General features: G+C 62.2%; 410 protein-coding genes, 4 tRNA genes, 5 pseudogenes and 1 riboswitch (2 of these 420 only partly in view). Of the genes and pseudogenes, 247 read left to right on the forward strand and 172 right to left on the reverse strand.

Annotated features, from left to right (window positions below):
• The 11 genes from K4A76_RS04690 to K4A76_RS04740 form a co-directional block, all read left to right on the forward strand.
• Positions 1-634 carry the 3' portion of an MlaC/ttg2D family ABC transporter substrate-binding protein gene (locus tag K4A76_RS04690; RefSeq protein WP_274411648.1) on the forward strand. Its footprint begins 14 nt before the window's first position, so the window shows 634 of its 648 coding nt (coding positions 15-648); its start codon lies off the left edge, out of view; it ends in the stop codon at positions 632-634.
• Entirely contained in the window at positions 631-933 is a 303-nt protein-coding gene (locus K4A76_RS04695) for an STAS domain-containing protein (protein WP_054911612.1), read from the forward strand. Before K4A76_RS04690 ends, K4A76_RS04695 begins: the two co-directional genes overlap by 4 nt.
• A gap of 117 nt (positions 934-1,050) precedes the next feature.
• Positions 1,051-1,290, forward strand: a complete 240-nt coding sequence (locus tag K4A76_RS04700) for a BolA family protein (protein ID WP_003255121.1) — start codon at positions 1,051-1,053, stop codon at positions 1,288-1,290.
• A 23-nt stretch (positions 1,291-1,313) separates the two neighbouring features.
• Positions 1,314-2,579, forward strand: a complete 1,266-nt coding sequence (gene murA, locus K4A76_RS04705) for a UDP-N-acetylglucosamine 1-carboxyvinyltransferase (RefSeq protein ID WP_009683027.1) — start codon at positions 1,314-1,316, stop codon at positions 2,577-2,579.
• A 91-nt stretch (positions 2,580-2,670) separates the two neighbouring features.
• On the forward strand, positions 2,671-3,306 hold the full coding sequence (hisG, locus tag K4A76_RS04710; protein ID WP_274411649.1) for an ATP phosphoribosyltransferase: 636 nt from the start codon (positions 2,671-2,673) through the stop codon (positions 3,304-3,306).
• A 134-nt stretch (positions 3,307-3,440) separates the two neighbouring features.
• The gene (hisD, locus tag K4A76_RS04715) at positions 3,441-4,766 is read left to right on the forward strand and encodes a histidinol dehydrogenase (RefSeq protein ID WP_110679327.1); all 1,326 of its coding nucleotides are present in this window, start codon (positions 3,441-3,443) and stop codon (positions 4,764-4,766) included.
• Between the two features lie 2 nt (positions 4,767-4,768).
• Positions 4,769-5,815 carry a histidinol-phosphate transaminase gene (hisC, locus tag K4A76_RS04720; protein ID WP_274411650.1) on the forward strand — a complete coding sequence of 349 codons (1,047 nt, stop codon included), beginning with the start codon at positions 4,769-4,771 and terminating at the stop codon, positions 5,813-5,815.
• Between the two features lie 143 nt (positions 5,816-5,958).
• Positions 5,959-6,606, forward strand: a complete 648-nt coding sequence (locus tag K4A76_RS04725) for a FadR/GntR family transcriptional regulator (protein ID WP_054890008.1) — start codon at positions 5,959-5,961, stop codon at positions 6,604-6,606.
• A gap of 13 nt (positions 6,607-6,619) precedes the next feature.
• Positions 6,620-7,900: a CynX/NimT family MFS transporter gene (locus K4A76_RS04730; protein WP_054911610.1), complete on the forward strand. Its 1,281-nt coding sequence runs from the start codon at positions 6,620-6,622 to the stop codon at positions 7,898-7,900.
• Positions 7,901-8,080: 180 nt separating this feature from the next.
• Positions 8,081-8,557 (forward strand): nuclear transport factor 2 family protein, encoded by a 477-nt coding sequence (locus K4A76_RS04735; RefSeq protein WP_054890528.1) that lies wholly within the window; start codon positions 8,081-8,083, stop codon positions 8,555-8,557.
• Complete coding sequence (locus K4A76_RS04740; protein ID WP_274411651.1) at positions 8,550-8,840, forward strand: GIY-YIG nuclease family protein; 291 nt, start codon at positions 8,550-8,552, stop codon at positions 8,838-8,840. The genes K4A76_RS04735 and K4A76_RS04740 overlap by 8 nt, the downstream gene beginning before the upstream one ends.
• A 96-nt stretch (positions 8,841-8,936) precedes the next feature.
• On the opposite strand, the gene yejK is transcribed toward K4A76_RS04740, so the two are convergent.
• A complete protein-coding gene (gene yejK, locus K4A76_RS04745; RefSeq protein WP_009687046.1) occupies positions 8,937-9,944 on the reverse strand; it encodes a nucleoid-associated protein YejK in 1,008 nt (335 codons plus the stop codon).
• Between the two features lie 370 nt (positions 9,945-10,314).
• Between yejK and K4A76_RS04750 the strand changes: the two genes are divergently transcribed.
• Entirely contained in the window at positions 10,315-10,596 is a 282-nt protein-coding gene (locus tag K4A76_RS04750) for an HU family DNA-binding protein (protein ID WP_003255106.1), read from the forward strand.
• A 50-nt stretch (positions 10,597-10,646) separates the two neighbouring features.
• On the opposite strand, the gene rlmF is transcribed toward K4A76_RS04750, so the two are convergent.
• The 5 genes from rlmF to K4A76_RS04775 all read right to left on the reverse strand — a co-directional run bounded on the left by rlmF (position 10,647) and on the right by K4A76_RS04775 (position 17,110).
• Complete coding sequence (rlmF, locus tag K4A76_RS04755; RefSeq protein ID WP_274411652.1) at positions 10,647-11,597, reverse strand: 23S rRNA (adenine(1618)-N(6))-methyltransferase RlmF; 951 nt, start codon at positions 11,595-11,597, stop codon at positions 10,647-10,649.
• 162 nt (positions 11,598-11,759) lie between these two features.
• A complete protein-coding gene (locus K4A76_RS04760; RefSeq protein ID WP_274411653.1) occupies positions 11,760-14,606 on the reverse strand; it encodes a valine--tRNA ligase in 2,847 nt (948 codons plus the stop codon).
• A gap of 184 nt (positions 14,607-14,790) precedes the next feature.
• Positions 14,791-15,132, reverse strand: coding sequence for a DNA polymerase III subunit chi (locus K4A76_RS04765; protein WP_274411654.1), 342 nt, complete (start codon positions 15,130-15,132; stop codon positions 14,791-14,793).
• Between the two features lie 5 nt (positions 15,133-15,137).
• Complete coding sequence (locus tag K4A76_RS04770; protein WP_009687042.1) at positions 15,138-15,566, reverse strand: DNA polymerase III subunit chi; 429 nt, start codon at positions 15,564-15,566, stop codon at positions 15,138-15,140.
• A 50-nt stretch (positions 15,567-15,616) separates the two neighbouring features.
• Positions 15,617-17,110, reverse strand: a complete 1,494-nt coding sequence (locus tag K4A76_RS04775; RefSeq protein ID WP_274411655.1) for a leucyl aminopeptidase — start codon at positions 17,108-17,110, stop codon at positions 15,617-15,619.
• 301 nt (positions 17,111-17,411) lie between these two features.
• Here K4A76_RS04775 and lptF point away from each other — a divergent pair, with 301 nt between their 5' ends.
• Together lptF and lptG are read left to right on the forward strand one after the other, a co-directional pair.
• Positions 17,412-18,527 carry an LPS export ABC transporter permease LptF gene (gene lptF / locus K4A76_RS04780; protein ID WP_029886778.1) on the forward strand — a complete coding sequence of 372 codons (1,116 nt, stop codon included), beginning with the start codon at positions 17,412-17,414 and terminating at the stop codon, positions 18,525-18,527.
• Entirely contained in the window at positions 18,520-19,581 is a 1,062-nt protein-coding gene (gene lptG / locus K4A76_RS04785) for an LPS export ABC transporter permease LptG (protein WP_274411656.1), read from the forward strand. The genes lptF and lptG overlap by 8 nt, the downstream gene beginning before the upstream one ends.
• Before the next feature lie 224 nt (positions 19,582-19,805).
• Here lptG and K4A76_RS04790 read toward each other — a convergent pair whose 3' ends face one another.
• The 13 genes from K4A76_RS04790 to arcD (K4A76_RS04850) all read right to left on the reverse strand — a co-directional run bounded on the left by K4A76_RS04790 (position 19,806) and on the right by arcD (K4A76_RS04850) (position 35,836).
• The gene (locus tag K4A76_RS04790) at positions 19,806-20,294 is read right to left on the reverse strand and encodes an RDD family protein (protein WP_009687037.1); all 489 of its coding nucleotides are present in this window, start codon (positions 20,292-20,294) and stop codon (positions 19,806-19,808) included.
• A gap of 89 nt (positions 20,295-20,383) precedes the next feature.
• Positions 20,384-20,596 carry a cold-shock protein gene (locus tag K4A76_RS04795; protein WP_003257941.1) on the reverse strand — a complete coding sequence of 71 codons (213 nt, stop codon included), beginning with the start codon at positions 20,594-20,596 and terminating at the stop codon, positions 20,384-20,386.
• 358 nt (positions 20,597-20,954) lie between these two features.
• Positions 20,955-22,076, reverse strand: coding sequence for a glycine cleavage system aminomethyltransferase GcvT (gene gcvT, locus K4A76_RS04800; RefSeq protein ID WP_274411657.1), 1,122 nt, complete (start codon positions 22,074-22,076; stop codon positions 20,955-20,957).
• Positions 22,077-22,103: 27 nt separating this feature from the next.
• The gene (locus tag K4A76_RS04805) at positions 22,104-23,480 is read right to left on the reverse strand and encodes an L-serine ammonia-lyase (protein ID WP_054911603.1); all 1,377 of its coding nucleotides are present in this window, start codon (positions 23,478-23,480) and stop codon (positions 22,104-22,106) included.
• Between the two features lie 156 nt (positions 23,481-23,636).
• A complete protein-coding gene (gene gcvP / locus K4A76_RS04810; RefSeq protein WP_274411658.1) occupies positions 23,637-26,492 on the reverse strand; it encodes an aminomethyl-transferring glycine dehydrogenase in 2,856 nt (951 codons plus the stop codon).
• A gap of 10 nt (positions 26,493-26,502) precedes the next feature.
• Positions 26,503-26,886, reverse strand: coding sequence for a glycine cleavage system protein GcvH (gene gcvH / locus K4A76_RS04815; RefSeq protein WP_274411659.1), 384 nt, complete (start codon positions 26,884-26,886; stop codon positions 26,503-26,505).
• Between the two features lie 326 nt (positions 26,887-27,212).
• A complete protein-coding gene (gene gltS, locus K4A76_RS04820) occupies positions 27,213-28,418 on the reverse strand; it encodes a sodium/glutamate symporter (RefSeq protein ID WP_274411660.1) in 1,206 nt (401 codons plus the stop codon).
• A gap of 166 nt (positions 28,419-28,584) precedes the next feature.
• The gene (locus K4A76_RS04825; protein WP_047150239.1) at positions 28,585-30,093 is read right to left on the reverse strand and encodes a sigma-54-dependent transcriptional regulator; all 1,509 of its coding nucleotides are present in this window, start codon (positions 30,091-30,093) and stop codon (positions 28,585-28,587) included.
• Positions 30,094-30,511: 418 nt separating this feature from the next.
• The gene (locus K4A76_RS04830; protein WP_274411661.1) at positions 30,512-30,880 is read right to left on the reverse strand and encodes a DUF5064 family protein; all 369 of its coding nucleotides are present in this window, start codon (positions 30,878-30,880) and stop codon (positions 30,512-30,514) included.
• A 56-nt stretch (positions 30,881-30,936) separates the two neighbouring features.
• Positions 30,937-31,866 (reverse strand): carbamate kinase, encoded by a 930-nt coding sequence (arcC, locus tag K4A76_RS04835; protein WP_009683385.1) that lies wholly within the window; start codon positions 31,864-31,866, stop codon positions 30,937-30,939.
• Positions 31,867-32,043: 177 nt separating this feature from the next.
• Positions 32,044-33,054 carry an ornithine carbamoyltransferase gene (locus K4A76_RS04840; RefSeq protein WP_274411662.1) on the reverse strand — a complete coding sequence of 337 codons (1,011 nt, stop codon included), beginning with the start codon at positions 33,052-33,054 and terminating at the stop codon, positions 32,044-32,046.
• Positions 33,055-33,122: 68 nt separating this feature from the next.
• Entirely contained in the window at positions 33,123-34,376 is a 1,254-nt protein-coding gene (arcA, locus tag K4A76_RS04845; protein ID WP_009683387.1) for an arginine deiminase, read from the reverse strand.
• 32 nt (positions 34,377-34,408) lie between these two features.
• On the reverse strand, positions 34,409-35,836 hold the full coding sequence (gene arcD / locus K4A76_RS04850; protein ID WP_274411663.1) for an arginine-ornithine antiporter: 1,428 nt from the start codon (positions 35,834-35,836) through the stop codon (positions 34,409-34,411).
• A gap of 437 nt (positions 35,837-36,273) precedes the next feature.
• Between arcD (K4A76_RS04850) and arcD (K4A76_RS04855) the strand changes: the two genes are divergently transcribed.
• Positions 36,274-37,701, forward strand: a complete 1,428-nt coding sequence (arcD, locus tag K4A76_RS04855; protein WP_274411664.1) for an arginine-ornithine antiporter — start codon at positions 36,274-36,276, stop codon at positions 37,699-37,701.
• Here the strand turns inward: arcD (K4A76_RS04855) and K4A76_RS04860 are convergent.
• The 6 genes from K4A76_RS04860 to gap form a co-directional block, all read right to left on the reverse strand.
• Positions 37,681-38,094: a YbaN family protein gene (locus K4A76_RS04860; protein ID WP_054890324.1), complete on the reverse strand. Its 414-nt coding sequence runs from the start codon at positions 38,092-38,094 to the stop codon at positions 37,681-37,683. The genes arcD (K4A76_RS04855) and K4A76_RS04860 overlap by 21 nt on opposite strands.
• A 54-nt stretch (positions 38,095-38,148) precedes the next feature.
• Complete coding sequence (locus K4A76_RS04865) at positions 38,149-38,742, reverse strand: biliverdin-producing heme oxygenase (RefSeq protein WP_054881593.1); 594 nt, start codon at positions 38,740-38,742, stop codon at positions 38,149-38,151.
• A gap of 160 nt (positions 38,743-38,902) precedes the next feature.
• The gene (locus K4A76_RS04870; protein ID WP_054881594.1) at positions 38,903-41,491 is read right to left on the reverse strand and encodes a TonB-dependent receptor; all 2,589 of its coding nucleotides are present in this window, start codon (positions 41,489-41,491) and stop codon (positions 38,903-38,905) included.
• A 180-nt stretch (positions 41,492-41,671) separates the two neighbouring features.
• Positions 41,672-42,634: a FecR family protein gene (locus K4A76_RS04875; protein ID WP_274411665.1), complete on the reverse strand. Its 963-nt coding sequence runs from the start codon at positions 42,632-42,634 to the stop codon at positions 41,672-41,674.
• Between the two features lie 90 nt (positions 42,635-42,724).
• Positions 42,725-43,237, reverse strand: coding sequence for an RNA polymerase sigma factor (locus tag K4A76_RS04880; protein ID WP_161893136.1), 513 nt, complete (start codon positions 43,235-43,237; stop codon positions 42,725-42,727).
• A 191-nt stretch (positions 43,238-43,428) separates the two neighbouring features.
• Positions 43,429-44,430 carry a type I glyceraldehyde-3-phosphate dehydrogenase gene (gap, locus tag K4A76_RS04885; protein WP_054881597.1) on the reverse strand — a complete coding sequence of 334 codons (1,002 nt, stop codon included), beginning with the start codon at positions 44,428-44,430 and terminating at the stop codon, positions 43,429-43,431.
• 264 nt (positions 44,431-44,694) lie between these two features.
• Here gap and edd point away from each other — a divergent pair, with 264 nt between their 5' ends.
• From edd to K4A76_RS04940, 11 genes are all read left to right on the forward strand, one after another.
• Complete coding sequence (gene edd, locus K4A76_RS04890; protein WP_009683397.1) at positions 44,695-46,521, forward strand: phosphogluconate dehydratase; 1,827 nt, start codon at positions 44,695-44,697, stop codon at positions 46,519-46,521.
• Positions 46,518-47,477 carry a glucokinase gene (locus K4A76_RS04895; RefSeq protein ID WP_029885497.1) on the forward strand — a complete coding sequence of 320 codons (960 nt, stop codon included), beginning with the start codon at positions 46,518-46,520 and terminating at the stop codon, positions 47,475-47,477. Before edd ends, K4A76_RS04895 begins: the two co-directional genes overlap by 4 nt.
• A 149-nt stretch (positions 47,478-47,626) precedes the next feature.
• Positions 47,627-48,352: a two-component system response regulator GltR gene (gltR, locus tag K4A76_RS04900; protein WP_110679388.1), complete on the forward strand. Its 726-nt coding sequence runs from the start codon at positions 47,627-47,629 to the stop codon at positions 48,350-48,352.
• The gene (locus tag K4A76_RS04905; RefSeq protein ID WP_054881599.1) at positions 48,333-49,787 is read left to right on the forward strand and encodes an ATP-binding protein; all 1,455 of its coding nucleotides are present in this window, start codon (positions 48,333-48,335) and stop codon (positions 49,785-49,787) included. The genes gltR and K4A76_RS04905 overlap by 20 nt, the downstream gene beginning before the upstream one ends.
• 157 nt (positions 49,788-49,944) lie before the next feature.
• Positions 49,945-51,192: a D-mannose isomerase gene (locus K4A76_RS04910; protein ID WP_274411666.1), complete on the forward strand. Its 1,248-nt coding sequence runs from the start codon at positions 49,945-49,947 to the stop codon at positions 51,190-51,192.
• 106 nt (positions 51,193-51,298) lie between these two features.
• Positions 51,299-52,585, forward strand: a complete 1,287-nt coding sequence (locus K4A76_RS04915; protein ID WP_173887714.1) for an ABC transporter substrate-binding protein — start codon at positions 51,299-51,301, stop codon at positions 52,583-52,585.
• Positions 52,586-52,763: 178 nt separating this feature from the next.
• Entirely contained in the window at positions 52,764-53,672 is a 909-nt protein-coding gene (locus K4A76_RS04920) for a carbohydrate ABC transporter permease (RefSeq protein WP_009683405.1), read from the forward strand.
• A complete protein-coding gene (locus tag K4A76_RS04925) occupies positions 53,665-54,522 on the forward strand; it encodes a carbohydrate ABC transporter permease (RefSeq protein ID WP_009683406.1) in 858 nt (285 codons plus the stop codon). The genes K4A76_RS04920 and K4A76_RS04925 overlap by 8 nt, the downstream gene beginning before the upstream one ends.
• Positions 54,523-54,525: 3 nt before the next feature.
• Entirely contained in the window at positions 54,526-55,680 is a 1,155-nt protein-coding gene (locus tag K4A76_RS04930; protein WP_029885492.1) for an ABC transporter ATP-binding protein, read from the forward strand.
• 40 nt (positions 55,681-55,720) lie between these two features.
• On the forward strand, positions 55,721-57,064 hold the full coding sequence (locus K4A76_RS04935) for a carbohydrate porin (protein WP_054890317.1): 1,344 nt from the start codon (positions 55,721-55,723) through the stop codon (positions 57,062-57,064).
• Positions 57,065-57,181: 117 nt separating this feature from the next.
• Entirely contained in the window at positions 57,182-58,036 is an 855-nt protein-coding gene (locus tag K4A76_RS04940) for a D-hexose-6-phosphate mutarotase (RefSeq protein WP_009683409.1), read from the forward strand.
• On the opposite strand, the gene hexR is transcribed toward K4A76_RS04940, so the two are convergent.
• Complete coding sequence (gene hexR, locus K4A76_RS04945) at positions 58,029-58,892, reverse strand: DNA-binding transcriptional regulator HexR (RefSeq protein WP_172828429.1); 864 nt, start codon at positions 58,890-58,892, stop codon at positions 58,029-58,031. The two genes, K4A76_RS04940 and hexR, sit on opposite strands and share 8 nt — an antisense overlap.
• Positions 58,893-59,103: 211 nt before the next feature.
• On the opposite strand from hexR, the gene zwf reads away from it, so the two are divergent.
• Genes zwf through K4A76_RS04960 form a run of 3 tightly spaced genes read left to right on the forward strand, consistent with a single transcriptional unit; the run spans position 59,104 to position 61,971 of the window.
• The gene (zwf, locus tag K4A76_RS04950) at positions 59,104-60,573 is read left to right on the forward strand and encodes a glucose-6-phosphate dehydrogenase (RefSeq protein ID WP_009683411.1); all 1,470 of its coding nucleotides are present in this window, start codon (positions 59,104-59,106) and stop codon (positions 60,571-60,573) included.
• On the forward strand, positions 60,560-61,273 hold the full coding sequence (gene pgl, locus K4A76_RS04955) for a 6-phosphogluconolactonase (RefSeq protein WP_125920357.1): 714 nt from the start codon (positions 60,560-60,562) through the stop codon (positions 61,271-61,273). Before zwf ends, pgl begins: the two co-directional genes overlap by 14 nt.
• A 17-nt stretch (positions 61,274-61,290) precedes the next feature.
• A complete protein-coding gene (locus K4A76_RS04960) occupies positions 61,291-61,971 on the forward strand; it encodes a bifunctional 4-hydroxy-2-oxoglutarate aldolase/2-dehydro-3-deoxy-phosphogluconate aldolase (protein WP_009683413.1) in 681 nt (226 codons plus the stop codon).
• 378 nt (positions 61,972-62,349) lie between these two features.
• Here K4A76_RS04960 and leuA read toward each other — a convergent pair whose 3' ends face one another.
• The 4 genes from leuA to K4A76_RS04980 form a co-directional block, all read right to left on the reverse strand.
• Entirely contained in the window at positions 62,350-64,023 is a 1,674-nt protein-coding gene (gene leuA / locus K4A76_RS04965; RefSeq protein ID WP_009683414.1) for a 2-isopropylmalate synthase, read from the reverse strand.
• Positions 64,024-64,445: 422 nt separating this feature from the next.
• Complete coding sequence (locus tag K4A76_RS04970; RefSeq protein ID WP_054912860.1) at positions 64,446-65,273, reverse strand: M23 family metallopeptidase; 828 nt, start codon at positions 65,271-65,273, stop codon at positions 64,446-64,448.
• A gap of 3 nt (positions 65,274-65,276) precedes the next feature.
• Positions 65,277-66,656 (reverse strand): exodeoxyribonuclease VII large subunit, encoded by a 1,380-nt coding sequence (gene xseA / locus K4A76_RS04975; protein ID WP_274411667.1) that lies wholly within the window; start codon positions 66,654-66,656, stop codon positions 65,277-65,279.
• A gap of 32 nt (positions 66,657-66,688) precedes the next feature.
• A complete protein-coding gene (locus K4A76_RS04980; RefSeq protein ID WP_274411668.1) occupies positions 66,689-67,573 on the reverse strand; it encodes a LysR family transcriptional regulator in 885 nt (294 codons plus the stop codon).
• A 97-nt stretch (positions 67,574-67,670) separates the two neighbouring features.
• Between K4A76_RS04980 and K4A76_RS04985 the strand changes: the two genes are divergently transcribed.
• The 8 genes from K4A76_RS04985 to K4A76_RS05020 all read left to right on the forward strand — a co-directional run bounded on the left by K4A76_RS04985 (position 67,671) and on the right by K4A76_RS05020 (position 76,003).
• Positions 67,671-68,426: a sulfite exporter TauE/SafE family protein gene (locus K4A76_RS04985; RefSeq protein WP_274411669.1), complete on the forward strand. Its 756-nt coding sequence runs from the start codon at positions 67,671-67,673 to the stop codon at positions 68,424-68,426.
• Positions 68,427-68,473: 47 nt separating this feature from the next.
• Entirely contained in the window at positions 68,474-69,031 is a 558-nt protein-coding gene (locus K4A76_RS04990; protein WP_054890223.1) for a hypothetical protein, read from the forward strand.
• 86 nt (positions 69,032-69,117) lie between these two features.
• Positions 69,118-70,587 carry an IMP dehydrogenase gene (guaB, locus tag K4A76_RS04995; protein ID WP_003255025.1) on the forward strand — a complete coding sequence of 490 codons (1,470 nt, stop codon included), beginning with the start codon at positions 69,118-69,120 and terminating at the stop codon, positions 70,585-70,587.
• 78 nt (positions 70,588-70,665) lie between these two features.
• A complete protein-coding gene (gene guaA, locus K4A76_RS05000; protein WP_009683420.1) occupies positions 70,666-72,243 on the forward strand; it encodes a glutamine-hydrolyzing GMP synthase in 1,578 nt (525 codons plus the stop codon).
• Positions 72,244-72,550: 307 nt separating this feature from the next.
• Positions 72,551-73,759, forward strand: a complete 1,209-nt coding sequence (locus K4A76_RS05005; protein WP_274412270.1) for a tyrosine-type recombinase/integrase — start codon at positions 72,551-72,553, stop codon at positions 73,757-73,759.
• A gap of 305 nt (positions 73,760-74,064) precedes the next feature.
• Positions 74,065-74,295 (forward strand): helix-turn-helix transcriptional regulator, encoded by a 231-nt coding sequence (locus tag K4A76_RS05010; RefSeq protein ID WP_073663419.1) that lies wholly within the window; start codon positions 74,065-74,067, stop codon positions 74,293-74,295.
• Between the two features lie 3 nt (positions 74,296-74,298).
• On the forward strand, positions 74,299-75,177 hold the full coding sequence (locus K4A76_RS05015; protein WP_126632426.1) for a helicase RepA family protein: 879 nt from the start codon (positions 74,299-74,301) through the stop codon (positions 75,175-75,177).
• A gap of 232 nt (positions 75,178-75,409) precedes the next feature.
• The gene (locus K4A76_RS05020; protein WP_274411670.1) at positions 75,410-76,003 is read left to right on the forward strand and encodes a hypothetical protein; all 594 of its coding nucleotides are present in this window, start codon (positions 75,410-75,412) and stop codon (positions 76,001-76,003) included.
• A gap of 395 nt (positions 76,004-76,398) precedes the next feature.
• Here the strand turns inward: K4A76_RS05020 and K4A76_RS05025 are convergent, their stop codons facing one another.
• From K4A76_RS05025 to K4A76_RS05045, 6 genes are all read right to left on the reverse strand, one after another.
• Positions 76,399-76,719, reverse strand: a complete 321-nt coding sequence (locus K4A76_RS05025) for a hypothetical protein (protein WP_274411671.1) — start codon at positions 76,717-76,719, stop codon at positions 76,399-76,401.
• On the reverse strand, positions 76,716-77,570 hold the full coding sequence (locus K4A76_RS23840) for a hypothetical protein (RefSeq protein ID WP_443218412.1): 855 nt from the start codon (positions 77,568-77,570) through the stop codon (positions 76,716-76,718). Before K4A76_RS23840 ends, K4A76_RS05025 begins: the two co-directional genes overlap by 4 nt.
• 39 nt (positions 77,571-77,609) lie before the next feature.
• Complete coding sequence (trbL, locus tag K4A76_RS23845; protein WP_443218413.1) at positions 77,610-78,323, reverse strand: P-type conjugative transfer protein TrbL; 714 nt, start codon at positions 78,321-78,323, stop codon at positions 77,610-77,612.
• 192 nt (positions 78,324-78,515) lie between these two features.
• Entirely contained in the window at positions 78,516-79,304 is a 789-nt protein-coding gene (trbJ, locus tag K4A76_RS05035) for a P-type conjugative transfer protein TrbJ (RefSeq protein WP_274411672.1), read from the reverse strand.
• A gap of 265 nt (positions 79,305-79,569) precedes the next feature.
• Positions 79,570-79,794 (reverse strand): hypothetical protein, encoded by a 225-nt coding sequence (locus K4A76_RS05040; RefSeq protein ID WP_274411673.1) that lies wholly within the window; start codon positions 79,792-79,794, stop codon positions 79,570-79,572.
• A 2-nt stretch (positions 79,795-79,796) separates the two neighbouring features.
• Entirely contained in the window at positions 79,797-80,006 is a 210-nt protein-coding gene (locus tag K4A76_RS05045) for a TraC family protein (protein WP_274411674.1), read from the reverse strand.
• Positions 80,007-80,488: 482 nt separating this feature from the next.
• On the opposite strand from K4A76_RS05045, the gene K4A76_RS05050 reads away from it, so the two are divergent.
• The gene (locus K4A76_RS05050; protein ID WP_274411675.1) at positions 80,489-80,878 is read left to right on the forward strand and encodes a plasmid mobilization protein; all 390 of its coding nucleotides are present in this window, start codon (positions 80,489-80,491) and stop codon (positions 80,876-80,878) included.
• An 82-nt stretch (positions 80,879-80,960) separates the two neighbouring features.
• On the opposite strand, the gene K4A76_RS05055 is transcribed toward K4A76_RS05050, so the two are convergent.
• The 4 genes from K4A76_RS05055 to K4A76_RS05070 all read right to left on the reverse strand — a co-directional run bounded on the left by K4A76_RS05055 (position 80,961) and on the right by K4A76_RS05070 (position 88,493).
• Complete coding sequence (locus K4A76_RS05055) at positions 80,961-82,670, reverse strand: response regulator receiver domain (protein ID WP_274411676.1); 1,710 nt, start codon at positions 82,668-82,670, stop codon at positions 80,961-80,963.
• On the reverse strand, positions 82,663-85,620 hold the full coding sequence (locus K4A76_RS05060; RefSeq protein ID WP_274411677.1) for an ATP-binding protein: 2,958 nt from the start codon (positions 85,618-85,620) through the stop codon (positions 82,663-82,665). Before K4A76_RS05060 ends, K4A76_RS05055 begins: the two co-directional genes overlap by 8 nt.
• A 294-nt stretch (positions 85,621-85,914) precedes the next feature.
• Entirely contained in the window at positions 85,915-86,952 is a 1,038-nt protein-coding gene (locus tag K4A76_RS05065) for a DNA cytosine methyltransferase (RefSeq protein WP_274411678.1), read from the reverse strand.
• A gap of 596 nt (positions 86,953-87,548) precedes the next feature.
• Positions 87,549-88,493 carry a helix-turn-helix transcriptional regulator gene (locus tag K4A76_RS05070; RefSeq protein ID WP_274411679.1) on the reverse strand — a complete coding sequence of 315 codons (945 nt, stop codon included), beginning with the start codon at positions 88,491-88,493 and terminating at the stop codon, positions 87,549-87,551.
• A gap of 173 nt (positions 88,494-88,666) precedes the next feature.
• On the opposite strand from K4A76_RS05070, the gene K4A76_RS05075 reads away from it, so the two are divergent.
• The 5 genes from K4A76_RS05075 (at position 88,667) to tadA (ending at position 93,203) form a co-directional block, all read left to right on the forward strand.
• Positions 88,667-89,101, forward strand: coding sequence for a hypothetical protein (locus K4A76_RS05075; protein WP_274411680.1), 435 nt, complete (start codon positions 88,667-88,669; stop codon positions 89,099-89,101).
• 19 nt (positions 89,102-89,120) lie between these two features.
• The gene (locus K4A76_RS05080) at positions 89,121-89,780 is read left to right on the forward strand and encodes a hypothetical protein (RefSeq protein ID WP_125854972.1); all 660 of its coding nucleotides are present in this window, start codon (positions 89,121-89,123) and stop codon (positions 89,778-89,780) included.
• Positions 89,781-89,792: 12 nt separating this feature from the next.
• Positions 89,793-91,238, forward strand: a complete 1,446-nt coding sequence (locus K4A76_RS05085; RefSeq protein WP_274411681.1) for a M48 family metallopeptidase — start codon at positions 89,793-89,795, stop codon at positions 91,236-91,238.
• A 103-nt stretch (positions 91,239-91,341) separates the two neighbouring features.
• The gene (locus tag K4A76_RS05090) at positions 91,342-92,724 is read left to right on the forward strand and encodes a multicopper oxidase family protein (RefSeq protein ID WP_054890219.1); all 1,383 of its coding nucleotides are present in this window, start codon (positions 91,342-91,344) and stop codon (positions 92,722-92,724) included.
• A complete protein-coding gene (gene tadA, locus K4A76_RS05095; protein WP_029885514.1) occupies positions 92,724-93,203 on the forward strand; it encodes a tRNA adenosine(34) deaminase TadA in 480 nt (159 codons plus the stop codon). The genes K4A76_RS05090 and tadA overlap by 1 nt, the downstream gene beginning before the upstream one ends.
• 109 nt (positions 93,204-93,312) lie before the next feature.
• Here tadA and mltF read toward each other — a convergent pair whose 3' ends face one another.
• Entirely contained in the window at positions 93,313-94,770 is a 1,458-nt protein-coding gene (gene mltF / locus K4A76_RS05100; protein WP_029885513.1) for a membrane-bound lytic murein transglycosylase MltF, read from the reverse strand.
• 357 nt (positions 94,771-95,127) lie between these two features.
• Between mltF and purL the strand changes: the two genes are divergently transcribed.
• Both purL and K4A76_RS05110 read left to right on the forward strand, forming a co-directional pair.
• A complete protein-coding gene (purL, locus tag K4A76_RS05105; protein ID WP_009683428.1) occupies positions 95,128-99,027 on the forward strand; it encodes a phosphoribosylformylglycinamidine synthase in 3,900 nt (1,299 codons plus the stop codon).
• A gap of 3 nt (positions 99,028-99,030) precedes the next feature.
• Positions 99,031-99,342 carry an NIF3 1 gene (locus K4A76_RS05110; RefSeq protein WP_009683429.1) on the forward strand — a complete coding sequence of 104 codons (312 nt, stop codon included), beginning with the start codon at positions 99,031-99,033 and terminating at the stop codon, positions 99,340-99,342.
• Positions 99,343-99,462: 120 nt separating this feature from the next.
• Here K4A76_RS05110 and K4A76_RS05115 read toward each other — a convergent pair whose 3' ends face one another.
• From K4A76_RS05115 to K4A76_RS05125, 3 genes are all read right to left on the reverse strand, one after another.
• A complete protein-coding gene (locus K4A76_RS05115; protein ID WP_274411682.1) occupies positions 99,463-101,523 on the reverse strand; it encodes a PhoX family protein in 2,061 nt (686 codons plus the stop codon).
• Positions 101,524-101,666: 143 nt separating this feature from the next.
• On the reverse strand, positions 101,667-102,221 hold the full coding sequence (locus tag K4A76_RS05120) for a L,D-transpeptidase family protein (RefSeq protein WP_274411683.1): 555 nt from the start codon (positions 102,219-102,221) through the stop codon (positions 101,667-101,669).
• Positions 102,222-102,243: 22 nt separating this feature from the next.
• Positions 102,244-102,795, reverse strand: coding sequence for an NUDIX hydrolase (locus tag K4A76_RS05125; protein ID WP_029885510.1), 552 nt, complete (start codon positions 102,793-102,795; stop codon positions 102,244-102,246).
• 124 nt (positions 102,796-102,919) lie between these two features.
• Between K4A76_RS05125 and K4A76_RS05130 the strand changes: the two genes are divergently transcribed.
• The 5 genes from K4A76_RS05130 to purT all read left to right on the forward strand — a co-directional run bounded on the left by K4A76_RS05130 (position 102,920) and on the right by purT (position 106,203).
• Positions 102,920-103,519, forward strand: coding sequence for a CoA pyrophosphatase (locus K4A76_RS05130; RefSeq protein ID WP_029885509.1), 600 nt, complete (start codon positions 102,920-102,922; stop codon positions 103,517-103,519).
• 44 nt (positions 103,520-103,563) lie between these two features.
• The gene (locus K4A76_RS05135; protein WP_274411684.1) at positions 103,564-104,088 is read left to right on the forward strand and encodes a gamma carbonic anhydrase family protein; all 525 of its coding nucleotides are present in this window, start codon (positions 103,564-103,566) and stop codon (positions 104,086-104,088) included.
• Positions 104,081-104,275, forward strand: coding sequence for a DUF1289 domain-containing protein (locus K4A76_RS05140; protein ID WP_054914026.1), 195 nt, complete (start codon positions 104,081-104,083; stop codon positions 104,273-104,275). The genes K4A76_RS05135 and K4A76_RS05140 overlap by 8 nt, the downstream gene beginning before the upstream one ends.
• A gap of 202 nt (positions 104,276-104,477) precedes the next feature.
• Positions 104,478-104,945: a VUT family protein gene (locus tag K4A76_RS05145; RefSeq protein WP_047150237.1), complete on the forward strand. Its 468-nt coding sequence runs from the start codon at positions 104,478-104,480 to the stop codon at positions 104,943-104,945.
• Between the two features lie 76 nt (positions 104,946-105,021).
• Positions 105,022-106,203: a formate-dependent phosphoribosylglycinamide formyltransferase gene (purT, locus tag K4A76_RS05150; protein ID WP_009683437.1), complete on the forward strand. Its 1,182-nt coding sequence runs from the start codon at positions 105,022-105,024 to the stop codon at positions 106,201-106,203.
• A 57-nt stretch (positions 106,204-106,260) separates the two neighbouring features.
• Here the strand turns inward: purT and K4A76_RS05155 are convergent, their stop codons facing one another.
• The 3 genes from K4A76_RS05155 to K4A76_RS05165 all read right to left on the reverse strand — a co-directional run bounded on the left by K4A76_RS05155 (position 106,261) and on the right by K4A76_RS05165 (position 109,858).
• Positions 106,261-107,559 (reverse strand): MFS transporter, encoded by a 1,299-nt coding sequence (locus K4A76_RS05155; RefSeq protein ID WP_029885505.1) that lies wholly within the window; start codon positions 107,557-107,559, stop codon positions 106,261-106,263.
• Positions 107,560-107,833: 274 nt separating this feature from the next.
• Positions 107,834-109,039 carry a transporter associated domain-containing protein gene (locus tag K4A76_RS05160; RefSeq protein ID WP_274411685.1) on the reverse strand — a complete coding sequence of 402 codons (1,206 nt, stop codon included), beginning with the start codon at positions 109,037-109,039 and terminating at the stop codon, positions 107,834-107,836.
• A 9-nt stretch (positions 109,040-109,048) separates the two neighbouring features.
• The gene (locus K4A76_RS05165) at positions 109,049-109,858 is read right to left on the reverse strand and encodes a cytochrome C assembly family protein (RefSeq protein WP_009683440.1); all 810 of its coding nucleotides are present in this window, start codon (positions 109,856-109,858) and stop codon (positions 109,049-109,051) included.
• 297 nt (positions 109,859-110,155) lie between these two features.
• Here K4A76_RS05165 and ffh point away from each other — a divergent pair, with 297 nt between their 5' ends.
• From ffh to K4A76_RS05225, 12 genes are all read left to right on the forward strand, one after another.
• Positions 110,156-111,532: a signal recognition particle protein gene (ffh, locus tag K4A76_RS05170; protein WP_009683441.1), complete on the forward strand. Its 1,377-nt coding sequence runs from the start codon at positions 110,156-110,158 to the stop codon at positions 111,530-111,532.
• Positions 111,533-111,779: 247 nt separating this feature from the next.
• A complete protein-coding gene (rpsP, locus tag K4A76_RS05175; RefSeq protein ID WP_008094480.1) occupies positions 111,780-112,031 on the forward strand; it encodes a 30S ribosomal protein S16 in 252 nt (83 codons plus the stop codon).
• 5 nt (positions 112,032-112,036) lie between these two features.
• Positions 112,037-112,573 (forward strand): ribosome maturation factor RimM, encoded by a 537-nt coding sequence (rimM, locus tag K4A76_RS05180; protein WP_009683442.1) that lies wholly within the window; start codon positions 112,037-112,039, stop codon positions 112,571-112,573.
• A gap of 3 nt (positions 112,574-112,576) precedes the next feature.
• On the forward strand, positions 112,577-113,329 hold the full coding sequence (trmD, locus tag K4A76_RS05185) for a tRNA (guanosine(37)-N1)-methyltransferase TrmD (protein ID WP_003252146.1): 753 nt from the start codon (positions 112,577-112,579) through the stop codon (positions 113,327-113,329).
• A 42-nt stretch (positions 113,330-113,371) separates the two neighbouring features.
• Positions 113,372-113,722, forward strand: a complete 351-nt coding sequence (gene rplS, locus K4A76_RS05190; protein WP_003252148.1) for a 50S ribosomal protein L19 — start codon at positions 113,372-113,374, stop codon at positions 113,720-113,722.
• Between the two features lie 95 nt (positions 113,723-113,817).
• Positions 113,818-114,225 (forward strand): acyl-CoA thioesterase, encoded by a 408-nt coding sequence (locus K4A76_RS05195; protein ID WP_009683444.1) that lies wholly within the window; start codon positions 113,818-113,820, stop codon positions 114,223-114,225.
• Positions 114,226-114,396: 171 nt separating this feature from the next.
• On the forward strand, positions 114,397-115,293 hold the full coding sequence (gene xerD, locus K4A76_RS05200; RefSeq protein WP_029888037.1) for a site-specific tyrosine recombinase XerD: 897 nt from the start codon (positions 114,397-114,399) through the stop codon (positions 115,291-115,293).
• Between the two features lie 152 nt (positions 115,294-115,445).
• Positions 115,446-116,189: a DsbC family protein gene (locus K4A76_RS05205; RefSeq protein ID WP_029888038.1), complete on the forward strand. Its 744-nt coding sequence runs from the start codon at positions 115,446-115,448 to the stop codon at positions 116,187-116,189.
• A gap of 82 nt (positions 116,190-116,271) precedes the next feature.
• Positions 116,272-117,576: a homoserine dehydrogenase gene (locus K4A76_RS05210; RefSeq protein ID WP_009683447.1), complete on the forward strand. Its 1,305-nt coding sequence runs from the start codon at positions 116,272-116,274 to the stop codon at positions 117,574-117,576.
• A gap of 59 nt (positions 117,577-117,635) precedes the next feature.
• Entirely contained in the window at positions 117,636-119,045 is a 1,410-nt protein-coding gene (thrC, locus tag K4A76_RS05215) for a threonine synthase (protein WP_274411686.1), read from the forward strand.
• A 177-nt stretch (positions 119,046-119,222) separates the two neighbouring features.
• Complete coding sequence (locus K4A76_RS05220) at positions 119,223-119,612, forward strand: histidine kinase (RefSeq protein ID WP_274411687.1); 390 nt, start codon at positions 119,223-119,225, stop codon at positions 119,610-119,612.
• A 68-nt stretch (positions 119,613-119,680) separates the two neighbouring features.
• A complete protein-coding gene (locus tag K4A76_RS05225) occupies positions 119,681-119,962 on the forward strand; it encodes a DUF3509 domain-containing protein (protein WP_009683450.1) in 282 nt (93 codons plus the stop codon).
• 352 nt (positions 119,963-120,314) lie between these two features.
• On the opposite strand, the gene K4A76_RS05230 is transcribed toward K4A76_RS05225, so the two are convergent.
• Together K4A76_RS05230 and K4A76_RS05235 are read right to left on the reverse strand one after the other, a co-directional pair.
• Positions 120,315-121,142: a TIGR02285 family protein gene (locus K4A76_RS05230; RefSeq protein WP_274411688.1), complete on the reverse strand. Its 828-nt coding sequence runs from the start codon at positions 121,140-121,142 to the stop codon at positions 120,315-120,317.
• A gap of 68 nt (positions 121,143-121,210) precedes the next feature.
• Complete coding sequence (locus K4A76_RS05235) at positions 121,211-122,410, reverse strand: CaiB/BaiF CoA transferase family protein (RefSeq protein WP_009683452.1); 1,200 nt, start codon at positions 122,408-122,410, stop codon at positions 121,211-121,213.
• A gap of 131 nt (positions 122,411-122,541) precedes the next feature.
• Between K4A76_RS05235 and K4A76_RS05240 the strand changes: the two genes are divergently transcribed.
• From K4A76_RS05240 to K4A76_RS05250, 3 genes are all read left to right on the forward strand, one after another.
• Positions 122,542-123,084: a YaeQ family protein gene (locus tag K4A76_RS05240; RefSeq protein ID WP_009683453.1), complete on the forward strand. Its 543-nt coding sequence runs from the start codon at positions 122,542-122,544 to the stop codon at positions 123,082-123,084.
• 8 nt (positions 123,085-123,092) lie between these two features.
• Positions 123,093-124,802 (forward strand): single-stranded-DNA-specific exonuclease RecJ, encoded by a 1,710-nt coding sequence (gene recJ / locus K4A76_RS05245; protein ID WP_274411689.1) that lies wholly within the window; start codon positions 123,093-123,095, stop codon positions 124,800-124,802.
• 331 nt (positions 124,803-125,133) lie between these two features.
• The gene (locus K4A76_RS05250) at positions 125,134-126,240 is read left to right on the forward strand and encodes an NADH:flavin oxidoreductase/NADH oxidase (RefSeq protein ID WP_274411690.1); all 1,107 of its coding nucleotides are present in this window, start codon (positions 125,134-125,136) and stop codon (positions 126,238-126,240) included.
• A 588-nt stretch (positions 126,241-126,828) separates the two neighbouring features.
• On the opposite strand, the gene K4A76_RS05255 is transcribed toward K4A76_RS05250, so the two are convergent.
• The 5 genes from K4A76_RS05255 to ydcS form a co-directional block, all read right to left on the reverse strand.
• Positions 126,829-128,253: a gamma-aminobutyraldehyde dehydrogenase gene (locus tag K4A76_RS05255; RefSeq protein ID WP_274411691.1), complete on the reverse strand. Its 1,425-nt coding sequence runs from the start codon at positions 128,251-128,253 to the stop codon at positions 126,829-126,831.
• Between the two features lie 17 nt (positions 128,254-128,270).
• Complete coding sequence (locus tag K4A76_RS05260; protein WP_274411692.1) at positions 128,271-129,077, reverse strand: ABC transporter permease; 807 nt, start codon at positions 129,075-129,077, stop codon at positions 128,271-128,273.
• A complete protein-coding gene (locus K4A76_RS05265; RefSeq protein ID WP_274411693.1) occupies positions 129,067-129,978 on the reverse strand; it encodes an ABC transporter permease in 912 nt (303 codons plus the stop codon). The genes K4A76_RS05260 and K4A76_RS05265 overlap by 11 nt, the downstream gene beginning before the upstream one ends.
• The gene (locus K4A76_RS05270; RefSeq protein WP_274411694.1) at positions 129,975-131,012 is read right to left on the reverse strand and encodes an ABC transporter ATP-binding protein; all 1,038 of its coding nucleotides are present in this window, start codon (positions 131,010-131,012) and stop codon (positions 129,975-129,977) included. Before K4A76_RS05270 ends, K4A76_RS05265 begins: the two co-directional genes overlap by 4 nt.
• Before the next feature lie 102 nt (positions 131,013-131,114).
• Complete coding sequence (gene ydcS / locus K4A76_RS05275; protein ID WP_161891651.1) at positions 131,115-132,266, reverse strand: putative ABC transporter substrate-binding protein YdcS; 1,152 nt, start codon at positions 132,264-132,266, stop codon at positions 131,115-131,117.
• 157 nt (positions 132,267-132,423) lie between these two features.
• Between ydcS and K4A76_RS05280 the strand changes: the two genes are divergently transcribed.
• From K4A76_RS05280 to K4A76_RS05350, 15 genes are all read left to right on the forward strand, one after another.
• The gene (locus K4A76_RS05280; RefSeq protein ID WP_054890355.1) at positions 132,424-133,107 is read left to right on the forward strand and encodes a tellurite resistance TerB family protein; all 684 of its coding nucleotides are present in this window, start codon (positions 132,424-132,426) and stop codon (positions 133,105-133,107) included.
• Between the two features lie 332 nt (positions 133,108-133,439).
• The gene (locus tag K4A76_RS05285; RefSeq protein WP_232961676.1) at positions 133,440-135,002 is read left to right on the forward strand and encodes a methyl-accepting chemotaxis protein; all 1,563 of its coding nucleotides are present in this window, start codon (positions 133,440-133,442) and stop codon (positions 135,000-135,002) included.
• A 5-nt stretch (positions 135,003-135,007) separates the two neighbouring features.
• The gene (locus K4A76_RS05290) at positions 135,008-135,514 is read left to right on the forward strand and encodes a chemotaxis protein CheW (protein WP_182388787.1); all 507 of its coding nucleotides are present in this window, start codon (positions 135,008-135,010) and stop codon (positions 135,512-135,514) included.
• The gene (locus tag K4A76_RS05295) at positions 135,511-136,791 is read left to right on the forward strand and encodes a CheR family methyltransferase (RefSeq protein ID WP_274411695.1); all 1,281 of its coding nucleotides are present in this window, start codon (positions 135,511-135,513) and stop codon (positions 136,789-136,791) included. The genes K4A76_RS05290 and K4A76_RS05295 overlap by 4 nt, the downstream gene beginning before the upstream one ends.
• A complete protein-coding gene (locus tag K4A76_RS05300) occupies positions 136,788-137,453 on the forward strand; it encodes a chemotaxis protein CheW (RefSeq protein WP_029887715.1) in 666 nt (221 codons plus the stop codon). Before K4A76_RS05295 ends, K4A76_RS05300 begins: the two co-directional genes overlap by 4 nt.
• Complete coding sequence (locus K4A76_RS05305; protein WP_274411696.1) at positions 137,450-139,780, forward strand: hybrid sensor histidine kinase/response regulator; 2,331 nt, start codon at positions 137,450-137,452, stop codon at positions 139,778-139,780. Before K4A76_RS05300 ends, K4A76_RS05305 begins: the two co-directional genes overlap by 4 nt.
• Positions 139,777-140,790 (forward strand): chemotaxis response regulator protein-glutamate methylesterase, encoded by a 1,014-nt coding sequence (locus K4A76_RS05310; RefSeq protein ID WP_110678860.1) that lies wholly within the window; start codon positions 139,777-139,779, stop codon positions 140,788-140,790. The genes K4A76_RS05305 and K4A76_RS05310 overlap by 4 nt, the downstream gene beginning before the upstream one ends.
• Before the next feature lie 51 nt (positions 140,791-140,841).
• Entirely contained in the window at positions 140,842-141,846 is a 1,005-nt protein-coding gene (gene wspR / locus K4A76_RS05315) for a Wsp signal transduction system regulator diguanylate cyclase WspR (RefSeq protein WP_054890349.1), read from the forward strand.
• 127 nt (positions 141,847-141,973) lie between these two features.
• A protein-coding gene (gene prfB, locus K4A76_RS05320) for a peptide chain release factor 2 (protein WP_110678858.1) occupies positions 141,974-143,069 on the forward strand; the annotation gives its coding sequence in 2 pieces (ribosomal slippage) (positions 141,974-142,045 and positions 142,047-143,069; 1,095 coding nt in all).
• Positions 143,070-143,161: 92 nt separating this feature from the next.
• Positions 143,162-144,664, forward strand: a complete 1,503-nt coding sequence (gene lysS, locus K4A76_RS05325; RefSeq protein WP_173887762.1) for a lysine--tRNA ligase — start codon at positions 143,162-143,164, stop codon at positions 144,662-144,664.
• Positions 144,665-144,845: 181 nt separating this feature from the next.
• Positions 144,846-145,550 (forward strand): TetR/AcrR family transcriptional regulator, encoded by a 705-nt coding sequence (locus K4A76_RS05330; protein WP_274412271.1) that lies wholly within the window; start codon positions 144,846-144,848, stop codon positions 145,548-145,550.
• 28 nt (positions 145,551-145,578) lie between these two features.
• Positions 145,579-146,127 carry a hypothetical protein gene (locus K4A76_RS05335; RefSeq protein ID WP_029888050.1) on the forward strand — a complete coding sequence of 183 codons (549 nt, stop codon included), beginning with the start codon at positions 145,579-145,581 and terminating at the stop codon, positions 146,125-146,127.
• A gap of 90 nt (positions 146,128-146,217) precedes the next feature.
• Positions 146,218-147,537, forward strand: coding sequence for a flavohemoglobin expression-modulating QEGLA motif protein (locus K4A76_RS05340; protein ID WP_274411697.1), 1,320 nt, complete (start codon positions 146,218-146,220; stop codon positions 147,535-147,537).
• Positions 147,509-148,432 (forward strand): alpha/beta hydrolase, encoded by a 924-nt coding sequence (locus K4A76_RS05345; RefSeq protein ID WP_274411698.1) that lies wholly within the window; start codon positions 147,509-147,511, stop codon positions 148,430-148,432. The genes K4A76_RS05340 and K4A76_RS05345 overlap by 29 nt, the downstream gene beginning before the upstream one ends.
• Positions 148,429-148,755, forward strand: a complete 327-nt coding sequence (locus tag K4A76_RS05350) for a hypothetical protein (protein WP_274411699.1) — start codon at positions 148,429-148,431, stop codon at positions 148,753-148,755. The genes K4A76_RS05345 and K4A76_RS05350 overlap by 4 nt, the downstream gene beginning before the upstream one ends.
• A 64-nt stretch (positions 148,756-148,819) precedes the next feature.
• Here the strand turns inward: K4A76_RS05350 and K4A76_RS05355 are convergent, their stop codons facing one another.
• The 3 genes from K4A76_RS05355 to K4A76_RS05365 all read right to left on the reverse strand — a co-directional run bounded on the left by K4A76_RS05355 (position 148,820) and on the right by K4A76_RS05365 (position 150,728).
• Positions 148,820-149,611: an OmpA family protein gene (locus K4A76_RS05355; protein ID WP_009686992.1), complete on the reverse strand. Its 792-nt coding sequence runs from the start codon at positions 149,609-149,611 to the stop codon at positions 148,820-148,822.
• A gap of 50 nt (positions 149,612-149,661) precedes the next feature.
• Positions 149,662-150,075, reverse strand: a complete 414-nt coding sequence (locus K4A76_RS05360) for a DUF4398 domain-containing protein (protein WP_009686991.1) — start codon at positions 150,073-150,075, stop codon at positions 149,662-149,664.
• Between the two features lie 305 nt (positions 150,076-150,380).
• A complete protein-coding gene (locus tag K4A76_RS05365) occupies positions 150,381-150,728 on the reverse strand; it encodes a hypothetical protein (RefSeq protein ID WP_009686990.1) in 348 nt (115 codons plus the stop codon).
• A 261-nt stretch (positions 150,729-150,989) separates the two neighbouring features.
• Between K4A76_RS05365 and ppc the strand changes: the two genes are divergently transcribed.
• From ppc to K4A76_RS05400, 7 genes are all read left to right on the forward strand, one after another.
• Positions 150,990-153,617, forward strand: a complete 2,628-nt coding sequence (ppc, locus tag K4A76_RS05370; RefSeq protein WP_054890345.1) for a phosphoenolpyruvate carboxylase — start codon at positions 150,990-150,992, stop codon at positions 153,615-153,617.
• A gap of 257 nt (positions 153,618-153,874) precedes the next feature.
• On the forward strand, positions 153,875-154,525 hold the full coding sequence (adk, locus tag K4A76_RS05375; RefSeq protein ID WP_029885102.1) for an adenylate kinase: 651 nt from the start codon (positions 153,875-153,877) through the stop codon (positions 154,523-154,525).
• Positions 154,526-154,845: 320 nt separating this feature from the next.
• Positions 154,846-155,520, forward strand: a complete 675-nt coding sequence (gene tsaB / locus K4A76_RS05380) for a tRNA (adenosine(37)-N6)-threonylcarbamoyltransferase complex dimerization subunit type 1 TsaB (RefSeq protein WP_009686987.1) — start codon at positions 154,846-154,848, stop codon at positions 155,518-155,520.
• Positions 155,521-155,651: 131 nt separating this feature from the next.
• Positions 155,652-155,939, forward strand: a complete 288-nt coding sequence (locus K4A76_RS05385) for a hypothetical protein (RefSeq protein WP_054912872.1) — start codon at positions 155,652-155,654, stop codon at positions 155,937-155,939.
• 3 nt (positions 155,940-155,942) lie between these two features.
• Entirely contained in the window at positions 155,943-156,812 is an 870-nt protein-coding gene (locus K4A76_RS05390) for a DUF72 domain-containing protein (RefSeq protein ID WP_274411700.1), read from the forward strand.
• A gap of 28 nt (positions 156,813-156,840) precedes the next feature.
• Positions 156,841-157,671, forward strand: coding sequence for an isocitrate lyase/PEP mutase family protein (locus tag K4A76_RS05395; protein WP_009686984.1), 831 nt, complete (start codon positions 156,841-156,843; stop codon positions 157,669-157,671).
• The gene (locus K4A76_RS05400; RefSeq protein WP_274411701.1) at positions 157,671-158,357 is read left to right on the forward strand and encodes an extensin-like domain-containing protein; all 687 of its coding nucleotides are present in this window, start codon (positions 157,671-157,673) and stop codon (positions 158,355-158,357) included. Before K4A76_RS05395 ends, K4A76_RS05400 begins: the two co-directional genes overlap by 1 nt.
• A gap of 2 nt (positions 158,358-158,359) precedes the next feature.
• Here the strand turns inward: K4A76_RS05400 and K4A76_RS05405 are convergent, their stop codons facing one another.
• Positions 158,360-158,980 (reverse strand): hypothetical protein, encoded by a 621-nt coding sequence (locus K4A76_RS05405; RefSeq protein WP_054890086.1) that lies wholly within the window; start codon positions 158,978-158,980, stop codon positions 158,360-158,362.
• Between the two features lie 103 nt (positions 158,981-159,083).
• Between K4A76_RS05405 and K4A76_RS05410 the strand changes: the two genes are divergently transcribed.
• Entirely contained in the window at positions 159,084-159,860 is a 777-nt protein-coding gene (locus K4A76_RS05410; protein WP_274411702.1) for a class I SAM-dependent methyltransferase, read from the forward strand.
• Between the two features lie 174 nt (positions 159,861-160,034).
• On the opposite strand, the gene K4A76_RS05415 is transcribed toward K4A76_RS05410, so the two are convergent.
• Positions 160,035-160,676 (reverse strand): TetR/AcrR family transcriptional regulator, encoded by a 642-nt coding sequence (locus tag K4A76_RS05415; RefSeq protein WP_054912885.1) that lies wholly within the window; start codon positions 160,674-160,676, stop codon positions 160,035-160,037.
• Between the two features lie 164 nt (positions 160,677-160,840).
• Between K4A76_RS05415 and K4A76_RS05420 the strand changes: the two genes are divergently transcribed.
• The gene (locus K4A76_RS05420) at positions 160,841-161,941 is read left to right on the forward strand and encodes an efflux RND transporter periplasmic adaptor subunit (RefSeq protein WP_054912878.1); all 1,101 of its coding nucleotides are present in this window, start codon (positions 160,841-160,843) and stop codon (positions 161,939-161,941) included.
• A gap of 6 nt (positions 161,942-161,947) precedes the next feature.
• Positions 161,948-165,004 (forward strand): efflux RND transporter permease subunit, encoded by a 3,057-nt coding sequence (locus K4A76_RS05425; RefSeq protein WP_274411703.1) that lies wholly within the window; start codon positions 161,948-161,950, stop codon positions 165,002-165,004.
• 57 nt (positions 165,005-165,061) lie between these two features.
• Here K4A76_RS05425 and K4A76_RS05430 read toward each other — a convergent pair whose 3' ends face one another.
• From K4A76_RS05430 to plsB, 5 genes are all read right to left on the reverse strand, one after another.
• Positions 165,062-165,463: a hypothetical protein gene (locus K4A76_RS05430; RefSeq protein ID WP_274411704.1), complete on the reverse strand. Its 402-nt coding sequence runs from the start codon at positions 165,461-165,463 to the stop codon at positions 165,062-165,064.
• Positions 165,464-165,606: 143 nt separating this feature from the next.
• Positions 165,607-166,293, reverse strand: a complete 687-nt coding sequence (locus K4A76_RS05435; RefSeq protein ID WP_029885090.1) for a DUF4197 domain-containing protein — start codon at positions 166,291-166,293, stop codon at positions 165,607-165,609.
• Positions 166,294-166,326: 33 nt separating this feature from the next.
• The gene (locus tag K4A76_RS05440; protein WP_054890080.1) at positions 166,327-166,725 is read right to left on the reverse strand and encodes a YbaY family lipoprotein; all 399 of its coding nucleotides are present in this window, start codon (positions 166,723-166,725) and stop codon (positions 166,327-166,329) included.
• Between the two features lie 66 nt (positions 166,726-166,791).
• Positions 166,792-167,151, reverse strand: coding sequence for a YbaY family lipoprotein (locus K4A76_RS05445; RefSeq protein ID WP_182365411.1), 360 nt, complete (start codon positions 167,149-167,151; stop codon positions 166,792-166,794).
• Positions 167,152-167,223: 72 nt separating this feature from the next.
• A complete protein-coding gene (gene plsB, locus K4A76_RS05450) occupies positions 167,224-169,710 on the reverse strand; it encodes a glycerol-3-phosphate 1-O-acyltransferase PlsB (protein WP_054912882.1) in 2,487 nt (828 codons plus the stop codon).
• A 233-nt stretch (positions 169,711-169,943) separates the two neighbouring features.
• On the opposite strand from plsB, the gene K4A76_RS05455 reads away from it, so the two are divergent.
• Positions 169,944-170,153, forward strand: coding sequence for a cold-shock protein (locus K4A76_RS05455; RefSeq protein ID WP_003252255.1), 210 nt, complete (start codon positions 169,944-169,946; stop codon positions 170,151-170,153).
• Between the two features lie 111 nt (positions 170,154-170,264).
• Here the strand turns inward: K4A76_RS05455 and K4A76_RS05460 are convergent, their stop codons facing one another.
• The 4 genes from K4A76_RS05460 to K4A76_RS05475 form a co-directional block, all read right to left on the reverse strand.
• Entirely contained in the window at positions 170,265-170,642 is a 378-nt protein-coding gene (locus tag K4A76_RS05460; RefSeq protein WP_009686969.1) for a hypothetical protein, read from the reverse strand.
• Between the two features lie 17 nt (positions 170,643-170,659).
• Entirely contained in the window at positions 170,660-171,472 is an 813-nt protein-coding gene (locus tag K4A76_RS05465) for a putative RNA methyltransferase (RefSeq protein ID WP_274411705.1), read from the reverse strand.
• Positions 171,472-172,623: a succinyl-diaminopimelate desuccinylase gene (gene dapE, locus K4A76_RS05470; RefSeq protein WP_173887780.1), complete on the reverse strand. Its 1,152-nt coding sequence runs from the start codon at positions 172,621-172,623 to the stop codon at positions 171,472-171,474. The genes K4A76_RS05465 and dapE overlap by 1 nt, the downstream gene beginning before the upstream one ends.
• A 94-nt stretch (positions 172,624-172,717) precedes the next feature.
• Positions 172,718-175,309: a glycosyltransferase gene (locus tag K4A76_RS05475; RefSeq protein ID WP_274411706.1), complete on the reverse strand. Its 2,592-nt coding sequence runs from the start codon at positions 175,307-175,309 to the stop codon at positions 172,718-172,720.
• A gap of 119 nt (positions 175,310-175,428) precedes the next feature.
• On the opposite strand from K4A76_RS05475, the gene tcdA reads away from it, so the two are divergent.
• Complete coding sequence (tcdA, locus tag K4A76_RS05480; RefSeq protein ID WP_274411707.1) at positions 175,429-176,238, forward strand: tRNA cyclic N6-threonylcarbamoyladenosine(37) synthase TcdA; 810 nt, start codon at positions 175,429-175,431, stop codon at positions 176,236-176,238.
• 71 nt (positions 176,239-176,309) lie between these two features.
• On the opposite strand, the gene K4A76_RS05485 is transcribed toward tcdA, so the two are convergent.
• The 4 genes from K4A76_RS05485 to K4A76_RS05500 form a co-directional block, all read right to left on the reverse strand.
• Positions 176,310-176,720, reverse strand: coding sequence for a SufE family protein (locus K4A76_RS05485; RefSeq protein WP_161891668.1), 411 nt, complete (start codon positions 176,718-176,720; stop codon positions 176,310-176,312).
• On the reverse strand, positions 176,717-177,922 hold the full coding sequence (locus K4A76_RS05490) for a cysteine desulfurase (protein WP_161891669.1): 1,206 nt from the start codon (positions 177,920-177,922) through the stop codon (positions 176,717-176,719). The genes K4A76_RS05485 and K4A76_RS05490 overlap by 4 nt, the downstream gene beginning before the upstream one ends.
• Before the next feature lie 81 nt (positions 177,923-178,003).
• Positions 178,004-179,038 (reverse strand): 2,3,4,5-tetrahydropyridine-2,6-dicarboxylate N-succinyltransferase, encoded by a 1,035-nt coding sequence (gene dapD, locus K4A76_RS05495; RefSeq protein ID WP_009686960.1) that lies wholly within the window; start codon positions 179,036-179,038, stop codon positions 178,004-178,006.
• Between the two features lie 31 nt (positions 179,039-179,069).
• Positions 179,070-179,417 carry an ArsC family reductase gene (locus tag K4A76_RS05500; RefSeq protein WP_054881204.1) on the reverse strand — a complete coding sequence of 116 codons (348 nt, stop codon included), beginning with the start codon at positions 179,415-179,417 and terminating at the stop codon, positions 179,070-179,072.
• A 374-nt stretch (positions 179,418-179,791) separates the two neighbouring features.
• Here K4A76_RS05500 and K4A76_RS05505 point away from each other — a divergent pair, with 374 nt between their 5' ends.
• A complete protein-coding gene (locus K4A76_RS05505) occupies positions 179,792-181,438 on the forward strand; it encodes a Na+/H+ antiporter (RefSeq protein WP_054890073.1) in 1,647 nt (548 codons plus the stop codon).
• 547 nt (positions 181,439-181,985) lie between these two features.
• Here K4A76_RS05505 and dapC read toward each other — a convergent pair.
• Genes dapC through map (K4A76_RS05520) form a run of 3 tightly spaced genes read right to left on the reverse strand, consistent with a single transcriptional unit; the run spans position 181,986 to position 186,730 of the window.
• Entirely contained in the window at positions 181,986-183,182 is a 1,197-nt protein-coding gene (dapC, locus tag K4A76_RS05510; RefSeq protein WP_274411708.1) for a succinyldiaminopimelate transaminase, read from the reverse strand.
• A gap of 30 nt (positions 183,183-183,212) precedes the next feature.
• Positions 183,213-185,915, reverse strand: coding sequence for a [protein-PII] uridylyltransferase (locus K4A76_RS05515; protein ID WP_274411709.1), 2,703 nt, complete (start codon positions 185,913-185,915; stop codon positions 183,213-183,215).
• A gap of 32 nt (positions 185,916-185,947) precedes the next feature.
• On the reverse strand, positions 185,948-186,730 hold the full coding sequence (map, locus tag K4A76_RS05520) for a type I methionyl aminopeptidase (RefSeq protein ID WP_009686955.1): 783 nt from the start codon (positions 186,728-186,730) through the stop codon (positions 185,948-185,950).
• Positions 186,731-187,013: 283 nt separating this feature from the next.
• On the opposite strand from map (K4A76_RS05520), the gene rpsB reads away from it, so the two are divergent.
• From rpsB to ispD, 22 genes are all read left to right on the forward strand, one after another.
• Positions 187,014-187,751: a 30S ribosomal protein S2 gene (gene rpsB, locus K4A76_RS05525; protein WP_003252287.1), complete on the forward strand. Its 738-nt coding sequence runs from the start codon at positions 187,014-187,016 to the stop codon at positions 187,749-187,751.
• A gap of 185 nt (positions 187,752-187,936) precedes the next feature.
• Positions 187,937-188,800 (forward strand): translation elongation factor Ts, encoded by an 864-nt coding sequence (gene tsf / locus K4A76_RS05530; protein WP_009686951.1) that lies wholly within the window; start codon positions 187,937-187,939, stop codon positions 188,798-188,800.
• A 178-nt stretch (positions 188,801-188,978) separates the two neighbouring features.
• Positions 188,979-189,722, forward strand: a complete 744-nt coding sequence (gene pyrH / locus K4A76_RS05535; protein ID WP_009686950.1) for a UMP kinase — start codon at positions 188,979-188,981, stop codon at positions 189,720-189,722.
• Positions 189,719-190,276 carry a ribosome recycling factor gene (gene frr, locus K4A76_RS05540; RefSeq protein ID WP_029886984.1) on the forward strand — a complete coding sequence of 186 codons (558 nt, stop codon included), beginning with the start codon at positions 189,719-189,721 and terminating at the stop codon, positions 190,274-190,276. Before pyrH ends, frr begins: the two co-directional genes overlap by 4 nt.
• 15 nt (positions 190,277-190,291) lie before the next feature.
• Entirely contained in the window at positions 190,292-191,047 is a 756-nt protein-coding gene (gene uppS / locus K4A76_RS05545; RefSeq protein ID WP_173887787.1) for a polyprenyl diphosphate synthase, read from the forward strand.
• Positions 191,047-191,862, forward strand: a complete 816-nt coding sequence (locus K4A76_RS05550) for a phosphatidate cytidylyltransferase (protein WP_029886983.1) — start codon at positions 191,047-191,049, stop codon at positions 191,860-191,862. The genes uppS and K4A76_RS05550 overlap by 1 nt, the downstream gene beginning before the upstream one ends.
• Positions 191,859-193,049, forward strand: a complete 1,191-nt coding sequence (gene ispC, locus K4A76_RS05555) for a 1-deoxy-D-xylulose-5-phosphate reductoisomerase (protein ID WP_029886982.1) — start codon at positions 191,859-191,861, stop codon at positions 193,047-193,049. The genes K4A76_RS05550 and ispC overlap by 4 nt, the downstream gene beginning before the upstream one ends.
• Positions 193,050-193,120: 71 nt before the next feature.
• Complete coding sequence (gene rseP / locus K4A76_RS05560) at positions 193,121-194,473, forward strand: RIP metalloprotease RseP (RefSeq protein WP_125920124.1); 1,353 nt, start codon at positions 193,121-193,123, stop codon at positions 194,471-194,473.
• A 73-nt stretch (positions 194,474-194,546) separates the two neighbouring features.
• Positions 194,547-196,910 (forward strand): outer membrane protein assembly factor BamA, encoded by a 2,364-nt coding sequence (gene bamA, locus K4A76_RS05565; protein WP_009686943.1) that lies wholly within the window; start codon positions 194,547-194,549, stop codon positions 196,908-196,910.
• A 44-nt stretch (positions 196,911-196,954) separates the two neighbouring features.
• On the forward strand, positions 196,955-197,458 hold the full coding sequence (locus K4A76_RS05570; protein WP_003252311.1) for an OmpH family outer membrane protein: 504 nt from the start codon (positions 196,955-196,957) through the stop codon (positions 197,456-197,458).
• A 1-nt stretch (position 197,459) separates the two neighbouring features.
• Complete coding sequence (lpxD, locus tag K4A76_RS05575; RefSeq protein WP_009686942.1) at positions 197,460-198,515, forward strand: UDP-3-O-(3-hydroxymyristoyl)glucosamine N-acyltransferase; 1,056 nt, start codon at positions 197,460-197,462, stop codon at positions 198,513-198,515.
• A 113-nt stretch (positions 198,516-198,628) separates the two neighbouring features.
• Positions 198,629-199,069 (forward strand): 3-hydroxyacyl-ACP dehydratase FabZ, encoded by a 441-nt coding sequence (gene fabZ / locus K4A76_RS05580; protein WP_004375427.1) that lies wholly within the window; start codon positions 198,629-198,631, stop codon positions 199,067-199,069.
• Positions 199,066-199,842 (forward strand): acyl-ACP--UDP-N-acetylglucosamine O-acyltransferase, encoded by a 777-nt coding sequence (lpxA, locus tag K4A76_RS05585; RefSeq protein WP_009686941.1) that lies wholly within the window; start codon positions 199,066-199,068, stop codon positions 199,840-199,842. The genes fabZ and lpxA overlap by 4 nt, the downstream gene beginning before the upstream one ends.
• Position 199,843: 1 nt before the next feature.
• Positions 199,844-200,971: a lipid-A-disaccharide synthase gene (gene lpxB / locus K4A76_RS05590; RefSeq protein ID WP_274411710.1), complete on the forward strand. Its 1,128-nt coding sequence runs from the start codon at positions 199,844-199,846 to the stop codon at positions 200,969-200,971.
• A gap of 1 nt (position 200,972) precedes the next feature.
• Positions 200,973-201,596, forward strand: coding sequence for a ribonuclease HII (gene rnhB, locus K4A76_RS05595; protein WP_161892721.1), 624 nt, complete (start codon positions 200,973-200,975; stop codon positions 201,594-201,596).
• 176 nt (positions 201,597-201,772) lie between these two features.
• A complete protein-coding gene (gene dnaE, locus K4A76_RS05600) occupies positions 201,773-205,297 on the forward strand; it encodes a DNA polymerase III subunit alpha (RefSeq protein ID WP_161892720.1) in 3,525 nt (1,174 codons plus the stop codon).
• Between the two features lie 106 nt (positions 205,298-205,403).
• Complete coding sequence (locus tag K4A76_RS05605) at positions 205,404-206,351, forward strand: acetyl-CoA carboxylase carboxyltransferase subunit alpha (RefSeq protein WP_009686937.1); 948 nt, start codon at positions 205,404-205,406, stop codon at positions 206,349-206,351.
• A 133-nt stretch (positions 206,352-206,484) separates the two neighbouring features.
• The gene (gene tilS / locus K4A76_RS05610) at positions 206,485-207,768 is read left to right on the forward strand and encodes a tRNA lysidine(34) synthetase TilS (RefSeq protein WP_274411711.1); all 1,284 of its coding nucleotides are present in this window, start codon (positions 206,485-206,487) and stop codon (positions 207,766-207,768) included.
• 268 nt (positions 207,769-208,036) lie between these two features.
• Entirely contained in the window at positions 208,037-209,665 is a 1,629-nt protein-coding gene (locus tag K4A76_RS05615) for a CTP synthase (protein ID WP_012270851.1), read from the forward strand.
• A gap of 200 nt (positions 209,666-209,865) precedes the next feature.
• Positions 209,866-211,155 carry a phosphopyruvate hydratase gene (gene eno, locus K4A76_RS05620; protein WP_274411712.1) on the forward strand — a complete coding sequence of 430 codons (1,290 nt, stop codon included), beginning with the start codon at positions 209,866-209,868 and terminating at the stop codon, positions 211,153-211,155.
• A 163-nt stretch (positions 211,156-211,318) separates the two neighbouring features.
• Positions 211,319-211,600, forward strand: a complete 282-nt coding sequence (gene ftsB, locus K4A76_RS05625; RefSeq protein WP_009686932.1) for a cell division protein FtsB — start codon at positions 211,319-211,321, stop codon at positions 211,598-211,600.
• A complete protein-coding gene (gene ispD, locus K4A76_RS05630; RefSeq protein WP_173887797.1) occupies positions 211,597-212,304 on the forward strand; it encodes a 2-C-methyl-D-erythritol 4-phosphate cytidylyltransferase in 708 nt (235 codons plus the stop codon). Before ftsB ends, ispD begins: the two co-directional genes overlap by 4 nt.
• A 133-nt stretch (positions 212,305-212,437) precedes the next feature.
• Here the strand turns inward: ispD and K4A76_RS05635 are convergent, their stop codons facing one another.
• Positions 212,438-213,334 (reverse strand): LysR substrate-binding domain-containing protein, encoded by an 897-nt coding sequence (locus K4A76_RS05635; RefSeq protein WP_047150206.1) that lies wholly within the window; start codon positions 213,332-213,334, stop codon positions 212,438-212,440.
• Between the two features lie 106 nt (positions 213,335-213,440).
• On the opposite strand from K4A76_RS05635, the gene K4A76_RS05640 reads away from it, so the two are divergent.
• The 8 genes from K4A76_RS05640 (at position 213,441) to rpoS (ending at position 220,688) form a co-directional block, all read left to right on the forward strand.
• Positions 213,441-214,553: an S-(hydroxymethyl)glutathione dehydrogenase/class III alcohol dehydrogenase gene (locus K4A76_RS05640; RefSeq protein ID WP_009686067.1), complete on the forward strand. Its 1,113-nt coding sequence runs from the start codon at positions 213,441-213,443 to the stop codon at positions 214,551-214,553.
• Positions 214,554-214,561: 8 nt separating this feature from the next.
• Entirely contained in the window at positions 214,562-215,416 is an 855-nt protein-coding gene (gene fghA / locus K4A76_RS05645; RefSeq protein WP_029887672.1) for an S-formylglutathione hydrolase, read from the forward strand.
• Positions 215,417-215,566: 150 nt separating this feature from the next.
• Positions 215,567-216,040: a 2-C-methyl-D-erythritol 2,4-cyclodiphosphate synthase gene (gene ispF, locus K4A76_RS05650; RefSeq protein ID WP_110678271.1), complete on the forward strand. Its 474-nt coding sequence runs from the start codon at positions 215,567-215,569 to the stop codon at positions 216,038-216,040.
• Positions 216,037-217,095 carry a tRNA pseudouridine(13) synthase TruD gene (truD, locus tag K4A76_RS05655; RefSeq protein WP_197886206.1) on the forward strand — a complete coding sequence of 353 codons (1,059 nt, stop codon included), beginning with the start codon at positions 216,037-216,039 and terminating at the stop codon, positions 217,093-217,095. Before ispF ends, truD begins: the two co-directional genes overlap by 4 nt.
• Positions 217,083-217,832, forward strand: coding sequence for a 5'/3'-nucleotidase SurE (gene surE / locus K4A76_RS05660; protein WP_009686063.1), 750 nt, complete (start codon positions 217,083-217,085; stop codon positions 217,830-217,832). Before truD ends, surE begins: the two co-directional genes overlap by 13 nt.
• Before the next feature lie 35 nt (positions 217,833-217,867).
• Positions 217,868-218,506, forward strand: coding sequence for a protein-L-isoaspartate(D-aspartate) O-methyltransferase (locus K4A76_RS05665; protein ID WP_009686062.1), 639 nt, complete (start codon positions 217,868-217,870; stop codon positions 218,504-218,506).
• Positions 218,507-218,726: 220 nt separating this feature from the next.
• Positions 218,727-219,572 (forward strand): peptidoglycan DD-metalloendopeptidase family protein, encoded by an 846-nt coding sequence (locus tag K4A76_RS05670; RefSeq protein ID WP_047150205.1) that lies wholly within the window; start codon positions 218,727-218,729, stop codon positions 219,570-219,572.
• A gap of 108 nt (positions 219,573-219,680) precedes the next feature.
• The gene (rpoS, locus tag K4A76_RS05675; protein ID WP_054911705.1) at positions 219,681-220,688 is read left to right on the forward strand and encodes an RNA polymerase sigma factor RpoS; all 1,008 of its coding nucleotides are present in this window, start codon (positions 219,681-219,683) and stop codon (positions 220,686-220,688) included.
• Between the two features lie 520 nt (positions 220,689-221,208).
• On the opposite strand, the gene fdxA is transcribed toward rpoS, so the two are convergent.
• On the reverse strand, positions 221,209-221,532 hold the full coding sequence (gene fdxA, locus K4A76_RS05680) for a ferredoxin FdxA (protein ID WP_004375459.1): 324 nt from the start codon (positions 221,530-221,532) through the stop codon (positions 221,209-221,211).
• A 140-nt stretch (positions 221,533-221,672) separates the two neighbouring features.
• Entirely contained in the window at positions 221,673-224,246 is a 2,574-nt protein-coding gene (gene mutS, locus K4A76_RS05685; RefSeq protein WP_110678276.1) for a DNA mismatch repair protein MutS, read from the reverse strand.
• 186 nt (positions 224,247-224,432) lie between these two features.
• Between mutS and K4A76_RS05690 the strand changes: the two genes are divergently transcribed.
• The 3 genes from K4A76_RS05690 to recX all read left to right on the forward strand — a co-directional run bounded on the left by K4A76_RS05690 (position 224,433) and on the right by recX (position 226,577).
• A complete protein-coding gene (locus K4A76_RS05690) occupies positions 224,433-224,945 on the forward strand; it encodes a CinA family protein (protein ID WP_236186280.1) in 513 nt (170 codons plus the stop codon).
• 72 nt (positions 224,946-225,017) lie between these two features.
• Complete coding sequence (gene recA / locus K4A76_RS05695; RefSeq protein ID WP_009686047.1) at positions 225,018-226,085, forward strand: recombinase RecA; 1,068 nt, start codon at positions 225,018-225,020, stop codon at positions 226,083-226,085.
• A 21-nt stretch (positions 226,086-226,106) separates the two neighbouring features.
• Positions 226,107-226,577, forward strand: a complete 471-nt coding sequence (recX, locus tag K4A76_RS05700; RefSeq protein ID WP_009686046.1) for a recombination regulator RecX — start codon at positions 226,107-226,109, stop codon at positions 226,575-226,577.
• A gap of 96 nt (positions 226,578-226,673) precedes the next feature.
• Here recX and K4A76_RS05705 read toward each other — a convergent pair whose 3' ends face one another.
• Positions 226,674-227,792 (reverse strand): LOG family protein, encoded by a 1,119-nt coding sequence (locus K4A76_RS05705; protein ID WP_029887663.1) that lies wholly within the window; start codon positions 227,790-227,792, stop codon positions 226,674-226,676.
• A gap of 161 nt (positions 227,793-227,953) precedes the next feature.
• Between K4A76_RS05705 and K4A76_RS05710 the strand changes: the two genes are divergently transcribed.
• Positions 227,954-228,163: a hypothetical protein gene (locus K4A76_RS05710; protein ID WP_009686044.1), complete on the forward strand. Its 210-nt coding sequence runs from the start codon at positions 227,954-227,956 to the stop codon at positions 228,161-228,163.
• A gap of 14 nt (positions 228,164-228,177) precedes the next feature.
• On the opposite strand, the gene K4A76_RS05715 is transcribed toward K4A76_RS05710, so the two are convergent.
• Positions 228,178-228,597 (reverse strand): quorum-sensing-regulated virulence factor family protein, encoded by a 420-nt coding sequence (locus K4A76_RS05715; RefSeq protein ID WP_274411713.1) that lies wholly within the window; start codon positions 228,595-228,597, stop codon positions 228,178-228,180.
• A gap of 186 nt (positions 228,598-228,783) precedes the next feature.
• Between K4A76_RS05715 and K4A76_RS05720 the strand changes: the two genes are divergently transcribed.
• From K4A76_RS05720 to K4A76_RS05730, 3 genes are all read left to right on the forward strand, one after another.
• Positions 228,784-229,494 (forward strand): tRNA-uridine aminocarboxypropyltransferase, encoded by a 711-nt coding sequence (locus tag K4A76_RS05720; protein WP_009686042.1) that lies wholly within the window; start codon positions 228,784-228,786, stop codon positions 229,492-229,494.
• A gap of 177 nt (positions 229,495-229,671) precedes the next feature.
• Complete coding sequence (erdR, locus tag K4A76_RS05725) at positions 229,672-230,322, forward strand: response regulator transcription factor ErdR (RefSeq protein WP_009686041.1); 651 nt, start codon at positions 229,672-229,674, stop codon at positions 230,320-230,322.
• A 71-nt stretch (positions 230,323-230,393) separates the two neighbouring features.
• The gene (locus tag K4A76_RS05730) at positions 230,394-230,759 is read left to right on the forward strand and encodes a diacylglycerol kinase (RefSeq protein ID WP_009686040.1); all 366 of its coding nucleotides are present in this window, start codon (positions 230,394-230,396) and stop codon (positions 230,757-230,759) included.
• Here K4A76_RS05730 and finR read toward each other — a convergent pair.
• Positions 230,756-231,682 (reverse strand): LysR family transcriptional regulator FinR, encoded by a 927-nt coding sequence (gene finR, locus K4A76_RS05735; RefSeq protein ID WP_054890399.1) that lies wholly within the window; start codon positions 231,680-231,682, stop codon positions 230,756-230,758. The two genes, K4A76_RS05730 and finR, sit on opposite strands and share 4 nt — an antisense overlap.
• Positions 231,683-231,802: 120 nt before the next feature.
• Here finR and fpr point away from each other — a divergent pair, with 120 nt between their 5' ends.
• Both fpr and K4A76_RS05745 read left to right on the forward strand, forming a co-directional pair.
• On the forward strand, positions 231,803-232,582 hold the full coding sequence (gene fpr, locus K4A76_RS05740; RefSeq protein ID WP_274411714.1) for a ferredoxin-NADP reductase: 780 nt from the start codon (positions 231,803-231,805) through the stop codon (positions 232,580-232,582).
• A gap of 199 nt (positions 232,583-232,781) precedes the next feature.
• Positions 232,782-232,889: pseudogene (locus K4A76_RS05745) on the forward strand (ferredoxin--NADP reductase); the annotation flags it as partial.
• Between the two features lie 221 nt (positions 232,890-233,110).
• On the opposite strand, the gene K4A76_RS05750 reads toward K4A76_RS05745, so the two are convergent.
• Together K4A76_RS05750 and K4A76_RS05755 are read right to left on the reverse strand one after the other, a co-directional pair.
• A complete protein-coding gene (locus K4A76_RS05750) occupies positions 233,111-233,605 on the reverse strand; it encodes a SprT family zinc-dependent metalloprotease (RefSeq protein ID WP_009686036.1) in 495 nt (164 codons plus the stop codon).
• A gap of 132 nt (positions 233,606-233,737) precedes the next feature.
• Entirely contained in the window at positions 233,738-234,337 is a 600-nt protein-coding gene (locus K4A76_RS05755) for a Yip1 family protein (RefSeq protein ID WP_009686035.1), read from the reverse strand.
• 259 nt (positions 234,338-234,596) lie between these two features.
• Here K4A76_RS05755 and ttcA point away from each other — a divergent pair, with 259 nt between their 5' ends.
• Positions 234,597-235,421, forward strand: coding sequence for a tRNA 2-thiocytidine(32) synthetase TtcA (gene ttcA, locus K4A76_RS05760; RefSeq protein WP_009686034.1), 825 nt, complete (start codon positions 234,597-234,599; stop codon positions 235,419-235,421).
• Positions 235,422-235,425: 4 nt separating this feature from the next.
• On the forward strand, positions 235,426-236,097 hold the full coding sequence (locus K4A76_RS05765) for a DNA-3-methyladenine glycosylase I (RefSeq protein WP_009686033.1): 672 nt from the start codon (positions 235,426-235,428) through the stop codon (positions 236,095-236,097).
• A gap of 129 nt (positions 236,098-236,226) precedes the next feature.
• Here the strand turns inward: K4A76_RS05765 and K4A76_RS05770 are convergent, their stop codons facing one another.
• The 3 genes from K4A76_RS05770 to arsC are packed head-to-tail and all read right to left on the reverse strand — an operon-like array spanning position 236,227 to position 237,588.
• Complete coding sequence (locus K4A76_RS05770) at positions 236,227-236,640, reverse strand: DUF2069 domain-containing protein (RefSeq protein ID WP_274411715.1); 414 nt, start codon at positions 236,638-236,640, stop codon at positions 236,227-236,229.
• Positions 236,633-237,238 carry an NAD(P)H:quinone oxidoreductase gene (gene wrbA, locus K4A76_RS05775; protein ID WP_029887453.1) on the reverse strand — a complete coding sequence of 202 codons (606 nt, stop codon included), beginning with the start codon at positions 237,236-237,238 and terminating at the stop codon, positions 236,633-236,635. Before wrbA ends, K4A76_RS05770 begins: the two co-directional genes overlap by 8 nt.
• Positions 237,235-237,588, reverse strand: a complete 354-nt coding sequence (gene arsC, locus K4A76_RS05780; protein WP_009684282.1) for an arsenate reductase (glutaredoxin) — start codon at positions 237,586-237,588, stop codon at positions 237,235-237,237. Before arsC ends, wrbA begins: the two co-directional genes overlap by 4 nt.
• Positions 237,589-237,673: 85 nt before the next feature.
• Between arsC and K4A76_RS05785 the strand changes: the two genes are divergently transcribed.
• Positions 237,674-238,138 (forward strand): TlpA disulfide reductase family protein, encoded by a 465-nt coding sequence (locus tag K4A76_RS05785; RefSeq protein WP_110679037.1) that lies wholly within the window; start codon positions 237,674-237,676, stop codon positions 238,136-238,138.
• A gap of 90 nt (positions 238,139-238,228) precedes the next feature.
• Here the strand turns inward: K4A76_RS05785 and K4A76_RS05790 are convergent, their stop codons facing one another.
• From K4A76_RS05790 to K4A76_RS05805, 4 genes are read right to left on the reverse strand one after another with little or no spacing between them, the layout of a single operon-like run.
• Positions 238,229-238,633, reverse strand: coding sequence for an META domain-containing protein (locus tag K4A76_RS05790; protein ID WP_274411716.1), 405 nt, complete (start codon positions 238,631-238,633; stop codon positions 238,229-238,231).
• Positions 238,630-239,067, reverse strand: a complete 438-nt coding sequence (locus K4A76_RS05795; protein WP_054911700.1) for a hypothetical protein — start codon at positions 239,065-239,067, stop codon at positions 238,630-238,632. The genes K4A76_RS05790 and K4A76_RS05795 overlap by 4 nt, the downstream gene beginning before the upstream one ends.
• A gap of 31 nt (positions 239,068-239,098) precedes the next feature.
• A complete protein-coding gene (locus tag K4A76_RS05800; RefSeq protein ID WP_054890452.1) occupies positions 239,099-240,088 on the reverse strand; it encodes a 2-hydroxyacid dehydrogenase in 990 nt (329 codons plus the stop codon).
• A 50-nt stretch (positions 240,089-240,138) separates the two neighbouring features.
• Positions 240,139-242,892 (reverse strand): response regulator, encoded by a 2,754-nt coding sequence (locus K4A76_RS05805; RefSeq protein WP_054890451.1) that lies wholly within the window; start codon positions 242,890-242,892, stop codon positions 240,139-240,141.
• Positions 242,893-243,085: 193 nt separating this feature from the next.
• On the opposite strand from K4A76_RS05805, the gene K4A76_RS05810 reads away from it, so the two are divergent.
• From K4A76_RS05810 to K4A76_RS05840, 7 genes are all read left to right on the forward strand, one after another.
• On the forward strand, positions 243,086-243,805 hold the full coding sequence (locus K4A76_RS05810; protein ID WP_274411717.1) for a response regulator transcription factor: 720 nt from the start codon (positions 243,086-243,088) through the stop codon (positions 243,803-243,805).
• A 1-nt stretch (position 243,806) separates the two neighbouring features.
• Positions 243,807-245,168 (forward strand): sensor histidine kinase, encoded by a 1,362-nt coding sequence (locus K4A76_RS05815; protein WP_274411718.1) that lies wholly within the window; start codon positions 243,807-243,809, stop codon positions 245,166-245,168.
• An 87-nt stretch (positions 245,169-245,255) separates the two neighbouring features.
• Positions 245,256-246,155, forward strand: a complete 900-nt coding sequence (gene cysM, locus K4A76_RS05820) for a cysteine synthase CysM (protein WP_033690658.1) — start codon at positions 245,256-245,258, stop codon at positions 246,153-246,155.
• The gene (gene rlmD, locus K4A76_RS05825) at positions 246,156-247,514 is read left to right on the forward strand and encodes a 23S rRNA (uracil(1939)-C(5))-methyltransferase RlmD (protein ID WP_274411719.1); all 1,359 of its coding nucleotides are present in this window, start codon (positions 246,156-246,158) and stop codon (positions 247,512-247,514) included.
• Positions 247,515-247,611: 97 nt separating this feature from the next.
• Positions 247,612-249,852 (forward strand): GTP diphosphokinase, encoded by a 2,241-nt coding sequence (gene relA, locus K4A76_RS05830; protein ID WP_009684292.1) that lies wholly within the window; start codon positions 247,612-247,614, stop codon positions 249,850-249,852.
• A 124-nt stretch (positions 249,853-249,976) separates the two neighbouring features.
• Entirely contained in the window at positions 249,977-250,810 is an 834-nt protein-coding gene (gene mazG / locus K4A76_RS05835; RefSeq protein ID WP_009684293.1) for a nucleoside triphosphate pyrophosphohydrolase, read from the forward strand.
• A gap of 26 nt (positions 250,811-250,836) precedes the next feature.
• Entirely contained in the window at positions 250,837-251,376 is a 540-nt protein-coding gene (locus K4A76_RS05840; protein WP_009684294.1) for a DUF2058 domain-containing protein, read from the forward strand.
• A gap of 45 nt (positions 251,377-251,421) precedes the next feature.
• Here K4A76_RS05840 and K4A76_RS05845 read toward each other — a convergent pair whose 3' ends face one another.
• From K4A76_RS05845 to purM, 4 genes are all read right to left on the reverse strand, one after another.
• Entirely contained in the window at positions 251,422-251,604 is a 183-nt protein-coding gene (locus tag K4A76_RS05845) for a hypothetical protein (protein WP_029886605.1), read from the reverse strand.
• 225 nt (positions 251,605-251,829) lie between these two features.
• Complete coding sequence (locus tag K4A76_RS05850; protein WP_029886606.1) at positions 251,830-252,540, reverse strand: DUF3108 domain-containing protein; 711 nt, start codon at positions 252,538-252,540, stop codon at positions 251,830-251,832.
• An 8-nt stretch (positions 252,541-252,548) separates the two neighbouring features.
• Entirely contained in the window at positions 252,549-253,202 is a 654-nt protein-coding gene (purN, locus tag K4A76_RS05855) for a phosphoribosylglycinamide formyltransferase (protein WP_161892831.1), read from the reverse strand.
• A complete protein-coding gene (purM, locus tag K4A76_RS05860; RefSeq protein ID WP_009683953.1) occupies positions 253,202-254,260 on the reverse strand; it encodes a phosphoribosylformylglycinamidine cyclo-ligase in 1,059 nt (352 codons plus the stop codon). Before purM ends, purN begins: the two co-directional genes overlap by 1 nt.
• Before the next feature lie 321 nt (positions 254,261-254,581).
• Here purM and K4A76_RS05865 point away from each other — a divergent pair, with 321 nt between their 5' ends.
• The 5 genes from K4A76_RS05865 to K4A76_RS05885 all read left to right on the forward strand — a co-directional run bounded on the left by K4A76_RS05865 (position 254,582) and on the right by K4A76_RS05885 (position 259,068).
• Positions 254,582-255,643, forward strand: a complete 1,062-nt coding sequence (locus K4A76_RS05865; RefSeq protein WP_054890577.1) for a DUF2066 domain-containing protein — start codon at positions 254,582-254,584, stop codon at positions 255,641-255,643.
• Between the two features lie 12 nt (positions 255,644-255,655).
• Positions 255,656-256,729, forward strand: a complete 1,074-nt coding sequence (locus tag K4A76_RS05870) for an AI-2E family transporter (protein ID WP_047150256.1) — start codon at positions 255,656-255,658, stop codon at positions 256,727-256,729.
• Between the two features lie 187 nt (positions 256,730-256,916).
• Positions 256,917-257,624: a DnaA regulatory inactivator Hda gene (gene hda / locus K4A76_RS05875; RefSeq protein WP_009683956.1), complete on the forward strand. Its 708-nt coding sequence runs from the start codon at positions 256,917-256,919 to the stop codon at positions 257,622-257,624.
• A 127-nt stretch (positions 257,625-257,751) separates the two neighbouring features.
• Positions 257,752-258,390, forward strand: coding sequence for a C40 family peptidase (locus K4A76_RS05880; protein WP_009683957.1), 639 nt, complete (start codon positions 257,752-257,754; stop codon positions 258,388-258,390).
• Between the two features lie 141 nt (positions 258,391-258,531).
• The gene (locus tag K4A76_RS05885) at positions 258,532-259,068 is read left to right on the forward strand and encodes a C40 family peptidase (protein ID WP_161892830.1); all 537 of its coding nucleotides are present in this window, start codon (positions 258,532-258,534) and stop codon (positions 259,066-259,068) included.
• A gap of 16 nt (positions 259,069-259,084) precedes the next feature.
• On the opposite strand, the gene K4A76_RS05890 is transcribed toward K4A76_RS05885, so the two are convergent.
• Both K4A76_RS05890 and K4A76_RS05895 read right to left on the reverse strand, forming a co-directional pair.
• The gene (locus K4A76_RS05890; protein WP_274411720.1) at positions 259,085-260,404 is read right to left on the reverse strand and encodes a PQQ-dependent sugar dehydrogenase; all 1,320 of its coding nucleotides are present in this window, start codon (positions 260,402-260,404) and stop codon (positions 259,085-259,087) included.
• Between the two features lie 1,537 nt (positions 260,405-261,941).
• Positions 261,942-262,520, reverse strand: a complete 579-nt coding sequence (locus K4A76_RS05895; RefSeq protein ID WP_029887556.1) for a hypothetical protein — start codon at positions 262,518-262,520, stop codon at positions 261,942-261,944.
• Positions 262,521-262,675: 155 nt separating this feature from the next.
• Positions 262,676-262,893: riboswitch (cobalamin riboswitch) on the forward strand.
• Between the two features lie 121 nt (positions 262,894-263,014).
• On the opposite strand from K4A76_RS05895, the gene cobO reads away from it, so the two are divergent.
• The 15 genes from cobO to K4A76_RS05970 all read left to right on the forward strand — a co-directional run bounded on the left by cobO (position 263,015) and on the right by K4A76_RS05970 (position 276,233).
• On the forward strand, positions 263,015-263,626 hold the full coding sequence (cobO, locus tag K4A76_RS05900; protein ID WP_054889940.1) for a cob(I)yrinic acid a,c-diamide adenosyltransferase: 612 nt from the start codon (positions 263,015-263,017) through the stop codon (positions 263,624-263,626).
• A complete protein-coding gene (locus K4A76_RS05905) occupies positions 263,623-264,918 on the forward strand; it encodes a cobyrinate a,c-diamide synthase (protein ID WP_161892412.1) in 1,296 nt (431 codons plus the stop codon). Before cobO ends, K4A76_RS05905 begins: the two co-directional genes overlap by 4 nt.
• Positions 264,915-265,565: a 5,6-dimethylbenzimidazole synthase gene (gene bluB / locus K4A76_RS05910; protein WP_274411721.1), complete on the forward strand. Its 651-nt coding sequence runs from the start codon at positions 264,915-264,917 to the stop codon at positions 265,563-265,565. The genes K4A76_RS05905 and bluB overlap by 4 nt, the downstream gene beginning before the upstream one ends.
• Entirely contained in the window at positions 265,562-266,470 is a 909-nt protein-coding gene (gene cbiB / locus K4A76_RS05915) for an adenosylcobinamide-phosphate synthase CbiB (protein ID WP_274411722.1), read from the forward strand. The genes bluB and cbiB overlap by 4 nt, the downstream gene beginning before the upstream one ends.
• A complete protein-coding gene (gene cobD / locus K4A76_RS05920) occupies positions 266,463-267,455 on the forward strand; it encodes a threonine-phosphate decarboxylase CobD (RefSeq protein WP_274411723.1) in 993 nt (330 codons plus the stop codon). Before cbiB ends, cobD begins: the two co-directional genes overlap by 8 nt.
• Positions 267,452-268,906, forward strand: a complete 1,455-nt coding sequence (locus K4A76_RS05925) for a cobyric acid synthase (protein ID WP_054913878.1) — start codon at positions 267,452-267,454, stop codon at positions 268,904-268,906. Before cobD ends, K4A76_RS05925 begins: the two co-directional genes overlap by 4 nt.
• Position 268,907: 1 nt before the next feature.
• Positions 268,908-269,429: a bifunctional adenosylcobinamide kinase/adenosylcobinamide-phosphate guanylyltransferase gene (gene cobU / locus K4A76_RS05930; RefSeq protein ID WP_009686200.1), complete on the forward strand. Its 522-nt coding sequence runs from the start codon at positions 268,908-268,910 to the stop codon at positions 269,427-269,429.
• Between the two features lie 61 nt (positions 269,430-269,490).
• Complete coding sequence (gene cobT, locus K4A76_RS05935; protein WP_274411724.1) at positions 269,491-270,546, forward strand: nicotinate-nucleotide--dimethylbenzimidazole phosphoribosyltransferase; 1,056 nt, start codon at positions 269,491-269,493, stop codon at positions 270,544-270,546.
• A complete protein-coding gene (locus K4A76_RS05940) occupies positions 270,543-271,109 on the forward strand; it encodes a histidine phosphatase family protein (protein WP_274411725.1) in 567 nt (188 codons plus the stop codon). The genes cobT and K4A76_RS05940 overlap by 4 nt, the downstream gene beginning before the upstream one ends.
• A 1-nt stretch (position 271,110) precedes the next feature.
• Positions 271,111-271,839: an adenosylcobinamide-GDP ribazoletransferase gene (locus tag K4A76_RS05945; protein WP_182388750.1), complete on the forward strand. Its 729-nt coding sequence runs from the start codon at positions 271,111-271,113 to the stop codon at positions 271,837-271,839.
• An 82-nt stretch (positions 271,840-271,921) separates the two neighbouring features.
• A complete protein-coding gene (locus tag K4A76_RS05950) occupies positions 271,922-272,326 on the forward strand; it encodes a MarR family winged helix-turn-helix transcriptional regulator (protein ID WP_274411726.1) in 405 nt (134 codons plus the stop codon).
• Positions 272,327-272,388: 62 nt separating this feature from the next.
• Entirely contained in the window at positions 272,389-273,591 is a 1,203-nt protein-coding gene (locus K4A76_RS05955; RefSeq protein ID WP_144187729.1) for an MFS transporter, read from the forward strand.
• Positions 273,588-273,710: a hypothetical protein gene (locus K4A76_RS05960; RefSeq protein WP_256222161.1), complete on the forward strand. Its 123-nt coding sequence runs from the start codon at positions 273,588-273,590 to the stop codon at positions 273,708-273,710. Before K4A76_RS05955 ends, K4A76_RS05960 begins: the two co-directional genes overlap by 4 nt.
• Before the next feature lie 45 nt (positions 273,711-273,755).
• A complete protein-coding gene (locus K4A76_RS05965) occupies positions 273,756-274,304 on the forward strand; it encodes a glutathione peroxidase (protein ID WP_054914256.1) in 549 nt (182 codons plus the stop codon).
• Between the two features lie 1,740 nt (positions 274,305-276,044).
• Positions 276,045-276,233 (forward strand): hypothetical protein, encoded by a 189-nt coding sequence (locus K4A76_RS05970; RefSeq protein WP_274411727.1) that lies wholly within the window; start codon positions 276,045-276,047, stop codon positions 276,231-276,233.
• Positions 276,234-276,239: 6 nt separating this feature from the next.
• Here K4A76_RS05970 and K4A76_RS05975 read toward each other — a convergent pair whose 3' ends face one another.
• Complete coding sequence (locus K4A76_RS05975) at positions 276,240-276,500, reverse strand: DUF2798 domain-containing protein (RefSeq protein WP_144187735.1); 261 nt, start codon at positions 276,498-276,500, stop codon at positions 276,240-276,242.
• A gap of 114 nt (positions 276,501-276,614) precedes the next feature.
• Here K4A76_RS05975 and K4A76_RS05980 point away from each other — a divergent pair, with 114 nt between their 5' ends.
• Complete coding sequence (locus tag K4A76_RS05980) at positions 276,615-277,544, forward strand: LysR family transcriptional regulator (RefSeq protein ID WP_274411728.1); 930 nt, start codon at positions 276,615-276,617, stop codon at positions 277,542-277,544.
• A gap of 219 nt (positions 277,545-277,763) precedes the next feature.
• Here the strand turns inward: K4A76_RS05980 and K4A76_RS05985 are convergent.
• The 4 genes and pseudogenes from K4A76_RS05985 to K4A76_RS06000 all read right to left on the reverse strand — a co-directional run.
• A pseudogene (locus K4A76_RS05985) lies at positions 277,764-277,990 on the reverse strand (outer membrane protein transport protein); the annotation flags it as partial.
• A 309-nt stretch (positions 277,991-278,299) separates the two neighbouring features.
• Positions 278,300-279,564, reverse strand: a pseudogene (locus K4A76_RS05990) (OmpP1/FadL family transporter).
• A gap of 147 nt (positions 279,565-279,711) precedes the next feature.
• Entirely contained in the window at positions 279,712-280,194 is a 483-nt protein-coding gene (locus tag K4A76_RS05995) for a hypothetical protein (RefSeq protein WP_029886692.1), read from the reverse strand.
• A 250-nt stretch (positions 280,195-280,444) separates the two neighbouring features.
• Positions 280,445-280,669, reverse strand: a complete 225-nt coding sequence (locus tag K4A76_RS06000; protein ID WP_009686213.1) for a hypothetical protein — start codon at positions 280,667-280,669, stop codon at positions 280,445-280,447.
• Positions 280,670-281,615: 946 nt separating this feature from the next.
• Between K4A76_RS06000 and K4A76_RS06005 the strand changes: the two genes are divergently transcribed.
• Together K4A76_RS06005 and rmuC are read left to right on the forward strand one after the other, a co-directional pair.
• The gene (locus K4A76_RS06005; protein ID WP_047149702.1) at positions 281,616-282,035 is read left to right on the forward strand and encodes a tetratricopeptide repeat protein; all 420 of its coding nucleotides are present in this window, start codon (positions 281,616-281,618) and stop codon (positions 282,033-282,035) included.
• A gap of 160 nt (positions 282,036-282,195) precedes the next feature.
• Positions 282,196-283,569 carry a DNA recombination protein RmuC gene (gene rmuC, locus K4A76_RS06010; RefSeq protein WP_177329606.1) on the forward strand — a complete coding sequence of 458 codons (1,374 nt, stop codon included), beginning with the start codon at positions 282,196-282,198 and terminating at the stop codon, positions 283,567-283,569.
• On the opposite strand, the gene K4A76_RS06015 is transcribed toward rmuC, so the two are convergent.
• Complete coding sequence (locus K4A76_RS06015) at positions 283,541-287,017, reverse strand: hybrid sensor histidine kinase/response regulator (protein ID WP_009686216.1); 3,477 nt, start codon at positions 287,015-287,017, stop codon at positions 283,541-283,543. The genes rmuC and K4A76_RS06015 overlap by 29 nt on opposite strands.
• Positions 287,018-287,254: 237 nt before the next feature.
• On the opposite strand from K4A76_RS06015, the gene K4A76_RS06020 reads away from it, so the two are divergent.
• The 4 genes from K4A76_RS06020 to K4A76_RS06035 all read left to right on the forward strand — a co-directional run bounded on the left by K4A76_RS06020 (position 287,255) and on the right by K4A76_RS06035 (position 292,234).
• Positions 287,255-287,986, forward strand: a complete 732-nt coding sequence (locus K4A76_RS06020; protein ID WP_029886688.1) for a GntR family transcriptional regulator — start codon at positions 287,255-287,257, stop codon at positions 287,984-287,986.
• 99 nt (positions 287,987-288,085) lie between these two features.
• Positions 288,086-289,360 (forward strand): MFS transporter, encoded by a 1,275-nt coding sequence (locus K4A76_RS06025; protein WP_274411729.1) that lies wholly within the window; start codon positions 288,086-288,088, stop codon positions 289,358-289,360.
• A gap of 23 nt (positions 289,361-289,383) precedes the next feature.
• Positions 289,384-290,217, forward strand: a complete 834-nt coding sequence (locus tag K4A76_RS06030; RefSeq protein WP_274411730.1) for an amidohydrolase family protein — start codon at positions 289,384-289,386, stop codon at positions 290,215-290,217.
• A gap of 139 nt (positions 290,218-290,356) precedes the next feature.
• Positions 290,357-292,234: an MFS transporter gene (locus K4A76_RS06035; protein ID WP_274411731.1), complete on the forward strand. Its 1,878-nt coding sequence runs from the start codon at positions 290,357-290,359 to the stop codon at positions 292,232-292,234.
• Between the two features lie 9 nt (positions 292,235-292,243).
• Here K4A76_RS06035 and sugE read toward each other — a convergent pair whose 3' ends face one another.
• From sugE to rdgC, 3 genes are all read right to left on the reverse strand, one after another.
• Positions 292,244-292,561 carry a quaternary ammonium compound efflux SMR transporter SugE gene (sugE, locus tag K4A76_RS06040; protein WP_009686221.1) on the reverse strand — a complete coding sequence of 106 codons (318 nt, stop codon included), beginning with the start codon at positions 292,559-292,561 and terminating at the stop codon, positions 292,244-292,246.
• 123 nt (positions 292,562-292,684) lie between these two features.
• Positions 292,685-293,656, reverse strand: a complete 972-nt coding sequence (locus K4A76_RS06045; RefSeq protein ID WP_054890437.1) for a bile acid:sodium symporter family protein — start codon at positions 293,654-293,656, stop codon at positions 292,685-292,687.
• A gap of 185 nt (positions 293,657-293,841) precedes the next feature.
• Entirely contained in the window at positions 293,842-294,762 is a 921-nt protein-coding gene (gene rdgC / locus K4A76_RS06050; protein WP_009686222.1) for a recombination-associated protein RdgC, read from the reverse strand.
• A 217-nt stretch (positions 294,763-294,979) separates the two neighbouring features.
• Here rdgC and K4A76_RS06055 point away from each other — a divergent pair.
• From K4A76_RS06055 to K4A76_RS06070, 4 genes are all read left to right on the forward strand, one after another.
• Positions 294,980-295,055, forward strand: a tRNA-Val gene (locus K4A76_RS06055).
• Positions 295,056-295,068: 13 nt separating this feature from the next.
• Positions 295,069-295,145 (forward strand) — tRNA-Asp (locus tag K4A76_RS06060).
• A 170-nt stretch (positions 295,146-295,315) separates the two neighbouring features.
• A tRNA-Val gene (locus tag K4A76_RS06065) sits at positions 295,316-295,391 on the forward strand.
• Between the two features lie 13 nt (positions 295,392-295,404).
• Positions 295,405-295,481 (forward strand) — tRNA-Asp (locus K4A76_RS06070).
• Positions 295,482-295,589: 108 nt separating this feature from the next.
• Here the strand turns inward: K4A76_RS06070 and map (K4A76_RS06075) are convergent.
• The gene (map, locus tag K4A76_RS06075) at positions 295,590-296,387 is read right to left on the reverse strand and encodes a type I methionyl aminopeptidase (RefSeq protein ID WP_443218414.1); all 798 of its coding nucleotides are present in this window, start codon (positions 296,385-296,387) and stop codon (positions 295,590-295,592) included.
• Between the two features lie 259 nt (positions 296,388-296,646).
• Here map (K4A76_RS06075) and K4A76_RS06080 point away from each other — a divergent pair, with 259 nt between their 5' ends.
• The 4 genes from K4A76_RS06080 to pcaQ all read left to right on the forward strand — a co-directional run bounded on the left by K4A76_RS06080 (position 296,647) and on the right by pcaQ (position 304,987).
• Complete coding sequence (locus K4A76_RS06080; protein WP_274411732.1) at positions 296,647-300,672, forward strand: bifunctional nitrate reductase/sulfite reductase flavoprotein subunit alpha; 4,026 nt, start codon at positions 296,647-296,649, stop codon at positions 300,670-300,672.
• 295 nt (positions 300,673-300,967) lie between these two features.
• Entirely contained in the window at positions 300,968-303,520 is a 2,553-nt protein-coding gene (gene nirB, locus K4A76_RS06085) for a nitrite reductase large subunit NirB (RefSeq protein ID WP_212623876.1), read from the forward strand.
• The gene (gene nirD / locus K4A76_RS06090; protein ID WP_054890372.1) at positions 303,520-303,882 is read left to right on the forward strand and encodes a nitrite reductase small subunit NirD; all 363 of its coding nucleotides are present in this window, start codon (positions 303,520-303,522) and stop codon (positions 303,880-303,882) included. Before nirB ends, nirD begins: the two co-directional genes overlap by 1 nt.
• Before the next feature lie 172 nt (positions 303,883-304,054).
• The gene (pcaQ, locus tag K4A76_RS06095; RefSeq protein ID WP_054912947.1) at positions 304,055-304,987 is read left to right on the forward strand and encodes a pca operon transcription factor PcaQ; all 933 of its coding nucleotides are present in this window, start codon (positions 304,055-304,057) and stop codon (positions 304,985-304,987) included.
• On the opposite strand, the gene K4A76_RS06100 is transcribed toward pcaQ, so the two are convergent.
• From K4A76_RS06100 to K4A76_RS06150, 11 genes are all read right to left on the reverse strand, one after another.
• The gene (locus tag K4A76_RS06100) at positions 304,978-306,324 is read right to left on the reverse strand and encodes a TolC family outer membrane protein (protein WP_274411733.1); all 1,347 of its coding nucleotides are present in this window, start codon (positions 306,322-306,324) and stop codon (positions 304,978-304,980) included. The genes pcaQ and K4A76_RS06100 overlap by 10 nt on opposite strands.
• A complete protein-coding gene (locus K4A76_RS06105) occupies positions 306,294-307,865 on the reverse strand; it encodes a DHA2 family efflux MFS transporter permease subunit (protein WP_274411734.1) in 1,572 nt (523 codons plus the stop codon). Before K4A76_RS06105 ends, K4A76_RS06100 begins: the two co-directional genes overlap by 31 nt.
• A complete protein-coding gene (locus K4A76_RS06110; protein ID WP_110678037.1) occupies positions 307,862-308,926 on the reverse strand; it encodes an HlyD family secretion protein in 1,065 nt (354 codons plus the stop codon). Before K4A76_RS06110 ends, K4A76_RS06105 begins: the two co-directional genes overlap by 4 nt.
• A gap of 87 nt (positions 308,927-309,013) precedes the next feature.
• Positions 309,014-309,814 carry a DUF3050 domain-containing protein gene (locus K4A76_RS06115; RefSeq protein WP_110678038.1) on the reverse strand — a complete coding sequence of 267 codons (801 nt, stop codon included), beginning with the start codon at positions 309,812-309,814 and terminating at the stop codon, positions 309,014-309,016.
• A 41-nt stretch (positions 309,815-309,855) separates the two neighbouring features.
• A complete protein-coding gene (locus K4A76_RS06120; RefSeq protein WP_274411735.1) occupies positions 309,856-310,827 on the reverse strand; it encodes a fatty acid desaturase in 972 nt (323 codons plus the stop codon).
• 10 nt (positions 310,828-310,837) lie between these two features.
• The gene (locus K4A76_RS06125) at positions 310,838-311,665 is read right to left on the reverse strand and encodes an SDR family NAD(P)-dependent oxidoreductase (RefSeq protein ID WP_110678042.1); all 828 of its coding nucleotides are present in this window, start codon (positions 311,663-311,665) and stop codon (positions 310,838-310,840) included.
• Positions 311,662-312,807, reverse strand: a complete 1,146-nt coding sequence (locus K4A76_RS06130) for an acyl-CoA dehydrogenase family protein (protein ID WP_110678044.1) — start codon at positions 312,805-312,807, stop codon at positions 311,662-311,664. Before K4A76_RS06130 ends, K4A76_RS06125 begins: the two co-directional genes overlap by 4 nt.
• A gap of 4 nt (positions 312,808-312,811) precedes the next feature.
• The gene (locus K4A76_RS06135; RefSeq protein WP_110678046.1) at positions 312,812-313,255 is read right to left on the reverse strand and encodes a type II toxin-antitoxin system RatA family toxin; all 444 of its coding nucleotides are present in this window, start codon (positions 313,253-313,255) and stop codon (positions 312,812-312,814) included.
• Between the two features lie 9 nt (positions 313,256-313,264).
• Complete coding sequence (locus K4A76_RS06140; protein ID WP_274411736.1) at positions 313,265-314,521, reverse strand: aspartate aminotransferase family protein; 1,257 nt, start codon at positions 314,519-314,521, stop codon at positions 313,265-313,267.
• Between the two features lie 3 nt (positions 314,522-314,524).
• Positions 314,525-315,598 (reverse strand): SDR family oxidoreductase, encoded by a 1,074-nt coding sequence (locus K4A76_RS06145; RefSeq protein ID WP_274411737.1) that lies wholly within the window; start codon positions 315,596-315,598, stop codon positions 314,525-314,527.
• A 199-nt stretch (positions 315,599-315,797) separates the two neighbouring features.
• Positions 315,798-316,535, reverse strand: a complete 738-nt coding sequence (locus tag K4A76_RS06150; RefSeq protein ID WP_110678052.1) for an AraC family transcriptional regulator — start codon at positions 316,533-316,535, stop codon at positions 315,798-315,800.
• A 270-nt stretch (positions 316,536-316,805) separates the two neighbouring features.
• Here K4A76_RS06150 and K4A76_RS06155 point away from each other — a divergent pair, with 270 nt between their 5' ends.
• From K4A76_RS06155 to K4A76_RS06180, 6 genes and pseudogenes are all read left to right on the forward strand, one after another.
• Positions 316,806-317,570 carry an FKBP-type peptidyl-prolyl cis-trans isomerase gene (locus tag K4A76_RS06155; RefSeq protein ID WP_009686235.1) on the forward strand — a complete coding sequence of 255 codons (765 nt, stop codon included), beginning with the start codon at positions 316,806-316,808 and terminating at the stop codon, positions 317,568-317,570.
• A 289-nt stretch (positions 317,571-317,859) separates the two neighbouring features.
• A complete protein-coding gene (locus K4A76_RS06160) occupies positions 317,860-318,300 on the forward strand; it encodes a YkvA family protein (RefSeq protein ID WP_029885873.1) in 441 nt (146 codons plus the stop codon).
• Between the two features lie 77 nt (positions 318,301-318,377).
• Entirely contained in the window at positions 318,378-318,548 is a 171-nt protein-coding gene (locus tag K4A76_RS06165) for a YhfG family protein (RefSeq protein WP_156326477.1), read from the forward strand.
• A pseudogene (locus K4A76_RS23850) lies at positions 318,545-319,162 on the forward strand (Fic/DOC family protein). The gene K4A76_RS06165 and the pseudogene K4A76_RS23850 overlap by 4 nt, the downstream one beginning before the upstream one ends.
• Before the next feature lie 282 nt (positions 319,163-319,444).
• Positions 319,445-319,783, forward strand: coding sequence for a helix-turn-helix domain-containing protein (locus tag K4A76_RS06175; protein WP_054890369.1), 339 nt, complete (start codon positions 319,445-319,447; stop codon positions 319,781-319,783).
• Positions 319,780-320,148, forward strand: coding sequence for a hypothetical protein (locus tag K4A76_RS06180; protein ID WP_009686241.1), 369 nt, complete (start codon positions 319,780-319,782; stop codon positions 320,146-320,148). Before K4A76_RS06175 ends, K4A76_RS06180 begins: the two co-directional genes overlap by 4 nt.
• Positions 320,149-320,244: 96 nt before the next feature.
• On the opposite strand, the gene K4A76_RS06185 is transcribed toward K4A76_RS06180, so the two are convergent.
• Positions 320,245-322,326 (reverse strand): carboxy terminal-processing peptidase, encoded by a 2,082-nt coding sequence (locus K4A76_RS06185; RefSeq protein WP_165944151.1) that lies wholly within the window; start codon positions 322,324-322,326, stop codon positions 320,245-320,247.
• A gap of 143 nt (positions 322,327-322,469) precedes the next feature.
• On the opposite strand from K4A76_RS06185, the gene K4A76_RS06190 reads away from it, so the two are divergent.
• On the forward strand, positions 322,470-323,432 hold the full coding sequence (locus K4A76_RS06190) for an NAD(P)H-quinone oxidoreductase (protein ID WP_274411738.1): 963 nt from the start codon (positions 322,470-322,472) through the stop codon (positions 323,430-323,432).
• Positions 323,433-323,549: 117 nt separating this feature from the next.
• Here the strand turns inward: K4A76_RS06190 and K4A76_RS06195 are convergent, their stop codons facing one another.
• The 6 genes from K4A76_RS06195 to K4A76_RS06220 all read right to left on the reverse strand — a co-directional run bounded on the left by K4A76_RS06195 (position 323,550) and on the right by K4A76_RS06220 (position 328,808).
• Positions 323,550-324,203, reverse strand: coding sequence for an HAD family hydrolase (locus tag K4A76_RS06195; protein ID WP_029885876.1), 654 nt, complete (start codon positions 324,201-324,203; stop codon positions 323,550-323,552).
• Between the two features lie 14 nt (positions 324,204-324,217).
• The gene (locus tag K4A76_RS06200) at positions 324,218-325,207 is read right to left on the reverse strand and encodes an ABC transporter ATP-binding protein (RefSeq protein ID WP_274411739.1); all 990 of its coding nucleotides are present in this window, start codon (positions 325,205-325,207) and stop codon (positions 324,218-324,220) included.
• Between the two features lies 1 nt (position 325,208).
• Positions 325,209-326,003: an ABC transporter permease gene (locus K4A76_RS06205; protein ID WP_274411740.1), complete on the reverse strand. Its 795-nt coding sequence runs from the start codon at positions 326,001-326,003 to the stop codon at positions 325,209-325,211.
• Entirely contained in the window at positions 325,993-326,841 is an 849-nt protein-coding gene (locus K4A76_RS06210) for an ABC transporter permease (RefSeq protein ID WP_054881375.1), read from the reverse strand. Before K4A76_RS06210 ends, K4A76_RS06205 begins: the two co-directional genes overlap by 11 nt.
• Positions 326,820-327,626, reverse strand: coding sequence for an alkaline phosphatase family protein (locus K4A76_RS06215; protein WP_009686249.1), 807 nt, complete (start codon positions 327,624-327,626; stop codon positions 326,820-326,822). The genes K4A76_RS06210 and K4A76_RS06215 overlap by 22 nt, the downstream gene beginning before the upstream one ends.
• A 117-nt stretch (positions 327,627-327,743) precedes the next feature.
• Complete coding sequence (locus K4A76_RS06220) at positions 327,744-328,808, reverse strand: ABC transporter substrate-binding protein (protein WP_274411741.1); 1,065 nt, start codon at positions 328,806-328,808, stop codon at positions 327,744-327,746.
• Between the two features lie 318 nt (positions 328,809-329,126).
• On the opposite strand from K4A76_RS06220, the gene K4A76_RS06225 reads away from it, so the two are divergent.
• Positions 329,127-329,840 (forward strand): UTRA domain-containing protein, encoded by a 714-nt coding sequence (locus K4A76_RS06225; protein ID WP_054912940.1) that lies wholly within the window; start codon positions 329,127-329,129, stop codon positions 329,838-329,840.
• 100 nt (positions 329,841-329,940) lie between these two features.
• On the opposite strand, the gene K4A76_RS06230 is transcribed toward K4A76_RS06225, so the two are convergent.
• The 7 genes from K4A76_RS06230 to minC all read right to left on the reverse strand — a co-directional run bounded on the left by K4A76_RS06230 (position 329,941) and on the right by minC (position 336,704).
• A complete protein-coding gene (locus K4A76_RS06230; RefSeq protein ID WP_173887873.1) occupies positions 329,941-332,094 on the reverse strand; it encodes a mechanosensitive ion channel family protein in 2,154 nt (717 codons plus the stop codon).
• A 44-nt stretch (positions 332,095-332,138) separates the two neighbouring features.
• Positions 332,139-332,306, reverse strand: a complete 168-nt coding sequence (locus K4A76_RS06235) for a hypothetical protein (protein WP_009686254.1) — start codon at positions 332,304-332,306, stop codon at positions 332,139-332,141.
• A gap of 220 nt (positions 332,307-332,526) precedes the next feature.
• Entirely contained in the window at positions 332,527-333,816 is a 1,290-nt protein-coding gene (locus tag K4A76_RS06240; protein WP_009682847.1) for a M18 family aminopeptidase, read from the reverse strand.
• 145 nt (positions 333,817-333,961) lie between these two features.
• On the reverse strand, positions 333,962-334,597 hold the full coding sequence (locus K4A76_RS06245) for an RluA family pseudouridine synthase (RefSeq protein WP_029885883.1): 636 nt from the start codon (positions 334,595-334,597) through the stop codon (positions 333,962-333,964).
• A gap of 154 nt (positions 334,598-334,751) precedes the next feature.
• A complete protein-coding gene (gene minE, locus K4A76_RS06250) occupies positions 334,752-335,006 on the reverse strand; it encodes a cell division topological specificity factor MinE (RefSeq protein ID WP_009682849.1) in 255 nt (84 codons plus the stop codon).
• 3 nt (positions 335,007-335,009) lie between these two features.
• A complete protein-coding gene (gene minD / locus K4A76_RS06255) occupies positions 335,010-335,822 on the reverse strand; it encodes a septum site-determining protein MinD (RefSeq protein WP_003252574.1) in 813 nt (270 codons plus the stop codon).
• A gap of 120 nt (positions 335,823-335,942) precedes the next feature.
• The gene (gene minC, locus K4A76_RS06260) at positions 335,943-336,704 is read right to left on the reverse strand and encodes a septum site-determining protein MinC (RefSeq protein WP_009682850.1); all 762 of its coding nucleotides are present in this window, start codon (positions 336,702-336,704) and stop codon (positions 335,943-335,945) included.
• Positions 336,705-336,815: 111 nt separating this feature from the next.
• Here minC and K4A76_RS06265 point away from each other — a divergent pair, with 111 nt between their 5' ends.
• Positions 336,816-337,751 carry a lipid A biosynthesis lauroyl acyltransferase gene (locus K4A76_RS06265; protein ID WP_274411742.1) on the forward strand — a complete coding sequence of 312 codons (936 nt, stop codon included), beginning with the start codon at positions 336,816-336,818 and terminating at the stop codon, positions 337,749-337,751.
• 25 nt (positions 337,752-337,776) lie between these two features.
• The gene (locus tag K4A76_RS06270) at positions 337,777-338,928 is read left to right on the forward strand and encodes a patatin-like phospholipase family protein (RefSeq protein ID WP_274411743.1); all 1,152 of its coding nucleotides are present in this window, start codon (positions 337,777-337,779) and stop codon (positions 338,926-338,928) included.
• A 54-nt stretch (positions 338,929-338,982) separates the two neighbouring features.
• Here K4A76_RS06270 and K4A76_RS06275 read toward each other — a convergent pair whose 3' ends face one another.
• Together K4A76_RS06275 and K4A76_RS06280 are read right to left on the reverse strand one after the other, a co-directional pair.
• Positions 338,983-339,810: an MlaA family lipoprotein gene (locus K4A76_RS06275; RefSeq protein WP_009682854.1), complete on the reverse strand. Its 828-nt coding sequence runs from the start codon at positions 339,808-339,810 to the stop codon at positions 338,983-338,985.
• The gene (locus tag K4A76_RS06280) at positions 339,803-341,101 is read right to left on the reverse strand and encodes a serine/threonine protein kinase (RefSeq protein WP_054912170.1); all 1,299 of its coding nucleotides are present in this window, start codon (positions 341,099-341,101) and stop codon (positions 339,803-339,805) included. The genes K4A76_RS06275 and K4A76_RS06280 overlap by 8 nt, the downstream gene beginning before the upstream one ends.
• A gap of 190 nt (positions 341,102-341,291) precedes the next feature.
• On the opposite strand from K4A76_RS06280, the gene K4A76_RS06285 reads away from it, so the two are divergent.
• On the forward strand, positions 341,292-341,660 hold the full coding sequence (locus K4A76_RS06285; RefSeq protein ID WP_274411744.1) for a hypothetical protein: 369 nt from the start codon (positions 341,292-341,294) through the stop codon (positions 341,658-341,660).
• Between the two features lie 40 nt (positions 341,661-341,700).
• Here the strand turns inward: K4A76_RS06285 and K4A76_RS06290 are convergent, their stop codons facing one another.
• Positions 341,701-343,266, reverse strand: a complete 1,566-nt coding sequence (locus K4A76_RS06290; RefSeq protein ID WP_274411745.1) for a glycoside hydrolase family 17 protein — start codon at positions 343,264-343,266, stop codon at positions 341,701-341,703.
• A gap of 197 nt (positions 343,267-343,463) precedes the next feature.
• Here K4A76_RS06290 and K4A76_RS06295 point away from each other — a divergent pair, with 197 nt between their 5' ends.
• The 3 genes from K4A76_RS06295 to K4A76_RS06305 all read left to right on the forward strand — a co-directional run bounded on the left by K4A76_RS06295 (position 343,464) and on the right by K4A76_RS06305 (position 346,536).
• The gene (locus K4A76_RS06295) at positions 343,464-344,324 is read left to right on the forward strand and encodes a glycine betaine ABC transporter substrate-binding protein (RefSeq protein ID WP_009682858.1); all 861 of its coding nucleotides are present in this window, start codon (positions 343,464-343,466) and stop codon (positions 344,322-344,324) included.
• Between the two features lie 239 nt (positions 344,325-344,563).
• Entirely contained in the window at positions 344,564-344,875 is a 312-nt protein-coding gene (locus K4A76_RS06300; protein WP_009682859.1) for a DUF485 domain-containing protein, read from the forward strand.
• Entirely contained in the window at positions 344,872-346,536 is a 1,665-nt protein-coding gene (locus tag K4A76_RS06305; RefSeq protein ID WP_009682860.1) for a cation acetate symporter, read from the forward strand. Before K4A76_RS06300 ends, K4A76_RS06305 begins: the two co-directional genes overlap by 4 nt.
• A 62-nt stretch (positions 346,537-346,598) precedes the next feature.
• On the opposite strand, the gene K4A76_RS06310 is transcribed toward K4A76_RS06305, so the two are convergent.
• Positions 346,599-346,751: a DUF3309 family protein gene (locus K4A76_RS06310; RefSeq protein WP_009682861.1), complete on the reverse strand. Its 153-nt coding sequence runs from the start codon at positions 346,749-346,751 to the stop codon at positions 346,599-346,601.
• Between the two features lie 195 nt (positions 346,752-346,946).
• Here K4A76_RS06310 and K4A76_RS06315 point away from each other — a divergent pair, with 195 nt between their 5' ends.
• Positions 346,947-347,756 carry an SDR family oxidoreductase gene (locus K4A76_RS06315; protein WP_054890442.1) on the forward strand — a complete coding sequence of 270 codons (810 nt, stop codon included), beginning with the start codon at positions 346,947-346,949 and terminating at the stop codon, positions 347,754-347,756.
• A gap of 120 nt (positions 347,757-347,876) precedes the next feature.
• On the forward strand, positions 347,877-348,059 hold the full coding sequence (csrA, locus tag K4A76_RS06320; RefSeq protein WP_274411746.1) for a carbon storage regulator CsrA: 183 nt from the start codon (positions 347,877-347,879) through the stop codon (positions 348,057-348,059).
• Here the strand turns inward: csrA and K4A76_RS06325 are convergent.
• The 5 genes from K4A76_RS06325 to mnmC all read right to left on the reverse strand — a co-directional run bounded on the left by K4A76_RS06325 (position 348,056) and on the right by mnmC (position 355,459).
• Positions 348,056-348,283, reverse strand: coding sequence for a YheU family protein (locus K4A76_RS06325; protein ID WP_039603187.1), 228 nt, complete (start codon positions 348,281-348,283; stop codon positions 348,056-348,058). The genes csrA and K4A76_RS06325 overlap by 4 nt on opposite strands.
• 208 nt (positions 348,284-348,491) lie before the next feature.
• Entirely contained in the window at positions 348,492-349,676 is a 1,185-nt protein-coding gene (locus K4A76_RS06330) for an osmoprotectant NAGGN system M42 family peptidase (RefSeq protein ID WP_054912166.1), read from the reverse strand.
• A 67-nt stretch (positions 349,677-349,743) separates the two neighbouring features.
• On the reverse strand, positions 349,744-351,489 hold the full coding sequence (gene ngg / locus K4A76_RS06335; RefSeq protein ID WP_274411747.1) for an N-acetylglutaminylglutamine synthetase: 1,746 nt from the start codon (positions 351,487-351,489) through the stop codon (positions 349,744-349,746).
• Positions 351,490-351,492: 3 nt separating this feature from the next.
• Positions 351,493-353,280, reverse strand: coding sequence for an N-acetylglutaminylglutamine amidotransferase (locus K4A76_RS06340; protein WP_054890563.1), 1,788 nt, complete (start codon positions 353,278-353,280; stop codon positions 351,493-351,495).
• Between the two features lie 208 nt (positions 353,281-353,488).
• Entirely contained in the window at positions 353,489-355,459 is a 1,971-nt protein-coding gene (gene mnmC / locus K4A76_RS06345; RefSeq protein WP_274411748.1) for a bifunctional tRNA (5-methylaminomethyl-2-thiouridine)(34)-methyltransferase MnmD/FAD-dependent 5-carboxymethylaminomethyl-2-thiouridine(34) oxidoreductase MnmC, read from the reverse strand.
• Positions 355,460-355,612: 153 nt separating this feature from the next.
• On the opposite strand from mnmC, the gene pap reads away from it, so the two are divergent.
• The gene (pap, locus tag K4A76_RS06350) at positions 355,613-357,106 is read left to right on the forward strand and encodes a polyphosphate:AMP phosphotransferase (RefSeq protein WP_009681696.1); all 1,494 of its coding nucleotides are present in this window, start codon (positions 355,613-355,615) and stop codon (positions 357,104-357,106) included.
• A 134-nt stretch (positions 357,107-357,240) separates the two neighbouring features.
• On the forward strand, positions 357,241-358,203 hold the full coding sequence (locus K4A76_RS06355) for a DMT family transporter (RefSeq protein ID WP_054912801.1): 963 nt from the start codon (positions 357,241-357,243) through the stop codon (positions 358,201-358,203).
• Between the two features lie 62 nt (positions 358,204-358,265).
• Here the strand turns inward: K4A76_RS06355 and K4A76_RS06360 are convergent, their stop codons facing one another.
• Entirely contained in the window at positions 358,266-359,660 is a 1,395-nt protein-coding gene (locus K4A76_RS06360; RefSeq protein ID WP_173887888.1) for a class II fumarate hydratase, read from the reverse strand.
• Positions 359,661-359,814: 154 nt separating this feature from the next.
• Here K4A76_RS06360 and K4A76_RS06365 point away from each other — a divergent pair, with 154 nt between their 5' ends.
• The 7 genes from K4A76_RS06365 to K4A76_RS06395 all read left to right on the forward strand — a co-directional run bounded on the left by K4A76_RS06365 (position 359,815) and on the right by K4A76_RS06395 (position 367,675).
• Positions 359,815-360,339, forward strand: a complete 525-nt coding sequence (locus tag K4A76_RS06365; protein WP_009686015.1) for a DUF2059 domain-containing protein — start codon at positions 359,815-359,817, stop codon at positions 360,337-360,339.
• Positions 360,340-360,349: 10 nt separating this feature from the next.
• On the forward strand, positions 360,350-360,646 hold the full coding sequence (locus K4A76_RS06370) for a BolA family protein (protein WP_274411749.1): 297 nt from the start codon (positions 360,350-360,352) through the stop codon (positions 360,644-360,646).
• A gap of 228 nt (positions 360,647-360,874) precedes the next feature.
• Positions 360,875-361,807, forward strand: a complete 933-nt coding sequence (trhO, locus tag K4A76_RS06375; RefSeq protein WP_009686013.1) for an oxygen-dependent tRNA uridine(34) hydroxylase TrhO — start codon at positions 360,875-360,877, stop codon at positions 361,805-361,807.
• A gap of 3 nt (positions 361,808-361,810) precedes the next feature.
• Complete coding sequence (locus K4A76_RS06380) at positions 361,811-362,443, forward strand: DsbA family protein (protein ID WP_274411750.1); 633 nt, start codon at positions 361,811-361,813, stop codon at positions 362,441-362,443.
• The gene (locus K4A76_RS06385) at positions 362,436-364,268 is read left to right on the forward strand and encodes an ABC transporter ATP-binding protein (protein ID WP_029886223.1); all 1,833 of its coding nucleotides are present in this window, start codon (positions 362,436-362,438) and stop codon (positions 364,266-364,268) included. Before K4A76_RS06380 ends, K4A76_RS06385 begins: the two co-directional genes overlap by 8 nt.
• A gap of 134 nt (positions 364,269-364,402) precedes the next feature.
• Positions 364,403-366,859, forward strand: a complete 2,457-nt coding sequence (locus K4A76_RS06390) for an EAL domain-containing protein (protein ID WP_009686008.1) — start codon at positions 364,403-364,405, stop codon at positions 366,857-366,859.
• A gap of 30 nt (positions 366,860-366,889) precedes the next feature.
• Complete coding sequence (locus K4A76_RS06395; protein WP_054890379.1) at positions 366,890-367,675, forward strand: TenA family transcriptional regulator; 786 nt, start codon at positions 366,890-366,892, stop codon at positions 367,673-367,675.
• A 62-nt stretch (positions 367,676-367,737) separates the two neighbouring features.
• On the opposite strand, the gene K4A76_RS06400 is transcribed toward K4A76_RS06395, so the two are convergent.
• The 3 genes from K4A76_RS06400 to ubiG form a co-directional block, all read right to left on the reverse strand.
• On the reverse strand, positions 367,738-368,478 hold the full coding sequence (locus K4A76_RS06400) for a YciK family oxidoreductase (protein ID WP_054912794.1): 741 nt from the start codon (positions 368,476-368,478) through the stop codon (positions 367,738-367,740).
• A gap of 155 nt (positions 368,479-368,633) precedes the next feature.
• Positions 368,634-369,305, reverse strand: a complete 672-nt coding sequence (gene mupP / locus K4A76_RS06405) for an N-acetylmuramic acid 6-phosphate phosphatase MupP (RefSeq protein ID WP_232892974.1) — start codon at positions 369,303-369,305, stop codon at positions 368,634-368,636.
• A 2-nt stretch (positions 369,306-369,307) separates the two neighbouring features.
• The gene (ubiG, locus tag K4A76_RS06410) at positions 369,308-370,006 is read right to left on the reverse strand and encodes a bifunctional 2-polyprenyl-6-hydroxyphenol methylase/3-demethylubiquinol 3-O-methyltransferase UbiG (RefSeq protein WP_009686004.1); all 699 of its coding nucleotides are present in this window, start codon (positions 370,004-370,006) and stop codon (positions 369,308-369,310) included.
• A gap of 204 nt (positions 370,007-370,210) precedes the next feature.
• Between ubiG and mtnA the strand changes: the two genes are divergently transcribed.
• The 19 genes from mtnA (at position 370,211) to K4A76_RS06505 (ending at position 396,271) form a co-directional block, all read left to right on the forward strand.
• On the forward strand, positions 370,211-371,287 hold the full coding sequence (mtnA, locus tag K4A76_RS06415; RefSeq protein ID WP_029886219.1) for an S-methyl-5-thioribose-1-phosphate isomerase: 1,077 nt from the start codon (positions 370,211-370,213) through the stop codon (positions 371,285-371,287).
• Between the two features lie 295 nt (positions 371,288-371,582).
• Positions 371,583-374,348 (forward strand): DNA gyrase subunit A, encoded by a 2,766-nt coding sequence (gyrA, locus tag K4A76_RS06420; protein ID WP_009686002.1) that lies wholly within the window; start codon positions 371,583-371,585, stop codon positions 374,346-374,348.
• A 265-nt stretch (positions 374,349-374,613) separates the two neighbouring features.
• On the forward strand, positions 374,614-375,699 hold the full coding sequence (serC, locus tag K4A76_RS06425) for a 3-phosphoserine/phosphohydroxythreonine transaminase (RefSeq protein ID WP_009686001.1): 1,086 nt from the start codon (positions 374,614-374,616) through the stop codon (positions 375,697-375,699).
• A complete protein-coding gene (gene pheA, locus K4A76_RS06430; protein WP_009686000.1) occupies positions 375,699-376,793 on the forward strand; it encodes a prephenate dehydratase in 1,095 nt (364 codons plus the stop codon). The genes serC and pheA overlap by 1 nt, the downstream gene beginning before the upstream one ends.
• Positions 376,794-377,103: 310 nt before the next feature.
• Positions 377,104-379,323 (forward strand): bifunctional prephenate dehydrogenase/3-phosphoshikimate 1-carboxyvinyltransferase, encoded by a 2,220-nt coding sequence (locus K4A76_RS06435; RefSeq protein ID WP_249414353.1) that lies wholly within the window; start codon positions 377,104-377,106, stop codon positions 379,321-379,323.
• Positions 379,320-380,006, forward strand: coding sequence for a (d)CMP kinase (cmk, locus tag K4A76_RS06440; protein WP_054914135.1), 687 nt, complete (start codon positions 379,320-379,322; stop codon positions 380,004-380,006). The genes K4A76_RS06435 and cmk overlap by 4 nt, the downstream gene beginning before the upstream one ends.
• A 124-nt stretch (positions 380,007-380,130) precedes the next feature.
• Positions 380,131-381,807: a 30S ribosomal protein S1 gene (gene rpsA, locus K4A76_RS06445; protein WP_003252673.1), complete on the forward strand. Its 1,677-nt coding sequence runs from the start codon at positions 380,131-380,133 to the stop codon at positions 381,805-381,807.
• Between the two features lie 214 nt (positions 381,808-382,021).
• Entirely contained in the window at positions 382,022-382,318 is a 297-nt protein-coding gene (gene ihfB / locus K4A76_RS06450; protein ID WP_003252675.1) for an integration host factor subunit beta, read from the forward strand.
• A 19-nt stretch (positions 382,319-382,337) separates the two neighbouring features.
• The gene (locus tag K4A76_RS06455) at positions 382,338-382,601 is read left to right on the forward strand and encodes a lipopolysaccharide assembly protein LapA domain-containing protein (RefSeq protein WP_009685995.1); all 264 of its coding nucleotides are present in this window, start codon (positions 382,338-382,340) and stop codon (positions 382,599-382,601) included.
• Positions 382,602-382,703: 102 nt separating this feature from the next.
• Complete coding sequence (locus K4A76_RS06460; protein WP_274411751.1) at positions 382,704-384,137, forward strand: MBL fold metallo-hydrolase RNA specificity domain-containing protein; 1,434 nt, start codon at positions 382,704-382,706, stop codon at positions 384,135-384,137.
• Between the two features lie 323 nt (positions 384,138-384,460).
• Positions 384,461-385,903 carry a mannose-1-phosphate guanylyltransferase/mannose-6-phosphate isomerase gene (locus K4A76_RS06465; protein WP_274411752.1) on the forward strand — a complete coding sequence of 481 codons (1,443 nt, stop codon included), beginning with the start codon at positions 384,461-384,463 and terminating at the stop codon, positions 385,901-385,903.
• Between the two features lie 122 nt (positions 385,904-386,025).
• Positions 386,026-387,387 carry a phosphomannomutase gene (locus tag K4A76_RS06470; RefSeq protein ID WP_274411753.1) on the forward strand — a complete coding sequence of 454 codons (1,362 nt, stop codon included), beginning with the start codon at positions 386,026-386,028 and terminating at the stop codon, positions 387,385-387,387.
• Between the two features lie 2 nt (positions 387,388-387,389).
• Positions 387,390-388,184: an ABC transporter permease gene (locus K4A76_RS06475; RefSeq protein ID WP_054914164.1), complete on the forward strand. Its 795-nt coding sequence runs from the start codon at positions 387,390-387,392 to the stop codon at positions 388,182-388,184.
• Positions 388,181-389,395, forward strand: a complete 1,215-nt coding sequence (locus tag K4A76_RS06480) for an ABC transporter ATP-binding protein (RefSeq protein ID WP_110677883.1) — start codon at positions 388,181-388,183, stop codon at positions 389,393-389,395. The genes K4A76_RS06475 and K4A76_RS06480 overlap by 4 nt, the downstream gene beginning before the upstream one ends.
• Complete coding sequence (locus K4A76_RS06485) at positions 389,395-390,738, forward strand: class I SAM-dependent methyltransferase (RefSeq protein ID WP_161892319.1); 1,344 nt, start codon at positions 389,395-389,397, stop codon at positions 390,736-390,738. The genes K4A76_RS06480 and K4A76_RS06485 overlap by 1 nt, the downstream gene beginning before the upstream one ends.
• Positions 390,739-393,258, forward strand: coding sequence for a glycosyltransferase (locus K4A76_RS06490; protein ID WP_232892652.1), 2,520 nt, complete (start codon positions 390,739-390,741; stop codon positions 393,256-393,258).
• Between the two features lie 42 nt (positions 393,259-393,300).
• Complete coding sequence (locus K4A76_RS06495) at positions 393,301-394,941, forward strand: DUF6311 domain-containing protein (RefSeq protein WP_161892321.1); 1,641 nt, start codon at positions 393,301-393,303, stop codon at positions 394,939-394,941.
• Positions 394,938-395,882: a glycosyltransferase family 2 protein gene (locus K4A76_RS06500; protein WP_054913320.1), complete on the forward strand. Its 945-nt coding sequence runs from the start codon at positions 394,938-394,940 to the stop codon at positions 395,880-395,882. The genes K4A76_RS06495 and K4A76_RS06500 overlap by 4 nt, the downstream gene beginning before the upstream one ends.
• Positions 395,879-396,271 (forward strand): GtrA family protein, encoded by a 393-nt coding sequence (locus K4A76_RS06505; protein WP_054913319.1) that lies wholly within the window; start codon positions 395,879-395,881, stop codon positions 396,269-396,271. The genes K4A76_RS06500 and K4A76_RS06505 overlap by 4 nt, the downstream gene beginning before the upstream one ends.
• 397 nt (positions 396,272-396,668) lie before the next feature.
• Here K4A76_RS06505 and rfbC read toward each other — a convergent pair whose 3' ends face one another.
• From rfbC to K4A76_RS06570, 13 genes are all read right to left on the reverse strand, one after another.
• A complete protein-coding gene (gene rfbC / locus K4A76_RS06510) occupies positions 396,669-397,217 on the reverse strand; it encodes a dTDP-4-dehydrorhamnose 3,5-epimerase (protein WP_182388718.1) in 549 nt (182 codons plus the stop codon).
• On the reverse strand, positions 397,217-398,107 hold the full coding sequence (gene rfbA, locus K4A76_RS06515; protein ID WP_274411754.1) for a glucose-1-phosphate thymidylyltransferase RfbA: 891 nt from the start codon (positions 398,105-398,107) through the stop codon (positions 397,217-397,219). The genes rfbC and rfbA overlap by 1 nt, the downstream gene beginning before the upstream one ends.
• A complete protein-coding gene (gene rfbD / locus K4A76_RS06520) occupies positions 398,104-399,009 on the reverse strand; it encodes a dTDP-4-dehydrorhamnose reductase (RefSeq protein ID WP_182388716.1) in 906 nt (301 codons plus the stop codon). Before rfbD ends, rfbA begins: the two co-directional genes overlap by 4 nt.
• Complete coding sequence (gene rfbB / locus K4A76_RS06525; RefSeq protein WP_182388715.1) at positions 399,006-400,082, reverse strand: dTDP-glucose 4,6-dehydratase; 1,077 nt, start codon at positions 400,080-400,082, stop codon at positions 399,006-399,008. The genes rfbD and rfbB overlap by 4 nt, the downstream gene beginning before the upstream one ends.
• Positions 400,083-400,157: 75 nt before the next feature.
• Positions 400,158-401,450 carry a hypothetical protein gene (locus tag K4A76_RS06530; protein WP_274411755.1) on the reverse strand — a complete coding sequence of 431 codons (1,293 nt, stop codon included), beginning with the start codon at positions 401,448-401,450 and terminating at the stop codon, positions 400,158-400,160.
• Between the two features lie 18 nt (positions 401,451-401,468).
• The gene (locus K4A76_RS06535) at positions 401,469-402,635 is read right to left on the reverse strand and encodes a nucleotide sugar dehydrogenase (RefSeq protein ID WP_182388713.1); all 1,167 of its coding nucleotides are present in this window, start codon (positions 402,633-402,635) and stop codon (positions 401,469-401,471) included.
• A gap of 15 nt (positions 402,636-402,650) precedes the next feature.
• Positions 402,651-406,910 carry a glycosyltransferase gene (locus tag K4A76_RS06540; RefSeq protein WP_182388712.1) on the reverse strand — a complete coding sequence of 1,420 codons (4,260 nt, stop codon included), beginning with the start codon at positions 406,908-406,910 and terminating at the stop codon, positions 402,651-402,653.
• 8 nt (positions 406,911-406,918) lie between these two features.
• Positions 406,919-408,529, reverse strand: a complete 1,611-nt coding sequence (locus K4A76_RS06545; RefSeq protein ID WP_182388711.1) for a BNR repeat-containing protein — start codon at positions 408,527-408,529, stop codon at positions 406,919-406,921.
• Between the two features lie 36 nt (positions 408,530-408,565).
• Positions 408,566-409,666 (reverse strand): hypothetical protein, encoded by a 1,101-nt coding sequence (locus K4A76_RS06550; RefSeq protein ID WP_182388710.1) that lies wholly within the window; start codon positions 409,664-409,666, stop codon positions 408,566-408,568.
• A gap of 72 nt (positions 409,667-409,738) precedes the next feature.
• Positions 409,739-412,174, reverse strand: a complete 2,436-nt coding sequence (locus K4A76_RS06555) for a glycosyltransferase family 2 protein (protein ID WP_274411756.1) — start codon at positions 412,172-412,174, stop codon at positions 409,739-409,741.
• On the reverse strand, positions 412,171-414,642 hold the full coding sequence (locus tag K4A76_RS06560; protein ID WP_274411757.1) for a glycosyltransferase: 2,472 nt from the start codon (positions 414,640-414,642) through the stop codon (positions 412,171-412,173). The genes K4A76_RS06555 and K4A76_RS06560 overlap by 4 nt, the downstream gene beginning before the upstream one ends.
• Positions 414,643-414,786: 144 nt before the next feature.
• Positions 414,787-416,214: a DUF4214 domain-containing protein gene (locus tag K4A76_RS06565; RefSeq protein ID WP_110677910.1), complete on the reverse strand. Its 1,428-nt coding sequence runs from the start codon at positions 416,212-416,214 to the stop codon at positions 414,787-414,789.
• 17 nt (positions 416,215-416,231) lie between these two features.
• Positions 416,232-417,113 carry a hypothetical protein gene (locus K4A76_RS06570; RefSeq protein WP_274411758.1) on the reverse strand — a complete coding sequence of 294 codons (882 nt, stop codon included), beginning with the start codon at positions 417,111-417,113 and terminating at the stop codon, positions 416,232-416,234.
• 532 nt (positions 417,114-417,645) lie between these two features.
• On the opposite strand from K4A76_RS06570, the gene K4A76_RS06575 reads away from it, so the two are divergent.
• The 11 genes from K4A76_RS06575 (at position 417,646) to K4A76_RS06625 (ending at position 431,173) form a co-directional block, all read left to right on the forward strand.
• Entirely contained in the window at positions 417,646-419,463 is a 1,818-nt protein-coding gene (locus tag K4A76_RS06575) for a type I secretion system permease/ATPase (protein ID WP_110677914.1), read from the forward strand.
• Between the two features lie 12 nt (positions 419,464-419,475).
• Positions 419,476-420,801, forward strand: a complete 1,326-nt coding sequence (locus tag K4A76_RS06580) for an HlyD family type I secretion periplasmic adaptor subunit (protein WP_274411759.1) — start codon at positions 419,476-419,478, stop codon at positions 420,799-420,801.
• Positions 420,798-422,213: a TolC family outer membrane protein gene (locus K4A76_RS06585; protein ID WP_274411760.1), complete on the forward strand. Its 1,416-nt coding sequence runs from the start codon at positions 420,798-420,800 to the stop codon at positions 422,211-422,213. The genes K4A76_RS06580 and K4A76_RS06585 overlap by 4 nt, the downstream gene beginning before the upstream one ends.
• Positions 422,214-422,539: 326 nt before the next feature.
• Positions 422,540-423,571: a GDP-mannose 4,6-dehydratase gene (gmd, locus tag K4A76_RS06590; protein ID WP_054911853.1), complete on the forward strand. Its 1,032-nt coding sequence runs from the start codon at positions 422,540-422,542 to the stop codon at positions 423,569-423,571.
• Positions 423,571-424,467 carry a GDP-mannose 4,6-dehydratase gene (locus K4A76_RS06595; protein ID WP_274411761.1) on the forward strand — a complete coding sequence of 299 codons (897 nt, stop codon included), beginning with the start codon at positions 423,571-423,573 and terminating at the stop codon, positions 424,465-424,467. Before gmd ends, K4A76_RS06595 begins: the two co-directional genes overlap by 1 nt.
• Positions 424,464-425,606 (forward strand): glycosyltransferase family 4 protein, encoded by a 1,143-nt coding sequence (locus K4A76_RS06600; RefSeq protein WP_274411762.1) that lies wholly within the window; start codon positions 424,464-424,466, stop codon positions 425,604-425,606. Before K4A76_RS06595 ends, K4A76_RS06600 begins: the two co-directional genes overlap by 4 nt.
• Positions 425,603-426,712, forward strand: a complete 1,110-nt coding sequence (locus K4A76_RS06605) for a glycosyltransferase family 4 protein (protein ID WP_029885246.1) — start codon at positions 425,603-425,605, stop codon at positions 426,710-426,712. Before K4A76_RS06600 ends, K4A76_RS06605 begins: the two co-directional genes overlap by 4 nt.
• 141 nt (positions 426,713-426,853) lie before the next feature.
• Positions 426,854-427,825 (forward strand): UDP-glucose 4-epimerase family protein, encoded by a 972-nt coding sequence (locus tag K4A76_RS06610; protein WP_274411766.1) that lies wholly within the window; start codon positions 426,854-426,856, stop codon positions 427,823-427,825.
• Positions 427,822-428,826 (forward strand): MraY family glycosyltransferase, encoded by a 1,005-nt coding sequence (locus tag K4A76_RS06615; protein ID WP_274411768.1) that lies wholly within the window; start codon positions 427,822-427,824, stop codon positions 428,824-428,826. The genes K4A76_RS06610 and K4A76_RS06615 overlap by 4 nt, the downstream gene beginning before the upstream one ends.
• A gap of 105 nt (positions 428,827-428,931) precedes the next feature.
• Entirely contained in the window at positions 428,932-430,938 is a 2,007-nt protein-coding gene (locus K4A76_RS06620) for a polysaccharide biosynthesis protein (RefSeq protein WP_054911858.1), read from the forward strand.
• Between the two features lie 88 nt (positions 430,939-431,026).
• On the forward strand, positions 431,027-431,173 hold the full coding sequence (locus tag K4A76_RS06625; protein WP_274411770.1) for a hypothetical protein: 147 nt from the start codon (positions 431,027-431,029) through the stop codon (positions 431,171-431,173).
• 47 nt (positions 431,174-431,220) lie between these two features.
• Here K4A76_RS06625 and kdsA read toward each other — a convergent pair whose 3' ends face one another.
• Together kdsA and K4A76_RS06635 are read right to left on the reverse strand one after the other, a co-directional pair.
• Positions 431,221-432,063, reverse strand: coding sequence for a 3-deoxy-8-phosphooctulonate synthase (gene kdsA / locus K4A76_RS06630; RefSeq protein WP_054911859.1), 843 nt, complete (start codon positions 432,061-432,063; stop codon positions 431,221-431,223).
• Positions 432,064-432,346: 283 nt separating this feature from the next.
• Positions 432,347-432,736 (reverse strand): hypothetical protein, encoded by a 390-nt coding sequence (locus tag K4A76_RS06635; RefSeq protein ID WP_274411771.1) that lies wholly within the window; start codon positions 432,734-432,736, stop codon positions 432,347-432,349.
• A gap of 457 nt (positions 432,737-433,193) precedes the next feature.
• On the opposite strand from K4A76_RS06635, the gene K4A76_RS06640 reads away from it, so the two are divergent.
• A complete protein-coding gene (locus K4A76_RS06640) occupies positions 433,194-433,529 on the forward strand; it encodes a ComEA family DNA-binding protein (protein WP_274411772.1) in 336 nt (111 codons plus the stop codon).
• 189 nt (positions 433,530-433,718) lie between these two features.
• On the opposite strand, the gene K4A76_RS06645 is transcribed toward K4A76_RS06640, so the two are convergent.
• Positions 433,719-433,886: a DUF2897 family protein gene (locus tag K4A76_RS06645; RefSeq protein ID WP_009685950.1), complete on the reverse strand. Its 168-nt coding sequence runs from the start codon at positions 433,884-433,886 to the stop codon at positions 433,719-433,721.
• Positions 433,887-434,068: 182 nt separating this feature from the next.
• Between K4A76_RS06645 and pyrF the strand changes: the two genes are divergently transcribed.
• Positions 434,069-434,770 (forward strand): orotidine-5'-phosphate decarboxylase, encoded by a 702-nt coding sequence (gene pyrF, locus K4A76_RS06650; protein WP_125855705.1) that lies wholly within the window; start codon positions 434,069-434,071, stop codon positions 434,768-434,770.
• Between the two features lie 116 nt (positions 434,771-434,886).
• Positions 434,887-436,083 carry an O-antigen ligase family protein gene (locus tag K4A76_RS06655; RefSeq protein WP_054911861.1) on the forward strand — a complete coding sequence of 399 codons (1,197 nt, stop codon included), beginning with the start codon at positions 434,887-434,889 and terminating at the stop codon, positions 436,081-436,083.
• Here K4A76_RS06655 and K4A76_RS06660 read toward each other — a convergent pair.
• On the reverse strand, positions 436,080-436,970 hold the full coding sequence (locus K4A76_RS06660; RefSeq protein WP_125920285.1) for a glycosyltransferase family 2 protein: 891 nt from the start codon (positions 436,968-436,970) through the stop codon (positions 436,080-436,082). The genes K4A76_RS06655 and K4A76_RS06660 overlap by 4 nt on opposite strands.
• A 313-nt stretch (positions 436,971-437,283) precedes the next feature.
• A complete protein-coding gene (locus K4A76_RS06665; RefSeq protein ID WP_274411773.1) occupies positions 437,284-438,285 on the reverse strand; it encodes an NADP-dependent oxidoreductase in 1,002 nt (333 codons plus the stop codon).
• Positions 438,286-438,463: 178 nt separating this feature from the next.
• Between K4A76_RS06665 and K4A76_RS06670 the strand changes: the two genes are divergently transcribed.
• The 3 genes and pseudogenes from K4A76_RS06670 (at position 438,464) to K4A76_RS23860 (ending at position 441,306) form a co-directional block, all read left to right on the forward strand.
• On the forward strand, positions 438,464-439,225 hold the full coding sequence (locus K4A76_RS06670; protein ID WP_274411774.1) for an SDR family oxidoreductase: 762 nt from the start codon (positions 438,464-438,466) through the stop codon (positions 439,223-439,225).
• A 692-nt stretch (positions 439,226-439,917) separates the two neighbouring features.
• Positions 439,918-440,397: pseudogene (locus K4A76_RS23855) on the forward strand (methyl-accepting chemotaxis protein); the annotation flags it as partial.
• A 204-nt stretch (positions 440,398-440,601) separates the two neighbouring features.
• A complete protein-coding gene (locus K4A76_RS23860; protein WP_371262779.1) occupies positions 440,602-441,306 on the forward strand; it encodes a methyl-accepting chemotaxis protein in 705 nt (234 codons plus the stop codon).
• Positions 441,307-441,440: 134 nt separating this feature from the next.
• Here the strand turns inward: K4A76_RS23860 and K4A76_RS06680 are convergent, their stop codons facing one another.
• Positions 441,441-442,631 (reverse strand): benzoate/H(+) symporter BenE family transporter, encoded by a 1,191-nt coding sequence (locus tag K4A76_RS06680; protein ID WP_274411776.1) that lies wholly within the window; start codon positions 442,629-442,631, stop codon positions 441,441-441,443.
• Positions 442,632-442,775: 144 nt separating this feature from the next.
• Between K4A76_RS06680 and K4A76_RS06685 the strand changes: the two genes are divergently transcribed.
• Positions 442,776-443,378 (forward strand): glutathione S-transferase family protein, encoded by a 603-nt coding sequence (locus K4A76_RS06685; RefSeq protein ID WP_161893190.1) that lies wholly within the window; start codon positions 442,776-442,778, stop codon positions 443,376-443,378.
• Positions 443,379-443,447: 69 nt separating this feature from the next.
• On the opposite strand, the gene K4A76_RS06690 is transcribed toward K4A76_RS06685, so the two are convergent.
• The 5 genes from K4A76_RS06690 to K4A76_RS06710 form a co-directional block, all read right to left on the reverse strand.
• The gene (locus tag K4A76_RS06690) at positions 443,448-443,819 is read right to left on the reverse strand and encodes a glutaredoxin (RefSeq protein ID WP_054890592.1); all 372 of its coding nucleotides are present in this window, start codon (positions 443,817-443,819) and stop codon (positions 443,448-443,450) included.
• A 59-nt stretch (positions 443,820-443,878) separates the two neighbouring features.
• Complete coding sequence (folE, locus tag K4A76_RS06695; RefSeq protein ID WP_054911867.1) at positions 443,879-444,424, reverse strand: GTP cyclohydrolase I FolE; 546 nt, start codon at positions 444,422-444,424, stop codon at positions 443,879-443,881.
• A 69-nt stretch (positions 444,425-444,493) separates the two neighbouring features.
• A complete protein-coding gene (locus K4A76_RS06700; protein WP_009683235.1) occupies positions 444,494-445,054 on the reverse strand; it encodes a Smr/MutS family protein in 561 nt (186 codons plus the stop codon).
• A 155-nt stretch (positions 445,055-445,209) separates the two neighbouring features.
• Positions 445,210-445,530, reverse strand: a complete 321-nt coding sequence (locus K4A76_RS06705) for a hypothetical protein (RefSeq protein ID WP_009683236.1) — start codon at positions 445,528-445,530, stop codon at positions 445,210-445,212.
• Positions 445,531-445,615: 85 nt separating this feature from the next.
• Positions 445,616-446,206 (reverse strand): cysteine hydrolase family protein, encoded by a 591-nt coding sequence (locus K4A76_RS06710; protein ID WP_009683237.1) that lies wholly within the window; start codon positions 446,204-446,206, stop codon positions 445,616-445,618.
• 179 nt (positions 446,207-446,385) lie between these two features.
• Between K4A76_RS06710 and prmB the strand changes: the two genes are divergently transcribed.
• Positions 446,386-447,294, forward strand: coding sequence for a 50S ribosomal protein L3 N(5)-glutamine methyltransferase (prmB, locus tag K4A76_RS06715; RefSeq protein ID WP_009683238.1), 909 nt, complete (start codon positions 446,386-446,388; stop codon positions 447,292-447,294).
• Between the two features lie 107 nt (positions 447,295-447,401).
• Here prmB and K4A76_RS06720 read toward each other — a convergent pair whose 3' ends face one another.
• Both K4A76_RS06720 and K4A76_RS06725 read right to left on the reverse strand, forming a co-directional pair.
• Entirely contained in the window at positions 447,402-448,184 is a 783-nt protein-coding gene (locus K4A76_RS06720; protein WP_274411777.1) for a hypothetical protein, read from the reverse strand.
• A 64-nt stretch (positions 448,185-448,248) separates the two neighbouring features.
• Positions 448,249-449,211 (reverse strand): alpha/beta hydrolase, encoded by a 963-nt coding sequence (locus K4A76_RS06725; RefSeq protein ID WP_054890590.1) that lies wholly within the window; start codon positions 449,209-449,211, stop codon positions 448,249-448,251.
• Between the two features lie 212 nt (positions 449,212-449,423).
• Between K4A76_RS06725 and aroC the strand changes: the two genes are divergently transcribed.
• From aroC to K4A76_RS06740, 3 genes are all read left to right on the forward strand, one after another.
• Positions 449,424-450,515: a chorismate synthase gene (gene aroC, locus K4A76_RS06730; RefSeq protein ID WP_274411778.1), complete on the forward strand. Its 1,092-nt coding sequence runs from the start codon at positions 449,424-449,426 to the stop codon at positions 450,513-450,515.
• A gap of 132 nt (positions 450,516-450,647) precedes the next feature.
• The gene (locus K4A76_RS06735) at positions 450,648-451,802 is read left to right on the forward strand and encodes an MFS transporter (RefSeq protein WP_054890616.1); all 1,155 of its coding nucleotides are present in this window, start codon (positions 450,648-450,650) and stop codon (positions 451,800-451,802) included.
• Positions 451,802-452,338: an oxidase gene (locus tag K4A76_RS06740; protein WP_274411780.1), complete on the forward strand. Its 537-nt coding sequence runs from the start codon at positions 451,802-451,804 to the stop codon at positions 452,336-452,338. The genes K4A76_RS06735 and K4A76_RS06740 overlap by 1 nt, the downstream gene beginning before the upstream one ends.
• Positions 452,339-452,446: 108 nt before the next feature.
• Here K4A76_RS06740 and K4A76_RS06745 read toward each other — a convergent pair whose 3' ends face one another.
• Positions 452,447-452,719 carry a DUF3509 domain-containing protein gene (locus K4A76_RS06745; RefSeq protein ID WP_054890614.1) on the reverse strand — a complete coding sequence of 91 codons (273 nt, stop codon included), beginning with the start codon at positions 452,717-452,719 and terminating at the stop codon, positions 452,447-452,449.
• A gap of 266 nt (positions 452,720-452,985) precedes the next feature.
• Here K4A76_RS06745 and K4A76_RS06750 point away from each other — a divergent pair, with 266 nt between their 5' ends.
• Both K4A76_RS06750 and K4A76_RS06755 read left to right on the forward strand, forming a co-directional pair.
• Positions 452,986-453,510, forward strand: a complete 525-nt coding sequence (locus tag K4A76_RS06750; RefSeq protein WP_054881728.1) for an ankyrin repeat domain-containing protein — start codon at positions 452,986-452,988, stop codon at positions 453,508-453,510.
• A gap of 58 nt (positions 453,511-453,568) precedes the next feature.
• A complete protein-coding gene (locus K4A76_RS06755; RefSeq protein ID WP_009683248.1) occupies positions 453,569-454,099 on the forward strand; it encodes a hypothetical protein in 531 nt (176 codons plus the stop codon).
• Between the two features lie 25 nt (positions 454,100-454,124).
• Here K4A76_RS06755 and K4A76_RS06760 read toward each other — a convergent pair whose 3' ends face one another.
• On the reverse strand, positions 454,125-455,063 hold the full coding sequence (locus tag K4A76_RS06760) for a ZIP family metal transporter (RefSeq protein ID WP_054911873.1): 939 nt from the start codon (positions 455,061-455,063) through the stop codon (positions 454,125-454,127).
• Positions 455,064-455,189: 126 nt separating this feature from the next.
• Here K4A76_RS06760 and K4A76_RS06765 point away from each other — a divergent pair, with 126 nt between their 5' ends.
• Both K4A76_RS06765 and K4A76_RS06770 read left to right on the forward strand, forming a co-directional pair.
• Positions 455,190-455,381, forward strand: a complete 192-nt coding sequence (locus tag K4A76_RS06765; protein WP_009683250.1) for a PLDc N-terminal domain-containing protein — start codon at positions 455,190-455,192, stop codon at positions 455,379-455,381.
• A 144-nt stretch (positions 455,382-455,525) separates the two neighbouring features.
• A protein-coding gene (locus tag K4A76_RS06770) for an LTA synthase family protein (RefSeq protein ID WP_110677948.1) crosses the window boundary here: on the forward strand, positions 455,526-455,595 show its beginning. The gene runs 1,988 nt beyond the window's last position; 70 of the gene's 2,058 nt are visible here — the first part of the coding sequence; the start codon lies at positions 455,526-455,528; its stop codon lies beyond the right edge, outside the window.

Genomic DNA, 455,595 nt, shown 5'->3' on the forward strand with positions numbered 1-455,595 from the left:
GCGACGTGGCCTGCTGGTGTTGCTGGCGGCTTTCCCCCTGATGACCTTGGCCGCGCAGTCGCCGCATGACGTGGTTCAGGGCACCACCACCGAGCTGCTGGGTGAACTCAAGGCCAACAAAGAGCAGTACAAGGCCAACCCACAAGCGTTCTACGACACCCTTGACCGGATTCTCGCGCCGGTGGTCGATGCCGACGGTATTTCCCGCAGCATCATGACCGTCAAGTACTCGCGCAAGGCTACGCCCGAGCAGATGCAGCGCTTCCAGGAAAACTTCAAGCGCAGCCTGTTCCAGTTCTACGGCAATGCGTTGCTGGAGTACAACAACCAGGGCATCGTCGTTGACCCGGCCAAGGCCGATGATGGCAAGCGCGCTTCGGTGGGCATGAAGGTTACCGGCAACAATGGCGCCGTGTACCCGGTGCAGTACACCCTGGAAAACCTGGGTGGCGAGTGGAAGGTGCGTAACGTCATCGTCAACGGCATCAACATCGGCAAGCTGTTCCGTGACCAGTTCGCCGACGCCATGCAGCGCAATGGCAACGACCTGGACAAGACCATCGACGGCTGGGCCGGCGAAGTGGCCAAGGCCAAGCAGGCCGCCGACAACTCGCCAGAAAAGGCGGTGAAATGAGTGAGGCCGCGGTAAGCATGGCTGAGCCGGGCGTGCTGAGCCTGTCCGGCGTGCTGGACTATCGCAGCGGGCCGCAGTTGCGCAAGCAAGGAAAGGCGCTGATCACTGCCAGCCGGGATGCGCAATTGGTGCTCGATTGCACGGGCGTGCTGCGCTCCACCAGTGTCGGCCTGTCGTTGCTGCTGTCGTTCATGCGCGATGCCCAGGCCACTGGCAAGGCCTGCCGGGTGCGGGGCATGCCCGACGACATGCGGGAAATTGCCGAGGTCTACGACCTCGATCAAGTGCTGGCGACCTGATGGCCCGGCACGGATGACGGCCCCTCGGTCAGCGAAGCCCTCGTTGGGCTTCGCAGGCGAGGGGCTTTTTTGTATGATGGCCGACCCGTGCGCATCGGGCGCCGATTGAGGTTGAGCATGCAGGCCGTAGAAGTTAAAAGCTTCCTTGAAGAGAAATTGCCGGGTTCCCGGGTAGAAGTTGAAGGCGAAGGCTGCAACTTCCAGTTGAACGTGATCAGTGACGAGTTGGCTGGCCTGAGCCCGGTCAAACGCCAGCAGGCTATCTATGCTCATCTGAATCCGTGGATCGCCAATGGCAGCATCCATGCGGTAACCATGAAATTTTTCAGCAGCGCAGCCTGGGCTGAGCGCACCTGAGCCAACTTGGCGGCGAGATTCCAATGGACAAACTGATTATTACTGGCGGCGCTCGTCTTGACGGCGAGATCCGTATTTCGGGTGCGAAGAACGCAGCCCTGCCGATTCTGGCGGCGACCCTGCTGGCCGATGGCCCGGTCACCGTAGGCAACCTGCCACACCTGCACGACATCACCACCATGATCGAGCTGTTCGGCCGCATGGGCATCGAGCCAGTGATCGACGAAAAGCTGGCGGTGGAAATCGACCCCCGCACCATCAAGACCCTGGTCGCGCCTTACGAACTGGTCAAGACCATGCGCGCCTCGATCCTGGTGCTGGGCCCGATGGTCGCCCGCTTCGGCGAGGCCGAGGTGGCGCTGCCCGGCGGTTGCGCGATCGGTTCGCGCCCGGTCGATCTGCACATCCGTGGCCTCGAGGCCATGGGTGCGAAGATCGAGGTCGAAGCTGGCTACATCAAGGCCAAGGCGCCTGAGGGCGGCCTGCGCGGTGCGCATTTCTTCTTCGACACCGTCAGCGTGACCGGTACCGAAAACATCATGATGGCCGCAGCGCTGGCCAAAGGCCGCAGTGTATTGCAGAACGCTGCGCGTGAGCCGGAGGTGGTCGACCTGGCCAACTTCATCAACGCCATGGGCGGCAAGGTGCAAGGTGCCGGTACCGACACCATCACCATCGATGGCGTCGAGCGCCTGGCGTCGGCCAGCTACCGCGTGATGCCGGACCGTATCGAGACCGGTACCTACCTGGTTGCCGCTGCCGTGACCGGTGGCCGCGTCAAGGTCAAGGATACCGACCCGACCATCCTTGAGGCCGTGCTGGAAAAGCTCAAGGAAGCCGGCGCCGAGATCACCACCGGTGAAGACTGGATCGAGCTGGACATGCAGGGCAAGCGGCCCAAAGCCGTGAACCTGCGTACTGCGCCGTACCCAGCGTTCCCCACCGACATGCAGGCGCAGTTCATCTCGCTGAACGCCATTGCCGAAGGCACCGGTGCCGTCATCGAAACCATCTTCGAAAACCGCTTCATGCACGTGTACGAAATGCACCGCATGGGGGCGCAGATCCAGGTCGAAGGCAACACCGCGATCGTCACCGGTGTGCCGGCCCTCAAAGGCGCCCCGGTCATGGCCACCGACCTGCGCGCGTCGGCCAGCCTGGTGCTCTCGGCGCTGGTGGCCGAAGGTGACACGCTGATCGACCGCATCTACCACATTGACCGTGGCTACGAGTGCATCGAAGAAAAACTGCAGATGCTCGGCGCGAAAATCCGCCGCGTACCGGGCTGATCGCCCTCTGTTGCAAGGACGCACCGTTCGAATTGAAAGCGGCCAGGTCCATGACCTGGCCAGCAGTAGCCGCTTAAGGACCGACGTTCCAATGTTGACCATCGCGCTTTCCAAAGGCCGTATTCTCGACGATACCTTGCCGTTGCTGGCCGAGGCCGGCATCGTGCCGACCGAGAACCCGGACAAGAGCCGCAAACTGATCATCCCTACCACGCAGGACGACGTACGCCTGCTGATCGTGCGTGCTACCGACGTGCCGACCTATGTCGAGCATGGTGCTGCCGACCTGGGTGTGGCCGGCAAGGACGTGCTGATGGAGTACGGCGGCCAGGGCCTGTACGAACCACTGGACCTGCAGATTGCCCGCTGCAAGCTGATGACCGCAGGCGTGGTCGGCGCCCATGAGCCCAAGGGCCGCCTGCGCGTGGCCACCAAGTTCGTCAACGTCGCCAAACGTTACTACGCCGAACAGGGCCGCCAGGTCGACATCATCAAGCTGTACGGCTCGATGGAGCTGGCACCGCTGATCAACCTCGCCGACAAGATCATCGACGTGGTAGACACCGGCAACACCCTGCGGGCCAATGGCCTGGAGCCCCAGGAAATGATTGCCACGATCAGCTCGCGCCTGGTGGTCAACAAGGCTTCCATGAAGATGCAGCACGCCCGCATCCAGAGCCTTATCGACACGCTGCGCGCGGCGGTCGAATCGCGACACCGCGGTTAATTCCCTACCGATTGCGCGCGGCCGTTGCTGCCGCGCCCATCTATCCGCGTCATAGCCACTTTTCTCAGGTGCCCGCGCGGATGGACTGGTAGCCTAGGGCGCCTGAGCATTCGCTAATCATCGAGGCCCTCGCCATGACCGTGTCCACTGCAATTGCCCGTCTCAACGCTGCTGATCCGGATTTCGCCCGTCATCTGGATCATCTGCTGAGCTGGGAAAGTGTGTCCGATGACGCGGTCAACCAGCGCGTGCTGGACATCATCAAGGCCGTGCGCGAGCGCGGCGACGCGGCGCTGGTGGAGTTCACCCAGCGTTTCGATGGCGTTCAGGCCACATCGATCGATGACCTGATCCTCGATCGCGAGCGCCTGGAGCTGGCGCTGACCCGCATCACCCCCGTACAGCGCCAGGCCCTGGAAAAGGCCGCCGACCGTGTGCGCATCTACCATGAGCGGCAGAAGCAGGATTCCTGGCAGTACACCGAAGCCGACGGTACCGTACTGGGGCAGAAGGTTACCCCGCTGGATCGGGCCGGCCTGTATGTGCCCGGCGGCAAGGCCTCGTACCCCTCGTCGGTGCTGATGAACGCCATCCCGGCCAAGGTGGCCGGCGTGGCCGAAGTGGTGATGGTGGTGCCGACCCCGCGCGGTGAGGTCAACGAGCTGGTGCTGGCCGCTGCCTGCATCGCCGGTGTCGACCGCGTGTTCACTGTCGGTGGCGCCCAGGCGGTCGCGGCACTGGCCTATGGCACCGAAAGCGTGCCACAGGTCGACAAGATCGTCGGCCCGGGCAACATCTACGTCGCCACTGCCAAGCGCCATGTATTTGGCCAGGTGGGCATTGACATGATCGCCGGGCCTTCGGAAATCCTGGTGGTGTGCGACGGCCAGACCGACCCGGACTGGATCGCCATGGACCTGTTCTCCCAGGCTGAACACGACGAAGACGCACAGGCCATTCTGGTCAGCCCGGATGCCGCCTTCCTGGACCGTGTCGCTGCCAGTATCGACAAGCTGCTGCCGACCATGGAGCGTGCGCAAATCATCCAGAAGTCGGTCAACGGCCGTGGTGCATTGATCCAGGTAAAAGACATGCAGCAGGCCATGGACGTGGCCAACCGCATTGCCCCCGAGCACCTGGAGCTGTCGGTGGCCGACCCGCAGGCCTGGCTGCCGCACATTCGCCACGCCGGGGCGATCTTCATGGGCCGCCACACCAGCGAAGCACTGGGTGATTACTGCGCCGGCCCCAACCACGTGTTGCCAACCTCCGGCACTGCACGCTTCTCGTCGCCGTTGGGTGTGTACGACTTCCAGAAGCGGTCGTCGATCATCTTCTGCTCCGAGCAAGGCGCGTCCGAACTGGGCCAGACTGCCTCCGTGCTGGCCCGTGGCGAATCGCTGACCGCGCACGCCCGAAGCGCTGAATACCGCATCCTGACCCAACAGAAGGGGAACTGAACATGAGCCGATTCTGGAGCCCCTTCGTCAAGGACCTGGTGCCTTACGTGCCGGGCGAGCAGCCCAAACTGGCGCGGCTGGTCAAGCTGAACACCAACGAGAACCCCTACGGCCCGTCGCCCAAGGCGCTGGAGGCCATGCGCGCGGAGCTGAACGACAACCTGCGCCTGTACCCCGATCCTAACGGTGACCGCCTGAAGCAGGCGGTGGCCGAGTATTACGGCGTTACCCCGGCGCAAGTGTTTGTCGGCAATGGTTCGGACGAGGTGCTGGCGCACATCTTCCACGGCCTGTTCCAGCACGATGCACCGTTGTTGTTCCCCGATATCAGCTACAGCTTCTACCCGGTGTACTGTGGTCTCTACGGCATCGCGTTCGAGCAGGTGGCCCTGGACGAGCAGTTCCAGATCCGTATCGAGGACTACAACAAGCCCAATGCCGGGATCATCTTTCCCAACCCCAACGCGCCTACGGGTTGCCTGATGCCACTGCAGGCGGTAGAGCAACTGCTGCAGGCCAACCGTGACTCGGTGGTGGTGGTGGATGAAGCGTACATCGACTTCGGCGGCGAAACCGCCATCAGCCTGGTCGACCGCTACGACAACCTGCTGGTGACCCAGACCTTGTCCAAATCGCGCTCGTTGGCAGGGCTGCGTGTCGGCTTGGCCGTGGGGCACCCGGACCTGATCGAGGCATTGGAGCGCATCAAGAACAGCTTCAACTCCTACCCGCTGGACCGTGCGGCCATTGTTGGCGCTGCCGCGGCTTTCGAGGACCGAGCGTACTTCGAGCAAACCTGCCGCAAGGTGATCGACAGCCGCGAGGCGTTGGTTGGCCAGCTACAGGCCAAGGGCTTCGAAGTGCTTCCGTCGGCGGCCAACTTCATTTTCGCGCGCCACCCGCAACAGGATGCCGCCGAGTTGGCAGCGCGCTTGCGCGAGCAGGGTGTCATCGTGCGCCACTTCAAGCAGGCACGTATCGCCCAGTTCCTGCGGATCACCATTGGCACGCCGGAGATGAACCAGGCGCTGCTGGATGCCTTGAACTGACCGGGCCCTTTTTAGCGCCTGTCACACCGAGCGCCGCCCGCGCGGCGCCCGGTGCCTACTCAAAAACAATTCTGTGAAGCGTTGCAGCCTGTTGATTCAGCGCTTATGGTTAGCCCTTATTCGTCCGATGACTGGATGTATCGATGTCATTATTGATCAAACGCTCACTCGTCGAGCAGGCCGTTGAGCAACTGCGTGAGCGCATCGCCCAGGGTGACTGGCAGATCGGCCAGCGCCTGCCGACCGAGCCGGAACTGGCCCTGCAACTGGGCATCAGCCGTAACACCGTGCGCGAAGCCATGCGCGTGCTGGCCTTCAGCGGCCTGGTCGAAGTACGCCAAGGCGACGGCAGCTACCTGCGTACCGCGCAGGACCCGTTGCTGGCGATGCAGGCCATGGCCCGCTGTACCGCCGAGCAGGCCCGTGAAACCCGCCACATTCTCGAGGCGGAGGCGATTGGCCTGGCCGCGCTGCGGCGCACCGATGCAGACCTGCAGGGGCTGCGCGAAGCGCTGGCCGGCAGCGCCGGGCATTTTCATGGTGATGTCGATCACTACATAAGGTGCGACCTGGTGTTTCACCAGCGGCTGGTCGATGCCGCCCACAACCCCGCCCTCAGCGAGCTTTACCGCTATTTCTCCGGCGTGGTCGCGGCGGCGCTGCAGCACAGCATGGCGACCGTGCCGCGCTGCCAGGCCACGTTCGATCTGCATGGGCAGATCCTCGACGCCATCGAACAGCGTGATGCGGACCGGGCCAAGCACCTGAGCCGCACCCTTATCGAATCCTGACCCCGAGAACACCATGGCTGAATCCCTACCCCGCAACACCCCACCGCACGCACGCGACCTCGATGAGCTGCTGATCGACGCCGAGGCCGACGACGAGCAAGTCCAGCAGCAGCCGGTGCAATTGCGTCGGCCGTGGCTGCTGTTGCTCGGCCTGGTGCTGGTGGCGCTGAACCTGCGCCCGGCGCTGTCGAGCATGGCGCCCGTGCTGGGCCAGGTGTCCGAAGGCCTGGGGCTGAACGCTTCGCAAGCCGGTTTGCTGACCACCTTGCCGGTGTTGTGCCTTGGGCTGTTTGCGCCGCTGGCACCGATGCTGGCAAGGCGCTTTGGCAGTGAGCGGGTGATCGTCGGCATTCTGCTCACCCTGGCGTTGGGCATTGTCGTGCGCAGCAGTTTGGGCGTGGCGGGGGTGTTTCTGGGCAGCCTGATGGCTGGCGCCAGCATCGGCATCATCGGGGTGTTGTTGCCCGGTATCGTCAAGCGCGACTTCCCCCAGCACGCAGGCACCCTGACCGGGGTGTACACCATGGCCTTGTGCCTGGGCGCGGCCATGGCGGCGGGTGCCACCGTGCCCTTGGCCAGCCATTTCGGTGGCAGCTGGGCGTTGGGCCTGGGCTTCTGGGTGCTCCCGGCGCTGCTGGCCATGCTGGTCTGGCTGCCACAAGCCCGCCAGGGGCACGGCCTGCACAAGGTGGCATACCGCGTACGTGGCCTCTGGCGTGACCCGTTGGCCTGGCAGGTGACCCTGTACATGGGGCTGCAGTCGTCGCTGGCCTACATCGTGTTTGGCTGGCTGCCGTCGATCCTGATCGGTCGTGGCCTGAGCCCGACCCAGGCCGGCCTGGTCCTTTCCGGGTCGGTCATCGTGCAGTTGCTGAGTTCGCTGAGCGCGCCGTGGCTGGCCACTCGCGGCAAGGACCAGCGGCTGGCAATCGTGGTGGTCATGCTGACCACTCTGGCGGGCCTGTTCGGTTGCCTGTATGCCCCGCTTTCCGGGCTGTGGGGCTGGGCCGTGGTGCTGGGCCTGGGGCAGGGCGGTACCTTTGCCCTGGCGCTGACTTTGATCGTGTTGCGCTCGAAGGATGCCCACGTGGCGGCCAACCTGTCGAGCATGGCCCAAGGCGTGGGTTATACCCTGGCGTCGATGGGGCCGTTCGCGGTGGGTTTGGTGCATGACCTGACGGGCGGCTGGGCGGCCGTGGGCTGGATCTTCGCTGTGCTTGGGGTCGGCGCCATCGTTTTCGGGTTGGGGGCCGGGCGGGCTTTGCATGTGCAGGTGACCAGCGAAAAAGTCTGAATCTGTGCTGGGCGGCACCGGCCCTGTCGCCGGCAAGCCAGCTCCCACAGGGATCGCATCAGGGCTGACAGGTGTTTGTCAGAAGATATGCAGCGCCTGTGAGATGCTGCGGCGGAAGCTGGCATAAGCAACCGGGTCAGATTATCGTGCTGCTTTCGACCCCAGGATGGACCAGTCCCCATGAGTGACGCCCACCGCGATTTGATTACGCGCTTCTACCAGGCCTTCCAGCGCCTGGACGCCGAGGCAATGATCGCCTGCTACAGCGACGATATCGTTTTCAGCGACCCGGTTTTCGGTACGCTGCGCGGCAAGGACGCGGGCGACATGTGGCGCATGCTGACCACGCGCGCCAAAGACTTCACTCTGACCTTCGACAGCGTACGCGCCGACGAGCGCAGCGGTGCCGCACACTGGGTGGCGACCTACCTGTTCAGCCAGACGGGGCGGGTGGTGGTCAATGATATCCAGGCACGCTTCATCATCCGCGATGGCTTGATCTGCCAGCACGACGATACGTTCGACCTGTGGCGCTGGTCGCGGCAGGCGTTGGGTATGCCAGGGGTATTGCTGGGGTGGTCGCCGCTGGTGCAGAACAAGGTTCGCGCACAGGCCTTCAAGGGGTTGCGCGCGTTCCAGCAGGCCCAGGGTGTGTGAAGCTGCCCCCGCAAGCGTTGGCAAGCCTTGGTATGTCTACCTGGTCAGGGCGGCCAACGGTTCGTTGTATTGCGGGGTCAGTGATGACCCGCAGCGGCGTTTTCTGGCCCATCAGAGCGGGCGGGGGGCACGGTACTTCAAGACCAGCCCGGCACAGGCGCTGGTGTATGTCGAGCAATGGCCGGACAAGGGCGAGGCGTTGCGCCAGGAGCGATTGGTGAAACGGCTGCGCAAGTCGGCGAAAGAGGCTTTGGTGGCGGCTTATCTGATGGGTTCGGCTTGAGGGTGCTGGGGCCGCTTTGCGGCCCATCGCGACGCAAGGCCGCTCCTACAAAAGGTCGCGATGCGTGCAGGAGCGGGTCGCGCGGCCCATGGGCCGTCAGTCCTTGCGTCGCTTCAGCTGGTCCACCAGGGTGGTCGGCAGCCCCTTGATGATCAGGGTGCCGGCGGCCTCGTCATACTCCACCTTGTCGCCCAGCAGGTGCGCCTCGAAGCTGATCGACAGCCCCTCGGCACGCCCGGTAAAGCGACGGAACTGGTTGAGGGTGCGTTTATCCGCCGGAATCTCCGGCGACAAGCCGTAGTCCTTGTTGCGGATATGGTCGTAGAACGCCTTGGGCCGGTCTTCGTCGATCAGGCTGGACAGCTCTTCCAGCGTCACCGGTTCACCCAGTTTGGTCTGGGTAGTGGCGTACTCGACCAGCGTCTGGGTCTTTTCCCGGGCGGATGCTTCCGGCAAGTCTTCGCTCTCGACGAAGTCGCTGAAAGCCTTGAGCAGGGTGCGGGTCTCACCCGGGCCGTCGACACCTTCCTGGCAGCCAATGAAATCGCGGAAATAGTCCGAGACTTTCTTGCCGTTCTTGCCCTTGATGAACGAGATGTACTGCTTGGAGTTCTGGTTGTTCTTCCACTCGGACAGGTTGATGCGCGCCGCCAGGTGCAACTGGCCAAGGTCAAGGTGACGGGATGGGGTGACGTCGAGTTCGGCATTCACCGCCACGCCTTCACTGTGGTGCAGCAGGGCGATGGCCAGGTATTCGGTCATGCCCTGTTGGTAATGGGCAAACAGCACGTGACCGCCGGTGGACAGGTTGGACTCCTCCATCAGCTTCTGCAGGTGTTCCACGGCCTGGCGGCTGAAGGCGGTAAAGTCCGTGTCGCCTTCCAGGTACTGCTTCAGCCAGCCGCTGAGCGGGTAGGCCCCCGACTCGCCGTGGAAAAAGCCCCAGGCCTTGCCTTGCTTGGCGTTGTAGCTGTCGTTCAGGTCTGCCAGCAGGTTTTCGATGGCGTCGGAAGCCGCCAGTTCGCTATCGCGGGCGTGCAGCACGGCGGGGCTGCCATCAGGCTTCTTGTCGATCAGGTGAACGATGCAATGACGGATAGGCATGAAATTCTCGGCGAGCTGCAAAAGTCGCCAAGTTTAACCCAGACACCCAGTGGTGCAGTGGCCGGATGTTGGCCGAAATGCCGGTTGTTCGTTTTTTGTTCATTTTTGTACGTTTTAAGCCAAAACCCCTGAAAAACCTGCATTTAATCGAAGTACGCTGCGGATATTTATCCACTCCTGTGGTAGCTTTGCGCGGTCTTGCGCCCCACGCGTGGCGCATTGCTGGCAGCGCGCTGCCGTCGTGTCGAACCAAACGCCGATTTGAGTATCTACATACCCAATTGGCGCGGCCCTCCACTACAAGGGGCTGGCCCGATAACGTCGTCGTTCGCTGCATAACCATCGAATTTGATAGGGAAGGAACACCACCATGGCATTGACCAAAGACCAACTGATTGCCGACATCGCCGAGTCGATCGCCGCGCCGAAAGCCACCGCCAAGAACGCACTGGAGCAACTGGGCCAGATCGTTGCTGACCAGCTAGAAAACGGCGCTGAAATCACCCTGCCAGGCATCGGCAAGCTGAAAGTCTCGGAGCGTCCTGCCCGCACTGGCCGCAACCCTTCGACTGGCGCTGCCATCGAAATCGCTGCCAAGAAAGTCGTCAAGTTCGTGCCAGCCAAAGTGCTGACCGACGCTATCAACAAGTAATTGTTGCTGCTTTGACGAAACCGCGCCCGGCTTGCCCGGGCGCGGTTTTTTCATGCCTGTGATCGGCCCTGGGCGTACCAGCCCTGGCGTGCCGCTTCGTCGTGGAAGCTCCAGGCAACCATGCGGCTCTGCTTCTGGCCCTGGCCCATTTCGACGACACGTACGGCCTTGGCACCGGCCTTCTTCAGTGCAGCCTCTATGCCCGGCACGTTGCTGGCCTTTGACACCAAGCTGGTGAACCACAACACGCTGCCGGCGTACTGCACGCTTTCGCTCACCAGTTGGGTGACAAAGCGGATTTCGCCACCCTCGCACCACAATTCATTATTCTGGCCACCAAAGTTCAACAGCGGCAGCTTGCGTTTGGGGTCCTGCTTGCCCAGGTTCTTCCACTTGCGTTGGCTACCGCGGGTGGCTTCGTCGCGGGAGGCGTGGAAGGGTGGGTTGCACAGGGTCAGGTCGAAACGCTCCTCTGGCTGCAACAGACCGCTGAGGATATGGCCCCGGTTCGCCTGCTGGCGCAGGGCAATGGCCTTGCCCAGGCCGTTGGCCTGGACGATGGCCTTGGCCGAGGCCAGGGCTACCGGGTCGATATCCGAGCCGAGAAAGCGCCAGCGGTAGTCGCTGTGGCCCAGCAGCGGGTAAATGCAGTTGGCACCCACGCCGATGTCCAGCGCGCGTACCTGGGCGCCCTTGGGAATTTCCCCCGCGTTGTCCGTGGCCAGCAGATCCGCGGCTACGTGGATGTAGTCGGCGCGGCCGGGAATGGGCGGGCACAGGTAGTCGGCGGGGATATCCCAGTGCTGGATGCCGTATTGGGCCTTGAGCAGGGCACGGTTGAATACCCTAACGGCTTCGGGGTTGGCGAAGTCGATGCTGGGTTTGCCGTGGGGGTTGGTAATGGTGAAGCGGGCCAGGTCAGGGTGGGCCTTGATCAGGCTGGGGAAGTCGTAGCGCCCCTGGTGCCGGTTGCGCGGGTGCAGGGTGGGTTTGTCGGTCATGGTGGGGTCCGGTGTTGCAGGCCTTGGGGCTGCTCTGCAGCCCTATCGCGACACAAGGCCGCCCCTAAAGGATAGCGGCGCCTGTGAAACCGGCACCGTCCTGTAGGGGCGGCCTTGTGTCGCGAAAGGGCCGCACAGCGGCCCCAGCGGTCTATCAGGTTGTCACAGCGCTGCAATGCGCGCGTGCTGCTCGGTGAAGTTGGCCAGGGCCTGTTCGGACTCGGCCAGCTTGGCGCGCTCCTTTTCGATGACCGCAGGCGGGGCCTTGTCGACGAAGGCAGCGTTGGACAGCTTGCCACCCACGCGTGCCACTTCGCCCTGCAGGCGCTGAATTTCCTTGTTCAGGCGCGCCAGCTCGGCATCCTTGTCGATCAGCCCGGCCATCGGTACCAGCACTTGCAGGTCACCCACCAGCGCAGTAGCCGACAGCGGTGCTTCTTCGGCATCGCTCAGCACGGTGAACGATTCGACCTTGGCCAGCTTCTTCAGCAAGGCTTCGTTGTATTGCAGGCGGCGCTGGTCGTCGGCGTTGGCGTTCTTCAGGAACAGTGGCAGCGGCTTGCCCGGGCCAATGTTCATTTCGGCGCGGATGTTGCGCAGGCCCACCATCAGCTCTTTCAGCCATTCGATATCACCTTCGGCGGCAGCATCGATGCGGCTTTCATTGGCCACCGGCCATGGCTGCAGCATGATGGTCTTGCCTTCGATACCGGCCAGCGGTGCGATGCGCTGCCAGATTTCCTCGGTGATGAAGGGCATGAACGGGTGTGCCAGGCGCAGCGCCACTTCCAGCACGCGCACCAGGGTGCGGCGGGTGCCGCGGGCGCGCTCGACCGGGGCATTTTCGTCCCACAGCACAGGCTTGGACAGCTCCAGGTACCAGTCGCAGTACTGGTTCCAGATGAACTCGTACAGCGCCTGGCTGGCCAGGTCGAAGCGGAACTGCTCCAGCTGGCGGGTCACTTCGGCTTCGGTGCGCTGCAGCTGCGAGATGATCCAGCGGTCAGCCAGGGACAGCTCATAGGCCTCGCCGTTCTGGCCACAATCCTCACCCTTGTCCAGCACGTAGCGGGCAGCGTTCCAGATCTTGTTGCAGAAGTTGCGATAGCCTTCGACGCGGCCCATGTCGAACTTGATGTCGCGGCCTGTGGAAGCCAGCGAGCAGAAGGTGAAGCGCAAGGCGTCGGTGCCGTAGCTGGCGATGCCTTCGGGGAATTCGGCCTTGGTCTGCTTGGCGATTTTCTCGGCCAGCTTGGGCTGCATCATGCCGCTGGTGCGTTTTTCCAGCAGGGCGTCGAGGGTGATGCCGTCGACGATGTCCAGCGGGTCCAGCACGTTGCCCTTGGACTTGGACATCTTCTGGCCCTGGCCATCACGCACCAGGCCGTGCACGTACACGGTCTTGAACGGAACCTGCGGGGTGCCATCCTCGTTCTTGATCAGGTGCATGGTCAGCATGATCATGCGCGCAACCCAGAAGAAGATGATGTCGAAGCCCGTCACCAGCACGTCGGTGGAGTGGAACTTCTTGAGGAATTCGGTCTGCTCCGGCCAGCCCAGGGTAGAGAAGGTCCACAGGCCCGAACTGAACCAGGTGTCGAGCACGTCGTCGTCCTGGCGCAACACCACATCGGCGCCCAGTTGGTGCTTGGCGCGCACTTCCTGCTCGTTGCGGCCAACGTAGACCTGGCCGGCCTCGTCGTACCACGCCGGAATGCGGTGGCCCCACCACAGCTGGCGGCTGATGCACCAGTCCTGGATGTCGCGCATCCACGAGAAGTACATGTTCTCGTACTGCTTGGGCACGAACTGGATGCGGCCGTCTTCCACGGCAGCAATGGCAGGCTCTGCCAGCGGCTTGGTGGACACGTACCACTGGTCGGTCAGCCAGGGCTCGATCACGGTACCGGAACGGTCGCCTTTCGGCACTTTCAGGGCGTGGTCGTCGATGCTGACCAGCAGGCCCTGGGCGTCCAGGTCGGCCACGATCTGTTTGCGCGCCACGAAGCGGTCGAGGTTGGCGTACTGCGCCGGCAACTGGGTGTCGACCTGCTCGTTGACGCTGCCGTCGAGGTTGAAGGCCTGGGCGTTGGCCAGCACGACGGCATTCTTGTCGAAGATGTTCAGCAGCGGCAGGTTGTGCCGCTTGCCGACTTCATAGTCGTTGAAGTCGTGGGCCGGGGTGATCTTCACGCAGCCGGTGCCGAACGCCGGGTCGCAGTAGTCGTCGGCGATGATCGGAATGCGGCGGCCCACCAGCGGCAGCTCGACGTACTTGCCGATCAGTGCCTGGTAGCGTTCGTCATTCGGGTTGACCGCCACGGCGGCGTCGCCCAGCAGGGTTTCCGGGCGGGTAGTGGCAACCACCAGGTAATCCTGGCCTTCGGCGGTCTTGGCGCCATCGGCCAGCGGGTAGCGCAGGTTCCACAGGTGGCCTTTTTCGTCGTGGTTTTCCACTTCGAGGTCGGAGATGGCCGTGTGCAGCTTGGTGTCCCAGTTGACCAGGCGCTTGCCGCGGTAGATCAGGCCATCTTCGTGCAGGCGCACGAAGGCTTCCTTGACCGCTTCGGATAGGCCGTCGTCCATGGTGAAGCGCTCGCGGCTCCAGTCGACCGACGAGCCCAGGCGGCGGATTTGCCGGCTGATATTGCCGCCGGACTGATCCTTCCATTCCCAGACCTTCTCCAGGAACTTCTCGCGGCCCAGATCATGCCGGTTCTGGCCCTTGGCCTCGAGTTGGCGCTCGACCAGCATCTGGGTGGCGATACCGGCGTGGTCGGTGCCTGGCTGCCACAGGGTGTCGCGGCCTTGCATGCGGCGGAAACGGATCAGGGCATCCATGATCGCGTTGTTGAAACCGTGGCCCATGTGCAGGCTGCCGGTGACGTTCGGCGGCGGGATCATGATGGTGTAGGACTCGCCTGCACCTTGTGGAGCGAAATAGTTCTCGGACTCCCAGGTGTTGTACCAGGAAGTTTCGATGGCGTGCGGCTGGTAGGTCTTATCCATGCGCGGCGGGACCCTGTGCATTTATTCGGGAAAGCCGGGAAGTATAACCAAGCTGGGGGCCGCAGGCGACAAGCTGCTGACAACTGTCGGAACTGTGTTGCCTGCTGCCACAAGCCCATCACAGGCGTTGAGGTCCCTGTAGGAGCGGGCATGCCCGCGAAGCAGGCAACACCGATGTGCGGTTTTACTCGGAACGCTTGATCAACCGCTCGATGCGCGCATCCAGCCGGCGCTTGATTTCGTTCTCGATATGCGGGGTAAAGTCGTTGATCACGTCCTGCATGATCATCTGCGCCGCGGCGCGCAGCTCACTCTCCAGGTGCAGCAGGGTGTCCTGGCGGCGCGTCTGTGGGTCTTCCTCGGGCGCAGCCGCTTCGGCAACCGGCGCGTCCGGCAACAACGGCAGTTGCTCGACCGTTTCGGTCAGCAGGGGGGGTTGCAGGTCGGCATCGCCGAGCAACTGGCGGATCGACTCAAGGTCGTCGAGCAGATGAGCAGAGTCGGGCAGGGGGGAGTGCTTGTCCATCGTCGTCAAAGTCGCTGTAAGCGGTGGTCTTGCAGAGCATAGCCCTGTTCACGGTAGAAACGGAATCGCTCTCGCGCCGATTGGCGAATGTCGGGCGCCTCGACGACGATTTCCGCCACCCGCTCGAACTGGCCGACAAAGCCCGGCACGCTGGCGCCCAGGTTGATCAGCAGGTCGTGGTGGTCACCGGCGTGTTCCGCCAGGCCCAGGGCCACGCCGGCATCGGCATGCACCTCGGCCAGGTCGTGGGGCACGAAAGCTTCGCCCTTGAAGCGCCACAGGCGCAGGTCCAGTTCGTCGCGTTGCTCGGCATCCTGGCAATGCAGGTAGACCCGGTGGCCAAGGCGCCAGGCCTTTTCACACAGCTTGCAGGCGAAATCGAGCCGCGCCGACAGCGAGTCGGTAGGCAGGATATAGAAGTCGACTTTGCTCATGGTCGGTATGGCCGGCCGGTGGCGCGCCAGGCACCACCGGCGTCATGGCCTCAGGCGCCAGCGCGGTCCAGCAGGTACTGGGTCAGCAGCGGCACCGGGCGACCCGTGGCGCCCTTGTCCTTGCCGCCGCTGACCCACGCCGTACCGGCGATGTCCATGTGCGCCCAGTTGTAGGCCTTGGCGAAACGCGACAGGAAGCAGCCTGCGGTGATGGTGCCGGCCTTCGGCCCGCCGATGTTGCCCATGTCGGCGAACGGGCTGTCCAGTTGTTCCTGGTACTCGTCGAACAGCGGCAGTTGCCAGGCGCGGTCGTCTGCGCGCTTGCCCGCGTCGAGCAATTGCCCGACCAGGTCGTCGTTGTTGCCCATCAGGCCGGAGGTGTGGCTGCCCAAGGCGACGATGCAGGCGCCTGTCAGGGTGGCAACGTCGATCACCGCCTGTGGCTTGAAACGCTCGGCGTAGGTCAGGGTGTCGCACAGCACCAGGCGGCCTTCGGCGTCGGTGTTGAGGATTTCCACGGTCTGGCCGCTCATGGTGGTGACGATGTCACCCGGGCGGGTGGCGCCGCCACTTGGCATGTTCTCGGCGCAGGCCAGCAGGCAGACCAGGTTGATGGGCAGTTGCAGCTCCAGCACTGCACGCAGGGTGCCCATGACGCTGGCGGCGCCGCACATGTCGTACTTCATTTCGTCCATGCCGGCACCGGGTTTCAGGCTGATGCCGCCGGTGTCGAAGGTGATGCCTTTACCTACCAGCACGAAGGGCTTGTCGGCCTTCTTGCCGCCCTGGTAGTTGAGCACGATCAGGCGTGGCGGCTGGTCGCTGCCCTGGCCCACGGCGTAGAAGGCGCCCATGCCCAGGTCCTTGATCTTCTTCTCGTCGAGCACTTCGACCTTCAGTGCCTTGTGCGCCTTGCCCAGGTCCTTGGCCTGCTCGGCAAGGAAGCTCGGGTGGCACAGGTTCGGTGGCAGATTGCCCAGGTCGCGGGTGAACGCCATGCCGGTGGCGATGGCGCTGGCGTGCTTCACCGCGCGCTCGACGTGGGCCTGGCCGGCCTTGTCTGCCAGCAGGGTGACTTTTTTCAGTGCGCGCGGCTCGACCTTCTGGCTCTTGAAGCGGTCGAACACGTATTCGCCGTCCTGCAGGGTTTCGGCCAGCAGGCGGTACTTGCCGTAATGGGCATCGCGGTTGCTGACGGCGATATCGTCCAAGGCCAGCACGGCATCGGCGCCGTTGAGCCCCTTGAGCACACCGGCGACGCTGGCGACCAGCTTGCGCCAGGCGCGGTCGCCCAGGGCTTCGTCCTTGCCACTGCCGACCAGCAGGACGCGTTCGGCCTTGAGGCCCGGGAGGTTGTGCAGCAGCAAGGTCTGGCCCGGTTTGCCGGCCAGGTCGCCGCGCTTGAGTACCGCGCTGATGGCACCCTCGGTGGCCTGGTCGACGGCCTTGGCCACCGCGCCAAGTTTGCGATTTTCACCGACTGCAATGACCAGGGTGGCGGTTTTTACCGATGCAGCAGCTACGCTTTTTACAACCAGTTCCATGTCAGGGTCCCCGAATGATCGATACAAATGGCGCTGTACATTGCAGCGCTCTGGACGGGCCTGGCCGCGTCGTCGCGCGCCAGCGGAAAAGCTGCCAGTTTGAGCCTGCCGCCCGCGTGCTGACAACCCCGTTATGCGCCTTCACGCGCCGCCAAGTGACAGGCGCAGCCAATCACAGGATAATGCGCGCACTTTACATGGAGGTTCGCCTTTGGCGAACCGGCATTGGTCTTGGATGTACTAAGTCATTGTTTGGCGCCATTGCATGGCAGTCCGCCCTGACAACCCAGGAGTGTCTGGTTTGATCGTCTTTCGTTATCTGTCCCGCGAGGTCCTGGTGACCTTGAGCGCCGTCAGCGCCGTGCTGCTGGTGATCATCATGAGTGGGCGCTTCATCAAGTACCTGGCCCAGGCCGCCCAGGGCGTGCTCGACCCGGGCGTATTGTTCCTGATCATGGGCTTCCGCCTGCCGGGTTTCCTGCAGCTGATCCTGCCCCTGGGGCTGTTCCTCGGCATTCTGCTGGCGTACGGGCGCCTGTACCTGGAAAGCGAAATGACCGTGCTCTCGGCCACTGGCATGAGCCAGCAGCGCCTGCTGGGCATGACCATGGCGCCGGCCGCACTGGTGGCCCTGCTGGTGGCCTGGCTGAGCCTGAGCCTGGCGCCACTGGGCGTGGCCCAGGTGCAGCAGATCATCGCCCAGCAGGACACCCTGACCGAGTTCGACACCTTGGTGCCAGGCCGTTTCCAGATGCTGCGTGACGGCTCGCGGGTCACCTACACCGAGCAACTGTCGGACGACCGCGTCAAGCTCGGTGGCGTATTCATCTCCGAGAAACGCTTCAATCAGGACAAGACCAAGGACCGTGCGCCGTCGGTGCTGGTGGCGGAAAAGGGCCACCAGGAGATCCAGGCCGATGGCAACCGTTACCTGGTGCTGGAAAACGGCTACCGCTACGACGGTAACCCCGGCCAGGCCGACTACCGGGCCATCAAGTACGACACCTATGGCGTGTTGCTGCCCAAGCCGGAAGTGGCCGAGGAAGTGACCGAGCGCGAGGCCATTCCGACCCTCGACCTGTTCGGCAAGACCGACCTGCGCGAACGCGCCGAACTGCAATGGCGGCTGTCGTTGCCGATCCTGGTCTTCGTGGTGACCCTGCTGGCGGTTCCGCTGTCGCGGGTCAACCCGCGCCAGGGCCGCTTCCTCAAGTTGCTGCCGGCAATTCTTCTGTACATGGCCTACCTGACAATGCTGATTTCCGTACGTGGCGCCCTGGAGAAGGGCAAGTTGCCGATTGCCCTGGGCATGTGGTGGGTCCACGGGCTGTTCCTGCTCATCGGCCTTGGCCTGATGTACTGGGAGCCATTGCGCCTCAAGCGTGCCGCCCGCCGTGCGGAGGTGGCCCATGGCTAAGCTCGACCGCTACATCGGCCAGAGCGTGCTGCTGGCCATCCTGGCAGTGCTTGGGATCATCCTCGGCCTGGCCTCGTTGTTCGCGTTCATCGATGAGATGGGCGACCTGAGCGACACCTACACGGTGATGCAAGCCGGTTACTACGTCTTGCTCACCGCGCCACGGCGGCTGTACGAAATGCTGCCCATGGCTGCGCTGATCGGCTGCCTGATTGGCCTGGGTAGCCTGGCCAGCAGCAGCGAACTGACCATCATGCGTGCGGCCGGTGTGTCCATCGGGCGTATCGTCTGGGCGGTGATGAAGCCCATGCTGGTGCTGATGCTGGTCGGCCTGCTGATTGGCGAATACGTGGCGCCGGTCACCGAGAACAAGGCCCAGGCTGACCGCTCGCTGGCCCAGGGTGGGGGCGAGGCGCAGAGCTCCAAGCGTGGCATGTGGCATCGCCAGGGCGAGGAGTTCGTGCACATCAACGCCGTACAGCCCAACGGCCTGTTGCTCGGCGTGACCCGCTACCGTTTCGACAGCGAGCGCAAGATCCAGACGTCGAGCTTTGCCCGGCGTGCCCAGTACACCGACGATCACTGGTTGCTCAGCGACGTCAGCACGACCTTCTTCCGCGGGGACCACACCGAGGTGGTGAAGGTCCCCACCGAGCGCTGGGACGTGTCGCTGACCCCGCAACTGCTGAACACCGTGATTCTGGCGCCGGAGTCGCTGTCGATCACCGGCCTGTGGGACTACATCCACTACCTGTCGGACCAGGGCCTGAACAACGCCCGTTACTGGCTGGCGTTCTGGACCAAGGTCCTGCAGCCGATGGTGACTGCGGCACTGGTGTTGATGGCCATTTCGTTCATCTTCGGCCCGCTGCGCTCGGTGACCTTGGGCCAGCGGGTGTTCACCGGCGTGCTGGTGGGCTTCGTATTCCGCATCGGCCAGGACCTGCTCGGGCCTTCGAGCCAGGTGTTCGGTTTCCCGCCCTTGCTGGCGGTGGTCATCCCGGCGGGCATCTGTGCCCTGGCCGGTGTGTGGTTGCTGCGCCGGGCGGGGTAATGGCTTGAGCTGGAGAAAAAGCTGACCTCAGGTTAATGCCTGTGAGTTAAGCGTTACTGGGGCTGCTTTGCAGCCCTTCGCGGGCACGCCCGCTCCTACACGCTTGGCGCTGCGCGATCTCCTGTGGGAGCGGGCGTGCCCGCGAAGGGTCGCAAAGCGGCCCCAAATTACTTAACTGACAGGCATTAACCCTAGGTCGGCTTTTTCATTGGGGCCGGGCCTTTCTATTTCTTCTGTTTCGGCACACGCACCAGCTGGCTTTCGGAATAGATGTCATGCCAGCCCCGCTTGCGTTTGTCGATCAGCACCCAGAAGAAACCCAGCCCCAGGCACAACCACGACGCGATCGACACCACAAAGCGCAGCAGTGCCTGCCACAGGCTGATCGCCGAACCATCTGCGTTCTGTACCCGCACGCCCCACACCTGCATGCCCAGCGTCTGCCCGCCGTGGGTCCAGAACTTGGCGAAAAAGCCGAACAAGGCGAACAGCAGCACCGTGGACAGCAACGGGTCGCCGTCCAGTGCGCCTGCCTCGGTCAGCTCGCGCATGCGGGCTTCGCCAATGATCGCCATCTGGATCATCTTGTAGGCCCCAGCGGTCACGATCAGCAGCGCGGTGCACAACAGGAAGTCGTAGAACATCGCCGCCAGGCGTCGGCCCAGGCCGACCGGCGGAAAATCACCCTGGGGTGTGAGCAAAGGCTTGGACATGCAAAACAGCTCCAGAAGACGAAGCCGCTATTCTACGGGCAAAAAAAAAGCCCCTGCACTTGGCAGGGGCTTTTGCAGTCGGGTTCGGCTTAGCCTGCAACCTGGACTTTGTCCGCTTGCATGCCTTTCTGGCCCTGCACGGCCTCGAAAGTGACCTTTTGGCCTTCTTTCAGGCTCTTGAAGCCGTTGCCTTCGATTGCGCGGAAGTGCACGAACAGATCCGGACCGCTTTCTGGGGTGATGAAACCGTAACCTTTTTCGTCATTGAACCACTTGACGGTACCGTTCTGACGTTCAGCCATTGTCTTATTTCCTATGGAGCTCGAATTTTGATGACAGTTACTTTCGCACTTTGTGTAAGCGAAAGATTACTGGGCTGGGTTGCAGGAAAGTAAGAGACGTCGAACGGGTTGTAGCAACGCTTGGCTACTGGCCCAGGTCACGAACTATTGCGACCCATGCAAACACAGTGGAATGACTCTACGCCAACTCCCGAGCGAAAAACAAGCCCTCGGCCACGCGGAAAAACGGCCTTTTTTCACGCACCGATCACCGTCGTGCAAACGGCATGGTGGCTGGCCTGGCGCCATGTTCAAAAGTTACCGGGCAGGGTTCGGAAACGAATATGCCACGCCTGCCCGCAACCTTTACAAAGCCGATTCACCCTCGGTAGTAACGTTGCGCCACGAAAGGCATTTTGCTGACTTTCAAGGCCACCTTCTTGCCACGGACCACGGCAAATAGCGCGGTGTCGATTGCCGCATGTTCACTATCGATATAACCCATTGCAACGGGCGCCCCAAGTGTCGGGCCAAAACCGCCGCTGCACACTTTGCCGACCAGTTTATCGTTGGCATCGACAATGTCCGCGCCTTCGCGTACGGGCGTGCGCTCTTGCGGCAACAGGCCGACACGTTTGCGTGCCACACCGTCGCGCTGCTGGGTAAAGATGGCCTCGGCGCCCGGGAACCCACCCGCACGCTGGCCGTCGGCGCGGCGCACCTTGGAAACCGCCCACAGCAAGCTGGCCTCGACCGGGGTGGTTTCGCCGTTCATGTCGTGGCCATACAGGCACAGGCCGGCTTCCAGGCGCAGCGAATCACGGGCACCCAGCCCGATCGGCTGTACTTCCGGTTCGGCCAGCAGGCGGCGGGCCAAGGCTTCGGCGGCGCCGGCCGGCACCGAGATCTCGTAGCCATCTTCGCCGGTGTAGCCCGAGCGGCTGACGAAGCAGTCTTCGCCCAGCAGTTTTACCCCCCGCAACTGCATGAAGGTCATGTTGGCCACTTCCGGAGCCAGGCGCGCGAGTACACGCGCTGCCGCCGGGCCCTGCAGGGCCAGCAGCGCACGCGCCTCGAACAGCGGCTGCACGTCGCAGGCGTTGCCGATCTGCGCTTGCAGGTGAGCCAGGTCCTGCGCCTTGCAGGCCGCGTTGACCACCAGGAACAGCTTGTCGTCGCCCAGGTTGGCGACCATCAGATCGTCAAGAATGCCGCCTTGCGCATCGGTGAACATGGCATAGCGCTGCATGCCCACTGGCAGGTCGATGATGTCTACCGGCACCAGGCATTCAAGGGCTTTGGCAGCGTTGGCACCGTGCAGGATGATCTGGCCCATGTGCGACACATCGAACAGGCCGGCCTGTTCACGGGTATGCAGGTGCTCCTTGAGGACGCCCAGCGGGTACTGCACCGGCATGTCATAGCCCGCGAACGGCACCATGCGCGCCCCCAGCTCCAGGTGCAAGGCATGCAGTGGGGTCTTGAGCAGTGTTTCGGACATCGGTGACTCCTTGCTTTCGTTAGTGGGTCAACACTCGATGATGTTGACGGCCAGGCCGCCACGGGCGGTCTCTTTGTATTTGCTTTTCATGTCGGCGCCGGTCTGGCGCATGGTACGGATGACCTTGTCGAGCGATACGTGGTGCTGCCCGTCGCCGCGCAAGGCCATGCGCACCGCATTGATCGCCTTTACCGAGCCCATGGCGTTGCGCTCGATGCAGGGCACCTGGACCAGCCCGCCAATGGGGTCGCAGGTCAGCCCCAGGTTATGTTCCATGCCGATTTCGGCGGCGTTCTCCACTTGCTGCACACTGCCGCCCATCACCTCGCACAGCGCCCCGGCAGCCATCGAGCAGGCCACCCCGACTTCGCCCTGGCAGCCCACCTCGGCACCGGAGATGGAGGCGTTTTCCTTGTACAGGATGCCGATGGCCGCAGCCGTGAGCAGAAAACGCACCACCCCGTCTTCGCTGGCACCGGGCACGAAGCGCATGTAGTAGTGCAGCACCGCGGGGACGATACCGGCGGCGCCATTGGTGGGCGCGGTGACCACCCGCCCGCCATAGGCGTTTTCCTCGTTCACAGCCAGCGCATACAGGTTCACCCAGTCCAGTACCGACAGGGCATCGCGCAGGCTGGCCTCCGGGTGCCGGCTGAGCTGGCGGTACAGTGCCGGTGCCCGGCGCCTGACCTTGAGCCCACCCGGTAGAATGCCCTCATGCTGGCAGCCGGCTTCGACGCAGTCCTGCATCACTTGCCAGATGCGCAGCAGCCCGGCGCGGGTTTCTGCCTCTGGGCGCCAGGCCTGCTCGTTGGCCAGCATTACCTGGCTGACCGCCAGGTTGTGCGTGGTGCAGTGGCCGAGCAGCTGTTTGGCGGTGGTGAACGGGTAGGCCAGGGCGGTGCTGTCCTCGACAATACGGTCGTGGCCGGCGGCGGCTTCGTCAACCACGAAGCCGCCGCCCACCGAGTAGTACTCGCGGCTGCGGATCTGCAGGCCGGCGTTGTCGAATGCGCGGAAGATCATGCCGTTGGGGTGGTAGTCCAGTGGCTTGCGGATCATTGCCAGGTGCTGCTTTTCATTGAAGGCAATGGTGTGCTCGCCCAGCAGCTTGAGCTTGCCACTGCTGCGGATGGCCTGCAGGCGGGCGGGGATGCTGTCGGTATCGAGGGTGTCCGGCTGTTCGCCTTCAAGGCCGAGCAACACGGCCTTGTCACTGCCGTGGCCTTTGCCGGTGGCACCCAGTGAGCCATACAGCTCGGCCTTGACGCTGGCCGTTTTGGCCAGCAGGCCATCACGGCGCAGCCCTTCGGCAAACCGCGCAGCGGCGCGCATCGGGCCGACGGTGTGGGAACTGGAGGGGCCGATGCCGATCTTGAACAGGTCGAAGACGCTCAAAGCCATTGCTCGTTCCCTCCAGAAAGAAAAGGCGAGTGCTGCGCACTCGATCGCCGGCAAGCCAGCTCCCACAGGTACGACGTTCCCGTGAGAGCAGGCTTCTTACAGGTGCAGCACAACCCTTGCAGGCAGTGGAGCCCTTGTGGGAGCCAGCGAGCCGGATCAGGCGTCCTGATAGCTCTCGATCGACGGGCAGGCGCACACCAGGTTACGGTCGCCGAATACGTTGTCGACGCGGCCGACCGGTGGCCAGTACTTGCCTTCCACCAGGCCAGGCAGCGGGTACACCGCCTGCTCGCGGCTGTAACCGTGGGCCCATTCGCCAACCAGCTCGGCCGCGGTATGCGGGGCGTTTTTCAGCGGGTTGTCGTCTTTGTCCAGGCTACCGTCCTCGACCGCGCGGATTTCTGCACGGATCTGGATCATGGCGTTGCAGAAGCGGTCCAGTTCTTCCTTGGACTCGCTTTCGGTCGGTTCGATCATCAGCGTGCCGGCCACCGGGAAGGACATGGTCGGGGCGTGGAAGCCGAAGTCGATCAGGCGCTTGGCCACGTCGTCGACGCTGATGCCGCTGGTGTCCTTCAGTGGGCGCAGGTCGAGGATGCATTCGTGTGCCACCAGGCCATTGCCGCCGCTATATAGGACAGGATAGTGCTCTTCCAGGCGGCGGGCGATGTAGTTGGCGTTGAGGATTGCCATCTGCGACGCACGCTTGAGGCCGGCACCGCCCATCATGCGGATGTACATCCAGGTGATCGGCAGAATGCTGGCGCTGCCGAACGGCGCGGCGCACACCGCACCCTGGGTGTTTTGCAACTGCGCATGGCCGGGCAGGAACGGCGCCAGGTGCGACTTGACGCCAATCGGGCCCACCCCCGGGCCGCCGCCACCGTGCGGAATGCAGAAGGTCTTGTGCAGGTTCAGGTGCGACACGTCGCCGCCGAACTTGCCCGGCGCGCACAGGCCGACCATGGCGTTCATGTTGGCGCCGTCGATGTACACCTGGCCACCGTTGTCGTGAATGATCGCGCAGATTTCGCCGATCGCTTCTTCGAACACGCCGTGGGTCGATGGGTAGGTGATCATGATCGCGGCCAGGCGCTCGCGGTGTTCGATGGCTTTGGCGCGCAGGTCCTCGACATCGACGTTGCCGCGGGCGTCACAGGCGGTAACCACCACACGCATGCCGGCCATGTTGGCGGTAGCGGGGTTGGTGCCGTGGGCCGACGAGGGGATCAGGCAGATGTCACGGTGGCTTTCGCCACGGCTGCGGTGGTAGGCACGAATGGCCAGCAACCCGGCGTACTCGCCCTGCGAGCCGGCATTGGGCTGCAGCGACACGGCATCATAGCCGGTAGCAGCGCACAACATTTCTTCCAGCTCGGTGGTCATCTGCAGGTAGCCCTGGCTTTGCTCGGCCGGCGCAAAGGGGTGCAGGTTGCCGAACTCGGCCCAGGTCACCGGGATCATTTCGCTGGCTGCGTTCAGCTTCATGGTGCAGGAGCCCAGCGGGATCATGCTGCGGTCCAGTGCCAGGTCCTTGTCGGCCAGGCGGCGCAGGTAGCGCATCAGTTCGGTTTCGCTGTGATAGCGGTTGAATACCGGGTGTTCGAGGATGGCCGATTGGCGCAGCAGGGCCGCGGGCAGCAGCGAACCGGTGCTGGTGGCCAGCGCGGCGAAGTCAGGCAGGGGCTGGTTGCCGGCGAACAGTTGCCACAGGGCCTGCACGTCAGCCTGGGTGCTGGTTTCGTCCAGCGACAGGCCCAGGTGGGCGGCGTCGACCTGGCGCAGGTTGATACCTCGGGCGCGGGCCTGCTCATGCAGGCTGGCAGTGGCGGTGCCGGTGGCCAGGGTCAAGGTGTCGAAGGCTGTTGCACCGACCACTTGCAAACCCAGGCGGTTCAGGCCGGCTGCCAGAACCGCGGTCAGCGCATGGGTGCGCTCGGCGATGCGCTTGAGGCCGGCCGGGCCGTGGTACACGGCGTACATGCTGGCGATATTGGCCAGCAGCACCTGGGCGGTGCAAATGTTGCTGGTGGCCTTCTCGCGGCGGATGTGCTGCTCGCGGGTTTGCATGGCCAGGCGCAGGGCGGTCTTGCCGAAGCGATCGATCGACACGCCGACCAGCCGGCCTGGCATGTCGCGCTTGAAGGCGTCACGGGTGGCGAAGTAGGCCGCGTGTGGGCCGCCGAAGCCCAGGGGCACGCCAAAACGCTGGGCGCTGCCGATGGACACGTCGGCATCGAACTCACCCGGTGGGGTCAGCAGGGTCAGGGCCAGCAGGTCGGCTGCCACGGCGACCAGCGCGTTGGCGGCATGGAAGCGCTGCACCACTTCACGGTAGTCGAACACCTCGCCATTGCTGGCCGGGTATTGCAGCAGCGCGCCGAAGAAGGCACTGGCATCGCCCAGCTCGCGTTCGTCGCCGACCACCACGTCGATGCCCAACGGCTCGGCGCGGGTGCGTAGTACGTCCAGGGTTTGCGGGTGGCAGTGCACCGACGCGAAGAAGCTGTGGCTGGTCTTGTTCTTCGACAGGCGCTTGCAGAAGGTCATGGCCTCGGCTGCGGCGGTCGCTTCGTCGAGCAGCGAAGCGTTGGCGATCGGCAGGCCGGTGAGGTCGCTGATCAGGGTCTGGAAGTTCAGCAACGCTTCCAGGCGGCCCTGGGAGATTTCCGGCTGGTAGGGCGTGTAGGCGGTGTACCAGGCCGGGTTTTCCAGCAGGTTGCGCAGGATGGGCGCCGGGGTGTGGGTGTTGTAGTAGCCCTGGCCGATGAAGCTCTTGAACAGCTGGTTCTTGCCGGCGATGGCCTTGAGTGCTGCCAGCGCGTCGGCTTCACTCTGGCCGTCGTGCGCGCCGAGCACGCTGGTGCCCTTGATGCTGTCGGGGATGACCGCCGCGGTCATGGCGTCCAGCGATTCGAAACCGAGTGCGGCGAGCATGGCCTGCTCGTCGGCGGTGCGCGGGCCGATGTGCCGGGCGATGAATTCGTTGGCGGTGCTGAGGTTGATGGTCATGGCGCAGTCCTCAGGCTTCGGCGTTGGCTTTGATCAGGCGGTCATAGGCGTCCTGGTCGAGCAGGGCGCTGACTTCGCTCATGTTGGCCGGGGTGAAGCGGAAGAACCAGCCTTCGCCCAAGGGGTCTTCGTTGACCAGCTCCGGGCTTGAGTCGAGCTGTGCGTTGACTTCAACCACCTCGCCGGTCAGGGGCATGTACACGCCGCTGGCAGCTTTCACCGACTCGACGGTGGATGCTTCGCTGCCTTTCTCGTACTGCTGCAACTCGGGCAGTTGCACGAACACCACATCGCCAAGGGCGTTCTGGGCGAAGGCGGTGATGCCCACGGTGACACTGCCATCGGCTTCGACGCGCAGCCATTCGTGATCTTCGGTGAAACGCAACTCGCTCATGCGGAATCCTCAGCGTTGGGCGCGGTGTGCCCGCGCTCTTGGGTCGGGATTCCCATAGCAATAATGCGGCCAATTTCAAAAAAGGCTTATAAAACAATAAGTTAAATTTTCATTGAGGTGCTCGATTTTTGGCGGTGGAACGAAAACGCTACATTGCACGCGGGGTGAAAAAGCGTTTCTCTATCAAACCCTTGTATAACCGCATGTGTACACCAATGTAGCGTTTTCGATACGGTGCAATCAAAACGTTACAGTACCGCGGCGCCTGTTTGGCACGTTACTGCCAACCCCATAGTCGGGCGAAGCCACAGGTACGGTAAAAGGCATCAACCTGCCATGAACAGCGGCAGTGCCAGATAGAGTTTGATCACGATGACATTGATGATGTCGATGAAGAACGCCCCCACCATGGGCACCACAAGAAAGGCAATGTTCGAAGCGCCGTAGCGCTGGGTCACTGCCTGCATGTTGGCAATGGCAGTGGGCGTGGCCCCCAGGCCAAATCCGCAATGGCCGGCAGCCAATACGGCTGCATCGTAATTACGACCCATGACCCGGAACGTCACGAAAATTGCGAACAGCGCCATGACCAGTGTCTGTGCGGCCAATAATGCGAAGAACGGCAAGGCCAGCGCTGCCAGGTCCCATAGTTTGAGCGACATCAAGGCAATGGCCAGGAACAGCGACAAGCTGACATTGCCCAGTACCGAAACTTCCCGTTCGAACACACGGTAGAAGCCGAATGCGGATAGCCCATTGCGCAGCAATACACCCACGAACAGCACACACACAAACGTCGGCAGTTCGAATGCAGTTCCTTTGAGTGCGCCATTGAGCAAAGAACCGGCAAGCAGGCTTACCGCAATCAGCGCCAGTGTTTCCACAAATGAAAACGATGTTATCAGGCGCTCTTTGTCAGGCCGCTCGAAACCCTGGGGCAGTTGCGGCTGTTCCTCATCGGCCCCCGGCGTTTTCACCCGCTTGATCAGCAGCCGGGCAACCGGCCCGCCGATCAGGCCGCCCAGCACCAGCCCGAAGGTGGCCGAGGCCATCGCCAGTTCCGCAGCCGAGGCCAGGCCGAACTTTTCGCTGAACGTGGCGCCCCAGGCGGCGCCGGTGCCGTGGCCGCCGGACAGGGTGATCGAACCGGCCAGCAGGCCCATCAAAGGGTCCAGCCCCAATGCCGAGGCCAGGCCGATGCCCATGGCGTTCTGCACCAGCAACAGGCTGGTGACAACCAGCAGGAAGACCACCACCACACGCCCGCCTTTTTTCAGGCTGGCAAAGTCTGCGCTCAAGCCGATGGTGGCGAAGAAGGCCAGCATCAAGGGTGTTTGCAGTGAGGTATCGAACTGCACCTGCACATCGAAACTGCGCAACGCCAGCAGGGCAAAGGCGACGACCAGGCCACCGGCAACGGGTTCCGGAATATTGTAGACGCGCAACAAACCAATCCGTGCAACCAGCCCGCGCCCCAATAACAGGACGAGAGAGGCGGCTACAAGTGTCCCGTAAAAATCGAGTTCAAACATCAGGTGCTCTCGTTATATCCAGTAGCGAACCACGCTCCGCACTTGGGCGGATCAGTGGGATGACAAGTGGCAATACACCGTCACCATTCTACGAGGCATATGTGGGAGAGTATCTTTCACTCGCGTAGGAAAGGTCTGAACAACTACCGGGTTATTGCAACGACTATCAGCCTTTGCCGGGTATTCCATATTTACGCAGGCGCTGGGCAATGGCGGTGTGCGAAGTGTGCAAGCGCGCAGCCAGTTGCCGGGTGGAGGGGTAGCTGGCGTACAGACGTTGCAGCAGCTCACGCTCGAAATCACCCACGGCTTGCTCCAGGCTGGCCACTTCGCCATCTTGCCCGCGCGCCACCGAGGTGCCGGCGATGTCCAGGTCACCGATGTCCACCAGGTTGCTTTCGCAGATGGCCGCCGCACGGAAAATCACGTTCTGCAGTTGGCGCACGTTTCCCGGCCAAGGGTTGGCCAGCAGCGCCGAATGGGTGGCCGGGGTCAACCGGCAGGCTGGGCGCTGGATCTGCGTGCAGGCCTGCTGCATGAAGAAGTGCGCCAGCATCAGGATGTCCTGGCCGCGGTCGCGCAGGGGCGGTACCTGCAGGTTGAGCACATTCAGGCGGTAGAACAGGTCTTCGCGGAAGCTGCCTTCGGCCACCATGCGCTCCAGGTCGCGGTGGGTGGCGCTGATGATGCGCACATCGACCTTCACTTCGCGGTCGCCGCCCACCCGGCGGAAGCTGCCGTCACTGAGGAAGCGCAGCAGCTTGGCCTGCAGGTACGGTGACATTTCACCGATCTCATCCAGAAACACCGTGCCCTGGTTGGCCAGCTCCATCAGCCCCGGCTTGCCGCCGCGTTGCGCGCCGGTGAAGGCGCCGGGGGCGTAGCCGAACAGCTCGCTCTCGGCCAGGCTCTCAGGCAGGGCGGCGCAGTTCAGCGCCAGGAACGGTGCCGCCTGGCGGCTGCTGATGGCATGGCAGGCGCGGGCCACCAGCTCTTTGCCGGTGCCGGTTTCGCCATGCACCAGCAGCGGCGCATCGAGTGCGGCAACGCGCATGGCGCGTGCCTTGAGGGTACGGATGGCCGGTGACTCGCCCAGCAGGGCGTCGAAGCCCTCGGCGTGGTCGTGGTGCAGGGCCGACAGGCGTTCGCCCATGCGTGATGGCGGGTAAAGCGTCAGCAGGCCACCGGCGTTGGTAATGGGCATGGCATCGAGCAGCAGGCTGTGGCCGTTCAGTTGCATCTCGCGCATGGGCAGGTGGAAGTTGTTGTCCAGAAGCGCCTGCAGCAGCCCGGCGTCGCCGAACAGCTCGCCCACCGAGCGCCCGGCTGATTCGCGGCCGCACAGCTCGATCAGCGCCGGGTTGGCCAGCAACACCTTGCCGGCGCTGTCCACAGCCAGGACCGGGTCGCTCATCGCTGCCAGCAACGCATCCAGTTGCAGGTGCCGACGTTGCCCGGGAAGGATGTCGACCACGTCCACCGACTGAACCCCGTGCACTTCGAACAGTGCGTCGTGCAGCTCTTCGAGCACCGCGGGGCTGAGCGTCGGGGCGTCGATGTAGACGTTCGGCGGGACCATCTCCACGGCGTCCAGGTTGAGGTTGCGGGCACCGAGCAGGGCTAGCACTTCCTGAGTGATGCCGACGCGGTCGATGAAGCTGACGTGGATGCGCATGGGAACGTAGAGGGTGGTGGCCGGGGAGGGCAGTAGTATGCCTCAACATCGCCGGGGCCGGGTCGCCGCAGCATCTTTAGCGCCTGTGAGATCGAGCGCCGCGCGGGCGGCGCTTCGCGGGTAAACCCGCTCCTACATTTGTTTCGGGCCAATTATGCCTGTGGGATTTGCGCGCGAACGCCTTGGCGCCCACCACGATATCGCGTCGTAAAAACAAGGCGGTCGCGCGCGTCCGGCACAGGCAATACTGGCCCGAAACAAACGTAGGAGCGGGTTTACCCGCGAAGCGCCGCGCGGGCGGCGCTCGCTCTCACAGGCGCTGCATATCTTCTGACAAACACCTGTCAGCCCTGATGCGATCCCTGTAGGAGCTGGCTTGCCTGCGATGGGCTGCAAGACAGCCCCAAACTTGTGAAAATCACTCCAGGTGTTCAGGCTTGACCGGGTCGCCCGACTTCACATCCAGTTTTTCGCGAATGTCCGCGAACATATGGTCATAGAGCTTGTGCGGTGAACTCAGGTTCTCGAATTTCTTCGGCGACGGCAGGTACGCTTGCGCCTTGCGCGTCAGCAGCATGAGAAAGCGGGGCAGCGCCTGGTCCTTGGGCAGGAAGAACGCCTCATCGACTGCCTTGCCTTCGATGCTGCCATGCATGCGGAACTGAATGCCTCTACCTTCCTTGGGGTCCGACACTGCCTCGTATTCGATGTTCAGGTCATAGCTGTGGTCATCTTTGTTCAGCGCAATGCGCTCGATGTGTACATGACCGGGGTGGTACTGGGCCATGGAAAGCTCCTTGGGAAGGTCGAAAATGACGGGCCGCGCAGGCCCGCCCACTGCATTCAACGGTAGCTGATCCCCGGCTTCGCGGTCGAAACACGGGTGCCGGCTGTGCCTTTGACAATTTCCTCGATGTTTTCCAGCGAACTGATCACTGCCACCTTGCCGGTATGGCGGGCAAAATCACAGGCGGCCTGCACTTTCGGCCCCATGGACCCCGCGGCAAAACCCAGCCGCTGCAGTTCGTCGGGGTGCGCTTGGGCGATGGCTTTCTGCGTAGGTTTACCCCAGTCAATGTACGCCGCATCCACGTCGGTGGCGATGATCAGAAGGTCGGCTTCCAGTTGCTCTGCCAGCAGCGCCGAGCACAGGTCCTTGTCGATGACCGCCTCCACCCCTTTGAGCTTGTGGTTTTCATCGTACAGGGTGGGGATGCCGCCGCCGCCCGCGCAAATCACGATGCTGCTCTTTTCCAGCAGCCACTTGATCGGGCGGATTTCAAAGATGCGCTTGGGTTTCGGGCTGGCCACCACGCGGCGGTACTTGTCGCCGTCAGGCTTGACCACCCAGCCCTTCTCGTTGGCCAGGCGCTCGGCCTCGTCCTTGCTGTAGACCGGGCCGATGAACTTGGTCGGGTCCTTGAAGGCCGGATCGTTGGCGTCGACTTCAACCTGGGTCAGCAAGGTCGCGAACGGCACTTCGAAGGCCAGCAGGTTGCCCAGCTCCTGCTCGATCATGTAGCCGATCATGCCCTCGGTCTCGGCGCCCAGCACGTCCAGCGGGTAAGCCTCGTCCGGTTTGTAGGAAAGGCCCTGCAACGACAGCAGGCCGACCTGCGGGCCGTTACCGTGGGCAATGACCAGCTCGTTGCCGGGGTGGATCTTGGCGATCTGTTCGGCGGCGGTGCGGATATTGGCACGCTGGTTGTCAGCGGTCATGGGTTCGCCGCGGCGCAGCAGGGCGTTGCCGCCCAATGCAACAACGATACGCATGGGAATGTCCTTTTGAGGTGGGCTTGGGGCTGCGAGCGGCAAGTTGCAAGCAGAAGCAGGCCGGTGTGATCAGCTGCTTTCAGCTTTCAGCTTTCAGCTTTCAGCTTTCAGCTTTCAGCTTTCAGCTTTCAGCTTTCAGCTTTCAGCTTTCAGCTTGCAGCTTGCCGCTTGCCGCTTTCAGAGGTCAGCCAGGGTCGAAACCAGGATCGCCTTGATCGTATGCATGCGGTTTTCCGCCTGCTCGAAGGCAATGCAAGCGGGCGACTCGAATACGTCGTCGGTCACTTCGATGCCGTTGGCCAAGTCCGGGTACTGTTCGGCAATCTGCTTGCCCACCTTGGTTTCGGAGTTGTGGAACGCCGGCAGGCAATGCATGAACTTGGTGCGGGGGTTGCCAGTGGCCTTCATCAGTTGCGCATTCACCTGGTAAGGCTTGAGCAGCTTGATACGCTCGCCCCAGGCCTCGATCGGTTCACCCATCGATACCCACACGTCGGTGTGCACGAAGTCCGCGCCCTTGACCGCGGCCAGCGGGTCTTCGGTCAGGGTGATACGCGCGCCACTTTCTTCTGCGTACTGCTTGCAGCGCTCAACCAGGTCCTCATGTGGCCACAGCGCCTTGGGCGCGGCGATGCGCACGTCCATGCCGAGTTTGGCGCCGATCAGCAGCAGCGAGTTGCCCATGTTGTTGCGCGCATCGCCCAGGTAGGCGTAGCTGATGTCGTGCAACGGCTTGTCGCTGTGCTCGCGCATGGTCAGCACGTCGGCGATCATCTGGGTAGGGTGATACTCGTCGGTCAGGCCGTTGAACACCGGCACCCCGGCGAACTTGGCCAGCTCTTCGACGATTTCCTGCTTGAAGCCACGGTATTCGATGGCGTCGTACATGCGCCCGAGTACGCGGGCGGTGTCCTTCATGCTTTCCTTGTGGCCGATCTGCGATGAGTTGGGGTCGATATAGGTGACATTGGCGCCCTGGTCGTAGGCCGCCACTTCGAAGGCGCAGCGGGTGCGGGTGGAGGTTTTTTCGAAGATCAGGGCAATGTTGTTGCCCTTCAGGTGTTGCTGTTCGGTGCCGGTGTACTTGGCGCGCTTGAGGTCGCGGGACAGGTCCAGCAGGTAGCGCAACTCGCGCGTGGTGTGGTGTTCCAGGCTCAGCAGGTTGCGGTTGTGAATGTTGAACGCCATGACTTTTCTCCTTGGGTAGGGTGAACGCACCGGCCGCCGCTGGGTAAGCGCGGCCAGGGTAATGGGCGTTAGTAATCGATGGGGTCACGGATGATCGGGCAGGTCATGCAGTGGCCGCCGCCCCGGCCCCGGCCCAGTTCGCCGGCGCTGATGGTGATGACCTCGATGCCAGCCTTGCGCAGCAGGGTGTTGGTGTAGGTATTGCGGTCGTAGCCGATGACCACGCCTGGTTCGAGGGCCACCACGTTGTTGCCGTCATCCCACTGTTCGCGTTCGGCGGCGAAGCTGTTGCCGCCGGTTTCGACCACCCGCAGCTTGACCCCAAGCTGTTCGCCGACCACGTCGATGAACGACTTGTTCACGCGGCGCACGTCCATGCCGTACGGCTTGCTTTCGTCCGGGCGAATGATGAACGGCACGATTTCCTTGACCACTTCCGGGAAGACCGTGACCAGGTCGCGGTCGCAGAAGCTGAACACGGTGTCCAGGTGCATGGCGGCGCGCGACTTGGGCAGGCCGGCGACCACCACTTCCCTGACCGCACCGTGGGCGAACAGGCTCTGGGCCAGCTGACCGATTGCCTGGCGCGAGGTGCGCTCGCCCATGCCGATCAGCACCACGCCATTACCGATCGGCATCACGTCGCCACCCTCGAGCGTGGCGTTGCCGTGGTCCTTGTCCGGGTCGCCATACCACACCTGGAAGTCGGCGCTGGTGAACGCCGGGTGGAATTTGTAGATGGCGGTGGTGAGTAGCGTTTCCTGGCGCCGTGCTGGCCAGTACATCGGGTTCAACGTGACGCCGCCGTAGATCCAGCAGGTGGTGTCACGGGTGAACTGGGTGTTGGGCAGCGGTGGCAGGATGAAGCTGGAGTGCCCCAGGTAGTCGTTGTACATCTTGACCACTTCGGCGCCTTCGCTCTGCGGCAGGTCCTGGCCGGCCACGCCGCCGATCAGGAATTCGGCCAAGTGGCGCGGTTCGAGACCTTCCAGCCAGCTGCGCACTTCATTGGTCAGGCCCACGCCGACGGTATCGGCGGTGATCTTGCGGTCCAGAATCCACTTCAGCGCTTCAGGTTGCTGCACGATGTCGGTCAGCAGGTTGTGCATTTCCAGCACATCCACGCCACGCTCACGCATCTTGGTGACAAAGTCGAAGTGGTCACGCTTGGCCTGGTCGACCCAGATCACATCGTCGAACAGCAGTTCGTCACAGTTGCTCGGCGTCAGGCGCTTGTGCGCCAGGCCCGGTGCGCACACCATGACTTTGCGCAGCTTGCCGGCCTCGGAGTGCACACCGTACTTCTGTTTTTCAGCGGACATGGTTTCATTCCTCCAATGGGACGAAAGCGTGGTCAAAGGGTCAGGAAGCCGTCGTACAGGCCATAGGCTGCCACCAGGGCGCCGATCACCACGGCGGCGAAGATCAGTTTTTCCACGTTGGTGAAGATGGGTTGGCCCGCTTCACGCTTGGCCTTGGCGAACAGGATCGCGCCAGGGGCGTACAGCAATGCCGACAGCAGCAGGTATTTCACACCGCCGGCGTACAGCAGCCAGATGGCGTACAGCAGGGCGATAGCGCCGATGATCAGGTCTTTCTTGCGTTCGGCCAGGGCCTGCTCATAGGTTTCGCTGCGCAGCGCCAGCAGGAAGGCGTAGGCCGCCGACCACAGGTAGGGCACCAGAATCATCGAGGTGGCGAGGTAGATCAGCGACAGGTAGGTGCTGCTGGAAAACAGCGTGATCACCAGGAAGACCTGCACCATGGCGTTGGTCAGCCACAGCGCATTGGCAGGTACCTGGTTGGCGTTCTCGCGGCGCAGGAATGCCGGCATGGTGTGGTCCTTGGCGGCGGCGAACATGATTTCGGCGCACAGCAGCACCCACGACAGCAAGGCCCCCAGCAACGAGATGATCAGGCCGACACTGATCAGTACCGCCCCCCAGTGGCCGACCACATGCTCCAGCACGGCTGCCATCGACGGGTTCTGCAGCTTGGCCAGTTCCGGTTGGGTCATGATGCCCAGCGACAGCACATTGACCAGTACCAGGAACAACAGCACGGTCACGAAGCCGATGACCGTGGCCTTGCCCACGTCGGCGCGCTTTTCGGCGCGTGACGAGAAGATGCTCGCACCCTCGATACCGATGAACACCCATACGGTGACCAGCATCATGTTGCGGACCTGGTTCATCACACTGCCCAGTTCGGGCGTGCCCCGGCCCCAGATGTCTGCGGTGAAGATGTCCAGCTTGAAGGCGAACAGGCAGATCAGGGCGAACAGCACCAGCGGCACCACCTTGGCCACGGTGGTGACCAGGTTGATGAACGCCGCTTCCTTGATGCCGCGCAAGACCAGGAAATGCACAGCCCATAGCAGTAGCGAGGCACCGATGATGGCGGCTGGCGTGTTGCCCTCGCCAAAGACCGGGAAGAAGTAGCCCAGGGTGCTGAACAGCAGCACGAAGTAGCCGACGTTGCCCAGCCAGGCACTGATCCAGTAGCCCCAGGCCGAAGAAAAGCCCATGTAGTCGCCAAAGCCGGCCTTGGCGTAGGCATACACCCCGCCATCGAGATCTGGTTTGCGGTTGGCCAGGGTCTGGAACACGAAGGCCAGGGTCAGCATGCCCACGGCAGTGATGGCCCAGCCGATCAGTACCGCGCCAACCCCTGCGCTGGCCGCCATGTTCTGCGGCAGCGAGAATATGCCGCCGCCAATCATCGAGCCGACCACGAGTGCAACTAATGCACCGAGTTTCAATTTTCCGGATGAATCAGACATTTAACAACTCCTGCCAGGAGAAAGTTGACGACAGCATAAATCCGCCGTCTCAGCCATTCGCTGACGTGTGTCAGGTCATGGTGCCGTGAAGTAGGAAAAAACCTTCACGGTGCTCCTGGAGTGTGCCGACATCTCAAGCTGCAGGCCTTGCGCGCTGGCACCTCCATGTCATTCTAGAGCAAACGCTCTGTTCAACCTGCGATGCTTGACGCTAGTCGCTTTCGCGGCTTTCGCCACTTTTTTACGCGTATTTCAAGTTTTATCTATTTCTTTTCTAGTGGCTATCTAGCTGCTAGTTTCTAGAGGCACTGTTTATAGATGTAACCGCTATTACCGCGGCTATTTTTGTGAACAGGTTCACGCTGAACGCACATATTCATATAGGGCCACCCAAGCTGTTGCATATCGATGACAACGGCTGAAAAAACGGGGGATGCATGAGCGAACCGGGTCAAAAGCTGCGCCTGGGCGCGCTGATCGCGTTGGTGGTCGGCTCGATGATTGGCGGCGGCATATTCTCGTTGCCGCAGAACATGGCGGCGCGTGCCGATGTAGGGGCGGTATTGATCGGCTGGACCATCACTGCGGTGGGCATGCTGGCCCTGGCCTTCGTGTTCCAGACCCTGGCCAACCGCAAGCCGGAACTGGACTCAGGGGTGTACGCCTACGCCAAGGCCGGGTTTGGCGACTACATGGGCTTTTCATCGGCCTGGGGCTATTGGATCAGTGCCTGGCTGGGCAACGTCGGCTACTTCGTGCTGCTGTTCAGCACCTTGGGCTTCTACTTCCCGGTGTTTGGCGAGGGCAATACGCCCATTGCCATCGGCTGTGCGTCATTGCTGCTGTGGGCGGTGCACTTTCTGGTCTTGCGCGGCATCAAGGAGGCGGCGTTCATCAACCAGGTGACCACCGTGGCCAAAGTGGCGCCCATCCTGATTTTCGTGGTGATTGCCGCATTCGCCTTCCGCGCCGATATCTTCACCCGGGATATCTGGGGGCAGAGCAACCCCGGGTTCGGGGGCGTGCTTGAGCAGGTGCGCAACATGATGCTGGTGACCGTATTCGTGTTCATCGGCATCGAGGGCGCCAGCGTCTACTCCGGGCGGGCCCAGCGCCGCTCCGATGTGGGCAAGGCCACGGTCATAGGCTTTCTCGGTGTGCTGGCGCTGCTGGTGCTGGTCAACGTGCTGTCCCTCGGGGTGATGACCCAGCCGGAGCTTGCCGGTTTGCAGAACCCTTCGCTGGCGTCGGTGCTGGAGCATATCGTCGGCCCTTGGGGCGCATTGCTGATCAGTATCGGCTTGGCGGTTTCGCTGCTGGGGGCGTTGCTTTCCTGGGCATTGTTGTGTGCCGAGATTCTTTACGCCACCGCTCGTGACAAGACCATGCCGCGCTTCCTGGCCAAGGAAAACGCCAACCATGTACCGGCCAATGCCCTGTGGCTCACCAACTGCATGATCCAGGGTTTTCTGCTGATCACGTTGTTCTCGGCCGGCACTTACACCAGCCTGATCTACCTGGCGTCGTCGATGATCCTGGTGCCTTACCTGTGGTCGGCGGCCTATGCGCTGCTGCTGGCGGTGCGTGGCGAGAGCTACGCCGCGCAGCCACGGCTGCGGCGCAAAGACGTGCTGGTGGCGCTGGTTGCCTTGCTCTACGCCATCTGGCTGCTGTATGCCGGCGGGCTCAAGTACCTGCTGTTGTCGGCGTTGCTGTATGCCCCGGGCGTGATCCTGTTCGCCAGGGCCAAGCATGAGCAGCGGCAAACCCTGTTCACCACGTGGGAAAAGCTGATTTTCGCGGCCGTGCTGGCAGGCGCGGCGCTGGCCGCCTACGCCCTGTACTCAGGGTTGCTGAGCTTGTGACGGGGCTGTGCAGGCGTGCTCCGGGCGTGACCAGATCCACAGGTTGCCCAGGGTCATGCCGGCGATGGCGAGGAATACCGGCCAGTGGTGTTCAAGAAAGGTCAGCATCAGGCCTGCACAGAGCAGCATGCTGAGGGTAGCGCTGACCTTGGCGCGGCGCTGGATCACCTTGCCGTTGCGCCAGTTGTACAGAATCGGCCCGAACAGGCGGTGGTTTTCCAGCCAGGCCGACAACCGTGGCGAACTGCGCGTTGCAGCCCACGCTGCCAGCAGGATGAATTCGGTGGTTGGCAGGCCGGGAATGACGATCGCGACCAGACCCACCCCCAGGCTCACGTAAGCCAGTATTCCATACAGCAGGCGGGCGAGTTTCGAGCGGGCGGGTCGGGTCATGGTCTCACTGCAAAAAACGGTGCGGCCACCGGAAGGGTGGCCGGCTAAGGCGTATCAAACCAGCGCAGCATCTGCAGCATAGGCATGCTTGAGCAGCTCGGTGAAGCGCTCGAATGCCGCTACTGCGCCGCGCTCGGCAGCCGCGTCTTCTTCGGCCGACAGGTCCAGGGCATCCAGGATGCGGGTGAACTGCTTCCAGCCTTCAGCACGGCCACCGGCCGGCTCGCCCAGGTGCCGGGCGCCGAAGCTGTCGGACAGGCCCAGCGCTGCGGCCCGTTTGATCAGAAACGCAGCGCCCAGTTTGGAGCCTTCGGAGACGAAGATCCAGCCCATTGCCTCGCCGAGGCTCGGATTGGCCAAGGCACCCGGCACCGCGGCCGGCACCTGGGTGTCGAGGTCGGCAAGGTCGAGGCGGGCTTGGTCGGCCCGGCAGCGCGCGGCCAGGTCGGGGACGATGGCGATCAGTTGCGGGTCGTTGTACAGGGCCTGCAGCTCGGATTGGAACAGGTACTGGGCGACCACGAAGCGGGCGAAACTTTCGCGGCTGTCGAATGGGGCGTGGGATTTGACCAGGGCATCCAGCTCGGCGTGCGGGGCGTGGGTGATCTGGTTCAGGCGCTGGGAGCGCAAGGCTGGGCGGTCGGTCATGGGGCAGTCCTTGGAAAGAGGGCGTCTAGAGACAAGACGAAGCAGCGGGGGCGGAACAGTAAAAAAACCGGGTATGTACAGACGGGGCATTGCGTTGCCTGTGGGATCGGGCGCCGCGCGGGCGGCGCCTGATCCCACAGGCGCTGCAAACCTGAAACCTTCAGATATCCCACACCACATTGATGCCGAAGTTGCGCCCCGGCATGCTCAAACGGTCGATGTTGGCCGGCTGGGTCACAGCCGCTTCACCCTGGCCGTCATAGCTGCGTACCGAGTCCCACTGCCAGTATTTCTTGTCGGTCAGGTTGTACAGCCCGGCGTTGATGGTGACGTCGTCGGTCACCTTGTAGAAACCGGTCAGGTCCAGCACGCCATAGCCTGGCGTGCGGAACTTCGTGCTCGAACCGTCTGGTGAGTAGAAGGTGCTGTCGTCGACCCGGGTCTTGCGCTTGACCAGCGTCCAGCTCAGCAAGCCACCATAGTTGTGTTGCTCGTAACCCAGGCCGAACACGCCTTTGAGCGGATTGACCGTGTTCAGCGGTTCGCCGGTGTCATCGTTACGGCCATAGGTGTAGGCAATCGAGCCCTGGGTATACAGGCCTTGTGGCGCTCCGAAATGGTCAAGGTTGAGGCGGCCCTTGACCTCGGCGCCCTTGATGGTGGCGTGCTTGATGTTGTTGGCCTGGAAGGTCTGTTCCAGGTTGGCGCTCTGCACGGCGTCTTCGTCGATGAAGTCGCGGTACTTGTTGTAGAACACCGCCACGTCGAAGTTGCCGGCGTCGAAGTTGCCGCGCAGGCCGGTTTCATAGCCCTTGCTCTTTTCAGGCTCCAGCCCTGGGTTGCCTTCTACCCGGTAGCCTTGGTCTAGGTTGACGAATTTCCCATACATGGACTTGGCGGTCGGCGTGCGGAAGCCCTCAGCGTACTGGCCGTACCAGGTGTAGTGGTCATCGAAGGCGTAGGTCAGGCCGAACTTGGGCGAGACGCGGTGCCACGTCTTGTCCGAGTCGTCCTGGGAGGTTGGCGCCGTGGCGGTGGACTCCAGGCCACGCAGAAACGCCTCGGTGAACTTGGGCTGCATGCGCGTGTAGTCGTAACGGGCGCCTGGCAGGAAGGTCCAGCGGTTCCAGCGGATTTCATCCTGCACGAACAGGCTGTAGGTGTTCACGGTCGGGTCCGGGAAATCACTGACCAGCACCTGGCCGTCGGCCGGGCGCGGCGCGCCCGCGGCAGCGCAACCCGAGCCTACGGCCAGGCAGGTGCCCGTGCCACTGCGCGAACCGGTGATTTTCTCGTGCTTGAGGGTGGTGCCGTAGGTCAGCAAGTGGTCGGTGCTGCCGATGCTGAAGGCTTTGTCCAGCTGGGCATCGAACACCCACTGGCGGTCCTTGTAACGGGTGTCGCGGGTGCGCAGTACCTGGCGGCCAGGTGGCGCATAGATTTCATCGGTGTGCTGGTCGGTCTTGGCGACCTGGTAGTTCAGGCTCCACTTCACCTGGTCAGCGAACAGCGTGTCCAGGCCGAACTCATGGTTGATGCCGAAGCGTTCGCGGGTGATGGTGTCGTTGCCGCTGCGCGCCTTGTAGTAGCCCATGCCACCGAACCCGGGTATGAACGGCCCTCCCGCGGCGCTGAGGATGTTCTGGTCGCGGTCGTCCTTGTAGCGCTCGTAAGTAACGCCCAGGCGGGCGTCGTCAGCGTAGTTCCAGCCTGCCTTGGCCAGGACGTTGGTGGTGCGCACGTCCATCGGGTTGGCTTCGGTACGGGCCAGGCCTGCGCCGCTGTGGTGGCCTTGGGTCTCGGTCTCGTGGCCATTGCGCTGGCTCAGGTGCAGCAGGCCGTCGACATCGCCCTGGCGCCCGGCGACGGTGGCCGAGGTCAGCCAGCTTTCGTCCGCCGAGCTGTAACCGCTTTTCAGGCGTGCGCCAACATCCTTGCCTGGCTTGATGATGTCGTCGGGGTCGAGGGTGAAGTAGCTGACCGCGCCGCCGATCGCATTGCTGCCATACAGCACCGAGGCCGGGCCGCGCAGGATTTCCACGCGCTTGACGATTTCCGGGTCGACATAGTTGCGTTGGGTTTGCGCGTAGGGGCCGTAGAAGAAACTGTCGGGGATCGCCACACCGTCGACCTGGGTGAGAATCCGCTCGCCGTCGATACCGCGAATGTTGTAGCCGTTCAGGCCACTGCGCTGGCCGGTGCCGGCCACCGATACACCCGGTTCGTAACGCACCAGGTCCTGGATGTTGTTGACGTTCTGGCGGTCCAGTTGCGCTCGGGTCTGCACGCTGACCGTGCTCGGCACCTGGCTCACGTCCTGGGCACTGCGGGTGGCGCTGACGGTCACTTGCTGCAGCGCGATCACATTGTTCGCGGCCTGGCGTTCGAGTACCACATTGGCATTGCCGATCTTGCGAAAGCTCAGCCCGGTGCCCTGCAACAGGCGCTTGAGCGCGGCATCTGGCGGCAGCGCACCCTGTACACCGGGTGAGGCCACGCCTTCGGCCAACTCGGCGCTGAAGCCAACCTGCCAACCGGTGACCTGGCTGAAGGCGTTGATGGCCGACACCAGCGGTTGCTGGCCGATGCTGAAGCGGTAATCGCCCATGCGCGGGCTGCTGGCGCGGGCCGGTTCGGCAGCCAGCGCCGGCAGGCTGCAGGCGCCGCTGGCGAGCAATGCCAAGGTCAGCAGCGAAAGCTGCCCGGTACGGCGGGGAAGGGAAGACGAGCGGGTAATACCTGTGTACATCGGAAGCGCTCCCAAACGTGCAGACAGTTATAGGTGTCTGTTCTCGTTTGTTAAACAAGAATCAGTTGCATTGGCTATAACGAGACGGATGGGGGCGCAGAACTGCGTAAAAATAAATGCAAAAGCTTTGAACAGGCATGCCGGGCTGCGCGGCGACGTGGCCGTAGGGGAGGCAGACAGTCAGTTCAGGATGACCAGCGCCGGGTACTCATGCAACTGGGCGGAGGTGATGTGAGCCAGCGCGCGCAGGGTTTCCAGCGGCTGGTCGAGGCGGTAGTTGCCGGTTACGGCAACGTCATCCAGCTGGGTATTGCGGTTGATGATCCAGCCGGGGTAATAGCGCCGGACTTCGGCCAGTACCTGGCTCAGCGGGCAGTTTTCGAACACCAGGCGGCCATCGACCCAGGCCAGGTCCTTGTGCATGTCGGGGCGCTGGCGCTGGCCAATGCCCTGGGGGCCCACACTGATGCTGTCGCCAGCGCTGAGGCGTATGCGCTGGTCACGCGCACCTTGCAGGTCGACATCGCCGCGCTGCACCCGCAGTTGCGCTTCACCGTTGAGGTAGCGCACGGCGAAATCGGTATCGCGTGCTTGCGCGCGCAATGGCCCGGCCTGGACTTCCAGCGGCATCGGCGCGTTCTGCGGCACCTGGAAGTAGGCTTCACCCTGCAGCAGGCGCGCGACCTGGCGGCCGCCGCGGCGGTCACTGGCGAACGCCGAATTGGTGTTCAGCAGCACCTTTGCGCCATCGTCCAGTTGTAGGCGCTGGCGTTCGCCGACCACGGTCAGGTGGTCGGCCTGCAGGCGTGTCGGCAGGTTGCCGAAGGTCACCAGCCCAACCAGCAGCACGGCTGCCGTCGCCAACGGCTTCCAGTGGCTGCGCAGGCGCCCGCGCCACGACCGGCGCTGCTGCCGGTGCATCTGCGTGGCCACCTGGTGCAGCGGCATACCGTTCCACAGCGCTTCTGCCTCGACATAGGCTTCGGCGTTTTCTGGCGCTGCGCTCAACCAGGCCTGGAAGGCGAGGATGTCGTCGGCATCGGCGCCTTGCAGGCGTACCAGCCATTCCAGCGCCTCGTCCATGGCACGCGCACGGGCATTGGGCCCGGCAGGTGACGGGCGAGGGGCGGGGCTGTCGGTCACGGGGAATCCTTGCGTGGTTTTTTGCAAATGATCAAGGCTGCGGCGTGGTGTGGCAAGGGCTTTACGTTGAGGGGCTGGCCAGCGGCCGGTTCACTTCAGGCGCTCGGCGACGCCCATGCAGATGGCCATGATCAGCTTCAGTTCCTTTTGTACCGTACTGGCCGAAACATTCAGTTGCTCGGCAATTTCCAGGTAGGTGGCGCCATGCAGGCGGCTGAGAATGAAGATGCGCTGCTGGCGCTCGCTCAGCTGGTTCAGGCTGATGCTCAGGTGCTTGAGCAGTTGTTCGGCGTGCGCGGCATCCTCGCTGCTGCTGGCCGGTGCGGCCACGCTGTGCAGCACCTCGTCGGGCACGTCGTCGACCAGCATGCGGGCCTGCACCCGGCGGGCGCGCAAGTGGTCGAGCGCCAGGTTGCGGGCCGTCTGGAACACGAAGGGTTCGATGTGCTCGACAGGCCGCTCGCCCAGGGCGCGCGACACCCGCAGGTAGGTTTCCTGCAGCAGGTCCTCGGCGGTGCTGGGGTTGCCGACCATGCGCTGCAGGGTGCGCAGCAGGGAAAGGCGCTGGAGGAGGAAGACGGCGTTGAACCGGGAGTGACTCACGAGAAGACCTGACCGACCAAAAGCTAATGATAATGCTTATCATCTATGCAGAAGGTCAAGTCTGGAAATGTTAGGAAAAGGTAAAGATTGTGAGCCCGCTGGTGGCTGGGGGAGGATGTTCTGTGTATTCGAGACCGAGCGCCGCCTGCGCGGCGCCGGGTCTCACAGGCGCCCAAAGTGCCCCGTCAGGCTCACCGTGCCCTGCACAACGCCAGGCAGTTATCCAGCATGCGGTTGCTGAAGCCCCACTCGTTGTCATACCAGGCCAGCACCTTGAGCATGCGCCCGTTGGCGCGGGTGTGGTTGGCATCGAAGATCGACGACAGCGGGTTGTGGTTGAAATCGCAGGAAACCAATGGCAACGCGTTGTAGCCCAAGACCTTGGAATGCTTGCTCGCCTCGAGGAACAACTGGTTGACCTGCTCGGCGGTGGCCTCGCGCTTGAGGTTCACGGTCAGGTCCACCAGCGACACGTTGATCACCGGCACCCGCACGGCCATACCGGTCAGTTTGCCGGCCAGTTCCGGCAGTACCAGGCCTACCGCCTCGGCCGCGCCGGTCTTGCTGGGGATCATCGACTGGGTTGCCGAGCGCGCGCGGTACGGGTCGCTGTGGTAAACGTCGGTCAGCACCTGGTCGTTGGTATAGGCGTGGATGGTGGTCATCAGGCCCTGCTCGATGCCGAACTCGCGGTGCAGCACCTGGGCGATCGGTGCCAGGCAGTTGGTGGTGCACGAGGCGTTGGAAATGACCTGGTGCGAAGCCCGCAGCACGTCATGGTTGACCCCGTACACCACGGTGGCATCAGCCCCTTTGGCCGGCGCCGAGACAATCACCTTGCCCGCCCCGGCGGCGAGGTGGGCAGCTGCCTTGGCCCGCTCGGTAAACAACCCGGTGCATTCGAACACCACATCGATCGCTTCAGCCTTCCACGGCAGTTCGGCCGGGTTGCGAATGGCACTGACCGCGATACGGTCACCATTGACCGTGAGGCTTTCGTGGTCGGCCTCGACCGTGGCGTCGAAGGTACCGTGCACGCTGTCGTACTTGAGAAGGTGGGCGTTCATGGCGCTGTCGCCCAGGTCGTTGATGGCGACGACCTGCAAGTCCTGGCGGTAGCCTTGGGTATACAGTGCGCGCAGGACGTTGCGGCCGATGCGGCCGAATCCATTGATGGCGATGCGAAGGGTCATGGCAGTACCTCTGGCAGTCCGAGTGAAACCTGTGGCACAAAGGAGCTTCACTGAAACGGTTTTGTTGTTGGAATTACAAGATTATTCACTATCAGATAGAAAACAAGCCTTTTTAGTGGCAGTATTTTGTTTAAACATACAACGAGTGGTGGGGCAAGATGCCTCTACCGATGCAGCGGGCTCCTGGTCTTGAGCCTAGGCGGCAATCGGTTGGAGGGGAAATGCCCGGTAAACCGCCCTTACAATTAGTCTGGAGTCCAGTACATGCATCCGCGCATCCTTGAGGTCACCCAGCGGCTGGTCGAACGCAGCCGAGCCACCCGCGAACGCTACCTGCAGCTGATTCGCGGCGCGGCCAGTGACGGGCCCATGCGCGCCAGCCTGCAGTGCGCCAACTTCGCCCACGGGGTGGCCGGTTGCGGCAGCGACGACAAGCAAACGCTGCGCCTGATGAACGCCGCCAACGTGGCCATCGTCTCGGCCTACAACGACATGCTGTCGGCCCACCAGCCGTACCTGCACTTCCCCGAGCAGATCAAGCAGGCCCTGCGCGAGGTCGGCTCGGTCGGCCAGTTCGCCGGTGGCGTGCCGGCCATGTGCGACGGCGTGACACAGGGTGAGCCGGGCATGGAACTGGCTATCGCCAGCCGGGAAGTGATTGCCATGTCCACTGCGGTAGCGCTGTCGCACAACATGTTCGACGCCGCGCTGATGCTGGGCATTTGCGACAAGATCGTCCCCGGGCTGATGATGGGCGCGTTGCGCTTTGGCCACTTGCCGACCATTTTCGTGCCGGGCGGGCCGATGGTTTCCGGCATTTCCAACAAGCAGAAGGCCGACGTGCGCCAGCGCTATGCCGAAGGCAAGGCCAGCCGCGAGGAGCTGCTGGAGTCGGAGATGAATTCCTATCACAGCCCGGGTACCTGCACCTTCTACGGCACCGCCAATACCAACCAGCTGGTGATGGAGGTGATGGGCCTGCATCTGCCTGGCGCGTCGTTCGTCAACCCGTACACGCCGCTGCGCGATGCGCTCACCGCCGAGGCCGCGCAACAGGTCACGCGCATGACCAAGGCCAGTGGCAGCTTCATGCCGCTGGGCGAAATCGTCGACGAGAAGGCGTTGGTCAACTCCATCGTTGCCCTGCACGCCACGGGTGGCTCCACCAACCATACCCTGCACATCCCGGCAATTGCCCAGGCTGCCGGCATACAGCTGACCTGGCAGGACATGGCCGACCTCTCCGAGGTCGTGCCCACCCTGTCGCATGTCTACCCCAACGGCAAGGCTGATATCAACCACTTCCAGGCCGCTGGCGGCATGGCCTTCCTGATCCGCGAGCTGCTCGATGCCGGCCTGCTGCACGAAGACGTCAACACCGTCGCCGGCCATGGCCTGCGCCGTTACACCCAGGAGCCGTTCCTCGATGATGGCAAGCTGGTATGGCGCGAAGGCCCGCTGCAAAGCCTGGACGAAAGCATCCTGCGCCCGGTCGCGCGGCCGTTCTCGGCCGAAGGCGGCCTGCGGGTGATGGAGGGCAACCTGGGGCGTGGCGTGATGAAGGTTTCGGCTGTAGCTGCCGAGCACCAGGTGGTCGAGGCCCCGGCGCGGGTGTTCCACGATCAGCAGTCGCTGGCCGATGCGTTCAAGGCCGGTGAGCTGGAGTGTGATTTCGTGGCGGTGGTGCGCTTCCAGGGCCCCCGTTGCAATGGCATGCCCGAGCTGCACAAGCTCACGCCGTTCCTGGGCGTGCTGCAAGACCGCGGCTTCAAGGTGGCGCTGGTTACCGACGGGCGCATGTCCGGCGCCTCGGGCAAGATCCCGGCGGCGATCCACGTGTGCCCCGAAGCCTATGACGGTGGCCCGCTGGCACGGGTGCGCGATGGTGATATGGTGCGCGTTGATGGTGTCGAAGGCACGCTGCGGGTACTGGTATCGGCCGAAGAACTGGCCAGCCGCGACCTGCCGCCGGCGCCCCAGGGCAATGACCTGGGGTGCGGGCGCGAGCTGTTCGGCTTCATGCGCATGGCGTTCAGCCCGGCAGAGCAGGGCGCCAGTGCCTTCACCTCTGCCCTGGAGAACCTTAAATGAAGGACCTGCTGGTTGGCGATATCGGCGGCACCAACGCCCGTTTTGCGTTGTGGCGTGACAACCAGTTGCACGAGGTAAAAGTCTTCGCTACCGCGGACTACACCAGCCCGGAGCAGGCTATCGAGGCCTATCTGCATGGCCAGGGCATCGCCCGCGGCGGCCTGGCCGCGGTGTGCCTGGCGGTGGCAGGGCCGGTCGAGGGCGACGAGTTTCGCTTCACCAACAACCACTGGCGCCTGAGCCGCCTGGCGTTCTGCAAGACCTTGCAGGTCGAGCGGCTGGTGTTGATCAATGATTTCACCGCCATGGCGTTGGGCATGACCCGCCTGCAAGAAGGCGAAGTGCGCCAGGTGTGCCCCGGGCAGGCAGACCCAACGCGCCCGGCACTGGTGATCGGCCCGGGCACCGGCCTTGGCGTGGGTTCGCTGCTGCGCCTTGGCGGGCAGCACTGGCAGGCCTTGCCGGGCGAAGGCGGGCATGTGGACCTGCCGGTGGGCAACGCCCGCGAAGCGGCGATCCACCAGCAGATCCACCAGCAAATCGGCCATGTCAGTGCCGAGACGGTACTCAGCGGGGGTGGCCTGGTACGGCTTTACCAGGCCCTGTGTGCGCTGGACGGCGACACCCCACGGCACACGTCCCCGGCGCAGATCACCGATGCAGCGCTGGGCGGCGAGCCACGGGCACTGGCGGTGATCGAGCAGTTCTGCCGGTTCCTGGGGCGCGTGGCCGGGAACAATGTGCTTACCTTGGGCGCGCGCGGTGGGGTCTATATCGTTGGCGGGGTCATCCCGCGGTTTGCCGAGTTGTTCCTGCGCAGCGGGTTCGCCGCCAGCTTTGCCGACAAGGGCTGCATGAGCGGCTACTTTGCGGGTGTGCCGGTGTGGCTGGTGACGGCGGAGTTTTCCGGGTTGCTGGGGGCGGGTGTGGCGTTGCAGCAAGCGCTGGACCATTGACTGGGGCCGCTTTGCGGCCCTTCGCGGGCTTGCCCGCTCCTACAGGTGCTGCGATCCCTGTAGGAGCGGGCAAGCCCGCGAAGGGCTGCAAAGCAGCCCCAATAAAAACAGGCAGCAAAGACCTGTAACCAAGAAGAGGAAGGACCACCTTGAGCACTGCCGGCAAATCGATCCTGATGGTCGACGACGACCAGGAAATCCGTGAACTGCTGCAAACCTATTTGAGCCGCTCCGGCTTCCAGGTGCATGCCGAAGCCGACGGCGCGGGCTTTCGCCGCGCGCTGGAAAGCAGCCCCTGCGACCTGGTCATTCTCGATGTCATGTTGCCCGATGAAGATGGTTTCAGCCTGTGCCGCTGGGTTCGGCAGCATCCGCGCCGGGCGCGTGTGCCAATCATCATGCTCACTGCCAGTTCCGATGAAGCCGACCGGGTCATCGGCCTGGAGCTGGGTGCCGACGACTACCTGGGCAAGCCGTTCAGCCCGCGCGAGCTGCAGGCTCGGCTAAAGGCCCTGCTGCGCCGCGCCGAGTTTGGCCAGGCGGCGCCGGGGAGCGCGGTGCTGGCCTTCGATGACTGGCGCCTGGACACGGTCAGCCACCGGCTGTTCCACCGCGATGGTGAGGAGGTGATTCTCTCCGGTGCCGACTTCGCACTGCTCAAGCTGTTCCTCGACCACCCACAGCAAATCCTCGACCGCGACACCATCGGCAACGCCACCCGCGGCCGCGAGCCGATGCCGCTGGACCGTATCGTCGACATGGCGGTCAGTCGCCTGCGCCAGCGCCTGCGCGACACCGACAAACCTCCCCGGCTGATCCGCACCGTGCGCGGCAGCGGTTACCTGTTGGCGGCGCATGTCTGCTGTGCGCCCTGAGCGGCGCTGGCGTTTGCTGCCCCGCTCACTGCTGGGGCGCATGCTGCTGCTGACCCTGCTGGTGGTGCTGCTGGCCCAGGGGTTGTCGAGCATCATCTGGGTTTCCCAACTGCGCGCCAGCCAGTTGCAGGGGTTGCGGGCCAGTGCCAGCAGCCTGGCCCATTCGATGAGCGCCAGCGTCAGTTACTTCCGGTCGTTGCCAGTGGCCTACCGGCCGCTGGTGCTCGACCAGTTGCGCAGCATGGGCGGCACGCGGTTTTTCGTATCGCTCAATGCTACCCCGCTGGACATGCAGGCGTTGCCCGTCACGGCGCGCAAGCAGGCGGTGATCGATGTATTCCAGCAGGTGTTGCACGAGCGCCTGGGGTCGCAGATGGAAATTTCCGTCGAGTTCGTCGGGCCTGACGAGCTGCGCATCTTCAACAGCGGCCTCAAGCTCGACGAGCTGCCGCGCTCGTGGGCGCATTACTCGCTGACGCTCGAGCCCCTCAAGCCACCGGTGCTGGTCACGCAGATCCGCCTGGGTGAGGGGGAGTGGCTGTACATCGCCTCGTTGCTGCCCGAGCCGTATACCGGCCTGGAAGCCGAACGCCTGCCACGCCAGCAGGTGGGGTTCATGGTGCTGACCACGGCCTTGCTGTTGCTGTTCATCGGCTTGTTGGTGCACTGGCAAAGCTGGCCACTCAAACGCCTGGCCCGGGCCGCGCGGGAAATGTCGCTGGGCGCTGATGTGGCGCCGCTGGCGGAAGGTGGCGGCAGCGAAGTGGTCGAGGTGAGCCGGGCATTCAACAGCATGCGCGAACGTATCAGCCGTTACCTGACCGAACGCAGCCAGTTGTTCAGCGCCATATCCCACGACCTGCGCACACCGATAACCCGCCTGCGCCTGCGTGTCGAGCTGTTGGAAGACGAGCGCCTGCAAGCCAAGTTCAGCCAGGACCTGGACGAGCTGGAGCTGCTGGTCAAAGGCGCCCTGCAATGCGTGAAGGACACCGACATCCATGAGAACATCGAGCCCGTCGACCTCAATCAGGTGCTGGATATCCTGGCCGAGCCTTACCTGGCCGATGGCCGCGTCACTGTGTACGGCAAGGCGCTTGCACCGTACCCGGGCAAACCTCTGGCCCTGCGGCGCTGCATCGGCAACCTGATCGACAACGCCATCAAGTACGGCGAACGGGCGCAACTGCGTATCATCGACAGCGCCGAGGGCTTTGTGCTGCAGGTGGATGACCAAGGGCCGGGGGTGCCCCAGCAGCAGCTGGAGCAGGTGTTCGAGCCACACTTCCGCCTGGCCGCCCAGCAACAGGGTTACGGGCTGGGGTTGGGGATTGCACGCAATATTGCCCATAGCCATGGCGGCGAGGTGAGTTTGCTGAACCTGCGCGACGGTGGGCTGCGGGTAACCTTGTTCCTGCCGCGAGGCATGGACTGATTTTCCGTGTTGCCTGCAAGGGCCGCACGGGTTTCAAGGTTTGCACTCAGGTCACTCAATTGTCACTGCCCAGTGACAATCCCAGCCTCCTTCGTGACATCTGCCTCGACCCCGCTGGCTAGAATTCGCACACGACTGGCAAGGATAAAGCTGGCTCATGAATACCCACCTACTGCCCTCCACCAGCTGGCTGAAAGCCCCGGCTCATACGGCCTGGCGCCTGGCCGAGGCCCAGCGGCTGCTGGCCTTTGCCAAAGCCGCGAAACGCCCGGACGGCTTCGGCAACCTGGATGCCAAAGGCCAACTCGCCGCTGGTGCCCGCGCCGAAACCATGAACACGGCGCGCATGACCCACTGTTTTGCCCTGGCTCACCTGCAAGGCATTCCAGGCTGCCTGGCCTACGCCGAGCACGGCGTGGCCGCCCTGCGCGGGGCCATGCAGGATGCCAGCTATGGGGGCTGGTTCGCTCACCCCGATGGCCAGCAGGACAGCGGCAAGGCCGCCTACCTGCATGCCTTCGTCGCCCTGGCCGCCAGCTCTGCCGTGGTGGCGGGCGCCGCCAGTGCCAGGGGCCTGCTGGCAGACGCCACCGAGGTGATCGAGCGGCATTTCTGGAGCGAAGCCGAAGGTGCCCTGCAAGAGGCTTACTCCCGTGCCTGGCAGTTGCCCGAGCCGTACCGTGGCGCCAACAGCAACATGCATGCGACCGAGGCGTTCCTGGCCCTGGCTGATGTCACCGGCAACACGCTGTGGCTGCAACGCGCGTTGCGTATCGCCGAACGCATCATCCATACCCATGCCGCCGGTAGCGGTTACCGGGTGATCGAACACTTCGACGTGCACTGGCAGCCCGTGGCGGACTACAACCACGACCACCCCGCCGATCATTTCCGGCCCTTTGGCACCACGCCTGGGCACGCCCTGGAATGGGCGCGGTTGCTACTGCACCTGGAGGCCAGCCTGCAACGTGCCGGGCTGCCGGCACCGCAGTGGCTGGCAGAAAGTGCCAGCGGGTTGTTCGAGGCCGCCTGCCAGCACGCCTGGAACGTCGATGGCGCAGAGGGTTTCGTCTACACGCTGGACTGGGCCAACCGCCCGGTGGTGAACGCGCGCCTGCACTGGGTGCACGCCGAAGCGTGCGCCGCCGCCGCGGCCTTGTTGCAGCGTACCGGCGAGGCCCGTTACGAGCAGTGGTACCGCACCCTCTGGGGGTTTATCGCCAACCACTTCATCGACCCTGTGGCGGGCAGCTGGCACCACGAACTCGATGGCAAAAACCGGCCGGCCGGGACCATCTGGCCGGGCAAGCCCGACCTCTATCACGCCTACCAGGCGCTGCTGCTGCCAGGCTTGCCGCTGGCGCCCAGCCTGGCCAGCAACCTGGGCAGCAATGTAACCAAATGATGACATTCACGCATCGCTTCGTTACCTGACGGGGCGGGCACGCTGTTTAGACTCCATGCAACGCAAGCGTTTGACTTGCACGCATAACAACAAGAAAGGTGCTTCGATGAATTCCAAACTCTGTCTCGCCGCTGCTATCTCGCTCGCCTCCTTACTGCCGCTGGGCGCCAGCGCCGCTGAAAGCAAAGGCAGTGTAGAGGTGGTGCACTGGTGGACCTCTGGCGGTGAAAAAGCAGCGGTCGATGTGCTCAAGGCGCAAGTCGAGAAAGACGGTTTCACCTGGAAGGACGGCGCCGTTGCCGGCGGCGGCGGGGCCACCGCCATGACCGTACTCAAGAGCCGCGCAGTCGCCGGCAACCCACCCGGTGTGGCGCAGATCAAGGGCCCGGACATCCAGGACTGGGCGGCCACCGGCCTGCTCGATGCCGATGTGCTCAAGGACGTGGCCAAGGAAGAAAAGTGGGACTCGCTGCTCGACAAGAAGGTCGCCGATACCGTGAAGTACGACGGTGACTACGTTGCCGTGCCGGTCAACATCCACCGTATCAACTGGCTGTGGATCAACCCCGAAGTCTTCAAGAAAGCCGGCATCGACAAGGCGCCCACCACCCTCGACGAATTCTATGCCGCTGCCGACAAGCTCAAGGCCGCCGGCTTCATTGCGCTTGCCCATGGCGGCCAGCCTTGGCAGGACAGCACCGTGTTCGAAAACGTGGTCCTGGCAGTAATGGGCGTCGACGGCTACAAGAAGGCCCTGGTCGACCTCGACAGCGCCACCCTGGCTGGCCCGCAAATGGTCAAGGCACTGACCGAGCTGAAAAAGGTCGCCACCTACATGGACCAGGATGGCAAGGGCCAGGACTGGAACCTGGAAGCGGCCAAGGTCATCAACGGCAAGGCCGGCATGCAGATCATGGGTGACTGGGCCAAGAGCGAATGGACCCTGGCGAAGAAAACCGCCGGCAAGGATTACCAGTGCGTCCCATTCCCCGGCACTGACAAGGCCTTCCTGTACAACATCGACTCGCTGGTGGTGTTCAAGCAGAACGACGCCGGAACATCCGCCGGGCAGCAGGACATCGCGCGCAAGGTGCTGGGCGAGGACTTCCAGAAGGTCTTCAGCATCAACAAAGGGTCGATTCCGGTGCGTAACGACATGCTCGGCAACATGGGCAAGTATGGCTTCGACAGCTGCGCGCAAACCTCCGCCAAGGACTTCCTCGCCGACGCCAAGACGGGCGGCCTGCAGCCAAGCATGGCGCACAACATGGCCACCACGCTGGCCGTGCAGGGCGCGTTCTTCGATGTGGTGACCAACTACATCAACGACCCCAAGGCCGACCCGGCCGATGCGGCGAAGAAGCTGGCGGCGGCCATCAAGGCGGCCCAGTAAAGGCTGACGCGGTCCCGTTGTAGGAGCGGCCTTGCGTCGCGATGGGCTGCGCAGCAGCCCCAAACCTGCGCACTCGATCTTTCAGGTAGGTGTCGAACTTGAGTCCTCAGGGCTGCGCTGCAGCCCATCGCGACGCAAGGCCGCTCCTACCCGGAGTGCAGCGCCTTTGAGGTGAACCATGACCACAACTACCGCCCAATTGCGGGCCTCACCCCTGGACGCGCTGCAGCGCTGGCTACCCAAGCTGGTGCTGGCACCGAGCATGTTCATTGTGCTGGTGGGCTTCTACGGCTACATCCTCTGGACATTCGTGCTGTCCTTCACCACCTCGACCTTCCTGCCCACCTACAAGTGGGCGGGCCTGGCGCAATATGCCCGGCTGTTCGACAACGATCGCTGGTGGGTGGCCAGCAAGAACCTGCTGCTGTTCGGCGGCCTGTTCATCGCCATCAGCCTGGCCATTGGCGTGTTGCTGGCGGTATTGCTGGACCAGCGCATTCGCCGCGAAGGTTTTATCCGGACCATTTACCTGTACCCCATGGCCCTGTCGATGATCGTTACCGGCACCGCCTGGAAGTGGCTGCTCAACCCTGGCATGGGCCTGGACAAGCTGCTGCGCGATTGGGGCTGGGAGGGTTTTCGGCTGGACTGGCTGATCGACCCGGACCGGGTGGTGTACTGCCTGGTGATCGCCGCCGTGTGGCAGGCATCGGGCTTCATCATGGCCATGTTCCTGGCCGGGCTGCGCGGGGTTGACCAGTCCATCATCCGCGCTGCGCAGATCGACGGTGCCAGCCTGCCACGCATTTACTGGACAGTGGTGCTGCCCAGCCTGCGCCCGGTGTTTTTCAGTGCGCTGATGATTCTTTCGCACATTGCCATCAAGAGCTTCGACCTGGTGGCGGCGATGACCGCCGGTGGCCCGGGTTACTCATCCGACCTGCCGGCCATGTTCATGTACTCGTTCACCTTCAGCCGCGGCCAGATGGGCATGGGCTCTGCCAGCGCCATCCTGATGCTGGGCGCGATTCTGGCGATCCTCGTGCCTTACCTGTACTCGGAGCTGCGGAGCAAACGCCATGCATAGCGCATCGAATAGCCCTGCCGAAAAACCGGCACTGAGCCTTGGCCGTATCGCCATCCATGGCGTGTTGCTGATTGCCGTGCTGCTGTACCTGGTGCCGCTGGTGGTGATGCTGCTGACCAGCTTCAAAACCCCGGAAGACATCAGCACCGGCAACCTGCTGAGCTGGCCCGCGGTGATCACCGGCATTGGCTGGGTCAAGGCCTGGGGCACGGTCAGCGGTTACTTCTGGAACTCGATCATGATCACCGTGCCGGCGGTGCTGATCTCCACCGCCATCGGCGCGTTGAACGGCTATGTGCTGTCGATGTGGCGCTTCCGCGGGTCGCAGCTGTTCTTCGGGCTGCTGCTGTTCGGCTGCTTCCTGCCATTCCAGACAGTGTTGCTGCCGGCCTCGTTCACCCTCGGCAAGCTTGGCCTGGCCAGTACCACCAGTGGTTTGGTGCTGGTGCACGTGGTCTACGGGCTGGCCTTCACCACCCTGTTCTTCCGCAACTTCTACGTGAGTATCCCGGATGCGCTGGTCAAGGCGGCGCGCCTGGATGGCGCCGGGTTCTTCACCATTTTCCGCCGCATCATCCTGCCGATGTCGACGCCGATCATCATGGTCTGCCTGATCTGGCAGTTCACCCAGATCTGGAACGATTTCCTGTTCGGCGTGGTGTTTTCCAGCGGCGACTCGCAACCGATCACCGTGGCCCTGAACAACCTGGTGAACACCAGCACCGGCGCCAAGGAATACAACGTCGACATGGCGGCGGCGATGATCGCCGGCCTTCCAACCCTGCTGGTCTACGTGGTGGCAGGCAAATATTTCGTGCGCGGGCTGACGGCCGGCGCAGTCAAGGGGTAAGTCATGGCAACGCTCGAACTGCGCAATGTAAACAAGACCTACGGCACCGGCCTGCCCGATACCCTCAAGGACATCCAGCTGTCGATCAGCGACGGCGAGTTCCTGATCCTGGTTGGCCCGTCGGGCTGTGGCAAATCGACCCTGATGAACTGCATCGCCGGCCTGGAGCAGATCACCGGCGGGGCCATTCTCATCGACGGGCAGGACGTCAGTGGCATGAGCCCCAAGGACCGCGACATCGCCATGGTGTTTCAGTCCTATGCGCTGTACCCGACCATGAGCGTGCGCGAAAACATCGAATTTGGCCTGAAAATCCGCAAGCTGCCGCAGGCGGCAATCGATGAAGAGGTGGCGCGGGTGGCCAAGCTGCTGCAGATCGAGCACCTGCTGGCGCGCAAACCGGCGCAGCTGTCGGGCGGCCAGCAGCAGCGCGTGGCCATGGGCCGGGCGCTGGCGCGGCGGCCGAAGATCTACCTGTTCGACGAGCCGCTGTCCAACCTGGACGCCAAGCTGCGGGTCGAGATGCGTACCGAAATGAAGCTGATGCACCAGCGCCTGAAGACCACCACCGTGTACGTCACCCATGACCAGATCGAGGCCATGACCCTGGGCGACAAGGTTGCGGTGATGAAAGATGGCATCATCCAGCAGTTCGGTACCCCGCAACAGATCTACAACGACCCGGCCAACCAGTTTGTCGCCAGCTTCATCGGCTCGCCGCCAATGAACTTCATTCCGGCCCGCCTCAAGCAACAGGATGGCCGCCTGCTGGCGCTGCTCGACAGCGGCCAGGCGCGCTGCGAGCTGCCCTTGGGGCTGGCCGCCAATGAACAGGATGGCCGTGAAATCCTGCTGGGCATCCGCCCTGAGCAGATCGCCCTGGGGGCCAGCGAGGGCAACGGCCTGCCGGCCATTCGTGCCGAAGTGCAGGTCACCGAACCCACCGGGCCGGACCTGCTGGTATTCGTCACCCTCAACCAGACCAAGGTGTGCTGCCGCCTGGCGCCCGATGTGGCCTGCCAGGTTGGCGACAACCTCAACCTGCAACTGGACCCGGCGCGGGTGCTGCTGTTCGACGCCAACAGCGGCGAGCGGCTGCACCTGGCCAGCACTGCCGCAGCCACCAAGGACAACGTGGCTCACTTCAAAGGCCGTTAATTCGTCTACATCATCAATAAGAAAAAGAGGACGCAAAGGGATGGAACAGCGCAAACGTATCAAGACATTGGGGTCGCTGGCATTGCTCGCCGTGGTTGGCAGCGCCAGTGCACAAGCTGCCGAGGCATTTTCCAGCGAATCGAAGTGGATGACCGGCGACTGGGGCGGCACCCGTACCGAGCTGCTGGACAAGGGCTACGATTTCACCCTCGATTACGTGGGTGAAGTGGCCGGTAACCTGCATGGCGGCTACAACGACGACAAAACCGCGCGCTACAGCGACCAGTTCGCCCTTGGCGCGCACCTGGACCTGCAAAAGATCTTTGGCTGGCACGATGCCGAATTCAAGCTGGCGATCACCGAGCGTAGCGGCCGTAACCTGTCCAACGACCGCATCAGCGACCCGCGCGCCGGGCAGTTCAGCTCGGTGCAGGAGGTGTGGGGGCGCGGCCAGACCTGGCGCCTGACCCAGATGTGGGTCAAGCAGAAGTACTTCGACGGCGCACTGGATGTGAAAGTCGGCCGCTACGGCCCGGGCGAGGATTTCAACAGCTTCCCGTGCGACTTCCAGAACCTGGCCTTCTGCGGTTCGCAGGTGGGCAACTGGGTAGGCGGCATCTGGTACAACTGGCCGGTCAGCCAGTGGGCGCTGCGGGTGAAGTACAACATCACCCCGGACTTCTTCGTGCAGGTCGGTGCCTTCGAGCAGAACCCCTCCAACCTGGAAACCGGCAACGGCTTCAAACTCAGTGGCAGCGGCACCAAGGGCGCGATCCTGCCGGTGGAGGCGGTGTGGTCACCCAAGGTCAACGGCCTGCCGGGCGAGTACCGCCTGGGCTACTACTACAGCACCGCCAAGGCCGACGATGTCTACGACGACGTCAACGGCAACCCGCAGGGTCTCACCGGCAACGCGTTCAAGTCGCACTCCAGCAAGCATGGCTGGTGGGTGGTGGCGCAGCAGCAGGTCACCGCCCATGCCGGGGATGTGAACCGCGGCCTCAGCCTGTTCGCCAACTTCACCGTGCACGACAAGGCCACCAACGTGGTCGACAACTACCAGCAGGTGGGGTTGGTGTACAAAGGCGCGTTCGACGCCCGGCCCAAGGATGACATCGGCTTTGGCGTGGCACGCATCCATGTGAACGACGACGTGAAGAAGCGTGCCGAGCTGATCAACGCGCAGAACGGCATCGACGATTACGACAACCCAGGCTTCATGCCATTGCAGCGCACCGAGTACAACGCCGAGCTGTACTACGGCTTCCACGTCACCAACTGGCTGACCGTGCGGCCCAACCTGCAGTACATCAAGAGCCCGGGTGGGGTTGACCAAGTGGACAATGCGCTGGTCGCCGGCTTGAAGATTCAGTCGTCATTCTGAGGGCAATTGTTGTAAATTTACGCCAATCCATTTTCGGCGCCCGGCACCCACTGCCCTGCAGTGGGTGTTGGGGATAGGCCGAGACAGCGCTATCTCAAACAAAAAGAGCTCTGACCCATGCCTGAACATCCGCTCCATCGCTTCTTCACCTCGCAGCGGCCGCGGCCGACATTCGAGTGGGAGCGTTACCAGCAGCGCGATGTACTGATCATCGACCACCCCCGTTGCCAGGCGGTATTCAGCCGCCAGGGCGCGCAACTGCTGCATTTTCAGCCGGCGGGCGAGCGGCCTTGGCTGTGGTGCGCCGAGCAGTGGCCGCAAGTGGGGGCGATACGCGGTGGTGTGCCGGTGTGCTGGCCGTGGTATGGCCGCCACCCCAGCGAAGACCTGTGGCCGGCGCATGGCTGGGCGCGGTTGCTGGACTGGAAGCTGGTGGACAGCCGCGAGGACGAGGAGGGCGTAAGCCTGAAGTGGCAGCTGGACCTGTGCGACTGGCAGGTCGACCTGCATGCCCGGTTGGGCAGCCGCATGGAGCTGAGCCTGAGCACCGAGCACCAGGACAGCCAACCCTGCCAGTTGAGCCATGCCTTGCTGGCCTACTGGCGTATCAGTCACGTTTCCGAGATAGCGCTGTCTGGGCTGGAGGATATCCAGGGTTATGACCGGCTCAACCGTCAGGCCTGCCGCGAGGGCGGTGCGCTGAAGCTCAAGGGCGGCTGCCAGAAGGTCTACCCGGGCACGCCCCGGGTACAACTGCAGGACCCGGCTTGGCAGCGCGAGCTGTGCATCGACACGGGCGACAGCGACGACACGGTGGTCTGGCACCCGGGCAATCGCCCGTTAATGGGCGTGACCGGGCGGGAATGCCAGGGCTTTGTCTGCGTCGAGGCTGCCAGTGGCAGCGGCGAGGGCCTGAGCCTGGCGCCGGGGCAACGTGCCCACCTGCGTTTGCAGGCGCACCGGCTCAGTTGAGTTCGTCGTCCTCGATCGGGTAGCGGCTGGCGTTCAGGCTTTCCTTGATCTTGCGCAGGTGCGGCTGGAAATCCACGCCACGGCGCAGGGTCATGCCGGTAGCCAGGACATCGAGCACGGTCAGCTGAATGATGCGCGAGGTCATCGGCATGTAGATGTCGGTGTCTTCGGGCAGCGGGATATGCAGGCTCAGGCTGCAGGCGTTGGCCAGGGGCGAGCCGGCGGCAGTCAGGCCCAGTACCGAGGCACCGTTTTCGCGGGCCAGGCGGGCCACATCGACCAGTTCGCGGGTGCGCCCGGTGTAGGAAATGATCACGAACAGGTCACCGGTGTGGGCCACCGAGGCCAGCATGCGCTGCATCAGCACGTCGGCATGGGCCGATACCGCCAGGTTGAAGCGGAAGAACTTGTGCTGTGCATCGAGGGCCACCGGGGCGGAGGCGCCAAGGCCGAAAAAGTGGATTTGCCGGGCCTGGATCATCATGTCCACGGCACGGCTGACCTGCATCGGGTCCAGTTGCTGGCAGGCACTGTCGAGTGAGGCAATGGCGCTGGCGAAGATTTTCTGGGTATAGGCCGCCGGGTCATCGTCGGCCTCTACTGCGCGGCTGACATAGGCGGCGCCGCTGGCCAGGCTCTGTGCCAGTTGCAGCTTGAGCTCGGGGTAGCCGCTGACGCCGAACGAGCGGCAGAAACGGTTGACGGTCGGCTCGCTGACCTTGGCCGCCTGGGCCAGCGCAGCGATGCTGAAACGGGTGGCTTGTTGCGGGTTGAGCAGGATGACTTCGGCGACTTTGCGTTCGGCCTTGTTCAGCTCGTCGAGGCGTCCCTGGATCTGTTCCAGGAGGTTTCGCACGCGGTCCATGGGTATGTCCTTGGGTCGGGAAGGCAGCCGGCTGTGGGAGCAGCAGGCTTTTTGCACGGTCGTCTATCGTACTGTCGGTGCGGTTGGTGTACCACTTGTCTGTATCACTTGTATGTAATGTTGTGGTTTTTACTACATTTCCCCTTGAAAACCGTATGTGAAAGCGGTATTCCTAGACCAACTTTAGGAAAGAACCAACATCATGGCTGCAATCAGTGTCGAACCTTGCACCTTTGCCCTGTTTGGCGCCCTCGGCGACCTGGCGCTGCGCAAGCTGTTTCCTGCGCTGTACCAACTCGACCGCGCCAATCTGCTGCACCCCGACACCCGTCTGCTGGCGCTGGCGCGTGAGGCCGGCAGTGCGCAGGCGCACCTGGATCACATCGAAGCGCACCTGCGCCGGCATGTGCCCGAGGCCGATATCGAGCCGGCCGCACTGGGGCGCTTCCTCGCCCGGCTGAGCTACCTGCACCTGGACTTCCTGCAGCCTGAAGGCTATCAGGCGCTGGCCGAGCAGTTGCCCGGCGAGCTGCCGTTGATCGCCTACTTCGCCACCGCCGCGGCTGTATACGGGGCCATCTGCGAGAACCTCGACAAGGCCGGTCTGGTGGCGCGCACCCGGGTAGTGCTGGAAAAACCCATTGGCCATGACCTGGAATCGTCACGCCGGGTCAACGACGCTGTCGCGCGGTTCTTCCCGGAAAGCCGGGTCTACCGTATCGACCACTACCTGGGCAAGGAGACCGTGCAGAACCTCATTGCCCTGCGGTTTGCCAACAGCCTGTTCGAAACCCAGTGGAACCAGAATTCCATCTCCCATGTGGAGATCACCGTTGCCGAAAAGGTCGGTATCGAAGGCCGCTGGGGCTACTTCGACAAGGCCGGGCAACTGCGCGACATGATCCAGAACCACCTGCTGCAGCTGCTGTGCCTGATCGCCATGGACCCGCCCAGCGACTTGTCTGCCGATGCCATTCGCGACGAAAAAGTGAAGGTGTTGAAGGCACTGGCACCGATCACGGGCGACGCCCTGAGCACCCGCGTGGTGCGTGGCCAGTACATTGCCGGCTACAGCGATGGCAAGCCCGTACCGGGCTACCTGGAAGAAGACAATGCCAACGCGCAGAGCGATACCGAAACCTTCGTCGCCCTGCGTGCCGACATTCGCAACTGGCGTTGGTCAGGCGTGCCGTTCTACCTGCGCACCGGCAAGCGCATGCCGCAGAAGCTGTCGCAGATCGTTATCCACTTCAAGGAAACCCCGCACTACATCTTCGCCCCGGAACAGCGTTTGCAGGTGGGCAACAAGCTGATCATCCGCCTGCAGCCGGACGAAGGCATTTCGTTGCGGGTGATGACCAAGGAGCAGGGGCTGGACAAGGGCATGCAACTGCGCAGTGGCCCGCTGCAGCTGAATTTTTCCGATACCTGGCGCAGTGCGCGGATTCCGGATGCCTACGAGCGGCTATTGCTCGAAGTGATGCGCGGCAACCAGAACCTGTTCGTGCGCAAGGACGAAATCGAGTATGCCTGGAAGTGGTGCGACCAGTTGATCGCCGGCTGGCGTAATGCGGGCGATGCGCCCAAGCCATACGCGGCCGGCTCCTGGGGGCCGATGAGCTCGATTGCACTGATCACACGCGATGGGAGGGCGTGGTATGGGGATATCTGAACTGAAACTGCCAGCGGTCGTGAACGTACACGAGTTGGCAGACGCCGAGGCGCTGGCCGCCACTCAGGCCCACGACGTGGCCGAGCGCCTGCGCGCTGCGGTTGCTGCCAAGGGGCAGGCCTGCGTGGTGTTGTCCGGTGGCCGCAGCCCGGTGCCCTTCCTGGAAAAACTGGCCAGCGAAGCGCTGGACTGGGCCAAGGTCACCGTCAGCCTGGCCGATGAACGCTGGGTGCCGGTAGAGCACGCCGACAGCAATGCGGGCCTGCTGGCCCGTCACCTGTTCCAGGGTAATGCGGCCAAGGCCCGCTTCATTGGCCTGTACCAGCAGGCGGAAAACCTCGACGCCGCCGCACTCATGGCCGACCAGGCGTTGGCCGAGCTGCCGCAGATCGACGTGCTGGTGCTGGGCATGGGGGACGATGGCCATACCGCTTCGCTGTTCCCGGCCAGCCCGAACTTGGAAGCAGGCTTGGACTTGGCTGGCCAACGTCGCTGCCTGCCGTTGCTGGCGCCCAGCGTGCCGCACCAGCGCCTGTCGATGACCCGCGCTTTGCTGGCCAGTGCCGGCTTTACCGCGCTGGCCGTGCAGGGCCAGGGCAAACTCGCCACCCTGCGCGCCGCGCTGGCTGGCAACGACCTTACCGAAATGCCGATTCGCGCTTTTCTTCACGCCCCCCTGGACATCTACTGGTGCCCATGAGCCAAGGATCCACAGTCATGACCACCCTTGAACGCCCACAGTCCAAGCTCTCGATGGCCGACAAAGCCGCGCGGATCGACGCCATTTGCGAAAAGGCGCGCATTCTGCCGGTGATCACCATCGCCCGTGAGGAAGACATCCTGCCGCTGGCTGACGCACTGGCTGCTGGCGGTATCCGTACCCTCGAAGTGACCTTGCGCTCACCGCTTGGGCTGAAGGCCATCGAGGTACTGCGCAAGCAGCGCCCGGAGCTCTGCGTGGGCGCCGGCACTGTTCTGGACCGCGGTATGTTCGCCGCCGTTGAAGCCGCAGGTGCACAATTTGTCGTCACCCCAGGCATTACCCCGGAGCTCCTCCAGGCCGGGGTGGACAGCGAGATCCCGCTACTGCCAGGCATCAGCACGCCGTCTGAAATCATGCTGGGGTATGCCCTGGGCTACCGTCGCTTCAAGCTGTTCCCAGCGGAAATCAGCGGTGGCGTGGCGGCGATCAAGGCGTTCGGCGGGCCTTTCGGCGATATCCGCTTCTGCCCAACCGGTGGTGTGAACCCGGCCAATGTGCGCAATTACATGGCCTTGCCCAACGTGATGTGTGTAGGGGGCACCTGGATGCTCGACAGCAGCTGGATCAAGAATGGCGATTGGGCGCGGATCGAAGCGTGCAGTGCCGAGGCGATGGCGCTAGTGGACGCCAACTGAATTTGTTGTGTGCTTTACGGCTTATGGGGCGCTTGGTCGGCGCCCCTTTTTTTTGCCTGGCTTTCTTGCAGCGCCGGGTGCACCGCGTACCCTGTGGGAGCGGGCGCGCCCGCGAAGCATCCAGCGCGGTGCATGGCACCGGCTGCGCCGGTGTTCGCGGGCACGCCCGCTCCCACAGGGCCGCGCCGGGCTTATGAATCGAGTTCACTGCGCGACAGCGCAGCCCTTAGGGCTGTGTGATCTCCCACAGGAATATCGCAGCACTCGAAGCCTGTGCAGTACCCTGTGGGAGCTGGCTTGCCAGCGATAGGGCCAGTACAAGGCCAACAAAAAAGCCCGCATCAAACGATGCGGGCTTTCTCATTCAGCAGGCAGGGCTCAGGCCGCTTTGGCTTCCTGCTGGCTCAGCGAGCGGTTCAGGGCGCTGAACAGTGCCTTGAAGCTGGCGGTGGTGATGTTTTCGTCGATACCCACACCGTGCACCGGGCGGCCACCGGCCACGCGCAATTCGATGTAGGCCGCCGCCTTGGCGTTGGTGCCAGCACCAATCGCGTGCTCGTTGTAGTCCATGATTTCCACGGCAACCGGCAGGCCGGCAACCAGGGCTTCCAGGGCGCCATTGCCCTTGCCGCGCCAGTGCAGGGTGGTTTCGCCTTCGCCGGCGACTTCCACTTCCACGGCGCTGTGGCCGTTTTCTTCCTGCAGGCGGTGGCTGACCAGGGCGTATGGCGCGTTGGCCTGCAGGTATTCCTTGTGCAGCAGGCTGTAGATTTGCTGAGCGGTCATTTCCAGGCCCAAACGGTCGGTTTCACCCTGTACAACCTGGCTGAACTCGATCTGCATGCGGCGCGGCAGGCTGATACCGTACTCCTGCTCGAGCAGGTAGGTGATGCCGCCTTTGCCCGACTGGCTGTTGACGCGGATGACCGCCTCGTAGCTGCGGCCAATATCGGCCGGGTCGATCGGCAGGTACGGCACTTCCCACAGCTCGCCTTCCTGCTGCTTGGCGAAGCCCTTGCGGATGGCGTCCTGGTGCGAGCCGGAGAACGCAGTGTGTACCAGGTCGCCGACATAAGGGTGGCGTGGGTGCACGGGCAGCTGGTTGCACTCTTCGACCACCTTGCGCACGCCGTCGATGTCGGAGAAGTCCAGCAGCGGGTCGATACCCTGGGTGTACAGGTTCAGTGCCAGGGTCACCAGGTCGACATTGCCGGTCCGCTCGCCGTTGCCAAACAGGCAGCCTTCGGCGCGATCGGCGCCGGCCATCAGGCCCAGTTCGGTGGCGGCAATGCCGGTGCCACGGTCGTTGTGGCAGTGCAGGCTGATGATCACGCTGTCGCGGCGGCTGACATTGCGGCAGAACCATTCGATCTGGTCGGCGTAGATGTTCGGCGTGGACACTTCCACGGTGGCCGGCAGGTTGAGGATGACCTTGTGCTCTGGCGTCGGGTTCCACACCTCGATGACCGCGTCGCACACTTCCTTGGCGAATTCCATTTCGGTCGCGCTGAAGGTTTCTGGCGAGTACTGGAAGGTCCAGTGGGTTTCGGGCTGCTGGGCGGCATACTTGACGAACAGCTTGGCGGCGTTCACCGCGATGTCTTTCACACCTTGCTTGTCCTGGTTGAAGACAATGCGGCGGAACGCCGGGGAGGTGGCGTTATACAGGTGGACGATGGCCTTTTTCGCGCCACGCAGCGACTCGAAGGTACGCGCGATCAGGTCTTCACGGGCTTGGGTGAGCACCTGGATCGTGGTGTCGTCCGGGATGTGGCCGTCTTCGATCAGGGTGCGCACGAAGTCGAAATCGGTCTGCGAGGCAGACGGGAACGCCGCTTCGATTTCCTTCACGCCCACCTGAACCAGGGTCTTCCAGAAGCGCAGTTTCTTCTCCGAATCCATCGGCTCGATCAGCGACTGGTTGCCATCACGCAAGTCGGAGCTGCACCAGATGGGCGCTGCGGTGATGGTCTTCGACGGCCAGGTGCGGTCAGGCAGGTCGATAGTCGGGAAGGCGCGGTATTTTTTCGAAGGGTCTTTGAGCATGGACATGGAAGCAATCCTTTTGTGTGCGGCCGAAATCGGGCCTGCCGAGCGATAACAAGATGAAGAGGCGAGGCGACGCGATTCAGCCTGGTAGTCGTGCGCTGACCAGGCTGAGGCTGCGATGTTGTCGGAGCAGGATGAGGGTGCTGAAGGTTTTCATGCCTTCAAACTTAACCAGTGGGGTGGGGGATGGCAAGCGTTCGGAAAAAATTGAGAGGAATGCTTAAAAAAAGCGTATGAGCGAGATTTTATGGCTGTATTTTTCCAAGGGGTTGTTCATTGTTGCGCAGTAGTTTTAGCTGGCGCAACACAGTGGAACCCCCTTGACCTATTCTCGCCTCATCGCCGGCAAGCCAGCTTCCACAGCACTGTCACAGTGCTGGAACGCTGTGGAGGCGGGGGTTGTCGGCGAGGCTGGCGCTGTGGTCTCAGGGCTGAAACGCCCCGATGAAAATCGCCGGATCCACCCGCGCGTCGTTCAGGCTCACGTTCCAATGCATGTGCGGCCCGGTAGCCCGCCCGGTTGAGCCCACGCGCCCGACTACCTCGCCCCGGCGCAGTTGCTGCCCTACCTGCACATCGATCTTCGACATGTGGCAGAACATGCTGATGAAGCCCTGGCCGTGGTCCACGAATACCGTGCGGCCATTGAAGAAGTAATCCCCCACCAGAATCACCTTGCCATTGGCCGGAGTCTTGATGGGCGTACCTGCCGGCACCGCGAAGTCCAGCCCGGCATGCGGGTTGCGTTCCTCGCCATTGAAAAAGCGACGCACGCCGAACTTGCTCGACAGCGGGCCGTTGACCGGCTTGTCGAGGATCAGGTTGCTGGGCAGGGCTGGGCTGAAACTGCGATAGGCCTTGATCTGCTCAGCCAGCTCGCGGTCGATGCGCTTGAGGTCGGCGGGGTTCGGGTTGACCTGGCGTGTGTTCTTCAGGGTAATGCGCTGTTCGGGGTACTTTTTGCTACCCACGCTGAACGGCAGGTTGCGCCCGCCTTGGCTGAGCACGGCAGTACCCGGCTTCTGGGTCAGCGGGATTCCGACAATGGCCAGCCAGTTGTCCTGCTCCTTGACCACCAGCACCGGCTTGCCGTCGAAGCGCGCTTCGGGGGCGCTGGCGGCAGGGCCGAGGTTGACCACCGCCACGCCGCCGGGCACCGGCTTGTTCAGCGCACGCGTGATGTAACTGGCCTGGGCGCCGCCGGCCAGCAGTAACAGGGAAAGGGCGAACAGGGAGGCAAGCAGGCGGGGCATGTGTCAGTCCAATAGCGAAAGGGTGACCGGAGTCAGGTGATTGTCTTCCACGCGCACCAGCAGCTCGCCCTGGTCCAGGCGTGCCGTAAGGCGTTGGCCGTTGCGGGTCTGTTCGGCGCTGCGGATCGCCTGGCCCTGGTCGTCGAGCAGGATGCTGTAGCCGCGCGCCAGTGTGGCCAGCGGGCTGACCACCTGCAGCGTCTGCAACTGGGCCTGGAAGCGCTGGCGGCGGTCCTTGAGCAGTTCGCGCATGGCCCGTGGCAGGCGCTCTGCCAGGCTGTCCAGGCGCTGGGCCAGCAGCTTCAGGTTGCGCCCCGGGTGTTGCGCGGCCAGGCGGGTTTCTGCCCGCGCCAAACGCTCCCGGCGCTTGTTGAGGCTGAGCAGGAACGCCCGGCGCAGGCGCATGTCCAGGTCGTCCAGGCGCTGGGCCTGCTGGCGCAAGCGCTCGCCTGGGTGGCGCAGGCGCCTGGTGAGCGAGTCCAGGCGCAGGCGGTCATGGCTCAGGCGGTTCTGCATGCGCAGCAACAAGCGCCGCTGCAGCCCGTCCAGGCGTTGGCGAATGCCGCTGCTGTCGGGCGCCAGCAACTCTGCGGCGGCAGACGGAGTGGGGGCGCGCACGTCTGCCACGAAGTCGCTGATAGACACATCGGTCTCGTGACCCACGGCGCTGACTATCGGTGTGACGCAGGCAGCCACGGCGCGGGCCACGGCTTCTTCGTTGAAGCACCACAGGTCTTCCAGCGAGCCGCCACCACGGGCCAGGATCAGCGCATCGAAGCCAAGGCCGTCGGCCAGGCGGATGGCACGCACGATCTGGGCGATGGCCTCGCGGCCCTGTACCGCCGTGGGAATCAGGTTCAGTTCCACCTGCGGGGCGCGGCGGCCGAACACACTGATGATGTCGCGGATCACCGCGCCGGTGGGGGAGGTGATGATACCGATGCGTTGCGGGTGGGCAGGCAAGGGCTTCTTGCGTTCGGCGCTGAACAGCCCTTCGGCACCGAGCTTTTCCTTCAAGGCCTCGAATGCCAGGCGCAGCGCGCCATCCCCCGCCGGCTCGACGGTGTCGAGAATCAGCTGATAATCACCCCGGCCCTCGAACAGCGAAACCTTGCCCCGCACCCGCACCGCCAGGCCATCGCGCAGCGCTTGGCGCACCCGCGTGGCGCTCTGCCGGAACAGGGCGCAGCGTACCTGGGCACCGCTGTCCTTGAGGGTGAAGTACATGTGGCCAGACGCCGGGCGGGCGAGGTTGGAAATCTCGCCCTCCACCCACACGCTGCGGAACACGTCTTCGAGCAGCACGCGGGCGCGGCCGTTGAGTTGGCTGACCGTCAGGACCTCGCGGTCCAGGCCGAGTCGTTCGAAAGGGTCTTTGATCATGGCCGGCATCATACCCTACCGGGCGTTGCGGGCTAGCCGTGATCTTTCATCGCGGCCACGAACTGGCGCACCAATTGCTCTGCATCGCGCCGGCACGCCAGGGCCACGGTACTTTCCCGGCCCCCCTCCAGTGTGACGAAACTGATAGAGGCCGGCGCAATATCGCGCATGCATTGCGGCAGCAGGGCCACGCCAAAACCTGCCTGGATCAGCTGCAACTGGGTCGTTTTGCGCGACAGCACCTGCGCCGCCTGCGGGAAAAAGCCCGCATCCATGCACAACGAGGCCGCCAGGTAGCTCAGCCCGCCGCGCTCACGGTGAGGAATGGAAATGAAGCGCTCGTCGCGCAACTGTTGCAGCGTCACCTGCGCCACACCGGCCAACGGATGCCCGGCCGCCACCGCAAGCAGCAAGGGTTCGCTGAACAGCTCATGCAGCACCACGCCTTCATGCTGGCGAAGCACCGGCAAGCGCAACAGGCCGATATCCAGCCGCCCCGCAGCGATATCTTCCAGTTGCGCCTCCGACGACTGCTGGGCGATGTCCAATGCAACCCCCGGGTTAGCGTGCAGGTAACCGCTCAAACGCGCCAGCAGCGGGCCGGTCAACGGGACGGTGCTGGAGTGGTTCAGGCGCAAGCTTCCTTGCAACCCTTGGCCAATATCGCGGGTCACTCGCTCTGCCTGCGCCAGGTCGGCCAGCAGGCGCCGTGCCCGCTCCAGCAACGCCTGGCCGGCCGGGGTCAGGCGCGGCAGGCGGGCGGTGCGCTCGAACAATGGCGTGCCCAGTTGCTGCTCCAGCTCCTTGATCTGCCGGCTGAGTGCCGACTGCGCGATGAACAGGCGTTCAGCGGCACCGCTGAAGCTGCCGCACTCGGCGATTTCCACGAAGTAACGCAACTGGCGGATGGACGTCATGTCATGCCTTTTCGAGATGGCTTTGGCGATAAAGCCATATTAGTCGGCATGGCTCTCAGCTGGCTAACCTTTGCCTATGCTCCCTGGAACTGTTGCCATGCTCACTGAACTGTCGCTCACCGGCCTTGACTGGCTGCCCATCCTGCTCGGCGTCGGCGTGGCCTACGTCGTCTTTGGCATTGCCGGTTTCGGCACGGCCCTGGTGGCGGGCCCGGTGCTGATCCATTTCATGCCGTTGTCACGGATCATCCCGCTACTGGTGTTGCTCGATTTTGTCGCCGCCTTCGGCAACCTGCTGCCTTCGCGCCGTGATGTGGTGCGCGGCGAGTTGCTGCGGCTGTTGCCGTTCATGGCCCTGGGCTGCACGTTGGGCGTGGTGTTCCTGCTGCGTTTGCAGTCTGACGTGCTGTTGCTGTTGATGGGCCTGTTCGTTACGGCCTACGCGCTGTATAGCCTGGCGGTCAACGTGCGGCCGGCGAACCTGTCGGGTTTCTGGGCAGTGCCAATGGGTACGGCAGGCGGGCTGTTCGGGGCGCTGTTCGGCAGCGGCGGTTTTCTTTATGTGCTGTACCTGAGTGCACGCCTGGAACGAAAGGAACAGGTGCGCGCCACCCAGAGCGCGCTGATCAGCTGCAGCACGGTGGTGCGCCTGGCATTGTTCCTGGTCGCCGGTGTTTACGCCGACCAGAGCCTGCTCTTGCTGGCTGCATGCCTGCTGCCGGTCATGTTCATCGGCTTGTGGGTCGGCCGTGGGCTGACCCACAGGCTGTCGCGCGAAGCCTTTGTGCGCCTGGTCACCTGGCTGGTGCTGGCCAGCGGCTTGGCGCTGATCGGTCGCTACCTCGGCGCCTGAGCGGTAGAATTGCGCCCTTACCGCAGTTTTGCAGGCTTGTACCGTTCATGAACACCCAGAGCATTATCGTTCCCAAGCTGTCTACCGTGCCGGTGCACGAAGCCCGCGCCCGTGCCATCGTGCGCTGGCTGGTACGCGAGAAAGTGGTCGAGGAGCAGCTGAGCACCTGTGGCCGTACCGGCAACCGCATGGGCCACGCCCTGGCGGCAGGCGCCCGCAAGGTGGCCCTGCGGCCTGAGCTGTTGCCTTTTGGCGAGCAGGCCAACGGCCTGGAAGTGATGCTCAAGCGTTGCATCTATACCCCCACCGAAGGGTTTCTTGAAGAAGCCGGCTGCCCGCAGTGCCGGCGCGAGGTGGGCGAGCCGCTGTTCGAAAGCCTGGAAGAATGGATGCCGGCGGTCAGTGACAACTTCACCTGCCCGCTGTGCGGCTTCGAAGATGACATCAATGGCTTCATTTACCTGCAGCCATGTGCCTTTTCCAACCTGGGGTTCATCTTCAACAACTGGGGCGAGGCCGGGTTTACCCAGGCCTTTCTCGACAGCTTCGCCGACTGGCTCGACCAGCCGGTGACGGTGGTGCAGGTAAAACTGCCACACGGCTGACCGAAGGCCCTTATTTTGCATTGAGCGGCGCGCCGTGCATGAGTATAATGGCGCGCTTCCATTTTTCCCGCCCGGGAGCCCCCGCGATGCTGCGTATCAGCCAAGAAGCCCTGACCTTCGACGATATCCTCCTTGTACCTGGCTATTCCGAGGTACTGCCCAATGAAGTCAGTCTCAAGACCCGTTTGACTCGTGGCATCGAGCTGAACATTCCGCTGGTTTCCGCCGCCATGGATACCGTGACCGAAGCGCGCCTGGCCATTGCCATGGCTCAGGAAGGCGGCATCGGCATCATCCACAAGAACATGACCATCGAGCAGCAGGCCGGCGAAGTTCGCAAGGTCAAGAAGTTCGAGGCTGGCGTGGTCAAGGACCCGATCACCATCGACGCCGACGCTACCGTGCGCGACCTGTTCGAGCTGACCCGCCTGAACAACATCTCCGGCGTGCCAGTGCTGGCCAACGGTGACCTGGTCGGCATCGTCACTTCCCGTGACGTGCGCTTCGAAAACCGCCTGGACGCCAAGGTCCGCGACGTGATGACGCCAAAAGAGCGCCTGGTCACGGTGCGCGAAGGCGCCGACAAGAACGAAGTGCGCGAGCTGCTGCACAAGCACCGCCTGGAAAAAGTCCTGATCGTTGACGACAAGTTCAACCTCAAGGGCATGATGACCGTCAAGGACATCGAAAAGGCCAAGGCCTACCCGCTGGCCAGCAAGGACGACCAAGGTCGCCTGCGCGTCGGCGCTGCCGTCGGCACTGGCAAGGACACCGGCGAGCGCGTAGCCGCCCTGGTTGCTGCCGGGGTTGACGTGGTGGTGGTCGACACTGCCCACGGTCACTCCAAAGGTGTGATCGACCGCGTGCGCTGGGTGAAGGAAACCTACCCGCAGGTGCAGGTGATCGGCGGCAACATCGCCACCGGCGCTGCGGCCAAGGCCCTGGCCGAAGCCGGCGCTGACGCGGTCAAGGTCGGTATCGGCCCGGGCTCTATCTGCACCACCCGTATCGTTGCAGGCGTCGGCGTGCCGCAGATCAGCGCCATCGCCAACGTTGCCGCTGCACTGGAGGGCACCGGTGTGCCACTGATCGCCGACGGCGGCATCCGCTTCTCCGGTGACCTGTCCAAGGCCATCGTAGCCGGTGCTTCTTGCGTGATGATGGGTTCGATGTTCGCCGGTACCGAAGAGGCGCCAGGTGAAGTCGAGCTGTTCCAGGGCCGTTCCTACAAAGCCTACCGCGGCATGGGCTCGCTGGGTGCCATGGCACAGGCGCAAGGCTCGTCCGACCGTTACTTCCAGGACTCCTCGGCCGGTGCCGAGAAGCTGGTACCGGAAGGCATCGAAGGCCGTGTGCCGTACAAAGGTGCGCTGGCGGCGATCATCCACCAACTGATGGGCGGCCTGCGTTCGTCCATGGGCTACACCGGCAGCGCAACCATCGAAGAGATGCGCACCAAGCCGGAGTTCGTACGCATCACCGGCGCCGGCATGGCCGAGTCCCACGTGCATGACGTGCAGATCACCAAAGAAGCCCCTAACTACCGCGTAGGTTAAGGCTTCCAGCACTACAAGGATGCGGGGCTGTCACGACAGCCCCGCGTCGTTTCCGATTTCCACTGACGAGATTGAGTCATGGCCCTCGACATTCACGCTCACCGCATCCTGATCCTCGATTTCGGTTCCCAGTACACCCAGCTGATTGCCCGCCGCGTGCGCGAGATCGGCGTGTACTGCGAGCTGCACCCGTTCGACATGGACGATGAAGCGATCCGCGAATTCAACCCGCGCGGCATCATCCTCGCCGGCGGCCCCGAATCGGTCCACGAAGCCAACAGCCCGCGCGCGCCGCAGGCAGTATTCGACCTGAACGTGCCGGTGCTGGGCATCTGCTACGGCATGCAGACCATGGCCGAACAGATGGGCGGCAAGGTCGAAGGTTCCGACCTGCGTGAGTTCGGTTATGCCCGCGTGGACGTGGTCGGCAAGAGCCGCCTGCTCGACGGCATCGAAGATCACATCGACGCTGACGGCGTACTGGGCCTGGACGTGTGGATGAGCCACGGCGACAAAGTCACCCAGATGCCGGGCAATTTCCATGTATTGGCCAGCACCCCAAGCTGCCCGATCGCCGGCATGTTCGACGACACCCGCGGCTACTACGGCGTGCAGTTCCACCCGGAAGTGACCCACACCAAGCAGGGCGGTCGCATCCTGTCCCGCTTCGTGCAGGACATCTGTGGCTGCGAGGCCCTGTGGACCCCGTCCAACATCGTTGAAGACGCCATCGCCCAGGTGCGTGCACAAGTGGGTTCGGCCAACGTCCTGCTGGGCCTGTCTGGCGGCGTCGACAGCTCGGTGGTTGCCGCGCTGCTGCACCGCGCCATCGGCGACCAGCTGACCTGCGTATTTGTCGACAACGGCCTGCTGCGCCTGCACGAAGGTGACCAGGTGATGGCCATGTTCAAGGAGAACATGGGCGTCAAGGTCATTCGCGCCGACGCTGAAAAGCAGTTCCTCGACAACCTGGAAGGCGAAGCCGACCCGGAGAAGAAGCGCAAGATCATCGGCCGCACCTTCATCGACGTGTTCGATGCCGAGGCCAGCAAGCTGGAAAACATCCAGTTCCTTGCCCAGGGCACCATCTACCCGGACGTGATCGAGTCGGCTGGCGCCAAGAGCGGCAAGGCCCACGTGATCAAGTCGCACCACAACGTCGGTGGCCTGCCGGAGGAAATGAACCTCAAGCTGGTCGAGCCGCTGCGTGAACTGTTCAAGGACGAAGTGCGCAAGATCGGCCTGGAGCTGGGCCTGCCGTACGACATGGTCTACCGCCACCCGTTCCCGGGCCCGGGCCTGGGTGTGCGTATCCTTGGTGAAGTGAAGAAGGAATACGCCGACATCCTGCGTCGTGCCGACCACATCTTCATCGAAGAGCTGCGCAAAGCCGACTGGTACCACAAGACCAGCCAGGCCTTCGTGGTGTTCCAGCCGGTCAAGTCGGTAGGCGTCGTCGGCGACGGCCGTCGCTACGCCTGGGTCGTGGCCCTGCGTGCCGTCGAGACCGTGGACTTCATGACCGCGCGTTGGGCACACCTGCCGTACGAGCTGCTGGAAACCGTCAGCGGCCGTATCATCAATGAAATCGACGGCATCTCGCGCGTGACCTATGACGTGTCGAGCAAGCCGCCGGCGACCATTGAGTGGGAATGATCCCGCGTCCGGCACTGCCCGGCACGATCTAGCAAAAAATGCCCTGAGGCCCGCGTAATTGCGGGCTTTCGGCTTTTTGGGTCTGGCAAGTTCAGGCAGCGTTTTGCATCGCCAAGCATGCTTTTTTTATGGCATGGTACGGGGTACCAACTGCATCTGATGCCATGCATGACGCTTGATACCATGTCCCTTGTTTCAGGATGGGCATGGTATCGGGATAGCCAAGAGGCCCGGTTTTACTGGGGTTAAGCCCCATTCTCCCGCGCTTTTCAGAGCATGGTATTTTTTCATGGAATAAATGGAAGCCATGCTTACTGATACCAAGCTTCGAAACCTCAAGCCGCAAGACAAGCTCTACAAGGTGATTGACCGCGATGGCTTGTACGTGGCGGTCACACCGGCCGGCTCAATCTCCTTCCGCTACAACTACTCCATCAATGGCCGGCAGGAGACCATCACCTTCGGTCGTTATGGCTTGGGCGGGATCACTCTGGCAGAGGCACGTGAGCGGCTAGGGGAGGCGAAGAAGATGATCGCCGCAGGTAAGTCCCCTGCTAAGGAAAAGGCGCGTGCGAAGGCTCGTACCAAGGGCGCAGAGACCTTTGATGATTGGGCTGAAAAATGGCTGCGCGGCTACCAGATGGCGGACTCGACACGAGATATGCGCCGGTCAGTCTATGAGCGCGAATTGAAGCCGAAGTTTGGGAATCAGAAGCTCGCTGAAATCACTCATGAGGATCTGCGGGCGCTGACTGATGCGATAGTTGAGCGGGGGGCGCCTGCAACTGCTGTCCACTCCCGTGAGATCGTGCTACAGGTCTATCGCTGGGCCATTGAGCGTGGCCAGAAGGTTGAAAACCCAGCGGACCTAGTGAGGTCTGCCAGCATCGCCAAATTTGAACCACGTGATCGGGCGCTGACGCCTGATGAAATTGCGCTGATGTACCAGTACATGGATCGGATCGGAACAGCGACGTCGGTTCGTGCCGCAGCCAAACTCCTGCTGCTAACGATGGTGCGCAAAAGCGAGCTGACCAATGCGACGTGGAGTGAAATCAATTTCAGCGAGGCGCTATGGACGATCCCCAAAGAGCGGATGAAGCGCCGAAACCCTCATTTGGTGTTTCTGTCCCGGCAGGCATTGGATTTCTTCATTGCGTTGAAAACTTTGGCCGGAGGTTCTGATTACATCCTGCCGTCACGCTACGACTCCGATTTGCCAATGAGTGCCGCCACGATCAACCAGGTACTGACACTCACCTATCGCCTTGCCCAAAAGGAGGGGGTGCCGCTAGGTAAATTCGGCCCCCACGACCTGCGCCGCACGGCTAGCACGCTGTTGCATGAGGCGGGCTACAACTCCGACTGGATCGAGAAGTGCCTCGCGCACGAACAGAAAGGTGTGCGAGCCGTTTACAACAAGGCCGAGTATCGGGATCAGCGCCGTGCGATGTTGCAGGATTGGGCGGACATGATTGACGAGTGGACGCTTAGGAAACCTCGTGTAGCGGATTGATTCTAAGCCTCACTGGCCAAACAGAGCACACGACTTCGCATGTGTTTGTGGCGACATACCCACTTCGGTGGGTTTTTTTTCGTCCCGAAATAGGCGTTTCAGGGACACTTTTTTTCTATCGAATTTCCTTAATAAAACTGCAGATAAAACAAGGCATTGCGTGACTGTCCCTGTCCCGAAATTAGACGTTTGTTGGACGGTTAAGACATTGATTTATAAGGGAAAAACTAGAAGATATGCTGGAAATTACCGGAAATGTGGGGCAATAATCGAACCTCGAGTGATGACGGAACGAGGTATTCGTTGTGGAAAAAGAATCGAGAAAAGAGAGCAAAGTATTGATCAGCAAGAAACAGTTGCTGGCAATGATTCCGCTATGCGAGCGCACGATCTACAACTTTGAAAAGCAGGGAAAATTCCCTCGCCGGATTGCGCTCAGTAGCCGCAAGGTCGTGTGGGATCTGTGCGAGGTCGAAGAATGGATTGATGCATGCAAGGGCAGTGGCCCGGCTCCGCGGCCAGGAATGGGAGCCTGAATTGTGGCGATTGACTTACGGGAAGCGTTCGAGAGTGAGCCTCCCACTCTAGACTTCATTTGGCCGGGATTCCTCGCTGGTACAGTAGGAGCTTTGGTAGCTCCCGGAGCTACAGGCAAAAGCTTTTGGGCTTTGGAAGCTGCAATGGCCATCGCATGCAGCGTTGCAGGCGGGGATCTTGTAGGGCTCGCCCCAGCATGTGCTGGCCGCGTCGTCTACTTCGCAGGAGAAGACCCAGAAGCCGCACTCGTGCGCCGGATTCATGCCATCGGTCGGCACCTGAATCAGCAGGCACGTGAATCCATCGCGAGGAACCTTACCCTTGAGCCAATAATGGGTAAGCGGCTGAACGTAATGGATGATCGGCATCTTGCCCGGGTCAACGAGTTTTGCGACGGTGCCCGGTTGATCGTACTGGACACACTCAGCCGGATTCACGACCGTGACGAGAATAGCAACGGTGACATGTCGCGGCTTGTCGCTACGCTTGAGCACGTTGCTGCCAACACCGGAGCATCGGTGTTGTACCTTCATCATGTCAGCAAGGGTAGCGCCCGCGAGGGGCAAACCGATCAGCAGCAGGCAGCGCGTGGTGCATCAGCTCTAATCGACAATGCCCGTTGGTGCGGCTTCGTGGCCAAGATGACCGAGGACGAAGCAAAGCGACTGAGTGACCGCACCTATGAGCGACAGCCTATTGGCAACGACAGGCGCAGTTTTTTTGTCCGTTTTGGTGTAAGCAAGCAGAACTACGATGCCACCCCGCTCGACCAGTGGTACCAACGCCAGGAAGGAGGCGTTCTTGTGCCGGTTGAACTGGCGGAAGTGAGGAAGGGGAGCCCGCTGCAATTCGCAAACGGAAGTGATGATGAGCGGTGGTAACTCCGTGGTCCCCACCAGTACTATCGCACAGGCCAGAGTGATGCTTTATCAGCCTAGCCAGCGCCCGCGTCTGCGCGAAGGTGATTGGGCTGAGACATCATTTGGGCGCTGCCGTGTAGCAGGTCGACTGGGGCAGAGACACGCGGACGTATTGGAAGCGGTCCTGTACTGCGCAGAACGTCGGCGGCCTGTCTCCGATGGTGGCGTAGAACTTCTGGTAGATCCCGCGCGAGTGAGAAAGACACTTTCCGATAGCCGCTACAGCTTCTCACAGCTCGAAAAGCTGCTGGCCGAGCTTCGGGCTGCAACGATCACAATTGAAACGACGCAATTTGATTTTCCCATCATCGGCGGGTTGATTGATCACGTTATCCCTTCCCCCATGACACGTCCCGATCCTCTGACAGGAGGAGCGCGGAACCTATGGCGGGTGCGGCTCGGAATTGCGTTGATGATGCTCCTTGAACATGATCTGAGCCTGTATTACGACCCGGCCCCAATAGCTCGCCTCCAGCACGGGATCAGTCAAGCGATAGCTCGGCACCTTTTAAGCCACAAAGTAGTACCAGCGGGCGGTTGGTATCTAGACACCGTTATCGTGGCGGTTGCCGGACAAGCCTCAAGTCAAGACATGCGCAATGCGCGAAAGAGGCTTAGGGAGGATGCTGAAGATCTACGACGAATTGGGCTTGTGCTCAATGGTGATCGTATTACAAAGGCGGTGCTCGCAACTCCTGAAGCGTTTCACACTCGCCCGATGGCGTGTCACATCCGCCCGGAAGCGTTTCACACCCGCCCGGTGCGTGCCACACCCGCCCGGAGTTAACAGGATATTCAGGATATTCAGTCCTGCGCGGCACAGCCCGCGCTTAGGCGCGGTCAGGCCTTGCACAGTCGGCCTACGGCCGTTTTAGCACCAAAAGGAAAGGGCGATTATCCGTCGAGGCGCAACAGGAGTGCCTAGACGCTTACGTGATGGTCAGTGTTGCTGATCGGCTAGAAGTTGATCAGACCGCGGCGTATGGCCAAGCAGCAATGTTTGGTCAATGGGGGCTGAGACAAGTCCGTGCGTATTACTAATCTTGCAGCCTCGGGGTAGGTGTACGAAGCCCGTGCGTATTACTAACGGCGAAGCTCCCGTGATGAAATTTCACGAGTAAGTTGCGCGCCGTCTGGAAGGCAAGCCCCGCCCTAGGGCGGGGGCGTGGGACTGGTCATCGGTCACAGTTTTTCGCGGTTCTCATGTTTCGCCGCTTCCTTCGCAGCTTGGATGGCCGTTAATACTTGCTGGTTCAGGCAGGCGCTACTCTTGCTTCCCAGCATTGGTAAACGATTGATGATCTGTGCCCCGGCAAACATACGATGGGAAGCCGATAAAGCGAGCGGGCTTATCCGAAGCTGCAAGGCTGTGTATTGGCGATCCAGCTTATCGAGCTGCGGCCCATAGCCTTTGCTGCGCAGCCACCGACCGAGTGCCCACATGCCTATGGCTAACGTTGAGGCGAGTACTATGAATCCAGCAAACATAAGGACTTCTCTCATGGTTGGTTTTCCGATTGGTTGTTCGAGGTCATGCCGGGCAACTGGAGCGTTGCGAGGCGGTCGGGGGTAGGGCTGGTGTCGGAGGCGGGACGGATGACATTGGATTCCTCTTGTGTGGATTTAGCAGCTAACTCCACTTCATTAGTCGGACTCACCGAACCGCTACCCTCTGGAAGAGGTGCTGGAGATCCTGAGCCAGGATGCAAGGCATGCGCGTTCTCCATACCCGGCACTGACATTGATGCCATTACGCCGAGCATTTTTGCTGCACCACTAGCCGCTTGCGAAAGCGTGTTATTGGAGCCGGTGGCTCCACCTTTTGGTGTCGTAGGCTGTTCCTTGCCATCATTTCCCTGCGCTGACTTTCCGGCATGTTTGACGGCCTGCTGTACGCTGCTGCTAGGTTGAGAGGGCGATGGTGATGGGGCCGTATTGGCGGTGCCGCCGCCGACCCGCGAACCGGCGGTGCTAGCCCCTTTGGCGGCAGCGCTGCCGCCTGTACTGGTGCCAACGCTCGCGGATGAGGCCATGCCCCCTGCGGAAGACGCCACTTCCCCGGCCGAGCTGGCGCCGGCAAAGCTGGAGTTGATTGCACTGGCCAGACTGCCACTTGCCCCGGCCACACCTGTACCCGCCCCGGCTGCACCGAGCGTGCCGGCCGCCGCTGGGGCCGCTGCACCGGCTGTTGCGATCGTGGCCATCGCCGCAGCTGCACCAGCAGCACCGGCCACTGCCATCCCGCCTATGGCCGAGCCGCCGCCCATTGAGGTGCCGCTAATCATGCCGCCGATTACGTCAGGAATAGTTTTAGTGAGGTAACAGCAAACCAAGGCCAAACCGACCATAGTCATTAATGACGCTTCGTCACTGGTGTAAGCGGCCAACCACTGTTATGCCGACTGTACGATCAGGCCGACAATCAGAGTGAGTACAAATAGCTTGGCACCAATCGCAACGGTGAAGCGCATAGGTGCAATCGCAAAATCTCGCGTCCATTGCGAACCGCCGAAGCCGAGGAAGAGCACCGAAGCATTGATGATGACGTAAGACTCCACGAGCGTCACAAACATGAACGCAGCGATGAAGGCGAAACATGCCAGTACAAGGATCGCGCACACGGCGATCAGAAGTCCCTTGGCCGGAGAGAACACCGAAATGCCCTTTACCATAGTCCGGCCAAAATCCAGCGCAACTGCCAGCATATCGCCGGGTTCTAATGCACGCCCGAGACCGCTCGCTGATGCCGCCGCATCTCGGAAGCTGTCGACAATGGCAGTCGACCATTCCACCGAGTACTTCATGACTGCGAGGAAGAAACCGATTACCAGTACAAAGCGCAGCAGCTCGCCGACAATCTCGCCGAAATCAGCTTGCTTCATAACTAGGGGCATGAAAGTCCAAATGAACTGGATCGAGGCCAGCAGCCAAAACAGTCTGATCGCATAGTCATACAGCTTTCCTGACCACTGGTGCGACTGTTGCAAAACGAGGTCGAGTAGGCCCTGGACGGATGTATCTGCCTGGGCAAGGTCAGTCGAGGCCATAGCATCCGCACTAACGAACACGCTCGCCAAGGCGAGTAACAAAAATAGGCGACGATCCATAGCTAGTACCCTTTGACGCCGCCGCGAGTGTTCGGGCGCGCATCAAATGAGGCATCAGCGTCATGCTGTTGCCGTTGTTGCTCGGTCATCGCAGTACATGCGCTGTCGCTATGAACGACTACGGTGAAAATGCCACCGGCCATTGCGGACCCGGCGCACATCAATACGATGAGCCATCTTGAAATAGTCATTTCAGTATCCCTTCACGCCGCCGCGTGTGCTTTTGCGCGCTTCAAACTGCTGTTCGGCAGCTTCGCTAGCTGCCTTCCGGTCCCCTTCCTGAGCCAGGTAGTTGCCCTGCATGTTGATTTGCGTGGCAACGAGATCGCGCAGCTTTTGCAGTTGCTGCACGTTCTGCGATGCGATTTCGTTGCCCGCCTGAATCGCCTGCATCCTTCCAGCGGCATTTTGTGAACGAGCCATCATGCGTTCGAGTTGGGCATCTTCCGATTCAAAAGTGCTGGTGTTTATATTTGCTGCACCCAAAGCGCTTCTAACGTTGTCGCGACCTTGTTCAGACCACCTTTCATAACGATCCCGCGTCTGCACCTCTCCAGAGATAGCCGCTTGAGCTAGATAGTCTTCAAAACCGGGATAGGCTGTGTTGAACTGCGCGTCCATGTTCTGAATATGACGGCCGAGTGCTTGTGAACGCTGATAGATGTTCACCACGCTTTTCAGGTCGGCGGCGATGCTACCAAACATAGAGTTGGGTAAGCCCGAGCCCTGAGTGAGCATATTTTGGTACTGCTGGATTTGGGTTTGGAGTTGCTCAGCAGTGTTCAAAGCTGTGTTTACCTGTTCGGCGTACTCGAACATTTGCTGGTAAAACGTTGAGCAGTTTGAGCAGTAGATGGCATAAGCCGGGCTTGGTGCTATGTAGAGACTCGAACCAATGCATAAGCTCGCCACTATAAGTCTCACGTTTCGCCCAAAATTTCTGGCGATGTAGGCCGGTAATTTCCCTAGTTCTGGTTTCATCTAGAATTCCTCGTTTTGTCATCATCCGATGCTCAATTATTCACCCATATGGCCAGCTTATGAATATGCGGATAACTTTATATCCGCATACAAATCAATGGATTGAGTCCCGAAAGCGTCCCGAAATCAAAACGATTTCGTGCGGAGAAATCTGATTTTATTGAGGATTTCAGTCGTGCGCGGGCGATCATGTAGCCGTCTGACTTAGTGTGAGATTTAAGAAAAAAAGCCCACCGAAGTGGGCTTTTTGGCGATAACCACGCCGTCAGTGAAGTGCGCAGTAGGGGTTTGGTGTGCGATACATGTCACGCTCTGCTTCAGGAATACGCAGTGTTTCGAGCTGCCATTCTTCAACTAGAAAAGCCAGCTCGGCCGCAAGACGTTGGGCTGTCACGACCTTCGCTCTAGGTCGCCTGCTGGGCCGGCCTAGGCAAGCTTGCAGCTCGTTGAGTTGATTAGCCAATTCGTTGATGCGATGAGCTGTCTTCATGGTCAATTTTCCTTGCTTATCTTTTCGACGATTCTGTCAAATTCCTCTCGGACTTGATCATCCGTAAGTTCAAGATTAACCAATCCTGATTTTATTGCAATTCTTCCGATTCTTTCAGCAGCCTCGTTGTCGAGTTTTGCAAGACGAGCCTTAGCTGTTTCTAATTCGGAAAGCGCATCGGTCCGGCGTTCTGAAAGGGTCTTTCTAGCCAATTTTTTCTCCTTTTGGTTCCTATCTAAAGCACTGCTTTTGCTGCGGTCTGTAAGGATTCTAGCGGTGCCCGAAATTTATGACCATATGAGATTTTTCTTGCGCAAGGTAAGGTGCGCGGTGCGGGCGTCGGAAGTTTTTCAACAGTTTGGTTTGAACTTCTTCCACTGTTTTCGTTGAATCCACTCTGATAGTAAATTTAAGGAAGTTGAAGGAAATTTAAGGCAATTCTGGAGAGGTTAATGCAACTCAAGGCAACTTTAGGATAATTAGAGAAATTAAAGGAAATTGCTTAGGAAGTTGCGTGACTAAAGCGGAAAGTAGCCTTGAATTGCACTCGGCTGGACGGCAAGATGTGTGTTGTACCGGTACGGGCAAGCCCGATCCGGTACAACACCACCCTTACTCACCTGTGGCTCGACGGTATCTTGCTCTGCGAGGCTGACAGCCGCTACCGCGACTAAGAAACCAAAGAGGGGGATTAATGTCTTCTGAAACCGTTGCAGATGAGCCGAAAAAGAGTTCTCGGGGAACGCGCCCGCGACGTGAGCGGATCGAGGTGTGGGTGGACGCCCAGGAGAAGGTGGAACTAACACGGAAGGCAGCCGCAGCGGGGATGTCGAGCGCCGCGTTTTTGAGGGCTGTTGGTCTAAATACACCAATTCAAGCACGAGCCGATCTTGAAGCTGTACTTGAACTGGTAAAGGTAAACGGTGACCTTGGCAGAGTTGCAGGCCTATTGAAGTTATGGCTCGCAGAGAAGCGGGGCCAGGGTGCGCGTCCGGTTGATGTTGAAAAAGTAATGATAGAGTTTCGAAGGCTACAGACTTTGGTTGTTGGTATAATGAGCGCGATTGTTTATGCACGAAAATGACGAAATGACGAAATGACGAAATGACGAAATGACGAAGGCAAACACTAGGCTGCGTTGAGCAGCCTAGTTTGCCTAGATGATCTTAGGTTTTTCCCTGTCCTGTGAGTCTCAAGTATTCTGAGTCTGCGATTCCGATCCTCATCCAGTTTCGTACCAGTCCCGCCATCTCGCTTGCGGCACGCGTGTATCTGATTTCTCCGAGCCAATGAAACTCTTTGCCCTCTGAGTCAAGGAGCTTAAAGCTTTCGTCCTCGGATTTCCTTGCTAGAACGCGCTGAACAGAGGTATCTGGTGTAAAGAAAAAAGTCCTAATAACAGGCCTTTTCGAGTCTAGACTCAGTAAAGTCTCTTCGTCGCTACTCTCTTTAAGAACTACACCATATCTTTTGTTCTCGATTTTTGCGGTTAGAAAGACAAAAGGTGTGTCAGCTTCTAGTCGAAGGGTGTCGCATGCTGGGGTTAGGCAAATCAGATACTCAAAGATTTCAGGTGATGTTTCACCTTTGTCGTCGGTTTGTGAATCTCTGATTTTGTGCTTTACCAAAGTACCAGTGGTAAGAGAAGGGCGCCAGGCATCAGTTCCATGAAGTTTGGAACGTCCATATGCTTCCCTTTTCAAAGCTACTAGCCTTGCAAACTCGTGCTGGGATTTTTTTGAGTCGTCCTGAGATCCTGCCAAAGCTGAAGAAATAAGATGGCGATGGTCTTTGGTTATTCTTATTTCATCTGTGTCGCCGTAAAAATAGTTATCATCTTTAATTCCGTTTCTGAGCATTTCATCAAGTAGCGCATAATCAATGTTTTTCTTGCCGGCGGTTTGGTTTTGGATGTTTGTTTCATTGGCTGCCAGCCACTTGGAGATTGGCTTCAAATCAAGGTAGTGATCTGCCACGGACTCTATTCCCAGTGCGGCATCGCACTCTGCAACGAACAGCTCTCGTAACATTTCTGAGACATCACCCGGAGGATTGGTAATGATGTAGTTTGAAACATATGCCGCATCTAGCCAATTGCCAAATCTTGTAAGCATATGATGTGCGCTTTTGCGAATAGCACCTACGGCTGCCATCGAAAAAGCTGGAATCAAACCATCTGCGAAGCGAGAAAAAATCTTGATGAGCTCAGATGGGAGCTCTGAGGCCGAGGTTGTCGCCTTGTTCCTCATGATAACTATAGTGTTGGCGCCTACTGCGCAGAATTCTTCACCATCAAGGTCACTAAGCTGAATGCCGCCCTTGAGAATATATTCTTTAGCATCGTTGAATATGTTGCTCTTTAATGGTTCGCCTGTGTAAATACATATAAGTCGCAATCTGCCATTTTCAAGCGAGTCTGATTCGGATATTTTTTGAAGTATCTGTAGTGTTAATGACTCGTCTTGCTTTTTCAGATACCAGTCGATTATTACTAAGTCTGAAACCTTCGCGGCCGCTACCGCACGGTTGATCTTTTCTACATCCTGTGTGTCATTATCATCTGGCAGAACAAAGGCACACGCTATTCCTTTCGAAGCGAAATCATCAGAGATTGCACGAACATCCAGGTCGTGACGATTTTCCGAGACGACGGCATCTGGAATGGTTAATTCGGGTAAATCTTCCCCCAGTCCATTATCTGGAACTTCCGGTATAGCGGTTTCTGTGTGGTTTTGTTTGACCCACGGTTCGTTGTCTATGACTACTGCGGTTTTGAGGAATTCTTTGACCGCACTTTGAATATGTTCACTCCAGATCTCATTTGCGTTTGGAGGAGGGACTTCAGCCACTGCCGCTACACTTTCCATATTATTCATCATGCATGTCCATAGAACAGATCTTGAACTGAGGGTTCTGGTTAATTCCCGAGCGGTTGAGCTCAATGCTAAAGCCTTCACGATTCAGAGCTTCGCGGCTTACAGCAAGGCCCATTCCTCTTCCACCAGGTTTTTGGGTTTCGCCAAACTCAAATATTCGCCGCTGCAGACGCTCCTCGATCCCAGGTCCGTTATTTGATATCAGGAAACCTTCACTGTCCGCATCCAGTGTTATTGTTTTTTCACCCTGTACGCGGCTGTCGAGCCAGTAGATAGCGTTATCCACTATGTTTATAAACGCACCTATAATGGCTGAGGATTTACAGCTCACTTTAAATCCTCTGAAAGGTAGCGTGGCCTCGAGCCTTATATCAGATGAGGAGAGTTTTTCTTCAAACACATTACGGATGACATTTAGGATTTCGCTTCCTGATATTTCCACTGTCGAACGGTGCATTCGGCGACCTAGCGGGTCTAAGACTTTGAGGTATCCATCCAAGTGCTCAATGTGGTCGCGTAATTTTTTGTAGATTTTGGCAAGAGGTGGGTTTTTATCAGCCCAAGGTTTGAGCTCAGACATTGCACTGCGGATGCCGCGAGCAGCACCCTCGAATTCATGTTGTAAAATGCCGACCGACATACCCATTTGGGCAAACTCTGAGTAAAATTCAACTTGTTCTTCTAAAAGCTGATTTCTTGACTCAAGTGCTCCAAGCTGATCATCTAATGTTTCTCGGATTTGCACACTTTCCGAAAGGTCAACCATTTGCCTCTTTAGAGATTCAAGTAGGCTGCTTTCATGGGCTTTTAGTGAAATGATTTTTTGTTCTGTTTCTCTGCGTAGAGCATCTAGTTTTTCCGGATGCTCGGCTGATTTTTTAGTGAATTCACTAATAAGATCTTCCATGTTAGCACGCAGTTCAGAAAACTCTTCCTTAAGCACGTTTTGTAATGTGCTTTGCATTTTTTCACTTGCATTCGCAGCTTCGCGGCGAAGCGATACTAGATCTCTTACTGTCGCGTCTTTTTCTCTTTCAATATCGTGAAGGGCGAGGGCCCTAAGCTCGGAGAGGGCAATTCGTCCCTTATTTTCCTTTGCAATTATTTCATCTACATCACTCCGGAGCTTGTCCAAGGTTTCAGTAGCTAGTTGTTTAGACACTTCTTCATATGCGAACCAGTCTTTTTGCATTCGCTTGGTCAGCTGAAGCCCTCTAGGTAGTGAGAGCTGAGCTTGGCGGGTAAGTTTCGCGATGCGTTGCTTTGTCTCGGACTCTATAAGTCTAGAGTTGTGGGCAAATTCTTCGTTAGAAGTCGTTTTGGCTAGTCTTTCTATCTTTTCAGAAAGCTCATCAAAGATAAATTTTGATTCGTTTTCGAAGTGGCCGGAGTTGTAAAGTTCGAAGAATGAGTCTAGTTGTTTTTGAAATTCCTTTCTTCGAGATTCAGCTTTTTCTTTTTGCTTTTTTAGCAGTTTGGCTTGTGCTGCAAAAAGCTCCTTTCCTTCGTTGTAGTCCTCGCCTTGAGGGGAGGTGTCTCTGAAGAACTCGTAAGCAAGTTGCTTAAAAAAATTAACTAATATAGAACGAAAGTCACGGTATGCGAGATTTTCTCTGAAGCCCTCTCGACCGGCCTTTTCGGTCAATGATCCATTCAAGGAGTGCTTTATTTCGACGTAGCCAAATCCTCGGCGATATGAAAAATACCAATCTTTTGCTGAAAATGTTCTTCGCTTCTCAATATCCAGCCAATCTACATCAGAGTTGCCATAAGGCAACACTCGAATGCCATCTCTGTAAATATACAAGCCACCGACTCGGTCGGTTTTAGAAGACATTTCTTGCCAGTCGGTCGGGTTGAGTCGAGTTTCGTTCGGCCTACCTTGAACATATCCGTATCTGAATGTGAATGGGCCGCACCTAGGCGCTCGCCCCTTGCCATCTAACCAGTTACATACATAGGGGCGAGGTTTTCCATAGATAGAGATTGTGCCTACGAATTGACCTTGTTCATTAAACTTCCCCTCAAAGTACTGGTCGGTTCGGTCAAAGTCTTCGCTGGTGAAAAAACTTTTGGGGCCAATGCGTTCATGCGGCCCATCTGCGAGGTGGTCTCTGAACTCAGTTTTTATCACTGGCTCAACTGTGGACATTGCATTCGAAAAGCCCAAGAGGTTTCTTTCAAGCTTCGACGATTCACGATCAGTGCCACTATCAATATCATCGTCTAGCTCTGGAGCTACTGGGAGTACAATGAATGTAGTGCCATGGCCGTTACCTGAGAGGGATAGTGAATCTTCTCTGCTACTTCCATCACTTTGAATATTGAGGGTTTTGTCTAGCATGTCAGGACCAATGCTCCTGACCTGTTCCAATGTTGCGCTCAACTCAGCAAAGGCTTCCGAAGATATCTCGGTCCTTAGATCCTCTAGGTTTTTGGCAACACTATCGGCGAGGCGGCATATGTCTTCACGGGTCGGCAATACACCATCAGGGAATTCCGCCAGAGGAACATCAATTGCGCTAATATCAAGACCAGGTTGCTCAAAAAGCCCCCAATGTACCAGCGCGACCACTAGATTTTTCAATCCGTCAGGACGGCTAGCCCTCGTCATGAGGATTGTAACTGGTGCGATTACCGCAATCGCCAGCCTTCCTATTCCTTTCTCCCCCATGATTGCGCGCTTTGGGAGGTTCTTAGGGCCCCGCCATTCTTCGTCATCAGAGTCATTCTTTGAACTATTTGCGTTGACCCGGGATTCTGTGCCGAGAGTGAGCCAACGATTTTCAACATCGTGACGGGTCATGCCATATCCATCGTCACGCAGAACCAACACGCGGTTTCGCCTGAAGTAGTCGACCTCGACTCTTTCCGCATAGGCGTCATGCGCGTTTTTAAACAACTCATGGATCGCATTGGGGATACCAGCGATCTGCTGTCGACCGAGCATGTCGACAGCTCTAGCTCTAACCCTGAGCTGTGTCATTAAAGGCCTCTAGATTTATCAATGTTGGTCTGCGAGCTACCAATGCCAGCTGCGATTCGGCAGATGATTCTTTTGGGGCTCGCGCCTTAGCGACCTTCCGGTACGTTACCTAGCTTTTGGTGGCCGATAGATCAAGGGCGCGACAGGTGCCATCGCCCAATGGCTCTTGGAATCGTACCTTGAACAGGACGACCCTGCCAAAACATACGGAGATGAGGGAGCTAAAGCCTAGATTGTGTTGAGCGCCTGAGCGGCACCTCAAGCGTTGAGTGCTGCCATCAGGCTGCATGCGATACCAAACATCATCTTGGGTGGTACCGCATTGCCGATCTGCATCGCTACTTGGCTGGCATTGCCATGAAAGACATAGTCGTCGGGGAAGGTCTGCAGTCTAGCTGCTTCTCTTAGGGTGATGGCTCTGTTCTGCACCGGATGAGCGAATCTGCCCCGGGTTATGTCTGTGCAACCGGTAGTGAGTGTTGGGGCCACATCAGACCATTTCATTCGGCCGTAGGTGTCTGAAAAGGCGCTTTTTTTGGCATTCTTGTGACAGGCAAGCTGAAGATGTGGGGGTAGAGCGTCTCGGCCGCCTCCGTCAATGGGAATATGGCGCAGACGCTCGATGTTCAAAGGCGAATGCTTTCGCGCGTAGTGCAGTGGGTCGGCTCCGGCGGCTGTTCGGCCTACTGGAGGCACAGGCAAGTCGCTGATAGTTTCGCCAACGGTCGTCTTGCTGACTCTGGCAATGTTAATCGCTTTTTGCAGATCAACTCCCTTCGCGGCTACCAGTATCATCCGAGTTCGCCGTTGGGGTACTCCCAGCTCGGCGGCATCAACACGCATCGGTTCTGCCACTTCATAACCCGCTTCGTTTCGAAGCCATGACGTAAAGTCGTCAAAAATATCAGTCGATGCCAGCCCAGGAACATTCTCCAAAAAAACCAACGACGGGGCGAAGCTGATGATGAATTTTTTGGATTCTGTCACCAAGTTGTTTCGACTATCGTCGGCGCTTTTATGGCGATTTTGGCTACTGAAGGGTTGGCAAGGCGCGCATATCACCAGAAGGTCGAGCTTGCGGGGGATCAGATCGGCGAAATCGTCAGGCTTTACCTGTCGAATGTCTTTCTCGAGCAAGCGCACTGAAGGATGATTCGCACGGTACGTGCGGCAAGCTCCTGCTTCGTAATCCACAGCGCCTACGACCTCGAATCCAGCCTGTCTCAACCCCAAAGAAACAGCACCGGATCCGCAGAATAGATCCAAGGCGATTGGCTTTTGGGCGCACGGGGGCATACGATTTCCCTGAAGGTTAAGAGTGTTCCTACACCCAGATTAGGGACAGGTAACTGAGGCGGTGGTTTGCGGTCATGCTATGCGTAACTGGCTGTAGAGTCTAGATTTTTATGGGTTTTTGACCTGTCGAAAATGGCTTCCGTTACCGGTAATCAGTGAGGAACGCTGCCCAGCAATCGCCCGTAGACGTGCCTCCTTTCGACCGATCACCGGTTATGGATGTCGGGATGGCGAGCGGACACTCTATTAGAGGAAGACAATGCGGGACCGATCTCATGAAGAAGCAATGGTTGAACAGCTTCGTGCCGATCCATCGTATGCGTTGGCATTGCTGACAGAGGTCCTTCGCGCAGGCAGTCCGGAGGAGCAAGCCATCGTATGGCGTCAGATTGCAGCGGCGTTTGGGTCAAATTGATTTTAGCGCTAGGCAAATGGTGCATGGTTTTTTTCATGGTATTTTTATGGTTAAGGTCAGTTTTCTACCCTGTTTTATTGGGCTTTCACTCTTGTTTCTAATAGAGTGGGAATGATCCCTATCTGGCGTTGAACGAAAAGGGCCGCATTGCAGGCCCTTTTCTTTTGCCTGGGGAAAACTGCTATTCGCTGCCAGGCGGGTGGCCGAAATAGGCCTTGTAGGCATGGCAGAAATTGGCAGGGTTGGCATAACCCACATGGTAGGCCACCTGCGACACCTGCCAGCGCCGTTCGAGCAGCAGGGTGCGGGCCTGCTCCAGGCGTTGCTGGCGCACGTACTGCAGCATAGGCCGGCCGAATTCGTCGCGGAACGCCCGGCGCAAGGTGGTCTCGCCCACGCCCAGTTGGCGTGCAAGGCTGGCGGCGGTGGGTGGGGTGGCCAGTTGGGTGTCGAGCAGACGCCGTGCTTCGATGGCCAGGTCGCGCAGCCCTCGGTCCGGGTTTTTCTTGCCCTGTGCAGGGCCTATCAAGTGGCGTGCCAGCTCCAGCACCACGGCCACGCTCAGGCTTTCGCAATGCAGGCGCCGTAGCCCACCGGTATAGGGTGACAGGTACAGCTGCTGCAGCAAGCGGCTGACGGCGGGGCATTGGGGGAGTTGATCGAAGCGCATGCCGTCTGCGGTCAAGGCCAGCAGGGGTAGCAATTGCGCATCGTCCCGCGCCAGCTCATGCAGGTAGTCGCCGGCAATGCGCACGCCAGCCATGCGCGCATGGCTGTCTGCAGGCAACTGGTCCTGCGCTTCCAGGCTTTCGCCCAGGCCCAGCAGGTGCAAGTGGCCGGGGGCGTAATGGTTGAGCGTGCCGTCGACCTTGTGCTGCCAGGCACCGTCGAACACGTGGACGATGCACAGGCTTTGCGGCAGCAGTTTGTCGATTTGCAACGGTTCGGGAAACTGCAGGTTGCAATCGAAGTACTGCAGCCCCGCGTGCACGGTCTGCGCCCGATAATGCCCGGTTGCACGCCCCATGATCTGCGCCTTGCCGCTGTCCAACACGCCGGCGTCGGCGAGCGAGCCGGGGCTGTCGAAGGAAAAGGAGGTGTCCAGGTAGGGGCTGGTCGATCGCATGGGCGCTACGTCCTTGGTTGGCGGCGGCATGAGCGTAAATGGTAACGCGCGCACATTTTTGGCAACAGCCATTGTGCGCGGCGGCCCATCTTTTGTGCGAACCGGCCACAGGGGTTGGCAGTGCCGGCGTAGCTGTCTTCAATGATCGATCGTTTCGCATCATGGTGGAAAAAATGTTCGCTTATCGTAAATGGGCTGCCTTGCTGGTGGCATCGCTCACGCTTTGGCTAGGACAGGCACACGCCGAACAACGGCCTGCAGTAGCCGAACAGGTCAAGGCCTATATGGGCACCGAGGGCGTCAAGGTATGGACGCTGCGCATTGGTGAGCGGGCCGCCAATGAGGCGCTGGTCCAGGTCGAAGGCGTCGATCACGACTGGAACATGCGCATTCAGAAAATGCAGGTCGAGAAAACCGCCAAGGACACCCGCTACTGGACGACGGTCGATGGCAGCAAGTTTGTCGTGTTGATCGTGCAGGGCGGCTGGGGCGGCGAGCTCTACCTGCCGGGTGAGCCGCAACCGTTGCCGGTTGGCTACTCCGAGGGGCTGTCGCGCCAAGGTGATGCGCAGGCTTTTCTGACCGACTATCTGGCCAAGCAGCAGTGAACGGGGAGCACATCTGATCATGGCTAAACCCGACGATCCGCTGGCCGACCTTTCCGGCGCGCTTGGCGAAGACTATGAGCAAGCCCGTGCCGCCCAGCGCGAGCGGGTGGTTGCCGAACTCAAACAGGTAATCGAGCGCGTCCCGGAGCAAAGCGAATTCACCAACTCCCGGCGTTACAAGGTCTGGGGGCCGATACTGCTGGTGGGCGCCCTGATTCTGCTGGTCACCACGTTCAACCCGCAACGCCTGGGCGCGGTCGCACTGGTGCTGTTCGTGGTGTGCATGGCGGCCGCGGTGACCTGGCAGCACCGCAACGCGGGCACGCAGGTGTTCATGCGCCTGACTCGCCGACAGCTGTTCGTCGATACCCTGGACGCCCCTGTCGACATGGCTGAAGTCGAGGACATCGCGGTCAAGGACGAAGGCCTGGTCATGGTGCAGACGCTGGAGATGAGCAGCGAAGCTGCGCTGCCTAAGCATCGCGTGGTCAAGCTGCAGTTTTTCGGAAACCAGGCGATGGCCCTGAAAAAGCCGCGACCGCAGATTCGCATCATGTCTGCCGGCCTGGCCTTGAAGGGTCGCAAACTGGGGAACGACGAAGTGCTCGAGCTGTTGGCGGCATACCGCAATGCGGCCCATGCCCAACGGCAACTGGAGTTGATGCAGGTAGATGTATAGCGGGGCGCTGCAATGAGGCGCCTGGGTTGGGGCCTGGTCATGCTGCTGTTGCCGCTGCTGCTGGTCGGCTGGGGCTGCGTGCAGCAATGGCGGGCCGAGACGGTACAAGAGCAGGCGCGGATCACCCAGCAGTGGCTGGCGACGCCCAGCGAGGACTTGTTGCGCACACTGCCTTGGGCGGCGCGCAAGGAACTGGCAGGGCGCCTGGACACGCGTGAAGTGCTGCAACGGCAGTTGGATGAACTCGATACCGACCGCCACTGGCTTAGCGTGCGTAGAACGCTGGCCGGTGTCGGCGGCTGGCTGGCATGGGGCGCGCTGGTCGCTGGCATCGGCGCTTGGCTCAGGCTCAGGTACGACGCCTGGCGGGCCTTGCGCTCGGCGCATTACCTGCACCAGCGCATGACCGCCAGCTGGCGGGTGCTGGGGCGTTGGCTAAGCGTCTACATGGGGCTGCTGGCTGGCTCGCTGGGCCTTCTGCTGCTGTATGAAGTCAGCGCCGGCTTCAGCCATGCGGCACAGGGCGGGTTTACCGTGCTGATCGTTGTGCTGCCGCTAGCGTCATTATTGCTCGTGTGCCTGCGTACCGCCTGGCGTATGCGCCAGCAATGGCCGCGCATCGGGGCGTCGAAGGCGAGCTTTCTCGGCCGACAGCTTCACCGGCAGGGGGCTCCGGCGCTCTGGCAATGGGTTGAGGGCCTGGCCACGCAGTTGCGTGCGCCAGTACCGGACAATATCGTGGTCGGCATCGACCAAAGCTTTTTCGTCACCAGCGTTCCAGTCGTGCTGCAGCCCGGTCAGTCGGTACTCAATGGCCGAACCTTGTACTTGTCGTTACCGTGTCTCGGCGCCTTGAGCCAGCGGGAAGCCGCCGCGATCATTGGCCATGAGCTTGGCCATTTTCGTAGCCGCGACACGGAGCAGGGCAGTGCAACCAATGCACGCTTCAGCTTGATGTGCGCCCAGTTCTCGACCCTGGTCGATGCCGAGCGCGGTGCCGACTGGGTCGCTCGCCCGGTGGTATGGGCAGCCGGTCAGTTCCTGCACCATTTTCAGGTCGCGGTCCATCACTGGGGGCGTGAGCAGGAATTGCTGGCTGACCGGGCCGGTGCCGAAGTGGCCGGACCGGAGCTGTTCATGCAGGCGTTGTTGCGGGCGATCGCCCTGGACAGCGTGGTCGATGCCTTGCTGCACGAGTGCGGCGGCCAAGGCCTGCTGGCAGCGCTGCCCCGGCATTTGCAGCGCGTGCCGTTGCGCCTGGATGAGGACGTGCTGGGCCTGACCATGCCCCATCCATTCGACTCCCATCCGCCACTGGCTGCGCGCCTCGACAACCTTCGCGTCAGGCTGGACGGTGCACTGCTGCAGGCTGCCATGCGCCAACCTGGCGACCATGACCGGCAGTGGTTCAATCAGTTGTGTGGCGGCGCCGTGGAAGCGGAACGCCAGGGGCTCTAGAGACTTCACTTAATATTTCCCATTTGCAGGTGTATCGTATTCGCCCTTCATCGTCAGCCGAGGCTGGCAGCTTGATCGCACCGAACACGAGGTACCCGCACCGATGTCCTTCACCCGTCGACAAATGCTCAAGGGCCTGACCGGCCTGGTTGTGGTTGGCCTGGGCGCCGGTGGCGCGGCGCGTTACTGGCTGGGCAAGGTCGAGGACGACAACGCCGGCCATGACTACGAGCTGATCGCCGCGCCGCTTGACGTCGAGCTGGTGCCGGGCTTCAAGACCGAGGCCTGGGCGTTCGGGCCGTCAGCACCGGGCACCGAATTGCGTGTGCGCCAAGGCACCTGGCTGCGGGTGCGCTTCATCAACCACCTGCCGGTGGAAACCACCATCCACTGGCACGGTATCCGCCTGCCGCTGGAAATGGACGGCGTGCCTTATGTGTCGCAACTGCCGGTCAAGCCAGGCGAGTACTTCGACTACAAGTTCCGCGTACCGGATGCGGGCAGCTACTGGTACCACCCTCATGTCAGCAGTTCCGAAGAGCTGGGCCGTGGCCTGGTCGGCCCGCTGATCGTCGAGGAGCGCGAGCCCACCGGCTTCCGGCATGAGCGCACACTCAGCCTGAAGAACTGGCACGTGGACGAGGAGGGTGGCTGGCTGCCGTTCAGTATCCCGCGCGAGGCCGCGCGCAACGGCACCGCCGGGCGCCTGATCACCATCAATGGCCAGGCCGACGCGGTCACCGAACTGCCGGCCGGGCAGGTGGTGCGCGTGCGTCTGCTGAACCTGGACAACACCTGGACTTACCGGGTGAACCTCAAGGGCAACTGCGAGGCCCGGATCTACGCGCTCGATGGTAACCCGGTGACCCCTCGCCCCCTGGAGGACGAGTACTGGCTCGGCCCTGGGATGCGCATCTGCCTGGCTATCCGCATTCCCCAGGCGGGGGAGGAAATCTCCCTGCGCGATGGCTTCGTGCGCCTGGGCACCCTGCGCTCAGTGGCCAGTACCGATGCCCCGGGGGACTGGCCGCCAGCGCTGCCGGCCAACCCGATAGCCGAACCGGACCTGGAGAATGCCGAAAAGCTCAACTTCAATTTCGAATGGGCGGCGAAGGTTTCGGTCACCTCCGACCAGGACAAGCCACCGAGCCTTTGGCAAATCAACGGCCAAGCCTGGGACATCACCGACAAGACCTGCGCCGACCGCCCCATCGCCACGCTGCAAAAAGGCAAAAGCTACATCTTCGAGTTGAAGAACATGACCCAGTACCAGCACCCGATCCACCTGCATGGCATGAGTTTCAAAGTGATCGCCTCCAACCGGCACGACATCAAGGAACCGTGGTTCACCGACACCTACCTGCTGGGCAAGAACGAGCGCGCGCAGGTGGCCCTGGTGGCGGATAACCCGGGCACTTGGATGTTCCACTGCCACGTCATCGACCACATGGAAACCGGCCTGATGGCCGCTATCGCGGTGGTGTGATGCGCCCGCAGATCATCGATCGCAGCCGCGATCAGGAATTCATGCGCCTGGCGTTGTCCCTGGCAGCCGAGGGTGCAGCGCTGGGCGAGGTACCGGTGGGGGCGGTGCTGGTGCAGCATGGCCAGGTGATTGGCCAGGGTTTCAACCGGCCGATCATCGACAGCGACCCCAGTGCCCATGCCGAGATGGTGGCGATTCGGGCGGCGGCCAAGGCGGCCAGCAACTACCGCCTGCCAGGCAGCACCCTGTACGTCACGCTGGAACCGTGCAGCATGTGTGCAGGCCTGATCGTACATTCACGGGTGATGCGGGTGGTGTTTGGCGCGCTGGAGCCCAAGGCGGGGATCGTGCAAAGCCAGGGGCAGTTCTTCGGCCAGGGCTTTCTCAACCACCGGGTGATGGTAGAGGGCGGGGTGCTGGCGCAGGAGTGTGGGCAGATCCTCAGCGACTTCTTCAAGGCCCGTCGGGCCAAGGGCTAGCCTGGGCCGGCCTGTTCGCGGGCACGCCCGCTCCCACAGGGGTGCCACCCCCTCAGGCTTGTGGTGGACCTGTGGGAGCGGGCGTGCCCGCGAACAGGCCGCTACAGGCTCACATCGGCGGTGACTGGTCCGCAGGCTTGTCCTTGTTCACACCAGGCACATGCAGGTTGCCTTCGGCGACCTGGCCTTCGAGCTGCGGTTGGGTGACCCAGGTGAGGATGTCGTAGTAGCGGCGGATGTTGGCCACGAAGTGCACAGGCTCGCCACCGCGGGCATAGCCGTACTTGGTCTGCCGGTACCACTGTTTCTGCGACAGGCGCGGCAGCATCTTCTTCACGTCCAGCCACTTGTTCGGGTTGAGCTTTTCGCGCTTGGCCAGGGTACGGGCGTCTTCCAGGTGGCCGCTGCCGACGTTGTAGGCAGCCAGGGCGAACCAGGTGCGGTCGGGCTCCTTGATGCTGTCGTCGAGCTCTTCCTTGATTTTCATGAAGTACTTGGCGCCCCCCTGGATGCTCTGCCGCGGGTCCAGGCGGTTGGATACGCCCATCGCCTGGGCAGTGCGCTGGGTCAGCATCATCAGGCCGCGTACGCCGGTCTTGGAGGTAACCTCCGGTTGCCACATCGATTCCTGGTAACCAATGGCGGCCAGCAGGCGCCAGTCCACCTGCTCGACCTTGGCGTAGCTCTTGAAGTGCTTCTCGTACTTGGGCAGGCGCTGCTGCAGATGCTGGGCGAAGGTGTACGCGCCCACGTAGCCCAGAACATCGACATGGCCGTAGTAGCGGTCCTTCAAGCGCTGCAGGGTGCCGTTTTTCTGCGCCTTGTCGAGGAATTCATTGATTTCGTTGAGCAGGCTGTTGTCTTCACCGGCCGCGACTGCCCAGCGTTGATCACGGGTGTCGCCCACATCGAAGGCAACCCGCACGTTGGGGAAGTACACCTGGTTCATCGCCAGTTCGTTGGAGTCGACCAAGGTCAGGTCGATCTGGCCTTCGTCGACCATGCGCAGCAGGTCGACCACCTCGACCGCGTCGGACTCTTCATATTCCAGGCCAGGGTTCTGCTTTTTCAGCTCGGCCAGAAGGTCGGCATGGCTGCTGCCCTTGAGCACCATGATTTTCTTGCCGACCAGGCCCTTGGCGTCGGTCGGGCGTGGGCGGCCGTTGCGATAGACCACCTGCGGGGTGACTTCCAGGTAGGGGTGCGAGTATTTCACCTGGGCCTTGCGCCGTTCACTGCTGACCAGGCCGGCCGCGGCCAGCACCGGGCCGGCGGGCTTGCCGAGCGAATCGTACAGTTCGTCGAGGTTGTCGGCGGTTTCGATCTGCAGTTTTACGCCGAGATCATCGGCGAAATGCTGGACAAGTTCGTACTCGAAGCCGGTTTCGCCGTTGCGGTCCTGGAAGTAAGTGGCCGGGCTGTTGCGGGTGATCACGCGCAGCACGCCGTCCTCCTTCACGCGCTCGAGGGTGCTGGGTTTTTCAACGCAGGCACCGAGCAGCAGAAAGAGTCCGGTTGCGAGGAGCCATTTGGCGCAACGCTGGCGCAAAGCAGTGTGGGCGAACATAGCTTGCAGTATACGCAAAGGACCGGCGCAACCATATCTCGACAACTGTTAGGTTGTCTGGTAGCACATTCTGTGCAGTGTTGCGGCCTGATCCTCTGTAGGAGCGGCCTTGCGTCGCGATGGGCCGCGCAGCGGCCCCGGGGGTACTGGCGGCGGTGCTGGAAAACTGGGGCCGCTGTGCGGCCCATCGCGACGCAAGGCCGCTCCTACAGGGCGTGGAGAACAGGGGGATTTTTTTGACCCCAAAGTCCGGTTCCGCCGCCCGGCAGCCATGGCTTAGAGCGGGTGCCGAAAGCCAACGATTTAGGCTAGAATGCACGGCCTCTAAGCACACCCCTTCCTGAGGCTGTCCCGACGATGTTGATCCTGCGCGGCGCTCCTGCCCTTTCTGCCTTTCGCCACGGTAAATTACTCGAGCAACTGAGCCAGAAAGTCCCCGCTGTTACTGGTTTGTATGCCGAATTTGCCCACTTCGCCGATGTTGAAGGCGAACTGACCGCCGACCAGCAGCAGGTGCTGGGCCGTCTGCTCAAGTACGGCCCGAGCGTGCCGGTACAGGAGCCGAGCGGCCGCCTGTTCCTGGTCGTACCGCGCCTGGGCACCATCTCGCCATGGGCCAGCAAGGCCAGCGACATCGCTCACAACTGCGGCCTGCAGGCAATCCAGCGCCTGGAGCGTGGTATCGCCTACTACGTTGCCGGCAACCTGAGCGACGCTGACGCCGCCCTGATCGCCGCCGAGCTGCACGACCGCATGACCCAGCGCGTGCTCGGCCAGCTGGAGCAGGCCGCTGACATGTTCAGCCACGCCCAGCCCAAGCCGATGACCTCGGTCGATATCCTCGGCGGCGGCCGCGACGCGCTGGCCAAGGCCAACATCGACCTCGGCCTGGCCCTGGCCGAAGACGAAATCGACTACCTGGTCAATGCGTTCCAGGGCCTCAAGCGCAACCCGAACGACATCGAACTGATGATGTTCGCCCAGGCCAACTCCGAGCACTGCCGCCACAAGATCTTCAACGCCAGTTGGGACATCGACGGCCAGGCGCAGGAAAAAAGCCTGTTCGGCATGATCAAGAACACCTACCAGATGCACAACGAAGGTGTGCTGTCTGCATACAAGGACAACGCCTCGGTGATCGTCGGCAACGTTGCCGGCCGCTTCTTCCCGAACCCTGAAACCCGCCAGTACGGCGCGGTGCAGGAGCCGGTGCACATCCTCATGAAGGTGGAAACCCACAACCACCCGACCGCCATCGCCCCGTTCTCCGGTGCGTCCACCGGCTCGGGTGGCGAAATCCGTGACGAAGGTGCTACTGGCCGAGGCGCCAAGCCCAAGGCGGGCCTGACCGGCTTCACCGTGTCCAACCTGCGCATTCCGGGCTTCGAGCAGCCCTGGGAGCAGGCCTACGGCAAGCCAGAGCGCATCGTCGACGCCCTCGACATCATGATCGAAGGCCCATTGGGCGGTGCTGCTTTCAACAACGAATTCGGTCGCCCGGCGCTGACCGGCTACTTCCGTACCTTCGAGCAAGCCATCAACACCCCGCACGGTGAAGAAGTACGCGGTTACCACAAGCCGATCATGCTCGCAGGCGGCATGGGCAACATCCGTGAAGACCACGTGCAGAAGGGCGAGATCACGGTCGGCGCCAAGCTGATCGTACTCGGTGGCCCGGCCATGCTGATCGGCCTGGGCGGCGGCGCTGCTTCGTCGGTGGCCACCGGCGCCAGCTCCGCTGACCTGGACTTCGCTTCGGTACAGCGTGAAAACCCGGAAATGGAGCGCCGTTGTCAGGAGGTCATCGACCGTTGCTGGCAGCTGGGCGATGCCAACCCTATCGCCTTCATCCACGACGTGGGCGCCGGCGGCATCTCCAACGCCTTCCCGGAGCTGGTCAACGACGGTGGCCGCGGTGGCCGCTTCGAGCTGCGCAACGTGCCCAACGACGAGCCGGGCATGGCCCCGCACGAAATCTGGAGCAACGAGTCGCAGGAGCGTTACGTGTTGGCCGTCAGCGCCGTCGACTTCGAGCGCTTCAAGGCCATTTGCGAGCGCGAGCGTTGCCCGTTTGCCGTGGTCGGTGAAGCCACCGAAGAAAAGCACCTGACCGTCAGCGACAGCCACTTCGGCAACACCCCGGTGGACATGCCCCTCGACGTGCTGCTGGGCAAGCCGCCGCGTATGCACCGTTCGGTCACCCGTGAAGCCGAGCTGGGCGATGATTTCGACCCAAGCGAGCTGGACCTGGACAGCGCCGTGCAGCGCGTGCTGAACCACCCGGCAGTGGCCAGCAAGAGCTTCCTGATCACCATCGGCGACCGCACCATCACCGGCCTGGTTGCCCGCGACCAGATGGTCGGCCCGTGGCAGGTTCCGGTTGCCGACTGCGCCGTCACGGCCACCAGCTTCGATGTGTACACCGGTGAAGCCATGGCCATGGGCGAGCGAACCCCGCTGGCCTTGCTGGACGCCCCGGCATCCGGCCGCATGGCCATTGGCGAAACGCTGACCAACCTGGCGGCATCGCGCATCGAGAAACTGTCCGACGTCAAGCTGTCGGCCAACTGGATGTCCGCTGCCGGCCACCCAGGTGAAGACGCGCGCTTGTACGACACCGTCAAGGCGGTCGGCATGGAGCTGTGCCCAGAGCTGGGCATTACCATTCCGGTCGGCAAAGACTCCATGTCGATGAAAACCAAGTGGAGCGACGAGGGCGTCGAGAAGAGCGTGACCTCGCCGATGTCGCTGATCATCACCGGCTTCGCCCCGGTCACCGATATTCGCAAGACCTTGACCCCGCAACTGCGCATGGACAAGGGTGAAACCGACCTGATCCTGGTCGACCTCGGCCGCGGCAAGAACCGCATGGGCGCCTCGATCCTGGCCCAGACCTACGGCAAGATCGCGGCCCAGGCACCGGATGTCGACGACGCCGAAGACCTCAAGGCCTTCTTCGCCGTGATCCAGGGCCTGAACGAAGATGGCCACCTGCTGGCCTACCACGACCGTTCCGATGGCGGCCTGGCCGCCACCGTGCTGGAAATGGCCTTTGCCGGCCACTGCGGCCTGGACCTGCACCTCGACCCGCTGACAGACAGCAAGGCCGATGTGGCGGCCATTCTGTTCAACGAAGAGCTGGGGGCGGTCATTCAGGTTCGCCAGGACGCCACCCCCGACGTACTGGCACAGTTCAGCGCCGCTGGCCTGGGCGAAGGTTGCGTGGCGGTGATCGGCAAGCCGGTCAACAACGCCGAAGTGTCCATCAGCCTCAATGGCGAAGTGCTGTTCGACGACGACCGCCGCATGCTGCAGCGCCAGTGGGCCGAGACCAGCTACCAGATCCAGCGCCTGCGCGACAACGCCGACTGCGCCGACCAGGAATTCGACCTGCTGCTGGAGGAAGACAACCCGGGCCTGTCGGTCAAGCTGGGCTTCGACGTCAACGACGACATCGCCGCACCGTACATCAAGAAAGGCGTGCGCCCGCAAGTGGCCATCCTGCGTGAGCAGGGCGTCAACGGCCAGGTTGAAATGGCTGCAGCCTTCGACCGCGCCGGCTTCGCCGCCATCGACGTGCACATGAGCGATATCCTTGCCGGCCGCGTCGACTTCGAGGCCTTCAAGGGCCTGGTGGCCTGCGGTGGTTTCTCCTACGGGGACGTGCTGGGCGCCGGTGAGGGCTGGGCCAAGTCGGCGCTGTTTAACAGCCGCGCCCGTGATGCCTTCCAGGCCTTCTTCGAGCGTACCGACAGCTTCGCCTTGGGCGTGTGCAACGGTTGCCAGATGATGTCCAACCTGCACGAGCTGATCCCGGGCACCGAGCACTGGCCGCACTTCGTGCGCAACCGCTCGGAGCAGTTCGAGGCACGTGTGGCCATGGTCGAAGTGCAGAAGTCCAACTCGATCTTCCTGCAAGGCATGGCCGGTTCGCGCATGCCGATCGCCATCGCCCACGGTGAAGGCCATGCCGAGTTCGCCAGCGAAGAAGCGCTGCTGGCCGCCGACATGTCCGGTTGCGTGGCCCTGCGCTATGTCGATAACCACGGCAAGGTCACCGAAGCCTACCCGGCCAACCCGAACGGCTCGCCGCGCGGTATCACCGGCCTCACCAGCCGCGACGGTCGCGTGACCATCATGATGCCGCACCCGGAGCGTGTGTTCCGCGCCGTGCAGAACTCCTGGCGCCCTGACGAGTGGCACGAAGATGCCGCGCTGATGCGCATGTTCCGCAATGCGCGGGTGTGGGTGAACTAAGGCGTGTACAAGCTCGCCTTCTTCGTCCCCGCCAGCCATGTCGACGTGGTCAAGGCCGCTGTGTTCGCCGCTGGTGGCGGGCGCATCGGCGACTATGACCACTGCGCTTGGCAAACCCTGGGCCAGGGCCAGTTTCGCCCGCTGGACGGCAGCCAGCCGTTTCTCGGGCAAACTGGCCGGGTCGAGGTGGTGGAAGAGTGGAAGGTGGAGCTGGTGGTGGCAGACGAGCTGGTAGCCCAGGTCGTCGCTGCGCTCAAGCAAAGCCACCCGTACGAGGCGCCAGCCTATGAGGTGTGGCGGCTCGCCGAGTTCTAGACCGCATCAGGGCTATTCGCGGGCACGCCCGCTCCCACAGGGGGTACACAACTTGTGGGAGCGGGCGTGCCCGCGAACAGGCCAGTAAAGCCAGCGCAAGGCTGGCTGTACCACACCGGATCAGACGGTGCCGATCTCTCCGCCATCAACCCGCTGAATCACCACCGTCGCAGCCCGCGGCCTTACCTTGGTACCCGCTGGCGTCGCGTCCGTAGCGTTGTCGGTGCATGGCCAGTTCCCTGGGTGCTGAATGTTGACGAACAGCGTCTTGTTGTCCGGGGTAAAGGTAATCCCGGTCACTTCGCAACCATTCGGGCCAACGAAGAAGCGCCGCAGGTCCACCTGGTTCTGCGCGTTCACCGGCACCTGTTTGCCGCCGGCGTCCACCAGGTTGGTGGGGATCACCGCCAGTAGCTGGTCGTTGGTGTAGTCGGTGACAGTGCTTTCGCCGTTGTCGGTCTCGAACCACAGCACGCCACGGCTATCGAAGCTCATGCCGTCCGGGCTGGCGAACTGGTTCAGTTCGGTGAGGCCGGAACGGTTGATGTCGGCGGTACCGGCAGCGTTGGCGCCAAACACGAAGATGTCCCAGGCGAAGCTCAACTGGTCGTCGCTGTCGTGCCAGCGGATGATATGGCCATGGCGGTTCGGCCCGCGCGGGTTGGCGGCATCGGCTTTTTCCGGGGTGCGCGCACTGTTGTTGGTCAGGGTCAGGTACACGTCGCCGTTCAGCGGATTGACCGTGGTCCACTCCGGGCGGTCCATTGGCGTTGCGCCCACGGCATCGCCGGCACCCCGGGTGTTGAGCAGGATGCCCGGCAGGTCACCGTACAGCGCGCCCAAGGTGCCCCCGCCAGTGGTGGGGGTAGTCACGTCCAGCAGCAGCCAGACGCCAGTGCCGTCGGCATTGAAGCGGGCGACGTACAGCTTGCCTTGGTCCAGGTACTTGGCACCAGTGGCCAGTCGGTCGGCCGGGTTGGCATCGGCGGCATCCCACACGGCGCTGGACACCCACTTGTACACGTATTCGTTGTTGGAGTCGTCACCCATGTACCACACCAGTGGCTTGCCCGGCACCGGCAGGCCCGGGGCGCAGCCTTCGTGGCGGAAGCGGCCCAGTGCGGTACGTTTGGTGGCGAGGGTGCTGCTGTCGTAAGGGTCGATCTCGACGATGTAGCCGTAGGTGCTGGCTTCGTTGCGGTAGTCGTCGGTGGCGCTGGCGCCCTTGGCGGTCACGTCGAAACGGGCGAACTCGTCGGCTTCCTCGCCGGCGTCGCCGGCTGCACTTTCCCATTTGAACTGGCCGCTGGAAGTGCCCACGCCAATGCGCTGCTGGTCTTCAGGGCGGGTGCCCTTGTTGACGAAAATGCCCGGCCAGTTTTCTTCACAGGTGAGGTAGGTGCCCCAAGGCGTATAGCCGTTGCCGCAGTTGTTGTTGGTGCCTCGGCAGTGGGTGCCGGCGGGGGAGTACTTGGTCTTGACGTGTTCGGTGCCACGCAGCGGGCCGCTGATGGCCATGCGCGATGCGGTGGTGAAGCGGCGGTTGAGCGGGTCGTTGTCGACCACCTGCCAGCGGCCATCGGTTTTCTGCAAGCGCACCACGCCAGCGCCGTGGGCGTTGATTTCCTTGCGCACTTCTTCGGCCGGGCGTTTGCCATTGATATCGGTCGTTGGGCCGGCCGGGTGCAGGGCGGCAGTGTCGATGTACTCGAAGTTGATCGCCAGCAGGCCGTCTTCCGAGCTGCCGTTGATGGGGAAGAAATGCATGCCGTCATGGTGCATGCCCATGGCGTTGGCTTGATCGGTCGAGGTATTGCTGCCATCGGCTCGCCACGGCTTGGCGTTGCTGTTCAGCGGCGTACCCCATGGGGCGAGCACGTAGGCGCTGTAGCCGGCGGCGACTGCGCAGGCGTCGGTGCGCGATCCGGGGATGGACTGGAAGCCCAGCGCCATTTTCGGCTTTTCCGGCTCGGTAACGGGCGGCTGGGTGAGCGGATCATCGTTGGCGGAGCCGCCGCTGTCGAAGCAGCCTGCCAGGCCTGTACCGGCGATCATGGCGATGGCTGCGCCCAGGCTGCCGCGCATCACACTGCGGCGGCTGAGGTAGACGTCCATGACAGAGGCCATCGGCAGGTTGCCGCTGTGGTTCCGGTCCAGATTGTCGCCGGTATCTCGACTCATCAGAGTGTCCTTGTACTCGCTGGGTTGAAACAAACCGCGACTATAAGGCGCAAATATGATGATTCGTTGGCAGAAATGTTAACGAGCTTTTAAAGCAACCGGCTCCCGGCATTGCCTGGCCTGCGTGGCTGCGCTGGTAGGGCTCAGGGCCGGATTTCGATCAACGTCCCATCGCGTACCAGGTTCCACACCTCCTGCATGTCACGGTTACGCATGGCAATGCAGCCATCGGTCCAGTCCAGGGTGTGGAAATACCATTCCGGGTATTCATCGTTGATCGGTGTGCCGTGGATCATGATCATGCTGCCGGCACTCACCCCTTCACGGGTAGCGCGGGCGGCATCGTTGCTGTTCGGGTAATTGATGTGCATGGCCAGGTTGAAGCGATCGCTCTGCTTGCGCCAGTCCAGCCAGTACAGGCCCTCTGGGGTCTTCTTGTCGCCCTCGCGCTGCTTGGCGCCCTTGGGCTGCTTGCCCAGGGAAATGCGGTAGGTCTTCAGCGGCTCGCCACGGCTGATCAATTGCAGGCGCCGCTCGGACTTGATCACCAGCACCTTATCGATCAGCGGTTGCATCGCCTGCTGCGAGGGCGACGGGGATGCCGCGGCCTGCACAGGCTTGCGAATGATGGTCTCGGTAAATGCCGCCTGGGACACCGAGGTAACGCAAAGGCAGAAAATGGCAAGCAACCAGCGCATGTAACGGTATCCCTGAAGGCGTCTAGGTATTGGGTGAAACGAGCATCGGCGGCAGGTATTCATGGCCTATGGGGTAGTGCGCCCCGATGCGGTCGCGATAGTAGCATTCTAGTGTGCGCGTGACTGTGCGGAAAGCCAGCTCACCCCAGGGAATCTCGTGTTCCTCGAACAGCCGCACCTCCAGGCTCTCGACGCCCACAGCGAAATCCAGGTCTGCCAGTTCGGCGCGGAAGAACACATGCACCTGGTTGATGTGCGGCAGGTCGAACAGCTGGTACAGGCTGGTTGCGCCGACCCGGGCGCAGGCTTCCTCCACCGTTTCGCGACGGGCGGCCTGGTCGAGGGTTTCGCCGTTCTCCATGAAACCGGCGGGCAGGGTCCAGAAACCGCGGCGCGGCTCGATGGCGCGGCGGCACAGCAGCACCTGGCTGCCCCAGGTGGGCAGCACGCCGGCGACGACGTTGGGGTTCTGGTAGTGGATGGTCTGGCAAGCCTCGCAGACATACCGCAGGCGGCTGTCGCCTTCGGGGATCCGCAGGGTGACCGGGTGGCCGCACGCGCTGCAGTAGTTCATGGCACTATCCTTTATGTTCCGGGCTATCTTGGCGCGGCCGCAGGCGCGCCGCAAGCGCGGGGGCTTGGGTGCCACGCGGCTTTGGTGCATCATGCAAGGCAGGCCTTGGATACGAGCGTGCGCAATGCTGGACGAGCTACTTCGCCGAATGAGCAACCACCAACCCGCGTCACTGGAAACCGACCGGCGGTTCCCCGAAGCGGCGGTTCTTTTGCCCATTACCCGTAGCGAAGCGCCCGAACTGGTCTTGACCCTGCGCGCCCAGGGGCTGTCCACCCATGGCGGTGAAGTGGCTTTTCCCGGAGGCCGCCGCGACCCGGAAGACCCGGACCTGGTGTTCACCGCGCTGCGCGAAGCCGAGGAAGAAATTGGCTTGCCGCCGGGTCTGGTCGAGGTGATCGGCCCGCTGAGCCCGCTGATTTCACTGCATGGCCTGAAAGTGACACCATTCGTCGGCGTTATCCCCGACTTCGTCGAATACCGCGCCAACGACGCCGAGATCGCGGCAGTATTCACCGTGCCGCTGGAATTTTTCCGCCAGGACCCGCGTGACCATACCCACCGTATCGATTACCAGGGCCGCAGCTGGTATGTACCCAGCTATCGCTATGGCGAATACAAGATCTGGGGCTTGTCGGCGATCATGATCGTCGAACTGGTCAACCTGCTGTTCGATGCCGGCATCAGTTTGCATCAGCCCCCTGAGCGGTACATCGAAAACTGAGCGGGGCCAACCCCGTCGTCTGTGTTCCAGCCTGAGGAGCAAGCATGAAGTACCGCCTGGGCGACCTGCGGGTCGAGAGCCACCCCACCAGTTGGGCCGCGCCTAACGCCACGCTGATCGGCAACGTGCGCCTGCAAGCCAATGCCAGTGTGTGGTTTGGCGCAGTGCTGCGCGGCGACAACGAGCTGATCGAGATCGGCGAAGACAGTAACGTGCAGGACGGCACGGTGATGCACACCGACATGGGGTCGCCGCTGACCTTGGGCAAGGGCGTGACCGTCGGTCACAATGCCATGCTGCATGGCTGCACGGTCGGTGACTACAGCCTGGTCGGCATCAATGCGGTGATCCTAAATGGCGCGCGTATTGGCAAGCATTGCATCATCGGCGCCAACGCGCTGATTCCCGAAGGCAAGGAAATTCCTGACGGTTCGCTGGTGATGGGTTCGCCGGGCAAGGTGGTGCGCGAGCTGACCGAGCAGCAGAAGCGCCTGCTGGAAGCCAGCGCCGCCCATTACGTGCACAATGCCCGGCGTTATGCGCGGGAGTTGGTAATTGACGATGAGTAATGTTGTGGAACGGCCGGTGGCCTCGCCCTGCGTGAGCATCTGTGCGTTGGACGAGCAGGACATCTGCACTGGCTGCCAGCGTAGCGTGGCCGAGATCGGCCGCTGGGGGCGGATGGACAATGACGAGCGCCGCGCGGTGCTCAAGCGTTGCCATGAACGGGCAGTTGAGGCTGGCCTGATCCTCTAGTCTGATGCAGAACCCTGTGGGAGCGGGCATGCCCGCGAAACCGCCACCGCGGTACATGGCACCGGCTCCGCCGGTGTTCGCGGGCACGCCCGCTCCTACAGGTACAGCATGAGCCTGGAGGGTTACGGATCATCTTTAGGAGCGGGTTTACCCGCGAACGGCTCGACGGTAATCTGTACCGCTTGCCCACAGATTACCCGCCATGTTCTATCTGCTTGCCTATATCAGCAGCGTAGTGCTGATCAACTACGCCTTTTCCAGTGCCCCGCACCTGGACGTCATCTGGTCTGCCTGGGGCGGCCTGGTGTTCATCCTGCGCGACATGGTGCAAACCCGCTTCGGCCACGGCGCCCTGGTCGCCATGCTGGTGGCGCTGGTGCTGTCGTATGTGACCTCGGAGCCGGCCATCGCCCTGGCCAGCGCCACCGCGTTCTTCATTTCCGAACTGATCGACTGGCTGGTGTTCAGCGTCACCCGGCGGCCGCTGCGTGACCGCCTGTGGTTGAGTTCGGCGTTGAGCATTCCGGTGGACACCTTCATCTTCTTCGGCATGATCGGTGCCTTGGCCCCGGCGGTGGTCGGCACGGCCATGGCCTCCAAGTTCACCGGTGTCACCGCGGTGTGGCTGGCCATGGCATTTCGCGCCCGGCGGGCTGCTGCGGCCAGCTGATGGTGTAGAATAACGGTCCTTTTTCAGCGGGTCGCGCCAAGCCGGGTGCGGCCCCGGATGCCTTCGAGGACCTGAAATGACCCGTATCGGAACCCCCTTGTCGCCTACTGCGACCCGTGTATTGCTGTGCGGCTGTGGCGAGCTGGGCAAGGAAGTGGTGATCGAGCTGCAGCGCCTGGGCGTCGAAGTGATCGCCGTCGACCGCTATGCCAATGCCCCGGCCATGCAGGTTGCGCACCGCAGCCACGTGGTCAACATGCTCGATGGCGTGGCCTTGCGTGCCGTGATCGAGGCCGAGAAGCCGCACTACATCGTTCCGGAAATCGAAGCCATCGCCACCGCCACCCTGGTCGAGCTGGAAAACGAAGGCTTCAACGTGGTGCCCACCGCCCGCGCGACCCAGCTGACCATGAACCGCGAAGGTATCCGCCGCCTGGCCGCCGAAGAGCTGGAGCTGCCAACTTCGCCGTACCATTTCGCCGACACCTACGAAGACTTCGCCAAGGGCGTGGCCGATGTAGGCTACCCATGCGTGGTCAAGCCGGTCATGAGCTCGTCGGGCAAGGGCCAGAGCCTGCTGCGCAGCGACGCCGACCTGCAGAAGGCCTGGGACTATGCCCAGGAAGGCGGCCGCGCCGGCAAGGGCCGGGTGATCGTCGAGGGCTTTATCGACTTCGACTACGAAATCACCCTGCTGACCGTGCGTCATGTGGGGGGCACCACCTTCCTCGAACCGGTCGGCCATCGCCAGGAGAAGGGCGACTACCAGGAGTCCTGGCAGCCCCAGGCCATGAGCGAGAAAGCGCTGGCCGAGTCGCAACGTGTGGCCAAGGCGGTCACCGATGCGCTGGGTGGCCGGGGCCTGTTTGGCGTGGAACTGTTCGTGAAAGGCGACCAGGTGTGGTTCAGCGAAGTCTCGCCGCGCCCGCATGACACCGGCCTTGTGACCCTGATTTCCCAGGACCTGTCGCAGTTCGCCCTGCACGCCCGCGCCATTCTCGGGCTGCCTATCCCGGTGGTGCGCCAGTTCGGCCCTTCGGCCTCGGCGGTGATCTTGCCGCAGGGGCAGTCGCAGCAGACCAGCTTCGCCAACCTGGGTGCAGCCTTGAGCGAGCCGGATACTGCCATCCGCCTGTTCGGCAAGCCGGAAATCAACGGTACCCGCCGCATGGGTGTGTGCCTGGCGCGCGACGAGTCGGTTGAAGCGGCGCGGGCCAAGGCGACCCGCGCTTCGCAGGCGGTCAAGGTCGAGTTCTAAGCTGGAGGCTGCAAGCTGCAAGAGAATGCGCATCTCTTGTAGCTTGCAGCTTGAGACTCACAGCTGTGTATTGCGGGTCTCTTTCAGGCACAGCACAGCGATCAAGCTGATCACTGCGGCTGCCGACACATAGCCCCCCACCCAGCTCAAACCGCCCATGCTCACCAGCTTCTGGGCGAAGAACGGGGCCGCCGAGGCGCCGACAATCCCACCCAGGTTATACGCCGCCGAAGCGCCGGTGTATCGCACATGGGTTGGGAACAGCTCCGGTAGCAAAGCCCCCATCGGTGCAAAGGTCACCCCCATCAGGAACAGCTCGATGGCCAGGAACAGTGCCACGCCGGCGGTAGAGCCCGAGGTCAGCAAAGGCTCCATGGTAAAGCCCGACGCCACCGCCAGCAGGCCGCCGACGATCAGCACCGGCTTGCGCCCGTAGCGGTCGCTGAGCCAGGCCGACAGCGGCGTCGCCAGCGCCATGAATACCACTGCAAAGCACAGCAGGCCGAGGAACGTCTCCCGGCTGTACCCCAGCGTGGTCACACCGTAGCTCAGCGAGAACACGGTGGAGATATAGAACAGCGCATAGCACACCACCATGGCGGCAGCGCCCAGCAGGGTAGGGCGCCAGTGCCTGGCGAACAGGTCGACCACCGGCATTTTCACCCGCTCATGGCGGGCAACAGCCTTGGCGAACACGGGGCTTTCCTCCAGCTTCAGGCGCACATACAGGCCTACCAGCACCAGGGCGGCGCTGAGCAGGAACGGGATACGCCAGCCCCACTCACGGAACTGCTCGTCGCTCAGAGTCAGGGCCAGGGTCAGGAACAGGCCGTTGGCCGCCAGGAAGCCGATCGATGGCCCCAATTGCGGGAACATGCCGAACCAGGCGCGCTTGCCCTCCGGGGCGTTTTCAGTGGCCAGCAGCGCAGCGCCGCCCCATTCGCCGCCCAAGCCCAGGCCTTGGCCAAAGCGCAGCAGGCAAAGGATGATCGGTGCCCATACACCGATGCTGTCATAGCCCGGCAGCACGCCGATGGCCGTGGTAGACACACCCATCAGCAGCAGCGAGGCGACCAGGGTCGATTTGCGGCCGATGCGGTCGCCAAAATGGCCGAACAGTGCCGAGCCCAGCGGCCGGGCAAGAAAGGCAATGCCAAAGGTCAGGAAGGCCGCCAGCATCTGTGCGGTGCCCGAGCCGGAGGGGAAAAACACCGGCCCGATGACCAGGGCGGCAGCCGTGGCGTAAACGTAGAAGTCGTAGAACTCGATGGCGGTGCCAATGAAACTGGCAGTGGCTACCCGAGCGGGCGAGTTGACCGGCGCCGCAGGGGCTTGGGCATAGGTGCTGCTTGTCATTAAGTAGGTCCCTAACAGTCTGGTCCGGCTCCGTGGGCTTGGTCCACGACGGGCTGCGCTGCAGAGGCAGGCACGGCGGCGCGGGCGCCGGAGCGTTTTGTTGTTGTGTGCGCCCGACTGACGATAGCCCAAGGGGGATAGGGGCGGGGGCGGGCACTGTTCAGGGTGTGGAAGCAGGACCGCGGGGCGTGTCAGTGGGGCGGACTGGCCGTGAAACGCCGGGTGCGGGTAGCAGGCGTGGCGGCGGGGCTGGGTAAGCGTGGGGCGAGTATAGCTAGCGCGCCAGGGTCCACACCAGTACCTTGCTGGCACAATTGTCCTCGGTTTCGAGGATCTCCAGGCGATAGCGGCCGATCTTCAGGCAAACGGCACTTTCGGGAATGCTTTCCAGTGCTTCGGTCACCAGGCCGTTCAGGGTTTTCGGCCCCCCGTCGCAGGGCAGGTGCCAGCCCAGGCTGCGGTTGATTTCACGCAGCGAGGCAGTGCCATCGATGACGAATGTGCCATCGGGCTGCGGATGCACGTGCGGGTTTTCCAGGCTCTGTTCGTCTTCGAACTCGCCGACGATTTCTTCGAGAATGTCTTCCAGGGTGACGATACCCAGCACTTCCCCGTACTCGTCCACCACCACACCCAGGCGCCGTTGCTGCTTGTGGAAGTTCAGCAGTTGCATTTGCAGCGGTGTGCTTTCGGGCACGAAATACGGCTCGTAGCAGGCCCCGTGCAGCGCCTCCAGGGTCAACTCGGCCTTGGGCAGCAAATGGCTGATCAGCTTGGTGTTGAGGATCGCCTCAATCTGGTTGATGTCGTTGTGGTACACCGGCAGGCGGGTGTGGCGGCTGACGATCAGCTGTTCGATGATGCGCTCGATCGGCTCGTCGAGGTTGATGCCGTCCACTTCGCTGCGCGGCACCAGGATGTCGTTGACGGTGACCTTGTCCAGCGCCTGCAGGCCGTCGAGCAGGCCGTGGCGGGGCGCTTCGTGGCGCTCGTCTTCATCCGGGTCGTCATCTTCCTGCGGGTGCAGGGGCACTGCGGCCGGCTGCGTGCGGAACGGGCGCAAGATCAGTTTGGCGCAACCGTCGAGCAGGCAGGCGAACGGCTGCAGCAGCGTGAGCGGCGCTTTCAGCAGGCTTACGCCCAGGCCGGCCAGTGCTTGCGGGTTGCGCCGCGCCAGGCGCCGCGGCAGGAACTCGGCAAACACCAACAAGGCCACGGCAGCGGCCAGCCCGGCCAGCCAGAAGCCGTGTTCGCCGTCGTAGCGCTGCCCGACCAGGCACGCCAGGCCCAGGACCAGCAGTTTGCCGAGGCTGGCGCACAGCACCAGCGCCTGGGCGGGCAACGCTGGCTGGCCATCATCGCCACTGCGTAGCGCGCCAGTGAGTTGCAGGCGCGCAACGTCCACAGCAGTGAACAGCGCTGCCCAGAGCAGCGCCAATGCCAGCGTGACCAGTAGCGGTGCGTACGGCAGGGTGTCCATGGGGGGCCGTCAGATATGCAGAATGAATTCGCGAACCAGCTTGCTGCCGAAATAGGCCAGCATCAGCAGGCAGAAACCGGCCAGCGTCCAGCGAATGGCCTTGTGGCCACGCCAACCCAGGCGGGTTCGCCCCCACAGCAGCACGCTGAATACGACCCAGGCAACGCAGGCCAGCAAGGTCTTGTGCACCAGGTGCTGGGCGAACAGGTTTTCGAGGAACAGCCAGCCGGAGATCAGCGACAGCGACAGCAGGCACCAGCCGGCCCAGAGGAAGCCGAACAACAGGCTTTCCATGGTTTGCAGCGGCGGGAAGTTGCGGATCAGCCCGGACGGGTGCTTGTTCTTCAGCTGGCGGTCCTGCAGCAGCAGCAGCAGCGACTGGAACACGGCAATGGTGAACAGCCCATAGGCCAGGATCGACAACAGGATGTGCGCAAGAATGCCCGGCTCCTCGTCGATCAGTGGCACCGTGCCGGGTGGCGCGAACTGCGCCAGCAAGGCCGTTACCGCGCCCAGCGGGAACAGCAGCACCAGCAGGTTTTCCACCGGTATGCGCAGGCAGGCGAGCAGGGTCAGGGCAATCACCGCCACGGCGATCAGGCTGGCTGCGCTGAAGAAGTCCAGGCTCAGGCCCAGTGGGGTGATCAGCTGGAAGAACAGTGCGCCGGCCTGGGCCAGCACCGCAACGGCACCGAGCAGGCCAAGCAGGCGCTTGTCGGCCTTGCGGCCCTGGGCGAGGTATGAGCCCTGGTAGATGGCCGCTGCTATATAAAGGCCGGCGGCGATCAGGTTGGGGATGAGGCTGGGTGAGGAGAACATAAGTCCTGATTGGCGAGCCTTAAAGAGACGGAGTTTGGCATAGTGAGCTGCAAGCTGGAAGCTGCAAGCCTGAAGCGGGGAGCTTTAAGCGGCAAGCTTCAAGCTTCAAGCGGCAAGCTTCAAGAAAAAGCAGCCATCCCGCGCATCGGCTCTTGCTTGCAGCTTGCCGCTCGGAAGCCAAGGTGGGCGCCGCCGCCGCACTTCGCTATAATCGCCGCCTTGCTGTGCCTGGCGGGTATGCTTTTCCCTACAGGCGCCTGACAAACCTCGGCTTTTACTGGGCCTGAAAGGATCACCATGTTCGAAAACCTGACCGACCGCCTGTCACAGACGCTGCGCCACGTTACCGGCAAGGCCAAGCTGACTGAAGACAACATCAAGGACACGCTGCGCGAAGTGCGCATGGCCCTGCTCGAGGCCGACGTCGCCCTGCCGGTGGTCAAGGATTTCGTCAACAGCGTCAAGGACCGTGCGGTCGGCACCGAAGTGTCGCGCAGCCTCACCCCGGGCCAGGCGTTCGTCAAGATCGTGCAGGCCGAGCTGGAAAGCCTCATGGGCGCGGCCAACGAAGACCTGGCGCTCAATGCCGCCCCGCCTGCCGTGGTACTGATGGCCGGCTTGCAGGGCGCCGGCAAGACCACCACCGCTGGCAAGCTGGCGCGCTTCCTCAAGGAACGCAAGAAAAAGAGCGTGATGGTGGTGTCCGCCGACGTCTATCGCCCGGCGGCGATCAAGCAGCTGGAAACCCTGGCCAACGACATCGGTGTCACCTTCTTCCCGTCCGACATCAGCCAGAAGCCGGTGGCCATTGCCGAAGCGGCCATCCGCGAAGCCAAGCTCAAGTTCATCGACGTGGTTATCGTCGACACCGCCGGCCGCCTGCACATCGATGCCGACATGATGGCCGAGATCAAGGCGCTGCACGCTGCGGTCAAGCCGATCGAAACCCTGTTCGTGGTCGACGCCATGACCGGCCAGGACGCCGCCAACACCGCCAAGGCCTTTGGCGAGGCGCTGCCGCTGACCGGCGTGGTATTGACCAAGGTCGACGGTGACGCCCGTGGCGGTGCTGCGCTGTCGGTGCGTGCCATCACCGGCAAGCCGATCAAGTTCATCGGTATGGGTGAAAAAACCGAGGCCCTCGAGCCGTTCCACCCCGACCGCGTGGCCTCGCGCATCCTGGGCATGGGCGATGTGCTCAGCCTGATCGAGCAGGCCGAGCAGACCATCGACAAGGCCAAGGCCGACAAGCTCGCCAAGAAGCTGAAGAAGGGCAAGGGCTTCGACCTCGAAGACTTCCGCGACCAGCTGCAGCAAATGAAGAACATGGGCGGCCTGGGTGGCCTGATGGACAAGCTGCCGAGCATCGGCGGGGTCAACCTGTCGCAGATGGGCAACGCCCAGGGCGCGGCCGAGAAGCAATTCAAGCAGATGGAAGCGATCATCAACTCCATGACCCCGGCCGAGCGCCGCGACCCTGACCTGATCAGCGGTTCGCGCAAGCGCCGTATCGCCCTGGGTTCCGGTACCCAGGTGCAGGACATCGGCCGGCTGATCAAGCAGCACAAGCAGATGCAGAAGATGATGAAGAAGTTCTCTGCCAAGGGCGGCATGGCTAAGATGATGCGCGGCCTGGGCGGTATGCTCCCGGGCGGCGGCATGCCCAAGCTGTAACACGTATTCCGGGTGCCTGCCTTTCGTCGGGCAGGCGCCCAGAACCCCCGCCATGGCGGGGCAACGGCCGCGAATTTCGCGGCGCAACCGGCAAATCTGGACGGCGGGGCGGTGCCTTGCCGAAAAAGTCATTTGCAAATGTCCGTGTATTCCCCGAGAATATGCGGCCTTTTGGGCACCCGTGTGCCTATTTGGCATTCAGATTTGCAGTAAAAACTGCAACACCGACTATAGGAACGATGTTCACATGGTAACCATTCGTCTGGCCCGTGGCGGCTCGAAAAAGCGCCCATTCTACCACCTGACCGTGACCAACTCGCGTAACGCCCGTGACGGCCGTTTCGTTGAGCGCGTTGGCTTCTTCAACCCGATCGCATCGGGCGCCGAAGTCAAGCTGTCGGTCAACCAGGAGCGCGTCACCTACTGGCTGAGCCAGGGCGCACAGCCGTCTGAGCGCGTTGCTCAGCTGCTGAAGGACGCTGCCAAGGCTGCTGCCTGAAACGTATGAACGCGACGCCAGAAAAGGCTGACGACCTCATCGTCGTTGGCAAGATTTTTTCGGTTCACGGCGTTCGCGGCGAGGTGAAGGTGTATTCCTTTACCGATCCGATTGAAAACCTGTTGGATTATCCGCGCTGGACGCTTCGGCATGAAGGCAAGGTAAAGCAGGTCGAGCTGGTCAGCGGTCGTGGCTCCCAAAAGGGCCTGGTCGTGAAACTGAAAGGCCTCGATGATCGTGATGAAGCCCGGCTTCTGAGCGGTTACGAAATCTGCATTGCGCGGAGCCTTTTGCCCAACCTGGCTGCCGACGAGTACTACTGGTACCAGTTGGTGGGTCTGAAGGTCATCAACCAGGACGAACACCTGTTCGGCAAGGTCGATCACCTGTTGGAGACTGGCGCGAACGATGTAATGGTGGTCAAGCCCTGTGCGGGCAGCCTGGATGATCGCGAGCGGCTGTTGCCCTATACGGAGCAATGCGTGCTGGCAATCGACCTGGAAGCAGGCACGATGCGGGTTGAGTGGGACGCGGATTTCTAAACGATGGGTAACCTTCGCGTAGATGTCATCACGTTGTTCCCCGAGATGTTCTCGGCCATCACGGAGTACGGCATTACCAGCCGCGCGGTGAAACAAGGGTTGCTTCAGGTGACTTGCTGGAACCCGCGGGACTACACCACAGATCGTCACCATACGGTAGATGATCGGCCGTTTGGCGGTGGTCCGGGCATGGTGATGAAAATCAAGCCTCTGGAAGATGCACTGGTTAGCGCCAGGCAGGCAACCGGAGCTGCGGCGAAGGTGATCTACCTTTCGCCACAAGGCCGCAAGCTGACTCAGCAAGCGGTCAAAGGCCTGGCCGAACAGGAGTCGTTGATCCTGATCGCCGGTCGTTATGAGGGCATCGACGAGCGCTTTATCGAGGCTCATGTCGATGAGGAGTGGTCGATTGGTGACTATGTGCTTTCCGGTGGCGAGCTGCCGGCCATGGTACTGATCGATGCGGTTACGCGGCTGCTGCCCGGAGCTTTAGGGCATGTGGACTCGGCGGAAGAGGATTCCTTTACCGACGGTCTGCTTGATTGCCCGCACTACACCCGGCCTGAGGTGTATGCGGATCAGCGTGTTCCCGACGTGTTGCTAAGTGGCAACCATGCACACATCCGGCGTTGGAGGATGAAGCAGTCCCTTGGTAGGACCTTCGAACGACGCGCCGATCTTCTGGAAAGTCGCTCGCTTTCTGGAGAAGAGAAGAAGCTGCTCGAGGAATATCTCCGCGAGCGGGACGATAGTTAAACGTATCGATGGTGGATCGCGTATCCATCTTAGGAGCACAGCATGACCAACAAGATCATCCAGCAGCTCGAAGCCGAGCAGATGAGCAAGGAAATCCCGACCTTCGCGCCAGGCGACACCGTTGTCGTTCAGGTTAAAGTGAAGGAAGGTGAGCGTTCCCGTCTGCAGGCGTTCGAAGGCGTCGTTATCGCCAAGCGTAACCGCGGTCTGAACAGCGCCTTCACCGTGCGCAAGATCTCCAGCGGCGTTGGCGTAGAGCGTACCTTCCAGACCTACAGCCCGCAAATCGACAGCCTGGCCGTGAAACGTCGTGGTGACGTGCGTAAAGCCAAGCTGTACTACCTGCGCGACCTGTCCGGCAAAGCCGCTCGCATCAAGGAAAAACTGTCCTGAGTACAGTTTGCCCGGTGGCCGAGGCCGCCTAGCGAGAGAAAAGCAGCCTTCGGGCTGCTTTTTTGCTTTTTCAACCTTCAGAAGATCGAATTGCGATGACTACCCGAGACCAGGAAATTCAGCGCCGCACAGAACTGTCGGTTACCCGCGTGACCAAGGCGGTGTTCCCCAACACCACCAACCACCACAACACCCTGTTCGGCGGTACTGCGCTGGCCTGGATGGACGAGGTGTCGTTCATCGCTGCCACGCGCTTCTGCCGCCTGCCGCTGGTGACCGTGTCCACCGACCGCATCGACTTCAAGCACCCGATCCCGGCCGGCTCGATCGTCGAGTTGGTGGGCACGGTGATCAAGGTTGGCAACACCAGTTTGCAGGTGCAAGTGGATGTGTTCGTAGAAAACATGTACCTGGACGGCCGTGAGCGTGCGATCCATGGGGTGTTCAGCTTTGTCGCCATCGACGAGGACAAGCGCCCGGTGCCGGTTTTGCCCCAGGCCTGAGTTCTTCTGCACTGGCCCTTCCGCCGGCGCGCCCGCTTCTACAAGCCATGCAAAGCATTCAAAGCCTGTGCAGGCCCTGTGGGAGCGGGCGTGCCCGCGAAGAGGCCGGTACAGACAACCCCCAGGCTGCTGTGAAACACTAGCCCCATCTCCAACACCCAGCAGCCCTGAATGCCCGCCCTAGACCACCCCCTGATCGACCAGTTCCTCGACGCCCTGTGGCTTGAGAAAGGCCTGTCCGACAACACCCGCGTGTCCTACCGCAGTGACCTGGCCCTGTTCAACGGCTGGCTGCATGAGCGCTCCGTGGCGCTGCCCGACGCTGGCCGCGACCTGATTCTCGACCACCTGGCCTGGCGCCTGGAGCAAGGCTACAAGCCGCGCTCCACGGCACGTTTCATCTCCGGCCTGCGCGGCTTCTTCCGTTACCTGTTGCGGGAAAAGCTGGTGGCCATCGACCCGACCTTGCAGGTCGACATGCCGCAACTGGGCAAGCCTTTACCCAAGTCGCTGTCCGAAGCGGACGTCGAAGCCCTGCTGCAGGCCCCGGACCTGGGCGAGGCCATCGGCCAGCGTGACCGCGCCATGCTCGAAGTGCTGTACGCCTGTGGTCTGCGCGTCACCGAACTGGTCAGCCTGGCCCTCGATCAGGTCAACCTGCGCCAGGGCGTGCTGCGGGTCATGGGCAAAGGCAGCAAAGAGCGCCTGGTTCCCATGGGCGAAGAAGCCGTGGTATGGCTGGAGCGTTACCTGCGCGGTGGCCGTGCCGAACTGCTCAATGGCCGCCCCAGTGATGTACTGTTCCCCAGCCTTCGCGGCGAGCAGATGACCCGCCAGACCTTCTGGCACCGCATCAAGCACCATGCCCGCGTGGCCGGTATCGACAAGCCGCTGTCCCCGCATACGCTGCGCCATGCGTTTGCTACCCATTTGCTCAACCATGGCGCCGACCTGCGCGTGGTGCAGATGCTGTTGGGCCACAGCGACCTGTCGACCACGCAGATCTACACCCATGTGGCCAAGGCTCGCCTGCAACAGTTGCACGCCCAGCACCACCCGCGTGGATGAATGTTTTTCATGTTCCGCCGACCGGTCCTTGCCAGGCCCTTCACCAGCAGCGTGATGTGGTAGGCTTGGGCGGTTTGCACCAAGGGCCGCACGCTCACCGCTCTTTTTCGCCGGTGGCGCCCTCCGGTCCCTGTCCGCCTTCAGGAGTTCCCATGCGCGTGACCCAGTTTTTCGCCGCCGCCGCGTTGGCGCTGGCCAGTACCTTTGCGCTTGCCGCGGCAACCGACAGCAATGCCGGTGCCGAGCAGGCCATCCGTAAATCACTGCAAAACCTTGAGCTGGAAGTACCCGTGGAAAGCGTGGCCAGCAGCCCGCTGAACGGCCTGTACGAAGTCAAGCTGCAGGGCGGCCGGGTGCTCTACGCCAGCGCCGATGGCCAGTTCGTGATGCAGGGGTATCTGTTCCAGATCCAGAACGGCAAGCCGGTCAACCTTACCGAAAAAACCGAACGCCAAGGCGTGGCCAAGCTCATCAATGGCATTCCAGCCGCCGAGATGGTGGTTTATCCTGCCAAGGGCGAAACCAAGTCGCATATCACCGTTTTTACCGACACCACCTGCCCGTATTGCCACAAGCTGCACGCCGAAGTGCCTGAACTGAACCGCCGCGGTATCGAAGTGCGCTATGTCGCCTTCCCGCGCCAGGGCCTCGGTTCGCCGGGTGACCAGCAATTGCAGGCGGTGTGGTGCTCCAGCGACCGCCGGGCGGCGATGGACAAAATGGTCGAAGGCGAGGAAATCAAGGCGGCCAAGTGCGCCAACCCGGTCGGCAAGCAGTTCCAGCTGGGCCAGTCGATCGGTGTCAACGGCACGCCGGCCATCGTGCTGGAAAGCGGCCAGGTCATTCCGGGCTACCAGCCGGCACCACAGGTCGCCAAGCTGGCACTGGCCAAGTAATCCAATTCAGTACGCCGTCGTCATGGGGTGACGGCATGTTTCACGGTCGGCAAGGTGCCGGCCGTTCAATGGGGAGTTCACAGTGAAACCGGTCAAAGTAGGCATCTGTGGGTTGGGGACCGTCGGTGGCGGAACCTTCAATGTACTTCAGCGCAACGCCGAGGAGATTGCCCGTCGTGCCGGGCGCGGTATTGAAGTGGCACAGATCGCCATGCGCTCGCAGAACCCGAACTGCCAGATTACCGGTACCCCCATTACCGCTGATGTGTTCGACGTTGCGAGCAACCCCGAGATCGACATCGTCATCGAGCTGATCGGCGGCTACACCATCGCCCGCGACCTGGTGCTCAAGGCCATCGAGAACGGCAAGCACGTGGTCACCGCCAACAAGGCGCTGATCGCCGTGCACGGCAACGAAATCTTTGCCAAGGCCCGGGAAAAAGGCGTGATCGTCGCCTTCGAAGCGGCCGTGGCCGGCGGCATCCCGGTGATCAAGGCCATCCGTGAAGGCCTGTCGGCCAACCGCATCAACTGGCTGGCCGGCATCATCAACGGTACCGGCAACTTCATCCTCACCGAAATGCGCGAAAAGGGCCGGGCCTTCCCCGACGTGCTGGCCGAAGCGCAGGCGCTGGGCTACGCCGAAGCCGACCCTACCTTCGACGTCGAAGGCATCGATGCTGCGCACAAGCTGACCATCCTCGCCTCCATCGCGTTCGGCATTCCGCTGCAGTTCGACAAGGCCTACACCGAAGGCATCACCCAGCTGACCACCGCTGACGTGAACTACGCCGAGGCCCTCGGCTACCGCATCAAGCACCTGGGCGTGGCCCGGCGCACCGCGGAAGGCATCGAGTTGCGCGTGCACCCGACCTTGATCCCTGCCGACCGCCTGATCGCCAACGTCAACGGCGTGATGAACGCCGTGATGGTCAACGGTGACGCCGCAGGTTCGACCCTGTACTACGGTGCCGGTGCCGGCATGGAGCCAACCGCCTCGTCGGTGGTTGGCGACCTGGTCGACGTGGTCCGTGCCATGACCTCCGACCCGGAAAACCGCGTACCGCACCTGGCCTTCCAGCCCGATTCGCTGTCGGCCCACCCGATCCTGCCGATCGAAGCCTGCGAGAGCGCCTACTACCTGCGTATCCAGGCCAAGGATCACCCAGGCGTGCTGGCCCAGGTGGCCAGCATCCTTTCCGAGCGTGGTATCAACATCGAGTCGATCATGCAGAAGGAAGCCGAGGAACAGGACGGCCTGGTACCGATGATCCTGGTCACCCACGGCGTGGTCGAGCAGCGCATCAATGATGCCATCGTCGCCCTGGAAGCCCTGCAGGACGTGGTCGGCAAGGTTGTGCGCATTCGCGTCGAGCAGCTCAACTAACAAATATTGCCGATGGGCCGCCAGTGCGGCCCCGGCCCCAGCATCGAAGGTTTGCACCCATGCGCTATATCAGTACCCGCGGCCAGGCACCGGCCCTGAATTTCGAAGACGTGCTGCTGGCTGGCCTGGCCAGTGACGGCGGCCTGTATGTGCCGGAAAACCTGCCACGTTTCACCCAGGAAGAAATCGCTTCGTGGGCCGGCCTGCCGTACCACGAACTGGCCTTCCGGGTCATGCGCCCGTTCGTTGAAGGCAGCATCGCCGACGCCGACTTCAAGAAGATCCTCGAAGAAACCTACGGCGAGTTCGCCCACGCAGCGGTGGCCCCGCTGCGCCAGCTGAACAGCAACGAATGGGTACTCGAGCTGTTCCACGGCCCAACCCTGGCGTTCAAGGACTTTGCCTTGCAACTGCTCGGGCGCCTGCTCGACCACGTGCTGGCCAAGCGCAACGAGCGCGTGGTGATCATCGGCGCCACCAGTGGTGACACCGGCTCCGCGGCCATCGAAGGCTGCCGCCGTTGCGACAACGTCGACATCTTCATCCTGCACCCGCACCAGCGCGTGTCGGAAGTACAGCGCCGGCAGATGACCACCATTTTCGGTGACAACATCCACAACATCGCCATCGAAGGCAACTTCGACGATTGCCAGGAAATGGTCAAGGCCAGCTTCGGCGACCAGTCGTTCCTCAAGGGCACCCGCCTGGTGGCCGTGAACTCGATCAACTGGGCGCGCATCATGGCCCAGATCGTCTACTACTTCCATGCCGCCCTGCAGTTGGGTGGGCCGTCGCGTTCCGTGGCGTTCTCGGTGCCGACCGGCAACTTTGGCGACATTTTTGCCGGTTACCTGGCGCGCAACATGGGCCTGCCGGTCAGCCAGCTGATCGTCGCCACCAACCGCAACGACATCCTGCACCGCTTCATGAGCGGCAACCAGTACGTCAAGGAAACCCTGCACGCCACCTTGTCGCCGTCGATGGACATCATGGTGTCGTCCAACTTCGAGCGCCTGCTGTTCGACCTGCACGGCCGCAACGGTGGCGCAATTGCCGAACTGATGGCCAACTTCAAGCAGGGTGGCGGCTTCAGCGTCGAGCAGGACCGCTGGACCGAAGCCCGCAAGCTGTTCGATTCGTTGGCCGTCAGCGACGAGCAGACCTGCGAGACCATCGCCGAGGTGTTCGCTGCCACTGGCGAGGTCCTCGACCCGCACACCGCGATCGGCGTCAAGGCCGCCCGTGAGTGCCGCCGCAACCTGGACACGCCGATGGTGGTGCTGGGTACCGCGCACCCGGTCAAGTTCCCTGAAGCGGTAGAAAAGGCCGGTGTGGGCAAGGCACTCGAGCTGCCGGCGCACCTCAGCGACCTGTTCAGCCGTGAGGAGCGTTGCACGGTGCTGGCCAATGACCTGAAAGCGGTACAGGGCTTTGTCAGCCAGCATGGCAACCGCGGCAAGCCATTGTAATGGGTGTGCCTGGGGCTGCTGCGCAGCCCCGTCGCGATACAAGGCCGCTCCTGCAGGCAACCGCGTTGGCTTCAGCTGACGCGGTATAGCCAGTTCCCGCAGCTTAATCAGAATCATCCTATTCAGGCGGCATTCACCAGCGCCTAAATTAGCCGGTCCTCCCATCAGGAGCGGCTCATGCACCAGACCGTCGTGTTGATTCATCAGGCACGCCCATCGCACCAGATCCTGCTGCACCAGGCCCTCAACGCCCAAGGCGTGTTCGCTGTGCGCATCAGCGCGACCACCGCTGAACTGGATGCCCGCCTTGGCGCCGAACGCCGCCCAGACCTGCTGATTCTCGACCATGCCATGCCAACCAGGGCCGGCCGTGCCCTGCTCGCACGGCTGGCCCAGGCCCGTGCCCTGTTGTTCGTCGGCCAGCCTGCGCCGCAGCGTTTCGACCTGGCCCAAGAGGCGCGCAAGCAAGGCCTGTGGATACTCGCCGAGCTGCCCTGGCCGTTGTCGATGCCGCGCCTGCAGCGCGCCCTGCAGACGCTGCAGGCGCGGCATCGACAACGGCCATAGCAAGGCGAACTTTCCGCTGTGCCCGCGGGTCAGTTGCTCTATATCCCACCACGCAGAGAGTGAACCGGATGGAAAGAATCTGCAGCCTGCTCAACGATGCACTGAGCCCTTATCAGACCCACCTCGGCGTTGCCGACGCCAACGGTAATCGCCAGCTCACGGTTCAAGGCGGCCTCACGGGGGTGACCTTGCAGCGCACTGTCAGTGAGCGCCAGTTACAGGAACACCGCCTGTTGATCGACCTGGTGGATGGTTTGCACCGTGACCTGCAGATAGCCGAGGGGCGGCTGCAGCCTTGCGTGATCGCTGCGCTGCAACAACGCCAGCAACCGCAGGGAACCTTTGCCTAAAGGATTCATCTGACACAGTAGGGGCAGCCAGCCAGCGCTTTGCTCCGGCGCTGGCAAAACTGCCACGGGAAGTCCTCAAGGGCTTTCGCTTGACCCCGGGCGTCCTTCCCCAGCGCCCGGGGTTTCTTTTTTCTGGGTTCTCTACCGGCCCTGTCACGCCGCGGACTCAATTCCCAAGCGCGACGCGGCCTGTGTGGGAGCGGGCGTGCCCGCGAACACCGGCGTAGCCGGTGCCAGCCACCGCGCTGGATTTTTCGCGGGCATGCCCGCTCCCACAAAGTCCCCGCTAAATCAAAAAGTTATGCATTTTTCTCTGGAGCTGCCTTGCCCGCGACAGGGCTGGTGCAGGCATTTAATGTGCTTCGAAGAAACGCTTGCTTTCTTCCAGGTAGTTTCTGCGCGAGACCGGATCCAGCCAGTGGGCATACAGCCCAGGCAGCACGTCCCGTCGCAACGCAGGCAGCAACTGGTCGATATGCGCCACTGCAGCGCGCCCCAGTTCGCTGTCCGAGCACCCCACGTGCAGAAACTGGTAGCGCTCCACCCCCTGCACTGGATAAAACTGATAATCGGCCAGCGCGGCGCCTTGCTGCTGGATCAGGTAACGCACCTCAGGCCAGTAGCCGAGCACCAGGCGCAGGCGCCCCAACTGCTGCATCTGCAGCAGGTTGGCGGTGGCTTCGTTACCGTAATGGCGGCTGAGCACAGTGTCTGGCAGCTGGCGCAAAATGCTGTCGATCTGCAGGCCATAACTGCGTTCGGCAACGACCCCGAGTTTCAGTGCGGTTTTGCTCAGCAAGCCATGCAGGTCTACCTGCTGGCCCTGCAGATAGGGGGCCACCAGTGCCAGGCTTTCCTTGCGGCCCACCAGGCCGCCACTGAGCACGCCCAGGGAGGGCAGGGAGAACTGCACATATTCCTCACGTTGGGGTGTCCACAGCAGCGTCGGGTCGCAGGTGAAGGTGTTGCGGTCCTGCAGCATCTGTATTCCGCGGGCACGGTTGACGCGCTGGATGGTGTGGTCGTACTCGGGCATCTGCGCAATCAACAGGGGCAGCAGTTGGTCGATTACCCCTCGGCCTTGCTCCGGGCCGTCGAAAATGGTGAATGGTGGCAGGTCACGCACCAGCCAGAACAGGCGTTCCTTGGCAATGGCAGGGTGCAGCAGCAATGCGGCCATCAGCCCGCAAAGCAGGACCAGCGGGCGTAGGCGGCGGGCGGCGCGCCTGCGGCCGGGCTGCGCCTGGTTCAGACCGTGCCTGCGGCGCGCAAGCTGGCGATGGCCGCCGCGTCATAGCCAAGGCTGGCCAGCAGTGCCTCGGTGTGCTCGCCAAGGGCCGGGCCCACCCATTCGCTCGAACCTGGGGTTTCCGACAGCTTGGGCACGATGCCAGGCATCTTGAATGGCTTGCCGTCGGGCAGCTTGGCCTGGAGGAACATTTCCCGAGCCAGGTACTGCGGGTCGCTGAACATGTCCTCGGCGGAGTAGATCCGGCTGGCCGGGACCTCGGCGGCGGTCAGCACCTGCATCAGCGTTTCCAGCGGCAGGCTGTTGGCCCAGCGGTCGATCACCCCGTACAGCTCATCCCGGCGAAGGTCGCGGCCATCGTTGCTGGCCAGGCTTGGGTCGTCAGCCAGGTCGGCACGCCCGATGGCCTGCATGAAGCGCTTGAAGATCGCATCGCCGTTGGCGCCGATCTGTACATGCTTGCCGTCGGCGCTGGTGTGGATGGAGGAGGGGGTAATGCCGGGCATGATGTTGCCGGTGCGTTCACGGATAAAACCGAATACATCGAATTCCGGGACCATGCTTTCCATCATGGCGAAGATGGCTTCGTACAGCGCTACGTCCACCACCTGGCCCTGGCCGCCGTTGACCTCCCTGTGGCGCAGCGCCATCAGCGCGCCGATAACGCCCCACAAGGCGGCGATCGAGTCGCCGATCGAAATGCCGGTGCGCACCGGTGGCCGGTCGTCGAAGCCGGTGATGTAGCGCAGGCCGCCCATCGACTCGCCTACGGCACCAAAACCTGGTTGGTCCTTCATTGGCCCGGTCTGGCCAAAGCCCGACAGGCGCACCATGACCAGCCCAGGGTTGAGCGCATGCAGCACATCCCAGCCCAGGCCAAGCTTTTCGAGCACGCCCGGGCGGAAGTTCTCGATCAGGATGTCGGCGTCGGCCAGCAGCCTTTGCAATACCTCGCGGCCTTCGGGGTGTTTCAGGTTGAGGGTCAGCGACTGCTTGTTGCGCGCCTGCACGAACCACCACAGGGAGGTGCCTTCGTACAGCTTGCGCCACTTGCGCAGCGGGTCGCCGCCATCGGGCGACTCGACCTTGACCACCTCGGCACCGAATTCGGCGCAGATGCGCGAGGCGAATGGCCCGGCGATCAGTGTGCCGAGTTCGACAACTTTGAGGCCGGCGAGGGGTTTGCTGGGCGTCGACATGGGGCATCCGTGGCAGTTGGGCAGAGCGGTGGTTTTATCACACGGCGGTTGCGCCGGGTACTGCTGCGGCGCATGGCGAGTGCGGATGGGTTAGACTGTGCGACTTTTCTTTTGCACGAAGCCCGTCGACCATGGCCCAGCCGTCCACCACCTACAAGTTCGAACTGAATCTCACCGATCTTGACCGTAACGTCTACCAAAGCGTCAAGCAGACCATCGCGCGCCACCCTTCGGAAACCGAAGAGCGCATGGCGGTGCGGTTGTTGGCCTACGCGCTCTGGTACAACGAGAACCTGTCGTTCGGCCGTGGCCTGTCGGATGTAGATGAGCCGGCACTGTGGGAAAAGAGCCTGGACGACCGCGTGCTGCACTGGATCGAAGTGGGCCAACCCGATGCCGAGCGCCTGACCTGGTGCTCGCGGCGCACCGAACGCACCAGCCTGCTGGCCTATGGCAGCCTGCGCGTGTGGGAAGGCAAGGTGGTCAGCGCGGTCAAGAACCTCAAGAACCTGAACATCGCCGCAGTGCCGCAGGAGGTGCTGGAAACCCTGGCCGCCGACATGCCGCGCGCCATCAAGTGGGATGTGATGATCAGCGAAGGTACGGTCTTCGTTACCGACGACCGTGGCCAGCACGAAGTGCAACTGCAGTGGCTACTGGGTGAGCGTGGCTGAAGCAACCCATGCGTATCGAACCTCGCCCCCTGCCTGCGACCCTGCCTTTTCTGGGTAACCTGCCACCCTTGCTCACCCGTTTGTATGCCGCACGCGGCGTGCAAAGCGAGGCCGAACTGGACAAAAGCCTTGCGCGGCTGCTGCCGTATCAGCAGCTCAAGGGCATCGAGGCCGGCGTCGACCTGCTGGTCGCTGCCATAGACCAGCGCCAGCGCATTCTCATTGTCGGCGACTTCGACGCCGACGGTGCCACCGCAAGTACGGTTGGGGTGCTGGGCTTGCGTTTGTTGGGGGCAGCCCATGTCGATTACCTGGTGCCCAACCGTTTTGAATACGGTTACGGCCTGACGCCTGAAATCGTCGAAGTTGCCCTGCAGCGCCAGCCGCAGTTGCTGATTACCGTGGACAACGGCATTTCCAGCGTCGACGGGGTGGCCGCTGCCAAGGCCGCTGGGCTGAAAGTGCTGGTGACCGACCATCACTTGCCGGGCGAACAACTGCCCGATGCCGACGCCATCATCAACCCCAACCAGCCGGGTTGCAGCTTCCCGAGCAAGGCGCTGGCCGGGGTCGGTGTCATCTTCTATGTGCTGATGGCCCTGCGCGCGCGGTTGCGCAGCCTGGGCCGCTACGCGACACAACCCCAGCCGAACATCGGTGAACTGCTCGACCTGGTCGCCCTGGGCAGTGTGGCCGATGTGGTGCCGCTGGATGCCAACAACCGCATCCTGGTGCACCAGGGCCTGGAGCGCATCCGTGCCGGCCGTGCCCGCCCGGGCTTGAAGGCCATTCTTGAGGTGGCCCGCCGCGATCACCGGCGCATCACCTCCACCGACCTGGGTTTCATTCTTGGCCCACGCCTGAATGCAGCCGGGCGCCTGGACGACATGAGCCTGGGCATCGAATGCCTGCTGTGCGAAGACCCGGCGCTGGCCCAGGACATGGCGCAGCAGCTGGATGACCTGAACCAGGACCGCAAGTCCATCGAGCAAGGCATGCAGCGCGAGGCGCTGGCCCAGCTCAAGGACCTGCCGGTCGAGTCGATGCCTTACGGCTTGTGCCTGTTCGATGCCGACTGGCACCAGGGCGTGATCGGTATTCTGGCGTCGCGGCTGAAGGAGCGTTACCACCGGCCGACCATTGCCTTCGCCGATGCAGGCGCTGGCATGCTGAAGGGCTCGGCGCGTTCTGTGCCAGGGTTCCATATTCGCGATGCGCTGGATGCCGTGGCGGCGCGCCACCCGCAATTGATCAGCAAGTTCGGCGGCCACGCCATGGCCGCTGGCTTGTCGTTGCCAGAGGCAAATTTCCCGGCCTTTGCCGAGGCTTTCGACGAAGAGGTACGGCGCCAGCTGCGTGAAGACGACCTGACCGGGCGCCTGCTGTCCGACGGCAGCCTGGCGGTGGAAGAATTCCACCTTGATCTGGCCAAGGCGCTACGCAATGCCGGGCCATGGGGCCAGCATTTCCCTGAGCCGCTGTTTCATGGCGTATTCCAGTTGGTGGAGCAGCGCGTGGTGGGCGAGCGGCACTTGAAGGTGGTACTGAAGAGCGAGTGTGGCTCGGTGCGGCTGGATGGCATTGCCTTCGGCATCGACCGCGACGTATGGCCGAACCCGACGGTGAGCTGGGTCGAGTTGGCGTACAAGCTGGATGTGAACGAGTTTCGGGGCAATGAAAGTGTGCAGTTGATGATTGCCCACATGGAACCGCGTTGACCCTGTAGGAGCGGCCTTGTGTCGCGATGGGCTGCAAAGCAGCCCCAGGTTGTCAGCATATATGCACAAGTCCAGGCTTTCAGCACAGCTGCAAAAATTGCCGGGGCTGCCTTGCAGCCCATCGCGACACAAGGCCGCTCCTACAAGGCCCATGTGCCAATGAAGGCGGCAGCGGCCGGCCACAGGTGTCTGTAAACAACTTGCCCAAAATCCCATGGAACCTTCCCCCCAGGCATTCTGGTCTAGTCTGAAGTATGACCGGACCCAGGCCAGGGACGTGCTATTGAGTGTCCGGGCCGGATCACCATTGGAGTTCTTGGGAGGTGCCCTCATGAGCCTGCTGCTCGAGCCTTACACCCTGCGTCAACTGACGTTGCCCAACCGCATCGCCGTTTCGCCGATGTGCCAGTATTCTGCAGCCGATGGCCTGGCCAACGACTGGCACCTCGTTCACCTGGGCAGCCGCGCGGTGGGTGGCGCGGGCCTGGTGATCACCGAGGCCGTGGCGGTTACCGCCGATGGCCGCATCACCGCCGAAGACCTTGGGTTGTGGGCGGACGCACAGATCGCCCCGTTGCAACGCATCACCCGCTTCATCACCGCCCAAGGCGCCGTGCCCGGCATCCAGCTGGCGCACGCCGGGCGCAAGGCCAGTACCTACCGCCCCTGGCTGGGCAAGCACGGTAGCGTCAAACCCGAGGAGGGTGGCTGGCAGCCGGTGGGGCCCTCGAAGATTGCCTTCGACCCGCAACATACAACGCCACGCGAGCTGACCCCGGGCGATATCCAGGAGGTGGTCGGTGCCTTCGTTGCCTCGGCCGAGCGCGCGTTGCAGGCCGGCTTCAAAGTGCTCGAGGTTCACGCCGCCCATGGCTACCTGCTGCACCAGTTCCTGTCACCGCTGAGCAACCAGCGGCGTGACGAATACGGCAGTTGCTTCGAAAACCGCATCCGCCTGACCCTGCAAGTGGTGGAAGCGGTGCGCAAAGTATGGCCTGCCGAATTGCCCCTGTTCGTGCGGGTATCGGCAACCGATTGGGTGGAAGACGGCTGGAACCCGGATGAAACCGTCGAACTGGCCCGGCGCCTGCGTAACCTGGGCGTCGATTTGATCGACGTGTCCTCTGGCGGCACTTCGGTGAACGCCGAAATACCTACCGGCCCCGGCTACCAGACCCGTTTCGCCGAGCGCGTGCGCAAAGAGTCTGAAATTGCCACCGGCACCGTGGGCATGATCACCGAACCTGCGCAGGCCGAGCATATCCTGCGTACCGGCCAGGCCGACCTCATCTTCCTTGCCCGCGAACTGCTGCGCGACCCTTACTGGCCGCTGCATGCCGACGACGATCTGGGCGGTAACAAGGCTACCTGGCCGGCGCAGTACCAGCGCGCTACCAGCCGGGCCAACCCGATTCATGAGTCGGATTTGCGCGACTGATTCTGAAGGAGCGGCCTTGTGTGGCGACAGGGCCGCAGTCTAACCACGAAAATACCTGGGGCACTGCGCGCCCCCGTCGCGACACAAGGCCGCTTGTGTCTTGAGAGGGGATTAGCATCTGGAGTGAGAGCGGTGAATGACAAGCTGAATGCCGCAGGTGCCTAGAGCACGAGTAGGAGCAGAAGCTGTCACTCACCGTTCCACATGTGGGAGCGGGCGTGCCCGCGAACACCGGCGCAGCCGGTGCCAGACACCGCGTCGCCTGCTTCGCGGGCAAGCCCGCTCCCACAATGAATCGCGCAGGCTTTTCAAATTTTGGGAAAGACAGTTGCTCCTACAACAGGCGGGGTGGCCGGTAGCCCTGCGGGGCCGGGCCGGCATCATCGATCGATGTAGGAGCGGGTTCACCCGCGAATACGGTGGTGCCGGCAATGCACAATGCCTGGCAGAAATCGGTCCGCAGGCCCGGCCCTTTCGCGGGTGAACCCGCTTCTACAATGAATCGCGCAGGCTTTTCAAATTTTGGGAAAGACAGTTGCTCCTACCTAGAACGCGGTTGAGCGGACCCAGCGTGACCGAGCATGATAATCAATGCTTGATCATCACATGCCGCACACAGGTGTAGTCCTCCAGCCCATACATCGACATGTCCTTGCCGTACCCCGAGTGTTTCTGCCCGCCGTGGGGCATTTCACTGACCAGCATGAAATGGGTATTCACCCAGGTGCAGCCATATTGCAGGCGTGCGGCCAGGCGGTGGGCGCGGCCGGTGTCGCGGGTCCAGACCGAGGAGGCCAGGCCGTAGTTGGAGTCGTTGGCCCATTCCAGCGCCTGCGCTTCGTCGCTGAAACGGGTTACCGACACCACCGGGCCGAACACTTCGTTGCGCACGATCTCATCATCCTGCAGGGCGTCGGCCAGCACCGTCGGCTGGAAAAAGTAGCCATCGCCCTCGATTGCCTTGCCACCGGTCACCAGGCGAATGTGCGGCTGGGCGATGGCGCGCTGTACCAGGCCGGCGACCTTGTCGCGGTGCTGGGCGCTGATCAGCGGCCCCAGCTCGGTGCCCTCGGCCTCCTGCAGGCCGGGCTTGATGCTGGCGACCGCTTCCCCCAGGCGCTCGACGAAGCGCTCATAGATACCGGCCTGCACATACAGGCGGCAAGCCGCCGTGCAGTCCTGGCCGGCGTTGTAGAAACCGAAGGTGCGAATACCCTCGATCGCGGCATCGATGTCGGCATCATCGAACACCAGGACTGGCGCCTTGCCGCCCAGCTCCATGTGCATGCGCTTCACGCTGTCGGCGGTGGCGCTGATGATATGGGCGCCGGTGGGGATCGAGCCTGTCAGCGACACCATGCGGACCTTGGGGTGCGTAACCAGTGGGTTGCCGACCGTCTGGCCACGGCCAAACAGAATGTTGAGCACCCCGGCCGGCAGCAGGTCCTTGGCCAGTTCCCCCAGGCGCAGAGCGGTCAACGGGGTCAGCTCGGAGGGTTTGATCACCACCGTGTTGCCGGCCGCCAGGGCCGGGGCGATCTTCCAGGCCAGCATCATCAGCGGGTAGTTCCACGGCGCAATCGATGCCACCACGCCCAAGGGGTCGCGACGGATCATCGACGTGTGGCCCGGCAGGTATTCACCTGCCGCCGAGCCGCCCAGGCAACGCGCGGCACCGGCGAAAAAACGAAACACGTCGGCAATCGCCGGAATTTCGTCGTTGCGCGCGGCACTCAAGGGTTTGCCGCAGTTCTGCGATTCCAGCCGAGCCAGTTCATCGCCATGCGCCTCAATGGTGTCTGCCAGGTTCAACAACGCCTGGGCGCGGTCCTTGGGGCTGGTTTGCGACCAACTGTCGAACGCATGGTCAGCGGCACGCACGGCGCTGTCCACCTGGGCTTCGCTGGCTTCGTTGATCTGCGCCAGGGCGGTGCCCAGCGCCGGGTCGAGCACGGTCCAGGTCGGGCCTTGGCCGGCGACCAGTTGGCCATTGATCAGCATCTGCGTTTGCATCGGGTACTCCTCCAGGGTCATTTGCCAATGCCCGCAACGCTGTCGCCGCCACGGGTCAGGTAATAGGCGCCAAGGATCGGCAGCATGGTCACCAACATCACCAGCATGGCTACTACATTGGTCACCGGCACGTCGCGCGGCCGGCTGAGCTGGTTGAGCAGCCAGATCGGCAGGGTGCGTTCGTGGCCCGCGGTGAAGGTCGTGACAATGATCTCATCGAACGACAGGGCAAAGGCCAGCATACCGCCGGCCAGCAGTGCCGAGCCGAGGTTGGGCAGGATGATGTAGCGAAAGGTCTGCCAGCCATCGGCACCCAGGTCCATGGAGGCCTCGATCAGGCTGTGTGAGGTGCGCCGCAGGCGGGCGATCACATTGTTGTAGACGATCACCACGCAGAATGTGGCATGGCCGACCACGATGGTGAACACCCCGGGCTCCATGCCCAAGGTCTTGAACGCCGAGAGCAGGGCGATCCCGGTGATGATGCCGGGCAGGGCGATGGGCAGGATCAGCATCAGCGATATGGCCTCTTTGCCGAAAAAGCTGCGCCGGTACAGTGCGGCCGATGCCAGTGTGCCGAGCACCAGGGCGATCAGGGTCGCCAGGCAGGCGACCCGCAACGACAGCTTGATCGCGTCCAGCACATCGGTGCGGGCGAAGGCCACGGCAAACCACTTCAGGGTAAACCCCGTGGGCGGGAAGCTGAATGCTGCGTCTTCGGTGTTGAAGGCGTACAGGAAGATGATCAGGATCGGGAAATGCAGGAACAACAGCCCGCCCCAGGCCGCCAGGCGCAACCCTACAGAGGCTTGTTCAGAGTGCATCGAAGGCCCCCAGGCGCTTGACGATCGACAGGTACAGCGCAATCAGCACGATCGGCACCAAGGTAAATGCCGCCGCCATCGGCATGTTGCCAATCGCTCCTTGCTGGGCATAGACCATGCTGCCGATGAAGTAGCCGGGTGGGCCAACCAACTGCGGCACGATGAAGTCGCCAAGGGTAAGCGAGAAGGTGAAGATCGAGCCGGCGGCGATACCGGGGATCGACAGCGGCAGTATCACCTGCATGAAGGTTTGCCCGGGGCGTGCGCCAAGGTCTGCCGAGGCCTGCAACAGCGACGGCGGCAAGCGCTCCAGCGAGGCCTGGATCGGCAGGATCATGAACGGTAGCCAGATGTACACGAACACCATGAAGCGCCCCAGGTGCGAGGTCGACAGCGTGCTGCCGCCCACGCCTGGCACCGTCAGCACGGCTTGCAGCAGCGCATCCAGGTGCAGCTGGTGGACGAACCACTGGGCCACCCCTCCCTTGGCCAGCAGCAGGGTCCAGGCGTAGGTCTTGACGATGTAGCTGGCCCACATGGGCATCATCACGGCGATATAGAAAAATGCCTTGGTCTTGCCGTGGGTGTAGCGCGCCATGTAGTAGGCGATGGGAAACGCCAGTACCGCGCTGGCCAGTGACACCGCCACCGCCATGCCCAGGGTCCGCAGGATGATGTCGAAGTTCGACGGGTTGAACAGCGCGGCGAAGTTGCCCAGGGTCAGGTCCGGGGTGACCGCCATGGTGAAGTCGTCGAAGGTGTAGAAACCCTGCCACAACAGGTTCAGCAACGAGCCCAGGTAGATGGCGCCGAACCAGGTCAGCGGCGGGATCAGCAGCAGGGCCAGGTACAGGTTGGGGCGCCGGTACAGCACATCGGACAGGCCTCGGAGCGCGCTCATGGCAATGGCCCTGCGCTTTCCTGCAGCACGGTCATCGCCTCGCGCGGCCAGTGCGCCTGCACCCGCTGCCCGGGTTGCCAGGCCTGGGGCTGTGCCTGCCAGCGGTCGTTGGCCTGGGTTACCGCCAACAGTTGGCCATTGTCCAGTTGCAACTCGTAACGGGTGGCGCTGCCCTGGTACTGCACATCGCGCAGCAGGCCGCTGACCTGTACTTCGTGGCTGGTGACCACCGGGTCGCCCAGGCGGATGTGCTCAGGGCGGATGGAAAACGGCGCCGGGTGGCCGTTGAGCGCCCTCGCCAATTCGCCACGCATCACGTTGGACGTGCCGACGAATTCGGCGACGAAGGTGGTGGCGGGTTTCATGTAGAGGTTGCGCGGGGTGTCGACCTGTTCGATGCGGCCGCGGTTGAACACCGCGACCCTGTCCGACATCGACAGCGCCTCGGTCTGGTCATGGGTGACGAAGATGAAGGTGATGCCTAGCTGGCGTTGCAGCTTCTTCAGCTCGCCCTGCATCTGTTCGCGCAGCTTGAGGTCCAACGCGCCCAGCGGCTCGTCCAGCAGCAGCACGCGGGGCCGGTTGACCAGTGCCCGCGCCAGGGCCACACGCTGGCGCTGGCCACCCGAAAGCTGCGCCGGCTTGCGCGCGCCGTAGCCGGCCAGGGCCACCATGGCCAGGGCTTGCTCGGCACGGCTGTGGCGTTCGGCCTTGGCCACGCCTTTCACTTTCAAGCCATAGGCGATGTTGTCGAGCACGTTCATGTGCGGGAACAACGCGTAGTCCTGGAACACGGTATTGACGTCACGCTGGTAGGGCGGCACGCCGGCAGCTTCCAGGCCGTGGAGACGGATCGAGCCGCTGCTTGGCTGCTCGAAGCCGGCGATCAGGCGCAGGCAGGTGGTCTTGCCGGAGCCGGACGGGCCGAGCATGGAGAAGAACTCCCCATCGCTGATGTCGATGCTGACCTGGTCTACGGCCTTGACCTCGCCGAAGCTACGGGAAACCTGGGTGAACTGGACGGCTAGGGACATACGCGGTTCTCTGTTGTTCTTGTCTTGCCTGTATCGGCCCTGTCCCCGGCAAGCCGGCCCCACAGGGATCACACCACAGGGCCGGAACAGGCGGAGAAACCTTCAGCGCCCACCCATGATGGCAATGTAATCTTGAGTCCAGCGGCTGTAGGGCACGAACTTGCCACCCTGGGCCTGCGGGGTTTTCCAGAAGGCGATCTTGTCGAAGTTGTCGAAGCCGTTGGTCTTGCAACCCTCGGCGCCGAGCAACTCGTTGCCACTGCAGGCTGCCGGCACCGCCGGCAAAGAGCCGAACCAGGCGGCCACGTCACCCTGCACCTTCGGTTGCAGCGACCAGTCCATCCATTGATAGGCGCAGTTGGGGTGCTTGGCATCGGTGTGCAGCATGGTGGTATCGGCCCAGCCGGTAGCGCCCTCCTTGGGGATGGTCGACGCCACGGGCTGGTGCTCGGCCTTCAGGCCATTGACCATGTAGCCCCACGAACTGGAGGCGACCACGCCTTCGTTCTTCACGTCGCTCATCTGCACTGTGGCGTCGTGCCAGTAGCGGTGGATCAGCGGTTGCTGCTGGCGCAGCAGTTCGAGCACCGCCTGGTATTGCGTCTCGGTCAGTTCATACGGGTCCTGGATGCCCAGTTCGGGCTTGGCCGACTTCAGGTACAGCGCCGCGTCCGCGATGTAGATCGGCCCGTCATACGCCTGTACGCGGCCTTTGTTCGGCTTGCCATCGGGCAGGTCCTGCGGCACGAACACCACGCCCCAGCTGGTCGGTGCCTGCTTGAACGTGTTGGTGTTGTACAGCAGCACGTTCGGTCCCCACTGATACGGGGTGCCATAGACCTGTTTGTCGACCACATACCAGCCACCGTTCTGCAGGCGCGGGTCGATGTTTTTCCAGTTGGGGATCAAGGCGGTGTTGATCGGTTGCACCCGTTTGCCGGCGATCAGCCGTAACGAGGCATCGCCCGAGGCGGTAACCAGGTCGTAGCCCCCCTTGGCCATCAGGCTGACCATTTCGTCCGAGGTGGCAGCGGTTTTCACGCTGACCTTGCAGCCGGTTTGCTGTTCGAAGCCGGTCACCCAGTCATACGCCTTGTCGCTTTCACCGCGCTCGATGTAGCCGGGCCAGGCGACGATGTCCAGGCGCCCTTCGCCAGGCCCCAGGGCCTTGGGCGGTTCGGCGGCCAGCAGGCCGGTACTGGCCAGCACGGCACAGGTGGTGGCGCCGAGCAATGCGGTCTTGTGCACGGGCATGGGTGTTCCCTCTTGTTGGAGATTGTGGTCGCGGCAGTGGTCGAGTCTAGTTGGCTTTTTGCCAGTCAATGCAACATCCAGAAGCAAATCCGCGCATGGTCCTTTACCGGGCAGGCCTTACTCTGGCGGATGACTTCCCATGCCTGGAGACTTGCACATGAACACCCGTGGCTTGCTGGACCAACTGCTCAAATCTGGCCAGGAGTTGCTGAACAAATCGTCTGCTTCCGGCAAACCCGGTGCTGGCGCCAGCGGGCTTGGTGGCCTGTTGTCCGGGGCCGGTGGTGGCTTGCTGGGCGGTGGCGCACTGGGCGTGCTGCTGGGCAACAAGAAGGCGCGCAAATATGGGGGCAAGGCCCTGACCTATGGTGGCCTCGCGGCACTCGGGGTGCTGGCCTACAAGGCCTACGGCAACTGGCAGGCGCGCCAGCAGGTGGCTGCCAGCGAGCCGCAGACGGTCGACCGCTTGCCGCCCGCCCAGGTCGAGCAGCACAGCCAGGCGGTGTTGCGGGCGCTGGTGGCTGCGGCCAAGTCCGACGGCCATATCGACGAACGCGAACGGGCGCTGATCGAAGGTGAGTTCACCCGCCTGGACAGCGACCGCGAGTTGCAGCATTGGCTGCACGCCGAACTGAACAAGCCGCTGGACCCGGCTGAAGTCGCCCGCGCCGCACAGACGCCCGAGATGGCTGCCGAGATGTACCTGGCCAGCATGATGATGGTCGACCAGGAAAACTTCATGGAGCGCGCCTACCTCGATGAGCTGGCCCGCCAGTTGCGTCTGGACCCGGGTTTGCGCCAGGAGTTGGAGAGCCAGGTGCGGTTAGCCGCAGGCCAGTAAGCGACGCGGTCCTTGTGGGAGCGGCCTTGTGTCGCGAAAGGGCTGCGCAGCTGCCCCAAAGATTTTAGCTTCGCCGCATGAAATGCCGGGGCCGCTGCGCGGCCCTTTCGCGACACAAGGCCGCTCCCACAAACGAAGCGACTTTTCCATGATGGGCAGCGTCCATTAGCGGGGATGCCAGGTTACCCCACATTTCACCCGCAAAAGCGTAAGGCCTCTAGGCTATACTTCGGCGATTTTCCCCGCTCGTTGTGAATTCCTGAGGGCTGAATGTGAAGAACTGGACCTTGCGCCAACGGATCCTGGCAAGTTTCGCCGTGATCATCGCCATCATGCTGCTGATGATCGTGGCCGCCTACTCGCGGTTGGCCGCCATCGAAACCGCCGAAGCCGCCGTAGGTACAGACAGCATTCCCGGGGTCTACTACAGCTCGATGATCCGCAGCGCCTGGGTCGACAGCTACGTCACCAGCCAACAGTTGGTCGGGCTGTCCAACCACCGGGAAATCACCTCGGCCGACATGGAACTGTTCAAGAGTTTCGAAGACCGGCTGAAGCAATTCATGGCCAGTTACCAGAGCACCATCCAGGACAATGACGACCAGGCCCGCTTCGACAGCTTCGTGCAGCTTGAAGAAAACTACATGAAGATTGTCGGCCAGGTGCTCGATGCCTACCGTCAGCGCAACTACGCCGAAGCCCAGCGCCTGATCAACGACGTACTCACACCCGCCTGGGTCGACGGTCGCAAGCACCTGAACGATGTCATCGAGAACAACCGCGCCTCCGCTGATGCCGCCACCCGCGATATCGTCAGTGCCGTGACCACCGCCAAGGGCAGCATGATCGTCTCGCTGTTGCTGGCCATTGTCGCGGCCGGGGTGTGCGGCCTGTTGCTGATGCGCGCCATCACCGCGCCCATGCAGCGTATCGTCCAAGCCCTCGACAAGCTGCGTTCGGGTGACCTGAGCGTGCGCCTGAGCCTGGAACGCAAGGATGAGTTCGGCGCCATCGAGAGCGGCTTCAACGAAATGGCCGAAGCGCTGGCGAACCTGGTGGCCCAGGCCCAGCGCTCGTCGGTGCAGGTCACCACGTCGGTTACCGAGATCGCCGCCACGTCCAAGCAGCAGCAGGCCACTGCCACCGAAACCGCAGCCACCACCACGGAAATCGGCGCCACCTCGCGGGAAATTGCTGCCACTTCGCGTGACCTGGTGCGCACCATGACTGAAGTCACTTCGGCCGCCGACCAGGCCTCCAGCCTGGCCGGCTCCGGCCAGCAGGGCCTGGCCCGCATGGAAGAGACCATGCACCAGGTGATGGGCGCCGCCGACCTGGTCAACGCCAAGCTGGGCATCCTCAACGAGAAGGCCAGCAACATTACCCAGATGGTCGTGACGATCGTCAAGGTGGCCGACCAGACCAACCTGTTGTCGCTCAACGCCGCCATCGAGGCGGAAAAGGCTGGCGAGTATGGCCGTGGCTTTGCCGTGGTCGCCACCGAGGTGCGGCGCCTGGCCGACCAGACCGCCGTGGCCACTTACGATATCGAGCAGATGGTGCGTGAGATCCAGTCGGCGGTGTCGGCCGGGGTCATGGGCATGGACAAGTTTTCCGAAGAAGTGCGCCGGGGCATGTTCGAAGTGCAGCAGGTCGGCGAGCAACTGAGCCAGATCATTCACCAGGTACAGGCCTTGGCACCGCGCGTGCTGATGGTCAACGAAGGCATGCAGGCCCAGGCCACCGGTGCCGAGCAGATCAACCAGGCGTTGGCCCAGCTCAGTGATGCCAGCACCCAGACCGTCGAGTCGCTGCGCCAGGCCAGCTTTGCCATCGATGAGCTTAGCCAGGTGGCCGCAGGCTTGCGTGGCGGCGTGTCGCGTTTCAAAGTCTGACCGCGATGACCGACACGCAAGCGCCGGCCGCACAGCCGGGCAACGCCAAGGGGGCGCTGTACCTGCAGTTCCGTATCAGGGAACAACGCTTTGCCCTGAGCGTGCACGAGGTGGTCGAAGTGCTGCCACTTCGGCCACTCAAGCCGATTGCCCGGGCGCCAGCCTGGGTGGCGGGTATTCTGGCCCACCGTGGCCTGCTCATACCCGTCATCGACCTGGCCGCGCTCAGCTTCGGCCAGCCGGCGGCGCAGCGCACCAGCACCCGGCTGGTACTGGTGCACTACCGGGCTGGGCTGCAGTTGGGGCTGGTGCTGGAGCAGGCAACCGAGACCCTGCGCTGCCAGCCCGATGAGTTCCAGCCCTATGGTGTAGACACGGGCGAAGCCCCTTACCTGGGGCCGGTGCGGCAGGATGCCCTTGGCATGCTGCAGCGCATCGAAGTCAATGACCTGCTGCCCGACGCCGTGCACGCATTGCTGTACACGCAGGGCCCGACCGGGGGGCCGACATGACCGAACAGCGTTTTTTCCGTTTCTTGCGTGAGCGTATTGGCCTGGATGTGGAGTCTGTCGGCACGCCGATGGTCGAGCGTGCACTGCGCCAGCGCAGCGTAGCAGTGGGCGCTGCCGATCTGGACGACTACTGGCTGCGCCTGCAGCAGTCCGGTGAAGAGCAACAGGCACTGATCGAAGCGGTGATCGTGCCAGAGACCTGGTTCTTCCGGTACCCCGAGTCCTTCACCGCGCTGGCGGCCCTGGCGCACAAGCGCCGTGCCGAACTGGACGGCGCGCGGCCGCTGCGGTTGCTCAGCCTGCCGTGCTCGACGGGCGAGGAGCCCTATTCGCTGGCCATGGCCTTGTTTGATGCCGGTATGGCGCCGGGGGCGTTTCTGGTCGATGGCATGGACATCAGCCCCAGCTCGGTGGCCAAGGCCGGGCAGGCCGTGTATGGCCGCAATGCCTTTCGCGGCAGCGAGCTGGGTTTTCGCGAGCGTTACTTCGATGTGGTCGACGAAGGCCACCGCCTGCACGAGCGGGTACGCCAGCAAGTCAGCCTGCAGGTAGGCAATGTGCTCGACCCGCTGCTGGCCAGCCGCGATGGCCTGTATGACTTCGTGTTCTGTCGCAACCTGTTGATCTACTTCGACGTGCCGACCCAGCAACGCGTCTTCGAAGTGCTCAAGCGCCTGCTGCACCCACAGGGGGTGCTGTTCATCGGTCCGGCCGAGGGCAGCCTGTTGGCGCGCCTGGGCATGCGCCCGCTGGGGATCGCCCAGTCGTTTGCCTACGTACGAGACCCGGGCAGCAGCACGCCTGCGCCGGCGGCAGCGGCAGCGGCAGCACCTGCCAGGCGCAGTTGGCCGGGGCCCGGGCCTGCCGGGTATTCGCAGCCGGCCTTGCCGGTGCCGCGGCCGCAGCGTGCGCTGCCGGTGGTGGCCCGACCAGCGCCGGCCCGCGAGGCTGCGGGTGAGGGCCCCAGCGAACTGCTGGCCGGCATCGCCCGGCTGGCCAATGCCGGCGCCAGCGCACAGGCTCGCCACGAATGCCAGCGCTACCTGGGCCAGTACCCGCCGGCGGCGCAGGTGTATTACTGGCTGGGGCTGCTCAGCGATACCGAGGGCGACGCACAGCAAGCGCTGACCCACTACCGCAAAGCGCTGTATCTGGAGCCACAACACCCCGAGGCGTTGCTGCACCTGGCGGCCCTGCTTGCGGCCCAGGGTGACCTGGCCGGGGCCCGGCGCCTGCAGGAGCGGGCGGCGCGGGCTGGGCGGGAGTCTGAACGGTGAACGGTGAATCCGCGATGCAACTGCTGGCCGATGACGATGCGCTCATCGACGACTGCTGGAACCGCATTGGTGTCCATGGCAACAAGCAATGCCCGCTACTGGAGCGGCACGTGCATTGCCGCAACTGCGAAGTCTACGCCGCTGCGGCTACCCGCCTGCTTGACCGCTATGCATTGGCGCAGGAGCACTCGGCGGCCGAGCGTGAGCCGCTGCAAGAGCACATCGGTCGATCCATGTTGCTGTTCCGTCTGGGTGAAGAATGGCTGGCGCTGGCGACCGCCTGCCTGGCCGAAATCGCCCCGTTGCAGGCCGTGCATTCGTTGCCGCACCAGCGCTCGCGGGTGTTGCAGGGGGTCGCCAACGTACGTGGGGCGCTGGTGCCATGCCTGTCATTGGCCGACTTGCTGGGGGTTCAGGCGGGTGCTGCCGAGCAGCGCAGCGGCCGGGCGATGCCACGCATGCTGATCCTGGCCAGCGAGGGCGGCCCGGTGGTGGTGGCGGTCGAGGAAATCGACGGCATCCACCGGCTCGACCCGCTGTTGCTGGGCAGTGGCCAGGACGCCACCCGCTATACCGCGGCGGTGCTGCAATGGCGCGGGCGCAGCGTGCGGGTCCTGGACGATCAACACTTACTGGCTGCCGTGCAGCGGAGCTTGTCATGACCCCAGAGCAAATGCGCGACGCCTCGTTGCTCGAGCTGTTCAGCCTGGAGGCCGAAGCGCAGACCCAGGTGCTCAGCGCCGGCCTGATGGCACTCGAGCGCAACCCTACCCAGGCTGACCAGCTCGAGGCGTGCATGCGCGCGGCCCACTCGCTCAAGGGCGCCGCCCGTATCGTTGGCGTGGACGCGGGCGTCAGCGTCGCGCATGTCATGGAGGATTGCCTGGTAGCCGCCCAGGAGGGGCGCCTGCGGTTGAATGCCGAGCATATCGATGCGCTGTTGCAGGGGACCGACTTGCTGATGCGCATTGCCACACCGGGCGACAGTGCGGCGCAGGCGACCCTGCCGGTGTTTCTTGCGCAGATGGCCAGCCTGCTCGACCCGGGCGGCGCCGGCGTGCCGCCGCTACCCGTGGCGGCAGGGGCCATATCGCCGTCGTCGCCGTCGGTCAGCCCACCGCCGGCACCGTTGGTGCTGCCCAGTGAGCTGTCAGAGCCCGACGCCGAGCCTGAGCCCGAGCCCGAGCCCGAGCCCGAGCCAGCGCTGCGGCGCAAGGTGGGCAAGCGCGTCGGCGATGCAGGCGAACGGGTGTTACGGGTCACTGCCGACCGCCTGAACAGCCTGCTCGACCTGTCCAGCAAGTCGTTGGTGGAAACCCAGCGCCTGAAGCCTTACCTGGCCACCCTGCAGCGCCTCAAACGCATGCACGGCCAAGGGATGCAGGCGCTCGACGGCGTGCGCCTGCAGTTGGAAGACAGCGGCCACAACAGTGAAGTGCTCGAAGCCTTGGCGCAAACCCAGCGCCTGCTGGTCGAGACCCAGCAGATCCTGCAACAGCAGGCCGCCGACCTCGATGAGTTCGGCTGGCAGGCTAGTCAGCGTGCGCAGTTGCTGTACGACACGGCCCTGGCCTGCCGCATGCGGCCATTCGCCGATGTGCTGGCCGGGCAGAGTCGCATGGTCCGAGACCTCGGCCGCTCGCTGGGCAAGCCGGTACGGCTGGTGGTGGAGGGCGAAAAAACCCAGGTCGACCGTGATGTGCTGGAAAAGCTTGAAGCGCCATTGACCCACCTGTTGCGCAATGCCGTGGACCACGGCATCGAACTTCCGGAACGGCGCCTGCTGGCGGGCAAGCCAGCGGAAGGGCTGGTGCGCCTGCGTGCCTCGCACCAGGCTGGCATGCTCAGCCTGGAGCTGATCGACGATGGCGCCGGTATCGACCTGGAGCGCCTGCGCGGCAGTATCGTCGAGCGCGCCCTGTCGCCGGCCGACACCGTGGCGCGCATGAGCGAAGCGGAACTGCTGACATTCCTGTTCTTGCCCGGCTTCAGCCTGCGCGACAAGGTGACCGAAGTGTCCGGGCGCGGTGTCGGGCTGGATGCGGTGCAACACATGATTCGCGAACTGCGCGGCTCGATCGAGCTGAGCCAGCAGCCAGGGCAGGGCTGCCGCTTCCATCTGCAGGTGCCGTTGACCCTGTCCGTAGTGCGTAGCCTGGTCGTCGAGGTCGGTGGCGAGGCTTACGCTTTTCCGCTGGCGCATATCGAGCGCACCCTGGACGTCACCGCCGAGCAGATCGTGCAGATCGAAGGCCGCCAGCACTTCTGGCACGAGGGCCGGCACATCGGCCTGGTGGCGGCCAGCCAGTTGCTCAACCGCCCGCTGGGGCAAAGCGACGGCAGCAGCCTGCGGGTCGTGGTGATCCGTGAGCGCGAGCAACTGTACGGTGTGGCCGTGGAGCGCCTGGTAGGCGAACGCGTGCTGGTGGTGATGCCGCTCGACCCACGGCTGGGCAAGGTGCAGGACATTTCTTCGGGGGCCTTGCTCGATGATGGTTCAGTGGTGCTGATCGTCGATGTCGAAGACCTGCTGCGCTCGGTGGATAAACTGCTGAGCACCGGCAGCCTGGAGCGTATCGAACGCGGCAGCGGCGGCACCCGTGGGGTGGCGCACAAACGCATCCTGGTGGTCGACGATTCACTGACCGTGCGCGAGCTGCAGCGCAAGCTGCTCAGCCACCGTGGCTACGACGTGGCGGTAGCGGTAGACGGCATGGACGGCTGGAACGCCTTGCGCAGTGAGGACTTCGATTTGCTGATCACCGATATCGACATGCCACGCATGGACGGTATCGAACTGGTCACCCTGGTGCGGCGCGACCAGCGCCTGCAAGGCTTGCCAGTGATGGTGGTGTCCTACAAAGACCGTGAGGAAGACCGGCGGCGTGGCCTGGACGCCGGCGCCGACTACTATTTGGCAAAGGCCAGTTTCCACGACGACGCGTTGCTGGATGCTGTGGTGGAACTGATCGGGGGGGCTCAGGGATGAAGATCGCCATCGTCAATGACATGCCCATGGCGGTCGAGGCCCTACGCCGTGCAGTCGCCCTTGAGCCCGCGCACGAGCTGGTGTGGGTGGCCAGCAATGGCGCCGAGGCAGTGCAGCGTTGTACCGAGCAGCTTCCGGACCTGATCCTCATGGACCTGATCATGCCGGTGATGGACGGCGTGGAGGCGACCCGGCGGATCATGGCCGAAACCCCATGTGCCATCGTCGTCGTCACGGTCGACCGCAAGCAGAACGTGCACCGGGTGTTCGAGGCCATGGGCCATGGCGCGCTCGATGTGGTGGACACCCCAGCGCTGGGCGCGGGTGATCCCCGCGAAGCGGCGGCCCCGCTGCTGCGCAAGATCCTCAATATCGGCTGGCTGATTGGCCAGCAGCGTGCACCGGTTGCGCGCCCGGTTGAGCTGCCGCTGCGCGAAGCTTCACAGCGTCGCGGCCTGGTGGCGATTGGTTCGTCGGCCGGTGGCCCGGCAGCCCTGGAGGTGTTGCTCAAGGGCTTGCCGCCGGCGTTTCCGGCGGCCATCGTGCTGGTCCAGCATGTGGACCAGGTATTTGCCGCAGGCATGGCCGAGTGGCTCGGCAATGCCGCCAACCGGCAGGTGCGGCTGGCCCGTGAAGGCGAGCCGCCACAGCCGGGCGTGGTGCTGCTGGCCGGCACCAATCACCATATCCGCCTGCTAAAGAACGGCCAACTGGCCTACACTCCCGAGCCTGTGAACGAAATCTACCGGCCCTCGATCAATGTGTTTTTCGAGAGCGTGGCCCAATACTGGCACGGCGATGCGGTGGGGGTATTGCTCACCGGCATGGGCCGCGACGGTGCCCAAGGCCTGAAGTTGATGCGTCAGCAGGGTTTCCTGACCATTGCCCAGGACCAGGCCAGCAGCGCGGTGTACGGCATGCCCAAGGCCGCCGCAGCCATTGATGCTGCCGTGGAAATTCGCCCGCTGGACCGCATCGCCGGGCGCTTGACGGAAATTTTTGGAAAATGACGACACGTATTGAATCACGCCGCCACGCCGGTAGTGATCGGGTGACCATGTATGGATGATTTACCGATCGAAGGTTTCGCGACCACCAACGAAAACTCGGCGATGGTACTGCTGGTCGACGATCAGGCCATGATCGGCGAGGCCGTGAGGCGAGGGTTGGCCAACCAGGACAACATCGACTTCCACTTTTGTGCCGACCCCCACCAGGCGGTGGCCCAGGCCATGCGCATCAAGCCCACGGTCATCCTTCAGGACCTGATCATGCCGGGCCTGGACGGTTTGACCCTGGTGCGTGAGTACCGCAACAACCCGGTGACCCAGGACATTCCGATCATCGTGCTCTCCACCAAGGAAGACCCTCTGGTCAAGAGCGCGGCGTTTGCGGCCGGGGCCAATGATTACCTGGTCAAGCTGCCGGACACCATCGAACTGGTGGCGCGTATTCGCTACCACTCGCGCTCCTACCTGACCCTGCTGCAGCGCGACGAGGCCTACCGAGCCCTGCGCGTCAGCCAGCAGCAGTTGCTGGATTCCAACCTGATGCTGCAGCGGCTGATGAACTCCGATGGCCTGACCGGGCTGTCCAACCGCCGGCACTTCGACGAATACCTGGAACTGGAGTGGCGCCGGGCCATGCGCGAGCAGCAACAACTGTCGCTGCTGATGATCGACGTGGACTACTTCAAGGCCTTCAACGACAGCTTCGGCCACCTGGCCGGTGACGAGGCGCTGCGCCAGGTGGCCGAGTCGATCCGCGGCTCGTGCTCGCGGCCCAGCGACCTGCCCGCGCGTTACGGCGGCGAGGAATTCGCCCTGGTGCTGCCCAACACCTCGCCTGGCGGGGCACGGCTGGTGGCCGAAAAGCTGCGCCAGACCGTGCATGGCCTGGGGATCCCGCACACTGCACCGGCGGCTGATGCGTTCCTGACCGTGAGCATCGGCCTGGCTACCCAGACTCCGAGTATCGGCAGCCATTGCCGGCAACTGATCTCGGCGGCCGACAAGGGCCTGTACCTGGCCAAGAATGGCGGGCGCAACCAGGTCGGCATTGCCTGACGCGCCGATAACAACGCCGCCCCTCGTGGTAGCTGATGTACAGGCTACCGCCCGGCGGGTCTGCCGCCATGCGGCGGACTCGGTTATACTCGCAGGCTTTTCACCGAATTCGTGCGAGTAGCCAGCCATGGAAATCCAACCGATCCTGAACACCATCAAGGACCTCACCGAGCGTTCCCAGTCAATTCGGGGGTATCTTTGACTACGATCACAAGCATGACCGCCTGATCGAAGTCAACCGCGAGCTGGAAGACCCCAACGTCTGGAACAAGCCCGAGTACGCCCAGGCCCTGGGCCGCGAGCGTGCCATGCTGGCACAGGTGGTCGAGACCCTGGACAAGCTGTCCAACGGCCTGGGCGACTGCCAGGACTTGCTCGACATGGCTGTCGAGGAAAATGACGAAGGCGCCGTCGGCGACGTCGTGACCGAGCTGGAAGGCCTGGAAGAAAACCTGGCTCAGCTTGAGTTCCGTCGCATGTTCAGCGGCGAAATGGACATGAATAACGCCTACCTGGATATCCAGGCCGGCTCTGGCGGTACCGAGGCGCAGGACTGGGCCAACATCCTGCTGCGCATGTACCTGCGCTGGGCCGACAAGCGTGGTTTCGACGCCACCATCATCGAACTGTCCGAAGGTGAAGTAGCCGGTATCAAGGGCGCCACCGTGCACATCAAGGGCGAGTACGCCTTTGGCTGGCTGCGCACCGAAATCGGCGTGCACCGCCTGGTGCGCAAGAGCCCGTTCGACTCCGGCGCCCGTCGCCACACCTCGTTCTCGGCGGTGTTCGTTTCGCCAGAAATCGACGACAAGGTCGAAATCGAGATCAACCCGTCCGACCTGCGCATCGACACCTACCGTTCCTCCGGTGCCGGTGGCCAGCACGTCAACACCACCGACTCGGCCGTACGTATCACCCACGTACCGACCAATACCGTGGTGGCGTGCCAGAACGAACGTTCGCAGCACGCCAACAAGGACACCGCCATGAAAATGCTGCGGGCCAAGTTGTACGAGCTGGAAATGCAAAAGCGCAACGCCGCCTCGCAGGCGTTGGAAGACAGCAAGTCGGACATCGGCTGGGGCCATCAGATCCGCTCCTACGTGCTGGATGACTCGCGTATCAAGGACCTGCGTACCGGCGTGGAACGCAGCGACTGCCAGAAGGTGCTGGACGGCGACCTCGACCAGTACCTGGAAGCAAGCCTGAAGCAGGGCCTGTAAGCCGTACTCCACCGCCGCGCCATCGGCCAACCGCCGCTGGCGCGTGCCCTGCCCGAAAAGGGCAACGAATACCTGATGGAAAAAATGACCAGATGAGCGACCTCAAGACCGAATCGCAAGACCTGCAACAGGAAGAGAATGCCCTGATCGCCCTGCGCAAGGAAAAACTTGCCGCCGAGCGTGCCAAGGGCAATGCCTTCCCCAATGACTTCCGTCGCGACAGCTACTGCAACGACCTGCAGAAGCAGTACGCGGACAAGACCAAGGAAGAGCTGGAAGCAGCCGCGATTCCGGTCAAGGTGGCGGGCCGCATCATGCTCAACCGTGGCTCGTTCATGGTGATCCAGGACATGACCGGCCGCATTCAGGTCTACGTCAACCGCAAGACCCTGCCGGAAGAAACCCTGGCCGCAGTCAAAACCTGGGACCTGGGCGACATCATCAGCGCCGAAGGCACCCTGGCCCGCTCCGGCAAAGGCGACCTGTACGTCGAAATGACCAACGTGCGCCTGCTGACCAAGTCGCTGCGCCCGCTGCCCGACAAGCACCACGGCCTGACCGATACCGAGCAGCGCTACCGCCAGCGCTACGTCGACCTGATGGTCAACGAAGAAACCCGCCACACCTTCCGTGTGCGCTCGCAGGTGATCTCGCACATTCGCAAGTTCCTGATCGAGCGTGACTTCCTCGAAGTCGAAACGCCCATGCTGCAAACCATCCCGGGTGGTGCTGCGGCCAAGCCCTTCGAAACCCACCACAACGCCCTGGACATGGCCATGTTCCTGCGCATTGCGCCGGAGCTGTACCTCAAGCGGCTTGTCGTGGGTGGGTTCGAGAAAGTGTTCGAGATCAACCGCAACTTCCGTAACGAAGGTGTTTCGACCCGGCACAACCCGGAATTCACCATGCTCGAGTTCTACCAGGCCTACGCCGACTACCGCGACAACATGGACCTCACCGAGGAACTGTTCCGCGAGCTGGCGCAGCTGGTTCTGGGCAGCACCGACGTGCCGTACGGCGACAAGGTGTTCCACTTCGGCGAGCCGTTCGCCCGCCTGTCGGTGTTCGACTCGATCCTCAAGTACAACCCGGAGCTGACCGCTGCCGACCTGCAGGACGTCGACCGCGCCCGTGACATCGCCCGGAAGGCCGGTGCCAAGGTGCTGGGCCACGAAGGCCTGGGCAAGCTGCAGGTGATGATTTTCGAAGAGCTGGTCGAGCACAAGCTGGAGCAGCCCCACTTCATCACCGAGTACCCGTTCGAGGTGTCCCCGCTGGCCCGTCGCAACGACGACAACCCGGCCGTGACCGACCGTTTCGAGCTGTTCATCGGTGGCCGCGAAATCGCCAACGCCTACTCCGAGCTCAACGATGCCGAAGACCAGGCCGAGCGCTTCCTGGCCCAGGTGGCCGAGAAAGACGCCGGTGACGACGAAGCCATGCACTACGACGCCGACTTCGTTCGCGCGCTGGAGTACGGCATGCCGCCGACCGCGGGTGAAGGCATTGGTATCGACCGCCTGGTGATGCTGCTGACCAACTCGCCGTCGATCCGCGATGTGATCCTGTTCCCGCACATGCGCCCGCAGGCCTGAGTGAGCTGAACGAGCCGCCTTTTCAGGCGGCTTTTTCTTGCCTGAAGCATTATGTTGTCTGTACTGGCCCTTTCGCGGCTAAAGCCGCTCCTACAACGACCCTGTAGGAGCGGCTTTAGCCGCGAAAGGGCCGGCACTGAAGAAACACTGCCCATGAGGTACCCCTCCCGTGACACCCGCCATGCCTGACCAGGGCGCCGCCGGCATCGCCACCGCCGTCGCCGAAAGCGTGCAATACCAAGGCCGCAAAGCTGCCCGCCAGGGCAGCGAACAGCGTCGCCAGCAGATTCTCGATGCCGCCATGCGCATCGTCGTGCGCGATGGCGTTCGCGGCGTGCGTCACCGGGCGGTGGCTGCCGAGGCCGGTGTGCCTTTGTCGGCCACCACCTACTATTTCAAGGACATCGAGGACCTGCTCACCGATACCTTCGCCCAGTACGTCGAACGCAGCGCCGCCTACATGGCCAAACTGTGGGCCAACACCGAAGTTGTGCTGCGCCAGCTGCTGGCCCAAGGGGATGGCAGCCCGCAGGCGCGGGCACGGCTGGCTGACGAAGTGGCACGCATGACCGCCGACTACGTGCAGCGCCAACTGCTGAACCGCCGCGACTTCCTGATGGCCGAACAGGCGTTCCGCCAAGAGGCGCTGCTGTGCCCGCGCCTGGCCGAACTGGTCTGTGCGCACGAGCAGATCCTGCTGCACGGCACCCGCCAATTGCTGCAGGTGGTCGGTTCGCGGCAGCCGGAACAGGACGCCCAAATGTTGACGGCGATTATCGAGCAGATGGAATATCAGGGCCTGCTCAAGGATGCCAGCGCGCAAGCCGATGGGCAGATGCTCGCTATGCTTACCCGATACCTGCAACTGGTGCTGGCATCGGCCTGAGCGAGACCGACTTTTCAAGGAGAACCTGATGAAAGCCTGGCGTGTGGTGTTGTTGACTTTGTCATTCCTGCTGCTGGGCGGTTGTCTGGTGACCTTCCATGAGCCATTGCCCAGCAATCAGGCCGCGCCCAAGGCCTTGCTCGGCAAGTGGAGCAGCAAGGACGCCTGGGGTGAGCCATTGAAGCTCACCATCACCCGTAGCAGTGGCAATGCCTACAAGGCGGTCGCCACGGCCAAAGGCAAGGCACCGGAAGCCTACATGTTCACGGTGTCGCGCCACGGTAACCGCTGGTACCTGTCGGCCGGTGTGCCCAAGCGCCTGGGCGGCAATTTCCTGATTGGCGGCTTCGATATCGTCGATGGCAAGGAACTGGTGCTGTACAACCTGGATGTCGAGCAAGTGCAGCAGGCAGTGGACAAACAGGAACTGACCGGGCGCAGTACCGAGGTGCCGGAAGGCAACGGCGATGGTGTGTTGATCGATAGCCCGTCGGCGCGGGTGCTGGCGTACCTGGACGACCCGGCCAACTCGGACCTGTTCGTTGAAGTGGCCCGGTTCCAGCGGTCCGGCAAATGACCGTGCTGGCTTCATCGCCGGCAAGCCAGCTCCCACGGCTTTATCACTGCCTTGGAGCCCTGGGCTGTACCTGTGTGTGGCTTGTCGGCGATGAGGCCGGTACAGGTTTTCTGTACTAGAAAGGAGTCCCCGGTGGACGAATACCAGCAGACCATCCGCGTCCTGTCCGACCGCATCGTCGCGGCGCAAACACCGATTCGGGTGCTGGATGCGGTGAAGTGGGACGACAGCATTCGGCAGGGCTTCCTGCAGGGCAAGGGCAAGGAGCCGCCAGCGGTCGACCGCGCCTATTACCAGTCGCGGCCCCTGTCGTTCGACTCCAGCGCCGTCAAGGCCGAGTTTCAGGGGATCGAGCGCGACATCATTCGCCAGCTAGGCCAGTTCAACCCCGTCGGGCAGATCATGAAGCGCATGTGCCGCGAGTACCGCATGGTAGTGCGCATGCTCGAAGCCCGTGGCACCGAGGAGTTCGGCCTGATCTCCCAGGAGTTGTATGGCGCCGCTTCCGACGCCTTTCATGCCGGTGACCCGACCTTGGCCGACCTCGGCCTGATGCTGTCGGACTACCTGAACAACATCGATGGCCGCGGCGACCTGAAGGACGAACCGAAGAACCTGACCGCCAAAGAGGCTGTCGATACCCTACAGCGGCGCTTGAACACGGTGTTCGGTGAGGCCGAAGGCACCATCCGTGTGTTCGAGTCCGACGGCATTGTCGCTGACGCCGCCGCCGGCGCCGACTATATCAAGGTGCGCGCCGATGCCATGTTCAATGCCCGTGACGTGCGGGCGCTGGAAGTGCACGAAGGGCTGGTGCACGTCGGCACCACGCTCAATGGCCTGAACCAGCCGATCTGCACCTTCCTGGCCAAGGGCCCGCCCTCGTCGACGGTGACCCAGGAAGGCCTGGCCATCCTCATGGAGGTGATTGCCTTTGCCTCCTACCCCAGCCGCCTGCGCAAGCTTACCAACCGCACCCGTGCCATCCACATGGTCGAGGAGGGCGCCGACTTCATGCAGGTGTACGGCTTCTTCCGCGAGCAGGGCTTCGAGATGGGGCAAAGCTACAGCAACGCCAGCCGGGTATTCCGCGGCTCGGTGCCTAACGGCCTGCCATTTACCAAGGACTTGTCCTACCTCAAGGGCTTCATCATGGTTTACAACTACATTCAGTTGGCTGTGAAGAAGGGCAAGCTCGAGCAGATACCGCTGCTGTTCTGTGGCAAGACCACCCTGGAAGACATGCGCACTTTGCGTCAACTGGTCGAGGAGGGGCTGGTCGAGCCGCCCAAGTACTTGCCCGAACAGTTCCGTGACCTCAACGCGCTGTCGGCCTGGATGTGCTTCTCCAACTTCCTCAACCACCTGAGCCTGGATCGCATTGAAGCCGACTACGCGAATATTCTCTAAGTCCTGCCGCCCGCTGCTGCTGGGGCTGGTGCTGCTGGCCCTGGGCGGCTGCAGCAGCCTGCTGTTCTACCCCGAGCGTGGGCAGGCGTTCACCCCTGAACGGGCCAAGCTGGCGTACCGTGATGTCACCCTGACCACTGCCGATGGCGTTCGCCTGCACGGCTGGTGGCTGCCGGCCAAGCCGGGTGTCGAGGTCAAGGGTACGGTGCTGCACCTGCACGGCAACGGCGGCAACCTGCCCGGGCACTTGGGTGGTAGCTATTGGCTGCCGGAGCAGGGTTACCAGGTGCTGATGGTCGACTACCGCGGCTATGGCCTGTCTGAGGGCAAACCGAGCCTGCCAGAGGTATACCACGACATCGCCGCGGCCATGACCTGGCTGGACCAGGCGCCCGAGGCCAAGGGCAAGCCGCTGGTGTTGCTGGGGCAGAGCCTGGGCGGCGCCATGGCGATTCATTACCTGGCAGGCCACCCGGAGCAGCGCCAGCGCTTCGCTGCCCTGGTTTTCGACGGGGTGCCGGCCAGCTACCGGGCGGTGGGGCGCTATGCCCTCAGCACCTCGTGGATGACCTGGCCATTGCAGGTGCCACTGTCGTGGCTGGTGCCCGACGGCGACAGCGCGATCCGCTCGATCGAGCAACTGCGCAGCCCGCCCAAGCTGTTTTTCCAGAGCATCGATGACGACCTGGTGCCGCTGGAAAACGGTATCCGCCTGTATCAGCACGCGCCACCGCCACGGGTGCTGCAACTGACTCGAGGTGGCCATGTGCAGACCTTCGCCGACCCTACATGGCGCCAGGTGATGTTGCGCTTCCTCGATGACCCTAGCCATTTCAACGGCCTGCGGCGGCTCGCCGAAGTGCCTGATTACCCTGACGAGAAGAACACCCAATGAGTGAAGAACGCAACGCCATCCCGCTGATCCTGACGGGTGTGGGCAGCATCATCGTGACGGTGGGCGCCTTGTGGTACTACGGCTACCTGCATTTCGCCAAACCCGAGGATGCCCTGTTGTTGCAGGATTACACCATGCTCAAGACCGTCCCCGGCGAGGATTACAAGGTTTCGCTGGACCCGGCACCGCAAGTGGCGCAGTGCGTGGAAGGGGTACTGGTGCTGTTCGATACCCAGCAGAAGGGCCTGACGGGCGTGCTGGTGGACAACCGCAAGCGTGCAGTGCGCTGCATGGGTGAGGAAACGCCGCAGCAGGTACAGTGAGCGGCAGCGAAGCAAAAAAAAGCCCCGCGTCGATCGCGGGGCTTTCTCTGTCAGCTGGCCAGTATTACTGCTTGGCCTGGCTCATGGAGCGTGGCTGCACCGGCTGGTTGTCGTTGGAGATGGTCACCTCCACACGACGGTTCTGTGCACGCCCGGAGTTGCTGGAGTTGTCCGCAACCGGGTACTCCTTGCCGTAGCCTTGGGCCACGATGCGCGCTGGGTCTACGCCGGCGCGCACCAGGGCCATGCGTACGCTGTTGGCGCGGCGCTCGGACAGGCTCTGGTTGTAGCTGGCCGAGCCGACACTGTCGGTGTAGCCCTCTACGATCACCTTGCGCTCAGGGTTTTCCTGAAGGAACTGCGCCAGTTTGGTGATGTTCGGGTAGGCGTTGCTTTTCAGCTCGGCCTTGTTGAAGTCGAACAGCACGTCACCGAAGGTCACCAGCGTACCGCGGTCGGTCTGCTTGGCGTTCAGGCTGTTCTGCAGCTTGGCGATCTGGGCATCGCGGGCATCCAGCTTGGCCTGGGCACGCTGGGCGGCTGCGTTCTTCAGCTCACCCTCGGCAGTACGCAGGGCAATGGTCTGCTTGGCCACTTCGACGCGCTGGTTGGTCAGGTAGGCCAGTTGGTCGACTTTCTTCTCGTCTTCACGGTCCATGTAGGCCTTGTCGGCCTTGTTCAGCCAATCCTGGGCATCCTTGGTTTCCAGCGCGGCGACTTTGCTCGCCTGTGGATCGCTCTGCAGGGCCGAGAAGTTGGTGCGGGCGGCTTCCAGGTTGGCGTTAGGGTCGTGCGAGCACGCAGCAAGACCGACGCTCAGGGCCAGCAGGGCGGGAATCATGACGTAATTGCGCATAGTGTTCATCCTTTGATCGTGTGCGAAGGCTAAGGTTGGCGGGGCAGGGCTCACTGAGCGCTGCGCAGGCCTTCCTCACGTACGTCCTGAACGCCCTGGCGGGCATCCTGCACGGCCTTCTGAGCCTTGGCCGCCTGGGCCTTGCGTTCGGCCAGGCGTGCGTCCCATTCGGCCTGTTCGGCCAGGCGCTTGGCTTCGTCGTACTTCTTGTCGTGCATGGCGATTTCAGCCTGCTTGAACTTGTCTTGCGCGGCTTTCATTTCCACGGCGGCGAACTCGGTGCCGCCAGCGCTGACAGCGGAATTCACGGCGGACTGGGTAACCGCATATTGCTCGGTAGGCGGGTTACCCGCACAGCCGGCCAGGACCAGGCTACTGCCCAGGGCCAGCGCGGCCAGCTTGAACCCGCGCACATGAGTGGATGACGGTTTGCTAGTGCGGGTTTTCATGGTGGTCAGCTCCATTGGATCACTCCTGATAACGATGTCCGTAGCAGTCCATCGCTCATTCCCTGACAAGTCCGCGCGCTTGGGATCAACGGTGCACAACGGCAGGTGTGCAGGGTTTTAGCGTGATGGCTATTAGCTGTGACTAAGAGTTTTTTTGGATAGTTCCGAAAAATTTCTGACCCGGCGGAGGGTTTTTGCAGAGTGCCCGAGGCAATTGAAGCGGGTGGCGGACGGCGCGGCCAATGTTCTTCTCGGCGCGTTTGCTGCCCGAGGTCAGGCGCCGCGCGGGCGGCGCCAGATCGCTCAAGGCTGCGCAAGGCCTACGCCCCTGGCTCTTCACTGCCCTCGGTGGTAAGGCTGTGCAGATGCTGCTTCGACAGCGACAAAAACCGCGGTGTCGGCCCCACATCCTCATACATCGGGTCACCTTCTTCATCGGTGGCGATGACCTGGCGACCGGGCACATAGGGAAAACTGGCTTCCACTTCTTCAAGCGCGGCCGCGACCAGTTCGCCGAGCAGTTCCTCGGCGGTGCGTTTGGGGTACATGTCGATCAGCGCGGCCAGGCGCGCTTCGGACTCCAGGTCCAGATGCAGGACATGGCCGGTACGGCTCAAGGTGCCGGCGGCATTCTGTTCCCAGTGCTGGGCGAGTTCACGGATTTTCATGATGACCTCTGGTTACGCCTCGAAGGCTGCATGGCATGGGAGTGCTCAACCTTCACTTTAGTTTGCTTTGGCCGATCCCTGCTTGCCATCGCTGCTTGGCTGGGGGCACTCTTGGGTGAATGTCACCGCCCCAATGTGGGAGCGGGCATGCCCGCGAACACCGGCGAAGCCGGTGCCAGCCACCGGGTTGGATTTTTCGCGGGCATGCCCCCCACAGGAAGGGCGTGGAGCCTGGAAGGGATGCAACGGAGAGAGGGGCCAATGACCGATATCGATGTGCGCTTGCGTGAAGATGTGCATGTGTTGGGTGAACTGCTGGGCGAGACCATCCGCCAACAGCATGGCGATGCATTCCTGCAGAAGATCGAAGCCATTCGCCACAGCGCCAAGGCCGACCGTCGCGGCCCCGGGGAGCAACTGAGTTCGACCCTGGCAGACCTTGCCGAAGAAGACCTGCTACCCGTGGCCAGGGCCTTCAACCAGTTTCTCAACCTGGCCAACATGGCCGAGCAGTACCAGTTGATCCGCCGACGCGATGCCGACCAGCCCGAGCCGTTCGAAGCGCGGGTGCTGCCCGAGTTGCTGGCGCGGCTGAAGCAGGCCGGGCACAGCAATGATGCCCTGGCCCGGCAGCTGGCCAAGCTGGATATCCAGCTGGTGCTCACGGCACACCCCACCGAAGTGGCGCGGCGCACGCTGATCCAAAAGTACGATGCCATTGCCGGCCAGCTGGCTGCACAGGACCACCGCGACCTGACCCCGGCAGAACGCGAGCACGTGCGTGAACGCCTGCGCCGGTTGATCGCCGAGGCCTGGCACACCGAGGAAATCCGACGCACCCGGCCAACCCCGGTCGACGAGGCCAAGTGGGGCTTCGCCGTGATCGAGCATTCGCTATGGCACGCCATCCCCAGCCACCTGCGCAAGGTCGACAAGGCCTTGTTGGACGCTACCGGGCTGCGCCTGCCGCTGGAGGCCGCCCCTATCCGCTTTGCCTCGTGGATGGGCGGGGACCGCGACGGCAACCCGAACGTGACCGCCGTGGTGACCCGCGAGGTGCTGCTGCTGGCCCGCTGGATGGCTGCAGACCTGTTCCTGCGCGACATCGATGCGTTGGCCGCCGAGTTGTCCATGCAGCAGGCCAACGCCGCCCTGCGCCAGCAGGCCGGCGACAGCGCTGAACCCTACCGGGCGGTGCTCAAGCAGTTGCGCGACCGCTTGCGCGCAACGCGTGCCTGGGCGCACTCGGCGTTGAACAGCAGCCAGCCGCCCAGCGCCGAGGTGCTGGTCGACAATCGTGACCTGATTGCCCCACTGGAACTGTGCTACCAGTCCCTGCATGAGTGCGGCATGGGCGTTATCGCCGAGGGGCCGCTGCTGGACTGCTTGCGCCGCGCGGTCACATTCGGCCTGTTCCTTGGCCGGCTCGACGTGCGCCAGGACGCGGCCCGGCACCGTGACGCCCTGACCGAAATCACCGATTACCTGGGCCTGGGCCGCTACGCCGACTGGGATGAAGAGCAGCGCATCGAATTCCTCCAGGCCGAGCTGAAAAACCGCCGGCCGCTGCTGCCGGCACACTTCAAGCCGCAGGCGGATACGGCCGAGGTGCTGGCCACCTGCCGCGTAGTGGCGGGTGCACCTGCTGCCTCGTTGGGCTCTTACGTCATCTCCATGGCCGGGGCTGCCTCGGATGTGTTGGCGGTACAACTGCTGCTCAAGGAAGCTGGCCTGACCCGGCCGATGCGCGTGGTGCCATTGTTCGAAACCCTCGCCGACTTGGACAACGCCGGGCCGGTGATGCAGCGCCTGCTGGGCCTGCCAGGTTACCGTGCAGGGCTGCGCGGCCCGCAGGAGGTCATGATCGGCTACTCCGACTCCGCCAAGGACGCCGGGACCACGGCAGCGGCCTGGGCGCAGTACCGTGCCCAGGAAAACCTGGTGCGTATCTGTGCCGAGCATCAGGTCGAACTGCTGCTGTTCCATGGCCGCGGCGGCACTGTGGGCCGTGGCGGTGGGCCTGCCCATGCGGCGATCCTGTCACAGCCCCCGGGCTCGGTGGCCGGGCGTTTCCGTACCACCGAGCAGGGCGAGATGATCCGCTTCAAGTTCGGTTTGCCGGGCATTGCCGAACAAAACCTCAACCTGTACCTGGCTGCCGTACTCGAAGCCACGCTGTTGCCACCGCCGCCGCCGCAGCCGGCCTGGCGCGAAGTCATGGACCAGCTGGCTGCCGATGGCGTCAAGGCGTACCGCAGTGTGGTGCGGGACAACCCGGACTTCGTCGAATATTTCCGCCAGTCGACGCCGGAACAGGAACTGGGGCGCCTGCCACTGGGCAGCCGCCCGGCGAAACGCCGCGCCGGCGGCATCGAAAGCCTGCGGGCCATCCCATGGATCTTCGGCTGGACCCAGACGCGGCTGATGCTGCCGGCCTGGTTGGGCTGGGAAACCGCGCTGAGCAATGCCCTGGCGCGTGGCCAAGGCGAACTGCTGGCGCAGATGCGCGAACACTGGCCGTTCTTCCGCACCCGCATCGACATGCTGGAAATGGTACTGGCCAAGGCGGATGCGCAAATTGCCGAGGCCTACGACGAACGTCTGGTGCAACCGCAGCTGCTGCCTTTGGGGGCGCACCTGCGCGACCTATTGTCGCAGTCTTGCCAGATAGTGCTTGGCCTGACCGGGCAGCCGGTGCTACTCGCGCACAGCCCCGAGACACTGGAATTCATCAGCTTGCGTAACACCTACCTGGACCCGCTGCACCGCCTGCAGGCCGAATTGCTGGCGCGCTCGCGCAGCCGCGAAGCCGCTCTGGACAGCCCATTGGAGCAGGCCTTGCTGGTGACGGTGGCGGGCATTGCCGCCGGCTTGCGCAACACCGGTTGAGCGCAGGGCCGGGTGCGGCAGTCGGCATGCCATAACGGTTGTACGGCAGCAGCGAAAGGGTGGTTGCGCCAGGCGCAACCACCTGCCTGCTTGGTCGCAAGTGGCGCATTCCTGCAACTTTGGGACGCTTGTCTGGCTGCCGGGCGCTGTGTATCTTGAGCAGCCCTCTGACCGAATTATGGTCATACCCGATTTTCCGGACTTGGCCCTGGTCGCCGAATCCATTGAAGTTCATAAAAAAATTTGAGGAGCACAAGATGCGCGTTATTCTGCTGGGAGCTCCCGGGGCCGGTAAAGGTACTCAGGCAAAGTTCATCACCGAAAAGTTCGGTATCCCCCAAATTTCCACCGGTGACATGCTGCGTGCTGCCGTCAAGGCCGGCACCCCGCTGGGCCTGGAACTGAAGAAAGTCATGGATGCCGGCCAGCTGGTGTCCGACGAGCTGATCATCAGCCTGGTCAAGGAGCGCATCGCCCAGCCGGATTGCGCCAACGGCTGCCTGTTCGACGGCTTCCCACGGACCATTCCACAGGCCGAAGCCATGGTTGCGGCCGGTGTCGATATCGACGCCGTGGTTGAAATTGCCGTGGACGATGAAGAAATCGTGGGTCGCATGGCAGGTCGCCGTGTGCACCTGGCCTCGGGCCGTACCTACCACATTCAGTACAACCCGCCGAAAGTGGAAGGCAAGGATGACGTCACTGGCGAGGACCTGATCCAGCGCGACGACGACAAGGAAGAAACCGTTCGCCATCGCCTGTCGGTCTACCACAGCCAGACCAAGCCGCTGGTGGACTTCTACCAGAAGCTGTCGGCGGCCAATGCTGGCAAGCCGAAGTACAGCCACATCGAAGGCGTAGGCTCGGTTGAAGCCATCACTGCCAAGGTACTGGCAGCCCTGAGCTGATCCGATACAGCATGCACCGTCAACGGCCCGCTTGCGGGCCGTTGTTGTTTCTGGCTTTAGCTATGTGGTCCCAGTAGGAGCGGCCTTGTGTCGCGATGGGGCGCGCAGCGGCCCCACAATTTCAGCTTCGCCGCAGAATGAGCTTCGCCGCAGAGTGAGCTTCGCCGCAGAAATCGCCGGGGCCGCTGCGCGCCCCATCGCGACACAAGGCCGCTCCTACTGGGACCGTGTCAAGTGGCCATACAGCGGCCCCGTGGGGACACAACGGCGCAGCTGCTCTATAATGCCGCTCTTTTTCTTCGCACCTGGATACCCGTTCGATGACCACCCTGTTGGCCCTGGATACCGCCACCGAAGCCTGTTCCGTCGCGCTGCTGCATGACGGCAAGGTAACCAGCCATTACGAGGTGATCCCGCGCATGCATGCCCAGAAGCTGCTGCCGATGATCAAGCAGTTGCTGGCCGATTCCGGCGTGGCACTGAATGCGCTCGATGCCATCGCCTTTGGCCGGGGCCCGGGTGCGTTCACCGGTGTGCGTATCGCAATCGGTGTGGTACAGGGGCTGGCGTTCGCCCTCGAGCGCCCGGTGCTGCCGGTCTCCAACCTTGCCGCGCTGGCCCAGGGCGCGTTGCGCGAACAGGGCGTGCAGCAGGTCGCCGCGGCCATCGATGCGCGTATGGACGAGGTGTACTGGGGGTGCTACCAGGCCACGGCGGGGGAAATGCGCCTGGTCGGCAGGGAGGCCGTGTTGCCACCCGAGCAGGTGGCGCTGCCGTTAGAGAGCACCGGTGCCTGGTTCGGTGCCGGCACGGGTTGGGGTTATGCCGAACGCCTGGCAGTGAAAGTCGCGGCCAGCGATGCCCAGGCCCTGCCCAGCGCTGTGGACGTACTGGCCCTGGCCGGTTTTGCCTGGGCGCGTGGCGAGGCAGTTACCGCCGAACAGGCGCAGCCGGTGTATCTGCGCGACAATGTAGCTACCCCGAAGCAGCAATGACTGCTGTCCGTCGGTTATTGCCGATCACACTAAAACCTTTTGCGCAATCTGTGGTCCAGTTATCAATGAAGCATTAGCGACGGAGCTCTGATGCTGCTAAATTGCCATCATTGATCCCGAGTGCTCATGCCATGCGTATCGACGGTTTCTCATCGCAGTACCCGATCAAGCGCACGCCGCGCAAGGCCGCGGTGCGCGAGGATGCGGTCGATGATGCAGAGGTCGTCGATGACCTTGAAGCCGCGCAACCTGAGCCCGCCGCTCGCCGCCTTGGCGCTGGTCTGCCAGCCCGCCAGCAGGACATGGTTTTCCCTCGCGCCCGTGACCGGCGTACCGCCAATGCCTTGGCCAGTTACCTGAGCACCGCCGGTTTTACCGACTGGGACATGGAAGTACTAGGGCTCGACCTGTACATTTGATGGATGAGTCCATCACCCCTGCCTTACTTTCTCGGTTGCCCGTCATGGAGTGAAAACGCCTGGCGCGACTACCTGTACCCCGCCGATGCCAGCAGCGGCCAGATGCTGGGCTTCTACAGCCAGGTGTTCAACGCGGTAGAGGGCAACACCACCTTCTACGCCCGGCCTGCCCCTGGCACCCTTGCCCGCTGGGCACAGGTAATGCCCGCACATTTCCGGTTCACCGCCAAGTTCCCCCGCGACATCAGCCACGCTGGTGACCTGCGCGACCAGCTGGAGCCTGCCTTCGATTTCACCCGGTTGATGGCACCGTTGGGCGGGCGTGTGTCTCCCTACTGGTTGCAATTGCCGGCCCAGTTCGGCCCTGCGCGCCTGGGCGAGCTGTGCCATTTTCTGGATGAGCTGGCGGTGCCCGTGGCAGTTGAAGTGCGTAACCAGGCGTTTTTTGCCAAGGGTGAAGAGGAGCGCATGCTCAACCGGGTGCTGCACGAACGGGGCGTCGAGCGTATTTGCCTCGACCCGCGCGCGCTGTTCAGCTGCACTTCGCGTGACCCTTCCGTGCTGCATGCGCAGTCGAAAAAGCCCAAGGTGCCTCCGCGCCCGGCCGCCTTTACCCAGCACCCGCAGGTCCGCTTCATCGGCCACCCGGAACTGCAAGCCAACGACGTGTTTCTCACCCCGTGGGTAGACAAGGTGGCCTGCTGGATCGAAGAAGGCCGCAGCCCCTATATCTTCCTGCATACCTCGGACAACCGCCTGGCGGCGGCACTTGCCCGGCATTTTCACCAGCGCCTGATGCTGCGTTTGCCGGGCCTTGCCGCGCTGCCGGAATTGCCGCGCGCCCCCGAGGTCGAACAACTGGGGCTACTGTGACCCTTCCCTGACTGCCGGAGGTTCCACCATGGATGTGCAAACCCTGCGAGCCGAAGCCTTCAAGGCCTTGCACCAGCGTGACGGTGCATTCGTCATCCCAAACCCGTGGGATGCCGGGTCGGCCAGGCTGTTGGCGAGCTTGGGCTTCGAAGCGCTGGCCACTACCAGCGCCGGCCTGGCCTTCAGCCTGGGCCGCCCGGATGCCGAAGGGGCCCTGAGCCTGGACGACACATTGGACAACGCCGGCGAAATCGTCGACGCCACCGCGTTGCCGGTGGCCGCCGACCTGGAAAACGGCTTCGGCGACCTGCCCGAGGACTGCGCGCAGACCATTCTGCGTGCCGCCGAGGTTGGCCTGGTGGGTGGGTCTATCGAAGACGCCAGCGGCCGCCATGATGCGCCCATTTATGATATCGGCCTGGCGGTGGAGCGTGTACGCGCCGCAGTGCAGGCTGCCCGGAGCCTGCCGTTCCCGTTCACCCTGTGCGCCCGTGCAGAAAACCTGCTGCACGGGCGCATGGACCTGGACGACACCATCCTGCGCCTTCAAGCCTACGCCGAAGCGGGGGCCGATGTGTTGTATGCGCCTGGCCTGCGAACGGTGGAAGAAGTGCGCGCGGTGGTGCAGGCCGTGGCCCCGCGTCCGGTCAACGTGCTGATGGGCATGGCCGGCGTGGCGTTGAGCGTCAACCAGTTGCAGGACCTTGGCGTGCGCCGCATCAGCCTTGGCTCGTCGCTGGCCCGCGCGGCCCTGGGTGCGTTGCAGCGGGCCGCGCTGGAAGTCCATGACCAGGGCACCTTCGGCTACGCAGACCAGGCTTTGCCGTTCGCTCAGCTCAACGACCTGTTCCGCCGTTGATGCGGGCCCTGATGCTGCTGGCCGGCGTGCTGTTGGTGGCCGTGCTTGCCTGGCAACTGGGCTGGCGCCTGCCCGCGCCTTGGAACCCCTGGGCGCCGTTGGATGTGCGCCAACCACCCAATTGGCTGACCCCCTACAAGCTGTCGCGGCTGCGGGATGACCCCGCGCTGTGCCGCCAGGCACTGGCCACCAGCCAACTGCGCTACCGGGCACAGGCCGACAGCCCGGCCTCGGCCAACTGCCCGCTGGAAAATGTGTGGCGTATCGAAGCCGGCAAGGCGCGCCTGAGCAGCAGCTTTCTGGCCAGCTGCCCACTGGCGGTGGCGTATGCGCTGTTCGAACACCACGCGTTGCAGCCTGTCGCGCAGCGGGTGTTGGGCCAGCCGGTGACCCAGGTCGACCATGTGGGCAGCTATGCCTGCCGCAACGTCTACCACCGCAAGCAGGGCCGCCTGAGCCAGCACGCGACGGCCAATGCCCTGGACATCAGCGGCTTTCGCCTGCAGGACGGTCAGCGCATCGTTCTGGCGCGTGACTGGCAGGCGGGTGGGGCCAAGGCGCAATTCCTGCGCGAGGTGCAGCAGGCTGCCTGCCAAAGCTTCAGCACTGTGTTGGGCCCCGACTACAACGCCGCGCACCACAATCACTTCCACCTGGACATGGGCCGCTGGCAGGTCTGCCGCTAAGGTCAGGCGTAGGCGCGCACGTTGTTCAGCACCACCGGGCGCGCCCAGTGGAGGTCGAACGCCAGGTCGGTCTGCTGCTTGCTCAGCGTGGCATCGTCGAACGGTTCGGCGGCGGGTGGCAACAAGTCGCTTTCCAGTTCGGCGATGGGCAGGAACAGCGGGCGTGGGCTAGGGCCCGGTCCGGGCTCGGGCAGCGGCTGACCCTGGCTCATCACCACCGGGCGCAGCCAGCTGTTGTTGATGTCGAGCTGGCGCTGTTGCTCGATCAGTTCCATGGCGCTGAAAGGCTCGGGGGCCGGCGGCAGGAGGCTGGCTTCCAGCTCGGCCTTGGGCAGAAACAGCGGCTCGGGTGGGACTACGCGGGTATCCTGCACCGGGCAGGCGCGCTGCGCGTCGATCATGGCCAGCGCGCGGGCGCCGCCGGTCGGTTCGCCGCTGTCCTGGTCGTACTGCACGAACGACTGGCTGATGCTGTCTACCGGCTCTTCCTGGCGCTCGGCCATGGCCCGGGCGAAAAAATCCTGCCACAGGTGGCTGACGCCCCCGAGTGCCTGGGTGTTGTGCTGACTGTAGTTGCCGACAGGCGACAAATAGGTCAAGCCGATGGGAAGAGTATCTGACATGGCAGTCGCGCGCGTTGTGCTCTGGCAGAATAGCGGGATATTGCCTGTATCGGCCGTGGCGGCCGATACCTTAACGGCTGGGTTCAATTTCTAGGTGTTGAAGATGGAAGAGCAGGGCGCAGGTATCCGGGTCGAGGCGCTAACGGCCGAATTCGCAGCGCAGGCCGCTGCATGGGCCGAGCGCCTGGCGCTGCCGTTGCAGGACGATGATGCCGGGTTTGCCGTGCAGGTGGGCGTTGATGGCTTGCAGATCCAGCAATTGGGCCCGCAGGCACCGGGGCCGGTGCGGGTAGACTTTGTCGAAGGGCAGGCCGCGCACCGGCGCCAGTTTGGCGGTGGTAACGGGCAGATGATCGCCAAGGCCGTGGGCATCGCCCAAGGCGTGCGACCGCAGGTGCTGGATGCCACGGCGGGGCTGGGCAAGGACGCGTTCGTGCTGGCCAGCCTGGGCTGCCAGATGACCTTGATCGAACGCCAGCCGCTGATAGCCGCGCTGCTGGAAGATGGCCTGGCGCGCGCCCGGCTGGATGAAGAAGTGGGGCCGATTGTCGGGCGCATGCGCCTGCTGACCGGCAACGCCATCGAGCGCATGCGCGCCTGGGAAGGCGAGGCGCCGCAGGTGATCTACCTCGACCCGATGTTCCCGCATCGCGACAAGAGTGCTTTGGTGAAGAAGGAGATGCGTGTGTTCCGGCCCTTGGTCGGTGACGACCTGGATGCCCCGGCCCTGCTCGAAGCCGCCCTGGCGCTGGCCAGCCACCGGGTGGTGGTGAAGCGCCCACGCAAGGCGCCGATCATTGACGGGCCGAAACCGAGCCATAGCCTTGAGGGCAAGTCGAGCCGGTACGACATCTACCCGAAGAAAGCGCTTAAAGCCTGACCTTTATCTGACCGGCTAGTGCGGCCGATGTGGGAGCGGGCGAGCCCGCGAAGCAGGCACCGCAGTGGTTGGCACGGGCTGCGCCCGTGTTCGCGGGCCTGCCCGCTCCCACAGGCATTGAGCAAGATTCAGCATTCGAGACAACAGGGCTGCCGCCAAATGCCCGTGTCTGCTTCACGGCTGAAACGCCCGCAAGAACACCCCAACCACCTCGCGCACATGCGCTTCTGCCTCATCACCTTCCAGCGGCCCCGCACAGCCGAGCAATAGCCGGTAATCCGGGGCCCCCTTGACCAGGCAGAAGAAGTGCTCCGCTGCCCGCAGCGGGTTGTCGATACGCAGCAGCCCACGCTCATCCGCCTCGCGCAGCAGCGCTTCCATCCCGGCCAGCACACGCTTGGGCCCGGCCTCGTAGAAGTACTCGCCAAAACTTGCATCCAGGCTGCCCTGGGCCATGATCAGGCGGCTGAGCTTGACCGCTTCGTCACTGCTGATCAGCGCCTGGAAACCACGGGCGATGTTCAGCAGCACGTCTTCGACCTGCGCACCCGCGGGGTACTCGAACAACAGGTCCGGTAGTTGAGTCTGGCAGGTGGCCATGACCGCTGCACAGAACAGCGTCTGCTTGTCGGTGAAGTGGCTGTACACGGTGAGCTTAGAAACACCTGCCGCCGCAGCGACCGCATCCATGCTGGTGTTGGCGTAGCCAAGGCTTAAGAACAGCGACTTGGCAGCTTCGAGAATCGCCTCGCGCTTGGCCAGGTCCTTGGGCCGGCCTGGGCCGATGGGTGCGTCGTTGGACATTGTGGTCTGCATGTGGTTGATCAAGCTCCCATATTACCGGCTGGAGCGGTTTCCAGCAGTGATCGTAGCCATCGTCAGGCGATTTCTTATCGACGCTGGCTTCTCGGCAGCAGTTCCCTGACTTAATATACCCGCCAGTACACATATTCGAAGTACCCTCTGCGAAAGGATTCATCATGTTGCGCCAGGCCTTGTCCATCGCGTTGCCCGCCGCCGTCGCCGTGCTTCTGGCGGCGTGCGAACAGGAAGCCGCCGCCCCCGCCGCCCCGCGCCCGGCGTTGGTGGTGCAGCCGCAGCCAGCCGAAGCGGGAGCCGCCAGTTACCCCGGTGAGGTGCGTGCGCGCTTCGAGCCGGAACTGGCGTTCCGTATTGCCGGCAAGGTCAGCAAGCGGCTGGTCGAAGAAGGGCAGCGGGTCAAGGCCGAGCAACCGCTGGCCGAGCTGGACCCGCAGGACGTACGCCTGCAACTGGAAGCTAACCGCGCACAACTGGCCGCCGCCGAAGCCAACCTGGCACTGGTGCGCACCGAGCGTGATCGCTACCAGAAGCTGCTTGACCGGCAGATGGTCAGCCATTCTCAATATGACAATGCCGAAAACCTCTACCGTGCCGGCCTGGCCCGCCTGAAGCAGGCCAAGGCGCAGTTCGACGTGGCCGGGAACCAGGCAGCCTATGCCGTATTGCGTGCGCCCCAGGCCGGGGTGATTGCCAAGCGCCAGGTGGAAGTGGGCCAGGTGGTGGCCGCTGGGCAAACCGCCTTTACCCTCGCCGCCGATGGTGAGCGCGAGGTGGCCATCGCCCTGCCAGAGCAGCAGTTCGCCCGGGTCGCCATCGGTCAACCGGTGAGTGTGGAGCTGTGGTCGCACCCGCAGGCGCGCTTCCAGGGGCGCATCCGCGAGCTGTCACCCGCGGCCGATCCGCGCTCGCGCACCTTCGCCGCCCGCATCGCCTTCACCACGTCGGCTGCCCCGGCCGAACTGGGCCAGAGCGCCCGGGTATTCATTGCTACCGAAGGCCTGATCCCATTGTCTGTACCGCTGTCGGCGGTCACCGCCGAAGACGGCCAGGCCTATGTCTGGCGGGTGAACAAGGACAGCCGCCTGGAGCGGGCCGTGGTGCGCCTGGGTGCGTACGGCAACGATAGCGTGCCCGTGCTCGAAGGGCTGGCCGCCGATGACTGGGTGGTGGCCGCCGGTGGTCATGTATTGCGTGAGGGGCAGCAGGTACGCCCCGTCGACCGCAGCAACCGCGTAGTGAACCTGACGGCCAAGGAGTAAGTCCCGATGGGTTTCAACCTTTCTGCCTGGGCGCTGCGCAACCGCCAGATCGTCCTGTTCCTGATGATCCTGGTGGCGGCCATTGGCGCCATGTCCTACACCAAGCTGGGCCAAAGCGAAGACCCGCCGTTCACCTTCAAGGCCATGGTCATTCGTACCCTGTGGCCCGGTGCCACGGCCGAGGAAGTGGCGCGCCAGGTAACCGAGCGCATCGAGAAAAAGCTGATGGAAACCGGTGAGTACGAGCGGATTGTCTCGTTTTCCCGGCCTGGCGAATCGCAGGTCACGTTCATGGCCCGCGACTCGCTGCACTCCAAGGACATTCCCGAGCTGTGGTATCAGATCCGCAAGAAGGTCGCGGACATTCGCCATACCTTGCCGCCGGAAATCCAGGGCCCCTTCTTCAACGACGAATTCGGCACTACCTTCGGCAATATCTATGCACTGACCGGCAAGGGCTTCGACTACGCCGTGCTCAAGGACTATGCCGACCGGATCCAGATCCAGCTGCAGCGGGTCAAGGACGTGGGCAAGGTCGAGCTGATCGGCTTGCAGGACGAGAAAGTCTGGATCGAACTGTCCAACCTCAAGCTGGCCACCCTGGGGGTGCCGCTGCAAGCGGTGCAGAACGCCCTGCGCGAACAGAATGCAGTCAGCACCGCCGGCTTCTTCGAAACCCCCAGCGAGCGCCTGCAACTGCGGGTAAGCGGTCGCTTCGACAGCGTCGAGCAGATTCGCCAGTTCCCGATTCGGGTGGGCGACCGCACCTTCCGCATTGGCGATGTCGCCGAAGTGTACCGTGGCTTCAATGACCCACCCGCACCGCGCATGCGCTTCATGGGCGAAGAGGCCATTGGCCTGGCGGTGTCGATGAAGGATGGCGGCGACATCCTGGTGCTCGGCAAGGCGCTGGAAAGCGAGTTCGAACGCCTGGCGCACAACCTGCCGGCCGGCATGGAGTTGCGCAAGGTCTCGGATCAGCCCGCGGCGGTCAAGGCCGGTGTGGGCGAGTTCGTGCAGGTGCTGGCCGAGGCGCTGGTCATCGTGCTGCTGGTCAGCTTCTTCTCCCTGGGCCTGCGGACCGGCCTGGTGGTGGCGCTGGCCATCCCCCTGGTGCTGGCCATGACCTTCGCGGCCATGCATTACTTTGGCATCGGCCTGCACAAGATTTCGCTGGGGGCGCTGGTACTGGCCCTGGGCTTGCTGGTTGACGATGCGATCATTGCCGTGGAAATGATGGCGATCAAGATGGAGCAGGGCTACGACCGCCTCAAGGCGGCCAGTTACGCCTGGAGCAGCACGGCCTTCCCGATGCTCACCGGCACCCTGATCACCGCAGCGGGCTTCTTGCCCATCGCTACGGCGGCCTCCAGCACCGGCGAATATACCCGCTCGATCTTCCAGGTGGTGACCATTGCCTTGCTGGCATCGTGGCTGGTCGCCGTGGTGTTCGTGCCTTACCTGGGCGAGCGCCTGTTGCCCGACCTGGCCCGACTGCACGCCGCCCGTCATGGCCAGGCGCCAGACCCTTATGCCACGCCGTTCTACCAGCGTGTGCGGCGGGTTGTGGCGTGGTGTGTACGGCGCCGCAAAACGGTGATCCTGCTGACCATCGCGGCCTTCATCGGCAGCCTCCTGCTGTTCCGCTTCGTGCCCCAGCAGTTCTTCCCGGCGTCCGGGCGCCCGGAACTGATGGTCGACCTGAAGCTGGCCGAAGGTGCATCGCTGGCCAATACCGCCGAGCGCGTCAAGCAATTGGAGGCGCTGCTCGCGCAGCAGGATGGCATCGACAACTATGTGGCCTACGTGGGCACCGGTTCGCCGCGCTTCTACCTGCCACTGGACCAGCAGTTGCCGGCCGCCAGCTTCGCCCAGTTCGTGGTGCTGGCCAAGTCGATGGACGACCGCGAGCGCCTGCGCAGCTGGCTGATCGCCACGGTGGACCAGCAGTTCCCCGAGTTGCGCGCCCGGGTCACCCGCCTGGAAAACGGCCCGCCCGTGGGTTACCCGGTGCAGTTCCGGGTCACGGGCGAGCATATCGAGAAGGCGCGGGCACTGGCCCGTGAGGTGGCGGCCAAGGTGCGCGAGAACCCGCATGTGGTGAATGTGCACCTGGACTGGGAGGAACCGAGCAAGGCGGTGTTTCTGAGCATCGACCAGGACCGTGCCCGTGCGCTGGGCGTGAGCACCGCGCACCTGGCGAGTTTCCTGCAGAGTTCGCTGACCGGCACCACCGCCAGCCAGTACCGCGAAGACAACGAGCTGATCGAGATACTGCTGCGCGGTACGCTGCAGGAGCGCAGCGAGCTGGGCAACCTGGGCAGCCTGGCGTTGCCGACCGACAACGGCCAGAGCGTGGCGCTGTCGCAGGTCGCGACCCTGGAGTATGGCTTTGAGGAGGGCATCATCTGGCACCGTAACCGCTTACCGACGGTGACCGTGCGGGCAGACATCTACGACAAGGCGCAACCTGCGACACTGGTGAAGCAGATTCTGCCTTCTTTGCAGGGCATCCGCGCCAAGCTGCCCGACGGTTACCTGTTGGAAGTGGGCGGCACGGTGGAAGATGCCGAGCGCGGGCAGAAATCGGTGAACGCTGGCATGCCGCTGTTCATCGTGGTGGTGTTGAGCTTGCTGATGATCCAGCTGCGCAGCTTCTCGCGCACGCTGATGGTGTTCCTGACCGCGCCACTGGGGTTGATCGGCGTGACCCTGTTCCTGCTGGTGTTCCGCCAGCCGTTCGGCTTTGTCGCCATGCTCGGCACCATTGCCCTGGCGGGGATGATCATGCGCAATTCGGTGATTCTGGTTGACCAGATCGAGCAGGACATTGCGGCAGGGATGGACCGCTGGCAAGCGATCATCGAGGCCACGGTGCGGCGCTTCCGGCCTATCGTGCTGACCGCGCTGGCCGCGGTGCTGGCCATGATCCCGCTGTCGCGTAGCGTGTTCTATGGGCCGATGGCGGTCGCGATCATGGGTGGCCTGATCGTGGCCACGGTGCTGACGTTGTTGTTCCTGCCGGCGTTGTACGCGGCCTGGTTCAGGGTAAAGCAGCGTTGAAGACCCAGGCGCGAGCATGCAGGCAGCTTGCGCCCTGGGTGTTGAAGGCGCCGGCCCTTACCAGCTCAGGCAGCTGTTGGTGCGGCCCTTGCACGGGCCATGGCCGCTGACGGCGGCAGGTGCAATGCGGGCCTGGTCCTGAGCGACGAAAGTCTCTTTCCAGGCCAGGCGCTTGCCGTGCGGGTTACCGTTGGTGGCCTGGTAGCGCAGGCTCACCTGGTAAGCATGGCCTTCCTTGAGCGTTGCCCCATCGATCATGAAACTGAAGGTCTGGGGCAGCGCCAGTTCGCCTTGCTGCTCGATGGTAAGCACGGGCTGCAGGACGAAACTGCCTTTGGCAGCGCCGAAGCCCTCCAGTTTTTCACTCAGGACCAATACGTAACTCGCCGAAGCGTCCGGTGTTATCCGGTCTTGGCTTTCGCAGTCGATGAATATCTGGAAATGTGGGGTGGAGGGCATAGCGGAAACTCCTCGTCGAAAAGAGCCGCCATCCTGCACCTTGCTGTTGGCCGAGGGAGCGGGGAAAGGCGGTACAGGCAAAACGACGCAGAGGCAGCGGCCGCGCGGGTTCACGCAGACCGCTGCTGTGGCACCACGCGTTATCAGAGCGTGCCGAAGACCTTCTTGGCCAGGCTGGTAGCTGCGGCGGCCGGGTTCTGGCGAATGTTCTGCTCTTGCTTGCCGATCATCTCGAACAGGCCGTCCAGCGCCTTCTCGGTCACGTAGTTCTCGATGTTGGCGTCATCCTTGACCAGCCCCAGGCCTTTGGCCTGCGCGGCGAAGGCGTTGTACTGCTGAGCCACGCCAACCTGGTCGGTGGCCTGCTTGACGACCGGCAGGAACTTGGCCCGAATCTGCTCGCGGCTGCTCTTGTTCAGGTACTGGGTGGCGGAGTCGTCACCGCCGCTGAGAATGCCCTTGGCGTCGGTCACGCTCATGTTCTTCACGGCGTCTACCAGAATCGCCTGAGCCTGCGGCACGGCCTTTTCGGCGGCCTTGTTCATGCTGGCTTCCAGGGCTTCGACCTGTTCGCCCTTGCCGAACATCTTCATCGCTTTGGCGGCCTTGCCCAGGTTGCCCGGCAGTTCGATACGCACGTCCGGGTTGTTGCTGAAGCCGCCTGGGGTGCTCAGTTGCTTGACCGCCAGTTGCGCGCCTTGGGTGAGGGCATCTTTCAGGCCGCCGGTGGCGTCCTTCTGGCTCAGGTCGCCCAGCGACAGGGCCAGCGCGCTGGCCGACAGCAGCAGGCCGGCGCACAGGGTGGTGAAGCGCAGGGAAGTGCGGATCATGAAGCGTTCCTTGTAAACAGATGAATACGGGTATCAGCGAACCTGGTCGAGCTTGACGCGCACGGGTTGCGGGTCGGAGCCGTCGAGCAGCACGCCATGGTGTTCGGTATTGATGAACAGCAGTTTGCCGCCCAGCTCGATGCGCGCGCTCAGCGCATAGCGGTGGCCGGGTTTGACCTGGCGCGGATCGTAGGTGAGGTGGAACGGCAGCGGCACGTTGCCTTTGACCGGGCCGGCCTGGCGGGCCAGGGTCACGGCCGGGGCGTCCATCAACGACACGTCCTGCAGTTCGACGCTCAGGGTGGCGGCCGGCGGCAGGGCAATGCGCTGCAGGTAGAAGACTTCGCCATCCAGGCTGGCCTGGGCGGGCGGGGTTTGGCTGGAGCAGGCTGCGAGCAGGGATGCGCAACACAGCATAAAGAGCTTTTTCATGGAATCTCCGTTGTCCTTGGAGCCGGCTTGTGGCCAACCCCAGGGACTTTAGCGGATTTTCCCTAATCAATCATGGAGCACGACCGGGGGCGTCGCGACGTTATCGACCACCACGCGTTCGGTGCCAGACAAGGTGTGAGGGTTTACGGCGTGATGGGTGGTGTTGATGAACTGCAGTAGCCCGTTCTGCTCGATGCGCACGGCCAGCACGTAGCTGCCGCGCGGGTCGAGCTGGCTGAGGTCGCAGGCCAGTTGCAGCTTGATCGGCAGTACACCGGCGCACTGAAGGCGCAGCTCGGCGTGGCTGACGGCCGGCGCGTCGGCACGGGACACGTCGAGCAGGCTCAGTAGCACCTGGGCGGAGGCTGGCAGGTAGTTGTCGCTGGAAGAAACGATTTCGACGTCGATCGATTTGATCTGGTTCATGGTAGTGCTCCTTGAGAGGGGGAAAGCACGGCGATGCTGTCCCCTCTCAAGGCCTGGCGGCAGACAGAAAAGCTACCCTTGCACCACGTCTGAAGGCTCGTCGCGATGCAGCGCCACCTGGCGGATGGACAGGCGCAGCTCGGCCGACAGCACGCGCTTGGCCACGCCCTCGGCCAGTTCGCCGAGCTTGTCGTGGTAACCCAGCTTGCCTTGGGCATCTGCATGCAGCACGCCTTGCTGGAGCAAGGTCTGGATGAAGTGGCGGAACAGCGTCTTGTCGAAAAACTCCGGGGCGTTCAAGCCATGCAGGATCGACAGGCGCTGGGCCATCATCACGCACAGGTCTTCCAGCGCTTCGGCGCTGAGGCTGTTCTGCCCGCTGTTGAGCAGCAGGGACGTGGCCATGTAGAAACGCTGCAGCGTCTGGGTGATGGTACGGGCGAGCAGGGTCAGCAGCACGAACTGCCGCGAGCTGGGCGGCGGGCGCACATAGATGTCGTTGTCCTGGCGCAGCAGGCCTTGCTCGACCAGCGCCGCCAGCCACTGGTCGATGACGTCGTCCAATTGCTGCGGCGCCCAGCGCAGGAACAGTTCGGCCTGCAAATACGGGTACAGCGCGTGCACATATTGCCCCAACAGTTCGCGGCTCATGCGCGAGCTGCTGAGGAAGAAGCTGGCCAGCAGCGCCGGCAGGGCGAAGATGTGTAGCACGTTGTTGCGGTAGTAGGTCATCAGCACCGCATTGCCTTCGTCCAGGTACAGGATGCGGCCCAGGGCGTCCTTCTGCTCGGCGACCAGGTTCATGCTGCGCACGTGTTCGATCAAGGCCTGGCCGTCACCCTCGGGCAGGGTGATGTGCGGCGAGTAGGGCACCTGGCGCAGCAGGGCCAGGTACAGGTCGAGCACGCGGACCAGGGCGCGTTCATCCAGGGCCAGGCGGCTGGTGGACAGCAATGCCATGGCCACCAGGTTGACCGGGTTGATGGCCGCCGCCTCGTTGAGGTGGCGGGCCACGGTCTCACCCAGGCGATGGGTTGTGGCGTTAAGCCAATCCGGGCGGTATTGCGGGCCATGCTCCTGCTCACGCCAGCCGGGTTGTTGCTGGTCGAGGAAGCCGGCCAGGCGGATCGGCTCGCCAAAGTTGACCGACACCTGGCCAAAGCGCTGCCTCAGCGCGCCGAACACCTTGAAGATATCGAATACCGACTCTTTCTTCTTGCTGGCACCGCGCAGCTCGCCCAGGTAGGTGCGGCCTTCGAGCACGCGTTCATAGCCGATGTAGACCGGCACGAACACGATGGGCGTGCGCGACGAACGCAGGAAGCTGCGCAGGGTAATGGCCAGCATCCCGGTGCGCGGTTGCAGCATGCGCCCGGTACGGGAACGGCCGCCTTCGACGAAGTACTCCACCGGGAACCCCTTGGTGAACAGGGTGTGCAGGTATTCGTTGAATACCGCGGTATAGAGTGGGTTGCCCTTGAAGGTGCGGCGCATGAAGAATGCCCCGCCACGGCGCAGCAGGTTGCCGACCACCGGCATGTTGAGGTTGATGCCCGCGGCCACGTGCGGTGGCGTGAGGCCGTTGCGGAACAGCAGGTACGACAGCAGCAGGTAGTCGATATGGCTGCGGTGGCAGGGCACGTAGATCACTTCGTGGCCGGGCGCGATGCCCTGCACCTGCTCGATGTGGTTGACCTTGATGCCGTCGTAGATCTTGTTCCAGAACCAGCTGAGCACCACCTCCAGGAAGCGGATGGCAGTGTAGGTGTAGTCAGAGGCAATCTCGTTGCCGTAGCGCAAGGCCTGGGCTTCGGCCTTGGCCAGCGGCAGGTTTTCGCGCTGCGCCTCCTCGGCGATGGCCTGGCGCACCAGCGGTGCATGAACCAGTCCCTTGACCAGGTTGCGCCGGTGCGAAAGGTCGGGGCCGATGACCGCGGTCTTGAGGTTGCGAAAATGCACGCGCATCAGGCGCTGGGCCATGCGCACGGTGCGTTCGTGGCCTTTGTTGTGCTGCACCAGTTCGCGCAGGTGGATGGGGGCAGAGAACTGCACGCGGGTCTTGCGCCCGAGTATCAGTACGGTCAGCAGCCGCCGCAAACGCCCGGTCACTGCCCAACTGTCGGCAAACAGCAGTTTCCACGGGCTGGACTCGCTGGCCGGGGTCTGGCCCCAGAACACGCTGACCGGAATGATCTGCGCATCTTCCTCGGCATGCTGGGTAACGGCAGCTACCAGGCGCTCGAGGGTGGGCGGGGCGCCACGCTTGTCCTGGCGGCCCAGCCAGTCGGGGTCGGGGGTCAGGTAGAAGAACGCAGCGGGTTCCTGCAGCGGACCGACCGTTACCGGCAGCACCGGGCGCGGCAGCCCTGCCTTGGTGCACTCGTGGTCGAGTACGACCAGGTCGGTGAGCGCCGGGGTAGGCAAGGCGTAGATCACGGGCCGGCTGCGGTCCAGGTTCAACGACATGGCCGACTGGTTGATGGTTTCGGAGCGCACCCACAGGTACAACAGGCGACGCAGGGCGCCGAAAATCAGGCGGCGCAGGGGGGAACGGGTCATGGGGTGTGTGCCCTGGGTGTGATGTTCAGGTGAGTATCCAGTTAATTAGTCTGCCGTATGTGCGTAAGTTCAGCAAAAATCGGCCAACAGCGGGACCGTCATCAAATTTTTTTGTGCTGTGGCATATACTCGGCCTGCCACTTGCAGGTTATTTCGGCAAGCGGCGTTGGCACGGGGCAGGTAAGCCCATGCCTGCACGGCGATCTTCACAATAAAAAACCGGAGTAGTTCAGATGTCGTCTCGTGAGACTGGGAATGTAAAGTGGTTCAACGATGCCAAGGGTTATGGCTTCATTCAGCGCGAAGGTGGTGCGGATGTATTCGTCCACTATCGGGCGATTCGCGGTGAGGGGCATCGTACCCTGGTCGAAGGGCAGCGGGTTGAATACGCTTGCGTGCAGGGCCAGAAAGGCCTGCAAGCCGAAGACGTGGTAGGCCTCTGAGCCTGTAGGAGCGGGCTTGACCCGCGAAAGCAGCCACCGCGATCGTTGGCACGGGCATAGCCCGTGTTCGCGGGTAAACCCGCTCCTACAGAAATGAGCAAGGCTTTGGTTTCAAGACGTACGCCAGGTGATTTCCTCTTCACCGTCGGCGCTGATGCGGACCCAGCGGTCGGCATCTTCCTCGCCGTCTTCCTCGACCCAGCCACCCGGTGCGCAGCGCACTTCCACCCCCAGTGCGGCAAATGCAGCGCGGGCGCAGGCAATATCGTCGGCCCAGGGGGTCTGATCGCTTTCCAGGTACAGGCTGTTCCATTTCCCTACAGCCTTCGGTAACCAAGTGACCGGAATGTTACCGGCCTGGCATTTGAACGTCTGGCCTTTCTGCTTCCATTCGCTGCATGGGCCGATCGCCTGGGCAAGCCACCCGGCAATCTGTTTGTGGTCGACGTCGGCGTCCTTCAGGTAGATCTCGATATCAGGTTGGCGCATAAGGGCTCCGGGTGTGCTCAGTCTTGGCGCACAAAATAGTCATAACGCATGGAAACCGTTACCTCGAACGGCTCGGGCTGGTCGATCACCCGTGCACGTTTTTCGGCGCTGGCGCGCCAGCCGTGTGGGGTCATGGCCAGCAGGTCGGCGCGGGCCTTGGGGGCGATCAAGCTCAGGCGCAACGCCAGGGTTTCGCTGTGGGCATGGGCCATGCCCTCGGGGACCAGGGCCAGGTGCTTGTCGTCGGCGTAAGGGCGTACTTCATCGTAGAGCACTTCGCGCAGTTCCATCAGGTGGCCGCTGGTCGGGCCTACCCGCATCAGGCCACCGCCGGGGCTGAGCAGGCGTTTGGCTTCGGCCCAGTCCAGCGGGCTGAATACGCTGGCGATGAACTGGCAGCTGGCATCGGCCAGCGGCACCCGGGCCATGCTGGCGACCATCCAGGTGACAGCCGGTGCGCGGCGGCAGGCACGCTTGACCGCCTCGCGGGAGATATCCAGGGCGTAACCGTCGGCCGCGGGCAGGGCCTGGGCCAACTGCGCGGTGTAGTAGCCCTCGCCGCAGCCAATGTCCAGCCAGGCACCGGGCTGGCGCTCGGCGGCCAGTTCGGCCAGGCGCTGGGCCACCGGTGCGTAGTGGCCGCCGTCAAGGAAGTCGCGACGCGCCTCGACCATGGCCTGGTTGTCACCCGGGTCACGGCTGTTCTTGTGCTGCACCGGCAGCAGGTTCAGGTAGCCCTGGCGGGCCCGGTCGAAGCGGTGGCCTGCCGGGCAGGCCACGCCGTTGTCGACTTGCGCCAGCGGCGCCTGGCAAAGGGGGCAGGCAAGCATCAGGCGAGCAACCGGACCAGGGTCTGGTAGTAGATTTCGGTCAGCAGGTCGAGGTCGCTGGCCAGAATCCGCTCGTCCACCTGGTGGATGGTGGCGTTGACCGGGCCCAGCTCGACCACCTGGGTGCCCAGGGTGGCGATGAAGCGGCCATCTGACGTGCCGCCGCTGGTCGACGGTTGGGTGTCGCGGCCGGTGACACCTTTGATGCTGGCCGAAACGGCGTCCAGCAGCTCGCCCGGCTCGGTGAGGAACGGCAGGCCTGACAGTGCCCAGTCGATCGACCAGTCCAGTCCGTGCTTGTCGAGGATCGCCGACACCCGCGCCTGCAGGCCTTCGACGGTGGACTCGGTGGAGAACCGGAAATTGAACAGCGCAGTCAGCTCGCCCGGAACCACGTTGGTGGCACCGGTGCCGGAGTTGAGGTTGGAGATCTGGAAGCTGGTCGGCGGGAAGAATGCATTGCCTTCGTCCCAGTGCTCGGCTGCCAGCTCCGCCAGGGCCGGTGCGGCCAGGTGAATGGGGTTGCGCGCCAGGTGCGGGTAGGCCACATGGCCCTGTTTGCCGCGCACGGTCAGCTTGGCGCCCAGCGAGCCACGGCGGCCGTTCTTGACCACGTCACCCAGCAGGGTGGTGCTGGAAGGTTCGCCGACGATGCACCAGTCCAGGCGCTGATTACGTGCTTTGAGGCGTTCGACCACAGCCTTGGTGCCGTGGTGGGCCGGGCCTTCCTCGTCGCTGGTGATCAGGAAGGCGACCTTGCCGCGGTGGTCGGGGTAATCCTGCACGAAGCGTTCGCTGGCAACCACCATGCAGGCCAGGCTGCCTTTCATGTCGGCTGCGCCGCGGCCGCAGAGCATGCCGTCGGCGTCGATCAGCGCATCGAACGGTTCATGTTGCCATTGCTGCACGGGGCCGGTGGGCACCACGTCGGTGTGCCCGGCGAAGCACAGTACCGGGCCTTCCTGCTGGCCATGGGTCGCCCAGAAATTGTCGACGTCTTCGATGCGCATCGGCTCGAGCTGGAAGCCCACGGCGCCGAGGCGGTTCATCATTTGCGCCTGGCAATCGGCGTCGACAGGGGTGACGGAGGGGCGACGGATCAGGTCGCAGGCCAGTTGAAGGGTAGGCGAGAGCTCGGCAGGGGCCGTCATGGGGAACTCCGGGGCAAGGCAAGGCGGGGAAATCTGAGGGGCGTTATCTTATAGCAAACCAGTCGCGAAAGGGGCGCCAAGCGCCCCCAACATCTCAAGCCTGCTGCGCCTCGGCAGCCTTGTGAGCAGGCTTGGGCAGCGACGACAGCAGCGCCATCACCAGTGCCGCCACGTACGGCAACGACTGCACCAGCAGCATGGCCATCCAGAAGCGCATGTCCGAGCTCGGCAGCCCCTGCACCAGGTAGATACCCAGCGCTGCGCCCCACAACAGCAGCATGATGAACAGTTCCTCGCGCGCCTCGGCAATCGCCACCAGCAAACCATGGCTGTCGGCATGCTTTGGCGTGCGGATGAACGGCATGCTGCTGGTGAAGAACCCGTACAGCACCGCTTTGGCGATGGTATGCGACAGCGCCAGCCCCGCCAGCGCCGCCGCGAAGGCATCCTTCATGTTCACCCCCACCGCACGCCGGTAGAGGAACAGGATCTTGCCGACCTTGAAGAAGAACAGCGCCAGCGGCGGGATGGCGAAAATCATCAGTGGCGGGTCGACCCGGTGCGGCACGATGATCATCGCGGCCGACCACAGCAGCGCGCCGATGGTGAAGAAAATGTTCATGCCATCGGCGATCCAGGGCAGCCAGCCGGCCAGGAAGTGGTAGCGCTGGCCGCGCGTCAGCTGGCTACCCGTGCCGCGCAACAGGGCGCCGGCGTGGTGCTTGATGATCTGGATGGCACCGTATGCCCAGCGGAAGCGCTGTTTCTTGAAATCGATGAACGTGTCAGGCATCAAGCCTTGGCCATAACTGTTGTGGGCGTAAGCCGCCGACAGGCCTCTCTCGAACACGCGCAGGCCCAGTTCGGCGTCCTCGCAGATACACCACTCGGCCCAGCCCAGTTCTTGCAGCACGCTGCGCCGGGTCATGGTCATGGTGCCATGCTGGATGATCGCGTCACGGTCGTTGCGGGTGACCATGCCGATGTGGAAGAAGCCCTTGTATTCGCTGTAACACAGCTTCTTGAATGCCCTTTCGTGTTGGTCGCGGTAGTCCTGCGGCGACTGCACCACGGCAATTTTCGGGTCGGCGAAGTGCGGCACCATGTGCTTGAGCCAGTTGCGGTCGACGCAGTAGTCCGAGTCGATCACCGCGATCACTTCGGCGTCTGGCGCGGTGTGCGGGATCAGGTAGTTCAGCGCGCCGCCCTTGAAGCCAGCCAAGGGTGCGACGTGGAAGAACTTGAACCGTTCGCCCAGTTTCTCGCAATGGGCCTTGAGCGGTTCCCACACGGCCGGGTCCTTGGTGTTGTTGTCGATCACCAGCACTTCATAATCGGGGTAGTCCAGCGCGGCCAGGGCGTCGAGGGTCTGCTTGACCATTTCTGGCGGCTCGTTGTAGCACGGTACATGCACCGACACCTTGGGCCGGTAGGCGCTGTCGGCCTGTACTGGCAGAAACTCGCGGCGGCGCTTGTGGATCCACACCGCCTCGGCCAGTTCATGCGCCTCGGTGAGCAGCACGATGAACACCCCCAATGCGCCGAGCGCCAGCAACACGCCGACGGTCAGGCTGAACCAGGTGCTGTATTGCTGGCTGTAGTCGTAGGCGATCCACACCAGCACCGACCCGCACAGGAAGGTGATGAACGTCAGGAAGGTCCGGCCGCGTTGGCGCAAGGCCGAGCCGTCGATGAACAGCACCATCAGCGCGATCATGGCCAGCACCACCGACGCGACCGCCAGGGCGCGCCACTGCGGAATCGCCACCACGGGCCCCTCGAAATTGAACTTCTGCTGGCGCTCGGCGTTGTAAACGCCCCAGTAAGCGCCTACCGAGCCTTCGTCACTGGCCTTCCAGGGCTGGTCATAGGCTTCGATGACAAAGTAGTTGTAGCCACGGCGGTTGAGCGTGTTGACCAAGGTGCGCAGGTAGATGGCCTGATCGGCCTGGGTGGCATCGGCCCCCCCGCGCATGCGGCCATTGCTCGGCCAGCCGACCTCCGACAGCAACAGCGGCTTGCGCGGGAACTGCTGCTTCAGCTCGCGGGCACGGTCGAGCACGAACTCAACCGAGTCTTTCATCGGCACGAATTCCCAGTAAGGCAGGATGTGCGCGGCAATCAGGTCGACGTGCCTGGCCAGCTCCGGGTGTTCCTTCCAGATATGCCATTGCTCACTGGTGGTTACCGGGACCTTGACCGCGGCACGTACCCTGTCCAGGTACTTGATGAGGTTTTCCGGTGTCACTTCTTCGCGGAACAGCGCCTCGTTACCCACCACTACGCGCACCACGCTGCGCGAGGTATTGGCCAACTCGATGGCGGTGGCAATTTCCCGCTCGTTGCGTTCGAGGTCGGGGCTGATCCAGATGCCCAGTGTCACCCGCAGGCCGAACTCCTCGGCCAGCCGTGGGATGTCTGCCTGGGTGCCTTCCACGGTGTAGATGCGGATGCTGTCGGTCAGTTTGCTCAGTTGCTCCAGGTCCTGACGCATTTCTTCGTCACTGGGGTACTGGCCCTTTTGCGGGCTTTCACCCAGGCGGAACGGCGAATACGAGAAGCCAGAGATTTGTTCTGGCCAGGCGGGCGCGGAAACCGGGCGATTGATCAGCGCCCAGAAGCCGGTGAACAACGCAGCGATGGCCAGCACCACAACCAGGTTCAGGCCGAATTTACGTGAAGACATTGTCGTCCATTTCTGTCGAAGTGATAGGACATTAAAGCAGGGTTAGTAGTCCATTTCCTAACGGTGCAGGCCTTGGGCTCGCTGGCATATAATGCGCGCCGGTTTTTTGGGGTATGAACATGAGTACAGAAGATCCACGCTTCGCCGGCGTTGCCCGGCTGTACGGCGACCAAGGCCTGCAACGCCTGGGCCAGGCCCATGTGGCGATAGTCGGGATTGGCGGGGTGGGTTCGTGGGTGGCCGAAGCGCTGGCGCGCAGTGGCGTGGGCGAAATCACCCTGTTCGACCTGGACGATGTCTGCGTCAGCAACACCAACCGCCAGGCCCACGCCCTGGAAGGGCAGGTGGGGCGCCCCAAGGTCGAGGTCATGGCCGAGCGCCTGCGGGCGATCAACCCGGCCTGCACGGTGCATGCAGTCGCCGATTTCGTCACCCGCGACACCATGGTCGAGTACATCACCGAACACCTGGACTGCGTGATCGACTGCATCGACAGCGTCATGGCCAAGGCCGCGCTGATCGCCTGGTGCCGCCGGCGCAAGATCGCCATCGTCACCACCGGGGGGGCCGGCGGGCAGATCGACCCCACGCAGATCCAGATCGCCGACCTCAACAAGACCTTCAACGATCCGCTGGCCTCGCGGGTCCGCTCCACGTTGCGGCGTGACTACAACTTTTCGCGCAATGTCAGCCGCAACTATGGCGTGCCATGTGTGTTTTCCAGTGAGCAGCTGCGTTACCCCAAAGGCGATGGCAGCGTGTGCCTGCAGAAAAGCTTCGTTGGCGAAGGCGTGCGGCTGGATTGTGCCGGCGGCTTTGGCGCGGTGATGATGGTGACCGCCACCTTTGGCATGGTGGCAGCGAGCAAGGCGATAGAGAAACTGGTGGCCGGTGCGCGACGGCCATCGGAGCGGGTCAAGCCCGTGTAAATCCCTGTAGGAGCGGCCTCGTGTCGCGATGGGGCGCGCAGCGCCCCCAACGATGTTGGCCCCCACCCCAGTTAACGTTTGACCACCAGCTCTGCCATGCGCTGCAACACCGCATGCAGCCCGTTGCTGCGCGACGGCGACAGTTGGCGCTCCAGCCCCAGCTGGCTGAACCACCCCCGCAGGTCGAGCGCCAGCAGTTCACCGCTGGTCAAACCCTGCACCCGCACCAGCAACAATGCCAGCAGCCCGCGCAACAAACGGGCATCGCTAGCGGCCTTGAACCGCCATGCGCCATCGGCCTGCTCGGCCACCAGCCACACCAGGCTTTCGCAACCGTGCACCCGGTTGGCCTCGGTTTTTTCGCTGGCAGCCAGCGGCTCCAGCCGGTCGCCCCATTGCATCAGCAAGCGAGCACGCTGTTCCCAGCCCTTGCCCTGTTCGAACGCGGCCAGCGCCTGTAGCGCCTGTTCCGGCAGGCTCATCGCAACAACTCCAGGCCTTGGTCCAGCGCGTCGAAGAAGCGCTGCAGGTCGCTGCTGTCGTTGTACAAGCCCAACGACACACGGATCGCACCCTCCAGGCCCAGCCCCTTCAGCAGCGGCATGGCGCAGTGGTGCCCGGCACGCACGGCAATGCCCTGCTCGGTGAGCAGGTGGGCGATATCGGCATTGTGCACGCCCTCGATGACGAAGCTGGCCAGCGCCGCCTGTGGCGTGCCCAGCACCCGGATACCCTCGCGGTCGGCCAGGCCGCGCAGCAGTTGCTGATGCAGGCTGGTTTCGTGGGCGGCGACCGCGTGGCTATCGAGGCTGGCCAGGTAGGCAAGGGTCGCGCCCAGGCCGATCACCCCGGCAATGGGCGGGGTGCCCGCCTCGAAACCCAACGGCGCCGGGCGGAAGCTGGCGCTATGGTAGTCGGCGAGCTGCACCATCTCACCGCCAAACTGCCAATGGCGCAGCAGCTCGAAGGCCTGGCTGCGGCCGTAGAGCACGCCGACACCGTCCGGGCCATACAGCTTGTGGCTGGAAAACACATAGAAGTCGCAGCCCAGCTGCTGCACATCATGACGCCCATGGACCACGCCTTGGGCGCCGTCGACCACGGTCACCGCACCTTGCGCACGGGCATGGGCCAGCAGGGCAGGCAAGGGCTGCCAGGTGCCCAGCACGTTGGACAACTGGCTGACGGCCAGTACCCGGGTGCGTGGGCCTACCAACTGCAGGGCCTGGTCCAGGTCGATGTGGCCGTGAATGTCCAGCGGCAGTACCACCAGGCGCAGGTCGTGCCGCTGCGCCAGTTGCTGCCAGGGCAGCAGGTTGGCATGGTGCTCCAGCGCGCTGACGGCAATTTCGTCGCCCGCCTCGAAGCGGTGCTCCAGGCCATAGGCCAGCAGGTTCAACGCCGAAGTGGCGCCATGGGTAAACACGATTTGCCGGGGATCGGCGGCGTTGAGCCAGGCGGCCACCTTGTTGCGGCTGGTTTCGAAAGCCTGGGTCGCCAGTGCACCGGGCAAGTGCTGGGCGCGGTGCACGTTGGCCGCGCCATGGGCGTAGTAATGGCCCAGGGCATCCAGCAAGGCTTGCGGCTTCTGGGTGGTGGCGGCGCTGTCCAGGTAGGTCTGGTGCTGCCGTTGCAGGGCGTCGATGGCGGGGAAATCGGCACGCCAGGGGGAGGGCTGGAACATGATCGCGGGGCCTGGAATGAAAAACGGGTCTGGCGTGTTGGCGCCAGACCCGATGTTAACACCTCAAACCGTGCAAGGTTCTCAGTTGTGGGCGTGCAATGCTTCGTTCAGCTCAATGGCCGACTTGTGGGTCTTGCATTCCACTGCGCCGTTCAGCGAGTTGCGGCGGAACAGCAGGTCGGTCTGGCCTGCCAGGTCACGCGCCTTGACCACCTTGACCAGTTCGTTGTTCTCGTCCAGCAGGTTCACCTTGGTGCCGGCAGTGATGTACAGGCCCGCTTCGACGGTGTTGCGGTCACCCAGCGGGATACCGATACCGGCGTTGGCGCCGATCAGGCAGCCTTCGCCGACCTTGATGACGATGTTGCCGCCACCGGACAGGGTGCCCATGGTCGAGCATCCGCCGCCCAGGTCCGAGCCCTTGCCGACGAATACGCCAGCGGAAACCCGGCCTTCGATCATGCCCGGGCCTTCGGTGCCAGCGTTAAAGTTGACGAAGCCTTCGTGCATGATGGTGGTGCCTTCGCCAATGTAGGCGCCCAGGCGCACACGGGCGGTGTCGGCGATACGCACGCCGGCCGGGACCACGTAGTCGGTCATTTTCGGGAACTTGTCCACCGAGAACACTTCCAGCAACTCGCCTTTGAGGCGTGCTTCGAGTTGCAGTTCGGCCAGTTCGCTCAGGTCGACCGCGCCCTGGTTGGTCCAGGCCACGTTCGGCAGCAGCGGGAAGATGCCGGCCAGGCTTACGCCGTGTGGCTTGACCAGGCGGTGCGACAGCAGGTGCAGCTTGAGGTACGCCTCTGGGGTCGAAGCCAGCGCAGCGTCTTCGGCCAGCAGGGTGGCGACCAGCGGCTTGTGGCTTTCGGCCAGGCGGGTCAGCAGCGCGGCCTGGGCGGCATCCACGCCTTTCACCGCTTCGGCCAGTTGGGCGGCCTGGGCGTTGCTGAAGGCGATGGCCTGGTTGCCACCCTGGTAACCAAGAACAGGCGCGACTGCGGCGACCAGTTCGGCGCTTGGGTTGAGCAGGGGTTGTGCGTAGAACACTTCCAGCCAGGCGCCCTGGCGGTTCTGGGAGCCGACACCGAAGGCCAGGCTGAACAGGGTATTGGACATGTGATTACCTCGTGCGAAATAGGGTAGGGGCTCAGGCGAAGGCTGCGGCGTACAGGTCAGGCTTGAAGCCGACCAACGTGCGCGCGCCAAGGTCGAGCACCGGGCGCTTGATCATCGACGGCTGGGCCAGCATCAGCTCGACGGCCTTGGCCTGGTCGAGGTCTGCCTTGCTGGCGTCGTCCAGCTTGCGGAACGTGGTGCCGGCACGGTTGAGGATGACTTCCCAGCCGTGTTCGTCGCACCAGCGGTTCAGGCTGTCACGGTCGATACCTTGGGTCTTGTAGTCGTGGAATTCGTAGGCGATGGACTGGTCTTCGAGCCAGGTACGCGCTTTTTTCATGGTGTCGCAGGCTTTGATACCGTAGAGCGTGTAGGTCATTGTGTGCATTGGGGATCACAGGTTGCCCCAACCTCTCCGTTTTTCGATTTCAGTCGCGGGATTATGCGGGAACGGAGATGTGAGCGCCACGGGTGTGCTTGTCTTGGGTTTTGCGGGCGCCGCAGATGTGCAGGTCTTGGGTCTTGCATCGCTTATGAGATCGAGCGCCGCGCGGGCGGCGCTCGATCTCACAGGCGCTGCAAGACTCACGGCAGGCCCAACCACCCAACCGAAGTATCATCATGTTACATATTCATCCGCCACCTGCGACTATCGTGCAGCGGCCCCGGTTCGCCGATCGCCGCTAACATATTGTTTCAATGGCGATGTTTCGCCCTGTTGTCGTTTCTGGTTCATAAAGGAAGCCTTACCGGATGCAGTCCGCCTACACCGTCCTCATCCTGTTGACCTTGGTCAGCCTGTCGAAACTGGTCGGTCGCCTGATTCCGCTGCCCTTGCCGCTGGTGCAGATCGCCGCTGGCGCCTTGCTGGCGTGGCCGACCCTGGGCCTGCATGTGGCGCTGGACCCCGAGCTGTTCCTGTTCCTGTTCCTGCCGCCACTGCTGTTCGCCGATGGCTGGCGGATTCCCAAGCGCGAACTGTGGCGCCTTCGAGGGCCGGTGGTGGCGCTGGCGGTAGGGCTGGTGCTGTTCACTGTGGTCGGGGCCGGTTACTTCATTCACTGGCTGATGCCCAGCATCCCGCTGCCGGTGGCCTTCGCCTTGGCCGCCGTGTTGTCGCCGACCGACGCCGTTGCCGTATCGGCCATTACCCAGGACCGCCTGCCCACCCCGCTGATGCATATGCTGCAGGGCGAGGCGCTGATGAACGACGCCTCCGGCCTGGTGACCTTCAAGTTCGCCCTGGCGGCGGCAATCACCGGGGCCTTCTCGCTGGCCGACGCCAGCTTCAGCTTCGTGCTGGTAGCACTGGGGGGCCTGGCAGTGGGCGTGGCCCTGAGCTGGCTGATCGGCCGCCTGCGCATGTGGATGATCACCCGGGGCTGGGACGACCCTGCGACCCATGTCGTGTTCATGCTGCTGTTGCCGTTCGCGGCTTATGTACTGGCCGAGCGGCTGGGCGTGTCGGGCATTTTGTCGGCAGTGGCCGCTGGCATGATGCAGAGCTGGCTCGACCTGCTGCCACGCCAGACCAGCACCCGCCTGCTCAACCGCAGCGTCTGGTCGCTGCTGGAGTTCGCCTTCAATGGCCTGATTTTCCTGCTACTGGGCCTGCAGTTACCGGACATCATCAAGGCTGTGGTCAGCCACGAAACCACCGTGTGGCCGACCCTGGCCTACCGCTGCCTGGATGTGCTGGCGATTTTTGCCGCGCTGATCCTGCTGCGTTTCATCTGGGTGCAGAGTATCTGGCGCGCGATCGGCGTGCTGCGCCGCTGGCGCGGTAAGCCGGCGCTGGTGCTGGTGCCTACGGCGCGCTCCTGCTGGCTGCTGACCTTCGGCGGCGTGCGGGGTGCAGTGACCCTGGCGGGTGTGATGTCGGTGCCATTGCTGATGGGGGCAGGCAAGGCGTTCCCGGAACGGGACCTGCTGATTTTCATCGCGGCAGGGGTGATCCTGCTATCGCTGGTCAGCGCCTGTATCGCCTTGCCGCTGTTGCTGCGCGGGGTGACCAAAAGCGCCGACGAGCGCTTGCAACAGGAGGTGCAGGAAGCCTGGCGGCGCACGGCAGAAGCGGCGATCCATGCCTTGGAGGCGGAGGAAGTGATCGACAGCAATGCGCCGCAGGATGCAGACCAGGCAACCATGGCCACGGAACTGAAGGCGCGCCTGATGGCGGAGTACCGGGATGAGCTGGACAGTTATAACGACACGGCCGAAGCCAAGGCGCTGGCCGAGCAGATGGATTTGCTGGAGCGCCGCTTGCGCCTGCGGGCGCTAAGGGCGCAGCGGCTGGAGCTGTACAACCTGCATCGTCAGCACGAGGTAGGCGATGAAGTGGTGCGGCAGGTGCTGGGCGAGCTGGACATGAGTGAGGCGAATCTGGGCCAGGTCAAATAAAGCGCTGGGGCTGCCTTGCAGCACCAGGTCTCTCACCTACCCCGGTAGGCGCAACTGTCTTTCTGCAAATTTGAAAAGCCTGCGCGATTCATTGTGGGAGCGGGCTTGCCCGCGAAGTAGGCGACGCGGTGTCTGGCACCGGCTGCGCCGGTGTTCGCGGGCATGCCCGCTCCCACAGGGGGGCTGCGCTGGCTTGGAGTTGCCGCCGTACTTGCAGGAGCAACTGTCTTTCTCAAAATTTGAAAAGCCTGCGCGATTCACCTGTGGGAGCGGGCAAGCCCGCGAAGCAGGGGACGCGGTGTCTGGCACCGGCTGCGCCGGTGTTCGCGGGCATGCCCGCTCCCACAGGGGGCCTGCGCTGGCTTGGAGTTGCCGCCGTACTTGCAGGAGCAACTGTCTTTCTCAAATTTTGAAAAGCCTGCGCGATTCGTTGTGGGAGCGGGCAAGCCCGCGAAGCAGGCGACGCGGTGTCTAGCACCGGCTGCGCCGGTGTTCGCGGGCACGCCCGCTCCCACAGGAACCGCGTACAAACCGCCCCCCGATCCTGTCAGCGGCTTTGCAGAAACGCGCGAATGCGCTCGGCAGCCTCGATGCACTCGGCCAGCGGTGCAACCAAGGCCATGCGGACACGCCCGGCCCCCGGGTTCACACCATCCACTTCCCGCGAAAGGTAAGACCCCGGCACCACCGTCACATGCTGGGCTGCGAACAGGTCACGGGTGAACTCGGCATCGTCGCCAGGCACCTTGGCCCACAGGTAGAAGCTGCCGTCCGGGCGCTGTACGTCCAGTACCGGCTGCAGGATCTCCAGCACGGCATCGTATTTGGCGCGGTACTGGTCGCGGTTTTCGCGCACATGCGCTTCATCCTGCCAGGCGGCGATGCTCGCCAGTTGGGTTTGCACCGGCATGGCGCAGCCGTGGTAGGTACGGTACAGCAGGAATGGCTTGATGATGTCGGCGTCGCCGGCAACGAAGCCCGAGCGCAGGCCCGGCAGGTTGGAGCGCTTGGACAGGCTGTGGAAGACCACGCAACGTTTGAAGTCGCTGCGGCCCAGCTCCGCGCAAGCGCTCAACAGGCCAGGCGGCGGGGCGTCTTCGTCGAAGTACAGTTCGCTGTAGCACTCATCGGCGGCGATCACGAAGTCATGCTCGTCGGCCAGGGCAATCAGCGTTTTCAGGGTGTCCATGGGCACCAGCGCCCCGGTCGGGTTGCCCGGCGAGCACAGGAACAGGATCTGGCAGCGCTGCCATACATCGGCCGGCACGGCGTCGAAGTCCGGGTTGAAGCCATTGGCTTCCAGGCACGGCAGGTAGTGTGGGGTAGCACCGGCCAGCAGGGCTGCGCCTTCATAGATCTGGTAGAACGGGTTCGGGCTGACCACCAGGCCGTCATCGGCGCAGTTGACCACGGCCTGGGTGAAGGCGAACAGCGCCTCGCGGGTGCCATTGACCGGCAGGATATGACGGTCGGCGTCGAGCCAGCCGGTGGGCACGCCAAACCGCTGCTCGCACCACTGGCCAATAGCCTGGCGCAGCGCCGGCAGGCCGAGGGTGCTGGGATAGACAGCCAGCTTGTCGAGGTTGTCGGCCATGGCCTGGGCGACGAACGCCGGCGATTCGTGCTTCGGCTCACCGATCGACAGGGCGATGGCGCGTTTGTCCGCCGCAGGCTTCACGGTGCCCAGCAGGGCGCGGAGCTTTTCGAACGGGTAGGGCTGAAGCTGGGTCAAGGCATGGTTCATCGGCGCAAGGTCTCGTCAATCGTCTAATCGTTAAATGGTCAGGCGGCTCGGGCTGGTGTCGCTGCCTTGGCCGGCCTGCAGCTGCTGCACGATAGCTTCCTGCAGGCGGCTGCACAGTTGCGGGTCGGACAGCGGCTGGTTGTCGGCATCGGTGATGAAGAACACGTCTTCGACCCGTTCGCCGAGGGTGGCGATCTTGGCGTTCTGCAGTGACAGGTCGAACTCCAGGAAAATCCGCCCCAGCCGGGCCAGCAGGCCAGGGCGGTCGGGGGCGGTGATCTCGAGAATGGTCACCGGCCGTTGGGCATCGTTGAGGATGGTCACCTGTGGCGGGAAGTCGAAGTGCTTGAGCTGGCGGGGCACCCGGCGCTGAATGATGGTCGGGTAGTTCTCGGGGTTGCGCAAGGCTTCGCTCAGGCCGTCGCGAATCTGCCGCACCCGTTGCGGGTTGTCGCCAATCGAGCCGCCGTCGTTGTCCAGCACGATGTAGGTGTCGAGCGTGAACTGGCTGCTGGAGGTGATGATCCGCGCGTCGTGAATGTTCAGGTTCAGCTGCGACATGGCCGCTACCGTCACCGCAAAGAAGTCGTGCTGGTCCGGGGCGTAGATGAAGATCTGCGTGCCACCCTCGAACTCGCGCTGGGTGGTTTCCTTGATCAGCACCAGAGGGCCGCCATCGGCGGGCTGCTGCAGGATCGCATCACTGTGCCAGGCCACGTCGGCCGCAGTGTGCTTGAGGAAGTAGTCATCGCCCAGCTGCGACCACAATTGTTCGACGTCGTCCGGGTCGGTGCCCTCGCGCACCAGGATGTCCAGGGCGGCAGACTGGGTTTGGCGAATCTGCTCTTCGCGGTCCAGCGGGTTTTCCAGGCCGCGGCGCAAGGCCCGCTTGGTCTCGGTGTAAAGCTGGCGCAACAGGCTGGCGCGCCACGAGTTCCACAAGCTGGGGTTGGTGGCATTGATATCGGCCACGGTCAGCACGTACAGGTAGTCCAGGCGCGTTTCGTCGCCGACGTGCAGGGCGAAGTCGTTGATCACCTGCGGGTCGGACAGGTCCTTGCGCTGGGCGGTGGTAGACATCACCAGGTGGTTGAGCACCAGCCAGACGATCAGCCGGCTGTCCCAGGCGGGCAGTTGGTGGCGTTCGCAGAACTTCTGCGCGTCTACCGCACCGAGCTCCGAGTGGTCACCGTGGCGGCCCTTGCCGATGTCGTGGTACAGGCCGGCCAGGTAGATCAGCTCGGGTTTGGGCAGGCGCCCCATGAGCTTGCTGGCCAGCGGAAACTTCTCGGACACCGGTGTGTACTGCAGCTTGCGCAGGTGCTTGATGAGGTTGAGGGTGTGCGCATCCACGGTATAGATGTGGAACAGGTCGTGCTGCATCTGCCCGACGATCAGGCCGAACTCGGGCAGGTAACGCCCCAGGATGCCGTAGCGGTTCATTCGGCGCAGGTTGCGGTGTATGCCGATCTCGCACTTGAACAGCTCTATGAACAGGCTGGTATTGCGGATGTCGGTGCGGAACGTGTCGTCGATCAGGTGCCGGTGTTCGCGCAGCAGGCGCACGGTATCGGCGCGTACACCCTTGATCTCCGGGTGCTGGGCCATCAGCACGAACATCTCCAGCATGGCGAACGGCGTGCGCTTGAATACGTTCGGCCGGGTGGCCTCGATATAGCCGTCATGCAGGCGGAAGCGCGCATTCAGCGGCTGGGTGCTGCCACTGTCCTCGTCGGCGAGGATGACCTCCTCGAAGTGCTGGATGATCAGGTCGCACAGCTGGCTGATGCTCATCACCACTCGGTAGTACTGGGTCATGAACTGCTCGATCGCCCGCTTGGGGTTCTCGTCGTGGTAGCCCAGCAGTTCGGCCAGGCTGCGCTGGTGGTCGAACAGCAGGCGGTCTTCGGCGCGGCCGGCCAGCATGTGCAGGGCGTAACGCACCTTCCATAGAAAGTCCTGCGACGAGGCCAGCAGTTCGTTCTCGCTTTCCAGCAGGAAGCCTTCGCCAGCCAGTGCGAGCAGGTTCAAGGTGCCGTATTGGCGGCGCGCCACCCACAGTACGGTCTGGATATCGCGCAGGCCGCCAGGGGACCCTTTGACGTTGGGTTCCAGGTTGTACTCGGTGTCGTTGTACTTGTGGTGGCGGGCCTTGAGTTCGGCGCGCTTGGCCAGGAAGAACTCCTTGCTCGGCCACATGTGCGCGGTGCTGGTCACGTCCAGCATGCGTTGGCGCAACGGCTCCGGGCCGGCAATGGTGCGGCTTTCCATCAGGTTGGTGATCACCGTGAGGTCGGCGCGGGCCTGTTCGGCACACTCGTCCACGGTACGCACGCTCTGGCCGACTTCCAGGCCTATGTCCCACAGCAGGGTCAGAAACCGTTCGATGGCATCGCGGTACTGTTCATGCTCGGCAGCGCCCAGGAGGATCAGCAGGTCGATGTCCGAATGCGGGTGCAGTTCACCGCGCCCGTAGCCACCCACCGCAACCAGAGCGATGCCGCTGTGGTCCCCCCAGTTGAACTGGTTCCAGGCCTGTTGCAGGATATTGTCGACCAGCCAGGCACGGGCCTCGATCAGCGGGCGAATGTCGCCGCCGGCGCGAAAACGCTTGTCGAGCACCTCGCCGGCCAGGCGGATGGCTTTCTTGAAAGCGGCGATAGGGCTCGCCTTGAGGGCCAGTTCCGCCTGGAACTGGCCGCGGTCGAACAGTTCGGGGTCCACCTGGGGCATCGCGTCACGTTCCTGTCGTGGGTTGGCCGGGATCAGGCCGAGGTGCGCGGGATCGTATCGTCCTTGCGCAGGGTGAAGATCTCGTAGCCGGTCGCAGTCACTACCAGGGTGTGCTCCCACTGGGCCGAGAGCTTGCGGTCCTTGGTGATGGCGGTCCAGCCGTCGCCCAGCACCTTGGTGTCGGCCTTGCCCTGGTTGATCATGGGTTCGATGGTGAAGGTCATGCCTTCCTTCAGTTCCATGCCCGTGCCTGCGCGGCCGTAGTGGAGGATCTGCGGTTCTTCGTGGAACACCTTGCCGATACCGTGGCCGCAGAATTCACGCACCACCGAGAAGCCGTTCTTTTCGGCGTGCTTCTGGATCACTTCACCGATGTCGCCCAGGCGGCACCCCGGCTTGACCAGTTCAATGGCCTTGTACATGCATTCCTGGGTCACCTTGGACAGGCGCTCGGCCCATGCCGGCACGGTGCCGACATGGAACATGCGGCTGGTATCGCCGTGGTAGCCGTCCTTGATCACGGTGACGTCGATGTTCAGCGTGTCACCGTCCTTGAGCGGCTTGTCGTTGGGGATGCCGTGGCAGACCACATGGTTGATCGAGGTGCAGATTGACTTCGGGTAGCCTTTGTAGTTGAGCGGCGCCGGGATGGCCTGCTGAACATTGACGATGTAGTCGTGGCACAGGCGGTCCAGCGCTTCGGTGGTGACGCCGGGCTTGACGTGTTCCTCGATCATTTCCAGCACTTCGGCGGCCAGGCGGCCAGCGATGCGCATCTTTTCGATGTCTTCTGCGGTCTTGATGGTAACGGTCATTACAGGCTCTCTACGGCGCCGTGCACGGCGCGAACAAACGGGAAAGGGCTTATTCTATCAGAGCGTCAGGCTGCAAGCTGCACTTGCCACTTGCAGCTGTTTTTCCCCCGGGTTCCGTTTGCTCGCGGTCTGTGGTATAACATGCGCCGCTTTCGGGCACGACCCCGTCAGCATTTAACCCACACACGTGTCGACACGATGACCTGGGTGCCCCGAGTTGCAGAATTCGCGGGTTGGTCATTGGGATACGTGGAGGCCCAACCCGACTTATCAAGGAACTATCATGTCCCAAGTCAATATGCGCGATATGCTGAAGGCCGGTGTGCACTTCGGCCACCAGACCCGTTACTGGAACCCGAAAATGGGCAAGTACATTTTCGGCGCGCGTAACAAGATCCACATCGTCAACCTGGAAAAAACCCTGCCAATGTTCAACGACGCTCTGTCGTTCGTAGAGCGCCTGGCCCAGGGCAAGAACAAGATCCTGTTCGTCGGCACCAAGCGTTCCGCCGGCAAGATCGTCGCCGAGCAAGCTGCTCGTTGCGGTTCGCCATACGTTGACCACCGTTGGTTGGGCGGCATGCTGACCAACTACAAAACCATCCGCGCCTCGATCAAACGTCTGCGCGACCTGGAAACCCAGGCCGAAGATGGCACTTTCGCCAAGCTGACCAAGAAAGAAGCCCTGATGCGCTCCCGCGACCTGGAAAAACTGGATCGCAGCCTGGGCGGCATCAAGGACATGGGTGGTCTGCCAGACGCTCTGTTCGTTATCGACGTTGATCACGAGCGCATCGCGATCACCGAAGCCAACAAACTGGGTATCCCGGTTATCGGCGTTGTCGATACCAACAGCAGCCCGGAAGGTGTTGACTACATCATCCCAGGTAACGATGACGCCATTCGCGCTATCGAGCTGTACATGACTTCGATGGCTGACGCCGTCATCCGCGGCCGCAACAACGTTGCCGGCGGCACTGAAGTCTACGCTGAAGAAGCGGCTGCACCTGCTGCTGAGTAATAGGCGCTAGCGTCTACTTGGCACGCGAAAAGGGGGCTCTGCCCCCTTTTTGCCACCTTGAAATCCTGCTGTCAGCATCGGCCCCGCATCATGGGCCTGCTGGAACACAAGCAGCGGATTTGCAGAATTTAACGCCCGTGACCAACGGGTGGAATGGTTGAAAAACTTTCCAAGAGGATTTTGAAATGGCAGCAATTACTGCAGCGCTGGTCAAAGAACTGCGCGAGCGTACCGGCGAAGGCATGATGGATTGCAAAAAGGCCCTGGAAAAGGCCGGCGGCGACATCGAAAAAGCCATTGACGACATGCGTGCCTCGGGCGCCATCAAGGCCGCCAAAAAGGCTGGCAACGTCGCTGCTGAAGGCGCTATCGCGGTCAAGACCGACGGTAAATCCGCCGTTCTGCTGGAAGTGAACTCGCAGACCGACTTCCTGGCCCTGCAAGACGACTTCAAGAACTTCGTTGCTGAAAGCCTCGAAGAAGCCTTCGCCCAGAAGCTGACCGACGCTGCGCCGCTGATCGCTTCGCGTGAAGCTGCTCGTGAAGCCCTGGTCGCCAAGTGCGGCGAGAACGTCAACATCCGCCGCCTGGTGCGCGTTGAGGGTGACGTTGTCGGTGCCTACCTGCACGGCAACAAGATCGGTGCCGTTGTTGTCCTGAACGGCGGCGACGTCGAGCTGGCCAAGAACATCGCCATGCACGTGGCTGCGTCGAACCCTGAGTTCCTGGATTCGTCGGAAATCTCCGCCGAGGCCATCGAGCGTGAGAAGGGCGTGTTCCTGCAGCTGAACGCTGACAAGATCGCCGGCAAGCCAGAGAACATCGTTGAGAACATGATCAACGGCCGTATCACCAAGTTCAAGGCTGAAGCCTCGCTGAAAGAGCAGGCTTTCGTCATGAACCCGGAAGTCAAAGTTGGCGAGCTGGCCAAGAAAGCCGGTGCTGAAATCGTTTCCTTCACCTACTTCAAAGTAGGCGAGGGCATCGAGAAGCCAGTCGACGACTTCGCTGCTGAAGTTGCCGCTCAGGTAGCTGCTGCCAAGCAGTAAGACAGCCCCGTCTGTCGCCCCAAAGAGGCTGCCCGCTCACGCGCGCAGCCTCTTTGTCAAAGCGGGAGCGGTTTACAGAAACCGCTGCTCGCGGACGCAACCGTTGCGTCACGTTACAGTTACAAGCAGGCTCAAGCAGCCCGCCAGAATTTTACAAACGCCGCAGGAGAGATTCGCAATGGCTCAGCAGGGCAGTGGTCATCAGGCTCGCTATAAACGCATTCTACTCAAACTTAGCGGCGAGGCCCTGATGGGCTCGGAAGAGTTCGGGATCGACCCCAAGGTCCTGGATCGCATGGCGCTGGAAGTCGGCCAACTGGTCGGTATCGGTGTTCAGGTAGGCCTGGTGATCGGTGGTGGCAACCTGTTCCGTGGCGCGGCGCTCAGTGCAGCCGGCATGGACCGTGTTACCGGCGACCACATGGGGATGCTGGCCACCGTGATGAATGCCCTGGCCATGCGCGACGCGCTGGAGCGGGCGAACATCACTGCCATCGTCATGTCGGCGATCTCCATGGTGGGTGTCACCGATCATTACGACCGTCGCAAAGCCATGCGTCACCTCAACGCCAAGGAAGTCGTGATTTTCGCCGCCGGTACTGGCAACCCGTTCTTCACCACCGACTCTGCCGCTTGCCTGCGCGCCATCGAAATCGATGCCGACGTGGTATTGAAGGCAACCAAGGTCGATGGTGTATACACTGCAGATCCATTCAAAGACCCGCATGCCGAGAAGTTCGATCATCTGACCTACGATGAAGTGCTGGATCGCAAGCTGGGGGTAATGGATCTCACGGCAATCTGCCTGTGCCGCGACCACAAGATGCCGCTGCGCGTCTTCAACATGAACAAGCCCGGCGCCTTGCTGAACATCGTGCATGGCGGCGCGGAAGGAACTCTGATCGAGGAAGTCCAGAAATGATCAACGACATCAAGAAAGACGCGCAGGAGCGCATGACCAAGTCCCTCGAGGCCCTGGCTCGCAACCTGGCGGCCATCCGTACGGGTCGCGCTCACCCAAGCATCCTGGATACCGTCAGGGTCACTGCGTGGGGCAGCGAGATGCCGCTGAACCAGGTGGCTGCAATCACCGTCGAAGATGCCCGCACGCTGAAGATCGTCGCCCACGACAAGAACCTCAGCGCGGCTATCGAAAAAGCCATCCTCACCTCTGACCTGGGCCTGAACCCGTCCAGCGCCGGTACCACCATTCGCGTGCCGATGCCGGCCCTGACCGAGGAAACCCGCAAGGGCTATACCAAGCAGGCCAGCGCTGTTGCCGAAGACGCCAAGGTAGCCGTGCGCAACGTGCGCCGCGACGCCCTGGCCGACCTGAAGAAGCTGACCAAGGACAAGGAAATCAGCGAAGACGAAGAGCGTCGCGCCGCTGATGACATCCAGAAGCTGACCGACAAGTTCGTTGCCGAGGTCGATGCTGCCTTCAAGGCCAAGGAAAAGGACCTGATGGCCGTCTGAGGCCGGGGTTTTTTAATGGAAAAGACCAAGCCAGCGGTGCCGTCCTCGGTGCCGCGTCATGTCGCGATCATCATGGACGGCAACAACCGCTGGGCAAAAAAACGCCTGCTGCCCGGCGTTGCCGGGCACAAGGCGGGTGTCGACGCCGTTCGCGCGGTCATCGAAGTCTGTGCCCAGTCCGGGGTCGAGGTGCTGACCCTGTTCGCCTTCTCCAGTGAAAACTGGCAGCGCCCGGCCGAAGAAGTCGGTGCGCTGATGGAACTGTTCTTCTCGGCCCTGCGCCGTGAGGCCAAGCGCCTCAACGAAAACAATATCAGCCTGCGCATCATCGGTGACCGCTCGCGGTTCCACCCGGAGCTGCAGGCTGCCATGCGTGAGGCCGAGGCGCTGACCGCCGGCAACAACCGCTTCATCCTGCAAATCGCTGCCAACTACGGCGGCCAGTGGGACATTGCCCAGGCCGCGCAACGGCTGGCGCGGGAAGTGCAAGCCGGGCACCTGCGCCCGGACGACATCACCCCTGGCCTGCTGCAGACGTGCCTGGCAACCGGTGAACTGCCGTTACCGGACCTGTGCATCCGCACCGGTGGCGAGCATCGCATCAGCAATTTCCTGCTGTGGCAGCTGGCATATGCCGAGCTGTATTTCTCCGACCTGTACTGGCCGGACTTCAAACACGAGGCCATGCGTAATGCCCTGGCCGATTTCGCTTCGCGCCAGCGCCGCTTCGGTAAGACCAGCGAGCAGGTCGAGGCTGGAGCTCGTGCTTAATGCTTAAACAACGCATCATTACCGCGCTGATCCTGCTGCCGATTGCGCTGGGTGGTTTCTTCCTGCTCAACGGTGGGGATTTTGCCCTGTTCATCGGCTTCGTAGTGACCCTCGGTGCCTGGGAGTGGGCGCGCCTGGCCGGCCTGATGGCCCAGCCACTGCGCATTGCCTACGCCTTGGTGGTGGCCGGGGCGCTGATGCTGCTGTACATCCTGCCGGAACTGGCCCCCTGGGTGCTCGGCGCCGCAGTGATCTGGTGGGGGTTGGCGACCTGGCTGGTGCTGACCTATCCACGCAGCAGCGAGTTGTGGGCCAGTGCTGCCTGCCGGCTGCTGATAGGGCTGCTGGTGTTGCTGCCCGCCTGGCAGGGGTTGGTGCTGCTCAAGCACTGGCCGCTGGGCAACTGGCTGATTCTCTCGGTCATGGTGCTGGTGTGGGCTGCCGACATCGGCGCTTACTTCTCTGGCCGTGCATTCGGCAAGCGCAAGCTGGCCCCGCAGGTCAGCCCCGGCAAGAGCTGGGAAGGCGTGTATGGCGGCCTGGCGGTCAGCTTGCTGATCACCCTGGGGGTGGGCATAAGCCGCGACTGGGGCGTTGGTCAGGTGCTGCTGGGCTTGCTGGGTGCTGCGCTGCTGGTGATGGCCTCGGTGGTCGGTGACCTGACCGAGAGCATGTTCAAGCGCCGCTCCGGCATCAAGGACAGCAGCAACCTGCTTCCCGGCCACGGCGGTGTGCTCGACCGCATCGACAGCCTGACGGCGGCGATCCCGATCTTTGCCGTGTTGTTGTGGGCTGCCGAATGGGGTGTCATGTGACTCGCCCGCAACGTATCACCGTGCTCGGTGCCACCGGCTCCATCGGCCTGAGCACCCTGGACGTGATTGCCCGGCACCCTGATCGCTACCAGGCGTTCGCCCTCAGTGGCTATTCGCGTGTGGACGAACTACTGGCCCTGTGCGTGCGCCACCGCCCGGCGTTCGCCGTGGTGCCGAGCAGTGAAGCGGCCATGCGGTTGCGTGCAGGTCTGGCGGCGGCCGGTTGTGCAACCGAGGTGCTCGAAGGCGACGCCGGGCTGTGCCAGGTGGCATCGGCAAGCGAAGTGGACGCCGTGATGGCGGCGATCGTCGGGGCTGCCGGCTTGCGGCCCACCTTGGCAGCTGTCGAGGCGGGCAAGAAGGTCCTGCTGGCAAACAAGGAAGCGCTGGTGATGTCGGGGGCCCTGTTCATGGACGCCGTGCGGCGCCATGGCGCCGTGCTGCTGCCGATCGACAGCGAGCACAACGCTATCTTCCAGTGCATGCCTGGCGACTATGCCCGTGGTCTGAGTGCGGTGGGGGTGCGGCGGATCCTGCTGACGGCTTCCGGTGGCCCGTTCCGTGAAACGCCCGTCGAAGCGCTGATGGGGGTGACCCCGGAGCAAGCCTGTGCGCACCCTAACTGGTCGATGGGGCGCAAGATCTCCGTGGATTCGGCCAGCATGATGAATAAAGGGCTGGAACTGATCGAAGCCTGTTGGCTGTTCGATGCTGCGCCGGCCAAGGTCGAAGTGGTGGTGCACCCGCAGAGCGTGATCCACTCGCTGGTCGACTACGTGGATGGCTCGGTCCTTGCCCAGCTGGGCAACCCGGACATGCGCACCCCGATCGCCAACGCCCTGGCCTGGCCCGAGCGGATCGACTCCGGGGTGGCGCCGCTGGACCTGTTCGCCGTCGCCCGTCTGGATTTCCAGGCGCCCGACGAACAACGCTTCCCTTGCCTGCGCCTCGCGCGGCAGGCTGCCGAAGCCGGCAACAGTGCCCCCGCCGTGCTCAATGCCGCCAACGAAGTGGCGGTGCAAGCATTTCTCGAGCGGCGTATTCGCTTCCCGGAGATCGCGGGTATGATCGAACAGGTACTCGAGCAGGAACCTGTGGTGCCCCTGCCTTCCCTGGACGCGGTGTTCGCCGCCGACCAGCGGGCCCGGGAGCTTTCCCGGGAGTGGCTGCGCCGCCACGGCCGCTGATGCAGGCTCGCTACGGTGCGTGAGGGGGCAGGGTATTGCCCCGCCCCGCTGAATATCATTCGGAGATGGACATGACAGCGCTCTACATGATTATCGGCACCCTCGTGGCCCTGGGGGTGCTGGTGACCTTTCATGAATTCGGCCACTTCTGGGTCGCGCGCCGCTGTGGCGTGAAGGTGCTGCGTTTTTCGGTGGGCTTCGGCACGCCGCTGCTGCGCTGGCATGACCGCCATGGCACCGAGTTCGTCGTGGCGGCGATCCCGCTGGGCGGCTACGTGAAGATGCTCGACGAGCGCGAAGGTGATGTGCCGCCGGCGTTGCTCGGCCAGTCGTTCAACCGCAAGCCGGTAGGCCAGCGTATCGCCATTGTCGCGGCCGGCCCGATCGCCAATTTCCTGCTGGCAATCGTCTTCTTCTGGCTGCTGGCGATGCTGGGTACCCAACAGGTTCGTCCGGTCATTGGTAGCGTCGATGCCGGTAGCCTGGCGGCGTCCGCCGGGCTGGCCGCAGGTCAGGAAATCGTCTCTGTGGACGGCAAGCCGACCAGCGGTTGGGCGGCGGTCAACCTGCAGCTGGTGCGGCGCCTGGGCGAGAGCGGCACCTTACAGGTTGGCGTGCGCGACGATGGCGCCAGTGCCGAGCGCCAGTTGCAGGTCAAGCTGGACAGCTGGTTGAAGGGCGCCGATGAGCCAGACCCGATCCAGTCCCTTGGGCTGCACCCATGGCGCCCGGCGATTGCGCCGGTGCTGGCCGAGATCGACCCGAAAGGGCCGGCTGCCGCTGCGGGCCTAAAGAGCGGTGACAAGCTGCTGGCGGTCGACGGCGTTGCCGTGACCGAATGGCAGCAGGTGGTCGACAGTGTACGTGCCCGGCCGGATGCCAAGGTGCAGGTCCGCGTGGAGCGCGACGGTGCTGCCCTCGACGTGCCGGTGGTCCTGGCCCACAAGGGCGAGGGCGAGGCCGTTGCCGGGTACCTGGGCGCCGGGGTCAAAGGTGGCGAATGGCCTGCCAGCATGCTTCGCGAAGTCAGCTATGGCCCGCTGGAGGCGGTGGGCGAGGGCTTGTCGCGCACCTGGAACATGAGTGTCCTTACCCTCGAATCGCTGAAGAAAATGCTGTTCGGGGAGCTCTCGGTAAAAAACTTGAGTGGACCGATAACCATTGCTAAAGTGGCGGGCGCTTCAGCCCAGTCCGGCATCGGGGATTTCCTGAATTTCCTCGCCTACCTGAGCATAAGCCTGGGGGTTCTTAACCTGCTGCCCATCCCGGTACTCGATGGGGGGCATTTGCTGTTTTATCTGGTCGAGTGGGCGCGCGGTCGTCCGCTGTCGGATCGGGTGCAAGGTTGGGGGGTCCAGATCGGTATCAGTTTGGTCATAGGGGTGATGTTGCTCGCCCTGATCAACGATCTGGGTCGACTATAAAGCTTCGCTCAATTGCGAACCCGCCGTTTTTTCACGGCGGGTTGTTTATTGCCAGTTGGAATAAAAGGACTTCATGAAACGTCTGCTGCTAACTGCGGTCATGTCCGCACTGATGATCGCTGAAGTTCACGCCGAGTCCTTCACCATCTCCGATATTCGCGTCAACGGCCTGCAGCGGGTATCCGCCGGCAGCGTGTTCGGTGCCTTGCCGCTGAACGTCGGTGACCAGGCTGATGACCGCCGCCTGGTGGACTCGACCCGTTCCCTGTTCAAGACCGGGTTCTTCCAGGACATCCAGTTGAACCGCGATGGCAATGTGCTGATCATCAACGTGGTCGAGCGCCCGTCGGTGTCGAGCATCGAGATCGAAGGCAACAAGGCGATCAGCACCGATGACCTGATGAAAGGCCTGAAGCAATCCGGCCTGGCCGAAGGCGAGATCTTCCAGCGTGCCACCCTTGAAGGCGTGCGTAACGAACTGCAGCGCCAGTACGTGGCCCAGGGCCGCTACTCGGCCGAGGTCGACGCCGAGGTGGTGCCGCAGCCGCGCAACCGCGTGGCACTGAAGATCAAGATCAACGAAGGCACGGTCGCGGCCATCCAGCACATCAACATCGTCGGCAACAACGTGTTCGACGACGATACCCTGGGCCAGTTGTTCGAGCTGAAAACCACCAACTGGCTGTCGTTCTTCAAGAACGACGACAAGTACGCCCGCGAAAAGCTGTCCGGTGACCTTGAGCGCCTGCGTTCCTACTACCTGGACCGCGGCTACATCAACATGGACATCGCCTCGACCCAGGTGTCGATCACGCCAGACAAGAAGCACGTCTACATCACCGTCAACATCAACGAAGGCGAGAAGTACACCGTTCGCGACGTGAAGCTGTCCGGTGACCTCAAGGTGCCGGAAGACCAGGTCAAGTCGCTGCTGCTGGTGCAGCCTGGCCAGGTATTCTCGCGCAAGGTGATGACCACCACGTCCGAGCTGATCACCCGCCGCCTGGGCAACGAGGGCTATACCTTCGCCAACGTCAACGGCGTGCCACAGCCGAACGAACAGGACCACACGGTAGACATCATGTTCGTGGTCGACCCGGGCAAGCGTGCCTACGTCAACCGCATCAACTACCGCGGTAACACCAAGACCGAAGACGAAGTGCTGCGTCGCGAAATGCGCCAGATGGAAGGCGGGTGGGCGTCGACCTACCTGATCGACCAGTCCAAGACCCGCCTCGAGCGCCTGGGCTTCTTCAAGGAAGTGAACGTCGAGACCCCACCGGTGCCGGGCACCGATGACCAGGTCGATGTCAACTACAGCGTAGAGGAGCAAGCCTCCGGTTCGATCACCGCCAGCGTCGGTTTCGCCCAGAGCGCGGGCCTGATCCTGGGTGGTTCGATCAGCCAGAGCAACTTCCTCGGCACCGGTAACAAGGTGTCCATCGGCTTGACCCGTTCGGAATACCAGACCCGCTACAACTTTGGCTTCGTGGATCCCTACTTCACTGCCGACGGCGTGAGCCTGGGCTACAACGCCTTCTACCGCAGCACCAACTACGATGACCTCGATGTCGACGTGGCCAGCTATGCGGTGGACAGCCTCGGTGCAGGTGTGAGCCTGGGCTACCCGATCAGCGAAACCTCGCGCCTGACCTACGGCCTGAGCGTGCAGCAGGACAAGATCAAGACCGGCAAGTACACCGTTGACGAGATCTTCGACTTCCTCGACCAGGAAGGCGACAACTTCCTCAACTTCAAGGCATCGATCGGCTGGTCCGAGTCGACCTTGAACAAAGGTGTGCTGGCGACCCGTGGTCACTCGCAAAGCCTGACCCTGGAATCGACCATTCCGGGCAGCGACCTGTCGTTCTTCAAGCTCGACTACCGTGGCCAGCTGTTCCAGCCGATCACCAACGACTACACCCTGCGCCTGCACACCGAGCTGGGCTATGGTGATGGTTATGGCAGCACCTCCGGCCTGCCGTTCTACGAGAACTACTTCGCGGGTGGCTTCAACTCCGTCCGCGGCTTCAAGGACAGCAGCCTGGGCCCACGCAGTACCCCAAGCCGCGGTGAAGGCAACCCAGGTGGCAAGCCCGGTACCATCGCCGACCCGGATCAGGATCCGTTGCCGTTCGGTGGTAACGTGCTGGTGCAAGGTGGCGTCGAATTGCTGTTCCCGCTGCCATTCGTCAAGGACCAGCGTTCGCTGCGCACCTCCGTGTTCTGGGATGTGGGTAACGTGTTCGACACCAATTGCGGCAGCAAGCCTGATTGCGAGAAGGTCGGCTTCTCGGGCATGGCCAGTTCGGTCGGCCTGGGTGTGACCTGGATTACTGCACTGGGCCCGCTGAGCTTCAGCCTGGCAATGCCGGTCAAGAAGCCGGACGATGCCGATACCCAGGTGTTCCAATTCTCTCTGGGCCAGACCTTCTAAGGTCGGCCCTTGCTTAACGACAACGGTTTATCCAGGAGTGCATCGTGCGTAAATTGGCTCAACTGGCCGTAGTGGCCGCGGCGCTGGTCGCCACCCCGGCTTTCGCCGAAATGAAGGTTGCCGTGCTGAACTATCAGATGGCCCTGCTGGAATCGGACGCCGCCAAGAAGTACGCGGTGGATGCCGAGAAGAAATTCGGCCCGCAACTGACCAAGCTGAAAAGCCTGGAAAGCAGCGCCAAGGGTATCCAGGACCGGCTGATCAAGGGCGGCGACAAGATGCAGCAGCAGGAGCGTGAGCGCCTGGAGCTCGAGTTCAAGCAAAAAGCCCGCGACTTCCAGTTCCAGTCCAAGGAGCTGAACGAAGCCAAGGCCGTTGCCGACCGTGACATGCTCAAGCAGCTGAAGCCGAAGCTGGATGGCGCTGTCGAGGAAGTGATCAAGAAAGGCGGTTACGACCTGGTTCTCGAGCGTGGCGCGGTTATCGATGTCAAACCTCAGTACGACATCACCCGCCAGGTCATCGAGCGCATGAACCAAGCCCGTTGATATGAGTGTGACCATGACGCTAGGCCAACTGGCCGAGGCCCTCGGTGCCACCCTGAAGGGGCCCGAGGCGCTGCAGATTACCGGGCTGGCCACCTTGCAAGAGGCTGGCCCCGGGCAGTTGACCTTCCTGGCCAACCCGCAATACCGCAAGTACCTGGATAACTGCCAGGCCGGCGCGGTGCTGCTCAAGGCTGCGGATGCCGAAAGCTTTGCCGGCAATGCCCTGGTCGTGGCCGACCCGTATCTGGCTTATGCGCGCATTTCCCACCTGTTCGATCCGAAACCCAAGGCTGTGGCGGGAATCCATCCCAGCGCCGTGGTGGCCGAGGATGCCCAGGTAGACGCCAGCGCCAGCATCGGGCCGTTCGCGGTCATCGAAAGTGGCGCCCGTATCGGCGCCAACGTGAGCATTGGTGCACATTGTTTCATTGGTGCCCGTTGCGTGGTGGGTGAAGGCGGCTGGCTGGCACCGAGGGTCACGTTGTATCACGACGTCACCATCGGCAAGCGCGTGGTCATTCAGTCGGGTGCGGTGATCGGCGGCGAGGGCTTTGGCTTCGCCAACGAGAAGGGCATCTGGCGCAAGATCGCCCAGATTGGCGGCGTTACCATCGGCGATGATGTGGAAATCGGCGTCAACACGGCGGTCGACCGTGGCGCGTTGTCGGACACGCGCATCGGCGATGGGGTCAAGCTGGATAACCAGATCCAGATCGCCCACAACGTGCAGATCGGCGACCACACCGCCATGGCTGCGTGTGTCGGTATTTCCGGCAGCACGCGCATTGGCAAGCACTGCATGCTGGCGGGTGGCGTGGGGCTGGTGGGGCACATTGATATTTGCGATAACGTATTCATTTCCGGAATGACCATGGTTACCCGCTCGATCACCGAGCCGGGCTCCTATTCTTCCGGTACGGCCATGCAGCCATTGGCTGACTGGCGCAAGAGCGCCGCGCGTATCCGCCACCTGGACGATATGGCCAAGCGCCTCCAGCAGCTGGAAAAACGCGTCGATACCGTGACCTCAGGTGGCCAGCCGGCATCAGAAGGCTGATACCATTCCCTGAGCAAGAGTGAACAGTCGCTAGCTGGCTCCTCTTTGGATTGCAAAAGGAGCGTGCGGTCAGCACCTGCGCTCCCTATTCTTATTACAGGCTTCCCCCCGAAATGATGGACATCAACGAGATTCGCGAATACCTGCCTCACCGTTACCCGTTCCTGCTGGTGGACCGCGTGACGGAGCTGGACTACGAGGCCCAGAGCATTCGTGCCTACAAGAATGTCAGCATCAACGAGCCGTTCTTCAATGGCCACTTCCCGGCGCACCCGATCATGCCGGGCGTCCTGATCATCGAAGCCATGGCCCAGGCGGCCGGTATCCTGGGTTTCAAGATGCTCGATGCCAAGCCTGCCGATGGCACCCTGTATTACTTCGTCGGCTCCGACAAGCTGCGTTTCCGCCAGCCGGTGCTGCCGGGTGACCAGTTGGTGCTGGAAGCCAAGTTCCTCAGCCGCAAGAGCATGATCTGGAAGTTCGAATGCCGCGCCCTGGTCGACGGCAAGCCGGTCTGCTCGGCAGAAATCACCTGCGCGGAACGCTCCCTATGAATTCGATTGATCCTCGGGCCATCATCGATCCCTCGGCCAAGCTCGCCGACGGTGTCGAGGTGGGCCCTTGGTCGATCGTGGGCCCCGATGTCGAGGTCGGGGAGGGCACCGTTATCGGCCCGCATGTTGTGTTGAAGGGGCCGACCCGCATCGGCAAGCACAACCGTATCTTTCAGTTTTCGTCGATTGGCGAAGACACCCCGGACCTCAAGTACAAGGGTGAGCCGACGCGCCTGGTGATTGGCGACCACAACGTGATCCGCGAAGGGGTGACCATTCACCGTGGGACCATTCAGGACCGTGCCGAAACCACCCTGGGTGACCACAACCTGATCATGGCCTATGCCCACATCGGCCACGACAGCGTCATCGGTAATCACTGCATTCTGGTCAACAACACGGCCCTTGCCGGGCATGTGCATGTGGGCGACTGGGCGATCCTGTCCGGCTACACCCTGGTGCACCAGTACTGCCATATCGGTGCCCACGCGTTTTCCGGCATGGGTACGGCGATCGGCAAGGACGTGCCTGCCTTCGTGACCGTCTTCGGTAGCCCGGCCGAAGCCCGCAGCATGAACTTCGAGGGCATGCGCCGGCGCGGTTTCAGTGCCGAAGTGATCCACGTGCTGCGCCGCTGCTACAAAATTGTCTATCGTCAGGGCCTTACCGTCGAAGACGCACTCAAGGAGCTGGCCGAGCCTGCTGCGCTGCACCCTGAGGTCGAGCTGTTCCGCCAGTCGATCGTGAACTCCGCTCGCGGCATCACTCGCTGACATGGCCCGGCTTTGCGTAGCGCTGGTGGCCGGTGAGGCCAGCGGCGATATTCTGGGTTCAGGCCTGATGCGTGCCCTCAGGCAGCGCCACCCCGACATACGCTTTATCGGGGTGGGCGGCCCCTTGATGGAAGCCGAAGGCCTGCAATCCTATTTCCCGATGGAACGCCTGGCGGTCATGGGCCTGGTGGAGGTGCTGGGGCGCCTGCGCGAGCTGCTCAAGCGACGCAAACTGCTGATCCAGACCCTGATCGATGAAAAGCCGGATGTGTTCATCGGTATCGATGCGCCTGACTTTACCCTCAACATCGAGCTGAAACTGCGGCAGGCCGGGATCAAGACCGTGCATTATGTCAGCCCATCAGTCTGGGCCTGGCGGCAGAAGCGGGTGCTGAAGATCCGCGAAGGCTGCGACCTGATGCTGACCCTGCTGCCGTTCGAGGCGCGGTTCTATGAAGAGCAGGGCGTGCCGGTGCGCTTTGTCGGCCACCCGCTGGCCGACACCATCCCGCTGCAAGCCGACCGCGCAGCTTCGCGTGCCGCACTGGGCCTGGGCGAGGGCCCGGTGGTGGCCCTGATGCCGGGCAGCCGCGGCGGCGAGGTTGGCCGCTTGGGGGCGTTGTTCCTCGATGCTGCCGAGCGCCTGTGCCACCACGTACCGGGCGTGCGCTTCGTACTGCCGTGTGCCAACGCGGCGCGGCGCGCGCAGGTCGAGCAGATGCTCGAAGGGCGGCAGTTGCCGCTGATGCTGCTCGATGGCCAGTCGCACCAGGCCCTGGCCGCCTGCGACGCGGTGTTGATCGCCTCGGGTACCGCCACCCTCGAAGCCTTGCTGTACAAGCGGCCGATGGTGGTGGCTTACCGCCTGGCGCCGCTGACCTACTGGATTCTCAAGCGGCTGGTGAAAAGCCCCTACGTGTCGTTGCCCAACCTGTTGGCGCAGCGTGAGCTGGTACCTGAACTGCTGCAGGACGCTGCCACCAGCGAGGCGTTGGCCAATACCCTGGTACCGTTGTTGCGCGATGGGAGCCGGCAGACCGAACGTTTCGACGAAATTCACCGCACCCTGCGCCGCGACGCCTCCAATCAGGCGGCCGAGGCGGTGCTGGCCCTGCTCAAGGACCGCTGACATGCAATTTGGACTGGACTTCAACCTGGTCGAAGACCTGGTCGCCGGCGTTGACGAAGTGGGCCGTGGCCCGCTGTGCGGTGCGGTGGTAACGGCAGCGGTGATCCTCGACCCAACCCGGCCGATCCTCGGCCTGAACGATTCGAAAAAACTCACGCAAGCCAAGCGCGAGGCCCTTTTCGACGAGATTTGCGAAAAGGCCCTGAGCTTTTGTATCGCCCGTGCCGAGGTCGAGGAAATCGACCGGCTCAATATCCTGCAGGCCACCATGCTGGCCATGCAGCGCGCGGTCGAAGGCCTGCACGTTACACCGAAGCTTGCGCTGATCGACGGCAACCGCTGCCCGAAACTGGCCGTGCCGGCAGCGCCGGTGGTCAAGGGCGATAGCCAGGTCCCGGCGATTGCGGCAGCCTCGATTCTGGCCAAGGTCAGCCGTGACCGTGAAATGAGCGCGTTCGAGCTGATCTACCCGGGTTACGGTATCGGCGGGCACAAGGGCTACCCCACGCCGGTACATCTGGAGGCCTTGGCCAAGCTTGGGCCTACGCCCATTCATCGGCGTTCGTTCGCACCGGTGCGGGCCGCCTGGGACGCGCGTGAGGGCGTCATCGGTTCGCTGGTCTGACCAATGGGGCGGGCCCCTTGTAGGCGCGGCTTTAGCCGCGAACACCGGCACAGCCGGTGCCATCCACCGCGTCGCCTGGTTCGCGGGTAAACCCGCTCCTACACGCAGCCCCAAAACCCCCGCGCAATTAAGCTACAATCCCGCCCTTGTCGTTCAGCACTGCTACAGGATCTCCCATGTCGGTTCCCTTCGTTCACCTGCGCGTCCACTCCGAATTCTCGCTGGTTGACGGCCTGGTGCGGATCAAGCCGCTGGCCAAGGCGCTGGCCGGGATGAACATGCCAGCAGTGGCCATCACCGACCAGAGCAACATGTGCTCGCTGGTGAAGTTCTACAAGACGGCCATGGGCGCCGGCATCAAACCGATCTGTGGGGCAGACCTGTGGCTGGCCGGCGCCGACCCGGAAGCGCCGCTGTCGCGCATCTGCCTGCTGGCCATGAACCCCAAAGGCTATCGCAACCTCACCGAGCTGATCTCGCGCGGCTGGACCGACGGCCAGCGCAACGGCCTGGTGATCCTGCAGCGTGAATGGATCGCGCCGGCCAGCGAAGGCCTGATCGCCTTGTCGGCCGGCAAGGAAGGTGACATCGGCATGGCCCTGCTGGCCGGCCGTGACGACGAAGCCCAGGCCCTGCTGCAAGACTGGATGGGCATGTTCCCCGAGCGCTTCTACGTAGAAGTGCAGCGCACCAACCGCGCCCGCGACGAGGAATATGTGCATGCTGCCGTTGCCCTGGCCGACAGGTTGGGCGCGCCACTGGTGGCCACCAACGACGTGCGTTTCATCAAGCAGTCCGACTTCGACGCCCATGAAACCAGGGTTTGCATCGGTGAAGGCTGGACCCTCGACGACCCCCGCCGGCCGCGTTGCTATAGCGACCAGCAGTACCTCAAGTCGTCCGAGGAAATGGCCGAGCTGTTCAGCGACCTGCCCGATGCCATCGCCAACACCGTCGAAATCGCCAAGCGTTGCAACATCCAGGTGCAGCTGGGCAAGTACTTCCTGCCCGACTTCCCCACGCCCAACGGCATGGGCATCGACGACTACCTGCGGCACGTGTCCCACGAGGGCCTGGAAGAGCGCCTGGCGGTCCTGTGGCCGAAGGAAACCACGCCCAATTACGAAGAGAAGCGCCAGGTTTACCTCGACCGGTTGAAGTTCGAACTGGACATCATCATCCAGATGGGCTTCCCCGGTTACTTCCTGATCGTGATGGACTTCATCAAGTGGGCCAAGAACAACGACGTGCCGGTAGGCCCTGGCCGTGGTTCGGGCGCCGGGTCGCTGGTGGCCTATGTGCTGAAGATCACCGACCTCGACCCGCTGGCCTATGACCTTCTGTTCGAGCGTTTCCTCAACCCTGAACGTATTTCCATGCCCGACTTTGACGTCGACTTCTGCATGGACGGCCGTGACCGGGTAATTGACTATGTGGCCGAGGCTTATGGCCGCAACGCGGTCAGCCAGATCATCACCTTCGGCACCATGGCTGCCAAGGCGGTGGTGCGTGACGTGGCACGGGTTCAGGGCAAGTCCTACGGCCTGGCCGACCGCCTGTCGAAGATGATTCCGTTCGAAGTGGGCATGACCCTGGAGAAGGCCTACGAGCAGGAAGAGATCCTGCGTGACTTCCTCAAGGGTGACGAGGACGCCCGCGAGATCTGGGACATGGCGCTGAAGCTCGAAGGTGTGACCCGGGGTACCGGCAAGCACGCCGGTGGCGTGGTGATCGCCCCGACCAAGCTCACCGACTTCTCACCGATTGCCTGTGACGAAGAAGGCGGCGGCCTGGTAACCCAGTTCGACAAGGATGACGTCGAGGCGGCCGGGCTGGTGAAGTTCGACTTCCTCGGCCTGCGTACCCTGACCATCATCAAGTGGGCCATGGAGATCATCAACCGCGAGCAGGCCAAGAAAAACCTGCCCGACGTGAATATCGACTTCATCCCGCTGGACGACCGCAAAACCTACGAGCTGTTGCAGAAGGCCGAAACCACGGCGGTATTCCAGCTTGAATCGCGCGGCATGAAGGAGCTGATCAAGAAGCTCAAGCCCGACTGCCTGGAAGACCTCATCGCACTGGTGGCACTGTTCCGCCCCGGCCCGCTGCAGTCGGGCATGGTGGACGACTTCATCAACCGCAAGCACGGCCGTGCCGAGCTGGCCTACCCGCACTCCGACTACCAGTACGAAGGCCTCAAGCCGGTGCTGGCCCCCACCTACGGCATCATCCTGTACCAGGAACAGGTGATGCAGATTGCCCAGGTGATGGCCGGCTACACCCTCGGCGGCGCCGACATGCTGCGCCGGGCCATGGGCAAGAAAAAGCCCGAGGAAATGGCCAAGCAGCGCGGTGGTTTCATCGAAGGTTGCGTGGCCAACAATATCGATGCGGACCTGGCAGGCAACATCTTCGACCTGGTAGAGAAGTTCGCCGGTTACGGCTTCAACAAATCCCACTCCGCGGCCTACGGCCTGGTGTCGTACCAGACTGCCTGGCTGAAAACCCACTACCCGGCACCGTTCATGGCGGCGGTGCTGTCGGCGGACATGCACAACACCGACAAGGTCGTGGTGCTGGTGGAGGAGGTGCGCAGCATGAAGCTGCGCCTGGATGCGCCGGACGTGAACTTCTCCGATTTCAAGTTCACCGTGAACGACGACGGCCGTATCGTCTACGGCCTGGGCGCTATCAAGGGCGTTGGCGAAGGCCCGGTAGAGGCCATCGTCGAAGCCCGTGCCCAGGGCGGGCCGTTCAAGGACCTGTTCGACTTCTGTGAGCGCATCGACCTCAAACGGGTCAACAAGCGCACCCTCGATGCGCTGGTGCGCAGTGGGGCGCTGGACCGGTTGGGCCCGCATTTCCATGACGAAATCAAGGCCTACCATGCCCACATCGACATCAACCGGGCGACCTTGCTTTCGGCACTGGGTGAGGCCATCAAGGCCGCCGAACAGGCCGCGCATACCGCGGACAGTGGCCATGTCGACTTGTTCGGGGGCATGTTCGACGCGGCGGATGTCGATGTTTACGCCAACCACCGCAAGGTGCGCGAGCTGACCCTCAAGGAACGCCTGAAAGGCGAAAAGGACACCTTGGGGCTGTACCTGACCGGCCACCCGATCGACGAGTACGAAACCGAGATTCGCCGCTTCGCCCGCCAGCGCATCATCGATCTCAAACCGTCGCGTGAAACCCAGACCATCGCCGGCATGATCATTGCGCTGCGGGTGATGAAGAACAAGAAGGGTGACAAGATGGGCTTCGTCACCCTGGATGACCGCTCCGGGCGGATCGAGGCCTCGTTGTTCGCCGACGCCTATATCGCGGCGCAGTCGTTGCTGCAGACCGACGCCATGGTGGTGGTCGAAGGGGAGGTCAGCAATGACGACTTCTCCGGTGGCTTGCGCCTGCGGGTCAAGCAGGTCATGACCATGGAAGACGCGCGCACCAAGCTGGCCGAAAGCCTGCGCCTGAAGGTGGCGCACGAAGCGTTGAAGGGCGACCGGCTGAAATGGCTGGGCGAACTGATCACCCGCCACCGCGGTGCCTGCCCGATCACGCTGGAGTACACCGGCAGTGACGCCAAGGCCATGTTGCAGTTCGGCGAGCAGTGGGCGATCGACCCTGCTGATGGGCTGATTCAGGCACTGCGTGACCAGTTCGGACGTGAGAACGTCTTCCTGCAATATCGTTGAACCGACAAAAATTTAATCTCGACCTGAATGCGCCTGATCCCTTAAGGTATGGCGCCAAACGGATCAACCGGCCGGCCGCCTGGCCGTAGACCCAAGACGGATGACTATGAACCCGAATTTTCTCGATTTCGAACAGCCGATTGCCGACCTGCAAGCCAAGATCGAAGGCCTGCGCCTGGTGGGTAACGACAATTCGCTGAACATCAGCGATGAAATTGCCCGTCTGCAAGACAAGAGCAACACCCTGACCGAAAGCATCTTCGGCAACCTGACCAGCTGGCAGATTGCACGCCTGGCGCGTCACCCACGTCGTCCCTACACCCTGGACTACCTGGAGCACATCTTCACCGAGTTCGAAGAGCTGCACGGCGATCGCCACTTCTCCGATGACGCTGCCATCGTCGGCGGCACTGCGCGCCTGGATGGCAAGCCGGTCATGGTCATCGGCCATCAGAAAGGCCGCGAAGTGCGCGAAAAGGTGCGCCGCAACTTCGGTATGCCGCGCCCTGAAGGTTACCGCAAGGCCTGCCGCCTGATGGAAATGGCCGAGCGCTTCAAGATGCCGATCCTGACCTTCATCGACACCCCGGGTGCCTACCCGGGCATTGACGCCGAAGAGCGCAACCAGAGCGAAGCCATCGCCTGGAACCTGCGGGTGATGGCGCGCCTGAAAACCCCGATCATCGCCACCGTGATCGGTGAAGGTGGGTCGGGCGGTGCACTGGCCATTGGTGTCTGCGACCAGCTGAACATGCTGCAGTACTCCACCTATTCGGTGATCTCGCCAGAAGGTTGCGCCTCGATCCTGTGGAAGACCGCCGACAAGGCTGCCGATGCTGCCGAAGCCATGGGCATTACCGCCGAGCGTCTGAAGAGCCTGAACATCGTTGACAAGGTCATCCAGGAGCCGCTGGGCGGCGCCCACCGTGACCCGGCTGCGATGTCGGAAAGCATCCGTGCTGATCTGGTGCAGCAGCTGGACATGCTCGGCAAGTTCGACAATGACGCGCTGCTGGCCCGTCGTTACGAGCGCCTGATGAGCTACGGTCTCTGATTCCGTGATGTGATCCGGGGGCCGCTTTGCGGCCCATTCGCCGGCAAGTCCGCTCTCTCATGATGTGGGAGCTGGCTTGCCGGCGAATGGGGTGCAAAGCACCCCCGGCGATCTCAAGCCATGTGAGGCCTTCATGATCAACCTCACCCCCTGGCTCAACGCCCCCACCTGGTACATCGCCTTCTCCGGCGGCCTCGACTCTACCGTCCTCCTGCACCTGCTGGCCGACTACGCCCGCAGCCACGCAGCGCCGCCCTTGCGTGCGGTTCATGTCCACCATGGCCTGCAAGCCGCCGCCGACGCCTGGCCCGCCCATTGCCAGGCCGTCTGCGCCAACCTCGGCATCGCGCTCGAGGTAATCCACGTTCAGGTCAGCCCCGGCGCCAGCCTGGAACAGGCGGCCCGCGACGCCCGCTATGGGGCTTTCCAGCAAACCCTCGGTCCGGGCGACATTCTGTTCACCGGCCAGCACCGTGACGACCAGGCCGAAACCCTGCTGTTGCGCTTGCTGCGCGGCACCGGCCTGCGTGGCCTGGCGGCCATGCCGGGGCAGCGGCCGCTAGGGCAGGGCAGCCTGGTCAGGCCGTTGCTGGGCTGTGCCCGGCAGCAGTTGCAGGCCTATGCCCAGGCCCGCGGGCTGGCCTGGATCGACGACCCTTCGAACGCTGACACCCGTTTTGCCCGCAACTTTCTGCGCCGGGAGGTGTTGCCGCAGTTGCAGCAGCGCTGGCCACAGGTTGGCCAGAATTTCGCCCGTGCCGCCGAGCATCTGGGCGAGGCGCTGGGCCTGCTCGACGAACTGGCCCAGGGCGATCTGGTGACCGCGCAGCAGGGGGCGCCTGCCGCCTGGCCGGGGCTGGCCTCCCTCGACCTGGCTGCCCTGATGGCGCTGTCGCCGGCGCGCCAGCGCAACGCCTTGCAGTACTGGCTGAGCCAACGCACGCGGCTGCCCGATACCCGCCACTGGGCGGGTTGGGCAGACCTGCGCGATGCCGCCGCCGATGCCCAGCCGGTGTGGCGGCTGACCGACGGGCAGTTGCAGCGTAGCCAAGGGCGCATCTGGTGGCTGAGTGGCGACTGGCTGCAGCCAGCCGCCGGTCAGCTGGCCTGGCCGGATCCAGGTGTGCCGTTGCCATTGCCGGGCAACGGTAACGTGCGGCTTGTTGGCGCAGCCGGGGTTGGCGGGCTGCGGGTTGGCTACCGCCAGGGCGGCGAAATACTGGAGGTGCCCGGGCGCGGCCGGCGCGACCTCAAACGCCTGCTCAACGAGCAGCAGGTGCCGCATTTCCTGCGTGCGCGCCTGCCCTTGCTGTACCAGGGCGAGCGCCTGCTGGCAGTGGCCAATTTGCCCGGGCTGGGGCAGGCGGGTTGGCAGCTGCACTGGCAGTTACCGACGAACGCGCAAGGTTTGAGCTGAAGGGTACATTCGGGTAGACTACCCTCCCTTCTTGATACAGCTTCTGTGGGTTCCGCGAAAACACAGGAGTTGCCGATTACCAAGCAGTTTTTTGCTGGGCTGATTCTGAAATGACGAGCGAGCTCCATGCCGGGGATACCCCTGGTCTGTACAGACGCGGCAGTTGTTCGAGATGCACTGTGATTGACGCAGGTGATCGGGGGCTTCGGCCTTCCTTCGCTTTCTCCGGCGGCGCTGGCCGCCTTAACGCAGACTTCTAGGGTTTTTCATGACGCGCTACATATTCGTCACGGGCGGTGTTGTTTCTTCATTGGGGAAAGGCATTGCCTCGGCTTCCCTGGCGGCCATCCTGGAAGCGCGGGGCCTGAAGGTCACCATGCTCAAGCTGGATCCGTACATCAACGTCGACCCGGGCACGATGAGCCCGTTCCAGCATGGTGAAGTGTTCGTCACCCACGATGGCGCCGAGACCGACCTCGACCTGGGCCACTACGAGCGGTTCATCCGCACCACCATGACCCAGAACAACAACTTCACCACCGGCCGTATCTACGAGCACGTGCTGCGCAAAGAGCGCCGTGGTGATTACCTGGGCGCGACCATCCAGGTCATTCCGCACATCACCGACGAAATCAAGCGCCGCATCATCAAGGGTGCTGGCGACGCCGACGTGGCCCTGGTGGAAATCGGCGGTACCGTGGGCGACATCGAGTCGCAGCCATTCCTCGAGGCCATTCGCCAGTTGCGCGTCGAAGTGGGTTCCAAGCGCGCGATGCTGATGCACCTGACCCTGGTCCCGTACATCGCCACCGCTGGCGAAACCAAGACCAAGCCGACTCAGCACTCGGTCAAGGAACTGCGCTCCATCGGCCTGCAGCCAGACGTGCTGATCTGCCGTTCCGACCACCCGGTCGATGCTTCCTCGCGCCGCAAGATCGCGCTGTTCACCAACGTTGAAGAGCGTGCGGTGATTTCGCTGGAAGACGTCGACACCATCTACAAGATCCCGGGTGTGCTGCACGCACAGGGCCTGGACGACTTCGTCGTCGAGCGCTTCGGCCTGCAGTGCAACGGCGCCGACCTGTCCGAGTGGGACAAGGTGGTCGATGCCAAGCTCAACCCTGAGCACGAAGTGACCATCGCCATGGTCGGCAAGTACATGGAACTGCTGGATGCGTACAAGTCGCTGATCGAAGCGATGAGCCACGCCGGTATCACCAACCGTACCAAGGTCAACCTGCGCTACATCGACTCGGAAGACATCGAGAACCAGGGCACCAGCCTGCTCGAGGGTGCCGATGCCATCCTGGTCCCCGGCGGTTTCGGGCTGCGCGGCGTGGAAGGCAAGATCACTGCGGTTCAATATGCCCGTGAGAACAAGGTGCCGTACCTGGGCATCTGCCTGGGCATGCAGGTCGCGGTGATCGAATTCGCCCGTAACGTCATGGGCTGGAAAGACGCCAACTCCACCGAGTTCGACCGCAACAGCGGCCACCCGGTCGTCGGCCTGATCACCGAGTGGGCCGACGCCACCGGCGCGGTCGAAACCCGTGACGAGGCCTCCGACCTGGGCGGCACCATGCGCCTGGGTGCACAGGACTGCCAGCTGGCAGCCGGCTCCAAGGTGCACGATTGCTATGGCAAGGACGTGATCACCGAGCGCCACCGCCACCGTTACGAGGTCAACAACAACCTGCTGCCGCAGCTGGTTGACGCCGGCCTGGTGGTTTCCGGCCGTTCCGAAGACGGCGCGCTGGTCGAAGTGGTCGAGTCCAAGGACCACCCATGGTTCGTTGCCTGCCAGTTCCACCCGGAGTTCACCTCCACCCCGCGTGACGGTCATCCGCTGTTCAGCGGCTTCGTCAAGGCGGCCCTGGCGCAGAAGAACAAGGCCTGATTTTTTCGGGTCTTTGGTGAGTTTTCCGACGGTTAAGTCCGCGCGAGGCTCATTTCTCGGGTAAAGTACGCCCCGATCTACCCCTGACCACTCGGTCAGGGGTTGCTTTTGCCAGGCCTGCCTGCTGCGTCCCTGCCTGGTGAAAGGCAAGAATTCCCTAAAGCTGCGTTGTTTTCGTCAATTCTGGAGTGCTTACAACAATGGCAAAAATCGTCGACATCAAAGGTCGTGAAGTTCTCGACTCGCGTGGCAACCCCACCGTGGAAGCCGATGTACTGCTCGACAACGGCATCATCGGCAGCGCTTGCGCGCCGTCCGGTGCTTCCACCGGCTCGCGCGAAGCGCTGGAGCTGCGTGATGGCGACAAGAGCCGTTACCTGGGCAAGGGCGTGCTGAAGGCTGTCGCCAACATCAACGGCCCTATCCGCGACCTGCTGCTGGGCAAGGACCCGGCTGACCAGAAGGCCCTGGACCGCGCCATGATCGAGCTGGACGGTACCGAGAACAAGGCCAAGCTGGGCGCCAACGCCATCCTGGCCGTTTCCCTGGCTGCCGCCAAGGCCGCTGCCCAGGACCAGGACCTGCCGCTGTACGCGCACATCGCCAACCTGAACGGCACCCCAGGCCGGTACTCCATGCCGGTTCCGATGATGAACATCATCAACGGCGGCGAGCACGCCGACAACAACGTCGACATCCAGGAGTTCATGGTTCAGCCGGTTGGCGCCAAGACCTTCTCCGACGGCCTGCGCATGGGCACCGAAATCTTCCATCACCTCAAGGCTGTGCTCAAGGCCCGTGGCCTGAATACTGCCGTGGGTGACGAAGGTGGCTTCGCCCCTAACCTGGCGTCCAACGAAGATGCCCTGGGTGCAATCGCCGAAGCCGTCGAAAAAGCCGGCTACAAACTGGGCACCGACGTGACCCTGGCACTGGACTGCGCCGCTTCCGAATTCTACGAAGACGGTAAGTACAACCTGTCCGGCGAAGGCAAGTCGTTCGATGCCGAAGGCTTCGCAGACTACCTCAAAGGCCTGACCGAGCGCTTCCCGATCATCTCCATCGAAGATGGCCTGGACGAGTCGGACTGGGCTGGCTGGAAAATCCTCACTGACAAGATCGGTGAAAAGGTTCAGCTGGTTGGCGACGACCTGTTCGTCACCAACACCAAGATCCTCAAGGAAGGCATCGAGAAGGGCATCGGCAACTCGATCCTGATCAAGTTCAACCAGATCGGCTCGCTGACCGAAACCCTCGAAGCCATCCAGATGGCCAAGGCTGCCGGCTACACCGCGGTGATTTCGCACCGTTCCGGTGAAACCGAAGACTCGACCATTGCCGACCTAGCCGTAGGTACCGCTGCTGGCCAGATCAAGACCGGTTCGCTGTGCCGTTCCGACCGCGTATCCAAGTACAACCAACTGCTGCGTATCGAAGAGCAACTGGGCGCCAAAGCGGTTTACCGTGGTCGTGCCGAGTTTCGCGGCTAAGCAAGAGATGGTAAAAAGGCAGCAGCCGGAGTTGTAGGAACGTTCTTACTGAACTTTCCTTCTTCCCAACGGGTTTCTGTCAACGAAGCCTGGCCTCGGCCAGGCTTCGTGCTATTCGAGCTCCCGTAAAATGCGCGGCAGCCTTTTTGACCTGGATAACGTGATGCGCAGTCCCTATTGGGTGTTCCTTATTCTGCTCCTGCTGTTGGGTGGCCTGCAGTATCGTCTGTGGGTCGGCAATGGCAGCCTGGCGCAAGTGACCGAGCTGAAGCAGCAGATTGCTGAACAGCACGCCGAAAACGAGCGCCTGCTGGAGCGTAATCGCGTGCTCGATGCTGAAGTGCTGGAGCTGAAAAAAGGCATGGAGACCGTCGAAGAGCGGGCTCGCCATGAATTGGGGATGGTCAAGGAGGGTGAAACCCTCTTCCAGTTGCCACAGAAATGATCGATACCTTACCGGCCTTCTGGGCCGTGATTCCAGCGGCGGGCGTAGGCGCCCGCATGGCTGCCGACCGCCCCAAGCAGTATCTGGAGCTGGCAGGGCAGACCCTTCTCGAACACAGCCTCGACTGTTTTCTTGGCCACCCGACGCTTAACGGCGTGGTGGTCAGCATTGCCGAACACGACCCTTACTGGCCTGCCCTGAGCTGTGCCAGCGACCCGCGTATCCAGCGCGCGGCGGGCGGGCGCGAGCGCGCCGATTCGGTACTCAATGCCTTGCTGCTGCTGCATGCCCAAGGGGCGGCGGACAGCGACTGGGTGCTGGTGCACGATGCTGCGCGGCCCAACCTGGCGCGTAGCGACCTGGACAAGCTGCTGGCGGAGTTGGCGGATGACCCGGTGGGTGGCCTGCTGGCGGTGCCGGCGCGCGACACGCTCAAACGTGCCGATGGCAAAGGCCGGGTCAGCGCCACCGTTGACCGCAGCACCATCTGGCAGGCCTACACGCCGCAGATGTTCCGCTTGGGGGCGTTGCACCGGGCGCTGGCCGAGTGCCTGGTGTCGGATGTCGTCGTGACCGATGAAGCTTCTGCCATCGAATGGTCCGGGCAGGCGCCGCGGCTGGTCGAAGGGCGCAGCGACAACATCAAGGTGACCCGGCCGGAAGACCTGGAGTGGTTGCGCCAGCGCTGGGCAGGTAGACGCTGAGAACGCCGGGTCCGCTGCGCGGCCCATTCGCAGGCAAGCCAGCTCCCACAGGTACCCCACAGACCCAAGGCATCGCGGCGCCTGTGGGAGCTGGCTTGCCTGCGATAGGGCCGCGCAGCGGCCCCCTTTGCAATCAGGCCCCGCGATACTCCGGCAACCCGGCCAACCCTTCCTTTAGATAGTCCACCAACCGCCGCACTTTCGGCGACAGGTGCCGCTGTTGCGGGTACAGCGCCCAAACCGCGGTATTGGGCGGTTGATGCCCCTCCAGCAACGACACCAGCGCGCCGCTGTGCAGGTGCTCCAGTACGTAATAGTCCGGCAACTGGCACAACCCCATGCCTTGCAAGGCTGCATCCAGAACCGCCTGACCACTGTTGCAACGCCAGTTGCCCTGCACCCGCTGGCTGATCTCGCGGCCGTCCTGTTGCAGTGCCCACGCATCCGAGCTGCCGATCAGGCAATTGTGCCGCGCCAGTTCCGACAGGCTGTGCGGCCGGCCATAGCGCTCCAGATAGGCTGGCGATGCGCACAGGTACATGCGCCGCGGCGCCAGGCGGGTCGCCACCAGTCGCGAATCGGCCAGCCTGCCCAGGCGTATGGCCAGGTCCATGCCTTCATGCAGCAGGTCAAGGGTGTGGTTGTTCAACTCCACATCCACGCGCAACTGGGGGTACAACGCCATGAAGCGTGTGACCAACGGCACGATGAAGCGCTCGCCATACGCCACCGCGCAGGTCATGCGCAGCAGGCCCTTGGGCTCGCTGGCCAGGTCACCCATGGCGCGCAGGGCTTCTTCACGGCCATCCTGCAGGCGCTGGCAATGCTGCAGAAAGGTTTGCCCGGCTTCACTCAAGGTCACGCGGCGGGTACTGCGGTACAGCAGGCGGGTCTGCAAGCGTTCTTCCAGCCGGGCGATCTGCCGGCTGATGTGTGATGACGAAACCCCCAGGCGCTCGGCGGCGGCCGTGAACTGCCCCGATTCGGCGACAGCCACGAATTCATCGATGCCTTCCCAGCGGTTGCTCATGATTATCCCTGCACAGCAATAATGTTTTGTCTTTGCCTGGATTATTCATCAAAAGTCAGTGAATTACACTGGTGGTCTGAACTGACACCCTGTCTGGAGACACTCGATGATCAAGTCCCGTGCTGCTGTAGCCTTCGAAGCCAAGAAACCCCTGGAAATCGTCGAAGTCGACGTGGCCATGCCCAAGGCCGGTGAAGTGCTGCTGCGGGTGGTTGCCAGCGGTGTCTGCCACACCGACGCCTATACCCTGTCGGGTGCCGACCCGGAGGGCATCTTCCCATCCATTCTTGGCCATGAAGGCGGTGCGATCGTCGAAGCAGTAGGCGAGGGCGTGACCTCGCTGGCCGTGGGCGACCACGTGATCCCGCTGTACACCCCGGAATGCGGCAAGTGCAAGTTCTGCCTTTCGGGCAAGACCAACCTGTGCCAGGCGATCCGTGCTACCCAAGGCAAGGGCCTGATGCCGGACGGCACCACGCGCTTCTCCTATAAAGGCCAGCAACTGTTCCACTACATGGGCACCTCGACCTTCTCCGAGTACACGGTGTTGCCGGAAATCTCGGTGGCCAAGATCCAGAAAGAAGCCCCTCTGGAAAAGGTCTGCCTGCTGGGCTGCGGCGTGACTACCGGTATCGGTGCCGTGCTCAACACCGCCAAGGTCAAGCCGGGTGACACCGTGGCCATCTTCGGCCTCGGCGGCATCGGCCTGTCGGCAGTGATCGGTGCGGTGAAGGCCAAGGCCTCGCGCATCATCGCCATCGACATCAACCCGGCCAAGTTCGAGATCGCCCGTCAACTGGGCGCCACCGACTGCATCAACCCGAAAGACTACGACCGCCCGATCCAGGAAGTGATTGTCGACCTGACCGACGGTGGCGTGGACTTCTCCTTCGAATGTATCGGTAACGTGCAACTGATGCGTGCTGCCCTGGAATGCTGCCACAAAGGGTGGGGCGAGTCGGTCATCATCGGCGTGGCCGGTGCCGGCCAGGAAATCGCCACCCGGCCGTTCCAGCTGGTGACCGGCCGGGTCTGGCGTGGCTCTGCGTTCGGTGGCGTGCGTGGCCGCAGCGAGTTGCCGAGCTACGTGGAAATGTCCGAGAAAGGCGAGATTCCGCTGGATACGTTCATCACCCACACCATGGGCCTGGAAGACATCAACAAGGCCTTCGACCTGATGCATGAAGGCAAGAGCATTCGCAGCGTCATCCACTTCTGAGGTGCGCCATGAGCCTGGATAACATCTCTTGCCAGAAAAGCTTCGGCGGCTGGCACAAGCGCTACCGGCACCATTCCAGCGTGCTGGGTTGCGACATGGTGTTCGCCGTGTACCTGCCGCCACAGGCCGAGCAGGGTGCCAAGCTGCCGGTGCTGTACTGGCTGAGCGGCCTGACCTGTACCGACGAAAACTTCATGCAGAAGGCCGGCGCCCAGCGCCTGGCTGCCGAACTGGGGTTGATCATCGTTGCGCCGGATACCAGCCCGCGTGGCGAGCAGGTGCCTGGCGACCCGGACGGCGCCTGGGACTTTGGCCTTGGGGCCGGCTTCTACCTCAATGCCACCCAGCAGCCTTGGGCCAAGCACTACCGCATGCATGACTATGTGGTAGAGGAGCTGCCGGCGTTGATCGAGGCGCATTTCCCGGCCTCGGCCGAGCGCAGCATCAGCGGCCATTCCATGGGTGGGCACGGTGCGCTGGTGTGCGCTTTGCGCAACCCGGGGCGTTATCGCTCGGTGTCGGCGTTTTCGCCGATCAGCAACCCCATGGATTGCCCGTGGGGCGAGAAAGCCTTCAGCCGCTACCTGGGTGACGACCGCGCGCGCTGGCGTGAGTGGGATGCCAGCGTACTGCTGGCCGAGACGGCCGCTGGCGAGTGCCCACCGTTGCTGGTGGACCAGGGCGACCGTGACGACTTCCTCGAAAAGCAGCTCAAGCCTGAAGCGCTGGAGCAGGCAGCACGCAAAGGTGGCCACGAGCTGACCCTGCGCCTGCAGCCAGGCTATGACCACAGCTACTACTTCATTGCCAGCTTCATCGAAGAGCACCTGCGCCACCATGCGGTGGCGCTGGGGCGGGTGTAGGGCTTTGCATTTTCGGTGTCTGTGAGATCGAGCGCCGCCAGCGCGGGGCTTGATCGCATAGGCGCTAAAAATCTTGAGGCGATCACCTCCAGCCCCAATGGCAGCCAAAGCAGGTAGAATCACGCCCTGACTCATTCAGGGCGTTTTCTTATGCGTATTGGCCACGGCTACGATGTGCATCGTTTCTGCGACGGTGATTTCATTACCTTGGGCGGGGTGCGTATCCCGCACACATTCGGCCTGCTGGCCCATTCCGACGGCGACGTGCTGCTGCACGCCCTGAGCGATGCCTTGCTTGGCGCTGCAGCGCTGGGTGACATCGGCAAGCACTTCCCCGACACCGACCCCCAGTTCAAGGGTGCCGACAGCCGCGTGCTGTTGCGGCACGTGGTAGGCATCGTCCACGCCAAGGGCTGGAAGGTCGGCAACGTCGACGCCACCATCGTCGCCCAGGCGCCGAAAATGGCCCCTCACATCGACACCATGCGGCAGTTGATCGCCGAAGATCTGCAAGTCGAACTCGACCAGGTCAACGTCAAGGCCACCACCACCGAAAAACTCGGTTTCTGCGGCCGCGAGGAGGGCATTGCCGTGCATTCGGTTGCCCTGCTGCTGCCAGCATGACGGAACTGCAACTGCTGGGCCCGCGTGCATCGGGCGAGGTATTGGGCACCGCTGTGCTCAAGGCAGTGGCCGAGGACTTCCAGGTCGACGAGGTGTTGGATATTCCGTTGTCTGGCCAGGGCGAGCACCTGTGGTTGTGGGTCGAAAAGCGTGACCTCAATACCGAAGAAGCCGCCCGCCGCCTGGCCCGCGCCGCAGGCGTGCCGGTGCGCAGCATCAGCTATGCCGGGCTGAAGGACCGCCAGGCGCTGACCCGCCAGTGGTTCAGCCTGCACCTGCCAGGCAAGGCCGACCCGGACCTGTCACGCGCCGAAGATGCCACCCTGCGCGTGCTCAAGCAGGTGCGCCACCAGCGCAAGCTGCAGCGTGGTGCGCATTCGGCCAACGGCTTTACCTTGCGCCTGACCGCGCTGAATGCCGATCACCAGGCGCTGGATGCGCGGCTGCAACTGCTCAAGCAACAAGGCGTGCCCAACTACTTCGGCAGCCAACGCTTCGGTCACGGCGGTGGCAATGTCCATGACGCCCTGGACTGGGCGGCGCGCAAGGCCTTGCCCGAGCAACGCAACACGCGCTCACGGCTGCTGTCGGCCGGGCGCAGCTACCTGTTCAACCAGGTGCTGGCGGCGCGTGTCGCCGACGGCAGCTGGAACCGGGCCCAGGTCGGCGATCTGCTGGCGTTCACCGACAGCCGCAGTTTTTTCCCTGCAGGTGAAGCGGAATGTACCGACCCGCGCCTGGCCATTCTCGACCTGCACCCGACTGGCCCGATGTGGGGCGCGGGCGGTTCGCCCGCCGCCGCCGCGCCCGCGCAGCTGGAAAATGCCGTAGGCGACCAGCAACCGGCGCTGTGCCAGTGGCTGGCCCTGGCGGGCATGGATCACGAACGGCGTATTCTGCGGCTCCCTATTGGCGGCCTTACGTGGCATTATCCCGAGCCTGATATCCTGCAACTGGAATTCGTCCTGCCGGCCGGATGCTTCGCCACCGTGGTGGTGCGTGAAGTCGTGGATCTGGTGTCGGCAGGGCAGACGGACAGCCCATGCGTATTCTGATTTCGAACGACGACGGTGTTACCGCACCCGGGATCGCCGCGCTGCACGCTGCGCTGGCGGATTACGCCGAGTGCGCGGTAATTGCCCCGGAGCAAGACAAGAGCGGCGCCAGCAGTTCGCTGACGCTGGACCGGCCCCTGCACCCGCAGACCTTGGCCAACGGCTTCATCAGCCTCAACGGTACGCCGACCGACTGCGTGCACCTGGGGCTCAACGGGCTGTTGCCGTACACCCCGGACATGGTTGTGTCGGGGATCAACCTGGGGGCCAACCTGGGGGACGACGTACTGTATTCGGGGACGGTCGCCGCGGCGCTGGAGGGGCGCTTTCTCGGGGGGACGTCGCTGGCGTTCTCGCTGCTCTCGCGCCAGCCCGACAACCTGCCGACCGCGGCGCATATCGCCCGGCGCCTGGTCGAGGCGCAGTCGCGCCTTGCACTGCCCCCGCGTACCGTGCTCAACGTCAACATTCCCAACCTGCCGTTGGCGCACATCCGCGGCATCCAGCTGACCCGCCTGGGGCACCGCGCGCGGGCTGCCGCGCCAACGAAGGTGGTCAACCCGCGCGGCAAGGAAGGCTACTGGATCGCCGTTGCCGGCGATGCCGAGGACGGCGGCCCGGGCACCGATTTCCATGCGGTGATGCAGGGTTACGTGTCGATCACCCCGCTGCAACTCGACCGCACCTTCAGTGATGCCTTCGAGCAGCTCGATGGTTGGCTGGAGGGCCTGCTCTGATGCGCGAGGACGATATGCTGCGGCGGGGCATCGGCATGACCTCCCAACGGACCCGGGAGCGGCTGATCCAGCGCCTGTGCGAAGAGGGCGTCTCGAACACCCAGGTGCTCGACGTGATCCGCCGCACCCCGCGCCACCTGTTCGTCGACGAAGCGCTGGCGCACCGCGCCTACGAAGACACCGCACTGCCAATCGGCCACAACCAGACCATCTCGCAGCCATTCATGGTTGCCCACATGAGCGAGTTGCTGCTTGAAGCCGGGCCGCTGGACAAGGTGCTGGAGATCGGCACCGGGTCCGGCTACCAGACGGCGGTGCTGGCGCAGTTGGTCGAGCGGGTATTCTCGGTGGAGCGCATCAAGGTGCTGCAGGACCGTGCCAAGGAACGCCTGCTGGAGCTGAACCTACGCAACGTGGTGTTCCGCTGGGGCGACGGTTGTGAGGGCTGGCCGGCGCTGGCACCGTACAACGGCATCATCGTCACCGCCGTGGCACCGGAAGTGCCCCAGGCGCTGCTTGACCAACTGGCTCCCGGTGGCCGGCTGGTCATACCGGTAGGGCCTGCGGGCGAAGCGCAGCAATTGATGCTGATCGTCCGCGAAGAGCATGGCTTCTCGCGTCGCGTACTCGGTGCGGTGCGTTTTGTCCCGTTGCTGAACGGGCCGCTGGCCTGAGCAGCACTGGTGCGCGGCCCGGGGTATTTTTGCGTGTGCGGCGAATTCTCGCGGCGCCGCCCTGTCTATCAGGCGGGGCGTGGCGTAAACGCATCGCTTGCAGTAACGCTGCGCAACAGCCTGGCGGCGGCCTGCCAATCCCGGCTCGCTTGGTTATAATTGCAACAATATTGCATTTCTTGTCTTCATATCGTTTTTCGGCACCATGAGGGGAGCGCGGGTGGGTCACACAGTCATTCGGCAGCGCAAGGACGGTTCGGGCTTCAAGCTTCTGGTGATTGCATTGGCCATGGGCACGCTACTGGTGGGTTGCTCGAGCACCGGCAGCAACAGCGCGCGCGTGGTCGATCGCAACAGCAGTGCGCCCAAGCGCCCGACGGTGACCTCCGGGCAATACGTCGTCAAGCCTGGCGATACCCTGTTCTCCATCGCCTTCCGTTATGGTTGGGATTACAAGGAGCTGGCCGCCCGTAATGGTATCGCGCCGCCCTATACCATCCGCCCGGGCCAGGCGATTCGGTTCAGCAGCGGCGCCGGCAGCAGCACCACGGTGGTGTCCAGCCCGTCTTCCTCAAGCCGCACCACGGTCACGCGGCGGCCTGTTACGGCGCCGGCCGGTTCCAGCAAACCCGCTACCCCGGCTGGCACCACCAGCGCGCCGGTGGTCGCCACTGTGCCCGCTGCAGAGCGCGCGGTCGGTGGTTGGACCTGGCCCGCCAATGGCGTGTTGATTGGAAAATTTGCTTCAAACGGTAGTTTGAATAAAGGCATTGATATCGCCGGTGATTTGGGACAGCCTGTTTTTGCTGCGTCTGATGGTGCAGTGGTTTACGCCGGGAGTGGATTAAGGGGCTACGGCGAGCTGATCATCATCAAGCACAGCGATACCTACGTCAGTGCCTACGGTCACAACCGCAGGCTTTTGGTTCGGGAGGGGCAGCAGGTCAAGGCAGGGCAGTCGATTGCTGAAATGGGGTCCACGGGCACTGATCGGGTGAAGCTGCATTTCGAGATTCGCCGCCAGGGCAAACCCGTCGATCCGCTCCAGTTCCTGCCACGTCGTTGACCGTTGTACCCGGCCTGTTCCTGTGATGTAGAGGGGACAGGCTCAAGCGCTGCCAGGGATAAAGGTGCCGCTCGAGTCTGAGTTCGAACTCAGCAAAGGACTATAACAATGGCTCTCAGTAAAGAAGTGCCGGAGTTTGACATCGACGATGACGTCCTCCTGATGGAGACGGGCATCGTTTTGGAAACGGATGTGGTGTCAGACGAACCTGCTGTATCTTCGGTTCGGACGAGGGCCAAGTCGGGCTCTTCGCTCAAGCAACACAAGTATATCGACTACACCCGGGCGCTAGACGCCACCCAGCTGTACCTCAACGAGATCGGTTTCTCGCCACTGCTGTCGCCGGAAGAGGAAGTCTATTTTGCGCGTCTGTCGCAAAAAGGTGATCCTGCCGGCCGCAAGCGCATGATTGAAAGCAACCTTCGCCTGGTTGTGAAAATTGCCCGTCGTTACGTCAACCGTGGCCTGTCGTTGCTCGACCTGATCGAGGAAGGCAACCTGGGCCTGATCCGTGCGGTGGAGAAGTTCGACCCGGAGCGCGGTTTCCGTTTTTCGACCTATGCGACCTGGTGGATTCGCCAGACCATCGAACGGGCGATCATGAACCAGACCCGCACCATCCGCCTGCCGATCCACGTGGTCAAGGAGCTCAACGTCTACCTGCGCGCTGCGCGCGAGTTGACGCAGAAGCTGGACCACGAACCCTCGCCGGAAGAAATCGCCACCTTGCTGGAAAAGCCCGTTGCCGAGGTCAAGCGCATGCTCGGCCTGAACGAGCGGGTGTCGTCGGTAGACGTTTCGCTCGGCCCGGACTCGGACAAGACCCTGCTCGATACCTTGACCGACGACCGTCCCACCGACCCCTGCGAACTGCTGCAGGACGACGACCTGTCGCAGAGCATCGACCAGTGGCTGGGCGAGTTGACCGACAAGCAGCGTGAGGTGGTGGTACGCCGCTTCGGGCTGCGCGGGCACGAAAGCAGCACCCTGGAGGATGTTGGGCTGGAGATTGGCCTGACCCGCGAACGGGTGCGGCAGATTCAGGTAGAAGGCCTGAAGCGCCTGCGCGAGATCCTGGAGAAGAACGGCTTGTCCAGCGAGTCTTTGTTCCAGTAGCCAAGGCAGTCGCTCACGAACGCCCCGATACCGTCGGGGCGTTTTTGTTTGTGGGTTGAAGCACGGCAAAAGCCCCCAGAACTGCCCGGCAAAAAACCTGTCGAATATGTAATGCGCTACCCTGCTAACACCTGCTGTAAGCCTTTGCTTACTCGTGCTGTAAGCCATTCTAGCGAGCGGCAGTAAATCAATGTCGTTTTCAGATGCTGGTTTTTCATAACCTGTTGAAAAACAAGGTTTATCTTCAGGTGAGTAAATGTTTCCCCGGCAATATCCGGCAAACTCCGGCGCTTGCCCGCGCTGCTGAACCCGCTAGTATTCGAACTGTGCACAAGGACATGCACAGGCTTTCAGGATGAAGGCCAAGGACATCGCAAGACGCGATTTCATCAGGATGATGTTTGGGACAAGCAGGGACTACGGAAAAAATGTGGGCGGGTCAAACCGCCCCTTTTTTTTGTCCGCAGTTTTTGCCGGCACAAAAAAAGGCCCCGCAGGGCCTTTTGGCATTTCAGCGCTATCAGCGCTCCAGGTCGGCAATCTTGCCAGTCTTGCCATCCCACTCTTCGGCGTCTGGCAGGGCATCCTTACGCTCGGTAATGTTCGGCCAGATTTCCGCCAACTCGGCGTTCAGCTCGATGAAGTTCTCCATGCCCGCGGGCACTTCGTCTTCCGAGAAAATCGCTTGCGCTGGGCACTCCGGCTCGCACAGGGCGCAGTCAATGCACTCGTCCGGGTGGATAACCAGGAAGTTCGGGCCTTCGTAGAAGCAGTCCACCGGACAGACTTCCACGCAGTCGGTGTATTTGCATTTGATGCAGTTGTCGGTGACAACGAAGGTCATTTTTAATTCTCTCCTCAGGCGACGGCGGCGGCCCTTCCTCTCGGGGCCGCGCGGTTTACGGGCATGTGGCTGCAGGCCAGGCTAATAACCTGCAGCACCAGCAAACCGCGGCGGATTCTACCAGCTTGTAATGGGCGCCGTTATAACAGGTTCTTTAGTTGATATAGCATTTCGATAGCTTGACGCGGGGTCATGTCGTCCAGCTGCAGTTTGCCCAGCTTTTCGATGGCCGGGTGTGGCAGGCTGGCGAACAGGTCGCTCTGGTGCGGCACCTGCGGCGCGTCCTTGGCCTTTTGGGCCACGGGCTGCTCATGGGGCAGGCTGCTGGTTTCCAGCCGGCCAAGGTGTTCGCGGGCACGTTGGATCACCACGGCCGGCACGCCCGCCAGTTGTGCCACCGCCAGGCCGTAGCTCTGGCTGGCAGGCCCAGGCAGTACGTGGTGCAGGAACACGATGCGTTCGTTGTGCTCGGTGGCGTTCAGGTGCACGTTGGCCACCAGTGGCTCGCTTTCCGGCAGCACGGTGAGCTCGAAATAGTGGGTGGCGAACAGCGTGTAAGCGCGCAGTTCGGCCAGCCGCTCGGCGGCGGCCCAGGCCAGCGACAGGCCGTCGAAGGTGCTGGTGCCCCGGCCCACTTCGTCCATCAGCACCAGGCTGCGGTCAGTGGCATTGTGCAGGATGTTGGCGGTTTCGCTCATCTCGACCATGAATGTCGAGCGCCCGCCGGCCAGGTCGTCACTGGAGCCGATACGGGTGAAGATGCGGTCGACCAGCGACAGCTCGCAGCTGGCAGCCGGTACGAAACTACCGATGTGGGCCAGCAGCACGATCAGGGCGGTCTGGCGCATGTAGGTGGACTTACCGCCCATGTTCGGGCCGGTGATGATCAGCATGCGCGTGTTGTTGTCCAGACCCAGGTCGTTAGCCACGAACGGCGTGGTCAGCACCTGCTCGACGACCGGGTGACGGCCTTGCTCGATCCGCAGGCAGGGCTCGTCGACAAAGCGTGGGCAGTTCAGGTCGAGGTTCAGCGCGCGCTCGGCCAGGTTGCTGAGTACGTCCAGTTCGGCCAGGGCGGCAGCGCTGTCCTGCAGCGGCGCCAAGTGGCTGATCAGGGTTTCCAGCAGGGCGTCGTAGAGCATCTTCTCGCGGGCCAGGGCGCGGCTCTTGGCCGACAATGCCTTGTCCTCGAAGGCCTTCAGCTCCGGCGTGATGAAGCGTTCGGCACCTTTGAGGGTCTGGCGACGAATGTAGTCGCCGGGGGCCTGTTCGGCCTGCTTGGTCGGCAGCTCGATGAAGTAGCCGTGCACCCGGTTGTAGCCGACCTTCAGGTTGGCCAGGCCGGTGCGCGCCTTTTCGCGGGCTTCGAGGTCGATCAGGAACTGCCCGGCGTTTTCGCTGATGGCCAGCAGGTCGTCCAGTTCGTTGTCGTAACCGGCCTTGAGCACGCCCCCATCGCGGATGACCGCCGGCGGGTTGTCGATGATCGCCCGTTCCAGCAGGCTGGCCAGCTCGGGGTAGGTACCGGTGATCGCAGCCAGGCGTGCCAGGTGCGGCGCTTCGAGCTCGGTCATGGCGTTCTGCAGCTCGGGCAGCGCGCCCAGGGCGTCGCGCAGCCGGGCCAGGTCACGCGGGCGGGCGTTACGCAGGCCGATACGCGCCAGGATGCGCTCGATGTCGCCAATTTCTTTCAGCTGTGGCTGCAGCTTTTCGAAACGGTAGCCGTCGAGCAGGCAGCGAATCGAGTCCTGGCGTGCCTGGAGCACCTTGAGGTCGCGCAGCGGGCGGTTCAGCCAGCGGCTCAGCAGGCGGCTGGCCATTGCCGTCTGGCAGCGGTCGACCACCGATTGCAGGGTATTGTCGCGCCCGCCGGCCAGGTTGATGTCCAGTTCCAGGTTGCGCCGGCTGGCGCCATCGAGGATGACCGTATCGTCCAGGCGCTCATGGCGCAGGCTGCGCAGGTGCGGCAGCGCAGTGCGCTGGGTTTCCTTGGCGTAGGTCAGCAGGCAGCCAGCGGCACCGATGGCCAGGGTCAGCTTGTCGCAGCCGAAGCCTTTCAGGTCCTTGGTTGCGAACTGCTGGCACAAGGCCTTGCGCGCTGAGTCGCGGTCGAAGTCCCACGGTGCACGGCGCCGCGCGCCCGGGCGCTTCTCGGCGGGCAGGTCGCGTGGCCAGTCGTCGGGGATCAGCAGCTCGACCGGGTTCAGGCGCTCGAGTTCGGCCAGCAGGTTTTCCCAGCCCTTGATCTCCTGCACGCTGAAGTTACCGCTGGTGATGTCCAGTACGGCCAGGCCGAACAGGCGCTCGTCACCGAGCAGCGCGGCAATCAGGTTGTCGCGGCGTTCGTCGAGCAGGGCTTCATCGCTGACCGTACCGGGGGTGATGATGCGCACCACCTGGCGCTCGACCGGGCCCTTGCTGGTCGCCGGGTCGCCGATCTGCTCGCAGATCACCACCGATTCGCCCAGTTTGACCAGCTTGGCCAGGTAACCTTCCAGCGAATGGAACGGAATCCCGCACATGGGGATGGACTGGCCGGCCGACTGGCCGCGCGCGGTCAGCGTGATGTCCAGCAGTTTGGCGGCTTTTTTCGCATCTTCGTAGAAGATCTCGTAGAAGTCGCCCATGCGGTAGAACATCAACTGGTCCGGGTGCTGATTCTTCAGCTTCCAGTACTGTTGCATCATCGGGGTGTGTGCGGAGAGATCAGACATTCAGGGCCTTACAGCGGGTGATCTGGTTGGCGGTAAACCGGCAATGGTACAGGCTTTTTTCGCGAGATGCAGGCACGCACGGAACACTGGCCGGCAGCCGCTGCAGGCCGCTGCGGTGCTGCAGGTTTCCTGAGCCAGGTTGCCAGCAGGGTGGTAGGGTAGAGGGCCGCCCTGGAGGAGCCCGACATGGACCCAATCACCCTGCTTGCCGCCCGTTTGGGTGAACATCTGCGCCGTTTGGATGCCCAAGTGACCACTGCCGAGTCCTGCACGGGCGGCGGCATCGCGCAAGCCATCACACGCATCCCCGGTAGCTCCGCCTGGTTCGAGGCCGGTTACGTGACGTATTCCAATGCCCAGAAAACCCGCCAGCTGGGGGTGCCCGAGGCGCTGTTCGGGCAGGTGGGGGCGGTCAGCCAGGAGGTGGTCGAGGCCATGGTCCGCGGCGCCCAGGCGGCCAGCGGCGCGCGCTTTGCCGTGGCGGTGAGCGGGGTGGCGGGGCCGGATGGCGGCTCGCCGGCCAAACCCGTGGGTACCGTGTGGCTGGCCTGGGGCGACGGCAGTCGGGTGACCAGCCAGCGGCGGCAGTTCGACGGCGACCGCGAAGCGGTGCGCCGACAGACGGTGAGCGCCGCGTTAGACGGCTTGTTACAGCTTGCTGGCGAGGAAATCGAAGACAGGGGTTTGCGCCAGCGCTAGCCTGTGGAATAATACTGGCTACTTATACAGGTATTGCGGCCGTCAGGGCCCGTCGAACACGTGAGGATTTCAATGGACGACAACAAGAAGCGCGCCTTGGCTGCGGCCCTGGGTCAGATCGAACGTCAATTCGGTAAAGGCGCGGTAATGCGCATGGGCGACCACGAGCGCCAGGCTATCCCGGCCATCTCTACCGGCTCTCTGGGCCTGGACATTGCCTTGGGCATTGGTGGTCTGCCAAAGGGCCGTATCGTAGAAATCTACGGTCCGGAATCGTCGGGTAAGACCACGCTGACCCTGTCGGTCATCGCCGAAGCCCAGAAGAATGGTGCCACCTGCGCCTTCGTCGACGCCGAGCACGCACTCGACCCTGAATATGCCGGCAAGCTGGGCGTCAATGTCGACGACCTGCTGGTCTCGCAGCCGGACACGGGTGAGCAGGCCCTGGAAATCACCGACATGCTGGTGCGTTCCAACGCAGTTGACGTGATCATCGTCGACTCGGTGGCCGCGCTGGTACCCAAGGCCGAGATCGAAGGCGAAATGGGCGACATGCACGTGGGCCTGCAGGCTCGCCTGATGTCCCAGGCGCTGCGCAAGATCACCGGTAACATCAAGAACGCCAACTGCCTGGTCATCTTCATCAACCAGATCCGCATGAAGATCGGCGTCATGTTCGGTAGCCCGGAAACCACCACCGGTGGTAACGCCCTGAAGTTCTACGCCTCTGTGCGTCTGGACATCCGCCGCACCGGCGCTGTCAAGGAAGGCGACGAGGTGGTCGGCAGCGAAACCCGCGTCAAGATCGTCAAGAACAAGGTCTCGCCTCCGTTCCGTCAGGCCGAGTTCCAGATTCTCTACGGCAAGGGTATCTACCGTAACGGTGAGATCATCGACTTGGGCGTTGCCCAAGGCCTGGTCGAGAAGTCCGGTGCCTGGTATGCCTACCAGGGCAACAAGATCGGCCAAGGTAAAGCCAACGCGGCCAAGTACCTGGCGGAAAACCCGGCTATCGGTACCGAGATCGAGAGGCAGATCCGTGAGAAGCTGCTGAACGCTGGCGCTGTAGCCGCAGCCGGTAAAGCTGCCGCTGTCGAAGCGGGTGCCGACGACATGGCCGACGCTGAAGCCGGTTATTGATCGCGTGGTTTATAGCTGAACATGTCCGCCGTACTCGACACCCCCGTCGCCATTCGGCGGACAGCCATGGACCTGCTTGCGCGACGTGAGCATGGTCGCGTCGAGCTGACGCGCAAGTTGCGTCAGCGCGGTGCCTCCGATGAGCTGATCGAGCCAGAGCTCGACCGGCTCACCGAAGAGGGTCTGCTGAGTGAAGCCCGTTACCTCGAGAGCTTCATACGTTACCGTTCCGGTTCTGGCTATGGCCCAGCACGTATTCGTGAAGAGCTGGGGCAGCGTGGTTTGCTGCGCGCCGACATTGAGCAGGCGCTGCGTGAAAGCGGCGTGGATTGGGCCGAACGTATGCGGGATGTATGGCAGCGCAAGTTCGCCGGGCAACGCCCGCAGGACCCGCGCAGCCGCGCCCAGCAAACCCGCTTTCTCGCCTATCGAGGCTTCACCATGGACATGATCGGCCGCTTGCTCAGCGGGCGAGACCTCGACGATTATTAGCCGCCGCAGACCTCGCAACAATCCCCGTAGCAGCGGCCTCAGCCGCGAACATCGGCAACGCCGGTACTCTCCAGCGCGCTGCCCCCAAGTGCCTGATCAGCTGGCCTTCAACGCCTCCCTGGCCCGCTGCGTGGTATGCATGGGCTGTGGCTTGGCCCAGTTCTCCGGCAGGTTGATAAAGTCCACCAATTCGCGCAGGCGCCCTTGGTTTCGGCCATTGAAGGCGAACGACAAACGGGTCAGGTGGCTGTAGTCCCCCAACTCATGTTCGGCGCTGCTGTCTGCTTGCTGGTGGTACTTGCCGCTCAGGCGCAGGTCAGCAAAGCCTTCCTCGATGTCAGACAGCGCCGCCTCGCTCAGGGCGTGATGCATGCGGATCACGAACTGGCTGTTCAACCAGCGGCTGGAGTGATAGTTGCGGTAGAACTGGTTGATTTCCTCCACCGCCTCCTCGGCACTGTGCACCAGGCGCACCAGCTTCAGGTCGCTGGGCAGAATGTAATGGTTGTCCTCCAGTTGGCGGCTGATGAAGCCCAGGCAATCACGCCAGAAGCTGCCGCCCGGTGAGTCCAGCAATACCACGGGGACCAGCGGGCTTTTGCCGGTCTGGATCAGGGTCAGCACTTCCAGCGCCTCATCGAGGGTGCCGAAGCCGCCCGGGCACAGCACCAGGGCGTCGGCCTCCTTGACGAAGAACAGTTTGCGGATGAAGAAGAAGTGGAAAGGCAGCAGCTTGTCGGTGCCGTCCACCGTAGGGTTGGCATGCTGTTCGAAAGGCAGGGTGATGTTGAAGCCCAGGCTGTGGGCGCTGCCGGCACCTTCGTGGGCTGCGGCCATGATGCCGCCCCCCGCCCCGGTGATGACCATCAGGTCCGAGCGCGCCAGGGTAGCGCCCAGTTCACGGGCCAGTGCATACATCGGGTGTTCCAGCGGGGTACGCGCCGAGCCGAACACGGTCACCTTGCGGCGGCCCTTGTAGCGCTGCAGGGTGCGGAACGACTGGTCAAGTTCGCGCAAGGCCTGCAGGGTGATCTTGGCGCTCCAGCGATCACTGTCATCGTGGGCCATGCGCAGGATGGTCAGCATCATGTCACGGTACAGCGGCAGGTTCGGGCTGTCGGGTGCAACCAGTTGCAATTGGGCGTCGATGTGGCTCAGGTCGATATGGTTGTCCTGGAAGTGGCTGAACAGCGATTCGTTCGATTGGTAAGGCATGCAACGTCTCCTTCTGCACCAATACCTCTAAACCTCAATCTAGACCCTGGCGGCCGATCGTGCCGGGGGGATTGCCAGCGCCACCCGTCGGCACGTGGCCAATGGGGGCAGGGGTTTGGTTAACTGGTAAAGCGAAACGTATCGATGCGGGAGGTGGCGGTATGCATCGCTTGGTCATCGAAGTGGACCTGCAGCTCTACCAGCAACTGGAACGTGCCGCCCAGGTACATCACCTGAGCCTGGAGGCCGAGTGCCAGCGCCGGCTCGCAGGCCTGGAATGCCAGTCGCGTTACGTGCAGGCGCTATTGGCCGAGATGCGCGCCGAAGCTGCCGAGGGGCACTGGCGCGCACGGGAGGAAAACCAGGTGTAGCCTGGGCGCGGCGTTTACTTCTTCTTGCTGCCGGCAACGCAGCTGGCATTGTCGAAGGCCTGGTCCATGATCGGCTGGTTGGTTTTGTAGACGGTGAACCGGTAAACCATCACCGCGCCCTTGGACATCAGGTTGCGGAAGCCGTTGTTGCGGCACACGCTGTCGCCCAATTGGCTGCGCACCTGTGCAGGGTTGGCCTGCATGCGCTCGGCGTGGCTCTGGCGCACGCTGAGGTGGTTGACCAGCGCCTTGCCTTCCACGGTGTAACCCTGGTCGAGGATGTCTTCATTGATGGCACGTGGGGTGCCGACGCTGCTCTCTTTGGCGACCTTTTCCAGCATCTTGTTCAGGTCGTAGTCCTGTTTGGAAGCCGCCTGGGCTGCCAGGGGCAGGGCGAGCATCAGGCTCAGGGCGGGGGCGATAAGGCGCAGCATGGGTATCTCCTGGTTCGATGACTGGCGCTTTGACATGCGCGGGTCGACGGCGTTCCGTGAACCCTGGGCTGGCGGTAGCCCAAGGGTACGGGAAAGCCCGATTATAAGGATTCTGGTAAACTGGCGCCCTTGTTTTCCCAGAGCCATTCTTGTGCCCATTTCCCATCTTTCCACAGGCCTGCCGGCATGAGCCATGCGGTAGCGCGCCTGCGTGCCGAGCGCCTGGCCCGCAGCAACAAGCCTTTCATTGCCCGAGGGTCGCGGGCCGAGCGTTGCCCGGATTGCCGGGTCATTGCCAGCCATTGCCTGTGCGCCTGGAAGCCCCGTGTGCAGGCCGACGCTGGCATGTGCCTGCTGATGCACGACACCGAGCCACTTAAACCCACCAATACCGGCTGGCTGATTGCCGACCTGATCGAAGATACCTCGGCGTTCGGCTGGCTGCGCACCTCGGTTGACGAGCGCCTGCTGGCCCTGCTCGACGACCCGCACTGGCAGCCCTACATCGTTTTCCCAGGTGAGTTCGTCGCCCCGCAGCGGGTGGTCAGCGAGGTGGTGCGTGAGCCGGGCAAGCGCCCGCTGTTCATCCTGCTGGATGCCACCTGGACCGAGGCGCGCAAGATGTTCCGCAAAAGCCCCTACCTGGACCGGTTCCCGGTGTTAAGCCTGCAGGCCGAACAGATGTCACGCTACCGCCTGCGCCGCTCCAAGCGCGATGATCACTTCTGCACCGCAGAAGTTGCAGCCATGTGCCTGGAGCTGGCCGGCGATAGCCTGGCGTCGCAGGCACTGGATGCCTACCTGGATGTATTCAGCCTGCATTACCTCAGTGGCAAGCGGCGCCTGCCGCTGGACGAGCAGGACGAGACCCATCAGCGTTTGCATACCTTCCTATAGTCCAAGGGGCACTCACCCGGCTTTGGTTCATAATGACGGGGCTGGCGGCCAGGGTGGGCGAGGCGGCAAGGCGGTTGGCTTGACCACCCTTGACCGTGCTCGGCATGCTTGGCGCCGATTCCCCGTCGGGCACTTGCCTACCCCCAGTGCCCGGGACAGAACAGGATCCTTAGATCGATGGCCACTTACGAAATCCTGATTGCCGATGACCACCCGCTGTTTCGCGGCGCCCTGCGCCAGGCCGTTACCCTCGGCCTTGGCCCGGACGTTCGCCTGGTCGAGGTCGCGAGCATTGCCGAGCTGGAGGTGCGGTTGAGCGAAAAAGCCGACTGGGACCTCGTGCTCCTCGACCTGAACATGCCGGGTGCCTACGGTTTTTCCGGGCTGGTGCTGCTGCGCGGGCAATACCCGCAAATTCCCGTGGTGATGGTTTCGGCGCAGGAGGAGGCCGCCGTGGTGGTCAAGTCCCGCGAGTTTGGCGCCAGTGGCTTCATTCCCAAGTCCAGCCCGCTGGAAGTGATCCAGGATGCGGTGCGCAAAGTGCTCGACGGCGAAGTCTGGTGGCCACCGCAGGCGTTCGAGAAGGTCGATGTTTCGGCCGAGGCCAAGGCCGCCAGTGAAGGCCTGGCGAGCCTCACGCCGCAGCAGTTCCGGGTACTGACCATGGTCTGCGAAGGCCTGCTGAACAAGCAGATTGCCTATGAGCTGAATGTCTCGGAAGCCACCATCAAGGCTCACGTCACGGCGATTTTCCGTAAACTGGGGGTGCGCACCCGCACCCAGGCTGCGCTGCTGTTGCAACAACTTGAATCAGTTGCCAGCCACTGACGCGTGCGGCTTCACGCTTTTTTGACCTGAGCCGGTCTAGCCTGCCGGCCTTCTGTTGTGAAATGACTCACATGACATCGCCATTCAAAGGCCAGACCGGCCTCAAACGTATCTTCAACGCCGCTGGCTATTCGCTGGACGGCCTGCGCGCGGCCTTCAAGGGCGAGGCGGCATTCCGCCAACTGGTGCTGCTCAACGTGCTGCTGATCCCGGTGGCGTTCTGGCTGCCGGTCAGCCGTGCAGAGCGGGCGATCATGATCGCCGTGTGCCTGCTGGGGTTGATTGTCGAGCTGTTCAACTCTGCGATCGAGGCCGCTATCGATCGCATTTCGCTGGAGCGCCACCCGCTGTCGAAAAACGCCAAGGACATGGGCAGCGCCGCACAGCTGGTGGCGCTGAGCATGGTGGCGCTGGTGTGGGGGGTGATCCTGCTTTAAGCGATCGGCGGCAACACGATTTCGTCGCTGCGGGTGAAGCCCGCGGTGAAGTTGCGGCAGAGCTCCAGAAATTCGCGCATGGCCGAGGTCTGGTACTTCTGCTTGTGCCAGATGAAGTAGAACTGGCGCATCAGGTCCAGCTCCGGGGTTTCCACCGGTACCAGGCTGCCACGGCGAAAGGCGTCCCGCAGCGCCAGGCGTGAAATGCAGCCGATACCCAACCCCGATTCCACTGCACGCTTGATCGCCTCGGTGTGCTCCAGTTCCAGACGGATGTTGAGGTTGGCGCGGTGGTGGCGCATGGCCTGGTCGAAGGTCAGGCGTGTCCCCGAGCCTTGTTCGCGCAGGATCCACGCTTCCTGCGAAAGGCTGTCGATATCGGCACGGCCCAGCTTGGCCAGCGGGTGCTGGGGCGCGCAGAACACCACCAGTTCGTCCTCCACCCAAGGCTGGACCTCCAGGTCGGGGTGGTTGCAGTCACCTTCGATCAGACCCAGATCAATTTCGTAATGAGCGACCTGCTGCACGATATGCACGGTGTTCTGGACATGCAGCTTTACCTGGCTCTCAGGGTGGGTCTGCATGTAGCTGCCGATCAACAGGGTGGCCAGGTAGTTGCCAATGGTGAGCGTGGCGCCGACCGCCAGTGAGCCGAAACCGGACTTGCCATTGAGCAAGTCTTCGATTTCCTTGGCCTGGTCGAGCAGCGCGACCGCCTGCGGCAACAACTGGTGGCCGAGGGCGTTGAGGGCCAGGCGTTTGCCGGCGCGGTCGAACAGTTGGCAACTCGATTGCCGCTCCAGTTCGGTGATGGAGGTGCTGGCGGCCGATTGCGACAAGGCCAGCAGGCTAGCGGCGCGAGAGACGCTCTGGTGCTGGGCTACCGCGACGAAGACTTGCAGTTGACGAAGTGTAAATCGCATATCGATATAACCGATAACACATATCTTGATAATCCAGTTAACAGATATTGTCGCTGCCCCTAAACTATCGCGCAACTGTGCGTGCTGCACGCGCTGCGTTTTTCTTCAGGAGCCCCATCGATGAGCAACATGAACCACGAACGTGTCCTCAGTGTGCACCACTGGAACGACACCCTGTTCAGCTTCAAGTGCACCCGCGACCCGGGGCTGCGCTTCGAGAACGGTCAGTTCGTGATGATCGGCCTGCAGCAGGAAAGCGGCCGCCCGCTCATGCGTGCCTACTCCATCGCCTCGCCGAACTGGGAAGAGCACCTGGAGTTCTTCAGCATCAAGGTGCCGGACGGCCCGCTGACTTCGCAGTTGCAGCACCTGAAGGAAGGCGACGAGATCATCATCAGCAAGAAGCCTACCGGCACGCTGGTACTGGACGACCTGAACCCAGGCAAGCACCTGTACCTGCTGAGCACTGGCACTGGCCTGGCGCCGTTCATGAGCGTCATCCAGGACCCGGAAACCTACGAGCGCTTCGAAAAAGTGATCCTGGTGCACGGCGTGCGTTACGTGAACGAAGTGGCCTACCGCGAATTCATCACCGAGCACCTGCCACAGAACGAGTTCTTCGGTGAGGCGGTGCGCGAAAAACTGATCTACTACCCGACCGTGACTCGCGAGCCGTTCGAGAACCAGGGCCGCCTGACCGACCTGATGCGCAGCGGCAAGCTGTTCAGCGACATCGGCCTGCCGCCGATCAACCCGGAGGACGACCGTGCGATGATCTGCGGTAGCCCGAGCATGCTCGACGAGACCAGCGAAGTGCTGGACAGCTTCGGCCTGAAGATCTCCCCGCGCATGCGCGAGCCGGGCGACTACCTGATCGAGCGTGCCTTCGTCGAGAAATAAGGCGCAGGTAGGTACGAAGAAGGCGACCTTCGGGTTAATGCCTGTCAGTTAAGCGTCACTGGGGCTGCTTTGCAGCCCTTCGCGGGCACGCCCGCTCCCACAAGGGATCGCGCATTTCTTGATTTCAGCGCCAAACGTGTGGGAGCTGGCGTGCCCGCGAAGGGTCGCAAAGCGGCCCCAAATTACTTAACTGGCAGGCATTATCGACGAGACCAGCGAAGTGCTGGACAGCTTCGGCCTGAAGATCTCCCCGCGGATGCGCGAGCCGGGCGACTACTTGATCGAGCGTGCCTTCGTCGAGAAATAAGGCGCAGGCAGTACGAAGAAGGCGACCCTCGGGTTAATGCCTGTCAGTTAAGCGTTACTGGGGCTGCTTTGCAGCCCTTCGCGGGCACGCCCGCTCCCACAGGTTTGGCGCTGAACGCAAGAAAAGCGCGATCCCCTGTAGGAGCGGGCGTGCCCGCGAAGGGTCGCAAAGCGGCCCCAAATTACTTAACTGACAGGCATTTATCCATTGGCTGTTCCGGCCTATTCAACCCGGGTCTCGCCGCTGTACACCAGAATCTCCCGACAACGCTTGCACAGGTAACGGCGGCCCTGGCGTACCAGCTTGTGCCGCTGGGCGGTAAACGGGAAGTCACTCTGCGGGCAAGGGCAGCGGTAGATGTAACGGGTCACCACGCGCCGTTGCACCTCGTAGTTGTGGCAGCGGTTTGGCGGGAGTTCGTATACGCCGCGCATGATCAGTTGCCATTCCTCGCCATGGGCCTGGATGCGGTCACCGAACAATTGGTGGGCCACCAGGTGCGCCACTTCGTGCGCGACCGTCTGGCGCAGAAAGTCCTCCTGATTGTCACGGTACAACTGCAGGTTGAAACGCAGCAGGTTCTCGTGCAGGTGGGCGACGCCGGCTTTTTGCCCGCGCAGCTTGAAGCTGATTTCCGGGCGCGGGAACTGGCGTTTGAAGAAGGTTTCGGCTTGCTGGTAACAGGTTTCGACGCGTTGCTTGAGCAGCTCGGGCATGGCGGGGTGGTTCTCCTGACCCGATCATTATGCCGCAACCTCAGGCCATGTGCCGAGCCACCGGTCAGCGCTCAGCCAAGGGCCGCCTTGCGGCGGCCCCTGGTTGATGCCCCGGTGTTGGTCGAGTCTGTTCTAGTTGGTGTAGACCGGCCCCACGCCCAGTCCCCAGATGATCACCGTGGCGGCCATGATCGCCACCAGCACTACCAGGCCCACCGCCAGCACCGAGCTGGAGAACAGGAAGCCTTCGTCAGCGGGTATGTTCATGAAGGTCGGCAAGCCGACGTACAGCAGGTACACCGTGTAACAGACCGCCGCAGTGCCGATCAGCATGCCCAGCCACAAGTGCGGGTACAGCGCCGCTAGGCCGCCGATGAACAATGGGGTGGCCGTATAGGTGGCGAACGCTATGCACTGGGCCATGGATGGGTTGGCATCGTAGGTGCGGGCCATCCAGTGGATGAACGCGCCCATTACCGCTACCCCGGCCAGCATCGCCAGGTAGGACATGATGCTCATCCACAGGGCACTCTCCATGGTCAGCATCACGGCCGGCCGGTCGCCGATCACCCAGCCGACCTGGGTGGTGCCGATGAACGCGGACACTGCGGGAATCGCCGCAAGGATCAGGGTGTGCGTCAGGTACATGTGGCTGATGGATTCTTCTTCGCCACGGATTTCCCGCCATTCCTGGTCGGGATGGGTAAACAGCCCCACAACGTGATGAATCATGCCGTCACTCCTCTCAATGTTGCCAAACGCCCCCAAATGGAGCGCAAGCGGCCCGAGGCCGAACACCGAAGCAAGCGGTAATGTGGCCTTATGTCGCAGTATAGGAAGCGGTTACCCGCACAAACCGCGCTTTTTAGAGCAAATTGCGCTGTCGCCCGCCCTGTTGATTACATTGAAGTCTTTGTCGGAATGCCTACAGCACGCGCGCGTTTGTGCGTAAAATAGCCGCCTTTTGTCACACCTCGCGGATTCAAGCGCTATGGGCACCCTCTCGGTCAACCAGAACAAACTGCAAAAACGCCTGCGTCGTCTCGCCGGCGAAGCCATCACCGACTACAACATGATCGAGGATGGCGACAAGGTCATGGTCTGCCTGTCCGGCGGCAAGGACAGCTACACCATGCTCGATGTTCTGTTGCACCTGCAGAAGGTGGCGCCGATCACCTTCGAGATCGTTGCGGTGAATATGGACCAGAAGCAACCAGGGTTCCCCGAGCACGTGCTGCCGGCGTACCTGAAGGCGCTGGGGGTCGAGTACCATATCGTCGAGAAGGACACCTACTCGGTGGTCAAGGAACTGGTGCCCGAGGGCAAGACCACCTGCTCGCTGTGCTCGCGCCTGCGCCGTGGCACGCTGTACACCTTCGCCGACGAAATCGGTGCGACCAAGATGGCGCTGGGGCACCACCGCGACGACATCGTCGAAACCTTCTTCCTCAACATGTTCTTCAACGGCGCGCTCAAGGGCATGCCGCCGAAGCTGCGTGCCGACGATGGCCGCAACGTGGTGATCCGCCCGTTGGCCTACTGCAGCGAGAAGGATATCCAGGCCTACTCGGACATGAAGGCCTTCCCGATCATCCCGTGCAACCTGTGCGGCTCGCAGGAAAACCTGCAGCGCCAGGTGGTCAAGGACATGCTGGTGGAGTGGGAGCGCAAGCACCCGGGCCGTACCGAGAGCATTTTCCGTGCATTGCAGAACGTGGCGCCGTCGCAGCTGGCCGACCGCAACCTGTTCGACTTCACCAGCCTGAAGATCGACGAAAACGCGGCGCCGCGCTTCCTGGACGTGGTGAACATCTAGGCCTATGCGCGATTATCAGTGGCTGCATGAGTACTGCCTGAACCGCTTCGGCTCTGCCCAGGCGCTGGAAGCCTTTCTGCCGCAGCCGCGCACGCCGGCGCAACTGCGCCAGATCAGCGACGACCGCTACCTGTCGACCTTGGCCCTGCGTGTATTTCGCGCTGGCCTCAAGCACAGCCTGGTGGATGCCAAGTGGCCGGCCTTCGAGCAGGTGTTTTTCGGCTTCGACCCGGAAAAAGTGGTGTTGATGGGCGCCGAACACCTGGAGCGGCTGATGCAGGATCAGCGCATCATCCGCCACCTGGGCAAACTCAAGAGCGTGCCGCGCAATGCACAGATGGTGCTGGACATCGCCAAGGTGCATGGCAGTTTTGGCGCGTTCGTTGCCGACTGGCCGGTGACCGACATTGTCGGGCTGTGGAAGTACCTGGCCAAGCATGGCAACCAGCTCGGCGGTTTGTCGGCGCCACGGTTCTTGCGCATGGTTGGCAAGGACACCTTTGTCCCGACCGAGGACATGGCGGCGGCGCTGATTGCCCAAAAAGTGATCGACAAGCAGCCGACCAGCCAGCGCGACCTGGCGCTGGTGCAGCAGGTGTTCAACCAGTGGCACGCCGAAAGCGGGCGGCCGCTGTGCCAGTTGTCGGTGATGCTGGCGCATACCGTCAACCATTGAGCATGCCGGGGCCGCTGTGCGGCCCAATCGCCGGCAAGCCAGCTCCCACCTCGACCGCATCAGCCTCAAGCCATGTGCAGACCTGGGAGCTGGCTTGCCGGCGATTGGGCTGCAAGGCAGCCCCTTGACTCAACTGCCTTCGCCCGCCATGCGCCGCTCATACTGGAACTTCCAGCGCACATACAGCAGCCCGGCAATGAACAGCCCCAGGCTGACCAGCACTTCAACCCAGCCAAACACCGCCCGCGCCGGGTCGAAGGCTGCCAGCACGCCCTTGATGAAGTAGATATTCACCACGAAGCAGGTCCAGGCATGCGCCCGGGCGCTGCCCAGCAGCATGCCCGGCAGCAGCAATAGCAGCGGCACCAGTTCGATCGCCAGGATCACCTCGACCCGAGCCCCATGCAGGTTGGCGAACCACAGGTTGTTCACCACCAGCAGGGCAATCAGGCCAAAGAAAAACGCCAGGCTAAGCGCCCGCGTCAGGCGCAAGCGCGGTGCCAGCCAAGCCAGCGGCGGCAACACCTTGGGCTTCCTAGCCACGCGCGGCCTCCAGGGCCTTGGCGGTGCTCGCCAGGCGTTGGCCAAGGGCGCGGCACAGGGCGATCTCGTGCGGGTCGAGTTCACGCTTGCCGTCTGCCCCGGCATGATGGCTGGCGCCATAAGGGGTGCCACCACCGCGGGTTTCCAGCAGTGCCGATTCGCTGTAGGGCAGGCCCATTACCAGCATGCCGTGGTGCATCAGCGGCAGCATCATCGACAGCAGCGTGGTTTCCTGGCCACCGTGCAGGCTGGCGGTAGACGTGAACACACCGGCGGGCTTGCCTACCAGTTCACCGCCCAGCCACAGACTGCTGGTGCCATCGAGGAAGTACTTGAGCGGTGCCGCCATGTTGCCGAAGCGGGTCGGGCTACCCAGCACCAGGCCGGCGCAGTGGCGCAGGTCGTCGAGGGTGGCGTACAGCGCGCCGCTGGCCGGAATGTCCGGGGCCACGGCTTCGCATTCGGTGGAAATCGCCGGCACCGTGCGCAGGCGCGCTTCCATGCCGGCCAGCTCGATGCCGCGGGCGATGTGCCTGGCCATTTCGCTGGTGGCACCATGGCGGCTGTAGTAAAGCACCAGGATGTAGGGTTGGCTCACGGCAGGATCTCCAGCACTTTTTCCGGTGGGCGACCGATCACCGCCTTGTCACCGGCAACCAGGATCGGCCGCTCGATCAGCTTGGGGTGCTGGACCATGGCCTCGATCAGCTGTGCATCGGTCAGTGCAGGGTCGGCCAGGTTCAATGCCTTGTATTCATCCTCACCCGTGCGCAGCAGCTGCCGTGGGGCCAGGCCCAGCTTGCCAAGCAAGGTCTTGAGGGTGGCGGCGTCTGGCGGGGTCTCGAGGTAGCGCACGATGACCGGGGTTAGGCCACGGGCTTCGAGCAGTTCCAGCGCGCCGCGGGATTTTGAGCAGCGCGGGTTATGATAGAGCGTGAGGTCAGTCATGTGGGGTCGCATCCAGCTGGTTGTGGCGGCTATTCTAACCGCAGCGACTGACCAGTTTGCTTTAAAACTCGAGAAGGATTGACCCATGGCAAGGCGTCTGGCAGCAGTACTGGCCATCACCGCGAGCCTGATGCTCGGTGGTTGCGGTGCCGATTATGGCGTAGACCAGCACGGCAATACGGTTAAGGCCGAACAGATCGACGGGCACTGGCTGGTGCTCAATTACTGGGCGGAATGGTGCGGCCCGTGCCGCACTGAAATCCCGGAACTCAATACCGCGGCCAAGCAGTGGGCGGCCGAGGGCATCAAGGTGGTGGGGGTGAATTTCGATGGTTTGCAGGGCCAGGACCTGAAGCAGGCCGCCGAAACCCTGGGCATCGGGTTCACCGTACTGGCCCAGGACCCGGCCGAGCGCTATGACCTGCCACGCAGCGAGGCGTTGCCGGTAACCTACATCATCGATGACAAGGGCAAGGTGCGTGAGCAGTTGCTGGGCGAACAGACCCTCGAAGGGCTGCAGGCCAAGATCAAGGCCCTGAAGCAGGGGTGACAAGGTGCAAGCTGCAAGCTGCAAGCTACAAGAAAAGCAGGCCGGTGCTAGGATCTGCTTTTTCTTGAAGCTTGAAGCTTGCAGCTGCGCTCAGCCTTCTTCAGGCCAGAAGCGCAGCGGCTTCCCCTCGTCCGGCCAGAAGCGCAGTTGCTCGATGGGCGACACATCCCAGCGCTGCACCGTTTCCAGCGCCTGCAGGAAGCGTTTTTCCTGCTCCATCAGCGCCGGCGCACACAGCTTGCGGGTCTTGCCGACCTTGCCGAAGCTCAGGTGCTCGCCGTCCAGCGTGTAGGGTGCAAACCAGTGGTTGCACCCGGCATTGCCATAGGCACGGCCATCACTGGCCAAGGTCAGGGTCAGGTGGCTGTAGTCGATCAACGGGCGCTCACCAATCCACTCCAGCACATAGCTGCGCTCCTGCTGCAACTTCGAAGGTTGTGCAGCGCAGCCGAGCAGGCCGGTGGCAATCAGCGCGCCGGTCAGCAGACTCTTCACTCGGCGCTCTCCTGGCAACGCGGGCACACATGCTTGTCGCCACGGCTGGCCCAGCCCAGCTCGGCGATACGTGCGCTGGCAGCAGGCTGGCGGGCTTGCTTGCCCAGCTTGGCGTCTACGGCGAACTCGAAGTCCAGGGCGGCGTCACAGTTGTCGCACTCAACCTTCCAGTTGAGGATTTCCAGCTCGTTGAACACCGGGCCACTGGCCACGGCAACCCACTGGCCGCGCGGGTTGATCAGGTGGCGCACGCTCTCCACGGTCAGGCGCATGGCCAGGTCCTTGCTGCCTTTGAGGGTCACCAGCAGGGTATCGCCTTTGTGCATCGAACCGCCGTTGCCAGTGACCTGATAGCGGCCTGGCACCAGGGCGCGGCACTCGATCAGGGTGTGTTGCGGGTTGAAAAGGGTATAGCGGAAATCGTGCTCGACCATGGGTCCTCCAGAAATGCCGCGTATCCTAGCATTAACCCATGACCAGATTCTGTGGATTGCCTGCCGCCCAGCAGTTGATGTTGTCCAGCGTGGTAGTGGCGATCGCAGCCAGCGCCTCGCGGGTCAGGAACGCCTGATGTGCGGTGATGATGACATTGGGAAAGGTCAGCAGGCGCGCCAGCACATCGTCTTGCAGCGGCTGGTCGGAGCGGTCCTCGAAGAACAGTTGGGCTTCCTCTTCATAGACATCCAGCCCCAGGTAGCCGAGCTGGCCGCTTTTCAGCGCGTCGATCAGTGCCGGGGTGTCGACCAGTGCGCCGCGGCCGGTGTTGATCAGCATGGCGCCATGCTGGACTTCGGCCAGGCTCCGGGCGTTGATCAGGTGCCGGGTGTGTTCGGTCAACGGGCAGTGCAGGCTGATGATGCGCGCTTCGCGTAGCAGTTCGGGCAGTGGCAGGTAGCGCGCGCCGAGGGCCAGCAGTTCCGGGTTGGGGTAGGGGTCGTAGGCCAGCAACTGGCAGCCGAAACCGGCCATGATGCGGGCGAAGGCTGCGCCGATCTGGCCGGTACCCACGACCCCGACCGTTTTGCCATGCAGGTCGAAGCCGGTCAGGCCATGCAGGGTAAAGTCCCCTTCACGGGTGCGGTTGTAGGCCCGGTGCAGGCGCCGGTTGAGCGCCAGGATCAGCGCCACGGCGTGCTCCGCCACCGCGTGCGGTGAGTAGGCGGGTACGCGCACCACGGCCAGGCCCAGGCGTTGCGCAGCGGCCAGGTCGACGTGGTTGTAGCCGGCCGAACGCAGGGCGATCAGGCGCGTGCCGCCGTCGGCCAGGCGCTGCAGCACCGGAGCGTCCAGTTCGTCATTGATGAAGGCGCAGACAACCTCGTAGCCGTCGGCCAGCGCTGCGGTGTCGAGGCTCAGGCGGGCAGGCTGGAAATGCAGGTCCAGGGGGTTACCGCTGGCGGCTCGGGTGAAGCTTTCCTGGTCGTAATGCTGGCTGCTGAACACTAGCGCGCGCATGGTCAGGGTTCCTCTGTCGGGCGTGTCCGGGGTAGCTGTTGGCAGTGAGTTCAAGCGCTCGACCGCGCCTGGGCTGCCAGGCGGCTGATCGCCGCATCCAGTTCATCCAGTGCCTGCTGGGCCTGCGGGCTTTCCTGCTTGAGCAAGGTTTCACTGCGCTGGCACGCCGCGCGCAACTGCGGCACGCCGCAATAGCGTGAAGCCCCGTTCAGGCGGTGTACCTGTTCGATCAGGCCCTCATGGTCATTGGCCAGGCGCGCGGCGCGGATGGCTTCGCGGTCGGCCTCCAGCGAGGCCAGCAGCATGTTCAGCATATCGGCGGCAAGGTCCGCTTTCCCGGCTGCCAGGCGTAAACCTTCTTGCGGGTCGAGCACCTTGAGTTCATCGCCGTTGCCGGTGGGTTCAGCCGGCGCCTGCTGCGGCGTGCCCAGGCTGAGACCGGTCCATTTCATCACCACCTGTGCCAGTTGCCGTTCACTGATCGGCTTGGTCAGGTAGTCATCCATGCCGCCGTGCAGCAATGCGCGTTTCTCGTTGGCCATGGCATGGGCGGTGAGGGCGACGATCGGCAATGGGTTGCCACTTTGGGTGTTTTCCCAGCGGCGAATCTGTTCGGTACAGGCGCGGCCGTCCATGCCGGGCATCTGCACATCCATCAGCACCAGGTCGAAGGGTTCCTGCTGCACGGCCTGCAGTGCCGCATAGCCATTGTCGACCGCCAGTACTTCGGCACCCAGGTCCTCGAGCAGCGTCTGCACCAGCAGCAAATTCGCAGGGTTGTCGTCGACACACAGTATTTTCGGCCGCCGCGGGCCGTTGCGGCTGTTCACCTCGCCCTGCAGGCGGCGGGGCTGGACCAGCTCCAGCAGCAGCCGGCGCAATTTGCGTGTGCAGGTAGGCTTGGACAGCAACTGGCCATGGCCATTGGGCAGGAAGGGGTGGTACAGCGCCTGCTCGGTGGTCGGGCACAGCACCACGCACTGGCAATGGTAGCGTTCGAGCTGTTGATGGTAGCGGCCCAGTTGTTCTGGCGACAGGTTGCCCAGATTGGCGCCCAGCACCGCCAGCTCGAATGGCTGCCCGGCCTGGCTGGCGGCCTGCACGGCTTGCAGCAACTGGTCGTAGGTGGCGAACAGGCTGACACTCAGGCCACAGTCTTGCAGCTGGTGCTCCAGGGCCTGCCGGGCCAGTTCATGGTTATCGACGATGGCGGCACGGCGGCCCAGCAGCGCTTGCAGCGGTAGTTCCTCGATATCGTCGTGCGCCTTGGGCAGGTTCAGGCTGATCCAGAACTGCGAGCCCTCGCCCGGGGTGCTGTCGACGCCGATTTCGCCACCCATCTGCTCGATCAGGCGCTTGGAAATCACCAGGCCCAGGCCGGTACCACCTGGTTGCCGGGCCAGCGAGTTATCGGCCTGGCTGAAAGCCTGGAACAGTGTACGCACGTCCTGCGGTGACAGGCCGATGCCGGTATCCTGCACGCTGATGCGCAGTTGGGCATGATCCTCATGCTCATCGTCGAGCATGGCGCGCACGACAATGGTGCCCTCGCGGGTGAACTTGATGGCGTTGCTGACCAGGTTGGTGAGGATCTGCTTGAGCCGCAGCGGGTCACCGACCAGCGAGGTAGGCGTGTCGCGGTAGACCAGGCTGAGCAGTTCCAGCTGCTTGGCATGGGCGGCCGGGGCCAGAATGGTCAGGGTGTCCTGGATCAGGTCGCGCAGGTTGAACGGGATGCTGTCCAGCACCAGCTTGCCGGCCTCGATCTTGGAGAAGTCGAGAATTTCGTTGATGATGCCCAGCAGGTTGTCGGCAGACTTTTCGATGGTGCTCAGGTAGTCCAGCTGGCGCGGGGTCATCTCGCTTTTCTGCAGCAGGTGGGTAAAGCCGAGAATGCCGTTGAGCGGGGTGCGGATCTCATGGCTCATGTTGGCCAGGAACTCCGACTTGATGCGGCTGGCCTCCAGTGCCTCCTTGCGCGCCATGTCCAGTTCGATGTTCTGGATTTCGATGGTTTCCAGGTTCTGGCGCACGTCTTCGGTGGCCTGGTCGATGCTGTGCTGCAGTTCTTCATGGGCGTTGTGCAGGGTTTCGGCCATGCGGTTGATGCCGCGCGCCAGTTCGTCCAGCTCATGGCTGCCCATGGTCGGCAGGCGCTCTTCGAGGTGGCCGTCCTTGAGCTGGTTGACTGCGTGCTTGATACGTTCGATGGGGTCGTTGATCGAGCGGCTCATGCGCAATGCCAGCAGGCCGCTGAGCACCAGGCAGGCGAGGATCAGCAGCAGGCTGGTGAACAGGTTGCGGTAGCCGCGCAGCAGGGTGCCATCGTGGGACAGCTCGATCTCGACCCAGCCCAGCAGCCGCTCGGCTTCGGCAGGCACGGCCTCGGTGGCCAGGTCCCGGTGGTGGCCGAACACGGGCATCAGGTAGCGGGTGGCGTCATTGCCGCTGCGCTGCAGCAACTGGGTGCCGGTGCCGCCGCTGGGTGGCTGGTTGAGCATGCTCGGCCCGGCATGGGCCAGGCGCGTGCGGTCCGGCGCCAGGAAGGCAACCGAGCGCACGTCGCTCTGCTCCAGGGTTTGCGCGGCGATGCGCTCCAGCTGCGCAGGCGCCAACCGGGCCATGGCCGGGGCGGCCAGCGGCGCCAGCTGTTCGGCGATCATCTTGCCGCGCTGCAGTAACTGGGTGCGCAGGTCGTTTTGTTGCAGCCAGGTGAAATAACTGCCCAGCACCAGCGCCATCAAGCCTGCCGGTAACAGTGCCAGCAGCAGAACCCGGCTGCGGATTCCCAAACGATCGAGCACACTCGCCTCCTGTGATGTGCCTGGCCACCGTCAGTAGGTGACGGCCAAGACGCGACGTTACTCTGCCTGGCACGCCATTGCATCTGTTTAGTCGGTGTTTTGCGCCGATCCTGCAGCACGGGTCGTATCGCGGTTGCCTGGCAGGGCGCACATACACAATAATCGCGTAATTGAGAATGCATGGCAGTTGCCAATGAGTCCTGTAGCTATTCACAACCCCAATGTCCTCGCCATCGAGGACGACCCGGTGCTGGGCGCCTACCTGCATGAAGAGCTGCAGCGCGGTGGCTTCCACGTCACCTGGTGCCGCAGTGGCCTGGAGGGCCTGGAAACGGCAGGCCGCCAGGTCTTCGACGTGGTGCTCATGGATATTCTGCTGCCTGGGGTGAATGGTCTGGATGCGCTGGCCCAGTTGCGCCAGCGCAGTACCACACCGGTGATTCTGATGTCGGCGCTGGGCGCCGAGGCAGACCGCATCAGCGGCTTTCAGCGCGGGGCCGACGACTACCTGCCCAAACCCTTCAGCATGGCTGAGCTGCAAGTGCGCATTGAAGCGATCCTGCGCCGTGTAGCGCTCGAACGCCGCTACCAGGCGCCGCAGCCGCCGGCAGAGGCGGGCGCGCTGCACTTCGACGAGGGCCTGTGCGATGTGCGCCTTGATGGCCGTCTGGCCGGGCTGACCCCCAGCGAGTTTCGCCTGCTCGACACCCTTTACCGCAACCAGGAGGAAGTGCTGAGCAAGGCGTTCCTGTACCAGCAGGTGTTGCAACGCGGCTATTCGCGGCACGACCGCAGCCTGGACATGCATGTCAGCCAGATCCGCCGCAAGCTCAAGGGCATCGGTTATCAGGGGTTGCAGATCCGCACCGTATGGGGCAAGGGCTACGTGTTCGGCGTGGGTGAGGCGCAATAGCATGCTCGACCGCCATTCGCTGTTCTGGAAACTGGCCATCCTGCTGGTTGGCTTCTGCCTGCTGATGATCGGCCTCAGCTACACCTGGGGCCAGCGCATGGAGCTGCAGAACGCCTTCTTGTCGGAGCCGGCGCGCCAGACCTTGCGCGGTTATGCCAGCGAGGCCGAGCAGGCCTGGCGCAGCGGTGGTCGGGCCGGGCTGGACCAGTGGGTGGCGGCGATGCACCAGCGTGAACATGGCTGGGTGGGTGTGCTCGATATCAACCTGAAACCGCTCGACAGCGCGGCCCTCAACCCGCAGATCATGCAGCGGCTGACCCGCCTGCGTGGGGTCGATTGGCCGATGAGCCGGCGCAGCGTCGAGCAGCCGTGGCTACGCATCCCGTTCCCCGGTGCGCCCGAGCAGGGCATGCTGGTGATCGAACTGCCCAAGCGCTTCAACCCGGACCAGCACCGCGTGCTGTGGCGCATCATCACCAACGGCATCATCCCGGGCCTGTTCACCTTGCTGCTGTGCGTGGGCCTGTACCGCATGCTGATCGTGCCGTTGAACCAACTGCGCGAGCAGGCCCGGGCCTGGCGTGCCGACCAGCTTTCGGCTCGCCTTGATTCGCGGCTCATCGCCCGGCACGACGAGCTGGGGGAACTGGCCCGCGCCTTCGACCAGATGGCCGAGCGGCTACAGGGCACCGTCACCCTGCAACAACAGCTGCTACGCGACTTGTCCCATGAAATGCGCACCCCCCTGAGCCGTTTGCGCGTGGCTTGCGACGGGGAAACCGATCTGCAACGCCTGCGCGAGCGCCTCGGCCGGGAACTGGACGGCATGCAGCAACTGGTCGAGGCAACCCTGCAACTGGCCTGGCAGGACGCCGAGCGTGCGCCGATGAACCTGGAGCCGATCGAGGTTCACGCCTTGTGGGACCTGCTGGCCGAGAATGCCTGCTATGAAAGTGGCTGGGCGCCCACGCGGCTGCGTTGCGAAGTACCAGACGGTTGCTGGGTGCAGGGTAACCTCAACCACTTGGCCCAGGCGCTGGAGAACCTGCTGCGCAATGCCATTCGGTATTCGCCGGCCGACGGTGTCGTGCGCTTGGGTGGGCAACGTGAAGGTGGCTACTGGTGCCTGTGGCTGGAAGACGAGGGCGGTGGCGTGGGCGACGATGAGCTGGAGCGGATTTTCGCGCCGTTCTTGCGCCTGGACGGTTCGCGGCCCGGCGTGGGTGGCTTTGGCCTGGGGCTGAGCATTGCCCGCAGCGCCATCCAGCGCCAGGGTGGCACGCTGTGGGCGCAGAACGGCAAGCGCGGGTTACGCCTGTGCATGAGGTTGCCGGTGCAGCAGCCCTCGTCATATAGCCTGTAGCTATATCCACTACAGATTGCGTGATATGGCCGGGAAGGGTTTGCCGGTATGATAGGCGCCCCTGCCGTCCGGATTGTGAAATACACCATGACCTTGCAGTACCCAACCATCGCCGATTGCGTCGGCAATACGCCACTGGTTCGCCTGCAGCGCATTGCTGGCCAAACCAGCAATACCCTCCTGCTCAAGCTCGAAGGTAACAATCCCGCCGGCTCGGTGAAGGACCGCCCGGCCCTGTCGATGATCACCCGCGCCGAGTTGCGTGGCCAGATCAAGCCCGGTGACACCCTGATCGAAGCCACCTCCGGCAACACCGGCATCGCCTTGGCGATGGCAGCGGCGATCAAGGGCTACAAGATGATCCTGATCATGCCGGACAACTCCACCGCTGAGCGCAAGGCGGCCATGACCGCCTACGGCGCCGAGCTGATTCTGGTGACCAAGGAAGAGGGCATGGAAGGTGCCCGCGACCTGGCCGAGAAGCTGCAGCGTGAAGGCCGCGGCCTGGTGCTGGACCAGTTCGCCAACGGTGACAACCCGGTGGCCCACTACAACAGCACCGGCCCGGAAATCTGGCAGCAGACACAGGGCAGCGTCACCCATTTCGTCAGCTCCATGGGGACCACCGGCACCATCATGGGCTGCTCGCAGTACCTCAAGGAGCAAAACCCGGCGGTGCAGATCATCGGCCTGCAACCGATGGAAGGTTCGGCCATCCCGGGTATCCGCCGCTGGCCGCAGGAGTACCTGCCGAAGATCTTCGACGCCACGCGCGTAGACCGCGTGGTCGACATGTCGCAGCAGGAAGCCGAAGACACCACCCGCCGCCTTGCCCGCGAAGAGGGCATTTTCTGCGGCGTGTCTTCCGGTGGTGCGGTTGCCGCCATGCTGCGCCTGTCGCGTGAGGTGGAGCATGCAGTAATGGTGGCGATCATTTGCGACCGCGGTGACCGTTACCTGTCCACCGGCCTGTTCGATCCCAGCTAAATGACCAAGAAAAAAACCAACAGCGGCCTGCGCTTCCAGCCGGCCGGCGGTAGCCGCAGCCCCCAGGTCCCCGTGGGCAAGAAGCAGCGCCTGGACATCGAGCGCCTGGCCGGCGACGGCCGTGGCATTGCCTTCCATGAAGGGCGCACCTGGTTCGTCAGTGGCGCCCTGGCCGGTGAGGCCGTGGAAGCGCGGGTGCTCAATGCGCGCGGCAAGGTGGTCGAGGCCCGCCTGGAGCGTGTGCTGCAGGCCAGCCCCGAGCGCCGTGAAGCGCCCTGTCGCCATTACAGCCGCTGTGGTGGCTGCACCCTGCAGCACCTGCCGCACGAGGCGCAACTGGCGCTGAAGCAGCGGACCTTGGCCGAACAACTGCAACGGGTGGCCGGTGTGCAGCCCGACGCCTGGGCGCCACCGCTCAGCGGGCCAGCGTTCGGCTACCGGCGCCGTGCTCGCGTGGCGGTGCGCTGGGACGTCAAGGCGCGTGAGCTGCACGTCGGCTTCCGTGCCGAAGCCAGCCAGGACATCATCGCCATCGACGATTGCCCGGTGCTGGTACAGCCCTTGCAGTCGATTCTGCGCCACCTGCCGATCGTGCTGCGTTCGCTGGACAAACCGCAGGCCCTGGGCCATGTGGAGCTGTTCAGCGGCTCTGCCGAAGCGCTGCTGGTGCGCCATGTGGCGCCATTGCCGGCGCAGGACCTGGCCCGGTTGCAGGCGTTCTGCGAGCAGGCCAACGCGCAGTTATGGCTGCAAGGCGAAGGTGAACCGGCGCCCGTCGAACCTGCGGCGCCATTGGGCTTTGCCCTGGCGCCGTGGCAGCTTGAGCTGGCCTGGCGCCCTGGCGACTTCGTGCAGGTCAACGCCCAGGTCAATACGGCGATGATCGAGCAGGCGCTGGCCTGGCTTGCGCCGCAGGCCGATGAGCGGGTGCTCGATCTGTTCTGCGGCCTGGGCAACTTCGCTCTGCCGCTGGCACGCCAGGCGCGTGAAGTGGTGGCAGTGGAAGGTGTGCAAGCCATGGTCGATCGGGCCGCGGCCAATGCCAGAAACAACAATGTGCATAACGCACGGTTTTTTCAGGCCGATTTATCGCAGCCATTGGCCGGCACCGGATGGGCCGCCGAGGGCTTTTCTGCGGTACTCTTGGACCCACCGCGCGACGGTGCTTACGAGGTGGTGCAAGGCATCGCCCGCCTCAAGGCCAGCAGGCTGGTCTATGTATCGTGCAACCCGGCCACACTGGCGCGAGACGCCCAGGTGCTGGCCGGCCAGGGGTACCGGTTAACACGGGCCGGGATTCTCGACATGTTTCCTCAAACGGCGCATGTCGAGGCCATGGCGTTATTCGAAGCGGGCTAGCTGACTGGCCCCTTGGTGCGGCCGCCACGGAAGGGTGGCTGTACGGTGATCGCCAGCGCCGCCGTGAGTGCAGCGCTGTATGGAAAGGTAAAACAAGATGGTACAGGTGAGAGTGCACCAGCCGGTCAACACGGACGGCAGTATCAATCTCGATGCATGGCTGGATCATGTGGTAAGTGTCGATTCGGCACTGGATCGCGCAGCGCTGAAAGAAGCCTGCGAGTTTGCTCACGAGGTCGAAAAAAAGGGCAACCCCGCCAAGCATTCCTGGGCGGACGGCACGTCCAGCTTTCAGGCAGGGCTGGAAATTGCCGAAATCCTCGCCGACCTCAAGCTCGACCAGGATTCGTTGGTGGCCGCGGTCATCTACCGTTCGGTGCGCGAGGGGAAGGTCACGCTGGCCGAGGTCAGCCAGCGCTTTGGGCCGGTGGTCTCGAAGCTGATCGACGGCGTGCTGCGCATGGCCGCCATCAGCGCCAGCCTCAGCCCGCGGCAGTCGCTGGTATTGGGCTCGCAGGCGCAGGTCGAAAACCTGCGCAAGATGCTTGTGGCCATGGTCGACGACGTACGCGTGGCGCTGATCAAGCTGGCCGAGCGGACCTGCGCCATCCGTGCGGTCAAGGCGGCCGACGATGAGAAACGCCTGCGCGTCGCGCGCGAGGTGTTCGACATCTATGCGCCGTTGGCGCACCGCCTGGGTATCGGCCATATCAAGTGGGAGCTGGAGGACTTGTCCTTCCGCTACCTGGAGCCCGAGCAGTACAAACAGATCGCCAAGTTGCTGCACGAGCGCCGGCTGGACCGCGAGCGGTTCATCAGCGACGTGATGAACCAGTTGCAGAACGAACTGCTGGCCACCGGGGTGAAAGCCGACATCAGCGGCCGGGCAAAACACATTTATTCGATCTGGCGCAAGATGAAGCGCAAAGGCCTGGAATTCAGCCAGATCTACGATGTGCGCGCCGTGCGTGTGCTGGTGCCGGAAATTCGCGACTGCTATACCGCACTGGGCATCGTCCACACCTTGTGGCGGCACATCCCCAAAGAGTTCGACGACTACATCGCCAACCCCAAGGAGAACGGCTATCGCTCGTTGCACACGGCGGTAATCGGGCCTGAGGGCAAGGTGCTGGAAGTGCAGATCCGTACCCACGGCATGCACGAGGAAGCCGAGCTTGGCGTGTGTGCCCACTGGCGCTACAAAGGCACCGACGTCAAGCCAAGCTCCAACCACTACGAAGAAAAGATCTCCTGGCTGCGCCAGGTGCTGGAATGGCACGAAGAGCTGGGCGACATCGGTGGCCTGGCCGAGCAACTGCGGGTCGACATCGAGCCGGACCGGGTTTATGTGTTCACCCCGGACGGGCATGCCATTGACCTGCCCAAAGGTGCGACACCGCTGGACTTCGCCTACCGCGTGCACACCGAAATCGGCCACAACTGCCGCGGCGCCAAGATCAACGGCCGGATCGTGCCGCTTAACTACAGCCTGCAGACGGGCGAGCAGGTCGAGATCATCACCAGCAAGCACGGCAACCCGAGCCGTGACTGGTTGAACTCCAACCTGGGCTATGTCACCACGTCGCGGGCCCGGGCCAAGATCGTACACTGGTTCAAGCTGCAGGCGCGCGACCAGAACGTGGCCGCCGGCAAGACCTTGCTCGAACGGGAGCTCAGCCGCCTGGGCCTGCCGCAGGTGGACTTCGAGCGCCTGGCGGAGAAAACCAACGTCAAGACCGCCGAAGACATGTTCGCTTCGCTCGGTGCTGGCGACCTGCGCCTGGCGCACCTGGTCAACGCTGCCCAGCAGTTGCTGGAGCCCGAGCGCATCGAGCAGATCGAACTGGTGCCGCGCAAGCCTGCCGGGCCGCGATCCGGCAAGCGTGGCGACATCCAGATCCAGGGGGTTGGCAACCTGCTGACGCAGATGGCCGGCTGCTGCCAGCCACTGCCGGGCGATGCCATCGTCGGTTACATCACGCAAGGCCGTGGCGTGAGCATTCACCGCCAGGATTGCGCCTCGGTGCTGCAACTGGCAGGCAAGGAACCGGAGCGCATGATCCAGGTGAGCTGGGGGCCGATACCGGTGCAGACCTACCCGGTCGACATCGTCATCCGTGCCTACGACCGCCCGGGGTTGCTGCGCGATGTGTCGCAGGTGCTGCTGAACGAGAAAATCAACGTGCTGGCGGTGAACACCCGCTCGAACAAGGAAGACAACACCGCGCTGATGTCGCTGACCATCGAAATTCCAGGCCTGGACGCGCTGGGGCGGTTGTTGGGGCGCATCTCGCAGTTGCCGAACATCATCGAGACGCGGCGTAATCGTACCCCTTGAGACCGCGGCGCCTGCTTCGCGGGCTTGCCCGCTCCCACAGGTACGGTGCAGTTTTCGAAACCTGCACCCATCCTGTGGCAGCGGGCAAGCCTGCGAAGAAGCCACCACCGAAGGACCTGCCTGAATGACCTACACCCTCGAAGACCTGCTGCACCTCATGGCCCGCCTGCGCGACCCGCAGTACGGTTGCCCATGGGACCTGCAGCAGAACTACGCGAGCATCGTCCCGCATACCCTCGAAGAGGCCTACGAAGTCGCCGACACCATCGAGCGCGGTGACTTCGAGCACCTGCAAGGTGAGCTGGGCGACTTGCTGTTCCAGGTGGTCTACTACAGCCAGCTGGCCAGGGAGGAGGGGCGTTTCGAGTTCGATGGCGTGGTCGACAGCATCACCCGCAAGCTCATTCGGCGCCACCCGCATGTGTTCCCAACGGGTGAGCTGTATGCGCCGCTGGACACCCCCCGCTTGAGCGAGGCCCAGGTCAAGTCGCGCTGGGAAGAAATCAAGGCCCAGGAACGGGCGGAAAAAAGCCTGCCTGAGCAGTTGTCCCTGCTCGACGACGTACCCACGACCTTGCCGGCGCTGTCGCGGGCGGCCAAACTGCAAAAGCGTGCGGCCACGGTCGGCTTCGACTGGCCCGCAGCGCTGCCGGTGCTGGACAAGGTCCGTGAAGAACTGGACGAAGTGCTGCAGGCCATGGCCGATGGCGATGCCGATGCGCTCGAAGATGAGGTCGGTGACCTGCTGTTCGCGGCCGTGAACCTGGCGCGCCACCTCAAGCAAGACCCGGAACATGCCCTGCGCCGCGCCAATCGCAAGTTCGAGCGCCGTTTCCGCTTTATCGAACAGGCATTGCGCGACAGCGGTCGCCCTATTGAAGCGTGTAACCTTGACGAGCTGGACGCCCTGTGGGGCGAAGCCAAGCGTCAGGAAAAGAACCTGCCCAGCTGCGGCTGAGCTGTTGCATAAGTGAGTGAACATTCATGAGCCTTTCCCTTCGCGACCAATTGCTCAAAGCCGGTCTGGTCAACCAGAAACAGGTCTCGCAGACCAACAAAGCTGAAAAGAAACAGAAGCGCATGGAGCACAAAGGCCAGGTCGACGTCGACGACAGCCAGCAGCGTTTGGCCAAGGAAGCCATGGCCGAAAAGGTCAAGCGCGACCAGGAGCTGAACCGCCAGCAGCAGGAAAAGGCGGAGCAGAAGGCCCGTGCCGCACAGATCAAGCAACTGATCGAAGCCACTCGCCTGCCCAAGCTGAGCACTGAGGACTATTACAACTTCGTTGACGACAAGAAGGTCAAGCGTATCGCCGTCAACGCGCTGATGCGTACCAAGCTGAGCAACGGTGCGCTGGCGGTAGTGGCCCATGCCGGCGGTTACGAGGTGATCCCGCGCGAAGCAGCGGTGAAGATCCAGGAACGCGACCCCAGCCGTATCCTGTTGCTGAACACCCATGTCGAGGAAGCGGACGAAGATGACCCGTACGCGGCCTACAAGATCCCTGACGATCTGATGTGGTAAATACGAAAAACCCCGCTTCGGCGGGGTTTTTCATGACGAATGGGGTCATTGCGTGGTGCGCTGGTTTTCCAGGTTCTCGAGCTCTGCCCGGTACTGGTGGGCCTCGTGTTCATTGTGGAACATGCCGACCAGTTGACCTTGCTGGTGCACATCCCAGATGCGTACGCCAGCGGCCACGCCTTCGTGGGACATTTTCGATTCGTCGCGTTCGGTTACTTGGACTGTCATCGTTAAACTCCACTTCTTGAGAGGGCTGCGACACTCTGTCGCACACCTTCTTTATAGAGTTTGTTAGCAGCCTAAGTAAATAAAATGGGCATGAAACAAGTTTCATGAAGGCTCAAAGGTGTAGTGCCTGGGCCGGCGATAGGGCCAGTACGGGCCACCCAGAAACCCGGGCAGAAAAAAGCCCCGCACTAGGCGGGGCTATCGGATGTCACTGGCAACGCTGGCTCAGTTACCCTTCACCGGCTTGCCATCGACCGTGCCATCCTGCAGCACGATCACATACTCCTTGCCATCGGTCTCCACCTGGCGCAGTTGCACCAGCAGGTAGTCCCAGTTCTTGGCAAACCACAGCTCGGTGATGCGCTTGCTCTGGCTCGGGTCGCGCACGCGCTCGACCTTCACCGCATCGACCTGGCCGGTCTTGGTGGTGACTTTTTCAGTGCCCAGCACGCGGAAGTCGTAATTGTCGATCTCGTCGCCATCGACTACCTGGTAAGTCATGCTCTTCTTGCCTGCCGCCACGTCATGCTGCAAGGCAAGCTGGTAGGAAGACTTGTCCAGTACGCCGCGGTTGAGCGGCAGGGTAATGGCGTCGCCCCGGTCGCTACCGGTAATCTTCTTGGTGTTCCAGTCGAAGTTCAGGTCGACCTTCTTGGCCTTGCCCAGGCCACCACGCTCGAAGTGATACTTCTGTGGCAGCAGGGTGTCGTTTTCCAGGCGCAGGGTGCTTTGCTCGGTCAGGCTGGCGATCATCATGGAAGCCTTGAAGTTAAGGTCCCAGGTACCGTTGGCATTTTTGACCAGGCTGCGCTCGGCGGTGCCGCTCATGGGCAGTTGCTTCCAGTCGGCGGTGTAGCTGGCCGAGAAGGGCTTCAGATCAGCTGCCTGGAGCGGCAGGGCGAGCACGGCGAGAGCCAAGAGCAGGGCACGACGCATAAGTTCTCCTAGGATCGAATCAAGTGACCGCTGGCCGCCAGCGGCTGGCCGTCCAGTAATGCACCCTGTTCAGCAAGGCGCAAGCGGCCTTCGGCAAACCAGCGCACTGCCAGCGGGTAGATCAGGTGTTCCTGCTGGTGAACCCGCTGGGCCAGGCTTTCGACGGTGTCGTCTGGCGCCACCGGGACTACTGCCTGTACGACCAGTGGGCCGCCATCGAGTTCCTCAGTCACGAAGTGTACGCTGCAGCCATGCTCGGCGTCGCCCGCCTCCAGCGCCCGGCGGTGGGTATGCAGGCCTTTGTACCTGGGCAGCAACGACGGGTGGATATTGAGCAGGCGGCCCTGATAGTGGCGCACGAAGTCGCCACTGAGGATGCGCATGAACCCGGCCAGCACCACCAGGTCCGGGGCAAAGCCGTCGATGCACGCCATCAGCGCTGCATCGAAGGCTTCACGGCCGTCGAACCGGGTGTGGTCGAGCACCGCGCTTTCAATGCCGGCGGCTGCGGCGCGTTGCAGGCCGAAGGCATCGGCGCGGTTGGAGACCACCGCACGAATGCGCACCGGGCTGTCCTGGCCTTGGCAACTGTCGATCATGGCTTGCAGGTTGCTGCCGGAACCCGACAGCAGTACCACTACATTGCAGGTCTTGCTCGGCATCAGTGTGCCTTGAGGTTCTGCAGCTCGACCTGGGCGGCGCCTTCGGCGGCTTCGGCGATGTGGCCGATGACCCATGGCTGTTCACCGGCGGCGCGCAGTTCGTTCAGGGCCGCTTCGACCTGGTCCTGGGCGACGCAGATGACCATGCCAACGCCACAGTTCAGCACGCGGTGCATTTCGTGCTCGTCGACGTTGCCTTTTTCCTGCAGGAAGTCGAACACCGCCGGGCGCTGCCAGCTGGCCACGTCTACCACGGCCTGGGCGTTTTTCGGCAGTACGCGCGGGATGTTGTCGAGCAGGCCGCCACCGGTGATGTGGGCCATGGCTTTGACTGCGCCGGTGTTCTTGATCAGCTGCAGCAGCGGCTTGACGTAGATGCGGGTCGGGGCCATCAGCAGGTCGGTCAGCGGGGTGCCGCCCAGCTGGGTGTTCTCGATGTCGGTGGCCGACACTTCGAGGATCTTGCGGATCAGCGAGTAGCCGTTGGAGTGCGGGCCGGAGGACGGCAGGGCGATCAGTGCATCGCCGGTGGCAACCTTGGAACCGTCGATGATGTCGGCCTTTTCCACCACGCCCACGCAGAAACCGGCCAGGTCGTAGTCTTCGCCTTCGTACATGCCAGGCATTTCGGCGGTTTCACCACCGACCAGCGAGCAGCCGGCCAGTTCGCAACCGGCACCGATGCCGGTGACCACGGTGGCAGCCACGTCGACATTGAGCTTGCCGGTGGCGTAGTAGTCGAGGAAGAACAGCGGCTCGGCGCCGCACACCACCAGGTCGTTGACGCACATGGCGACCAGGTCCTGGCCGATGCTGTCGTGCTTGTTCAGGTTCAGCGCCAGGCGCAGCTTGGTGCCGACGCCGTCGGTGCCGGAGACCAGCACCGGCTGCTTGTAGCCGGCCGGGATCTCGCAAAGGGCGCCGAAGCCGCCCAGGCCACCCATGACTTCAGGGCGTGCGGTGCGTTTTGCCACGCCCTTGATGCGTTCGACCAGTGCTTCGCCGGCGTCGATGTCTACACCGGCGTCCTTGTAGCTCAGGGAGGGTTGCTTGCTCATTGATCCAGGCCTTTAGGAGGGAGGGATTCTTAAAAACGACCATGGCGGCCAAGGCCGGCGGGTGAGCGACGGCTGCCTGAAACGTCAGTGGTCTGTGAAGGCGCGCGATTTTATCAGGGTTGCCGGGCAGCGGCCATCCTCAGGCCGACGGGCAGGCCGGTAAATTGCTGAAAAATGGCCCGGGGTGGTTGATGGGGTTGCATATGTATAAGCTGCAACCAGCGAGCCTCAGGCCGCAAGAAAATGCAGCGCCGCGCTGTCGCTGCATTAAGCTTGTAGCGTGAAGCTCACGGCTTGAAGCACGACTGGACGGAATCCTCGATGCGCTTGATCTCTATTCTGGCAGCCGGTTGCCTGGCCCTTGTGTCGGCCGCCGCCATGGCTGAAAACGTCTCCGACCTTTACCAGGTGCACGAACCGCTTGCGGGGCAGGGCGCCGAAGCGCGTACAGCCGCTACCGGCAAGGCCCTCGAAACCCTCATCCTGCGCCTGACCGGTGACCCCAAGGCGGTGCAAAGCCCAGGGTTGGCGGGCCTGCGCAAAGACCCGCAGCAAATCATCAACCAGGTCGGCACCGAGGCGGGCCCGCCGGAATCGGTTGTGGTCGAGTTCGACCCGGGCAGTACCGAGCGCGCACTGCGCAAGGCCGGCCTGGCCTTGTGGGGGAGCAACCGGCCGTCGATCCTCAGCTGGTGGCTCAATGACAGTGTCGAAGGCAGCAGCCTGGTAGGTGATGGCCAGCCCAGTGCCCAGCCACTGCGGCGTGCCGCCCAGCACCGCGGTTTGCCGCTGCGCCTGCCGCTGGCCGACCTGCAGGAGCAATTGGTAGCCAATGCCAAGCAACTCGAAGGCAGCGACCCGGCGCCGCTGCGCGAGGCCGCCGAGCGTTACGGCGCCGACGCCATGCTGGCGGTGCATGCCCAGGAAGCCGATGGCAAGTGGCAAGGTAAATGGCAACTGTGGCTGGGTGACCAGCGTGAGCAGGGCACTGCCGAAGGCGCCGACCAGGCCGCACTGGCTGATGCCGTGATGCTGGCGGTGGGCAACCGCCTTGCACCGCGTTATGTCACCCGGCCGGGGGCCAGCAGCCAGTTGCAGGTGCAGGTGCAGGGGATGAACCTGCAGCGCTACGCCGAGTTGGCTCGGGTGCTGGAACCCTATGGCCCACGCTTGCAGTTGGCTGATGGCACCACCCTGACCTACGGCGTGACCGGCAACCGTGAGCAATTGCGTGCCCAACTGGGCCTGGCCAAGTTGCAGGAGCTGCCGGTGGAACAAACCGCCGCAGTACCGGCCACGCCGGTGCCTACGGGTGGCCAGGCCCCGGCTACCGAGCCTCAACCCACACCCCCGCCGTTCGACGGCCTGCGTTTTCGTTGGTAAGGAGTACTGACATTGACTGACCTGCGTCGCTGGATCTGGCTGGGCGCCATACTGCTGGTTGTCGTGCTGCTCTATAGCTTGCACAACATTCTCACGCCCTTTCTGATCGGTATTCTGCTGGCCTACCTGGCCGACCCGCTGGTTGATTGGCTGGAGCGCCGCGGGCTGTCGCGGACCTGGGGTGTGGTGGTGGTGTTCGCGCTGTTCACCTTGCTGTTCATGGCGTTGTTGCTGGTGCTGGTGCCGATGCTGGCCAAGCAGCTGGTGCGCTTGTACGAGCTGGCGCCGCAGATGCTTGACTGGTTGCAGCACGTGGCCTTGCCGTGGGTGCAGCAGCGGCTTGGCCTGGCCGATGGTTTCTGGAAGTTCGACAAGATCAAGTCGGCTATCAGCGAGCACATGGGCCAGACCACCGACATTGTCGGGGTGGTGTTGTCGCAGGCGACCGCTTCGAGCCTGGCGCTGATCGCCTGGCTGGCCAACATGGTGATGATTCCGGTCGTGGGCTTCTACCTGCTGCGGGACTGGGACCTGATGATGGCCAAACTGCGCAGCCTGTTGCCCCGCCAACAGGAACCCCAGATAGTCGGCCTGGCTGGCGAGTGCCATGAAGTACTGGGGGCCTTCGTTCGCGGGCAGCTGCTGGTGATGGTGGCGTTGGGCATCATCTATTCGGTGGGGCTGATGCTGGTGGGCCTGGAACTGGGCCTGCTGATCGGCATGCTCGCCGGCTTGGCGGCCATCGTGCCGTACATGGGTTTCATCATCGGCATCGGCGCGGCGCTGGTGGCCGGGCTGTTCCAGTTTGGCGGCGACCTGTACCCGATGCTGGGCATTGTCGCGGTGTTCGTCATCGGGCAGGCACTGGAAGGCATGGTGCTGACACCGTTGCTGGTGGGTGACCGCATCGGCTTGCACCCGGTGGCGGTGATCTTCGCCATCCTCGCGGGGGGCGAGCTGTTCGGCTTTACCGGGGTATTGCTGGCGCTGCCGGTGGCGGCGGTGATCATGGTGCTGCTGCGGCATGTGCATGATCTTTATAAAGAGTCGGACATGTATGCCGGGGACGTCGACCCAGAGCTGTAACCCCGGCCACCGCGTCGCGGCTTCATGAGGGGCGCTCCTGTCGTGGCGCAGTGTCGGGCGTTGCAGCGCAACCTGTTGATTTTGCTTGCGCTATCGGTTGCCGCGATTGTGCGCCCCGCGTTGCGGGTATAGACTTTGCAGATTGTTCACCTAAGGCCCCCTGCGGTCTCATCGACTGCCCGCGAGCATGAAACCACCGATCCAGTTGCCCCTGGGTGTGCGCCTGCGCGATGACGCCACCTTCATCAACTACTATCCGGGCGCCAATGCTGCGGCATTGGGCTACGTCGAGCGGTTGTGCGAAGCCGACGCCGGCTGGACCGAAAGCCTTATCTACCTGTGGGGCAAGCAGGGTGTTGGCCGTAGCCACCTGCTGCAGGCCGCCACGCACCGCTTCCAGCAGCGCGGTGAGCCTGCGGTCTACCTGCCACTGGCGCAACTGCTCGAGCGTGGCGTAGGGCTGCTCGACTACCTGGCCCAGTATGAACTGGTCTGCATAGACGATCTGCATGTGATCGCCGGCAAGCCAGACTGGGAAGAGGCCATGTTCCACCTGTTCAACCGCCTGCGTGACAGCGGCCGACGGCTGTTGCTGGCCGCCTCGGCATCACCCCGCGAACTGCCGGTCAAGTTGCCGGACCTGAAGTCGCGGCTGACCCTGGCCCTGGTGTTCCAGATGCGTGGCCTGTCCGATGAAGACAAGCTGCGTGCGCTACAACTGCGTGCCTCGCGCCGCGGCCTGCACCTCACCGACGAAGTCGGGCATTTCATCCTTACCCGCGGTGCACGCAGCATGAGTGCGCTGTTCGACCTGCTCGAGCGCCTCGACCAGGCATCGCTGCAGGCCCAACGCAAGCTCACCATCCCTTTCCTCAAGGAAACCCTCGGCTGGTAACCCCCTGAAATCCTTGGGCCAGAGCAGCAAAACGAAAAAGTCACATCTTTTTCGATAAAATTTGCAAATGGCCATGATAGAGGGCATAGTTTCCCCCTTCTAAAGGATTACAGACACGGTCGTGCCCATGCTGAAGCGCTTTGCACCCCTCGTGCCACTCGCACTCGTGACCCTGCTTTTTGGCTGCGCGGCCCAAGGCCCGGTTTCCCAGCCCCAGGATCACACCCCTGTCGCCGCTCAGGCGGCAGTTAAAACCCAAGCCTCGCCTTCGTCGGTATTCGGCGAACCGGAAGAGCTGGCTACCGAAGATGACCTGGCGTCGTTCTCCAGCAGCAAGCCTTACCAGCTGCCGGTTCTGGCCGACAGCATCCTGGAACGCGGCATGTCGTTGATCGGCACCCGTTATCGCTTCGGCGGTACCTCGGAAAAGTCCGGCTTCGACTGCAGTGGCTTCATCGGTTATCTGTTCCGCGAAGAGGCGGGCATGACCCTGCCGCGCTCCACGCGTGAAATGATCAACGTCGATGCCCCGAAAGTGGCGCGCAACAAACTCAAGCCAGGTGACCTGCTGTTCTTCAGCACCAATGGCCGCGGTCGCGTCAGCCATGCCGGCATCTACCTGGGTGACAACCAGTTCATCCACTCCAGCAGCCGCCGCAGCGGTGGCGTGCGCATCGACAGCCTCGGTGACCGCTACTGGAGCAAGACCTTCATTGAAGCCAAGCGCGCCTTGGCCATGGCGCCGACCAACATCGCGCGCAACTGATGGCAAAATGCTGTACCCTGCCACGGCGGCGGTGCTTTTGAAAAAAAGCTCGCCGCCGTGCGCATTTACAGAAAGCGTCTAATCTAATTTCTCAACTCTTTTCAGCTGCAGCGCAGCGGTCTCAGACAGGAAGTTATGGCCATGGCAACGATGGCGCGCTTCGCATTCCTCTCCTTGGCAACCTTGCTGGCTGCCTGTTCCAGCCGTGCCCCTGCGCCGGTCCCTGTAATAAAGCCCCAGGTCACCTCCTATAGCCAGGCCAGCCCTTCGCCGGTTGCCGATGACGTGTTGATTCGCGCCATTGGTCTGGTGGGCACGCCCTACCGCTGGGGTGGCAATACGCCGGATTCCGGCTTCGATTGCAGCGGCCTGATCAAGTACGTTTACCGGGATGCCGCCGGCATCAGCCTGCCGCGCTCGACGCGGGAGATGATCGTCATGCGGGCGCCCACCGTAAACCTCAACGCGTTGCAGTCCGGTGACCTGGTGTTCTTCGCTACCAGTGGCGGCTCGCAAGTCAGCCATGCAGGTATCTACGTAGGTGATGGGCGCTTCGTGCATGCCCCTTCCACGGGTGGCACCGTGCGCCTGGACTACCTGTCCAACAGCTACTGGGCCAAAGCCTACCTGCAGGCCAAGCGGGTGATTCCACAAGGGCACCTGGCGCAGAACCCCTGATAGCAGGGGATCGGGGCTACGGCGCAGTGGCGGCTGCCTTGCTCACCCGCCAGACCACGTTGCCCACATCGTCTGCCACCAGCACCGCTCCGCGTCCATCGTTGATGACACCGACCGGGCGCCCCTTGGCCTGGCCCTGTTCATCCAGGAAGCCGCTCAGCAGGTCCACCGGGCTGCCTGCAGGTTTGCCTGCGCGGTCGAACGGCACGAAAATGACCTTGTAGCCACTGTGAGGCTTGCGGTTCCAAGAGCCATGTTGCCCGACGAACGCGCCGCGCTGGAATGGCGCAGGCAGCGCACCCGGTTCGGCGAACGCCAGCCCCAGCGAGGCGGTGTGCGGCCCCACGGCATAATCGGGGACCAGCGCCTGGGCTACCTTTTGCGGCGCGGGCGGTTGCACACGGCTGTCCACATGCTGGCCGTAGTAACTGTAGGGCCAGCCATAAAAGCCGCCGTCCTTCACGGAGGTGATGTAATCGGGCACCAGGTCGCTGCCGATTTCGTCGCGTTCATTGACGGCAGTCCACAGGCTGCCGCTGTTCGGCTCCCAGGCCAGGCCGTTGGGGTTGCGCAGCCCGGTGGCGAACAACCGGTGCTGGCCGTTGGCCGGGTTCACTTCCCAGATCGCAGCCCGCCCTTGTTCCTTGTCCATTCCGTTCTCGGCGACATTGCTGTTTGAACCGACTGTCACGTAAAGGTGTTTGCCATCGGGGCTGGCGATCACGTTCTTGGTCCAGTGGTGGTTCAGCGGGCCGCCGGGTAGCGCAGTCACCACCTGGCCTTTGTCGGTGATGTGTGTTGCGCCGCTTTGGTAATGAAAACGCAGCAGCTTGTCGGTGTCGGCGATGTAGAGATCCTCGCCTATCAAGGCCATGCCGAACGGTGAGTTCAGCCCTTCGATGAACGGCACCTGGGTTTCTGCCGAACCATCGTGATCCGCATCGCGCAGCAACGTGATGCGGTTGGCGCTGGGTACGCCAGCCCCTGCACGGGCCATGACCTTTTTCATGGTCCAGCCGCGCAGGCCCTTGGCGTCATCCGGCTTGGGTGGGGCATTGGTCTCGGCCACGAGAACGTCGCCGTTTGGCAGCAGGTACAGCCAGCGGGGGTGGTCGAGGCCGCTGGCGAACGCGTTCACCTGAAGGCCGGGGGCTGCCGTGGGTTTTGCATGTTCCGGCCAGCCTACTGCTGGGGCGATGTTCACGGTGGGCAGGGGCGTGCGTACGGGGGCGGGTAGCTGGGGGGAAGGGCCGGTGCCGTCGTTTACACTCAGCAGGGCGGTGTCGCCGCAGGCGGTCAGGCTGGTGGCCAGCAGCCATGGCATGAGGTGTTTCATGGGCGGCGTTCTCCGCAGCGGGCTCATGAGGGTGAGAGGTCGGCCGGGCTTGCAGGGTTCCCGATGGTTTATCGCGGCCTCTGCTACGCGGACGAATACCTATGCGTCGCCTACGCGAACGAATACCCATGCGGTGTAAACGCCCACACCTTTGCAGCGCTTGAAATCTTGAGCGCTGGTTTTGATAGCGCGAAAACTCCAGCTGCGATAGCGACGCATAGTCACCTTTTCGCCCTTACGGCGAGTCACTTTTTGTCAGACGCGACAAAAAGTAACCAAAAAACGCTGCGCTCCCGTCATCCGGCCCCTGCGCTGCGCTCCGAGGTTCCCTCACTACGGTCATGCTCCCGGGAGTACGCGCTGCAGGCCCCGTCCCTGGGGCCTCAGCGCTTGACAGGCATCCATGCCCGTCACCTCCCTCCGCATGCCCTCCGCTCGGCCTCCTGAAGTCGCGAAGATCAAGATCAAGATCAAGATCAACAGCCAGATCAACAGCCAGATCAACAGCTGTGCGGGGTTTGGTTGCGTGGTGCGAAACCCACTAAAGCGCTGCTGTTGCTTCTGCTTTTTGCTTTTGCTTCTAAGCGCGCGGTAGCACAGGCGACGCAGATTGCGACTTCAGGAGGCCGAGCGAAGGGCATGCGGAGGGAGGTGACGGGCATGGATGCCCGTCAAGCGCTGAGGCCCCAGGGACGGGGCCTGCAGCGCGTACTCCCGGGAGCATGCCCGTAGCGAGGGGACCCCGGAGCGAAGCGTAGGGGCCGGATGACGGGAGCGGGCGGCTTTGGTTACTTTGGCCAAGACCAAAGTAACCCGCCGTAAGGGCGGAAAGGTGACTCGGCGCCGCCTACGCGAACGAATACCTATGCGGTGTAAACGCCCACGTTGTTGCAGAGCTTGAAATCCTGGGCGCTGGTTTTGATAGCGCGAAAACTCCAGCTGCGATAGCGACGCATATTCACCTTTTCGCCCTTACGGCGAGTCACTTTTTGTCAAACGCGACAAAAAGTAACCAAAAAACGCTGCGCTCCCGTCATCCGGCCCCTGCGCTGCGCTCCGGGGTTCCCTCGCTACGGGCATGCTCCCGGGAGTACGCGCTGCAGGCCCCATCCCTGGGGCCTCAGCGCTTGACGGGCATCCATGCCCGTCACCTCCCTCCGCATGCCCTCCGCTCGGCCTCCTGAAGTCGCGAAGATCAAGATCAAGATCAAGATCAAGATCAAGATCAAGATCAACAGCCAGATCAAAAGCTGGGCGGGGTTTGGTTGCGTGGTGCGAAACCCACGAAAGCGCAGTTGTTGCTTCTGCTTTTTGCTTTTGCTTCTTAGCGCGCGGTAGTTCAGGCGCTGCAGATTGCGACTTCAGGAGCATGCCCGTAGCGAGGGGACCCCGGAGCGCAGCGTAGGGGCCGGATGACGGGAGCGGGCGGCTTTGGTTACTTTGGCCAAGACCAAAGTAACCCGTCGTAAGGGCGGAAAGGTGACTAGGCGCCGCCTACGCGAACGAATACCTATGCGGTTTCAACGCCCACGTTGTTTCAAGCCTGCTTCAGCAACAACGCCACCCCCGGAAAGTACTGCCCCAGCTCGTTATGCAACTTGCGGTACGCATACGGGAAGTACCAGGCCACCGCGCACGCACTGTGTTTCTGCAAGTCGTCGACCATGTCCTGCAACTCTTCAGGGCTGGCGTGCTGGCCAGCCTTCCATGGGCTGATGAACAAAGCCCCCGCCTTCAACTGGCTGGGGTAGGCCACCTGCCGGGCGCGCACGGCGGTTTCCTGCAATGCAGCTGCCATGTCCAGCTTCGCCAGCCTTGGCCACCGCTGACCCACGCTCAGGTACAGCACTTGGTCAGCACTGCTGATCGACAGATCGCAGCGCCCCTCATGGTCACCTTCATCGCGCTGCTTCTTGCCGGCAAACTGCTGTAACGCCGCCAGCTCAGCCTCCCACGCCGCGGCTGCCAGCACCCCGGCATTGGCAGCCGCGCCGTGCCAGTAAGGTGCCTCGCCATCGCCGTAAAACTGGTTGCAGCGGTCAATGCAGTCGACCCAGCGTTCCAGCACCGGGCCAAGGAATTCCAGGTTCGGGTTGTTGATGAGATGGCCTCGCATGCTGCACTCTCCTTTTGTCATTGTGGTGGCGTACAGTCGAGCGTGATGGCTATGTGCTATCAGTGTGGCACAGCCTGGAGAATTGGCCAGCGTCGCCGCTTTGCAAGTACGCACTCCCTGCCCACTCCGATTGACGCTCCCGGTACAACCCTCTAACCTTCGCGCGTGTTTCAGGTGCCCTGCCAGCCCCGACTGGGCAGGGTGAAACTGGGAAGCCGGTGGGCGCCAGCATGGCGCGAGTCCGGCGCTGCCCCCGCAACGGTAGGTGAGTCGCGGCCGCGCAGGGCCACTGGGTGTTTACCCGGGAAGGCGCGCAGGCCAGGGCCAAGGCCCCCTCACAAGCCCGGAGACCGGCCTGATATCTGCCAACGGCATCACGGAGGGTGATGCGCGGTGCACCGTGGCCCCTTGCCATGGCCCCTGCGCGTTCTCCGTCTGCCTGCCTACTCTTTATTGCCGCGCGTTGCCGTGGTGACAGCCAGCGGAGAACCCTGATGAGCGAACCCACCGAACGCGACGAACGCCACTTGGCGCGCATGCAGCGCAAGAAGGCAGTCATCGACGAACGTATCGCCAACTCCCCCAACGAATGCGGCCTGCTGCTGGTGCTGACTGGCAACGGCAAAGGCAAGAGCAGCTCGGCCTTCGGCATGCTTGCGCGGGCCCTGGGCCATGGCATGCAGTGTGGTGTGGTGCAGTTCATCAAAGGCCGCAACAGCACCGGTGAAGAGCTGTTCTTCCGCCGCTTCCCCGAGCAGGTGCGCTACCACGTGATGGGCGAAGGCTTCACCTGGGAAACCCAGGACCGCCAGCGCGACATCGCCGCCGCCGAAGCCGCCTGGGCGGTGTCCCGTCAGCTGCTGCAGGACCCCAGCGTGCAGTTCGTGGTGCTGGATGAGCTGAACATCGCCCTCAAGCACGGCTACCTCGACCTTGACCAGGTCCTGTCCGACATCCAGGCCCGGCCGCCGATGCAGCATGTGATCGTCACTGGCCGCGGGGCCAAGCCTGAAATGGTCGAGCTGGCCGACACCGTGACCGAGATGGGCATGCTCAAGCATGCCTTCCAGGCCGGCATCCGCGCACAGAAAGGCGTAGAGCTGTGAGCCAGGCGCGCCACTGCCCAGCCGTGCTGATCGCGGCTCCCGCCTCCGGCCAGGGCAAGACCACCGTCACCGCCGCACTGGCCCGCCTGCACCGTAACCGCGGGCGCAAGGTGCGGGTGTTCAAATGCGGGCCGGACTTTCTTGACCCCATGATTCTGGAGCGGGCCAGTGGCGCGCCGGTGTACCAGCTGGACCTGTGGATGATCGGCGCGGAGGAAAGCCGCCGGCTGTTGTGGGAAGCGGCAGGGGAGGCCGACCTGATCCTGATCGAAGGGGTGATGGGGTTGTTCGATGGCACCCCCTCCAGTGCCGACCTGGCACGCCATTTCGGTGTGCCGGTGCTGGCAGTGATCGATGGCACGGCCATGGCCCAGACCTTCGGCGCGCTGGCCCTGGGCCTGGCGCGCTACCAGGCCGACCTGCCGTTTGCCGGGGTGCTGGCCAACCGGGTCGGCAGCCTGCGCCACGCACAGCTGCTGGAAGGCAGCCTGACCGAAGGCTTGCGCTGGTATGGCGGGTTGTCCCGCGAGCGTGGCATCGAATTGCCCAGCCGCCACCTGGGCCTGGTCCAGGCCAGTGAACTGAACGATCTCGATGCCCGCCTGGACGCCGCCGCCGAAGCGTTGGCGGCCAGTTGCGATGCGGCGCTGCCGCCACCGGTGTGCTTTGCCGAGCCGGCAGTACACGCCTGCGCAGCCTCGCTGGCCGGTGTGCGTATCGGCGTGGCACGCGACGAGGCTTTTGCCTTCACCTACGGTGCCAACCTCGACCTGCTGCGCAGCCTGGGTGCCCAACTGGCCTTCTTCTCGCCGCTGCATGACCGCGAACTGCCTGCGGTAGACAGCCTGTACCTGCCAGGTGGCTACCCCGAATTGCACCATCACGGGCTGGCGGCGAACGCGCCGATGTGCGCAGCGATCCGCGCCCACCATGCCCAGGGCAAGCCGCTGCTGGCCGAATGTGGCGGCATGCTGTACCTGCTCGAGGCGTTGACCGACGTGGCCGGCGAGCGCGCCGAACTGCTCGGCCTGCTGCCGGGTGAGGCGACCATGCAGAAGCGCCTGGCGGCCTTGGCCTTGCAGGCAGTGGAGTTGCCGGAAGGCACCTTGCGCGGGCACACCTATCACCATTCCCTGACCACGACCGGGCTGGACCCGATTGCCCGCGGCCTGAGCCCCAACGGCGGCCGCGGCAATGAAGCGGTGTACCGGATCGGGCGGCTGACCGCCTCCTATGTGCATTTCTATTTCCCGTCCAACCCGCCTGCGGCGGCGGCACTGTTACGGCCATGAGCGAACACGCCTTCAGCGCCGCCGAACGCGCTGCCATCTACCGGGCCATTGGCGAGCGCCGCGATATGCGCCATTTCGCGGGTGGGGACGTGGCGCCGGCTGTGCTGGCTCGCCTGCTGGCCGCTGCTCACCAGGCGCCGAGCGTCGGGCTCATGCAGCCCTGGCGTTTCATTCGTATCACCCGGCGTGAACTGCGCGGGCAGATCCAGGCCTTGGTCGAGGCGGAGCGGGTGCGCACTGCCCAGGCTCTGGGCGAGCGCTCCGACGATTTCATGAAACTGAAGGTGGAAGGCATCAACGACTGTGCCGAGGTGCTGGTGGCGGCTTTGATGGACAAACGCGAGCCGCACATCTTCGGTCGCCGTACCCTCCCTGAAATGGACCTGGCGTCGCTGGCCTGTGCCATTCAGAACCTGTGGCTGGCAGCACGTAGTGAAGGCCTGGGCATGGGCTGGGTGTCGCTGTTCGACCCGCAGGCCCTGGCGGACCTGCTGGGTATGCCGGCGGGGGCCAAACCGGTGGCAGTGCTGTGCCTGGGGCCGGTTACGGCGTTCTACCCGGCACCCATGCTGGTCCAGGAAAACTGGGCTCAGCAGCGGCCCTTGAGTGAAATGCTGTTCGAAAACCAATGGGGAGAGTGCCAATGAGCGTGGCTATGCTGACCGTGGCTGGCGTGGCCCTGGATGCGTTGCTGGGCGAGCCGCAGCGCCGCCACCCACTGGTGGCTTTCGGCTACATGGCCAATCACCTGGAGCGGCGCCTGAATGCCGGTGGCCGCGGTTGGCGTAGCCACGGTGTCAGCGCCTGGTTTCTGGCCGTGGTGCCGCTGACCCTGGTGGCGCTGGTGCTGTCCTGGCTGCCCTGCATTGGCTGGCTGGTTGATGTGCTGGCGTTGTACTGCGCTGTGGGGCTGCGCAGCTTGGGCGAACATGTGCTGCCAGTGGCTCAGGCGTTGCGCCAGGGCGACCTGGACGAAGCGCGGCGCCGGGTAGGTTTTCTGGTCAGCCGTGAAACCCGCGAGCTGGACGCGCCTGCGGTAGCGCGGGCAGCCACCGAGTCGGTGCTGGAAAATGGCAGCGACGCTGTATTCGCTGCGCTGTTCTGGTTCGTGGTGGCCGGGGCGCCGGGTGTGGTGTTGTACCGCCTGAGCAATACCCTCGATGCCATGTGGGGTTACCGCAATGCGCGTTTCGAGCGCTTTGGCTGGTGCGCAGCGCGCATCGACGACGTGCTCAACTATATTCCCGCCAGGCTGGTGGCGCTGACTTATGCGCTGCTCGGCAAAACCCGTGTGGCCGTGGCCTGCTGGCGCAAGCAGGGCCCCTTGTGGGACAGCCCCAACGCCGGCCCGGTCATGGCGGCCGGTGCAGGTGCGCTAGGTGTCGAACTCGGCGGCCCGGCGGTGTACCACGGCGAGCTGCACGAGCGGCCACGCCTGGGCGAGGGGCCGGCGGCCGATGCCGACGCCATCGAGCGTGGCTGGAACCTGGTGCAGCGCGGCGTATGGCTGTGGTTGCTGGTGATTTGCCTGGGGGCCTACCTGGATGCTTGAACACGGCGGTCGCCTGCTGCGTGCAGTGCACCGATACGGGATTGCCCGTGAGCACTGGCTGGACCTGTCCAGCGGCATTGCGCCGTGGGCGTTTCCCATTCCGCCCATTCCCGTTGAAGCCTGGGCCCGCTTGCCGGAAACCGAGGACGGCCTGGAAGCGGCCGCGCGCCGCTATTACGGCGCCAGCCAGGTATTGCCAGTCGCTGGCTCGCAGGCCGCGATCCAGGCCTTACCGCTGCTGCGTGCCAGCGGACGGGTCGGGGTGCTGGGCCCATGCTATGCCGAGCACCCCCATGCCTGGCAAAGGGCGGGGCACCAGTTGCTCGAGCTGGACGAAACACAGGTCGAGGCCGCACTCGACGGCCTCGACGTGCTGGTGCTGGTCAACCCCAACAACCCCACAGGGCGCCGCGTGCCCCGTGAGCAGCTGCTGGCCTGGCACGCCCGGCTGGCTGCGCGCGGTGCCTGGCTGCTGGTGGATGAAGCCTTCATGGACAATACCCCCGCAGACAGCGTGGTGGATTGCAGCGCACGCCCTGGTCTGATCGTATTGCGCTCGTTCGGTAAGTTCTTCGGCCTGGCCGGCGTGCGCCTCGGTTTCGTGGCGGCCGAGCACAGCCTGCTGTTGCGCCTGGCCGAGTTGCTTGGCCCGTGGACCGTCAACGGCCCGACCCGGGTGTTGGCCCAAGTCAGCCTGGCCGACCAGGCCGCGCAGCGTGCCCAAACCGAACGCTGTGCCGCCGCCAGCCAGCGACTGGCGGCAATGTTGCACAGCGCAGGCCTGACGCCCACCGGCGGCTGTGACCTGTTCCAGTATGTACGCAGCCCAGGCGCAGCCCACCTGCACGACTTTCTCGCCCGTCGCGGCATTCTGGTGCGGCTGTTCGAGCAGCCTGCCGCAGTACGCCTGGGGCTGCCCGCCAGCCTGGCAGATGAGCAACGCCTGGCCCAGGCCCTGGCGGCCTACCAAAAGGAAACGGCATGACCACCCTCATGGTGCAAGGCACCACCTCCGACGCCGGCAAAAGCACGCTGGTAACTGCATTGTGCCGCTGGCTGTTGCGCCAGGGTGTGGGTGTGGTGCCGTTCAAACCGCAGAACATGGCGCTGAACAGTGCCGTAACCGCCGATGGCGGTGAAATTGGCCGCGCCCAGGCGGTGCAGGCCCAGGCGTGCCGGCTGGCGCCGCACACCGACATGAACCCGGTATTGCTCAAGCCCAACAGTGATACCGGCGCCCAGGTGATCATCCATGGGCGTGCCGTCACCAGCATGAATGCGGTGGCCTACCACGACTACAAAGCTGTCGCCATGCAGGCAGTGCTGGCCTCGCACCAGCGCCTGAGCGCTGCCTGGCCGGTGGTCATGGTCGAGGGCGCGGGGTCTCCGGCAGAAATCAACCTGCGCGCGGGCGACATCGCCAACATGGGCTTTGCCGAAGCGGTCGACTGCCCGGTGATCCTGGTCGCGGACATCAACCGTGGTGGCGTGTTCGCCCACCTGGTGGGCACGCTGGAACTGCTGTCGCCCAGTGAGCAGGCGCGGGTTCAGGGCTTTGTGATCAACCGCTTCCGTGGCGATATCGCGCTGCTGCAACCAGGGCTGGACTGGCTGGAGGCACGCACCGGCAAGCCGGTACTGGGCGTGTTGCCCTACGTCACCGACCTGCACCTTGAAGCCGAAGATGGCATCGACATGCGCCAGGGCAGCAAGCAGGACCGCGTGCTCAAGGTGATCGTGCCGGTGCTGCCGCGTATCAGCAACCACACCGACTTCGACCCTTTGCGCCTGCATCCGCAGGTAGACCTGCAATTTATCGGCCCTGGCCAGGCGATTCCGGCTGCCGACCTGATCATCCTGCCTGGCTCGAAAAGCGTCCGCGGCGATCTGGCACAGCTGCGCGAGCGCGGTTGGGACAAGGCGATCGAACGCCACCTTCGCTATGGCGGCAAACTGATCGGAATTTGTGGCGGCCTGCAGATGCTCGGCCATGAAGTGCATGACCCGCTGGGGCTCGAAGGGGCTGCCGGTTCAAGCCGCGGGTTGGGCCTGTTCGACTACGCCACCGTGCTCGAAGCCCATAAGCAGTTGCGTAATGTCACCGGCACGCTGAACCTCGAGGCTGCGGCGGTGAGCGGTTATGAGATCCATGCGGGTGTCACCCGCGGCCCGGCCCTGGCGCAGCCTGCCGTGCAGTTGGCCGATGGCCGCAGCGACGGTGCCATCAGCGACGACGGGCAGGTGCTGGCCACGTACCTGCATGGTCTGTTCGAAGGCAGCCATTCATGTGCCGCCCTGCTGCGCTGGGCGGGCCTGGACGATGTGCAGGTCATCGATTACGAAGCCCTGCGTGAACGTGACATCGAGCGCCTGGCCGACCTGGTGGACGCGCACCTGAACACCACTTTGTTGCGCCAACTGTGCGGGGTGGCCTGACATGCGCAGCCTGATCCTCGGCGGTGCCCGTTCGGGCAAAAGCCGCCTGGCCGAGCAATGGGCCACTGCCAGCGGCCTGCCCGTGACCTACATTGCCACCAGCCAGCCGCTGGACGGTGAAATGAACGAGCGGGTAGCGCTGCACCGGCAACGACGCCCTGCCGCCTGGGGTTTGATCGAAGAGCCCCTGGCATTGGCGGCGGTATTGCGCGCAGAAGCCGCCGAGGGGCGTTGCCTGCTGGTGGATTGCCTGACCCTGTGGCTGACCAACCTGCTGATGCTGGAGGATGACCAACGCCTGGCCCAGGAGCGTGATGCGCTGCTCGATTGCCTGGAGCAACTGCCTGGCACGGTTATCCTGGTCAGTAACGAAACCGGCCTGGGGGTGGTGCCCATGGGCGAGCTGACCCGGCGTTATGTCGACCTGGCCGGCTGGATGCATCAGGCGGTGGCCGAGCGCTGTCAACGCGTGGTGTTGACGGTTGCCGGGTTGCCATTGGTGCTCAAGGGCGCCGCGCCATGACCCAGCCATGCACCGTGCAACCCTCACTACCCATTGTCCAACCCTGAACAGGCTTCCCCCGATGACCCAACCCTGGTGGCAAACCCCCTGCCAACCCCTCGACAACGCCGCCATGGACCAGGCCCGCGCGCGTCAGCAGCAACTGACCAAACCTGCCGGCTCGCTTGGCCAGCTGGAAGGCCTGGCCATTCAGCTGGCCGGTTTGCAGGGGCAGGAACGCCCCGTGCTGGACCAGCTGGCCATCACCATTTTTGCTGGTGACCACGGTGTGGTCGAGGAAGGCATCTCGGCCTACCCGCAGGCGGTAACCGGGCAGATGCTGTGCAATTTCGTCGGCGGTGGCGCGGCAATCAGTGTGCTGGCGCGGCAACTGCACGCCAGTCTGGAGGTGGTCGATCTCGGCACCATCGACCTACAGCTGGAGCTGCCCGGCGTGCGCCATATGCGCCTGGGGGCCGGTACCGCGAACTTTGCCCGGCAGCCGGCGATGACCGAAGACCAGCTGCTGGCAGCCCTGCTGGCGGGCCGCGACAGCGCCTTGCGAGCGGCCGAACAGCGTGCGCAGTTGTTCATCGGTGGTGAGATGGGCATCGGCAACACGACTGCCGCGGCTGCCGTGGCCAGCGCCTTGCTGGGCTGCCCGGCGGCACAGCTGAGCGGGCCTGGCACCGGCCTGGACAACGCGGGTGTGCGGCACAAGGCGCAGGTCATCGAACAGGCGTTGCGCCTGCATGGCCTGCGGGCTGACGCGCCGTTGCAGGCATTGGGGTGCGTTGGCGGGTTCGAGATCGCAGCCCTGGTCGGCGCCTATATCGGCTGTGCGCAGTCGGGTATCGCAGTACTGGTCGATGGCTTCATCTGCAGCGTTGCTGCGCTGGTGGCGGTGCGCCTGAACCCGCAGTGCCGGGCCTGGCTGCTGTTCGCTCACGAAGGTGCCGAGCCTGGGCACAAGGCCCTGCTCGCGGCGCTGCAGGCCGAGCCGTTGCTGGCCCTGGGCCTGCGCCTGGGCGAGGGCAGTGGCGCCGCATTGGCGGTACCGCTGTTACGCCTGGCGTGTGCGCTGCATGGGCAAATGGCGACCTTTGCCGAAGCCGCTGTGGCGGACCGCCCGGCATGATCCTCGACCTGCTGCGCCACGGCGAAACCGAGCAGGGCGGGCTGCGTGGCAGCCTGGATGACGCGCTGACCGACCAAGGCTGGGCCCAGATGCGCAGTGCCGTGGCCGGTGCCGGCCCGTGGCAGGTGTTGGTCAGCTCGCCGCTGCAGCGCTGTGCGCGGTTTGCCGATGAGCTGGGGGCGCAACTGAATTTGCCGGTGTGCCGGGTGCCAGCCCTGCAAGAACTGCACTTTGGTGACTGGGAAGGCCGCAGCGCCGCACAGATCATGCAAGACCAGGCCGATGCGCTGGGGCAGTTCTGGGCAGACCCCTACGCCTTCACGCCGCCTAACGGCGAGCCGGTGCACGCCTTTGCGGCACGGGTGCTGGCGGCGGTCGAGGGGTTGTACCAGCAGCACGCCGGCAAGCGTGTGCTGCTGGTCACCCATGGTGGGGTGATGCGCCTGCTGCTGGCGCGTGCTCGCGGCTTGCCCAGGCACCAACTGTTGCAGGTCGAGGTCGGGCATGGTGCCTTGGTCCGCTTGTTGGTGAGTGAGGGCGGGCAGTTGGTCGAGGAAGGTTGAGATGCTGCCGTTGCCGTTCTGGATCGCCTTGCAGTTTCTCAGCAGCTTGCCGGTGAGCCTGCCGGGCATGCCCGCCGCCCGTGAGGTGGGCCGTTCGCTGCTCTATTACCCGCTGGTCGGGCTGCTGTTCGGGTTGCTGTTGTGGCTGGCAAGCCACCTGCTGCAGGGCACGCCGGCGCCGCTGCACGCGGCGTTGCTGTTGGCACTGTGGGTACTGCTCAGCGGGGCCTTGCACCTGGACGGGCTGGCCGACAGTGCGGACGCCTGGCTGGGCGGCTTTGGCGACCGCGAGCGCACGCTGCGGATCATGAAAGACCCACGCAGCGGGCCAATGGCCGTGGTAACCCTGGTACTGGTGCTGTTGCTGAAGTTCTGTGCCCTTTGGGTGCTGGTCGAGCAGGGCGTCACTGCCCACCTGCTGCTGGCGCCGCTGCTGGGGCGGGCGGCGATGCTGGGTTTGTTTCTGTGCACCCCATACGTGCGCCCAGGTGGCCTGGGGCAGGCATTGGCGGAGCATCTGCCACGGCGCGCCGCGGGCTGGGTACTGCTGGGTTGTGCGCTGTTTTGCCTGTGGCTGGGCGGGTGGAGCGTGGTGCTGGCGCTGGCGGTATTTGCCTGGCTGCGGCAGCTCATGTGCCGACGCCTGGGTGGCACAACGGGCGATACGGCCGGGGCGCTGCTGGAACTGCTTGAGCTGGCGGTGGTGCTTGGCATGGCGCTGGGGCTCTGAGCATCGTGTCACTCAAGCGTTGCCTCGCCCGGCGCCATGAAACTTCTTGCAACAGGCAACACGCGGGTATATACACGTATCCATGCTGACCAGTGAATGCCTTTGTATCCATTTGCGCCGTGCTGCCCGTGGGGTGACCCGGCATTACGACGAAGCCCTTGCCGGCTTCGGGGTGAATGTCGCCCAGTTTTCGCTATTACGGCACCTGCAGCGCCTTGAGCGTCCTAGCATCACGGCCCTGGCCGAGGCCATGGGGCTGGAGCGCAGTACGTTGGGCCGCAACCTGCGTGTGCTGCAGGCAGAGGGCTTGGTAGCCCTGGCCGAGGGCGATGACCAGCGTAACCGTGAGGTGTTGCTGACTGCAGCCGGCAAGCAGTTGCTGCAAGCTGCCCACCCTGCCTGGGAGCGGGCGCAAGCCGATTTGGTGGAACGCCTGGGGGGCGGGCAGCGTGATCAACTGGTGCGCCTGCTGAACCAGCTGGCCTGAAATGATACGACCATAAGCGGGTATATACCCGTAAACCTTGCGATGTGCTGGAGATAACGATAATGACTTCGGTGTGGCGAACCAGCGGGTGGGTATTGGTGGGGGCAGCGTTGATTCTGGCGTTGTCATTGGGTGTACGGCACGGTTTCGGCCTGTTCCTGGCGCCCATGAGCGCCGATTTTGGCTGGGGCCGTGAGGTGTTTGCCTTCGCCATTGCCTTGCAGAACCTGATCTGGGGGCTGGCGCAACCCTTTGCCGGCGCCTTGGCCGACCGCCTGGGCGCGGCCCGGGTGGTGATCATCGGCGGTATTCTTTATGCCGTGGGGTTGATCCTGATGGGTACGGCCGACTCGGCCTGGTCGTTGTCGCTGAGTGCGGGCTTGCTGATTGGTATCGGCCTCTCCGGCACTTCGTTTTCGGTGATCCTCGGTGTGGTCGGGCGGGCTGTGCCGGCCGAAAAACGCAGCATGGCCATGGGCATCGCCAGCGCCGCAGGCTCGTTCGGCCAGTTCGCCATGTTGCCGGGCACCCTGGGCCTCATCCAGTGGCTGGGTTGGTCGGCGGCCCTGTTGGTATTGGGGCTGCTGGTGGCATTCATCGTGCCTTTTGTGGGCCTGCTGCGCGACCGCCCATTGCCCAGCCATGGTGCCGAGCAGACGCTGGGCCAGGCGTTGCGTGAGGCGTGTTCGCACCCTGGGTTCTGGCTCCTGGCATTGGGCTTCTTCGTCTGCGGTTTCCAGGTGGTGTTCATCGGCGTGCACCTGCCGGCCTACCTGGTTGACCAGCATCTGCCCGCGAGTACCGGTACCACGGTGCTGGCGCTGGTTGGGCTGTTCAACATTGTCGGCACCTTCACGGCTGGCTGGCTGGGTGGGCGCATGTCCAAACCGCGCTTGCTGACCGGGCTTTACCTGCTGCGGGCGGTGGTGATCGTGCTGTTCCTGTGGGCGCCGGTGACTCAGTTCAGTGCCTACCTGTTCGGTATCGCCATGGGGCTGCTGTGGTTGTCTACCGTGCCGCTGACCAATGGCACCGTGGCGACGGTGTTCGGGGTGCGCAACCTTTCCATGCTGGGCGGTATCGTGTTCCTGTTCCACCAGCTGGGTGCGTTCCTGGGGGGCTGGCTGGGTGGGGTGGTGTACGACCGCACGGGCAGCTATGACCTGGTGTGGCAGATTTCCATCCTGCTCAGCGTGTTGGCTGCCGCCCTGAACTGGCCGGTGCGCGAACGCCCGGTCGCCCGCTTGCAGGCGCAGGCAGCATGAGCCGCCATTGGGTTCGCGGGCTGCTGGCTGTTGCCGGGTTATTGCTGCTGGCGCTGGTGTGGTGGGGGTGGCACCGCGGGGGCTTGGCGTTGATGCAGTTGGGCATGAGCGTCTGTTAGGCGCTACCCTGCAAGCTCAAGGCTTGGATTGCGGGAGCAACAGACATGCGTATACAGGGGTTGACGGTGACGGTGCTGGGCTTGCTGGCCAGTGCGTCGAGCTGGGCGGCCGATTGCCCTGCGTTGTTGCAGGGCAGCTTGCCGGAATTGCGGGGCAAGGGGCAGATCGAGCTGTGCGAGCGGTTTGCCGGTAAGCCTCTGGTGGTGGTCAACACCGCCAGTTACTGTGGTTTTGCGCCGCAGTTCGAGGGGCTTGAAGCAACGTACAAGGCGTATCACGAACAAGGCCTGGAGATGTTGGGTGTGCCGTCCAATGACTTCAAGCAGGAAGACGCCGATAGCGAGAAGACGGCCAAGGTGTGCTATGCCAATTACGGTGTGACGTTCACCATGACCAAGGCTCAGCCGGTTCGGGGCAAGGATGCGATTCCGTTGTTCGTTGAATTGGCCAACCAGAGCAGTGCGCCGAAGTGGAATTTCTACAAATATGTGGTTGATCGCAAGGGCAAGGTGGTTGGTAATTTTTCCAGCCTGACCAAGCCGGATGATCCGGCGTTCCGGGCGGCTATCGAGAAGGCTATTGCGTCGCAGTGATGGGGGGGTATTGCGTAGCTTGAAAGCTTGAAAGCTTTTTGGCGCTGGTTTTGGTGGCGCGAAAACTTCAGCTGCGATAGCGACGCATAGTCACCTTTTCGCCCTTACGGCGAGTCACTTTTTGTCAGACGCGACAAAAAGTAACCAAAAAACGCTGCGCTCCCGTCATCCGGCCCCTGCGCTGCGCTCCGGGGTTCCCTCGCTACGGGCATGCTCCCGGGAGTACGCGCTGCAGGCCCCGTCCCTGGGGCCTCAGCGCTTGACGGGCATCCATGCCCGTCACCTCCCTCCACATGCCCTCCGCTCGGCCTCCTGAAGTCGCGAAGATCAAGATCAAGATCAACAGCCAGATCAAAAGCTGTGCGGGGTTTGGTTGCGTGGTGCGAAATCCACGCAAGCGCTGCTGTTGTTTCTGCTTTTTGCTTTTGCTTCTAAGCGCGCGGTTGTTCAGGCGCTGCAGATTGCGACTTCAGGAGGCTGAGCGAAGGGCATGCGGAGGGAGGTGACGGGCATGGATGCCCGTCAAGCGCTGAGGCCCCAGGGACGGGGCCTGCAGCGCGTACTCCCGGGAGCATGCCCGTAGCGAGGGGACCCCGGAGCGAAGCGGAGGGGCCGGATGACGGGAGCGGGCGGCTTTGGTTACTTTGGCCAAGACCAAAGTAACCCGCCGTAAGGGCGGAAAGGTGACTCGGCGCCGCCTACGCGAACGAATACCTATGCGGTTTCAACGCCCACATTGTTGCAGGGCTTGAAATCTTGAGCGCCTGTTTTGATAGCGCGATAACTCCAGCTGCGGTAGAGACGCATAGTCACCTTTTCGCCCTTACGGCGAGTCACTTTTTGTCAGACGCGACAAAAAGTAACCAAAAAACGCTGCGCTCCCGTCATCCGGCCCCTGCGCTGCGCTCCGGGGTTCCCTCGCTACGGGCATGCTCCCGGGAGTACGCGCTGCAGGCCCCATCCCTGGGGCCTCAGCGCTTGACGGGCATCCATGCCCGTCACCTCCCTCCGCATGCCCTTCGCTCGGCCTCCTGAAGTCGCGAAGATCAAGATCAAGATCAAGATCAAGATCAAGATCAAGATCAAGATCAACAGCCAGATCAAAAGCTGTGCGGGGTTTGGTTGCGTGGTGCGAAATCCACGCAAGCGCTGCTGTTGCTTCTGCTTTTTGCTTTTGCTTCTAAGCGCGCGGTTGTTCAGGCGCTGCAGATTGCGACTTCAGGAGGCTGAGCGAAGGGCATGCGGAGGGAGGTGACGGGCATGGATGCCCGTCAAGCGCTGAGGCCCCAGGGATGGGGCCTGCAGCGCGTACTCCCGGGAGCATGCCCGTAGCGAGGGGACCCCGGAGCGAAGCGTAGGGGCCGGATGACGGGAGCGGGCGGCTTTGGTTACTTTGGCCAAGACCAAAGTAACCCGCCGTAAGGGCGGAAAGGTGACTCGGCGCCGCCTACGCGAACGAATACCTATGCGGTGTAAACGCCCACGTTGTTGCAGAGCTTGAAATCCTGGGCGCTGGTTTTGATAGCGCGAAAACTCCAGCTGCGATAGCGACGCATAGTCACCTTTTCGCCCTTACGGCGAGTCACTTTTTGTCAAACGCGACAAAAAGTAACCAAAAAACGCTGCGCTCCCGTCATCCGGCCCCTGCGCTGCGCTCCGGGGTTCCCTCGCTACGGGCATGCTCCCGGGAGTACGCGCTGCAGGCCCCATCCCTGGGGCCTCAGCGCTTGACGGGCATCCATGCCCGTCACCTCCCTCCGCATGCCCTTCGCTCGGCCTCCTGAAGTCGCGAAGATCAAGATCAAGATCAAGATCAAGATCAAGATCAAGATCAAGATCAAGATCAAGATCAAGATCAAGATCAACAGCCAGATCAACAGCTGTGCGGGGTTTGAAGAGGTGGGCCAGCGCCACCTGTGCCAGCGGTAGGCGACCTCACTTGGCATGCACCGTGATCGCCACCAGCCGTACAACCACCGGCCTCACCATCAATACACAGACAAACGCCACCGGCATCGCCAACTGATAGGCCTTCAATACATTGCTCAGGTAGTCCGGGGTAACGCCAGCGTTCGCTGCTGTAATAACAAAGCTCATCAATAACGCCATGATCGAAGACATGTAGAACGCGAAAACATAGGGCGTGGCGGCGGGGTGCAATTTGCGGCGGCTGCGTGTGGGGGACAGATCGTTCATGCGTACTCCTTGAAGTTAAGTGAAGCCGCAGGCTAGCAACCCTCGCAATGGCAGCAGTAGACCAGCAATACTGAGTTCTTTATAAAGAGATGCTTACGAATCAAGGGCCACTACATGGACCTGCTCAACGCCATCCGTTGCTTCATCAAGGTCGTCGAAGCCGGCAGCATTGCCGCTGGCGCCCGTAACCTCGGCCTCACCCCGGCAGCGGTCAGCCAGAACCTCGCCCGCCTGGAAAGCCACCTGCAGGTGCGCCTGCTTACCCGCACAACCCGTAGCATGTCCCTGACACCCGCAGGCAACCAGTACTACCAACGTGTCAGTCATATCGAACGTGATCTTGCCGAAGCCGAGCAGGCCATCACCACCCCAGACAGTGAACCCCAAGGCCGACTGTGCATTGCTTCGACCTCGGCGTTCGGTCGCCATGTAGTGGCTCCCCTGATACCCGCCTTCAGCGCCCGCTACCCAATGCTTTCGATAGAATTGGTAACGACCGATCGCCGCGTCAACCATGCCCGTGAAGATGTCGATGTGAGCCTGCGCATCACCCCGCAGCTGGAAGAGCAGCTGCTGGCCCGGCACATCGCCCGTATCCCGTTCATTTGCTGCGCCTCACCCGGCTACTTGCGAAGCGCCGGCCTACCGAGCACGCCTGAGGCCCTGCGCGATCACCGGTGCCTGGTGTTCCGCTACCCGGTGGACGGCCGCCTGCTACGTTGGGGGTTCATGCGCGACGGGCTGCGCTTCGAGCCGGTGTTCGGCAACGTGCTCATCAGTGACGACATCGATGCGCTGACCCACATGGCCGTGCATGATGGTGGTATTACCCGCCTGGCCGAATTCATCGTGCGGCCACATCTGGCTTCAGGTGCGCTGGTGCCGTTGTTCGAATACAGCGACAACGGCCAGGCATACGCCCAGACCGAGCCGATGGACATCTACCTGTGCCTGGCAGACCGCTTTGCCATGACGCCTGCGGTGCGCGTGTTCATGGCGTACCTGCGTGAACACCTGGCTGACACCTGGCAGGTCCAGACGTGAGAAAACCGCCACGAGGGTAATGCCAGTCAGTTAAGTAATTTGGGGCCGCTTTGCGACCCTTCGCGGGAACGCCCGCTCCCACGGGGATCGCGCTTTCTTGAGTTCAGCGCCAAACGTGTGGGAGCGGGCGTGCCCGCGAAGGGCTGCAAAGCAGCCCCAGTAACGCTTAACTGACAGGCATCAACCGCGAGGGCGGTTTTTTTCAGGCAGCGCGTACCGTCAGAAACGATAGGTAAGCGACGCACCGACACCGTGCGCGCTGTTCTCGTACTTGGCCTGGTAGCTGCCCTTGGTTGCGCTGACCTGATTGACCTTGGTGTCTTCTTCCCAAAGGTAGGAATACGCCACGTCAATGGTCATGTCATCATTCGGGCTCCAGCCTGCGCCCAGGCTGAACACCTTGCGATCACCTGGATGCGCGGCGAACGGTCGTGGTTGTTGGTTGGCAGACCGCTTTGCCATGACGCCTGCGGTGCGCGTGTTCATGGCGTACCTGCGTGAACACCTGGCTGACACCTGGCAGGTCCAGACGTGAAAAAACCGCCACGAGGGTAATGCCAGTCAGTTAAGTGTTACTGGGGCCGCTTTGCGACCCTTCGCGGGCACGCCCGCTCCCACAAGTAATCGCGCTTTCTGGAGTTCAGCGCCAAACGTGTGGGAGCGGGCGTGCCCGCGAAGGGCTGCAAAGCAGCCCCAGTAACGCTTAACTGACAGGCATTAACCGCGAGGGCGGTTTTTTCAGGCAGCGCGTACCGTCAGAAACGATAGGTAAGCGACGCACCGACACCGTGCGCGCTGTTCTCGTACTTGGCCTGGTAGCTGCCCTTGGTTGCGCTGACCTGGTTGACCTTGGTGTCTTCTTCCCAAAGGTAGGAATACGCCACGTCAATGGTCATGTCATCATTCGGGCTCCAGCCTGCGCCCAGGCTGAACACCTTGCGATCACCTGTCGGGATGCGCGGCGAACGGTCGTGGTTGTTGGTTGGCGACTGGTCAACGGTAAAGCCGGTACGCAGTACCCACTCCTTGTTGACCTTGTACGATGCACCAATGGCGTGTGCCCAGGTGTCGTGCCAGTTCTGCTCTTCGGTGATGGTCTGGAATGCCGAACCTGCCAGTGGCGCAGGCACATCGTTCTGCACGGTGATGTTTTCCAGGCGGCTCCAGCGGGTCCAAGTGCTGCCCGCGTAGAGGGTCCACTGGTCATCGAGTTCGTGAGTAACCGAAAGGTCGACCGATTCCGGCGTCTTGATCTTCAGGCTGGCATCGAACTTGTTGCCGTTGAACGGCCCGATCAGCGGGGTGCTGACGCGGGTCTTGCCTTCCAGCTTGTAGTCGACCATCGAGTGGTAGGTCAGGCCGACGCGGGTGCGGTCGGTGGCCTGCACCATAAGGCCGATGTTGTAACCAACGGCAGTATCGTCACCCTTGATTTTCACTTCACCATCGTTGCGGCCCGGGGTGAATGGGTTGATCAGGCTGGAGCCCAATTCACCCTTGATGCGGTTGATGGTTGGACCAAAACCGATCGAGACCTTGTCGTTGAAGGCGTAGCTGACGGTAGGCTGGAAGGTGACGACCTCGACGTGGCTCTTTTTGCCCCAGTAGCGCGCAGCATCATCGCTGCCGTAGTCGGTTACCAGGCCGAACGGCACATAGACACCGAAGCCGACGCTCCAGTGGTCGTCGATAGGTTTGACGTAGTAGCCCATGGGCACGCCAACGACCGGCACCATGTCACCATCGGTTTCCCCCCGAGGTTGCTGCCTGGCCCGGAAATGTCGGTTTTGGCGATGACGGCTGCGCCGCCCACGGTGAACTGTTCACGTTTGAGGCGGGACATGCCGGCCGGGTTGCCAAACACGGTGCTGGCATCTTCGGCAGAAGAAGAACGTCCCGCGAAACCTGTCCCCATGCTGCTGATGCTCTGTTCGTTCAATGCAAAGCCGCTGGCGAGCAGTTGGCTGGATGCAAGAGCAACGGCTACGCCGAGGGAGGTTTTGAGCATTACTTTTTTCATTATTAGAAAACTCCTTGGGATCTCCGGGGCGAAAAGCTACCAACAAATGACGCGCCGCGCTATAGCCTGAATCGCAGGAGTTAGAGCGGTTTTGTAGGACAATCCGACCAAAATTCCCTTTTTTCCGGCTTTGATGTAGGACGCTTCTCAAGATGCCTGGGGCAATCTTTGATCCACGCAGGTGTGCCAAGCATGAGTGAAGTCGCGCAAGCGGCCTTGGGGGTAGAAAATCTGACGCCATATGCGCGCCAGTGCCAGTAAATCGTCAGCGGCGGGCAAGGGCATGGCGTGTTCTTCGACGAGCATCCAGGCAATGGCCGTGGAGTATCGCAGGTTGACCGTAAGCTCGAGGTGCGGGCCGCCCAGGAAGGCATGCTGGCTCGCCAGGCCCCGGACGAGGCTGGCCAGGTCGGGATCACGGGCCAGGTAGTTATCCCACAGCGCTTGGTGGCGGTGTTCGCCAATGCGGTAGAGGCCGTGCCCGCGTCGGTCGTGCAAGGCAGCCCCGAGTGCCGACTGGCTGGCGGCAATGCCCAGTAACAAGGCTTCAGCGCTGGCGCAGTGACGGTTCAGGTAAACCAGGGTGGGCCGTATCACATACTGACACAATTCATTCGCCGCAATACCCATGATGCCCTCGAACAGTAAAGGGCCGGACGGGCGCTGGAGCTTGGCAGCTGGTGAAGGAGTCAGGCCCGCCGGAAGCGGCAAGTACCGCTCGAGTTGAAGTGTAGTGTGATAATCGTAGTGTAAAGAGCTGTTTTTAAATCGATTGCTGCCTGACGTTGCGGGGTATATGCCCTAAGGCAATTACGCCGTGAACGTTCAGGCAGGTAGACGATGGCATGATTCAGCGCATGAATACTGCAGTATTCCCCGCTCACGCGGTGAGCGACTGGCGAGTCCTTGCAATGACTGCCTGCAAGGGTTCATTGCGGCTGTACTGTTCAGGGTACAGGCGCTCGGTGTGGCAGGCGACGCCGTGTTCGTCTACCAGGGTAAAGCTGAAGCTGCCTTTGCGTGGGGCAACGATAAGGCACTTCAACGGCGAGAAGGCCTGGGAAAGGGTGCCAATGGCAGCCTGAATCTGATGATGGGTTTGCATATTGTTGGATGTTCCTGCTTTAAACACGGGGAGTATGATCCGTGCATGATAGAAACGTTCCAGTGACGCCATTATTAAGGGACGAGCGAACCTGACTGGAACAGGGCAGCCAGAGGGGGCGCAATCAAATGTGGGCGCTTGGGCTGACTGGTAGGTACTTCAGAAGGCAGGCAGCACGCCGAGGCCAAGGTTCGCGGCCATCGGGGTGGGATCCTGATCAATCTGTCGGGTGATTCGTGCCTGACCAGCCTGTGGCTGGCGAGTGAATCATCGAATGGGCCGTCCTGGTTTCAGCAGGGCCGCACTTGGGAGGTGGGCGACTGCAAGGACATTGGGCCAGAATTGACTTTCAGCTTGGTACTAACGAGGCGGACTGTACAGTGAATGAGTGCGCTTGGCAAGCACTGCATCAGTATTGGGTAGCCGAGCAGTATGGCCTGAATTTGCCAGGCTGGGAAGAGGGTGCAAATGGCCCGTATCGCCACGGATGTGCCCATTGCGTGCATTCAAATGAGGGCTCACGGTGCATTTGTTCACATTCGGTGCAGGGCTTGTAATAGCACCGCAACAACCCCTGCCGACTTCGCCAATGCCTTGACTGCGTGGTTAAGTCAATGAAAAAAAACACTATTTTCAGCTGGTGAAAAAATCGTCAGTTTGACTGAAGCCCACAGTTTACGGGGGTTTGCGGGGTGTGTCATAGGGTTGTCCACCGAGTTATCCACAGGAACTGTGGATTGTCCCCGGCACTTGCTCTAGCACGGGCGTATCAGCTCCGCGCCAAGCTGTCCGACAATCGCTAAGCCTGGATGACTAGCCCAGCCATTCGCCGGCGAACGTCAAGAAAAGATCATTTAAAAATTTTTTCATTGTTCCGGATTCGACAGGCCATGGCGAAAAAAAAAGCGTACAGTGGCGCGCCTTTCGCATTGCCTGACGTGTTGCCATGAAGTTCCGCAGTAAACACCTCGCCAACTCCGCTGCCCCTACACCACCCCCTGACGCCAAGCGGTTCAGCTTGAAAGTGGCCTTGTGGCTGCTCGATAGCCCGCGCCTCGGTGACAAGCCCCAGGTCAAGCATCTGGCGGGCCGCCTGCTGAAGCAGCCGGCCCGCCAGGGTGTGGTGGTGGCGCAAAGCCGGCTTGGGCAAATGCTGTGCCGGGATTGCGGCAATGCCCGTGACCGGCGCATTGGCCATGAGTTACTGCGCCAGGCAGCGCGGGCCGGGGACCGGCGGGCGCAGCTGGAATACGCGCGGTTGTGCCAGCACAACGCGCCGGCGCAGGCGCGTTACTGGCTGGAGCTTGCGGCGGGGCAAGGTTCGCAGGAAGCGCAGCGGCTGCTGGGGCAGTGGTTTGCGGGTTGAAGGCTGATAAGCTGCAGCCAATTTGCACAGCGCGTTCGGGGTAAGCATGACAGTGGATCTGGCCAGCATTCTGCTCGGCGTGGTGGCAGGGGCTTTACCCTGCCTGGGGTGGATCATGCAGCTCCAGCGCCGTCAGGGGGCACGGCAGGGCGAGCAGGCATTGCTGGAGGAGCGCCTCAACGCCGCCCAGTTGGCCCAGGCCGGGCTGCAAGCGCAGCTGGATGCCAGCCGCGACGAAATCAGCGACCTCAGCGAAGCCAATACCCTCAAGCAGAGCCAGCTGGCCGCCCAGGGCCGTGAGCTGGAGTTGCTGCAGATCGACCGCGACAACGCCCGCGACGCCGCCCATGCCTGGCACCTCGAACGCGCCAACCGCGAAGCCGAACTGCGCCGCCTGGAGGCGCAGAGCGCACGCCTGGAGGCTGAACTGCGCGAACAGCAGGAAAGCCACCAGCAACGCCTCGAAGACCTGCAAGAAGCCCGTGACACCCTGCGTGCCCAGTTCGCCGAAATGGCCACCAAGATCTTCGACGAGCGTGAGCAGCGCTTTGCCCAGACCAGTCAGCAGCACCTTGGCCAGTTGCTCGACCCCCTCAAGGAACGCATCCAGTCGTTCGAAAAACGGGTCGAGGAGAGCTACCAGCAGGAAGCCCGGGAGCGCTTCTCGCTGGGCAAGGAGCTGGAGCGCCTGCAACAGCTCAACCTGCGCCTGTCCGACGAAGCTACCAACCTGACCCAGGCACTGAAGGGGCAGAAAACCCAGGGCAACTGGGGCGAGTTGATTCTCGAGCGGGTCCTGGAGCATGCCGGCCTGGAGAAGGGCCGCGAGTACCAGACCCAGGTCAGCCTGAAGAGCGCCGATGGCGAGCGCTTCCAGCCCGATGTGCTGATCATGCTGCCGGGCGACAAGCAGGTGGTGGTGGACGCCAAGGTCAGCCTCACGGCCTACCAGCAGTTCGTTTCCACAAATGACGAGGCCGCGCTCAAGCAGCATGTGCAATCGCTGCGCAGCCATGTCAAAGGCTTGTCGAGCAAGGATTACAACCGCCTCGAAGGCCTGCACAGCCTCGACTTCGTGTTGCTGTTCGTGCCCATCGAGGCGGCCTTCTCGGCGGCCCTGCAGGCGGAGCCTAACCTGTTCCAGGAAGCCTTCGACCGGCAGATCGTGATCGTCAGCCCCACGACCTTGCTGGCGACGTTGCGGGTGATCGACAGCCTCTGGAAGCAGGAGCGCCAAGGCCAGAATGCCCGGGAGATCGCCGAGCGGGCTGGCTGGCTATACGACAAGTTCGTCCTGTTCATCCAGGACCTGGACGAGCTGGGCAGTCGCCTGCAACAGGTGGACAAAGCCTATGCTGCGGCGCGCAACAAGTTGTGCGAGGGGCGCGGTAACCTGGTAAGCCGCAGCGAGCAATTGAAGTTGCTCGGCGCCCGCGCCAGCAAAAGCCTGCCGCCCGACCTGCTGGAACGGGCGCTGGCCGACGCGGCGGTGGCCGATCAAGCGCTTACTGAACCAGGCTCAGATGGCGATTGAGCATGGCGCGCAGGGCCGCAGGCTTGACCGGCTTGGCCAGGTAGTCGAGGCCGGACGCATGCACCAGGGCAATGGTTTCCTTGCTGCCGTCGGCACTGATCACCACACCCGGTACGGGTTCACCCAACCGCGCACGTAGCCAGCCCATCAGCCCGGTGCCGGTCTCGCCGTCGTCCAGGTGGTAGTCCACCAGCGCCAGGTGCGGGCGCAGGCCGTGGTCCAGCAAGGCGGCGCATTCGGCCTGGTTACGCGCAGTAGACACCTGGCAACCCCAACGGCTGAGCAGGCTGTTCATGCCGATCAGAATGCTGTCTTCATTGTCTACGCACAGTACCTGCAAGCCTGCCAGCGGCTGGCTCGCCTGTTCCAGCGGGGCGGGCTGTGCCGGCGCGGCCTGGCGGGCGATGGGCACACTGACCCGAAACACCGTACCTTTGCCTGGCCATGAACGCACTTCCAGTGGGTGGCCGAGCACCCGGCACAGGCCGTCGGCGATCGCCAGGCCCAGGCCCAGGCCCTTTTCGGCACGGGTCTGGTGGCTGTCCAGGCGCTTGAACTCCTGGAAGATCACCTGCAGCTTGTCGTCGGCGATGCCTGGGCCGCGGTCCCAGACTTCCAGCCACAGCCGCCCGCCCTGGCGCCGAGCCCCCAGCAGAATCGGGCTTTTGCCATAGCGCAGGGCGTTGGTAAGAAAGTTCTGCAGCACCCGGCGCAGCAGTTTCATGTCACTGTCCACCCGCAGGCGGCTGCCGCGCAGGCGGAATTCCAGGCCCTTCTCGGCAGCCAGCAGCTTGAACTCGGCGCCGAGGGTGTCGAACAGTTCGGTAAGGGCGAAGGGCTTGGCGTCTGGCGTGATCTTGCCGTTTTCCAGGCGCGAGATGTCCAGCAGGTCGCTGATTAGCTCCTCTGCCGAGCGCAGCGAGCTGTCCATGTGCTGCACCAATTGCCGGGCTTCTTCATTCATGCCTTCGGCCTGCTGCGACAAGGCGGCGGAAAACAGCCGCGCAGCGTTCAACGGTTGCATCAGGTCATGGCTGACTGCAGCCAGGAAGCGGGTCTTGGACTTGCTGACCGCTTCGGCCTGGCTCTTGGCTTCGGATAAGGCCTGGTTCAGTTGCGACAGTTCATGGGTGCGCTCGGCCACCCGTTGCTCCAGGCCTTCGTTGGCATCGCGCAGTGCCTGTTCGGCCTCGCGGAACGGCGTGATGTCGGTGAAACTCATGACGAACCCGCCCCCGGGCATCGGGTTGCCGATCAACTCGATTACCCGGCCGTTGGGGAACAACCGCTCGGAGGAGTGCGCACGGCCCTGGCGCATCCAGTGCAGGCGGCGCGCCACGTGCACCTGTGCTTCGCCGGGGCCGCACAACCCGCGCTCGGCGTTGTAACGGATGATGTCGGCAATCGGCCGGCCGACACTGATCAGCCCCTCCGGGTAGTTGAACAGCTCCAGGTAACGGCGGTTCCAGGCCACCAGGTGCAGGTTCTGGTCGACCACGCTGATGCCTTGGTTGATGTTTTCGATGGCGCCCTGCAGCAGGGCGCGGTTGAACTGCAGGACTTCGCTGGCTTCATCGGCGATGCGTACCACGTCTTCCAGCTGCATGTCGCGGCCTTCGATGGCCGCCTTGACCACCGCGCGGGTCGACGAGGTGCCCAGCACGCCGGCCAGCAGCCGTTCGGTGTGTTCGATCCAGTCGCCGTCCGCGTTCTGGTTGGGGTTGAAGCCCTTGCCCTGGCGGTAGGCAAAGCGGATGAAGCTCTGCCGGGCGCGCTCTTCGCCGACAAAGCGCGATGCCAGGGTCAGCAGGTCGTCGATCTGTACCGCCAGCAGCGGCTTGCTGCTGGGCCGGGCGCTGGTCTGCTGGCCAATGAAGCGGCCAGCCTGCCAATGTTCGGACACCCGCGTGCGCGACAGCAGCGATACCCAGGCGAACAGGGTGAAGTTGCCCGCCAGCGACAACACCACGCCCTGGGTCAGGGGGCTGATCGGCAGGTTCAGCGGGTTGCCGTGCAGCCAAGCCAGCCCTGGGAACACCTGCAGGGGCCAGCCCACACTGTGCGCGGCAATCGGCAACACCAGGGTGTAGAACCACAGGAAGATACCGGCAGCCAGGCCGGCAAACACACCGCGGCGGTTGGCCTGCTTCCAGTACAGTGCGCCGAGCATGGCCGGGGTCAATTGGGTCACGGCGGCAAACGCGATCTGGCCGATGGTTGCCAGGCTGGCGGTCGAGCCCAGCAGGCGATAGCTGACATAGGCCAGCAGCAGGATCACCACGATGGTCACCCGGCGCACCGAGAGCATCCAGTGACGGAACGCTTCGAACGGCCGTTCGGCATTGTTGCGGCGTAGCAGCCAAGGCAGCAGCATGTCGTTGGAGACCATGGTCGACAGTGCCACGGCCTCGACGATGACCATGCCGGTGGCTGCCGAGGCGCCGCCGATGAACGCCAGCAGCGCCAGGCTCGGGTGGGCCTCGGCCAGCGGCAGGCTGATCACGAACGAGTCGGAGATCACGGCCCCTGGCAGCAGCATTTGCCCGGCCAGGGCAATCGGCACCACGAACAGGGCAGCCAGCCCCAGGTACAGGGGGAACACCCAGCGGGCCAGGCGCAGGTCTTGTGGTTCGATGTTCTCCACCACGGTAACGTGGAACTGCCGCGGCAGGCAGATGATCGCCATCATCGCCACGGCGGTCTGCACCACCATGGAGGGCCAGTTGATGGTCTCCTGCCAGTAATCCTGCAACTGAATCGACTGGCGTGCCTGGCTGAACAGGTCGCCGAAGCCGTCATACAGGTTGAACACCACGAAGATGCCCACAGCCAGGAAGGCCAGCAGCTTGATCAGCGATTCGAAGGCAATGGCCAGGACCATGCCACGGTGGTGTTCGGTCACGTCCAGGCTGCGCGTGCCGAACACGATGGCGAACAGCGCCAATACCAGCGACACCACCAGCGCGGTGTCCTGGACGCGTGTGCCGGTGGCGTCGGCACTGGCGCCGATCAGCAAGTTCACGCCCAGCACGATGCCCTTGAGCTGCAGGGCGATGTAGGGCAGCACGCCAACCAGGCAGATCAGCGCCACCACCACCGCCAGGGTCTGCGACTTGCCATAGCGTGCGGCGATGAAGTCGGCGATCGAGGTGATGTTCTGCTGCTTGCTGATCAGCACCATCTTCTGCAACACCCAAGGCGCAAAAATCAGCAGCAGTACCGGGCCCAGGTAGATCGGCAAGAACGCCCACAGTTGTTCGGCGGCCTGGCCAACGGCGCCGAAGAAGGTCCAGCTGGTGCAGTACACGGCCAGCGACAGGCTGTACACCCAGGCACGCAGTTTGGGCGGCAACGGCGTGCTGCGGCGGTCGCCATAGAAGGCGATGGCGAACATGATGGCCATATAGGCCAGGGCGACCACGGCGATCAGCCCGCTGGACAACGACATGGAAACTCCGAAGCAATAAGATAACGCGGTCCCGATCTACCAGTCTGGCACGCTGGTGGCGCTTCGTCAGCGCCGACGATGGTCGCAGTGGCGCGTGGTCGCAGGGCCCGGCTTCGTTGACCGGTATTGGCCCTGTCGCGAGCGAGGCAGGTGGAGGATTGACAGCCCGGCATACGCGGGGAATACTGCTTCCAGAATTCATATATATGTTTATATAACAACAAGAGAGCGAGACCCATGCACCCACTGTCCGGTGATGCTCGACTGCCCCGTTACCAACAACTGCGCGACCACTTGCTCGAGCAGATTGCCAACAACCGCTGGCGCCCAGGCGAAGCGATCCCGACTGAGGCTGCCTTGGCCACCGAGTTCGACATGTCAGTCGGCACCGTGCGCAAAGCCGTGGACGTACTGGTGGCTGAAGGCGTGCTGGAGCGTCAGCAGGGGCGCGGTACCTTCGTGCGCCGCCCGCAATTCCAGTCTTCGCTGTTCCGGTTCTTCCGCTTCGAAGCCGCCAATGGCCAGCGCGCGGTGCCTGAAAGCCGCATTCTTGCCATCGAGCCGATGACCGCGCCTTCGGCGGTCGCCGAAGCACTGGGCCTGGCGGTTCACAGCGAGGTGATCCGAATTGTCCGTACGCGCCTGCTCGGCGCCCAGCCGGTACTGGCCGAAGAAATCTGGTTGCCGCGCCAGACGTTCCAGCCGTTGTTGGAGGTCGACCTGAACAGCGAGGGGCCGCTGCTGTACCCCCTCTACGAAGCACTGTGCGGCCAGGTGGTCGCCTACGCCGAAGAAACCCTCACCGCCGAAGCGGTTGACGCGGCGCATGGCCGTTTGTTGCAACTGCCGGCCGGCAGCCCGGTGGTGGTGATCGAGCGCCTGGCCCGTGACTACGCCGGCAAGCCGCTGGAATGGCGCCGCTCACGCGGCCATGCGCAGCACTTCCGCTACCGCATCGACATTCGCTAAGCCGGCGGCTGCACCCCGTTTCCCTCTGCGCCGTGCACACGCGGCGCGGTGGCTTCGCCTGCCTGGCGGTCACAGGCACACACTAGAAGGATAACAATCATGTTCAGTTGGTATCGCCAGATCACCTCGCGGGAACGCAAGACATTCTGGGCCTGTTTCGGCGGCTGGTCGCTCGATGCGCTGGAAGTGCAGATGTTCGGCCTGGCCATCCCGGCGCTGATCGGCGCGTTCTCCCTGAGCAAAGGTGATGCCGGCCTGATCAGTGGCCTGACCCTGGTGACTTCGGCCATCGGCGGCTGGCTGGGTGGCACCTTGTCCGACCGCTACGGCCGCGTGCGGACCCTGCAGTGGATGATCCTCTGGTTCTCGTGCTTCACCTTCCTCTCGGCGTTCGTCACCGGTTTTTACCCCTTGCTGTTGGTCAAGGCCATGCAAGGCTTCGGTATCGGCGGCGAGTGGGCTGCCGGCGCCGTGCTGATGGCCGAAACCATCAACCCGAAATACCGCGGCAAGGTCATGGGCACGGTACAGAGCGCCTGGGCCGTGGGCTGGGGCCTGGCCGTGGCACTGTTCATGCTGATCTACTCGCTGGTGCCGCAGGAATTTGCCTGGCGGGTGATGTTCTTCGTCGGCCTGTTGCCGTCGTTGCTGATCCTTTGGGTACGCCGCAACGTGCCCGAACCGGACAGCTTCCAGCGCCTGCAGAGCGCCAATGCCATCCCTGCCAGCTTCCTGCACTCCATGGCCGGCATCTTCCGCCCGCAGCTGTTGCGCGTGACCTTGCTGGGCGGCCTGCTTGGCCTGGGCGCCCATGGTGGGTACCACGCCGTAATGACCTGGCTGCCGACCTTCCTCAAAACCGAGCGCCACCTGTCGGTGCTGAACTCCGGTGGTTACCTGGCGGTGATCATCCTGGCCTTCTGGTGCGGTTGCGTGGTCAGCGGCCTGCTGATCGACCGCATCGGTCGGCGCAAGAATATTCTGCTGTTCGCCCTGTGCTGCGTGCTGACTGTACAAGCCTATGTGTTCTTCCCGCTGACCAACACGCAGATGCTGTTCCTCGGCTTCCCGCTGGGCTTTTTCGCCGCCGGTATCCCGGCCAGTCTGGGGGCGTTTTTCAATGAACTGTACCCGGCCGAGGTGCGCGGTGCCGGGGTGGGCTTCTGCTACAACTTCGGCCGCGTACTGTCGGCAGTGTTCCCGTTCCTGGTCGGCCACATGAGCGAGTCGATGTCCTTGGGCAGCGCCATTGGTATCGACGCTGGCATCGCCTATGGCGTGGCGGTGATCGCCGCCTTGTGCTTGCCGGAGACCCGCGGGCGCACCCTCGAAAATGCCACGGCGCCGCACACCGCCGGGGCAGTTGCCAAATAACCTGACTTTTCTGTATGAGAGCCATGCCCGACGTACCTCCTTTACACCTGAGCGCGATCGACAGCCACGCCCACGTTTTCAGCCGTGGGCTGGCGCTGGCCAGTGAGCGGCGCTATGCCCCTGATTACGATGCGCCGCTGGGCGACTACCTGGGCCAGCTGCTGGCCCATGGTTTCAGCCATGGCGTGCTGGTGCAGCCGAGTTTCCTCGGCACCGACAACCGCTACCTGCTCAGCGCCCTGCAGGCGGTGCCGCAGCAACTGCGCGGGGTGGTGATGCTGGCGCCCGATGTCGAGCCACACACCCTTGCCGACATGGCCCGGTCAGGCGTGCGTGGTGTGCGCCTGAACCTGATGGGTCAGACCCTGCCGGACCTGACCAGTGGCCGCTGGCCACCGCTGCTCGAACGTATTGGCGAACAAGGCTGGCACCTGGAACTGCACCGGCAGGTGGCGGACATACCGGCACTGGTCCGCGCGCTGCAGCCCTATGGCCTGAACATCGTCATCGACCATTTCGGCCGCCCCGATGCCCGCCGTGGGCTGGGCCAGCCCGGGTTCGCCGAACTGTTGACCCTGGGCGGGCAGGGCAAGGTTTGGGTGAAGGTGTCGGGGATCTACCGGCTGGCGGGGGCGCCGGACGAGAATCTGGCCTTCGCGCGCTCGGCACTGTGCGCGCTGGAAGCGCACTACGGCGCCGAGCGTTTGATGTGGGGCAGTGATTGGCCGCATACCCAGCATGAGTCGGCGATCAGTTTTGCCACTGCAGTGCAGCAGTTCGAGGCCTTGGGTTGCTCGGCCCAGCTGCGCCAGGCCCTGCTGGTGGATACCGCGCGGGCTTTGTTCGGTTTCGAATGAGCGCCTGCCGGGCGCGATCGACCCGCTGAGCGTGGCGGGTTCTGCCCCTGCGCTTGCCAGCCGCTGCATTTCCCATGCAGATTTGTGGCCTGGTGCGCCCGGCGCGCCTCCAATTGAAAAGCCATCAGGACCAAGGACGATGAGTCATTCCTCGCAATTCACCTTGCTCGGCAAGCGGCGCTTCCTGCCGTTTTTCATCACTCAGTCGCTGGGTGCCTTCAACGACAACCTGTTCAAGCAGTCGCTGATCCTGGCGATCCTGTTCAAGCTCAGCCTGGGCGAGGGTGACCGGTCGATCTGGGTCAACCTGTGTGCCTTGCTGTTCATTCTGCCGTTTTTCCTGTTTTCGGCGTTGGGTGGGCAGTTTGGCGAAAAATTTGCCAAGGACGCGCTGATCCGCGCCATCAAGCTGGCCGAGATCGCGATCATGGCGGTCGGCGCGCTGGGCTTCATCACCAACCACCTGGCGCTGATGCTGGTGGCGCTGTTCGGCATGGGCACGCATTCGGCGCTGTTCGGCCCGGTGAAGTATTCCATCCTGCCCCAGGCCCTGCGTGAAGAAGAGCTGGTCGGTGGCAACGGGCTGGTCGAAACCGGCACCTTCCTTGCCATCCTGGCAGGCACCATCGGCGCCGGGGTGATGATGTCGGCCGACAGCTACGCCACCGTGGTGGCCGGGGGGGGGGTCGGCACTGCGGTGCTGGGCTACCTGGCCAGCCGCTGGATCCCGCGGGCAGCCGCGGCCTCGCCGAACATGCCGCTGGACTGGAATATCTTCAAGCAATCCTGGGTGATCCTGCGCATGGGCCTGGGCCAGCCGCCGGCAGTGTCGCGGTCGATCGTCGGCAACTCGTGGTTCTGGTTTGTCGGTGCCATCTACCTTACGCAGATTCCGGCCTACGCCAAGGACTGGCTGCACGGTGACGGCACCGTGGTAACGCTGGTGCTGACGCTGTTCTCGGTGGGTATCGCGCTGGGCTCGCTGCTGTGCGAACGGCTCAGCGGGCGCAAGGTGGAAATCGGCCTGGTACCATTCGGCTCGTTCGGCCTGACCCTGTTCGGGTTGTTGTGGTGGTGGCACTCTGGCGATGTGCCAGCGGCCGCTGCTCCGCATGACTGGCTGGCGCTGCTGGGCATGAGCCAGGCCTGGTGGATCCTGCTGTCGATCATGGGCCTGGGGGTGTTCGGCGGCTTCTATATCGTGCCGCTGTATGCCTTGATCCAGGCCCGCACTGGCGAAGACCAGCGCGCCCGGGTAATCGCGGCCAACAACATCCTCAATGCCCTGTTCATGGTGGTGTCGGCACTGCTCACCATCCTCCTGCTGGGCCTGGCCAAGCTAAGCATCCCCCAGCTGTTCCTGGTGGTGTCGCTGCTCAATATCGCGGTCAACGCCTACATTTTCAGGATCGTGCCCGAGTTCACCATGCGCTTCTTGATCTGGCTGCTCAGCCATTCGATGTACCGCGTGCAGCACCGTGACCTCCAGCGCATTCCCGACCAGGGTGCTGCGTTGCTGGTGTGCAACCATGTCTCGTTCGTCGACGCGCTGCTGTTGGGTGGGGCGATCCGCCGGCCGATCCGCTTTGTCATGTACTACAAGATCTACAACCTGCCGGTGCTCAACTTCGTTTTCCGTACCGCAGGGGCCATCCCGATTGCCGGGCGCAATGAAGACCAGGCCACGTACGAGCGGGCCTTCGCGCGCATTGCCGCGTACCTGGCCGACGGCGAACTGGTGTGCATCTTCCCGGAGGGCAAACTGACCGGTGATGGTGAAATCGATGTGTTCAAGGGGGGCGTCAAGCGCATCCTCGAAGAAACCCCGGTGCCGGTGATTCCGCTGGCCTTGCAGGGCTTGTGGGGCAGTTTCTTCAGCCGCGACCCACGCAAAGGCTTCTTCAAGCGGTTGTGGTCGCGGGTGACCATCGTGGCCGGTGCCGCCATCCCGGTGGAGGCGGCGCAGCCAGAAGCCTTGCGAGAGCAGGTCAGCCGCTTGCGCGGCAACCTGCGCTAGGGAAGAGGATCAGCTGGCGCTGACCTTCAGGCCGACCAGGCCGGTGATGATCAGCGCCACGCTAACCAGGCGTACCAGGGCCATGGATTCGCCGAACAGGATAATGCCGGCGATCACCGTGCCCACGGCACCCACCCCGGTCCAGATGGCGTAGGCAGTGCCCAGCGGCAACTCCTTCATGGCCAGGCCCAGAAGGCCGAGGCTGATAGCCATGGCGGCAACGGTGAGTACGGTAGGCAGTGGCTTGCTGAAGCCGTCGGTGTATTTGAGGCCTACGGCCCAGCCGACCTCGAACAGGCCGGCGAAGAACAGGATGATCCAGGACATGGTGCTTCTCCATCGTGGTGAATGATGGGGCCGTCCCCGGAATGATCACGCGGTGCGTCGTGAGGCCGTCCTCACAGTGAGCACTATAGTGCACACCTGCAGGTTTCAGGGCAAGCCTGGCTGTCACCCTCGATGCCTGGCCGGTTCCACCCCTTCAGCCTGCTCCCCGGGCTCACCCATGCGCCGGAACCAGGTCGACAGCAGAGCCCCGGAAATATTGTGCCAAACGCTGAACAATGCACTGGGCACCGCTGCCAGGGGCGAAAAATGCGCCGCTGCCAATGCCGCCCCCAGCCCCGAGTTCTGCATGCCCACCTCCAGCGCCAGTGACTTGCGCTGGGCCAGTGGCAGTTTGCACAGCCTGCCGGTCAGGTACCCCAACAAGTAGCCAAAGCTGTTGTGCAGCACTACCACTGCCATGATCAGCAGCCCCGATTCGGCAATTTTTGCCTGGCTGGCCGCCACCACTGCACACACGATCATCACGATGCTCACCACCGACACCAGCGGTAGCACTTGCACAGCCGCCTGCACGCGGGCACCGAGCAAACGCTGGGCGATAACGCCCAGCACGATCGGCAGCATCACCAGTTGCAGGATCGACCAGAACATGTCCATGAAGGACACCGGCAGCCACGCCGAGGCCAGGAACCAGATCAGGGCAGGGGTCAGCAGTGGCGCCAGCAGGGTCGTGACGGCAGCAATTGCCACGGCCAGGGCCAGGTCGCCCCGCGACAGCCAGACCATCACGTTGGAGGCCGTGCCACTGGGGCAACAGCCAACCAGGATCACACCCACGGCAATTTCCGGCGGCAGCTGGAACAGCTGGCACAGCAGCCAGGCCATGCCCGGCATGATCACGAAGTGCGCAACCACCCCCAGCATCACCCGCCAGGGCTGGCGGGCGAGGGCGGCGAAGTCGTCGAGCTTGAGGGTGAGGCCCATGCCGAACATCACCAGCCCCAGCAGCGGCACGATGGCTACCTTCAAGGCGATGAACCATTGCGGTTGCAGGAAAGCCAGCAGGGCGAACACCAGCACCCACAGGGCGAAGGTGTTGCCGACAAAGCGGCTGAGGGTGGCGAGGGCACGCATGGGGCAATTCCTTTTCTATTTATGGCTTCAGGCATTTCACTGGCTTCTTCGCGGGCTTGCCCGCTCCCACAGGTACATCACAGTATTCAGGCCCTGTGTTGTACCTGTGGGAGCGGGCAAGCCCGCGAAGAGGCCAGCACTGTCTCGGGATTTCTCCCAAGCCAGCACCGGCATTTCGAACAGCATCAGACCCCCTGCGGAATCTCCTCGCCACCCAGGGCCTCGAACAGCACCGGCAAGAATTCGGCAAAGGTCATCATCATCAGCTGGAAGCTGGCGTCGAACTGCTGGGCCGCCTCATCGCCACCGTCCTGTTCGGCCTGCTCCTGCAGCAGCTCTTCGAACTTCAGGCGCTTGATGACCATCTTGTCGTCGAGGATGAACGACAGCTTGTCCTGCCAGGCCAGGGCCAGTTGGGTAACCACCTTGCCGGTGCTCAGGTGCAGCTGGATTTCTTCGCCGGTCAGGTCCTGGCGTTTGCAGCGCACGATGCCACCGTCTTCGGCGGTGTCGCGCAGTTCGCACTCGTCCAGCACGTAGAAGCCTTCAGCAGCCTGTTGCGACTTGACCCAGTCGGTCATGGTGGCAACCGGTGCGATTTTTACCGTGGCTGGGCGCACTGGCAGCGAGCCCATCACTTCACGCAGGGTCGACAGCAGGTCTTCGGCACGCTTGGCGCTGGCCGAGTTGACCAGGATCACACCCTGACGCGGGGCAATGGCAGCGAAAATCATCGAGCGGCGGATGAACGCGCGCGGCAGGAAGGCCTGAATGATCTCATCCTTAATCTGGTCGCGTTCCTTCTTGTAGACCTTGCGCATCTGCTCGGTCTCGATCTCTTCGACCTTTTCCTTCACGGCGTCATTGACCACGCTGCTTGGCAGGATGCGTTCTTCCTTGCGTGCGGCAATCAGCAGGTACTCGCCGCTGACATGCACCAAGGGCGCGTCTTCGCCTTTGCCGAACGGTGCGATGAAACCATAGGTGGACAGCTCCTGGCTGGCACAGGCGCGGGCCGGCTTGCTGGCCAGGGCGGCCTCCAGCGCTTCAGGCTCGAACGGTACTTCCTGGGTCAGGCGGTAGGTCAGCAGGTTCTTGAACCACATGCGGGGCAATCTCTCATTAATGCATAAGGCGGGCATTATTCTCCGAGCAGTGCTCCCAGGCCAACCCTGTCAGAGGGCCAGCAGTGGTTAATGGCGCAAGAAAACGCCTGGCAACGTTAGGTCTTTGAAAGGCCTGAGGTTTTTTTTGAAGAAAGTTTAAAAAGTGCTTGCCAGGGTGCAGGGGCGTACGTAGAATGCGCGCCACACCGAGAGACATGGGTGATTAGCTCAGCCGGGAGAGCATCTGCCTTACAAGCAGAGGGTCGGCGGTTCGATCCCGTCATCACCCACCACTCGATGTATAGCGCAGCGGTAGTTCAGTCGGTTAGAATACCGGCCTGTCACGCCGGGGGTCGCGGGTTCGAGTCCCGTCCGCTGCGCCATATTCAACTTCCAGGGCCCACTGAACACCCGGAAGTTACAAAGAAAGCGACCTTAGGGTCGCTTTTTTTTTGCCTGAAATTCTGTGCCTGATTTAAATGCGCAAAAACTTCGATAAGGGCTTGCCAGAGCGAAAAGTCGCCCGTAGAATGCGCGCCACACCGAGAGACATGGGTGATTAGCTCAGCCGGGAGAGCATCTGCCTTACAAGCAGAGGGTCGGCGGTTCGATCCCGTCATCACCCACCACTCGATGTATAGCGCAGCGGTAGTTCAGTCGGTTAGAATACCGGCCTGTCACGCCGGGGGTCGCGGGTTCGAGTCCCGTCCGCTGCGCCATATTCAACTTCCAGGGCCCACTGAACACCCGGAAGTTACAAAGAAAGCGACCCTAGGGTCGCTTTTTTTGTGCCTGTATGCTTCAAGAGCCCGCAGAGCGCTTCAGTTTCAGCCCCGGCGTTCTTCTTCACGCAACGTCAGCACTTCGAAACCGTCGTCCGTCACCGCCACCGTGTGCTCCCACTGCGCCGACAAGCTGTGGTCGCGGGTAACCACCGTCCAGCCATCTTTCAGTTCGCGCGTGCCGCGCCCACCCTGGTTGATCATCGGTTCGATGGTGAACACCATGCCTGGCTTGAGCTTCATGCCCATGCCGCGCTGGCCCACGTGCAACACCTCCGGTGCTTCATGCATCTGCTGGCCGATACCATGCCCACAGTATTCGCGCACCACGCTGTAGCCCGCGGCCTCGGCATGGGCCTGCACGGCGTGGCCGATGTCACCCAGCGTGGCCCCAGGGCGCACCTGCTCGATGCCTTTCCACAGCGCTGCATAGGTGGTGTCGACCAGGCGGCGGGCCTCGTCGCTGATCGTGCCAATGCAGTACATCTTCGAGGCGTCGGCGATGTAGCCGCCCTGTTCCAGGGTAATGTCGACGTTGACGATCGAGCCTTCCTCAAGCACCTCGTCGGCCCTGGGTATGCCATGGCAGACCACATGGTCCACCGAGGTATTGAGCGAGTAGGGGAACCCGTACTGGCCCTTGCTCGCAGGCCGGGCCTTGAGCGTTTCGACAATGTAGGCTTCGGCGCGGTCGTTGATTTGCAGGGTCGTCACGCCGGGGCGGATGAAGTTGTCGAGGTCAGCGAATACCTGGGCCAGCAACTGGCCGGCCCGGCGCATCAGCTCGAGTTGGGCGGGGGTCTTGAGGATCACCTGGGGCATGGGGAAAGGGAGGTTGCTCATGCTGGAATTTGCCCCAGCATAGCGCCAGCGGGTGTGAAGTTGCCACCGCATGGTGCGCAGGGTGCGCACGGTACGCCAGAGCGCGGGCGTGGTAGAAGCGTCTGCTCTAGCTGGCCCACTAATTGCTGGCTACCTCCCATCCCGGGCCATCAACGTCGACAGCCCGCACATTCTCACGACAAAGGCGCCGTGTTGCCCCCGCTTGCTGCTGCAGGCCGGGGCAGCCGGCGCCTTTTTGCGTTTCCACAGGAGCCCGCCCATGGTCAATAACGAAGTGCGCAGCGTATGCCCGTATTGCGGGGTTGGTTGCGGCATCGTCATGAGCGTTGCCGATGGCAAGGTCGGCAAGATCAGCGGCGACAAGCAGCACCCCAGCAACTACGGCCGGCTGTGCACCAAGGGCCTTACCGCCCACTTGCCGCTGACGGCGGCCGGGCGCATGGAAGACGCCTACCTGCGCCAGCAACGCAACCAGCCGCCAGTGCGCGCCAACATGGACCAGGCAATTGCCGAGAGTGCTAAGCGCCTGCGTGGCATCATCGACCAGCATGGGCCAGACGCCGTAGCGCTCTACGTGTCCGGGCAAATGTCGCTGGAGGCCCAGTACCTGGCCAACAAGCTGGCCAAGGGGTTCATTCGCACCCGCCACATCGAGTCCAATTCGCGCTTGTGCATGGCCAGTGCCGGCAGCGGCTACAAGCTGTCGCTAGGCGCCGACGGCCCGCCTGGCAGCTACGAGGATTTCGAGCACGCCGATGTGTTTCTGGTGATCGGTTCGAACATGGCTGACTGCCACCCGATCCTGTTCCTGCGCCTGCTCGACCGGGTCAAGGCGGGGGCCAAACTGATCGTCGTCGATCCCCGGCGCAACGCCACGGCGGACAAGGCCGACCTGTTCCTGCAGCTGCGCCCCGGCAGCGACATGGCCTTGCTCAATGGCCTGCTGCACCTGCTGCATCGCAATGGCCACACCCAACCGGACTTTATCGCCCGCCATACCGAAGGCTGGGACGACATGCCCGCCTTGCTCGATGACTACAGCCCCGAACGGGTGGCCGCCATCACCGGGCTGGCCGAGGCCGACATCGTCAAGGCCGCCGAATGGATCGGCAGCGCCGGCAACTGGATGAGCTGCTGGACCATGGGGCTGAACCAGAGCATTCATGGCACCTGGCACAGCAATGCCATCTGCAACCTGCACCTGGCCACCGGTGCCATTTGCCGCCCTGGCAGCGGGCCGTTCTCGTTGACCGGCCAGCCCAATGCCATGGGCGGCCGCGAAATGGGCTACATGGGGCCCGGCTTGCCCGGCCAGCGCTCGGCGCTGGTGGCGGCCGACCGTGCCTTCGTCGAACAGCAGTGGCAACTGCCACCCGGTAGCCTGCGCAGCGAAGCCGGCGAGGGAACGGTGGCCCTGTTCGAGCAACTCAAGGCCGGCGAGGTGAAAGCCTGTTGGATCATCTGCAGCAACCCGGTTGCCAGTGTCGCCAACCGCCAGCAGGTGCTCGACGGCTTGCGCCAGGCCGACCTGGTGATCGCCCAGGACGCCTTCCTCGACACCGAAACCAACCGTTACGCCGATATCCTGCTGCCTGCTGCGCTGTGGGCCGAAGGCGAGGGCGTGATGATCAACAGCGAACGCAACCTGACCCTGATGCCCCGCGCTGTCGAGCCGCCCGGGCAAAGTCTGCCGGACTGGCAGATCATCGCCCGTGTGGCCTGCGCGATGGGCTATGGCGAGGCCTTCGACTACCCGAACGCCGAGGCGGTGTATGAGGAAATTCGCCGCTTTCACAACCCGGCCACCGGCTATGACCTGCGTGGCATCAGCTATGCCGACCTGCGTCAGCAACCCCGGCAGTGGCCCAGCGCCCCGGGGCGCGAGCAGTACCGCAGCCCGCTGCGTTACCTGAACGATGGCAGCAGCCAGGCGCTGCTGCTCGATGACCAAGGGCAGCGGCCGGCCATCGCCTTCCCCACGGCCAGTGGCAAGGCACGCTTCTTCGCCCGGCCCTGGTTGCCCGCCGCTGAGTTGCCGGATCACGCCTACCCCCTGGTGCTCAACACCGGCCGCGTGCAGCACCACTGGCATACCCTGACCAAGACCGGCAAGGTACCGGCGCTGAACAAGCTGGAGCCCGGCCCGTTCGTTGAAATCCACCCGGAAGATGCCGCCCGTTTGGGCATTGCCGAGAAAGACCAGGTGGCCGTTCGCTCGCGGCGTGGGCAGGCCGTGCTCCCGGCGCGTATCAGCGACCGGGTCATGCCGGGCAACTGCTTTGCGCCGTTTCACTGGAACGACCTGGTCGGTGAGCAGCTGGCCATCAATGCCGTGACCTGCGATGCGCTCGACCCTCTGTCGTTGCAGCCCGCATTCAAGCACTGCGCCGTGGCCCTGCAGCGGGTTGCCGGCGAGCGTATCGATGCCCTTGAACTGCACACCTCCGTTGCCGAGCCTGCCAGCATGCCTACCGCCACCTTGTCCCGCCTGCTAGGCCTGGACACCTTGCCCGCCCCGGTGCTGGCCGACGACGAGCGCCACTATCTGCAAGGTTTTCTGCTGGGGCTGGCCCAGGCGCGCGCCGACGCTGTGCCCAGCCTGCCGGCCAGTGCGCCGCTGCCGGCCAGCCGGCGTATGTTCGTTGACGGCTTGCTGGCCGGGCTGTTCGCGACCCCTGCCCAGGCACCGGCCGCGGCGCCAGCCCAGCCGCTGCACCAGGTGGTATGGGCTTCGCAGACCGGCAACTGCGAACTGCTGGCCGAGCGCTGCGCCGAACGCCTGCGCGGCGCAGGCTTGCAGGTGCAGCTCAGTTGCATGCAGGCGACCCGCCCCAGACAGCTGCGCGGCGCTGCCAGCGTGGTGTTCATTACCAGCACGTTCGGTGATGGCGAGGCCCCCGACAGTGCCGCGAACTTCTGGCAGGCGTTGCAGGGTGAGGAGGGCGGCCACTGTGCTGAGCTGCCGTATGCCGTGCTGGCCTTGGGCGACTCCAGTTATGAGCAGTTCTGTGGTTTTGGCCGCAAGCTGGACCAGCGGCTGGCCGAGCTGGGCGGCCGGCGCCTGCTGCAACGGGTGGACTGCGAGCCCGACTTCGACGAAGTGTTTGCCGGCTGGCTGGAGGCGCTGCTGCCAAGCCTGGGCAGCACCGCCGCGGCACAGCCGGCCGGCGCAGCGGTACCCGTGGCGGCTTACACCAAGCAGCGGCCCTGGGCGGCCACCCTGCTGGAAAACCGCCTGCTCAACGGCCCCGGTGCCAGCAAGGAAACCCGCCAGTTGGTCTTCGACCTCAGTGGCAGCGGTTTCACCTACGCCGCCGGCGACGCCCTGGGGGTATGGCCACGCAATTGTCCGGCGCTGGTCGCAGAACTGCTGGCGCTGATGCAACTCGACGGCCAGGCGCTGGTGGAATTGAAGGGCCAGCCCGCCATGCCGCTGGCCGAAGCCCTGCAGGCACACCTGGAAATCGCCAAGGTCACCCCACAGCAACTGCAGGTGTTCGCCGCTAATGCCCCCGACCTGCAGCGCCTGCTGCAGCCTGAGTGCAAGGCCGAACTACAAGCGTGGTTGTGGGGCCGGCAACTGGTCGATGTGTTGCGCGCCTTCCCGCAGCAACTGCCACTGGCCAGTTGGCTCGCGTTGCTCAAGCCGTTGCAGCCACGGCTGTACTCGATCAGTTCCAGCCCACTGGCGCACCCGCAACAGGTGCACCTGACCGTTTCCACGGTGCGCTACGGTGATCGCAACGGTGTGTGCTCCAGCTTCCTGGCCGACCGGGCACAGGCGGTGAAGGTGGCGATTTTCCCCCAGGTGTCGAAGCACTTCCGCCTGCCTGAGGACGATGGTGTGCCGTTGATCATGGTCGGCCCTGGCACTGGCATCGCGCCGTTTCGGGCGTTCCTTGAAGAGCGTGAAGCGCGCGGCGCCAGCGGGCCGAACTGGCTGTTCTTCGGCGAGCAGCACGCTGCGAGCGACTTTTATTACCAGGCGCAATTGCAGGCCTGGCAAGCCACGGGGCACCTGCGGCTGGACACGGCGTTCTCGCGTGACCAGCCGCAAAAGATCTACGTGCAGACGCGCATGCTCGAGCACGGCGCGCAGCTGTGGCAATGGTTGCAGGCCGGGGCGTACTTCTATGTCTGCGGTGATGCCCAGCGCATGGCCAGGGATGTGGATGCGGCCTTGCGGGCGATTGTCGCCGAGCATGGCGGCATGGATGCGGCGGCGGCTGATGCCTACGTCGACGGCCTGAACCAGGCCCGGCGCTACCGGCGTGACGTGTACTGACGTGCACCGCGATGGGCTGCAGTGCACTGTGAATGTGCGCAGCCGATGCCGGGTGGCGGGCGAGCGAGCCCGCTGCTGCAAAGGCCTGGAACGCTGTGCAGGCCCGTGCAGGCGCGGGTTTGCGCGTAACGTGTCCACCCCCGGCAACGGGCTTGGCACACTCCCTGCTTAGCCCATGTAACAACAAAGCCCACTGATCAACGGCGATCAACCGGGCCCCCTACCGTGATGAATACAGGCAAAGGCGCCTGGAGCTTCGGCTCCAGGCGCTTTTTTTTTGATCGAGGATCGGCTTATGAAGGCAACAGCGAGCAGCGGGCAACGAGAGCGACTGGTCATCGTCGGCAACGGCATGGTCGGCCACCACTGTGTCGAACAACTGGTCAGCCGCGGCGCCCTGCAGCAGTTCGAGGTACGGGTGTTCGGCGAGGAGCGCCAGCGCGCCTACGACCGAGTGCACCTGTCCGAGTACTTTGGCGGTAGCTGTGCCGAAACCCTGGCCCTGTGCGAGCACGACTTCTACACCGCCAGCGGCGTGCACCTGCACCTTGGCGAAGCGGTCCTGCAGATCGATCGCGAGCGCGGCGAGGTGGTTACCGCCCAAGGCCGCTACGGCTACGACCAACTGGTCCTGGCGACCGGTTCCTACCCCTTTGTGCCGCCGATCGAGGGCTCCAGCGGTGATGCCCGCCTGGTCTACCGTACCCTCGACGACCTCGATGGCATTCGCGCTGCCGCCGCCAGCGCCCGCCGTGGCGTGGTGGTGGGGGGTGGCCTGCTGGGGCTGGAAGCGGCCAACGCCCTCAAGTCGCTCGGCCTGGAAGCCCACGTGGTGGAGTTCGCGCCACGGCTGATGCCGGTGCAGCTGGATGGCGAGGGCGGCGCAGCGCTCAAGGCACAGATCGAAGCGCTGGGCGTGGGGGTGCACCTGTCGCGTGCCACCCAGTCGATCAGCCAGGGCGACGCCTACCGTTACCGCATGAACTTCGACGGTGGCCAATACCTGGAAACCGACCTGATCGTGTTCTCCGCTGGCATTCGCCCACAAGATGCCCTTGGCCGTGCCTGCGGCCTGGACATCGCCCCACGCGGCGGGGTAGTGATCGACGAGCACTGCCGCAGCAGTGACCCGCGCATCTTTGCCATCGGTGAATGCGCATCGTGGAACGGCAGCGTGTTCGGCCTGGTCGCGCCCGGCTACAGCATGGCGCGCAACCTGGCGGCATTGCTCTGCGGCGAGGCGCCGGTGCCGTTCAGCGGTGCCGACATGTCGACCAAGCTCAAGCTGCTGGGGGTGGACGTCGGTTCGATCGGTGATGCCCACGGTGCTACGCCCGGTGCACGCAGCTACCGCTTCATCGACGAAGCCAACAGCGCCTATCGGCGGCTGGTGGTGGATGCCAGCGGCAAGCATGTGCTGGGTGCGGTGCTGGTTGGCGACAACAGCTATTACGACACCTTGCTGCAGTATGCCCAGAACGGCATTGCCCTGCCGGCCGACCCCGCCGCGCTGATCCTGCCGCAAGGCGGCGCAGCACCAGCGCTGGGTGCCGACGCCTTGCCCGACAGCGCCACCATCTGCTCCTGCCATAACGTCAGCAAGGGTGCAGTCTGTGCCGCCATCGACAGCGGTTGCAGCGACCTGGCTGCGGTCAAGGGCTGCACCAAGGCGGCAACCGGCTGTGGCGGCTGCGCGGCCTTGCTCAAGCAAGTCTTCGAGCATGAACTGACGGCCCGCGGTGTAGCGGTGGACAAGAGCCTGTGCGAGCACTTCGCCTACACCCGGCAAGAGCTGTACGGCATGGTGCGGGTGGAGGGCATCCGCACCTTCAGCGAATTGCTCGCACGTCACGGCAAGGGCCACACCGGCTGTGACATCTGCAAGCCGGCGGTGGGCAACATCCTTGCCTCCTGCTGGAACCAGCCGATCATGGACCCGGCGCTGGTGCCGCTGCAGGATACCAACGACACCTTCATGGCCAATATGCAGAAAAACGGCACCTACTCGGTGGTGCCGCGTATTCCGGGGGGTGAAATCACCCCGGACAAACTCATCGTGATTGGCCAGGTGGCCAAGAAGTACGACCTGTACACCAAGATCACCGGCGGCCAGCGCATCGACCTGTTCGGCGCCCAGCTGCACGAATTGCCGCTCATCTGGGGGGAGTTGATCGAGGCCGGTTTCGAAACAGGCCATGCCTACGGCAAATCGACCCGTACGGTGAAGTCGTGCGTGGGCAGTACCTGGTGCCGCTACGGCGTGCAGGACAGCGTGGCCATGGCCCTGCGCCTGGAAGACCGCTACAAGGGCCTGCGCAGCCCGCACAAGCTCAAGTTCGCCGTGTCTGGCTGCACCCGCGAATGTGCCGAGGCGCAGAGCAAGGACATTGGTGTGATCGCCACCGACAAGGGCTGGAACCTGTACGTGTGCGGTAACGGCGGCATGCGCCCGCGGCATGCCGAACTGTTTGCCACCGACCTGGATGACGAAACCCTGGTGCGCTTGATCGACCGTGTGCTGATGTTCTACATCCGCACCGCCGACAAGCTGCAGCGCACTTCGGTGTGGCGTGAAAACCTCGAGGGCGGGCTGGACTACCTGAAACAGGTGGTCATCGACGACAGCCTGGGCCTGGCCAGCGAACTGGAAGCGCAGATGCAGCATGTGGTCGACCAGTATCAGTGCGAATGGGCCAACGCCCTGAACGACCCTGAGAAGCTCAAGCGCTTCCGGACCTTTGTCAACGACCAGCGCGCCGACCCGGACGTGCACTTCGTGCGTGAACGCGAACAACGCCGGCCTGCCGCGCCGCTGCACCTGATCCCCACTGTCGAGGAGGTTGTCTGATGATGCTGTCCAATGCTGCTGTGAACAAACGCGAGAACTGGCAGGCCGTGTGCCGGGCGCAAGACCTGGTGGCCGACTCCGGTGTGGTGGTGTGGCTCGACGGTGCCCAGGTGGCGCTGTTCTATCTACCTGGCCAAGCCCAGGCGCTGTACGCGGTGGACAACCGCGACCCACGCTCCGGGGCCAACATCATCGGCCGCGGCTTGGTGGGGAGCGTGCAGGGTGAGCTGGTGGTGGCGGCGCCTTTGTACAAGCAGCATTTCAGCCTGCACACCGGGGAATGCCTGGAGGACAGCGGGCAGCGCTTGCGGGTGTGGCCGGTGCGGTTGAAGGGTGACGCGGTGGAACTGGCTGTGGCCTGATTCTCGTGCATTGCCAGTGCCGGCCCTTTCGCGGGCTTGCCCGCTCCTACAGGTACAGCGCAGCCCTCAGGCCCTGCGATGACTCTGTGGGAGCGGGCAAGCCCGCGAAGAGGCCCGAACAGGCAGCGCGACCCGGATACGCCACAGGTGGCGATGCGGTAAGCTTGCCGGCATGAACCTCGACACCCGCATCAAGTACCGCCACCTGCTGTGCTTTCTGGAGATTGCCCGGCAGGGCAGCCTGGCCAGGGCTGCCAACGTGCTCGCCATCAGTCAGCCGGCGATCTCCAAGACCCTCAAGGAGCTCGAAGACCTGCTGGAAACCCGGCTGTTCGCGCGCAGCCGCCAAGGGGTCGAGCTGACGCCGGCCGGTACGCGCTTCATGCGCTATGCCGGGCCCAGCGTGCAAGCCCTGCGCGATGGCGTCAGCAGCCTGCGCGGCGAGGCACGGGCGCCGTCGCAGGTCCGCATCGGCGTGCTGTCCACGGTCGAGGGCCTGCTCATGCCCGAAGTGCTGTGCCGCCTGCATCAGCGTCATGAGGCGCTGGTGATCAGGGTAGTCACCGGGGTCAGCGCACAGCTGCTTGGCCAACTGCACCTGGGGGAACTGGAGCTGGTGGTCGGGCGCATGACCGACAGCCCGCAAATCCAAGGTTTGTCGTTCGAGCACCTGTACAGCGAGTCGATGAGCCTGGTGGTACGCCCAGGTCACCCACTGCTGGCCGGCACACCCGTTGAGCGCGGCCAGGTAGGGCGTTACCCCTTGGTCTTGCCGCCTGCGGGTACCACCATCCGCCAGCATGCCGACAGCCTGTTCGTGCAATGCGGCATCCAGATGCCGGCGCAGCGCCTGGAAACGCTGTCCCTGGCGTTGAGCCGGCGCTACCTGCTGAGCAGTGACGGCGTGTGGGTGGCGCCGCGCGATGCCGTGCTGCTCGACCTGCGCCGTGGCGAGCTGGTCGAACTTGACCTGGGGGTGCGTGAACCCGGTGGTTCGGTGGGCATCTGTCGTAATGCGGCCCTGCCGCAAAGCCTGCCGGGGCAGTGGGTGTGTGAAGTGCTGCGCGAAGTGGCCGGGCAGTACCGCGAGGGCGTTTACCCCTGAGCCGGCGCTGTCAGCAGGGCGCTCAGCGCCTTGAGGTTGTCGTCATTGAGGCTGCCACTGGCTGCCATCAGGCGTAGCTGCGCCTGCAGGATGGCATAGCGTTGCCGTGCCAATTGCAGGCGGGTGCGGGTCAGCTGCTGTTCGGCCTCGAGCACATCGTTGCTTATCCGGGCGCCCGCCTCGAAGGCATGTGCGGTCATGCGCAGGTCACTCTGGCTGGAGCGCAGAGCCTGTTGCAGGGCTTGGTACTGGGTGATGCCGCCGGTCAGGTTCAAGTAGGCCTGGCGGGCCATGAACTCGGCCTCGCGGCGTGCATCTTCCAGCTCGTTCCGAGCGGCACCTTGCAAGGCATGGGCTTCGCGGGTGCGGCTCTGGGTGGCGCCCCCGGAATACAACGGTACGCTGAGCTGCACGCCAACCACGGTTTGTGTGTATTTCTCCTCGGGCACTGTCACGTCGTACAGGCTGCCACCGACCGAGGCAAAGCGGCCATGCGCGGCCACCAGGTCGAGGGTGGGCAGGTGGCCGGCCTTTTGCTTTTCCACTTCCTGTTCGGCAATCAGTTGGCGGACCTCGGCGGCCTGCACCTTCAGATTATGCTGGCGGGCCTGGTCCGCCCAGGCAGCCAGCCGTGCCGGTTGCGGGCCGCTGAACGCGACTTGTTCATCGAGCCTGGCCAGGGCGCCCGGGGTGCTCCCGGTCAGCCGGCCAAGAGCCTGCTGACTGAGGCGCAAGGTATTGTCGGCGGCAATCTGCTCGGCCTGTGCCATGTCGTAGCGGGCCTGGACGCGCTGTACCTCGCTCGGGGTTCCTGAGCCCTCACGGCGAAAGCGCTGCGCCTTGTCCAGTTGCCGGCCGAGGGTTCGAACCTGCTGGCGGGTGGTAGCCAATTGGTCCTCGGACAGCAACAGTTCGAAGTAGGCGTCGGCGACGCGCAGCATCAAGTCCTGGCGCGCTGCGAGCAGGTCGATTTCGCCAGCCGTGGCCTGGGCCTTGCCCTGCTCATGGCCGATCACGTTCTGCCAGCGCAGCAGCGGCTGGATCAACACCAGCGCATAGGCATTGGTGTTGTCGCGGTTGCGCCTGAGCGCACCGCTGTGTTCGCGGTCGACCCAGGCTGCGCCGCTTTCAAACGACAGATGCGGCAATAACGTTGCCAACCCTTGCTCAGCCTTCTGCGCTGCGGCCAGCTGGCGCTGTTCGGCTGCGGCATAGGCCATGTCATGCCCCAGGGCCTGCTGGTAGGCTTGGTATAGATCACGCGCCTGGGCCGGGCTGGCGCAAACCAGCGTCAGCACAAGCAAGGCTAGGCGGATGGGGGTGCATTGTCCGAACACGTCGCGGACTCCTTTGCAAGTGAGGGCTTGGGTTGGCGGGAATTGCGCATCAGTAGCACCATCGGCACGCCGATCAGCATCACGCCGCCGAGCAGTCCGAAAAGCATGCTGAAGCCGAGCATCTGCGCCTGCTCCCGGGCTTGGATGAAGGCCAGTAGGGCATTGGCCTGATCGGGGCTGGTCAGGTCGGTGGATAGCCGCCGTGGGTCGAGGCTGGCCAGGTCCCAGCCGCTGGCGACCAGTCGGTTTTCGTCGACGTGTTCGGACAACTGGCGGTAGCGGGCCCAGGAGAAACGCGTTAGCAAGGTTGCGGCAATAGCGATGCCAACGCTGCCACCCAGCTGACGCATCAGGTTCAGTACGCCGGAGCCCACGGAAATGAGCTGCCCCGGCAACTGGCGCATGGCCAGGTTGGTCAATGGGACGAAGATCATGCCCAGGCCGAAGCCGCGAATGATCAGCGGCCAGTAGAGGGTGTCGGGATTGCTTTGCAGGGTGAATTGCGTATGCAGGTACATGGCGTAGCCGTACACCAGGATGCCCAAGCATATGAAGTAGCGCTCATCAATACGGTTTTCCTGCGATAGCTTGCCGATTACCAGAGTGCTGACCGCGCTGGCCAGGGCCCCGGGGAAGATGACAAGGCCGCTTTGGTAGGCGCTCTGTTCGAGTAGCGTCTGCAGCAGCAGGGGTACCATGAACAAGGTGCTGTACAGGCCGAAGCCAACGCAAAAGGCGCAGACCGACCCCAGCAGGAATTCACGGTTGTTGAACAGTGCCAGGTTGACGATCGGATTGGCCACGCGTCGCTCCCAATAGCAGAAGCCCAGCAAGCCCAGCAACGCCAGGGCCAAGCACAGCAGGCTCAGGTTCGACTCCAGCCAGTCCCAGTGCTCGCCGCGCTCTAGCAGGATCTGCAAGCTGCCCACACCCACGGCAAGCAGCACGAACCCCAGGTAATCGATGCTGTGCGGGCGTTTCTCGTTGGCCGAGTCGCCCACGCACAGCCACGCCAGCAGTAAAGCCAACGCCCCGATCGGCAGGTTGATCAGAAAAATCCAGTGCCAGGAAAATTCATCGATCAAGTATCCCCCCACCGACGGGCCCAGCGTGGGCCCCATCATTACCCCGACACCGTACAAGGCCATGCCGGAGCTGACTTTTTCCTTTGGGAACACGTCGTAGATGATCGCCTGCGAAATGCCCAGCAGGCCGCCCCCGGCCAAGCCCTGGATCACCCGCCAGAAAACCATCTGCCACAGCTCCTGGGATAGCGCGCAACCCAGTGAAGCCACTACGAAAAGCGCCGACGAAACCAGGTAGTAGCGGCGCCGGCCAAACCAGGCGGACAGCCAGCCACTGGCCGGCAGGATGACTACGTTGGCGACGATGTAACCGGTCGAGACCCAGGAAATCTCGTCGACCGACGCCCCAAAGCTGCCCATCAGGCTGGGAATGGCGACGTTGACGATCGTCACGTCGAGCAACTCCATCATCGAGATCAGGGTGACCGTCACGGCCACCAGCCACGGGGACCTCATAGGGCTTGCCCGCTGTTGCGGGTATCGACCTCGACGAACACGCTCATGCCTTGGCCAAGCGCCTGCTGCAGGGTGGCGGGCAACTCGCGGAACTCGATGCGCGCCTGTACCCGCTGCACCACCTTGGTAAAGTTACCGGAGGCGTTTTCCTGTGGCAGCAGCGAGAAGCGCGCGCCCGTTGCCGGTACCAGGCTGTGCACCACGCCGGCGAACTGCTGCCCTGGGAAGGCATCGATGCTGATGCGCGCCGGCTGACCGACACGTACCCTGCCGATCTGGGTTTCCTTGAAGTTGGCCACTACCCACAGGTGCTCGGTACTGACCAGACTCAGCAGCTTCTGGCCGGCCACTACGAACTGCCCGGGTTGCACATCCTTGTGAACGATCACTCCCCCTTGGGGTGAGGCATGCCGGGTGTCCTGCAGTTCGATGCGGGCCAGGGCCAACGCCGCTTCGGCGGTCTTGATTCGGTACGCTTCAACTTTCAGTGCAGCCTGATTGGCCAAGGTGCCCTCACGGGCCGCCTTGGCGTTGTCGCGGGCCGCCTGCAACTGATGGCTCAGCGCAGCGAAGCGAGTCTGTGCCGCTTCCAACTCCTGGGTACTGACCACGCCTTGGTCGGCCAGACGCTGTGCCCGCTGGTAGTCGCTGCGGGCTTGGCCAGCGCTGGCCGCCAACTGACCGATGGTCGCCTGTGCTGCCTGGCTACGGGCTGCCGCGCCGCGGACCTGGCTGTCCACCAGGCCAGGCATGCCACCTTGACCAGTCGCCATAAGCGCGCCCAGGTAATTGGCTTGAGCCTGTTCAACACGCTGCTGGTATTCGTCGTCACGTACTTGAAAGAGCAGGTCACCTTCGTTCACCCGCGTGTTCTCATGCACCGGTACCTGCACTACGACGCCACTCAGCCGGGCCCGGATGGGTATGATCACACCGTCCACTTCGGCGTTATCTGTACTGACGTACTGCCTCGCGTACTGCCAGCGTTGCAGCCCCAGCACGGCCAGACCTGCAATGACCAGTATCGATACTGCCAACTTGGCGGACTTGCCTTTCGTCATGTCACACGCTCTCGTCCTTGTCGTTATGGGCCATCGGCCCTTGCTTGTGGCTTTTGTCGCAGGTGCGCACAGGCAGGGCCGTGATGCTCAGCTGGCGGCAGCCACGCAGGTGGCCTGTAGGGTCGCGCTCCCACGCTGCTGCAACTGCTCCAGTACCCCATCCCAAAGTACTGTGCGAGCGACCAGCGCGTCGGCGGCGCTTTTCGCAAGTGTCTGCCGTTGCGCCGGTTCGCTGACGATTTCGGCAATGATGCGTTTGGCTGCAGGGCCGTGATCATCGCCGTCCATCTCGATGTGACGTTTGAGGTAGTAGGTGAACATTGGCACGCTGGCTTCATTGATGGCCCAACGTTGCAGAAGACCGCCGAACATGTCGGGGATGATGTCTTCGCGGCCGAAGAAAAAGTACGCCAGTACCTGTTCGGTGGAACCATGCAGGGCGACATCCAGCGTCTTGCTGACGAACACTTTGGCCGGCAGTGGGATATCGACCATAGTCAGCGCCTGGGCCAGCGGTACACCGGCTTGCAGCAGCGCCTGGAACTGGCGAAATGGGCCGGTGTCTGCACCAATCTCGTCCATGGCGCTGAGGTAGAGATCGAGGTGGCTGATAAAACCACCCTCAGGGTGCTCGTCAGTTTCCTCGCCGGTGACTATTTCGTTGATCAGCCGGGCGGCAATGATATGCCGCGGTGGCAACCACGGTAGGCTGACGCAAGTCAGGTCGCGCTGGATGCGCTTGAGCAGCGTCATGAAGTCCCACACGGCAAAGACGTGGTTCTCCATCAACAGGCGCACGTCATCCAAGGTGCTTATGCGGGTGAACAGAGGGTGTGCCAGGAGGGTGCGGCGTTCGTTTGCAATCAGTTCATCTACGTCGAAAGACATACTCTTTTCCTTGAGTGTGAAATTGGCTCGGGGGGCGTTGATCACTGCCCGTGATTGCCTCGCGGTGGCATTGCCTGCCAGGCGCCGGCGTACGGAAAACGTGCCTTGCAGTAGCGCAAAGCGCCGAAGAAATGCGGTTCCAGCAGTGCCTGGCGGCCCTCGTACCAGCCGCTGGCGACCAGTTGCCGATGCAGGCGTGGCAGGCGCCAGCACGGCACCCGCGGGTACAGGTGATGCTCCAGGTGGTAATTTGAGCCCAAGTGCAGCCAGGTGCTCAGCCGAGCAGTGCGCGAGCGCGCCACCGGCATGACGACGCTGGCTTCGAAAGCATGCTCCTGATAGGCGTTCAGGGCCGAAATCAGCAGGGCCAACAGCAGGCACCCGGCAATGGCCGGCAACAGCAACGGCCACTTTGCGGCCAGCAGCAGCCACAGGGTAGGCCACAACACTTGGCAGGCCAGATTGGCCCTGGCCAGCAAGCGGATCTGCCGATCTGGTAACGGTAGAGTGCCACTGACGTTGGCGCGGGGTAGGGCCAGGCGCACAGTTTGCAGCAGGTACCAAGCAGTGGCGTGCAGGCGCGATACCAGCAGCCGGCTCAGGGCCAAGCGGTAGCGCCGCAGCAAACGCCAGTCGGGGTCTTTGGGGCTACCGTTGTAGCGATGGTGCTGCCAATGGTCGACGAAGTAGCCAGTCACACAAAACCCCGTGAGCATCGAACTCAACAGCACCGCCAGCAGGCAGCTGTTGAGGCGGTTGTCGCTGAGGTTGAAGTGGAAACCTTCATGGCCGAGGATGCCTTGCAGGAAGAGGCCGTACGCCGCCAGCAGCAGTAGCGGTATAGCCAGCGGCCATGCCTGCGGGGCCAGCTTGAGGGTGGCCACCAGCAGCCCCAAGGGGGCGGCAAACAACAGCAGCGCATAGCCGACCACCAAGGCGGTTTCCAGCGGCGACGTCGTCAGCAAGTCGCGGGCCGGGCGTAGCGTGGGTTTGTCCAGTGCCAGTTGCGTCATCGGCCTATTCTCAGTCGATTAGCTCGGGCTTGAGGGTCAACTGCCCGGCCTTGCTCAGGCTGCGCAGGCGCATGCCGATGAAGGCATCGACCAGGCTCGGCAGCCAGCGCGCGGTATACATGGCCAAGCTGCCTAGGAGCGTCAGGCCGCGGTTACGCAGCCCATCCTGGGTGCAGGCACGCACCAGACCATCGCTAGCGTCGTCGAGTTTTTCTTCCAGCGACAGCAGGACGCGCTCGCCGCGCTTGAAGCTGACCAGGCGCTTGACTGACAGGCCGACCCGTTCGGCCGGGTCGTGGATGGCGGTGTCGATAAAACCGGGGAATACCGTAACCACGTCCAGTTGCCCTGGGTACTGCATGCGAAGCACATCTGAATAGGCGCTAATGGCTCGCTTGCTAGTGGCATAGGCGGCCACATAAGGTGCGTTAACCAGGGCAAACAGCGACGACACGTTGACCACCTTGCCGCACTTGCGCAGCAGTGCCGGCAACAACCGTGAGGTCAGATGCCAGGGTGCCAGCAAATTGACTTCTAGCGCGCGCCGCACGTCTTCGTTGACCCCCGATTCGCCGCGTTCCAGTGTCAGCACCCCAGCGTTGTTGACCAGGATATCGATGTCGCCGAACCGTTCGAGGATCGAGTCGGCGGTTTCGTCCAGGCGTTCGCGGTCGCACAGGTCGAGGAGGTAGTAGGCATCGAAATTCAGTGCCGTGTCGGGTTCGAGTCGGTCGATGCCGATCACGGTTGCCCCTTGGCGCTTGAGCTTGCGCGCTGTTTCCAGGCCCAGGCCGCGCGCGGCGCCGGTAATAACGACGATCTTGTTTAGCAGTTTCACAGGGGGGCTCCATTGGCAATGCTGAAGGTGGCGCCTTGCAGATAGTGGTCAAGGTTGGCGGTCATGCTGAAGCGGCCGGGTGGGTGAAATTGCAGGCCGCGAGTACTTGCCAGCCAGTCGCAGCCCAAGTTCGAGCGAATGAAGGCTAGGCCGCCGAGCATCTGGTGGGCCAGGTCGGAGGCGCTGGCCAGTTGCTGCTCGATGCCGTACCGCGTCAGCAACAGGCGCGCCAGCAAGTCATCGGCGTTGCCTTGCGAGTGATCGACCTCGTGGGCCAGACCCTCCAGCGCACTCAGGCACAACTGCAGCTGGCAGGCCAGTTGTACCCGTTGATGGTCGCTCCAGCGGCGTTCGTCGATGGCCCATTCCACCAGCCCCATGCAAGCACCCAGGTAGCTGGCACTGATCAGCAGCTCGAACCAGATGAAACCGATCGTCTGTACGTCGCCCAATTGCGATTTCAGCCCGGCAGAGAAGATCATCTTGTTGCTCACATAAACATCTTCCAGCCGCAATTCCAGGCTCTGCGCTGCGGCCAAGGCAGTATTGGCCCAAAACGGGTGATGGCTGATACCGGGGGCGGTGGCAGGGATAAGGGCGATCATCAGTTCGTCACCGTGTTCGGTGGCGCGGCTGTAGCTTGCGGTCAGCAGGTCCATCGAGCGACTCAGGCTGCACGGTTGCTTGCTGCCGCTCAGGCGTACGCCATCGGCCAATTGTACGGCCTCCATGCCGGCATCCAGGATGCCGCCGCCGGGTACGCCCTCAGCGAAGCCAGAGGCCAGCAACAGGCGTTGCTGTGCAATCGCTGACAACAGCAGGCCTTCCGTACCTGCACTTTTAGTGGCAACGGTTACCAGGCTGGCCACGGAAAACTGGTGCATGGTGCTGGCCACTGCCAGCGAAGGCGACAGGGCGCCCAGGGCCAGCTGCACCTGCAATGCTTCACGGGCGGTGGCGCCCAGGCCGCCCCCAGATTGGGGCACCAGCAAGGCTACCGGCCCGGTGTGTTTGAACCAGTCCACTACTGGACTATCCGCGGCCTCGCGCTGTTCGAACGGCAGCTCGGTCAGCAGCTTGGCAAAGTCCGGGGCAAAGCGATGCAGGGTTTCCCGGGCGTTGTGCAGGAGTGACAGAGGCATGACATCAATCCTTGATCTGGCTGTTCGGGAACAGGCCATGGATGATGGCGCTGATGTTGTCGCGGATCGCCTGACGGGCCACCGGGTCGAGCATGTCGGCGAGCATCGGCAGACCCAGATCGAAACAGGAGTTGAAGGCGATGCTGGCGCCCTCGGCGGTTTCGCTGACTTGCCATGAGCCGGAAAAGTGGTCGATGTCGCCCGCTGTCTGGCGGAAATGGATATGCAGGTTGGCTGGGTCGAAGACGTCACGTTCCTGCCATTTGAGGATGCCGCTGTGGAAATTCACTTCCCAGTTGCTCAAAACCTCGTGCTCATGGACCGTTTCGATCTCGATGTTGCGCACCGACTTACATAACTGTGGATAGATGCTGAAGTTGCTGATGGCGGCGTACACCTGCTCGGCACTCTGGCTGGGAACATGGGCATTCAGGCTGACTTCTTTCATTTCGTTGTCCTATTCAAAGGTACGGGCAAGGGCGCGGGCGAAACCGCCGAGTAGCCATTCAACGTCGCTATCGCTATACAGGGCGGGCGGAGTGAGGCGGATAACCCGATGAGCGTTGAGCGAGTGGTTGACCACAATGCGTTGGTCGATCAGGTGCATGACCATATTTGCCGCCAACCCGGCATCGGTGAACTCCACGCCTATCAAAAGCCCGGTGCTGCGCAACTGGACTTCGGCGCCCCGCGGGTGTTGCCCGAGAATGTCCGCCAGACCCAGTTGCAGGCGTTCGCCCAGGGCGGCTGCACGTGGCACCACCTGTTCAAGTTGCATCACTTGCAAGGTCGCCATCACTGCCGCCATAGCCAACGGGTTGGCGCCGAAGGTGGTGGTGTGCATCAGCGGGTTGCGGTTGAGCGGGGCCTGCATGTCGGCCGTGCAGACCATGGCGCTAACCGGCACGCAGCCCCCAGACAGGCTTTTGCCGACAAGCAGGATGTCCGGGGTAACGCTTTCGTGATCGCAGGCCCACCAGCGCCCGGTGCGGCCCAAGCCGGACTGAATTTCATCGGCGATCAGCACCGCGCCGTACTGGTCGCACAGCCGACGCACCTGTTGCAGGTAGCCTGCGGCAGGCACGATCACCCCGGCTTCGGCCTGCACAGGCTCGAGAATCACGCAGGCGCGCTCGGGCTGGGCCTGCAACTGCTTACGCAGCGCTTCGATATCTCCAAATGGCACGAAGTGGCTGTGGCCCAAGCGGTCGTCGAATGGTGAGCGATATAGCTCGCGCCCGGTTACTGCAAGCGCCCCAAGGGTCTTGCCGTGGTAACCACCATGGGTCGAGATAACTTGCTTACAGCCGTTCAACCAGGCCAGCTTGAGGGCGGCCTCAGTGGCTTCGGTCCCGGAGTTGCAGAAGTAAACGTACTGCAGCGGTGCAGGGCAAACTGCAGCCAGGGCTGCAGCGGCCTGGGCCTGGAACGGGTTGAGCAGCAGCTTGCTAGCCATCGGGTGGCTGTGCAACTGGCGGCTGACTGGTTCGACCACGCGCGGGTGTGCATGGCCGAGTAGGAATACGCCATAGCCACCGGCATCAAGGTAGCGATTGCCGTCCATGTCGAAGAGGTAGGCGCCTTCGCCGGCCACTTCTACAGGCAGGTTCATCATTGCTGCCAGACGGGCATAGCCAGCGTTGACATGGTCACGGTACTGCGCGCGCACACGCTCGCCATTGAGCCCTTCAGGCAGGGCGGTGAAGCTGTTCATCGTTCAGGCCTCCATGGCCAGTTCGCCACGGCTTGTACCCGCTGCCGGAATCTTCAGCATGCGTTGCATGGCCGATAGCTTGGGCGACAGTCGCGCCAAAGTCAGTGCCAGCTCCTGGCGCGGTGAGCGCAGCGCCAGGCGTTGGGCAGGTAGCAGTTGATCCAGCGAGCTGGGCAGCGGCTGCAGAAGGCTGGCGTAGCGGCATAGTTGGGTGGCGCGACCCAGGGCGGCACGAATGTTCTCTTCCAGGGCTGGCAGGAACACCGGGCGCACCAGGCGTTCGTAGATGTCCGGGTTCATGCAGCGCGGGCGCTGGAAGGGCTTACCTTGGTCGTGCATTTCGGCGCACATGAGGTCAAGCAGGGTACGGATATCCAGCGCCTGAGGACCGTTGCTAAGAAAATAGTCGTTGCCGATCAGGCGCTGGTCCAATGCGCTGGCTATGGCTGCCGCAGCCACGTCGCGGGCGATCACGTCTACACGTCCGTCTTCTGGGCACGGGATGATTGGCAGATAGCCCGACATCATCAGCCCCATGGTCAGGTGGAAGCCTTGCAGCATCGGCATGTGGCCGCTGTGGCTGTCGCCGATGATGATCGACGGGCGGAAGATCGACACCGCCACGCCGGCCTCACGTACCAAGCTTTCAGCCTGGCGCTTGACCACTTCGTACGGGGTCGAAGGCATGACTCCGGGGTGGTAGGCGCATGGGTGGGTGAAAGCGGTGCTGATGTGGTACAGCGGCACATCGGCGTCGCGGACGAACTCGAGCACCTGTTCGGTACCTTGGTAGTTGACCGAGAATACTGCTTCGGCGTGGCCATCCAGCCGGGTGATAGCCGCGCAGTGGATGACCCAGTCGACACGTTTGATCAGGGCCAGGTAGTCCGCACTGGAAAGCCCCAGACGTGGTTGGCAAATATCCCCGCGCAAGGTTTCCACTCCGGGATGGCGGATGCTGCTGCGACGGGTCAGACAGACCAGGTGGTAGCGGTCGGCCAGTTGGTCGATAAGGGTATCGCCCAGTACGCCGGCGCCGCCGGTAAGGAAAACAGTCAGCCGTGAGGGTCCTGACATGGGCTAGCACTCCTTGCTCGCTAGGTTGATGAAGTGGCATGTGCCACGGCGCCCGACTGCCAGACAGCCGCGGGGGGCCAAGGACCGGAACGATTAAAAAAGCCGACCTGAGTGCCCATGGTTACAGGCGGCCGGCAAGCGACCCGGCGCCTGGTGGTGGAGACCCCGGTTGGCGCGGGCTGGAGGGGATGATGGCGATTTACAACTGCGGTTTCTTGAACGAATCGCTTGTATTGCGCAGCACCATGGCAACGCGGCTTGGTGACATGCCGACCATGCGTCGCATCATGCGTGTAAGGTGGGCCTGGTCAGCGAAACCACCGGCGATCGCTGCGTCGCTGAGGCTGGCACCATGTGCAAGGGCGTGGCAGGCACGCTCCAGTTTGCGCCAGATGATCCACTGCGACAGCGGCACACCCATCTGCCGGGTGGCAAAAAAGCGCAGACGTGGGCTGGACAGGCCCACCGCGCTGGCCGCGCGGGATACCGCGCCAATGCCCGCCCAGTCCTGGCGTAGCAGGTGCAGTGCATTGGTCAGGCGCGGGTCGAAGCTTTCTGGTGGCACCAGCTTGAGTTCCAAGGCAGCCACCACCTCATGAAAGCAGGCGGCTTGGCGCACGCAATCGACGATGTCCTGGCTGACCGCGGTCTTACCGCTTTCATCAAGCAAGGCTTTGAGCGCACGGCCCAGTGGTGCATCTGGGTAGAAGTACAGAAAAGCGACGCGGTCAGGGTTGGGCAGTGACCTGTGGTCTACCGAAGGCCCGATCAGTACCCCGGGGGCGCTGAGGGTCTGCGTGCCAAACTCCACGGTGATGTCATGGCGCAGGCCGATGCATAACTGGATAGCGACATGGGCGTGGGCGGCAGTCTGGTCGGACTTGCCGGTGTAGCCCAGCCAGTACTCACCGAAAGTTACTGCGCCGTCCCATCTCATCGTGCATCCCTGAAGCCTGGTCTGGATAGCTGGGCCGCACTTGGGCCAGTACCCCGAAAGCGGCAGATGATAGCGTTCTGGTATATCTTGGTCGACACAAAGCGTGACGAATGATTTTTTGCATTGATCCAGGCTTTTCTGCCGTGCGCGAGGCTGTGGAACTATTCCCTCTTTGTTGGCTCTTATGCCGGTAGCCATGGGTTGGGGACGCCTGATAAGCTCGCGGCTTCTACCCTGATTGCCCTTATGGCGCATGAACAAGGAAATGACATGAAACAGCATCGTTTGGCGGCTGCGGTTGCCCTGGTTGGCCTGGTACTGGCTGGCTGTGATCAACAGGCCAGCAGCCCCGAGCTGAAGACCCCGGCGCAGAAAGCCTCCTACGGAATCGGCCTGAACATGGGCAAGAGCCTGGCTCAGGAAGGCATGGAAGACCTTGATTCCAAAGCAGTCGCCCTCGGTATCGAAGACGCCGTTGGCAAGAAAGAACAGCGTATCAAGGACGAAGAGCTGGTAGAGGCCTTCACCTCGCTGCAGAAACGTGCCGAAGAGCGCCTGGCCAAGGCCAGCGAAGAAGCCGCCTCTGCTGGCAAGAAGTTCCTTGAGGAAAACGCCAAGAAGCCGGGTGTCGTCACCACCGCTTCGGGCCTGCAGTACGAAGTGATCAAGAAAGCCGACGGCCCGCAGCCCAAGCCGACCGACGTGGTGACTGTCCACTACGAAGGCAAGCTGATCGATGGCAAGGTCTTCGACAGCTCCGTCGAGCGCGGCAGCCCCATCGACCTGCCGGTGAGCGGCGTCATCCCGGGTTGGGTCGAAGGCCTGCAACTGATGCACGTTGGCGAGAAGTACAAGCTGTTCATCCCGGCTGAACTGGCCTACGGTGCACAAAGCCCAAGCCCGCTGATCCCGGCCAACTCGGTACTGGTGTTCGATCTTGAACTGATCGCCATCAAGGACCCGGCCCAGCTGCAAGGCGCTGAGCCGGACGCTGAAGCCCCCGCTGAAGCGCCTGCCGAAGCCCCTGCCAAGTAATACTGGCTGTTTGCCGAAAACGCCCCGTCTTTACGGGGCGTTTTCGTTTTAGCTGCTTGGACGAACCTGCCACTGCTGATACTGTCCGAGGAAATGCAGCGTGAAGAAGTAGGACGCTTCTGACGCAAGTCGCTCGCGGCGCTGGTAGCAACAGCCTGTAACGACTGTGTAAAAAACGCCCGATCTGACCGGGGCCCTTGCCTGGCAGGCACCCAGGGTCAGAAACTGTGGCCTGTTCACAAGGTTATCCACAATAAATGTGGATAACCTTTTCCCTCTCGGAGGTTCCATGAGCGCACCCTGGAATTTCGCCCGTTTCCTGCCCTTGGCCGAGCGCCTGCTCAGCCGCGGCCGGTTGCCGGCCTTGCTGTTCGCCGTGGCGCGCAAAGGCCCACGCCTTGGCCAGTTGCGTGACGACGTGAAATTGCTGCAGTCGCTGTGCCTGGCCTGGTGGCGCGGCGAGTACCGCGCCATCAGCCCCAAGGCGCTGGTGACCATCGTCGCTGGCCTGCTGTATTTCGTCAGCCCCATCGACGCTATCCCCGACTGGTTGCTGGGCGTCGGGTTCCTCGACGACATCGCAGTGCTGGGCTGGGTACTGAAAACCGTGGCCGACGAACTGGCCCGCTTCAGGGCCTGGCGCGACAGCCAGGCACCCGAGCGGCTACGCGTGGTCGAGCGGCTGCCCGCGACACCGGAAGCACTGCGCCTGGAGCGTAATACCCGGTAAAACCGAACTTTTGAGTAGCTGGCCTGGCTTGGAGTCTGTCGGCTACAATGACACCTACAGACATTCGAGACTCGTCCATGGATAAGCTAAGCCTGCACGCCAAAAAAGCGTGGTTCGCCAAGCATCGCACTGCGAATTTCGACAGCAGCCTGCGCCTTGAAGGCTTTATCGTGCCGCCAGACGAAGGCAAGGCGAAGTTGCCTGCCCGTGCTGCTGCACGGGAAGCTGTGCGGCAACTCAAGGCTTGAGTGTCGACAAGTATGGGGTTTATCAAGACCCTGATTGCTACCCTGACACGGACGTCCTGAAGAACCTTCTCAACCTGCGCAATGCAGCGGATCTGGCGGATGCTGAGCGTTACCTCACCCAGGTAGCGGCATCGCAACTGGAGTTCGAAGAGCCTCCATACGATCTAGGTACATTAAAACGAATTCACCGCTGTCTGTTTTCCAGTATCTACAGTTGGGCTGGAGAAACTCGATCCGTATAGATCAGCAAGGGCCATAGCCACTTCTGTGTACCGGACCGTATCGAGCCAGAGGTAGCGAAAGAATTTTCCAGAATGGCGCGGGCGGGCTGGTTTGAAGGCTACTCTCGTGATTCGCTCGTGGTTTCGGTTGCTCAATCGTATGGAACATTGAATGTCGCTCATCCCTTCCGTGAAGGTAATGGTCGGGCTCAACGTGTTCTGTTTGAATGGCTAGTCGTGAACGCTGGTTTCGAGATTACCTGGGGAAGGGTTGACCAGGAGCAGTGGGTAGCGGCGAATATCGAGTCTTTTCAAGGCAATGACCAGGCTTTGGAGCTCGTCTTCAATCAATGTATCGGCGCTCCGATCAGGGAAGCCAACGGTCCACCTTGATACTTGTTCTCTGATTCTGTGTGCATCAGTGAGTGCAAGCTGGCGGTGACATTCATTGACAGGCCGACCTCGTCTGTCGATACCCGCTCTCAAGCACGCCTGCTGGAAATCTCTTACAATGAGATATAACAGAAGGGGAGCAGCCCGATTGCCGTTCGCTATTGGCTGTCATCCGGTTGGATGAGAGGGCAGGGTTGCCGCGCTGTATTGCAACGCCTATGCCGGCTCCCCCAGATAGGCCGTATGGATTGCATGCTGTAATCCTTGTTGAAGGGGTTTGTAATGGGTATTCAGGTCATCAGCCGCGACGGTCAGCCCGAGTACGCCGTGGTTCCCTGGGAGCAGTACCAGGCGCTGCTGCAGGCTGCAGGGCAGGCACCTGCCGAGGCCGCTGCCAGCGAGCCGGCTCCCGCCGCAGCCGTTGCCGCGCTGCCGGCGTTCAGTGAAGTTGCACAGATCCGCCAGGCCAAGGGCATTGCGCCTGAACAACTGGCGCGTAATGTTGGGGTCAGCCCGGCCTACCTGGCCATGATCGAATCAGGCGAACGCCACCCGGATGCCGCCATCCGCCGTGCCCTGGCCTGGCACCTGGGGGTCGCGGGCTGGAGCGAGCCATCATGAGCCAGGTCAGGATCAGCCGTCAGCATTGGGACAACCTGCTGGGCGAGCTTGACCTGGCCCGCCGTCAACGTCACTTGCTGACTTACCGAGCGCTGATCGAGCGCTTGCAATTGCCCAGCCCGGCCATGCAGACACTCACCGCTGCGCTGGAATACCTGGCGGTGCTGGACGCGCGTGCCGAGCAACCGCTACGCAGTTCGTTGGTCATCAGCCAGGGCGCCAGCCGCTTGCCGCGTACCGGCTTTTTCGAATGCGTAGAGCGCCTGGGGCGCTTCTCCGGCCCGATCGACGGTATGGAGGCCGCGTCGTGGCATGCTTCCGAAGTGGTGCGGGTGTTCGAATACAGCTACCCCGAAAGCGCCTGATCGCCAGCTGCACCAGGTTTTATCCAGGCAGGCATGAAATGAAAGGGCCGGGCATTTGCATGCCCGGCCCTTGTTGTGTCGCGACAGCCAGCGGCCTTACTTCTTGGCCACTTTGCTGCTGGCGCTGAGGTAGTCGATCAGGATGCGACCGGTTTCTGCCAGGTAGGCGTCGTCTTCCGGCTTGGTGTTTTCATCCTCGGCCGGCAGCGCGTCTTCGTCCTCTTTCTTCAGCTCTTTGAGCGGTTCTTCACCCTTGGCCTTGCGGCGGGTGTTTTCCAGCGCCAGTTGTTTCGCCTCGATCTCGTCGTGGCGGGCACGGCGGTCCTGCTCGTTGAGGCTGACGGTTTTCTCGTTCATCAGCTTCTGGGTCAGGGCCAGGCGGTCGCGGATGTAGGTGAACTCCGCATCCTTGTCGCTACGTGCCTCATGCTGGGCCTTGAGCTGCGCCAGGAACGGTTTGAACGGGTCGGCAGCGGGCTTGACCACCGGGCGGATGGTGTCCCACGGCATGGCCTCGGGCAGGGCGCTTTCGCCGATTTCCTTGGTGTCGATGATCGATGGGTAGTCGATGTCCGGCAGTACGCCCTGATGCTGGGTGCTCTGCCCGGATACCCGGTAGAACTTCGCCAGTGTCAGCTTCAGCTCGCCATGGTTGAGCGGCTGGATGGTCTGCACGGTACCTTTGCCGAAGGTCTGGCCGCCAATGATCAGCGCGCGGTGGTAGTCCTGCATGGCACCGGCGAAAATCTCCGAGGCCGATGCCGAGAGGCGGTTGACCAGCAGCGCCAGCGGCCCTTTGTAGAAGGCACCCGGGTTTTCGTCTTCCAGCACGTCGACCCGGCCATCGCTGTTGCGCACCAGCACCGTCGGGCCTTTCTCGATGAACAGGCTGGTCAGTTCGGTGGCTTCCTGCAACGAGCCGCCGCCGTTGTTGCGCAGGTCGATGACCACGCCGTCGACTTTCTCTTTCTGCAGCTCGGTGAGCAGTTTCTTCACGTCACGCGTGGTGCTCTTGTACTCCGGGTCGCCGGCGCGGTAGGCCTTGAAGTCCAGGTAGAAGGCCGGGATCTCGATGATGCCCAGCTTGTAGTCACGCCCGTCTTGCTTGAGCTTGAGCACCGACTTTTTCGCCGCCTGCTCTTCCAGCTTCACCGCCTCGCGGGTGATCGACACGATCTTGCTGGTCTGGTCGCTCGGTGCGTTGCTGGCCGGGATGACTTCCAGGCGCACCACCGAGCCTTTCGGGCCGCGGATCAGCTTGACCACTTCATCCAGGCGCCAGCCGACCACGTCGACCATTTCCTTGTTGCCCTGGGCGACACCGATGATCTTGTCTGCCGGTGCCACCTGCTTGGTCTTGGCTGCCGGGCCGGCCGGCACCAGGCGTACGATCTTGACCTGGTCGTTGTCGCTTTGCAGCACTGCGCCAATACCTTCCAGCGACAGGCTCATGTTGATGTCGAAGTTTTCCGCGTTGTCTGGCGACAGGTAGTTGGTGTGCGGGTCGTAGGACTGGGCGAAGGTGTTGATGTAGGCCTGGAAGATATCTTCGGCACGGGTCTGGTCCAGGCGCGCCAGCTGGTTCTTGTAGCGCTTGGTCAGGGTTTCCTGGATCTGCTTGGGCTCTTTGCCGGCGATTTTCTGGCGCAGCACTTCGTCTTTCACGCGTTTGCGCCACAGGTCGTCAAGCGCAGCCTGGTCCTTCAGCCATGGCGCGTCCTTGCGGTCGATCAGCAAGGTTTCCTTGGTGGTGAAGTCCATTTTGTCCACGCCCTTGTTCAGCTCGGCCAGGGCGAAGTCCAGGCGTTGCTTGACGCGGTCGAGGTAGCGCTTGTAGATGGTGAAGCCCGGGTCGAGGTTGCCGCTTTTGAGGAAATCGTCGAATTGCGTTTTCCACTTGTCGAATTCGGCGATATCGGCCGCGGTGAAGTAGCTGCGCGCCGGGTCCAGCAGCTTGATGTAGCTGTCATAGATGATGACCGAACGGGCGTCATCCAGTGGCGGCTTGCTGTAATGGTGGCGCTTGAGCAACTCCACCACATTGAGGCTGGCGACGATCTCGTCGCGGTCGGGTTGCAGGCTGTCCCATTTGTTGGCGGCCGCTGCATTGCCGCCGAGCGCGAGGCTGCCCAGGCCGATCATCATGGCCAGGGCGGTGCTAGGGAGGAAATGCTTCATGCTGATTCGACGTGGGGGCAATTGATCACGCATAGTAGGCCGTCTTTTCCGTTCGCCGGTTCCAGAAGAGCCGGGCGCATACTGCAAAAAGCCTGGGCACAACGATCCCAGGCTCGGTCATATGATTCAACTATGGAGGCACTGTGAAGGCATTGCAAGGCGTTGACGGACATGTGACCTGGGTCGAGGCCGAACGCCCGACCTGTGACGCGGGCCAAGTGCGCATCCGCGTGGCTGCGGCGGGGTTGAACCGCGCCGATTTGCTGCAGATGAAAGGTTTGTACCCACCGCCGCCAGGTGCCAGCCCGTACATGGGGCTGGAGTGCTCCGGGGTGGTCGAAGAAGTGGGCGCTGGCGCAGCCTGGCGCGTGGGTGATCGGGTCTGCGCGCTGCTGGCCAGCGGTGCCATGGCCGAGGAAGTGGTGGTCGACGCCCGCCACGTACTGCCGGTGCCCGAAGGCCTTGGCCTGCATGAAGCCGCTGCACTGCCGGAGGTGTACGCCACTGCCTGGCTGAACATCTTCCAGCTTGGTGCGCTGAAGGCGGGCGAGAAGGTCCTGGTGCACGCCGGTGCCAGCGGCGTCGGCTCGGCGGCCATTCAGCTGTGCAAGGCGTTTGGCAGCCCGGTCTGGGTCAGCGTCGGCTCGGCGGACCGCCTGGCCTATTGCCAGGCCTTGGGCGCAGCAGGTGGCGTGGTGCGTAACCAGAACCTCGACGCGCTGGAAGGGCTGGGCCCGTTCGACGTGATTCTCGACCCGGTGGGGGCCAGCTATGGTGAACTCAACCTCAAACTGCTGGCCCGTGACGGGCGCTGGGTGATCATCGGCCTGATGGGCGGCCGCACGTTCGAGCTGGACCTGGCACAGGTACTGGGCAAGCGCCTGGGGATCACCGGTTCTACCCTGCGCAACCGTGATGACAGCTTCAAGGCCGAGCTGCTGCGCGAGTTGCAGCAGCAGGTGTGGCCGCTGTTCAGCGAAGGGCGCCTGTCGCCGCAGCTGGTCGATACCTACCCTGTGGAGTTCGCCCAGGCGGCGTATGCCGAGCTGGAGACCAACCAGGTGTCGGGCAAGTTGGTGATGGTGGTCGACCCGAGCCTGGCTTGAGGTTGCCGGGGCTGCTGAGCAGCCCATCGCGACACAAGGCCGCTCCTACAGGAGGTTGCATTTGCCTGTAGGCGCGGCCTTGTGTCGCGAACGGGGCGCAAAGCGCCCCTATGGCCCTCAAGTCCAACTCAAGACAGGCCAGCCATTCTTCTCGGCGTGCTCGCGCAACACCCCATCCGGGTTCACCGCATACGGGTGATCCACCTTCAACAACAACGGCAGGTCATTCCTCGAATCGGAATAGAAGCTCGCCCCCTCCAGGTTCTCCTGCTCCTGGTCCAGCCATTCCAGCAGCCGGGTAATCTTGCCCTCGCGGTAGGTCAGTACCCCATGGGTGTTGCCGGTATACACCCCGTTCACCGCCTCCAGCTCGATCGCCAGGTATTCGTCCACGCCCAGGCGCGCCGCAATCGGCCCCACCAGGTGCGTGCCCGAAGCGGAAATGATCAGAATGCGATCGCCGCGCTTGCGGTGCTCGGCAATGCAGCGGCAGGCGTCGCCGTAGATGATCGGTTCGATCACCTCTTCAACCCACGGCTCCACCAAATGCTCGACTTCCTCCAGGGTGCGCCCGGCTATCGGCTCCAGGCTGAAGGCCATGTAGTCCTCCATCTGCAGGTGGCCTTTGCCGTACGCTTCCATCAGCTCATGGTCGCGGCGCAGGAATTCCTTGCCATCGACCCAGCCCAACCGGGCCATCTGTTCACTCCACAGCGACGCGCAGTCGCCGTGGATCAGGGTTTCGTCCAGATCGAAAATTGCCAATGCCATCGTGTTGCATCTCCTTAGGCCACTTCGCGTAGCGCCGTGGGGTCGATCGACAGGCTCACCCGTTGCCCGTCTTCATGCAGGTCGGCCGGTGAGCGGTTGAGTACGTCGACCACCAGTTCCACGCCACGCACTTGAACGCGGTAGCGGATCACGTTGCCCAGCAGGCTATGGCTGCGTACCTCGGCGTCGCGCTCACCCGCCAGGCCCAAGGTGATGGATTCCGGGCGGATCGCCAGGCGGCAGGCTATCGGGCGTTGCAGCAGGCGGCTGGCGCTGTCGGCGTCAAGCAGGTTGTAGTTGCCGATAAAGCCTGCGGCAAACAGGTCCACCGGCGCAGTGTAAAGGGTTTCGGCATCGCCGCTTTGCACAATGCGCCCCTGGTTCATCAGGAAGATACGGTCGGACATGGTCAGCGCCTCTTCCTGGTCGTGGGTGACGAAGATGGTCGTCAGCCCCAGTTCGCGCTGGATCGCGCGAATTTGCTCGCGCAGGTGCTTGCGGATACGTGCATCCAGTGCCGACAGCGGCTCGTCGAGCAGCAGCAGGCGTGGCCGGGTGACCAGCGAGCGGGCCAAGGCCACGCGCTGGCACTGGCCGCCCGACAACTGGTGCGGGTAGCGCCCGGCAAAGGTGCCCAGCTCGACCAGGTCCAGTGCCTCGCGCACGCGCCGCTGGCTTTCCTCGGCCTTGACCTTCTGCATGCGCAGGCCAAAGGCAACGTTCTGCTCCACAGTCATGTTGGGGAACAGCGCGTAACTCTGGAACACCATGCCGATGCCGCGTTGCTGCGGGCTCAGCGGCACGATGTCGTGGCCGTCCAGCAGGATCTGCCCGCGGTCCACCGGGGTGAGCCCGGCGATGCAACGCAGCAGCGTGGACTTGCCGCACCCGGAGGGGCCGAGCAGGGTGACGAATTCGCCGCGCTCGATGTGGCAGTCGATGTTCTCGAAAACCGGGTTGCCGGCATAGCTCTTGTGCAATTGCTGTACGCTGACGAAGCTCATGTCAGGTCTTGTCCTTGTTCAGGCGGTTGGCAACCCAGGTCAGTACCAGCACGAAGGCGAAGTAGGAAATCACCAGCGCGCTGTTGAAGTGGCCGCTGCTGTTGCGCATGTTGTTCAGGTACACCTGCAGGGTCTCGTAGCGGGTGCCGACCAGCAGGTTGGCGAACACGAACTCCCCGAACAGGAACGAGAACGACAGCAGCAGCGCCACCATCAGGCCCTTGCGCAGGTTAGGCAGCACCACCAGTAGTGCGGCTTGCCAGGCGCTGGCGCCCAGCAGCTGGGCTGCGTCCATCAGGTCGTGCAGGTGAATGGCCTGCAGGTTGTTGGTGATCGCCCGGTACATGAACGGCAGGGCGATGGTGAAGTAGCAGCCGATCAGGATCCACGGCGTGCCGACCATGGCCATCGGCCCGCTGCCGTACAGCTGCAGCAGCCCTACCGACGACACCACCGGCGGTACCGCGAAGGGCAGCAGGATCAGGATGTTCATCAGCCCGTCCAGCCTGGGGAAGTGGTAGTGGACCACGAACAACAGGGGCAGGATCAGTACCACCGACAGCAGCAGCGCCCCCACGCAGACCAGCAGCGACTGGCCGAACGCCGCCAGGAAGCGGGGTTCGCTCCACAACGCGATGTACCACTTGAACGTCAGGCCGCTGGGCAGCAGGCTGGCCGACCAACTGGTGGCCAGCGAGTAGAGCAGGGTGCCGGCCAGGGGCAACAGCAGAATCAGGAACAGCAGGTAGACCACGGCGCGGTGGTACCAGCCGCCGGCACGGGTTTCAGCGCGCATGGTAGCTCCGTTTCAGTAGCCATTGGTGCACCACCGTGACCAGCGTCATCAGCCCTACCAGAACCATTGCCAGCGCGCTGGCCAGGTTGGGGTCGAGGCTGATGTCACCGGCCACCAGGCCAGCGATGCGGATCGGCAGTACGTTGAAGTTGCCAGTGGTCAGCGCGTACACGGTGGCGTACGCGCCAAGGGCATTGGCCAGCAGGATGACGAAGGTGCCCAGCAGGGCCGGGGTCAGCACCGGCAGGCCGATGTGCCGCCAGAACTGCCAGTGGCTGGCGCCCAGCAGTGCTGCCGATTCACGCCAGTCTTCGCGCAGCGCGTCGAATGCCGGGTACAGCAGCAGCACGCCCAGCGGGATCTGGAAGTAGGTGTACACCAGGATCAGGCCGTTTCTGGAATAGATGCTGAAGTCTTCCAGCAGGCCGATCTGCTTCAGCAGCAGGGTCAGGGCGCCGTTGAAACCGAGCAGGATGATGAAGGCAAAGGCCAGCGGCACCCCGGCGAAGTTGCTGGTCATGTTGGCGAAAGCGCTGACGAAGTCGCGCAGCCTCGAGTCTACCTGGCGCAGCGAATAGGCACCGAGGGTAGCGATGACGATACCGAACAGGCTCGACCAGAAGCTGATCTCCAGGCTGCGTTGCAACGCCTGCAGGTAGAACTTAGAGGTGAACACCTTGCTGAAGTTGGCCAGGCCCCAGCCGGCTTCCGACTGCAAGCTGTTGATCGCCACCCAGGCCAGTGGGGCGATCTGAAAGATGACGAAGAACACCGCGAACGGCAGTAGGCACAGCAAGGCCAGGTAGCGGCTGCGGTTCACTTGAGCAACTCCCTGCATACCGTTTTGTCGTGCGCCACGCCCAGCAGCTCGCAGATGGTGCCGCATAGCTCGGTCTGCTGTGGCTTGGCGGCCGGGTCAAGGCTGAAGGCTTCGCCAAAGACGAACAGCGGCACTTCGCGTTCCTCGGTGAGCAAGCCATTGTGCGAGCGGTCGTTGTTCATGCCGTGGTCGGCAGTGACCAGTACCTGGTAGCCCTCTTCGAGCCAGCCTGGCAGGTAGTCGGCCAGCAGGATGTCCACGCTGCGCGCGGCATTGCGGTACTGGCTGCTGTCCAGGCCATGGTGGTGGCCGACATCATCGATGCTCATGGGGTGCAACAGCAGAAAGTTCGGGGCGTGCCGCCGGCGCAGGTACTCGCCGTCGGCCAGCAGGTGGGAGTCGGGGTAACGGTCGTCCCAATAGAACAGCCCGTGCTGGATCGGCAGCTTCGGGGCGTGGGTATGGCGGTCGCGCTGCGGATCGAAAGGCGAGCGGTTATACAGCTCGCTCATCCAGTGATAGGCCGCTGCCGCCGTGCCCAGGTTGGCCTCGCGCGCGTAGTGGAACACGCTGCGTTGGTTGGACAGGCGGTTGACGCCGTTGTGCACGATACCGCTGTCGATGGGCGCTACGCCGGTGAGGATGCACTCGTACAACGGCCGTGACAGCGATGGCAATTCGCATTCCACGCGGTACAGCGCGGCGCGGTCGGCCTCGACATAAGCGTGCAGGTGGCCCATGGCATGGTGGGCGACCTGGTAGTTGAGGCCGTCGAGCAAGACCAGGATGACGTTGTGTTGCATGGTGGCTCCCAATGAGCTGCAGGCGGTTCTAGCTGAAAGTTGCAAGCTGCAAGAAGAAGCCGGCATGGCGCTAACTGGCTTCCACTTGTAGCTTGCAGCTTGAAACTTGAAGCTTCTTCATTCCATCTCGATGATCACCTGCTCCTGCCACATTTGCGGCAGCTTCTTCGAGGTCGTTTCCCAGGCTTCGGCATTCTTGATCGGCTGCGCAGCTTTGTATTGCTCATTGGGCAGCAGTTTGGCCTGCACGTCTTCCGGCAGCTTCATGTGCTCGGCCCGGATCGGCCGTGCGTGCCCCTTGGCCAGGTTGATCTGCCCGGCGTCGCTGAAGATGTATTCACGCGTCAGCTTGGCAGCATTGGGGTGCTTGGCGTATTTGTTGATCACCGTGGTGTAGCCGGAAATCACCGAGCCGTCGGCCGGGATCAGCACTTCAAAACGCTTGGGGTCGATCTGCTCGCGGTAGCTCAGGCCGTTGAAGTCCCATACCACGCCCACTTCAACTTCACCCTTTTCAAGGGTTTGGATGGTCGGGTTCGCCAGGGACAGGCGCTTCTGCTGCGCCAGCTTGGTGAACAGTTGCAGGCCGGGTTCGATGTTGCTTTCACTGCCTCTGTAGGCGATGGCCGCGGCCAGCACGCCGTTGGCCGCCTGGGCAGCGGTACCGACGTCACCGATAGCGACCTTGTACTTGCCTTTCTCCAGGTCGTGCCAGGTTTTCGGGCGTTCGCCTTCCTTGACCAGATCCTTGTTGATGATGAAGGCGATGGTGCCGGTATAGGCCAGTGCCCAGTGGCCGTCTTCATCCTTGGCCCATGCCGGCACCTGGTCCCAGGTGCTGGGCTTGTACGGCTGGCTGACACCCTTGGCCACTGCAATCGGGCCGAAGGCGGCGCCCACGTCACCGATATCGGCGCTGGCGTTGTCTTTCTCGGCCTCGAACTTGGCCAGCTCCTGCGCCGAGCTCATGTCGGTGTCGCTGTGCTTGAGGCCATATTTGCTGGCCAGGTCTTCCCAGGTGCCTTTCCAGTTGGCCCAGGCATCGGGCATGCCCACGCTGTTGATGGTGCCTTCCTTGCGGGCGGCGTCTTCCAGGGCCTTGAGGTCAGGGCCGGCGGCCAGCGCCGAGGTGCACAGGGTAATGGCCGAACCGAGCAGTGACGCCATGAACAACTTTTTCATCCGAAGCTCCTTGGTATGGGTGCCTGTAGCGATCGTTGTTAGGAGTGAAGGGGTTGTCTGGTGACCGTTGGTCTAGGTCAGCAAACCTTGAGCCAAGGTAGGCCGCTTGCGTGACAATTTGATGTAGGGAAACACCGGCAAGGCCCCTGCGACTAAAGCGTAGACCACGGAATTCAACCGGTCGGGCGGCCTTGGCGCGTTTCTGGCAAGAGTCGCGGCAGGCGCTTGTCACAGGATATTCATCAGCCCTGCCTAGGCTGCACTAATCTTCACAGGCCCCTTTGTGGGGCTGGACTAGTCCAGATAGGTAACCTTTTGATGCAGTCGACGCCCCCGCGTGCGGTAACAGCCATCTGCCATGCCCTGCAGGAGCAGATCGAGCACGGCTTGCTGGAGCCGGGCGGCAAGTTGCCGGCCGAGCGCCGGCTGAGCGAGCTGTTCGGTACCACGCGCATTACCCTGCGTGAAGCGCTGGTGCAGCTGGAAGCCCAGGGCCTGATCTACCGCGAAGAGCGGCGCGGCTGGTTTGTGGCGCCGCAGCGCCTGACCTACGACCTGATCGAACGCAGCCACTTCCATGCCATGGTGCGCGCCCAAGGGCGCGTGGCCAGCACCGAGCTGCTGTCGGCGCGGCTGCAGCCAGCCCCGGCAGCCATCTGTGCGCGCCTGCAGTTGCCGGCGTTGTCCAGTGTGGTGCGCATCTGCCGGTTGCGGCGCATTGATGGGCGGGCAGTGTTGTATGCCGAGCACTACCTCGACCCCCGGTATTTTCCGGACATCCTCGAGCACGACCTGGCGCAGTCGCTGACCGAGATTTATGGGCGGGTGTATGGCATCGAGTATGGGCAGGTGTGTTTCGAGATCCTGCCAACGGCATTGCCAGTCGAAGCGGCGGGGGCGTTGAAAGTATCGGCGGGGAGCCCGGGGCTGCACATTACCCGGGTCAACAGTGACCAGTATGGGCACCTGATCGACTGTGACCTGGAGTATTGGCGGCATGATGCCATTCGTATTCGTGCCCAGGCGGGCTAGGGTGTTGGCTGCTTCGCGGGCTTGCCCGCTCCTACAGGTACTGCACAGGCCTTGAACACTGTGATTACCCTGTGGGAGCGGGCAAGCCCGCGAAGAGGCGCTAACTGGAGGAACCGGTTTCCGCCATCCCGCCACCCCCGGCGGTCACCACCTGTACCGACAACCGTGGCGTCGCCAGATCCAGCCCGGCCTCGTCCAGCTGCCGCTTCAGCGCCAGGTTGAACGCCCGCGACACTTCCCATTGCTTGATCGGCGCGGTCTTGAACCGTGCCCGCAACACCGCCGAACCCGACTCGAAGCTTTCCACGCCCTGCAGCTCCAGCGGCGACCAGATATTACGGCGCATCAGTGGGTCGTTGCGCAGTTTTTGCCCGACTTCGCGAATCAGCGTGATGGCCTGGTCGATGTTCATGCTGTGCGGGATCGCCACCCGGAAGATCGCGTAGCCGAACTCCCGCGAGTAGTTCTTGATGCTCTTGATTTCGCTGAACGGAATGGTGTGCACGATGCCGTCGATATCGCGCAGGCGCACGGTGCGAATGGTCAGCCCCTCGACGGTGCCCAGGTGGCCGCCGACATCCACGTAGTCGTCGATGGCCAGCGAGTCTTCGATGATGATGAACAGCCCGGTGATCAGGTCGGCCACCAGCGACTGCGCGCCAAAGCCGATGGCCAGGCCGATCACGCCGGCACCGGCCAGCAGCGGGGTGACGTTCATGCCCATGTTGGCCAGGGCCACGATCACGGCAATGATGAAGATGACCACGAACATCACGTTGCGGATCAACGGCATCATGGTTTGCGCGCGGGCATTGGCCAGCCCCCGGCGCGAACGTACCAAGGCATGGTGTACGGCGGTGTCGGCCAGGATCCACACCAGCCAGGCGACGATCAGCGTGCCGGCCAGCCCCAGCAGGCGCACGCTGATGTCGTGACCGTCGCCCTCGGCGAAGGTGATCATCGACAGGCCCCACACGCGCAGGCCCAGCTCGATGAACAGCAGCCAGATGAGGATGTGCACCAGCAGGTAGCCAAAGTTGCGCAGGCGCTCGGCATACACCGCCTGGCGCTTGGCCGCCCGTTTGGGGTTGGCTGCATGCCGCCGCACCAGGCCATTGAGCACCATGCACACCACCACCAGCACCGTGCACATCAGCGACTGGCGCAGCGCGGTGCTGGTGTCACCGGCAGAAACGAAGGTGGCGAACAGTGAAATCGCCACCAGGATCAGTGCGGGAATGAACCAGAAGCTGCCCAGGATCTCGATGGTGTCGCTGAGCGTGCGCCGGGTCAGGCGCCGGGACAGCGGCTGGTTGCGGATCAGGTGGGCGATCGGCCGGCGGAAGCGCAGGATGAACAGCCCGGTACACAGGGCGGCAATCACATTGGCCAGGGTTGCCAGCGCATGCGCCAGGTGGGTACCCAACGCCACCAGCAGGCGCGGGTCGCTCATGGCCTCGCCAAAGGCGGCGAAGCTGCCGATCAGCCACAGCGGCCGGAACGCCTGGTGCCGCAGGATATGCAGGGCGCGGTGACGGTGCGGGCCGTCGAGCAGCGAAAAGGCGATGACGCACACCGCCGAGAAGCAGGTGCCCACCACCAGCGCGTAGGCCAGCACCATGGCCAGCGATTTGCCCAGTGACGGCGGCAGCACGAAGCTCAGGTACACGGTGAACACCAGCGCCACCAGCCAGGGGCCCAGCTTGCGCAAGGCAAAGCGCACCAGGTCCCAGGTGCGTGGGTGTTGCGGCAGTTCTTCACTCAGGCCAAACCGCAGGCGTATGCGGTGGCCGACCCAGTTGAAGAAGTAGGCCAGCAGGCTCCACACGGCAATCACCGCGGCAAAGCCGAACAGGATGGCCGGCCACTGGTGCACCGGCACCATCAGCTCGGTCAGCTCGACCTGGGCCTGTTCGATTTCCGCCGCCCAGCGGTGGAACGGGCTGGCATCGCCGCTGAACTGTTTTTCGAAGTCACTCAGCGCACCGCCGATCAGGCCGAGCACACCTTGCTCGACACTGGGCTGAGTTTGCCGGGTGGCATCGCGCAGTTTTTTCAGGTCGGCCAGCAGCTTGGCCCGTTGCTGGTCGTTCTCGAGGTTCTTGATCACCTCGTCCAGCGACTTGCCCAGTGGCTCGGTGGCCTCCGGCTGCGCGGGCGCGCTGCTGCCCAGCAGGCTGGGCAGGCCCGCTGCCTGCACCGGGGTGATGAACAGCAAGAACAGTAGGAACAGGAAACGCAGAAGGGCAGGCACTGGCAAATCTACCTCAGGTCAAACGATTGCCCGAGTGTAGAGGTTTATGTCGGCAGTTTCTCGAGGATCTTCCAGCAGGTAAGGCCAAAGATGCCCAAGGTGCCGATCCACATCATCAGCACACCGATACTGCGTTCGCGCATGCTGAAGCCAACGGTCAGCAACAGCAGGAACAGGAAAACCGGCACGAACAGGGACAAAAACGGGGACATGGACAGCAATCCTTTTGCAGTGGGGCCATGTAACAAGCATAGCGGGTGGCAAGCGAAGCGGGATTGACCTTGAGCAGGCCAGGCCCTATCGCCGGCAAGCCAGCTCCCACAGGTCCCCTGCAGGCCCTGGCATTGTGGGCTACAGGCAACCCCGCAGACCCAGGTATTGTGGGGACCTGTGGGAGCTGGCTTGCCGGCGATAGGGCCAGACCTGCCTACCTCAAGGCAGCTCGCGGCACCGGTAGAACGCTGTCAGCACCTTCACCAGGTGCGCCAGGTCATGGCTACCACACAGCTCGCGAATCGAGTGCATGGCAAAGGTCGGCAAACCGATATCCACGGTGCGCACACCCAGGTGGCTGGCCGTGATCGGCCCGATGGTCGAGCCACAGCCCATGTCGCTGCGTACCACGAAGCTCTGCACGGGCACTTCTTCGGCCATGCACAGGTGGCGGAAGAACCCAGCGGTTTCGCTGTTGGTGGCGTAACGCTGGTTGTTGTTCACCTTGATCACCGGCCCGGCGTTGAGTTTGGGCCCATGGTTGCCGTCGTGCTTGTCGGCATAGTTGGGGTGCACGCCGTGGGCGTTGTCGGCCGATACCATCAGCGAACGCTGGATGGTGCGCACGTAGGTGTCGCCATCGGGCAGCAGGCGTTGCAGGGTCTGCTCCAGCATCGGGCCATCGGCGCCGCAGGCCGAGCAGCTACCGACCTCTTCATGGTCGGTGCACACCAGCACGCAGGTTTCGTCGCTGTCGGCGGCCAGCAGTGCCTGCAGGCCGGCGTAGCACGACAGCAGGTTATCCAGGCGGGCAGCGGCGATGAAGTCGCCGTTCAGGCCGACCAAGGCGGCCTGCTGGGTGTCGTAGAAGCTCAGTTCGTAGTCCAGCACCACGTCGGCGATCAGCTCGTGTTCACGGGCCAGTTGCTCGGTGAGCAGGGCGCGGAAGTCGATGCGTTCGTCACCGGCCACCTGGGCCAGGATCGGCGGCAGTTCGTTCTGCGGGTTGATCGCCCAGCCCTCATTGGCGGTGCGGTTCAGGTGGATGGCCAGGTTGGGGATGATGGCAATGGGCAGTTTGAAGTCGATCAGTTGGCTTTCGACCTTGCCATCACGGCGGTAGGTGACCCGCCCGGCCAGCGACAGGTCGCGGTCGAACCACGGCGCCAGCAGGGCGCCGCCATACACTTCCACACCCAGTTGCAAAAAGCCCTGGCGCTGCAGCTCGGGCTGCGGCTTGACCCGCAGGCAAGGGCTGTCGGTATGCGCGCCGACCATGCGGATACCGTGGTGTAGCGGGGCTTGCTTGCCCAACTTGATGGCGATGATCGATGAATCGTTGCGGGTAACGTAGTAGCGCCCGCCCGGCACCGTGGCCCAGCTATCACGCTCGTCCAGGCGCTGGTAACCGGCTGCCTCCAGGCGTTGGGCCAGGCTGGCGGTGGCATGGAAGGGCGTGGGGGAGGCCTTGAGAAAGTCGATAAGGCCAGAATTCAGTGCATCGCGCATAACTCACTCCAATTCGAGCTTCAAGCTATAAGCTTCAAGCCATAAGCTACAAGCCATAAGCTACAAGCTTCAAGCAAAGGCAGTCCGCGGAGCAAGCTTCCACGCGATCGGTCTTTGCTTTTTCTTGCAGCTTGCAGCTTGCAGCTCAAAAAGGTGCAGGGCACTCGAACTTCAGCCGTTGCCCGGAAACCGGGTGGGTGAAGCTCAGCATCGAGGCGTGCAGGCACAACCGCTCATGCGCCGCCAATGCCTGGGGGTTGGCATACAGGCGGTCGCCCAGCAACGGGTGCCCGATCGACAGCATGTGCACGCGCAACTGGTGTGAACGCCCGGTGATCGGGGTCAGCTCCACCCGGCAGTGGTCGCCACAGCGCTCGACGATGCGCCAGAAGGTGAGGGCATGCTTGCCTTGCTCATGGTCCACCACGTGGCGGGGCTTGGTCGGCGGGTCGTAGCGCAGCGGCAGGTCGATGCTGCCGCTGTCCAGCGCCGGCTGCCCCCAGCACAACGCGGTGTAGGCTTTTTCGGTTTCACGGTCGTGGAACTGGCGCGACAGCTCGCGGTGGCTGTCGGCATCGCGGGCCAGCAGGATGATGCCCGACGTTTCCCAGTCCAGGCGGTGCACGATCAGGGCGTCGGGGTAGCCGTTTTCCTGCAGGCGGGTAATCAGGCAGTCCTTGTTGTCGTCGGCGCGGCCAGGCACCGACAGCAGCAGCGTCGGCTTGTTGATCACCAGGATGGCGGCGTCTTCGTGCAGGATCTGGATGTTCGACAGCGGCATTGCTTGGTCTCAGTCATATCGGGGAAAACCAATGGGGCCGCCTTGCGGCCCATCACCGGCAAGCCAGCCCCACAGGTAACACGCGGACCCTGTGGCAGCTGGCTTGCCGGCGATGGGCTGCAACGCAGCCCCAATGGTCAGGCAGGTCGCTTTATCAGCGATCTGGCAAGGTGATGTTCAGCTCCAGAATGGAGCAGCTGCCCTGGTTCTCCAGCTCGATATGCACGTCGTCATTGCCGATGTTCACATACTTGCGGATCACTTCCAGCAGTTCTTTCTGCAGCTCCGGCAGGTAGTCCGGCTCGCTGCGCTGGCCGCGCTCGTGCGCCACGATGATCTGTAGACGCTCTTTCGCCACCGACGCGCTGGTCTGTTTCTGTCTGCCACGAAAGAAGTCAAAAAGGTTCATGGTTTATTTGCTCCCGAAAATGCGCTCGAAGAATCCTTTCTTCTGTACATCGATGAAGCGCATTGGCTTCTCTTTGCCCAACAGGCGGTCGACTGCATCGCTGTAGGCCTGGCCAGCGTCGCTCTGGTCATCGAGGATGACCGGGATACCCTGGTTGGAAGCCTTGAGCACAGCCTGAGACTCCGGGATGACGCCTTTGAGTTTGATCGACAGGATTTCTTCGACGTCGGCCACGCTGAGCATTTCGCCCTTCACCACGCGCTCGGGATGGTAGCGGGTGATCAGCAGGTGCTCCTTGATCGGCTCTTCGCCGTTCTCGGAACGGCGCGATTTGCTCGACAGGATACCCAGCATGCGGTCCGAGTCACGTACCGACGACACTTCAGGGTTGGTCACGACAATCGCTTCGTCGGCGAAATACATCGCCAGGTGCGCGCCTTTCTCGATACCGGCCGGCGAGTCGCAGATCACGTACTCGAAGTCCTTTTTCAGGTCCATCAGTACCTTTTCCACGCCTTCCTGGGTCAGCGCGTCCTTGTCACGGGTCTGGCTGGCGGCCAGCACGTACAGGTTCTCGAGGCGCTTGTCCTTGATCAGGGCCTGCTGCAGGTTGGCTTCGCCGTTGACCACGTTGACGAAGTCGTACACCACGCGGCGTTCGCAGCCCATGATCAGGTCGAGGTTACGCAGGCCCACGTCGAAGTCGACGATGACGGTCTTGTGGCCGCGCAGTGCGAGGCCGGTACCAATGGCGGCGCTGGTGGTGGTCTTGCCCACACCCCCCTTGCCGGAAGTAACCACGAGAATCTTGGCCAAGGTGTTTCACCCCTAAAATAGTCGGGACACTTGTCCCTGCAAAAAACTGAAATAGCTTTAATAGCTCAAATAAAAGGCAACTGTAAAAAAAGTTGCACTAAAAATGCTGGCAAGTATCCGTTAAAGACGGGTGATGTTCAACACGTCACCAGACAGGCTGACTTGCACGCCGGTGCCCCACAGCGGGTCGCGGCGCAGGTCTTCGCAGACCTTGTACTGGCCAGCGATTGAGACCATTTCGGCGGTCATCTGCTGGCAGAAGATACGTGCCTTGGTATTGCCTTTGATGCCGGCCAGGGCGCGGCCGCGCATGGCGCCGTACACATGGATGTTGCCATCGGCCAGAAGTTCCGCACCCGGGCTGACCGAAGCCGTTACTATCAGATCGCCACCTTGGGCGTAGATCTGCTGGCCGCCGCGTACGGGCGAAGTGATGATGCGGGTCGGGCGTACCTCCGGCTCCGGGGCGGGGGGCGGTACCGGGGCGGGTTCAGGTTTTTTCACCGCTTCGGGTTCGGGCTCCAGCGGCCGCTCACGGGCGCCGGACGGCGGCAGCACGGGCAGGTCGATGGCGATGGCGGCGGCGATGTCCTCGATGCGGCTGGCACGAATGGCCAGCGTGCGCAGGCCATGGTGGCGGCAGATCCGCATCAAGCCGGGCAGGTCGATTGCCCCTTCATCGGCAGGCAGCTTGTCCAGCGCCAGCACCAGCGGCGTGTTACTGAAGAAGTTCGGCGCCTGGGCGACTTTGGCCGCCAGCTGGCGGTCCAGGGCTTCAAGGTCATTGCGCGCCAGTTCCAGTACGGTGATGGCAAGCATGCTGCCCTTGAGCTGGAACACGGAAGCGGTGTCGGGTGTGTGGTTTGGGCTCATGGTCTGCATAGACGGCTTGTTGCGGAAAAAGTGCCCTGACTTATAACGAGAACACCGGTTGCCCGCAACATGCGCTGATCCGTTGTAGAATGCGCAGCCTTTGTCTTTCCGGATGCTTCAATGGAACGCCCGCGTTTTCGTCGCTATTACCTTCACCCAAAGTTCTGGGGCCTGTGGCTGGGCCTGGGCCTGCTGTGGCTGGTAGTCCAGTTGCCGTACCGGGCGCTGTTGAAAATCGGTGCCGCGCTGGGCGCGGTGATGTACCACTTTGCCGGCGAGCGCCGGCGCATTGCTGCGCGCAACCTGGAGCTGTGCTTTCCGGAGCTGTCAGTCGACGAACGGCAGCGGTTGCTGAAGGCCAACTTCGCGTCCACCGGCATCGCCTTCTTCGAAATGGCCATGAGCTGGTGGTGGCCCAAGGCGCGGCTGGCACGCCTGGCCCATGTCGAGGGCCTGGAGCACCTGCAAGCCGCGCAGCAGGCGGGGCAGGGGGCCATCCTGATGGCGGTGCACTTCACCACCCTGGAAATCGGCGCGGCGCTGCTGGGCCAGCAGCACACCATCGACGGCATGTACCGCGAGCATGGTAACGCGCTGTTCGATTTCATCCAGCGCAGCGGCCGCGAGCGCCACAACCTCGATTCGCTGGCGGTGGAACGCGAGGATGTGCGTGGCATGCTCAAGCTGCTGCGTTCGGGCCGGGCGATCTGGTACGCGCCGGACCAGGACTACGGCACCAAGCAGAGCCTGTTCGTGCCGCTGTTCGGCATACCCGCCGCAACGGTCACGGCCACCACCAAGTTTGCCCGGCTGGGCAAGGCGCAGGTCATTCCGTTCACCCAGAAACGCCTGGCCGATGGCAGCGGCTACCGGCTGGTGATCCACCCACCGCTGGCGGACTTCCCCGGGGAAAGCGAAGAGGCCGATTGCCTGCGCATCAACCAGTGGGTCGAAAGCGTGCTGCGCGAATGCCCCGAGCAGTACCTGTGGGCGCATCGCCGGTTCAAGTCGCGGCCTGAAGGGGCTGAGCGGCTGTATGACAAGAAAAAGCGTTGAACCCTGTGTCGTCGGGAAGCACGCCATGGCCCCACCTGCGGTAACCGGCCTTATCCTGTCTGGCGGTGGCGCCCGCGCCGCCTATCAGGTCGGCGTACTGGCCGGCATCGCCGAGCTGTTGCCGGCCAGCGCAGCCAACCCGTTCCCGGTAATCGTCGGCACTTCGGCAGGGGCCATCAACGCCGTGACCCTGGCCAGCGGTGCCGGCCAGTTCAACAGCGCCGTGCAACGGCTGACGCACTTCTGGCAGAACATTTCCAGCCACCTGGTGATCCGCAGTGACTGGCCTGGGGTGGTGCGCCAGGCCAGCCGGTTTGTCGGCCACAACCTGCTTGGGCTGGGCGGCCAGGCGCCCGTGGCGTTGCTCGACAGCCGGCCGCTGCGCACCTTGCTGGAGGCGCAGCTGAACCTGGATGGCATTGGCCAGGCCTTGGCCGCCGAGCAACTGCGCGCGGTAGCGGTAACCGCCTTCGGTTACGAGTCCGGCCAGGCAGTGACCTTCTACCAGGGCCGAGGCTCGATCGAGGCCTGGTTGCGCCACCGCCGCATTGGCGTGCCCACGCCGCTGGGCATCGACCACCTGCTGGCCAGTGCGGCGATCCCGCTGCTGTTCGCGCCGGTGCAGCTGGGTGACGAGTATTACGGTGATGGTGCGGTGCGGCAGTCGGCGCCGATAAGCCCGGCCCTGCATCTGGGCGCCAGCCGGGTGCTGGTGGTCGGCGTCAGCGGCAACCCGCAGCGGCCTGCGCCACCCTTGCCGCCCCAGCGGGTGTTCAGCGGGCAGCAGCCAAGCCTGGCGCAGATCGGCGGGCACCTGCTCAACAGCACCTTCATCGACAGCCTGGAAGATGACATCGAACTGCTGCAGCGGCTCAACCACCTGGGCCGGCTGTTGCCGGCGCACCTGGACGCACGCCGCCTGGGCCTGGCACCGATCGAAGTGCTGGTGGTTGCGCCCAGCCAGCCGCTGGACGAGATTGCCGCGCGCCACCGCCGCGACCTGCCGGCGGCGCTGCGCCTGTTCCTGCGCGGGCCGGGGGCAACCCGTACCAGTGGGGCGGGGGTGTTGAGCTATCTGCTGTTCGAAGCCGGTTATTGCAGTGAGCTGATCGAGTTGGGGCGCCGCGACGCCTTGGCCAAAAAGCGCGAGCTGCGCCAGTTCCTGGGTATCGGATAACGCCTGTGCCGGCCCTTTCGCGGCATTGCACCGCCGCCAAAGGGCCGGGCCGGGTTAGTCGGCTATCTGCAGCTTGCGCGATTGGGTATACACGTAGCGCACTTTTTCATACTCGAACGGCGAGTTGAGCTGGCCATAGCGGAATTTGGTGTTGTAGCGCTTGTCCACCACGCGCAAGGCGAAGATCTCAGGGTGGTCCTTGCTGGCGTCGGCCACGTTGAGGTAGTTGATGCTCTGCTCGCCGGCGTAGTCCACTGCCAGGCCGGTGGTATCGCGCAGGTTCGACGGGCCCAGCAGCGGCAGCATCAGGTACGGCCCTTCGGGTACCCCGTAGAAGCCCAGCGTCTGGCCAAAGTCTTCGCTCTGCCGTGGCAGGCCCATGCTGGTCGCCGGGTCCCACAGCCCGCCTACGCCAATGATGGTGTTGAACATCAGCCGCGCGGTGATCTCGGCCGAGCGCTTGGCCTTGAGCTGCAGCACGCTGTTGAACAGGTTAGGCACATCGCCCAGGTTATTGAAGAAGTTGCTGACCCCGGTGCGGACGAAGCTTGGCGTAACGTACTGGTAGCCGTTCACCAACGGCAGCAGCACCCACTGGTCGAGGCGGTAGTTGAAGTGGTAGATGCGCCGGTTGACCGACTCCAGCGGGTCGTACACGTTCAGCGCCTCCAACGTGGAGCGCTCGAACTCGCGCTGGTCCAGGCCGGGGTTGAATTTCAGCTCGCGCAGCGGGTCGAGAAAACCGTCGGACTCGGGCACCAGTGGCGCTGTGCCAACCACCTGCGGGTCGGCCTCGACCACGCTGGCCCGCGGTGCGGTTTCGGCGGCCAGGGTGTGGCCGGCGGCTAGCAGGGCAGTGGCGAAGAGGAGTTTGTTAACCACGGAAGAACTCCAGCATGGCGTCGCTGTTGACGCGGTAGTTGAGGTTGCCGCAATGGCCGCCATGGGGGTAGAGGGTCAGCCGGTCACCAAAGACCTTGCGCAGGAAGCCGATGTCGCCCGGGCCGAGGATGACGTCGTCGGCGTTGTGCATCACCGCGATCTTGTCGCTGCTGTGCAGGTAGTCTGCCAGCGCGTACAAGCTGACCTGGTTGATCAGTTGCAGGATGCTGTTGCCGTCGGTGCGTGCACGCCACATGGGGATTACCTGCTCGGTCATGTAGCAGTCGAAGTCACACTGCAGGGCACGTTTGAAGAACGGCGTGAGGCTGCTGCCTTCGGTGATCGGGTACTTCGGCGGAATGATCAGGCCGCGACGGTTGATCAGGTCGGAGGTAAAGGCAATGTCGGCCGCTGAGAAGCGGAACGAGGTGCCGATCAACATGGCCATCTGTTCGTTGGACAAATGTTGTTTCGACTGCTGGAAGTCGTACAACAGGGCATCGTTGAGGTCGATGTAACCCTTGTCCTGGAAGTAGCGGGTGAGCTTTTGCAGCATCAACTCGTAGAAGGTGGTGCTGCGGTCGATGCCCTTGACCTGTGTTTGCACCAGCTTGTCGAGGTTGTTGATCGAGGTGTACAGGTTGACCGGTGGGTTGAGCAGCAACACGCGCTTGAAGTTGAAGCTGCGGCGGGTTTCGTCCAGGTGGCTGACGAACGCCGCGTCGAGGGCCCCCAGGCTGTAGCCGGTCAGGTAGAACTCGCTGACCGGCAAGCGCGGGTGCTGGGCCCGCACGGCCTGCATGACCCGGTACAGGTCTTCGGCGTCTTCCTGGGTGATGCCCGGGGTGGCAAAGCGCGAGGCGGCGCTTATGAAGTCGTAGCTGGTAGGCGACGACAGCTGCACCACGTGGAAACCGGCCTGATAGAACAGCTTCTTCAGGTATTCGTTGATGGTGCTGGTGTAGGCGGCCCCGGTGCCGGCGATGATGAAGATCAGCGGCGCCGCGTGGTCCTGGCGGGCCAGGCGGTACTTGAGCTTTTTCACCGCCCAGAAGTTGTCGGGCAGGATGAACTCGCGCTCCGGGCGCAGGTTCAGGCTGTAGTCGGACTGGTCGATGTCTTCATCGCTGGGCAGGGTCGGGCGCTGCTCCGGCGGCGTAGTGGCGATGGTGGCCTCGAACGGGTTGGTCAAGGGGTAGCCATAGCTGGCGGCGTCGATATCGCGCGCTGAAGCGGCCACAGCCATGAGCAGGCCACCGAGCAAGGCAGCGAGGCGCAAAGTACGAAGCATGTAATCCCCCAAAAGAACGCAAGGTCAAGCGTATGCAGGCTAGGACCACTGCGGGCTGAACAAAGTTGCCTGGCGTAGTGGCCTTTGGTGTTCTTGTTATCTGCAACATAGCTGCAGGCCGACGATTTTGCCTTATCACGGGCGATGGGTGATCATCGTTTTCTTCGATAGTGACTGTAGGGTAAACAGGATGTCTCGTGCCTTGACGGCAGCCATGGTCATGCTGTTCATCGGGCTGTGGCTCGCAGCCAGTTATGCGGTGCGTTACGGGCTGATGGAAGACGGCCAGTGGGTCGGCCTGTGCACATTACCGGCGGCGTACTGGCAGTGCGAGGTCCGGTCGTTGCTGGGGCTGGGCATTCACCACCAGGTGCTGGCCTGGGGCGGGTTGGGCCTGGCCCTGTTGGCGCAGGTGGTCGCAGGCCGTGCAGGCAGGTGGCTGGCCTTCCTGGCCCTGGTGTTCGCGGTGCCGGCGCTGGTGCTGTATACCGCCAGCATTGCGGTGTTTGCGCTGGTGCTGGCGGGCTTGCGGTTGGTCCGCTCGCAGCAGCGGGCCTGACCAGGCCAACCGCCGCATTAAAGGTGCGCCGCGGCCGCCATCACACCGCGCGCAGCCGCAAGCTGCGCCACAGCGCCACTGTCATTACCACGCTCACCACCGCCCACCCCCAGGCCTGGCGGTTCTGCAGCCCTTCGACAAACAGCTGTGGCGCCACCCCGGCACCCACGATAAACGCCAGCAATGCCACCTCCGCCCGCGGCGCGCGCACCGGCCACAGCGCGTACACCAGCGCCGGCAACGCCAGCGCTGCAGTGGGAAAGCTGCGGTAGCGCGGGTCGAACACCAGCGCCAGCATGCTCACCGCCGCAGCGAAGCCTGCTGCCAGCAACAGCCAGCCGGCGCGGGCCTGCAACCCGGCGAACAGCCGCTCGCGCCAACCGGCGCGCTGCGCCTGGGCCAACACGGCATGGGCCAGCACCAACAGGTTCAGTGCGACCAGCGCCAGCGCCCACACCCATTCCCCGGCGAAGCGCGCATGGGTGCGCACCAGCTCGCCCCACAGGCCCAGGCAACCCGCCCCCAGCGCAGCCAGCAGCGGTAACAGCAACGCCGCCCGCAGGGTGGCGGGGCGCCCTGCCAGCACCAGCATGACCAGCATCAGCGCGGCGCTGCCCAGCAACCACTGCGGCCAGTAGTGCAGGTTGCTCACCGGCCCTTCCAGCACGCCCTTGTCCTGCCGGTCGGCATCGTACAACCCCCAGTACCCGCCCACCGCACCTTCGTTGGCACGCTTCCACGGCTGGTCGAACGCCTCGATCAGGTTGTAGTGCCAGCCATTGGCCTCTGCCATGCTCACAAAACCACGAATGAAGCGCGCTTCATTGACCCGGCTGGGCACTGCCGTCTCGCGCTGGCGGCCTTCGCTGGGCCAGCCGGTTTCACCAATCAGGACGTCCTTGGGCGCAAAGCGCGTACCGAACACCCGGCGTACATCGGCGACATGGGCCAAGGCCTGGTCGATGCCCTGCGGGTCGTCCTCCCAGTAGGGCAACAGGTGAATGGTGAGGAAGTCCACTGCCGGTGCCACCTGCGGGTGCTGTAACCAGAATTCCCAGACATCGGCGTAGGTCACCGGCACGTGCACCTGGCTTTTCACCCGGGCGATCAGCGTGGCCAGGTGTGCACCGGTCACCTCCTTGCGCAGCAGGGTTTCGTTGCCGACGATCACTGCGCTGACCACGTCGGGGTTGGCGTTGGCGGCGGTGATCAGCAGGTTGATTTCCCGCTCGGTGTCGGCGGCGTGCGCATTGACCCAGGCCCCCAGCATCACCTTCAGGCCGTGCTTGCGCGCCAGCGCCGGTATTGCTTCAAGACCGGTCATGGAATAGGTGCGAATGCACTGAAAGCGTTCGGCCAACAAGGCCAGGTCGGCATCCATGCGCTGCGGGCGCAGCCGAAACGGTTGGTCGTAGGGCGACTGGTCCTTGTCGAACGGTGTGTACGAGGCACATTGCAGCTTGTGTGCAGGGCTCGCGGCATCGGGCAGTTGCAGCGGCTTGCCAAGCCCGTACCAGAGCGCTCCCAGCCCCAGCAGGGCGAACAGGCAGGCAAACAGGTACAACGGCAGCAGCGCGCGGGCAGAACGGGGCATCAGGCGGTCCATCGTCAGGCACAAAGGGATAGATAGTAGCCCGGCGCCAAAGCTTTGGCATGCAAGGATCGCGCAGGTCGTGGTGGGCATATGGCGCTAATGGCACAGTGCTGTCGCATATGGGGCAGGTACAGGTCGCAGCTGGATCAGGTCGCCCGGGGTTGCAGGCAGATGATGGAATCTCCAAGACCTGACGAGGGGATGCTTTGATGGCGACTTTGAAAAAAATGCGACGTTTCCTGGGCGTGGGCACCGCCCTGGTACTGGGATTGAGCGCAGCACAGGCAATGGCCAAGGAAGTGAGCATTGGCTACGTGGACGGCTGGGCCGACAGCGTGGCAACCACCAACGTGGCGGCCGAAGTAATCAAGCAGAAGCTCGGCTACGATGTGAAGTTGCAGGCCGTTGCCACCGGGATCATGTGGCAGGGTGTGGCGACCGGCAAGCTCGATGCCATGTTGTCGGCCTGGTTGCCGGTGACCCATGGCGAGTACTGGGCCAAGAACAAGGATAACGTGGTTGACTACGGCGCCAACTTCAAAGATGCCAAGATCGGCTTGATCGTGCCTGAGTACGTCAAGGCCACCAGCATCGCCGACCTTAAGACCGACAACAGCTTCAAGCAGAAGATCGTCGGCATCGATGCAGGCTCGGGCGTGATGATCAAGACCGAACAGGCCATCAAGGACTACGACCTGACCGGCTACAAGCTGCAAGCCAGCTCGGGCGCCGCGATGACGGCCGAACTGGGCCGCGCCTACGCCAAGCAGCAGTCGATTGCAGTGACCGGCTGGGTGCCGCACTGGATGTTCGCCAAGTGGAAGCTGAAGTTCCTGGAAGACCCGAAAGGCGTTTATGGCGCGTCGGAAACCGTAAACAGCATCGGCAGCAAAGAACTCGCGACCAAGGCACCGGAAGTGGCCGAGTTCCTGAAGAAATTCAGCTGGCAGTCCAAAGACGAGATTGGCGAAGTGATGCTGGCCATCCAGGAAGGCGCCAAGCCTGAAGCGGCGGCCAAGGACTGGGTGGCCAAGCACCCGGACCGGGTGAAGGAGTGGACTGGCAAGTAACAACCTGAAGGGCCGGTTTTGTTGCTTCGCGGGTAAACCCGCTGCCGCAGGGCTATCACAAGGCTGAACCTTGCGGTGGCCCCTATGGCAGCGGGTTTTCCCGCGAATGGCCCGGCACTTTGTTACGCAAACGGTAAAACACCGTTGCATCTAAGACTAAGGTCGTCTGGTTGGCGTCCATCGGCAGCATAAAGTAAGGGTGTGGGTGTTTCCCTACTTGTGCTGCTAGGACAAAAACAATGAACGACAGCATTTACCTCTCGATACAAAACAGCCCTCGCTTCAAGGAGCTGGTCAGCAAACGCGAACGGTTCGCCTGGATCCTCTCGGCGATCATGCTCGGCTTGTACTGCGCTTTCATCCTCCTCATTGCCTACGGTCCTCACATACTGGGCGCCAAGCTCAGCCCTGAGTCGTCGATCACCTGGGGTATCCCCATCGGCGTCGGCCTGATCGTCTCGGCATTCGTCCTTACCGCCATCTACGTGCGCCGCGCCAACGGCGAGTTCGATGAGCTGAACAAGGCCATCCTGAAGGAGGCGCAACAATGATTCGCCACGCCAAAGCCCTGGCCATACTGGCCTGCGGAGCCTTCGCACCCGCCGTGTGGGCCGCCGATGCCCTGACCGGCGAGGTGCAGAAGCAACCGCTGAACGTCTCTGCCATCGCCATGTTCGTGGCGTTCGTCGCCTTCACCCTGGGCATCACCTACTGGGCCTCCAAGCGCAACAAGTCGGCGTCGGACTACTACGCCGCCGGCGGCAAGATCACCGGTTTCCAGAATGGCCTGGCTATTGCCGGCGACTACATGTCGGCAGCCTCGTTCCTGGGCATTTCCGCACTGGTGTTCACCTCTGGCTACGATGGCCTGATCTACTCGATCGGCTTCTTGGTCGGCTGGCCGATCATTCTCTTCCTGATTGCCGAACGCCTGCGCAACCTGGGCAAGTACACCTTCGCCGACGTGGCTTCGTACCGCCTCGGGCAAAAGGAAATCCGCACCCTGTCGGCTTCCGGCTCGCTGGTGGTAGTGGCGTTCTACCTGATCGCGCAGATGGTCGGTGCCGGCAAGCTGATCGAGCTGCTGTTCGGCCTGGACTACCATGTGGCGGTGATCCTGGTGGGTATCCTGATGTGCCTGTACGTGCTGTTCGGCGGCATGCTCGCCACCACCTGGGTACAGATCATCAAGGCCGTGCTGTTGCTGTCCGGTGCCAGCTTCATGGCGCTGATGGTGATGAAACACGTGGGCTTTGACTTCAACACGCTGTTCTCCGAAGCGATCAAGGTGCACGCCAAGGGCGAGGCCATCATGAGCCCGGGCGGCCTGGTCAAAGACCCGATCTCGGCGTTCTCGCTGGGCCTGGCGCTGATGTTCGGTACGGCCGGCCTGCCGCACATCCTGATGCGCTTCTTCACCGTCAGTGACGCCAAGGAAGCCCGCAAGAGCGTGCTGTACGCCACCGGCTTCATCGGCTACTTCTACATCCTCACCTTCATCATCGGCTTTGGCGCCATCCTGCTGGTCAGCACCAACCCTGACTTCAAGGACGCCGCCGGCGCGCTGCTGGGCGGCAACAACATGGCCGCGGTGCACCTGGCCAATGCCGTGGGTGGCAGCGTATTCCTCGGCTTCATCTCGGCAGTGGCGTTCGCCACCATCCTGGCGGTGGTCGCCGGCCTGACCCTGGCGGGTGCCTCGGCAGTGTCCCACGACCTGTACGCCAGCGTGTGGCGCAAGGGCAAGGCCAACGACAAGGACGAGATCCGCGTGTCGAAGATCACCACCGTCGCCCTCGGCGTACTGGCGATCGGCCTGGGCATCCTGTTCGAGAAGCAGAACATCGCCTTCATGGTCGGCCTGGCGTTCTCCATCGCCGCCAGCTGCAACTTCCCGGTCCTGCTGCTTTCGATGTACTGGAAAAAGCTGACCACCCGTGGCGCCATGATCGGCGGCTGGCTGGGCCTGGTCAGCGCAGTGACGCTGATGATCCTTGGCCCGACCATTTGGGTGCAGATCCTGGGCCATGAAAAGCCGATCTACCCGTACGAGTACCCCGCGCTGTTCTCGATGGCCATTGCCTTCGTCAGCATCTGGTTCTTCTCGGTCACCGACAAGTCCAAGGCCGCAGAAAACGAACGCGCGCTGTTCTTCCCGCAGTTCGTCCGTTCGCAGACTGGCCTGGGGGCTTCGGGTGCCGTGTCGCACTGAGCCCGCCCGCCCATGAAAAAACCGCGCCGAAGCGCGGTTTTTTCATGCCTAGCGTGGCGCCGCTAGATCCTGCCCAGCAGTAACAACACCAGCAGGACCACCAGTACCACGCCGACGATGCCGGACGGGCCGTAGCCCCAGCTGCGCGAGTGTGGGAAGACCGGTAAGCCACCAATCAACAGAAGAATCAGGATGATGATGAGGATCGTGGTCATGTACGTGTCCTTGCGTGGTTGGGGGTCAAGGGCCTCGGGTTGCCGGCCTCTTGTAAGTTCGGACTGGTGGGCAATGTGAAAGATTCCATTTTGTGCCGGTTCATGCCCCCACATTCACTACCCTGATGAACCCTGCCCTTGGCCAGCCCCTTGTTTAGACTCGTTTCATTCCTCAACGAGACAGGGCCAGCCACCATGCACAACCGCATCATGATTACCGGAGCCGGCTCAGGCCTCGGGCGCGAGATTGCCCTGCGTTGGGCACGTGAGGGGTGGCGCCTGGCGCTGGCCGATGTCAACGAAAGCGGCCTGCGTGAAACGCTGGACTTGGCCCGTGCGGCCGGCGGTGAGGGTTTCGTCCAGCGCTGCGACGTGCGCGACTACAGCCAGCTCACAGCCCTGGCCCAGGCCTGTACCGAGCAGTTCGGTGGCATCGACGTGGTGGTCAACAACGCCGGGGTTGCCTCGGGCGGGTTCTTTGCCGAGCTGTCGCTGGAAGACTGGGACTGGCAGATCGCCGTCAACCTGATGGGCGTGGTCAAGGGCTGCAAGGCCTTCCTGCCCCTGCTGGAGCGCAGCAAGGGGCGCATCATCAACGTCGCGTCGATGGCCGCCCTGATGCAGGGGCCGGGCATGAGCAACTACAACGTCGCCAAGGCCGGCGTGCTGGCGCTGTCGGAGAGCCTGCTGGTGGAATTGCGCCAGGTGGAGGTGGCGGTGCATGTGGTGTGCCCGTCGTTCTTCCAGACCAATCTGCTGGACTCGTTCCGCGGCCCGAACCCGGCCATGAAGGCGCAGGTCGGCAAGTTGCTGGAAGGGTCGCCGATCAATGCGGCGGACATTGCCGACTACATCCACCGGCAGGTCGCTGCTGGCGAGTTCCTGATTATGCCGCATGAGGCCGGGCGGCAGGCTTGGGAATTGAAGCGGCAAGCCCCCGAGCGGCTCTACCAGGAAATGGCCGAAATGGCCGTGAAAATGCGTGCCAAAGCTGTTTCGCGATGAAATATCTGTAGGGCGAATTACCAGTAGATGTAGGGCGCTTCTGAATCGCTGCGGAGCTATTGAGTAGCCTGATCCTGACGATGCAGTCTCCGGTTTTACCTTGTGCAGGAGGACCGGAACATGCTGGTGATAGGGCGCAAAGTGGGCGAGGTCATCATGATCGGTGAGAACATCCGCCTCGTGGTGGTCGAAACCCGTGACGGGGTGGTGCGCTTTGGCGTGGACGCCCCACGGGAAGTGCCGGTGCACCGGTCCGAGGTGTACAAGCGCATCAAGGAAGCCAAGAAAGCCGAGGCCGGCTAGTCGAGCAGTTCCCGCGGCACGTCATGCTTGGCCAGCAACTGGCACTGCTGGCTTTCGGGGTCGAAAAGGATGAAGGCCTGGCCCTTGGCCAATGCCTGGCGTACCCGCAGTACCCGTGTTTCAAGCGGGGTATCGTCACCATTGTCGGTACCGTCGCGGGTGACGAAGTCTTCGATCAGGCGGGTCAGTGTTTCGGCTTGCAGGTGCTCGTAGGGGATCAGCATGGGGCGGTGTCTCGGGTTACGGTGGGGGCATGCTACGCGAAACTTTGGGGGTTTGGGGCCGCGTTGCGGCCCATCGCGACACAAGGCCGCTCCTACAACGACCGCGCAACCAGGTGCTCGCCGCTGCATATCTTCTGACAAACACCTGCCAGCCCTGATGCGATCCCTGTGGCTTGCCCGCGATGGGCCGCAAAGCGGCCCCAGGGCCTCAGGCCTTGTTACCGACCAGGCTGTCGACCGCCGGCACGCGCGTGTCGCTCTCCATCTGCGCATCGTGTTCCAGCTGGTGGCTGAAGCGCTCCAGCGAGGCATTGGCCGGCTGTGAATCGCTGGCAAATACCGGCGGGCTGAGCAGGTACGCCGACAACAACTGGCTCAGGGCCGCCAGGCTGTCGATGTGCGTCCGCTCATAGCCGTGGGTGGCATCGCAGCCGAACGCCACCAGCGCGGTGCGAATGTCGTGCCCGGCCGTTACCGCCGAATGGGCATCACTGAAGTAGTAGCGGAACAGGTCGCGGCGTACCGGCAGGTCGTGGTCGCCGGCCAGTTTCAGCAAGTGCCGCGACAGGTGGTAATCATAGGGCCCCGACGAGTCCTGCATGGCCACGCTCACGGCGTGCTCGCTGGAGGCTTGCCCGGGCGCCACCGGCGCAATGTCGATGCCGACGAACTCGCTGACGTCCCAAGGCAGGGCACCCGCTGCGCCCGAGCCGGTTTCCTCGGTAATGGTGAACAGCGGGTGGCAGTCGATCAGCGGTTGCTGGCCGCTCTCCACCACTGCCTTGAGCGCGGTGAGCAGCGCCGCGACACCGGCCTTGTCGTCCAGGTGACGGGCGCTGATGTGGCCGCTGTCCGTGAACTCGGGCAGTGGGTCGAAGGCCACGAAGTCACCAATGCTCACTCCCAGCGCCTCGCAATCGGCGCGGGTGGCGCAATAGGCGTCCAGGCGGACTTCCACGTGTTCCCAGCTGACCGGCATCTGGTCGATGGCGGTGTTGAAGGCGTGCCCACTGGCCATCAGCGGCAGTACGCTGCCGCGGAACACGCCGGTGTCGGTGAACACGCTGACCCTGCTGCCCTCGGCGAAGCGGCTGGACCAGCAGCCAACCGGCGCCAGGGCTAGCCGGCCGTTGTCCTGCAGTTGGCGCACGCTGGCGCCGATGGTATCGAGGTGCGCGGATACGGCGCGGTCGGGCGAGGTTTGCCGGCCCTTCAAGGTCGCGCGAATGGTGCCGCGACGGGTCAGTTCGAAGGGGATGCCCAGTTCGTCTAGGCGTTCGGCCACGTAGCGCACGATGGTGTCGGTGAAACCGGTTGGGCTGGGGATGGCCAGCATCTCCAGCAGCACACGCTTGAGGTATTCGAGATCGGGTTCGGGGTGTCGCTCGGACATGGTTGAATACTCCTTGCTCCTGTGCCGGCCTTTTCGCGAGTGAACCCGCGAAGAGCCCGGCACTGGTTTACGCCAAAGGCCGGCTATGCGGGAACAGCAGGTCGATGAAACGCTCGGCCGTTGGCTGCGGTTCGTGGTTGGCCAAGCCGGCGCGCTCGTTGGCTTCGATGATCACGTACTCGGGCTGTTCGGCATCACGGACCATGAAATCCAGCCCGACCACCGGAATTTCCAGCGCCCGGGCAGCGCGCACGGCGGCGTCGGCCAGCACCGGGTGCAGGCGGGCGGTAACGTCTTCCAGGGTGCCGCCGGTGTGCAGGTTGGCGGTGCGCCGCACGGCCAGGCGCTGGCCGGAGGGCAGTACGTCGTCGTAACCCACGCCAGCAGCGCGCAGGGTACGTTCGGTTTCTTCATCCAGCGGGATACGGCTTTCACCCGCCGTAGCGGCCTGGCGACGACGGCTTTGGGCCTCGATCAACTGGCGCACACTGTGCTTGCCGTCACCCAGCACCTGGGCCGGGTGGCGAACGGCCGCTGCCACCACTTCATAGCCGATCACCACGATGCGCAGGTCGAGGCCGGCATGGAAGCTCTCCAGCAACACCCGGCTATCGAACTGGCGGGCATGGGCGACCGCCTGGGTCACGTCGTCGATGCAGGTCAGGTTTACCGCTACGCCCTGGCCTTGTTCGCCGTCAACGGGCTTGACCACCACCGCGCCATGCTCGTCGAGAAAGGCCAGGTTATCGTCGGCATTACCGGCCAATTGTTGCGCCGGCACCTGCAGCCCGGCAGTGCGCAGGGCATGCTGGGTCAGGCGCTTGTCCTGGCACAGCGTCATGGTCACGGCGCTGGTCAGGTCGCTGAGCGACTCACGGCAGCGAATGCGCCGGCCGCCCAGGCTGAGGGTGAACAGCCCGCCGGCGGCGTCATCCACCTGTACCTCGATGCCGCGGCGCAGTGCTTCGTCGACGATGATGCGTGCATAGGGGTTGAGGTCGGCCTGTGGGCCGGGGCCGAGGAACAGTTGCTCGTTGATGCCGTTCTTGCGCTTGACGGCGAAGGTGGGCAGGTTGCGAAAGCCAAGCTTCTGGTACAGGCGCTTGGCCTGGCGGTTGTCGTGCAGCACCGACAGGTCGAGGTAGGCCAGGCCGCGGCTCATGAAGTGCTCGATGAGGTGGCGCACCAGCACTTCACCCACGCCGGGGCGGGTGCAGTGCGGGTCGACTGCCAGGCACCACAGGCTGCTGCCGTTCTCGGGGTCATCGAAAGCCTTGGCATGGTTCAGGCCCATGACGCTGCCGATCACCGCGCCGCTGTCTTCGTCTTCAGCCAGCCAGTAGACCGGGCCGCCCAGGTGCCGAGGGGTGAGCAAGTCGGCATCGACCGGTAGCATGCCGCGCACCTGATACAAGGTGTTGATGGCCTGCCAGTCGGCCGGGTTCTGCGCCCGCCGCACGCGAAAGCCGCGGAATACCCGCTGCGCCGGGCGGTAATCGGTGAACCACAGGCGCAGGGTGTCGGATGGGTCGAGGAACAACTGTTGTGGCGCCTGCGCCAGCACCTGCTGCGGTGCTGCCACATACAGCGCGATATCGCGTTCGCCTGGGCACTCGCCCAACAGGTCGTCGGCCAGGTCGGCCGGGTCGGCATAGGTGTGGCCAATCAGCAGCCGGCCCCAGCCGCAGTGCACGGCACGCGGCTGTTGGTGGGGCTGGCTGCCGTCGCCGGCCAGGCGCGCCTGCAGGCGCTCGTAGGACGGCGCCTGGCCACGCAGCAGGCGCTGACCGTAGGCGATTTCGTGGGGTTTCATCGGTCAGAGTCCTTGTTCGCTCAGCCACAGGTTCAATGCTGCCAGTTGCCACAGCTTGGAACCGCGCAGTGGCGTCAATTGGCCGTGCGGGTTGCTAAGCAGGCGGTCGAGCATGGCTGGGTTGAACAGCCCACGGTCCTGGCTGGGGTCGGTCAGCAGTTCGCGTACCCAACCCAGTGTGGCGCCTTCCAGGTGCTTCAGGCCCGGTACCGGGAAGTAGCCCTTCTTGCGATCGATCACTTCATGCGGGATCACCCGCCGTGCGGCTTGCTTGAGCACCTGTTTACCGCCGTCTGGCAGCTTGAAGCGCGCCGGAATGCGTGCCGACAGCTCTACCAGGCGGTAGTCGAGGAACGGGGTGCGTGCCTCCAGGCCCCAGGCCATGGTCATGTTGTCGACCCGTTTGACGGGGTCGTCGACCAGCATCACGGTGCTGTCCAGGCGCAAGGCCTTGTCCACCGCCTGCGGCGCGCCGGGGCGGGCGAAATGCTCGCGCACGAAATCGCCAGCGGCATCGGTATCCAGCAACCATGGCGCCTGCACGGTATCGCGGTACTCGTCGTGGCTGCGGTCGAAGAAGGCGTTGCGGTACGCCGCGTAGGCATCGTCGGCGCCGTCCACCTGCGGGTACCAGTGGTAGCCGGCGAACAGTTCGTCGGCGCCCTGGCCGCTTTGCACGCCCTTGCAATGCTTGGCCACTTCCCGCGACAGCAGGTAGAAGGCGATGCAGTCGTGGCTGACCATCGGCTCGCTCATGGCGCGGAAGGCGGCAGGCAGCTGGTCGATGATTTCGTGCTCGGCAATGCGCAACTGGTGGTGGCGCGTGCCGTAGTGCCGGGCGATCAGGTCGGAGTACTGGAACTCGTCGCCGCGCTCGCCGCCGGCATCTTCAAAGCCGATGGAGAAAGTCGACAGGTCGTCCACACCGACTTCACGCAGCAGGCCGACCAGCAGGCTGGAGTCGACACCGCCGGACAGCAGCACGCCCACGTCCACGGCGGCACGCTGGCGGATGGCCACGGCCTCGCGGGTCGCGTCCAGTACGCGGGTGGTCCAGCCTTCCAGGTCCAGCTCACGCTCATCGGCGTTGGGCCCGTATTGCAGTTGCCACCAGGTCTGACGCTCGATTTCGCCGTGGCGGTCGATACGCATCCAGGTGCCGGGTTCCAGCTTTTGCACATTCGCCAGCAAGGTGCGCGGTGCCGGCACTACGGCATGGAAGTTGAGGTAGTGGTTGAGCGCCACCGGGTCGAGCATCGGGTCGATGTCGCCGCCCTTGAGCAGCGCTGGCAGGGTCGAGGCAAAACGCAGCCGCTCGCCGTTGCGTGACAGGTACAGCGGCTTTACGCCCAGGCGGTCGCGGGCCAGGAACAGGCGTTGGTTATCGCGTTCCCAGATGGCCAGGGCGAACATGCCGTTGAGTTTCGGCAGTAGCGCCGCACCCCAGGCGTGGTAGCCCTTGAGCAGCACTTCGGTGTCGCCGTCCGACCAGAACTGGTAGCCCAGGGCCTGCAGCTCCTGGCGCAACTCGGGGAAATTGTAGATGGCACCGTTGAACGCCAGGGACAGGCCCAGGGTGTTGTCGACCATGGGCTGCGCCGAGCCGTCGGACAGGTCCATGATTTTCAGGCGGCGGTGGCCGAGGGCTATCGGGCCCTGGCTATGGAAGCCCCAGGCATCCGGGCCGCGTGGGGCCAGGTGATGGGTAATGCGCTCTACCGCAGCCAGGTCGGCTGGGCGTGGCGCTTGGCCGATGGGGGTGAAACGTAACTCTCCTGCTAATCCGCACATAAGTCCTTACCGGTTTTTCCGTTGGGGAGGTGATGCCCCGGATTAGGGCACCTTAAGGAACTGACCTATATGCTTTATGAGAGTTTTAGAACAATCTGTTATATGCGGCCGCGGCCTGCGACGCTTTTCTGCCCAATCGCGACACCGGTTTTGCCTTGCCGGAACGACCCTGGGTCGCGATTGGGCTGCACCGCAGCCCCCGGCTCCATCACTTGCCCCGTATCAGCCTGCGCAGGGCGAACCGGTTAGGATGGCAAGCCTGCGCCACCCCCTGAGGCACCGGCAGCGGCTCCCCGCACACCCACGCCGCCAGCAGTTCCCCACTCAACGGCGCGGTGATCAACCCGCGCGAGCCATGCCCGCTGTTTACATACAGCCCGCCCAGCCAGGGGCAAGGGGCTTGCGGCACCTGTCGCGCATCACGCGCCAGTACCGCGTAGGTGTCGGCAAACGCCTGTGCATCGGCCAGCGGCCCGACAATCGGTAGGTAATCCGGGCTGGTGCAGCGGAATGCGGCCCGCCCTTGCAGGTGCTCAGGGTTCAGCGTTGCCACGCCCAGGCGTTGTGCCAGGTCGGTCGATATCTCGTCCAGCAACGCCAGGTTGCCCTGGTGTTCGGCCACCGTCGGCGCCAGGTTGTCACTGTTGAAATCAAAGCTCGCGCCCAAGGTATGTTCATCACCACGCGGCGGTGCCACGTAGCCCTCGGCGCACACCACGGTGCGCAGTGCCCGGCTGCCGGCGGTGGCCGGCAAGCGGGTGATCTGGCCCCGGATGCGCTTGAGCGGCAACCCGGCACAGGCGTCGAAGCGGCGGACCTCGGCGGCTGCGGCCAGAATCACCACCGGCGCGCTGGCCAGCAGGCGCTCGCCGGCCCAGGCTTGCCACTGGTCAGCCACTTTGCGCAGTTCGATGACTTCCTGGTGGGTCACCAGCCGGATACCAGGGTGCTGCAACTGCTGCTGGCACAGGGCAGGCGGGTGGACCCAGCCGCCTTCGGGGTAGAACAGCCCGCCAGCCGGCAGGGCGACCCCGGCGACGGCTTCAGCCTCGGTACGTTGCAGCGCGTGCAGCAGGTCGTGGTCGAACGCGCCAGCCAGTTTGCCCTGGCGCTCGGCTTCCTTGGCGTCGAACGCCAGTTGCAGCACGCCGCAGGCATCCCAGTCCTGGCCCCGTTGCAGGCGTTCGAGCTGGCGCCGGGTGTAGCCGAAGCCGGACAGGATCAGCTGCGACAACGCCGTGCCATGGGCGGACAGCTTGAGGTACAGCACCCCCTGCGGGTTGCCCGAGGCTTCCTGCGCGGGGGCGGCATGGCGTTCCAATACGGTCACCTGCCAGCCACGCCGGGCCAGGCTGGCCGCGCTGGCGCTGCCGGCGAGCCCGGCGCCGATCACCAGCGCCTGGCGGGGGCCCGGCGTGGCGGGCGGGCGTGCATACCAGGGGGCGCCAGGGGTGGGCAGGGCGCCGACGTAGGCGCCGCTCATCACTTCCCACTTCTTGCCGATGCCCGGCACCTTCTTCATGGCGAAGCCCGCTTCGACCAGGCTGCGGCGCACCCAGCCGGTGGTGGTGAAGGTGCCCAGCACTGTCCCGGCGTGGGACAGCCGCGCCAGTTGGGCGAACAGCTGCGGGGTCCACATGTCGGGGTTCTTGGCCGGGGCGAAGCCGTCGAGGAACCACACGTCGACCTGTGCATCGAGCTGCGGCAGCTGCTCCAGCACATCGCCGATCAGCAGGGTCAGGGTGACCCGGCCTTCGGCGAAGGTGAACTGCTGAAAGCCGGGGTGCACCGCCACATACTGGGCCAGCAGCGGCTCGGTGTAGGCGGCGAGCTCCGGCCACAGGCGTACGGCGCGGGCCATGTCGGCAGCGCCCAGGGGGTACTTTTCGACACTGACGAAATGCAGGCGTGCACCGCTGGGCGCGTGCTGGTCGAACAATTGCCACGCGCAGAAGAAGTTCATGCCGGTGCCAAAGCCGGTCTCGCCGATCACCAGGCTGCTGTGTGCGGGCAGGTTGGCGAAGCGTTCGGCCAGTCGGGTCTGGCCGAGGAACACATGCTTGGTTTCTTCGATGCCTTCGTTGACCGCGAAATAGACGTCGTCGTACTGCCGCGAATGGGGGCGGCCCTGGTCGTCCCAATCGATCTGGGCGTGCTGGAGGAGGGTGGATTCAGGCATGGCTGGTTCACTGGAGATGAGTTGCGAGTTGCAAGTCGCAAGTCGCTAGAAAGAGCAGATGGTGGCATGGCTTACATTTTCTTGCAGCTTGCGACTTCCAGCTTGCAGCTTCGAATTCCGCTAGTCTTGGTTATCCATTGAAGGAGCCATTGCATGTTCGAATCCGCCGAAATCGGCCACAGCATCGACAAGGAGGCTTACGACGCCGAGGTGCCCGCGTTGCGCGAGGCCCTGCTCGAAGCCCAGTACGAACTCAAGCAGCAGGCGCGCTTCCCGGTGATCGTACTGATCAACGGCGTTGAAGGCGCTGGCAAGGGTGAGACGGTAAAGCTGCTGAACGAGTGGATGGACCCGCGCATGATCGATGTGCTGACCTTCGACCAGCAGACCGACGAAGAGCTGGCCCGGCCGCCGGCATGGCGCTATTGGCGGGCCTTGCCGCCGAAGGGGCGGATGGGCGTGTTTTTTGGCAACTGGTACAGCCAGATGCTGCAGGGGCGGGTGCACGGGGTGCTCAAGGATGCCGTGCTCGACCAGGCCATCACCGGTGCCGAACGCCTGGAGCAAATGCTCTGCGACGAAGGTGCGCTGATCATCAAGTTCTGGTTCCACCTGTCCAAGAAGCAGATGAAGGCGCGCCTGAAATCGCTGAAGGACGACCCGTTGCACAGCTGGAAAATCAGCCCGCTGGACTGGCAGCAGTCGAAAACCTACGACCGCTTCGTACGCTTTGGCGAGCGCGTGCTGCGCCGCACCAGCCGCGATTATGCACCGTGGCACATCGTCGAGGGGGTCGACCCCAACTACCGTAGCCTGGCGGTGGGGCGCATCCTGCTGGAAAGCTTGCAGGCCGCGCTGGCCAACAACCCCAAAGGCAAGCACCAGGGGAACGTGGCCCCATTGGGGCGTAGCATCGATGACCGCAGCCTGCTGGGGGCGCTGGACTTGAGCGTGCGCCTGGACAAGGCCGATTATCAGGAGCAACTGGTGACCGAGCAGGCCCGCCTTGCCGGGCTGCTGCGGGACAAGCGCATGCGCCGCCATGCTCTGGTGGCGGTGTTCGAAGGCAACGATGCTGCCGGCAAAGGCGGGGCCATCCGCCGGGTGGCCGCTGCGCTGGACCCGCGCCAGTACCGTATCGTGCCGATTGCCGCGCCCACCGAGGAAGAGCGCGCGCAGCCTTACCTGTGGCGCTTCTGGCGGCACATTCCGGCGCGGGGCAAGTTCACCATTTTTGACCGCTCCTGGTATGGCCGGGTGCTGGTGGAGCGGGTAGAGGGGTTCTGCACGCCGGCTGACTGGATGCGCGCCTACAGCGAGATCAATGATTTCGAGGAACAGTTGGTGAACGCCGGGGTGGTGTTGGTCAAGTTCTGGCTGGCCATCGACCAGCAGACCCAGCTGGAGCGCTTCGAAGAGCGCGAGCAGATCCCGTTCAAGCGCTACAAGATCACCGAGGATGACTGGCGCAACCGGGACAAATGGGATGACTACGCCCAGGCCGTGGGGGACATGGTCGACCGTACCAGCAGCGAGATTGCACCATGGACGCTGGTAGAGGCCAACGACAAGCGCTGGGCCCGGGTGAAGGTGCTGCGCACTATCAACGAGGCGCTTGAGGCGGCGTTTGCCAAGCACAAGAAGTAGGTTGCCGGGTTTGGCCTCAAGCCATGCTGCAAAAGAATGACCTGATGAATTCTTTTCTCGGCACGTTCCCCCGCACCTACCCAGCAAGCCCGTAGAATCAAGCAATCGCCACCACGGGCTTGATCGAGGACTTTATGCATACCACTTCCGGCCGCTGGGGCTATGGCCTGTTCCTGGCACTCTTGACGGCGCTGCTCTGGGGCATTCTGCCGATCAAGCTCAAGCAGGTACTGCAAGTGGTCGACCCGATCACCGTCACCTGGTACCGCTTGCTGGTCTCGGGCGGCCTGCTGTTTGCCTGGCTGGCGGCCCAGCGGCGGTTGCCCTCCATTCGTAAACTGCCAGCAAAGGGCAAGGGCCTGGTGGCCGTTGCCGTCTTCGGCTTGATGGGCAACTACGTGCTGTACCTGATCGGGCTCAACCTGTTAAGCCCAGGTACTGCACAGTTGGTGGTGCAGATTGGCCCGGTGTTGCTGCTGGTGGCCAGTGTGTTCGTATTCCGTGAGCGTTTCAGCCTGGGGCAGGGTGTAGGGCTGCTGGTGCTGCTGGCGGGGTTTGGCCTGTTCTTCAACCAGCGCCTGGACGAACTGCTGACCTCGCTGGGGGCTTACACCACGGGTGTGCTGACCATATTGCTGGCCACCAGCATCTGGGTGTTCTATGCGCTGAGCCAGAAGCAGTTGCTGACGGTGTGGCATTCGCAGCAGGTCATGATGGTGATCTACCTCAGTTGCGCCGCGCTGCTCACGCCCTGGGTGCACCCGCTGCAGGCGTTGCAACTGACCCCGGTGCAGGGCTGGCTGTTGCTGGCGTGCTGCTTGAATACCCTGGTGGCCTACGGCGCGTTTGCCGAAGCGCTGGCGCACTGGGAGGCATCACGGGTGAGTGCCACGCTGGCACTGACGCCGCTGGTGACTTTTGTTGCAGTGGCGCTGGCGGCGCTGGTATGGCCTGACTATGTGCACGCTGAAGACATCAATGCGCTGGGCTATGTGGGGGCGGTGACGGTGGTGTTCGGCTCGGCCCTGGTGGCGTTGGGGCCATCGCTGGTGGCCGGCTGGCGTGCCCGCAGGGCGCGGTTGGCCCAGGTCCCTTGATCGCCTGTACTGGCCCCATCGCTGGCTTGCCAGCGATGGGGCCAGTACAGGCAATCAATAATTTAGCCTTTACCACCCGGTGCCAGCATGTTCTCCGGCCTTACCCACTGGTCGAACTGCTCATTGGTCAGGTACTTCAACTCCAGCGCAGCTTCCCTCAGGGTCTTGCCTTCGCTGTAGGCCTTCTTGGCGATCTCCGCGGCTTTGTCATAACCGATGTGCGGGTTCAACGCGGTCACCAGCATCAACCCGCGTTCCAGGTGTGCGGCCATCTGCTGGGCGTCGGGCTCGATACCCGCTACACAGTGCTGCTGGAAGTTGCGGCAGCCATCGGCCAGCAACTCGACCGACTGCAACAGGTTGTGGATGATCACCGGCTTGAACACGTTCAACTGCAAATGCCCCTGGCTGGCGGCAAAGCCGATCGCCGCATCGTTGCCCAATACCTGGCACGCCAGCATCGACAGCGCCTCGCACTGGGTAGGGTTGACCTTGCCCGGCATGATCGAGCTGCCCGGCTCGTTGGCCGGCAGGCGTACCTCGGCCAACCCGGCACGCGGCCCGGAGCCCAGCAGGCGCAGGTCGTTGGCGATCTTCATCAGGGCCACTGCCAGGGTCTTCAACGCGCCGGCCAGGCTGGTCAGCGGTTCATGGCCGGCCAGGGCGGCGAACTTGTTTGGCGCGGTGACGAACGGCAGCCCGGACTCTGCTGCCAGTTCGGCGGCAATGGCTTCGGCAAAACCGTGCGGGGCATTCAGCCCGGTGCCCACGGCAGTACCGCCCTGGGCCAGTTCGCACACGGCCGGCAGGGTGGCACGAATGGCACGTTGGGCGTAGTCCAGCTGGGCAACAAAGGCCGATACCTCCTGGCCGAAGGTGATCGGCGTGGCATCCATCATGTGCGTGCGGCCGGTCTTGACCAGTTTGTTGTGCCGCGCCGCCAGTTCGGCCAGCCCGGCCGAGAGTTCGCCGATGGCGGGCAGCAGTTTTTCCTGCACGGCCTGCGCCGCGGCAATGTGCATGGCGGTCGGGAAGCAGTCGTTGGAGCTTTGCGAGCGGTTGACATGGTCGTTGGGGTGCACGGGCGTTTTGCCGCCCCGGCCCTGGCCAGCCAGTTCATTGGCCCGCCCGGCAATCACTTCGTTGACGTTCATGTTGCTTTGGGTGCCGCTGCCCGTCTGCCACACGACCAGCGGGAACTGGTCGTCGTGCTTGCCCGCCAACACCTCGTCGGCGGCCTGTTCGATCAGCCGGGCGATGTCGGCCGGCAGGTCGCCATTGCGGTCGTTGACCCGTGCCGCGGCCTTCTTGATCAGCGCCAGGGCGTGCACCACCGCGAGCGGCATGCGTTCCTTGCCGATGGCGAAGTTGATCAGCGAACGCTGGGTCTGCGCACCCCAGTAGGCGTCCTCAGGAACTTCGACCGGGCCCAGGCTGTCTGTCTCGATACGGCTCATTCTGTACTCACTCCTGTGTAGTTCGAATTCGCAGTTTAGGCCTTGATTCGACCGAGCGGTTCAGTCGCTCGTCGTGCCACTTGAGCACCGCGCTACCACGGCGCAGAATGCTCTACTCTGAGGTACCCGCCTCCCTCTCTCTGAAGGAAATGCAATGACCCGTCTCCGTGTCCTTTGTGCCGCCGTTGCCCTGGTTTGCGCCAGCGGCCAGGTACTCGCTGCCACCGCCAGCCACAACGCTGCTGCCGAGAAATTCCTGACCCTGGCCAACGCCGACAAGTTGGGCACCCCGGTGTACATGCAGGTCCAGCAGATGTTCGCCCAGCGCTTCGCCCAGACCAAAGCCCCGGCCAGCAAGCAGCCGGTGCTGGAAAGCTACCAGGCCAAGGCCAACGCCGCGCTGGACAACGCCATCGGCTGGAACAAGCTGAAGCCGAAGATGGTCGACCTGTACACCCAGACCTTCACCGAGCAGGAACTCAAGGACCTGGTCAAGTTCTACGAGTCGCCGCTGGGCAAGAAAGTGCTGCGCGAAATGCCCAAGGTCACCCAGCAGTCGGCGCAGCTGACCCAGCAGAGCCTCGAGCCGGCAGTACCGGTGGTGAACAAGCTGCTCGAAGACATGACCAAAGAGCTGGACCCGAACGCTGGCAAGGCCGCCGCCCCAGCGAAGAAGTGAGTAAGCCGCAATGACCATGCAACAGCGTATCGAACAGCAGCTGGCCCGCCTGGCGCCGCAACACCTGCAAGTGCTCGATGAAAGCCACATGCACAGTCGTGGTCAGGAGACCCACTACAAGGCAGTGATCGTCAGCGAGCAGTTTGCCGGGTTGAACAGCGTGAAGCGCCACCAGAGGGTGTACGCCACCATGGGTGAGCTGATGGGCCAGATCCACGCCCTGGCCATCCATACCTACACCGGCGAAGAGTGGGCCAAGGTCGGCGCTGCACCGGCCTCGCCGGTGTGCGCGGGCGGCGGGCACTGAAACCTTGCTGTTGTTCTGGTAGAATCCTGCAAGATCCGGGGGCCGCTTTGCGGCCCTTTCGCGACACAAGGCCGCTCCTACAGCGACTGCACAGCCTGATGGCGGGTGCGATCCCTGTAGGAGCGGCCTTGTGTCGCGAAAGGGGAGCAAAGCGCCCCCTGTTTTTTTTGCCACACCGTCAAACCCGGTCCGCCCCTTACGAGGGCAACCACCTGGAGAACCTGCTTCATGTCCCAAGCCATCGTCGTCGCGGCGCTGTACAAGTTCGTTACCCTGCAAGACTACGTCGAGTTGCGCGAGCCACTGCTCAAAGCCATGCTCGACAACCAGGTCAAGGGCACCCTGCTGCTGGCCCATGAAGGCATCAACGGCACCGTGTCGGCCACCCGCGAAGGCATCGACGGCCTGCTGGCCTGGCTGCGCAGCGACCCACGCCTGGTCGATGTCGACCATAAAGAGTCGTACTGCGACGAACAGCCGTTCTACCGCACCAAGGTCAAGCTCAAGAAAGAGATCGTCACCCTCGGCGTGCCTGGCGTGGACCCCAACCAGGCCGTGGGCACCTACGTCGAGCCCAAGGACTGGAACGCCCTGATCAGCGACCCGGAAGTGCTGCTGATCGACACCCGCAACGACTACGAAGTGGCCATCGGCACCTTCAAGGGCGCCATCGACCCCAAGACCGAAACCTTCCGCGAGTTCCCCGAGTACATCAAGGCCAACTTCGACCCCAGCAAGCACAAGAAGGTAGCCATGTTCTGCACCGGCGGCATCCGCTGCGAAAAAGCCTCCAGCTATATGCTCGGTGAAGGCTTCGAGGAGGTCTATCATCTCAAGGGCGGCATCCTGAAGTACTTCGAGGAAGTGCCTCAGGAACAAAGCCTGTGGGATGGTGACTGCTTCGTCTTCGACAACCGCGTCACGGTGCGCCATGACCTGAGCGAAGGCGAGTACGACCAGTGCCACGCCTGCCGCCACCCGATCAATGCCCAGGAGCGCGCGTCCGAGCACTATTCGCCAGGTGTCAGCTGCCCGCATTGCTGGGACACCCTGAGCGAAAAGACCCGCCGCAGCGCCATCGACCGGCAGAAGCAGATCGAGCTGGCCAAGGCGCGCAACCTGCCGCACCCGATCGGTTACAACTACAAAGCCGAGGCCTGATGCATGTCTGCCCGCCTGATCTATGTGATGGACCCGATGTGCTCCTGGTGCTGGGGTTTCGCGCCAGTGGCCGCGGCCCTGATCGCCCAGGCGCATGAGGCGGGTGTGCCCACCCACCTGGTGGTGGGCGGGCTGCGCACGGGCGGCAGTGCGCTGGACAGCGCCACCCGCAAGTACATCCTCGAACACTGGCAGGCGGTGGCCGATGCCACGGGCCAGGCGTTCCGCTTCGAAGGGGCCATGCCGGACGGTTTCGTCTACGACACCGAGCCGGCCTGCCGCGCCCTAGTCAGCGCCCGCGAACTGGGTGGCGAGCGCGTCTGGCCGCTGCTTGCGCTGATCCAGCGCGCGTTCTACGAGCAGGGCATGGACGTGACCACCGCACCACAGCTGGTCGACCTGGCTGAACAGGCCGGTTTCGACCGTGCCGAATTCGCCTCCACCTTCGCCCAGGCCGATACCCGCGCCGCCACCGCGGCCGATTTCGTGTGGGCCCAGGACCTGGGCATCGCCGGTTTTCCGACCCTGCTCGCCGAGCGCAACGGCCAACTGGCGCTGTTGACCAACGGCTACCAGCCGTTGGAGCGCCTGCAACCATTGCTCGGCCGCTGGCTGCAGCAGGCCACCTGTGCTTGACCTGCCTGGGTCCCCCGACCCGGTACCGGGCAAGCCCTGCACGGCGGCCGATCGGCTGAGCTGGGCGGAAATCCGCCGGCTGGCCCTGCACCACCGCAAGCAGCTCTGGTCGGCCAACCTGATCGCCGTGCTCGCGGCCTGCTGCAGCGTGCCCATCCCGCTGTTGCTGCCGTTGCTGGTAGACGAAGTGCTGCTCGGCCATGGTGATGCGGCACTGAAGTGGATGAACCACCTGCTGCCGTCGGGCTGGCAGGTGGCTGCCGGCTACATCGGCCTGATGCTGTGCCTTACCCTGTGCCTGCGCCTGGCCGCCTTGGCCTTCAACGTGGTGCAGGCCAAGTTGTTCGCCGGCCTGGCCAAGGACATCGTCTACCGCCTGCGCATCCGCCTGATCGAGCGGCTCAAGCGTATTTCGCTGCAGGAATACGAAAGCCTGGGCAGTGGCACGGTCACCACGCACCTGGTCACCGACCTGGACACCCTCGACAAGTTCGTGGGCGAAACCCTCAGCCGCTTCCTGGTGGCCATGCTCACCTTGACCGGCACGGCCGCCATCCTGATCTGGATGCACTGGCAACTGGCGTTGCTGATCCTGCTGTTCAACCCGCTGGTGATTTATTTCACCGTGCAGTTGGGCAAACGCGTCAAGCACCTCAAAAAGCTCGAGAACGACAGTACCGCGCGGTTCACCCAGGCCCTGGCGGAAACCCTCGATGCCATACAGGAAATACGTGCCGGCAACCGCCAGGGCTATTTCCTCGGCCGGTTGGGGCTGCGCGCCCGCGAAGTGCGCGACTATGCCGTCGACTCGCAATGGAAAAGCGACGCCAGTGGCCGCGCCAGTGGTTTGCTGTTCCAGTTCGGTATCGACATTTTCCGCGCGGCGGCAATGCTGACCGTGCTGTTTTCCGATCTGTCGATCGGCCAGATGCTGGCGGTGTTCAGCTACCTGTGGTTCATGATCGGCCCGGTCGAGCAGTTGCTCAACCTGCAATACGCCTACTATGCCGCCGGCGGCGCCCTCAACCGCCTCAACGAGCTGCTGGCGCGGGCAGACGAGCCGCAGTACCCGGCGGCCAGCGACCCGTTCGCCGGCCGTGACACGGTCGGTATCGAGGTGCGTGACCTGCGTTTTGCCTATGCCGATGAGCCCGTGCTCGACCACCTCGACCTGTCGATCGCGCCGGGTGAGAAGGTGGCCATTGTCGGTGCCAGCGGCGGCGGCAAGAGCACCCTGGTGCAACTGCTGCTGGGCTTGTACAGCGCCCAGGCCGGGACCATCCGCTTTGGCGGGGCCAGCTTGCAGGAAATCGGCCTGGAAACCCTGCGCGAAAACGTGGCGGTGGTGTTGCAGCACCCATCGCTGTTCAATGACACCGTGCGTGCCAACCTCACCATGGGCCGTGACTGCAGTGACGAGGCCTGTTGGCAGGCGCTGCGCATCGCCCAGCTGGACGCCACCATCGCCGCCTTGCCGCAGGGCCTGGACAGCGTGGTGGGGCGGTCGGGTGTGCGCCTGTCCGGCGGCCAGCGCCAGCGCCTGGCCATCGCCCGCATGGTGCTGGCCGAGCCCAAGGTAGTGATCCTCGACGAGGCCACTTCGGCGCTGGACGCGGCCACCGAATACAACCTGCACCAGGCCTTGGCGCGCTTCCTCAGTGGCCGCACCACGCTGATCATCGCCCACCGCCTGTCGGCCGTGAAACAGGCCGACCGGGTGCTGGTGTTCGATGGTGGGCATGTGGCGGAAGATGGCGACCACCAGCAGCTGATTGCCGAAGGCGGGTTGTATGCCAAGCTGTACGGGCATCTGCAACAGAGCTGAATCCTGGGCCGACCCAGGCTGCGCAAAGCCCCCGCTGCCTTGTCATAAAAATCCCCTTCACAGCGATGGCAAATGGCCTACGCTGTGCTTGTCTGGGTCGATTTGCGCCTTATCTGCTCTGTGACAGGGACTCCATGAAGGGACATCGCACACTCGAAGCGCCAAAGTTGCTGGGCATTACCTGGCCCTTCATCGCCGTCGTGGTCTTCCAGGTGGCGCTGGGTAGTCTCAGCCTGTACACGCTGTCGTCCGTGCGCGCTTACGTTGCGGGCGAGAGTTTGTGGTCCAAGGCGCAGAAAGATGCCATCTATTACCTCAACCTGTACGCCGAGACCCGCGACGAGGGTACCTACCAGCGCTATCGCCAGGCCATAACCGTGCCCCAGGGCGACCAGAAGGTGCGCGAGCTGCTCGACCAGCCGCACCCCGACCTGGAAGCCGCGCGCCAGGCGGTACTCCAGGGCGGCAACCATGCCGACGACGTGCAACGGATCATCTGGTTCTACCGCAACTTCCGCAACATCAGCTACATGCAGACTGCCATCGACTACTGGAATGTCGGTGACGATTACCTGGAGAAGCTGGATGTGCTGGCAGGCGAGATGCACCAGCGCTTCGCTGCAGGCCCAGTGGACGCCGCTGCGGTCGAGGCCTGGAAAGCGCGCATCGTGAGCATCAACGAAGGGGTAACGCCGGCGGCCAAGGCCTTCAGCGATGCGCTGGGCGAAGGGTCGCGCATGCTGCTGCGGGTGCTGCTGTTCACCAACCTGCTGACGGCCATGTTCCTGATCAGCATTGCCTGGCGCCGCTCGAGCAAGCTGCTGGCCCAGCGCCAGGCCTTCGCCAGTGCCCTGCAGGAAGAAAAAGAGCGGGCGCAGATTACCCTGCAGGCCATCGGCGACGCGGTGATAACCACCGATGTGGAGGGCTGCATCGGCTACATGAACCCCGCCGCCGAACAGCTGACCCACTGGCAGGCCGCCCAGGCCCAAGGGTTACCGCTTTCGGCATTGTTCAGCCTGGTCGACGAGCACGCCGAAGAAAACGGCACCAGCCTGGTCGAACAGGTGCTAAACGGCAGCCTCAACGGCGGCGCCGAGCATGCGCGGCTGATCCAGCGCCTGGACGGCAGCACGGTATCGATCAACCTGGTGGGCTCGCCAATCGTCAATGACGGGCAGGTTGCCGGCATTGTGCTGGTGCTGCACGACATGACCCAGGAGCGCCAGTACATTGCCAACCTGTCCTGGCAGGCTACCCATGATGCCCTGACCGGGCTGGCCAACCGCCGCGAGTTCGAATACCGCCTGGAGCAGGCGCTCAATGGCCTGGCCCGCCAGGCCGGGCGGCATTCACTGATGTTCCTGGACCTGGACCAGTTCAAGCTGGTCAATGACACGTGCGGCCACGCCGCTGGCGACGAGCTGCTGCGGCACATCTGCGCCGTGCTGCAGTCTGGCCTGCGTGAGGGCGACACCTTGGCGCGGCTGGGGGGCGACGAATTTGGCGTGTTGCTGGAAAACTGCCCCAGCGACCAGGCCGAGCGCATCGCCGAGCAACTGCGCCAGCTGGTGCAAAGCCTGCACTTCGTGTGGAAAGGCCGCCCGTTCGTGACCACGGTCAGCATAGGCCTGGTGCACATGGCCCAGGCCCCCAGCACCCTTGAAGCCTCGTTACGTGCCGCGGACATGGCCTGCTACATGGCCAAGGAAAAAGGCCGCAACCGCGTGCAGGTGTACCACGCCGACGACAGCGAGCTGTCCATGCGCTTTGGCGAAATGGCCTGGATCCAGCGTTTGCATGTTGCCCTGGAAGAGAACCGGTTCTGCCTGTACGCGCAGGAAATCGCCCCGCTGAAAACCTTCGAGGGGCCGGGCCATATCGAAATTCTGCTGCGCCTGCACGACGAAAGCGGCCGCACCATCCTGCCCAGCAGCTTCATTCCGGCCGCCGAGCGCTACGGCCTGATGACGGCGCTGGACCGCTGGGTGGTACGCAATGTATTCATGGTCATCCGCCAGTGCCTGGACGAGGGGCGGGAAGGGCCGCTGTCGACCTGCGCGATCAACCTGTCGGGGTCGAGCATCGGCGATGACAAGTTCCTGGAATACCTGCAGCGGCTATTTGTCGAGTACGCCATTCCGCCGCGGATGATCTGCTTCGAAATCACCGAAACCAGCGCCATCGCCAACCTGGGCAGCGCCATCCGCTTCATCAACGAGCTCAAGGGCCTGGGTTGCCGCTTCTCGCTCGATGATTTCTGCGCCGGCATGTCCTCGTTCGCCTACCTCAAGCATTTGCCCGTGGATTACCTCAAGATCGACGGCAGTTTCGTCAAGGACATGCTCGACGACCCGGTCAACCGGGCCATGGTCGAAGTCATCAACCATATCGGCCATGTGATGGGCAAGCGCACCATCGCCGAGTTTGTCGAAACGCCCCTGATCGAGCAGGCCCTGCAGGAAATTGGCGTGGATTACGCCCAGGGCTACCTGATCGAACGCCCCCAGGTGTTCACCTGTGACAGTCTGCAGCGCCAACGGATCGCCGCCCGGCCTCTGTTGCAGCGTGCACCTGGCACCTTTCGTTAGCTGGAAATCACAAGGACCAAGGAGCTGAAAGTGATTGATGCATTCGTTCGTATCGGGCCGTTGATGGACCCGGCCAGTTACCCCCAATGGGCTCAGCAACTGATTGAAGATTGCCGCGAGAGCAAGCGCCGGGTCGTGGAGCATGAGTTCTATGCACGCCTGCGCGATGGCCAGCTGAAGCAATCGACCATTCGCCAGTACCTGATTGGCGGCTGGCCGGTGGTGGAGCAGTTCTCGCTGTACATGGCCCACAACCTGACCAAGACCCGCTACGGTCGGCACCAGGGTGAGGACATGGCACGGCGCTGGCTGATGCGCAATATCCGGGTCGAGCTCAACCATGCCGATTACTGGGTGAACTGGTGCCAGGCGCATGGTGTGCACCTGCACGACCTGCAGGCCCAGGACGTGCCGCCGGAGCTCAACGGCCTGAACGACTGGTGCTGGCGGGTGTGTGCCACCGAGAACCTGGCCATTGCCATGGCCGCGACCAACTATGCCATCGAAGGCGCGACGGGCGAATGGTCGGCAGTGGTGTGTTCGACCGACACCTACGCCATGGGCTTCCCGGAGGAAGGGCGCAAGCGGGCGATGAAATGGCTGAAGATGCACGCCCAGTATGACGATGCGCACCCGTGGGAAGCGCTGGAAATCATCTGTACCCTGGCCGGCGAGAACCCCAGCCTGGGCTTGCGCACCGAGTTGCGCAGGGCGATCTGCAAGAGCTACGACTGCATGTTCCTGTTCCTGGAGCGGTGCATGCAGCTTGAGGGGCGCCAGCAGGGGCGTATGCGCCCGGCGTTGGCCGCCGGGTAGGCCCGGCCCGCTGCGAAGCAAGGCCGCGATGGGCCGCGCTGCGGCCCCCGCAATCCCAGCCGTTACTGGGCGTTCAGCGCCTGCCCATTCACGGCCTTGCTGTCCGGCCCCATGAGGTAGAGGTACACGGGCATGATTTCTTCAGGCAGCGGGTTGTTCTGCGGGTTCTCGCCAGGGTAAGCCTGCGCCCGCATTGCTGTGCGCGTGGCCCCGGGGTTGATGCTGTTGGCCCGCACCGGCGCCACGCCTTCCAGTTCGTCGGCCAGGGTCTGCATCAGGCCCTCGGTGGCGAACTTCGACACGCCGTAGGCGCCCCAGTAGGCACGGCCCTTGCGCCCCACGCTGCTGCTGGTGAACACCACCGAGGCGTCTTCCGACAGCTTCAGCAGCGGCAGCAGGGTGCTGGTGAGCATGAAGGTGGCATCGACGTTGATGTGCATCACGCGCATGAAATGGTCGCCTGACAGCTGTTCCAGTGGCGTGCGCGGGCCGATGATCGAGGCGTTGTTGAGCAGGCCGTCAAGGCGGCCGAACTGCTCTTCGATCATGACCGCCAGGTCGTCGTACTCATGTGCCTGCGCGGTTTCCAGGTTGAACGGAACGACCACCGGCTGCGGATGCCCGGCGGCCAGGATCTGGTCGTAGACCTCGTTCAGGTTGGCTTCGGTCTTGCCCAGCAACAGCACGGTGGCGCCCAGCGCGGCGTAGGCCTTGGCAGCAGCAGCGCCAATGCCGCGGCCGGCACCGGTAACCAGGATGACCCGGCCTTTGAGCAGGTCGGGGCGGGCGGTGTAGTCGAACATGGTTCTGTCCTTCGAGTTCGTGAGGGCGACCCCGTCCCCTGTAGGAGCGGGTTTACCCGCGAATGCGTCAGCCCAGACAACACTGGCGCCTGATCGCACGCATTCGCGGGTAAACCCGCTCCTACAGGGGGTGGTGCCCGGGCATCAGTCTGGGTTCAGCAGCCGCACAGCGCGCTGTCGATCACCTTGCGCAGGTCCAGCGGGTGGTCCACCACCACGTCGGCGCCCCAGTGGTTGGGGTTGTCTTCTGGGTGAATATAGCCGTAGCGCACCGCGGCGGTACGGGTGCCGGCGTCACGGCCCGACTCGATGTCGCGCAAGTCGTCGCCGACGAACAGCACACTGGCCGGGTCCAGGTTCAGGGTGTTGCAGGCCAGGATCAGCGGCTCCGGGTCCGGCTTGCTGTTTTTTACGTGGTCCGGGCAGATCAGCAGCGCCGAACGCTCGGCCAGGCCCAGTTGCTGCATGATCGGCTCGGCGAAGCGCACCGGTTTGTTGGTGACCACGCCCCACAGCAGCTTGCCTTTCTCGATGTCGGCCAGCAGTTCGGCCATGCCGTCGAACAGCTTGCTGTGCACCGCGCAGTTGCGCTGGTAGCGTTCGAGGAACTCCAGGCGCAGGGCCTCGAAGCCTTCGGCTGCAGGGTCCATGGCGAAGGTGGCGGCGACCATGGCCCGCGCACCGCCGGAAATCACCCCGCGGATCAGCGTGTCATCGACCGGCGGCAGGCCGCGTTCGGCGAGCATGGCCTGGCAGATGGCGATGAAGTCCGGCGCCGTGTCGAGCAAAGTGCCGTCCATGTCGAAGAGTACCGCTCGCAAACGCATGCTCATTCCTCGCGCAGGGTCTGGATCATGTAGTTGACGTCGACGTCGCTGCTCAGCTTGTAGTGCTTGGTCAGCGGGTTGTAGGTCAGGCCGATGATGTCCTTGACCTGCAGGCCGGCATCACGGCTCCACGCGCCCAGTTCGGAGGGGCGGATGAACTTCTTGAAGTCATGGGTGCCGCGCGGCAGCATCTTCAGGATGTACTCGGCGCCGACGATGGCCAGCAGGTAGGCCTTGGGGTTGCGGTTGATGGTGGAGAAGAACACCTGGCCGCCCGGCTTGACCATGCGGTAGCAGGCACGGATCACCGACGACGGGTCGGGTACGTGCTCGAGCATTTCCAGGCAGGTGACCACATCGAATTGTTCAGGCATTTCTTCGGCCAGCGCTTCGGCGGTGATCTGCCGGTACTCCACCTGCACGCCGGACTCCAGCTGGTGCAGCTGGGCCACGGCCAGTGGCGCCTCGCCCATGTCGATACCGGTAACGCTGGCGCCGCGCAGGGCCATGGCTTCGCTGAGAATGCCGCCGCCGCAACCTACGTCCAGCACCTTCTTGCCGGCCAGGCTGGCGCGTTCGTCGATCCAGTTGACGCGCAGCGGGTTGATTTCATGCAGCGGCTTGAACTCGCTTTCACGGTCCCACCAGCGGTGGGCCAGCGCTTCGAACTTGGCGATTTCGGCGCGGTCGACGTTGCTCATTGGGCAGTCCTCAGAAGCTTGGCTATTAAGCTGCAAGCTGCAAGCCCCAGGCAGCAAGAAAAAGCAGACCTTGTACGCATTCGCTTTTTCCTGCCGCTCGTAGCTTGCAGCTTGCGCTCGAAAAGGCCGGAGTATACCCGAGCGCTCGGCCCCCAGGCTCGCTATAATCGCCGGCTTTTGATATCCGAACGACAGGGAGAGGCAATGCGCGAGCGACTATTGGCGGCGGAGAAGGTGACCGCGATCCGCTGGCAGGGCGGCGTCCTGCACCTGCTCGACCAGCGCCTGCTGCCGTCCCGGGAGTGCTGGCTGGCCTGCGACAATGTCGCGCAGGTGGCAGCCGCGATCCGCGACATGGCGGTGCGCGGTGCTTCGGCGATCGGTATCGCGGCGGCCTATGGCCTGGTGCTGGCCCTGGAAGAGCGGCTGGCCGAAGGTGGTGACTGGGAGCTGGACCTGGAAGAGGACTTTCTTACCCTGGCCGAGGCGCGCCCCACGGCTGCCAACCTGTTCTGGGCACTGAACCGCATGCGCGAGCGCCTGCAGCGCCTGCGCCCGGACGAAGACGTGCTGGCCGCGTGCGAGGCCGAAGCGCTGGCCATTCACGAAAGCGACCGTGAAGCCAACCTGACCATGGCCCAGCACGGCACCGAGCTGATCCGCCGCCACCAAGGCAACGCCCAGACCCTGCTCACCTATGGCAATGCCGGTGCGCTGGCCAGTGGGGGCTTCGGCACCGCGCTGGGGGTGATCCGTGCCGGTTACCTCGAAGGCATGGTCGAGCGGGTGTATGCCGGCGAGACGCGCCCCTGGCTGCAGGGCTCGCGCCTGACCGCGTGGGAGCTGACCAACGAAGGCATCCCGACCACCCTGTGCGCCGATTCGGCGCTGGCCCACCTGATGAAGACCAAGGGCATCACCTGGGTGGTGGTGGGGGCGGACTGCATTGCCGCCAATGGCGACATGGCCGGCAAGATCGGCACTTACCAGCTGGCGGTCAGCGCCATGCACCATGGCGTGCGCTTCATGGTGGTGGCGCCCAGCACCAGCATCGACCTGAACCTGGCGACTGGCGAGGATATCCCCCTGGAAGTGCGTGAGGCCGATGAACTGCTGGATTACGCCGGCACCCGCGTGGCCCCGGAGGTCGAGGTGTTCAACCCGGTGTTCGACGTGACCCCGGCAGACCTGATCGACGTGATAGTGACCGAGCGCGGCATTGTCGAACGTCCGGATACCGCCAAGCTGGCGCAGTTGATGTGCCGCAAGCGCCTGCATTGACAAATGTGCCGGCCTTTTCGCGGGTAAGCCCGCAAAGAGGCCGGCACAGGCAACAGCAAATCAAGATTCGAACCTGCTTCTGGCTGCCCGCCACATCTCCCCACCGCACCCGCCTTTGTGGTAACATCCGGCAGTTTCCAAGACCGCCCATCACGGCGGCCTTCATTGCGCAGATCCATGGCACAACTCATTGATTTGTCGTAAGTCGTCGCACCCTTATGCGCTGCGGCGGCGAGCTTCGTTCGGCCCTTGATGGAGCTGCGAAGTTTCACCAGAAAAAGGAATCAGGCTTCTCATGGGCGAACTGGCCAAAGAAATCCTCCCGGTCAATATCGAAGACGAACTGAGACAGTCCTACCTCGACTACGCGATGAGCGTGATTGTCGGGCGAGCGCTGCCCGATGCACGTGACGGCTTGAAGCCCGTGCATCGTCGCGTTCTCTATGCGATGAGCGAACTGGGCAACGACTGGAACAAGCCGTACAAGAAATCCGCCCGTGTGGTCGGTGACGTGATCGGTAAGTACCACCCGCACGGCGACACTGCGGTCTACGACACCATCGTGCGTATGGCCCAGCCTTTCTCGCTGCGCTACCTGCTGGTCGATGGCCAGGGCAACTTCGGTTCGGTGGACGGCGACAATGCCGCGGCCATGCGATACACCGAAGTGCGCATGACCAAGCTGGCCCACGAGCTGCTGTCCGACCTGCACAAGGAAACCGTCGACTGGGTGCCCAACTACGACGGCACCGAGCAGATCCCGGCGGTCATGCCGACGCGTATCCCCAACCTGCTGGTCAACGGTTCCAGCGGTATTGCCGTGGGTATGGCGACCAACATTCCGCCGCACAACCTTGGTGAAGTCATCGACGGTTGCCTGGCGCTGATCGACAACCCGGAAGTCACCGTCGATGAACTGATGCAGTTCATCCCCGGCCCGGACTTCCCGACAGCCGGCATCATCAACGGTCGCCAAGGCATCATCGAGGCCTACCGCACCGGTCGCGGCCGCATCTACATGCGCGCCCGCTCCGAGGTCGAAGACATCGACAAGGTCGGTGGCCGCCAGCAGATCGTGATCACCGAGCTGCCGTACCAGCTGAACAAGGCGCGGCTGATCGAAAAGATCGCCGAGCTGGTCAAAGAGAAGAAGATCGAAGGCATCACCGAGCTGCGCGACGAGTCCGACAAGGACGGCATGCGCATCGTCATCGAGCTGCGCCGCGGCGAAGTGCCGGAGGTGGTGCTCAACAACCTCTACCAGCAAACCCAGCTGCAGAGCGTATTCGGCATCAACGTGGTGGCCCTGGTGGACGGCCGCCCGCGGCTGCTCAACCTCAAGGACCTGCTCGAAGCGTTCGTCCGTCACCGCCGTGAAGTGGTGACCCGCCGTACTGTCTTCGAGCTGCGCAAGGCCCGCGAACGCGGCCACATCCTTGAAGGCCAGGCGGTTGCGCTGTCCAACATCGACCCGGTCATTGCCTTGATCAAGGCTTCGCCTACGCCTTCCGAGGCCAAGGAAGCCCTGATTTCCACGCCGTGGGAGTCCAGTGCCGTGCAGGTCATGGTCGAGCGCGCCGGTGCCGAGGCCTGCCGCCCTGAAGACCTGCCCGAGCAGTATGGCCTGCACGATGGCAAATACTTCCTGTCGCCGGAACAGGCCCAGGCCATTCTCGACCTGCGCCTGCACCGCCTGACCGGCCTGGAGCACGAGAAGCTGCTGGCCGAGTACCAGGAAATTCTCGAGCAGATCGGCGAGCTGATCCGCATCCTCAACAGCGCCGAGCGCCTGATGGAAGTGATCCGCGAAGAGCTGGAGGCCATCCGCGCCGAGTACGGCGATGCCCGCCGCACCGAAATCCTCAATGCCAGCCACGACCTCAACTACGGCGACATGATCCCGGAAGAAGAGCGCGTGGTCACCATTTCCCACGGTGGTTACGCCAAGACCCAGCCGTTGTCCGCTTACCAGGCCCAGCGTCGTGGCGGCAAAGGCAAGTCGGCAACCGGCGTGAAGGACGAGGACTACATCGAGCACCTGCTGGTCGCCAACAGCCACGCCACGCTGCTGCTGTTCTCCAGCAAGGGCAAGGTGTACTGGAAAAAGACCTACGAAATTCCGGAAGCATCGCGTGCCGCCCGTGGGCGCCCGCTGGTGAACCTGCTGCCGCTGGAAGAGGGTGAGCGCATCACCGCCATGCTGCAGGTGGACCTCGAGGCCCTGCAGCAGAACGCCGACCTTGACGAAGAGCTGGAAGACGCCGACGACACCGTGCTCGAAGGTGAGCTGGTCGAGGCCGAGGAAGTTGACGAAGAAGACGGCGACACCCCTGAGTGGGTGGCAGAGCCGACCGGCGCGTACATCTTCATGGCCACCGCTTCGGGTACCGTCAAGAAGACCCCGCTGGTGCAGTTCGCCCGCCCGCGCTCCAATGGCCTGATTGCCTTGAAGCTCAAAGAAGGCGATACCCTGATTGCAGCGGCCATCACCGACGGCGCCAAGGAAGTGATGATGTTCTCCGACGCTGGCAAGGTCATTCGCTTTGCCGAGAGCGTGGTGCGTGAAATGGGCCGTAACGCCCGTGGCGTGCGGGGCATGAAGCTGGGCAAGGGGCAGCAGATTATTTCCATGCTGATTCCGGAGTCCGGCGCGCAGATCCTGACCGCTTCCGAGCGTGGCTTTGGCAAGCGTACCCCGCTGTCCAAGTTCCCACGCCGCGGCCGTGGCGGCCAGGGTGTGATCGCCATGGGTACCAAGGGGCGCAATGGCTTGCTGATTGGCGCCATCCAGGTGCACGAAGGCGAGGAGATCATGCTGATCTCCGACCAGGGCACGCTGGTGCGCACCCGAGTTGGCGAAGTGTCCAGCCTGAGCCGCAACACGCAGGGTGTGACCTTGATCAAGCTGGCTGCCGACGAAACACTGGTTGGCCTGGAGCGGATCCAGGAACCGTCCGAGGACGAACTTGACGATATGGTCGAGGCGGGCGAGGAGGGTGTCGAGGCGGAAGTGCCAGACAATGACGAAGCTGCAGGCGCCGAAGAGGCCCCGCAGGAGTAAGCAGGTGTAAAACCCGAACGGGGCGACCAAGGTCGCCCCGTTTGACTGATAACTGCAGGCAATGCCTGGCCGGGTGCGAGCAAGCTTTTTGTAGGAGCGGCCTTGTGTCGCGAAAGGGCTGCAAAGCAGCCCCAGGATTTCAGCGGCGCTGCAAAAAGCTGGGGGCCGCTTCGCGGCCCTATCGCGACACAAGGCCGCTCCCACAAAGAGGCGCGTGCGGCCTGCAAGAAATGAATTTGTACCATTTGGCAGAGCGAGAGTGGATGTGAGCAACCGAGCCTTTAACTTCTGCGCAGGCCCTGCCGCGCTTCCTACCGCTGTTCTGCAGCGCGCCCAGGCTGAAATGCTGGACTGGCATGGCAAGGGCTTGTCGGTGATGGAAATGAGCCATCGCAGCGACGATTACGTGGCCATCGCCGAAAAGGCCGAGCAGGACCTGCGTGACCTGCTGTCTATCCCCTCCAACTACAAGGTACTGTTCCTGCAGGGCGGTGCCAGCCAGCAGTTCGCTGAAATCCCGCTGAACCTGCTGCCGGAAAACGGCACTGCCGACTACATCGAGACCGGCATCTGGTCGAAAAAGGCCATCGAGGAAGCGCGCCGCTTCGGCAACGTCAACGTCGCCGCCAGCGCCAAGGCCTACGATTACCTGGCCATTCCGGGCCAGAACGACTGGAAACTGACCAGCAACGCTGCCTACGTGCACTATGCGTCCAACGAAACCATCGGTGGCCTGCAGTTCGACTGGGTGCCGCAGACCGGTGACGTTCCGCTGGTGGTCGACATGTCCTCCGACATCCTCTCGCGCCCGATCGACGTGTCGCAGTTCGGCCTGATCTACGCCGGCGCGCAGAAAAACATCGGCCCCAGCGGCCTGGTGGTGGTGATCGTGCGTGAAGACCTGCTGGGCCACGCCCGCAGCAGCTGCCCGACCATGCTCGACTACAAGGTGTCGGCCGACAACGGCTCTATGTACAACACCCCGGCCACTTACTCCTGGTACCTCTCGGGCCTGGTGTTCGAGTGGCTCAAGGAGCAGGGCGGTGTCGAGGCCATGGAGCAGCGCAACCGGGCCAAGAAAGACCGCCTGTACGGCTTCATCGACAGCAGCGAGTTCTATACCAACCCGATCAGCGTCAATGCCCGCTCGTGGATGAACGTGCCGTTCCGCCTGGCCGATGAACGCCTGGACAAGGCCTTCCTCGCCGGTGCCGATGCCCGCGGCCTGCTCAACCTCAAGGGCCACCGCTCGGTAGGGGGGATGCGCGCCTCTATCTACAACGCCCTGGGCCTGGACGCCGTGGAAGCGCTGGTGGCATACATGGCTGAATTCGAGAAGGAGCACGGCTGATGTCGGAACAGGAACTCAAAGCCCTGCGCGTTCGCATCGACAGCCTCGACGAGAAAATCCTCGAGCTGATCAGCGAGCGCGCCCGGTGTGCCGAAGAGGTTGCCCGGGTCAAGACCGCTTCGCTCAAAGAAGGTGAGAAGCCGGTGTTCTACCGCCCCGAGCGCGAAGCAGCAGTGCTCAAGCGGGTGATGGAGCGCAACAAAGGGCCGCTGGGCAACGAAGAAATGGCGCGGCTGTTCCGCGAAATCATGTCGTCGTGCCTGGCCCTGGAAGAGCCGCTGAAAATCGCCTACCTGGGCCCTGAAGGCACCTTCACCCAGGCGGCGGCCATGAAGCACTTCGGCCACGCGGTGATCAGCCGCCCGATGGCGGCCATCGACGAGGTGTTCCGTGAAGTCGCGGCCGGTGCGGTCAATTTTGGCGTGGTGCCGGTGGAAAACTCCACCGAAGGCGCGGTCAGCCACACCCTGGACAGCTTCCTCGAACACGACATGGTGATTTGCGGCGAAGTCGAGCTGCGTATCCACCACCACCTGCTGGTGGGTGAGAGCACCAAGACCAACAGCATCACCCGCATCTATTCCCATGCCCAGTCCCTGGCCCAGTGCCGCAAGTGGCTGGACGCGCACTACCCGAATGTGGAGCGGGTGGCGGTATCGAGCAATGCCGAGGCAGCCAAGCGCGTGAAGGGCGAGTGGAACTCGGCGGCGATCGCCGGTGACATGGCTGCCAACCTGTATGGCCTGACCCGCCTGGCCGAGAAGATTGAAGACCGCCCGGACAACTCCACGCGCTTTTTGATGATCGGCCAGCAGGAAGTGCCGCCTACCGGCGACGACAAGACCTCGATCATTGTTTCGATGAGCAACAAGCCGGGCGCGCTGCATGAGCTGCTGGTTCCGTTCCACCAGAACGGCATCGACCTGACCCGCATCGAAACCCGCCCGTCGCGCAGCGGCAAGTGGACCTACGTGTTCTTTATCGACTTCGTTGGCCACCACCGCGACCCACTGATCAAGGCGGTGCTCGAACAGATCAGCCAGGAGGCTGTGGCGCTGAAGGTGCTGGGCTCGTATCCGAAGGCAGTGCTTTGATTAAGGGCCGCTGGGTGCGCTTTGCGCCCCATCGCCGGCAAGCCAGCTCCCACAGGTACAGCGCAAGCCTCCAGGTTTGCACTGCCCCTGTAGGAGCTGGCTTGCCTGCGAAGGGCTGCAACGCAGCCCCAGCGGTCTCGCAGGCTGTCTCCCCCAGGTCCAGCACAAGCCCCCAGGTTTGCACTGCCCGTGTAGGAGCTGGCGTGCCTGCGATGGGCTGCAACGCAGCCCCAGCGGTCTCACAGGCTGTCCCGATTTCTGAACAGGGTTCACACCAGTGGTAAATGCAGCAAAAACCAAACCCGCGCCCATCATCAATCGCCTGGTCGTAGTTGGCCTCGGCCTAATCGGTGGTTCGTTCGCCAAGGGCCTGCGTGAAAGCGGCCTGTGCCGCGAAGTGGTCGGAGTCGACCTGGACGCCCCCTCGCGCAAGCAGGCCGTAGCCTTGGGCGTGGTCGACCGCTGCGAAGAAGACCTCGCCACCGCCTGCGTGGGCGCCGATGTCATCCAGCTGGCCGTGCCCATCCTGGCCATGGAGAAAGTTCTGGCGCGCCTGGCTCGGCTAGACCTGGGCAACGCGATCATCACCGACGTCGGCAGCGCCAAGGGCAATGTTGTTCGTGAGGCGCGCTCTGTTTTTGTAAACGAGAGCGGCCGGCGCCTGCCGCGCTTCGTGCCTGGCCACCCCATCGCCGGTTCCGAGCAGAGCGGGGTAGAGGCCTCCAACGCCACCCTGTTCCGCCGGCACAAGGTCATTCTCACGCCGCTGGCCGAAACCGACCCGGCCGCACTGGCCCTGGTCGACCGCCTGTGGCGCGCGCTGGATGCCGATGTCGAGCACATGACGGTCGAGCGCCACGACGAAGTGCTGGCCGCCACCAGCCACTTGCCGCACCTGTTGGCCTTTGGCCTGGTCGATTCACTGGCCAAACGCAATGAAAACCTCGAGATCTTCCGGTACGCTGCCGGGGGGTTCCGCGATTTCACCAGGATCGCCGGCAGCGACCCGACCATGTGGCATGACATCTTCCTCGCCAACCGCGATGCTGTCCTGCGCACACTTGATACATATCGCAGTGATCTCGACGCCTTGCGCGACGCTATCGCTGAAGGGGACGGGCACCAGTTGCTGGGTGTATTCACCCGCGCACGCGTTGCCCGCGAGCATTTCAGTAAAATCCTGGCCCGTCGGGCCTATGTGGACGCTATGAACGCCAACGATCTGATTTTCCTGGCCCAACCGGGTGGCCGCCTGAACGGGCGGATTCGTGTACCGGGCGACAAGTCGATTTCTCACCGCTCGATCATGCTTGGCTCGCTGGCCGAGGGCACCACCGAGGTCGAAGGCTTCCTTGAAGGTGAAGACGCCCTGGCGACCCTGCAGGCATTCCGTGACATGGGTGTGGTCATCGAAGGCCCCAACCACGGCCGCGTGACCATTCATGGTGTTGGCCTGCACGGCCTGAAGCCGCCGCCCGGCCCGCTGTACGTAGGCAACTCGGGGACCTCGATGCGTTTGCTGTCCGGCTTGCTGGCCGGCCAGCCGTTCGACGTGACCATGACCGGTGATGCCTCGTTGTCCAAGCGCCCGATGAACCGTGTGGCCAACCCGCTGCGCGAAATGGGTGCCGTGGTCGAGACCGGCCCGGAAGGCCGCCCGCCGCTGACCATTCGCGGCGGCCACCGGCTCAAGGGGCTGACCTACACGCTGCCGATGGCCAGCGCGCAGGTCAAATCCTGCCTGCTGCTGGCCGGCCTGTACGCCGAAGGCAAAACCACCGTCACCGAGCCGGCACCGACCCGCGACCACACCGAGCGCATGCTGCGCGGTTTCGGCTACGCGGTAGAAAGCAATGGCCCGGTGGCCTCGTTGCAGTCTGGCGGCAAGCTGACCGCCACCCGCATCGAAGTGCCGGCCGACATCTCTTCGGCAGCCTTCTTCCTGGTGGCGGCGTCCATCGCCGAAGGCTCCGAGCTGGTGCTGGAGCACGTCGGCATCAACCCGACCCGCACCGGTGTCATCGACATCCTGCGCCTGATGGGTGGCGACATCACCCTGGAGAACCAGCGTGAAGTCGGCGGCGAGCCGGTGGCCGACCTGCGTGTGCGCGGGGCCAAGCTGAAGGGTATCGATATCCCTGAAGAGCTGGTGCCGCTGGCCATCGACGAGTTCCCCGTGCTGTTCGTTGCTGCTGCCTGTGCCGAAGGCCGTACCGTGCTGCGCGGTGCCGAAGAGCTGCGTGTGAAGGAGTCTGACCGAATCCAGGTGATGGCCGACGGCCTGGTTGCCCTGGGCATCAAGTGCGAGCCGACCCCGGACGGCATCATCATCGACGGCGGCCAGCTGGGCGGCGGCGAAGTGCATGGCCACGGTGACCACCGCATTGCCATGGCCTTCAGCGTGGCCTCGCTGCGCGCCAGTGCGCCGATCCGCATTCATGACTGCGCCAACGTTGCCACGTCGTTCCCCAACTTCCTGGCGCTGTGCGCCGAAGTGGGCATCCGCGTGGCAGAAGAGGGCAAGTCGTGAATACGCAGGCCCCCATCATCACCATCGACGGGCCGAGTGGCTCTGGCAAAGGTACGGTCGCCGGCTTGCTGGCGCGCGAACTGGGCTGGCGCCTGCTGGACTCGGGCGCGCTGTACCGGTTGCTGGCGTTCAATGCCAGCAACCACGGTGTCGATCTGACCAACGAAGAGCTGCTGACCAAGCTGGCCGCCCATCTGGATGTGCAGTTCATCGCCGCCGAGCCCGGTAAGCTGCAGCAGACCATTCTCGAAGGTGAGGACGTCAGCCAGGTCATCCGCACCGAAACCGTCGGTGCCGGTGCCTCGATGGTGGCGTCGCTGCCTGCCGTGCGTGAGGCGCTGCTGCAGCGCCAGCGCGCCTTCCGGGAAATGCCCGGGCTGATTGCCGACGGCCGCGACATGGGCACGGTGGTATTCCCCGACGCGCCGTTGAAGGTGTTTCTGACCGCCAGTGCCGAGGAAAGGGCGCGCCGCCGCTACCTGCAGTTGAAGGGCAAGGGTGAAGATGTTAGTCTGTCGAGTCTGCTGGATGAGATTCGGGCGCGTGATGAACGCGACACTCAGCGTGCAGTGGCCCCGCTGAAACCAGCGGCAGACGCCATTCAGCTGGATTCCACCGAGTTGTCCATCGAGCAGGTGTTGCAACGTATCAGGAGCGAGATCGCCCAGCGCGACCTTCTCTGATCACCAGGAAAGCAGGCAGGTTCACCAGTCAACGTCTTGCCGGCGTTCCTTTACTTAAAACAGACCCACATTGTCTGGAATGTGGCGAGGGGCGTTTGTTTCGCCCGAATCTACAGGAATTAAAATGAGCGAAAGCTTTGCAGAACTCTTTGAAGAAAGCCTGAAAACCCTCAATCTTCAGCCGGGTGCCATCATCACCGGTATCGTTGTCGACATCGACGGCGACTGGGTTACCGTACACGCTGGCCTGAAGTCCGAGGGTGTCATCCCGCTCGAGCAGTTCTACAACGAAGCTGGCGAACTGACCATCAAGGTCGGTGACGAAGTCCACGTTGCGCTGGACGCGGTCGAAGACGGCTTTGGCGAAACCAAACTGTCCCGTGAAAAAGCCAAGCGCGCCGAGTGCTGGATTGTTCTGGAAGCAGCTTTCGCCGCCGAAGAAGTGGTCAAGGGCGTTATCAACGGTAAGGTTAAGGGCGGCTTCACTGTCGACGTTAACGGCATCCGTGCGTTCCTGCCGGGCTCCCTGGTTGATGTCCGCCCAGTGCGCGACACCACCCACCTGGAAGGCAAAGAGCTGGAATTCAAGGTCATCAAGCTGGACCAGAAGCGCAACAACGTTGTCGTTTCCCGTCGCAGCGTGCTGGAAGCCGAGAACTCCGCCGAGCGCGAAGCCCTGCTGGAAACCCTGCAGGAAGGCCAGCAAGTCAAAGGTATCGTCAAGAACCTCACCGACTACGGCGCATTCGTGGACCTGGGCGGTATCGACGGCCTGCTGCACATCACCGACATGGCCTGGAAGCGCATCAAGCACCCATCGGAAATCGTTAACGTTGGCGACGAAGTCGACGTACGCGTTCTGAAGTTCGACCGCGAGCGCAACCGCGTTTCGCTGGGTCTGAAGCAAATGGGTGAAGATCCGTGGGTAGCTATCACTGCCCGTTACCCAGAAGGTACTCGCGTACAGGCTCGCGTAACCAACCTGACCGACTACGGCTGCTTCGCTGAGCTGGAAGAAGGCGTTGAAGGTCTGGTACACGTTTCCGAAATGGACTGGACCAACAAGAACATCCACCCGTCGAAAGTCGTACAGGTTGGCGACGAAGTGGAAGTCATGGTTCTGGACATCGACGAAGAGCGTCGTCGTATCTCCCTGGGCATCAAGCAGTGCAAGTCCAACCCATGGGAAGACTTCTCCGGCCAGTTCAACAAGGGTGACAAGATCACCGGTACCATCAAGTCGATCACCGACTTCGGTATCTTCATCGGTCTGGACGGCGGCATCGACGGCCTGGTTCACCTGTCCGACATCTCCTGGAACGAAACCGGCGAAGAAGCCGTACGTCGTTTCAAGAAGGGCGACGAGCTGGAAACCGTCATCCTGTCGGTTGACCCAGAGCGCGAGCGCATCTCCCTGGGCATCAAGCAGCTGGAAGACGATCCGTTCTCCAACTTCGTTGCTGTCAACGACAAGGGCGCTATCGTCAAGGGCATCGTGAAAGAAGTTGACGCCAAAGGCGCCATCGTCACCCTGGCCGACGACATCGAAGCCACTCTGAAAGCTTCCGAAATCAGCCGTGACCGCGTTGAAGACGCGCGTAACGTTCTGAAGGAAGGCGAAGAGATCGAAGCCAAGATCATCAGCGTTGACCGCAAGTCCCGCGTTATCAGCCTGTCGATCAAGTCGAAAGACGACGCTGAAGAGCGTGAAGCTATCCAGAGCCTGAAAAACGCTCCGGAAGCTGCTGCCGACACCACCATGGCTGCGCTGCTGCGCGAAGCAATGGCCAAGCAGAACTGAGTTCTGTTTGATCGGTAAAAAGGGCGACCCTCGGGTCGCCCTTTTTTTGTGCCCGCTCCCAAACACACACCGGCGTTGGCGCGGTAGACCATTCCTGAATTACTTCAATCTTGAAATTTTTTATTAAGTCAAGATGCACCCTGTTCAAATCCTTCCCAGCGTGCTACAACCTGCTTAAGCAATGATCTAGCTGCTTGATAACGAAGGGAAAAATATGACGAAGTCGGAGCTGATCGAACGTATTGTCACCCATCAAGGGCTGCTCTCGTCCAAGGACGTGGAGTTGGCCATCAAGACCATGCTTGAACAGATGTCACAATGCCTGGCTACCGGCGACCGCATCGAGATCCGCGGTTTTGGCAGCTTCTCGCTGCACTATCGCGCCCCACGCGTGGGGCGTAACCCCAAGACCGGCCAGTCGGTCAGCCTCGAAGGCAAGTTCGTACCGCACTTCAAGCCCGGCAAAGAGTTGCGCGACCGGGTCAACGAAGAAGACGAGGCCGAAGCCTGAGCACTCAAGGAGCAATCTGATGCGTAACCTGAAGCGCGCCCTGGCGGCTATTTTCGTGCTGCTGTTGGCGGCGGTGGTGTTGTTCTTCGTGCTGGAGAACCAGCAGCCCGTTGCGCTGGTGCTGTTTGGCTGGGCTGCGCCGGAAATGCCCGTGGCTGTCTTGGTGCTGGCAGCGCTTGTCATCGGCCTGGCTATAGGCCCGCTACTGGGCGCATACGGCGTTCAACGCAGCAAACGCAAGATCAAGGCCTCTGCCCGGCAAGCGGCATTGAGCGGTAACTAAGGAAATTTCCTACGCCTTCCTGGGAATAGTCCGCCTATGCACAGGCTGGCCGCCATGAAGTAATAGCCCACTTCATTTATGGCCAAGTTGAGTGTGCGTAGCATGGAGTTCCCCTGCCTTTTCCATCACGGTGGCACCCGGGGTGTGACTGGGTCCTGCCACCAGTTGCACTTGGCCTCGTGTAGCAGTTTGCTGGTCGACTGTGGGTTGGAACAGGGCACCGATGCGCCGCCTGGTGCAGAATCCGCGCCGCTCAGCTTCGATATTCAGGGCATTCGCGCGCTAATCGTCACCCACGTACACCTGGACCATGTCGGGCGCATACCTGCGCTGCTGGCTGCAGGTTACCGCGGCCCCATAATCTGCAGCGAGCCATCGGCGCGGCTATTGCCGCTGGTACTGGAGGACGCCTACAGGGTGGGCATCAACCGCGAGCCTGCTCAGGTGGCGCGGTACCTTGAACGGGTCACAAGCCTGATTGTGCCTTTGCCCTTCGAGCAGTGGCATGAAGTGGTGATGGAGCCGGGTTTGCAGTGTCGCATCCGCTTGCAGCGTGCAGGCCACCTGCTTGGGTCGGCATATGTCGAGTGCGACCTGTTGCATGGAAGTATCAACACCCGTTACGTGTTTTCAGGCGACCTGGGCAATGGTGCCAACCCATTGCTGCGCCCGCTTCGGCCCCCAGAGCGGGCAGATGTGCTGGTGCTGGAGAGTACCTACGGTGACCGCCTGCACCCGGTCAAGGGCGGTCGGCAGCAGCAACTGGAGGCGGCAATTGATCGCGCCTTGGCCGACAAAGGCACCATTCTGATTCCGGCCTTCAGCCTGGGGCGTACACAAGAGCTGCTGTACGAAATAGAGGATATTCTGCACCGCAAGGCATTGACCGGAGCCCGCGGCGAACCGGGTGACGAAGATCCCGTCAACTGGTCGCAGTTGCCCATCATCCTCGACTCACCCTTGGCCCAGCGTATTACCCGCGTTTACAGCGAGCTGCACGAGTACTGGAACGCTGAAGCCAGGGCTCGCCTGGCTGAAGGGCGCGACCCGCTCGGTTTCAGTCAGCTGATCAGTGTGGACACCCATGCCCGCCACCAACAGGTGGTCAATTACCTCAAGAGTACCGGGCGCCCGGCGATCGTGATTGCAGGTAATGGCATGTGTTCAAGTGGTCGAATCGTCAATTACCTGGAGGCCATGCTCGGCGACCCTCGGCATGAAATAATTTTTGTCGGCCACCAGGCCAAGGGGACGCCAGGGGCGGTGATACAGGCCAGTGAAGGCGCGGAAGGCTTCTTGCAGATCGAGCTGAGCGGCAAGACGCATGAGATCAAAGCGAAGGTGCTAACGGTTGGTGGCTACTCGGGCCACGCAGACAGGGAAGGTTTGATAAGTTTTATCGAGGGTATTCCATCGCCTCCCGCAAAAGTTGTTTTAGTGCATGGTGAGCGGCAGGCGAAAACCGCATTGAAGCAGGCGCTTGAGCATCGTCTGGCTGAAGCGAACCGACCAATGGCGGTTTTTATAGGCAAATAAACGGGTCGCGCTCAGAACATTGGCGATCTCTGTTGTCTCAACCGCGCCCTCATCCGTTTCAAGGGCTTTACAGGTGGTTAGGTGCTTGGCTCCTTGGTACGTCGGAAGCCGTATGGACAGGGAGGGGCGCCCAACCTGGCGGGTAAATCTCTGGTATTCTAGCGCCGAAGCTTGCCTCTACAGCCTATGGATGGCTAGGGATTAAACTCGCTAAACGCGTATATTTATGCGCCGCTGCGGCTGCCGCGGTGGTGTTCAGTGATAAAAAACAGATGCAGGTTTCCTGAGGTTGACAACTTCAAGTGGCCGTTAAGGACTCGATTATGGAATTGATCCCGGTAATTCTTTCCGGTGGCGTTGGCAGCCGTTTGTGGCCAGTTTCCCGTGAGGCTCATCCCAAGCCATTCATGGCCCTGCCCGACGGGCGGAATCTTATACAGAAAACCTTCCAGCGCGCCGCGCGCTTGGAGGGTGTGGTCGAAGTACTGACTGTCACCAACCGGGAACTGTTGTTCAAGACCGAAGACGAGTACCGCAGCATCAATACCCAAGGCCATGCCCAGGGTTACATCCTTGAGCCCTTCGGCCGTAATACCGCGGCTGCCGTGGCTGCCGCTGCGCTGCAGTTGCACCAGACCCACGGCCCTCATGTGCACATGCTGGTGCTGGCTGCCGACCACCTTATCCAGAATGAACAGGCATTTGCCGATGCCGTCGGAAAAGCTCTGCACCTGGCCGAGCAAGGCTGGTTGGTTACGTTCGGCATCAAGCCGCAGTATCCCGAAACCGGTTTCGGTTACATCGAGGCCGCTGCCGGCGGAGCGCTGGAAGGTGGCCTCAAAGTCGAGCGTTTCGTAGAGAAACCAGACATGAAAACAGCCGAGGCCTACGTTGCTGCCGGCAACTACTTCTGGAATGCGGGCATGTTCTGCTTCCAGGTCGGCGCCGTCATTGATGAGTTCAGGGCCCATGCCCCCGATGTGCTCGAAGCCGTGGAGCACACCCTGGAGGCTTCCCGCCGCTCCACCTCCACCGGTTACAGCTGCCTGGCGCTTGAGCCTGACAGTTTTGCCAAGGTGCCAGATATCTCCATCGACTATGCCTTGATGGAGCGCTCTCGCAAAGTGGCTACCGTGCCATGCGATATTGGCTGGAGCGACATCGGCTCGTGGAACGCGGTCAGTGAGCTGACTCCGCCGGATGAGTTCGGCAACCGCTTTGAAGGCGAGGTAATGGCCTACGACGCGCGCGATAACTATGTCAATTCCGAGAACCGCCTGGCTGCACTGGTGGGCGTGCAAAACCTGCTGGTAGTGGATACACCCGACGCCTTGCTCATCGCCCACAAGGATCATGCCCAGGACGTGAAGCATATCGTCAAGCGCCTGAAAAACGACGGCCATGGGGCACACCTGTTGCATCAGACCGTGCATCGCCCTTGGGGTACCTATACCACACTGGAAAATGGCGAGCGCTTCAAGATCAAGCGTATCGTGGTCAAGCCCAAGGCTTCCTTGTCGTTGCAAATGCACCATCATCGCAGCGAACACTGGATTGTGGTCAGCGGCATGGCGGTGGTGGTGAATGACGACCAGGAATTGATGCTCAACACTAACGAGTCCACCTTCATTCGCGCAGGCCACAGGCATCGTCTGGAAAACCCCGGCGTCATCGACTTGGTGCTGATCGAAGTGCAGAGTGGTGATTACCTCGGCGAGGATGACATTGTTCGCTTCGAGGACAAGTACGGGCGTTGCAACGCCTGACACCGGTTATGCTGTCGGCCCCCTGCCAGTCGGGCGCGGGGCTGGTTTTCATGCGGCAATTCTTCGCCGGTCATCCCCTTCCAGTCGGAACCTGTTTTGCGCTTGCGCACCGAGAGAGATGCATGTACGCACCTATCCAGACCCGCTGCTTCAAAGCCTATGACATCCGCGGCCGAGTGCCCGCTGACCTCAACGATGACATCGCCTACCGTATAGGCCGCGCCCTGGTGGCCCAGTTGGGCGGGCGCAGTTATATCGTTGGCCGGGACATGCGCCTGGAAAGCCCTGGCCTGTCCCGTGCCCTGATAAAAGGGCTGACCGAGGGCGGCGCCGATGTAATCGACATCGGCTTGTGCGGTACCGAAGAAGTGTATTTCGCTACCAGCCACTACCAGGCCGATGGCGGCATCATGGTCACCGCTAGCCATAATCCCAAGGGCTACAACGGCATGAAGCTGGTCCGCGAGCAGTCTCGCCCCATCAGTGGCGACACCGGCCTCACCGATATCCGCCACCGCGTCGAAGCCGGCGACCTTGGCCCGCAGGCCGCCCACCCTGGCAGCGTGCGCGAAGCGTTCGATAAAACCGCCTACATCGACCACTTGCTGACCTATATTGACCTCGCCGCGCTCAAGCCGTTGAAGGTGCTGGCCGACCCGGGCAACGGCGCGGTCGGCCCCGTGCTGGAACTGCTGAAGGCGCGCCTGCCGCTGGCGATAACCATCATTAACGGCCAGCCGGACGGGCACTTCCCCAACGGCATCCCCAACCCGCTGCTACCAGAGAATCGGGACCTTACCCGCCAGGCCGTTCTGGACACTGGGGCAGACATGGGCATCGCGTTTGACGGTGATTTCGACCGCTGCTTTTTCTTCGATAGCCAAGGTCGTTTCATCGAGGGCTACTACGTGGTCGGCCTGCTGGCCGAAATGCTGCTGGCCAAGCACCCAGGCAGCAAGATCATTCATGACCCTCGCCTTACCTGGAACACCATCGAGCAAGTCAGCGCTGCCGGTGGCCAGGCCATCCAGAGCAAAACCGGTCACGCTTTCATCAAGGAACGCATGCGCGCCGAAGACGCCGTATACGGGGGCGAAATGAGCGCGCACCATTACTTCCGCGACTTTGCCTACTGCGATAGCGGGAACATCCCGTGGCTGCTGGTAGCCGCGCTGATGAGCGTGACTGGAAAGAGCCTGGCACAACTGGTGGATGAGCGTATTGCGGCATTCCCGTGTAGCGGCGAGATCAACTATGAAGTGGCCGATGTAGCAGGCACTATCGACAAGATCCTGGCCTTCTACCTGCCCCAGGCGCCGAGTGTGGACCGTACCGATGGCATCAGTGTCGAATTTGCCGACTGGCGTTTCAGCCTGCGCGGCTCCAATACAGAGCCGTTGCTGCGGTTGAATGTTGAAAGCCGCGGTGATCAAGCGCTGGTAGCGCAACGCGTGACTGAAATCGCCGGCCTGATCCAGGGATAACTATGTTTGGCATGCTTCGGGGCATCTGGGATTACAGAGGCTTCATCTTTACTTCCATCAAAAACGAATTCATCTCCAGGTTCGCGCGCAGCAAGCTCGGTGGCCTGTGGATGATCATTCACCCTCTGGCGCAAGTAGCCATCTATGCGTTGATTTTGTCGAATGTACTCGGCGCGCGGCTGCCGGGTATCGACAACAAGTATGCTTATGCGCTCTACCTGATTGCCGGCATCCTGGCGTGGAACCTGTTCGCCGAGATCGTCGGGCGTTGCCTTACGGTGTTCATCGACCAAGGTAACCTGATGAAGAAGATGCGCTTTCCACGCATCGCCCTTCCAGTGATTGTGGTGGGCTCGTGCCTGCTCAATAACTTGCTGTTGTTTGTGGCAGTGATGATCATTTTTGCAGTGCTGGGGCATGCACCCAACCTGCAGATGCTCTGGTTATTGCCGCTGACGCTGGTTGTGGTGGCATTTGCCGTGGGGCTCGGGTTGGTATTGGGGGTGATGAATGTATTCCTGCGCGACATCGGCCAGGTCGTACCGATCATCCTGCAGGTGTGGTTCTGGTTCACCCCGATTGTGTATTCGGTGAATATCGTGCCCGACTACCTGAAGGGCACGCTGGACATCAACCCCATGTATGCCATCGTCACTTCCTACCACAATGTAATGGTGTACAAACTCGCGCCGAATATCGCCGGGTTGGGTATCACCATTGGCATCGCCCTGGGCCTGATGGTGTTGGGGCTGTTCCTGTTCCGTCGAGCCTCGGCTGAAATGGTGGACTCCCTATGACACTCATGTCCGTCAACAACGTGGGCAAGGCCTACCGCAGTTATCGCTCGGAATGGCAACGTATCGCACGCTGGTTCTATATGCCGGTCAAGGCCAGCAGCGAGCACTGGGTGCTCAAGCACGTCAGCTTCAACATTGAGGCCGGCGAAGCCATTGGCCTGGTAGGGCAGAACGGTGCTGGCAAATCGACCCTGCTGAAGATGATTACCGGTACGCTGCAGCCTACCGAAGGGCGCGTGCAGGTACACGGGCGTATCGCCGCTATTCTTGAGCTGGGTATGGGTTTCAATGCCGAGCTTACCGGCCGTCAGAATGCCTACCACGCCGCTGGCCTGATGGGGTTCAGCACGGAGCAGATCGACGGCGTCATAGCCGACATTGAAGCGTTCGCCGAAATTGGCGAGTACTTTGACCAGGCCGTGCGTACCTATTCAAGCGGCATGCAGATGCGCGTGGCGTTCGCGGTGGCGACCGCGTTTCGGCCGGAAATCCTCATCATTGATGAGGCGTTGTCAGTAGGAGACAGCTATTTCCAGCACAAAAGCTTTAGCCGTATCAAGGAATTTCAAAAGGCCGGTACCACACTGTTGATCGTGTCCCACGACCGTGGCGCGATCCAGGCCTTGTGCAACCGCGCGATTCTGCTGGACGGCGGTACCGTGATCAAGGACGGGCCGCCCGAAGAAGTAATGGATTACTACAACGCCATCATCGCACAGAAAGAAAACGCCACGGTCGAGGTCCAGACCTTGCAGGATGGTAGCGTGCAAACGCGTTCAGGTAGCGGGAAGGCCAGTATTGCCAAGGTGGCACTGCTTAACGCCGAGGGCGCGCCGGTTGAGTACATTACGGTCGGAGAGGCCGTTTGCTTGAGTATCGGCGTCCAGGTGCATGCACGCTTGCCGGAATTGGTGGTGGGTTATGTGATCAAGGACCGCCTTGGCCAGGACGTCTTTGGTACCAACACTCACCACCTGCAGTGCGTGCGCACCGACCTTGCGGCGGGTACAAGGTTGACCTACGCCTTCCGCTTCCCGGCAAACCTGGGGGTGGGATCTTATTCGGTGGCTGTTGCCTTGCACGCCACCGACAGCCATATCGCTGATAACTATGAGTGGCGTGACCTCGCGTTGGTGTTCAATGTGGTGAACATGTCCGAACAGAACTTCGTAGGCCTTGCGTGGATACCGCCTACAGTGGAGTGCAATTGATGAATGCAGGTTTTTACAGGGCTTTCGAGGACCGTTACCGTGGTTCGCGCGAGACGATCACACAGCGGCTCCAGGCCTATCTGCCGTTCCTCGAACCGCTCAAGGCGTTGTACGCTGACTGCCCTGTACTTGATCTAGGTTGTGGCCGTGGAGAGTGGCTGGAGCTGATGGTGCGCGAGGGCTTTTCACCACTGGGTGTAGACCTGGACGACGGCATGCTGGAAGCCTGCGAAGCGCTCAAGCTGCCGGCGAACAAGGATGATGTGCTGAGCGCGCTGCGCAAGCTGCCCGATAACAGCCAGGTGGCGGTAAGCGGGTTTCATATCGCCGAGCACCTGCCGTTTGCCGTTTTGCAGGAACTGGTTGCCGAATCTTTGCGGGTACTGCGCCCTGCCGGGCTGCTGATTCTGGAAACCCCCAACGCTGAAAACGTGACGGTTGGCACCAACAATTTCTACCTTGACCCAACCCACGAACAACCTTTGCCCAGCCTGCTGATGTCGTTTCTGGCGGATTACAGCGGGTTTGCCCGGGCCAAGATTGTGCGGTTGCAGGAACCGCCTGAAGTCCATGACGAGCAAGCGCCCCTTGGCGTGTTGAACGTGTTGTTCAGCGTCAGCCCGGACTACGCCGTGGTAGCGCAGAAAGCCGCTAGCCCAAGCCAGTTGCAGCCCTTTGACGACATGTTCGAGGCGGCTTATGGCATCTCACTCGACCAACTGGCGCACCGCTACGATCGCGCGATCGACCGCCGGTTCGCTGAACTGCACAACACGGTGGAAACGGTGCGAGCGACATTCTTCGAACCCGCTGAATTCCAGCGAATCATGGCCGAGGTCCAGGCCCAGCAAACCCATCAGTTGCTGGTGATCCAGGATCGCTACCAGACAGCTCTCAATGACCTGCAGCAGCAGTTTGGCGCAGTGCAGCAAGAGCGCAACGTGGCGCTGGAAAATTGCCATCATCACTTCCAGCGCGCCCAGGCCGTTGAGCAACAATTGCAGGCAATGCTTGCCAGCACCTCGTGGCGGGTTAGCGCGCCGCTGCGCATGATAGGCCGGGTGCTGTACTGGCCTTCCCGGCACGGCAAGGCTGCGTTGCGTCGCGTGGCACCGCATGCGCGGCTTTGGGTAGAGCGCCGCCCGGCGGTAAAACGCCTGGCGCTGGCGGCTTTGCACCGTAGCCCTTGGCTGACGCAGCAGATTCGCCGGGTGCTGGCATCCGAACCTGTGGCAATGGCCAGTGACCCACAACACGGCGTGATCGACCACGCACCCTTGACACCGCGTGGGCGCTCGATTGAAAGCGCCCTCAGCGAAGCCATGATTAAGAGCAAGCACTGAATGCGTATCGTAATTGACTTGCAGGGCGCGCAAACCGAGAGCCGTTTCCGTGGTATCGGGCGCTACAGCCTTTCCCTGGCGCAGGGCATCGTGCGCAACAGTAACGGCCATGAGGTATATCTGCTGCTCAACGGCATGCTGTCAGACAGCATCGACAGCATCCGCACAGCGTTCATCGGCCTGCTGCCGCAAAGCCACATTCGCGTGTGGTACGCCGAAGGCCCAGTGTCTGCACGCGATCCGGCCAACCGCGCCCGGCGCGAGGTGGCCGAGCGTATCCGCCAGGCCTGCATCGATGATTTGCAACCCGATGTGGTACATGTCTGTAGCCCGGTGGAAGGCTATATCGACGATGCCGTGATCGGCAGCCCGCAACTGGATCAGCGGGCGCTGGTCAGTGCAACCCTGTATGACCTGATTCCGCTGGTCAGCCCCCGGCAGTACCTGGACCCCAACCCGGGCTACAAGGCGCACTACCTGGACAAGGTCGAGGCGTTCAAACAGTACGGCCTGTTGCTGTCGATTTCCCAGTTCGCCCGCCAAGAGGCACTGTCCCTGCTGCCTTTGGAGGCCGCCAAGGTTGTGAATGTGTCGACAGCGGCCGACGAGATATTCCGGCCCATCGAACTGGACGCAGCGCAGCGTCAGGCCCTGGCCGTGCGCTTCGGCTTGCGCACCCCCTTCGTGCTCTACTCCGGGGGAGCCGATGAACGCAAGAACCTGGTAAGGCTGATCGAGGCATTCGCCAAGGTTCGCCAGGAAGCTGGCAATGTGCAGCTGGTTTTTGCAGGCAAGATGCCGCAGTTTCATATCGACCAGTACCGCGCCGCTGCGCGCAGCCAAGGCCTGGGGGACACCGACTTGGTCTTCACCGGCTACATTACCGATGAGGAACTGGTTGCACTGTATAACGCATGCCAGCTCTACGTGTTCCCTTCATGGCACGAGGGCTTCGGCTTGCCACCGCTGGAAGCGATGAAGTGCGGCGCCCCGGTTATCGGTGCCAATACTTCCAGCGTGCCCGAGGTCATCGGGCTGGAGGAAGCGACTTTCGACCCGCTCAATACCCAGTCTTTGGTGGCAAAGCTGCGTCAGGCACTGGGCGATGAAGCTTTCCGCGAGCGCTTGGCAGCCCATGGTTTGCAGCGCGCTGAAGCTTTCTCGTGGGACCTTACCGGCAAGGCTGCCGTGGAGGCCTTTGAGCAAGCACTGGCCCAGGCCGATAAACCGGTCGCGGTCGAACAGGCCACTGACGCTCTGCAGGCGCTGATCGACGGCCTTGCTGGCCGAGCCCTGTTGCAGCCCGGTGCAGTGGATATCAAGCGGCTGGCAAAAGCCATTGACTACTCGCTACAGGGCCCGGCTGGCAAGCCACAACTGTTCGTGGATATCTCCGAGCTGAGCAAGCACGACGGCAAGAGTGGCATCCAACGGGTAGTGCGCAGCATCCTGCTGGAATGGTTGACCAACCCGCCTGCGGCGTATGACGTGCGGCCTGTATATACCGTCGCCGGCGAAGCTTTTTACCGCCATGCCTCGCGCTTTACCGCCAAGTTCCTTGGCCAGGCGTTCGAGCACGTCGAAGATGAAGCCATCAGCTACCGCGCTGGCGATGTATACCTGTGCCTTGACCTGCTGATGGACGTGTTGCCGCATAAGCGCAGCTACCTCGATACCTTGCGTAGCCATGGGGTGAACATTTTCTTCGTGGTATACGACCTGCTGATCCTGCAGTTGCCGCACTGCTTCGTCGACAGCCTGCAAGCTCACTACCGCACGTGGATCCATGCCGTTGCCGAATATGATGGTGCGCTGTGCATCTCCCGCGCTGTGGCGGACGAGTTGCGCGACTGGCTGGCCGAAAACAACCTGGCAGGCGAACGCCCGTTCCGTATTGGCGCGTTCCACCTGGGGGCGGACATCGACCAGTCCATGCCTTCCACCGGTCTCCCGCAAGACCCGGCCAAGCGCCTTGAAGCTTTGGCCGACAACACCAACTTCCTCATGGTCGGTACCCTTGAACCACGCAAGGGCCATGCCCAGGCACTGGAAGCGTTCGAGCGCCTCTGGGCGGCCGGCGTAGAGGCCAACCTGATAATTGTCGGCAAGCACGGCTGGCTGGTCGACGACCTGGCAGCCAAGCTGCGCAACCATCCGGAGGCCGGCAAACGGCTGCTCTGGCTGGAAGGGGCTAGCGACGAATACCTCGAATATCTGTATAACAACTGCGATTGCCTGGTAGCGGCCTCTTACGGTGAGGGTTTTGGCCTGCCGTTGATTGAAGCTGCGCAATACCAACTTCCCATTATTGCCCGCGACCTCCCTGTGTTCCGCGAAGTGGCGGGTGAGCATGCGTGGTTCTTCTCGGGTGCCGATGCCCAGGCAGTTGCCGACAGTATTGGCGAATGGTTGTTGCTGCATGCCGAAGGGCGGCACCCGCAGTCTAGCCAGATGCCTTGGCTTACCTGGAAGGCCAGCGCACAGCAACTCATTGGCGAGATCGACAAGTACAAGTTTTGATAAGCCAGTCACGACACAGCAGAAAATTTGGGATATAGGGAAATGCGTTTGAAGTTAGACTCAACGGGGAGAGCCGGCTTTGCGGTCGCGCTGGCTATTGGGGTGTTTTTTGTCCTGCGCTACTTTCCCGCGGGCTTCATCACTGGGACATCCTCGTATTGGTTAACCGAGGTCGATGATGTCACTCAGTACTTCGCTGGGTTCAACGCCTTCTTTAATGCGCCATTCAGCTACCCGCTACTGGCTTTCGACAGCATCAACTATCCGCAAGGCACGCGCGCCACTTTTGTTGACGCGATCCCGTTGTACGCGTTGCTGCTAAAGGTTTTCGTACCTTCTAGCTTCGCGCCGTTCAACCCGTTCGGTGTGTGGGTCGCGCTTTCCTTCATCGCCCAGGCTGTATGCGGCTGGTGGATCCTGCGTGAATTGCGGGTGCATTCCTGGTTGGCGCTGTTTGCCTTGGTGGTGTGCCTGTTGACGTTCCCGGCGCTAACTACCCGCCTGGGGCATATCTCGCTGATGTCGCACTGGATTATCCTTTGCGCACTGGCGTTGTATGTCCGCAGCCGTCGCACGGTCACGCCAGAGCGGCTGGGCTGGACGTTGCTGTTGGTATCGTCGTTCTACGTCAACATCTATCTCTGTGTAATGGCCAGCGCCATCTACGTTGCCGGGCTGTTTCACCAGCCGTCGTGGCGCGCACCGCGTGAATTGGCCCGAGCTGCCATTCCCTTCGTGATAATCGGTGCCAGCCTGTTTCTTACCATCTTCCCCATGGAGCGGGTAGAAGTAGCACCAGAGTCCGGTTTCGGTACTTATTCAATGAACTTGCTATCACCGTTTCATGGTGGCAAGTACATCAAGTTCCCCGACCCTGAAATGCCTGGCCAGTATGAAGGCTTCAACTATCTTGGCCTGGGTGTGCTGCTGGCCTTTGCGCTTGCCTGGGTGCTGAACCGTAGTGCGTCCGAGAGCAGCTTTGCCAAACACCGGGCACTGACATGGCTGATGTTCCTCTTCACCGCCTACGCGCTTTCAGACACCATCTACCTTGGCGTGCATGAAATTGTCTCGCTTCACTATCCTTCGTTCATGGACCGTATCACCTCTCAGTTCCGTGCCTCGGGCAGGTTCTTCTGGCCGGTGGGTTATTGCGTGGTGATATTTGCCATTGCGAGCCTCTATAAACGCTTGGGTGCCAAAGTATTTGCCGTCAGCATGGTGGTATTGATCGGCCTGCAATTGGCAGACCTGTCCAACTTGCGCCACCGTCTGGTCGATACCGCCAAACGTCCTGCTGCGGCCGTGCTGACCCAGCCGACCTGGGACCAACAACTCACTACCGACACCCAGTACTTGTACTTTTTCCCCAAGTTCCGTTGCGGTCGGGCCGACCAGATTTTGAACACGCTGATGCCAACCATGCGCTTTGCCTCCGTGCATAACCTGAAGATCAACACCGGTTATGTATCACGAGCGGCTTCTAACTGCGCAGTGGAAAGCACCCAGGCCGAAATTGCAGGCTCGCAAATGGCCAATTCGATGTATGTGTTCAATCGCGGCGATTTCCCTGCAGTAGCACAGGTGAAAGCGTTGTTCCCGGCAGACCGCCAACCTGCGTGCATAGAAATCGATTTCGCCCATGTGTGCAGCTTCCAGCCAACAGGGAGTAAAGTTCAATGACCCCTTTGCCAAAGCGAAAAGTTTCCCTGGTCTCGCCGTTTTATAACGAAGAAAAGGGTGTACAAGCTTTTTTCGCCAGGATCAACGAAGTATTCGCACCGCTCGCCGACCGCTACGAGCTCGAAGTTATTGGTATCAACGATGGTAGCCGTGACCGCACGTACGATGAGCTGGTCAAAGCCAAAGCAGCAAACCATTACCTTACCGTTGTCGACCTGTCGCGCAACTTCGGCAAGGAGGCGGCCATATCTGCGGGCCTTGATTTTGCCACTGGTGACGCGGTAATCCCCATTGATTCTGACCTGCAGCACCCGCCAGAGGTCATCCTCGAGCTTATTCAGAAGTGGGAGGAGGGTGCAGAAGTGGTGCTGGCCAAGCGGGTAGACCGTGACACTGACCACGCTGTGCAAAAGCTGACGGCCAACTGGTTCTACCGTGTGCACAACCGGATTTCCGACATTGATATTCCTGCCGATGTCGGCGATTTTCGACTGATGGACCGCAAGGTCGTTGAAGCCTTGAAAACCCTCCCTGAAACAAGACGCTTCATGAAAGGTTTATTTGCCTGGGTGGGCTTCCGGACCACCACCGTGGAGTACAAAGTAGCCCCGCGTGAGCACGGTACCTCAAGCTTCAATACCTGGAAACTGTGGAACTTTGCAATCGAGGGCATCACCAGCTTCAGCAGTGCGCCGTTGCGCATCTGGACCTATCTCGGTTGTGCAGTGTCGGCGTTGTCATTCTTGTACGCCGCTTACTTGCTGATCAAAACCATTTTCTTTGGTGCTGACACGCCGGGTTATGCATCGATCATGATCACCATATTGTTTGCCAGTGGTGTACAGCTGATTGGCATTGGTGTTTTGGGAGAATACGTAGGGCGGATTTTTGCCGAGTCGAAAAAACGGCCGGTTTACATAGTGCGTGATGTTATCAAGTGATCAATCTAGTCCCCCAACGTTACCACGAGTTCATCCGCTTCGGCCTGGTGGGCGTGACCAACACTCTAGTGCATGCGGGAATCGTGGTCACGTTGATGGAACTGTTGGCACCGCCGGCCTATGTTGCCAATGGCGTGGCGTTCATGTTTGCCAACGTGATGTCGTATATCCTCAATAGCCGTTTCACCTTCAAAACGCCCGCCAGTTTTCTTGGCTATCGGCGCTTTTTGCTGGTTTCTTTGGTGTCGTTGGCCCTTACCCTGGCGATCACCTCGCTGGTGGAGTTCCTGGGGTGGCATTACGCCTTTGGTTTGCTGATGGTGATTTTTGTGGTGCCGGTGCTCAACTACATAGTCATGAAACTTTGGGCATTTTCCCCCACGCGCTAGCATAACGGTGCGGGGCCTTTACGGCCCCGCGCTCTGTGCGGTGGTTAGCTTGCAGCCCAGATTTTCAGCCAGCTAAGCGGCACAGTCATGCGTCAGCTGGTGGAGTTATGCACTGCCTCCAGCGCCAACTGGTGCTGGCTCTGTTCATGTTGTACGGGCTTTAGTTCAGCTGACGGCAGCGCAGGGGTCCAAAGCGGGTGTTGAGCCAAACCATCGTGCCATCCAGCTCTGCTTTCAAGTCCTTGAGTTATAAGATACCGTGAGCGCGACGGGTCTCCCGACCGATGCTAGTCGTTACAGCGATGCTGAGCTCAAGCGCCCCCATTCGATAAGCCTCGATTAGGGTATTTCTTCAGAAAAAAGGCTGCGTTTTCGCAGCCTTTCTCAGCGCTAGTCGCTACTCGAACAACTCAGCGTCAGCCAGTGCCACCCCGAGTTGGTCTTTGCCAGACAAGCTTGGGATAAAGTCTATGGGCCACTCGATCCCCACAGCCGGGTCATCCCATGCAATACAGCGCTCGCACTGCGGCGAGTAGAAGTCGGTGGTCTTGTAGAGGAACTCTGCGGTTTCACTCAAGGTGACGAAGCCGTGGGCAAACCCTGGCGGGATCCACAGCTGGTTCTTATTCTCGGCTGACAACACCGCACCCACCCATTTACCGAAGGTAGGGGACGAGCGGCGGATATCTACCGCAACGTCGAAAACCTCACCCTGCACCACACGCACCAGCTTGCCCTGAGCGTGAGGTGCCAGCTGATAATGCAGGCCACGCAGCACGCCTTTAACCGAGCGGGAGTGGTTGTCTTGAACGAAATCAGGCTGCAGGCCGGTTACTTCGGCGAAGACGCGGGCGTTGAAGCTCTCGTAGAAAAAACCTCGTTCATCGCCGAATACCTTCGGGGTGAACAGAACGACTTCCGGGATACTCATCGGAATGGCTTGCATCAGAATACCTTCTCTTTCAACAAGTTTTGCAGATACTTGCCGTAACCGTTTTTCAGCATGGGTTGAGCCAGCCGCTCGAGTTGCTCGGCGTCGATCCAGCCAGCGCGGTAGCAAATTTCTTCAGGGCAGGCCACTTTCAAGCCCTGACGGCGCTCCATCGTGGCGATGTATTGACTTGCTTCGAGCAGGCTGTCGTGCGTACCGGTGTCGAGCCATGCGTAGCCGCGGCCCATGATTTCTACCTGCAACTGCTGCTGTTGCAGGTAGAGATTGTTAAGGTCGGTGATTTCCAGCTCGCCGCGCGCTGAGGGCTTGAGGTCGCGAGCCAGGTCGACGACTTGGTTGTCATAGAAATACAGACCAGTGACGGCATAGCTCGACTTTGGAACAGCCGGCTTTTCTTCCAGAGACAACACACGGCCGCTGTCGTCGAACTCAGCCACGCCGTAGCGCTCTGGGTCGTGCACGTGATAGGCGAATACCGACGCACCGGAATCCCGCTTGTCGGCATTCAGCAGCAGCGCCTGGAAATCATGGCCGTAGAAGATGTTATCGCCCAGCACCAGTGCTGAGTGATCGTTACCGATGAAGTCAGCGCCGATCGTGAAGGCCTGCGCCAGGCCATCCGGGCTCGGCTGCACTGCATAAGTGAGGTTGATGCCCCACTGGCTGCCGTCGCCAAGAAGCTGCTCGAACCGAGGCGTATCTTGTGGAGTAGAGATGATCAGAATGTCGCGAATACCTGCCAGCAGCAAAGTGCCCAGCGGGTAGTAGATCATCGGTTTGTCATAAACAGGCAAAAGCTGCTTCGAAACAGAAAGCGTTGCGGGGTGCAGACGCGTTCCGGAACCACCAGCCAGAATGATCCCTTTACGATTGGTTGCGTTCATTTGTTAAGAGCTTCCATGAGCATACGGGTGACACCACTTTGCCAGTCAGGCAAGTGCAGCGTGAAAGAGTTGCGAAGCTTGGCGGTATCCAAGCGTGAATTCAACGGGCGACTGGCCGGGGTAGGGTACTCGGTAGTAGCAATCGGATTCACGGCTTCGACCACGAGATCTTCGCCATGACTCCGCGCGAAATCAATAACATAGCTGGCATATGCATGCCAGGTCGTTTCGCCCGTTGGCGCCAGGTGGTAGACCCCGCTCAGCTCAGGTTTATGCAACGCTTGTTGCAGAGCAGCTACAGCCACATCCGCGAGTAACTCCGCCCCCGTGGGCACACCTACCTGGTCAGCGATTACATTGAGTGCGGTACGCTCCTTTGCCAGGCGTAGCATCGTCTTGGCGAAATTGTTGCCCCGCGCGGCATACACCCAGCTGGTACGGAAAATCAGATGCTTGCAGCCCGAGGCCTGTATCAGCTGTTCGCCTTCGAGTTTTGTGGCGCCGTAAAAGTTAACTGGCGCAACACTGTCGGTTTCTTTCCACGGGGTAGTACCCGTGCCGTCGAAAACATAGTCGGTTGAGTAGTGTACCAACCATGCATCCAGGCGCTTGGCTTCCTCCGCCATCACTTGGCTAGCCAAGGAATTCACAAGATGGGCTGTGTCGCGTTCGCTTTCAGCTTTGTCCACTGCCGTGTAGGCGGCTGCGTTCACAATCGCTTGGGGCGAGAAAGCGCGAATGGCAGTCCTGAGGCTTTCCAGGTCCGAAAGATCCCCTTTGAGCTCACCGTAGGGTGTGGCAGCCAGGTGTCGATCGAGTGCCACAACTTCACCGAGCACGCTCAGCGCGCGCTGAAGCTCCCAGCCAACCTGGCCGTTTTTTCCTAACAGCAGAATTTTCATGCTTGGCCTGTACGCTTGGCGTAGTTGCTGTCGATCCACTGTTGGTAGCTACCGCTTTTAACGTGCTCAACCCACTCAGGGTTGTCCAGATACCATTGAACGGTCTTGCGAATACCCGACTCGAAGGTTTCTTCCGGCACCCAGCCGAGCTCTCGCTGGATCTTGCTAGCGTCGATTGCGTACCGCAGATCGTGGCCTGGACGATCTTGAACGTAGGCCAGCAGGTCGACATGAGGGCGGTATTTGGAATCAGGACGCAGTTCATCAAGCAGTGAGCAAACTGTGCGTACCACTTCGATGTTTTGCTTCTCGTTATGGCCGCCGATGTTGTAGGTTTCACCCACTTCACCTTCGGTGACCACTTTGTATAGCGCGCGGGCGTGATCTTCAACATAAAGCCAGTCGCGAATTTGATCGCCTTTGCCATAGATCGGCAGTGGTTTGCCTTCCAACGCGTTCAAAATCACAAGCGGGATCAGCTTTTCCGGGAAGTGGAAAGGGCCGTAGTTGTTGGAGCAGTTGGTTACGATGGTTGGTAGACCGTAGGTGCGCGCCCAGGCGCGTACCAAGTGATCGGAGCTGGCCTTACTGGCCGAATATGGCGAGCTTGGCTGGTAGGGTGTAGTTTCGGTGAACAGATCCTCCGGGCCTTCCAGGTCGCCATAAACCTCATCGGTGGAGATATGGTGGAAGCGGAACGCTGCTTTACGAGACTCATCAAGGGTCAGCCAGTAACCTCTGGCGGCTTCAAGCAGGGTGTAAGTGCCTATGATGTTGGTCTGGATGAACTCGGACGGGCCCGAAATGGAACGGTCTACGTGAGACTCGGCAGCCAAGTGCATTACGGCATCAGGTTGGTGCTCAAGGAATACGCGATCCAGGTCGACGCGGTCGCAGATATCAACGTGTTCGAAAACGTAGCGCGAATCTTGATCGACAGACTGTAGGGATTCGAGGTTACCTGCATAAGTTAGTTTGTCAACATTGATAACCGAATCGCCAGTGCTTTTGACAATATGTCTCACAACCGCGGAGCCGATAAAGCCTGCACCACCTGTTACTAAAATTTTCACGAGTTGACTACCTTTCGTTGAACAGGAGTTTCACCTGTTGACCAATATGGAAGAGCTGACGATGTATCCCCAGCTCTAATGCGAAGTTTTTTCTGAGTTTTCATGCAGTGCGGTTAAGCAAATTTTCTTATACAACTCGACGGATGACTCAGTATAAGCCAAGAGCTTGGTGAGTTCGGAAGCGCGCTTAACTTCAGTCATGGCAGAATATTTGCGCGCTAACTCTGATTCAATGGAAAAATTAGCATAAGGCGCTTTGATCAGAAAGCGAGTAGTTATTTCAGTGACTAAAAAGTCAGGTTTTTCATATTTTACGATACCCCAGTCTATATCGGCGCCTGAAAAAACATGCACTAATCGCTGAAAGGTCTCGACAAGCTGCGGGGCGAGGGTAGTTGAAAAAGAGTCACCAAATATGACGCATGTTTTCGCTGAGGCGGCGGCAGGATTATGATAGACATGTATGCGCCCTCTATTGCCAATCCTATTATCAAAAATGCGGCAAGCCTCAACGTGTGGCATATCTATCTCCGGAATACGCTCCACCTGCGCTGGCACTAGCTTGCTACCCAAGTCACCTGATATTTCGGAGAAGGAGTAGGTAGAGCCCGGCTCGGTAAAGTTGACGCCGAATCTCTTGCAAACTGTCTCTGCTGCTACTTTTGCGCCGAAATGTGTCCAGTGAGTATCTACTTTAGAATAGGTATAGTTTCTCTCTGCGGATAGCTCTCTAATAGGGTTGATAATGTAATTTTTATTGAAGATACACAGAAATTGATCGAGCGTGGACAGTCCTTGGCGGACGACAGGATATTTATCAGGAAAAATATATTCTTTGCCCGGCGCAATTAAGAATGCGGATTTTCCATAAAGCACACCCTCTTCAGCTTCTGTTTTGCCAAAGTAACGATGCCAACCAGCAATATTATCAGAGTCAATCAGCAGTTCACCTTTATATTGAGACAAGCTCTTGTTTGTGTCGTTGTCTAGGAACAAATAGCTGTCACTTCCTTTCAATACGCCGAAGCTGTCAAAAGAGATCTCTGCAAACCATAGTTTCGCAGTATTTACAATTGCACCGATTTTTAGACTTTTCCCTAGTTCAATGTAGAACTCAAAACCACAGTTCACATTTTTGCTGTTGTGAACCATTGCCACGTCGGGACGAGCTATGCAGGGAGTAACTATAGTTTTTTCAGGGTTGTCGAGAACAATAATTGGGGCGGTTCCGTCTTTTCCCAAAACCCAACCTCGGACTTTAATATATACACCCGTTTGCGAATGTAACTGCATGGTTTTTGGAGAGTCGATCGAAAATCTCAGGTCTTCCCCGCTACGGACAAGGAGGCTAGTGCGAATTGTTATCATATATTATTTTCCAAGCCTTCAGTCGTTTCCGAACAGATCTCTGCTATAGACTTTTTCAGATACATCATCTAGGTCAGGAGACAATCTGTTGGCAATTATTAAGTCAGTAGTAGACTTGAAGGTCTGCAAGTCGCGACATACAACAGAGTTGAAGAAGGTATTATCTTCAATTTCCGGTTCATACACGATTACTTCAATGCCTCGAGCCTTGATACGCTTCATGATACCTTGGATTGATGACTTTCTAAAGTTGTCAGACCCAGATTTCATTATAAGACGATATATCCCAACTCTTTTCGGGTTCAGCTTTATGACCTCACTTGCAATGAAATCTTTACGTGTTGTGTTTGAGTCGACAATAGCCCTGATCAGGTTATTGGGTACGTCAGCATAGTTGGCTAGCAATTGCTTGGTATCTTTGGGGAGACAATAACCGCCATAACCAAACGATGGATTGCGGTAATGAGAACCTATTCGTGGATCAAGTCCGACCCCCTCAATGATACTTTTAGAGTCAAGATTATGGACTTGAGCATACGAATCGAGTTCATTGAAATACGCTACACGCATGGCGAGGTAGGTGTTTGAAAAGAGCTTTATGGCTTCTGCTTCTGAGGGTGAGGTGATAAGTGTAGCTACGTTATCAATAAGGGATGCTTCAGAGAGGATTTTAACAAAGTTAGCGCAGGTGTCTGCGGGGCCACCAGCAATGATCCGGGATGGGTGCAAATTGTCGTACAATGCCCGGCCCTCACGCAGGAACTCAGGTGAGAAAGTTATATCCTCATAATTGTGATGCTTTTGCATCTTTAGAGTAAAGCCGACGGGGACGGTGGACTTGATCACGATTTTAATCGCGCCATTCATCTTAATTGCCTGTGATATTAAATTCTCGACAGATGATGTGTTGAAGAAGTTGGTTACGGGGTCGTAATCAGTAGGGGTTGCAATGATTAAATAATCAGCGCTGGTCACGGCGTCGGCGAAGGAGGTTGTAGCTGAAAGATCTAAATTCTGAGTTTTCAGATATTCTTCTATTAAGTCATCGGCTACAGTCGCTTTCTTATTGTTCAAGGCGGCAACGGATTCGGCATTTATATCATATGCTATAACCTGATGATGTCTTGATAGCAGCACTGCGTTTGATAACCCTACGTACCCGATACCAGCAACAGCAATCTTCATACTTTACTCCGAATTTCAGTATTGATCAGGGCGGCAAATAGTGCGGCTTTCTTTAATTCCGCAAACCAGATAATGAACGAGGAAAGGAACTCTAGCTTTTATAACGTCTGGGTGTCGCGCTTTGTAAAAGCTTGTTGAAAATTCTGCACTTGGATCAAGCGCCAGGTCATCTCCATAAAGAATGTAATGTACAGCAGGATCCAAACCGACCGGAATCACGCCGCCAGAGTTTTCCACGTAATATGACTGGTCAAAGTACCCGCTTTCTTTGCACAGTTTTACCCACCTAGCAAGGTTGGCAAATCGTCCGAGATGCCACTTTGAGGAAACTCTGTAAGACAAACTTTTCTGAAACTCACCGTCATCTATGGGACGAACGCGCCAGTTGCGCGTGTTCAGGTCTGAAATATACAGCGCTTGATTTTTCATCGATTTTGAGGGTGCCAGTAGGCCGAAGATTCGCTCCATAGCGTGAGCCCACGTGCCATCACCACCGGATTTAACAACACTAGCATCAAGTATTGCTTGTTCCCTAATCAGTGAGAAGTGCTGGGCGATAGCGCGTAGTAAGCTACCTCGGACCCAGAACATCGTCCCTGCAAAGAAGCCCCAGTCATCGGTACTTGATTTAATTTTTAGAATTTTTAAAACATCTTCAACCTTAGCAGCATTCACATACATCAAACTTTTAGCGGAGCGGTATAGGGCCTCTGGCCCGATCATGCCAACCTCTGGATCCTGCTCTAAAGAGTTCACAAGGGTTTTGATCACTTCTTGGCTTGGTAGCAGTGATTCATAACAGAGGTTGCCGAAAATTACATCATCATCTGTTTTGGTGTTTTTAGTGTGTAATTTTAATACAGCGCTGTAGGACCACAAAGCATAATCATGGTTGATAGTCAAAAACGGTAATACATCCATGCCTCCATTTTCAGCCGCAACAACTGTGGCTTGAGGGAAGAGCTTATGTACATCGCCAGTCACTACGTCCAAGTTATTGGGCGTACAAGTAACAAAAAGATCGAAAGGTTCCGAAATCAGCTTGATACGCTGCGAAATTTTAGTCCACTGCTCTGTGTAGTAGAGATGAAGACAGACTGCTACTTTAGGTTTGCTTGGGCTGATCTTCTTAACCGGGAGAGGCCGTAGCGCATTGTTCCGCTTCAGATCACCAGCTATACTTTTAGCCGTTACGTTGGAGCAACGCTCAGACCAGAGGTAGGCCCATGCTTTACCTGCCATTTCCACCATCAATTCTCGGTTGTCCATGACCATGGTTAAAGCTGCAGCCCATTTTTCGGTCTCAGCACCGCTTCCGATGACCAAGCCCTTTCTTATCAATGGTTCATATACCCAGCTTCGGCTACAAATTACTGGGAGCCCCAGAGCTGTCATGTGAAGAAAATCTTGATCGTGTTCGGCGTCATCATGCCCTGGCGAAGATCGTGGAATTATTCCGATATCGAATTTCTCCGCCCGCATCAACCATTCTGCGTAGTGAGGGTATGCTGAACGCTTAGTGTTGGGCTGGATATATTTGATCCAAGGACGTTTAGGAACAGACTCAGTATTACCCAAAATCACGAGCTGGAAATTGACTCCACGATTTGCTGCGATCTGGTCGAGTGCTTTGGCTACTAAATCTAAGTCATCGAAATTCTTATCATCAGCTAGAACTAGCATCCGGAAGCGGGGGGCTAGGGATGCTGAAGGCTGAGCTGCACGATAATTTCGCCAGAATCTCACATCCAGTGAGTCCTGAACTATGCTATAGCTGTTACACAAGTTGGAGTACGCTAGTTCCAAGCGATTGGTTGCGAACCATACGTGGTCAGCATGCCCCATAAGGAGTTTGAGGGCCTGCTTTTGGTCATTGGTACTTTTTTGGCATGTTTGGAGTAGATGGTTCTGGTGGAAATCAATATAAATCTTAAAGCCGACATCCTTCTTTATATCAAGAAGGGCGCAAGCCGTCGACTTACGTTTGACTGACGTACCTCCTATAATTACAGCATCACAGTTTATGATCTCAGGGTCGGTAATATCACTGACTAGAGATATATTGAAGTCTTGATGCGCGAACTCATTCGTTAAAGGTGATAGCAGTCTAATGTATTCGCGGTGATTGAGAGGTTCTATGCTGTCTCTTAAGATGACCACATGCAGACGGTGTCCGTCATCATTAAATCTAATGTCGCCAGAGTCTGCTTTGGAGTCAGCACTCCAAATAGCAGGAAGCCCAAGGCGCTCCAAAATATCATCGCATATTACATTTGCTCGATTATCAAACGAATGGTTTTTGTTAACGAAGTCAGCGACAGCACGTCTCTGGTTTTCTCCAGCATCGTCGATAGCATGAATGTACGAGCGAACGCTCTCAAAACTTTTTGTTTCTTCAAGCTGAACAATTGTGCTGCCGAACATCGATGTAATGGAAGGTATGGGGTCTGTAATTAGTGTGCTGCCTGAGGCCAGCACATCATATACCCTGTTTGAAACGAACCCATATTCGCGCATTGATTCCCAGTGATCATTCAACACGATATGATGGCTTGCATATGTGTTGCAGAGTTCAGTATTGGATATATTCTCAGCCTTGATATAGTTGGGGTCAACAAAACTTGACCACCGTGTACCATAAATGGCGATGTCATGACCGGACTCGATTGCCTTCCGCACGATCGGCCGGTATTCATTACGCGAATTACCAACGAATAGCATCGCGTCAGATCTTGGCTTTGCAGGTCTTACATATCGGAAGCGCTTCGGGTCGCTGCACTGGAGAAGTGGTGCAACCTTTTTCTGAATTTGCGGCTTCAGGAATTCTGCATGCGAGGTGGAGGCAACATAAACAAGGTCGAAGCTGTTGTACTCGTCAAGAGTCACCTGATCGGGATGACTAATGTTCCACATTATATTTATAGCGCCCTTTCGAGGGGTGTAACTTGTGAGTCCGCGAAGGACAATAACCACGTCCTCTGCACTGGTAGGGCGAGCGTACCACTTGCCATGAAAATCAAGGCTGACTTTATGACCTTTTTCTTCCAGGGCAATTCGCAAAGAGTCAGCATAATGGTAATCGCCCCACTGCTGCTTCTCTGCTTCCGGAGCTGGTATCTTGATTGAGATGTTTAGAGAAATAGCTTTTGAAATGTCGATTCGGTCCTCACTGTCAATGGTGTTTTTTAGCCGAACGACTTTCTGGAATGCAAGTGGCTCTGACAAGGTGATGCGATTGGCATCGTTCCTGCTTTCAAGATAATTACAGCCAATGAATGGCGCAAAAAAAGGTGGCGCGTCGTTTGTATAACGAAGAATCAAATCCCAATCGACCATTCGACGCAGCGAGGTGTCGTAGGGACCTTTTTTTATTAGCAAATCTCTTTTGTGAGCAAAAATATTTATGTCTACGTAGTTAGCATGTAGGCAGTCATTTCTATCAAAGGGTTCGCCGCGATATCCAATAACATTCATATGCTCATCATGCAACAAGAGTGAGGCATATCCGGTCCCTCTGCCAGTGATCAGAAATGACAGATTCATGATCTCTAGAAAATTTGGGTTCCACGTGTTGTCGGAGTCTAGGTAGTAGATATAGTCTCCACTAGCTATTTCTAGCCCTTGATTTCGCGCTGCGCTAACACCTTTATGTTGCCCTTGAATGACTTTGATGCGTTTGTCTTTCTTATAAGGCTTGAGAACCTTATGAGTATCATCTGTACTGCCATCATCAATAATGATGAGCTCCCAGATTTTGTGTGTCTGAGCAATGACTGAGTCAATGGCCGCCTTGAGGGTCGCCGCCCTGTTGTAGGTAGGCATTATGATGCTAGCGTGAAATTTTCTGGATTTTTTCTTTATTTCTAAAGGTACTGCCGCTATTTTTTTTAGAAATACCTGCTCTCCGGCGTGATCATAGTGGGACAAAAGTCGCTGAGATGGGGCACAGGGTTGTAGGGTAAGGTGATCTTCTAAATTTAATTCCGTAATGTTTCGCTTGACCATCACCTTTCTCGGGCTTGGCCGATTGATCGAGAGCGTGGCGGAATCTCGAGCTTCCGAACTAGCAGTCGATTGAGCAGGCTGATCTTGCATTGCAGTGTCAGACTTGGCAAGGAATGTCTCTGCTAGCCTTATATTGGCCGACACAATCTCCTCGAGCTCAGGTTTTTGGATAATGGTTTCTTTATATAGTTGAATGGCACTTTCGTAATCGCCAGCACGGAATTTCAGGTTTGCTTCTTGTAGCATGGTTAAATTTAGTGGATTATTCATTTGATCCATCAACCAGTATGTTGAGTTAATTTGACGTTAATAATATTTATCGGGCTTACCGTGGCATCTGTACGAATGTCGCCATTAGGTTGGTTGGTTGGTTGGACGAACAATGTCAAAATATTGTCTTTGTTCCATCTGGTTCGATCGATAATGGGCTCCGCGTAACCTACATCCACTGGCCAAAGTATCTCGAAGTCGTCCGGATGACCTAAATAATTTGGGGCGGAAGCTGAATAAGCGCTAAGCCGATTCTTTGATATGTCCCCCCGGAATAGAATGTGCACATTATCATCCTTATCTAGAAGGATCTCGGGGCGACTAATAGGTACCGGTAAAGTTCCTATGCCCTTAAGTTGGAATGGTACTTTTCTATTTGATACCTGCCTCACATTCCACCCAGCGTCAGTTAGCCATAGGTGAAAATACTGGGGTATTCCAGCTTTGTCATTTGCATAGAAAGCTATATGCGCAAAACCTTTACTATCCAAAGCCATGCTGCATTGATTGATCAGATTGCTGCCCGGGGGCACTGCGAATATAACTTCACTGTTCACAGGTGTAATAGGTGACCGATAGTCCACTCCGCCGCTAGTTTGCCAAGTCAGGCCATTGTCAGCAGATTTGGCGTAACATATATTTAAATTGTTAACTATTTGCTCAGGTCCTATTGAATGCGTTCTCCACACAAACGACAAATGTAAAACACCATGTTCATCAATTGCTGGATGGTTCCAATAAGCGTTGCACGTCCAAGGAGAGTTATTTTCGCCAGACAATACCGGCACAGGATGGTCACCCCAAACGCCTAGTTTTTCATCAAATGTTTTGAGGCGCGCACAACCTTTGTCTGATTCACCGTCCCTGTACAAAAGCGTGAGAGGATGGCCAAGCCTCGGATTTATGAATGTGGGATAAGTTACCCGATCCTCATAATTTCCAGTCATTGCCTTCTCTTCACCCCAAGCATCAATAGCATAGGGCTTCAAAGACCGGCGATACCTGAGCTTTGTGCCGTGATGGTCATATGTGACGTGTAAGCAATGATCCCGGTCGTGCCCCAAGCTTATACTGTTGTGGGCGTCATGAAGTCTATATTGCCCTTGCAGTTTGTGAAATTCAAAACTATTGGTTGATAGTCGAACTAACATCAATACACTCTCGCTCTCGTAAAAGGCTGTGTATTGATAATTTCCTATCGTTAGAATGCCGTGATGTCGATAAATGGCGGTGTTAATTGTATTGGTGGCCCAGCCGACCCCAATTTGAATGCTGCCTACTACGTTGGCTCTGAATTTAGAGCAAAAATTTTTTTTATAGTTTTCACCGATCAATTTTTTCATTGATCCGGCTGTCAGGCCCCATTTAAAGGCGATGTCGCTAAATAACTTGTAGCCATCCTGCGCATCCATTTCTGCATGGGCAATTGCGATAATGAATGCGATCTCTGCTCGATCAACTCTCCTGGAGATGTCGCGATCAGTGATTTTTGTGAGCGCAGGCCAATCTTTACTTCTCCAAAGAATATTAATGCTCTGAAAATATGCAGCGTCATCTTTGAAGTCATCATGGATTTTATCGTGTCTGTTCTTGCCGATCCAAGACTTGATAAGTGTCAAGAACTTTCGACACATAGTAGCTCCCTGATGCGAAAATTAAGCAGGCAGAAGTTGTTTGCGAGTGATTTGGCTGCTGCGTTGAGCAATCATGTTCTTCACAAAAATAGTCCGCGTGTCATTTGCCAGTGCACACCATTCTGCCCATCGCATGGATACGTTTGGTTGGTTTTTAGCTAGACGAGCCACAATACTTGGAAGCTTTCCGATTAGTCCTGTGATCAACAACCTATCGGCCTCAGACAGAAGTCCCCATACATTTGTGTCCAGCGCATTAGGTGCCGCCAGCCGCAATTCAAGTCGTTCTTCGTCAGCTTCAATCGACTCGGCGTACCAGTTCTCAATTATGTTCTTGCAGCTGTCTGTGAACTCAAGTCGAGGATTCAAGGAAAAGTCGTTGCTCTCATCCGTTACAGTTGATAATGTGAAGTCAAAGTCTGCATATGATTTTTGATTTATGCTGAGGTTTGAAATCCTTATTTGCAGGCTATGGTAGTTCTCTGAGTGTTTTATCTTACCAGTGCTGACTTGATCAAAACGCAGGGTGGCTGGCCAAGCCGAGAATCTTGCGGCTTGATTTCTAATATAGTTGAGAAGCGTAGCGTTTTTGTTGCTGGTGATGCCTGTCGCTAATTTATGTTCGGTTAATAGCTTGTCAAGTAACGCGAACATTGATTTGGCGACATTCCAATCGGTCGTTCCCAAGCTGGACAGCTGTTCGGACCGGTCACTGTCTAACTTACCATCAGGAAGCGATAGCTGGAAACCTAGGGAGTTTTCGCCCAGTTGCTTAATGCCAAAGGGTGAAAGATCATCTTCTACCTTTACGAATATGTCTATTGCATCTTTAGTCTTATTACTCACTATAGAAATCCAGACCGTCGGAAAAAACTGAGAATTAATCTCAACATTTTTCAAGCTGATGGTCGTTAATTGTGCGTTTCTCTTTATTGGACGTTCAGCGATTGATTCGATGATGAAATCAATGTGGTTTGGGTTCAATTTAAGAAAACGATCAAGCCTACTGGTCAGTGTTTTAATTTTTCGATCTGCGATTTGTTGTAATGAAACTAATCGTTCAGAAGTTTCTTGTGCGTAATGTAATGATTCGATAATCATCTTTATGTCGTCAATGTGCATCTTAAATTCCGTCGGCGAAAGTTGTTCATAATGAATTTCTTATGCGTCACCCCGTTACTGTTGGGGCCTGCGTTATTTAATTAAGTCAGGCCTGTGTTTCGCGGGGGGGGGAGCTAGTCGTGAGCTTGGATCGAAAACCCTCACCCTTGAATCGATCTTTCTCATTGCAAGACCTCCATAGGGTCCCGAAAGATAGTCATGACTCAGCAACGGGTGATAATAGGCGTCGCAGGTTTCAGTTCCAGCCCACCTTTTTCTAAACCTTAATTGCTCTCGCTCAGCTCGTGCCTGCTTTTCTGGGGTATGATCTTTCCCTCGACTAGCCGACTCAGCGTGAATGAGTCTTGACGAAGCGACCCAAATCATATGAAAGCCTCTTTCCAAAAGTCTCAGACACAAATCGACATCATTGAACGCTACAGGATACGAATTCTCATCCAAACCACCCACTTCTTCAAAAAGAGACTTATTCAGTAGGAGGCATGCTGCGGTCACTGCACTTTGTCGCCGAGTTAGTTGATTAAGCCCTAGGTAACCGGCGTCGCTATCCTCGAGATGGTTGCCAGTATGCGCTGCTAGCCCATTGATTCCCGTTACCACCCCGCCGTGCTGTACCATACGATTCGGCCATAGCAACTTTGCCCCAACCGCGCCAACACCTGGGCGGGTCAGTTGGGCAACCATTTCCTTGAGCCATCCACTCTCAATGACCTCAATATCATTATTGACCAAGCCGATAACATCGCCCGTGGCCACACTCGCAGCTCGATTGTTAATGGTTGAATAGTTGAAGGGATGGTTGTGCTCTAGAACTTTTACGCCTCGTGCCTTGATATCGCCTAAGTAAACTAAGGTGTCCGGGTCACTTGACTGGTTGTCGACCACGATGACTTCTAAGTCAGGATAATCTGTCCTTGTCAACAAACCTTCAATGCAAGCATGCAACAATTTGTACTGATCGCGCGTGGGTACTATTAGGCTCACGCGCGGCAACTTCTCCGGTACAGACCAGTGAGCTCTGAGCAATGCGGGGTAGTTGTGCACTCTGCTGACCAGCGACCCGGGTGCCAATGCATCGCATAACCATTCCATGGCCTTCAGTCGTTCAGGCGACGGAGCTGCTTGCTCCGGGCTGGCAGCTGTGTGATTGGCGCGGTGATAGAGCACGTGGGGAAAATGTACCACGCTCAGCCCACTTCGCTCCGTAGCCAGGGCAATGCCCGCAACCAAGTCATGCCAACCAACGAGCATCGGCCCGTTGCGGCTAGCCAGCAAATCCATTGCTTCGCTGACGATACGCTGCCCGAAGATAGCTCCTGGCGAAAAAATGTCGGCGCCAATGAATAGGTCCAGGTCCCACACAGGTTTCAACCAAGGTGAGGTGCGTTCGCCACTGGGGCCGTCCCGATCACAATCGGCGTAGGCCCACGCGCTCCCTTCGTCGAGTAACCCGCTCAGGTGCGCAAGTGCAAATGGTGCCAAGCGATCCCCAGCGCTTACTGGCAAGAGGCGGTCACAGCCGGACGTGAGCAATTGTTCAATTGCTGAGCCTAGATCTGTCGATGGCGCATACGCCAGCGTGTAATGGGCAGGGCTGTAATTTTCCAGACTTGATAGGGTGCGTTGTTCTAACGCGGCGGTGCCCTCGGTGATCAACAGTAGACCGAGTTTACCTCGCAATGCAGGGGCACCATCTTCGTCAAGCCGCTGAAATGCATTGAACCACTGCGGATAGCTGTCCCAACCGGCACTCTTGGGTAGGCGAATGCTTTGTTCTTTAGCGACCGCATTCAGCATCTCCAGTGTTTCTGCATCCTGTGCAGGATTCAATTTGCTGATTAGCCCTTCAACGCCCTCCGGCCAGCAGCACAAGCGAATGGGGCTACCAGCCAATGGCTTGCCAAGATCATTGACGATTTCCAGCACATGCACCTTGCCATCGGCCAACTCCCAGGGCAGATCGATGCCGAAACCGTGGTCACTTGTGGCGCGGTACGCCAAGGCCTGGTTGTGCTCATTACATACCGCCCGACCAACCACTTGATCGCCTTCCCGTACCGTAACCTCCACATGTCGATCAGGTGCCTTTGGATCCCAGCACCAACCACCGACACGCAAGCCGCCTGTATGCCAAACCTGGGACGCAATCGAGGCACTGTCGTCACTGGGTGCTGCCGGGAGCGACAGTTGACCTTCCAATTCGAATGACTGGTTGGCGATGCGTGCGGTGATCAAGCATGCCTCGTCAAGCCAGCGCTGGCGCAATTGCACGGCAAAGCCATGGTACTGGTCGCCCATTGGCGCGTTAGGCTCATATTGGTCGGCGCGCGCCAGAGCAACGCTGGCTCCATCGATGAACACCTCGATGACAGGCCGGTTTTCCGGTTGCGTGTTGTCCATCGCCCAGCCGTGCAGTACGTCCCCCTGAAGGCCAAATATGGCGCCGCTGAAGGCGGGTAGGGCGACCGGCTGAGCCGTTTGCTTTTGATCCAGAAGGTGTTCGGTCATTGGAGCAGGCTCAGGGTGAAAGGCAAGGCGGTCAGGGCTGCGGCCCCTGTGTCGCTTGCCAACAAATTGGAGGGTGCGAACAGCGGTATACCCAGCTGGGCTGCCAAGCGAGGGGCCGCCCAGTCGCTGCCAGGATTTTCAGCCAGGCTGAGCACAGCATCACATCCGGCGGCTTGGGCTCGCTCGGCCAAGGTGAAGCCATTCAAGTCGGGCAGCACATGAACGGAACCGGTGGCTTGCAGTTGTTTCAGCAGGGGGCCATCGCTTGGCGCAACCAAACGGATGGACAATTCCGCGCGTTTAATATGCCTTGCAACATCCAGCCAATGCTGGGCAATGCTGGCATCGCGCAGGCTGTCACCAATGACGAGTGATTGAGGCATAGGCACAGCCAAACCGCTGGTTGCAGCAGTCGCCTCTGTCACTAAGTTGGAATCTGGCAGCGCATCGCTGTAAACAGGTTGTAGCGCTGGCCATGGCAACTGAACGCTGGCCGCTTCGCGAGCAAAACGCCGCCAGTCATAATCACCCCGCGGATCGAGCAGGCGGCCGTCGTTGCACAGAATGCGGTACGGAATGTCCAGCATTGCCGGCAGATCACATAAGCCAACCGGACAGCGTGCAAGGTTCTGGAACAACATTGCCTGCAATGGCAGGCTGCGCAGGCATTCGACCAAGTGAGTGAAATCGCCCGGCAGTTCGTACTCCAGATTCAGAGGCAAGGGGCACAATGGGGCGGTCAGCACTACCCAAGTTCGATGACTGCTGTGGTGATAAGCCAAGCTGAAAGCGGCATCGTCATTTGAGCCATCGTGGATGTAGAGCGTTCTGTCCTCACCCATCTGCCAACTGAGATTTCGCTCGCTCGCCGGTTTACGTACCAAGTGCTCAAGGCGCGCTTGCTGTAAAGCCTGGCGTGCAGGCTTGATAGGGTCGCGCAGGCAGAATGCTTGATAGCTGCTGGATGCGTCGGGGTAGCGTTGGCGCAAGGTTGCGTTGTTCACCGCCACCCGCATTACCTTCTCGGCACCGAACGAAATACCACCCTGGTGTGCCACAAACACGTTAGGCGCCCCCATGTGCCGCCAGCCGTGGCTGCGGGCGCGCAGGCACCAGTCGGTTTCTTCACCGTAGCCCCGTGCCAGGTGTACTTCGTCCAGGTAGCCTACCTGGTCCAGTGCGGCCCGCTTGATATAGAGGCAAAAGCCGCAGCCCGTCTCGATTTCAACGGGCGGGCTGGCCACCTGCCGGGCGAGTTCATCCAGTTCGGCCTGGGCCTTGGCGCTGGGCATTTCGTGGCAGATCTGGCTACGGGGGAAGCTCATCAGCTCGCCGTTATTGGTGAACGGCGTTACCGACGCAATGCGTTCGTCGCTATAAGCAACTGCCCGCAACCGATCCAGCCAGGCGCCGTGCACGCGGGTATCAGCGTTGAGCCACACCACGTCCTTGCTCGGGCTAAGGGCCATGGCGCGGTTCATGGTACGGATGAAACCGAGATTGACGGCGTTGTTGATCAACGTGATCTTGCCCTTGGCAGCAAGCACCTTGAGTGCCTTGGCCAGGGCAGGGACCGGCGTCTTGTCTTCGATAACCACCAGGCGGTGCGGGGTGCGGTTCAATTTGCGGGCGTCCAGCGCGCTGTTGATGCACTCCAGTGTTTCCTCAAGGCCGTTATAGACCGGAATCAGCACATCCACTGGGTTGTTTTCGCCGCCACCTACGCTAGCAGGCGGAACGAAGACCGGCATGGCGTAAACCGGGCTGCCTAGCAGGGGCATACCGTTGGCAAATTGAACGTGCACTGCAGGGGTCGGGTTAGGCACGCTCACCCGCAAACCACCATGGTTCGCTGGCAGCCCCGCTGCGCCAAGCAGCGGGTGGGCGGCGCTGGCAGTCGCGTTAATGCGAGCGCCATTGGCTTCAATCTGCAGCGCTGCGGGCGCTTGCAGATTCTGCAAGTCGATCGCCCAGCCCTGAATTTCCTTCTGTTCCGGCAGATAGCGCACAACACCAATAGTGCCCGGGGCGTCGCTTTGCGCCGCCAGCAGCTTGACTACCAACCCGAGCTCTTTACCTGTCTGGATATCGGGCAAGTGAGCCAGGATCGTGCGTCGCAACTCGGCAGGCGTTTCTGACCGGCTACGAGCCTCCCATAGGGTCAGCCGCAGCGCCAGATCGTTGGGTTGAAGTTTCCAGGCATTTGTAAGGTAGCGCGTGGCCATCTCGAAGTGGCCTTGCGTCAGTAGGCTACGCCCCACCAACGCGTGAACGTCGGCCCGCTCGGGCAATGCCCTGGCGGCATTGGCAAAATATAAAAAAGCCAGCTCGGGCGTCTGCGGCAAGGCCGCGATGCCTTTCCATACGAGTGCTTCGGCCCGATACTCGGGAACCTGCAACGCACGTTCGAGTGCAGTTGCCGCCGCGTCATGCTCGTTGGCCTGACGGTGGCGGTGGAAGATGCCCATGAGCGTCTCTCGCCCATGGTCGAGTTGTCTGGACATAAGCTTGGCTTGGCTACAGATAATAAAAAGAGGGGCGACCCGAAAGTCGCCCCTTTGGCATATGCCCGGCCCTGAGGCCGGACATACGCAGCGCTACAGCAGGGCTAGTTACACTTGGCCGTGCAGTACAACGACGTTGTCGATGTGAGCGATAGCTTCGGCGGAACCAACGATGCCCAGAGCTACGTCGGCGTGAGTGCCGCCGTTCTCCAGTACAGCTTCCCAAGCAGCTTTGCCAGCGTCGTCAGCAGCACGGCCGGTAGCCGACTGGTACAGAGCGTCAATGAAGTCGCTGTTGGACTTGTCGGTAGCTTCAACCGAACCAACGATGCCTTTGGCAACGTCTGCGCGGCTGGTGCCGTTGAACAGCTGGGATACCCAAGCGTCCAGGCCAGCTTCGTCGGCTTCGCGGCCCAGAACGCTGGTGTACAGGTCACGGACGAAGTCGCCATTGGACTGGTCGCGGTCCTGAGCTTCCTCAGACACAGCGATAGCTGCAGCTACGTCGGCCAGCGAAGCGCCGTTGGCCAGTACAGCCTGCCATGCATCGGAGCCAGCTTCGTCAGCGTCGCGGCCCAGCAGGGTGTTGTACAGGTCGTTGATGCTGGCTTCGGTAGCAGCACCGCCGAACTCGGCAGAGTTCAGGAACTGGTTGGCGATGTCAGTCAGCGAAGTACCTTCGTTCACCAGGCCGGTGAATGCCTTGGCGCCTTCAAGGTCAGCGTCGCGACCCAGGATGCCTTGGTACAGGCGCAGGGCTGCTGCTTCTTCGTCGCTGTGAGCCAGGGCTACAGTGTCACCGTTGGCGAACGACAGGAACTCAGCGTTGCTGATAGCAGCGGTCTGGTTGCCGGTCAGGTTCACGGTGAAGTTGTTGCCGACTGCGAAGTCGTAGTCTTCGGCAGAGCCGTCCAGTTGAACAACGTCGTAACCTTCGCCAGTGTTGACGATGTCAGCGTGGTTGCTGCCGCTCAGGATGACAGTGTCATTGCCCGAACCGGTGGTCACGTTGTTGTTGCCAGCGCCAGCGATAACTACGTTGTCGCCATTGCCGGTAACGATGGTGTCGTTGCCGTCGCCAGCGTCGATCAGGGTGTTCTGGTCGCCTTTAACGGTGATTACGTCGTCACCGTTGCCGGTAGCTACTACCAGTTCGATAGCCGAGGTGTCGACCGCAGCCAGTGCGAACGCTTGAACGTCGGCAGCTGGGGCAGCAGCTTGGCCTTCCAGGTTCACGACCAGGTTGGCGTCGCTCTGCAGGTGGTAAACGCTGGCGCCAGCAGCTTCAGCTGCGGCCAGGTCCAGTACCACGGTGTCGCCTTTAACGCCTTCAACAGTGCCTTGAACGATGCTGGCAGCACCGGATTCTGGCAGCTGAACGGTAGTGCCGGTGATACCAGCAACCGAAACGGTCTCTGCGTTATCCAGGTTCAGCAGGCTGTTGATGGCCTCGATGGTGGAGTCGGACAGGTTGGCGCTTTCGGCGGTCAGAGTAGCTTGTACGTCGCTGCTCGATACGGGATTATCGTATTGCATGGTGTATTCCTGTTACTTCAGGCCGGTTGGCCTGCTGCAATAGTAGTCTGCTCAGTTGCAGAGTTTTCCCACGGAGACTTAAGGCGGGCAGCGTTCATCTTCGTAACGGGGGTCAGGGCGATATGCAGCGCCACCAGCGGCTCGTTGCCGGTGGGGCCATGCATCATCTGATTGGCGACCAGGCGTTGTGGTTCGGCATTGCCGAACACCACAACGCCAGTCAATTCGTAGTGTTTGCGCAGAGGGCCGACAAGGCTGAAACCAACACACAGTAGTGGTAGGCCCTGCGCCTTGGCGCCGACGAACGTCCCCGTCGACACATTGCGACAAGGCCCTGAGCCAGCCACCATGCAGGTGTAGAGCAAATCTACGCCCACCGGTTTTTCAGCCCAGTCGACGGCAAACGATTCAATGAAGTCTTCGGTACCGGGTGCACCTACCCAACCCTCATTGGAGGTTACCTCACCCGCCTTTTTCAGGTGGGCGGTAAGCGTGATGGGCAAGGGTTTGGCGCTGGCAGCAATGGCCTGGGCTGGCTCAGCAGTCGCGACAACGGCATAGGTGCGCATGATGGCCGGCGAGGTATCAATGCGGTCGATGCGAAGGTCGATCGGGTCGATCACTTCGTCGAACATGTGGTATTCGGTAATCAGAACGGTGGTTACACCACCTTTGACCCGAGCCACAATGGTGTCGCCCAGTTTGGTCAGCATGTTTTTGCTGACGCCCTCGGCGGGGAAGAAGTCGATGGAGCCTTTGCCCAATGGTGCTTGCTGTAGAGCGATGCACACGGGCTTGTCGGCAGGTGGCTGCGAGGCGTAGCGGAAGATGTACATGCCCGGCTCGAGCAGCGTAACCCGGGAACTGATTTTCAGGCCGTCAAGGGTCTGCGAAGGCATAGACATGGCGTTGTTAAGCTCCTTTTAAGCAAAAACACTGGTAGCTAACTTGCTCAAACCCGTGCGTGCACCAAGCGGCCGGTTAAGGCTCCCTGCGAGTGGCGAAGATGCCGTCCGAGGGAAGGGTTGTCAACCAAGAAATCTAAAAAAAATTTCATATCCTTCCGGAACTTAGCGCTGGCTTTCGCGCTCTCGAGGGGCTGGTTTTAGTACCCGACAAAAATAATAGGGTTACCCAGGCTGGAGAGAAATATCTGAAAAATCAGCAGCCTATCCAAAGCGCTACGCAGGTTTCGCCTCGGCCTGATTTTTTTGACTAAGCCTTTGCAGGAAGGTTTGACCTACTAGCCGTTTGTCGCCTTGTGTTGCGTCTGGCGAACGGTGGAGGTTCAGGGCCGGATTGCTCAGCAAACTTTCATGAATAATCGCGGCTGGTCGGGGAACGAGCTGGTTTCCGGATAATCTGAGAGCCAGACGTACCTATGCGGGTGTTACACTGCCTGCCGCTTCCGCCTTCCTCAGTATGGATACCATGAGTTCACAATCCGAAAATAATCTGCAAGCTGCCCTTAAAGCTTGTAAAAGCAGCTTCCTTTCGGTCGGTTTCTTCAGCTTCTTCGTCAACGCGCTGATGCTGGTGCCTACCTTCTTCATGATCCAGGTATCGGGTCGAGTCGTGCCCTCCAGCAGCACTTCAACATTGCTCATGTTGACGCTGATCCTGACCGTGCTGCTACTCACAATGGGGGCACTGGAGTGGGTACGTTCTCGCATCATGGTTCGTATCAGTAACCGTCTGGATGTGTTGCTCAGTCGGGATGTATACCGTGCAAGCTTCAAGCGCGCGCTGACCAGTGGTGGTGCGGATGCAACTGCGCAATCCTTGAATGACCTCACAGCCTTGCGCCAATTTTTTACTGGGCCAGGCTTGTTTGCTTTCTTCGATGCTCCCTGGTTTCCGATTTACACCATCGTGATGTTCCTCTTTCACCCGTGGTTCGGCTGGATGACGCTGGCGTGTGGTGCCGTTCTGTCGGTGCTGGCTGTCGTCAACCACCGTCTTACAGGGCAGGCGTTGGCTGCGGCCAACAAAGAGAACGTGGCTTCCAACGTGGTAACGACCAAGACGCTGCGTAACGCCGAAGTGATCGAGTCTATGGGTATGCTCGAGACGCTGATGAACCGGTGGGCTAAACGCCAACGCAACATCATGATGCTGCAGTCACAGGCCAGTGACAAAGGTGGGATCGTAAGCTCTACCTCTAAAACGTTCCGTATGTGGTCGCAGTCGATCATGCTGGCCATTGGCGCGTATCTGGTCGTTACCCATGAAATCAACCCCGGGTTGTTGATGGCGGGCTCGCTGCTGCTGGGGCGTGCGCTAGCGCCGATCGACCAGATGATCAGCAGCTGGAAAGGCTTTGTCGCAGCCAAAGTGCAATATGACCGCCTCAACAAAGTGATGGATGACCTGAACAATGAGCCTGAGCGTATGCCATTGCCTGCGCCAGAAGGCCACATCCAGGTCGAGAACCTGATCGTAGCGCCCCCTGGTGCCAAAGCTCCTGTATTGCGAAGCATCAGTTTTGTAGCGCCGGCAGGTTCAATCGTGGGCATCGTTGGCCCGAGTGCGGCAGGCAAATCCACGCTGGTGCGCGCATTGATGGGGATCTGGCCGCCGCAGCATGGCGTGGTGCGTCTTGATGGCGCCGATATTGCCAGCTGGGATAAACAGGCGCTGGGCCCGTATGTGGGCTATTTGCCGCAAGACATCGAACTGTTCGAGGGCAGCATCAGCGAAAACATCGCGCGGTTCGACAAGGTTGACCCTGAAAAAGTAGTGCAAGCCGCGCAAATGGCAGGTGTGCATGAAATGATCCTGATGTTGCCAGATGGCTACGACACGGTCATTGGTAGTGAGGGCGTGAACTTATCGGGCGGTCAGCGCCAACGGATCGGTCTGGCGCGCGCCATTTACGGCAACCCGCGCCTGATCGTGCTCGACGAGCCGAACTCCAACCTGGACGATGTGGGCGAGCGTGCATTGGGCGTGGCCCTGCAAAAGCTCAAGGAAACTGGCGCCACGGTATTTATCGTTTCTCACCGCCCCAATATCCTTACCCGCCTGGACCGTATTCTGGTAATGGCCGGCGGCACCATTTCGCTGTACGGCGAGCGCGATCGCGTTATCGCTGAACTGGCCGCCCAGCAAGCCAAGCTTCAGCAGCGTGGGGCGCAAGCGGCGGCTGCCCAGGCGCCTGCCACTGCGCCAACTGCTCCACCCGCGCCAGATGCTGCCCCTGCTGGGCCGGCGGCGGTTGTGCCCGCCACTACCAGTACTGGCGTTTGAAAGGACTTCTAGATGAGCAGTAAAGCAATTACAAATTTCGACCACAATTTCGATGACATGCCAACGTCGGACCGCGGTATACGCCGGATTGGTTTGACCATCGTCTTTGTCACCTTCGGCATTTTCGGTACCTGGGCGGCTTTCGCCCCTTTGAGCAACGCAGTGCACGGCACCGGCGTGGTCACCGTGCAGAACTATCGCAAAACCGTGCAGCACCTGGAAGGCGGTATCGTCAAAGAGTTGCATGCCCGGGATGGTGACCTGGTGAACAAAGGGGACCCGCTGATAGTGCTGGACGAGTCACAGCTCAGCGCTGAATACGAGTCCACCCGCAACCAGCTTATCGTTGCACGCTATAAAGAGGCACGCCTGCGCGCCGAGCGCGACGGCCTGGCGTCGATCCCTTCGGTGACGATGGAGGGCACCGACTCCAGTCGTGCCCAGGAAGCGTTGGCCGGGGAGCAGCAAGTGTTCAAGGCGCGGCATGATTCTTTGCAGGGCGAAATTTCTGTCAACCGCGAGCGCATCCAGCAAATGCAGCAGCAGATTGCTGGCTTGAACGACATGATTCGCACCAAGACAGGCCTTGGGAAGTCCTATTCGGGTGAAATCAAGCAACTGAAAGAGTTGCTGGCGGAAGGGTTTGTCGACAACCAGCGGTTGCTGGAGCAGGAGCGTAAGCTTGACATGCTCAAGACCGAAGTGGCTGACCACCAGTCCAGCATCACCAAGACCAAGTTGCAGATTGGCGAGACCGAACTGCAAATCGTGCAGTTGAAGAAGAAGTTCGATGCCGATGTTGCCAAGGAGCTTTCCGACGTACAGGCTCAGGTGTTCGACCTGCAGGAAAAGGAAGCAGCGCTTCGCGATCGCCTTTCCCGCGTAGTTATCCGTGCCCCTGAAAGCGGCATGGTACTGGATATGAAGGTGCACACCATTGGCGGTGTCGTCAGTGCCGCAACGCCGCTATTGGATATCGTGCCAGCGCAGTCCGAGCTTGTAGTAGAAGCCAAAGTAGCCCCGCGGGATATCGACCGGCTGGAATTGGGCAAAACTGCGGACGTCCGCTTCTCGGCTTTCAACCAGGCCACTACGCCGATCATCGAGGGTAAGCTGACGCGCATTTCGGCGGACAGCCTGGTTGATGAGCGCTCGGGCGATCAGTACTACCTGGTGCGCGTTAAAGTCACCGAAGACGGCATGAAGAAACTGGCCGGTCGCAAGCTGCAACCTGGCATGCCGGCCGAAGTCTTGATCAATGCAGGCGACCGCACCATGCTGCAGTACCTGCTGAAACCGGCGCGCAACATGTTCGCTGAATCGCTGATTGAGGAATGATCGTGCTGCGTTTGCTACCGGGAGTAATATTGTGCATGGTCGCCTGGCAGGCGGTGGCCGTGGAGGGGAGGGGTGGCGAAGGCGTTGCTCCGAAGGGCGTGTCGGCTTCTACTTATGCGTTGGACCTGGCCGGGTTGTACCGGGAGGCACGCCTTGAAGACCCGCGGGTGTTGGCGGCTTACGCACGGGCGCGCTCTGCGAGTGAGCAGCAGCGTGCCGCGCTGGGTGGGTTATTGCCCCAGGTGTCGGCCAATGCCAACTCCAGCCGCATTCTGCGGAAGAACGAACTCGAGCGCGACATCTACAACACCGAAACCTATTCGCTCAGCTTGACCCAGTATCTGTACAACAAGCCGGCTTGGGAGCGTTACCAGAAGTCCAAGAGCGTAAAGGCACAGAAGGGGTTTGAGGCGGAGGATATCTTGGCGGAGGCCACGGTCGACCTGGCCAAGCGCTACTTCGTAGCGCTGGCGGCAGACGACGAGTTGGCCCTGGTCCAGGCGGAGCGCCGGGCCACCCAGAAAAACCTTGACCGCGTCAGTAGCATGTTCGACCGGCAAATGGCCAAGATCACCGACAAGCTGGATATGCAGGCGCGGGTAGACTTTTTGCTTGCGCAGGAAGTGGAAGCGCGCAACCAGGTGCAGGTCAGCCGCGAGGCGTTGGCCGAGATTGTCGGGCGCCCGATTACCGAGCCGCTTAGCCGGGTTCGTAATGACGTGGCGTTGCAGGCGCCTACCCGCCCCTTGCAGAACTGGATCACTCAGGCTATTGAAACCAACCCAATGCTCAAGTCGTACCAAAGTGGAGCAGACGCAGCCACAGCGGCGGTGCGCGAAGGCAAGGGTGAGCACTATCCGCAGTTGGGCCTGAGCTTGACTGCGCAGCAGAACGACCAAGGTTATGACAACACCCAAACGCCGCGCAGTGACAGCTATGTAGCGTCGCTGGGGTTGAAAATCCCGATCTACAGCGGGGGTTCCACTTCTGCTCGGGTGCGTGGGCTGTACGATGATCAGCTGGCAGCTGAAGAGCAGTTGGAGGGCGTGCGGCGCCAGGTGGTCAAGGAAACTACCACTGCCTACCTTACCGCTCAGGCCGCTGTCGAGAAAATTCGCGCCAACCGCAATGCGTTGTCATCGGCGCAGCAGTCCAGCCTGGCGGCGCAGAAGGCATTTTCTTTCGGCGTGGTCAATGCCGTGGATGTGCTGACCGCAGTTCAGAACGAATTCAAGGCCCGGCGCGACCTGCTGAAAACTCAGTACGACTTCATCACCAACCTGTTTCTGCTGAACCGCTGGGCAGGGGAGTTGACCGAGGAAAGCGTCCACAATGTCAATGTCTGGCTTAGCCCGGTGCCTGAAACCAGCCTGCCGGGTGGTGATGTGGCGCGGGTCAATGCGCGCGGCTGATTGAGCGCCCGACGGCAGGCAGCGGTCCACATGGGCCCCGCCTTCCGTTTCAGACCTTTCCTACACGCTAAATGCTGGCAAGCCATTGCGCGGGTACTTATCCTTTAGCTCATCAGCTAGGTCGTTCATCCGTTGCACCTTCCCCAAGGCGCTGGCCGGCAAGCCGTAAATGGCACAACCCGCCACGCGGTTATTTTGCGAGTCGAGTCCTCCGTCCGACCTATGTATACTTCCGCATCAAATCTTTACACGCGCGGCAGGAACGGCCCGCGTGGTTCCATCATTTATCCATGCCCGCACGGCACTATCGGAGTTGGTTAAGTCGCATGAAAGCAATCGTTACGGGGATCACTGGTCAAGACGGCGCCTACCTGGCGGAACTGCTGCTGGACAAAGGTTATACCGTTTACGGCACCTACCGTCGCACCAGCTCGGTCAACTTCTGGCGCATCGAGGAGTTGGGTATCCATACCAACCCTAACCTGCACCTGGTCGAATACGACCTCACCGACCTGTCGGCCAGCATCCGTTTGCTGCAAACCACCGAGGCCACCGAGGTATACAACCTCGCCGCACAAAGCTTTGTGGGTGTGTCGTTCGAGCAACCGCTGACCACCGCCGAAATCACCGGCCTGGGCGCGGTCAACCTGCTCGAAGCCATTCGTATCGTTAACCCCAAGGCGCGCTTCTACCAGGCTTCCACCTCGGAAATGTTCGGCAAGGTGCAAGAAATTCCGCAGGTCGAAACCACCCCGTTCTACCCGCGCAGCCCTTACGGCGTGGCCAAGCTCTACGCTCACTGGATGACCATCAACTACCGTGAGTCGTACAACATCTTCGCTACCAGCGGCATCCTGTTCAACCACGAGTCGCCACTGCGTGGCCGTGAGTTCGTGACCCGCAAGATCACCGACTCGGTAGCCAAGATCAAGCTGGGCCTGCTGGACAAGCTGGAGCTGGGCAACCTCGACGCAAAACGTGACTGGGGCTTCGCCAAGGAATACGTTGAGGGCATGTGGCGCATGCTGCAGGCTGACGAACCGGATACGTTCGTGCTCGCCACCAACCGTACCGAAACCGTACGCGACTTCGTTACCATGGCCTTCAAGGCAGTTGGTATTGAAATCAAGTGGAGCGGCAAAGACGAAGCGGAGCAGGGTAGCTGCGCTGCAACCGGTAAGGTACTGGTTGTCATCAACCCGAAATTCTACCGCCCAGCCGAAGTCGAACTGCTTATCGGCAACCCGGAAAAGGCCAAGAACGTGCTGGGCTGGGAGCCCAAGACCAGCCTCGAAGAGCTGTGCCGCATGATGGTCGAAGCCGACCTGCGTCGTAACGAACAAGGGTTCTCGTTCTGATGCAAATGGCCAGCAAACGCGCACTCATCACAGGTATACACGGGTTCACCGGCCGTTACATGGCGGCAGAACTACGAGCTGCTGGCTATGAAGTTTTCGGCACTGGCAGCCAGCCCCTGCAGGCCCCTGACTACCGTCAGGTCGACCTTGCTGATGGGCCTGGGTTGCGCGCGTTGCTGGCCGAACTGCAGCCGGATGTCATCGTCCATCTGGCTGCCATTGCTTTTGTAGGGCATGGTGCTGCCGACGCGTTCTATCAGGTCAACCTGATAGGTACGCGCAACCTGCTCGAAGCTATTGCGGCCTGCGGCAAAACACCTGAGTGTGTGTTGCTTGCCAGCAGTGCCAATATTTACGGCAACGTTTCCGAAGGGCTGCTGAACGAGCAGACGCCGCCGGCGCCCGCCAATGATTACGCGGTCAGCAAACTGGCCATGGAGTACATGGCCAGGCTGTGGTGCGATCGGCTGCCTATCGTTATCGCGCGGCCCTTCAACTACACCGGTGTCGGGCAGGCAGACAACTTCCTGCTGCCCAAGATCGTCTCGCACTTTCGTCGCAAGGCCGAAGTGATCGAGCTTGGCAACCTGGATGTCTGGCGCGACTTCAGTGACGTGCGCGCGGTTGTCCAGGCCTATCGTGGCTTGATCGAAGCACGGCCGGTCGGGCAGGCGATCAATGTCAGCTCTGGTACAACCCATTCGTTGCGCGAAGTGATCGGGAGGTGCTCGGCTATTACGGGGCACCAACTCGAGGTACAGGTGAATCCGGCTTTTGTCCGCGCTAACGAGGTCAAAACCCTGTGTGGTGACAACGCAAAGCTGCGGGCCTTGTTACCTGGCTGGGAAACCCCGTCGCTGGATGAAACGCTGGGTTGGATGCTTGCTGATAAATGAAGCTTATCCTTTCTGTAGAGTCGGTGCGCTTTCCGCTCACCGGCATTGGGCGTTATACCTATGAATTAGCCTCGCGGCTGCAGCACGCTGAGGAAATCAGCGAGTTGCGGCTGTTTGCTGGTCGCAAGTTTTTGCCCGAACTGGTCGCACCTTCTGACCAGTCCGACGCTGTGCACGGCCTGAAGCGCTTTGTGCAGAAAAACGCACTGGCTGTGGAAGTGTACCGGCGGCTGATGCCCATTTTGCGCAAGCAAGCGCTGCGCGGGCATGAAGACTTCATCTATCACAGTACCAACTTTTACTTGCCGCCATTCGCGGGTCCGCGGGTCGCGACGTTTCACGATTTGTCGCCGTTCACTTGGGCGCACTGCCATACGCCGCAAATCGCGCGGTATCTGCAAAAGGAGCTTACGCAAAGCCTCAAGCGTGCAGATGCCTTGATTACCGTATCGCACTGCATGCGACAGGAACTGGCCGACTATTTCAATTGGCCGCTGGACCGGATTCACGCGGTACCCCTGGCCAGTTCACCACAGTTTCACCCCCGCAGCCCCGATGCCCTGCGTGAGGCTCTGGCCCGCCATGGCCTGCAACCGGGCGGCTATAGCCTGTTCGTTGGCACCATCGAGCCGCGTAAGAACATCGTCTCGCTACTGGATGCCTACAGTCGTCTGCCGCTGGCCCTGCGCCAACGCTGGCCGTTGATTCTTACCGGTTACCATGGTTGGCGCAGCGAAGCCATTCATGACCGTATCGCCCAGGCGCAGCAGCAAGGTTGGGCCCACTACCTCGGGTTCGTGGCCAGCGCAGACCTGCCTTTGCTGTTCGCCGGCGCGCGCCTGTTCACCTTCCCGTCGCATTACGAAGGGTTTGGCTTGCCGGTACTTGAAGCCATGAGCTCCGGGGTGCCCGTTGTGTGCTCCAACAGCTCGTCGCTGCCTGAGGTGGCAGGCCCGGCTGCGCTGATGTGCGCACCTGATGATGTAGAAGGGTTGACTGCATTGTTGCAGAAAGGGCTTGAGGACGAAGCCTGGCGGGCAACGGCGGTGCAGCAGGGCCTGTTGCATGCCGGCGGCTTCTCGTGGGAGCGCTGTGCCCAGGCAACGGTCGAGGTTTACAAGTCGGTCAGGGAAAGATGATAAAGGTTCTGCATTTTTTCAAAACGTACTATCCGGACTCCATGGGCGGTATCGAGCAGGTAATCTTCCAGATTGCCGAAGGGACTCAAGCCCACGGCGTTGAACCTGAAGTGCTCTACCTCAGCCCACGGGGCTCAGGGCGTGACGAACGCGTGGCCAACCACCGCACCCATCGGGCCAAGCTCGATTTGCACGTCGCCTCCACGGGCTTTTCGCTGTCGGCAATGAAGGATTTTGCCGAACTCGCCAGGCAGGCAGACATCGTGCATTACCACTTCCCCTGGCCGTACATGGATGTTGTGCACTTCCTGGCCCGGCTGAACAAACCGACCGTGGTCAGCTACCACTCCGATATCGTCAAGCAAAAGTGGCTGCTCAAGCTCTACCAGCCCTTGATGCGGCGGTTCTTTTCCAGCGTTGATCGTATAGTTGCATCTTCGCCGAATTACGCCGCGCATAGCCCGGTGCTGACCCAGTTCAAAGACAAGGTCGCCATAATTCCCTATGGTCTGGACCGGTCCACTTATCCCGCCGCCAGTGCCGAGAAGCTGGCCTATTGGCGGCAACGCCTGGGCGAGCGTTTTTTCCTGTTCGTTGGCGCCTTGCGCTATTACAAGGGCCTGGATTATTTGCTGGAAGCCGCGCGTATCAACGGCTTGCCGGTGGTGATCATGGGGGGCGGCTTCCTTGAGCATCAGCTGAAGCAGCAGGCGGCGGAGGCGGGGTTGCACAATGTCCAGTTCCTGGGCGGGCTGCCGGATGACGACAAGGCGGCGTTGCTTGAACTGTGCTACGCCTTCGCTTTCCCGTCCCACCTGCGTTCGGAGTCGTTTGGCATCTCGCTGCTGGAGGCGGCCATGTATGGCAAACCGCTTATCTCCTGCGAAATGGGATCGGGCACCACGTTCATCAATCTGGCCGACGAGACGGGGCTGGTAGTGCCTCCACGCGATGCCGCAGCGCTGGCGCAAGCCATGCAACGGTTGTGGGACGATCCGGCCATGGCCCAAACCATGGGAGGGCGGGCGTTGCAGCGCTATGAGCAGGTATTCACCGCATCGGCCATGGCGTCTGGCTATGCCGAACTCTATCGTAGCCTGCTTTAGCTGTTCACCCGCGCAGCCAAGCAGCAAGTCCGGTCGGCCATTGCGGCACCCAAGCGCGTTGCACGGTGGTGGATCGGGCAGTGGTTGCGCCCTGGCAATTTCCGTTTAAACCTGCGCCCCGTTGACTCGAGACAGAGCTATATGGAAAAACGCACGATACTCGTTACAGGTGCAAGCGGCTTCATCGGCAGCGCGCTATGCCGTCAGCTGGCCAGTAACGCGGGCTTCGATACCCGAGCCGCACTGCGTGGCAATGGCCAGGCGCCCGTTGCGGGTGCGCAAGCGGTGCGCATCGCTGACCTCGCCGCCAGCACCGACTGGGCTGCAGCACTGGCCGGTGTCGATACTGTGGTGCATGCCGCTGCCCGGGTGCATGTCATGAAGGAAACTGCCAGCGACAGCCTGGCCGAGTTCCGTCGGGTCAATGTCGAGGGCACGCTCAATCTGGCCCGCCAGGCCGCTGCCGCAGGTGTAAGGCGCTTTATCTTCATCAGCTCGGTCAAGGTCAATGGTGAGCTCAGCCAGCCAGGCAAGCCGCTGCATGCTGATGATGTGCCGGCACCGCAGGATGCCTACGGGCTGTCCAAGCTCGAAGCAGAGCAGGGGTTGCGCCAGCTGGCAGCGACTACCGCGATGCAGGTGGTTGTGATTCGCCCTACGCTGGTCTACGGGCCGGGGGTCAAGGCCAATTTCCATAGCATGATGCGTTGGGTGCAGCGTGGTGTGCCACTGCCATTCGCAAAGGTCGACAACCGTCGCAGCCTGGTGTCGGTGGCCAACCTGGTCGACCTGATCATTACCTGCATTGACCATCCAAACGCCGCCAACCAGACCTTCATGGCCAGTGACGGGGAAGACGTTTCCCTCAGCCAGTTGCTGCATGCGCTAGGTCGCGTGCTGGGGCAGCCGGCGCGCCTGCTTCCTGTGCCGGTGGGGGTGTTGCATGGCGCAGCGCAGTTGGTGAGGCGGCGGGACCTCGCTCAGCGCCTGCTCGGCTCACTGCAGGTGGATATCGCCAAGAACCGGCAGTTGCTCGGCTGGTACCCTCCCTACACGTTGGAACAAGGACTGAAAATGACCGCTCAATCTTTGCTGGAAGCGCGCCGCCCATGATCTGGCTCGTTTTGGCGGCAGGCGTGGCAGCATGGTGGATGACGGCAGCGCTGCGGCGTTATGCGCTGTCCCGTAGCCTGATGGATATCCCCAATGCTCGTAGCTCACATACTCTGCCTACGCCGCGCGGCGGCGGCTTGAGCTTTGTGGTGGCTTTCCTGCTGGCAGCGCTTTGTATAGCTCTTACGGGGCATATCGCACCTTACGTGGTAGTCGGGGTGCTGGGCGCCGGGGGGCTTGTGGGGGTGATCGGCTTCATGGACGACCACGGGCATATCGCTGCGCGCTGGCGCCTGTTGGGCCATTTTGCGGCTGCGGCCTGGGGCCTCGCTTGGCTGGGGGGCATGCCGCCCATCAGTGTGTTTGGCTTTACGCTGGCCCCCTTATGGCTGAGCAGCCTATTCGGCGCGCTGTACCTGGTATGGCTGCTGAACCTCTATAACTTCATGGATGGTATCGACGGCCTCGCCAGTGTCGAGGCCATCTGCGTTTGCGTGGGGGCCAGCCTGTTGTACTGGGTAACCGATCATGCTCATCACGCCTGGCTACCCCTGTTGCTGGCTGCGACGGTGGCTGGCTTCCTATGCTGGAATTTCCCCCCTGCCCGCATCTTCATGGGTGATGCGGGCAGTGGTTTCCTCGGTATGGTGCTGGGCCTGCTGGCGTTACTGGCAGGTTGGGTAAACCCGCTATTATTCTGGGGGTGGTTAATACTTTTGGGTGTGTTCGTGGTGGATGCCACATTTACCTTGGTTCGGCGTTTGCTGCGCGGCGACAAGGTTTACGAAGCGCATCGCAGCCATGCTTACCAGTACGCGACCCGCCACCACGGCAGCCACCGCACAGTCACCTTGGCCGTAGCGGCCATCAACCTGGGTTGGCTGTTACCCGTGGCTATGGTGGTCGTGGTATTTCAGCTCGATGGTGCACTGGGAACCTTGGTGGCCTACGTACCTCTGATAGTGTTGGCGTTAATCTATAAAGCAGGGGAAAAAGAATAGGATGAGCAAGCTCCCAAGGCATCCAGCAGGTGAACCTACCCTGCGCCTGGCCCCTGAAACGCCGCCGGCCGTCATTCGCAGCCTGTTTGCGCTGAGGCATGCCAGATGAGCGCAGCGAAGAACAGCAGGGTGCGTGAATACCTCGTTAACCTGTCCAGGCGGCAAAAACGCCTGGTGCAAGTGTGCGCCGACGTGGTGTTGATCTGGCTAGCATTGTGGTTGTCGTTCATCGTGCGCCTGGGCATCGATGAGATGTACAACCCTATAGTCGAGCATCGCTGGCTGTTCATGGCTGCACCGGTGGTGGCCATTCCGCTGTTCATTCGCTTTGGCATGTACCGGGCGGTAATGCGTTATTTCGGTAATGACGCCTTGGTCGCCATCATCAAGGCGGTCACCCTGTCATCGCTGATATTGGCCGTGGTTGTGTATTGGTACAGCAACCACCAGGTCCTCGTCCCTCGCTCCATCGTGTTCAACTATTGGTGGTTGAGCATGGTGATCATTGGCGGGTTGCGCCTGGTCATGCGCCAGTATTTCATGGGTGACTGGTTTACCGGCGCCCATCAGATACCGTTCGCCAGCCGCGATGACGGCTTGGTCAAAGTGGCTATCTACGGCGCTGGCACGGCCGGCAACCAGTTGCTTGCAGCACTGCGCATGGGCCGTGTGATGCGTCCGGTGGCGTTCATCGATGACGATGGCGATCTGGCCAATCGGGTCATTTCCGGCTTGCAGGTCTACAAACCGAAGCATCTGCAGCAGATGATCAAGGAAACCGGAGCGCAAGAGATCCTGTTGGCCCTGCCTTCCGTGTCGCGCGCCCGGCGCAAGGAGATACTGGCCCTGCTTGAGCCCTACCCGCTGCATGTGCGCAGCGTGCCGGCCTTTGCCGACCTGGCCAGTGGCCGGGTCAAGGTAGATGACATTCAGGATGTCGACATTGCCGACCTGCTTGGGCGGGACCCAGTGCCAGCCCAGGAAGATCTGCTCGAACGCTGTATTTACAAGCAAACGGTCCTGGTTACCGGGGCAGGGGGCTCCATAGGCTCAGAGCTTTGCCGCCAGATCATCGGGCTCGGGCCTACTACATTGCTGCTGTTCGATCATAGTGAGTACAACCTCTACGCGATTCTTACCGAACTGGAGCAGCGCATTGCACGCGAATCGCTTTCGGTGAGGCTGTTGCCCATTCTGGGCTCAGTGCGTAATCAGCAACATCTGGCAGATGTGATGGCGACCTGGCGTGTAGCCACTGTCTATCATGCGGCCGCTTACAAGCATGTGCCGATGGTTGAACACAACATGGCCGAGGGCATTCTGAATAATGTCTATGGCACGCTCTGTACGGCGCAGGCGGCTCTGCAGTCAGGCGTCGCGAACTTTGTGCTCATCTCCACCGACAAGGCAGTACGGCCTACCAATGTAATGGGCGGCACCAAGCGGCTGTCGGAGTTGATTTTACAAGCCCTCAGCCGCGAGACGGCTCCCGTGTTGTACGGTGACAGCAGCAAGGTTGCGCGAGTCAATAAAACCCGCTTCACCATGGTGCGGTTTGGCAACGTACTGGGGTCCTCTGGCTCGGTGATACCGTTGTTTCACAAGCAGATCAAAAGTGGTGGCCCGATCACGGTTACGCACCCAAAAATCACCCGCTATTTCATGACTATCCCCGAAGCTGCCCAGTTGGTCGTGCAGGCCGGGGCTATGGGCCAAGGCGGGGACGTCTTCGTTCTCGACATGGGCGAGCCGGTGAAAATCGTAGAGCTGGCCGAAAAAATGATTCACCTGTCGGGCCTTAGCGTGCGTAGTCCAGCGAACCCCAGCGGCGATATCGCAATTGAGTTCACAGGGTTGCGCCCGGGGGAGAAACTGTTTGAAGAGTTGTTGATCGGTGACGACGTTTCTCCTACGGTTCATCCCATGATCATGGTGGCGAATGAAGATTATGTAGGCTGGGAATTTTTACGTGAACGTCTGGGTGTAATGCTCAACGCTGTTGCCGTTGATGATTTTGCCCGTATCCGTCAATTACTGAGGGAATTGGTCAATGGCTACGCGCCATCAGGTGAAATTGTCGACTGGATCTACCAGCAACAACAAAAAAGCTAATTGCTGCTTTTCGGTCTGCGCCGTGCCTTGCTGAAGGGTAACCAGGTCATTCATTCTCCCGTTACCGAATTCATGACGTTGAACCCTCATGCCATCGCCGCAGATTGCCGCGTGCCGCGTGTCGGTTGTTGAAGCCTACATGCTGGAAAACAAGATCCGTGCCCTGGTAGTGGTGGCGCCCGGCGGCGCCATGGTCGGTGTTGTCGAGATTTTCGACGGCAACCCTGGGTCTTGATACTAGGCCGCTTCTAACGCAGAAGCGGCCTAGTTCATCATCGCAGCTTAAACAATGGTCAACGGCGGGAACGACTTGACCAGATCATCGAGCGCCTTGATTTGCGCGAGGAAGGGTTCCAGCTTGTCCAGTGGCAGGGCGCTGGGGCCGTCACACTTGGCTTGATCAGGGTTAGGGTGGGCTTCCAGGAACAGGCCGGCCAGGCCCACGCCCATTCCCGCACGCGCCAGCTCTACTACCTGCTCACGCCTGCCCCCGGAAGCCGCGCCGGATGGGTCACGGTTTTGCAGGGCATGGGTAACGTCAAAGATGATCGGCAGATCTTCGCAGGTGCGTTTCATGACGCCGAAGCCAAGCATGTCCACGACCAGGTTGTCGTAGCCCATGCACGTGCCCCTGTCACACAAGATCAGCTGGTCATTACCCGCTTCCTTGAACTTGTGCACGATGTTCTGCATTTGCGACGGGCTAAGGAATTGCGGCTTTTTGATGTTCACTGGCTTGCCGGTTTTGGCGAGGGCGACCACCAGGTCTGTCTGGCGGGCGAGGAAAGCCGGCAGCTGCAGTACATCGACCACTTCCGCGACCGGGGCCGCCTGGTAGATTTCATGAACGTCGGTGATGATCGGTACGCCGAACTCGGCCTTCACCTTTTCGAAGATCCGCAGCCCTTCTTCCATGCCGGGGCCACGGTAGGAGTGGATCGATGAGCGGTTCGCTTTATCAAAGCTGGCTTTGAACACATACGGGATGCCCAGCTTCTGTGTGACGCGCACGTATTCGGCACAGGCGGTCAGCGCCAGGTCTTCAGACTCGAGAACATTGATGCCGCCGAACAGCACAAAAGGAGCCGAGTTGGAGCATTCGATGGTGGAGTTGATCTTGATCATTTTTTACTCGATAGGCCCAGGGGCAGCCATTGGTTACATGGCAAAGGAATTGTGGCCAGAACGCCCTTGCTAACAGTGGATGGGCTGATTCTACAGTCTTTCTCCTGCTTTTTGAGCAAGGGCGGGTAGGGGAGCTTCTGGCCGGCCCTTATGGGTTCAATTTCGGTCAGAGGTGTCGTCGCATTTGACCACTGAGGCAAGGCGCTGGGTCAGGGTATTTACCCCCGCCTTGCTGGCAGCCTGAACGACAACGCCGAAGAGGTTTCGACCCATTCCTGCCAACCTAGTGAGCGATATCCATCGGGCCTGAAGTGGTTGGGCGGATAATCGCGACGTCAACATGATAATTGGCATGCTCTGTGGAACGAGCATCTGTACGCAGGGTTGCACTCAACACGACTTCTTGCTGACTGTTGATGTCTGCCAGGTAATGCTGAAACTGATGATCTTTCACCAGGATCAGCACCACGCAGTGCGCGCCGCTTGCAAGTTGGTCTTTCATCTCTGCCTGGCTGAATGCAACTGCTACGTTCCGCTGGTAACTCTCAACCAGATCGCGCGTTACAAGGGTGTCCAGCGTCAGTGCCCCAGAGAGCCCACGGTGATTGGCTAGCCTGGACGCGGTCAGCACATGCCCACACATTTGCAGAAACAGCGACTCGTACCACTCCACAGCTCTACCCCTGCATCAAAAGACCGGTATAGATACCGTAAATTGCTTGAGCTTTCTACAAAGCATCATTCATCGGCATGCCTGAGTGATGGATGCACTGGGTGCTTTCGGCTGTCCAGGTTGCTACTGAGAACAGTCAAGGTGTAGCTGGGCGTTGGTGATCGTCTTCGTGGGCACATGCCGTAGGAACATGGCCGCGCAGATGTGGGAGGGGGTAGTTGAACGAGCGGAACTTGATGACAATATTTCTACCCTGGGCCTGTATCGGCGGGTCAAGGTTCGTGTGCGGTGAAGTGACCGCTTTTCGAGCGTAGGCGAAGTTGGGCGACCTGCTGACCAATTCGGTAATCAATTGTCCCGGTTTGTGGGTGTTTGGCGGCGGGGGTGGACGCTAGAGTGGTTAGCACAGCCGAAGGAAACCGGCTGCTGTAAAAGACCAACCCAAGGAGTGTTCACCATGCGTAACAACGTTCTGTCGTACCTGCTGCTGCCGCTGTTCGCCAGCCTGTCCTTTTCCCTCAGTGCCGCCCCGGCCAATACGGCAGCGGTTGTCGAACCGGTGCCGATAATCAGCCAGCAGCAGGTGCAGCAGCCGCAACGGCTAGACCTGAACAAGGCCGATGCCCTGACCCTGCAGAAGGAGCTGAATGGCATTGGCAAGGCCAAGGCCGAGGCTATTGTGGCCTACCGCGAAGCGAACGGGCCGTTTGCCTCGGTGGATGAGTTGCTGGAGATCAAGGGGATAGGCAATGCCCTGCTGGAGCGCAACCGGGACAAGGTGATGGTGGATTAACTGCAGGAGGGGCAGGGGTCGTGCCAGTCAGTTAAGTAATTTGGGGCCGCTTTGCGACCCTTCGCGGGCACGCCCGCGAAGGGCTGCAAAGCAGCCCCAGTAACGCTTAACTAACAGGCATTAGCCCCCAGCCCCGTTTACAAGTGGCCGTAAAAACAATCCTCGCGCCCCGGGCAACGGCGGGCCGTCTCAGCGATCCCGCGCATCCTTGGCATCTGCCTCGGCGTTGCGCTCATGCACCTTGCGCAGTTGCTCGTCGGTCAGCGGCAGTTTTTTCGCTGTGTCGCGCAGCATCATCAACCCGCCGACGATGGAGCCAAGGGCTATGATGAGGATCAGCCAGGCATACCAGGGCATTGTCGTTCTCCTTTGATCGGGCCATGGGCAACGCTTGTGTAAAGTTTGAGCAATTACCCGTTCCGTTGGTTCAATTATAGGTGCCGGCCCGTGCCAGGCCAATTCCGTGACCTGCGGGCCCCAAAGCCGGGGCCACTTCGTTTACAATGCGCGCCGTTTTCGACTTGCCAAGAGACCCTGCCATGTCCGCCTGCCAGACGCCCCTGATCGTCGCCCTGGATTTCCCGACCCGTGATGCCGCCCTGAAGCTGGCTGACCAGCTTGACCCTGCGCTGTGCCGGGTAAAGGTGGGCAAAGAGCTGTTCACCAGCAGCGCTTCGGGTATTGTCGAAACCCTGTGCGCCAAGGGCTTCGAAGTGTTCCTCGACCTCAAGTTCCACGACATCCCCAACACCACGGCCATGGCGGTAAAGGCAGCGGCCGAAATGGGGGTGTGGATGGTCAACGTGCATTGTTCCGGTGGCCTGCGCATGATGGCGGCCTGCCGCGAAGAGCTGGCCAAGCGCAGCGGCCCGCAGCCGTTGCTGATTGGCGTGACCGTGCTGACCAGCATGGAACGTGAAGACCTGGCCGACATCGGCCTGGATGTAGACCCGCAAGAGCAGGTATTGCGACTGGCGGCATTGGCGCAGAAAGCGGGCATGGACGGGCTGGTTTGCTCGGCGCTGGAGGCACCGGCCTTGAAGGCGGCGCACCCCGCGCTGCAGTTGGTGACCCCGGGTATTCGCCCGGCGGGTAGCGCGCAGGATGACCAGCGCCGCATCCTCACCCCGCGCCAAGCGCTGGATGCCGGCTCGGATTACCTGGTGATCGGCCGGCCCATCAGCCAAGCGGCAAACCCTGGCCAGGCGCTGTCAGCCGTTGTTGCCGACATTCGCAACTGAGTGCCGAGCCATCGTTGGGCTAAAGCCTTGCGCGTTAGGCGCTCTGTTCAAATGCCTGTGTTACGGCCACATCGAGTAAGCAGCCCGTGAGTTCCCCACTCTTGTCGAGAACGTCAATGTCAGCCGATGTATTAGTCGAATCCCCGGCCCAGCGCTGGGGAAGGAAGGTCAACAGCTATGTTCTCCCTTTGGGTTGGCTGGTCATGCTCACGGGCATGTTCTGGGTGGGGGAACGTTCTCTCTACCACAAGCTGTTCTATATCCTGCTGGCAGTGCCAACCTTGGTGGCGCTGCTATTGCAGCCGGCAATGCTGAAAAAGCTGGCCGGCAATCCTTTATTCATCGCATTCCTGGTGTTTTGTGCGTACACCATGCTGAGCATTGCATGGTCCGACTCGGCCAACTCCGCAGGGAGCTTGCTGAAAAGGCCGTTGTACATCGCCATGGTGCTGCTATCGGCAGGCATGATCAGCCTGCATGCCCCGGCCCATCTTCAGCAGTGCGTGCGCATCGCTGCAACTCTGGTAGGGATAGCGGCGGCCCTGTACCTCGGCTATTTCCTGCTTTACCAACGGCCAGCGGGTGCCAGCCGGCTGGAAGGTTACGGGGCCCTGTACAACCCTCTACTGACCGCTCATGTGCTGGGCGCTTTCACAGCCGTATGGCTGGCGTACTGGTTCCAGGCAAAACGCGTGCTCGACCCGATGTCGCTGGTGTGGCTGGCGATCCTGGGCGCCACGGTAGTAGCCACAGGTTCACGGACACCTTTGATGGGCCTGGGCGCGGCACTGGCGTGGCTGATTATTGTCGGCGACCGTAAACGCGGGCTGTTGGCGCTTGCTGCGGTATTGGTCGCGCTGCTGGGCATGGTGCTGGTCTACCCGGAGGCCGTCACGCAGCGGGGCTTGTCCTATCGCCCGGCCATTTGGCTGGAGGCGCTGCGCCAGATTGGCGAGCATCCGTGGCTGGGGCATGGTTACGACGCGCCCATGACCGTGATTATTCCGGGCCTCGCGCAAACGCTTGCCGACCCTCATAACATCGAGTTGGGCGTGCTGTACGCGGGCGGGGTGGTGGGCCTGGTGCTGTGGATGACGATCTACAGCCTGGCCATGTACTTCTGCTGGAATTATCGCAAGCATCCTGGCGTAACGCTGGCTGCCACCTGGCTGATCTTCGGCTTTGTTTCGGGCCTGACTGAAGGCAGCGCGTTCATGTCACGCCCGAAAGAGCATTGGTTTCTGATCTGGATTCCGTTGGCGCTGGTCTACGGGCAGTCACTGATCCATTGGCAGCGCGGCCGCGTTACTTAAGACCAGAGCAACCGCCACAGCCCGCGCAGGGTCTTGCGGTTCCAGTACCTGAGCGGGATTTGCGCAAGCATTTCCCGGCTCAGCGCTTTGTCCCGGTTGGCGTACTTCAATAGCATGGAGTTGCGGAATTTCATGCAAACCTGCTCGTACTGCGGGTGGTCGCTGAACACTGCAAAGGTTCGCAGTACGTTATCAACCATGAAGCGGCCGTTCTTGAAGGTATTGGTAGGGTGGTCACGGTACTGCGCCAGTACTTCACCCAACACGTCGATGTAATAACCGGCCCGAGCAATCGACAACTCGATGTAAACGTCTTCCAGGCGGATATCCGGGTTGAAGCCACCTACCTTTTCCAGGGCCTCACGGCGCAGCATCAAAGTGGCTGCCATGGGCCCTGGCTTGCGGTCGAGAAACAAGTCGTCGAAGTCCAGGCGGCGGAAGGGCAGGTTGCGGTTGCGCTGCTCACGGGCACCCATCACCTTGCCGTCCTGGTCGATGGTTTCGATGTTGGCTGAGCAAATTCCCACCTCGGGCTTGCCCTGCATATACGCCACCTGGGTGGCGATACGGTGCGCAAGCATGATGTCGTCAGAGCCAAAAGGCACTATCAGGTCGCCCTTGGCTTGCGCGATCGCGTCGTTGAGGGTGCGTGCCAGGCCCTGGTTGGCCTGCAGGCGTAGGTAGAAACCGTGCTGCTGCTGCAAACGCTTGAGCAATGCGGGGCTGTCGTCCTTGGAACCGTCATCGATCACCAGAAGCTCGATATTCCTGTAGGTCTGGTTGATGACGCTCATGATGCTGGCTTCGATGTAGCGCGCATGGTTGTAAGACGCGATGATCACTGTCACCAACGGATTGTCAGTAACGGCGTGATTCTCAGAACACATTTCAAACCCCTAGCGTTGATCCGTTTTGTCTGACGCTTAGGTGCAGACTGCCTGTTTGCCCAGGCCTGAAGTGATGGTAATCCAATGTCTTGCTCAGGCTTTACCCATTCTAAATGAAGGGACAACGAAGGGATACGGCAGGTATCGGGCAGGCACGGTCAACCTGTGAATCCGGTACGCCGATGGGGGCTGCAATTCGCGGCGCCAGCAGGGCCACGGGCGCCTGCTGAGCGTGCGGGAATGAGGGGGCTGTGCTGCGCAGCCCGGCGTGAAGCCAGGCCGCAACTTCCGGGGGCTGCGCATTCGGGTAGGGTTACACCTTCAGCACCAACTTGCCGAAATTCTCACCGTTGAACAGCTTCAGCAAGGTCTCTGGGAAGGTCTCCAGCCCCTCCACCACATCTTCCTTGCTTTTCACCTGCCCGTTGGCCAGCCACCCGGCAATTTCCTTTGCGGCCTTGCCGTACTCCTTGGTGTGGTCCATCACCACAAAGCCTTCCATGCGCGCGCGGTTCACCAGCAATGCCAGGTAGTTGGCCGGGCCCTTCACCGCTTCCTTGTTGTTGTACTGGCTGATGGCGCCGCAAATCACGATGCGTGCCTTGAAGTTGATGCGCGTCAGCACCGCGTCCAGAATCTCGCCGCCCACGTTGTCGAAGTACACGTCCACGCCTTTCGGGCATTCGCGCTTCAAACCGGCCAGCACGTCTTCGGCCTTGTAGTCGATCACCCCGTCAAAGCCCAGTTCGTCCTTCAGGTACTGGCACTTCTCGGCGCCGCCAGCAATGCCCACCACGTGGCAACCCTTCACCTTGGCAATCTGCCCGACAATGCTGCCCACCGCACCGGCCGCGCCGGAAATCACCACGGTGTCGCCAGCCTTGGGCTGGCCCACTTCCAGCAGGGCGAAGTAGGCGGTCATGCCGGTCATGCCCAGCGCCGACAGGTAGCGTGGCAGCGGCGCCAGGTTGGGGTCGATTTTGTGCAGGCCCTGGGGCTCGCCGGTGAAGTAGTCCTGCACGCCCAGCGCGCCGCTTACATGGTCGCCGGGCTTGAAGTCCGGGTGGTTGGAAGCCACCACCTCGCCCACGCCCAGCGCGCGCATCACCTGGCCCAGGGCCACGGGCGGAATGTAGGACTTGCCTTCGTTCATCCAGCCGCGCATGGCGGGGTCCAGCGACAGGTACAGGTTGCGCACCAGCACCTGGCCTTCGCCGGGTTGCTCGGCAGGTACGGTCTCGTAGCTGAAGTCGTCTCGGCGCACGGCACCCACCGGGCGTTTGGCGAGCAGGAAGCGGCGGTTGGTTTGGCTCATGACGGGGTCCTTTGTAGGCAGTGGAGGGAAACAGGGCTTCAATCTACCCTGTTGATGAAGACTGGTCCTTAATATCACTGACAAGCATGGCAGCCCAAATGCTCATGTGATGATGCTGCCCCGCCAGCCAACGCCTGACTATGCTCTGAACCCCACCATACCGTCACAGGAGCGCGCGATGAGCATGACCTTTTCTGGCCAGGTAGCCCTGGTTACCGGCGCGGCGGCCGGCATTGGCCGGGCAACCGCCCTGGCGTTCGCCCAGCAGGGTTTGAAGGTGGTAGTGGCCGACCGCGACACGGTCGGCGGTGAAGCCACCGTAGCGCTTATCCAGGCAGCGGGGGGCCAGGCGCTGTTCATTGCCTGCGACGTAACCCGTGACGCATCGGTGCGTCAGTTGCACGACGAGCTGATGGCGGCCTATGGCCGGCTCGACTACGCCTTCAACAACGCCGGTATCGAGATCGAGCAGCATCGCCTGGCCGATGGCAGCGAGGCCGAGTTCGACGCCATCATGGGCGTGAACGTGAAGGGGGTGTGGCTGTGCATGAAGTACCAGCTGCCGTTGCTGCTGGCCCAGGGCGGCGGGGTGATCGTGAATACCGCTTCGGTGGCAGGGCTGGGCGCGGCGCCGAAGATGAGCATCTACAGTGCCAGCAAGCATGCGGTCATCGGCCTGACCAAGTCGGCGGCCATCGAGTACGCCAAGAAGGGCATCCGCGTGAACGCCGTATGCCCGGCGGTGATCGACACCGACATGTTCCGCCGTGCCTATGAAGCCGACCCGCGCAAGGCTGAATTCGCCGCGGCCATGCACCCGGTCGGGCGCATTGGCAAGGTGGAGGAAATTGCCAGTGCGGTGCTTTACTTGTGCAGCGACGGCGCGGCGTTTACCACTGGCCACTGCCTGACCGTGGACGGTGGGGCGACAGCGATCTGATGAAACCGACTTCAGCGCAGCTAAAAGCGACAAGACATAGCTATTTGACACTATTCTGACGTCAGGCCCTTGTTCAGCAGCAGGCAACGTTGCCAACCTTGGCCTTCGGGTTAACCTCGCAAGCACAAGGGGAATGGGCAATGGGCGCGAGCAAGCATGGTGTGCTGGCCAACCTGGGCATGGCCCGTAAACTGGGGCTGGGCTTTGCCCTGGTGCTGCTGCTGACACTGGCGGTCGCAGCCATTGGTGTTGCGGCGTTATACAACGTGGGCCAGCGCTTCGACAGCTTGCGCCAGCTGGCCCAGTTCAATACCGACCTGCTGCGCTTGCGCCAGCACGAACAGGCATTTGCCCTGCGTTCCGACCTGAAACAGGCCGAAGCGCTGCGCAGCGGCCTCAAGGGCCTTGCCGAGCGCGCCAGGACCCTGCCGGCGCTGACGGCGGCAGAGTCCGACCTGGCGGCCTACGGCCAGGCATTCGAAGCCTTCGTGCAGGCGGTGCAGGCCAAGGAGCTGGCGCTGGACATGGCCAGCTGGTCGGTGTCCAGCGTGGCCAATAACCTGGATGTGCTGCAGGCCGGCCTGGCCGACGATGGCGTGTACACCCTCAAGCAGTCCCAAGGCCAGCAGGGCGGCGAGTTTCTCGAGCAAGCCGGCCAGGTGGCACAGGTGTCACGGCTGATGCTGCAGGCCATGGACGAAGCGCGGGTGCGCCTGGAGCAAAGCCGCAAGGGCGAAGAGGGTGTCAGTAAAGAGCGCATTGCTCAAACCGTCGAGGCGGCCAGCCTGGTCGGCCAGCTGCAGGGCGCCGTTACCGATGCCGGTTACCAGAGCGTGCTGGGCGAAGTGGCGGGGCACATCGCCAGCTTCTCGGAAAAGCTCAACGAATACACCGACGAATTGGCCCGTGAACAAGGGTTGAAGGACCAGTTGCAGGCCAGTGCCGAGCAGGTCACCGGCCGCGTCGACCAAGCATACCTGGCGCAGGAGCAGGCACTGCAGGGCGAGCTGCAGCGCAATGCCCTGGCCATTGGCCTGGCCACGGTGCTGGCGCTGGTGGCCGGCGTGCTGGCGGCCTGGTTGATTACCCGCGCGGTGGTCGGCCCGCTCAAGCATGTGATCGCCCGCGCCCAGCGCATTGCGGCGGGCGAGCTGGCGTTCGATGCCCAGGCGCCGCGGCGTGACGAAGTGGGGCAGTTGATGCAGGCCATGCAGCAGATGGCTGCGGGGCTGGCCGGTATTGTCAGTGGCTTGCAGCAGGGCATCGAGCAACTGGCAGGCAGTGCCCAGGCGCTGTCGGCGGTGACCGAACAGACCAACCGTGAGGTGGGCAGCCAGAAAGAGGAAACCGAACAGGTCGCCACCGCCATGCAACAGATGACCGCCACCGTGCACGACGTGGCGCGCAACGCCGAAGAAGCGGCCCAGGCGGCCGAGGCGGCAGACGCCAAGGTCGGCTCGGGCCAGCAGGTGGTGCGCCAGAGTATGCAGCGCATCGAACAACTGGCCGCCGCGGCGGAAACCGCCAGTGCCGGCATCGACAGCCTCAGTGCCGAAATCCATACCATTGGCGATGTGCTGGAAGTGATCAAGAGCGTGGCCGAGCAAACCAACCTGCTGGCGCTGAACGCCGCCATTGAAGCGGCCCGGGCGGGTGAACAGGGGCGCGGTTTTGCCGTGGTGGCCGACGAAGTGCGGGCCTTGGCCAAGCGTACCCGCCAGTCCACCGAGCAGATCGAGACCCTGGTGGCCAGCTTGCGCGGCAATGCGCAGCAGTCGGTGGCGCAGATCCGCGGCAGTGCCGAACTGGTGCGTATGGCGGTGGCTGACGCGTTGCACACCGAAAGTGCGCTGGGCAGCATTGCCGCGGCAGTGTCGTTGATTCAGCAGATGAACCAGCAGATCGCCGCTGCAGCCGAGCAGCAGAGTTCGGTTGCCGAAGAGATCAGCCGCAGCGTCACACAGATCCGCGGCAGTGCCGACCAGGCGGCCTTGGCCATGCAGGACAATGCCCGCTCAAGTGTGGAGCTGGCGCAGTTGGGCACCGACCTGAAGGGGATGGTGGGGCATTTCAGGTTGTAGCCCAGGTGGTTTCTGGCGATGGCATCAGGGTTGCCAGGTGCTGCATATCTTCTGACAAACACCTGTCAGCCCTGATGCAATCCCTGTGGGAGCTGGCTTGCCAGCGATAGGGCCGGTACAGGCAATAATGACCTTCAGGCCTTGCGCGGGTTAAGAATCACCAGGGCCAAAACCCCCGCCACAATCCCCCAGAACGCCGACCCGATCGAGAACAGGGTCAGCCCCGACGCCGTCACCATGAAGGTAATCACTGCCGCCTCACGCTCGCGCGCTTCGCTCATGGCTACCGTCAGCCCGTTCATGATCGAGCCAAACAGCGCCAGCGCCGCAATCGACAGCACCAGCTCTTTCGGCAACGCGGCAAACAGCGCTGCCAGGGTCGCCCCGAACACCCCGGCGATGCCGTAGAAAATCCCGCACCACACCGCTGCGGTGTAGCGTTTGCTGGGGTCTTCATGGGCATGCGGCCCAGTGCAGATGGCCGCGCTGATCGCCGCCAGGTTGACCCCGTGCGAGCCAAACGGCGCCAGCAGCAGCGAGGCAAAACCGGTAGCCGAGATCAGGGGCGAGGCCGGTACCTGGTAGCCGTCGGCGCGCAGCACGGCCACGCCAGGCATGTTCTGCGAAGTCATGGCTACCACGAACAGCGGGATGCCGATGCTGATGGTGGCGGCCAGCGAGAAGCTCGGCGTGGTCCACACCGGCTTGGCCACTTCCAGGTGGAAGCCGCTGAAGTCCAGCAGGCCCAGCGCGCCCGACAGTGCGGTACCCACCAGCAAGGCCGCCAGCACGCAGTAGCGCGGCGAAAGCCGCTTGACCAGCAGGTAGCTGAAGAACATGCCCAACACCAGCAGGGTACGGTGCTGCGCCGCCACGAAAATTTCGCTGCCGATCTTGAACAGGATGCCCGCCAGCAAGGCCGAAGCCAGCGACGCCGGAATGCGTTTGACCAGGCGCTCGAAGCTGCCGGTCAGCCCGCACACCAGCACCAGCACCGCACAGGTGATGTAGGCGCCAATGGCCTCGCCGTATCTGACCCCGCCCAGGCTGGTGATCAGCAGCGCTGCGCCGGGGGTGGACCAGGCAATGGTGATGGGGGTGCGGTAGCGCAATGACAGGCCGATGCTGCACACCGCCATGCCAATCGACAGCGCCCAGATCCACGACGAGATCTGCGCAGTGGTCAGCCCGGCCGCCTGGCCGGCCTGGAACATCAGCACCAGCGAGCTGGTATAACCGGTGAGCATGGCGATGAAGCCGGCGACCACCGCCGACGGGGCGCTGTCTGCCAGGGGCCGCAGGCGTGCGGAAGTGGCATTGTTCATGAACAAAGTCCTTGTAAAGGTGTAAGCAGTTTTTTCAGACTACAACCAGCAAGGTGGATCCTTGCCATACAGCGGCCATTGCTTTTAGCCGTACAGTCGCCAACTATTGGGCGCAATTGCAAAACTGCTTTGCAGGGAGGGGCAATGTACAAGGTTTATGGCGACTACCAGTCGGGTAACTGCTACAAGGTCAAGTTGATGTTGAGCCTGCTGGGCCGGCCGTATGAATGGCACCCGGTGGACATTCTCAAGGGCGAGACCGAAACGCCGGCGTTTCTGGCGATGAACCCCAATGGCAAGGTGCCGGTGCTGGAGCTGGAAGACGGCACTTACCTGTGGGAGTCCAACGCCATTCTCAATTTCCTGGCCGATGGCAGCACATTCCTGCCCAGCGAGCCGCGCCTGCGCACCCAGGTGTTGCAGTGGCAGTTCTTCGAGCAGTACAGCCACGAACCGTACATTGCCGTGGCGCGTTTCATCCAGTTTTACCTGGGGCTGCCAGATGAGCGTATGGAGGAATACAAAAAGCTGCACAAGGGCGGCTACAAGGCCTTGAAGGTGATGGAACGCCAGTTGCAGATGACCCCGTACCTGGTCGGTGAGCAGTATTCGATTGCCGATGTGGCGTTGTATGCCTACACCCATGTGGCCCATCAGGGCGGGTTCGACCTGGCCGATTACCCTGCCGTTCGCGCCTGGCTGGCGCGGGTTGCCAGCCACCCAAGGCATGTGCCGATGGTGGGTTGACCGCTAACCTGTACCGGCCCCATCGCTGGCTTGCCGGCGATAGGGCCAGTGCAGGAAAGCTGAAACCTGTCAGGCCGAAGCAAACCGCTCATCCAGGTAGGCAATGATGGCCTTGGACTCATACATCCAGGTCACCTTGCCCGCTTCTTCAATGCGCAGGCACGGCACTTTCACCCGGCCGCCACCTTCTTGCAGGGCCTGGCGGTGCGCCGAGTCGTTCTTGGCATCACGCAGCGCCACCGGTACGTTCAGGCGGTGCAGGGTGCGGCGGGTCTTGACGCAGAACGGGCAGGCATGGAACTGGTACAGCGCCAGGCCCTTGGCCGCCTGGTCGACGCGGGCCTGGGCGGCGGCGTCGCGCTTGCACTTGGCCGGGCGGCTGATCCAGTCTGCGAACACGATGACTTGGCCGAGGCCAACCCGCAGGGCTTTGACGATCATGGGCAACTCCTGAAATGCAAAAGCCGACCTGCAAGGGTCGGCTCGGGGTGTGCAGCCAATTACTTGATCAGGCTGAGGAACTCGCTGCGGGTGGCGGCGTTGTCGCGGAATTCGCCCAGCATCACCGAGGTGATCATGGTCGAGTTCTGTTTTTCCACACCGCGCATCATCATGCACATGTGCTTGGCTTCGATCACCACGGCCACGCCGGCGGCACCGGTAACCTGCTGGATAGCCTCGGCCACTTGGCGGCTGAGGTTTTCCTGAATTTGCAGGCGGCGGGCGAACATGTCGACGATGCGCGCGACCTTGGACAGGCCCAGCACTTTGCCTTTGGGCAGGTAGGCCACGTGCGCCTTGCCGATGAACGGCAGCATGTGGTGTTCGCACATCGAATACAGCTCGATGTCCCGGACCAGTACCATTTCGCTGTTGTCAGAGCTGAACAACGCGTTGTTGGTCACTTCTTCCAGTGTTTGCTCATAACCGCGGCAAAGGTACTTCATCGCCTTTGCAGCCCGCTTGGGCGTGTCGAGCAGGCCCTCGCGGGAGACGTCCTCGCCAAGCTGGCTGAGGATCTCGGTGTAGTTCTGTTCCAGGGACATGGATCTACCTTGGGAAAAAATCGCAAAAACGAAGGTTACGGCGGCGCGCGCGGCGCTGCAAGCGCGGCGTTACTCGTCGCGGCCTTCGAGCATGGTTCGCTTGAGCATCACATACACGGCACCGGTGCCGCCGTGGCGGGCACTGCACGAGGCAAAGCCGAGCACCTGCGGGTGCTGGCGCAGCCAGGTGTTGACGTGGCTTTTGATCATCGGCCGCTTGCCGTCCAGGCGCGCAGCCTTGCCATGGGTCACGCGTACGCAGCGCACTTCCAGCTTGGTGGCTTCGGCGATGAAGGCCCACAAGGTTTCGCGGGCCTTCTCCACGGTCATGCCATGCAGGTCGAGGCTGCCCTCGAACGGGATCTGCCCCAGTTTCAGCTTGCGCAGCTGGGTTTCCTGCACGCCGTCGCGGCGCCACATCAGTTCGTCTTCGGCGCCCACGTCGATCACGAACTGGTCAGACATACCGTCGATGACCAGCGCCTTGTCACTGCGAACGGTCGCCGCCTGGCGCAGGCCGGCCAGCTGCTGGCGGTCGGCCTTGGGCTTGCCGACTTCGGCGCGGTCGTGGCGGATCGGCTTTACGCCGCGCACTTCGGCCTTGAACAGGGAAAAATCGTCGTCTTGCATGGTGCCTCCACGTGGGCGGCGTAGTTTACGCGACTGTGGGGGCTTTATGCAGCCTGTGCGGGCCTCTTCGCGGGTGAACCCGCTCCTACAGGGCTACCACCGGGCGTAGGAGCGGGTTCACCCGCGAAGAGGCCGGCACAGCCTATACAAAACCCTCAATCATGCTTCTTCATCAGATGTGGCGACAGGTTCAGCTCACGCCCGCGCCGCAGGCGAATGCGGCTGCGCCGCCACAAGCGCACGCCCAGCCACAGCAGCAGCAGGCCTGCCACGGTAACGATGCTGGACAACGCCTTGTTGGCGTTGAGTTCCTGCAGGGCAGGGTAGTTGCCTAGCAAGCCGGCGATGCCGGCCATGGCCAGCAGTACGCCCAGGGTCGCCAGCAGGGCGGACAGCCCGGCCGCCAGGCGGGCGCCCCAATTACGCGGTTGGCGCGGGCGCAGGCGCTTGGCGTCGAAACTGCCTTTGAGCTTCATTCCGCTTTCCTCTGTGGATATCCGGAATTCGACCTGCCGCCGCCCATTGGGTTCCGCCCGGCAGCCGGGCGGTCGTGCCAGGGCCTCAGATCAGGCTGGCGGTAGGGGCCACGCAAGCGAAGTTGTCGGCCATCACGGCCATTTCGCACTGGTGGATCTGCGCGGCCGGTATGACCCCGTCCTTGAACGCCAGGTCGCGGGTTGCCGAAGCGTCTTCTACCAGTGTGCACCGGTAACCATAGTCTTTGGCGCGGCGCACGGTGGTGCTGACACTGGAATGGCTCATGAAACCGCACACGATCAGGTCCAGGTGCCCCAGCTCCTGCAGCGTTTCGTGCAGCTTGGTGTTCTTGAAGGCGTTGGGCATGCGCTTTTCGATGACGATTTCGCCCTCCAGCGGCTCCAGCCCTGGAATGAACTGGCCAGCGGGCCCCTGTGGGTCGAAACGGCCACCCACCGTGCCCAGGTGGCGAACATGGATGATCGGACGGCCGCTTTTGCGGGCGGCGTCGAGCAACCTGGCGATGTTGGCCACGGCCTCGTCCATGCCCGACAACTGCAGGGGACCACTGAGGTACTCCTTTTGCGCATCGATGATGATCAGGCTGGCGTGGCTCAGCTTGGCCGGCGGGTAATCGCGGCCAGTGAGGCGGAACATCGTGGTTGGAACGGACATCAAGGGCTCCTTGGTAGGGCTTTTGTGCACCTATTCTCCCCTGCATTGGCGCCAATGGGAATGGTTGACAACGCAAGTGGCATGGTTACTGGCCTGTGGCTAGCCCGGCAACGATCCGATGGAACAAATCTGTGCCCCAGGCTGTTAGACTTTTGTCCGGTCTGAATTAGGAGTACCCCGTGATCACATCCCGCCTGCGCACCCTGCGCGACTACATCCGCTGGGCAGTCAGCCGCTTCCATGAGCATGACCTGTTCTTCGGCCATGGTGCCGACAATGCCTGGGACGAAGCCCGTCTGCTGGTGCTGGGTGCGGTGCACCTGCCATGGGAGGTGGCCGACAGCTACCTGGACTGCATGCTCGAAGACGACGAGCGGGTGCGCCTGCAGCACCTGCTCAAGCGCCGTATCGAAGAGCGCGTGCCAACCGCCTACCTGTTGGGCGAGGCCTGGTTCTGCGGCATGTCGTTCATTGTCGACGAGCGCGTGCTGGTGCCGCGCTCACCCATTGGCGAGCTGATCGAAAAGCGCTTCGAGCCGTGGTTGGCCAACGAGCCGGCACGCATTCTGGACCTGTGCACCGGTTCGGGCTGCATCGGCATCGTCGCCGCCGACGTGTTCCCCGAGGCCGAAGTGGTGCTGGCCGACCTGTCGTTCCAGGCCCTCGAAGTGGCCAACCAGAACATCGAGCGCCACGGCCTGGACGCCCGCGTGTACACCGTGCAGGGCGACGGTTTTGCCGGCTTGCCGGGGCAGCGCTTCGACTTGATCCTGTCCAACCCGCCGTATGTCGACGCCGAGGACTTCGACGACATGCCGGCCGAGTACCACCACGAGCCGGAGCTGGGCCTGGCCTGTGGCAATGATGGCCTGGACCTGGTGCGGCGCATGCTGGCCGAAGCGGCCGACCACCTCACCGAAAAAGGCTTGCTGATCGTCGAAGTGGGCAACAGCCAGGTGCATGTGGAGGCGCTGTACCCCGAGGTGGACTTTGCCTGGCTGGAGTTCGAGCGCGGCGGGCATGGGGTGTTCATGCTGACCGCTGAGCAGTGCCGCCAGCATCAGGAGCTGTTCAAGGGCCGCGTCTGATTCCGAACGGGGCTGCTTTGCAGCCCATTCGCGGGCACGCCCGCTCCCACCGGTATATCACCGGTCCTTGTGGGAGCGGGTAAGCCCGCGAAACAGGCAACGCTGTCTTAACGGGTTGCAATCCAGATCAGCAGCCCCGCCTGAAACACCGCAAACGCCACCAGGCACGTAATGGTAAAGCGCAGCCCGCCATCTTCACGCTGGTACTTGGCCACCCGCTCATCACGCTCGCGCAGCTGTGCGTCTTTTTCCTGCAACTGCTGGTCTGCCTGCTGCAGCAAGCTGGCGGCATCAAGGATAGCCACCCGTTGCAGCCGTTCATTGCTCCAGGCTGCTTTCAACTGCCCCACAGGCATTTCCACGGTGCGGCCTTTCAAGTGCTGGGCGTCTTCGTACTCCACCTCGATGCCCACCCCACGTAGGCAGTGGTCACGGCGCAGGCGCGAGTCTTCGTTAAGGGCGTCCTTGTTCGGCAAGGGCATGCCCTCGACCTGGTAATGCGACCATTTGCGCTGCAGCCACTGCGCGGCGTGGGCCAGCAGGAAGCGGCCGATGCCGCGGTTGACCGGCTCCAGCTGCAAGCCCTGGGCGTTGCCGATACGCACCCGGCGTTCGGCATGGTCCACGCGGATGTCCAGGCGGTTCTGTTCCTTGTGCACCTTCTGCCCAGGCAACTGGATCTCCATGCGCAGCAAGCTGTGGGCCTTGTCATGGCGCTCGGCATAGCCGAACTGCACAAAGCGCAGCGGCCGGGCGCCGGTGCTGCGGTCGGTGGGCAGCGCGGCCAGGCGCAATAGCTGGAAGTGTTCGACCGGCAGGTCGGCCCAGGGCTGGGCGGGGTTGTCCTGGGGCTCTTCGGCCGGCTCTGCGGCGGCGGGGGCAATGGTCATCGGGGCTGGTCCTCGGCTATGCCTGCTGTATCGGCAGGCAGGCCGCAGACCTGAGGCCGTTGCCTCAGGCCGAAGGCAAATGCTGGATGAAGGTCACGATTCGCTCACCCAGTTCGCGGGCCAGGGGCAACTCAGGGTTGAGGTAGCTGTCGCGTTGCTGGCTCATGTCTTTGGGGCTGATACGCAGCATGTGGTTCATGCCGTCGATCAACACCAACTGCGCATCCGGCTTGGCTGCCTTGAGCCGTTCGGCGTCGGCCACGTCCACCTGCACATCGTTGCGCCCCTGCACGATCAGCGCCGGCATCGGCAGGCGGGCGAAGGCGGCGGCGGGGTTTTGCCGGAACAGGGTAATCAGGTAGGGCTGCACACTAGGGCGGAACACCTGGCGCAGCGGTGCCGGCACGTCCAGGCTGGTTTGCCCGGCCTGCAGGCGGTCGAGCAGGGCGCTGCCACCGGCCAGTTGCGCCGGCGGCAGGCGCTGGGCCAGCTGCTCGCGCAGCACGTCGGCCATTGGCCGGCCGCTGCCGGCCAGGGTAATCACGGCGCTGGCCCCGGCCTGTTCGGCGGCCAGGCTGGCAATCAGCGCACCTTCACTGTGGCCGATCAGAATCAGCGGGCCAAAGCGCGGGTCGGCCTTGAGCTTGTGGCTCCAGGCGACCACGTCGGCCACATAGCGCTCCACGCTCAGGTCCCGCTCATCGGGTGCGGCAGGCTGGCTGGCAGCCACGCCACGCTTGTCGTAGCGCACGCTGGCAATGTGTTCGTTGGCCAGCAGCAGGGCCAGGCGCTTGAGGTTGTCGACCCTGCCCGAGGCCGGGTTGTTGCCGTCACGGTCGGTAGGGCCAGAGCCGGCAATGATCAGCACCACCGGCGGCGGTGTGGCTTGCTGCGGCAGCAGCAAACTGCCGTGCAGCACGCCCTGGCCGGTGTCGAGGTCGATGGGGCGTTGCAGCACGGTGGGGGCGGCGGCCTGGGCCAGGCCGGTACACAGCAAGAGGAACAGGGCGACAAGGCGCGACATCATGCGGTACTACATGGGGAGATTTGGGTTTGACCCAATGTTTTGGGGAAGGTTCTGGGGGGCTTGGCAGGTTTGGCCTCTTCGCGGGCATGCCCGCTCGCACAGGGGGCGATATCTGTGGGAGCGGGCGTGCCCGCGAAAGGGCCAGCACAGGCGATCAAACCATCTGTATACTGCCGCTTTCGTCCATTTCAGGCAGATCTCGCGGAGCGTCCATGTCCGGCAATACCTACGGCAAGCTGTTCACTGTCACCACCGCTGGCGAAAGCCACGGCCCGGCGTTGGTCGCCATTGTCGACGGGTGCCCACCGGGCCTGGAAATTTCCCTCGCCGACCTCCAGCACGACCTGGACCGGCGCAAGCCCGGCACCAGCCGGCACACCACCCAGCGCCAGGAAGCCGACGAGGTGGAGATTCTGTCCGGCGTATTCGAAGGGCGCACCACCGGTTGCTCGATCGGCCTGTTGATCCGCAACACCGACCAGAAGTCCAAGGACTACTCCGCTATCAAGGACCTGTTCCGCCCGGCCCACGCCGACTACACCTACCACCACAAGTACGGCCTGCGCGATTACCGCGGCGGCGGCCGCAGCTCGGCCCGCGAAACTGCCATGCGCGTGGCCGCCGGTGCCATCGCCAAGAAGTTCCTGGCCAGCCAGGGCATCACCGTGCGCGGCTACATGAGCCAGCTGGGGCCGATCGAAATCCCGTTCAAAACGTGGGAATCGGTGGAGCAGAACGCCTTCTTCAGCCCCGACCCAGACAAGGTGCCGGAGCTGGAGGCGTACATGGACCAACTGCGCCGTGACCAGGATTCGGTGGGCGCCAAGATCACCGTGGTTGCCGAAGGCGTGATGCCTGGCCTGGGCGAGCCGATTTTCGACCGCCTCGACGCCGAACTGGCCCACGCGCTGATGAGCATCAACGCGGTCAAGGGCGTGGAAATCGGCGCCGGTTTCGCCAGCGTGACCCAGCGGGGCACCGAGCACCGTGACGAGCTGACCCCAGAGGGCTTCCTCAGCAACAATGCCGGCGGCATTCTGGGTGGCATTTCCTCGGGGCAGCCCATCGTGGCCCACCTGGCGCTGAAGCCGACGTCCAGCATCACCATCCCGGGGCGTTCCATCGACGTGGATGGCAACCCGGTCGAGGTGATCACCAAGGGCCGCCACGACCCGTGCGTGGGTATTCGTGCCACGCCGATCGCCGAAGCGATGATGGCCATTGCCCTGATGGACCACCTGCTGCGCCACCGTGCGCAAAACGCCGATGTGCAGGTGACTACCCCGGTGCTGGGCCAGCGCTGATCTGCCTGCACCGGCCCCATCGCTGGCAAGCCAGCTCCCACAGGGTCACCACAAACCAGAACATTGTGGGCCACCTGTGTGAGCTGGCTTGCCAGCCATAGGGCCGCTACAGGCCCCCAACAAGGCCGCCCCATGCAACCCATCCCTTACTGGCGCCTGTCCAGCTTCTACCTGTTCTATTTCGCCCTGCTCGGTTCCACCGCGCCGTTCCTGGCCCTGTACTTCGACCACCTAGGCTTTAGCCCGGCGCGGATCGGCGAGCTGGTGGCCATCCCTATGCTGATGCGCTGCATTGCCCCCAACCTGTGGGGCTGGCTGGGCGACCGCAGTGGTCAGCGCCTGCTGATCGTGCGCCTGGGGGCGCTGTGCACGCTGGCCAGCTTCTCGCTGGTGTTCTTCGGTAAAAGCTACGCCTGGCTGGCGCTGGTAATGGCCCTGCATGCGTTCTTCTGGCACGCGGTACTGCCGCAGTTCGAGGTCATCACCCTGGCCCACCTGCATGGGCAAACGGCACGCTACAGCCAGGTGCGCCTGTGGGGCTCGATCGGCTTCATCCTCACCGTGGTGGGGTTGGGCCGTGTATTCGAGTGGCTGAGCCTGGACATCTACCCGCTGGCGCTGGTCATCATCATGGGCGGTATCGTCGCCGCCAGCCTGTGGGTGCCCAATGCCCAGCCGGTGGAGCAGGGCGAGCGCAGCGCTGCCGGCGGCTTCCTGCGCCAACTGCGTGCGCCCGGTGTGATCGCCTTCTATGCCTGCGTGGCGCTGATGCAGCTCAGCCACGGCCCGTACTACACCTTCCTTACCCTGCACCTGGAACACCTGGGCTACAGCCGTGGCGCCATCGGTTTGCTGTGGGCACTGGGGGTGGTGGCCGAGGTGTTGATGTTCATGGGCATGAGCCGCCTGTTCGCCCGTTTCAGCGTGCAACGTGTGTTGCTGGCCAGTTTCCTGCTGGCCGCCGTGCGCTGGCTGCTGTTGGGCAACTTGGCGGCCGAGCCGGCGGTGCTGGTTTTCGCCCAGCTGCTGCATGCGGCCACGTTCGGCTGTTTCCACGCCGCCAGCATCGCGTTCGTGCAGGCCAGCTTCGGCGCTCGCCAGCAGGGCCAGGGCCAGGCCTTCTACGCCGCGCTGTCGGGTACTGGCGGCGCGTTGGGGGCTTTGTATTCGGGTTACAGCTGGAAACTGCTGGGGCCCAGCTTCACCTTTGGTATGGCCAGTGCCGCAGCCTTGGCTGCAGCCGTTATCATTGGCCTTTGTTCGCAACCGACCAGGACCCGCCCCTGATGAGCATTCTCAGCGTTTTCCACACCGCCAGCCCGGCATTGCCGCACAAGGTGTTGACCCACCACGATGACATCGCCGCAACCCTGGTTGAACACGGCGTGCGTTTAGAACATGCCGAACCTGGCGTACGGGTGCGCCCAGGCACTGCGCATGACGAGGTGTTGGCGGCGTGCCGCGCGTACCTGGACCAGCTGATGACCGCGCAGGGCAGCAAGGCATTCGTACTGCTCAACCGTGACGGTCAGGACCCGGCGCAGGTTGATGTGCGCGATGAACACGTGCATGACGCCGACGAGGTTTTCGCCGTGATCAGCGGGCGCGCGCAAGTGGGGCTGCGGGTGGGCGAATGGGTGTATTCGGTGCTGTGCGAGAAGGGGGATCAATTGCACGTGCCGGCTGGCACGCGGCGCTGGGTCGAGCTGGGTGAGGCGCCGTTCTGCCTGGCCTTGCGTTTGTATGGCAGCGAGCAGGGTGCGCAGGCGAGGTTTACCGGGGATGTGAGTGCGCGGGCATTTCTGGGCATCGACGAGTTGTAATGCCTGCACCGGCCTCTTCGCGGGTAAACCCGCTCCTACACATGGCATCACGCATTCAGTGTAGGAGCGGGTTTACCCGCGAAGAGGGCCGTTCAGGCTCCACAGCACTCAGCGGTAGGTCGGCAAGGCAAAACGTTGCTGGCTCTGCAGCATCGAGATCACCGGCAGCTCACTGGCCTGTTCAGCCAGGTCACGGCGGATGGCACTGATGGCCCACGACAGCTGCTCGGCGCTGTGCATTTGCCCATAGGTCAGTACGCGTCGGGTCACTTTGCCATCAGCCGCACGCAGGGTCAGCAGCACGCCGCCGTCCGGGCGAGCCTGGGTGGTCACTTCGTAGGCCGAAAATACCGAGACGAATTTTTGCTGAATAAGGTCCATAGCAACTCCTGGCTGATGTGTGGCAGACATGAGTAGGTAGTTGCAGTGACCGTGCCAGAATCTGAATTCATGAAAATTCCTTTAAATTCAGTGGCTTACAATGCTTTTGCAGAAGCGCTTCCGTGCAGCTTGCAAGGTCGTGCATTTTGCACAGTGCAATTTGCACGAAGCGGGCGGTAGCTATCGGCGCAATAGAATATGAACCTTTGACCGCAATTGCGTGCCTGACAAACACTTGGGCAATCATTTACGCAAGGAGGTTCCCGATGACCAGCCAAGCCGCACACGCCACCATGACCGATGACGAAACCGCAGCCTTCGCCGAGCAGGTGTTCGAACGGGCCCGCCAGGGCGATGCCGAGATGCTCGAGCGCTTGCTCGCCAGCGGCCTGCCGGCCAACCTGCGTAACCACAAAGGAGACACCCTGGTCATGCTGGCCAGCTACCACGGTCACCACGACGCGGTACGGGTGCTGCTGGCCCACGGCGCCGACCCGCTGATTGCCAACGACAACGGCCAGTTGCCGATAGCCGGTGCCGCCTTCAAGGGTGACCTGGCAATGATCCGCCTGTTGCTCGAGCACGGCGTGCCGGTAGACGCAGCGGCCCAGGATGGGCGCACGGCGCTGATGCTGGCGGCCATGTTCAACCGCTGCGAGATCCTCGATTACCTGTTGGCCGAGGGCGCCGACCCGGCGCGCCAGGACGCCCGCGGGGCCACCGCGCTGATGGCCGCGCGCACCATGGGCGCGGTGGATACCGCAGCACGCCTGCAAGTGCAGGCCGGCTAACGGCCTGGGGGCATTTGCGGCTATCCTTGGCGACTTTCACCCGCCGCAGGCCCCCCTCATGAAAACTCAGTTGCTCGAATTCATCAGCCTCATTGGCGCTGGCTGCATGCGCGAGGCCGACATCGAGCGCATCGCCGACGAGGCCGCCCAGGCTTACGCCGACCCGGCCGCGTTCCTCGCCGCCAACCCTGATATCAACTACGACGACACCTTCCCGATCCCGCTGGGCGAATGGGTGGTGCTGGGCAGCCTGCCGGACACCGTGGTGTTCCAGGCCGACAGCTACCAGGCGCTGTTCCAGCAGATCAGCGACTCGTTCGACAACAGCGTGCCGTTCACCCTCAAGCCCAAACAACTGGCCCGGACCGAACCGCTGACTGCCTTGAACCGCATTCAGGTGCAGATGGGCGCGCTGAACAAGGAGGCTGGCGGTTATGTGCTGCTGAACTTCAGCCAATTGCTGGATGACGAGCTGCAGATGGTGATGGTGGGCCAGCACGACCTGGCGCGGGTGCTGGAACTGGGCGCGGAGCTGGGGATCAAGGTCGAGCCGGCCCTTGAAGCGCTGAAAGTTGCCGTGCATGCCTGAGGGCCTGTACAGCCAACTCAAAACTTCAGCCCAGCGCGGTATCCAGAAACATCATGACCGCAAACCCACCCATCAACCCCAGGGTCGCCGCCGTCTGGTGCCCGTTGCGGTGGGTTTCGGGAATCACTTCGTGGCTGACCACGAAGATCATCGCCCCCGCCGCCAGGCCCATGCTGATGGGGTAGGCGAGGGCGAAGCCGGTCGAGATACCCAGCCCGATCACCGCCCCCAGCGGTTCCATCAGCCCCGAACCAATGGCCACCAGTGCAGCCTTGAAGTTCGACAAGCCGGTAGCGCGCAAGGCCAGCGCCACGGCCAGGCCTTCGGGGATGTCCTGGATGGCAATGGCGCTGGTCAGCGGCAGGCCGATGTTCAGGTCGCCATTGGCAAAGCTCACGCCAATCGCCATGCCCTCCGGCAGGTTGTGCAAGGTAATCGCCAGCACGAACAGCCACACTCGGTTGATGCGCTCGGCATCGGGGCCACACGGGCCGGTGCTTTCATGCTCGTGCGGGGTGAAGCGGTCCAGGCCCAGCATCAGTAGCACGCCCAGGCCCATGCCCAGTACCACGGTAAACGCCGCCGCCGGGCCGCTCCCGGTGATTTCGCGGGCGGCGTCCAGCCCTGGCAGAATCAGCGAAAACGAACTGGCTGCCAGCATCATGCCGGCGGCGAAGCCCAGCATCACGTCCTGGGTGCGTGCGCTCACATCGCGCAGCACCACCGCCAGCACTGCCCCCAGTGCCGTGGCGCCGAACCCCGACAACCCGCCCAGCAGCGCCAAGTGCAGGTTGTCGGCATGGTCGCCGTTCACCGCGTTCCAGAAGCTGGCCGCCAGCAATGCACAAACCGCCAGCAGGCTCAGCGCCAGCCCGGCGCTGAGCCACGGGGCATTCACGACCTGTTGGCGCCAGGCGTTGCGCAGCGAGGGTGGGGTAGGGCTTTGGGACTGTGCGACGGGCATGCGGACCTCGGTTCAATGGCTGCTGGCAGTTTACTCAGGGACCTGCCGCCACCGCCAAGGATTCCCTTCTATTGCCGTGATAGCTGACTATGCTGTGCAGCACAGCCTCTGAAAGGGAGTCAAAGCATGGGGTCGACATTCAACAGCCTGGTTGGGCTGATCATTCTGGCGCTGGACATCTGGGCCATCCTCAACGTGATCAAGAGCGGCAGCGAGGTGGGCAGCAAGGTGTTGTGGATTTTGCTGATCGCACTGCTGCCCGTGGTGGGCCTGGTGATCTGGGCCATCGCCGGGCCGCGGGGGAATGTGCGGATCTGACCGCTCCTACAGCCCACATGAACGGCAATACACCCGTGACAAAATTTTCACATTGGTTTAAACAGAATCCGCACCCGCACAATGCTGCGTTGGCCCAGTGCCAACGCCCTCTTCGCAACCCGCAATCCTAGGACCTTCCCATTCATGGCTAACACGGACGCCTTGAAGCAACGGGGCGCGCGAGCACCGTTCTCGCCCACCCTGAAATCCCACC

The organism is Pseudomonas sp. NEEL19 (assembly GCF_028751975.1).
GTDB lineage: Bacteria > Pseudomonadota > Gammaproteobacteria > Pseudomonadales > Pseudomonadaceae > Aquipseudomonas > Aquipseudomonas juntendi.

What these genes read in the sequence shown, in the direction of transcription:
- K4A76_RS04695 (WP_054911612.1), top strand. Translation starts at nt 631, where the DNA reads ATGAGTGAGGCCGCGGTAAGCATGGCTGAGCCGGGCGTGCTGAGCCTG.
- K4A76_RS04700 (WP_003255121.1), top strand. Translation starts at nt 1,051, where the DNA reads ATGCAGGCCGTAGAAGTTAAAAGCTTCCTTGAAGAGAAATTGCCGGGT.
- murA (WP_009683027.1), top strand. Translation starts at nt 1,314, where the DNA reads ATGGACAAACTGATTATTACTGGCGGCGCTCGTCTTGACGGCGAGATC.
- hisG (WP_274411649.1), top strand. Translation starts at nt 2,671, where the DNA reads ATGTTGACCATCGCGCTTTCCAAAGGCCGTATTCTCGACGATACCTTG.
- hisD (WP_110679327.1), top strand. Translation starts at nt 3,441, where the DNA reads ATGACCGTGTCCACTGCAATTGCCCGTCTCAACGCTGCTGATCCGGAT.
- hisC (WP_274411650.1), top strand. Translation starts at nt 4,769, where the DNA reads ATGAGCCGATTCTGGAGCCCCTTCGTCAAGGACCTGGTGCCTTACGTG.
- K4A76_RS04725 (WP_054890008.1), top strand. Translation starts at nt 5,959, where the DNA reads ATGTCATTATTGATCAAACGCTCACTCGTCGAGCAGGCCGTTGAGCAA.
- K4A76_RS04730 (WP_054911610.1), top strand. Translation starts at nt 6,620, where the DNA reads ATGGCTGAATCCCTACCCCGCAACACCCCACCGCACGCACGCGACCTC.
- K4A76_RS04735 (WP_054890528.1), top strand. Translation starts at nt 8,081, where the DNA reads ATGAGTGACGCCCACCGCGATTTGATTACGCGCTTCTACCAGGCCTTC.
- yejK (WP_009687046.1), bottom strand. Translation starts at nt 9,944, where the DNA reads ATGCCTATCCGTCATTGCATCGTTCACCTGATCGACAAGAAGCCTGAT.
- K4A76_RS04750 (WP_003255106.1), top strand. Translation starts at nt 10,315, where the DNA reads ATGGCATTGACCAAAGACCAACTGATTGCCGACATCGCCGAGTCGATC.
- rlmF (WP_274411652.1), bottom strand. Translation starts at nt 11,597, where the DNA reads ATGACCGACAAACCCACCCTGCACCCGCGCAACCGGCACCAGGGGCGC.
- K4A76_RS04760 (WP_274411653.1), bottom strand. Translation starts at nt 14,606, where the DNA reads ATGGATAAGACCTACCAGCCGCACGCCATCGAAACTTCCTGGTACAAC.
- K4A76_RS04765 (WP_274411654.1), bottom strand. Translation starts at nt 15,132, where the DNA reads ATGGACAAGCACTCCCCCCTGCCCGACTCTGCTCATCTGCTCGACGAC.
- K4A76_RS04770 (WP_009687042.1), bottom strand. Translation starts at nt 15,566, where the DNA reads ATGAGCAAAGTCGACTTCTATATCCTGCCTACCGACTCGCTGTCGGCG.
- K4A76_RS04775 (WP_274411655.1), bottom strand. Translation starts at nt 17,110, where the DNA reads ATGGAACTGGTTGTAAAAAGCGTAGCTGCTGCATCGGTAAAAACCGCC.
- lptG (WP_274411656.1), top strand. Translation starts at nt 18,520, where the DNA reads ATGGCTAAGCTCGACCGCTACATCGGCCAGAGCGTGCTGCTGGCCATC.
- K4A76_RS04790 (WP_009687037.1), bottom strand. Translation starts at nt 20,294, where the DNA reads ATGTCCAAGCCTTTGCTCACACCCCAGGGTGATTTTCCGCCGGTCGGC.
- K4A76_RS04795 (WP_003257941.1), bottom strand. Translation starts at nt 20,596, where the DNA reads ATGGCTGAACGTCAGAACGGTACCGTCAAGTGGTTCAATGACGAAAAA.
- gcvT (WP_274411657.1), bottom strand. Translation starts at nt 22,076, where the DNA reads ATGTCCGAAACACTGCTCAAGACCCCACTGCATGCCTTGCACCTGGAG.
- K4A76_RS04805 (WP_054911603.1), bottom strand. Translation starts at nt 23,480, where the DNA reads ATGGCTTTGAGCGTCTTCGACCTGTTCAAGATCGGCATCGGCCCCTCC.
- gcvP (WP_274411658.1), bottom strand. Translation starts at nt 26,492, where the DNA reads ATGACCATCAACCTCAGCACCGCCAACGAATTCATCGCCCGGCACATC.
- gcvH (WP_274411659.1), bottom strand. Translation starts at nt 26,886, where the DNA reads ATGAGCGAGTTGCGTTTCACCGAAGATCACGAATGGCTGCGCGTCGAA.
- gltS (WP_274411660.1), bottom strand. Translation starts at nt 28,418, where the DNA reads ATGTTTGAACTCGATTTTTACGGGACACTTGTAGCCGCCTCTCTCGTC.
- K4A76_RS04825 (WP_047150239.1), bottom strand. Translation starts at nt 30,093, where the DNA reads ATGCGCATCCACGTCAGCTTCATCGACCGCGTCGGCATCACTCAGGAA.
- K4A76_RS04830 (WP_274411661.1), bottom strand. Translation starts at nt 30,880, where the DNA reads ATGGCCCAGTACCACCCCGGTCATGTACACATCGAGCGCATTGCGCTG.
- arcC (WP_009683385.1), bottom strand. Translation starts at nt 31,866, where the DNA reads ATGCGTATCGTTGTTGCATTGGGCGGCAACGCCCTGCTGCGCCGCGGC.
- K4A76_RS04840 (WP_274411662.1), bottom strand. Translation starts at nt 33,054, where the DNA reads ATGGCGTTCAACATTCACAACCGCAACCTGCTGAGCCTGGAACACCAC.
- arcA (WP_009683387.1), bottom strand. Translation starts at nt 34,376, where the DNA reads ATGTCCGCTGAAAAACAGAAGTACGGTGTGCACTCCGAGGCCGGCAAG.
- arcD (WP_274411663.1), bottom strand. Translation starts at nt 35,836, where the DNA reads ATGTCTGATTCATCCGGAAAATTGAAACTCGGTGCATTAGTTGCACTC.
- arcD (WP_274411664.1), top strand. Translation starts at nt 36,274, where the DNA reads ATGAGCGAACCGGGTCAAAAGCTGCGCCTGGGCGCGCTGATCGCGTTG.
- K4A76_RS04860 (WP_054890324.1), bottom strand. Translation starts at nt 38,094, where the DNA reads ATGACCCGACCCGCCCGCTCGAAACTCGCCCGCCTGCTGTATGGAATA.
- K4A76_RS04865 (WP_054881593.1), bottom strand. Translation starts at nt 38,742, where the DNA reads ATGACCGACCGCCCAGCCTTGCGCTCCCAGCGCCTGAACCAGATCACC.
- K4A76_RS04870 (WP_054881594.1), bottom strand. Translation starts at nt 41,491, where the DNA reads ATGTACACAGGTATTACCCGCTCGTCTTCCCTTCCCCGCCGTACCGGG.
- gap (WP_054881597.1), bottom strand. Translation starts at nt 44,430, where the DNA reads ATGACCCTTCGCATCGCCATCAATGGATTCGGCCGCATCGGCCGCAAC.
- edd (WP_009683397.1), top strand. Translation starts at nt 44,695, where the DNA reads ATGCATCCGCGCATCCTTGAGGTCACCCAGCGGCTGGTCGAACGCAGC.
- K4A76_RS04895 (WP_029885497.1), top strand. Translation starts at nt 46,518, where the DNA reads ATGAAGGACCTGCTGGTTGGCGATATCGGCGGCACCAACGCCCGTTTT.
- K4A76_RS04905 (WP_054881599.1), top strand. Translation starts at nt 48,333, where the DNA reads ATGTCTGCTGTGCGCCCTGAGCGGCGCTGGCGTTTGCTGCCCCGCTCA.
- K4A76_RS04910 (WP_274411666.1), top strand. Translation starts at nt 49,945, where the DNA reads ATGAATACCCACCTACTGCCCTCCACCAGCTGGCTGAAAGCCCCGGCT.
- K4A76_RS04915 (WP_173887714.1), top strand. Translation starts at nt 51,299, where the DNA reads ATGAATTCCAAACTCTGTCTCGCCGCTGCTATCTCGCTCGCCTCCTTA.
- K4A76_RS04920 (WP_009683405.1), top strand. Translation starts at nt 52,764, where the DNA reads ATGACCACAACTACCGCCCAATTGCGGGCCTCACCCCTGGACGCGCTG.
- K4A76_RS04925 (WP_009683406.1), top strand. Translation starts at nt 53,665, where the DNA reads ATGCATAGCGCATCGAATAGCCCTGCCGAAAAACCGGCACTGAGCCTT.
- K4A76_RS04930 (WP_029885492.1), top strand. Translation starts at nt 54,526, where the DNA reads ATGGCAACGCTCGAACTGCGCAATGTAAACAAGACCTACGGCACCGGC.
- K4A76_RS04935 (WP_054890317.1), top strand. Translation starts at nt 55,721, where the DNA reads ATGGAACAGCGCAAACGTATCAAGACATTGGGGTCGCTGGCATTGCTC.
- K4A76_RS04940 (WP_009683409.1), top strand. Translation starts at nt 57,182, where the DNA reads ATGCCTGAACATCCGCTCCATCGCTTCTTCACCTCGCAGCGGCCGCGG.
- zwf (WP_009683411.1), top strand. Translation starts at nt 59,104, where the DNA reads ATGGCTGCAATCAGTGTCGAACCTTGCACCTTTGCCCTGTTTGGCGCC.
- pgl (WP_125920357.1), top strand. Translation starts at nt 60,560, where the DNA reads ATGGGGATATCTGAACTGAAACTGCCAGCGGTCGTGAACGTACACGAG.
- K4A76_RS04960 (WP_009683413.1), top strand. Translation starts at nt 61,291, where the DNA reads ATGACCACCCTTGAACGCCCACAGTCCAAGCTCTCGATGGCCGACAAA.
- leuA (WP_009683414.1), bottom strand. Translation starts at nt 64,023, where the DNA reads ATGTCCATGCTCAAAGACCCTTCGAAAAAATACCGCGCCTTCCCGACT.
- K4A76_RS04970 (WP_054912860.1), bottom strand. Translation starts at nt 65,273, where the DNA reads ATGCCCCGCCTGCTTGCCTCCCTGTTCGCCCTTTCCCTGTTACTGCTG.
- xseA (WP_274411667.1), bottom strand. Translation starts at nt 66,656, where the DNA reads ATGATCAAAGACCCTTTCGAACGACTCGGCCTGGACCGCGAGGTCCTG.
- K4A76_RS04980 (WP_274411668.1), bottom strand. Translation starts at nt 67,573, where the DNA reads ATGACGTCCATCCGCCAGTTGCGTTACTTCGTGGAAATCGCCGAGTGC.
- K4A76_RS04985 (WP_274411669.1), top strand. Translation starts at nt 67,671, where the DNA reads ATGCTCACTGAACTGTCGCTCACCGGCCTTGACTGGCTGCCCATCCTG.
- K4A76_RS04990 (WP_054890223.1), top strand. Translation starts at nt 68,474, where the DNA reads ATGAACACCCAGAGCATTATCGTTCCCAAGCTGTCTACCGTGCCGGTG.
- guaB (WP_003255025.1), top strand. Translation starts at nt 69,118, where the DNA reads ATGCTGCGTATCAGCCAAGAAGCCCTGACCTTCGACGATATCCTCCTT.
- guaA (WP_009683420.1), top strand. Translation starts at nt 70,666, where the DNA reads ATGGCCCTCGACATTCACGCTCACCGCATCCTGATCCTCGATTTCGGT.
- K4A76_RS05005 (WP_274412270.1), top strand. Translation starts at nt 72,551, where the DNA reads ATGCTTACTGATACCAAGCTTCGAAACCTCAAGCCGCAAGACAAGCTC.
- K4A76_RS05025 (WP_274411671.1), bottom strand. Translation starts at nt 76,719, where the DNA reads ATGAGAGAAGTCCTTATGTTTGCTGGATTCATAGTACTCGCCTCAACG.
- K4A76_RS23840 (WP_443218412.1), bottom strand. Translation starts at nt 77,570, where the DNA reads ATGACTATGGTCGGTTTGGCCTTGGTTTGCTGTTACCTCACTAAAACT.
- trbL (WP_443218413.1), bottom strand. Translation starts at nt 78,323, where the DNA reads ATGGATCGTCGCCTATTTTTGTTACTCGCCTTGGCGAGCGTGTTCGTT.
- trbJ (WP_274411672.1), bottom strand. Translation starts at nt 79,304, where the DNA reads ATGAAACCAGAACTAGGGAAATTACCGGCCTACATCGCCAGAAATTTT.
- K4A76_RS05040 (WP_274411673.1), bottom strand. Translation starts at nt 79,794, where the DNA reads ATGAAGACAGCTCATCGCATCAACGAATTGGCTAATCAACTCAACGAG.
- K4A76_RS05050 (WP_274411675.1), top strand. Translation starts at nt 80,489, where the DNA reads ATGTCTTCTGAAACCGTTGCAGATGAGCCGAAAAAGAGTTCTCGGGGA.
- K4A76_RS05055 (WP_274411676.1), bottom strand. Translation starts at nt 82,670, where the DNA reads ATGAATAATATGGAAAGTGTAGCGGCAGTGGCTGAAGTCCCTCCTCCA.
- K4A76_RS05060 (WP_274411677.1), bottom strand. Translation starts at nt 85,620, where the DNA reads ATGCTCGGTCGACAGCAGATCGCTGGTATCCCCAATGCGATCCATGAG.
- K4A76_RS05065 (WP_274411678.1), bottom strand. Translation starts at nt 86,952, where the DNA reads ATGCCCCCGTGCGCCCAAAAGCCAATCGCCTTGGATCTATTCTGCGGA.
- K4A76_RS05070 (WP_274411679.1), bottom strand. Translation starts at nt 88,493, where the DNA reads ATGCGATCGACCAGCCCCTACCTGGACACCTCCTTTTCCTTCGACAGC.
- K4A76_RS05075 (WP_274411680.1), top strand. Translation starts at nt 88,667, where the DNA reads ATGTTCGCTTATCGTAAATGGGCTGCCTTGCTGGTGGCATCGCTCACG.
- K4A76_RS05080 (WP_125854972.1), top strand. Translation starts at nt 89,121, where the DNA reads ATGGCTAAACCCGACGATCCGCTGGCCGACCTTTCCGGCGCGCTTGGC.
- K4A76_RS05085 (WP_274411681.1), top strand. Translation starts at nt 89,793, where the DNA reads ATGAGGCGCCTGGGTTGGGGCCTGGTCATGCTGCTGTTGCCGCTGCTG.
- K4A76_RS05090 (WP_054890219.1), top strand. Translation starts at nt 91,342, where the DNA reads ATGTCCTTCACCCGTCGACAAATGCTCAAGGGCCTGACCGGCCTGGTT.
- tadA (WP_029885514.1), top strand. Translation starts at nt 92,724, where the DNA reads ATGCGCCCGCAGATCATCGATCGCAGCCGCGATCAGGAATTCATGCGC.
- mltF (WP_029885513.1), bottom strand. Translation starts at nt 94,770, where the DNA reads ATGTTCGCCCACACTGCTTTGCGCCAGCGTTGCGCCAAATGGCTCCTC.
- purL (WP_009683428.1), top strand. Translation starts at nt 95,128, where the DNA reads ATGTTGATCCTGCGCGGCGCTCCTGCCCTTTCTGCCTTTCGCCACGGT.
- K4A76_RS05115 (WP_274411682.1), bottom strand. Translation starts at nt 101,523, where the DNA reads ATGAGTCGAGATACCGGCGACAATCTGGACCGGAACCACAGCGGCAAC.
- K4A76_RS05120 (WP_274411683.1), bottom strand. Translation starts at nt 102,221, where the DNA reads ATGCGCTGGTTGCTTGCCATTTTCTGCCTTTGCGTTACCTCGGTGTCC.
- K4A76_RS05125 (WP_029885510.1), bottom strand. Translation starts at nt 102,795, where the DNA reads ATGAACTACTGCAGCGCGTGCGGCCACCCGGTCACCCTGCGGATCCCC.
- K4A76_RS05130 (WP_029885509.1), top strand. Translation starts at nt 102,920, where the DNA reads ATGCTGGACGAGCTACTTCGCCGAATGAGCAACCACCAACCCGCGTCA.
- K4A76_RS05135 (WP_274411684.1), top strand. Translation starts at nt 103,564, where the DNA reads ATGAAGTACCGCCTGGGCGACCTGCGGGTCGAGAGCCACCCCACCAGT.
- K4A76_RS05140 (WP_054914026.1), top strand. Translation starts at nt 104,081, where the DNA reads ATGAGTAATGTTGTGGAACGGCCGGTGGCCTCGCCCTGCGTGAGCATC.
- K4A76_RS05145 (WP_047150237.1), top strand. Translation starts at nt 104,478, where the DNA reads ATGTTCTATCTGCTTGCCTATATCAGCAGCGTAGTGCTGATCAACTAC.
- purT (WP_009683437.1), top strand. Translation starts at nt 105,022, where the DNA reads ATGACCCGTATCGGAACCCCCTTGTCGCCTACTGCGACCCGTGTATTG.
- K4A76_RS05155 (WP_029885505.1), bottom strand. Translation starts at nt 107,559, where the DNA reads ATGACAAGCAGCACCTATGCCCAAGCCCCTGCGGCGCCGGTCAACTCG.
- K4A76_RS05160 (WP_274411685.1), bottom strand. Translation starts at nt 109,039, where the DNA reads ATGGACACCCTGCCGTACGCACCGCTACTGGTCACGCTGGCATTGGCG.
- K4A76_RS05165 (WP_009683440.1), bottom strand. Translation starts at nt 109,858, where the DNA reads ATGTTCTCCTCACCCAGCCTCATCCCCAACCTGATCGCCGCCGGCCTT.
- ffh (WP_009683441.1), top strand. Translation starts at nt 110,156, where the DNA reads ATGTTCGAAAACCTGACCGACCGCCTGTCACAGACGCTGCGCCACGTT.
- rpsP (WP_008094480.1), top strand. Translation starts at nt 111,780, where the DNA reads ATGGTAACCATTCGTCTGGCCCGTGGCGGCTCGAAAAAGCGCCCATTC.
- rimM (WP_009683442.1), top strand. Translation starts at nt 112,037, where the DNA reads ATGAACGCGACGCCAGAAAAGGCTGACGACCTCATCGTCGTTGGCAAG.
- trmD (WP_003252146.1), top strand. Translation starts at nt 112,577, where the DNA reads ATGGGTAACCTTCGCGTAGATGTCATCACGTTGTTCCCCGAGATGTTC.
- rplS (WP_003252148.1), top strand. Translation starts at nt 113,372, where the DNA reads ATGACCAACAAGATCATCCAGCAGCTCGAAGCCGAGCAGATGAGCAAG.
- K4A76_RS05195 (WP_009683444.1), top strand. Translation starts at nt 113,818, where the DNA reads ATGACTACCCGAGACCAGGAAATTCAGCGCCGCACAGAACTGTCGGTT.
- xerD (WP_029888037.1), top strand. Translation starts at nt 114,397, where the DNA reads ATGCCCGCCCTAGACCACCCCCTGATCGACCAGTTCCTCGACGCCCTG.
- K4A76_RS05205 (WP_029888038.1), top strand. Translation starts at nt 115,446, where the DNA reads ATGCGCGTGACCCAGTTTTTCGCCGCCGCCGCGTTGGCGCTGGCCAGT.
- thrC (WP_274411686.1), top strand. Translation starts at nt 117,636, where the DNA reads ATGCGCTATATCAGTACCCGCGGCCAGGCACCGGCCCTGAATTTCGAA.
- K4A76_RS05220 (WP_274411687.1), top strand. Translation starts at nt 119,223, where the DNA reads ATGCACCAGACCGTCGTGTTGATTCATCAGGCACGCCCATCGCACCAG.
- K4A76_RS05225 (WP_009683450.1), top strand. Translation starts at nt 119,681, where the DNA reads ATGGAAAGAATCTGCAGCCTGCTCAACGATGCACTGAGCCCTTATCAG.
- K4A76_RS05230 (WP_274411688.1), bottom strand. Translation starts at nt 121,142, where the DNA reads ATGGCCGCATTGCTGCTGCACCCTGCCATTGCCAAGGAACGCCTGTTC.
- K4A76_RS05235 (WP_009683452.1), bottom strand. Translation starts at nt 122,410, where the DNA reads ATGTCGACGCCCAGCAAACCCCTCGCCGGCCTCAAAGTTGTCGAACTC.
- K4A76_RS05240 (WP_009683453.1), top strand. Translation starts at nt 122,542, where the DNA reads ATGGCCCAGCCGTCCACCACCTACAAGTTCGAACTGAATCTCACCGAT.
- recJ (WP_274411689.1), top strand. Translation starts at nt 123,093, where the DNA reads ATGCGTATCGAACCTCGCCCCCTGCCTGCGACCCTGCCTTTTCTGGGT.
- K4A76_RS05250 (WP_274411690.1), top strand. Translation starts at nt 125,134, where the DNA reads ATGAGCCTGCTGCTCGAGCCTTACACCCTGCGTCAACTGACGTTGCCC.
- K4A76_RS05255 (WP_274411691.1), bottom strand. Translation starts at nt 128,253, where the DNA reads ATGCAAACGCAGATGCTGATCAATGGCCAACTGGTCGCCGGCCAAGGC.
- K4A76_RS05260 (WP_274411692.1), bottom strand. Translation starts at nt 129,077, where the DNA reads ATGCACTCTGAACAAGCCTCTGTAGGGTTGCGCCTGGCGGCCTGGGGC.
- K4A76_RS05265 (WP_274411693.1), bottom strand. Translation starts at nt 129,978, where the DNA reads ATGAGCGCGCTCCGAGGCCTGTCCGATGTGCTGTACCGGCGCCCCAAC.
- K4A76_RS05270 (WP_274411694.1), bottom strand. Translation starts at nt 131,012, where the DNA reads ATGTCCCTAGCCGTCCAGTTCACCCAGGTTTCCCGTAGCTTCGGCGAG.
- ydcS (WP_161891651.1), bottom strand. Translation starts at nt 132,266, where the DNA reads ATGCCCGTGCACAAGACCGCATTGCTCGGCGCCACCACCTGTGCCGTG.
- K4A76_RS05280 (WP_054890355.1), top strand. Translation starts at nt 132,424, where the DNA reads ATGAACACCCGTGGCTTGCTGGACCAACTGCTCAAATCTGGCCAGGAG.
- K4A76_RS05285 (WP_232961676.1), top strand. Translation starts at nt 133,440, where the DNA reads ATGCTGCTGATGATCGTGGCCGCCTACTCGCGGTTGGCCGCCATCGAA.
- K4A76_RS05290 (WP_182388787.1), top strand. Translation starts at nt 135,008, where the DNA reads ATGACCGACACGCAAGCGCCGGCCGCACAGCCGGGCAACGCCAAGGGG.
- K4A76_RS05295 (WP_274411695.1), top strand. Translation starts at nt 135,511, where the DNA reads ATGACCGAACAGCGTTTTTTCCGTTTCTTGCGTGAGCGTATTGGCCTG.
- K4A76_RS05305 (WP_274411696.1), top strand. Translation starts at nt 137,450, where the DNA reads ATGACCCCAGAGCAAATGCGCGACGCCTCGTTGCTCGAGCTGTTCAGC.
- K4A76_RS05310 (WP_110678860.1), top strand. Translation starts at nt 139,777, where the DNA reads ATGAAGATCGCCATCGTCAATGACATGCCCATGGCGGTCGAGGCCCTA.
- wspR (WP_054890349.1), top strand. Translation starts at nt 140,842, where the DNA reads ATGGATGATTTACCGATCGAAGGTTTCGCGACCACCAACGAAAACTCG.
- lysS (WP_173887762.1), top strand. Translation starts at nt 143,162, where the DNA reads ATGAGCGACCTCAAGACCGAATCGCAAGACCTGCAACAGGAAGAGAAT.
- K4A76_RS05330 (WP_274412271.1), top strand. Translation starts at nt 144,846, where the DNA reads ATGCCTGACCAGGGCGCCGCCGGCATCGCCACCGCCGTCGCCGAAAGC.
- K4A76_RS05335 (WP_029888050.1), top strand. Translation starts at nt 145,579, where the DNA reads ATGAAAGCCTGGCGTGTGGTGTTGTTGACTTTGTCATTCCTGCTGCTG.
- K4A76_RS05340 (WP_274411697.1), top strand. Translation starts at nt 146,218, where the DNA reads ATGAGGCCGGTACAGGTTTTCTGTACTAGAAAGGAGTCCCCGGTGGAC.
- K4A76_RS05350 (WP_274411699.1), top strand. Translation starts at nt 148,429, where the DNA reads ATGAGTGAAGAACGCAACGCCATCCCGCTGATCCTGACGGGTGTGGGC.
- K4A76_RS05355 (WP_009686992.1), bottom strand. Translation starts at nt 149,611, where the DNA reads ATGCGCAATTACGTCATGATTCCCGCCCTGCTGGCCCTGAGCGTCGGT.
- K4A76_RS05360 (WP_009686991.1), bottom strand. Translation starts at nt 150,075, where the DNA reads ATGGAGCTGACCACCATGAAAACCCGCACTAGCAAACCGTCATCCACT.
- K4A76_RS05365 (WP_009686990.1), bottom strand. Translation starts at nt 150,728, where the DNA reads ATGAAAATCCGTGAACTCGCCCAGCACTGGGAACAGAATGCCGCCGGC.
- ppc (WP_054890345.1), top strand. Translation starts at nt 150,990, where the DNA reads ATGACCGATATCGATGTGCGCTTGCGTGAAGATGTGCATGTGTTGGGT.
- adk (WP_029885102.1), top strand. Translation starts at nt 153,875, where the DNA reads ATGCGCGTTATTCTGCTGGGAGCTCCCGGGGCCGGTAAAGGTACTCAG.
- tsaB (WP_009686987.1), top strand. Translation starts at nt 154,846, where the DNA reads ATGACCACCCTGTTGGCCCTGGATACCGCCACCGAAGCCTGTTCCGTC.
- K4A76_RS05385 (WP_054912872.1), top strand. Translation starts at nt 155,652, where the DNA reads ATGCGTATCGACGGTTTCTCATCGCAGTACCCGATCAAGCGCACGCCG.
- K4A76_RS05390 (WP_274411700.1), top strand. Translation starts at nt 155,943, where the DNA reads ATGAGTCCATCACCCCTGCCTTACTTTCTCGGTTGCCCGTCATGGAGT.
- K4A76_RS05395 (WP_009686984.1), top strand. Translation starts at nt 156,841, where the DNA reads ATGGATGTGCAAACCCTGCGAGCCGAAGCCTTCAAGGCCTTGCACCAG.
- K4A76_RS05400 (WP_274411701.1), top strand. Translation starts at nt 157,671, where the DNA reads ATGCGGGCCCTGATGCTGCTGGCCGGCGTGCTGTTGGTGGCCGTGCTT.
- K4A76_RS05405 (WP_054890086.1), bottom strand. Translation starts at nt 158,980, where the DNA reads ATGTCAGATACTCTTCCCATCGGCTTGACCTATTTGTCGCCTGTCGGC.
- K4A76_RS05410 (WP_274411702.1), top strand. Translation starts at nt 159,084, where the DNA reads ATGGAAGAGCAGGGCGCAGGTATCCGGGTCGAGGCGCTAACGGCCGAA.
- K4A76_RS05415 (WP_054912885.1), bottom strand. Translation starts at nt 160,676, where the DNA reads ATGCAGACCACAATGTCCAACGACGCACCCATCGGCCCAGGCCGGCCC.
- K4A76_RS05420 (WP_054912878.1), top strand. Translation starts at nt 160,841, where the DNA reads ATGTTGCGCCAGGCCTTGTCCATCGCGTTGCCCGCCGCCGTCGCCGTG.
- K4A76_RS05425 (WP_274411703.1), top strand. Translation starts at nt 161,948, where the DNA reads ATGGGTTTCAACCTTTCTGCCTGGGCGCTGCGCAACCGCCAGATCGTC.
- K4A76_RS05430 (WP_274411704.1), bottom strand. Translation starts at nt 165,463, where the DNA reads ATGCCCTCCACCCCACATTTCCAGATATTCATCGACTGCGAAAGCCAA.
- K4A76_RS05435 (WP_029885090.1), bottom strand. Translation starts at nt 166,293, where the DNA reads ATGATCCGCACTTCCCTGCGCTTCACCACCCTGTGCGCCGGCCTGCTG.
- K4A76_RS05440 (WP_054890080.1), bottom strand. Translation starts at nt 166,725, where the DNA reads ATGAAAAAGCTCTTTATGCTGTGTTGCGCATCCCTGCTCGCAGCCTGC.
- K4A76_RS05445 (WP_182365411.1), bottom strand. Translation starts at nt 167,151, where the DNA reads ATGAACCAGATCAAATCGATCGACGTCGAAATCGTTTCTTCCAGCGAC.
- plsB (WP_054912882.1), bottom strand. Translation starts at nt 169,710, where the DNA reads ATGACCCGTTCCCCCCTGCGCCGCCTGATTTTCGGCGCCCTGCGTCGC.
- K4A76_RS05455 (WP_003252255.1), top strand. Translation starts at nt 169,944, where the DNA reads ATGTCGTCTCGTGAGACTGGGAATGTAAAGTGGTTCAACGATGCCAAG.
- K4A76_RS05460 (WP_009686969.1), bottom strand. Translation starts at nt 170,642, where the DNA reads ATGCGCCAACCTGATATCGAGATCTACCTGAAGGACGCCGACGTCGAC.
- K4A76_RS05465 (WP_274411705.1), bottom strand. Translation starts at nt 171,472, where the DNA reads ATGCTTGCCTGCCCCCTTTGCCAGGCGCCGCTGGCGCAAGTCGACAAC.
- dapE (WP_173887780.1), bottom strand. Translation starts at nt 172,623, where the DNA reads ATGACGGCCCCTGCCGAGCTCTCGCCTACCCTTCAACTGGCCTGCGAC.
- K4A76_RS05475 (WP_274411706.1), bottom strand. Translation starts at nt 175,309, where the DNA reads ATGTCTTCACGTAAATTCGGCCTGAACCTGGTTGTGGTGCTGGCCATC.
- tcdA (WP_274411707.1), top strand. Translation starts at nt 175,429, where the DNA reads ATGAGTACAGAAGATCCACGCTTCGCCGGCGTTGCCCGGCTGTACGGC.
- K4A76_RS05485 (WP_161891668.1), bottom strand. Translation starts at nt 176,720, where the DNA reads ATGAGCCTGCCGGAACAGGCGCTACAGGCGCTGGCCGCGTTCGAACAG.
- K4A76_RS05490 (WP_161891669.1), bottom strand. Translation starts at nt 177,922, where the DNA reads ATGTTCCAGCCCTCCCCCTGGCGTGCCGATTTCCCCGCCATCGACGCC.
- dapD (WP_009686960.1), bottom strand. Translation starts at nt 179,038, where the DNA reads ATGTCCAATACCCTGTTCAGCCTGGCCTTCGGTGTCGGCTCCCAGAAC.
- K4A76_RS05500 (WP_054881204.1), bottom strand. Translation starts at nt 179,417, where the DNA reads ATGACCTACACGCTCTACGGTATCAAAGCCTGCGACACCATGAAAAAA.
- K4A76_RS05505 (WP_054890073.1), top strand. Translation starts at nt 179,792, where the DNA reads ATGCAGTCCGCCTACACCGTCCTCATCCTGTTGACCTTGGTCAGCCTG.
- dapC (WP_274411708.1), bottom strand. Translation starts at nt 183,182, where the DNA reads ATGAACCATGCCTTGACCCAGCTTCAGCCCTACCCGTTCGAAAAGCTC.
- K4A76_RS05515 (WP_274411709.1), bottom strand. Translation starts at nt 185,915, where the DNA reads ATGCCCCAGGTGGACCCCGAACTGTTCGACCGCGGCCAGTTCCAGGCG.
- map (WP_009686955.1), bottom strand. Translation starts at nt 186,730, where the DNA reads ATGACCGTTACCATCAAGACCGCAGAAGACATCGAAAAGATGCGCATC.
- rpsB (WP_003252287.1), top strand. Translation starts at nt 187,014, where the DNA reads ATGTCCCAAGTCAATATGCGCGATATGCTGAAGGCCGGTGTGCACTTC.
- tsf (WP_009686951.1), top strand. Translation starts at nt 187,937, where the DNA reads ATGGCAGCAATTACTGCAGCGCTGGTCAAAGAACTGCGCGAGCGTACC.
- pyrH (WP_009686950.1), top strand. Translation starts at nt 188,979, where the DNA reads ATGGCTCAGCAGGGCAGTGGTCATCAGGCTCGCTATAAACGCATTCTA.
- frr (WP_029886984.1), top strand. Translation starts at nt 189,719, where the DNA reads ATGATCAACGACATCAAGAAAGACGCGCAGGAGCGCATGACCAAGTCC.
- uppS (WP_173887787.1), top strand. Translation starts at nt 190,292, where the DNA reads ATGGAAAAGACCAAGCCAGCGGTGCCGTCCTCGGTGCCGCGTCATGTC.
- K4A76_RS05550 (WP_029886983.1), top strand. Translation starts at nt 191,047, where the DNA reads ATGCTTAAACAACGCATCATTACCGCGCTGATCCTGCTGCCGATTGCG.
- rseP (WP_125920124.1), top strand. Translation starts at nt 193,121, where the DNA reads ATGACAGCGCTCTACATGATTATCGGCACCCTCGTGGCCCTGGGGGTG.
- bamA (WP_009686943.1), top strand. Translation starts at nt 194,547, where the DNA reads ATGAAACGTCTGCTGCTAACTGCGGTCATGTCCGCACTGATGATCGCT.
- lpxD (WP_009686942.1), top strand. Translation starts at nt 197,460, where the DNA reads ATGAGTGTGACCATGACGCTAGGCCAACTGGCCGAGGCCCTCGGTGCC.
- fabZ (WP_004375427.1), top strand. Translation starts at nt 198,629, where the DNA reads ATGATGGACATCAACGAGATTCGCGAATACCTGCCTCACCGTTACCCG.
- lpxA (WP_009686941.1), top strand. Translation starts at nt 199,066, where the DNA reads ATGAATTCGATTGATCCTCGGGCCATCATCGATCCCTCGGCCAAGCTC.
- lpxB (WP_274411710.1), top strand. Translation starts at nt 199,844, where the DNA reads ATGGCCCGGCTTTGCGTAGCGCTGGTGGCCGGTGAGGCCAGCGGCGAT.
- rnhB (WP_161892721.1), top strand. Translation starts at nt 200,973, where the DNA reads ATGCAATTTGGACTGGACTTCAACCTGGTCGAAGACCTGGTCGCCGGC.
- dnaE (WP_161892720.1), top strand. Translation starts at nt 201,773, where the DNA reads ATGTCGGTTCCCTTCGTTCACCTGCGCGTCCACTCCGAATTCTCGCTG.
- K4A76_RS05605 (WP_009686937.1), top strand. Translation starts at nt 205,404, where the DNA reads ATGAACCCGAATTTTCTCGATTTCGAACAGCCGATTGCCGACCTGCAA.
- tilS (WP_274411711.1), top strand. Translation starts at nt 206,485, where the DNA reads ATGATCAACCTCACCCCCTGGCTCAACGCCCCCACCTGGTACATCGCC.
- K4A76_RS05615 (WP_012270851.1), top strand. Translation starts at nt 208,037, where the DNA reads ATGACGCGCTACATATTCGTCACGGGCGGTGTTGTTTCTTCATTGGGG.
- eno (WP_274411712.1), top strand. Translation starts at nt 209,866, where the DNA reads ATGGCAAAAATCGTCGACATCAAAGGTCGTGAAGTTCTCGACTCGCGT.
- ftsB (WP_009686932.1), top strand. Translation starts at nt 211,319, where the DNA reads ATGCGCAGTCCCTATTGGGTGTTCCTTATTCTGCTCCTGCTGTTGGGT.
- ispD (WP_173887797.1), top strand. Translation starts at nt 211,597, where the DNA reads ATGATCGATACCTTACCGGCCTTCTGGGCCGTGATTCCAGCGGCGGGC.
- K4A76_RS05635 (WP_047150206.1), bottom strand. Translation starts at nt 213,334, where the DNA reads ATGAGCAACCGCTGGGAAGGCATCGATGAATTCGTGGCTGTCGCCGAA.
- K4A76_RS05640 (WP_009686067.1), top strand. Translation starts at nt 213,441, where the DNA reads ATGATCAAGTCCCGTGCTGCTGTAGCCTTCGAAGCCAAGAAACCCCTG.
- fghA (WP_029887672.1), top strand. Translation starts at nt 214,562, where the DNA reads ATGAGCCTGGATAACATCTCTTGCCAGAAAAGCTTCGGCGGCTGGCAC.
- ispF (WP_110678271.1), top strand. Translation starts at nt 215,567, where the DNA reads ATGCGTATTGGCCACGGCTACGATGTGCATCGTTTCTGCGACGGTGAT.
- truD (WP_197886206.1), top strand. Translation starts at nt 216,037, where the DNA reads ATGACGGAACTGCAACTGCTGGGCCCGCGTGCATCGGGCGAGGTATTG.
- surE (WP_009686063.1), top strand. Translation starts at nt 217,083, where the DNA reads ATGCGTATTCTGATTTCGAACGACGACGGTGTTACCGCACCCGGGATC.
- K4A76_RS05665 (WP_009686062.1), top strand. Translation starts at nt 217,868, where the DNA reads ATGACCTCCCAACGGACCCGGGAGCGGCTGATCCAGCGCCTGTGCGAA.
- rpoS (WP_054911705.1), top strand. Translation starts at nt 219,681, where the DNA reads ATGGCTCTCAGTAAAGAAGTGCCGGAGTTTGACATCGACGATGACGTC.
- fdxA (WP_004375459.1), bottom strand. Translation starts at nt 221,532, where the DNA reads ATGACCTTCGTTGTCACCGACAACTGCATCAAATGCAAATACACCGAC.
- mutS (WP_110678276.1), bottom strand. Translation starts at nt 224,246, where the DNA reads ATGTCTGATCTCTCCGCACACACCCCGATGATGCAACAGTACTGGAAG.
- K4A76_RS05690 (WP_236186280.1), top strand. Translation starts at nt 224,433, where the DNA reads ATGGACCCAATCACCCTGCTTGCCGCCCGTTTGGGTGAACATCTGCGC.
- recA (WP_009686047.1), top strand. Translation starts at nt 225,018, where the DNA reads ATGGACGACAACAAGAAGCGCGCCTTGGCTGCGGCCCTGGGTCAGATC.
- recX (WP_009686046.1), top strand. Translation starts at nt 226,107, where the DNA reads ATGTCCGCCGTACTCGACACCCCCGTCGCCATTCGGCGGACAGCCATG.
- K4A76_RS05705 (WP_029887663.1), bottom strand. Translation starts at nt 227,792, where the DNA reads ATGCCTTACCAATCGAACGAATCGCTGTTCAGCCACTTCCAGGACAAC.
- K4A76_RS05710 (WP_009686044.1), top strand. Translation starts at nt 227,954, where the DNA reads ATGCATCGCTTGGTCATCGAAGTGGACCTGCAGCTCTACCAGCAACTG.
- K4A76_RS05715 (WP_274411713.1), bottom strand. Translation starts at nt 228,597, where the DNA reads ATGCTGCGCCTTATCGCCCCCGCCCTGAGCCTGATGCTCGCCCTGCCC.
- K4A76_RS05720 (WP_009686042.1), top strand. Translation starts at nt 228,784, where the DNA reads ATGAGCCATGCGGTAGCGCGCCTGCGTGCCGAGCGCCTGGCCCGCAGC.
- erdR (WP_009686041.1), top strand. Translation starts at nt 229,672, where the DNA reads ATGGCCACTTACGAAATCCTGATTGCCGATGACCACCCGCTGTTTCGC.
- K4A76_RS05730 (WP_009686040.1), top strand. Translation starts at nt 230,394, where the DNA reads ATGACATCGCCATTCAAAGGCCAGACCGGCCTCAAACGTATCTTCAAC.
- finR (WP_054890399.1), bottom strand. Translation starts at nt 231,682, where the DNA reads ATGCGATTTACACTTCGTCAACTGCAAGTCTTCGTCGCGGTAGCCCAG.
- fpr (WP_274411714.1), top strand. Translation starts at nt 231,803, where the DNA reads ATGAGCAACATGAACCACGAACGTGTCCTCAGTGTGCACCACTGGAAC.
- K4A76_RS05750 (WP_009686036.1), bottom strand. Translation starts at nt 233,605, where the DNA reads ATGCCCGAGCTGCTCAAGCAACGCGTCGAAACCTGTTACCAGCAAGCC.
- K4A76_RS05755 (WP_009686035.1), bottom strand. Translation starts at nt 234,337, where the DNA reads ATGATTCATCACGTTGTGGGGCTGTTTACCCATCCCGACCAGGAATGG.
- ttcA (WP_009686034.1), top strand. Translation starts at nt 234,597, where the DNA reads ATGGGCACCCTCTCGGTCAACCAGAACAAACTGCAAAAACGCCTGCGT.
- K4A76_RS05765 (WP_009686033.1), top strand. Translation starts at nt 235,426, where the DNA reads ATGCGCGATTATCAGTGGCTGCATGAGTACTGCCTGAACCGCTTCGGC.
- arsC (WP_009684282.1), bottom strand. Translation starts at nt 237,588, where the DNA reads ATGACTGACCTCACGCTCTATCATAACCCGCGCTGCTCAAAATCCCGC.
- K4A76_RS05785 (WP_110679037.1), top strand. Translation starts at nt 237,674, where the DNA reads ATGGCAAGGCGTCTGGCAGCAGTACTGGCCATCACCGCGAGCCTGATG.
- K4A76_RS05795 (WP_054911700.1), bottom strand. Translation starts at nt 239,067, where the DNA reads ATGGTCGAGCACGATTTCCGCTATACCCTTTTCAACCCGCAACACACC.
- K4A76_RS05800 (WP_054890452.1), bottom strand. Translation starts at nt 240,088, where the DNA reads ATGCGCGCGCTAGTGTTCAGCAGCCAGCATTACGACCAGGAAAGCTTC.
- K4A76_RS05810 (WP_274411717.1), top strand. Translation starts at nt 243,086, where the DNA reads ATGAGTCCTGTAGCTATTCACAACCCCAATGTCCTCGCCATCGAGGAC.
- K4A76_RS05815 (WP_274411718.1), top strand. Translation starts at nt 243,807, where the DNA reads ATGCTCGACCGCCATTCGCTGTTCTGGAAACTGGCCATCCTGCTGGTT.
- cysM (WP_033690658.1), top strand. Translation starts at nt 245,256, where the DNA reads ATGACCTTGCAGTACCCAACCATCGCCGATTGCGTCGGCAATACGCCA.
- rlmD (WP_274411719.1), top strand. Translation starts at nt 246,156, where the DNA reads ATGACCAAGAAAAAAACCAACAGCGGCCTGCGCTTCCAGCCGGCCGGC.
- relA (WP_009684292.1), top strand. Translation starts at nt 247,612, where the DNA reads ATGGTACAGGTGAGAGTGCACCAGCCGGTCAACACGGACGGCAGTATC.
- mazG (WP_009684293.1), top strand. Translation starts at nt 249,977, where the DNA reads ATGACCTACACCCTCGAAGACCTGCTGCACCTCATGGCCCGCCTGCGC.
- K4A76_RS05840 (WP_009684294.1), top strand. Translation starts at nt 250,837, where the DNA reads ATGAGCCTTTCCCTTCGCGACCAATTGCTCAAAGCCGGTCTGGTCAAC.
- K4A76_RS05845 (WP_029886605.1), bottom strand. Translation starts at nt 251,604, where the DNA reads ATGACAGTCCAAGTAACCGAACGCGACGAATCGAAAATGTCCCACGAA.
- K4A76_RS05850 (WP_029886606.1), bottom strand. Translation starts at nt 252,540, where the DNA reads ATGCGTCGTGCCCTGCTCTTGGCTCTCGCCGTGCTCGCCCTGCCGCTC.
- purN (WP_161892831.1), bottom strand. Translation starts at nt 253,202, where the DNA reads ATGCCGAGCAAGACCTGCAATGTAGTGGTACTGCTGTCGGGTTCCGGC.
- purM (WP_009683953.1), bottom strand. Translation starts at nt 254,260, where the DNA reads ATGAGCAAGCAACCCTCCCTGAGCTACAAGGACGCCGGTGTAGACATC.
- K4A76_RS05865 (WP_054890577.1), top strand. Translation starts at nt 254,582, where the DNA reads ATGCGCTTGATCTCTATTCTGGCAGCCGGTTGCCTGGCCCTTGTGTCG.
- hda (WP_009683956.1), top strand. Translation starts at nt 256,917, where the DNA reads ATGAAACCACCGATCCAGTTGCCCCTGGGTGTGCGCCTGCGCGATGAC.
- K4A76_RS05880 (WP_009683957.1), top strand. Translation starts at nt 257,752, where the DNA reads ATGCTGAAGCGCTTTGCACCCCTCGTGCCACTCGCACTCGTGACCCTG.
- K4A76_RS05885 (WP_161892830.1), top strand. Translation starts at nt 258,532, where the DNA reads ATGGCAACGATGGCGCGCTTCGCATTCCTCTCCTTGGCAACCTTGCTG.
- K4A76_RS05890 (WP_274411720.1), bottom strand. Translation starts at nt 260,404, where the DNA reads ATGAAACACCTCATGCCATGGCTGCTGGCCACCAGCCTGACCGCCTGC.
- K4A76_RS05895 (WP_029887556.1), bottom strand. Translation starts at nt 262,520, where the DNA reads ATGCGAGGCCATCTCATCAACAACCCGAACCTGGAATTCCTTGGCCCG.
- cobO (WP_054889940.1), top strand. Translation starts at nt 263,015, where the DNA reads ATGAGCGAACCCACCGAACGCGACGAACGCCACTTGGCGCGCATGCAG.
- bluB (WP_274411721.1), top strand. Translation starts at nt 264,915, where the DNA reads ATGAGCGAACACGCCTTCAGCGCCGCCGAACGCGCTGCCATCTACCGG.
- cbiB (WP_274411722.1), top strand. Translation starts at nt 265,562, where the DNA reads ATGAGCGTGGCTATGCTGACCGTGGCTGGCGTGGCCCTGGATGCGTTG.
- cobD (WP_274411723.1), top strand. Translation starts at nt 266,463, where the DNA reads ATGCTTGAACACGGCGGTCGCCTGCTGCGTGCAGTGCACCGATACGGG.
- K4A76_RS05925 (WP_054913878.1), top strand. Translation starts at nt 267,452, where the DNA reads ATGACCACCCTCATGGTGCAAGGCACCACCTCCGACGCCGGCAAAAGC.
- cobU (WP_009686200.1), top strand. Translation starts at nt 268,908, where the DNA reads ATGCGCAGCCTGATCCTCGGCGGTGCCCGTTCGGGCAAAAGCCGCCTG.
- cobT (WP_274411724.1), top strand. Translation starts at nt 269,491, where the DNA reads ATGACCCAACCCTGGTGGCAAACCCCCTGCCAACCCCTCGACAACGCC.
- K4A76_RS05940 (WP_274411725.1), top strand. Translation starts at nt 270,543, where the DNA reads ATGATCCTCGACCTGCTGCGCCACGGCGAAACCGAGCAGGGCGGGCTG.
- K4A76_RS05945 (WP_182388750.1), top strand. Translation starts at nt 271,111, where the DNA reads ATGCTGCCGTTGCCGTTCTGGATCGCCTTGCAGTTTCTCAGCAGCTTG.
- K4A76_RS05950 (WP_274411726.1), top strand. Translation starts at nt 271,922, where the DNA reads ATGCTGACCAGTGAATGCCTTTGTATCCATTTGCGCCGTGCTGCCCGT.
- K4A76_RS05955 (WP_144187729.1), top strand. Translation starts at nt 272,389, where the DNA reads ATGACTTCGGTGTGGCGAACCAGCGGGTGGGTATTGGTGGGGGCAGCG.
- K4A76_RS05960 (WP_256222161.1), top strand. Translation starts at nt 273,588, where the DNA reads ATGAGCCGCCATTGGGTTCGCGGGCTGCTGGCTGTTGCCGGGTTATTG.
- K4A76_RS05965 (WP_054914256.1), top strand. Translation starts at nt 273,756, where the DNA reads ATGCGTATACAGGGGTTGACGGTGACGGTGCTGGGCTTGCTGGCCAGT.
- K4A76_RS05970 (WP_274411727.1), top strand. Translation starts at nt 276,045, where the DNA reads ATGCCCGTCACCTCCCTCCGCATGCCCTTCGCTCGGCCTCCTGAAGTC.
- K4A76_RS05975 (WP_144187735.1), bottom strand. Translation starts at nt 276,500, where the DNA reads ATGAACGATCTGTCCCCCACACGCAGCCGCCGCAAATTGCACCCCGCC.
- K4A76_RS05980 (WP_274411728.1), top strand. Translation starts at nt 276,615, where the DNA reads ATGGACCTGCTCAACGCCATCCGTTGCTTCATCAAGGTCGTCGAAGCC.
- K4A76_RS05995 (WP_029886692.1), bottom strand. Translation starts at nt 280,194, where the DNA reads ATGGGTATTGCGGCGAATGAATTGTGTCAGTATGTGATACGGCCCACC.
- K4A76_RS06000 (WP_009686213.1), bottom strand. Translation starts at nt 280,669, where the DNA reads ATGCAAACCCATCATCAGATTCAGGCTGCCATTGGCACCCTTTCCCAG.
- K4A76_RS06005 (WP_047149702.1), top strand. Translation starts at nt 281,616, where the DNA reads ATGAAGTTCCGCAGTAAACACCTCGCCAACTCCGCTGCCCCTACACCA.
- K4A76_RS06015 (WP_009686216.1), bottom strand. Translation starts at nt 287,017, where the DNA reads ATGTCGTTGTCCAGCGGGCTGATCGCCGTGGTCGCCCTGGCCTATATG.
- K4A76_RS06020 (WP_029886688.1), top strand. Translation starts at nt 287,255, where the DNA reads ATGCACCCACTGTCCGGTGATGCTCGACTGCCCCGTTACCAACAACTG.
- K4A76_RS06025 (WP_274411729.1), top strand. Translation starts at nt 288,086, where the DNA reads ATGTTCAGTTGGTATCGCCAGATCACCTCGCGGGAACGCAAGACATTC.
- K4A76_RS06030 (WP_274411730.1), top strand. Translation starts at nt 289,384, where the DNA reads ATGCCCGACGTACCTCCTTTACACCTGAGCGCGATCGACAGCCACGCC.
- K4A76_RS06035 (WP_274411731.1), top strand. Translation starts at nt 290,357, where the DNA reads ATGAGTCATTCCTCGCAATTCACCTTGCTCGGCAAGCGGCGCTTCCTG.
- sugE (WP_009686221.1), bottom strand. Translation starts at nt 292,561, where the DNA reads ATGTCCTGGATCATCCTGTTCTTCGCCGGCCTGTTCGAGGTCGGCTGG.
- K4A76_RS06045 (WP_054890437.1), bottom strand. Translation starts at nt 293,656, where the DNA reads ATGCGTGCCCTCGCCACCCTCAGCCGCTTTGTCGGCAACACCTTCGCC.
- rdgC (WP_009686222.1), bottom strand. Translation starts at nt 294,762, where the DNA reads ATGTGGTTCAAGAACCTGCTGACCTACCGCCTGACCCAGGAAGTACCG.
- map (WP_443218414.1), bottom strand. Translation starts at nt 296,387, where the DNA reads ATGAGCAACCTCCCTTTCCCCATGCCCCAGGTGATCCTCAAGACCCCC.
- K4A76_RS06080 (WP_274411732.1), top strand. Translation starts at nt 296,647, where the DNA reads ATGGTCAATAACGAAGTGCGCAGCGTATGCCCGTATTGCGGGGTTGGT.
- nirB (WP_212623876.1), top strand. Translation starts at nt 300,968, where the DNA reads ATGAAGGCAACAGCGAGCAGCGGGCAACGAGAGCGACTGGTCATCGTC.
- nirD (WP_054890372.1), top strand. Translation starts at nt 303,520, where the DNA reads ATGATGCTGTCCAATGCTGCTGTGAACAAACGCGAGAACTGGCAGGCC.
- pcaQ (WP_054912947.1), top strand. Translation starts at nt 304,055, where the DNA reads ATGAACCTCGACACCCGCATCAAGTACCGCCACCTGCTGTGCTTTCTG.
- K4A76_RS06105 (WP_274411734.1), bottom strand. Translation starts at nt 307,865, where the DNA reads ATGAGGTCCCCGTGGCTGGTGGCCGTGACGGTCACCCTGATCTCGATG.
- K4A76_RS06110 (WP_110678037.1), bottom strand. Translation starts at nt 308,926, where the DNA reads ATGACGAAAGGCAAGTCCGCCAAGTTGGCAGTATCGATACTGGTCATT.
- K4A76_RS06115 (WP_110678038.1), bottom strand. Translation starts at nt 309,814, where the DNA reads ATGTCTTTCGACGTAGATGAACTGATTGCAAACGAACGCCGCACCCTC.
- K4A76_RS06120 (WP_274411735.1), bottom strand. Translation starts at nt 310,827, where the DNA reads ATGACGCAACTGGCACTGGACAAACCCACGCTACGCCCGGCCCGCGAC.
- K4A76_RS06130 (WP_110678044.1), bottom strand. Translation starts at nt 312,807, where the DNA reads ATGCCTCTGTCACTCCTGCACAACGCCCGGGAAACCCTGCATCGCTTT.
- K4A76_RS06135 (WP_110678046.1), bottom strand. Translation starts at nt 313,255, where the DNA reads ATGAAAGAAGTCAGCCTGAATGCCCATGTTCCCAGCCAGAGTGCCGAG.
- K4A76_RS06140 (WP_274411736.1), bottom strand. Translation starts at nt 314,521, where the DNA reads ATGAACAGCTTCACCGCCCTGCCTGAAGGGCTCAATGGCGAGCGTGTG.
- K4A76_RS06145 (WP_274411737.1), bottom strand. Translation starts at nt 315,598, where the DNA reads ATGTCAGGACCCTCACGGCTGACTGTTTTCCTTACCGGCGGCGCCGGC.
- K4A76_RS06150 (WP_110678052.1), bottom strand. Translation starts at nt 316,535, where the DNA reads ATGAGATGGGACGGCGCAGTAACTTTCGGTGAGTACTGGCTGGGCTAC.
- K4A76_RS06155 (WP_009686235.1), top strand. Translation starts at nt 316,806, where the DNA reads ATGAAACAGCATCGTTTGGCGGCTGCGGTTGCCCTGGTTGGCCTGGTA.
- K4A76_RS06160 (WP_029885873.1), top strand. Translation starts at nt 317,860, where the DNA reads ATGAGCGCACCCTGGAATTTCGCCCGTTTCCTGCCCTTGGCCGAGCGC.
- K4A76_RS06165 (WP_156326477.1), top strand. Translation starts at nt 318,378, where the DNA reads ATGGATAAGCTAAGCCTGCACGCCAAAAAAGCGTGGTTCGCCAAGCAT.
- K4A76_RS06175 (WP_054890369.1), top strand. Translation starts at nt 319,445, where the DNA reads ATGGGTATTCAGGTCATCAGCCGCGACGGTCAGCCCGAGTACGCCGTG.
- K4A76_RS06180 (WP_009686241.1), top strand. Translation starts at nt 319,780, where the DNA reads ATGAGCCAGGTCAGGATCAGCCGTCAGCATTGGGACAACCTGCTGGGC.
- K4A76_RS06185 (WP_165944151.1), bottom strand. Translation starts at nt 322,326, where the DNA reads ATGAAGCATTTCCTCCCTAGCACCGCCCTGGCCATGATGATCGGCCTG.
- K4A76_RS06195 (WP_029885876.1), bottom strand. Translation starts at nt 324,203, where the DNA reads ATGGCATTGGCAATTTTCGATCTGGACGAAACCCTGATCCACGGCGAC.
- K4A76_RS06200 (WP_274411739.1), bottom strand. Translation starts at nt 325,207, where the DNA reads ATGAGCTTCGTCAGCGTACAGCAATTGCACAAGAGCTATGCCGGCAAC.
- K4A76_RS06205 (WP_274411740.1), bottom strand. Translation starts at nt 326,003, where the DNA reads ATGCGCGCTGAAACCCGTGCCGGCGGCTGGTACCACCGCGCCGTGGTC.
- K4A76_RS06210 (WP_054881375.1), bottom strand. Translation starts at nt 326,841, where the DNA reads ATGCAGGGAGTTGCTCAAGTGAACCGCAGCCGCTACCTGGCCTTGCTG.
- K4A76_RS06215 (WP_009686249.1), bottom strand. Translation starts at nt 327,626, where the DNA reads ATGCAACACAACGTCATCCTGGTCTTGCTCGACGGCCTCAACTACCAG.
- K4A76_RS06220 (WP_274411741.1), bottom strand. Translation starts at nt 328,808, where the DNA reads ATGAAAAAGTTGTTCATGGCGTCACTGCTCGGTTCGGCCATTACCCTG.
- K4A76_RS06225 (WP_054912940.1), top strand. Translation starts at nt 329,127, where the DNA reads ATGCAGTCGACGCCCCCGCGTGCGGTAACAGCCATCTGCCATGCCCTG.
- K4A76_RS06235 (WP_009686254.1), bottom strand. Translation starts at nt 332,306, where the DNA reads ATGTCCCCGTTTTTGTCCCTGTTCGTGCCGGTTTTCCTGTTCCTGCTG.
- K4A76_RS06240 (WP_009682847.1), bottom strand. Translation starts at nt 333,816, where the DNA reads ATGCGCGATGCACTGAATTCTGGCCTTATCGACTTTCTCAAGGCCTCC.
- K4A76_RS06245 (WP_029885883.1), bottom strand. Translation starts at nt 334,597, where the DNA reads ATGCCGCTGTCGAACATCCAGATCCTGCACGAAGACGCCGCCATCCTG.
- minE (WP_009682849.1), bottom strand. Translation starts at nt 335,006, where the DNA reads ATGAACCTTTTTGACTTCTTTCGTGGCAGACAGAAACAGACCAGCGCG.
- minC (WP_009682850.1), bottom strand. Translation starts at nt 336,704, where the DNA reads ATGCAGACCATGAGCCCAAACCACACACCCGACACCGCTTCCGTGTTC.
- K4A76_RS06265 (WP_274411742.1), top strand. Translation starts at nt 336,816, where the DNA reads ATGGAACGCCCGCGTTTTCGTCGCTATTACCTTCACCCAAAGTTCTGG.
- K4A76_RS06270 (WP_274411743.1), top strand. Translation starts at nt 337,777, where the DNA reads ATGGCCCCACCTGCGGTAACCGGCCTTATCCTGTCTGGCGGTGGCGCC.
- K4A76_RS06280 (WP_054912170.1), bottom strand. Translation starts at nt 341,101, where the DNA reads ATGCTTCGTACTTTGCGCCTCGCTGCCTTGCTCGGTGGCCTGCTCATG.
- K4A76_RS06285 (WP_274411744.1), top strand. Translation starts at nt 341,292, where the DNA reads ATGTCTCGTGCCTTGACGGCAGCCATGGTCATGCTGTTCATCGGGCTG.
- K4A76_RS06290 (WP_274411745.1), bottom strand. Translation starts at nt 343,266, where the DNA reads ATGGACCGCCTGATGCCCCGTTCTGCCCGCGCGCTGCTGCCGTTGTAC.
- K4A76_RS06295 (WP_009682858.1), top strand. Translation starts at nt 343,464, where the DNA reads ATGGCGACTTTGAAAAAAATGCGACGTTTCCTGGGCGTGGGCACCGCC.
- K4A76_RS06300 (WP_009682859.1), top strand. Translation starts at nt 344,564, where the DNA reads ATGAACGACAGCATTTACCTCTCGATACAAAACAGCCCTCGCTTCAAG.
- K4A76_RS06305 (WP_009682860.1), top strand. Translation starts at nt 344,872, where the DNA reads ATGATTCGCCACGCCAAAGCCCTGGCCATACTGGCCTGCGGAGCCTTC.
- K4A76_RS06310 (WP_009682861.1), bottom strand. Translation starts at nt 346,751, where the DNA reads ATGACCACGATCCTCATCATCATCCTGATTCTTCTGTTGATTGGTGGC.
- K4A76_RS06315 (WP_054890442.1), top strand. Translation starts at nt 346,947, where the DNA reads ATGCACAACCGCATCATGATTACCGGAGCCGGCTCAGGCCTCGGGCGC.
- csrA (WP_274411746.1), top strand. Translation starts at nt 347,877, where the DNA reads ATGCTGGTGATAGGGCGCAAAGTGGGCGAGGTCATCATGATCGGTGAG.
- K4A76_RS06325 (WP_039603187.1), bottom strand. Translation starts at nt 348,283, where the DNA reads ATGCTGATCCCCTACGAGCACCTGCAAGCCGAAACACTGACCCGCCTG.
- K4A76_RS06330 (WP_054912166.1), bottom strand. Translation starts at nt 349,676, where the DNA reads ATGTCCGAGCGACACCCCGAACCCGATCTCGAATACCTCAAGCGTGTG.
- ngg (WP_274411747.1), bottom strand. Translation starts at nt 351,489, where the DNA reads ATGAAACCCCACGAAATCGCCTACGGTCAGCGCCTGCTGCGTGGCCAG.
- K4A76_RS06340 (WP_054890563.1), bottom strand. Translation starts at nt 353,280, where the DNA reads ATGTGCGGATTAGCAGGAGAGTTACGTTTCACCCCCATCGGCCAAGCG.
- mnmC (WP_274411748.1), bottom strand. Translation starts at nt 355,459, where the DNA reads ATGCCTGAATCCACCCTCCTCCAGCACGCCCAGATCGATTGGGACGAC.
- pap (WP_009681696.1), top strand. Translation starts at nt 355,613, where the DNA reads ATGTTCGAATCCGCCGAAATCGGCCACAGCATCGACAAGGAGGCTTAC.
- K4A76_RS06355 (WP_054912801.1), top strand. Translation starts at nt 357,241, where the DNA reads ATGCATACCACTTCCGGCCGCTGGGGCTATGGCCTGTTCCTGGCACTC.
- K4A76_RS06360 (WP_173887888.1), bottom strand. Translation starts at nt 359,660, where the DNA reads ATGAGCCGTATCGAGACAGACAGCCTGGGCCCGGTCGAAGTTCCTGAG.
- K4A76_RS06365 (WP_009686015.1), top strand. Translation starts at nt 359,815, where the DNA reads ATGACCCGTCTCCGTGTCCTTTGTGCCGCCGTTGCCCTGGTTTGCGCC.
- K4A76_RS06370 (WP_274411749.1), top strand. Translation starts at nt 360,350, where the DNA reads ATGACCATGCAACAGCGTATCGAACAGCAGCTGGCCCGCCTGGCGCCG.
- trhO (WP_009686013.1), top strand. Translation starts at nt 360,875, where the DNA reads ATGTCCCAAGCCATCGTCGTCGCGGCGCTGTACAAGTTCGTTACCCTG.
- K4A76_RS06380 (WP_274411750.1), top strand. Translation starts at nt 361,811, where the DNA reads ATGTCTGCCCGCCTGATCTATGTGATGGACCCGATGTGCTCCTGGTGC.
- K4A76_RS06390 (WP_009686008.1), top strand. Translation starts at nt 364,403, where the DNA reads ATGAAGGGACATCGCACACTCGAAGCGCCAAAGTTGCTGGGCATTACC.
- K4A76_RS06400 (WP_054912794.1), bottom strand. Translation starts at nt 368,478, where the DNA reads ATGTTCGACTACACCGCCCGCCCCGACCTGCTCAAAGGCCGGGTCATC.
- mupP (WP_232892974.1), bottom strand. Translation starts at nt 369,305, where the DNA reads ATGCGTTTGCGAGCGGTACTCTTCGACATGGACGGCACTTTGCTCGAC.
- ubiG (WP_009686004.1), bottom strand. Translation starts at nt 370,006, where the DNA reads ATGAGCAACGTCGACCGCGCCGAAATCGCCAAGTTCGAAGCGCTGGCC.
- mtnA (WP_029886219.1), top strand. Translation starts at nt 370,211, where the DNA reads ATGCGCGAGCGACTATTGGCGGCGGAGAAGGTGACCGCGATCCGCTGG.
- gyrA (WP_009686002.1), top strand. Translation starts at nt 371,583, where the DNA reads ATGGGCGAACTGGCCAAAGAAATCCTCCCGGTCAATATCGAAGACGAA.
- pheA (WP_009686000.1), top strand. Translation starts at nt 375,699, where the DNA reads ATGTCGGAACAGGAACTCAAAGCCCTGCGCGTTCGCATCGACAGCCTC.
- rpsA (WP_003252673.1), top strand. Translation starts at nt 380,131, where the DNA reads ATGAGCGAAAGCTTTGCAGAACTCTTTGAAGAAAGCCTGAAAACCCTC.
- ihfB (WP_003252675.1), top strand. Translation starts at nt 382,022, where the DNA reads ATGACGAAGTCGGAGCTGATCGAACGTATTGTCACCCATCAAGGGCTG.
- K4A76_RS06455 (WP_009685995.1), top strand. Translation starts at nt 382,338, where the DNA reads ATGCGTAACCTGAAGCGCGCCCTGGCGGCTATTTTCGTGCTGCTGTTG.
- K4A76_RS06460 (WP_274411751.1), top strand. Translation starts at nt 382,704, where the DNA reads ATGGAGTTCCCCTGCCTTTTCCATCACGGTGGCACCCGGGGTGTGACT.
- K4A76_RS06465 (WP_274411752.1), top strand. Translation starts at nt 384,461, where the DNA reads ATGGAATTGATCCCGGTAATTCTTTCCGGTGGCGTTGGCAGCCGTTTG.
- K4A76_RS06470 (WP_274411753.1), top strand. Translation starts at nt 386,026, where the DNA reads ATGTACGCACCTATCCAGACCCGCTGCTTCAAAGCCTATGACATCCGC.
- K4A76_RS06475 (WP_054914164.1), top strand. Translation starts at nt 387,390, where the DNA reads ATGTTTGGCATGCTTCGGGGCATCTGGGATTACAGAGGCTTCATCTTT.
- K4A76_RS06480 (WP_110677883.1), top strand. Translation starts at nt 388,181, where the DNA reads ATGACACTCATGTCCGTCAACAACGTGGGCAAGGCCTACCGCAGTTAT.
- K4A76_RS06485 (WP_161892319.1), top strand. Translation starts at nt 389,395, where the DNA reads ATGAATGCAGGTTTTTACAGGGCTTTCGAGGACCGTTACCGTGGTTCG.
- K4A76_RS06490 (WP_232892652.1), top strand. Translation starts at nt 390,739, where the DNA reads ATGCGTATCGTAATTGACTTGCAGGGCGCGCAAACCGAGAGCCGTTTC.
- K4A76_RS06495 (WP_161892321.1), top strand. Translation starts at nt 393,301, where the DNA reads ATGCGTTTGAAGTTAGACTCAACGGGGAGAGCCGGCTTTGCGGTCGCG.
- K4A76_RS06500 (WP_054913320.1), top strand. Translation starts at nt 394,938, where the DNA reads ATGACCCCTTTGCCAAAGCGAAAAGTTTCCCTGGTCTCGCCGTTTTAT.
- rfbC (WP_182388718.1), bottom strand. Translation starts at nt 397,217, where the DNA reads ATGCAAGCCATTCCGATGAGTATCCCGGAAGTCGTTCTGTTCACCCCG.
- rfbA (WP_274411754.1), bottom strand. Translation starts at nt 398,107, where the DNA reads ATGAACGCAACCAATCGTAAAGGGATCATTCTGGCTGGTGGTTCCGGA.
- rfbD (WP_182388716.1), bottom strand. Translation starts at nt 399,009, where the DNA reads ATGAAAATTCTGCTGTTAGGAAAAAACGGCCAGGTTGGCTGGGAGCTT.
- K4A76_RS06530 (WP_274411755.1), bottom strand. Translation starts at nt 401,450, where the DNA reads ATGATAACAATTCGCACTAGCCTCCTTGTCCGTAGCGGGGAAGACCTG.
- K4A76_RS06535 (WP_182388713.1), bottom strand. Translation starts at nt 402,635, where the DNA reads ATGAAGATTGCTGTTGCTGGTATCGGGTACGTAGGGTTATCAAACGCA.
- K4A76_RS06540 (WP_182388712.1), bottom strand. Translation starts at nt 406,910, where the DNA reads ATGAATAATCCACTAAATTTAACCATGCTACAAGAAGCAAACCTGAAA.
- K4A76_RS06550 (WP_182388710.1), bottom strand. Translation starts at nt 409,666, where the DNA reads ATGCACATTGACGACATAAAGATGATTATCGAATCATTACATTACGCA.
- K4A76_RS06555 (WP_274411756.1), bottom strand. Translation starts at nt 412,174, where the DNA reads ATGACCGAACACCTTCTGGATCAAAAGCAAACGGCTCAGCCGGTCGCC.
- K4A76_RS06560 (WP_274411757.1), bottom strand. Translation starts at nt 414,642, where the DNA reads ATGGGCATCTTCCACCGCCACCGTCAGGCCAACGAGCATGACGCGGCG.
- K4A76_RS06565 (WP_110677910.1), bottom strand. Translation starts at nt 416,214, where the DNA reads ATGCAATACGATAATCCCGTATCGAGCAGCGACGTACAAGCTACTCTG.
- K4A76_RS06570 (WP_274411758.1), bottom strand. Translation starts at nt 417,113, where the DNA reads ATGCCTTCGCAGACCCTTGACGGCCTGAAAATCAGTTCCCGGGTTACG.
- K4A76_RS06575 (WP_110677914.1), top strand. Translation starts at nt 417,646, where the DNA reads ATGAGTTCACAATCCGAAAATAATCTGCAAGCTGCCCTTAAAGCTTGT.
- K4A76_RS06580 (WP_274411759.1), top strand. Translation starts at nt 419,476, where the DNA reads ATGAGCAGTAAAGCAATTACAAATTTCGACCACAATTTCGATGACATG.
- K4A76_RS06585 (WP_274411760.1), top strand. Translation starts at nt 420,798, where the DNA reads ATGATCGTGCTGCGTTTGCTACCGGGAGTAATATTGTGCATGGTCGCC.
- gmd (WP_054911853.1), top strand. Translation starts at nt 422,540, where the DNA reads ATGAAAGCAATCGTTACGGGGATCACTGGTCAAGACGGCGCCTACCTG.
- K4A76_RS06595 (WP_274411761.1), top strand. Translation starts at nt 423,571, where the DNA reads ATGCAAATGGCCAGCAAACGCGCACTCATCACAGGTATACACGGGTTC.
- K4A76_RS06600 (WP_274411762.1), top strand. Translation starts at nt 424,464, where the DNA reads ATGAAGCTTATCCTTTCTGTAGAGTCGGTGCGCTTTCCGCTCACCGGC.
- K4A76_RS06605 (WP_029885246.1), top strand. Translation starts at nt 425,603, where the DNA reads ATGATAAAGGTTCTGCATTTTTTCAAAACGTACTATCCGGACTCCATG.
- K4A76_RS06610 (WP_274411766.1), top strand. Translation starts at nt 426,854, where the DNA reads ATGGAAAAACGCACGATACTCGTTACAGGTGCAAGCGGCTTCATCGGC.
- K4A76_RS06615 (WP_274411768.1), top strand. Translation starts at nt 427,822, where the DNA reads ATGATCTGGCTCGTTTTGGCGGCAGGCGTGGCAGCATGGTGGATGACG.
- K4A76_RS06620 (WP_054911858.1), top strand. Translation starts at nt 428,932, where the DNA reads ATGAGCGCAGCGAAGAACAGCAGGGTGCGTGAATACCTCGTTAACCTG.
- K4A76_RS06625 (WP_274411770.1), top strand. Translation starts at nt 431,027, where the DNA reads ATGCCATCGCCGCAGATTGCCGCGTGCCGCGTGTCGGTTGTTGAAGCC.
- kdsA (WP_054911859.1), bottom strand. Translation starts at nt 432,063, where the DNA reads ATGATCAAGATCAACTCCACCATCGAATGCTCCAACTCGGCTCCTTTT.
- K4A76_RS06640 (WP_274411772.1), top strand. Translation starts at nt 433,194, where the DNA reads ATGCGTAACAACGTTCTGTCGTACCTGCTGCTGCCGCTGTTCGCCAGC.
- K4A76_RS06645 (WP_009685950.1), bottom strand. Translation starts at nt 433,886, where the DNA reads ATGCCCTGGTATGCCTGGCTGATCCTCATCATAGCCCTTGGCTCCATC.
- pyrF (WP_125855705.1), top strand. Translation starts at nt 434,069, where the DNA reads ATGTCCGCCTGCCAGACGCCCCTGATCGTCGCCCTGGATTTCCCGACC.
- K4A76_RS06655 (WP_054911861.1), top strand. Translation starts at nt 434,887, where the DNA reads ATGTCAGCCGATGTATTAGTCGAATCCCCGGCCCAGCGCTGGGGAAGG.
- K4A76_RS06660 (WP_125920285.1), bottom strand. Translation starts at nt 436,970, where the DNA reads ATGTGTTCTGAGAATCACGCCGTTACTGACAATCCGTTGGTGACAGTG.
- K4A76_RS06665 (WP_274411773.1), bottom strand. Translation starts at nt 438,285, where the DNA reads ATGAGCCAAACCAACCGCCGCTTCCTGCTCGCCAAACGCCCGGTGGGT.
- K4A76_RS06670 (WP_274411774.1), top strand. Translation starts at nt 438,464, where the DNA reads ATGAGCATGACCTTTTCTGGCCAGGTAGCCCTGGTTACCGGCGCGGCG.
- K4A76_RS23860 (WP_371262779.1), top strand. Translation starts at nt 440,602, where the DNA reads ATGACCGCCACCGTGCACGACGTGGCGCGCAACGCCGAAGAAGCGGCC.
- K4A76_RS06680 (WP_274411776.1), bottom strand. Translation starts at nt 442,631, where the DNA reads ATGAACAATGCCACTTCCGCACGCCTGCGGCCCCTGGCAGACAGCGCC.
- K4A76_RS06685 (WP_161893190.1), top strand. Translation starts at nt 442,776, where the DNA reads ATGTACAAGGTTTATGGCGACTACCAGTCGGGTAACTGCTACAAGGTC.
- K4A76_RS06690 (WP_054890592.1), bottom strand. Translation starts at nt 443,819, where the DNA reads ATGATCGTCAAAGCCCTGCGGGTTGGCCTCGGCCAAGTCATCGTGTTC.
- folE (WP_054911867.1), bottom strand. Translation starts at nt 444,424, where the DNA reads ATGTCCCTGGAACAGAACTACACCGAGATCCTCAGCCAGCTTGGCGAG.
- K4A76_RS06700 (WP_009683235.1), bottom strand. Translation starts at nt 445,054, where the DNA reads ATGCAAGACGACGATTTTTCCCTGTTCAAGGCCGAAGTGCGCGGCGTA.
- K4A76_RS06705 (WP_009683236.1), bottom strand. Translation starts at nt 445,530, where the DNA reads ATGAAGCTCAAAGGCAGTTTCGACGCCAAGCGCCTGCGCCCGCGCCAA.
- K4A76_RS06710 (WP_009683237.1), bottom strand. Translation starts at nt 446,206, where the DNA reads ATGTCCGTTCCAACCACGATGTTCCGCCTCACTGGCCGCGATTACCCG.
- K4A76_RS06720 (WP_274411777.1), bottom strand. Translation starts at nt 448,184, where the DNA reads ATGACCATTGCCCCCGCCGCCGCAGAGCCGGCCGAAGAGCCCCAGGAC.
- K4A76_RS06725 (WP_054890590.1), bottom strand. Translation starts at nt 449,211, where the DNA reads ATGATGTCGCGCCTTGTCGCCCTGTTCCTCTTGCTGTGTACCGGCCTG.
- aroC (WP_274411778.1), top strand. Translation starts at nt 449,424, where the DNA reads ATGTCCGGCAATACCTACGGCAAGCTGTTCACTGTCACCACCGCTGGC.
- K4A76_RS06735 (WP_054890616.1), top strand. Translation starts at nt 450,648, where the DNA reads ATGCAACCCATCCCTTACTGGCGCCTGTCCAGCTTCTACCTGTTCTAT.
- K4A76_RS06740 (WP_274411780.1), top strand. Translation starts at nt 451,802, where the DNA reads ATGAGCATTCTCAGCGTTTTCCACACCGCCAGCCCGGCATTGCCGCAC.
- K4A76_RS06745 (WP_054890614.1), bottom strand. Translation starts at nt 452,719, where the DNA reads ATGGACCTTATTCAGCAAAAATTCGTCTCGGTATTTTCGGCCTACGAA.
- K4A76_RS06750 (WP_054881728.1), top strand. Translation starts at nt 452,986, where the DNA reads ATGACCAGCCAAGCCGCACACGCCACCATGACCGATGACGAAACCGCA.
- K4A76_RS06755 (WP_009683248.1), top strand. Translation starts at nt 453,569, where the DNA reads ATGAAAACTCAGTTGCTCGAATTCATCAGCCTCATTGGCGCTGGCTGC.
- K4A76_RS06760 (WP_054911873.1), bottom strand. Translation starts at nt 455,063, where the DNA reads ATGCCCGTCGCACAGTCCCAAAGCCCTACCCCACCCTCGCTGCGCAAC.
- K4A76_RS06765 (WP_009683250.1), top strand. Translation starts at nt 455,190, where the DNA reads ATGGGGTCGACATTCAACAGCCTGGTTGGGCTGATCATTCTGGCGCTG.